Origin of the sequence: Achromobacter sp. ACM01 (genome assembly GCF_014851745.1) — a bacterium.
Taxonomy (GTDB): domain Bacteria; phylum Pseudomonadota; class Gammaproteobacteria; order Burkholderiales; family Burkholderiaceae_B; genus Achromobacter; species Achromobacter aegrifaciens.
This window is the reverse complement of record NZ_JACVAF010000001.1, coordinates 1-447,303: the sequence shown is the minus strand read 5'-3', so window position 1 is coordinate 447,303 and position 447,303 is coordinate 1. Positions and strand designations below refer to the sequence as shown.

The following is a 447,303-nucleotide window of genomic DNA, read 5'->3' as shown; positions in this document are numbered from 1 at the left end:
TCTTGACCGTCCCGGGGCGTATGCGCGAAATCAGCGGGGTGTGGCCGGGCAGAATGCCCAGTTCACCCGCTTCGCCAGGCAACACCACGAACTTCGCCTCACCGGAGAAGATCGCTTCCTCTGCGCTGACGACATCCACATGCAGGGTAGCCATATCGGTTCCTTATTGCAGTTTCTTGGCCTTCTCGAAGGCCTCGTCGATCGAGCCGACCATGTAGAAGGCCTGTTCCGGCAGCGCATCGCACTCGCCGTTCACGATCATCTTGAAACCACGGATGGTTTCGGCCAGCGGAACGTACTTGCCGGGCGAACCGGTGAACACTTCTGCAACGTGGAACGGCTGCGACAGGAAGCGCTGGATCTTACGGGCGCGGGCCACGGCCTGCTTGTCTTCCGGCGACAGTTCGTCCATGCCCAGAATCGCGATGATGTCGCGCAGTTCCTTGTAGCGCTGCAGCGTTTGCTGCACGCCACGGGCCACGGCGTAGTGCTCTTCGCCCACGACTTGCGGGTCGAGCTGGCGGCTGGACGAATCCAGCGGGTCCACGGCCGGGTAGATACCCAGGGCGGCGATGTCACGCGACAGCACGACGGTGGAGTCCAAGTGCTGGAAGGTCGTGGCAGGCGACGGGTCGGTCAAGTCGTCCGCAGGGACGTACACGGCCTGGATCGAGGTGATCGAGCCGGTCTTGGTCGACGTGATGCGCTCTTGCAGCTTGCCCATTTCTTCGGCCAGCGTGGGCTGGTAGCCCACTGCCGACGGCATACGGCCCAGCAGTGCCGACACTTCGGTACCGGCCAGGGTGTAGCGGTAGATGTTGTCCACGAAGAACAGGATGTCGCGGCCTTCGTCGCGGAACTTCTCGGCCATCGTCAGGCCGGTCAGCGCCACGCGCAGACGGTTGCCCGGGGGTTCGTTCATCTGACCGAACACCATCGCAACCTTGTCCAGAACGTTCGACTCTTCCATTTCGTGGTAGAAGTCGTTGCCTTCGCGGGTACGCTCGCCCACGCCGGCGAACACCGACAAGCCGCTGTGCTGCTTGGCGATGTTGTTGATCAGTTCCATCATGTTGACGGTCTTGCCCACGCCGGCGCCGCCGAACAGGCCGACCTTGCCGCCCTTGGCGAACGGGCAAACCAGGTCAATAACCTTGATGCCGGTTTCCAGCAGTTCCACCGACGGCGACAGCTCGTCGAAACGGGGAGCCGCTTGGTGAATGCCACGCTTTTCGTCGTGCTGGATCGGGCCGGCTTCGTCGATGGGACGACCCAGCACGTCCATGATGCGGCCCAGCGTGCCGGTGCCGACGGGCACCGAGATCGGGGCGCCCGTGCCGGTGACCTTCATGCCGCGGCGCAGGCCGTCGCTGGAGCCCAGCGCAATGGTACGCACCACGCCGTCGCCCAGCTGTTGCTGCACTTCCAGCGTCAGACCCTTTTCGGCGAACGAGGAACCCTCGTCGGCCAGGGTAAGCGCTTCGTAGATCTTGGGCATTTGATCGCGGGGGAACTGAATATCCACCACGGCGCCGATGCACTGAACGATGGTTCCGTTGCTCATGTCGATTCCTTGCTTGATAGCTTTTGACGGGATGCTGCCTGCCTCAAACGGCGGCAGCGCCCCCTACGATTTCCGAAATTTCTTTGGTGATCGCGGCCTGACGGGTCTTGTTGTAGACCAGTTGCAGATCGCCGATGACCTTCTTGGCGTTGTCCGACGCCGCCTTCATGGCGACCATCCGGGCCGACTGCTCCGAAGCCATGTTCTCGGCCACGGCTTGGTACAGCAGGCCTTCAACGTAACGCTGCAGCAGGTCGTCGATCACGCTACGGGCGTCGGGTTCGTAGATGTAATCCCAGCTGTAGTCCGACTTCACTTCCGAGGTCTTGGCCAGGCTATCAGCGCCCGTCTGGTACGGATCATCCAAACCGCTGGCCAGAGGCAGCAGGCGCAAGAACAACGGCTCCTGCTTCATCGTGTTGACGAAGCGGGTCGAGGCCACGTACAGCGCGTCGATGCGGCCTTCCAGGTAGGCGTCCAGCTGCACCTTGATCGCGCCCAGCAGGCGGTCGAGTTGCGGCTTGTCGCCCAGTTGCACTTCCTGGGAAACCAGTTTGGCGCCGATGCGGGTCAGCACGCCCACGCCCTTGTTGCCGAAAGCGGTCGCTTGCACGGCGATGCCGTTCTTCTCGAACTCTTTCAGCTTGCCCAACGTCACGCGGGTGATGTTGGTGTTCAAGCCGCCGCACAGGCCCTTGTCGGTCGTGACCATGATCACGCCGACCGCCTTGACTTCGCGTTCGACCAGGTACGGGTGGCTGTACTCGGGGTTGGCCTGCATCAGGTGCGCAGCAATCTCGCGCACCTTGGTGGCATACGGACGGCCAGCACGCATCCGCTCCTGCGCCTTGCGCATCTTGGATGCGGCGACCATTTCCATCGCCTTGGTGATCTTGCGCGTGTTTTGCACGCTCTTGATCTTGGTTCGGATTTCCTTAATTCCGGGCATTGCGCTTTCCTGTGAAGACTGGCCGATGGGTTCCGCTGGCGCCTCATCCATCCGGGAAGGATGGGTGAGGCGTCGCGGACGCCTAACCCATCACTTTCTTAAAAAGCACCGTGCTTCTTGAATTCCTGGATGGCGGCGGCCAATTCGGCTTCGTCATCCTTGGACAGTTCCTTGGTGTCTTCGATGCGCTGGATCAGGGCCGCATGCTTGGCCTTCAGTTGATCCTTCAGCGACTTCTCGAACGACAGCACTTGGGCCACGTCCACTTCATCCAGGTAGCCGTTGTTGACCGTGTACAGCGTGACGGCCAGTTCCCACACTTGCAGCGGCTGGTATTGCGGCTGCTTGAGCAGTTCCACCACGCGCTTGCCGCGTTCCAGCTGGCGACGGGTCGCGTCGTCCAGGTCGGAAGCGAACTGCGCGAAGGCGGCCAGTTCACGGTACTGCGCCAAGTCGGTACGGATACCGCCGGACAGCTTCTTGACGACCTTGGTCTGAGCAGCGCCACCCACACGCGACACCGAGATACCGGCGTTGATTGCGGGGCGGACACCGGCGTTGAACAGGTCGGTTTCCAGGAAGATCTGGCCGTCGGTGATCGAGATCACGTTGGTCGGAACGAAGGCCGACACGTCGCCTGCCTGGGTTTCGATGATCGGCAGCGCGGTCAGCGAGCCGGTCTTGCCCTTGACGGCGCCGTTGGTGAACTTCTCGACGTACTCTTCGTTCACGCGGGCAGCGCGTTCCAGCAGGCGCGAGTGCAGGTAGAACACGTCGCCCGGGTAGGCTTCACGGCCCGGCGGACGGCGCAGCAGCAGCGACACTTGGCGATAGGCCCAGGCTTGCTTGGTCAGGTCGTCATAAACGATCAGGGCGTCTTCGCCGCGGTCGCGGAAGTATTCGCCCATCGTGCAGCCGGCGTAGGCGGCCAGGTACTGCATGGCGGCCGAGTCGGAGGCCGAAGCGGCCACGACGATGGTGTATTCCATCGCGCCGTGCTCTTCCAGCTTGCGCACCACGTTGTTGATCGTCGAAGCCTTCTGGCCGATAGCGACGTACACGCAGGTGACGCCCTTGCCCTTCTGGCTGATGATCGTGTCGACAGCGACGGCGGTCTTGCCGGTCTGGCGGTCGCCAATGATCAGTTCGCGCTGGCCGCGACCGATCGGCACCATCGAGTCGATAGCCTTGATGCCGGTTTGCAGCGGCTGCGACACCGAGCGGCGGGCGATAACGCCAGGCGCCACTTTTTCGATGATGTCGGTGGCCTTGGCGTTGACCGGGCCCTTGCCGTCGATCGGCTCGCCCAGCGTGTTGACCACGCGGCCTTTCAGTTCGGGACCGACCGGAACTTCCAGAATGCGGCCGGTCGTCTTGACCTGGTCGCCTTCGGAAACGCCGGTGTAGTCGCCGAGAATAACGGCGCCGACGGAATCACGCTCGAGGTTGAGCGCCAGACCGAAAACGTTGTTGGGGAATTCGAGCATTTCGCCCTGCATCACGTCGGACAAGCCGTGGATGCGGGTAATACCGTCGGTCACGGACACGACGGTGCCCTGAGTACGGACATCAGCCGAAGCGCCCAGGCCCTCGATGCGGCTCTTGAGCAGTTCGCTGATCTCGGAGGGATTGAGTTGCATATTGACTCCTGGAATCCTGTTAGTTGCCTTAAGCGGCGAGCTGATCGCGCATGCGGGCCAATTGGGCTTGTACGGAAGTATCGAGCACCTGGTCACCGACGGCCACGCGCACGCCGCCGATCAGCGACGGATCAACGGTGACGCTGGGCTTGAGCTTGAGGCCGAATTTTTGTTCGAGCGCGCTGACCAGTTCTTTGACCTGGGCATCGCTCATTTCGAACGCGCTGGTAATTTCCGCCTGCGCCGTGCCGTCGTGACGATTCCGCAGCACCGCGAATTGCGCGGCGATGTCGGGCAGCAGCAGCAGCCGGTCGTTTTCGACCAGCAGCTCGATGAAATTGCGGGCGGCTTGAGGCAGTTCGGCCTTTACCAGGCCGGAGAACAGCTCGACGCGCTGCTTGTCGCCCAGACGCGGGTCGGCCATGGCCTCGCGCACGTCGGGGTTGGAGGCGACCTGAGCCAGTTCGCTGACCAGATCGGACCAGGCCGGCAAGCCGGCGCGGTCGTCGCGCGCCGCGCTGAAGAGCGCTTCAGCGTAGGGCCGGGCAACAGTGGAAAGTTCAGCCATGACGGTCCCGGATTAAAGCTGCGCGCGGAGCTGGTTGAGCAGCTCGGCGTGTGCGCGGGCGTCAACCTCGCGCTTGAGGATCTGTTCAGCACCCTTGACGGCCAGCGCAGCGACGTCGTCGCGCAGCAGGTCGCGGGCGCGCTGGACTTCCTGCGCGGCATCCTGGGCAGCCTGCGCCACGATGCGGGCGCGTTCGGCTTCCGCTTCACGGCGGGCCTGCTCGATCAGGGAGGCGGCTTGCTTCTCGGCCTCGATGATGCGGGCGTGGTTTTCGGACTTGGCAGAAGCCTCGATCAGACTGACGCGCGCCTGGGCTTGAGCCAAATCGGCTTTGCCCTTCTCGGCGGCGGCCAGGCCGTCGGCGATTTTCTGGCGGCGCTCGTCCATCGCCTTCGTCAGGGGAGGCCACACGAATTTCATCGTGAACCAGCCAAGAACGAAGAACACGAGCATCTGGAAAATGATCGTCGCGTTCAGATTCACGGTCGTTCCTTTAACACCTTGCGGCTCCGACCGCACCCGGAAAGGGGCGTCACGGAGCACTCGATACTTTGCTAGTCGGCGACGGAGCTTGCACCCACATCGCCGCCAGCGTCATGACCCGCCTTTTCGCCGGCGGGCGGTGCCTTAGCCGACGAACGGGTTGGCGAAGGCGAACAGCATGGCGATACCCACGCCGATCAGGAATGCCGCGTCGATCAGGCCAGCCAGCAGGAACATCTTCGTTTGCAGAGCGTTCATCAGTTCAGGCTGACGAGCCGAGGCTTCCAGATACTTGCCGCCCATCAGTGCGATGCCGATGCAAGCGCCGATAGCGCCCAGACCGATGATAAGACCGCAAGCGAGGGCAACGAAAGCGACGTTGGTCATGACAACTCCTTGGTTAGAAATCTGAAGTCAAAAATTGAAAAATAAGGGGTACTGCTCAATGCAAGATAATCTTGCTATCCCATGCTGGCCGGGTGGCCAGCATGGGAAATTCGGGGGATCAGTGGCCTTCGTGAGCCTGGCCGAGGTACACCAGCGTCAGCATCATGAAGATGAAGGCCTGCAGCAGAACGATCAGGATGTGGAAGATCGCCCAGATGGAGCCGGCCAGGATGTGGCCGATGCCCAGGCCGATGCTGGCGCCGTTGAAGCCGGTCCAGGCGCCGCCCAGCAGGGCGATCAGCATGAAAATCAGTTCGCCGGCGAACATGTTGCCGAACAACCGCATGCCCAGCGACACGGACTTGGCGGCGTATTCGATCAGGTTCAGCAGCAGGTTGAACGGGGCCAGCACGATGGCGCCGATGCCGTGCGCGTGGAACGGCGCGGTGAACAGTTCCTTGACGAAGCCGCCCGGGTGCTTGATCTTGATGCCGTAGTAGAACATCAGCAGCAGCACGCCCAGCGACATGCCCATCGGCACGTTCAGGTCGGCGGTCGGCAGAATGCGGTGGTAGTAGAGCGGATCGCCGTGCTCAGCGCCCAGGCCGGTCAGGCGCCAGATGGAGGGCAGCAGGTCGACGGGCAGCAGGTCCAGCGCGTTCATCAGGATGATCCAGAGGAACACGGTGAGCGCCAGCGGGGCAATGAAAAGACGGCTCTTGGCGTTGTGGACGATGCCCTTGGCCTGGTCGTCGACCATGTCGACGATCATTTCCACGAAGGCCTGGAAACGGCCCGGCACGCCACTGGTGGCGCGGCGCGCAGCGCGCCACAGGAAGAAAATGACGATCAGACCCATCAGGCCCGACCAGAACAACGAGTCGTAGTTGATGATGTCGAACTGAGCGATAGCGCTCTGTTTCTCACCCGTATTGTTCAGATGCACCAGGTGGTGCTGAATATACGCGGACTGAGGCGACACGTCGCTGGCAGCAGCCATTTGAATCCTACCCTATTTGCTGTGCCCGGCCCTTGCGAACCGGACGATTCCACGATTTCGTTTGCCGTAAACCTGCTCGGCGCTATGACAACTTGCGGAACATCAAGAGCAGGAGATAGCCCTTCAATGTGAGTATCAGACCGAGCAACGCGGCAGGCCATACGAGGCTATCCTGCGTCACACGCGAAAGCAGCCACAACAGCAGCGCCGTTGCGAACAACTTGATCAACTCACCAGAGAGAAAGGTAAAGGGACTGGCCTTACCGGCCCGTACGCTGACAGCCAGGCGCAATGCGAACAACGCATTGGGAATGAAATACGCTCCCGCCCCCGCCAGCGCCGACCAACCTGCCGCCGCCCCTCCGACAACCCCCGCAATTACTGCTGCTGCGAGCCCCATGGCACCTTGCGCTGCCAATGCCAACAGGAGCCCGCGGCTAGCTTGAGCATTCAGCGCCGCGCGATCCGCGTCACTGAGAACCAGAACTTTATCCGTCATGTCGTGGTCAAACATTGCTTGCTGCTGACCCTGACCGTCAACCGGACCCTGCCGCACTTCATGCTGCATGGAGTTCTGTTGCATCAAACTTCCTCGCTTTGCTTCTTTGCCCCTATCAGAACCGGCGCGTCTCGCTGCCCGTAGCTGCCCCCATAGCCGGCGCCAAGTCGTTGATTTCAAAAGGCTCATCAACACCGTGCCCGCTACTTGTCAGCCGCTACGTGTTCTTATCCCGCAAGCGTCAAACCCGCAGAGTATAGCGTGATTCTTTTTACCCTAGCAAATGAACTTTCGGCCGTTTGTAAGGCGCAAACAACGCTTGGATCGGCCGAAATTAGGGACGCGAATCACCCCTCGCAGCATGCTGCGCAAACCCTGCTCAATGAACCGCGGCCTCCGTCATGGAGGCCGCGCTTTATACCATCAAACCAGGATCAATCCTCCTTGACCGGCGGCGGCGCCCACAGTCCGTCCAACGCCGTATCCTGCGGCGAGTACAGGCGCATGCTGAGCAGGAACGGCGCATCGGCGGCCGGGGTGGCGATCCAGTTCGAGCGCTTGCGCTCGCCGGGATCGCGGCGCTGGATGTAGATGTCCAGCGAACCGTCGGCGTTGTACTTCAGGCCATCGGTGCTGCGCAGTACGTAGCGGTTGGCCGGATTGTCGGCGAAGCCGTGCTTGTCGTCATAGACGTGCAGCGACCAGAAAGCGTTGACCGGCGGCAACTGCCCCTTGTCGAAGTGCAATACATAGTCTTCATCGGAATTCAGCGCGCGGCCCTTGGAGTCGGACACCGTGACCGGGTACAGCACGTCTTCCGGCGTCGGCGCGCCCAGGCCGGCATAGGCGATGGCGGCGCGGCGCGTGTAGTCGGTGCCATAGGTACCGATGCCGGACAGCACGGTGCTCCAGCCGTTCATGAGAGTACCCAGGCGCGACACGCCATCAGCGATGCGCCGGCCGGCCAACGGCTGGGCCTGCGCCAGCGCCTGCTGCACGGCCGGACTCAGGCGGCCATACGAGAACGGCTGGCGGCTGTCCAGGCCGATGCGGCGCATGCGGTCCAGAATGGGCGTGTCGTTGGCGTGCGGCGGGTTGTTGCGCATCACGTCGAAGAACAGCGTGAAGAACGAGGCGGCGTCCATGCCGGCCGCCTGTTCGGCCGGCGTGCCGTCGGGCACCGTCACGGGCATAGGCGGCGGCAGGTCGCTGCCGATCGGCGCCGAACCCACGCCGGGCCCCGTTTGCGGATAGGCGCTGCGGGAACCGCGGTTGGCAGCGGGCCTGGCGAGCACGGGCGCGGCCATCGGGCTGGCGGTCATGCCGGCCTGGATCTGATTGACGGCCGCGTAGTCCTGCGGACCGCCCGCCTGGGTCCAGCCGATCAACCAGCCGGTGGCCGTAGGGCTGTGGATCACGTCCATGCCGGGGGGCACGCTGCCCTGCCAGCCTGGGCCGACGATGGCGAACGACTGAGCGCCGTTGCCGTTGGTGCGCGTGCCGCGCGAGGCGAATACGTCGCTCCACATGTCCAACGCCGACAACACCATATAGCGGTCGCCGGTCGCGGGCAGGTTCACGATCAGCGGGGCGCGCGACACGTCGAACCAGAGGCTGGAATAGAGCGCGTCGGCGCTGGGCCAGGGCACGTCGCCCGCGCGCGGATCGGGGAAGGCGGCCTTGTGGCCGAACTGGTTCACCGGCGCCTTGCCGTCCAGCGGCGTCTGCACGGCGGTGGCCTTGCGGCGGGCCAACTCCATCAGCACCATCGGATAAGCATAGACATAGGCGTCGATGGCGATGTCGCGCAGCTCTTGCTCGCTCATCTGCGCCGCGGGCGCGGAGGCGGCCGGGTACGGCGTCTCGGACACCAGGCGCAAAGTAGGCCGCGGCGATTGCGCCTGGGCGGCGGTGACGAAGCAGGCGCTCAGTGCGCCAGCAAGGACCGCGGCGGACCAGCGGCGGGTAGCGATGGATGTACGCATGCAAGGCTCCTTATTGATTTTGTCTGCAAGCGAGCCGCCGCGCCGGGCTTGCCAGTTCGGGCAAGCCTCTCTGGCGCGGCACCTCGCGGTGACGCTTTTTCAGGATAGGGCCGAACTCTGCAACAAGGTGCTGCCGAACCGTTTCAAGGCGCAACTCCGCTCATGGGCCTGGAAGCGCGCAAAAAAACGCGCCCTGGGAGGGCGCGCGGGGCGGATCCTGGTGCACCCGGACAGGCCGCCCGGGCGTAACAAGGATTAACGGTGTTTGAAGTCCGGTTTGCGCTTCTCGGTGAAGGCGGCCATGCCTTCCTTCTGGTCTTCGGTCGCAAACAGCGAATGGAACACGCGGCGCTCGAACAGCAGGCCTTCGTTGAGCGAGCCTTCGAAGGCGCGGTTGACGCATTCCTTGGCCATCATGACCGACGGCAGGGACATGGAGGCGATGACGGTGGCCGCGTCCATGGCTTCTTCCATGAGCTTGTCGGCCGGAACCACGCGCGACACCAGGCCAGCGCGTTCCGCTTCCTCGGCGCCCATCATGCGGGCGGTCAGCGCCAGGTCCATGGCCTTGGCCTTGCCCACCGCGCGCGGCAGGCGCTGGGTGCCGCCCGCGCCCGGAATCACGCCCAGCTTGATTTCGGGCTGGCCGAACTTGGCGGTGTCGGCGGCGATGATGATGTCGCACATCATGGCCAGTTCGCAGCCGCCGCCCAGGGCGTAGCCGGCCACGGCCGCGATCACGGGTTTACGGATGCGCTTGAGGGTTTCCCAGTTGCGCGTGATGTATTCGCTGCCATACACGTCCATGTAGGACCAGTCTTTCATGGCGCCGATGTCGGCGCCCGCGGCGAAGGCTTTTTCGCTGCCGGTGATGACCACGGCGCCGATATCGGCGTCCGCTTCGAACGCCAGCAGGGCCGCGCCGAGCTCATCCATCAGTTGATCGTTCAAGGCGTTCAGGGCCTTGGGACGGTTCAGCGTCAGCAGGCCGACGCGGCCCCGGGTTTCGACCAGCACAAACGACTCGCTCATTGATGTCTCCGAATAAGTATGAAAGTAAGATATGGCCATGGAAAAAGACTACGCTTTGCCGCTACTTTACCGCCTCGCGCCCCATGATCCGGCCGGACACCGCTACCGGATAACCCTAAGCATCGCCGCGCCCTCCCCCGACGGCCAGCGCCTGTCGCTGCCGGCCTGGATTCCGGGCAGCTACCTGATCCGCGATTTCTCGCGCCAGATCGAATCGCTGACGGCCTATTCGGGCACGCGGCGCGTGCCTGTCGAGAAGATCGACAACCACACTTGGCAGGCCGCGCCCTGCGAGGGTCCGCTGCGGGTGGAGTACGAGGTCTACGCCTGGGACCTGTCGGTGCGCGGCGCGCATCTGGACGAAACCCACGGCTTTTTCAACGGCACCAGCGTGTTCCTGCGCGTGCATGGCCAGGACCATCTGCCCTGCCTGGTGGACCTGGCGCCGCCGCGCTCGATCCAGGGCTGGAAGGTCTACACCAGCCTGCCTGAAGCGCGCGGCCACAAGGGCGCCGCGCGCCGCCACGGTTTCGGGCTGTACCTGGCGCCGGACTATGACGCGCTGATCGACCATCCGGTGGAGATGGGCACGCCACAGGTTTCGAGCTTCGTGGCGCATGGCGCCGAACACGAACTGGTGTTCACGGGCGTTGCACCCAATCTGGACCTGGCACGGATCACGGAAGACGTGCGCAAGATCTGCGAAACGCAGATTGCGTTCTTCGAGCCCCGCAGCAAGCGCGCGCCGTTCCTGGACAGCTCGGACCGCTATGTGTTCATGACCATGGTGACGGGCGACGGCTATGGCGGCCTGGAGCATCGCGCCAGCACCGCGCTGATGACGGCCCGCAAGGATCTGCCGGTGATGGGCCAGCAAGGCCAGGGCGAAGGCTATCGCGGCTTTCTGGGCCTGGTAAGCCATGAATACTTCCATACCTGGAACGTGAAGCGGATCAAGCCGGAAGCCTTCGTGCCCTACGATCTTTCGCAGCCCGATCTGACGCGTCTGCTGTGGGTATTCGAAGGCTTCACGTCCTATTACGACGATCTGCTGCTGTTGCGCTCGGGCGCGATCACGCAGCCTGACTATCTGCGGCTGCTGGCCAAGACCATCACCAGCGTGGCGCGTACACCGGGCCGGTTGAAGCAGTCGGTGGCGGAGAGCTCGTTCGATGCCTGGACGCGCTATTACAAGCAGGATGAAAATTCGCCGAACGCGCTGGTCAGCTATTACACCAAGGGCGCGTTGGTGGCACTGGGACTGGATCTGCTGATCCGCCGGGAAACGGGTGGCGCGCACTCGCTGGATGATGTGATGCGCTTGCTTTGGAGCCGCTACGGACGCGATTTCTATCAGGGCAAGCCGCAAGGGTTGCCGGAAGATGGACTGCCGGCGCTGATTCGTGAAGCCACTGGCGTGGATACGCGGCGCTTCATCGCGCGCCATGCCTATGGGACGGCGGATGTGCCGCTGGCGGAGTTGCTGGAGCCGCAGGGCATCAAGCTGCAATGGAAGACGGCGGCCAATATTCCTTCGCTGGATGTGCGTACGCGCAAGCAGGGGGAATCGCTGGTGCTGGCGACAGTGCTGGAGGGCGGCGCGGGGCATAAGGGCGGGTTGTCCGCCGGGGATGTGCTGGTGGCGGTGGACGGCTTGCGGGTGGATGCGCCGGCGGGGTTGGAACTGTTGCTGGCGCAGTACCGGGTGGGGGATCGGGTGACTGTGCATGTGTTCCGGCGGGATGAGTTGAGGGAGTTCCGGGTGCGGTTGGGTGCGCCGGAGGCTTTGGATTGTGTGTTGACGGGCTGAGTGCTTTCTTTGTTCGTCTTTGGGGGCCGTCTATTTGGGACGGCCCTTTTTGTTTCTTAAGGCCGCCTGGCGCGGCGGCCCGGCCGGTGGCGCGGGGCAACGATTGCGGTCCGGAGCGTTCGCTCCGGACTTCCCCTGCGTCATCCTCGTCCGCCTTCGGCTCCCTACGGATTCCCTTGGGCTTATCGACGCCCCGCGCCACCGGCCGGGCCGCCGCGCCAGGCTGTGCTGTCTGAATCTCGGCGGGCGCTGGGAAGAGTTGCTTGCTTGGGGTTCTCGCCTCGGTCTGGGTGGGTGGCGAGATCTTGCGGGGTTCGCCCCAGGGCGGCCGCGCGGGCGGCCTTCTGGGGCTTATGCGGTGTCTTGCGATTGGTGATGGCGCTGCGCGCAGCAGGGGGCTGGCTTGCTTTGACTGTCTCGCAGCGCATGCGATGGCCGCATGGTCGTCATCATTCGTCTTTCATCTGCGCCGCCGTCTGCAGAAACGTATCCAGCGCGCGTCTCCTGCCTTGCCGGCGCGTGACGGCGTAGACCATGGCGCGGGAGATGTCGGCGGGCAGCGTGCAAACGGCAATGCGGTCGGTTGCATGGCGGCATGTGGAACGCGGCACCAAGGCCACGCCCAGACCCGCGGCGACCAGAGCCAGCTGGGCCGGGACTTCGGCGACGGTTTGCGCGGCGGACAGGGGCAGGCCAGCGCGGGCGCAGGTTTCGGCCAGCGTGCGGGCGAAGGCGGAGGTGTCCTGGCGCAGCATGACGAAGGCCTCGCCGGCGAGGTCGCCGAGCGCCAGCCGCTTGCGGGCGGACAGAGGGTGGCCCTTGGGGAGCACGGCCACGACGGGATCGGGCCATAGGGGCATGGACTGTAGTTCCTCGTCATCGACGGCGGTGCGGGAGATGCTGACGTCGATGCGGTGGCCGCGCAGCGCGTCCAGTTGCGCGGCGGGGTTCATTTCGTTGAGCAGGACTGAGACCTGGGGGTGGGAGGCCTTGTAGCGGGCGATCAGCGCGGGAACCGGGCCCATGAAGTGCGAGCCGGACAGGCCGACCTCGATGCGGCCGGCCAGGCCCTGGTCCACGGCGCGGGCTCGGACGGTGGCGTCCTTCAGGCTGGCGAGGAGCGCGCGCACGTCGTTGAGAAAGGCTTCGCCGGCTTCGGTCAGGGTGACGCGGCGGTTGTTGCGGTCGAACAGCTTGACCTCGAGTTCGCGCTCCAGCTGCGCGATCTGGAGGCTGAGCGGCGGTTGCGAGATGTGCAGGCGCGCGGCGGCCCGGGTGAAGTTCAGCTCTTCGGCCAGCACGGCGAAATAACGGAGTTGGCGGATTTCCATGGCGGCCAGTTATTTGGGAAAGATATCAAACCAGATAAAAACTATATTGGAAAATATCGTTCCCGGCGACCAGAATAAGCCTTGCCGATAGAGCACACGACAAACATCCGGGGACCTGCCATGAGACCAGCGCTCACCGCCGCAGGCACTGCCACCGGCTGACATCCGTATTCCGCATTGCCGGGTTCCCGCGCGCCGCCGCGGGCCGGCCCTCTTACGCCTTTCGAGGAGCATCGCCATGACCGCATCCCCCCGCGCCCTGCGCATCGGCCAGATCGTCCCCAGTTCCAACACCACCATGGAAACGGAAATCCCGGCCATGCTGCGCCTGCGCGAGACCATCGCGCCGGAGCGTTTCACTTTCCATTCCAGCCGCATGCGCATGAAGCAGGTGACGGCGGCGGAACTGGCGTCGATGGACCGGGAGTCGGACCGTTGCGCACAGGAACTGTCCGATGCGCGCGTGGACGTGCTGGGCTATGCCTGCCTGGTGGCGATCATGAGCCAAGGGCTCGGCTATCACCGCGTCTCGCAGGAACGCCTGCACCAGGCCACGGTGGACAACGGCGCGCCGGCGCCGGTGATCTCCAGCGCGGGCGCGCTGGTGGAGGGCCTGCACGCCATCGGCGCGCGCAAGGTCGCTATCCTGACGCCCTACATGAAGCCGCTGACCAAGCTGGTGGTGGACTACATCGAGAACGAAGGCATCGAGGTGCAGGACAGCCTGTCGCTGGAGATTCCCGACAACCTGAAGGTTGGCGCGCAGGATCCGATGGCGCCCGCCAGCCACGTGGAACGCCTGAACACGCGCGGCGTGGATGCGGTGGTGCTGTCCGCCTGCGTGCAGATGCCGTCCCTGGCGTCGATTCAGCCGGTGCAGGACCGCCTGGGTCTGCCGGTGGTGACGGCGGCCGCGGCCACCGTCTATCGCATGCTGAAGGTGCTGGACCTGGAAGCGCGCGTGCCCAACGCGGGCGAGTTGCTGACGGGCAAGTACTGAAGCTGCGCGGCGCGCCCTACTTGCCCAGCGAAAGGATTTCGTTGGCGTTGACGATGGCGCCCGCGATTTCTTCAGTAGTGACGCGCTTGTTCATGGCCTGCTCGCGGATCAGGTCGTAGGCCTGGTCCTCGGTGACGTTGCGCGTGCGCATGAGGATGCTCTTGGCTTCCGCGATGCGGCGCACGCCCAGGAGTTTTCCCTCCAGCTTGCGCAGGCGCCGGGCATGCGACTTGATGTCGTCGTAGACCTGGCGCGCCACCACCAATGAAGACAACAGGCCGAACGAGCGCACGGGCGAAGGCAGCACTGCTTTCGCGCCGATGCGCAGCACGGCCTCGACGATGGTCGGATTCTCGTAGGTGACGATGGCGATGACCATGGGCGCGTCTTCGCTCTTGGCCCATTCGAAGCCCAGGTCGATCACATCTGGCCGCACGGCCAGGAACACCGCGTCCAGCCCTTCGGGCAACGTGGGCGCCGGAGGCCAGAAGGTCTGCACCTGACAGCCGATCCGTTGCAGCTGCTGCGTCAGTTGGCGGCCGTCGGCGTCGTCGGGATGATAGACGGCGATCCGCAGCGTACGCAGGTCCTTGAGCAGGGATGGCGTCGCGCGCTCCGCGCGCTGGCGGCTGGCGGTATCGCCCATCAGATGTCCAGCGAGCTCAGGGTGGCCGTCCAGTCGCCCAGCGAATGGGTGACCAGGTACGGATCGGGATGCACGGGCCGCGTGGCCTCGCGCACGATGGTGAACTGGCCCTTGCCGTTGACCCGGCCGACGCGCGGATACAGGCAGGTGTGGTGGTTGGTAGGGTCGATGCGCACGCGGCCCTGGGGCGCCTGGAATTCGCTTTGCAGCACGCGCGGCAGGATCTGCGCAATCTCGTCGGTGCCGGTGTCGCGGAAAGCGTTGGCGAAGATGTGCATCTGGAAATACGCCGCTTCCCAGCAGAGATTGGGCACGCAGTCATGCCCGAAGCGCCGCCGCAATCGTTCCAGGCAGCGCCGGTTGATGTCGGAATCGATGGATTGGAAATACGGCGCGGACGTGAAGTGGCCGGCGGCGACCTCGGGCTCCATCTGGGAGATCTCCGCTTCGGACGTCGTCAGGCTGGCGATGGGCATGGTCTTCGGATCGAAGCCCGCGTCCGCGTAGGCGCGGTACAGGCAGGCCGTGGAATTGCCCACCACCGTGGAGAAAATGAAGTCCGGCCGCTTGTTGCGGATGTCGTCCAGGATCTCCCGGTAGTCGCGTTCCGTCGCGGTCAAAGGCACGTAGCGTTCGCCCAGCTTGGCGCTGTCCTGCCGCTGCAGCACGAGTTCGCCCATGATGCGGTTGGACTCGTAGGGATAGATGTAGTCCGAACCGATCAGGTAGACCCGCGCGCCGAAGTTGGCGGTCATGAATTCGGCCAGTTGCACGCTGTTCTGGTTGGGCGCGGCGCCGGTGTAGATGATGTTGTTCGAAAACTCGAACCCTTCGTACAGCGTCGGGTAGAACAGCAGGCGGTTCCATTTCTCGACCACCGGCAGCACGGCCTTGCGGCTGCTGGACATGTAGCAGCCGAATATGACGTTGACGCGGTCTTGCGTGATGAGTCTTTCAGCCAGCACGCTGTAGGTGGCGGGGTCCGATCTCGGGTCGTAGCGCACCGGCACGATCTCGCGGCCGTCGACCCCGCCCGCCTCGTTGATCTCGTCGATGGCCAGCAAGGTGCCATGCAGCTGGGACCGGCCTATGGTCGATGTGGCACCTGTTTCGGAAAACAGCACGCCTACGCGGATAGGATCTTTGTTTGCCATGATCGGGAGGCCCGCTGGCGCGGACATCCATCCTTTGTCGAGTTCATCAGTTTCAGCACAGCCGCAGCCGCCGTCAACACGTGGATTCCTGGGGTGGTCATGGCGCGGTCCTGGCATAGGCGCGAACCAGCGCCTGCGGCAATGCCGCCGGGTTCGTCACGATCCGGTAACCGCGAAAGCCGAACATCGCGCGCAACTGCGGTTCGGCCTGCGCGTCCAACGCGACGCAATGCACGCTGACGCCTCGCCCGCGCAGTTCCAGCACCGCCTCGCGCGCATCGTCCACCAGATAGCGCGGGTCATGCACGTCGACATCGGAGGGTTCGCCGTCGGTGACGACGATGATGGCGCGCCGCTCTCCCGGCGCCTGCAGCGCCAGTGCGCCGGCATGCCGCAGCGCCGCGCCCAGGCGCGTTGAATAACGGGCCTGGGCGCCGCCTATGCGGCCCAACGCCGCCGCGACCGGGGCGCCGGATTCAAGCAGGCGGTAGTAGTACACCGCCGCCCGCGTGTCCGAACAAAAGCCGTGCACGGCGATCAGGTCGCCTTCGCCTGATGTGGCCTGCGCCAGCAGCATCGCCGCCCGCTTCTCCAATTCCAGCACTGTCGCCCCTGCGTCGGACGCCAGGTCGTTGGCCGAGGCCGACAGGTCCAGCAGCACCAGCGTGCTGCTGGCGCAGGGCTGGCTGCCCGGGCGCATGAAGAAGCGGGCGTCGGGCGCCAGGTCCAGGCGCCGGTCGATCAGGACCTCGATCGCGGCGTTCAGGTCGATGTCATCGCCCTCCCATTGGCGCCTCAGACGGCGCGCGCGGCTCAGGCGGCGCGACTGCGGCAGGGCCAGGCGCTGCGCGGGTCCGGCGGGCGCGGGCGGCGGCATGCCGGTCCAACCCGGCAGCTTCTCGATCACGGTGCACCAGTCCGGCCGGCTTCGGTCCAGCTTGTAGTCCCATTCGGGATAACGGTAGCGTCCCAGTTCCGTTGCGCTGGCCGCTCGCGCGGGCTGCTCCTGGCCTTGCGGCGCGGCGTCGCGCCGCTCGGGCGCCACACCCTGCGACCCCAGGGTCAGCTCAGGCGGCGGCTCTGCCGCGTCGCCGTAGTCCCACAGATAGGCGTTGTCGTCGCGGTAGGGCACGGGTACGGCGTACTGCTGTGGATTGAAGCGCACCCGCATCTGGCCCAGGTCATTCGCCAGCACCGACGCCAGGCGACGGAAGGCCGCCGTGTCACGCAGGTCGGCGGCCTGCGCCTCGAACAACGTGCGCGCCTTGTTCACCCAATGGTTGTCGTCGTGCAGCGACGGATCCATCAACAGCCGGCTCATGCGCTGGATCAGGGCCGCGAATCCCAAGTCCGCCGGATCGGGCGGCGGCGGCACGAAGGGCAGGAACCAGCGCCGCACGCCGGGATAGTCGGCCGCCAGCAACCGCTCCACCCGCGCATCCTCGATGGCGGATACCACCGCCACGCCCATGGGCTTGAGGCTCAGTACCGGCTGCGCCGCTGGCGAGTAACGCAGATGGGCGGCCGCATGCGCCACCGCCGCGCGGTACAGCGCCCAGCGGTCGGCGCCGTCCAGCACGGTGTAGCTGTCCGGCACCAGCAGGTGCGAGGGCGCGAGGATGGGGCGCGACGGCGGGCCGTCCAGCGCCGGACGCCGCAAGGCTTCGACCGCCATGCCCCTGCCCGACAGGCCGCACAAGAGCCACGCCAGCCTGGCCTGCGCGGCTTCCAGTTCCGGCGCGCCTGCTTCGCCGTTCAAGGCCTCGCGGGCGTAGGCGTCGCGCAGTTGGAAATATGCGCGCAGAGGACCGGGCTGGCGCTCGTAGCGCCGCAGGCCCGCCAGCATCCAGCGCCCCAGCCCGCCGGCCGTCAACTTCGCCATCAACTGGTCGAACCGCTCTGCCACCGCGGCGGCGCAATCGGGGTCTTCGCCGTGCAGCGCGTCGATCCAGCGCCGCGCTTGGACCGCCTGGTCCTCGCCGCTGCGCGCAGCCAGCCGGCGCAGTTTGTCATCCAGCGTCCCGGCCAGGCCTGCGCCGGCGCCGGCCCCTTCCCCCGCGGACAGGACGGCTCGCATGTTCATTCCAGGTTCGCGTCGACCAGCGCCCGCAGCGCCGCGGCCATGTCGGGGTCGTCGGTCAGCGCGCGCGTCATCGTCATGTCGCAGCTCTCGGCGGGGCTGACGCCGTCGCGGATGAGGATGCCGGCGTAGATCAGCATGCGGGTGGACACGCCCTCGTCCAACCCATGGCGCTTGAGTTCGCGCGAACTGTGCGCGATGCGCACCAGCCGCTGCGCCAAGCCGGTGTCTATGCCGGCCTCGTGCGCCACGATCTCCGCTTCGCGCCCGGGCTCCGGATAGTCGAAATCCAGCGCCACGAAGCGCTGCCGGGTAGAGGGCTTGAGATCCTTGGCGCTGCTCTGGTAGCCGGGGTTGTAGGACACCACCAGTTGGAAGTCGGGATGGGCCCGCACCACCTCGCCCTTCTTGTCCAGGGGCAGGATGCGCCTCGCGTCGGTCAGCGGATGGATGACCACCGTAGTGTCCTGGCGCGCTTCGACGATCTCGTCCAGGTAGCAGATGCCGCCATGGCGCACGGCCTGCGTCAGCGGGCCGTCGTGCCATGCGGTGCCGTCAGCGTCCAGCAGGTAGCGGCCCACCAGGTCGGAAGCGGTCATGTCCTCGTTGCACGCCAGCGTGACCAGCGGGCGTCCCAGCTTCCAGGCCATGTACTCAACGAAGCGCGTCTTGCCGCAACCGGTGGGGCCCTTCAGGATCATGGGCAGCCGGTGCGCGTACGCATGTTCGTACAGCGCGGTTTCCCGCCCGGAGGGACGGTAGAAGGGTTCTTGCGCAATCCGGTAGGTTTCGAGCGGAGACGGCACGGTTCATGTCCTCGGGAATCGTCCGTCCGGCGCGACGGGCCGGACGGACCGGATGGTCGGCAGGCACGCCTAGCGGTGCTTGGCGTCCTCGTTGGGGATGCCGTCCATGGGGCACTCCGGCGTACCCACGGTGGACCGGGTGAAGGATTCGACCATCTTGCGCGTGCCCTCCGGATCGTTGATCCAGTTGGCGTAGAAGTTGTACGGGCATGCCGCGACGCCGGTGGCCTCTTCGCCGGAATTGATCTTGCCGGTGTAGCCGCGGTGCACCAGCTTGAACAAGTGGTTCTGCGACTGCATGTTCTTGCGCGCGTCGCGGATCAGGCTGGTGGAGAGCTCGGCGTACTGCACGCCCATGTCTTCTTCACCGCATTCGCCCAGCGTGCGGCCGTCGAAGCCGATGATGGCCGAATGGCCGAAGTAGGAATACACGCCGTCGAAGCCCGCGGCATTGGCCACCGCCACGTAGACGTTGTTCATCCACGCCATGGCCTTGGACACCATGACCTGCTGGTCCTTGGCCGGGTACATGTATCCCTGGCAACGCACGATCAGCTCGGCGCCGCGCATGGCGCAATCGCGCCAGATCTCGGGGTAATTGCCGTCGTCGCAGATGATGAGGCTGATCTTCAGTCCCTTGGGGCCTTCCGACACATAGGTGCAATCGCCCGGATACCAGCCTTCGATCGGCACCCAGGGCATGATCTTGCGGTACTTCTGCACGATCTCGCCCTTGTTGTTCATCAGGATGAGCGTGTTGTACGGCGCCTTGTTCGGGTGCTCTTCGTGGCGCTCGCCCGTCAGCGAAAACACGCCCCATACGTTGGCCTTGCGGCAGGCGTCGGCGAACACAGCGGTCTCTTCGCCCGGAATGGCCGAAGCGGTTTCGTACATTTCCTTGGCGTCGTACATGATGCCGTGGGTGGAGTACTCGGGGAAGATGACCAGGTCCATGCCGGGCAGGCCGCGCTTCATGCCCACGACCATGTCGGCGATCTTGCGGGCGTTCTCCATCACCTCCGCGCGGGTATGCAGCCGCGGCATCTTGTAGTTCACGACGGCCACGCCCACGCAATCGTTGCTGCTGGAGATATCTCCGTGTCTCATGACAATGCTCCTCGGTGGTTGACGGTCATACCGTCAGGAAAGATCTGACTTTGTCCTGGTCCAGGCTCTCGCGGCAGGCCTCGTGCACGATGCGGCCCCGGTCTATCACCAGGAAGCGGTCGGCCAGGTCCAGCGCGAAGCTCAGCATCTGTTCCGACACGACGATGGCGAAGCCGCGCTCCTCGCGCAGCGCGTTCAGGATCCGTGCGATGTCCTTGATGATGGAGGGCTGGATGCCTTCGGTGGGCTCGTCCAGGATCAGCACGCGCGGATCGGAAATCAGCGCGCGGGCGATCGCCAGTTGCTGCTGCTGCCCGCCGGACAGGTTGCCGCCCTTGCGCCGGCGCATCTCGTGCAGCACCGGGAAAAAGCGGTACAGGTATTCCGGCACGGCCTTCAGGCCGCTGCGCTCCGCGCCGGTCAGGATGTTCTGCTCCACGGTCAGGAAGGGAAAGATCATCCTGCCTTGCGGCACGAAGGCCAGCCCGTTGCGCACGCGCTGGTAGCTCTCCATGCCGGCCAGCTCCACGCCGTCCAGCCGGATGCTGCCCGAGCCCGACCGCAGCATGCCGATCAGCGCCTTGAGCAAGGTAGTCTTGCCCATGCCATTGCGGCCCATGATGGCCACGGATTCCCGGGGCGCAACTTCGAAGCACACATCGTGGACGACGTGCGATTCGCCGTAACTCACGTTCAACCTGTCGATCCGGAACATGGCGCGTCCTCCTCTCAATGGCCCAGGTACACGTCCAGCACACGCGGGTCGGCCTGCACTTCGCCCACCGTGCCTTCGCTCAGCAAACGTCCCTGGTGCAACACCGTGACCTTGTGCGCGATGCGCTTGACGAAATCCATGTCGTGCTCGATGACCACCATCGACTTGCCGCGCGAGATGCGCGCCAGGAGCTCGGCCGTCTGTTCACGTTCGCGCGGACTCATGCCGGCCACGGGTTCATCCAGCAACAGCAGCTGCGGGTTCTGCATCAGCAGCATGCCGATCTCCAGCCATTGCTTCTGTCCATGGCTCAGGCGGCCAGCCTTCTCCGCCAGGCGGTCCTGCAGGAAAACCTGCGCGGCCATGTCCTGGATGCGCTCGCGGATTTCCGCCGTGCGCCGGAACCGCAGCGAGCGGACCACCCCGTGCGCGTTCGGCAGCGAGATCTCGAAGTTCTCCAGCACCGTCAGGTCTTCATAAACCGACGGCGTCTGGAACTTGCGCCCGACGCCGGCCCGCACGATATCGAATTCCGCCATGCGCACCAGATCGCGGCCCTGGAACATAACGCGGCCCGCCGATGGCCGGGTCTTGCCGCAGATGATGTCCAGCAGCGTGGTCTTGCCCGCGCCATTCGGGCCGATGATGACGCGCAGCTCATCCTGCGCCACGCGCAGGCTCAGGCCGTCCACTGCGCGAAAGCCATCGAACGAGACCGTCAGGTCCTCGACGCTCAGGATGGCGCCGGGCGCCGGGCGGTCGCTGCTCATTTCCATGCTGGCGGGCTCCTGCAGGTCCAGGGTGGCACTCATCGCGCGCTCCCCGCGGCGCGGCGCGCCTGAATCTGGCCGAACACGCCGGCCAGGCCGTTGGGCATGACCACGACGACCGCGATGAAGATGGCCCCCAGGAAATACAGCCAGACTTCCGGAAACGTCTCTGACAGGTAGGACTTGAGAAAGCCGATCAGCAAGGCCCCGACCACGGCCCCGGGAATCGACAGCCGGCCGCCGACGGCCGCATAGATCACCATCTCGATCGACGCCACCACGCCAATGGCGCCCGGAGAGATCAGGCCTACCTGCAGGGTGAAGAAGGCGCCGCCGATGGAGGACAGGACCGCCGCCACGCAAAAGATGCAGGCCTTTACGTGCGCGGTGTCGTAACCCGAGAACCGCACGCGATCTTCGCGTTCTCGGATGGCGATCAGGATCTTGCCCAGCCGGCTGCGCACGATGGCCAGCGCCGCCAGCATCGCCACGACCAGTGCGCCGGCTTCGATGAAGTACAGCGCCTGCTTGCCTTCGTCGCCGACGATGTCCCAGCCCAGCAGCGTGCGGAAGTCGGTAATGCCGTTGGCGCCGCCCGTGTCCCCCTGCTGGCCGATGATGAGCACGGTCAGCGTCATCGCCAGGGCCAGGGTCACGATGGCGAAATACACGCCGCTGACCCGCTTGCGGAAGATCGCCAACGAAAACAGATAGGCCGCCAGTCCCGGCAGGACCACGATCAGCAGCAGCGTCAACGTCAGCGAGTGGAACGGTTGCCACCAGACCGGCAGGCTCTCCACGCTGCTCCACACCATGAAGTCGGGCAGCTCCGGCGCGGACGCCTCCAGCTTCAGGAACATGGCCATCATGTACCCGCCCAGCCCAAAGAAAATGCCTTGCCCCAGGCTCAGCACGCCGCTATAGCCCCAGGTCAGCACGATGCCTATCGCCACGAAGGCGAACGCCATGTACTTGCCGACCAGGTTCAGCCGGAACGGATCCAGCGACAGGGGCAGGACGGCCAGGATCAGCGCCGCGACCAGCAGGATCGCGATCTCTTCGGTTTTCCGATGCAGGGTCTTCATCGCATCACCCCCGAGTCTTGTTGGCGAACAGCCCGTTCGGGCGGAAATAGAGGACCAGGATCACCAGGACGAGGATCGTGACCTTGGCCATCGAACCGCTCATCAGGTACTCCAGCGTGGTCTGCGACTGTGCGATCGCAAGGCCGGAGAACGCCGTCCCCAGCAAGCTCTGCACGCCGCCGAACACCACGACGATGAATGAATCCACGATGTAGAGCTGGCCAGTGCCGGGGTTGGTCGATCCGATCATGGTGAAGACGCAGCCCGCGATGCCCGCCAGGCCGGAGCCCAGCGCGAAGGTCAGCGCATCCACGCGCCGCGTGTTGATGCCGACGGCGCCCGCCATCGCGCGATTCTGGGTGACGGCGCGCACGCGCAGTCCCCAAGCGCTGCGGTAAAGCAGCAGATACACGCCCACCGCCACCAGCAGCGTCAGGCCCAGGATGAAGATGCGATTCAGCGGGAACTGCAGGTCGGGCGTGGGCTCCCACGCGCCGCTGAGCCAGGAGGCCAGCGGCACGCTGACCTCCTGCGCGCCGAACAGCGAGCGATAGGCCTGCTGCAGGATCAGGCTCAGGCCCCAGGTCGCCAGCAGCGTGTCCAGCGGACGGTTGTAGAACCAGCGGATGAAGCCGCGCTCCAGCCCATAGCCGAATGCGAAGGTGACCAGGAACGCCAAAGGAATGGCCGCGAACAGGTAGACGTCCATCCAGCCCGGCGCCCAATGCTGGAACGCCACCGAGACCAGATAGGTGGTGTAGGCGCCCATGGCCATCAGCTCGCCGTGCGCCATGTTGATGACGCCCATCAGGCCGAACACGACGGCCAGGCCGATCGCCATCAGCAGAAGGATGCTGAACAGGCTGATCCCGTTGAATAGCTGCATTGCCGCGATGTCGATATTCATGGTCACGTTCCTGGCTGCGCCGGCGGCAAGGCCGCCGGCCAAGGGCTTGCGCGCATTGGCAAGCGCGGGCTACAGCTTCGGGAAGGGATTGGGCTCGATCAGGTCGGCCGATTCCCAGACAATGTCGAACTGCCCGTCCGGCCTCGCCCGGCCCACCCGCACCTTCTTCCAGACGTGATGGTTGGTCTCGTGCACGCGCACGGTCCCCTCCGGCGCCTGCAACGTCAGCCCGGCGGACGCCGCGATCACCTTGTCGGGATCGAACGAACCGGCCTTCTCCACGCCGAGCTTCCACAGATACACGCTGTTGTAGGCAACCTCCATCGGGTCGCCGATGACCCGGTCCTGGCCGTACTTGGCCTTGAAGGCCTTGACGAATTTTTCGTTGGCCGGATTCTGCAGGCTCTGGAAGTAGCCCATGCAGGCGTAGTAGCCCGCCGCGTTGTCCTTGCCGATGCCTTCGATCTCGTTTTCGGACACCACGGTGGACAGCAGCACGACGCGCGTGCCGTCCAGGCCGGCCGCGCGCAGCTGCTTGTAGAACGCCACATTCGAGCCGCCCACCACGGTGCTGTAGATGCACTCGGGCTTGGCGGCCTTGATCTTGTTGATGATGGAAGAGAACTCGGTGTGGCCCAGCGGCGCGTACTCCTCGCCCACCACCTTGGCATTCATGCGGGCGATGGCCGGCTTGGCGATCTTGTTGCAGGTGCGCGGATAGATGTAGTCGGAGCCGACCAGGAAAAAGGTCTTGCCCTTCTCCCGCGCCATCCACTCCACCGCCGCGATCACGGACTGCGTGGCTTCCTGCGACGGATAGAACACCCGCGCGTCCTGTTCCTGGCCTTCGTAATAGGTGGGGTAGTAGAGCAAGCCTTTGCTGCGCGCGAGCACCGGCAACAGCGCCTTGCGCGAAGCCGAGGTATAGCAGCCCACGATGGCGGCCACCTTGTCGCGGTCGAGCAGCTTGCGCGCCTTCTCGGCAAACACGGCATTCTCGCTCGCGCCGTCTTCTACCACGGGCTCGATCTTGCGCCCCATCACGCCGCCCGAGGCGTTGATCTCTTCGATCGCCAGCTTCTCCGCGTCCACCAACGACGCCTCGGCGATGGCGATGGTGCCGGACAGCGAATGCAGCAGGCCCAGTTTGACTGTGTCTTGGGCATAGGCCTGGCGGGGCAAGGCTGCCATCCCCGACGCGGCGCTCAGTAGGACCATGGAGCCGCTGTGCTGCAGAAAGCGGCGGCGGTTGTATACGCTCATCGTTGCGCTCCTGTGCGTTTCTGAAGGCAAGCCTCCGGCTGGGGCTTGCACGCAAGCCCTGAACTGCCCGGGATTGGGCAGGCGCCTTTGCCCACCACATCACGACGACTGCCGTCCGCCCGCTGCCTGCCACGTTTCTTCAGGCAAAGCTGCGCCCACGGCGCAGCGAAACGCCATTCGAAGAAAAGCGATGGACAAACGGAAAACGAAAAGGCCCGAGCCGGAAATTCCGGCTCGGGCCTTTTTGCCCTACGCCTGACTGGCAACACTGGCAGTCGGCGAAAATTTGAAGACGAACTTGCGTCTGGAAGGCATTCTGAAGAAGCGTGTGGCGCTATGCCATGCGTATTTTCCCTTAGCGGCTGCGGCTCGCTGCCAAGGCGCGGCGCAAGGCTGGCGCGGCATTCTGCAGGTAGCGCCACAAGCGGTTCGAGACCGGGCCCTGCGCGCGGTCCGTGCGCCGCGCCGCGACCAGTTCTTCGACGCTGCCCGGCAGATGGCGGTTGGCAATCGAGATCAGGCGACCGTCGCGCAGTTCCTCATCGACGAGAAAGCGCGGCATGTGGCCCCAGCCCATGCCTTGCAGGATGATTTCCTTCTTCATCAGCTGGTCCGCCACCGTGCACTGGCGCGCGCCTTCCACGGTGAAGTAATCCTGCGGCGGCGTATGCCTGGCGGTGTCGCGCATGACGCATTGCGTGTAGTCGCGCATCAGCGCGGGCTTGATAGCACGCGGCACGGGCTCACGCAGAAAGCCGGGCGCCACCACGGGCACGAAAGGCACCTTGGCCAGGTCGACCCATTCAATGCGGGCATCGTTCTTGTCGACGCGATGCAGGATGAGGTCGGCCTCGCCGTCGTAAAGGCGTTCCAGCGGCCCGGACACGGCCTCGAAGTGCAGGTCCAGGCGCGTGGCCTGGCAGTCGGCGAAAAAGCGGCTCAAGAGACCCAGCACATAAGGGCGCGGACAGAAGTCGCCGATCACGATGCGCAGTTCGGTTTCCTCGCCCATGGCCAGTTGCTCGGCGTGCGCGCGCAAGGCGGTCAGCTCGCGCAGCAGCGATTGCGCGCGCGCATGGAACGACTGCCCCGCGGCCGTCAGGCTCACGCGGTAGCCGCTGCGGTCCAGCAAGGCCAGACCCAGCTGCCGTTCCAGCTTGGCCACGGCGGCGAACACCGCCGGGTGCGAGCGGTGCAGCGTTGCCGCGGCCGCCTGGAAGCCGCCGTCGCGCGCTACCGCGTCGAAGCACTGGAGATCGTGCAGCGTGAATTCGCTCATGTCTGTTTTTCCGACAATGATTGTGCAAACTTTGTAATTTTTTCTTTAACGACGCGCAACTACGATTTGCCTCACACCCATCACCCAGAGGCGAATCATCATGCAAGACATCTCCCACTACACCGCCGGCGACGGCGCCCGCATCGCCTACCGCTACGATGGCCGCGCGGACCTGCCCACGCTGGTGCTGGCGAACTCCATCGGCACCAACCTGCACATGTGGGACGCGCAGATTCCCGCGCTGACACGCCACTTCCGCGTGCTGCGCTACGACTACCGCGGCCATGGCGCGTCCAGCGTGCCGCAAGGCCCCTACTCTCTGGACCGCCTGGGCCGCGACGTGCTGGAGCTGATGGACGGCCTGGGCGTCGAGCATGCGCATTTCCTGGGCTTGTCGCTGGGCGGCATCGTCGGACTATGGCTGGGCCTGCACGCGCCGCAGCGCATCGACCGCCTGGTCCTCAGCAATACCTCGGCCTATCTGGGACCGGCGCCGCAATGGGACGAGCGCATCGCCGCCACGCTACAGGCAGAGAACATGTCGGAAACGGCCGAGACCTTCCTGAAGAACTGGTTTCCCGCGGCCTGGCTGCAGCAGAGCAATCCCGCCGTCGAACCGTTCCGCGCCATGCTGCTGGACACCGACAAGCATGGCCTGGCGGGCGCATTCGCCGCGGTGCGGGACTTCGACCTGCGCCGCACCATGGCGCTGATCCCCAATCCGACGCTGGTCATCGCCGGCCAGCACGACACGGTCACCGCGGCCAGCCACGGCGAGCAGATCGCCGCAACCATCCCCGGCGCCAGGCTGCTGACGCTGCCGGCCGTGCATTTGGCGAACATCGAACTGCCCCAGGCCTTCGAGGCCGCGGTGCTGGAGTTCCTGCTCGAAGGCTGAATAGCTAGTCCGCGCCGCGCTCCCAACGGCGCTGGATGGCCTTGGCCGCGACCACGCCGTCGGCCATGGAGGTCACCACGCAGGGATGCATGCGGTGCGCCACCTCGCCCACGGCGTAGATGTCGGGCACGCTGGTCTCGGCGGTGGCGAAGTCCGTACGGATGTAGCCGCGCTCGTCGCGGGCCAGGTGCAGGCTGTCGGCAAAGCCGGCCTGAGGCTCCCAGCCGTAGAAGACCAGGATCAGGTCGTACTGCTTGCCGTCCACGCTGCGGGTGGCGGGGTCCACCTTGTATGGGCCGATATGCACGCCTTCGCGGCCGGCGCGCGTCACCCATTGCTGTTGGGCGCGGACGCTGCGGGCATAGAGATGCACGCTGCGGGCGCCGCGGTTGCGCACGTAAACGTAGTTTTCGAAGGCGTTGTCGCCACCGCCCAGCACCGCCACCGACAGGCCCGAATAGTCCTGCGCCACGATGGGCGAGCCCGGGCCGATCAGCACGCCGGGCCAGGATGCGCCCGGCGGGTGGTCCGGCAGCCCCTTGGCGCGCACGCCCGAGGCGATCACCAGGGTGCGCCCGCGCACCAGGGATTCGGCGCCGTCTGCGTCTGCCAGCGTCGCCTCGATGCCGCCTTTGCAGGGACGCACCCCGGTTACGCGGGTTTCCAGGCGCAGCGGCACGCCGGCCGCGCGCACGCTGGCGTCGATGTTGGCAGCCACCTGCTGTCCGGTCACGCCCGGCAGCACCGCGATCCAGTCGTCGGCGAAGGGATTGTCATTGCCCAACCCGCCCAGCCGGGGGCCAGCCTCGACCAATAGCGGGGACAGGCCCAGGCGCGCCAACCACAGGGCGCAGGAAGCGCCGGCCGGGCCGCCGCCTACAATGACCGAATCGTGCATCTGTTGCATTTCACCCCTTATTGACTGCGCCGGCGCCTCACGGACGCCCGGACATGGCCGGATTGTAGCCAGCGCGCCGCCCCCGTTCCGCTGTCGCCTTACAATTCCGGGCTACCCCACCCAGGTTTTCATCATGCCTACACGCCGCATCATTCTTTCCGGGCTTGCGCTCGACGCCCGCATCGGCATCCTCGAGCACGAGCGCCGCGCCACCCAGCCCCTGCATGTCGACGCCGACTTCGACGTGGACATCCAGCGCTCGGTCGACGACCACGACATCCACAGCGTGCTGGACTACCGCCGGCTGCGCGAGGCCATCGTGGAAGAATGCACGCAGGCGCACGTGAACCTGATCGAAACCCTGTCGGAGCAGGTCGCGGCGCGCCTGCTGGCCGACTTCCAGGAAATCCGCGCGCTGCGCCTGCGCATCAGTAAGCCCATGGCCTTTTCCGACTGCGCGGCGGTAGGCGTGGAAATCCAGATCACGCGTTGACCATGAACGATATCGCTACCCCTGAGGTGCGCTTTCGCACCGAGGCCGAAGAAAAGGCCCGCCACGAAGGCAACAAGCTGACCAAGCGCCTGGCCCGCGAAACCACGCGCGCCCTGTCCGACTACAACATGATCGAAGCAGGCGACCGCGTCATGGTCTGCCTGTCGGGCGGCAAGGATTCCTACGCGCTCCTGGACATCCTGCTGCAGCTGCAGAAGCGCGCCCCCTTCAAGTTCGAGCTGATCGCGGTCAACCTGGACCAGAAGCAGCCAGGCTTTCCCGACCACATACTGCCGCAGTACCTGACGGAACTGGGCGTGCCCTTCCACATCGAGACGCAGGATACGTATTCCATCGTCACGCGCGTGCTGGAAGAGGGCAAGACCATGTGCTCGCTCTGTTCGCGCCTGCGCCGCGGCATCCTGTACCGCGTCGCCTCTGAACTGGGCGCGACCAAGATCGCGCTGGGCCATCACCGCGACGACATCCTGGGCACGTTCTTCCTGAACCTGTTCTACGGCGGCAAGGCCAAGGGCATGCCGCCCAAGCTGGTGTCCGATGACGGCCGCCACACGGTGATCCGCCCCCTGGCCTATGTGCCGGAAACCGACCTGATCGCCTACGCGGAGCTCAAGCAGTTCCCCATCATTCCCTGCAATCTCTGCGGTTCGCAAGAGAACCTGAAGCGCAAGGAAGTGGGCCGCATGATCAAGGAATGGGACAAGCAGCATCCGGGCCGCTCGTGGAACGTGTTCAACGCGCTGTCGCGCGTGGTGCCTTCGCACTTGATGGACCGCGACCTGTTCGACTTCGTGGGTTTGAAGCCTACTGGCCAGCCGGACGCCAATGGCGACACGGCGTTCGACGCCGAGGATCCGCAGGAAGATGCTGGCGAAGCCTGTGGCGATACGCCGCAAGCGCTGGAGCCCGGCGCCATTGTCGAAAAGAAGGTGACGTTCACGCGCAGCTGAAAACTGCGCGCAGAAATGAAAAAGGCTGCCCTGCGCAGCCTTTTTCATTTGCAGGCGCTACGCCTACGCGTTCAGCACGCGGATGGGCTTGCCGGCTTTCCACGCCTTCACCGCTTCCAGCGCATTCTGATAGAAGGCTTCGAAGTTCTCGCGGCTGACGTAGCCCAGGTGCGGCGTCAGGATCACGTTGTCCAGGTCCCGCACGGAATCCGTGGGCGACAGCGGCTCTTCGGGATAGACGTCCAGGCCCGCGCCGGCGATGCGGAACTTCACCAGCGCGTCCATCAAGGCTTCCTGGTCCACCAGGCCGGCGCGCGAAGTGTTGACCAGGTACGCGGTCGGTTTCATCGCGGCCAGCGCGGCCGCGTCGACCACATGGCGGCTGCGCTCGGACAGGATCAGATGCAGGCTGACCACGTCGGACGTGGCGAAGAGTTCGTGCTTGTCCACCCGCTTCACGCCCGCCGCCTCGGCGCGCTCGTCGGTCAGGTTGGGGCTCCAGGCCACCACGTCCATGCCGAAGGCCAGGCCTACCTTGGCGACCGCCGCGCCCAGCTTGCCCAGGCCCAGCACGCCCAGGCGCTTGCCTGCCAATGGTTCAGGCATGGCCGTCTGCCACATGCCGCGGCGCATGGCCGCGTCTTCGGCCGGCAGGTGCTTGAACAGGCCCAGGATGTGCGCCCAGGCCAGTTCGGCCGTGGCGGTGTTGGCGTCGGCGCTGCCGGGCGCGCCGCAGACGATGATGCCCTGCCCGGCGCAGGCCTGCATGTCGATAGCGTTGTTGCGCATGCCGGTGGTGACCAGCAGACGCAGGTTCGGCAGGGCGCGGATCCGCTCCGCGGGGAACGGCGTGCGCTCGCGCATGGCGACAATCACGTCGTAGGGTTCAAGCGTGGGCTCGACCTGTTCTTCGGGAATGAAGTTGTTGAAGATCTGCACCTCGGCGTCACCGCCCAGCGAGGTCCAATCCGCATAGCGCTTGGCTACGTCATGGTAATCGTCGAGTATTGCGATTTTCAAAAGCTGTCTCCGGGGGCTTGGCGCCTGTGGCGCCAGCCTCCCGGCCGGCGCCGCGCGCCGGTCAGTTCAAGCGGGCTTTGAATTGCTCCAGCGGCAAGGCGCCGCTGACGCGCGAGCCGTCTGCAAAGAACGTGGTCGGCGTGCCGCGCACCATCAGCTTCTGGCCCAAGGCCAACAGCTTGTCCTCGGGCACGTCGCAATTGGCGGTGGCGGGCTTCTTGCCGCGCAGCATCCAGTCATCCCAGGTGGCGCCCGGGTCCTTCGAGCACCACACATCGCGCACCTTGTCCTTGGAATCGGGCGACAGGATGGGATAGAGGAAGGTGTAGACGGTGATGTTGTCGACGTTTTCCAGCGTCTTGCGCAATTGCTTGCAGTAGCCGCAGTTGGGGTCTTCGAAGATAGCGACCTTGCGCGAACCGTCGCCCTTGACCTGCTTGATGGCGAGATCCAGCGGCAACTGGTCGAACGACACGGCGCTCAGGCGTTCCTGCGTTTCGCGGGTGACGTCGCGGCGCGTCATGGCGTCGATCAGCGGACCTTCCATGACCCACGTCACTTTTTCATCCGTGTAGATGAGGTCCATGCCCAGCTGCACTTCGAACAGGCCGTAGGGCGTGCGGCGCACGGCCGTGACGTCCATGCCGTCGAAACGCTGGCGGAAACGCTCCTTGACCGCGTCCGCCACGGGATCGGCCGGCGCCACCTGGGTGGTGGAGTAGCTCTTGTCGCCCTTGGCGGGCTGCCCCACGGACTGGGTGGAGACAGACTTGTCGCCCTGGGCCGCCACACCGGCGGACATGCCCAGGCCCGCGGCCAGGAAACAAGCCGCCAAGGTGGCGGATATGCGGAAATTCATCGGTACTCCTGTACTCATCTATCGTGTTCTTGTGCGGAAAGGGTAACCGATCCGCGCCTGGGCGAATCCGGTCTGCGGGCAGGCTCCCCCTAAGGATCAGACAATCCGCCCGCGGGCGAGGTTCCGCGGGACGGATCCGGCCCTAGTTGGCCGAGGCCCCGGTTATCAGGCGGCGCTTGATCAAAGGCGCCCGCTCTACCCAGTGCATGCCGGCATTGCGCAGCCAGACCAGCGGCGTCGCCCGCGACGCGAACAGCTTGTGCAAGCCGTCAGTGGCCAGGCGCATGGCCAGCACCGGCTCGGCGCGCGCGCGCTGGTAGCGGTGCAGCACGCGCAGGTCGCCCGCCGAGCGATAGACTTCGCGGCCCGCGACCACGCGGGCCAGCGCCTCGACGTCGCCCAGGCCCAGGTTCAGCCCCTGGCCCGCCAGCGGGTGCAGGCGGTGGGCCGCGTCGCCCGCCAGCGCGATACCCGGCGCAACCATCTGGGCGCGCTCCAGCGTCAAGGGAAAGCCATGCAGCTTGCTGCGGACCTTCAGCGCGCCCAGGCGGCCTTCGGCGGCGTCTTCCAGCAGGGTTTCGAGGCGAGCGGCCTGCTCCTCGGGCGGCAGGGCCAGCAGTGCCTGGGCCAGCTCGGTGCGCATGGACCAGACCATGGAAACCTGCGGACCGGCAGAGGTATCGGGCAGCGGCAGCAGGGCCAGCACGCCGTCGTCTCGGAACCACTGGAAAGCGGTGCCCTGGTGCGGACGCTCAGCGTCCAGGTGCACCACCAGACCCGTGTCGTCGTAGGACACGGATTCATGCTTCAGGCCGGCGGCCTCGCGCAGCGGCGACGCCGCGCCATCGGCGCCCACGAACAGCTCGGCCTCGATGCGCGCGCCGCTTTCGGTGTCGATGGCGCCGTCGCGGTAACCCGTGCAGCGGTCCTCCAGCCACGGGATGCCGAACATGCGGACCGCCTGGATCAGCACGCGCTCGATTTCGCCGGACTCGACGATCCAGGCCAGCTGCGGCAGCGCCGCCTGCCAGGCGCTCAGGTTCACCTGGCCGTCGGCGTCGCCGTGGATTTCCATGGCGTTGACCGGCGTCAGCCGGGACGCGGGCATGGCGTCCCACACGCCGAGCTCGGCCAGGAAACGCTGGCTGGCGGGCGAAATGGCATAGACGCGCGGGTGGTAGCGGTCGGGATCGGCCGGCGGCACGCTGGCGCGCGGCGCCAGCACGGCCACGCGCTGGCCGCGGCGGGCCAGCGCCAGGGCAGTGGACAGGCCGACGATGCCGGCCCCGCAAACGACGATCTGATGGCTCATCTTGCACTCGGCTCCCCAGCCTGTTTCGGCCACAGCACCCACATCTGGCCGCGTTGCTTCATGCGGCCGGCCTGCTGGCCGGCGTCGTCGCCGTAGCCCCAATAGAAGTCGGCGCGCGCGGCGCCGCGGATGGCCGTGCCCGTGTCCTGGGCCAGCACCAGGCGCTGCAGCGGCCGGTCGGACGCCGGATAGGTCGTGGCCAGGAACACCGGCGTGCCCAGCGGCACGAAACCCGCGTCGACCGCGATCGAACGCATGGGGGCCAGCGGCACCGCGTAGGCGCCCTTGGGACCTTGTTCCGGATCGACTACCGCCTCTTCGCGGAAGAACACCACCGCCGGGTTGGCGTTGAGCATTTCCGGCACGCGCTTGGGATTGCGCTGGGCCCAGGCGCGGATGTTCTGCATGGAAGCCTGGTCGGCCGACAACTCGCCGCGGTCGATCAGCCAGCGGCCGATGGAGGCGTAAGGCTGGCCGTTGTGGTCGGCATAGGCCACGCGGATGGTCTTGCCGGAATCGGGACCGTCGGTCAGCTGCACGCGGCCCGAGCCCTGCACCTGCAGGAAGAAGTTGTCGACGGGGTCATCCACCCACACCAGCACAGGCGGACGCCGGCCGGAGGACTCGATGGCGGCACGCGAGTCATAAGGCACCACCCGCTTGCCGTCCAGCTTGCCGCGCACGCGCTTGCCCGCCAGTTCCGGATAGATCGAGCCCAGGTCGATGGTCAGCAGGTCCGCGGGCACGGTGTACAGCGGCCACTGATGGCTGCCGCCCTGGCGGCGCGAGCCGCGCACCAGGGGCTCGTAATAGCCTGTCACGGTGTTGGTGGCCGGCGTGCCGTCGGCGGCGTTCAGACGCCAGGGCTGCAGATAGGTCTGCAGGAAGCGGCGCACGCCCTCGCCATCGCCCGCGGCAGGCGCGCGGGACGGATCCGCGGCGGCCGCGCAGACCGGCTGCCAGGCCCGCGGCGTGGCGCGCGCGGGCGCGGCCAGGTTGCCGCTGGTCGGCCGCATCAGGCCGCGGCAATTGCGCAGGAACAGAGGCCAGAAGCGCGACAGGTCATCGTTGGTCCAGCCGGGCATCTCGGCCCAGTTGGCCGCCTTGTACTTGCCAGCCAGCGCGCGCGGCGGAGTATCGGGCAAGGACGCCAGCGACGGCACCACCAGCGGGCCGTCGGCCGCGGGCGCGGACGGGCCGGGGATGCCGGCCGAACCGGAGTCGGGAGGAATGTCAGAGGGGGTGGAACATGCCGCCAGCAATACGGACAGCACGGACAGACTGAGAATGCGCTTCATGAGCAAATGAAAAAACGTGCGACGGATGGCCGGGCCATTCAATGCAGGGTACGCGGCATGGCCAGGACGAATTCGGAGATCGGCACTTCGAACGGTATGCCGTTCTCGCCGACGCAGTGGTAGGTGCCGCGCATCGTGCCCACCGGCGTGGGCAGGGGACAGCCGCTGGTGTACTCGAAGGTTTCGCCGGGCGCGAGCAAGGGCTGCTGGCCCACGATGCCCAGCCCGCGCACTTCCTGCACGCGCTGGTTGCCATCGGTGATGATCCAATGGCGGCTGATCACCTGGGCGGGATGCTCGCCGGTATTGGTGATGCGGACGGTATAGGCGAACACGAACTGCTGTTCGCCAGGATCGGACTGTTCAGGCACGAAGCGCGGAGAGACAGAGACGCTCAGGTCGTAAGGTTTCACAGTCCTTCCCTGTGTGGTGCTGGCGGGCGGCCGTGGTACGGCGCCGGACGCTGGAAAAGACGCGGTTCCCGGACCCGCCGGGCCGGGCCATTCCCGGTACCGCGCCTCAAACTGCAATAATGGCACATTATGCCCTCCCCGATCCCGAACATCATGTCTACCCAACAGGCTTCCACCCGCATCACCCCCAGCATCCTGTCGGCCGACTTCGCCCGCCTGGGCGAGGAAGTCCGCAACGTCGTCGCCGCCGGCGCCGACTGGATCCACGTGGACGTGATGGACAACCACTATGTCCCCAATCTGACCATCGGCCCGATGGTGTGCGCGGCCATCCGCCCCCACGTCCAGGTGCCGATCGACGTGCACCTGATGGTGGAACCGGTGGACGACCTGGTGCCGATGTTCGCCAAGGCCGGCGCCGACTACATCAGCTTCCACCCTGACGCCAGCCGCCACGTGGACCGCACGCTGTCGCTGATCCGCGAAAACGGCTGTAAGGCCGGCCTGGTGTTCAACCCCGCCACCCCGCTGTCCTACCTGGACTACGTGATGGACAAGATCGACCTGATCCTGATCATGTCGGTGAATCCGGGCTTCGGCGGCCAGAGCTTCATCCCCGGCGCGCTGACCAAGCTGCGCGAGGCGCGCGCGCGCATCGACGCCTGGACGCAGGCCGGCGGCCAGGAAATCGTGCTGCAGGTCGACGGCGGCGTGAAGATCGACAACATCGCTGAAATCCGCCGCGCCGGCGCCGATACCTTCGTGGCCGGCTCCGCCATCTTCGGCAAGCCGGACTATGCCGGCATCATCAAGTCCATGCGCGAACAGATCGCCATCGGCGAAACCACCGCCATCTAAGCTCCGGGAACCGACATGACCGCTTTTCGCGCCGCGCTGCTGGACCTGGACGGCACCCTGCTGGATTCGATTCCCGACCTGGCCTTCGCGGCCAACGCCATGCGCGTCGAGCTGGGCATGTCGCCGCTGCGCGAAGACGTGGTGGCCACCTTCGTGGGCAAGGGCGTGGACAACCTGGTGCGCCGCAGCCTGGCCGGCAGCCTGGACGCGGCCGATCCCACCGCCGCCGAGTTCGATGTCGCCCGCGCCGCCTTCTATCGCCATTACCACCTGTCCAATGGCGAAAAAGCGCAGATCTACCCTGGCGTCATCGACGGTCTGAAACTCATGCGCGAGCAAGGGCTGAAGCTGGCCGTCGTCACCAACAAGCCCACCGAATTCACCCTGCCGCTGCTGCAACGCACGGGCCTGGCGGGCTTTTTCGATGCCGTGGTCTGCGGCGACACCTGCGAGCGCCGCAAGCCCGATCCGGATCAGGTGGTGCATGCCTGCGACCTGCTCGGCGTCGCTCCGCACGAAGCCGTGACCATCGGCGATTCCGTCAATGACGCGCAGGCGGGCCGCAGCGCAGGCACCCAGGTCCTGGTCGTGCCTTACGGTTACAACGAAGGCCGGGACGTGCGCGAGCTGGATGTCGATGGTATAGTTGACACGCTAGTCGCCGCCGCCCAGTGGGTCGCGCTCTGGAATCAAAACCAGAACGCGGCAAAAACAGGCTCCTGAACAACGGCGGCTCACCGCGAATTCAATACTGAACAAAGCTCAATGAACGTTTCCATCCAGAACCAAATGCTCGGCGCCTCGTGGCGCTGGTGGCGTTTGTCTTCCGGGTGGCGATGATCCCTCCCGGCCCTGGACGCGTATGCCGCCTAGTGCCGTAGCTGTGTAAACACAGAGCCAAGCCCGGAACCAGTAACCTGGACCGGGCTTTTTTGTTGCGCGCCTGGTCCGATAGCAGATAAATCGCTCACGAGACCCGACATGACCGAAATCGAATTCAAGGCCCTCGCCGCACAAGGCTACAACCGCATCCCGCTGGTCGCCGAAACCTATGCCGACCTGGACACCCCGCTGGGCATCTACCTGAAGCTGGCGCACGCCGGCCCCCAGGGCGGACGCATGACCTGCCTGATGGAGTCGGTGGTGGGCGGCGAACGCTTCGGCCGTTATTCCTTCATCGGCCTGCCGGCCCGCACGGTGATCCGCGCCAGCGGCACCCGCACCGAGGTGCTGCACGACGGCAAGGTCGCCGAAACCCATGACGGCGATCCGCTGGCCTTCATCGAGCAATACCAGAGCCGCTTCAAGGTCGCCCTGCGTCCCGGCATGCCGCGCTTCTGCGGCGGCCTGGCGGGCTACTTCGGCTACGACACCGTGCGCCACATCGAGCCCTGCCTGGGCCCGGCGGTCAAGCCGTTCCCCGCCGGCATGGAAGGCGGCACGCCCGACCTGATGCTGATGCACGTGGACGAGCTGGTCATCGTCGACAACCTGGCCGGCCGCATCTACCTGATGGTCTACGCGGATCCGGGCCAGCCCGAGGCCTACAGCCGCGCCCAGCAGCGCCTGCACGACCTGCGCGCCCGACTGCGACGCCCGGTGGAAATTCCCTACAGCCACGCCAGCATGCAGACCGAAGAGCGGCGCGACTTCAAGAAGGAAGACTATCTGGCGGCCGTGCACCGCGCCAAGGAACACATCGCCGCCGGCGACCTGATGCAAGTGCAGATTGGCCAGGTCATCGCCAAGCCCTTCCGCGATTCCCCCCTCTCCCTCTACCGCGCCCTGCGGTCGCTCAATCCCTCCCCCTACATGTACTTCTGGAACTTCGGCGACTTCCAGGTGGTCGGCGCGTCGCCGGAAATCCTGGTGCGCCAGGAACGCGTGGTGGAAAACGGCGAACCCAAGTCGCAGATCACGATCCGTCCCCTGGCCGGCACCCGCAAGCGCGGCGGCACGCCCGAGGAGGACGCCGCCCTGGCCGCCGAACTGAAGGCCGATCCCAAGGAAGTGGCCGAACACGTGATGCTGATCGACCTGGCGCGCAACGACGTGGGCCGCGTGGCCCAGGTGGGCTCCGTCAAGGTCAGCGACACCATGGTGATCGAACGCTATTCGCACGTGATGCACCTGGTGTCCAACGTCACCGGCACGCTGAACCCGGGCATGAGCAGCATGGACGTGCTGCGCGCGTCCTTCCCCGCAGGCACCCTGACCGGCGCGCCCAAGGTCGAGGCCATGAAGATCATCGACGAACTGGAACCCGTGCGCCGCGGCATCTACGGCGGCGCGGCCGGCTACCTGAGCTACGGCGGCGAAATGGACGTGGCCATCGCCATCCGCACCGGCGTCATCAAGGACGGCACGCTGTACGTGCAGGCCGCCGCCGGCATCGTGGCCGATTCCAACCCCGAAGCCGAATGGGCCGAAACCGAAGCCAAGGCTCGCGCGGTGCTGCGCGCGGCGGAGCAGGTGCAGCACGGCCTGGACGAGCCCATCTGAGGCCCCGCCCCCACCGGACATATCCGGGCCGCCGGGCGGCCCCACAGGAGAATTAAATGCTGTTGATGATCGACAACTACGACTCTTTCACCTACAACCTGGTGCAATACTTCGGTGAACTGGGCGAAGACGTGCGCGTGGCGCGCAACGACCAGATCACGCTGGAAGAGATCGCCGCCATGAACCCGGACCGCATCTGCGTGTCGCCCGGCCCCTGCTCGCCGGCCGAGGCAGGCATCTCGGTGCCCGTGATCCAGGCCTTCGCGGGCAAGAAGCCCATCCTGGGCGTGTGCCTGGGCCATCAGGCCATCGGCGCGGCCTACGGCGGCGATATCGTGCGCGCGCAGCAGATCATGCACGGCAAGACCGTGCAGATCTCGCACACGGGCACGGACATCTTCACCGGTCTGCCCACCCCGTACACCGTGATTCGTTACAACTCGCTGACCATAGACCCCGCCACCCTGCCCGACTGCCTGGCCGTGACGGCGACCGCGCCGGACGGCGACATCATGGGCGTGCGCCACAAGACCCTGCCGCTATACGGAGTACAGTTCCATCCCGAGTCGGTGCTCAGCGAGCACGGCCATGCCCTGCTCCGCAATTTCCTGAACCTCGCCTAAGAAGGACGCATCGTGACTATTTCCCCCGCCGAAGCGCTGACGCGCTGCATTGAACACCGCGAAATCTTCCACGACGAAATGCTGCATCTCATGCGCATGCTGATGCGCGGCGAAATGTCGCCGCAGATCGCAAGCGCCTTGCTGATGGGCCTGCGCGTGAAGAAAGAGACCATAGGCGAAATCACCGCCGCCGCGCAGGTCATGCGCGAATTCGCCACGCCCGTGGTCACGCCCAACCCCGCCGACCTGCTGGACATGTGCGGCACCGGCGGCGACGGCAGCCATACCTTCAACATTTCCACCACCGCCATGTTCGTGGCGGCGGCGGCCGGCGTGCCGATCGCCAAGCACGGCAACCGCAGCGCCTCGTCGTCCAGCGGCAGCGCCGACGTGCTGGAAGCCCTGGGCGCCAACCTGGTGCTGACGCCCGAACAGGTGGCCGAGTGCATCCAGGCCACCGGCATCGGCTTCATGTTCGCGCCCGCCCACCATGGCGCCATGAAGAACGTGGCCGCCGTGCGCAAGGAACTGGCCGTGCGCACCATTTTCAACATCCTGGGCCCGCTGACCAATCCGGCCGGCGCCGCCAACCAGTTGATGGGCGTGTTCCACCCCGACCTGGTCGGCATCCAGGTGCGCGTGCTGGAACGCCTGGGTTCGCGCCACGTGCTGGTGGTGCACGGCAAGGACGGCATGGACGAGGCCTCGCTGGGCGGCGCCACCCTGGTCGGGGAACTCAAGGACGGAAAGGTCCTCGAATATGAGATCCATCCCGAGGACTACGGGCTATCCATGATGTCCAACCGCAGCATCAAGGTGTCCAATCGCGAACAATCGCGCGAGCTTGTCATCGAGGCGCTCGAAAATGTCGAGGGCACCGCCCGCGACATCGTCGCGCTCAATGCGGGACTCGCCATTTATGCTGGCAATAAGGCCGATTCCATTCCCGAGGCATTGGCTCTAGCATTTGAACTTATCTCCACCGGCGCGGCGCGAGCCAAGCTGGAAGAATTCTGCGCATATACCCGGAAATTCCTGAAATGAACGATATTCTCGCGAAGATCCTCGCCGTCAAGGCCGAGGAAGTCGCCGCCGCTCGCCAGATGCGCAGCGAAGCCGAAGTCCTGCGCGAAGCGCAGGCGCGGCAGGACGTGCGTGGCTTTGCCCAAGCCATCGAAGACAAGATCTCGCAAGGCAAGCCCGGCGTCATCGCCGAAATCAAGAAGGCCTCGCCGTCCAAGGGCGTGCTGCGCGACCCTTTCAATCCCCCGGAAATCGCCGCCACCTATGCGGTGCACGGCGCGGCCTGCCTGTCGGTGCTGACCGACGTGCAGTTCTTCCAGGGCTCCCACGACCATCTGCGCCAGGCGCGCGCGGCCTGCTCGCTGCCGGTGCTGCGCAAGGACTTCGTGATCGATCCCTACCAGATCATCGCCGCGCGCGCCATGGGCGCGGACTGCGTGCTGCTGATCGTGGCCGCGCTCAGCCCGGCGCAACTGCGCGACTATGAAACGCTGGCGATGGAACTGGGCATGGACGTGCTGGTGGAAGTGCATGACGCCAAGGAACTGGACGTCGCGCTGACCATGAAGACGCCGCTGCTCGGCATCAACAACCGCAACCTGCGCACCTTCGAAACCAGCCTGTCGAACACCCTGGACCTGCTGCCCCGGATTCCCGCGGGCAAGCGCGTCGTGACCGAAAGCGGCATCCTCAAGCCGGAAGACGTGCAGCTGATGCGCCAGCACAAGGTCGACGCCTTCCTGGTGGGCGAAGCCTTCATGCGCGCCAAGGATCCGGGCGCGGAACTTGCGCGCCTGATGGGCTGACCGGCCGGCCCGGGAGCCCATGGACACCACCTTCCTGCTCAATTTCATCCAGGTCATCGAGCAGGGTTCGATCGCCGAGGTTGCGCGCAAGAACGGCCTGACACCGGCGGCGGTCAATCAGCGCATCAAGAAGGTCGAGGACGAACTGGGTTTCAAGCTGGTGGTGCGTTCCGGCCGCACCGTCAAACCCACGGTCGAAGGCGCGCAGATCCTGGCGCAGGCCAAGCACGTCATGGAAGAGGTGCGCAACCTGAAGGCCGCGTCCCAGGGGCCGGTGGTGTTCGGCCACCTGACCCTGGGCGCGTTCGATTCGGCCATGACCACGCTGATGCCCACGCTGCTGGCGCGTCTCATCGACCGGCATCCCAATCTCGAAATCAGCCTGGTCAAGGGCTATTCCGTCAATCTCTACAGCAAGATCTGCGACGGAGAGATGGACGCGGCACTGATACTGCAGCCGCAGTTCCAGATGCCCAAGAACCTGGAATGGCGCCGGGTGCGTGACGAGCCGCTGGTGGTGCTGGCGCCGGCCTCGCTCGCCGAGACCGACCCGCACCAGCTGCTGCGCGCCAATCCGCTGATCTGCTATGACCGCAAGCTGTGGGGCGGGCAGCTCGCCGCCAACTACTTCCGCCAGCACAGCATACGGCCCAAGATACGCATCGAAACCGCTTCCATCGAGGTCATCGCGCTGCTGGTAGGCCAGGGACTGGGCGTGTCCCTGGTGCCGGACGGCGCAGGCGAACTGCGCCCGGACTCCGGGCTGCGCAAGATCCCCCTGCCGGACGACGAGCACTTCCGCAGCGTCGGCCTGCTATGGAACCGGCAATCGGTCCGCGCCGCCCTGATCGAGGAAATCTACGAGATCGCGCGGGCCGCCTGAGGCGGGGCCTCAGCAGGTTCCCTCGGCGCCCAGGATGACCGTGGACTGGCTGGACAGCGTGCCGCCGTTGCCGTGCGCCAGGGCCAGGCGCGCATCCCGGACCTGGCGCTCGCCCGCCTGGCCGCGCAACTGGCGCACCGCTTCGATCACCAGGAACACCCCGTACATGCCCGGATGGACGCAGGACAACCCGCCCCCGTTTGTGTTCACCGGCAGCCTGCCACCCGGCGCAATGCCGCCGCCGCGCACGAAGGCCCCGCCCTCGCCCTTGGCGCAGAATCCCAGGTCTTCGAGGAACAGGATGGTGTTGATGGTGAAGGCGTCGTATAGCTGCGCCACGTCGATGTCGGCTGGACGATAGCCGGCCATTTCGAACGCCAGCGCGCCCGACTGGCGCGCCGCGGTGGTGGTCAGGCTCTCCATCGCGGATATCTGGCGGTTCCATACGGCGGTCGCGCTGCCCAGGATGTAGGCGGGAGGCTGTGGCAGATCCCGGGCGCGGTCGGCCCGCGTCATCACGAAGGCGCCCGCGCCATCCGTCACCAGGCAGCAATCGCGGACAGTCAGCGGATCCGATACCCGGCGCGCGCTCAGCACCTCATCAATTGATAGTGGATCGCGCGAATATGCTTCGGGATTGAGTTGCGCCCAGCGGCGCGCCGCCACCGCAACTTCGGCCAAATCCTCGCGCCGGGTGCCAAACTCGTGCATGTGGCGCCTGGCGGCCAGCGCGTAGGCGCTGGGCGGATTCAAAGGTTCATACGGCATTTCGTAGGGCTGAGGGTCCAGCGCCTTGCGCGTGGCCGCAATCGCCGAGCGTCCGACGGCAGCTGTCTTCTGCGCGCTGCCGTAGCAGACCAGCACGGCATTGCACTGCCCCGAATCCAGCGCATGGGCCGCGGCCAGGATGTAGGACATGAAGCTGGAGCCGCCCAGGCAGGTTCCATCGATGTAGGTGGGGCGGATGCCCAGGGTCTCGATGACGGACATAGGCCACATGCTGGCCGCCACGCTGGAGGTCGCGATGCCGTCGATGTCGCGCATCTGCAAGCCCGCATCCCGCACCGCCGCATGGGCGGCCCGCACCAGCAGCTCCATGTCCGTGTAGCCCGGCGCCTGGCCGAGGCCGAAGTGGCCAACGCCGGCGATGACCGTCTTACCCCGCAATTGCCGGTAGTTCATTGCTGCGCCTCCTCGAACAACACGGCGGCGGCGCCGTCGCGTTCGCCGATTACGGCCCTTACGGCCATGCCGATGCGCACCTGGTCAGGCGGCATGCCCACGACGTTGGACATCATCCGCACGCCCTCCTCCAGATCGAGCAGCGAAACGTTGTAGTCGCCGCCGGCCTCGGGCTTGCGCGCGACAGTGGTGCAACTGTAGACAATGGCCCGCCCCGTCGGTGCGACCCAGGTCAGCGCCTCGCTGCCGCAATGTGGGCAGATTTCGCGCGGCTGGAACACGTGCCGCGCGCAATCGGCGCAGCGCTGGATCAGGAAGCGGCCCTGCGCCAGGTGGTCGAAGTACTGCTTCTGGGTGCCTGCATTGGCGGCTGCGCTGTTCATCGCGATTCTCCCTGGCTTGCGGGCTGCTGCAGCGCCGCGATTTCAGTGTCGCTGCATCCGAGCCTGGCGCTCAGGACGCTCTGCGTATCGGCTCCCAGCAAGGGAGCCGCGTTGCGGTAGGCGACCGGGCTTTCCGAGAAACGCATCGGACTGCGGACCTGCGGCACGCTTCCGCAGACTGGGTGCGGCAACGAGAATTTCAGGCTGCGGGCGCGCACCTGCGGATCCTCATGAACCTGGGCGATGTCGTTGATCACGCCTACCGGCACGCCTGCGGCATCCAGCAGGCCGACCCATTCGTCGCGGCCTCGCGTGAGAAACAGCCGCTCGAGTTCGGGAATGAGCACGCCCTTGGCGAGCACGCGCCCGGTATTGGTCAGGTAGCGCTCATCTTCAGCCAGATCGGGCCGGCCCGCCGCGGCGCAGAATTTCTGGAACTGACCGTCGTTGCCAACGCCCAGCACCACATGCCCATCCGCCGCCTCGAACACCTGATAAGGGGCCAGGTTGACATGCGCGTTGCCTTCACGGCGGGGCACCTCGCCCGACAGAAAGTAGTTGAAGTTCTGCACGCCCAACGCCGCCACCTGGCAATCCAGCATGGAGATATCGATGTGTTGGCCCAGGCCGCTGCGGCCGCGCTCATGCAGCGCCGCGAGGATGGCGCTGGTGGCGTACATGCCCGCCATCAGGTCGGCGGCGGCGTTGCCGGCCTTCTGCGGACCGCCGCCAGGCAACGCGTCCTTTTCCCCAGTGATGCTCATCAGACCGCCCAGCGCCTGGATCACGAAGTCATAACCGGGCTTTTCCGCGTAGGGACCGTCCTGGCCGAACCCCGTGATGGAGCAATAGATGAGCCTCGGGTTCAGCTCCCGCAGGCTGGCGTAGTCCAGGCCGTACTTGCGCAGGCCGCCCACCTTGAAATTCTCGACGAAGATGTCGCATCCGGCTGCCAGCCGGCGCACCGCGTCCGCGCCAGCCTGGGTTGCGATGTCCAGGGCCAACGACTTCTTGTTGCGGTTGGCGGCCAGGTAATACGCCGACTCCTGCGTGCGCCGGCCTTCGGCGTCCATCAGATTGGGCGGCCCCCAGCCGCGGGTGTCGTCGCCCGATAGCGGGCGTTCGATCTTCAGTACTTCGGCGCCCAGGTCGGCCAGGTTCTGCGTGCACCAGGGACCCGCCATGATGCGGGTCATGTCCAGCACGGTGATGCCGCTAAGCGGAGGTTCTCTGTTAGACATAGGATGTGTGTACGTGGATGACGGAAGGGAAAGCCTCAGCGAGGGTAAAAGCCGCCGCCGTCGCGCGCCTGGGCGAGCAGCAGCGGCGCGGGCGTCCAGTACTGCTCGCCTGCCAGGCTGGCGTAATGGCGGATGCGCTCGCAGAGGCGCGCCGCGCCGATCTGGTCCGCATGGAACATCGGGCCGCCGCGGAACCGCGGAAAGCCGTAGCCGTTGAGCCAGATGGTGTCGATGTCCTCCGGCCGGCTGGCGACGCCCTCCTCCAGGATCAGCGCCCCCTCGTTGATCATGGCGTAGAGGCAGCGCTCCAGGATCTCTCCGTCGGAAATCTCGCGCCGCCTGATGCCGCGCCGTTCCGCGTTGCGCACGATCAGTTCGGAAATGGCCGGATCCACCGACCGTTTGCGCTGCGCATCATAGGTATAGAACCCTGCGCCGGTCTTCTGCCCCAGCCGTCCCTCCGCGACGATCTCGTCCAGGATGTTGCAGGCCACCTCGCGTGGGCTCAAACGGTCCAGCCGGCTTTGGCGGTTGCGCCAGGCCACGTCCAGGCCCGCCAGGTCGTTCAGCTGGAACTGTCCCATCGGAAAGCCGAACTCGCACAGCACGCGGTCGACCTGCTCGGGCAACGCGCCTTCCTCCAGCATGAAGTAACACTCGCGGGTGCGTCGCGCCAGCATGCGGTTGCCGACGAAACCATCGGACACCCCCACCATCACCGCCACCTTACCCAGGCGCTTGCCCAAGGCCTGGATCGTGGCCAGCGCGCGCGGCGAACTACGCGCGCCGCGCACGTTTTCCAGCAGCTTCATGATGTGGGCAGGGCTGAAGAAATGCATGCCGACGACGTTCTCCGGGCGGCGCAGGTCCGCCGCCAACGCATCGATGTCCAGGAACGAGGTGTTGGTGGCGATCAGCGCATCCGGCCGCAGGTTCTCTTCGATGCTGGCCAGTACCTGCCGCTTGACGCCCATGTCCTCGAAGACGGCCTCCACCACAAGGTCGCAGTCGCACAGCGGCTCGTATTGCTGCGTCGGCGTCAGCGCGCCGCTCCGCGCACGCTGCGTGGCTTCGGTGATGCGGCCCTTCGCCACATCGTTGCTATAGGTCTTGCCTATGGTCTCGACGCTGGACGCCAGCACCTTTTCGTTCTGCTCGACCAGCACGACGGGGATGCCCGCATTCAGAAAGCACATGGCGATGCCCGTGCCCATGGTGCCGGCGCCGACCACGCCGGCCTTGCGCACCGGCGCCGCGTCCTCGGCGGGCAGGCCGGCGGGCTTGGTCGCGATGCGCTCGGCGAAGAACGCGTGGCGCAAGGCTTGCGCCTGCGGCGACGCCACCAGTTCCCGGAAGCGCTCGCGGCCATAGACCACGCTGTCCTCGAAACTCGAAGCGACGCTGCGCATGGCCACGTCGACGCAAGCCTGCGGCGCCAACTGGCCTCGATGGCTGACCTGGAACCTGGCGCGTGCGGCCTCGAACAACTGAGGTTCGCAGGCCGGAACCGGCAATTCCCGCGTACGCCGCGCGCCCTGGCCCTCCGCCAGCAAGCGCTGGGCGTACGCAATGGCGGCGGCCCGGACATCCTCCTGTGCTAACGCGTCCGCCAAACCGGCTTCCAGCGCCTCGGCCGCGTCTATTGGTTTGCCGCCCGCAGCCATGTCCAGCGCCTTCTCGACGCCCGCCAGGCGCAGCAGCCGAGGAATACCGCCCGCCCCGGGGATGATACCCAGGGTGGACTCGGGCAGGCCCAGGCGGGCTCGCGCATCCACCACCCGGTAGTGGCAGCCCAGGGCCAGTTCCAGCCCCCCGCCCAGCGCGGAACCGTGGATCGCCGCGACCACCGGCTTGGCGCTGGATTCGATGGCGTGTATCACCTGCGACAGGTGCGGGTCCAGCGGCGGCTTGCCGAACTCCTTGATATCGGCCCCGGCCACGAAGGTAGCGCCGGCGCAGGCAATGACGATGGCCCGGGTATCGTCATCGCCTGCCGCCTGCTCCATGGCCTGCAGCAGGCCGGCGCGCACCGCCTGGGACGTGGCATTGACCGGAGGGTTGTCGATGACGATGACGCGGATGTTTCCGCTAAGCGTGGAAGTTACGGCTTGCATGGTTGTCCTGGAGTGATGGCGGCCTCGCCGCCGGTGTTCAGCGCGATGCCTGCAGCGGCACCTTGGCCGTCTTGATGACCTGGGCCCACTTGTCCTTTTCCTGGCTGATGTAACGCCCGAAGCCCTCGGGCGTATCGGTCTGCGGCTCCATACCCTGTTGCCGCAGCCATTGCGTGAAGTCGGGCTTGTCCACCATCTCGCGCAGCGCCGCGTTGAGTTGCGCGACGATCGGCTGCGGCGTGCCGGCGGGCGCGAGCAGTCCATACCAGCCTGCCGCCTGGAATCCCGGATAGCCGGATTCGGCCACGGTTGGCACCTCGGGCAGCGACTGGATGCGCTGCGCGGTTTCGACCGCGAGAGGCACCAATTGCCCCGACTGGATCAGCGGCACCAGCGTGATCGCGTTGTCGCTGACCGCGGAGATCAGGCCCGACTGCACGTCGACCAGCGCCGCCGAACTGCCCTTGTAAGGCACGTGCAGCATGTCCACGCCCGCAGTCGACTTAAGCAGTTCCATTGACAGATGCTGCGTCGATCCGGTGCCGGCCGACCCGAAGGTCAGCTTGCCAGGATCCTTCTTAGCCAGGGCCAGGAATTCACCCAGGGACTTCGGTCCGAGCTTGGGACTGACGGCAATGACCAGGGGCGAGACCGCCACGATGGTGATGGGCGCGAAGTCCTTGACCGGGTCATAGGGCAGTTGCTGGTACAGCGAAGGATTGATGGACATCGCGCCCGAGAAGGTCATGCCCAGGGTGTAGCCGTCGGCGGGCGCCTTGGCGATGGCGGACATGCCCACGATGGCGGCCGCGCCGGGCTTGTTCTCGATGACCACGGGCTGGCCGAATTTCTCCGTCAATCCACGGCCTATCATGCGCGCCAGCGTATCGGCGGCGCCGCCGGCCGCGGCCGGCACGATCATGCGGATAGGCTTGTCGGGATACGGCGCGGCCCAGGCGGCCGTCGCGGCCATGGCCGCGCAAGAGAGGGCAAGGCTCTGCAGGATGCGTTTCAAGATTGTCTCCTTATGCTTGTTATGTGTTGCGGCCGGGTTCAGCCGCGGCGGCGGGTGATGGTTCCCACCTGGACCTTCTTTCCGTCAGCCAGGGTGCAGGCGTAGGCCAGCTCCAGCCATCCGGGTTCGCTGCGGGTCACTTCGAATGCAACGTCCACGGCCTCCCCCGGCCGCGTGAACGCCACGAACTTCGCCTCGATCTCACTGCCGTCGAGCCACGTATCGCCAAGCAGATCGGCGGCCATGTCGAGAACTGGCGCCATCACCAGCGCCCCCTGCACGATGACTCCGCCGAAAACGCTGTTGCGCGCATATTCGGGATCGGTGTGCGTCCTGCCGGTGGTACCGTGCAGCGCGCCGAAGCGGTTGATGTCTTCCTGTTCCGCGCCGCGCGCAACGCTACGGAACTTGTCGCCTACCTTGAATTCCATGCCGGCCTCCTCAGTTGGGCCAAACCAGGCTGCGCTCCGCCACCAGAGCGACGCGCGCGTTTTCCAGCTTGCGGACGGTGATCTCCAGCACCACGAAGCGCTTGTCGTTCTTCAGGTACTTGTCCTTCACCAGCACGCTGGCCTCCAGCTCCTCTCCTGGATACACGGGCGCCAGCAGACGGACTTTCTCGCGGGCGTGCAGCACGCCAGTCGGCCAGGCAAAGGCCGCGTGCTGCGGTTGAAAGCTGCCGACCAGCACCGGATGCACGCTGCGCACGGGCGCGCCGCCTTGCGCCAATACGGCGCGGCCGCTGCCGTCGAGGACCGGAGTGTGTTCGAAGGTGCCGATGAAAGCGTCGCTGTCTGCGGCGCCGATGCTGTAGCGGCTGGGAGGAAAGAGACGGCCTATTTCGAAGTCGTCGTAGAACAGCTCGTTGCTTGCCATGTCATCACCTGGGTTGAAGGGGATGCGGGCATCGTAAGCAGTTCTTCCCGTGTGCTGGGATAGTTAACCTATCTTCAAAAGATAGTTTTTGTGCACGCCTTGCGTACACGTGGAAAACATCGGCGCAGCCGCGCGCGCAAGGAACGGAAAATTTCGCTAGGCCGGACGCGGCAGGCGGCGATAAAGCGTGCTGCGGTGTACGCCCAGCGCGCGCGCTGCGCGGCTGACATTGCCGCCGTGGGCGGCCAGGGCGTCGCGGATCGCGGCGTCCGTCATGGCTTGCAGATTGGTCGGGTCATCGCCGCCCGCAGCGGGCGGCGGCGGTGCAGCGCCGCGGATATCGGCAGGCAGCATGTCGGCCTCGACGACACCGGCAGGTCCCGCCAGCACGTGTAGCGTGCGCAGCACGGCCACCAGTTGCCGGTAATTGCCGGGCCACGCGTACGCAACCAGGGTTGCTTCGATGTCGGGCGGCAGGACCGGCCCCGCGCCTTGCGCCGCCCACAGGCCGCGCAGCAGTTCCAGGCGGTCGGCGCGCGCGCGCAGCGGTTCCAGCGTGACGGTGTATTCGGCGATGCGGAAATACAGGTCCGGGCGCACCGGCGCATCGGGCCCTTCATGGGCCAGCGGCCGGTGCGTCGCGCATACCAGCGCAAAGTCCACGGCCACCGGCCTCGCCGCGCCCAACGGCGAGACTTCGCGCGTCTGCAGCACACGTAGCAGGCGCGATTGCAGCATCAGTGGCATGTCGCCGATCTCGTCCAGGAACAGCACGCCGCCGTGCGCCTGGCGCAGCAGCCCTTTGCTGCCCTGGCGCCGCGCGCCGGTGAAGGCGCCGTCTTCGTAGCCGAAAAGTTCGGATTCGATCAGGCTCTCAGGCAACGCTGCGCAGTTCACCGCCACGAACGGCCCGCAGGCGCGCTTGCTGCGCGCATGCAGCTGACGCGCGAACACTTCCTTGCCGACGCCGGTTTCGCCTTGCAGCAGAATCGACACACCCGCATCCGACAAGTGCACGGCGCGCGCCAGCGCGCCCAGGGTTGGGGCATCGAAACTCGGCGCAGCGGGGCGCGAGCCGGCCGCTGGCGGCAGTGACGGCAGTGACGGCGCTTGCGGGGCGCGCGAGCGCGGCCAGCGCAAGCGCGCGTGGTACACGACGCCCGAACGCGCCTGCACCCGGCCCGCCGCGTCGGGGCAGCGTTCCATGTCGCCGTCGAACACGTCGCCGTAGCGGTACACGCCCAGAGCCGTGGGCGCCAGGCCGAGCGCCTGCAAGGCGCGGCGGTTGGCGCCGATCAGCAGGTCGCCCTGGAAGGCCAGCAAGCCCTCGCCGGGCGCGCCCAGTCCGGAGCGATCCACATGCAGCCGCAGCACGGCGTGCTGCTCGTAGGCTTGTTCGAACAAGCGGTGCTCGATCAGGTCGACGGCGGCGCGCACCAGTTCCAGCACGTCGGGCCGCAGGTCGCGCGCCGGGCTGGACAGGTCCAGCACGCCCAGCGTGCGGCCCTCGCTGTCGGTAATGGGGACAGCAGCGCAGGTCAGGATGCGGTTGGGTTCGAAATAGTGTTCCGCCCCGTGCACGGCGATGGGCCGGCCTTCCACCAGGGCGGTGCCGATGGCATTGGTGCCTGCCGCCGCTTCGTCCCAAGGCGCGCCGGGCATCAATGCCACGCGCGAGGCGCGCTGGGCGAAACCGGTGTCGCCGTCGGAATCCAGCACCAGGCCCTGGGCATCGGACAGGATCACCAGGCCGCCGCTGCCGCCAGCCTGGCGGCGCAGCATGGACATGGCGGGTTCGGACAGCCGGCGCAGCGCCTCGTTACGCTGCTGGGCCTCGCGCAGCTCGCCCTGGGTCATGAGTTCGGCGCGGCGCACGCCGCGCATGTCGAAGCCCAGGTCGGCGCAGCGCCGCCACGACCGCAGGATGGGCTCGGCGACCACGCCGCCGGGCACCGCGCCTTGCTGGTTGAACAGCAGGCGCGCTTGCGTCAGCGCATGCTGACGGGATTGAGTGGCCATGCATGTCTCCTGGGACAGGCATTCTGCGACACCTGTTCCGCGACGATGTCGCAAAAAGCGACAGGGAGCGAGCCCTCACGCCGCGCCCGCTACGCGGACTGCCTGCCCCCTGGGGAGCTGACCCGACTAGGGGCGGCCCGGCGGCGGGCCGGCCCTCTGGGGCATTGCTGCACGTCGCCCCGTTTTGGAAACCTACTTTCGCATGCAACCCGCAGGCTGTCCAGCGGGGAAGCACCGACTGGCACGCTCCTTGCTTGATACGGGACAGGCAGCCGACTGCCGCACCCCCACAATACCGGAGACAAGCATGGACATCGCGACCCGCATCACCCCCGACTCCTACGGCACCCGCCTGGACCTGAAAACCCAGTACGACAATTTCATCGACGGCAAATGGCAGAAGCCCGCCGACGGCGAATACTTCGACAACGTCACGCCGGTCACGGGCCAGGTGCTGACGCGCAATGCCCGCTCCAAGGAGCGCGACATTGAACTGGCGCTGGACGCCGCGCACCGCGCCGCGCCCAAATGGGGAGCGACCCCGGCCGCGCAGCGCGCCCGCATGCTGATGCAGATCGCCGATGTAATGGAGGCGAACCTGGAACGCCTGGCCACGGCCGAAACCTGGGACAACGGCAAGCCCATCCGCGAAGCGCGCGCCGCCGACATTCCGCTGGCAATCGACCACTTCCGCTATTTCGCTTCCTGCATCCGCAGCCAGGAAGGCTCGCTGTCCGAGATCGACCACGACACGGTCGCCTATCACTTCAACGAACCGCTGGGCGTGGTCGGCCAGATCATTCCTTGGAACTTCCCCATCCTGATGGCGGCATGGAAGCTGGCGCCGGCCCTGGCCGCAGGCAACTGCGTGGTGCTCAAGCCCGCCGAGCAGACGCCGCTGGGCATTCTGCTGCTGATGGAACTGATCGGCGACATCCTGCCGCCCGGCGTGGTGAACGTGGTCACGGGCTTCGGCCTGGAAGCCGGCAAGCCGCTGGCGTCCAACAAGCGCATCGCCAAGATCGCCTTCACCGGCGAGACCACCACCGGCCGGCTCATCATGCAGTACGCCTCGCAGAACATCATCCCGGTCACGCTGGAACTGGGCGGCAAGTCGCCCAACATCTTCTTTGCCGACGTGGCCGCGCAGGACGATGACTTCCTCGACAAGGCGGTCGAGGGCTTCGTCATGTTCGCGCTGAACCAGGGCGAGGTCTGCACCTGCCCCAGCCGCGCGCTGATCCAGGAATCCCTGTACGACAAGTTCATGGAACGTGCGCTCAAGCGCGTGGCCGAGATCAAGCAAGGCAATCCGCTGGACGCGGACACCATGCTGGGCGCGCAGGCATCCACCGAGCAGCTGGAGAAGATCCTGTCGTACCTGGACATCGGCAAGCAGGAAGGCGCCGACGTGCTGGCCGGCGGCTCGCGCGCGCAGATGCAGGGCGCGCTGGAAGGCGGCTATTACGTGCAGCCCACGGTGTTCAAGGGCCACAACAAGATGCGCGTGTTCCAGGAGGAAATCTTCGGGCCGGTGGTGGCCGTGACGACCTTCAAGGATGCCGACGATGCGCTGGCCCTGGCCAACGACACGCTCTACGGCCTGGGCGCGGGCGTGTGGTCGCGCGACGCCAACACCTGCTATCGCATGGGCCGCGCGATCAAGGCCGGCCGCGTGTGGACCAACTGCTATCACGCCTATCCGGCGCATGCGGCGTTTGGCGGCTACAAGCAATCGGGCATCGGACGCGAGAACCACAAGATGATGCTCAACCACTATCAGCAGACCAAGAACCTGCTGGTGAGCTACTCGCCGAAGAAGCTGGGTTTCTTCTGACCCCGCCATGGCCTGGCGCCGGGCCGCGAGGCCCGGCGCGCCTCAAAGGAGCCTGACATGGCAGAGCAAACGCCGCGCGTGGTCGCCACCGACGAGGCGCGCAGCCTGATCGAGACCCTGCGGGCCAAGCATGGCCCGCTGATGTTCCACCAGTCCGGCGGCTGCTGCGACGGCAGTTCGCCCATGTGCTACGCCCAGGGCGAATTCATGGTGGGCGGTTCGGACGTGCTGCTCGGCGAACTGGAAGGCTGCCCGTTCTACATGGGCGAGGACCAGTTCGCGTACTGGGAGCACACCCAGCTCATCATCGACGCCGTGCCCGGCCGGGGCGGCGCGTTTTCGCTGGACAGCGCGGAAGGCAAGCGCTTCCTGCTGCGTTCGCGGCTGTACTCGGACGAGGAGTGGGCGCGGGTGGCGCCCGTCAGCAAGGGCTGACTGGCCCCTGCCGGCGTTTGGCGCGGGGCCCTAGCGGCCCCGCGAGCCGCCTTGCGGACTGCCCTTGTCCGGCATGCCGACTGCTGCGGCCTGTTTCCACTGGAACGACACGCGCCGGATGCGCGCGGCCCGGAATTGCGTGAACGAACGGCCGCCCGGCATGGGCGCGCCGCGATAGGCACTGCTGGCGTTTTTCATTGCTGAAGTTGGGTTGACGAAAAAACTTGTTTGGGCGGCGCTCAGGCGCGCGTGGCCGATGCATTCCAGGCGCTGGCGGGCGCCTCGCGGCGGGTCCATTCCAGCGCGTCTTCCAGGCGGTCGTTGCCCCAGAACATCTCTCCGTCCACAAAGAACGTGGGTGCCCCGAACAGCCCCAGGTTGCGGGCACGGTCGACCTGGCGGCGCAGCGCCTCCTTGGCGGCTTCGGACTTGCCGCGGGCGATCAGCGCCGCGGCGTCCAGCCCCAGGTCCGTCAGCAGCCCGTGCACCACGTCCTCGGACTGGATGTCCAGGTCGTGCTGGAAATTGGCGCGGAACACCGCCACGCAGAAATCGCGGCCCCAGGGCTCGTCCTGCCCCAGCAGCGCGATGCGGGCGGGCAGCACGCTCATGCGCGGAAACAGGCGGGGACGGTTGTAGACCAGGCCGTACTTTTCGGCCAGGCGGGCGATGTCGCGCATCATGTAGGCGCCCTTGCCCGGAAACAGCCGGAAAGGCGTGTCGTTCCAGCCCTGGGCCTGGAAGATAGGACCCAGCAGGAAGGGTCGCAGATCGACCCGCACCCCGGCCTCTTGTGCCAGGGCGTCGATGCGTTCGATGGCCAGATAGCTGTACGGGCTGGCGAAATCGAACCACATCTCGATGCGGGGCGTGTCGGGCAGGGACGCGGTCATGACTGGAGCTCCGGGGCAAGCTGCTACGAAATTAGCGCGACCTGCGCATCCGGCAGGCCGCTGAGAACGACATCGCGATCGCTGCCGACGGTGATGGAATCCCCGGCTTGAAGCACGCTGTCATCGAAGCGCCGGTACTCGGAAAGCCACAAGGTGCCGGCGTGACACACGATGCGGACGCCCGAGGCGTGCTTGAGCAGCATAGTCGAGCCGCCGGCCAAACGGAATGACATTCCCGCAGTGCAACATACCTGGATCATGGCGTACCCCTGGGCCGCGGCGGCGGCGATCGCGGCGGATTGCCGGGCTTTGCGCCCTTACACCCGTCGTCTGAGTCCTATTGAACGCCCTGGAGGTACTATTGCTCAAGCGACATTTCCGTCCGATACGCATGAGTTTTACGAATGCCATATCCGCTGGCCAAACTCCCGCCGCTTGATCTGGTCCGAGGCTTCGTGGCCGTCGGCCGCCGCATGAGCATCACGCTGGCCGCGCAGGATCTGCATGTGACCCAGTCGGCCGTGAGCCGCCAGATCCGCGCGCTGGAGGCCCACCTGGGCGTAGCCCTGCTGGTGCGCGGATTCCGCAGCGTGTCGTTCACCTCCGAGGGCGCGCAGCTGTTCCGAATGGCCGACGTGTGGCTGAGCCAGCTGGGCGACCTGACCGAGCAGCTACGCGCACCCGAGCGCCGCACGCCCGTTACCGTCACCACGACCATCGGGGTGGCCTCGCTGTGGCTGTTGCCTCGTCTGGGGGACTTCCAGGCGGCGCATCCGCACATCGACGTGCGCGTGGCGGCCGACAACCGGCTGATCGACATCGACCGCGAAAGCGTGGACATCGCCATTCGCTACAGCCTGCGCGATGGCGTGCCAGACAGCGCGGCCTGGCTGTTCGGCGAGGCGGTGGTGCCGGTGGCCCACCCCTCGCTCAAGGCCCGCCTGCTGGATGCCGAGGAACTGCAACGCCATGTGCTGCTGGAATTCGACGACCCGACGCGCCCCTGGCTGCAATGGTCGGAATGGCTGAATGCGCGCGGCCTTGCCCGGGTGCCCGCCCGGGGCATGCTGCGCTTCAACCAGTATGACCAGATCGTGCACGCGGCGCTGGCGGGCCACGGCATTGCGCTGGGCCGGCTGGCGCTGATCGCGCCGATGCTGGCGGACAAACGGCTGGAGGCCGTCGGCGGCCAGGCCGCCAGCGCCACCGAGCACGCCTATTGGCTGGTGCGCAATACACGCCGCGCCACGCCGGACGCCGAGGTCGTCACGCGCTGGCTGATCGAACAGGCCGAAGCCACCGCGCGCGACCTGACCGTGTAGGCGCCGCGCCGCGCTACAAAATCCATACAGATCTTCATAACTTGGGATGGCTGCTCCGGTAGATTGCGGCGCTGGTCCGTAACCCTGCTCCCAAGATGTTGATTAGGCTTTTCCGTCCGGCGTTCGGGTGGCAAGACTGGTTCGTCAATTTTCAACGATCCTTTCTGGTCCTGCTGGCCCCCTGGCTGATCAGCGTCCTGGCGCAAAGCGCCGGGCGCGGCTACCTGCTGCTGCGCTATGCCGCGCCGGGGACTTATGACGCGTTGCCGCAGGACGTGCGGCGCACCCTGGCGACAGGGCTGCTGTTCGACATCAAGGTCGCCAGCATCGCCTGTTCGGCGCTGCTGCTGCTGTCCATGGCAGCGGCGGCCAGACCCGGCCTGCAACGGCGCTGGCAGCGCCATCTGCCGGGGCTGGGCGCAGCCATGGCGACGCTGTTCGCGGCCATCACGATCATCAGCGTCTTCTACTTCGCCACATTTTCCCGTTCGATCGACATCTTCGTGTTCGGGCTGGTGGACGACGACACCCAGGCCATCCTGATGACCCTGTGGCATGGCTACCCGCTGGCACAGGCTGGCCTGCTGCTGGCGGCGGTACTGGCGGGAACCTGGTGGCTCGGCCGCCGTTGGCGTGGCTGGGTGCAAGGCATGCTGTTCAAGCGCCGCGCGTTCATCCCCAGCCTGTTGCGGTTTGCGCTGATCATAGGCGTCACCGTGCTGGCCTGCAGAGGATCACTGGGCAAGTTTCCGCTCAACAAGGACGACACCAGCATCTCGTCGCTGCGCCTGCTCAACGACATCGCGCCCAATGGCGTCTCGGCCTTTTCCTGGGCCCTGTCCGACCGCGGCAACGACAAGCGCTTCGAACCCGTCACCTTGCGAGAGGGGCGCCTGCTCTATGAGCGCTTCCTGGGCTGGCCGGATGTTGGCCTGCGGCCCTTCATGGCCGCAACCGGGCCCAATCCGGCGGCTGCGGCGCGGCCTCCGCACGTGGTGCTGCAGGTCATGGAGAGCATGGGGGCACACCTGAACTCGTATGACCGTCCGGGGCGCGACGTGCTCGGCGCGCTGCGTCCGCACTGGAGCGAGGACTGGGTGTTCGAGCGCTTCGTGGCCGAAGGCAACGGCACCATCGAATCATTGAGCCTCCTGCTGGTGCGTAGCCCCATTGCGGCCGTCGGCCAATCGTCGGCGGTGGACACGCCATTCGCCAGCAATGCCTTCACGCCCTTTTTGCAGCGCGGCTACCGGGTCGTCTTCGTTACGTCCGGCGCCGCCACATGGCGCAACCTCGGCGTCTTCGCCACCAAGCTGGGCGCACATGAATTCGTGGACCAGCAGACCCTCAAGGTGCGCTATCCGCAAGCACGGGCCGGAACCTGGGGCGTACCGGACGAGTACATGTTCCGCTATATCGAAGAACGGCTGGCGCAAGGCAATCAGGACAGCCAGCCGCTCTTCATCGTCGCCTTGTCCACCACTCACCATCCGCCGTTCATCGTGCCCGACGGCGGGCAGCGCGGCGGCCTGCCCCTGGACGATGTGGCCAGCCTGCCCTACTTCAAGACCTGGGATGCGCTGGCTGCCGCATTCGACACGCTGCGTTACGCCAACGATCAGCTGGGTCGCTTCCTGACGCGCCTGAAGGCATCGGACTATGCGTCCCGGACCATCGTCGCCGTGACCGGCGACCACAACATCCTGGGTATCGATTATCAGGACCCGAAGGACGCGGCGCTGGCGCGCGCGGTGCCGTTCTACCTGTACGTGCCGCCGGCCTACCGGGCACAGGCGCGCTACGACCCGGCGCGCGTGGGCAGCCACAAGGACATTCTGCCCACGCTGTATCACCTGAGCCTGCCGCAAACAGCCTACTTCCGCAGTGGCTGCGACCTGCTGGCCGCCCAGCCCGATCCGGCCTGGTGCTTCGGCTTCAACAGCAAGCACGTGCTGCTGACCGATGAAGGCGTATTCCGGCCGGACAAGCCCGGCCGCATCCTGCCCTGGGCAGGTCCATCGGGGCTGGCGCTGGAGGAAGAGCAGGACGCGACGGCGGAACAATGGGCGGAGCAGGTTCGCCTGAACGCCTACACGGAGCTGCTGCACTGGCAGATCAACTACCAGGTGCAGGAATTGGGCCGCGCCGGCCAGGCGCGCTAGCGCCCAGGCCAGCCAGGGGCCTTCAGTCGACGCGCACTTCCGGCTCGCCCGCCCGCATGTCGCCGATGATGGCCGCCTGCTCGAAGCCGTGCTGGCGGAACAGGTCCAGCACGGCCTGCGCGGCGTCCGGCGAGCAGGCCACCAGCAGTCCGCCGGCGGTCTGCGGATCGGTCAACAAGGCCCGCTCCGTGTCGCTCACGCCCTCGCCCAGGCGCACGGACGCGCCATAGGAAGCCCAATTGCGGCCGGACGCGCCGGTGATGACGCCGTCCGCGGCAAAGGCCTGCACGCCGGGCAGCCAGGGCAGCGCATCGCGCCGCACATGCGCCGTCAGCTGCGCGCCGCGCGCCATTTCCAGCGTATGTCCCAACAGGCCGAAGCCCGTCACGTCAGTGATGGCGTGCACGCCTTCCATGGCGGCCAGCGCAGGCCCCGGCCGGTTCAGACGCGTGGTCTCGGTGATCATGGCGCGGTAGCCGGCGTCGTCCAGCCGGTTCTTCTTCAGCGCGGCCGACAGGATGCCCACGCCCAATGCCTTGCCCAGGATCAGCACGTCGCCAGCGCGCGCGTCGGCATTGCGCTTGATGCGGCCGGGATGCACCAGGCCCATCGCCGCCAGGCCGTAAATGGGTTCGACGGAGTCGATGCTGTGGCCGCCGGCCACCGGAATGCCGGCGTCCTTGCAGACCGATTCGCCGCCGCGCAGGATGTCGGCAATGACGCTATGCGGCAGCACGTTGATCGGCATGCCCACGATGGCCAGCGCCATGATGGGCGTGCCGCCCATCGCGTAGACGTCCGACAGCGCATTGGTCGCGGCGATGCGGCCGAAGTCGTAGGGGTCGTCGACGATGGGCATGAAGAAATCGGTGGTGGCGATGAGCGCCTGCTCGTCGTTCAGCCGGTAGACCGCCGCGTCGTCGGCCGTCTCGGTGCCCACCAGCAGATCAGGGTAGCTGACCGCCGGGCCGAAGCGCTTGAGCAACTCGGACAGCACGCCGGGTGCGATCTTGCAGCCACAGCCGCCGCCGTGCGAAAGCGAAGTCAATCGCGGCACCGCCGCGCTGGCAACATCCTGGGTGGTCATCTGAATCTCCATAGGTCAGTGGAAAAGGATAGCACCGCCCCCGGGATTGGCCCTATGATGATCCGGCAGCACGCAGCAACGGACGGCCGCCCGGCCCCGGGCGCACCGACAGCCAATCTTCACCGTGAGTGAGGGCTATATGGATCGCCGACATTTCCTCCGTTTCTCGGGCGCCCTGTGCGCCGCCAGCGCGGCCCTGCCCAGGGCGGCGCACGCGGGACTCGCCCCTGTCAGCGCCGGATGGCGCGCCTTCGAACTGACCACCGACATCACCGTGCAGGATCCGGGAGCGCATGCGCGCATCTGGATCCCGGTACCCTACGCCACTAACACCACCTACCAGCGCGGCGCGCAGAGCGCCTGGCAGGTCAGCGGCGGCGGCGTGGCCCAACTGACCCAGGCGCCCGGCTACGGCGTGCAGATGCTGGCCGTGCAATGGCCAGACGCGCAGGGGCCGCGCCAGGTCACGGTCACCAGCCGCTTCCAGACCCGCAACCGGCGCGTGGACCTGAGCCAGCCGCCCGCGGCCGACGTCCCCCGTGAAAGCGCGGCCGCGCTACGCGAATTCCTCCAGCCTACCGCGCTGCTGCCCACCGACGGCATCGTCAAGAGCACCGCCGACCGCATCACCCGCGGCCACCGCGGCGATCTGGCGCAGGCCCGCGCCATCTACGAATGGGTGGTCGAGAACACCTGCAGAACCGCGTCCACCCGCGGCTGCGGCGTGGGCGACGTGCGCTACATGCTCACGGCCAATGATCTGAACGGCAAGTGCGCCGACATCAACTCCCTGTTTGTCGCACTGGCCCGCGCCGCCGGCATACCGGCCCGCGATGCCTATGGCCTGCGGGTGGCGGACTCCGAGTTCGGCTACAAAAGCCTGGGCAAGGCGGGCGACGTCACCAAGGCGCAGCATTGCCGCGCCGAGTTCTATGCCGCGGGCTACGGCTGGGTGCCGGTGGACCCTGCCGATGTGCGCAAGGTCATGCTGGAAGAGCCGCCCGGCGAACTGCCGCTGACCGATGCCAAGGTTCGCGCCGCGCGCGTCATGCTGTTCGGCGCCTGGGAGATGAACTGGGTGGCATACAACCACGGCCACGACGTGGTCCTGCCGGGCGCTGCCCACGGTCCCGTGCCTTTCCTGATGTATCCCAACGGCGAAACCTCGGACGGCCGGCTGGACAGCCTGGATCCCGCCAGCTTCAGCTACAAGCTCAGCGCCAGGCCGCTTTCCCTCTGAGTCCGCCTGCTGCCCACCCACGGGGACCGCCATGATCAGCCGCCGTCTACTCCTGCAGGCCGGCCTGTCGCTGGCGGCCCTGCCCTGGTATGCCCGGGCCGCCAGCGACGATGCGCTCAAGAAGGCCACCGGCCCGGACTGGGCGCCCTGGACCGCATCCACGCCGCCGCTGGCCCTGCCCGATCTGGCCGGCCGCGAAAAGAAGCTCGCCGCCTGGCGCGGCAACGTGATCATCGTCAGCTTCTGGGCCACCTCGTGCGACCCTTGCCGCGATGAAATCCCCATCATGTCCGCCATGGCCAAACGCCATCGCGAAGAAGGCCTGCGCCTGGTGGCCGTGAACGTCGGCGATTCGGCGGCCAGGATCAACGCCTTTCTGGCGAAATGGCCGGTCGCGGGTACCGTGCTGCACGACAGGAACAGCACGGCGTCAAAGCAATGGGATGCAGTCGGCCTGCCCGCAAACTATCTGGTGGACCGCGGCGGATCCGTCCGATATTGGCATCTGGGACAACTGGACTGGAAATCGGACCGGGTAGGCGGCGTGGTGACAGGGATGCTGCGGGCTTAGCGCGCCGCGCAAGGGATGGCGGAAGGCAGCAGGAGTCGAACCTACCTGGGAACGTCTGACGCCCCCAACTGGGTTTGAAGCCCAGCCGTGCCACCGGGCACGAATGCCTTCCACGGTGGCCGCCCATGATACCGGGTTACTGCGCCTGCCGCGGGCTTCCGTAGGCGCTTTCCTGGCGCAACACGTGCGTGTCGCGCAAACGCCGCGTGTACCCCACGCGGTCGAAGAACTCCAGGATCTGGATCGCGCGCTTTCTGCCCAGGCCCGTAGCGTCGCGGAACGACGCGGCGTTCAAGCCCGCGGGCTGCGCCGCCAGGCCTTGCGCAAGCACTGCCAACGCCGCCACCTGGTCGCGGTGATAGAACAGGTCCTTCACCACCTGGGCCACTTCGCCGCGCCGCAGCAGCTTGCGCAGCAGCTGCCGCATGCGGTCCTCGGGCTCGCCCAGCGTGCGGGCGAGATCCCGCACCCAGGGCGGGTCGAAGGCGCCGGCCGCCAGCAGGGGCAGCACGCGCCCGGCCAGCGCCGACTCCTCGGGCGCCAAGGTTGCGCTATGACCCGGCAGGTGCAGCCAGGGGCCATTGCGCACGATGCGGCCATCGCGCTGCAGATCGTCCAGCGCCGCCTGCCACAGCGCATCCGGGCCGATGGGCATGGCCATGCGGCGCAAGCGCGGGCCGTCAGGGCCTGGCTCGTCGGGCGCGCCTTGATGGAAGGCCGCCAGCGCCTGTTCCACGCGCGCGCGCAGCGCGTCCCAATGGGCAGTCAGGATCAGGGTGCGCGGCGCCTGCGGCGTGCGCGCCTCCAGCCATACCGCAACGGGCGGCGCAGCGATCTCATTTACAGGCTTGCCCGTCAGGCGCTGCAAGGCGTCTTCGTCCAGCCCCAGCGCAGCGTGCTCCAGCACGGGATGCAGGCCGGCGCCGTCCAGCATGGCCGCCAGCGCCTGCAGCCACTGCATGCGCGCGGCGGACCGGCGCTTGCGGTCAGGAGCGTTCGGGTCCAGCACCCGGCCACCGCCGACCGTGCGCGTGGCCTGCGCGTTGCGCACAATGTAGCGGTCGCCCGGCATGACGCAGACGGGTTCGTCGAACACCAGCTGCACCCAGCCGGACTGTCCCGGGGCAAGCGATTCCGCGCTCAGCGGCACCACGTGCGCCACGTGGCGCGCGGCGCCGATGTGCACATGCAGCGGCGCCCATGCGCGCACCGGCGCGTCGGCGGTTGCCAGCAGCGTCAGCGCCACGTCGACATGGCGCGACGGCAAAAAGCAGCGCGCATCCGCGATCCAGTCGCCGCGCGCGATGGCGTTCTTGTCCATGCCGGCGAGATTCAAGGCGCAACGTTGGCCGGCCGCGCCGGTTTCGCTGCGCTGGTTCTGGGCATGGATGCTGCGCACGCGTACGCGTGTGCCGGCAGGCATCAGCCGCAGGTCGGCAGCGTCGTCGTCCGCCCGCGCCAGTCCGGCATGGGCCGTGCCTGTCACCACCGTGCCGTGGCCGGCCAGGGTGAACACGCGATCGACGGCCAGCCGGAACAGGCCCGCGCTGTCGCGCTGGCGCAGGGCTTGAGCCTCGCCGTGCAGATAGTCTTTCAGTTCCGCCACGCCCGGGTCGCCGGCCTGCGACGCGCATACGGCGTATAGCGGCGCGTCCTGCAGGAAGGTACCCGCGGACAGTTCGGCGATTTCCGCGCGCACTGCCTGTAGCCGCCCGGCATCGGCGCGGTCGGTCTTGGTCAGCGCCACCGCGCCGCGTTCCACGCCCAGCAGGGTCAGGATCGCCAGGTGTTCGCGCGTCTGCGGCATGACGCCGTCGTCCGCCGCCACCACCAGCAGGCCGAAATCAATGCCGCTGGCGCCGGCCGCCATGGTGTGCACAAGCTTCTCGTGCCCCGGTACGTCGATGAAGCCCAGGACGTCGCCGTTAGGCAACGGGGTGTAGGCATAGCCCAGCTCGATGGAAATCCCGCGCGCCTTCTCTTCCTTAAGCCTGTCGGTATCGATGCCGGTCAGCGCCCGCACCAGCGTGGTCTTGCCGTGATCGATATGGCCTGCGGTGCCGATGATCACGCCAGGCGCTCCGCGAGTTGCGCGGCGAAGGCCGGTTCGTCGCGCGCTTCCAGGCAACGCAGATCCAGCCATAGGGCGTCGTCCGCAATGCGGCCGATCACGGGCACGGGCAGGCGGCGCAATTGCGTCTCCAGTTTGTCCAGGTGCCGGCCGGCGCGGCCGCTGCCGGTGTAGCGCGCGGCCAGGCCGTAGCTGGGCAGCTGGTCCACGGGCAAGGCGCCGCTGCCGATCTGGCTGAACATGGGCACGGCCTCTACCGCGTAGTGCTCGCCCGCCGCATGCGCCAGGACGCCGCGCAGGCGCTCGGCCTGCGGCTGGATGTCGCGTTGCGGGCGGGTCAACAAGCGCAGCGTGGTCAAGCGATCGGCCAGGAATTCGGGCGCGCGGTACAGGCCCAACACCGGCTCCAAGGCCGCCAGCGTCAGCTTGCTGACGCGCAGCGCGCGCTTGAGCGGATTCTTCTTGATCTTGCGGATCAGGTCCTTGCGGCCCACCAGCAGGCCGGCCTGCGGGCCGCCCAGCAGTTTGTCGCCGCTGAAGGTGACCAGGTCCGCGCCGGCCGCGATGGTTTCGCGCACGGTGTCTTCCTTGGGCAGGCCGAACTGGGTCAGGTCGACCAGCGTGCCGCTGCCCAGGTCCACGGTAGCGGGCAGGCCGCGCGCGTGCGCCAGCGCCGCCACCTCGGCCACGCTCACGCTCTTGGTGAAACCGGTGACCGCGTAGTTGCTGCAATGCACCTTCATCAGCATGGCGGTACGCGGGCCGATGGCGTTTTCGTAATCGGCGGCATGGGTGCGGTTGGTGGTGCCGACTTCGACCAGCTTGGCCCCGGCGCGCTTCATGATGTCCGGAATGCGGAACGCGCCGCCGATCTCGACCAGTTCGCCCCGGGACACCACGACTTCGCGCCGGTCTGCCAGGGCATTGAGCATCAGCAATACGGCGGCCGCATTGTTGTTGACGACGGTAGCGGCCTCGGCCCCCGTCAGTTCGCACAACAGTTCGTCGATCAGGTCGTCGCGGTCGCCGCGCCCGCCGGTGTCCAGGTCGAACTCCAGGTTGGCGGGGGTGGTGAGGGCGCGCAGCACCGACGCCACCGCCTCGTCGGGCAGCAGCGCCCGGCCCAGATTGGTGTGCAACACCGTACCGGTCAGGTTGTACACGGCCCGCAGCCTGGGCTCGGCGGCGCGGGCCAGGGCCGCGGCCACGCGCGCCGCCACGGCGTCGGCTTCCAATTCCTGGCGCGGCAACCCGCCGGCCAGCGCGCGTTCGCGCATCGCGTCCAGGTCGCGGCGCAGGGCCGCCACCACCTGCGTGCGGCCGTGCTTGTCCAGCGCGGCGCGCATGGCCGGCGCATTCAGCAACCGGTCCAGCGACGGGATCTCCGAGACCGCGGCCACGCCGCCTGCGGGCGCTGGCGCGGCCATTACTGCTCTGCTCCCGGCTCCGATCCGTGCCACAGCAACGGATTGCCGCTGGCCCGCGAATAGCCGGCCTCGCCGACCAGCACGTCCAGCATCAGGCTGGCCAGGTCGTCGGCCACGGGTTCCACCTGCAGGTCCTTGTCCTGGTAGAAGATCTTGCGATAGGTGTGGCAGTGGTCGCAGGTTTCGGCCTTGATGGCGGGCGTACGGCCCTCGATGGCCTGGTAGGCCACCGATTCCACGTCTTCGCAGTGCGAGCATTTCACCCGCACCATGTGCCACTGGGTCGCGCACAGGCTGCAGCACAGGTAGCGGTAGCCTTCGAACTGCCCGCCCACGCGGACCACGCTGGCCACCGGCAGGCTGGCGCAAACGGGACAGACGCCGAAGGGACTGGCCACTGGCAACTGCTTTTCGTCGAAACGGCTGGCCAGATCGGTCCAATAGACTTGCAGGGCCGCCATCACGAAGGGAGCGGCGGCGCCGTCCACGCCCTGGTCCTGCTCGGACAGCACGGCCTCGGCCAGATCCTCCAGCGACTCCGGGGACTCGGTCAGCGCGCGGCGCAGGCCGGCGCAGACTTCGATGGCCTCGGCCGGCACGTCCTTGGCGCTGGCGACGTGGTCCAGCAGCTGGCCCAGGATGTTGCGCCACAAGGGGTCGCGCGGCCAGCCCACGGCCTGCAGGGGCGGCATGCCATGCGCCTGCGCCAGCGAAATGCGCTCCTCGGAGGCCGCGGGCGCGGCGCAATCCTGCAGGGCGCGGTGCTGGGCGTCGACCAGATGCGCCATCAGCAGCAGGTAGTCGGCCACCGGGCTATCCGCCGCCAGCTGCCGCAAGCGGGCTGCACGCGTGGCAAAAACCGACGCGCGGTCCGGCAGGCTGACTTGGGGAATGCGGTTATGGTCTAGCGCTTCGATCTCGCCGCGCGGAAGAATTCGCTGCACTTGCGTCTCCAGATAAAAAAACACGGCTGCCAGCCTTCAAGGAGAAGGATAGCAGCCGTTGGGCGGGTGCGTGGGCGCCAGGAGAGGCCCATTTGCCGCAGAGCAAGCGGGACGCGCCTGCCAGCGCGCCCCGTCAGCTTTATTTTCTGATTTGTTCGCGGAACCAGGCGCGGTGATGCTTCCACGCCCAACCCGCCGTCACATACCCGCGCAGCATCGCGGTCAGCGAACCCTTGACCCAAATGGCAGCGTAGATGTGCACGATGATGGCGCAGATCAGCACCAGCGCGCTGACGGCATGCACCACCGAGGCGGCGCGGATGATCCAGATCGGGAAGTAGAACGCGAAGTACTCGCGCCAGATCACGATGCCGCTGACGAACAGGCCCAGCATGCAGAGGATCAACACGTAGAACAGCAGCTTCTGGCCGGCGTTGTACTTGCCGACTTCCGGGAGCTTTTCCTCGCGGTTCTCGACCACGTCGTTCAGTTGCCGCATCCACTGGCGATCGGCCTTCGTCATGAGGTTGTGCCGCCACATGTGGCCGGCGAACACGACGAAGCAGACGAACATCACGATCCCGATGAAGGGATGCAGGATGCGCGTCCAGGGACCGCCCCCGAACAGGTTGGTCAGCCAGTACATGGACGGGTGGAACAGCGCCAGCCCGGACAGCGCCAACAGGATGAACGTGAAGGCGATGATCCAGTGGTTGGTGCGCTCACCTGGCGTGTAGCGCTTGATCCGGCGGTGATGGCGGTCTTCACTCATGGCGCACCTCCTCTTCGGCACGGCGTTCGTCTTCCTCGGACACCTCGTTGCGGCCAACGCGGGCGTAGTGGAAGAAGCCCGCCAGCGCGGTCAGGGCCATGGCGGCCACGCCCAGCGGTTTGGCCAGGCCCTTCCACAGCGAGACCATGGGGCTGATCTGCGGGTCCTTGGGCAGCCCGTGGTACAGCCCGGGCTGGTCGGCGTGATGCAGCACGTACATGACGTGGGTGCCGCCCACGCCCTGCGGGTCATACAGGCCGGCCTTGTCGAAGCCGCGCGACTTGAGGTCGACGATCCGTTCCTCGGCGTGCTGCGTCATGTCTTCCTTGGTGCCGAAGACGATGGCGCCGGTGGGACAGGCCTTGACGCAGGCCGGCTCCTGGCCGACGGCCACGCGGTCGGAACACAGGGTGCACTTGTACGCCTTGTGGTCCTTCTTGGAGATGCGCGGCACGTTGAACGGACAGCCAGTGATGCAGTAGCCGCAACCGATGCAGTTCTCTTCGTGGAAATCCACGATGCCGTTGTTGTACTGGATGATGGCGCCCGGCGAGGGACAGGCCTTCAGGCAGCCCGGATCCTCGCAGTGCATGCAGCCGTCCTTGCGGATCAGCCATTCCAGGTCGCCTTGCGGATTCTCGTATTCGGAGAAGCGCATGACGGTCCAGGAATGCTCGGTCAGGTCGGCAGGGTTGTCGTAGACGCCCACGTTGGTGCCGATCTCGTCGCGCAGATCGTTCCATTCCATACAGGCGCTTTGGCAAGCCTTGCAGCCGATGCACTTGGAGACGTCGATCAGCTTGGCCACCGAGCCCGTGACGGGCTCGCGGATGCCCGGCGGCGGCGTGGTGGTGGCGGAGCGCCGCTTGATGTCTAGGGATTGCATGGACATGTCGGTCTCCTTAGGCCTTCTCGACCTGCACCAGGAACGACTTGAATTCCGGCGTCTGGGAATTCCCGTCGCCCACGAACGGCGTCAGGGTGTTGGTGAGGAAGCCGGGTTTGGCCAGGCCCACGAAGCCCCAGTGGATGGGGATGCCCACGTGGTGCACGGTCTTGCCCTCGATGGTCAGCGCGCGCAAGCGCTTGGTGACCAGCGCCACCGCCTTGATGTAGCCGCGGTTGGACGACACCTTCACGCGCGACCCGTTGGCAATGCCCAATTCCTTGGCCAGCGCCTCGCCGATCTCCACGAACTGCTCCGGCTGGAGGATCGAGTTGATGCGGACGTGCTTGGTCCAGTAGTGGAAGTGCTCGGTCAGGCGGTAGGTCGTGGCCACGTAGGGGAACTTGTCCACGGTGCCCATCGCGGCCAGGTCGTCCTTGAAGACCCGCGCGGCCGGATTGCTGGTGACGCCCTTGGCCTTCGGATACAGCGGGTTGTAGCCCAGCGGCGTCTCGAAGGGTTCGTAGTGTTCGGGGAACGGCCCTTCGGCCATGCCCGCCCGCGCGAAGAAGCGCGCCACGCCCTCGGGGTTCATGATGAACGGACCCATGCCGCCGTCGGGATTTTCATCGCCCTTGAAGTCGGGGATGTCCGCGCCGGTCCAGAACTTGCCGTTCCAGGAGATCAGGCTGCGGCGTGGATCGAAGGGCTTGCCCGCCACGTCACAGGAGGCGCGGTTGTACAGGATACGGCGATTGGCCGGCCACGCCCAGGCCCAGTTCAGGGTCTGGCCGATGCCGGTCGGGTCGCTGTTGTCGCGCCGCGCCATCAGGTTGCCGCCAGGCCCCCAGGCGCCCGCGAAGATCCAACAGCCGCTGATGGTGGAGCCGTCGTCGCGCAGTTCCGCGAAGCCGGCCAGTTGCTCGCCGGCCTTGCGGGTGACCTTGGACGGATCCTTGGGGTCGGTCAGTTCCACCAGTGCCTTGCCGGTGTATTCCTTGGCCAGCTCTTCGGCGGTGGGATTCTGCGGATTGGAGTACGGCCACGACAGGTTGACGATGGGATCGGGATACTTGCCGCCCTCGTCCTGGTACATCTTGCGCAGGCGCGTGAACAGCAGCGCCATGATCTCGATGTCGCTCTTGGCTTCGCCCGGAGGCTCCGCGCCCTTCCAGTGCCATTGCAGCCAGCGGCCGGAGTTCACCAGCGTGCCGTCTTCCTCGGCGAAACAGGTGGTCGGCAGACGGAAGACCTCGGTCTGGATCTTGGACGGATCCACATCGTTGGCCTCGCCCGCGTTGCGCCAGAACTCGGAGGTCTCGGTGACCAGCGGATCCATGATGACCAGGAATTTCAGCTTGGCGAAACCGGCGTTCAGCTTGGCCTTGTTGGGCGCGGCCGCCAGGGGGTTGAAGCCCTGGGCGATGTAGCCATTCATCTTGCCCTGGTTCATGAGCTCGTAGACTTGCAGCATGTCGTAGAGCTTGTCCAGCTTGGGCAGGTAGTCGAACGCCCAGTTGTTTTCGGCCGTGGCGGACTTGCCCCACCAGGCCTTCATCAGGCTCACGTGGAACTTGCTGTAGTTCTGCCAGTAGCTAAGCTGATTGGGCCGCAGGGGTTTCTGCGTGCGCGACTCGATGTACTTGCCGTAGTCCTGCTCGGGCTCGTTGGGCAGGGTCATGTAGCCGGGCAGCAGGTTCGACATCAGGCCCAGATCGGTCAGGCCCTGGATGTTCGAGTGCCCGCGCAGCGCGTTCATGCCGCCGCCGGCGATGCCGATGTTGCCCAGCAGCAGCTGCACCATCGCGCCCGTGCGGATGATCTGCGAACCGATGGAGTGCTGCGTCCACCCCAGCGCGTAGAGGATGGTCGCGGCGCGGTTGGTGGTGGCGGTGGAAGCCAGCATCTCGCACACCTTCAGGAACTTGTCCTTGGGCGTGCCGCAGACGCGCTCGACCATGTCTTCGGTGTAGCGCGAGTAGTGCTTCTTCAGCAGCTGGTAGACGGTGCGCGGATGCGCCAGCGTCGGGTCCGTCTTGACGTAGCCGTCGTCGCCGCGCTCGTAGTCCCAGCTGGCCTTGTTGTAGGTGCGCTTTTCGGCGTCGTAGCCGGAATACAGGCCTGCGTCGAACGCGAAGTCCTCGCGCACGATGAAGGAAAAGTCCGTGTAGTTGCGCACGTACTCGTGCTGGATCTTGTCGTTGTCCAGCAGATACTTGATGACGCCGCCCAAGAAGATGATGTCGGTGCCGGTGCGTATGGGCGCGTAGAAGTCCGCCACGGATGCCGAGCGCGTAAAGCGCGGATCCACGACGATCAGCTTTGCCTTGTTATGGGCCTTTGCTTCCGTGACCCATTTGAACCCGCAAGGGTGGGCCTCGGCGGCATTGCCGCCCATGATCAGTACTACGTCCGCGTTCTTGATGTCGACCCAATGGTTCGTCATCGCTCCACGGCCAAACGTCGGGGCAAGACCTGCCACCGTCGGGCCATGTCAGACACGGGCTTGGTTATCGAACGCCAGTATCCCCATGCTGCGCACAGTCTTGTGCGTGATGTAGCCGACCTCGTTGCTGCTTGCCGAGGCCGCCAGCATGCCGGTGGTCAGCCACCGGTTGACGGTCTTGCCGTCCGCGGTCTTCTCGACGAAGTTCGCGTCGCGGTCCGCCTTCATGAGCTTGGTGATGCGGGTCAGGGCGTCGTCCCACGACATCCGCACCCACTTGTCCGAACCTGGAGCCCGGTATTCCGGGTACTTCAGGCGGTTGGGGCTGTGGATGAAGTCGATCAGGGCAGCGCCCTTCGGACAGAGCGTGCCGCGGTTGACGGGGTGGTCGGGGTCGCCTTCGATGTGCATGATGCTGGCACGGGCGTTCTTGGAGCCGTCGCCCAAGCCGTACATCAGCAGTCCACAGGCGACCGAACAGTAGGGACAGGTGTTGCGCGTTTCAGTCATGCGCGCAAGCTTGTACTGGCGGACTTCGGCCATGGCCGTGCCGGGGGCTGCCCCCAGCAAAGCCAGGCTGGAGCCTGCCAGCGTCGCACCGGTCACCTTGAAGAACTGGCGGCGATTCATGTTGACCATGAAACACTCCTCTCCTGGTGAAATGGAGGAAGCCGTTGGCTGGCCGAAGCAAAAAGCCCTACGGTTTCCAAGGATATTTTTCCAAGTATAGGCTTTGCGGGACGGACGCGCCATGGCATCCGGCCCCAAAGAGAGCTTCCTTATGTCTGAAATTTGGCGGCGAAATAGGGTTTTTTCGCAGATTTTGGATGATCCTGCGGCTGCTACCATTCCCGGCTGCCTGGACTGGCCCCCACGCTCCCCATTCGGGGACGCCGCGCCTCCAGCCTTCCCTCCTGTTTTCCGCATGACCGTAGGAGCGCCGATGCGCCGCCTTGTTGCCCTGGCCCTGTCCATCACCGCCGCGCTCGCGCCCGCCACGCTGACCCGCGCGGCCCCGGCCGCGCTGACTCCCGCGGCGGCGGCCACCGAGGCCGCCCACCAGGCGGGCATGGAAGGCTATCTGTACTTCTATCCGCTGGTCACGATGGACCTGACCCGCCGCCAGTTCACCCATCCGTCCCGCGGCAACGACGGCGCGCCGGCCAACACCTTTCTGCACGCGCGTGCGCTGCCGCAGCCGGGCGCCGCCACGCCCTGGGCCAATCCCGACATGCTGCGCAGCGTCGGCTGGCTGGACCTGACGTCCGGGCCGGTGGTGCTGTCGGTGCCGGATACCCAAGGCCGGCTCTATACGCTGACGCTGCTGGACATGTGGACCGACGTGTTCGCCACGCTGGGCAAGCGCAGCACCGGCACGGCCAAGGGCAATACCGTGATCGTTCCGCCGGGCTGGAACGGCGTGCTGCCCTCGGGCATGGCGCGCATCGATGCGCCCACCGCCTATGTTTGGGCCAAGAATCTGATCCAGGCCGATGGGCCTGCCGATTACCCCGCGGTCCACGCCTTGCAGGACGGCTTCCTGGTGACGCCGCTGGCGCAATGGAACCTGCCCGCGCAGGCGCAGCGGTTGAAGGCCGATCCTTCCCTGAATCTGCGCATCCCCGTGCGCGAGCAGGTCGAATCCATGCCGACCGACGCCTACTTCGAATATGCGGCGGAGCTGCTGCGCAAGAACCCGCCGCATGCCACCGACCAGCCGGTGCTGGCCAGGCTGCGCGGCGCCGGGCTGGTCGCCGGCCGGCCATTCGACTTCGCCCAGCTCGACCATCCTGCCAAACAGGGCTTGCGCCGCGGCCTGCGGGCGGCGCGCGAGCGCATGACGGCGGCAGCCGGCGCCACGGTGCGCAGCGTCAACGGCTGGCACCAGGAAACCGCCAGCATCGGCGTCTACGGCAATTCCTATCTGCGGCGCGCCCTGGCGGCGCAGGCGCAGCCGGGCGCGGGCCTGCCCGAAGACCTGAGCGTGCTGCTGCTGGCGGCCGACAGCCAGGGCGCACCGCTGGATGGTGCGCATGGCTACACGCTGCATTTCGAAGGCGGCCAATTGCCGCCCGCCGCGGCGCTGTGGTCGCTGGCGGCCTATGACGCGCAAGGCATGCCGTCGGCCAATCCGCTGAACCGCTACGCGCTGGGCGACCGCGACCCGCTGCGCTACAACGCCGACGGTTCGCTGGACCTGCGCATCAGCCATGCGCCGCCCGCGCCCGAGGAACAGTCCAACTGGCTGCCGCTGCCTGCCGCCGGCGCGGTCAGCGTGCTGCTGCGCGTGTATGCGCCGGAATCCGCCCTGCTGGACGGATTGTGGACGCCCCCCGCCCTGCTGCGCGACGCCCCGCCCGAAGAAGCGACGCAAGAAACCCCGGAAGCCGCTGAAAAGACGCAGCCATGACAGGCGCCTGCCGCTACCATAGGCGTTTTATCCAAGATTGAACGCCCGCCATGGACGAAGCCTTTAGCCACCAATTGTCGATGACCATCCTGATGACGCCGGACATGGCGAATTTCTCAGGGAATGTGCACGGCGGAACCATCCTCAAGTACCTGGACCAGGTGGCCTACGCCTGTGCCAGCCGGTACGCCGGCCAATATGTGGTGACCCTGTCCGTGGACCAGGTCGTGTTCCGCGAACCGATCCACGTGGGCGAACTGGTGACCTTTCTGGCGGCGGTGAACTACACCGGCCGCACGTCCATGGAAATCGGCATCAAGGTCGTCACCGAGGACATCCGCAAGAAGCTCGTGCGCCACACCAACAGCTGCTATTTCACGATGGTTGCGGTGGATGATCAGGGCGCGCCGACCGCGGTGCCGCCGCTGGAACCGCGCAACCTGGAAGAGAAGCAACGCATGGAAGCCGCCCGGCTGCGCCGCGAACTGCGCCAGGAAATGGAACGCCGGCACGGCGAGATCAAGCGCGAAACCACGCACGACGCGCAACCCTGAAACGGAATTCCCTGCCCGCCCAAAACAAAACGAGCCCAGCGGGCTCGTTTTTTCATGCGCGGCCTTTGAGGCCAGGCCGCTTTCAGGCGCGTTCAACCGAGGCCGGAGGCGACGGCGGCGCGGCGGCGGGTTCGCGGTCGCGGCCCACCATGCGTTTCAAGCCCAGCCACTGCTGCGACCAGAAGCCGCGGCCGTAATCGCGCCCACCCAGTTCCGCCTGCTGGTCATGAATGCCCGTGGGGCCGTAGCCCACGCCGAAGCGGGCGGTGCGGAACAGTACGTCCCAGATGGGAAACAGCGCCGCAAAGTTGTAGCCGCCCACCGGACCCGGCGTGGAGGCGTCGTAGGCGATGGAATGGTGGTGGCGGTGAAAACGCGGACTGACCAGCAGGCGCTCGCCGATGGCGCCGAAATGCATGCGCAGATTGGCGTGCGAGAAACTCTGCGCCAGCTGAGTGATGGCCACCACCATGACGAACTGCGCCGGCGGCACGCCCACCAGTTGCGACACGAACACCACCAGCACGTCGCGCAGCATATCGTCCAGCAGGTGGTTGCGGTCGTCGCTCCAGATGGTCATCTGGCGCTGGCTGTGATGCACGGCGTGCAAAGCCCAGAGCCAGCCGAAACGGTGCTGGGCACGGTGGTAGATGTAGTCCACCGCGTCGAACAGCAACAGGTAGATGATCAGGCTGACCCAGGCCTTGTCCGTCACGCCGGGCCAGTACTGGTCCAGCTGGAAAGGCGCGAAACCCCAGACGTGCAGCTGACCAAACACGCTGTCCCACAACGGGTCGATGGTGAAGAACAGCAGCAGGCGGAAAGCGCCCAGTCGGTGGATCAGCGTGTACAGCACGTCGATGCCGATCTGGCGACGGTCGGTAACCGCCTCCACGGGGCGCAGGCGCTGCAGGGGACCGAACACCAGGACCAGCACGACAATCTGCAGCAGGCCGACCAGCAGCCACATGGTGGCGTCGTAGCCGTCCTCGATGAAGTTGCTCATGCCCAGGTGGAACAGCGCGGGCTGAATCGCCGTTTCGAAGAGCCATTGCTGGCACTCTCCGAACAATTGACTAAGCGTATCCATGATCAGTGATGATTAGCGATCCAATCGCGATAGGACGGGTGCGTGTCCAAGGTAGCAAAACAATAGCCCTTGCGCTGCAAACCTTCAATCAGCGGCTCCAGCACGGCTGGCGCCCACGGATCCTGGCGCGACCAGATGCCCAGGTGGGCCAGCAGGATATCGCCGGGCTTGATGGTGCGCAGCGCCTGGTCCAGCAGGCGGGCGTTGGGGTATTTATCACTGGGCAGTTCATCGCCCAGGAAGCCGGCGGGCGCCCAGCCCACGTGCTCGAAGCCGCAGGCCTTGGCCGCCTTCAGCAGCGCAGGGGAGGTCTTGCCGCCCGGCGCGCGGTAGATCGGCAGCATGTTCTTGCCCGTCATCTGATGGAAACGGGTGACGGACCGCTTGATCTCGGCGCAATACTGCTCGGGCGTCCATTCGGCGCGCTTGCCCGCGTCCGGGCCGGCGCTGGGCTTGACGCGGAACTTGCCGCCAGGAAGATCCGCCTGCCAATAGACGTGGTCATAGGTGTGCGAGCCGAAGACATGGCCTTCGGCCGCGCGCGCCTTCCACCAGGGTGCCCACACGTCATCCAGGCTGGAGCCGTCGGTCAGCGTGCGCTCGTTGGCCAGGAAAAAAGTGACCTTGACGTTGTGGCGGGCCAATACGTCCGCGATCAGCGGGGCCACGCCCATGTGGCCGGTATCGAACGTCAGGTAGACCGGTTTGTCGCAGGTGGCGGGCGCGGCCATTCCCATGCTGGGAAAGGCCAGCGCAAGCATCACCGCGGCGTGGACGCGCTTATCTCGTAGGAGCATGGTTCAGCGTCCAGACGCCGTGAGGCGACTTGCCCACCGGCACCTGATTGACCACCTTCTTCTGCTCCAGGTCCACCACGGTGAGCTTGCGGGCCCAGCGCGAGGTGACGAGCAGGGTCTTGCCATCGGCCAGCACGTCCATGCAGTCGGGACCGCCGGGCACCGGGAAGGTGTCGGTGACGGCCAGCGTCTGCAGGTCGATGCGGCTGATGGAGTTGGCGGTGCGGTTGCTGACGAACAGGTGGCGGTGGTCGCCCTGCGCGCGGAAGGCGTGGGCGCCCGCGGCGGTCTTGATGCGCGTCACCAGCTTGGCCGGGCCGTTGCTGACGTCGTAGGCCTCGACGTAGGAGTCGCCGGTCAGTGCCACCAGCAGGGTTTTCTGGTCGGGCGTCAGGAATACGTCCGCAGGCGTCTTGCCCACCGACACCGTCCATTTCGGCGTCTGCGTGGCCAGGTCGATGGCGATGAGCTGATCGCTGTCCTGCAGCGTCACGTAGGCCGTGGTGCTGGCCTTGTCGATCATGATGTGGCTGGGCGTCTTGCCGGCCTGGATGCGCTTGACCAGTTTGAGGTCGAAGCCTTTTTCCAGCGGATGCCAGGAATAGATGTCGATGTGGTCCAGGCGGTTGGCAGCGGTCACGAACCACTTCATGTCCGGCGAGAACTGCAGCTGGTAGGGATCGACGATGCCGGTCAGCGTGCGCTGCACTTCACCGGTCTTGGGATCCATCAGCGTGATCGAATCGCTGGTGGCGTTGGCCACCATGAGCGACTTTTCGTCGGGAGTCAGGTACAGGTGATGCGGCTCCTTGCCCGTGGGCACGCGCCGCAATTCCTTGTAGGTGGCCGGATCGACGATGCTGACGTTGGCGTCCAGGGAGTTCAGGACGAAAATCGGGGCCGAGGCCGCCGCGGCGCTAAGCGCCATCCCTACGCCGAAGAGGGCGTAGCGGACAAAATGCATGGGGTTCAATTTCTAGGTCCGGCAAAGGGGTATCGGGCAGGGTCCCGGTGCTCGCCATTTTAGGCACAGCGGGCTGACAAAAGGGCGTCGCGCTACCCGATGCGGACAAACGGACACGCCTGTTGCGACCCAGCAACAGGCGTGTCCCGATTACTCTTCGGAAGCCGGAAAAATCATTTGCTGCCAACGGGTTGCGCGTCGGCGTCGGTCCAGGTTCCGGCACTGATATCGCGTTCCCGCAAGGCCGCGGCGCGTGCCGCGGACGCGGGTCCCAGGTCGGCTTCCAACACGCGCCCGTCGGGACCGACGACGAAGGAGTCGATGCCCGTCTGCCCGTAGCGCGCCGGCCAGGCCACGATTCGGTACGAGCCTCCGTCCGCGCCCGGTATCACCTTGTACCGGTAGCCGTAGTAAGCGTCGTCCAGCGGCACCTCCGGCCCCATGCTGAGCGCGTCCAACCCGTAGGCCTGCTGCGGTGCGCCCGGCACCTCGGGCCAGTACAGCCCGTCGCGTTGTCCCGGACGGCTGACCAGGCGGCTCGCGTAGCGTCCCTGGCCCACGCTGTCCTTGTATCGCCCCTGCGCGGCCTGCAGCTCGCGCAGCGTTTCGATGGCGGTCAGTTCGTTGCGGCCGATGGCGCGGCGGCGGATTTCCGCCGTGCCCGCCGCCGGGTCGAAACGCCAGCCCTGCCCGGCGCGCACGATGGGTACGGGCAGCGTCCAGCCCGAATCCCCGACCGCCAGCCAGGAACGGCCGCCATCGGCCACGATCTCGTGCTTGCGCGACCAGGCCGCCAGGAAACGGTAGATGTCGTCCTGCGCCACGCCGCCCGGCACGATCTTGCGATGATTCGGCCCCAACACCTTGGCCAGTTTGTCGAGGTCACTGGTGGCCATGGCGTCGACGAAGGCGTCGGCGGCGGCCTGCGGACTCGGATAAAGGCTTTGCGCCGCGGCGGGGGCCGCAAGGCCCAGCGCCAGCAGCGACGCGGCGCCCAGCGCGCGCAAACGAGCAATGGTCATGAGAGTTCCCTTGTCCATGATGCTTATCTCCGGCCGCCGAAATGTCCGCCGCCGCCACCGCCGCGTCCGCCGCCCCCATGTCCGCCGCCGCGCGGGCCGCCACCGCCGCCGCGGCTCATCTCGCTGCGCGTGTGCTGCTGCCGCATCTGGTCGCCGTTGCCGGCGCCGCTCAGCGCGTTGGCGCTATTGGAAGCGCGGCCGCGGTCGCGTGCGGCCGCTTCGTCGGCGCGCTGGCGCTGGGCCGCGGCCTGGCGGTCCTGCGTGGACACGCTGGAGGCAGGCCGGCTGTGCTGCGCCTGCCCGCCGCCCTGCGCCCGGTCGCGGGCGCCTTGTCCGCCCTGCCCGCCTTGTCCGGCCCGCTGCCCTTGTCCCTGCCCGCGATTGGCCGCGGCGTCTCCCCTGCCCGCCCCCTGGCCGCGCCCCGCGCCCGGTTCGGAATGGCCGGGTATGGACTGCCCGGTACGGCCTTCGAACGACTGCGCCGCGCGCTGGCGCGCGGCATCGCGGGAGTTCGGCGCTGCCGCTGCGCCCGGCGCGCGGCCCCCCTGCGCCCGGTTCTGCACGCCGGCCTGACGCTGGCTGTCGAAGCGCTGGCGGCTGGCCTGGTCGGCATACGGCGTATTGCCGCGGTTGGCCGGGTTGTGCTGCCAGGTCGTTCTATTGTTGTTGATGTTGTTGCGGTCGATGCGCTGGTTGACGTTGATGTTGTTGTAGCGGTTGACGTCGATGTCGACGTCGTTATGCCCCCAGTCGAACCCGCCCCACATGGAGTTGACCGCAGCCACGCCCAGGCCGAAGCCGATGCCGGCCACCAGCGAGGTGGCGAACACCGAGCCCGGAGGCGGCGGATAGTAGTAAGGCGGATAGGAGGGATAGGCCCAGGTGCCGTACACCACCGTCGGGTTGTAGCTGGGCACGTACACCACCTGCGGATCGGCCGGCTCGATCACCACGACGGTCTTGTCGTTGGTGGTGCTGGAGGTGACCTTCTGCTGCGGCGTGCTCTTCAGGTTGCCGGCCTTCTGCGCCTGGACGCGCAGCCGCTGGACCGAATCCATGACGGCGTCGGGCTGCGCCAGGAAGGCGTCGCCCACGGATTTCACCCAGTCAGGCTGGCGGCCCATCATGTCCATGACCGAGGGGAAGGCCACCAGGGATTTGACGCTGGGATCCCAGGACTCGCCCTCGACCGCCTTGACGGCCTGGTCTCCGGATTCCGAGGTGTGGGCGGCCGACCATTTGGCGGCCGCCGCGACATCGTCGGGGTAGGTCGCACCCATGAGGATTTGCGAGAGCAGCGAATCCGGATACAGCGCCACGGGCGCCATCAACTGATCCAGTTGCGCGTTGTCCAGCTTGGTCTGCGCCGTGGCGGGAAGGCAGACCGCCAACCCCAGGCATAACCAGCCGATGAACCATTGTTGCAGTCGACGCATTTTCCGTTCTCCGTGTATCGCCAAGCGTAAAGCCACAAGCCAGGAGGAACTGCCGGATATCGCGCTGACAATATATGCCTAACCCCGGCGCAGGGGAAGCGCCGGCGTGGGTCTGCCTCGGTTCACAGTTTGGCGACGGAAACCTCGGTCGCCTTGACGAAAGCCAGCACCTCGGTGCCGACCTCCAGGCCCAACTCCTTGACCGACCGGGTGGTGATCACCGAGGTCACGATGCCGGCCGGCGTATCCACGTCCACCTCGGACACCACCGGACCCAGGATGATCTCCTTGATCTTGCCGCGGAACTGGTTGCGGGCGTTGATGGATTGAATGCTCATGGTCTTGCTCCTGGGGTAAAGGGCGGCGTCATGCCGCCCATGGGGGAATCGCCGGGCGCGGTCTCAGACCGCCAGCCTCAGGTGCCGGATCTGGATGACGGGCGCCAAGGGACGGCCAGCGTCCGGCGTGTCTTGTTGACGCAAGGCGGCGCGCAGCACGCGGGCCTCCAGGGCGGCGACAGCGGCCGAACCGCGCACGCGGGGACGCGCCAGGCCGACGCGCTCGTCCAGCGCCACGCCGCCTTCGTCCAGCACCAGGATGCGGTCCGCCACCGCCACGGCCTCGGCCGCGTCGTCGGTCGCCAGCACGGCGGTAAAGCCCTGCTGGCGCCAGAGATCCTCCAGCAGCCGCTGCGCCTCGATGCGGCTCAGCGAATCCAGCTCCTGGAAAGGCTCGTCCAGCAACAACAAGCCGGGACGGCGCGCCAGGGCCCGGGCCAGCGCCACGCGCTGGCGCTGCGGTTCGGATAGCTGCGCGGGCCACTCGCCGCCGCGGCCGTCCAGTCCGACCTGCCGCAACGCTTCGGCCGCCGGCGCCGTGCCGGGCAATCCCAGGGCGACGTTGTGCAGCACGGTCTTCCAGGGCAAAAGGCGTGAGTCCGACAGCAAGAGACGCACGCGGGCGTCGGGCTCCCAGATGGGAAAGTTGTCGAACAGCAGCGGCGGACGGCCCGGCTCGCCACCTTGCACGCCGCTGGGCGCAAGCTTGCCGGCCAGCAGATGCAGCAAGGTGCTCTTGCCGCTGCCGGCGCGCCCGACCACGGCCACGAACTCGCCGGCCGCGATCTCCAGGTCCAGCGGCTGCAAGGCAATGCGGTCGCCGTGGCGCTTGGCGAGCTTGCGCAAGGTCACGCGCAGCGCAGCCTGCGGCTCGGCCTCGGGCGCTTCGTCCGGCTCCGTCGGCTGGCGCACGTCCAGGTGCTGCAATAGCTCGAATTCGTTGGGATTGATGAACATCATCGCGGCCTCCAGCGCAGCAGCCAGCGCTCCAGCGCGCTTACCAACGCCCCCGAGCCCACGCTGAGAGCCGCGTAGAGCGCAATCGCCAGCAACAGCGTCGTCGCACCCGGCGGACCGCTGCCCAGCCATTGCGGAATTCCCAATCGCGTCGGCGTCGCGAACAGTTCCAATGCGATCAGGGTCAGCCATAGAAGTCCCAGCCCCTGCCTCAGGCCCGTCAGGATGAACGGCAATGCGCCCGGCAGCAGCACATGCCAATAGAGCGCCCAGCCGTTCAAGCCATGAGACCGACCGGTTTCGACCAGCGCCGGATCCGCCGCGCGTATGCCGCGCACCGTCTGGTACAGGAGCGGCGCAAGCAGGCTCAACGCCGGCAGCGCCGGCCTGGCCGTCTCGCTGCCGCCCAGCCAAAGTGCGGCGAGCAGCGCGCCTCCCAGCCAGCGCAGAGCCGGGGCGTCGGGAGCGTTGCGGGCGTGGGCGCGGCGCATCGGTCAGACGCTGAAGGCGCCCGCCAACGCGAGCCGGCCCAGATCGTAGGATGGGCTGGAAACGGCGACGCGCGGCAAGACCAGCTCGGACAGACGCTCCACCGAGTCATCCAGCCGCCGGCTGACCTCCCCGTCTATCTCGCGCGCGCCGAATTCGTCCAGGCGAACCTGCGTATCGGTGGCGTAGACGCCCGCCAGGATGTGGCGCGCGCCCAGCGCTGACAGCACGGGCTTCAAGCCATACTCCAGCGCCAACAGATGCGCCGGGCTGCCCCCCGTGGCGATGGGCAACACCACCTTGCCGGCCAACGCCTTGGGATCCAGCAGGTCCAACACCGCCTTCAACCCGCCGGAAAAGGAAGCCTGGTAGACCGGCGAGGAAATCACCACCGCGTCTGCCGCCGCCACGCGTGCGCGCAGCGCGTTGGCCGCGGGGCCGGCGTAGTTGCCTTCTATCAGGTCTTCGGCGGGGATATCGCGCAAGCCCAGTTCTCCCACGCTCAAGCCCCGCCGCTGCAGGATCCCGGCGGCGTGCCGCAGCAGCACCGAGGAACGGGAGCGCTGCGATGGACTGCCGGCGATGGCAAGGACGCGGGCGTGAGCCTGGTGACGTGGCGATGACATGAAGGGTCGTTTCCGGCGGTGGGTTCAAGAAGTCGAACCGATTCTGTCATCGCCGCGCGGCGCCGAAAAATACTTAGTCGATATGAGGTTATGTTGAAGCGCGGGTTCGGCCGCTTTGGGAAATATGCGAAGACTGCCGCCCGGGCGCCTCGTCCGTATGCAGGACTGGCTTGCACCTGGCGGCGAGCCTATACTGGATTGGCTAGTTGCTCCCGATTCCTTTTCCTAAAGGAGAGGCAACATGTATAAGCACCTGCTCGTCGCCGTGGACGGCTCCCTGCTGTCTGAATCGGCTTTCAAGCGCGCTCTTGTTTTCGCCAAGGAAATGGGAGCCACCGTCACGCTCATCCGCGCCATTCCGGAGGACCATCTGCTGGTCTACCAGGCCGAAATGCTGGGCACCACGCAGGCGCACCACACCGACCAGGCGCGCAAGAATGCGCAAACCTACCTGGACAACCTGGAAATGGAAGCGCGCCACGCGCTGGTGCCGTGCAATGCCGTGGTCACGGTCAACGACCATCCGCACGAAGCCATCGTCGAGGCCGCGCAGAACCAGGGCTGCGACCTGATCGTCATGGGTTCGCACGGCCGCCACGGCATGACGGGCTTCCTGCTGGGCAGCGAAACCCAGCGCGTGCTGGCGCGCACCAAGCTGCCGGTGCTGGTGTACCGCTAGGCGCCGGCGCGGCCGCTCAGGCCGCGGCCAGCGCGTGCTGGAAGGTGAAGCTGTCGGAGTACATGTGATCCAGGCTGGCGCCGCGCGCGGCCAGCAGGCTCTTGGCTTCGTGGATCATGTCTGGCGCGCCGCACAGGTAGAAGGCGTGCTCGGACAGATCCTGGTGGTCCTCCAGGACCGCCTGCTGCACATGGCCGCGGCGGCCCTGCCAATCGGCGCCCGCGCGCGACAGCACCGGCACGAAGTTGAATTCGTACAGCCGCCCCGCCCAGCTTTCGATCTCGTCGCGCAGATACAGGTCTGCTTCGGTGCGCATGCCCCAGTAGAGCGTGACGGGCGGGCAGTCCTCGTTGTCCAGCAGCGATTCCAGGATGGCCTTGATCGGCGCGATGCCGGTCCCCGTGGCCATCATGATGAGCGGCCGCCAGTCTTCCTCGTGGTAGCTGAATACGCCCAGCGGCGCTTCGATCTCCACGCCGGCGCCGGCTTGCGCCTGGCCCAGCCACTGATCGGTGTAACGGCCGCCGGGAATGCGACGCACATGGAAATCCACCAGGTTGCCGGCGGGTGCGGAAGCCATGGAAAAGCTGCGCGTCTCGCCGTCGGGCAGCACCACGTTCATGTACTGGCCCGGCACGTACTCCAGGCCCGCTTCTGGCAGCGCCAGCGTCAGGTGGATGACGTCATCGCAGAAGCGCTCGATGCGGTGGATGGTGGCGGGCAGGCGGCGCGGTTCGGGAAACGACTGCCGGCTGCTGGCCACGCTGATGCAAAGATCGCCCAGGGGCCGGGCCTGGCAGGCCAGCGCGTAGCCTTCGGCCGCTTCTTCGGGTGTCAGGGCCATGGGGAACTCTTCGTACTCCACGGCGCCGGATTCCAGCTTGATGCGGCAGGTGCCGCAGCCACCGAAGGTGCACTCGTGCGGCAGCTTCACCGCCGAGCGTTCGGCGGCCTGCAGCACGGATTCGCCTTCTTCGACCTGGAACGACTCGTCGGTTTGCAGGATATGCACGCGGTATGCCATGGCCGGCCTCGCTTATTTCTTGATGTCAGCCTCGACCAGCACTTTCATGCCGCGCGGCTCCAGCAGCGTCGCCAGTGCCGCAAGCGCGGCCAGACCAGCCTTGGTGTCCTGTTCGCCGTTGCCGCCGCTCAGGCCCACGCCGCCGATCACTTCGTTGTTGACCACAATGGGAAAGCCGCCGACAAACACGGCGAACTTGCCGTCAAAGCTCCACTGGATGCCGAACGCTTCGTTGCCGGGCAGCGCGGGACCGTTGGGCGGCGTGTTGAACAGATGCGTGGAACGCTTGTGCCCGGCCGCTGTGAATGCCTTGTTCCAGGCAATCTGCGGGCCGGTGATGCGGGCGCCGTCCATGCGTTCCAGCGCGATGGGATAGCCGCCGTCGTCGACGATGCAAATCGTCTCCAGCACGCCGATCTCTTCCGATTTGGCGATGGCCGCGCGCACCATCATGCGCGCTTCTTCAAGTTCCAGACGATAGACCTGCTTCATGGGGATGACCTCCTTTGCTTGCGTGTAGGGACCGCAGCCTCAGCCGGCGCGGTAGACAGTCTTGATCTGCGTGTAGAACTCCAGTCCCACGCGCCCCGATTCGCGGAACGTGGAGGTGCTGGAGTGCTTGAGTCCGCCGAACGGCGCGTTGATCAGGTTGCCGGTGGTGGTCCGATTGATCTTCACCGTGCCGGCCTGGATGTCGCGGGCGAAACGGTGGGCATAGCGCGCATCGGTGGTGGCGATGGCGGCCGACAGGCCGTATTCGGTGTCGTTGGCGCGGGCAATGGCGTCTTCGTAGCCGTCCACTTCAATCAGCGCGATCACCGGGCCGAAAATCTCTTCACGGGCGATGCGCATCTGCTGCGTGACGTCGGTGAACAGCGCGGGCGACACGTAATAGCCGCGTTCGAACCCGGCACCCGTCAGGCGGTCGCCGCCGTACAGGTGCGTGGCCTCCTGCTTGCCGACCGCCACGTAGCCCAGCACGTTGTCCAGCTGCTTGGCGGTGGCCAGCGGCCCCAGGTCGAAGTTGCCGTCCAGGCCGTTGCCTATGGTCAGCGTCTTGATGCGGGCCAGCAGCTTGTCGGTGTAGGCCTGGCGCACGCGCTTGTCCACCAGCACCCGGCTGGTGCCGGTGCAGGCCTGGCCGCTGAGCGAAAAGCCGCCCTTCACAGTCAGGTCCACGGCGCGGTCCAGGTCGGCGTCCGCCAGCACGATCAAGGGATTCTTGCCGCCCAGTTCCATCTGCGTGCGGGTGGTCAGGCCGGCGGTCCGGTGTATCTGCTCGCCCGCGGCGGTGGAGCCTGTAAAGGAAATCGCCCGTACCGCGCGCGCACCGGTGATGGCCTCGCCCACGGCGCCGGCCGGGCCGGTCAGGAAGTTCAGCACCCCGGCCGGCAGGCCTGCCTGCACGAAGGCTTCGGTCAGCCGGTAGCCCGACATGGGTGCGTCGGACGAGGGCTTGAACACCACGGTATTGCCCGTGATGAGCGCCGGGGCAATCTTGCGGGCGGGGATGGAAATGGGGAAGTTCCAGGGGGAAATCACCGTCACCACGCCCAGCGGTTCGCGCTGGCTGTAGACCACCATGTCCGGATCGTCGTTGGGATAGGTTTCGCCCGTGAATGACTGCCCTTCCACTGCGTAGAAGCGGATCGTCTGCGCCGAACGCAGCACCTCGTCCCGGGCCAGGTTCAGGCTCTTGCCCTCTTCGCGGGTCAATTCGCGCGCGATGTCGTTGGCGTGGTCTTCCAGATACTGGGCCGCGCGGAACAGGATGGCGGCGCGCTTGGAGATCGGCGTATCGCGCCAGCCGGCGAAGGCGGCCTCGGCGGATGCCACCGCCTGGCGGGCGTCTTCGGCGTCCGACACCTGGAAACGGCCCACGATGTCGCTGGTGTCGGCCGGGTTGATGTTGGGCGCCGTCTTGCCGGTGCCGCTGGGCACCCAGCTGCCGCCGATGTGGTTCAGGAATGTTTGCTGCGAGAGATCGTCCACGGAAGCTCTTCCTTAGTCTGCGCCCGTCTGGCCGCAAGTGCCTGGGCGGGTTGGCTTATGAACATTGTATACTTTAATCAATATGGATCGATACGTGTAAACCCCTGCTCCGGACAGGTCGCCACCTGGAAAAAAGGGTCCCCGCAGGGACCCCCAAAGCAGCGCCACAAACAGGTATCAGCTCCAGATCAGCACGGCGCAGATCGTGGAGACGAACAGCGCCAGCAGCACCGGCACCAGCAAGGCGCGCACCAGCGACAACACGTTCACCCGCGCAAAGCCCGCCACCGCGATCAGCGAGGACCAGGCGATCAGCGTGCCGCCGCCCGTCCAGACCGCGCCCATCTGGCCCACTGCCGCCAGCGTCGCCGGGTCCACGCCCACTACAGGGCCCAGGGCGCCGGACAGGGTGCCGGTCAGGGGCAGGCCGGCGAAGCCCGATCCGTCGATGCCGGTGATCATCCCGACCAGCAGCACGCCGAACGCCACGAGGAAATGGTTTTCAGGGATCAGGTGCTGGCCGGCGGAGATCACCTCGAACAGCAGGCCCGGCGCCTGCGCTTGCGGCACGCCCAGGATCTGCGCGGCGGTTTCATTGGCGCCCACGAAGAAGAAGCCCGCGATCGGCAGCACCGAGCCCATGGCCTTGAAGGCGAACACGAAGCCGTCGGTGACGTGTTCCGGACAGACGTCCAGCATCTTGCGCGGGCCTTCCGCGGCCAGGGTTACCAGCATCATCACGACAAAGGCCACGCCGCCCACCAGCGCCGCCGCATCGCCGCCGCGCAGCGCGGGCAGGGACGGGAACAGACGCGGCAGCACCATGACCGCGATCACCGCGAGAAAGGCCAACGGCGTCACCACGGCAAAGGTCTTGGACCAGCGCACGCGGCGGCGCTCTTCGTCGCTCAGGGCCGGGCCGCTGGGCAAGGCAGGGTCCGCGCCCATGGTGCCCCGGGCCAGCTCGGCCTTGTCGAAGGAGCCGGACTGTTCGATGCGCGCCAGGCTGCCGTCCTGCGCGCGGGCCTGCCAGGCGGACAGGAGCCCAGCATCGGCCGGCACGATGTGCTTGCGGATCAGCAGGTAGGCCGCCACCAGCGCGACCCCGCCGGTGATGAGCGATAGCACCAGCGCGCGGTCCGCGACCACGGCGGCGCTAACCGCCGCCCCGGCAGCCTTGGCGCTGATGCTGGGCGCCACGCCGATCACGTAGTCCGAGGACAGCGCCATGCCCTGGCCGGCGATGGCGATGGCCATGGCGCCCGCCAAGGGCGGCAGGCCCGCCGCGATGGCCGCGGGCAGCAGGATGGCGGACACCAGCGGCACCGCCGGCGTCGGCCAGAAGAACAGCGAGATCACATAAGTACAGAGAGCGATGATCAGGAAGGACGAATGCCCGCCCCGCATGACGCGGCGAAACGGCTGCACCATACGCACGTCCGCCTGCAGGGTTTTCAGCGCATTGAGCAGCGCCGTCATGAAGGTGATCACCAGGAAGATGTTGAACAGCTCCTTGGCCGCCACGAAGCTGGCCGAGAAGATGCCTATCAGGGCGCTGATCGGATTGCCCGTGATGGCCAGCACCACCAGAAAGGTGCCGATGACCGACGGCACCACCACGTTGGCCCGCAGAATCATCGTCAGGATGATGGCGGCCACGCTGATCAGGTACATCCAGTGAGCAGCGTTGAGCACTACGTCCGCTTGCATGTGCTATTCCCCTTGTATGCGTGGCAGTTATGTCGCCACGTTCGGTATACTATATTTCGTTTGTGGTCATACCAATCAAAATATGCAGCGCCTAGGGAAAGCGATAATTCTGAAAAATCCATGAATAGCGCCGAAAAATCAGGGGATTACCCTAGTTTTTGAAGCACTTCATGAAATTCGGAAAAATCCTGGATAGACTATCGTATACATATTAAAGACTACTCCAGGCATGCCCTCCTCCCTGCCGTATCCCGATCTTCTGCAGTACGCCACCATGGCCGCCGTGGTGTTCGGCGCCGCGATCGCGCAGGGCGTGGGCGGCGTGGGCTTCGCGATGTTCGCCGCGCCGGTGGCGGCCATGTTCTTTCCGCAGTTGGCGCCGGGGCCGCTCTTGACGCTGGGCGGCTTCATTTCGCTGCTGACCGCATTGCGCGAGCGGGCCGCCATCGACTGGCCTTCGGTGTCCTACGCGCTGGCGGGACGCGCCGTCGGTACGCTGATCGCGATCTACGCCATGACGCGCTTCGCGCCGCAGGCGCTGGGGGTGCTGTTCGCCGCCCTGATCCTGGTGGCCGTGGCGCTGAGCGCGGCCGGCCTGCACTTTTCCGCCACGCCCGGACGCGTGTCCGGCGCGGGCGTGGCCTCGGGCATCATGGGCACCATGACCTCGGTGGGCGCGCCGCCCATCGCCATCGTGATGCAGCACGCGGCGCCGCCGCGCCTGCGCGCCACGCTCGGCATGGTGCTGTTCCTGGGATCGATCTTCTCGCTGGCCATGCTGGCATGGGCCAAGCGGTATACGGGCTATCACGCCGGACTGGCGCTCAGCCTGGCGCCTTTCCTGCTGGCCGGTTTTGCGGTCTCCAACCGGCTGCGCCACCGTCTGCCGCCGCGCGCGGTGCGCGGCGTGCTGCTGGCGGTATGCGCCTTGGGCGCGCTGGGCGTACTGGCCAAGGCTTTTTGGGGACACTGATGCGGTGCGCCCCCCAAGCCATGCAGCTACACCCGGTAATACAATGGAGACTGTATCCATTAAGCCAAACCTGCTCGCCATGACAACCTCACCCGTCAGCCCGCAAGCCGCAGCAACGCAGCATTCCGCCTCGCTGAAGATCGGCGAGCAGCATCCGCAGTTGTTTGCCGTCATCCGCGACAAGCTGCGCGAGCGCATCCTCAGCGGCGAGTTCACGCCCGGCGACCGCCTGGTCGAGGGCCGCCTGTCCGAGGAAATGGGCGTCTCGCGCATCCCCGTGCGCGAAGCGCTGCGCGCATTGGCCGCCGAGGGCCTGGTGACCATCGAGCCGCGCCGCGGCGCGTCCGTGTCGGTGCTGTCCGACGCCGTCGCCTACGACATGGTGGAGGTGCGCGCCACGCTGGAAGGCCTGAACGCCAAGCTCGCGGCGCAGCGCCGCGATGAGAAAACCGTGGAACGCCTGCAGGCCTTCCTGCGCGAAGGCACGGAAGCGGCGCGCGGCGAACAGCTGGACAAGTTCCTGGCGCTGAATTCCCAGTTCCACGAAATGCTGGCCACCATCGGCGGCAACGTGGTGCTGACCGACCTGATGCGTTCGTTGCGCGACCGTACGGCGCTGCTGTTCGCGCCCAGCAATATGCTGCGCGCCAAGCAGAACTGGGATGAGCATTCGCAGATCCTCAACGCCGTCATCGCCGGCAACGGCGACCTGGCCGCGCTGCTGGCCAGCCAGCACGTGCATAACGCCGCCAAGGCCTATACGGAAGCCCAGCAGCAGCCGCACGCGTCGGTGGCCTGAACGGGCCTGCCGCGCCTGAAACTCATCACACCGAGCCGGCCGCGCGGCCAGGAGCCAGCGCCGGTCGGCCAGGGCCTTGCAGCCCTCAGGTCGCCGCTTCCACGGGATCGGACGCCGCGCCGACCACCACGCCCTTGCCGTTCTGGATCACCCACGACACCTTCACATCGCCATTGACGAAGGTCTGGCAGGCCATGCGGTAGCCGGCCTCGAAGTCTTCGGGACGCAGATGCTTGCGCTCCTTCGGCTTGATGGCGTCGGTGTTTTCCAGCCCTTCCTCGATACGGCACTTGCAGGTGCCGCACAGGCCGCCGCCGCACTTGAAGGGAATGCCGCCCTTTTCCTTGAGCGACACGCGCAGCAGATTGCTGTTCTCGGGCGCCGTGGCGACCTTGCCGCCATTGGAGATGAATGTGATCTGGACCATGTTGTTCAGTGCTCCGCGGCGACCGCGCCGGAGCGCAGCGTCAAGGTCGATTCCATGCTGCCAAAGCGCGTCAGGTGGGCCAGTTCCTTGCGGGCGGCTTCCACCGACGCGAACTTCTCCAGGAATTTGGAGGGCACGCGGTTCACCACGTAGGGCGGCGTTTCCTCGGTGACGATGAGCTTGGTGTCGCCATGCAGGCGGGCGATGCGGTAGACGGCCAGCGCGCGGCCGTAGAACGCGTAATCGTAGGTTTCAAGGATATCCACCGCGCCATCGTCCGCTTCCGTGCGGAATACGCCGGGCTTGGTGGTCAATATGACGTATACCGGGTCCATTGCCGCTACGCCTCCACGTCCTGGACCAGCTCGATGTCACTGGTAAGCCAGAGCTGGCACGCCAGCCGGTAACCCTGGTCGATGCGTTCGCCCAGCTGCTTTTTTTCCTTCCAGTTCACCGGCGGCAGATGCTCGGCCCCGGCCAGCACGCGGCAAGCGCACTTGGCGCACTTGCCCATGCCGCATTCGTAGCGCAGATGCGGATACGGAAACTGCTTGATGCCGGCCCGCACCACCAGGTTGGTGTTGTCCTTCACCACGTCGGTGTAGGTCTGGCCGCCCTTATGAAACACGATGGTAGGCATGGATACTCTGCTCTGGGGTCTGCGGGGCCGCGGCCGTCCGGCGCGAAAGCGCCAGACGGCCTTGCGGTGTGCTCAGGCGGCAAGGCCCAGTTCGGGCAGCGTGATTTCCTGCTGCACGTAGTCGGTGTAGAGCGCGGTCGTGTACAGCAGCCGCATCTGCGCGCCGATCTCGCAGATCTTCAGGCAGCGCTGCTGCAGGTCCACCGTGTTGGCGTGCTCCAGCACGATCTGGTAGCCGCGTTCGCCGTGGATTTCGTCGGACACGATGTGCAGGTCGAAGAACTCCACTTCCTCGTCGGTGAAGCCGTACTTCTCGCGCAGGGTCGGGGTCTGCTTGCGGTAGATGGACGGCACTTGCGATTCCAGGCCCACCACCAGCCCGGCCACCGCCACGATGGGGTCCTCGCGCATGGCCACGGCGTAGCACCAGCTTTGCAGGGCGCGCGTGGTGGGCGACATGTTGTCGGGGTTGGTGACGCGTTCGCGGGTGGTGCCGCAGGCTTCGGCAAAGCGGATCAGCAGGTCCGTGTGGCGGTCGCCCCCGATTTCCTCTTCATACATATTGGCCAGCAGGAAGTCCTTGGCCTCGGTGTAGGAGTCGGGCGTGCGGGCGTACAGATAGCCCAGGTAGTCGGCGAACGGGCCCACGTAGTGGTAGTGGTTCTCGGCCCAGCGCTGCAGATGCTGGCGGCTGAGCTTGCCTTCTGCCCAGGCGATGGAAAAGGGCGAAGCGTTGGCGCTCTTGCCCTTGATCGCGTTTTCCAACGCGGTACGGAATTCATCTCGGTTCATCAGTTCAGCCATGACTCGCTCCAGGTCCATTGGTGAGGATTCCAGGCTGGTCTAAGCCCGGGCATGTTGAACATTGTATACCGTCTACTATTTTGAACTGCTAGGGCAATCCCGGAGATTGGTCAAACGCTGCCCAATAAACAGGGACAGTCTTTATGGATCAATGACTTGGCGTGCGCACGCGGGGGCTGGCCGGAATGCGCTCGCACTGGTACAATGAATACACTTTCAATGCAATACGGAAATACCATGAATACCCGCCATCCCCTGGGAGACGCCCCGATCGGCCAACAATTGCTGACGCATTACGCCCGCCGCGACGCCGTGCGCCACGCCACCCCGCTGTTTCCTTCGTCCTGGGCCGAGCTCTTCGCGCCGTTCCGCAACGCCCGCCTACAGCCGCTGCGCGCAGCCAAGCCCGCCGCGCACGCGCACGACGACGCGCCGGTCTGCCAGGCAGGCTGATTCCCTGATGGAAGCCCGGCTGATTCGGCCGGGCAGAAAGACGAAAAGCGCCTAGGCGCCGCGCAACGCGGCGCCCCGCCGCCGGTTCCAGGCGGCCAGCGCCAGCACCAGGAAGAACCCCAGCGTATAGGCCAGCATGTCCCACCAGTCGGGCACGCTGCCCAGGATCACGCGCAATACCGGCTGCTCCAGCCGCCAGCCGAAATACCGGGCCAGGTACTGCCCCAGTTCCACCGCGTAGCCGGTGAACAGCGCGGCCAGCGCCAGCGGCAGCACGCCGGCGCGGATGAAGCTGCGATACACCAGATAGGCCCAGCCCACCGCCACCACGTCGCCCACGAAGCCCCGCAACAGGGGATAGGGCGCGCCCAGGGTGGCGATCAGCGCTTCCAGCGCGGTTACGGCCAGCAGCGCGGCAAAGGCGCGCTTGTTGAAGGTCAGGGTCATCGGTGCGAAAAACGCGGAAATTGAAACGGGCAGCGCGGACGTTAACGCATTTGTCAGGCCGCCGCGCGTAGGCTCGTCTGAACGCGCCGGGGCAGGGCGCTGACAAGAACGAGGAGACACCAAGATGAGCACATCCGACCCGAATGGGCGCCGGCGCTTCCTGCGCCAGGCCTGTACGCTGGGCGCCACCGGCACGCTGGCCGGCCATGCGCTGACCAGCCTGGCGGCGCCGGCCACCGTCACGCTGCCGTTCGCCAACGGCGAGCGCGACCTGATCGCCTATCCGCAAAAGCGGCCCCTGATCCGCCAGACCTCGCGCCCGCCGCAGCTGGAAACGCCGTTCGCGGTCTTCAATGAGAACATCATCACGCCCAACGACGCGTTCTTCGTGCGCTACCACCTGGGCAACATCCCCACCGCCATCGACCTGAACACCTACCGCATCAAGGTCAGCGGGCTGGTGGACAAACCCCTGGAGCTGTCGCTGGCGGACCTGAAGCAGCAGTTCGGCAAGCCCGTGGAACTGGTGGCTGTCACCCAGTGCTCGGGCAACAGCCGCGGCTTCTTCGCGCCGCGCGTGGGCGGGGGGCAACTGGGCAACGGCGCCATGGGCAATGCCCGCTGGCTGGGCATCCCGCTCAAGCGCGTGCTGGAAAAAGCCGGCATCCGCGCCGGCGCGCGCCAGGTGACGTTCGAGGGCATGGACCGCCCGGTGCTGCCCGGCACGCCGGAGTTCATCAAGGCGCTGGACGCCGCCCATGCGCTGGACGGCGAAGTCATGCTGGCCTACGCCATGAACGGCGCCGACCTGCCCATGCTCAACGGCTATCCCGTGCGCCTGGTGGTGCCGGGGTACTACGGCACCTACTGGGTCAAGCACCTGGCCGACATCAAGGTGCTGGACAAGGAGTTCGACGGCTTCTGGATGCAGAAGGCCTACCGCATTCCCGACAATGATTGCGCCTGCACGCCGCCGGGCAAGGCGCCGGAGAAGACGCGCCCCATCGGCCGCTACAACGTGCGCAGCTTCATCACCAGCCTTGCCGAAGGCGCCCGCGTCGGCCGCGGCAAGCCGGTACAGGTGCGCGGCATCGCCTTCGATGGCGGCAAGGGCATACGCGAGGTCCAGTTCTCGTCGGACGACGGCAAGACCTGGCAGGCCGCCAAGCTCGGCCGCGACCTGGGCCGCTATTCCTTCCGCGAATGGCACGCCGATTTCACGCCCAAGACCGCCGGCGACTACACGCTGAAGGTCCGCGCCACCAACACGGCCGGCGAAACCCAGCCGCTGGACCCGCTGTGGAACCCGGCCGGCTACATGCGCAACGTGGTCGAAGCCGTCCGCGTCACCGCCGCCTGAGGAGAGCGCCATGAACCGCCTTATCCGTCGCTGCCTGCCGGCGCTCGCGCTGGCCTGCGCCTGTCTCTCCCCGGCCGCCCAGGCCCTGGAAATCAAGCTGCCCCAGGAAACCGCCACACTGCATTCCGGCACCGGCGCGGGGGCCCAGCATGCGGCCCTGTGCCTGATGTGCCATTCGGTGGACTACGTATCGTCGCAGCCGCCCATGCCCCTGGGCTTCTGGGACGCCGAGGTCAAGAAGATGGTGGGCACCTACGGCGCCCCCATCCCCGCCGACCAGGTGCCGTTGATCGTGGAATACCTGAACCAGGCCTATCCGCCGGCCCCTGCGCCGGCCCCGGCCGCCAAGCAATAGGCGGCCTCCCTGCAGCAGCCCCGGGGCGGCGCGCGACCGCCCCGCAGCGCCGCGCGCGCTCCCTTCGATCGCTGGCTTAGGCGTACCATTACCCGACCCAGACCACGTCCGAAAGGAGCGCCCGCGCGGCGCCCCGGAAGAACCCCATGCTGCAACCCGTTTCGGCCAACACCGATCTGCCCGCGGACGCGCCAGCCGCCCCCGCCCCCGTGCTGCAGGTCAGCACGCTATCCCCCTTCGCGTTTCCGGCGTTCCGCATCATCTGGATTGCCAACCTGTTCGCCAACCTGGGCACCTGGGCGCAATCCGTCGCTGCCGCATGGATCATCACCACCGAGCAAAGCAGCCCGCTGATGGTCGCCATGATCCAGGTGGCCGCCGCCTTCCCGCTGGTGGCGCTGTCCATCCTGACCGGCGTGCTGGCGGACAACTACGACCGCCGCAAGGTCATGCTGACCGGCATGCTGCTGGAGCTGACGGGCGGCGTCTTCATCACCATCCTGGCCTTTGCCGGCCTGCTGCATCCCATCACGCTGATCGCGTCGGTGTTCTGCATCGCCATCGGCAGCGCCATCGTCACGCCAGCCTGGCAGGCCGCCGTAGGCGAACAGGTGCCGCGCGCGCACGTCGGCAGCGCGGTACTGCTGAACAGCGTCAACTTCAACGTGGCGCGCGCGGTCGGCCCGGCCATCGGCGGCCTGCTGCTGGGCGCCATGGGCGCGCCCTGGGTGTTCCTGCTGAACTGCTTTTGCTACGGCGGCCTGATCTGGGCGATCTGGCGCTGGAAACGCGACCTGCCCGTGCGCCGCCTGCCGCCCGAAGGCATCCTGGAAGGCGTGGTCGCCGCGCTGCGCTATACCCAGCATTCAACCGTCACGCGCGTGGTGATGCTGCGCTCGTTCGCCTTTGGCCTGTCGGCCAGCGCGCTATGGGCCTTGCTGCCGCTGCTGGCGCACGAACACGAAGGCGGCAGCGCCCTGCTGTACGGCTACATGCTGGGCGCACTGGGCCTGGGCGCGATCCTCGGCAGCGCCGTGGTGCGGCGGGTCCAGGCGACCTTGGGCGCGAGCGGCCTGATCAGCGTGGCGGCGGCCCTCCTGGCCGCGTGCCTGCTGGCGCTGGGCCTGGCCGGCACCCTGTGGGTGGCTTTTCCCGCGCTGCTGCTGTCCGGCAGCTGCTGGATCGGCGTGCTGGCCACCTACAACACCACCGTCCAGATGCTGGTGCCGGACTGGGTCAAGGCGCGCGCGCTGGCGCTGTACCAGACGGCCATCTTCGGCGGCCTGGCGGCTGGCTCCTTCATGTGGGGCCATTTCGCCGGCACCATGGGCGTTTCCGGCGCCCTGGCCACCGCCGGCATCATGCTGGGCATCACCGTCGCGCTGATGTACCGCTCGCGGCTGCCCGAACATCTGGACACCACGTCGCTGGCGCGCGCGGACGCCACCGAGCCGGCGATGGCCGCGGTCGGCTTCAACACGCAGCACGGCGCGGTGCTGGTCGCCGTGGAGTACCTGATCGAAAAGGAAAAGCTGTCCGCGCTGATCGGCGCGGCGCATCCGCTGCGCCTCATGCGGCTGCGCAACGGCGCGCAGCAATGGCAGCTGTTCCGCGACCTGGAGCGCGAGGGCGTCTGGCGCGAAGTCTTCCTGGTGGAAAGCTGGATGCAGTACCTGCGCATGATCGACCGCATGACGCTGGAGGACAAGATGGTGCTGGACAAGGTGCGCGCGCTGCACGCCGGCGACAAGCCGCCCGTGGTGTCGCGCAACGTCAGCTATCTGGCCATGAACGAGGCGCAGGGCTTCTCGCTGCGCCGCGATCCGGAGTCTCTGTAGGCGCCGCGCCGGCGGGCCTGCCGGGCTTCAGGCGGCCGTTTCGGGCGCCCAGCCCGCGGCCGTGCGGCGCATGCGCGGCGACTCGAACGCACAGGCCACCGGAATCGGCGCGCCATCCGCGTCCACCAGCCGCTCGCGCCAGCGCTCGCCCTGGCACATGGCCACGACGATGCCCGCCACTTCCGCGCCGCAGCGCACCAGCAGTTCCAACGCGGACAGCATCGTCTGCCCCGTGCTGACGGCGTCGTCCACCACCAGCACGCGGCGCCCCGCCAGGCTGCCCGCCAGATTCGGATCCACGTACAGCAGCTTTCCGGCATCCGGCGTGGTCAGCGACTGTACCGGCACGGCCAGGCGTTCGTCGTACCAATACTTGCGCGAATAACCGAAGGGCACGTAGCGCGTGAACCCCAGGCCGCGCGCCACCATGGGCGCGAAAGCGAGGCCCAGCGTCGGCAGGCCCACGACGACCTCGGCCTTGAAGGCGCGCGCGCGCTCGGCCATGAAGCCGGCCAGGGCATCGACCACCTCCAGGCTGGCATGGTTGGCGATCAGCGAGGCCACGCAGCGATCAGGGTCGCCGGGCACGCCGCGCAGCGGCAGCACCAGATAGCGGCCGTCAGGCAGCCGTGCTGGATAGCCGCGGGTATAGGGCGGACCCACCGGCAGCGCCAGCGCATCGGCGCTGACGATCTCCTGCCAGTAGTCGGTGGTGGCGTCGAAGGCCGGCGCGCCGGCGGCAATCGGATCGTGTGAGGCAGTCATGCGTCGCGGAAAAGTAGCGGCTGCCGGTCAGCGCGCGCCGGCGGCCAGATAGGCTTCCGCCAGCGTCACCCAGTAGCTGGCCGTGACCGGCAGGATGTCGTCGTTGAAATCGTAATCGGGGTTGTGCACCATGCAGCCGCCTTCGCCCTCGCCATTGCCGACGATGAAATAGCTGCCGGGCACCTGCTCCAGCATGAAGGCGAAATCATCGCTGGCCTGCAACGGCTCCAGGTCGGGGATCAGCAGGTGTTCGCCCAGCCAGCCGCGCGCGACCTCGGCCGCGAACTGCGTGGCGGCGCGGTCATTGACCACCGGCGGATAGCGCCAGCGGTAGTCCACGTCGACGCTGGCGCGGTGCACCGCGGCCTGCGCCGTAGCGATCGCCGTGATGCGCTCGCGCAGCAGCGCGCGCGTTTCAGGGCGGCGTGCGCGCACCGTCAGGCGCAGCTCCACCGACTTGGGAATCACGTTGGGCGCATCACCGCCGTGGATGGCGCCTATGGTCACCACCGCCATGTCGTTGGGATCGATCTCGCGCGAGACGATGGTCTGCAAGGCCAGCACGATGCTGGCCGCCGTCACGATGGGGTCCACCGCCACGTGCGGCATGGCCCCATGGCCGCCCACGCCGCTGACGGTCAGGATCACCGTGTCGGACGAGCTGTACATCACGCCGGAGCGGAAGCCGAAATGGCCGGCCGGATAGCCCGGCTCGTTGTGGAAGCTGTAGACGGCGTCGCAAGGAAAGCGTTCGAACAGGCCGTCGGCAATCATCTTCTGCGCGCCGCCATGGCCTTCCTCGGCGGGCTGGAAGATCAGGTGCACGGTGCCGTCGAAACGGCTGCGTTCGGCCAGCGCGCGGGCCGCGGCCAGCAACGTGGCCGTGTGGCCGTCGTGGCCGCAGGCGTGCATCTTGCCGGGATTCTGGCTGGCGTAGGGCAGGCCGGTGGTCTCATGGATGGGCAGGGCGTCCATGTCGGCGCGCAGGCCCAGCCGGCGCGCGCCGCTGCCCCGGCGCAAGGTGCCCACCACCCCGGTCACGCCCAGGCCGCGATGCACTTCGTAGCCCCAGGCCGCCAGCCTTTCGGCCACCAGTTCGGCCGTGGCGACCTCCTGATAGGCCAGTTCGGGATTGGCGTGGATGCGATGGCGCAGCGCCACCATCTCTTCCTGGATGGCCTGGATCTCGGGCAGCACGGGGGGTGTATTCATGGCATGGCTTCCTGCAAAGGGGCAGGCCTATTCCTGCTGGATGTTGGCGCTCTTCACGATGTGCGCGTACAAGGCTTTTTCCTTCTTCAGGAAAGCGGCGAAATCCTGCGGCGTGCCCTGTCCGGGCATGGCGCCGCCTTCGGCCAGGCGCTTTTGCACCTCGTCCATGCGCAGCACCGCATTCAGCTCCAGGTTCAGCCGCTCGACCACGGCGGGGTCGGTGCCAACCGGCACGAACACGCCGGTCCAGGTGTTGAGTTCAAAGCCCTTGAGCGCCGGCGTCTCGCCAAACGCCTGCACCTGCGGCAACGTGTCCACGCGCGCGGCGGACGTCACGCCCAGCGCGTGCAACTTCTTCTGCTGCACCAGCGGCGTGGCGCTCGTGGTCACCAGCAGGCCCAGGTCCACCTGGCCGCCCATGACGTCGTTGGTGATCTGCGCGCCGCCGCGGTAGGGCACATGCACCAGTTTGACCTTTGCCTGGTCCTGCATCACCTCCATCGCCAGATGCAGCACGGTGCCCACGCCCGACGAAGCGTAGGTCAGCGTGTCGGGTTTCTCGCGCGCCAGCGCGATCAGCTCGTCCATGTTCTGCACCGGCAGGCCCGGACGCGCCAACAACACCACGGGCGCGGTGGTCACCAGCGCCACCGGCGCGAGATCGGCTTCGGCGTCGTACTTCACGGCCGAGTTGATCAGCCGGGCCACGCTGATCGGGCCGTCAAAGCCCATCACCAGCGTGTAGCCGTCCGGCTTGGCATGCACGGCCTTGGCCACGCCCAGCACGCCGCCCGCGCCCGCCACGTTGTCGACGATGACGGACTGCTTGAGGCGGTCCGACAGCTTTTGCGCCACCAGGCGCGCCGTGGTGTCGACGTTGCCGCCGGGACTGAACGGCACGATCAAGGTCAGGGGCCGGGCGTCGGGCCAAGTGTCGGCGCCGGCCGCGGGGGCAAGGCACAGCGCGGCGGCCAGCGCGGACACGGACAGGAACAGGCGTTTGAACATGGAAGGAGCGGGGTCGGAGCGAGGAACGCGCGTGGAACCGGCAGCGCGGAGGAGGGCGACGGCGCCATCCTAACCAGATCCTGGTGATAACTGAAATGCTATATTTTTATAGATTCATCAGGCAAATCTATGACCAAGCGCCCTGCTTCCGATGGCCACGCTGCCCCCGCCCGCCAGCCCACGCTACGCCAGCTGCGCGGTTTCAAGGAAGTGGCCCGCCACGCCAGCTTCAGCCGCGCCGCCGAGGCCCTGGCGCTGAGCCAGCCGGCCCTGTCCGCCGCCATCCGCGAGCTGGAAACGCTGATGGGCGTGGCCCTGTTCGAGCGCAGCACCCACCATGTGCGCCTGACGCCCGCCGGACAAGCGGCGCGCGCGCAGATCGAATGGCTGCTTAACAGCTATACGCAGGGCGCCGAAGACCTGCAGCGCCTGCTGGACACGCAGGCCGCCACGGTGCGCATCGGCTGCATTCCGTCCACCATGCACCTGCTGGCGCCGGTGGTGGCGCAATGGCGCCTGCGCCATCCCGAAATCGTGCTGATCCTCAGCGACCACCTCAACGACGAACTCATGGCCGCGCTGGGCAATGGCGAACTGGATATTGGCCTGGGCCTGGACTTCGGCCTCACGCCCGGCGTGGCCGCGGCTTTCGTGGCCGAGGACGACCTGGTCGCGGTGCTGGCCGATACGCACCGGCTGGCGCGGCGCCAGGCGGTGACCTGGCAGGATTTGAAGGCGGAGCCATTGGCCGTGCTGTCGCGCGGCAGCACCTACGAAATGATCGTGGCCACGCTGCGCCAGCTGGGCTCGGACCTGGCCGCGACCGACACCCTGAATTACACCGACACGCTTTACAGCCTGGTGCGCGCGGGATTGCGCGTGGGCCTGATCTCGCGCCTGTACACGCAGGGGCAGCGGCAGGACGGCCTGGCCATCGTGCCATTGCAGCGTCCGCGGCTCACGCGGCGCATCTGCCTGATGATGCGCGCGCCCGAACAGCAGGCCCGCGCCGCGGTGCGGCTTTGCCACGCCGAACTGGCCCAATTGCTGCGCGAACGCGCGGCCATCCGGACACCCTAGAAAGCCGGACGCGGGCGCTCAGCCGCCCGTCCGCGCACGCCAGGCCACGGCGCGTTCGGCCCAGGCCTGATGGATCGCGTTCATGTTGCGCGCCAGCGTGGCGGCATCGCCGAAACTCACACGCGACCCCTGCAAGTGCAGCTGCATGCGGACTTCCTCCGATTCGAGCGCCCGCGCCACCTGCTGCTGCAGTTGCTCGACGCGGGCCGGCGCCACGCCGCGCGGCGCGAACAAGCCGGCCACACCGCCGCGCTCCAGTCCCGCGAAGCCCTGCTCGGCAAAGGTGGGAACATCGGCCAGATCGACATGGCGGCCTGGACCCGAAATCGCCAGCAGGCGCAGCCGCCCGGCGCTTGCCGGCTCCCGCAATTCGGCGAGGGATGTCAGGCCCAGCGCCAGATAGCCGGCCTGCAGGTCGGTCACCAATGGCGCGCCGCCGCGATAGCACACTGCCGTGGCCGCCACGCCGAAACGCTCGGCCAGCAGCTCCACGGCCAGCTCCGGCACGCTGCCGGGCGCCGGCACGCCCACCGGCAGCGGCCCCTCGTGTCCGCGCAGATCCTGCAGCTTCAACCAAGGCGAATCCGCCCTGACCGCCAGCGCAATGGCGCTCTGGTCGGTCGTCTGTGCCACCGCCGCGAAATCATCCGGCGACGCAAAGCCGGCCTGCGCCACGATATGCGGCAAGATGGCCAAGGTGTGCTCGTTGGTGAACAGCAGGGTATGCCCATCCGGGCGCGCAGCCAGCAGCTCCTGCGCCGCCAGCAAGCCCCCCGCGCCGGGCCGATTTTCGACCAGCACCACCTCGCCCAGGCCGGCCTCCAACTGCCGCGCCAACAAACGGGCGATCACATCCACCCCGCCCCCCGGAGGAAAGCCGACCAGGATGCGAGTCAGAGGCACGGCCCCAAGACGCCCTGCCGCCGCAGCGCCCAGAACGCCCAGCGCGAGCGCCGGCAAGAGCCGGCGACGGCGCTGGGATACGCCAAATTGCATGGTCGACCACTCCTTGGAAACGCGGCCGGGTGCCGCGCAGGCGGCAGGATAAGGAGAAACGCCCTGCAAGGAAAGCCTGCTCTCCACCCGGTCCGCGGGCCGGATCCCTTAACACGTTCTAGAATCAGTGATCGCAGCTTCCGGCCCTCTGTCCGGACGCGTTGCCCCCCGTGGTCCCGTACATGCTCTCGTTCTCCCGCAATACCGTCTATCCGGCCGGCGTCGGCCTGCCGGCAGCCGAACGCCCGGGCGCGCTCCTGGCCGTCATGCTGGCCCTGTGCATGGCCAGCCTGGACACCGCCATCGCCAACACGGCGCTACCCACCATTGCGCGCGACCTGCAGGCCAGCGATGCCGGGTCCATCTGGATCGTCAGCGGCTATCAGTTGGCCATGGTGGCGGGCCTGCTGCCGGCCGCGGCGCTGGGCGAAATCCTGGGCCACCGGCGGGTCTATATCGTGGGGCTGGCGATCTTCATCCTGTCTTCGCTGGCCAGCGGCCTGGCGCCGTCCTTGCCCACGCTGGTGATCGCGCGCGTGCTGCAAGGCCTGGGCGCGGCCGGCGTCATGAGCGTCAATGGCGCGCTGCTGCGCTTCATCTACCCCTCGCACCTGTTGGGCCGCGGCCTGGGCCTGAACGCCATGGTGGTGGGCATCTCCTTCGCGGCAGGGCCGACCGTGGCTTCGGCCATCCTGCTGCTGGGATCCTGGCACTGGCTGTTTCTGATCAACGTGCCCATCGGCCTGCTGGCTTTCGCGCTGGGCCTGCGCAAGCTGCCCGGGACCGCGCGTGCGCCGCATCGCTTCGACGGCCTGGCCGCAGTGCTGTGCGCCCTGACGCTGGGCCTGTTCGTGCTGGGGTCCAACGAATTGGCGCACGCCGCCCCCTTGCCGCGCGTGGCGCTGGAATGGGGCATCGCCGCAGCCAGCCTGTGGCTGCTGATGCGCCGGCAGGCCGGCCACCCCGCGCCCATCCTGGCGGTGGACCTGTTGCGCCGGCCCTTGTTCGCGCTGTCCGCAGCCACTGCCGTGTGCGCGTTCGCGGCGCAGGCGCTGGCCTTCGTGTCGCTGCCGTTCCTGCTGCAAGCCACGCTCGGCTACAGCCAGGTGCAGACCGGCTTTCTCATCACGCCCTGGCCGGTGGTGGTGGCGATCATGGCGCCGATAGCGGGACGGCTGTCGGACCGCTATGCGGCCGGCGCCCTGGGCGGCGTGGGTTTAGCCCTGCTGGCGCTGGGCCTGGCCTCAATGGCGCTGATGCCGGCCTCGCCATCAGTCTGGGACCTCTGCTGGCGCATGGCGCTGTGCGGCGCCGGCTTCGGCTTCTTCCAGTCGCCCAACCTGCGCGCCATCATGATGTCGGCGCCGGCCTCGCGCGCCGGCGGCGCCAGCGGCATGATAGGCACGGTGCGGCTGCTGGGCCAGGCCTCGGGCGCGGCCCTGGTAGCCGCCTGCTTCAACATTTCCAGCACGCACGGCGCCATTGCCGCGCTGTGGCTGGGTTGCGTGTGCGCCGCGCTGGCCTGCGTCGCCAGCTTTTCGCGGCTGCGCTTTGACGCGAGCGAGCCGGCGCAGGCCGGCTCGACGCGCTAGCGCCGCGCTATTCCCGCACGTAGCACGGGTACTGCGACTGCTGCGCGCGCGCACGCGCCGGATCCACCTCGATCACCACGATGGATTCGGTATCGCTGGTTTGCGCCAGGGGTTCGCCATCCGGCTGGAATGCGAATGCCGTCCCCCCGAATACCTGCCCCGCCGCCGTGCGCCCCGCTCGGTTCGAGCTGACCACATAACAGCCCGACACCAGCGCCGCCATGGCGCCCGCCGTCAGCCAGCGGCGCGTCGACGCGCTGCTGGCTCGCGGCGCCACGATCAGCTCGGCCCCCGCGCGTCCGTAGGCGCGCGAGCGCTCGTTGAACATCAGTTCGGTGCATAGCTGCACGCCCAGGCGTATGCCGCCCACCTCGAATACCTCGAAGCCGTCCATGGCGGCATGGAACCAGGTCGCTTCGAAATAGCCCGGTTCCTCCGGGAAGTACTGCTTGTGGTGCAGCCGTGTGTAGCGGCCGTCCTGCAAGGCGAACGCCTCGTTGGCCAGCCGTCCACCCGCATGCACCGGCCGCGACGACACGACGGCCGGCACTCCCAGCGCCGCCAGCGCATCCAGGCCCGCCTCGTGGACGCGCACCGACGCTGCCGCGCGATCCGCGTCGTATTGCGGGTCCGCGGCTACCCAGGGGCCAAACGGCATTTCACTGGTCACCAACAGATCCGGGGCCAGCTCGCCGATGCGTTCGGCGATGCCTTCCCAGGTCGCGCCCTTGGGCTCCAGATCGGCCGGCCCTTCCATCATGCATATCCGCATACCCACATCCAATCTGATCGCGCGCTCCGGGATGGGCGCGTCATCCACGGATGGTAGACCGCCTGCGGCGACTGCGGACGCGCGCGGGTCCAAGCCGTCCGTTGCGGGCGCGATCCTGTCCGGATCTGCCCGTTTCAGGCAAGCGTTGCGGCGTCGACCAGCGCGCCATGCCGGACCACCCGCTTGGGCAGATCGCCGCCTATCCAGTAGGCCAGTTCGGCGGGATGCCGCACCTCCCAGGCGACGAAGTCCGCATACTTGCCGGCTTCCAGCGTGCCATGCGTGGCCTGCAGGCCCAGCGCTTTGGCCGCATGCGCCGTCGCCCCCGCCAACGATTCTTCGGGCGTCAGGCGGAACAGCGTGCAGGCCATGCTCAACATCAGCCGCAGCGACAGAGCGGGCGAGGTGCCGGGATTCAGGTCGCTGGAGATGGCGATGGGTACGCCATGGCGGCGCAACAGGTCGATGGGAGGCAGCTTGGTCTCGCGCAGGGCGTAGAACGCCCCAGGCAGCAGCACCGCCACCGTGCCGGCCTGCGCCATTGCCAGCACATCGCTTTCGGTCAGGTATTCCAGATGGTCCGCCGACCAGGCGCCATAACGTGCGGCCAGCGTCGCGCCGTGCAACGAAGACAGTTGCTCCGCATGCAGCTTCACGGGCAGCCCCAGTTCACCCGCGGCCTGGAACACCCGTTCGACCTGCGCCGGCGTAAATGCCAGATGCTCGCAGAAGGCATCCACCGCGTCGATCAGGCCCTCGGCCGCCAGTACCGGCAACATGCGGCGCGCAACTTCATCGACGTAGTCGTCGGCCCGCCCGGCATACTCGGGCGGCAGCGCGTGCGCGGCCAGGCAGGTCGCGCTGACGGTCAGCGGCAAAGTCTGGCCCAGGCGCCGCGCCACCCTGAGCATCTTGCGCTCGTTGGCCAGGTCCAGCCCATAGCCCGATTTCACTTCCAGCGTGGTCACGCCGTCGCGCATCAGATGCAGGGCGCGCCTGCGCGCGCTGGCGTAGAGTTCGTCCTCGCTGGCGGCGCGGGTGGCGCGCACGGTGCTGGCGATGCCGCCGCCTTGCGCGGCAATGGTGGCGTAGTCCACGCCTTGCAGGCGCTGCTCGAACTCCAGGCTGCGATCGCCGCCAAACACCAGATGGGTGTGGCAATCGATCAATCCGGGCGTGACCCATGCGCCGCCCAGGTCATGCTCGCCCGCAACGTCCGCTGGCGGCAGCGTTGCCTCGGGACCGATCCATTCGATACGGTTCTCGCGCGTGACGATGGCGGCCCGTTCGATCACGGAGTATTTGCCTTGCGCCATCGTGGCTGCGTGGCAATTGCGCCAGACCTGTCTCATGCGTAGGCTCCTGTTGCGCGCCGGCGTTAAAGACTGGGCAACAGGCCCGCCGGCACCAGCGCCGTCAGACCCTGGCCCGCGATGAGCAGACTCGCCGCCTCGATGTCGGGTGCGAAGAAGCGGTCCCGCTCATAATGCGCCACTTTCTCGCGCAACAGGCCGCGCGCACGCTCCAGCTTGGGCGCGGTCTTCAGGCCCTGGCGGAAATCCAGGCCCTGGCAGGCGCCCAGCCATTCGATCGCGAGGATGTCGCGCACGTTCTCGGCCATGGGCCAGAGCCGCTTGCCCGCATTCGGCGCCATGGACACGTGGTCCTCCTGGTTGGCCGAAGTCGGCAGGCTGTCCACGCTGGCCGGGTGCGCCAGCGCCTTGTTGTCGCTGGCCAGCGCCGCCGCGGTCACCTGGGCAATCATGAAGCCGGAGTTCACGCCGCCGTTGCTCACCAGGAACGGCGGCAGCTGCGACATGTGCTTGTCCATCATCAGCGAAATACGGCGCTCGGACAGCGCGCCGATCTCTGCCAGCGCCAACGCCAGGTTGTCCGCCGCCATGGCCACGGGCTCGGCATGGAAGTTGCCGCCCGACACCACGTCGCCCTGCTCGGCAAACACCAGCGGATTGTCCGAGACCGCGTTGGACTCGATCTCCAGCACCTGGGCCGCATGGCGTATCTGCGTCAGGCAGGCGCCCATGACCTGCGGCTGGCAGCGCAGCGAATAGGGGTCTTGCACCTTGTCGCAGTTTGCGTGTGAATGCCCGACCTCGCTGTCCTCGGTCAGCAGATCGCGGTACACGGCCGCCACGTCGATCTGGCCAGGCTGACCACGCGCGGCGTGGATGCGGGGATCGAACGGTGCGCGCGATGCCAGCATGGCTTCCACGCTGAGGCTGCCGCAGACCAGCGCGGCAGCCAGCAGATCCTCGGCCTCGAACAGGCCGCGCAGCGCATAGGCCGTCGAAACCTGCGTACCGTTCAAGAGCGCCAGGCCTTCCTTGGCCGCCAGCGTCAGGGGTTCCAGCCCCGCCTGGGCCAGCGCTTCGCGCGCGGGCAGCCAGGCGCCGCGATGGCGCGCCTTGCTCTCGCCCAGCAGCAGCAGGGACATGTGCGCCAGCGGCGCAAGGTCGCCCGACGCGCCCACCGATCCCTTCAGCGGAATATGCGGATAGACCTCGGCGTTCACCAGCGCGATCAACGCGTCGATGACCTTGCGGCGGATGCCCGAATAACCCCGCGCCAGGCTGTTGATCTTCAGCACCATGATCAGCCGCACCATCGCGTCGTCCAGCGCCTCGCCCACTCCGGCCGCGTGCGACAGCACCAGCGAACTCTGCAGGGCTTCCAGGTCCTCGCGCGCGATCCGCGTCGTGGCGAGCAACCCGAATCCGGTGTTGATGCCGTAGGCCGTGCGGCCTTCATCGATGATGCGTTCGACGCAGGCCACGCTGGCCTCGATCGGCCCGGCGGCAGCCGGGTCCAGCGTCACGCGCGCCGGCTGCTGATAGACGCGCCGCAAGTCCGCCAAGGTCATGTGGCCGGGTGTCAGATGCAATTCCATTGTTGTTCTCCTAGGCGTGTGCCGGCGTCAAAGCGTATGGGTCGCGCGGGCGGCGCCGCGAGGTTGCGGTACGGCATCCCGGCGCGCGAACAGGTAATACAGGATGCTGGGCACGACCAGGCCGATGATCCACGAGATATCCACCCCGCCCAGGCGCTCGACCATCGGACCCGTGTAGAGCTTGGTCGAAATGAAGGGCATCTGCACCAGCACCCCGAACAGATATATCAGGATCCCTGGCCAGTTCCAACGGCCATAGCGCCCATTCGGATCCGACAGCGCTTCCACGTCGTATTGCTCGCGGCTCACGAAGTAGTAGTCGACCAGATTAACCGCGCTCCACGGCACGAAAAACGCCAGCAGGAACAGGATGAAGGACTTGAACGCGTTCAGGAAGGAATGCTGCCCGATCAGCGCCACCGCCGTGGCCGCTGCGACGATCACCAGCACCAGCAGCGCGCGCTGCCGGCGGGAAATCTCCACATGTCCGCGAAAGCCGCTGGCGATGGTCGCGATGCACATGAAGCTGCCGTAGGAGTTCAGCGTCGAAATCGTGACCTTGCCGAACGCGATGGTGAAGTACAGCAGCGCGGCCATGGCTCCCGTGCCGCCCAGCCCGACGATGTAGGCGACCTCGCGCCCGGCAAACTGGCCGGCCGCCATGGCCGCGGCCAGCACGCCCAGCACCATTGCAATCTGCGCGCCCAGCACCGAACCCAGCCCTACCGCCAGGAAGGTCTTGAACGACGAGGTCCGGCTCGGCAGATAGCGCGAGTAGTCCGCGACGTAAGGCCCATAGGCGATCTGCCACGATGCCGCCAGTGAAACCGACAGCAGGAAGGAACTCCACGTGAAGTGGCGGATCTGCAGCAACTGGCCCACGTCGCCCAGCGCGATCACGCGGCTGAACAGGTAGAAGAAGGCAATGATGCCCAGCACCGTCGCGATCCGCCCGATGATGTGGATCATGCGGTAGCCGAACAACGTCACCCCGGCGATCACAGCGGCGAATATCAGGATGCCGGCCGTATCGCTCACGCCGAACAACTGGCCCAGGGCCTGCCCCGACAGCACCGTGCCCGTGGCCGTGAATCCCAGGTACATCAGGCACACCAGCACGATGGGGATCGCCGCGCCATAGACGCCGAACTGCACCCGGCTGGAGATCATTTGGGGCAATCCCAGCTTGGGTCCCTGGGCAGCATGCAGCGCCATCACCGCGCCGCCAAAAACCTGGCCGACGAACAGCCCGATCAGCGACCAGAAAACGTCTCCGCCCAGCACCACCGCCAAGGCTCCGGTGATGATGGCCGTGATCTGCAGATTGGCGCCCATCCACAGCGTGAACTGGCTGTAGAGCTTGCCGTGGCGCTCCGTTTCGGGAATGAAATCGATCGAGCGCCGCTCGATGAGCGGCCCCCTTGCTGCCTGGCTGTCCTGAGTCATTGCGTAGTCTCGGTCATGGCGTATGGACGGGCGCGGTCGCGGCCCGCAGGTATGGGCGGCGCGGTATCAGCGCTTGCCCGCAAGCATGGGCAGATTCAGGCCCTGCTCCTGCGCGCATTCAATGGCGGCTGCGTAGCCCGCGTCGGCATGCCGCATGACGCCCGTGCCCGGATCGTTGGTCAGCACGCGGGCGATGCGCTCGGCCGCCTCGTCCGTGCCGTCGCAGACGATGACCATGCCGGCATGCTGCGAAAAACCCATGCCCACGCCGCCGCCATGGTGCAGCGACACCCAGGTCGCGCCGCTGGCCGTGTTCAGCAGTGCGTTCAGCAGCGGCCAGTCGGATACCGCATCCGAACCGTCGCGCATCGATTCCGTTTCACGGTTGGGGCTGGCGACAGAGCCGGAATCCAGATGGTCGCGGCCGATGACGATGGGCGCCGACAGCTCGCCCGTGCGGACCATTTCATTGAACGCCAGGCCCAGCTTGGCGCGCTGGCCCAGGCCCACCCAGCAGATGCGCGCCGGCAGGCCCTGGAAGCTGATGCGTTCGCGCGCCATGTCCAGCCAGCGGTGCAGGTGTGCGTCGTCCGGGATCAGTTCCTTGACCTTGGCGTCGGTCTTGTAGATGTCTTGCGGATCGCCCGACAGCGCGGCCCAGCGGAACGGGCCCACGCCGCGGCAGAACAATGGCCGGATGTAGGCGGGCACGAAACCCGGAAAATCGAACGCGTCCGCCACGCCTTCTTCCTTGGCCATCTGGCGGATGTTGTTGCCATAATCGAAGGTCGGAACGCCCTGGCGCTGGAAGGCCAGCATGGCCTGCACGTGCACCGCCATGGACTGCTTGGCCGCCTTGATGACCGCGGCCGGTTCGCGCTTGGCGCGCGCGCGATAGTCCTGCCAGGTCCAGCCGGCCGGCAGATAGCCGTTCAGCGGATCGTGCGCGCTGGTCTGGTCCGTCACCATGTCCGGGCGCACGCCGCGGCGCACCAGTTCCGGCAGGATCTCGGCGGCGTTGCCGCACAGGGCGATGGAAACGGCGCGGCCTTCCTGCGTGTACTTGGCGATGCGCGCCAACGCGTCGTCCAGGTCGCGCGCCTGTTCGTCCACATAGCGGGTGCGCAGGCGGAAATCGATGCTGGTCTGCTGGCATTCGATGTTCAGCGAGCAGGCGCCAGCCAGCGTGGCCGCCAGCGGTTGCGCGCCGCCCATGCCGCCCAGGCCGGCGGTCAGCACCCAGCGCCCTTTGAGGTTGCCGCCATAGTGCTGGCGGCCCGCCTCGACGAAGGTCTCGTACGTACCCTGCACGATGCCCTGGCTGCCGATGTAGATCCAGCTGCCCGCCGTCATCTGGCCGTACATGGCCAGGCCCTTGGCATCCAGTTCGTTGAAGTGTTCCCAGGTGGCCCAGTGCGGCACCAGGTTGGAGTTGGCGATCAGCACGCGCGGCGCGTTGGCATGGGTCTTGAAAACGCCTACCGGCTTGCCGGATTGCACCAGCAGGGTTTCGTCTTCGTTCAGGTTCTTGAGCGATTCGACGATCTTGTCATAGCAATCCCAGTCCCGGGCGGCGCGGCCGATGCCGCCGTAAACCACCAGTTCCTTGGGGTTCTCGGCCACGTCGGGATCCAGGTTGTTCATCAGCATGCGCAAGGGGGCTTCGGTCAGCCAGCTCTTGGCGTTCAGTTGCTTGCCGCGCGGTGCGCGGATGACCACGTCGCGGTATCGGTTCGAGTTGTCCAAGAGGCTCTCCTTGATCGGTTCGGTTGCGCGCCTGCGTGGCGCTGCGCTTGTCTGGATCATAGGATGCCTATGCTTGTATATACAAGTCAATATGAGTCGATTTTTCTCAGGGATTACCCTAATAAAAAGCCGAGGCGACAGCACCCCGGCTTTCATCGGCAACAACGGAATACGGCCGCTCCAGGCGGCCGCGCAATCAGACGCTACGCGGCAACAGTTCGATCACGCAGGCGTCCAGCGGCGCTTCGGCCTCCAGCCGGTATTCGGCCAGGCAGTCCATGGACTCGGCATGCAGGCAGTCGTAACGCGACGGCAGCACTTGCGGCTTGCCGTCGATGCGCACCGTAAGCGCGCCGCCCGCCGTCAGCACCAGCACATCGCGCGCGGCGCTGTGGAATGTCCATGGCCCTGCGCCCGCCACCCACTGCAGCCGGGCATGCCAGCGCGCCGGCGCGTAGATCAGGTTGAAGTCGCGTATCGGCCCATCCAGCAGACGGCACTGCACTTGGGCCTCGCCTGCGAAGGCATAGGCCTGGCGCGGCGTGAGCGGCGTCTGCAGGCTGCCGTCCACCGTCAGCTGGATGCCCGAGCCCTCCAGTACCGTGATGATGCGCTGATAGCCCGTGAACGCGGAAAAGCTGCCGTCCTGCGCCACATCGGCGATGGACAGGCGCCAGTCGAACCCGGCCGCGCTGTCGCCGGGATTGCAGACAACTTCCTGCGTGGTGCCGCCGCCGTTGCGCCAGGGCATGCGCGGATAGTCGGCGGCGCGATACAGATGGACTTCGGGTTGCTTCATGAGGTGAACTTGCCTTCCAGGCGGTGCCGGGAACCAGGGTGAATCAAACGGGCCAGGGTGACGGCGCGATCGCCCGACCAGGTGCGGCGGCTGATCAACAGACAGGGCTCGTCGCGCTCGATCTGCAACAGCTGGCATTCGCGCGGCTTGGCGAGGATGGCCTCGACCACGTGCTCGCCTTCGCTCAGCGGCGCGACGCGCGTCAGGTATTCGTACGGCGTGCTATGCGTGAAGTCCTGCTTCAGGTAGTCCGGCGCCAGGCCCACATTGACGTAGCGGTCCTCCAGCTGGATCGGCAGGTCGTCTTCGTAGTGCACGATGATCGAGTGGTACACCGGCTGCCCGGCGCGGATATCCAGCGCCAGCGCCTGTTCGGCGCCTGCGGGCTCTTCGGCCAGGCGCACCACGCGGCTGTGGTGGCGATGATTGCGCGCCGCGATCTCGTCGGCGATGTTATTGACGGCGAACAGCGCCGAGCGCGCCTTGGGCTGGGCCACGAAGGTGCCCACGCCCTGCATGCGCACCAGCAGTCCCTCGGCCGTCAACTCGCGCAAGGCGCGATTGATGGTCATGCGGCTGAACCCGAGCTCATCGACCAGTTCGCTTTCCGACGGCACCCGGTAGTGTTCCGGCCACGCGCCGCTGCGGATCTGCTGAGCGATCATTTGCTTGACCTGCGCATAGAGGGGCGCAGGCGGCGCATTGGCCTGGATGGGCAACTTGGGGGGATTGGAAGCCATGGGAGATCCTGTAATGCGGCGCCAGGCGACGGATGGCGGTCAGCGCCTAGTATAGACAGGTACAGACGGCTCGCGGATCCGCAGACCCCGCGCGGCCCCGGCTTGTCGCCCGCGCCGCGCCTAGGCATGGTCCCCGGCGCGGGAGTACCGTAGTGGACGTGGGCAGCCAGATTTTCTATACTCCCCCCCTGTATTCATCGGAGCCTGCCGTGCCGCACTCCCCGGAAGAGAAAAAACGCGTCGTCACCCGCTTGCGCCGCATCCAGGGCCAGGCGCTGGCGCTGGAGCGGGCCGTGAACGAAGGCACGGAATGCGGCGCGCTGCTGCAGCAGCTGGCCGCCTTGCGCGGCGCCGCCACCGGCCTGATGGCCGAGGTGCTGGAAAGCCATCTGCGCGAAACCTTCCTCCAAACCGCCCAGGGCGGCCGCCAGGACGCCACGATCGAACCCGAAGCCGAGATCGATCTCTTGATGCGCCTGGTCCGTTCCTATCTGAAATAACGCCATCTGACATACGTGGAGCCCTAACTATGAAATCACGCGCAGCAGTCGCATTCGGACCCGGCAAGCCGCTGGAAATCGTTGAAATCGACGTCGCCCCGCCGCAGCACGGCGAAGTGCTGGTGAAGATCACCCACACCGGCGTCTGCCACACCGACGCCTTCACCCTCAGCGGCGACGATCCGGAAGGCCTGTTCCCCGCCGTGCTGGGCCACGAAGGCGCGGGCGTGGTGGTCGAAGTCGGCGAAGGCGTGACTTCGCTGAAGCCCGGCGACCACGTCATCCCGCTCTACACGGCCGAATGCCGCGAATGCAAGTTCTGCCTGTCCGGCAAGACCAACCTGTGCCAGAAAGTGCGCGCCACGCAGGGCAAGGGCGTCATGCCCGACGGCACCTCGCGCTTCAGCTATGAAGGCAAGCCGCTCTACCACTACATGGGCTGCTCGACCTTCAGCGAATACACCGTGGTCAACGAGATCTCGCTGGCCAAGATCAATCCTGCCGCTCCGCATGAAAAGGTCTGCCTGCTGGGTTGCGGCGTCACCACCGGCCTGGGCGCCGTGCACAACACCGCCAAGGTCAAGGAAGGCGACACCGTCGCCGTGTTCGGCCTGGGCGGCATCGGCCTGGCCGTGATCCAGGGCGCGGTGCAGGCCAAGGCCGGCCGCATCATCGCCGTGGACACCAACCCCAACAAATTCGTGCTGGCCAGCGCCATGGGCGCCACCGACTGCGTCAACCCCAAGGACCACGACAAGCCTATCCAGGACGTGATCGTCGAAATGACCGACGGCGGCGTGGACTTCTCGTTCGAGTGCATCGGCAACGTGCACGTCATGCGCGCCGCGCTGGAATGCTGCCACAAGGGCTGGGGCGAGAGCATCATCATCGGCGTGGCTGGCGCCGGCCAGGAAATCAGCACGCGCCCGTTCCAGCTGGTCACGGGCCGCGTCTGGCGCGGTTCGGCCTTCGGCGGCGTCAAGGGCCGCACACAGCTGCCGGGCATGGTGGAAGACGCCATGAGCGGCAAGATCGACCTGGACCCGTTCGTGACCCACACGCTGCCGCTGGAACGCATCAACGAAGCCTTCGACCTGATGCATGAAGGCAAGTCGATCCGCACGGTGATCCACTACTAAACCCGCGTCTTGCGGCAACGACGGGCCTGGCGCAACATGCGCCGGGCCCGTTGCTTTTGCATGACAGGCTTGCGACATGTCGTCGCGCAACATGACAGCACTGTCATTCATTTCGGCGTCATCTTGACCCGCGACCATTCGCCCTCCGATGACAGAGGGGTACACGCGAATGAACACGTGGAAGAGGAACGCAGGCGCGGCCATGCTGAGCGCACTGGCGCTGCTGGCCGGCTGCGGCGGCGACGACGATGACGACAAGCCCGTCGAACAACCCGAGCAGCCGGCTCCCGGCCGGCCGATGGAACTGACGATCCTGCACATCAACGATCATCATTCCAACCTGGATAGCAAGAAGAAGGACCTCAAGCTCAAGAACGCTGCCGGCGGGCGCGTCGCCGTGAACGCCGATACGGGCGGCTTTCCGCGAGTGACGGGCGCGATCAACGCCCTGGCTGCGCAATCCGCCAACGTGCTCAAGCTGCACGCGGGCGACGCCACCACCGGCACGCTGTACTTCAACCGAGCGGGCGAACCGGGCGAGGCCGACGCGGCCATGATGAACACCGTCTGCTTCGACGCCATGACCCTGGGCAACCATGAGTTCGACAAGGGCGACAGCGGCCTGAAGCGCTTCATCGAACTGCTGCACGCGGGCGCCTGCCAGACGCCCGTGCTGAGCGCCAACGTCACGTTCGCCGCCGGCTCGGCGCTGAATCCCTCGCGCGCCCCCGGCATGGTCAAGCCCGCCGTGGTCCTCAAGCGCGACGGCCAGGATATCGGCCTGGTGGGCCTGACCATCGCCGCCAAGACCCAGCAGTCCTCCAGCCCGGACGCCGGCACCGTGTTCTCGGACGAGACCATCGCCGCGCAGCAGCAGATCGACGCGCTGCGCGCGCAGGGCGTCAATAAGATCGTGGTGATGAGCCACATCGGCTACGGCTATGACAAGCAGGTGATCGCGCAGCTGAGCGGCGTGGACGTGGTGGTGGGCGGCGACTCGCACACGTTGCTGGGTCCCGCCTCCATGGCGGACTATGGCGTGGGCTCGCCCGCGGGCGCCTATCCCACCGTGCTCCAGGACAAGGACGGCAAGCGCGTCTGCCTGGTGCAAGCGTGGGAATACTCGCAGGTGGTCGGCGAGCTGAAGGTGAGCTTCGACGCCAACGGCGACGTCACCGCCTGCGCCGGCACGCCGCATGTGCTGATGGACGGTCCGCTGAAGGTCGCCGGCGCCGCACCCTCGGCAGCCGACGAGGCGGCGATCCAGGCCGACATCCAGGCCAGTGGCTTCCTGCGCATGCAGACGCCGGACGCGCAGGCCGCGGCCGTGCTGCAGCCGTTCAAGGCCAAGGTCGACCAGTTCAGCCGCAGCCTCGTCGCTTCGGTGCCGCAGGAACTATGCTCGCGGCGCGTGCCGGGCGGCCCCGGTTCGCGCGACTACAGCCGCTCCAGCGCCGCCTGCAACACGCTGGGCAGCGTCAGCCTGCGCGGCGGCGACATCCAGCAGCTGGTGGCCCAAGCCTACCTGGACGTGGCCAACGCCAGTTATGGCGGCGCCGACATCTCGCTGCAAAGCGGCGGCGGCGTGCGCGTGCCGCTACTGGGCAACGTAACGGCGGCCAACGTGATCGAAGTGGTGCCTTTCGGCAATATGCTCTGGCGCCTGGATGTGACCGGCGCCGAGGTCAAGAGCATGCTGGAAGACGGCATGCAGGCAGTCTACGGCGCGGGCGGCTCCACCGGCCCCTATCCTTATGCCGGCGGCCTGCGCTGGGACGTGAATGCGGCCCATGCCCAGGGCAGCCGCGTGTCCAACATCGAAGTCCGGGATCAGGCCAGCGGCAACTGGCTGCCGCTGGACGCGGGCCGCAGCTACAAGCTGTTCGTGCTGAGCTTCAACGCCACCGGCGGCGACGGCTACAAGACCCTGGCCAACGTGCCGGCCTCGCGCCGGCAGGACATCGGCGTGCTGGATGCCGACGTGCTGCAGGCCTACATCGACAAGCAGGCCAAGGACCCGGTCAGCGGCCTGCCGGTGCTGAATCTGCTGCCCGTGAGCCTGTACAGCACCAAGACGTACAGCGAGTAGCGGCAGACCCGGGCGCGGCCATCAGGCCGGCTGCACCCGGCTTTCGCGGTAGACGCGCTCGGTATTGCCGACGAACGTCGTCAACGAGAACTCCCGCAGCGCGGTGCTGCGGGCCTCGGCGCCCATCACGCCCAGGACCTCGCGGTTTTCCAGGATCTTCGACAGCGCTTCGACGATGCTGTCCACCGAGGCCGGCGGCACCACCCAGCCATCGCGGCCATCGGTGACGTTCTCGGGCAGCCCGCCCACGGCGCTGACGATCACGGGCTTGCCTGCGGCCATCATCTCGCGGCAGGCAAAGGAAATCGTCTCCAGCTTGGACGACAGCACAAAGCCCACGTCCAGCGCCGACAGGAAGGGGCTGACGTCCTCCATCAAGCCCGTAAACACCACCTGCTCCGACATGCCCAGTTCGGCCACGCGGCGCATCTGCTCCGCATCGGGCAGCTTGCCCGCAATCAGCACCACCACCTGCCGCCGCTTGTTGTCGGGCAGCATGGACACGGCGGTCACCATGTCCAGCCAGTTCTTGTAGACCGCGGTGCCGGCATTGCTGCCTATGACCAGCCGACCCTGCATGTCGTCGGGCAACAGGCTGCCGCGCGCCTGCGCCGCCTCCCGGCGCGAGGCCGGACTGCACTTTTCCGTATCCACCCCGTTGTGCACCACCCGCAGGTCCTCGTTGCGGAAGACCGACTGCTTCATGCGGCGAAACGTATGGGTGCACACGCAGATGACGCGGTTGGTGCCCCATTTGGCGCGCACCCGCGCACCCAGGCTGTTGGCGCTGCGGTCGGTGTGCTGCGTGTAGACCATGAAGGGACGCCGCGCCCCCATGCCCACGGTCGCCAGCATGCACAGGCGGTGGTCGGCCGAGCCGTTGACGTGGACCACGTCGAACTGTTCGTCGCGCAGCAGGGCGCGCAGACGGCGCAGCGCGCGCAGCTGCTGCAGCGGACGGCCCTTGAATTCCAGGGCCAGCGTGCGCACGCCGGGCAGGGCCGCGGCCTCGGCCAGCAGGCGGCTGCTGGCGGGCGCGGCCACGGTCACCTGCGACTTCTCGCACAGGATGCGCGCCAGCGACATCACGTAGGTGGTGTGGCCGCCGCCATCGCCTTGGTGGAAATTGGTGTACAGAATCTTCATGGGGTCATACTCGAAAACGGCTGCTCGGGCAGCAGGCAGCTCCAGTCGCGCTTCTCGAACACGTCGTCCCCCAGCCGGCTGGCGGGCGACAGGTTGTAGACCTTGATGCCGCGTTCGCCGAGCAGCCGGCTGGCTTGCCGGAAGGCGGGTTCGATGTGTCCGGAGAATTGCCGGTCCAGCGCGGTGGACAGCTGCGTTGCCGCGCTTTCATAGAATCGGGGTCCCGCCGCAGCCGTCAGGTCCAGGCCGTGCAGGTATATGGTTTTCGCGCCCAGCCACGCCAGCAGCTGCAAGCCCGTATAGGCCACGGTGCCGCCACCGAACAGGCCGCGCGGCGGGTCCAGGCTGAAGCCGTGCGCATGCACCGGGTTGCGCGCGTCGAACAGCACCAGTCCGGGGTCGTCGGCCAAGCGCGCTTCCAGCTGCTCGGGGCGCGCGCGCGGCTGCAGCGCGCGCTGGTGCACTTCTTCGAACAGCGCGATGCGGCAGCGCACGTCCTTGCGGTCGAACAGGAAGCCTATCCAACGGTAGACCTCGGGCGTGACGAACAACATCAGATCCTGCGCCAGCACTTGCGCCACCAGATCGCGCCTGCGGTTGACGAAACCGGCATCGAGCATGGCGTAGTAGTCAAAGCGCAGGGTAGGGTGCTGACGCCGCAGCGCGATCGAGCCGTTGACGCCCATCGTCACATCCAGCCGGCAACGCGCGTAGTCGATCTGAGCCACCGAGGGGCCGCTCAATATCAGATGGGCGTCGGCTGCGATGTCGCGCGGCAGTTGATCCAGCGGGGTGGTGGCAGGGCCTTGCACGCCGCGCAGTTCACATCCTGTCAGCCGCTCCTGCCCACCGCGCTGAACCGTCACAAAGGGCCACAAGGTTTCGTTGTGCCGGTATGCGGCGGGCCGGGTGTGGCGATAGAAGTAACGCAGGCCCTTGGTCAGCGGACGCGAACACAGCAAACGTGGAATGAGCCCGGGACTAGGCATGAGCAATGTTGCGCGGAAGCCGCGAAATAACCTTGTAAGCGGCGAATTCTACGCAGGCAGACCTGTCGAAAAAGCGAGTGAACCCTTGAAGATGTAACGCTTTTATGGAAACTCCAAAACGTCCCTAAATTTGTTGCCGACGCTTTCCACAGAGCACGGCATCGCGGCGCCCCAAAACTTTCGATTACGTTTTGCCGCAAAGATTAGCCTGCTGGGCACAGCCATGCGCTAGCCGCGGGGCCGCGCCTGCGGCCTTCCGCTACGATGCGGGTATCGCAATGTCCCGATTCAAGCAATCAACCCTGGATAGGAAGAATTTCGATGTCTACGACCGCCACCCTGAACACGGCTGCCGCCCACGCACCCCGCCTGAGCGTGCCCGCGTTCCGCGCGCGCAAGCGCCAGGAGCCGCTGGTGATGCTGACGGCCTACACGGCGCGCATGGCCGAACTGCTGGACCCGCATTGCGACGCCCTGCTGGTGGGCGACAGCCTGGCCCAGACGATCTACGGACTGCCTTCCACCGTGCCCGTCACGCTGGACATGATGATTGCGCACGGCGCCGCCGTGGTGCGCGGCTCGCGCCGGGCGCTGATCGTCGTCGACATGCCTTTCGGCAGTTATGAGGAAAGCCCCGAGCAGGCCTTCCGCTCCGCCGCGCGCATCATGAAGGAAACCGGCGCGGGCGCGGTCAAGCTCGAAGGCGGCCAGAGCATGGCGCCGACCGTCGCCTATCTGTCCGCGCGCGGCATCCCGGTCATGGGCCATGTCGGCCTGACGCCGCAAGCCGTAAATATCCTGGGCGGCTACGGCGCGCGCGGCCGCGGCGAAGCCGAATACGCCCGCATCGCCGCCGACGCCGCCGCCGTCGCGGACGCCGGCGCCTTCTCGCTGGTGATCGAAGGCGTGGTCGAGCCGCTGGCGGCGTCGATCACCGAGGCCGTCGCCTGCCCGACCATCGGCATAGGCGCATCCGCGCGCTGCGACGGCCAGGTGCTGGTGGTGGACGACATGCTGGGCATGTTCGAGCGCACCGCGCGCTTCGTGAAGCGCTACGACGACCTGGCCGGCCGCATTCAGCAGGCGGCGCAGACCTATGCCACCGAAGTCCGCGCGCGGACCTTCCCCGAATCGGCCCATCTCTACGGCGTGGCGGGCAGCGCCTGATGGCTGCGCGCGTTTCTCGCTAGAATCTTCCCCATGCCTTTCTACGCACACACCTCATGAGCACGCCCCGCATGGACACGCCCCAATTGCAGGACGCCATCGCGGACGCCATCAGCACCGCCACGCGCGGCGCCGGGCGCGTGAACATCCTGGTCGCGGGCAAGACCGGCGTGGGCAAGAGCACGCTGATCAATGCCGTATTCCGCGGCGACCTGGCCAAGACCGGCGCGGGCAAGCCCGTCACCCAGTCGACCCAGGAATTCACCCGGGCCGGCCATCCGCTCACCATCATCGACACGCGCGGCCTGGAGGTCGGCGACTACGAGCGCTCGCGCCAGCAGCTGGCGGACCTGATCCAGGAACGCTCCGCCGCCGACGACCAGGACCGGCACCTGCACGTGGCCTGGCTCTGCATCCAGGACAGCAGCCACCGCGTCGAAGACGCGGAAATCGAACTGTGCAACATGCTGTCCGATGCCGGCATCCCCGTCGTGGCGGTGCTGACCAAGGCGCGCAAGAACAGCCCCTTCGTCGACGAAGCGCGCAAGCTGCTGCCGCGCGCCAAGCAGGTGGTGGCGGTGCGCGCGCTGCCGGAATGGATCGAGGAGCTGGACGCGGAACTGCCGCCCATGGGCCTGGACAACCTGATCGAGGCCACCGCCCTGCACATCCCCGAGGCGCAGCAGCGGGCCTATGCCAACGCGCTGTCCACCCGCAACAAGAAGGCCCTGGAAGTAAAAAAAAAGCGGGCTGAGATAGAGGTCAACGTGGCCGCGGGGCTGGCCGCGTCGGCCGCCGCCGCGCCCATCCCGTTCTCGGACGCCGTTGCGCTGGTGCCCATCCAGGTCGGCATGATCGCCAAGATCGGCATCACTTTCGGCATGGAACTGAATACCGCCGCCATCACCACGCTGGTCACCTCCACGCTGGGCGCGTCCGCGGCCACCCTGATCGGGCGCTCGGTGGTCTCCGGGCTGCTGAAATTCATCCCCGGCGCGGGCAGCGCAGTGGGCGGCACCATTGCCGCCACCACCGCCGGCGCCATCACCAAGCTGCTGGGCAATGCCTACGTGGCCGTGCTGTACGACTTCTGCCTGAAGCATCCGGGCAAGGACATCGACATCGCGATGATCGCCCAGGCCTTGAAGCAGCGCGTCAGCTTCTGAAGCCCGCTGTGGCCGCACCGGTATCCAAGCACTAGCGCCCGGTGGCATCTGCCGAATTGCGCCGCGACCGCGGCGTCGGATCTATACTTTTCTGACCGCCCCCGCCGCTGCGACGCGCCAGCGGCCCGGACGTCCCGCGCCGCGCGCCGGATGCTCTTGCGCAGGCCCAGGCAGCCTGCGCGCAGGGAGACGTTCATGACTCGCAAGTACATCGATTGCCGCGAATACCCCAGCGCAATGAACTGCACGGTGGCGCTGGCGGCGGATTCCGAAGGCGAATTGCTGGAAGCCGCCGTGCAGCATGCAACCACGGTGCACAAGCATGCCGACACCCCCGAGTTGCGTACGCAGCTGAAGTCGCTGTTCCACGACGGCACACCGCCGGTTGAAATACCCAGCCGCACATGAGGCGGCCGCCATTGGCGCCGGCGTGGTTCGCCACGCCGGCGCTTGCGCCCATCAAAGCGTCACGGAAGCGTCCCGGTTTGCGCGGACGGCTCCGCGCGCGCCGGCATCAGGCCCGGGCCGCAACAGGTTGAGCGGCCCGTACCGCTTCGAACAGATTCTTCGGATCGGGCAGTTGCGGCGCAACCTCGATGCGGGCGCCCACGCCATGGCGCACGGCGGCGTCGCGCAGCCAGCGCAAGGCCGAGAAGTCTTCCAGTGCAAAGCCCACCGAATCGAAGATGGTCACGTCGGCTGCGTTCTTGCGTCCGGCGGATTGGCCCGTCAGCACCCGCCACAATTCCGTCACCGCGAAGTCGGCAGGCATCTGCTGCAGGTCGCCCTCGATGCGTGTCTGCGGCTCGTATTCCACGAACACCGGGCCCGCGCGCAGCACGTCCGCATGCAGTTCCGTCTTGCCCGGGCAGTCGCCGCCGACAGCGTTGATGTGCATGCCAGGCTCGACCATGTCCGCGGTCAGGATGGTGGCGTAGGCCTTGTCCGCCGTCACCGTGGTGACGATGTCCGTGCCCTTGACCGCCTCTGCCGCACTATCGAAGCGCACCACGCGCAAGCCGGGCACTGAAGCCAGATTGCTTTCAAGCTTGCGTGTGGCGCCTGCGTCCACGTCATAGACGTGCAGCGTGTCGACGCCGAGGATGTAATGGAAGGCCAATGCCTGGAACTCGCTCTGCGCGCCGTTGCCGATCAGCGCCATCCTGCGCGAGTCCGGCCGGGCCAGCGCGCGCGCCGCCAAGGCGGAGGTCACGGCCGTTCGCAGCGCGGTGGTCAAGGTCAGCTCGCTGATCAGCAGCGGCTCGCCCGTGCTGACCTGCGCCAGCGCGCCGAATGCCATCACGGTGGACAGGCCGGCCTGCGGATTGCCCGGGTGGCCGTTCACGTATTTGAAGGTGTAGTACTCGCTGTCGGCGGTGGGCATCAGTTCGATCACGCCGGTTGCCGAATGGCTGGCCACCCGCGCGCTCTTGTCGAATTCCTGCCATCGAAGAAAGTCCGACAGCAGGTAGTCCAGCAGACCGGAAAAGACCTGTTGCGGGCCTTGCAGGGCCACGATTTTGGCCACGTCGGAAGTTGAAAGCAGCGTCGTCAATTTGTTCTCCCCGAGTTATGGAACAGAAATTCTGGGGGATGGGCAAACCAATTAATAGTGACAACAATCAACACAAAACGCTAAGATTCTGCCACTCTGATAGCAATAATTAGCACTTTTCACAATGGACACGCTAGATCAGAACCTGCTCGGCCTGCTGCGCGCCGATGCCCGCATGTCGGTCGCCACGCTGGCGAAGAAGCTGGACGTCTCGCGCGGCACCATCGACAACCGCATCCGCAAGCTGGAAGAGCGCGGCATCATCCGCGGCTACACCGTGCGCCTGCGGCCAGAGGTGGAAACCGAAGATATCGTCGCCTGGATGAGCATTGCCGTCGAAGGCCACGAAACCCGCAAGATCGTGAGCCTGCTGATGGGCGAACCCGCCGTGGCGGGCCTGCACGACACCAACGGCCGCTGGGATCTGCTGGCCGAGCTGCGCGTGCCCACCATCGACCAGCTGTCCGAAGTGCTGGACCGCCTGCGCACGCTCAAGGGCATCGCCGCCACCGAAACCAGCATCCACCTCAAGACCTTCAAGGCGCTTTGAGCGCCGGCATACGGGGAAACCCGATATAAAACTTTGCATGGGCCCCATGACGCCGCGTTATGCATAAGGTCGCGGCGGCTTGTGTCCGCCCGACCGAATTCCCCGCCAGATCATCGTCTTAGCGTAGCGTCCGGCGCAATTTCCCTGGCTCGCCGCCAGTCGCCACAGCGGTTCCGGATTTCCGCCCGTGCATGCATGCTTGCGCCTTCAGCCTGGAGATCCACATCGTGAGTAATGCATACCCCGCCCGCAAGATGGGCCTGGCGGTCGCCCAGATGGGCGCTGTGAACCTTGCCGATTCCCGCGCGGCCGTGGTCCGCCGCCTGGTCGAAATGATGCGCGAGGCCGCCGCCCGCCGCGCGGAGTTTGTCGTTTTTCCCGAGCTGGCGCTGACCACGTTCTTTCCGCGCTACTGGATGGAAGACGCCGAGGCCGTCGAGCGCTACTTTGAAAAAAGCATGCCCAACGTCGACGTGCAGCCGCTGTTCGACACCGCGCGCGAGCTGGGCATAGGCTTCTACCTGGGCTACGCCGAACTGACGCCCGAAGGCCGCCAGTTCAACACCGCCATCCTGGTGGACCGCAGCGCCAGAATCATCGGCAAGTACCGCAAGATCCACCTGCCGGGCCACTCCGACCACAAGATCGGCGCGCCGTTCCAGCACCTGGAGAAGAAATTCTTCGAAGTCGGCGACCTGGGCTTCGGCGTCTGGGAAACCAGCGACGTGAAGATCGGCATGTGCCTGTGCAACGACCGCCGCTGGCCCGAGACCTATCGCGTCATGTCGCTGCAAAGCGCCGAGCTGATCGTGCTGGGCTACAACACGCCGTCCCTCAACATCCACTGGAACGAGCCCGCGCACCTGCGCACCACCACGCATGAGATCGTGCTGCAGGCCAGCGCCTACCAGAACGCGGTGTGGGTCGGCGCGGCCGCCAAATGCGGCCATGAAGACGGCCACCACATGATAGGCAGCTCCATGATCGTTGCGCCTTCCGGCGAGATCGTGGCGCGTTCCAGCGGCGAAGAAGACGAGGTGATCACCGCCCGCATCGACCTGGCCATGGGCCAGGCCTTCCGCGACCATGTGTTCAACTTCGCCAAGCACCGCAATCCGCAGCATTACAAGCTGATCGTCGAGCGCACCGGCGCGGGCGATCCGCTGCCCACGGCGGCCATCGACTGAAGGCGACGCCTGCCCGCGGCGCGGGCGGGCGCCCTCCGCGCTGCTAGACTGCCTGCTGGCCCACAGACCGACCCGCAGCAGGCAACAACCATGCGCTTCATCGACACCGAACAAACCCGCAACGCCCTGTCCTTCGACGCCGTCATTCCCGCCTTGCGGGAGGCCTTCCGCGGCAGCGCCACCGTGCCGCCGCGGCATGTCCACGCCATCCAGTCGGGCAATGCGCACGGCACCTCGCTGATCATGCCCGCCTGGAGCGACCGCGGCTATTTCGGCGTGAAGATCATCAACATCTTCCCCGAGAACACCCACCAGGGCCTGCCCGGCCTGCACGCCACCTACAACCTGTACAGCGCCACCACCGGCGTGCCAATAGCCCAGGTCGACGGCGACATCGTCACTGTGTACCGCACGGCGGGCGCGGCCGCGTTGGGCGCGGATTACCTGGCGCGCGCCGACGCCAGCACGTTGCTCATCGTGGGCTCCGGCCGCATCGCCGGCCTGGTGGCGCAGGCCATGCGCACCGTGCGCCCGATCCAGCGCGTGTTGGTGTGGAACGTGCGTGCGGCCGGCGCCGAGAAGCTGGCGGGCGAGCTGCGCGCGCAGGGCTTCGATGCCGCGGCCGCCTCCGACCTGGAAAGCGCCGCACGCCAGGCCGACATCATCAGCTGCGCCACGCTGTCCACCGTACCGCTGATCCACGGCGCCTGGCTGCGTCCCGGCGTGCACCTGGACCTGATCGGCAGCTTCAAGCCCGAAATGCGCGAGACGGACGCGGCCTGCTTCGACGGCACCTCGGTCTACGTGGACACCGGCGAAGCGCCCACCAAGTCCGGCGACCTGCTGGCCGCCTTCGAGGCCGGCGCGCTCAAGCGCGAGGACATCCGCGGCGACCTGCACCAACTGGCTGCCGGTGAGCTGCCAGGCCGCCGCGACGACCAGGAAATCACCGTGTTCAAGGCCGTGGGCAGCGCGCTGGAAGACCTGACGCTGGCGACACTGGTGTACGAATCGGTCAGCGGCGAACGCGCCTGAACGCGCAGCGTCCGCGCCCCTATTCGAAGCCGCGCGGGCCCAGCGCCTGGACCATGTAGTCGATGAAGGATTTGATGCGCGAAGAGATCGCGGTGTTGCGGTAGTACACCGCGTTGATCGGCTGGCGCACGTCCTGCGTCTGCTTCACCAGCTGCTGCTGCAAGGCGCCGCTGGCGCGGTCTCCGCGCGTCATGAAATCCGACAGGCAGACGACGCCGCCGTCGTTCAAGGCCAGTTGCCGCAGGGTTTCGCCGCTGAACGCGCGCACGTGCGGCTTGATGTGCAGGGCCTGGCCGTCGGCCTCCAGCAGGGGCCATTCGTTCAGCGCTTCCAGCTGGCTGAAGCCCAGCAAAATGTGCGAAGCCAGATCGGCCACGCGCCGCGGCGTGCCATGCGCGTCCAGATAACCGGGACTGGCCAGCACGCGCACGCGGCTGTGGCCCAGCGGTACCGCATGCAGCGATGAATCCTTCAGGCGTCCGATGCGGATGGCCAGGTCGGTGCGGCGCTCCAGCAGGTCGATGTTGCCTTCGTTGCTGTTCAGTTCCAGCTCCACCTGCGGATAGCGCTTGCGATAGCCCGGAACCAGCGGCGCGATCACATGCAGCATGAATGGCGAGGCTGCGTCCACCCGCAAGCGCCCGGCCGGCTGGTTGCGGCGCAGGCTCATCAGTTCCTCGCTTTCTTCCACCGCGGCCACGATCTTGCGCGCCTGCTCCAGATAGGCGCGGCCTTCCTCGGTCAATTCCAGCCGCCGCGTGGTCCGGCGCATCAGCGTGGTCTGCAACTTCTCTTCCAGCCGGCTCATGGTCCGGCTGGCGGCGGAAACGGTCTGTCCCAGCACGTCTGCGGCAGCGGTGATGGAGCCGCTGTCCACGATGGCGATAAAGACCTGCATTTCATCGAGGGTCGTCTTCATTCTTGCATTTATATCAAAAGTCTTTCGTGCATACCGGACTTTTTCCGCAAGTATCCGACGGGCACACTGCAGGCATTCCCGGGTATCTGCGCCCGGATCCGCGAACCCATCAGGAGTTACCCATGAACATTCCCGCCTTTGGCGTCGGCACCTTCCGCTTGCAAGGTCAAGCCGTCATCGATTCCGTGCGCAACGCGCTGGATCTTGGCTACCGCGCCATCGACACCGCGCAAATCTACGAAAACGAAGCCGAGGTCGGCCAGGCCATCGCCGAATCCGGCGTGCCGCGCGAGGCACTATTCGTCACGACCAAGATCTGGGTGCCCAACTACGCCCGCGACAAGCTCATCCCCAGCCTGAAGGACAGCCTGGCCAAGCTGCGCAGCGACTACGCGGACCTGACCCTGATCCATTGGCCCGCGCCTGGCAACGGCGTGTCCATCGAGGAATTCATGAGCGCGCTGGCCGAGGCCAAGACGCAAGGGCTGACCCGCCAGATCGGCATCTCCAACTTCCCCATCGCCGAAACCCGCGCCGCCATCGCCGCCGTGGGCCGCGAGCAGATTGCCACCAACCAGATCGAACTCAGCCCCTACCTGCAAAACCGCAAGCTCGCCGCCTTCCTGCAGGAACAAGGCATCCCGGTCACGTCTTACATGACGCTGGCCTATGGCAAGGTGCTGAAGGATCCGGTCATCGGCCAGATCGCCCAGCGCCACGACGCGACGACCGCGCAGGTCGCGCTGGCCTGGGCGCTGCAACTGGGCTATGCCGTCATTCCTTCGTCGACCAAGCGCGAGAACCTGGCCAGCAACCTGCTCGCCCAGGACCTGCGGCTGACGGACGAGGACATGGCGCAGATCGCGGCGCTGGAGCGCAACGGGCGCGAAGTCAGTCCCGAGGGCCTGGCGGCGCAGTGGGATTAAGCCGCAACTAGTGCAAATGAACCATTGCAAATCCAGGGACTAATACTTTCAGATACTAGCGAACCGGCTTAGGCGCGCCTATATATCGCACCTACGGGCGCAATCTTCACTGTCGTCATGTCGTCTTGCCTCAAAACGCCGCCCTCGCGCTGAAAGCCTGTCTCCACTGGAGTACGCCATGGCTGCAAAGAAGCAAGCGGGGCGCGCCGCCCCGGCACGCAAGACGGCGGACAAAAAACGGCAGGCCGCCACAGTCAGCACGGCGGCGGCCAAGACGCCCCGGCCCGCACCGAAGCGCAAAAGCCGCAAGCCGCCGCCAGCGCTGCCGTTTCGCCGCACCGCCAAGCCCGACGCCTTCGACGTCCGCGACCTGCCGTTCCGCCCCAACATCTCGGTCACGCCCAAGACCGAGATGATTCCCGCAATGGGGTTGACGGTGAAGCACCAGGAAGACACCTCGGCCTGCACCGGCTTCGCCTTGTCCACCGTGGTCGAATACCTGCTGCGCAAGTCGGAGCGCGAACCGCGCCCGGCCATTTCGCCATTCATGCTGTACTCCATGGCCAGGCGCTATGACGAGTTCCCGGGTTCGGTCGACGACACGGGATCGAGCCTGCGCGGCGCACTCAAGGGCTGGTTCAAGCACGGCGCGTGTTCCCAGGAATTGTTTCCGGCCCTGGCCATGCCAGCGGCGGCCAACGAGACCGCCGACGACTGGTGGCTGGACGCCGTCAAGCGCCCGCTGGGCGCCTACTACCGCATTGACACGCGCAACATCGTCGAAATGCACGCGGCGCTCAACGAGGTCGGCATCCTGTACGCCAGCGCGGGCTGCCACGCCGGCTGGGACGATGGCCATGGCGTCACCCCGCAGAAGGCGCCGTCCACGCCGGGAACCCAGCCGTTCTGGATCATCCCGCCCGACAAGCAGGACGCCGCCACCGACGGCCATGCCTTCGTCATTGTTGGCTATACCCAGGACGGCTTCCTGATCCAGAACTCCTGGGGCGAGGAATGGGGAACCCATGGCATGGCGGTGCTGACCTACGACGACTGGATGCGCAACGCCATGGATTGCTGGGTGGTGCAACTGGGCGTGGTCACGCACGAGCACACCAAGATATCGAACAGCATCACGCTGCGCACCGACGGCAAGAAGGTCACGCTGGCGGCGGGAACCGTGTTGCGCAACCGCGAGATCTCGCCCTTCATCGTCAACGTGGGCAACAACGGCAAGCTCAGCAACAGCGGCACGTTCCGCACCACACCCGACGATCTACGCGCCATTGTCGACGTCCATATGAACGCCGCGCGCGAGAAGTGGGGCTTGAAGGACAGGCCCATGGACGTCTGCGTCTATGCGCATGGCGGCCTGGTGGGTGAAGAAGATGCGGCGGAAGCCGCCGCCGAATGGATACCGCTGCTTTACGAGAAGCAGATTTTTCCAGTCTTCCTGATGTGGGAAACGGACTTCATCACCACCGTGAAGAACATCATCCAGGACGCCGCCCACAGCGTGCCGCGCACCACGGGCGGCCTGGGCGAGCGGCTGGAGCGCTGGTGGAACCAGCGCCTGGAACGCTGGCTGGCCCGGCCTGGCACCGTGATCTGGGGCGAGATGAAGCAGAATGCCCAGGCCATGAGCGAACCGGCGCCCAAGGGCATGGCGCAGGAAGAAGCCGCGATGATCATGCTGTACAAGCACTTCAAATCGCATGTCAGCGAGGGCCGTGTGCGCCTGCACATCGTCGGCCATTCGGCTGGCGCCATCGTCGCCAGCCACTTCGTGCACCGCTTGACGGCGGACGGCGGCAAACTGGAGTCGCTCAACCTGATGGCCCCGGCGGTGACGCTGGACACCTTCCAGGAACTGGTCGTGCCGCACCTGAAGACGCGGGTAAAGCGCTACCAGCAGTTCCATCTTTCCGACCGTGCCGAGGAAGACGACCCCACCTGCGGCCCGTACCGCCGTTCGCTGCTCTATCTGGTGAGCGAATCCTTCGAAGGCGGCACCACCACGCCGCTGCTGGGCATGGAGCGCTATTTCCGCAATGCCGGCATTCCTTGCGACGCCGTGCATGTATCACCCGCGGGCAGCCCCGCGCCCGGCTCGGCCAATCCGCCCGTGGCGGCCAGCACGCACGGCGGCTTTGACAATGACAAGGGCACTCAGCAGCAGATCATTGCGTTCATCAAGCGTTGAGGGCAGGGACCAGCCGGTCGCTATCTCAACTCCAGCGTCGCACCTATGACCTTCATCGTCGGCATCAGCTGGCGCCACGCATCCTTGGACATGGACGATGGCCGTCTGAGTTCGGCCGCGGCGGGATCGTCCAGCAGGTCGCCCTTGCAGGCGAACACGATGCTGTTGGTCATGTCGTCATCCACCACCTCGAACATGGACGAACCGAACGAGGCCCGCACCCGGTCCATGTAGTCATGATGGTCCGGGTGATTGACGTGGAAATTGATCACCAGGATGCCGTCCTCGCGCAAAGCGCGGAAACAATCGGCGTAGAACTCCGCCGAGCACAGCGGGCCCGGAATCCCGCCGATGCCGAACCCGTCCAGCAGGATCACGTCGGCATGGTCCGACAGGCCGCGCATATGGTCGGCCGCGTCGGCCTGCAGCACGCGGAAGCGGTCGTCGTCGCGCGGCACCATGAAGGCTTCGCGCAGGGCAATGACTGCCGGATCGATTTCCACCACGTCGATAGCGCTGTCCGCCAGATAGCGATGGCAGAACTTGGGCAGCGAGCCGCCGCCCAGCCCCACCATCAGGATGCGGGCGGGAGCCGGATTGAAAAGCACGAAGCCCATCATCATCCGCGTGTACTCCAGTTCGAGCGCATCGGGGTTGAGGGTGGACATGCTGCTCTGGATTTCCTGCTGCGTGAAATGCAGGGTGCGGCGGGTGCCCGAGTTCTGGATAAAGGGCCGGGGAGCGGCCGCTTGCGGCTCTGCAGGCGGGAAATCTGAGGAGGTTTGGGCGTCGTCGGGCATGAAACGGAGTGGCGTGCAGGAAAATGGGAAAAGATACCACTGCGCCGCGCACCCACCCAGCGATGTAGTCTCTTTGGCTGATACCGACGTCCATGATTGCAGCGTAAGCTCGCCGTGCAGGAAGCTGAGCGCCCGGCTTCGGAACGCGGACCCATGGCAATGGCTGGCATACATACCCATTACGACACGCTCCAAGTTTCGGAAAATGCCAGCGATGAAGTCATCCGCGGCGCATACCGCTATCTCTCGCAGAAATGGCATCCGGACAAGAATCCTGACAATCCCGAGGAAGCCAAGCGCGTCATGGCGCGCCTGAACGAGGCCTACGCGGTGCTTTCCGATCCGAAACGCCGCCAAGAGCATGACGCGTGGATCGCCGAGCAACGCGCCGCCGGCGCGCCCGGCGGCAACGGTGGCGGGACGAACGGGAAAGCGCCGCCGGATTCCGGATCCACCGATACGCTGCGCGACTATTACGCCACCGAAATCGCCAAGGGACGCAATTTCTGGATATGGCCGCTGGCCTTCATCGGCTGCGCCATGGCGTTGGGCCTGGCCGCCAACCTCGTTCCATCGCTGGCCAGCCTGCTGATGAAATACCGCTACCTCACCCTGCTGCTGCTGCTGGCCGGGGCATCCGCGGTGACGACCTCGGCCAGGAAAAAACACCGCGATCAACTGCTGCAACAGCACGAGACCCGGATTCTGGAGCAACGGTACACGGAACACATGCGGCAAAAGACCGTACGGCAGGTGGTCATCGGCGTCTCGGCCGTATTGGCAATCGGCGGCCTGCTTGCCTATTACGGCATGGGCTGGAATGAACGGCAAGACCAGCTCCAGGCCGCCAAGCCGGACAGCAAGAAGCCTGCGCCGGCCAAGCCTGCGTCCCTCCAGATCGAGAACGCCTGCGGCCGGGACTTGAGATTCGCGGTGCACTATCTGCCCGACGGAGGCGAATGGCGCACCGAAGGCTGGTGGAACGTGGAAGCCAACAGTTCCACCGGCCTGCGCGGCGACCTGGGATTGATCGAATCCACCAACGCCATCTTCTACTACTACGCCGAATCGCTGGATCGGAAAATAGTCTGGCAAGGCCGCGACGACGACGAGACCGACGCGACCTATGCGTTCAAGGGGCGCAACTATCGCTTCGACCGGGTTCGCCTGGCCCGCGACGCCGATGGCAGCTATCAGCTCAAGCTCACCTGCTAGCGCATCAGCCGCGGACGTTCAGATCAGCAGCACCGGACAAGGCGCGTGGGCAATGACCCGCGAACACACCGACCCCAACAATGCGTCCAGGAACGGCGCCCGATGGTGCGACCCCATCACGATGGCCGTGGCCCCCACCTTGACCGCATGCGCCACGATCTTGTCCGGCGTGTGGCCCGTAAGCTCGTGGCACTCGAAGCCGACCTGGCCCGCGCGCAGGATCTCGACCACGGACTTCATTGCCTTGTCGCTCTCTTCGTGGTGCCAGGCGTCGATGTCGGCCTGGCCGATGAAGGCTTTGACGTCGCCCGTCACGTCGGGCTCGCAATGCAGTACATGCACCGTGAAATCCCGGTTCAGCAAAGGGCCGTCAACCAGATAGCGCGCCGCGGCATCGCTGTGGCTGGACCCATCGGTGGCAAGAATGATCGTGTTCATGACAGATCTCCGGTTCGTGGGACTCATCCCTTATGGCGCGCAGCCCTGGCCGCGGCCCGTCTGGGCAGGATCAGGCTGGCGCCCACGGATGCCAGCAGGATAAGGCCTACCGCCCCTAGCGACCACTGCACCGGCACATGGAACCATGGCGCGGCCAGCATCTTGCCGCCGATGATGATGAGCACCGCGGCAAGTCCGTGCTTGAGGTAGCGGAAACGTTCGCGCATGTCGGCCAGCAGGAAGTACAGCGCCCGCAGGCCCATGATGGCGAAGATGTTGGAAGTGAAGACCAGGAACGGGTCGGTGGTGACGGCAAAGATGGCGGGAATGCTGTCGACCGCGAACACCACGTCGCTCGCCTCTATCATCAGCAGCACGACGAACATGGGCGTGGCATGCCGCAGGCCGCCGATGCGCACAAAGAACGACTCGCCGTGATAATCCTTGGTGATGCGCATCGACGAGCGCAACAGGCGCACCAGCGGATTGCGGGCAATGTCAGGCTGATGGTCCGCCCGGGCCAGCATCTTCGCTCCCGTCGCCACCAGCAGCACGCCGAACACATAGAACAGCCAGTCGAATTTCGACAGCAGCCAGACGCCCGCCAGGATCATGCCGACCCGCATCACGATGGCGCCCAGCACGCCGTACAGCAGTACCCGGCGCTGCAATTCCAGCGGCACCACGAAATAGCCGAAGATCAGCGAGAACACGAACATGTTGTCCACGGACAGGGACAGTTCGATCAGGTAGCCGGTATAGAACTCCAGCGTTTTCCGGTGCGCAATGTCGCGCCCCAGGGTGGCATCCAGATACCACCACATCAGGGCGCCGAACAACGCGGCCAGCGCCATCCATACGCCCACCCAGAACAACGCTTCGCGGGGCCGCACGCGGTGCGCATGGCGGCCTCCCAGCACGTAGAGATCCAGCGCCAGCACGACCAGCACAAAGCCTACGAACCCCGCCCACATCGGCAGGGTGGCAAAGGTCTCGACCCGATTCATCAGGACCTCCCGCCGTCGCTGCAAAACCGCTATGCGACAGCCAGCGGTACACAATGCATGTACGAATTCAGTCTAGAACTTCGGGAAGCGCCGAACAATTCGCCTGGATCGAACTGACGCTCAGGTTTTTCGGAACCGCGCTCCTGGCTCCTGCTCCGGTTCGATGTGGCAAGCGCTTCCGATCCAGAAGATTGACGCCGTCCCTATTTGATCGGAAACTAAACGACATGCGACGCTCGTCGCTTTGCCCGTGCTGGTCACTTTTGAACTGTACTGAAACGCAAGGAACGAGGTCGCACCGCTATGTTGTGGACGGCAGTGGCTTCCCGCGTTCCTGTTCGTGGAGACCGTATGCGTACTGCCCGCCGCACATGTCCGCCCGTCCTGGCCCTGGCCGCCCTAAGCCTGCTGACCGCCTGCGCCGGACCGCCGGAGCGCCCCGGCGCTTACAAGATGAGTACGCCGACGCCACCGCAGATACTGACGCCGGCCAAGGTCGACACCCGTATCGGCCGCCTGGATTTCTTCGACGGCGTGCCTACTCCGGAAACCGCCCGCAAGGTCTATGACAACCTGGATTTCCTGCGCGGGGTCGAGGCGTTTCTGAACGGCATCCCCGGCGCGTCCATGGTCTCGATCCGCGCCGGCCTGCGCGAGGCAGGCGCCACCGGCAGCACCGTCGGCATCTTCGAAACGTTGATGGATTCGCATTCCCTGTTCCTCACGGCCAACACCGAGACCGTGTACTTCTGGAACTGGATGGACCTGAAGGACGGCCCAATGGTCGTCGAAACCCCGCCCGGCATCCTGGGCGTGGTCGACGACTTCTGGTTCCGCTATGTGACCGACATGGGCAACGCCGGACCCGACAAGGGCCGCGGCGGCAAGTACCTGTTCGTGCCGCCGGGCTACAAGGGTCAGCTGCCAACCCAAGGCTATTTCGTGCAGCATTCCCCCACCTACGGCAACCTGCTGTTCGGCCGCGCCTTCATGAAGAACGGCGATCCGGCGCCCGGCGTGCAGGGCGTCAAGGCCGGCCTGCGCGTCTATCCCTACAGCCAAGCGGGCGCGCCACCGCCGACGCGCTTCATCAACCTTTCCGGCAAGGTGATGAACACCATCCACGCCAACAACTATGCCTTCTTCGACGAGGTGAATCAGATCATCCAGGAAGAGCCGGCAGGGGCTTATGGCCCCGACATGACCGGCCTGTATGCAGCGATCGGCATGCGCAAGGGCCAGCCGTTCTCGCCGGACGCGCGGATGAAGGCCATCCTGACCGACGCGGTGGCCGTGGGCAACGCCACGGCGCGCGCCATCGACTTCGCCAACCGCGACCCCGCCACGCGCATCTATCCGGACCGGCACTGGAACACACCGTTCGTGGGTGGCAGCTATGAGTGGCTGAACGACGGCGCGCGCAATTTTGACGCCCGCACCATGTTCTTCTATGCCGCGACCATAGACACGCCGGCCATGGCCGTCGCCATGCCCGGCATCGGCTCGCAATACGCCGCGGCCAACTATGACGCGCAGGGCAAACCGCTGGACGGAAGCCGCCAGTACGTGCTGCGTGTCCCGCCGAATGTGCCCGCCAAGGATTTCTGGTCAGTGGTGGTCTACGACACGCAGACGCGCTCCATGCTGCAGACGGACCAGCCGTTCCCCAGCCTGTCCAGCGAAAAGCAGCTGCATGCCAACGCGGACGGTTCGGTCGATCTTTACTTTGGCCCCAAGCCCCCTGCGGGCAAGGAACAGAACTGGATCCAGACCATTCCCGGCAAGAGCTGGATGGTGATTTTCCGACTCTACGGTCCCATGCAGCCCTGGTTCGACAAGACCTGGAAGCTCAACGATATCGAGTCCGCGCGCTAAAGAATTTTCACCCCGAACCACGACCGTCCCTTTCGTCCCCAACCTGAAGTCCGGAGACCGGAGCACCATGATGAACCGTACCCTGACCGTCGCACTGGCATTGGTTTGCGCGGGAGCCGCGCATGCCAAGGATGCCGCGCCCTATCGTTTCGAACGCGGCTATCCCACGCCGCAGACCTCGCAGCAAGTGCGCGCCGACCAGACGCTGCAGCGCGCCTTGATTGCCTATCGCTATTGGTATCCCACGGTTTCGATGGAAGGGATACTGAACGGCAATCGCGCCGTCGGTATCGAAGACGGCAAGCAATGGGGCATCGCCGCAGCCGGCCCCCGACAGGTCGGCTTCACGCTCAACTCCGACACGCCCTACGGCTCGGCCGTCATCGACCTGAGCCAGGGCCCCGTGGTCATCGAGCTGCCGCCCGGCCCCTACATCGGCCTGGTCAACGACCACAACCAGGGCTGGGTGCAGGATCTGGGATTGCCGGGACCCGACGCAGGCAAGGGCGGCAAGCACATCGTGCTGCCGCCGGGCTACGAGGGCAAAGTCCCCGAAGGCTATCACGCAGGACGCTCACCTACGCTGAAAAACCTGCTCGCACTGCGCTCCATGCCGGTGGGCGGGGACATACCCAAGGCACTGGACGCCTTGCGCTCGGTCAAAATCTACTCCTGGTCCGAGCAAGGCGTCGCAGGCCAACCATTGGCCGCAGTCGACACCACGCGCATGGCCATGGACAGCTCTTCGCTGAAATGGGAAGACAACATCCGGTTCTGGGAAGTCCTGAACAAAATCGTGCAGGAAGAACCCATCAACGCTGCCGCACGGCCTATGTATGGCTTGCTGGCCGAACTCGGCATCGAAAAGGGCAAGCCCTTCAAGCCGGACGCGAAGCTCAAGGAAACGCTGGCCAAAGCTGCCCGCCAAGGCCGCGACCAGATGCTGGTGGCCGCCTTCGACAGCGACCGTCCCGATCGCATGGCCTGGCCGGACCGCCGCTGGGAATGGACTGACCTGGTACCGGGCAGTGCGCAGTTCGAGACCCCGGCTGGCATGGACCTGGACGCCCGCGATCGCTGGTTCGCACAGGCCATTGTGGCCTCGCCCGCCATGTTCCGCCGCGACCCCGGCGCGGGCTCGCTCTACTGGCTGGGCGCGCGCGACGCGCAAGGGGCTTACCTGGACGGCGGCAAGCAGTACACACTTAGCGTGCCGCAACCGGTGCCAGGCAAACTGTTCTGGTCAATCACGCTGTACGACAGCAAAACCCGCTCGCAAGTGCAAACCGATCAGGACAAGGCCGCGCTGCGCTCCCTGTTCGAACTCAAGGACGTGGACCAAAGCAAGCCGCTCACGCTCTACTTCGGCCCCAAGGCGCCGGCGGGCCAGGAGAATCGCTGGATCAAGACCAATCCGGGGCAGGGCTGGTTCGCCTACATCCGCATCTACGGCCCCGAAGCGGCCGCCTTCGACAAGAGCTGGAAGCCGGGCGACTTCCAGCGCAGCGGCAAGTAGCGCAACAGAACGCCGATCGCGCCAACAGGCATGGCGCGATCGGCGCCTCAGCCCAGATACTCCACGTTGCCGCAGACGGAAATGCTCTGGCCGCTGATGATGGCGCCTGCGTCTGAACACAGATACGCCACCTGATTGGCCACGTCCTGCGGGCTGGTCATGCGGCGCAACGACACCTTGTCCACAAGCTGCTCGCGCATGGCGTCGTTGCTCACGCCGCCGGCCGCGGCGCGGGCCGCGATGACCCGCTCAACCCGGTCGCCCGACACCACGCCCGGCAGCACGGAATTGACGCGGATGTTCGACGGCCCCAGCTCCATGGCCCAGGTCTGCGTCAGGCCAGCCAACCCGAACTTGCTGGCGCTATAGGGCGTGCGCAGCGAAAAGCCCAGCCTGCCCGCGACGGACGAGATGTTGACGATGGACCCGCCGCCTGCCGCCCGCAGCAGCGGCACGGCGCTGCGCGCGCACAGGAAGGTTCCGGTCAGGTTGACATCCAGCGTGCGCTGCCACGCGTCCAGCGCGGTTTCCTCCAGCCGGTTGGTCGGGCCGGCCACGCCAGCATTATTGACCAAGGCATCGAGCTTGCCCCATTTCCGGGCCAGTTCGCCGAACATGGCTTGGACCTGCGCTTCGCTGGATACGTCCGTCACGCTGACGCCCAGGCTTGGATGCGCTGCGGCAGCGGCCTTGCAAGCCGCTTCGTCCATGTCGCAGACGTGCACCTCGGCGCCCGCCTCCAGAAACTTGCGTGCGATCGCCAAGCCTATGCCTTGCGCGCCCGCGGTGATGAGGACGCGCTTTCCTTGCAGTGAATTGCTCATGGCTTTTCCTGGTCAGAGCGCGAACTCGGGCCGGATTCCGCTCTTGAGCGGCAGTCCCAGGATCTCGCGCGCTTCGGCTGGCGTGGCGGGTTCCATGTCCATTTCACGGATGATGCGCACGATGCGCTCGGTCAATTGGACGTTGGTGGCCAGTTCGCCGTGGCGGTAGTACAGGTTGTCTTCCAGGCCGACCCGCGCGTGGCCGCCCAGCAGCAGGGCGGCCATGTTGGCCTCCAGCTGCGCGGGGCCGATGCCGCTGACGCAGAAGATGCTGTTCCTGGGTAGCAGATCCACCATCATCTGCAAATGCCGCACCGAGAACGGCATGGCGTTCTGGAAGTTGCGGTGCACGTTCATGACCAGGTTGATGAAGTGCGGCCCTTCGTCCAGTCCCTCTTCGATCAGCGTTGTGGCGTCCTGCAGGATATGCGTGGGGCTGAAGACTTCCCATTCGGGCTTGATGCCGCGCGCCTGCATGCCGGCGGCCAGTTCGCGGGCCTTGGTGAGCGGCGTGTTCATCAGGTATTCGCGGTCGCCGAACGCAAGGTTCAAGGTCGTGGCGTCCAGCGTGCACATCTCGGCGCCGGCGTCCATGCCCTTGAGCCGCTCTTCCCACAGGATCTCCCACGTGCCGGGAGAGGTTTCCTTGACCATGTCGCCATGCACGCCGCCGCCGGTGGAGTTGTTCAGCACGATGTCGCAACGGTCGCGGATGAGCCGGTTCATCTGCCGGTACACCGAAGCGTCGCAGGTCGCCTGGTCGTCGGGACGGCGTGCATGCAGCGCCACCACGCTGGCGCCCGCGTTATAGCAGCGGTACACGTCCTCCGCGATTTCCAGCGGCTGCGTGGGCAGGTGCGGATTCTGGCTTTTGAATGCCATGCCCCCGGTCGGGGCAATGGTCACGATGACTTTACGTTTGCTCATGAGGGTTACTTCCAGAGCGCGCAGCGGCTCTCTTCCTTGGTGGTGAATGCCTGGTTGCCGTCGATGGTCTGCACGACGTTGAAGTAGTCCCAGGGCTCCTTGGACTGTTCCGGCGTCTTGACCTGCAGCAAGTACATGTCGTGCACGACGCGCCCGTCCGGCCGCACCACGCCGTTCTTGATGTAGACGTCGTTCAGCTTGTTTTCGCGCAGATAGGCCAGCACGCGGTCGGCGTCGTCCGTGCCCGTGGCCTTGACCGCGCGCAGGTATTGCAGCGCCGCGGAGTAGTCGGCCGCCTGCAGCGAGGAGGGCATGGCCTTGCGCTTTTCAAAGAAGGCGCGGGCCCAGGCGCGGGTCTCGTCCGACGCGTTCCAGTACCAGCTGTCGGTCAGGTACATGCCTTGCGAGGCGGGCAGCCCCATGGCGTGGATATCGTTGATGAACATGATCAGGCCGGCCAGGCGCATGGTCTTGGTGATGCCGAACTCGTTGGCGGCCTTGATCGAGTTGGTGGCATCCGCGCCGGCGTTCGCCAGGGCCAGGATCTCCGCCTTGCTGCTTTGCGCCTGCAGCAGGAACGAAGAAAAGTCGCTGGCCGACAGCGGATGCTTGACCGATCCCACCACCGTGCCGCCGCCGGCCTGGACCACCTTGGTCGTGTCCGCCTGCAATGCGTGGCCAAAGGCGTAATCGGCAGTCAGGAAGTACCAGCTCTTGCCGCCTGCCTTGACCACGGCCGCGCCCGTACCGCGCGCCTGCGCCACGGTGTCGTAGGCGTAGTTCAGCGTGTAGGGCGTGCATTGTTCATTGGTCAGCGCCGGCGCGCCCGCGCCCACCACGATGATGGGCCGCTTCTTGTCAGCGGCGACCTTGGACATGGCCAGCGCCGTACTGGAATTGGTGCCGCCGATCAGCATGTCCAGACCTGCCTGGTCAAACCATTCACGCGCCTTGGCCGAGGCGATGTCCGCCTTGTTCTGATGGTCGGCCGTCAGCAGCTCGATCTTCTTGCCGTTGATCTCGCCGCCCATCTCCTGGATCGCCATCTTGATGGCCTCGGCGCCGCCGGGGCCATCCGGCCCCGAGTACACGCCCGACATGTCGGTGATGAAGCCGATTCGAATAACATCGTCTGAAATCTGCGCCTGGACCGCAGGGGCGTGCAGCAGCGTCACGGCCAGGCCGCAGGCCAGGGCGCTGCGGGACATCATGCCTTGCATGGGCAACATGCTTGTCTCCTCTTGTGGGTTTTGGCGTCTGGCACCTCGGCTATTCTGGTGCCGGCCCCAGACCGCGGACAGTCATCATGGTGACAAAGCGCCCTAGGGTTTACCTGAGCGGCGCCACAACGGCTACGAAGGAGGCACACATGGGCGAACGGCTTGCCGACGCCGGCGACGAACCCTTGAGCGCACGGCGGCGGCGCGCGCAAGGCGCGGTGGACAAGATGCTTGACGTCGTCCCTTGGTACAAGGGCCTGCCGGAACTCGAACGCGACCTGATCCGCGCCGAATTGCGCGTGGTGACCCTGGCCGCGGGCGAGTTCCTGTTCCGCGCGGGCAGCCGTTCGCCAGGATGGTACGGCGTGGTGCAAGGCCTGGTGAAATGGTCCTCGCCCGGCGCGGACGGCAAGTCCCTGTCCCTGGCCGGCTTCAGCACCGGCAGCTGGTTCGGTGAAGCCACCATGATCCGTCGCGAGCGGTTCGAGTACGAGGTGGTTGCGCTGCGGCCCAGCCAGATCGTGATATTGCCGCGCGAGACCTGTGAACGGCTCTGGAACAACAACATCGAATTCACCAAGGCGCTGATGATGCATCTCGCGCAGCGCGTGGACTGGCTGATGAGCAGCTTCACGTCCAACGTGCTGCTCGACGTCGACACGACGGTGGCGCGCGCGGTCGCCGCGCAGTTCAACGCGGAAAGGCATTCCGGCACCAATGGGCGGCTGAAGGTCTCCCAGGAAGAAATCGCCGGCCTGTGCGGCATTTCGCGGCAACGCTGCAATGCAGCGCTTGCGCGACTCGCCCGCGCGGGCGTGCTGGAAACCTACTATGGCGGGCTGGCCATCCTTGATGTGGACGAGTTGCACCGGCTTGCCAATGTCAAGAAGAGCGCCTAGGAAGCTGGCGTCGACGGTACAAGAAAAGATGCCAGTCAGAACAGAAATTCTGTCTTTGCGCCTGTTGGGGACAACTCTATAGTTGCCGCGGAAAAAAACCAACCGCTTATCCGCACTTGAGGAGTTCCCATGAAAGCCCCGTCCGCGCCCTCTGTTTCGCTCCTGGAGCCCTATGCCGGCGCAGAGGACCTGCCCCTGTACACGACCACCGTCTCCGTAACCGGCGGCGCCTCCGGACACGGCAGATCGTCCGGCAGAGCGGTCTCCAACGACGGCGAACTGGAACTCGAACTCAGGCTGCCCAAGGAGTTGGGCGGCAATGGCGGCGGCACCAATCCCGAGCAATTATTCGCAGCCGGCTTTGCCGCATGCTTTCATGGCGCCATGAAGCTGGTCGCCACGAAGAACCGCGTCCCGCTGCCGGCGGATTTCGCCATCCACTGCACCACGACTTTCGCGCGCGAAGCCTTCGACGGCCTGTTCTGCATCAAGGCCAGGCTGGAGATTTCCTTGCCCGGGCTGCCCAAGGACGTCGCCCTGGCGTTGGTCCACGAGACGGAATCGATCTGCCCGTACTCGAAGATGGCGGACCAGGGGATCGCGTCGTCGGTGCATCTCAGCTGAAAGCCAGGCACCCTCGCTCGAACGGGACCGGATGCATCAATGGCAGCGGTCCTGTCACCGACCTTCGACTTGCCGCGTCTTCGTCACATACGCGATCGCTGCAAGCGCCGCACACCCGCCCAGCAACACATCCAGCCTTTGCCCTCGTCCGGCAAGGACCAGCCCAACTCCAAGCAGGTTGTAATAGACCAGGCTCAGGATCGCGCCAGCAGTCCCCGCGACATGCACATAGGCGCATAGTGCATGCGCCAAGACGTTGGGAATCGCGATCGCGTAGGCCGCCGCGATCAAGGCCATTCCGATGAGAAACGCGGAACTCCCGATAAGCGCGGCGACCAGCGCCGCACCTAGCGCCATCAGACCGATACCCAGCAGGACGAGGCGTTCGGACGCTACCCCCCGCCGCAGCAACGCCGTGTTGAGGGCTGCGCCGCACAGCGATGCCGCGGCCAGCGCCAGGCCGCTTTCACCGAAACCCAACCAGGCCTCCTGCGAGCGGGCGAAAAGAAAAGGACCCAGCTGGTAATAGCCGAAGATCGCCAGGTTGAAAATGGCGATCAGCGTCGCGCTGCGCCAGATCGCCCGGTCTTGCAGCATGGCGCGCAGCGTCGGCCAGAAGGGCGCCGCCGTGTGCGGCAGAGGCCGAGTTTCCGGCCAGCGCAACGCGCTGGCCCCCAGCAGCGCCACCGCGAGCAGGACAAGCGCGAGGAAAACGCCCTGGACCCCGCCGGCCGCCGCGATCTCTTGACCGGCATACATGCCGACGGCAGGGCTCGCGGCCAACGCCATTCCCAGAATCGAGAAGACGCGGGCCAACGTCGGACCCTGATAGCTATCCCGCAGCGCCGTCTGCGTTACGATTGAGCCCGCGGCCGCGCCGAAGGCGCAGATCAATCTGGCCGCGAGCAACTGCGTGAAATCACCCGCCGCCATGGCCCAGCCCGCACCCAGCGCGTATAGCGCCAGTCCTGCCAGCAGCGCCGGTCGGCGGCCCCGGAAATCGCACAGACGCCCCCAGACCACCACGCCAAAGGCAAAGGCCACGAACCACAGCGACAGCGTCTGCGCCGCGTCCTCGGGCGTGGCTTGATAGGTGGCGGCGATCAGCGGCAAGGCGGGGCTGTACATCGTCTCGACGATCTGCGGAAAACTCAGCAGCAGGATAACGAGCACAAGAGGCGGACGGCGGAACATGGCGGTATCGGTAAACGTAGAGCCCGTTTTTTAGCCGGGCGCTGCCGTCGCCGTTGTAGCCAGGAAGACAATAAACATCGGAACTCGGACAAATGGCCAGGCTTGCACCCACCGACGCATTCAACCCCGACGCCATGGCCCAGCCGGTGACGGGCATCGCGTCGCGCCTGATACGGCACGATTCCGGCCCGCATAGCCACGGCCGGGGCCAGCTGCTGTTTGCCCATGCGGGCTCCATACGCCTCGCAATGCCGGGGTTGATCGCGGTGCTGCCTCCGATCCGCGTGGCGTGGATACCGCCAGGAACCGAACACCGCGTCCTGATCCGCGGCGAAGTCGAGTACCGCTCGATCTATCTGGACCTGGCGCGTGTCGCGGCGCCGGCGGCCGCCGCCGCCATACTCTCGATGACGCCGCTATTGCGCGAGGTCTTCGAGCGCATCAGCCTGGAACCCTTCGACACCGACTGGTCCCAGGGCGCGCCGCGCAACCTGCTGGCCGTCTGCATGGACGAATTGCGCGCGGCAAGACGGGAACCCATGCTGCTGCCCGTGCCCACGGACCGCCGCCTGGCCGGTCTGGACCTGGAGGAACTGCCGCCCGAACTGGAAGCCCTGTCGCAACGCGTCGGCGCGAGCGCGCGCACCATTACACGCATCTTCCAGCGTGAGACCGGCATGAGCTATCAGGCCTGGCGGCAGCTCTGGCGCCTGCTGCGCGCCGTGGATCTGCTGGTTGCGGGCCAGAGCGTGACCGCAGTGGCGTTCGATCTGGGCTTTTCCAGCGACAGCGCGTTCATTGCGTACTTCCGCCAGATGACGGGGGAAACGCCGGGGCGGTATGTACTCAACGAGCGATGAATTGCAGTAGCCTCTACGCACGCGGCAAAGCTACGCGGCGAGCCTGTCCGCCGCCGCCTGCAAGCCGCCGAGTATGCCGTCTGCCACCGCCTGCGGAAATCCGGGCGGCAATCTGGCGCGGACCATGCGCACCGCCTCGGGCGTGCGCGCGATCAGATCGTCCACGACGAACTGGACTCCCTGGCCGTCCGGCGTCACGACGCCATGTCGCGCGCCCACCGTCAGCCAGTGGCGCCGCTGGATGTCGCGCATGCGCCAATGCGGGTTCTTCGAACGCACCGCCATCGCCATCTTCGCGCGGACGGGCGACAGTTTGCCTGGCCCTTCGCCCAGGATCGGATAAGCGGACAGCACGTCGTATAGCGGCGTAAGTTCGTAGGCCCCGCCAGGCCGCAGGAACAGGCTGAAGTTCTTCGCGTGGCCGTCCGTTGCGCACAGCATCCAGAACAGGACCTGGGCCTGGAAAAACGTCCGCCGGTCTTGCTCTGCGTGGCGCGAGGTTTCGAGCAGACTCATGATGCGGTCGATGCCGGGTCCGCCGTCCGCCTCGTACTTCAGGTGCGGCGGGGTGCCGGTGGCCTGGCACATGTCTTCCTGCGGCAGGCGGATGAGACTACGCTTTCCGTTTTCGGCGTCCTGCCAGCGGCGGTCGAAACGTTCGACGGCGAGCACCTTCACGTCTTCGAAGCTGAGTACTTCCGTGCGCGCCACGGGCATGCCGTAGGCAGCCAGGATCTCCGAGCACAGCCATTCGTTTTCCACCGATTCGCTCAGGTCGAACTTCATATTGCCGACCAGCCCCAACGGCAACTTGAGGATGTGAGTCGTCGGCGTGGCGCCTTGGGGCAAGCACCATTGCCCGTCCATCCGCAGCAAGGCGGTCTTCTCTTGCGCACCTGCGATGGAAATGCGGAAATCATCCTCAGCGATGGCCAGGCCGCCGAGAGGCGCCGGCGCCAGAACGCTGCGCAACAGCTGCGCAACCTGGGCATCGTTCAAGGGCGAGGCTTGCACCGACGTCACGTCGGCAGGCGCTGTTCCCGCAGGCAGGATCTGCAAGGCGCCCGCGCAATCGCGGCCGATCTCGGCAAGCAAGGCGAACGCGTCGGTCGAGCCTGCCCGAAACCGGCGCGCAACCCGTTCGCGGATTTCCTTGCTGTCGGGCAGCAGGTTTTCGAAGTATGCGCGGACGACGTCGCCCCGATGCGGGCCATTGCCCGGCGTGAAGGGCAGGGACAGCGACAAGGGCCTGCCCGGCGCGGAGGCGACCCAGTCCTTGTCGTACTGCAGGACCTCGCCGGCGTGGGGTCGATTGCTCCACTCTCCGACATAGGTGCCATTCATCCATAGGCCCAGGACCTGCGTGTGTGAGCGTCGCCCCATGGCTTTACCAGCTGGGTTCGGATGTTGTTTCGGGTCCCGGCTGCGCCCCTTGCTGGCGCAATACCATTTCGACCCCCAGGATGCTCAACAGCTGCAGCAGCCGGTCTGCGCTGACCTTGTCGGCATTGCGCTCCAGGGCGGACAAGGTCTGTTGTGTGACCCCAAGGCGCAAGGCCGTGGCCGCCTGGGTCAAGCCGGCCTCTTTGCGGAACCCCTGGAGCAGGGCCGGCAATTGTGTCGCGGTGCGTACGGTGAAATCCATAATACAAATCCCAAGCTGTATTTCAGATATACAAAGTCTAGGCTGTAAACCTGAAATACACAATGTGATTTGTGGTTCTTTTACAGCCTATGATTTGTATTTCTTAAAAACAAATCATAGGCTGTATTTCACCGATAACGCCAGGCTTCAACTCGCATGGTCCGGCTCCGCTTCTGCGAACCGTGCGACTACCGGCCTGCTGATCCCCCGCAACCCGTCCCGATCCTGGACACCGGCAACGGCGTATCGCCGCCCGTATTCCCCGCGTACTTGCGGATCTTCTCCGCCAGCTCCGTCGTAGGCTTTTCGTAGCCGTAGCAATAGGGCGGCGTCGGCGCAGCCTCGGGCCGGTAGTCCTGCAACACCGGCTTCGCATCGCCCAGGTACAGATTGTCCTTCAGGCGCAGGAAGGCCTTGTAGTCCCGCGTATAGCCGTGTTCGTCCTTCCGCGTTTCATAGGCGCCGCGGTCCGATTCGCCGTTTTCCAGCGCGCTGCGCTTGGCGGCGATGGGAATGTAGTGGCAGTAGTTCACGTTGATGCCTTCCACCGTCGGGAAGAACTCGGGCTCCACGCATTTGCGTTGCGTGGAGTTCTTGAAGATGTTGCCTTCGACCAGCGCCTTGGCCTCCAGGCTGAAACTCATGCCGTAGAAATCCCAGTCTTCCAACAGATTGTTGAAGAGATGGAAGGTGCCGAATTGCCCGCGCGGATTGCGCTGCACGGTGTTGAGGAAGTAGTTATGGTGCAGCGTCACGCGCGCGATCGAATCGCGGTCGTAGTTTGCGTAAAGGTTCTTCGAGGTGATGTTGTTGAGCAACATGACCTTGTTGGAATTGTGGAACTTGGTCCATGAGATCGTCACATCGGTCGAACCGTTCTTCACGTTCAGCAGCCGGTCCGACATCCGCGACAGATCCATGTGGTCCACCCATACGTCGCGGCTGTTGTTGGCCACGTTCACCGCTTGCGTCAGCCGCGACAAGCGTCCGTCTATGGTCAGGTGCGTGAGGATGACGTTCTTGCTGCCATATACGCCCAATCCGTCGTCGATCAGGGTCACGCGCTTGCCGCGCCCGTCGATGGTCGTGTTGGACGGCACGCGCAGCTGCTTATCCAGGACAATGGTCATGTCGGAGGCGAAGCGTATCCAGGTGGGTCCCTTCTTTGCCTGCGCGAGCGCGGCGCGCAGCGTTCCGGGACCCGAGTCCTGATCGGACGTAACGTCGATGAACTTTCCGCCCAGGCCGCCCGTGGCCTGGGCGCCGTAGCCCTCGCGCTGCTGCAGCAGCGCGGCGACGGACGGACAATGCTCGTCCGGACTTTTGCATGCGTCGGCGGCGGCCGCAGCCCCGCCGTACGACATGGCCAGGACAAGCAGCCAGCGCGCGGTCTTGATTGCAGCCTTCATCGGCATTCGCTCCTATTGCTGCGCGGACTTGTCCGCGGCCGTGACGTGGCGCCAGATGCCGCCGCTCAGGCGCAGGTTTTCCGGAGGACCGGCAAGATGCTCCCTGAGCCGTTCGAAATAGGCCTGCTGCCAACGCAGGGAATACGCCTCGGCGTCCTCGCCAGGCTTGGGCGCGGGCAACATCTCCAGCGTATAGGCGACGCGACCGTTCTCCCAGCGCGGTGCGTAGAACACCGAGGGCACGCCCATGCGATGCGCGAGGTGGGCCGCGAAGCCGGAGTACGTCACGTCCTGTCCTTCGAAGGTGGTCCGTGGCGCCGCCGGATTGGCCGCCCCGTCTATCGCCAGGCATAGCACATAGCCCGAAGTCAACGCGCGCATGCAGGCCTTGGCGACCTGCGCCTCGGTCTGGTCGGCAGTGGAGATCAGGGCTGCGGAGTAGCTGCTCTGCGCGATGCTGGGCGCGGTCGCCAGCCAACGCGACGGAATGCCCACCAGTTCCAGCGCCATCAACCCGGCGTACATGGGACCGACGTGCGCGGTGGCCACCACCACGCCCTTGCCCCCCGCCAGCAGCGGCGCAAAGAAGCGTTCGCCGGTATCCAGCTCTCCCAACACCTGCATGGCTTCTTCGACGCTCTCCTCGCGGCATTCGAGCCAGTCGAACAGCAGGTGGTCCACCAGGTGGCCCCAGCGCGCACGGCGCTCCCATTGCGCGCGGTCGATACTGGTGTCGCCGCGCATCGACCAGGCCCAGTCCAGGCGCGCCTGCGGGATCGGGGCGGTGTGCAGCCGTTCCTCCAGCTGCGCCATGGCCTCGTCGAAGGTCGCCGGCAGCCGCTGGCCGCGTTGCGCCACGTACTGTCCAAAGAGCGCCTCGGCCTCCTGCTTGCGCCCCGCCTGCGACAGCGCGCTGATGGCCGCGCGCTGCCAGAGCTGCTTTTCGGGCGACTTCTCCAGCAGATGCATCATCTGGTCGGCCGCCGCGTCGTACTGCAGCGTGTAGCGCAGCGCGCGTGCGTAGAAAGCCCGCGTCTGTTCCAGGTCTGGCGCCAGGTCGATGGCCTGCTTCAACGGCGTCAGGGCTTCCTTGTAACGTCCGGCGCGCAGCAGGGTCTCGCCATGCAACGTCAGCAGCCTGACATCCGTGGGCGCCGCGCTCAGGCCGGCCTCGAAGTGCGCCAGCGCATGCACCTTGCGGTCATTCTCGTTGCCGCGCCGCAGATGCGCCAGGCCCAGGGACGAGCGCAGGACCGCGCAGTCGTGGCCCGCGTCCAGGGCTGCGCCGCCAAAGCGGATCGCCGCCTCCACCCTGCCGTCATCCAGCAAGGCGCGCACCGCCATCGTCGCCACGCGCTCGTTGGGCAGTTCTCGCGGGTCCAAGGCGGCAGCCATGCCGGCCGCCTCGACCGTATCGCCGTTGCGCACGAAAGCCATCAGCCAAGGGTAGGCTTCGCCGGGTTCGTTTTCCGCCAGGTTCCGGGTCGCGCGTGCGACCTCGGCAGCCTCGGCCACACGGCCGGCCTGGACCCGCAACTGGATGCGCGCCGCATGCAGCGCCGCCGCGCCGGGTTCGATGCCGGCGGCGGCGTCCGCCTCGGCGATGGCGCGGTCCCATTGCTCGGTGCGTCCGAACAGGCTGGCGAGCAGGCGGCGCTCGTCGGCGCGCGCGGGATAGACCGCGACCATGATCTCCAGCGCGGCGATCGCGGCGCCTAGCTTGCCTTCCCGCACCAGGGGCGAAACCAGCAAGCGGCGGGCGTCGCGCCAACCGTCCGCGGCCTCGCGCAGCGCCGGCTCCAGCATGGGCATATCGTTCAGCGGCTCGGCCGCGGAATGAATCTGCTTGATCACGTCACGCAAGCGTGCCGTGGCATCAGTGCCGGCGGGACGATCCGCAATTGCCGTATCAACCATGACGCAATCCCCTCAACAACGCCAACGCCACCCGAGCGATGAACATCAGCACAAAGCCCAGCGCCAGCGCCTGCAGCAGCAGGATTCCGGTACGCGGACTGCTCGGGCGGTCCGTGGGTACTGGCTGCGCGATGATGGACAGGTAGCGTTGCAGCCGCAGCGTGTCCGTCATGGCCTGCTGGTAGGTCTGCTGCGCCAGGGTCAGGTTCGAATCCGCGAACGCCTGGGCGTTGCGCAGCGCTTCATAGGACTTGAGCTGCTTCGCTTCCGTATTGCCCGCGCCGCTCAGGCGCTGGCGCACGGCCGCGATCCGCTTCTTCAGGGAAGCCACCTGCATCTCGGCGGGCCGCAGCATGAAATGGTCCTTGTTGCCCAACGCGCGGATCTTGTCGAGATTGATCTGCGCGGTGTTGAGCTCCCCTTCGAGCTGGCTGGACAGGTTCAGCAGCATCGTCACCGTGGCCGTGGGATCGATATTGCCGTGCGTGGTCCGCCATGCTGTCAGCGTTTCCCGGGCGGCCAGCGCCTTCTGCTCCGCGAGCTTGACCGCCTCCTCGCTCACTTTCAGCTTGTCGGCGACGCCTTTCTCGTTCATCGAGCTGACGAAGCTCTCGGCCAGCTCGATCAACGCCCGGGACAGCAGCGCGGCATCCTCAGAGGAAAACGCGCTCACGCGCAGCACGTCGATCTGTTCCAGCGCGTTGAAGGAGACCTTTACCGAGGCCTGGTAGGCGCGATAGAGATCGTCCTCGCTTGAGTCCTCTGCAAGATGATTCACAGGGTCCATGCCCGCGCGGATCAGGTACTGGCGCAGGCCGACCTTCTTGTCGAGCTGCTGCATGGCATCGCGCGACTTGAGGAAATCGGCGACCGCCCAGCCATCCACGAAGCCGCCGAGCATGCCGCCCGCGTTGCCCGTGGTCAGCAGGCTGGCCGCAGCCCCCCCGCCGCCTTGCTGCCCGGAGGCCGACTGCACGAAAAAGCGCGATTCCGCCTCGTAGCGGGGCGTGGCGAAGAGCAGCAGATACGCCAGGGCGCACGCGACCGGCGCCAGCACGATGAGCGTGTTGATCCAGCGGTGACGGCGCCGCTCTCGCAGCGCCGATTGCCGCTCGCGGCGGCGGCGTTCGATTTCGGACCTGCCCTCAGAGGCCGATTCCGCCCTCATCGAAGCCGCCTCCGAGGACGTCGTCGCCTGTGCCGGATTCGCTCCTTGATCGTCGCGGGGGGAACCTGCGGATGCACTGGTCGAGGTCGTCTTCGATGCTGAGTGCGCTTCGTTCATAAATCAAACCCTTGAAGCAATAGTCCGCCAACTGATTCTGGCGGTAACTGGAAAGAATGAGTGTCCGGCCGACCAGGCGCTCTTCGAACAGAGCCAGCCACAGGCGGGTGAAACGGCAAGGCTCGAAAGGGATGGCCCCTTCGATCACGTAGACATCGAACGCCGGCGCCAGCGCCAGCGCGAAGGAAAACTCCTGCCGCGCGTAGAGCGGCCAATGCTCCATGGGCTTGGCCAGGGTCCTGGGATCGCTGACCAGGTCCGCGACCAGTTCATGCGTGGCATCCGCGTCGATCTCGTACATCTCGCTGACGAAGTCGATCATGCTCAGGCCGTTGGCCTTGCCGCGGATGAATCCCTGGCGGCCTATCGCCCAGGACACGTTGCCATCGTGCTTGACGAAGCCCTGGCGCGGCGGCCGCAGGCCGCACAGCACATCGACGATCTGGCGATGCAATTCCGGCGCGGGCGACAGCAGCGCATAGCGCCCGACCGGAATATCGAGATCGACATTGGAAAGCAGCGCTTGCCTGCTTCCGAATGCATAGGGCTCGTCAGTGACGCCATTGAAATGGATCATCCACTTCCCTCACATCGGCTGGACGTTGGAACGGGCCAGCCGCTCGGCCGCCAACGCAAGCACCATCAAGAAAACCAACGAGGTCAGGAAGTATCCCAAGCTCGCATCGTGCGAGGCGTAAGCCTCGAAATACGCGGAACGCAGCAGCTGCATGCCGTGCGCCAAAGGCAGCCACAGCATCCAGGGCCGCAGGTTCTCCGGCAACTGTTCCGAAACAAAGAACACGGCCGCGAAGATCTGCAGAAACCGTTCAATGATCGGCGCGAGCCTGAGAAAGAAATGCCAGTAGGTCGCGATCGATCCGAACAACACGCCCAGCGCAGCCCCGAAGCATCCCATCAATACGACGAAAAGCAGAAAACCGGACCAGCTTTTCGGCAGCGTCACGAGTTCCAGCGCATGGCCCGCGCTGATCAGCACCAGGAACACCACCAGATATACCGACACATAGATGAACGCCTGCACCAGCGCGCACATCAAGGGAGTAACGCCCTGGAAGTTCAGCAAACCGCGGGCAGATACGTAGGCCGTGCTGCTCCGGAAGGCGATCTGCCGGAACATGATCCAGGTCGTCGCGCCCAGCAGCGAGAACGTCTGCACGTCCATGCCCATGATGTAGTGCGTGCCCATCAGGATGTACAGCGACGAAATCAGCGTCAACAGCACGACCGGGCCCACCAGCGCCCATACCAGGGCGATCCGGCTCTCGCCATGCATCACGCGCAGCTGGTAGATGAACATCGCCAGCAGCGTGCGGCCGACCGGCCGGACCTTCACGGAATGGCTCGGATCATGTCCTTCATGCAGGTCCTGCAAGCGGGCCCGCAGTATCGCGAGATCGCCGGCCTCGTCCTGCGGCACTTCGACTTCCAGCGCAATGTCGTTGCGCGAGGCGTGGCGGCGCGCTTCGCGCGCCTCGTCCTGCTTGCGGCGATCCACGCGGCGCGCATGCGCCGCGGCCAGCCGCTCGTCTTCCGCCACCAGCTTGGCTGGCATGTAGCCGGGCGCGAACACTTCGACGCCGTCGCGGATATCCATTTCCAGCAGGCGCACGATGACGCGCAGGCGCCGGCGCGAAAAATCCGCCAGCGTCTCATCGACGTTGCTGCGCGCGATCTCCGCGTCCAGCTCCGCCTGCACCGCCTCGTACACCGCCCGCCGGGCAGCCACGGAGTCGTGCGGCTCGCCCTGCAGGCGCGCGACCAGGGGCTTGAGCAGGACGGCCGGCGTGGCCTTTGCTTCAAACAATGCCGCCGGATCCAGGCGCCATGCCGCGACGCCGGCTCCTACTGCGTAGCTACTGTCCTTACGGCGCGAACGCCAGCCCTTGATCCTGTCCTCGTTACTCATCGACACGCTATTGGCTTATGCCGGACGAGCCGCCCGAGTCGCTGTCAATGGCGCGCGTGGCGCTGAAGCCGGCGCTCATCGTGACGCGGAACGCGGACAACACCTTCTGCACCTGCGTGAACGGCGCATCCGAGATATAGATGGCCTGGCCTTCCTGCACGGTGAATTCGCGCGCCAGCGCCACTTGCTCCGGACGCGTTAGATCGAACTGATAGACCACCGGCAGCAGATCCGGCTTGCCCTCGGCGCCGGCCTTCGCAGGCGTGAACAGGAACACGGAACGCGGGTCCGCCAGCTTGTCGTCCAGGCCGCGGGAATCCGCCAGCGCATCCAGCACGCTGTAGTTGCGCTTGCTGATGGCCACGCGCCCCTGGGTGCCGGCCGCGCCCAGCACGGTCAGGTACTCCTTCGAGTCATAGGCGGTGATGACATCGCCCGCGCGCAGCAGGATGTCGTTGTTCTGGTTGCGGTAGATATCCGACAGCCGCACCGACGCCACCTGGTTGTCGCGGCGCAGGCTGATGACGAGCTGTTCGGGGTTCGTCTGCACCGGCGCGGCCTGGGCCAGCGCGCTGCTCAGGCGCTGCGAGGTCTGGGTGATGGGATACATGCCGGGCTTGGTCAGGTTGCCCTGCACCGTCACCATCTGGCCGCGCGCGTCTGCGGCGCGCGTCACGCTCACGTCGGCGCCGACAACCAGCCTGGCCAGACGAGCGACGACGGCATCATGCAGCTGCGCCAGAGTCATGTTGGCGGCGTGGAACTTGCCGAGGATGGGAAACGTCACGTTCCCTGCCGGGTCGATCTCCTGGTTGCCCAGGTCGCTCACGCCGGAGGGGTCCGCCGCGAACACGCCCAGCCCGCCGCGCTCCCAAACCTTCACATTGATGCCGTCGCCGGGAACCAGGCGGTCGAATCCGGCCTGCGTGAGATCGCGGTAGCGCACGGGAAAATCGGCCACATCGGGCACCCGGCTGGCCTGCACCAGTTCGCGAGAGACGGGCATCACGATGACGTCCTTGTCATCGTGCGCGCCCGTCATTTCGCTCAGCATCGGGCCGGAACGGGGCAGCTGGCACCCCGCGAGAGTCAACGTGGCAAGAACCACCATGGTCAGGGCTGCCTTGCGTCGCAGCCCTGAACCCGGGACGTACATATGCATAAGATCCTTTCGTTTCCGCAGCTTGATCGGTTGGACGCCAATCAGGCTTGCATCAGGCGCATGGGTTCGATATCCATGCGTTCGTCGTTCTCGGACACCACGGGCATGCACAGGCCCATGAACTTGGTCAGCATGGCGTCAAGCGAGAACAGCTTCTGCGCGCGGTGACGGCTGTGCTGCCTGAGCTGCTCGTTGCTGCGCACCTGGTCGACCATGGATGCGACTTTCTCGCAGGCCTCGTGCAGATCCGGGTGATCCACGCAACTGAGCAGATGGCCGGTTTCGTTCTCCACAAAGCACTCGCCAGCGCCGCCAGCCGGAGTCGAGATCACCGGCACTCCCACCAACTGGGCTTCGATCAGCACGTTGGGCAAGCCTTCGTAGCGCGACAGCAGGACGCTGGCATCCATTTGCGAATACCAATAGCCCACGTGGTTGGAAAGACCGACCAGCAAGAGCCTGTCTGTCACGCTCAGCTCTTCGGCCAGGGCCTCGATGTTCTCGCGCAGCCGTCCGTCTCCAACGATGACGAAGCGCGCCTGCGGCCTGTCCTTCAGGTACATCGCCGCCAGCTTGATCCACAGCTGCGGCCGCTTGTCCGGTTCCAGGCGGAACACGCCGCCTATCGTCTCGGTGGCGTCGTTCGTGCTTTCCTGAAAGGCCTTCCACTTTTCCTCATCCACGGCCGAAGCGTCCGTCGACAGATCGGGCACGCCGTTGTAAAGGATGTGAAAGCGCGTGATCGGGATGCCCAGCCATTCCGAGTAGGCTTCCGCGGCCTTGCAGCTGTTGCTGACGAAAACCACCCCCGGCACCTGGGCCAGGGCCTGGTACAGCTCGGGATATTCTTCGCGGAAGCGGTCCTTGCGGATGTTCGGCGGCAGTCCGCGGAAGACCAGGTGTATGGTCGGGGCGCCAGCCAAAAGCGCCGCCAGCGCGCCGAACAGGCAGGTTCCGTCCTGCCACAGGCTCACCACGTCGAACGGGTTCTCGCGCAGCACAGGCGTAAGCCGGGTCACGCCGTAGTGCACCGGAGGCGGCAACTGTTCCAGCAGACGGCTCAGGCTGCCCTCGGGCATGGATTGATGGGACACCGACACGGCCGGCAGCTTGTTGATCTCCGTGACCGGAATCTGCGCCTTCACCAGCACCGGCAGGAAGAAATCCAGTCCCTGCTTCTTGGTGGAGCCCGCGGGCTCGGTGTGCTGCTTGACCATGACTTCGACTTTCTTCGGCATCATGATCACGTCTGCCGGCCGGCGCTCGGGCGACTCCGCCAGGCGGGTCAGTTCGCCCGCAAGCCGCGTCAGCTGGCGCTCGGCGCCGCCGGGGCCAAGACTGCCCGTGACCAGCGCCACCGACACCGGCTTCTCCGCCGACTGCTCGACGATCTTGCGGTCGCGGAAGTGCAGGATCGCATGCTTCATGGACACGATCCTGACATCCTTGCCCACCAGCCCCTCTTCCGACTCGAAGCGTTGGTAGAAGGCGTAGTCGCTGGCCAGGTCGTTGGCCAGCTCCGCCGCCTTGCTGCCAGGCGTCAGGTGCTTCATGACGGGCGCGATCGCGTCGAACGCGTCGGCCAGCAGCCCGCGCTTGCGCAGGCGCTTGGCGAACTCGACGCGCATGTTGCGGTCGGTGTTCTCGGAAATCAGCCGGCGAAAGAGTTCGTCGGACTGCTCGTGCGCGCGGATGTCGCTAAGCAGCTTGGCCCGCGCGAACAGGCGGTTGGGATTCTGCGTCGAGGGCGGCAGATGATGGTCGACCAGGGCCAGGGCCTCATCAATCTTGCGTTCCTTCACCAAGCGCGTCGCGCAGTAGCGGACGATCAGGAAATCGTCCGGGCACTCCTGCAACAGCGTGGCCCACTGCTCGGCCATGCCTTCGTTCAGGCCCGCCGCTTCCTTCAGCCTGAGCAGCAGGAAGCGGACCTTGGAGTCTGCCATGTGCTCGCGCGCCAGTTCCTGGGCGCGGGGCAGGTTTTCCTGGGCGACTTGAACCCGCACCGACGCCGTGACGATCTCTTCCAACCGGGCTTGCACCGCTTGCAGATCGGATGCAGCCTCCGCTCGCTCGGTAGTCACTGGGGGATTCATGCTGCCTTCCTCCGGTTGATCTTCTCGATCCACACGAGGCAGCGTTCGATGTAGTGATCGAACTGCGCCGGATTCTCGGAACGTTCCTGCAGCTTGCGCCAGTACGGCAGGGCCTGTTCGAATCGATGCAGGCGCATGGCGCCCACGGCGGCCAGGCGCAGGCCGATGGGGTCTTCCCGAACCAGCTTCAGGATGCGCTCGCCCAGGGCCAGGCGTTCCGTGGTGCTGGCCGAATCCAGTGCACGCGCTTCGGCGTACAGCACGGCGATGATGCGCCGCTTTTCATGGTCGACTTCCGACATGCCGGGCCAGGACTGCGCAACACGCTCCAGCAGGTTCCAGGCCGCCTGATGATCGCCGGAGGAAAGGATCTCGCGCGCGCCTCGGATGGCGCGGGGTCCCAGCCTGCCTAGCTGGCGCTGCGCTTCGTCCTTGGCGCCCTGGTCCGCGCCGGCATGGTCGAGCACGGTCTTGTAGGCGTCGATGGCCTCGCCATACCAGCCGCCGTGGAAGGCTACCCGCGCAAAATGCAGCTGGGTGCTGAACGAGGCGGAATCGCCGGCGGCAGCTTGCTCGAGGTGCCGCATGGCGGTCTTCTTGTCGCCTAGCGCGTCGGCCGCGCGGCCGCGCATGGCATGCAGTTCCGGGAAATCGATCTGGCTGTCCAGCGCGATGTCGGTAAGGTCGATGACTTCCTTGTGATTGCCCGCCACCAGCGCGGCCCGCACGCCCAGGCGCATCGCACGCTCGAAGGCGCGCTGGGCGCGCACGCCGGCCAGCGCATCCGGAGTCAGCAGGCGGTGCGCGCAGATGCGCTCCGCGGCATCGCGCAGGCGTCCTTCCTCCAGCGCGCGGTTACCTTCCTCGGCCCAGGCCTGCGACTGCGAATTCAGCCAGGCGACGATATCCTCATGCTCGCTGCTTGCCAGCTTGCACGAGACCGCCAGCGTGGCCGCGGCCATGATGCTGCCGCGCCACGAGGCTTCCTTGACCAGCTCCAACGCGTCGACATCATTGAGCACGGGCGACTCGGACGCCAGGTTGCGCAGTCCGGCGCGATCGCCGGCCAGCAGCCGGTCGCGCCACAGCATGGCGAAGCCGCGGCCATACGCGGGCATGGCCGCGCGGACCTCGTGGACCCAGCGTATGGCGGATTCCATATCGCCGCTGGCCTGCAGCAGCGCCAGCACGGTGTCGGCGGCTTCCACCGCGACCGCGTCTTCCGGGGACGAGATGCGGAACAGCTGCTTCCAGTTGCCCAGGGTCTCGTCCACATAGCCCAACTGGCCCGCGGAAATCGCCGCGATTCGCACGATTTCGGGGGTTTCGATCTCATCGCCCAGCAAGCCCGCGGCCAGCGAGTACGCCACGTCATGGCGTCCCAGCTTGAACTGGTTGCGCATCAGGATCTGCTCAGCCTTGCTGCCGGACGCCACCGCGCCGTCGGCGCTGCCCAGAAGCGCCAGCGAACCTTCGTAGTCGCCCAGCTCTTCCTGGATGCGCGCAAACAGCAGCGTGTGGTCGGGCAGGCCGGGATGGCGGCGCAGCACCTCGCGCACGCGGCGCGAGGCTTCGCGCAGTTCGCCCGAATCCCACAGCTTCTCGATGCGGTCGGCGCTTTCATCGGCGGAGAGCTTGGGCGCGGCGGGCTGCGTCGTCGACGCATCCAGGCGCGGACGCATGAACGTCTTGAACCACTCTGCGCACAGGCGTTCGGCGAAAACCGGCGTGTAGTGGGTCAGGTCCAGTCCGCCATTTTCCATGGCCTCGGCCTGGCCGATCTTGTTCATCAGCGGCGTCGGGTCGTAGCAAGGCACGCCGATGCGCTGCGCGCTGGCGAGCACCGCGGCGATCAGTTGCTGGCGTTGCTCGATGGGCGCGTTGTCCGGCGTCATGGCATTGACGTGCGTGACGAACACCACTTTGTCGCGGCCCAGCAGGGCGACCAGCTGGTTCATTTCCTGCTCGATCTCCTCATCCGTCTGGTCACGCTTGACGATGCGGGCGAGCAGGTTGCGGTCGTCCGGCGTAAGCGCCTTGAAGACCGGATCCTGGTCCAGCAGCGCGCGGCGCTCGGCCAGGCGGTCGGCGTGGGCCATGGACCAGAACATCCGGGTGCGCGTGCGGTCGGCGAAGAACTCGCTGAAGTAGCGCACCAGGTAGTTGGACTGTATCGGGTAGCCGTCTATGGTCAGCAGCTTGCGCGAAGACAGTTCGACCACGTAGAGGTCAGCCGGCTTGTGGGCGCCTTTGCGCGCCTGCTCGCCATTCGAAGGCCGGAAGATCACGCGCTGGACGTCGGCAGGGATGTCGCCCTGGCCGAACATGAATCGCGCCTGCTGCAGCGCCTCGGCGCTGGTGTGCACGAAACCGTAGTTGCGCCCGAGTTGCAGCTTGATCGGGTAGCGGCCCACGGCATCGCGCAGCGGCGTATGGATGCGGCAGGTTCCAATCGGAGCGGTGGTAAAAGCAGCCATTCGGAGGCTCTCCTCTAGTGATCGATAGTGAGCCTGAACTTAAAGAGTCCAGTACAGGAGGTCGGACTGAAGCCGTTTGCTGTCGAGCACGGACTTCAGGTCGCACACCATGCCGTCGCTCTTGACCAGCGTCGGCAGGTCGTCCCAAAAGGTGTCCATGGTTTCGCGGTGCGGCACCGCCAGGATCAGCACATCCATGTCGCGGAACTGGTCGCGCTCGACGAGCTTGATGCCGTACTCGTGCTCCATCTGTTCCCGATCGGCCATCGGGTCGCACGCGACCGGGGTGATGCCGTAGGCGCCCAGGGCGTTGTAAAGATCGACCACCTTGGAGTTGCGGATGTCGGGCACGTTTTCCTTGAACGTCATGCCCAGGATGCCGACGCGGGTCGTGGCATTGAGGCGGCCGTTGCGGGCCAGGGTCTGGACCACTCGCGAAGCGACGTGGCTGGCCATGCCGTCATTGATGCGACGGCCCGACAGGATGACCTCGGGGTGATAGCCCAGCTCCTGCGCCTTGGACGTCAGGTAGTACGGATCGACGCCGATGCAGTGACCGCCCACGAGACCAGGCGAAAACTTCAGGAAGTTCCACTTGGTGCCGGCGGCTGCCAGCACTTCCGAGGTGCGGATGCCGACCAGATCGCAGATCTTCGACATTTCGTTCATCAGCGCGATGTTGATGTCGCGCTGCGTGTTCTCCAGCACCTTCGCCGCCTCGGCGACCTTGATGGAGGAGGCGCGGTGCACGCCGGCGTCGATGATTTTCTCGTACACGCCGGCAATGACTTCCAGCGATTCCTCGTCCTGGCCGGACACGATCTTGACGATCTTCTCCAGCGGATGCTCGCGGTCGCCCGGATTGATCCGCTCGGGGCTGTAGCCCAGCTTGAAATCGACGCCGCAACGCAGGCCGGACACCTTCTCCAGCTCCGGTCCGCAGATTTCCTCGGTGGCGCCGGGATGGACGGTGGATTCAAAAACCACGATGCAGCCGGGGCGCAGCACGGGGCCGATCGAGCGGCAGGCGCGCACCAGCAGCGAAAAATCCGGGTTGTTCTTTTCGTCGACGGGGGTCGGTACGGCCACGACGAAGAAATCGCAGCCTTCCAGTTCCGAGATCTGGTCGGTGAACTGCATCGGGGAGGCAAGCAACACGTCGCGTTCGATCTCGCCGGTCCAGTCATCACCCTCTTTCAGCCGTGCGATTCTCCGCTTGTCCACGTCAAAGCCGATGACATCAAAGCGCTTGGAAAATGCGACGGCTACGGGCAGGCCGACATATCCAAGGCCACACACTGCGATTCTCTTTACCACGGGGGACCTCACTGTTTTCGTCGTGTCGAAGACACTAGAAATTGACACCCGGGGGCACGAAATCGATGCAGAATCGAATATGTTTGCCCCGGTTCGGGCGGGCGTATTGCTTAAGAATATTTACAGCTCGATACTTGATTAGGCGTACCAAGCGGCGAGCCAACGAATCGTATAGGTGGCAAACAGCAAAATTCTTTCTAAATATTTTTATTGCTGTGCAAGTAAGTCGGATTCGTCGCAATAAACCCCGGGAAATCCCTCAAACAATTACATTCATTACATAAACCGCAACATGACCGGCCAACGAGATTGTTAGCAAATATATAAAAGGGTTTTTGTTGGTCCGGTTTAACCAAAATGAAAAAACATAATGGCGGCGCGGGGTTATTTATTAATAGCTCGGCGCAATGTCATATTCAAAAACAGCCTGGCTACAGTCATTATTCAGAAATAACAAAGCCTGACTCCCGCTCCCCGGACAAGTAAGTATTCGCACACGCGCCGCCCCAAAAAGCAAAAAGCCCACCGGGCGGGTGGGCTTTTTGCTCGATATGGCAGCGACGGTCCGGCCTTACTCCACCGTCACGCTCTTGGCCAGATTACGCGGCTTGTCCACGTCCGTGCCTCGCGCGCACGCCGTGTGGTACGACAGCAGCTGCAGCGGGATGGTGTGCAGGATGGGCGAAAGCTTGCCGTAGTGTTCGGGCATGCGGATCACGTGCATGCCTTCGGCGCTCTGGATCTTGCTGTCGGCATCGGCGAAGACATACAGCTCGCCGCCGCGGGCGCGCACTTCCTGCATGTTGGACTTCAGCTTTTCCAGCAGTTCGTCCTTAGGCGCGATGGTGACCACGGGCATGTGCTCGGTCACCAGGGCCAGCGGGCCGTGCTTGAGTTCGCCGGCCGGGTAGGCTTCGGCGTGGATGTAGCTGATTTCCTTGAGCTTGAGCGCGCCTTCCAGGGCGATCGGGTAGTGCATGCCGCGGCCCAGGAACAGGGCGTTTTCCTTGGAGGCGAAGCGGTCGGCCCAGGCCATGATCTGGGGCTCCAGGGCCAGCACCGAGCCGATGGCCACGGGCAGGTGGCGCAGCGCCTTCAGGTGTTCGGCTTCCTGCTCTTCGGTCAGATGGCCACGCACCTGGGCCAATGCCAGGGTCAGCAGGAACAGCGCGGTGAGCTGGGTGGTGAAGGCCTTGGTGGAAGCCACGCCGATCTCGACGCCGGCCCGCGTGATGTACGACAGCTTGCACTCGCGCACCATGGCGCTGGTGGACACGTTGCAGATGGTCAGCGTGTTTTCCATGCCCAGCGAGCGCGCATGCTTGAGCGCGGCCAGGGTGTCGGCGGTTTCGCCGGACTGCGAGATCGTGACCACCAACGAGCGCGGGTTGGGCACGCTGTCGCGATAGCGGTATTCGCTGGCGATTTCCACGGCCACGGGGATCTTGGCGATGGACTCGATCCAGTACTTGGCGGTCAAGCCGGCGTAGTAGCTGGTGCCGCAGGCCAGGATCAGCAGGGAATCGACGTCCTTGAAGATCTTGTAGGCCTGGTCGCCGAAGAGTTCGGGCGTGATGGCTTCGATGTCCTGCAGCGTGTCGCCGACAGCGCGCGGCTGCTCGAAGATTTCCTTCTGCATGTAGTGGCGGTAAGGGCCGAGTTCGGCCGCGCCGGTATGCACGTGCACGGTGTGGACTTCGCGGTCCACGTTCTTGCCGTTGGCGTCCACGATCCAGACGCGCGAGAGCTGCAGGTCGACGACGTCGCCGTCTTCCAGGTAGATGATCTGGTCGGTGGTGCCGGCCAGGGCCAGCGCGTCGGAAGCCAGGAAGTTCTCGTTCTGGCCCACGCCCACGACCAGCGGCGAGCCTTGGCGCGCGCCGACCACGCGGTGCGGCTCGTCGCGGCAGAACACGGCGATGGCGTAGGCGCCATGCAGGCGGCGCACGGCGTTCTGCACGGCTTCGAACAGGTCGCCGGCATACAGGTGGTTGACCAGGTGCGCGATCACTTCGGTATCGGTCTGGCTTTCGAAGACATAGCCCACGGCCTGCAGCTCGGCGCGCAGTTCGTCGTGGTTCTCGATGATGCCGTTGTGGACCAGCGCGATGCGCGGCTCGTCGTTGCCCAGGCGCGAGAAGTGCGGGTGGGCATTGTGCGTGGCCGGCACGCCGTGGGTAGCCCAGCGGGTGTGGGCGATGCCGGTGAAGCCGCTGACCTTGTCCTGCGCAACCTGTTCGGCCAATTCGGCCACGCGTTGCGTGCTGCGCGTGCGGCGCAGATGGCCGTCGGCGTAGACGGCGACGCCGCAGGAGTCGTAGCCGCGGTACTCAAGGCGCTTGAGGCCTTCAACGAGGATCGGGGTGATGTCGCGCTGGGCGACGGCGCCAACAATGCCGCACATAGGAGAGTGCTCCGGTAAGTTCGTGTACCGACGCATTGTGCTCGTCCCCGCAAGAAATTTGATTTCTTTATGCAGTTAAAAATGGAAGTTAATTCCCTTACATGATTGTGATTAAATAATATTTCTTCCAGGTCATTTTTTTGAAATTAATCATGCAAAACGCACAGATTTCCCTGCCAGAGCTGGATGATCTGGACCGGCGCATTCTTGAACAGTTACAAGAAGACAGCTCGCTGACCAACCAAGAGCTGGCGCAACGCGTGCATGCCTCGCCTCCGACCTGCCTGCGGCGGGTGCGGCGGCTGGTGGATGAAGGGGTGATAGACAGGCAGGTGGCCATCCTGGCGGCGGAAAAGCTGGGCAGCACGCTGACCGCCATCGTCGAGATCACGCTGGACGTGCAGGCGGCTGAGAGCCTGGACGCGTTCGAGCAAAGCATGCTGGTCGAGTCCGCGGTGCTGCAGTGCTACCGGGTATCGCCCGGGCCGGATTTCGTGGTGATCGCGCAGGTGAAGGACATGCCGGCCTATCACGCGCTGGTGCACCGCGCTTTCACCGCGCAGGCCAACGTGCGCAATGTGCGCACGTTCTTCTCGGTGCATCGCGCCAAGTTCGAGACCCGGATAGACCTGCGGACCTGAGGCAGGTCGGATCAGCGGCGGGCGATCAGGCGCTCGAACTGCGCCAGGTAGCGGTTGCCCATCTTCTGCACGTCGTGCTCGTCTCGCACGTAGGCATAGGCGCGCTCGGTGACTTCCTGGCGGAAGGCCGCGTCGTCCAGGCAGCGCGCCATGCCCTGCGCCATGGCCTGGAAATCACCCACGGCGCACAGCACGCCGCGTCCGTCGGCCAGGCTTTCCTTCAGGCCGCCAGCATCGGTGGACACCACCGGCACGCGTTGCAGGAAAGCATCCAGCACGCTGCTGCCCAGGGCCTCTTCCTCGGAGCTCATGACGAACACGTCGAGGATGCTGTAGAAATCTTCCACGCCCTTGCGAAAGCCGGCGAAGCGATAGACGTCCTCGATGCCGAGCTTGCGCGCCTCATCCTTGGCCTGCTGCTCGCGGTCGCCGCCGGCGCCGAAGTGCAGGAACACGAAGTCGCGGCGCGTCTTGGCCAATTCGGCCACGGCGCGCACCAGCGTGACCGGGTCCTTGTCGCGGATCAGCGCGGCCGACGTGGCCATGACCTTCTTGCCGGCCAGATCGAATTCCCGCACCAGCTGGGCGACATTCTCGGTGTCGATCTGGTGCGGCTCGACGGCGCTGCGGATGATGACGGGCTCGATCCCCAGGCGGCGCGGCTCGCCAGCGGCCATCTCGCTGATCGCCACGAACAGGTCGGCGTGGCGCCACTTGAAGCCGGTCTTCCATTCGTCGCCGGGTTTGACCACGAAGGACGTGCGGCGGGAAAACGCCACCGGCCGGCGGTGCAGCCATTTGGTGAGGACCGCCCAGGTGATGGTGTTGGCGGTCTGGGCATGAACTATGTCGTAGCGGCCGGCGCCGGCCAGGAAGGCCAGCTGCCCCGGCACGTTGCGGCAGGTATGGGCCACGAAGCCCTCCTGGCGCGCGCGCTCGGCCAAGGGCGCGCCTTCGCGGCACATCACTTCGACGTCGTGGCCAGCCTTGCGGAATGCGCGCATGCAGTACAGCGTCTGCCGTTCGCCGCCGCGCCAGCCCTTCTCGAAGTTCAGCTGCAGGATCTTCATGCGCGGCCGATGCCCGAGTACTCGAAGCCCAGGCCGCGCACGTCCGCGGGCGTGTAGAGATTGCGGCCGTCGATGATGAGCGGGGTCTTGAGCAGGGCTTTGACGCGATCGAAGTCGGGCGCGCGGAAGACCTTCCATTCGGTCGCGATCAGGAGCGCGTCGGCGCCGTCCAGCGCGTCGTACATGTCGGTGGCGAAGCTGATGCCGGGCTTGCCGGCCAGCGCGCGCGCGGCCTCGTGCATGGCGACGGGGTCATAGGCGCGCACCTCGGCGCCGCGGCGCGTCAGTTCGGCGATGACTGTCAGGCTGGGCGCTTCGCGCATGTCATCGGTGTTGGGCTTGAAGGACAGGCCCCACAGCGCGATCTTGCGGCCCTTGAGGTCTTCGCCGAAACGCGCCACCAGTTTTTCGGACAGGCGGAATTTCTGCGCGTGGTTGGCAGCCTCGGCGGCCTCGATGACGCGCATGGGCAAGGCGTTCTCGGCGGCTGTGTTGACCAGCGCCTGCACGTCCTTGGGGAAGCAGGAGCCGCCGTAGCCCGCGCCGGGATACAGGAAGTGATAGCCGATGCGCGGGTCGGCGCCGATGCCGCGGCGCACTTGTTCGATATCCGCGCCCAGGGCTTCAGCCAGGTTCGCCATTTCGTTCATGAAGGAAATGCGCGTGGCCAGCATGGCGTTGGCGGCGTACTTGGTCAGCTCGGCCGAACGCACGTCCATCACCATCAGGCGGTCGTGGGTGCGCTGGAAGGGCTCGTAGATGCGACGCATGACGCCGATGGTGTAGTCGTCGTCCGCGCCGACCACGACCCGGTCCGGGCTCATGAAGTCGTTGATGGCGGCGCCTTCCTTCAGGAACTCGGGGTTGGACGCCACGCTGAAGGGGATGTCCACGCCGCGTGCGGCCAATTCACGCGCCACGACATCGCGCACCTTGTCGGCCGTGCCCACCGGCACGGTGGACTTGTCCACGATGAGCTTGCGCGACGTCATGTGGCGAGCGATGTTCTGGGCGGCGGCCAGCACGTATTTCAGGTCGGCCGAACCGTCCTCGCCGGGCGGGGTGCCGACGGCGATGAACTGCACGTCGCCGAAAGCCACGCTCTGCGCGACGTCGTCGGTGAAATGCAGGCGGCCCGCCTGCACGTTGCGGCGCACCAGGTCTTCGAGGCCCGGCTCATAGATGGGAATGCCGCCCTGGCGCAAGAGGGCGATCTTCGCCGCGTCCACGTCCAGACACATGACGTCGTTGCCCATGTCGGCCAGGCACGCCCCCGACACCAACCCCACGTAACCGGTACCCACGACCGTGATCTTCATGCCTGAACGCCTTCAAAATAGGTAATCGTTGCGCCAGATGACTCAATCCGGCGCCGGCCGTCATTATAGAAGCGGCCGGGGGCCCAAGCCCGCCGGCGCCACAATGGCGGCCTCGCGGGACCGCCCTAGGGCCGCAACTTGCTGAAGCGAACCGTATTGACCACCACCGCCAGCCCGGCGCAGATGGTCCCCAGCACCAGCGCCAGGCCAGGGCCATGGGCCAGGCTGATGCTGAACGCGATCGCGACCAGCGCCGTGCCGAAGCTCTGGCCGAAGACCCGGGTGGTGGCCTGCAGGCCGCCCGCCGCGCCGCTGCGCGAACGGGGCGCGGCCGACAGCATGGCGCGGTTGTTGGGCGTCTGGAAGAAGCCGAAGCCCATCCCCGCCACGAACATGCCCGCGATGATGGGCCAGTTCGACACCGTGGCCGGCAGCGCCGCCAGCCACAGCATGCCGACCACCATCGCCGCCGCGCCCATGCCGCTGAGCGTGGCGGCCGAATAGCGGTCGGACAGCCGCCCCGCGAGCGGGGCGATGATGGCGGTGCCCACGGGCCAGGCGCCCATCAGCATGCCCACTTCCAGATACGGCCGCCCCAGCACCTGCTGGAAATAGAACGGCAGGGACACGTAGGACGCCATCTGCGCGGCGAAGGTGCAGGCCGAGGCGCCTACCGCAAAGGCCAGCGGACGGATGCGCAGCAGATCCACCGGCACCAGCGGCGCTGGCTGCTTGCCCACGCGCCGCACCAGAACCAGGCCGATGACCGTGGCGATCGCCACCAGGCCGATGCCGCGCAGCAGGTCCATGCCCATCATGTCCACGCCCGAAATGAAGACGCCCAGGGTCAGCATGCACAGCAGCGCGCTGATCCAGTCCAGCTTCACGTTGTTGCGCGGTACTTCCGGCAGATGCCGCAGGCCCAGCATCGTCAGCGCGCAGATCGGCAGGTTGACGGCGAAGATCCAGGGCCAGGGCGCCACCGACAGGATGGCCGAGCCGATGGTCGGTCCCAGCACCGACATGATGGCCACGGTGGTAGCGTTGATGCTTATCCCGCGCCCCAGCAGCTTCAACGGGTAGATGTTGCGCACCAGTCCGCCGAACATGCACATGAGCGACGCCGCGCCTATGCCCTGGAACACCCGCGCCGCGGTCAGCTGCCACAGCGTGCCGGCCAGGGCGCAGCCCAGCGAGGCCAGGGTGAACAGCATCAGGCCGAAGGTGAACATGCGGCGAAAGCCGATGCGCTCGGCCAGCGCCGACAAGGGCAGCAGCATCATCACCACCGCCAGGTTGTAGGCGTTCACGATCCAGACCGCCTGGGCCGGCGACGCGTTGAGGTCGACGGCGATCGTGGGCAGCGCCACGTTGGCGATGGTGGTGTCCAGGACCGACAGGCTGATGCCTGTCATCACGGTGGCCGCCGCCCAGTAACGGCGCGGCGTCGGCAGGCCGTCGGGCGGCGCGGGCTTGGCGCCGTTGGCCGGCGCCTCTCCGCTCTGCCCCGTCACGATTTCTTGACCGGGCGCTGCCATCCGTCGACGGTGACCTGCTTGGCGCGCGACACCGTCAGTTTCTCGGCCGGCGCGTCGCGGGTCAGGGTGGTGCCTGCGCCCAGCGTGGCGCCGCGGCCGACGCGCACCGGCGCCACCAGTTGCGTGTCCGAGCCGATGAAGGCGTCGTCCTCGATGACGGTGCGGTGCTTGTTCACGCCGTCATAGTTGCAGGTGATGGTGCCCGCGCCCACGTTCACGCGCGCGCCGATGTCGGCGTCGCCGATGTAGGCCAGGTGGTTGGCCTTGCTGTCCTCGCCCAGCACGCTCTTCTTGATCTCGACGAAGTTGCCGACGTGGCTGCGGTCGCCGAGTTCGGCGCCCGGACGCAGACGGGCGTAGGGGCCGACGCGCGCATCGCGGCCGACCTGCGCCTGCTGCAGATGGCTATAGGCCTCGATGTGCGTGCCCGGGCCAACGCTGACGTCGCGCAGCACGCAGTGCGGGCCCACGCGCACGCCGTCGGCCAGCGACACCTGGCCTTCGAACACGCAGCCCACGTCGATGAACACGTCGCGTCCGCAGGTGAGCGAGCCGCGCACGTCAAAGCGCGCGGGGTCGGCCAGCGTGACGCCGGCTTCCAGCTGGCGGCGAGCCTGCTCGGCCTGCCAGCGGCGCTCCAGTTCGGCCTGCTGCACGCGGCTGTTCACGCCCAGCGTTTCCCAGGACGCACCGGGCTGGGCCGCGCCCACCGGCACGCCGTCGACCACCGCCAGGCCGACCACGTCGGTCAGGTAGTACTCGCCCTGGGCGTTGTTGTTGTCGATGCGGGACAGCCAGTCCTTCAGCTTCGCGGTCGGCGCGCTGAGGATGCCGGTGTTCACTTCCTTGATCTCGCGCTCGGCGTCCGAGGCGTCCTTGTGTTCAACGATGCGGCACACGTTGCCGCTGGCGTCGCGCACGATGCGGCCGTAGCCGGTGGAATCCGCCAGCACCTCGGTCAGCACGGCGGCGCCAGCGCCGCGCGCGTCCAACAGGCGCTGCAGGGTCTCGGGCTGCACCAGCGGCACGTCGCCGTACAGCACCAGGGTCACGTCGTCCTTGCCATCGCCTTCAAGCAGCAGCGGCACGGCCTGCTGCACGGCGTGGCCGGTGCCTTGCTGCGGCTGCTGCAACACGAAGTGCAGGTCCGCCTGGCCTTCGTAGGCCTGTTTGACGCGGTCCGCACCGTGGCCGACCACAACGATGATGCGCGCCGGCTTCAGTTGGCGCGCGCTGTCCAGCACGTGGCCCAGCATCGGCTTGCCAGCCAGCGTGTGCAGAACTTTGGGGAGATCGGACTGCATGCGTTTACCCAGTCCGGCGGCAAGAATTACTACGTTAAGCATAGGTTCCAGTATGTTGAGTGGCGGTCGAGAGGCCTTGCGGCCGTCTCGCCCGACGATTTAAAGAGAGGACCGACGCTAGTTGGCGTCCGGTCCGGTTTTCTTGGCGGCCTTGCGGGGCGCGGCGGACTTGCGGGCCGCCGGTTTGGACGCCTTGGCTGCGGGCGCGGCCGCGGCCTTGGATTCGCCCGGCTTGGGCTTGGCCGCGGCATCGGCGCCGGCAGCGGCAGGCGCGGCCGGCATGGAAGCCGCAGTGGCAGCGGCGATCTGGTTGAACTGCTGCTGCAGCAGGTCCCACCAGGCCTTGGAAGCGGATTGCGCCGCGGCGCCCATTTGTTCGCTCATGCCCGGCGCGGCGGATTGCTGCTGCCCTGCGGGCTCTTCGCCCTTGGCCTTGCCGCTTTCGGCGGCAGGGCTGGAGGCCGTCGTCTTGGCCGCGGACTTGGGGCCGGGCTTCAAGCCCAGCACGACTTCCAGCGGCGAAGCCGCGCCGCTGTCCTGGAAGGCGCCCATGTCCAGATTGGCGGCGCTGTCCACGAAGGCGCGCAGCGTGCTGATGGTGGAGCGTTGGACTTCCATGCCCTGGATCGTGCTGGACAGCATGGACAGGTTCATGCGCAGCCAGTTTTCCACGGAGCGGAGTTCCGCGATGCGGCGGTCCAGGTCTTCCAGGTTCATCGGGGGAGCCATGGGCAGGCTGCTGGCCAGGCCTCCAGGTCCGGTCAGGCCCGCCCAGGCCTGACGCATCATTTCCATGCTGGCCAGGAGCGGGTTGCCCGACAGGTCGGAATGCTGGCCCATGCCGGGCAGAACGAACGGGTTCGTGTGTTGGTCGCTCATTCCTGGTCTCCCCTAAGACAGATGTCGCCGACAGGCGGGATCATCCGCGCAGCAGCTGATTGTTCTCCACGCGCACATGATCGCCCGACGCAAAAGCGAACGGCTGCGCGCTGCGGAATTGGCGCGTGCTGCCGTCATTCATGCGCACCGTGAGTTCATAGTGCGTCACCGTTTGTTGCTGTCTGATATTACGCTCAACTTCACGGCCTGCCAAAGCGCCGCCCACCGCGCCCAGCACGGTCAGGGCCGTCTTGCCGCTGCCGCCGCCGAACTGGTTGCCCACGACGCCGCCGACCACGCCGCCGCCGATGGTGCCGATGAGGTGGTCGCTATTGTCCTTGACGGGTACCTGCACTTGTCGGACCGATTCCACCACGCCGCAGGTGGCGCAGGCTTGCGGCGCTGGCGATTGGGGCGCGGGGCGCTGGGCGGGAGCCGGCGCCTGGGCCTGGGGACGCGGCGCAGCGGACGCCTGCGCCCCTTGCGCGGGCGCGGGCGGCACGGCGGCCTGCGGCGCGGGCGCCAGGTTGGCGTCTTCGGGACCGGCCTCGGCCACGGGTTCGTCGGCATGCGGGTTGGCCGAAGGCGAGGGCAGCCAGCCCATCACGGCGGCCACGCCCACCGTACACATGACGATGACGGCGATCGCCGCGGCAGCGACCAGGGGATGGATGGCGCGGCGCGCAGATTCAATTTTGGCGGATGTATTCATGACGATGCTCCATCGTTACTAACCGGCAGTGGTATAGCACCCAGGCACGGTTTCGGCGTGTTGCGATGGTGACGCTTCTTTGCAGGACGCGGGCCGGTGGACAGCCATTCCCATTCGTGGACAATAGGCGGATGGATCCCATTACCCTGCCCCAGCTCGAACAGGCCATCAACTACTGGCGCAATATTTCGCCGTCTGTGGGCGACGAATCCCGCCTGTGTCCCGAGGCTGCCGCGCTGGCCACCCCTTACGCGCTCATGATCATGGCGCACCGGCGCGAGATCCCTGCCGCAGAACTGAGCGAGCCGGCCCGCGCCGCGCTTGCCGGCTGGGCCGCCGCCGGCAAGTAAGCCGGCACTGCCGCCTGATCAGCCCTTGAGCAGGGCCTTGATATCCTGCGTCAGGGCTTCCACCCCGATGTTGTTGTTGGCCAGCACGCGCGATTCGCCCTTGCCGTCCAGCAGGTAGAACGCGGCCGTGTGGTCCATGGTGTAGCTGCCGTCCTTGGTCGGCGCCTTGGCGTAATAGGCCTTGAACGATGCGGCGGCCTTCTTTACCTGGTCCGGCGTGCCGGTCAGCCCCAGGAAGCGCGGATCGAAGGCGGTGACGTACTGCTTGAGGACCTCGGGCGTATCGCGCTCGGGATCCACCGAAATCAGCAGCACCTGGACGCGGTCGGCGTCCGGCCCCAGCTTCTTCATGACTTCGGTCAGCTCGGCCAGCGAGGTCGGGCACACGTCCGGACACTGCGTGAAGCCAAAGAACACGACCACCACCTTGCCGGCGAAATCGGACAGCTGGCGCGTCTTGCCGTTGTAATCGACCAGCTCCATGCCGCGACCCAATTGGGTGCCGCTGATGTCGCTGCCCTTGAATACGGGCGCGCTGTCGCCGCAGGCGGCCAGGGCGGCGGTGAAAGCAGCAGCTGCGCCCAGGCGCAGGACCAGCCGGCGGCTGGTGGAAAACACGGACATCGACAACCTCCAGGGGATCAGCGCAGCAGGCCGACCCAGTGGTCCACCAGCAGGGCGCCGAACAGCAGCGCCAGGTAGAGAATGGAAAAACGGAACATGCTGCGCGCCAGCTCGTCGCTGTAGGCGCGATAGAGCCGCCATGCATAGGAAACGAACATGCCGCCCAGCACCAGCGCGGACACCAAGTAGAGTTCGCCGCTCATGCGGATGGCATAGGGCAACAGCGTGGTGGCGACCAGCGCCACGCTGTACAAGAGGATGTGCAGGCGCGTGAACTGGTTGCCGTGCGTGACCGGCAGCATCGGCAGCCCGGCCTTGGCGTAATCGTGGTTGCGGTACAGCGCCAGCGCCCAGAAGTGCGGCGGCGTCCAGATGAAGATGATCAGCACCAGGATCCAGGCCTCGGCCGGCACCGAATCCGCCACGGTCGCCCAACCGAGCGCGGGCGGCATGGCGCCCGACAGGCCGCCGATGACGATGTTCTGCGGCGTACGCGGCTTCAGGATGACGGTATAGATGACGGCGTAACCCACGAAGGTGGCGAAGGTCAGCCACATGGTCAGCGGGTTGACCAGGTGATACAGCACGAACATGCCGGCGCCGCCCAGCAGGCCGGACATGCTCAGCACCTGGAAAGCCGAAATCGTGCCGCGCGCCGTGCCGCGGCGCGCGGTACGCAGCATGCGGGCGTCGATTTCCTGTTCGATCAGGCAATTGATGGCGAAAGCGGCCGCGGCCAGCAGCCAGATGCCCAGGGTGCCGAACAGCACGCGGCGCATGTCCGGAATGCCGGGCGCCGCCAGGAACATGCCGATCACGGCGCAAAACACCGCCAACTGCGTCACACGCGGCTTGGTGAGGACGAAATACTGGCGGAACAATCCGGGCTGGGGAGCGGCAATACTGGTCATAGTGGGCCCTATTTTAAACGCGCACCGAATTGGGGCCGTAGCCCCCGGCGGGCGCACGTCCAGCTGTGGACAAACGCACCATCAACACCACCGCGGCCAGGGTCAGGCCGGCGGCGCCTCCATTGTGCAGCACCGCGATCAACAGCGGCCACTGGAAAAAGATCGTCGTCAAGCCGGTCAGCAGCTGCGCGCCCAGCAGCGCCAGCATCAGCGTGGCCGGTCCGCGCAGGCCGGGCTCGGCGCGCAGGCGCCAGGCCAGTATGCCCAGGTACAGGAACACCACGAAGGCAAAATTGCGGTGGACCCAGTGGATCGCGGTCAGCGCCGGCTGGGAAATCATCTCGCCCGATGGCAATTCGCCCAAGGCCCGGATGATCGAATAGCCGCCATGGAAATCCATTTCCGGCACCCAGGCTCCGTGGCACATGGGGAAATCCATGCAGGCCAGCGCGGCATAATTGGTGCTGACCCAACCGCCCAGGGTCACCTGCACCAGCAGCAGCGCAAACCCCCCGGCCACCCAGGGTTTCCAGCGTGCGGCCGCAGCCGCCACGGCCAGGTGCGGACGCTCGCGCGCCGACAGCCAGGTCATCAGCGCCAGCACCGACAGGCCGAACACCAGGTGCGCGGTCACGACGACGGGCATCAGCTTGTGGGTCACGGTCCAGGCGCCGAACGCGCCCTGCACGCAAACCGCAATCAGCGTCACGACGGCCAACTTGGGCGAACGGCCCAGCTGGCCGCGGTAACGCCACGCCATGTAGACGATGCCGATGATCAGCATGCCCAGGATGGTGCCGACATAGCGGTGGATCATTTCGATCCAGGCCTTGGACAAGGTGACCGGGCCGAAAGGCATGGCCTGCGATGCCTCGTGGATGTCGCCCATCGCGCCCAGCGGCGTCACGCTGCCGTAGCAGCCGGGCCAATCGGGGCAACCCAGGCCGGAATCCGTCAACCGCACGAAAGCGCCGAACATGATGAGGTCCAGCGTCAGGAACCAGGTAAAGAAAACAAGCTTGCGATAACGCGCTTTGATGCGTTCGATTTCCATAAACATCCAATCTGCAACGCCGCGCGCGATGCGCGCGACGCATTGAAACCATGCCAGCCCGAGGCTCAGCCTATTCTCGAGCTGTAGACCAGCTTGCTGATGTCCTTGCGCACCTTCACGCCATCGGCCTCGGCAGGGTACTGCATCATCAGGTTGCCCAGCGGGTCGATCACCCAGATCGGCGCCTCCAGCCCGGGCTGGCCCGCCGCAGTATCGCGCGCCAGCAGGAACCGCGCCAATTGGTCTGGATTGGCGCGCACCATGACCGTGCCCTTGTAGGCTTCCAGCACCTTGTCCGGCACGGGCGCATCGTCGGTGATGAACCAGACGCGCGCCAGCCGGTCGACGTTCTTGCCCTGGCTGGCATGGCTGTTGCGCGCGATGAAGAGCTTGCGGGCGCAGCTTTCCGGGCAGGCGCCGCCATCGGCGGCCACCAGCAACCATTTGCCCTTCAGGCTCTGCAGGTCGAAGGGCTGGCCGTCCAGCGTGGTCAGGCGCAACTCCGCGGCCGCGGGCATGGGCCGCTGCGGATTCAGGAGCGCGCCGTAATTGCTGGACTCATCGGGCCACCATTGCGGATTCATGTAGACCACGACCGCCGCGACGATGGGTGCGAGCGAGCACAGGAACACCAGCAGCATCGGCATCAGGGAGCGCTTGCGTGCGGGCTTGGTAGAGGAAAGGTCGCGAGCCACTTTGTATCCTGTCGTCTTGCGGGTTAAGAGTCGGCGTCCCGGTCAGGCGCCGGGCGCGTTCTGCGCGCGCCGCATGCGCCGGATGGCGCCCCCCAGCACCACCAGCCATGCGACGGCGGCAATCGAGGCAAAAGCAAACCACTGTACGGCATAGGACGTGTTCTGCTGAAAGTCCACGGACGGCTGCGGCCAGTCGCGCACCAGGCCATCGTCCGCGTTGCCCGCGGCCTGCGACAGCACCGTGGGCAGCAGGGCCAGACCGGTGGATTTGGCGTATGCGTCCAGCGGCAGGTTCTGCACCTGCGGCAAGACGCCGCCCGCCACGGGCAGCGAGGCCGGCAAGGCGGACTGCTCCGACCCTCCCAGCGACCAGATCTCGAACAGACGCGGCACGCGAGGCGACAGCTCGCCCGTCACCGTTTGCGGCCCTTCGGGCGTGACGGGCAGCGGCGGCTGCGAGGGGCCCTGGCCCTGAACCCCCATGACGCGCGGAATCCAGCCGCGCAGCACCAGTACGGCGCGGCGCGCATCGGCGTCCAGCAGCAGCGGCGTGGCCAGCCAATAGCCGGGCTTGCCGTCATGGTTGCGGTTGTCCAGCAGTACACTGAATTGCGGCAGCCAGACCCCGGTAGCCTGGGCCGAACGCCAGGCAGTCATATCGGCGGGGTCGGTAGCCGGGCTCAAGGGCAGCGGCGCTTGCTTGCGGCCCGCTTCGATAGCGGCCAGAATGGCGCGTCGCTCATCGCCGCGGCGCAATTGCCATTGCCCCAGCGATGCCAGGATGACCACGGCGGCACCCAGCAACAGCAAGGCGGCTACCGTGTATCGGGTTGAATGCGGTCGGGCCATATTTCTACAATAACTACTCTGATTCGTCCGGAGACCACCATGCGCGTTTTCGTCGTCCTGGCCTTTATCGGGATTCTGGCCAGCCTGGCATCGGCCCTGGTCTACCTGATGCGGGACAAGGGAACCACCAGCCGAACGGTCAACGCGCTGACGGTGCGCATCGGATTATCGGTGGCCCTGTTCCTGTTCGTGCTGTTCGCCCATCACATGGGCTGGATCGAAAGCACAGGCCTTAGATAGGCATACGGGCCGCGGGTTCCCGCAAGTGCACGATCGCAGATGAGTAAAACGCGCCAGTTCTCGCACAAGAACTGGCGCGCTTCATTGGTTCCGCGTAACGATCAGAACCAGTACACGAACAGGTACAGGCCCAGCCACACCACGTCCACGAAGTGCCAGTACCAGGCGGCGCCTTCGAAACCGAAGTGATGGTCGGCCGTGAAATGCCCGCGGATCAGGCGGATCAGAATGACCGTCAGCATGGTGGCGCCCAGCAGCACGTGGAAGCCGTGGAAGCCCGTCAGCATGTAGAACAGCGACCCGTAGGCGCCCGAATTGAACTTCAGGTTCAGTTCGGTATAGGCGTGGTGGTATTCGTATGCCTGACAGGCCACGAAGACGAAGCCCAGGACCACGGTGGCCAGCAGCCAGAAGATGGTCTTGCCGCGATGGTTTTCGCGCAGCGCATGGTGGGCAATGGTCAGCGTGACGCCGGAGCTCAGCAGCAGCGCCGTGTTGATGGTGGGCAGCCAGAACGGACCGACGGTCTGGAAGTGCTCGACCACGCCCGCAGGACCGAAGTTCGGCCACACGGCCTGGAAGTCGGGCCACAGCATCAGGCGGTGGTCCATGTCGCCCAGCCACGGCGTGGTGATGGTGCGCGTGTACCAGAGGGCGCCGAAGAACGCCGCGAAGAACATGACTTCCGAGAAGATGAACCAGCTCATGCCCCAACGGTAGGAACCGTCGATGCGCTTGCTGTTCAGGCCGATCTCGGATTCGTGGATGGCGTCGCCAAACCAGTAGTACAACACCACGATCAAACCGATGAAGCCCGCCAGCAGGGTCCACTTGGCCCAGCTGACGCCGTTGATCCAGGCCGCGGCGCTCAGGCCCATGAACAGCAGCGCCACAGCCGTACGCACGGGATGACCCGAGTCGGCGGGCACGAAGTAATACGGTGCCTCTTTACCTTGAACCGAGTGGCTTGCACTCATGGCTTTCTCCCTGGTACAGATTTATAGAATTAAGTGATTCAAGTCAGGCTGGAAACGGCCCAACGCACAATTAATACCAGCACAGTAACGAAGATAGCCGCTGCCAGCAGCCCCGCCACGATCACATGGACCGGGTTGAGCTTGGCGACGTCTTCCCGATGGCCCGCCCCCTTGCGCACGCCGAAGAACCCCCACGCCACCGCCTTCATCGTCTGAAGGAAACTCAGCTTGCGCTGGGAGGTTTCGCGCAGGTCGTCGCTCATGGCCCGCGCCTAACTGACAGCGACGCCCGACAGCAGGGCCGAGCCGCGCAGCACGGTCCAGGCAAACACGGCAATGACGAATGCCAGCAGGACCAGACCTGCGATCTTGTTGCGGCGGCGCTGCTCGGGTGTCATTGCTGTGCTACCTGAAACATGAAAGGCTGCCTTACTTCACTTCGGGCGGAGTTTCGAACGTATGGAACGGCGCCGGCGACGGCACGGTCCATTCCAGGCCTTCGGCGCCTTCCCACGGCTTGGCCGCGGCGGGTTCGCCCTTGCCCATGTAGCAACGCACCATCGCCCACAGGAAGATCAGCTGCGACAGGCCGAACCAGAATGCGCCGATGGTGGCCATCTGGTGGAACGTCGTGAACTGGCCCGCGTAGTCGGCGTAGCGGCGCGGCATGCCTGCCAGGCCCAGGAAGTGCATCGGGAAGAAAGTGACGTTGAACGAGATCAGCGTCGACCAGAAGTGCAGCTTGCCCAGCTTTTCGCTGTACATGCGGCCCGTCCACTTGGGCACCCAGTAGTAGGCGCCGGCGAAGAGAGCAAACAACGAGCCCGCCACCAGCACGTAGTGGAAGTGCGCGACCACGTAGTAGGTGTCGTGGACCTGGATGTCGATCGGGGCCACCGACAGGATCAGGCCGGTGAAACCGCCCATGGTGAACACGAAGATGAAGCCGATCGAGAACAGCATGGGGGTCTCGAACGTCATGGAGCCGCGCCACATGGTGGCGACCCAGTTGAACACCTTCACCCCGGTCGGGATGGAGATGAGCATGGTGGCGTACATGAAGTAGAGCTGACCCGTGACCGGCATGCCGGTGGTGAACATGTGGTGCGCCCACACGATGAAGGACAGCACGGCGATGGAAGCCGTCGCGTAAACCATCGAGGCGTAGCCGAACAGCTTCTTACGGGCGAACGCGGGCACGATGGCCGACACGATACCGAACGCCGGCAAGATCATGATGTAGACCTCGGGGTGCCCGAAGAACCAGAACACGTGCTGGTACAGCACCGGGTCGCCGCCAGCGGCCGCGTTGAAGAAGCCCGTGCCGAAATGACGGTCGGTCAGCACCATGGTGATGGCAGCGGCCAGCACCGGCATCACGGCCAGCAGCAGGAAGGCGGTGATCAGCCAGGTCCAGCAGAACAGCGGCATCTTCATCAGCGTCAGGCCGGGCGCGCGCATGTTCAGGATGGTGACGATGATGTTGATCGCGCCCATGATGGACGAGGCGCCCATGATGTGCAGCGCGAAGATCGCCAGGTCCATGCCGGGGCCCATCTGCAGCGACAGCGGCGCGTATAGCGTCCAGCCGGCCGCGGTGGCGCCGCCGGGCACGAAGAACGAGGCGGTCAGCATGATCGCGGCCACCGGCAGCAGCCAGAAGCTGAAGTTGTTCATGCGGGCGAACGCCATGTCGGAGGCGCCGATCTGCATCGGGATCATCCAGTTGGCGAAGCCCACGAAGGCCGGCATGACCGCGCCGAACACCATGACGAGGCCGTGCATGGTGGTGAACTGGTTGAAGAGTTCGGGGCGGAAGAACTGCAGGCCCGGCTCGAAGAGCTCGGTGCGCAGCAGCAGTGCCAGCGTGCCGCCTTCCAGCAGCATGACAAACGAGAAGATGAGATACATCGTCCCGATGTCTTTGTGGTTCGTGGCGAAAAGCCAGCGGCGCCAGCCGGTGGGGATGGCGTGGTGGTGGTCATCGTGACCGTGGCCGTGGCCCGGCGACACGTGGTCTACAGTGACGCTGCTCATGATGGACTCCTTCCTGCTGAGTGCCGGGCCCGATCGACGGGGCCGGCAGGGTATCTCTAACTAAACGGAACCGGTTCTGCGAGGGTGTGCCGAGGCGCGCGCAATCAGCGCGCAGCCTGCACGTCCTTCGGTAGAACCGTCGGGTCCTGCCCCTTGCCTGCATTGCTCCAGGCATGGCGCGTATAGCTGATGACCGCTGCGATTTCGACATCGTTGAGCTGCCCGCCGAATGCCGCCATCGCGGTGCCGGGCTTGCCCTTCAGCACGGTGTTGATCTGTTCGGCCTTCGGGCCCAGAACAACCTTGTCTCCGTCGAGCGGGGGGAAACTGCCCGGGATGCCCTTGCCGTTGGCCTGGTGACAGGCAACGCAATTCGCCGCGAAAACCTTTTCGCCGCGGGCAACCAGTTCGGCTTCCGTCCACTCTTTATTGGGATCGTCGGCGTTTGCCGCCATCTTCTTCTTTTGGTCTTCAACCCACTTGTCGTAGTCGGCCTGCGCCATGACTTCCACGACGATGGGCATGAACGCGTGATCCTTGCCGCACAGTTCCGCGCACTGGCCGCGGTAGATACCGGGCTTGTCGGCGTTGAACCAGGTGTCGCGCAGGAAGCCGGGGATGGCGTCCTGCTTCACGCCGAAGTCCGGAATCATCCACGAGTGGATGACGTCGGCTGCGGTCAGCACGATGCGGACCTTCTTGTTCGCCGGGACGACCAGATGGTTGTCCACTTCCATCAGGTAGAACTCGCCCTTGGGTTCGCGGTTCTCGATCTGAGCGCGCGGGGTCGAGAGCGTGGAGAGGAACTTGATGCCGGTGGCCGAGCCGTCGAGGTACTCGTAGCCCCACTTCCATTGATAGCCGGTGACCTTCACGGTGAGGTCGGCGCTGGAAGTGTCTTTCATCGCAACCACCGTCTTGGTGGCCGGCAGCGCCATGGCGATGACGATGATGAACGGGATGACGGTCCAGGCGACTTCCACGCCCAGATGTTCATGGAAGGTCGCGGCCTTGTGGCCACGCGATTTGCGGTGCGCCCAGATGGAGTAGAACATCACTCCGAAGACGCCGATGAAGATCACGATACAGATCGTGAGCAGCATCCAATGCAACCACATGATGTCGCGCGAAATTGCCGTGACACCTTCATGCAGGTTGAGCTGATTGACCTTCGGGCCGCCGGGCATGTCTTGCACCTGAGCACCTGCCACGCTGCCAATCAGCATCGCACAAGCCCCCAGTATCCCTCTCCACTTCTTCATGCTTACCTCGAAACACGGCGCGAAGGTCCGTTCGCTAGTGGCGGAAGTCGCCGGAACCGGGCAACGCGCAATTATTAGATGGTAGGGCGTGACGGGGAGATAGAGCGGCCCCTGTCGTTCCCACTCGAAATCACAAAGAAACTGGCGGATTATAGCGGACGCGCAAACAGATGTAAGTTAGTGCCCTTGAATTCATCCGGCCCGCCCCCATCTGGCCGCGCCCCTTGACCACGCGCCGTAAACAGGGTGGCATAAAATCGTCGGCAACATCATCACCACGGTTTCACGATGCCCAAGCAGTTGTCCGACTTGTACGCCGACCTGCGCGCCCGCGCGCAAGAGCCCGCCCCGGAAGGCGCGCGCGCTTTATATATAGCGGGGCGTCGCTGCGGCTGGGCCACGCATGCGGCGTGCGATGCATTGCGCGATGCGCCCGGCATCGCAACGGACGGCGCGAGCCTGCGCATCGGCGCGGACCTGCAGCCCGGCGCAAACCTGAACGGCGTGCTTGAACAGGCCGCGCAACTGTTGCGCCAAGCCAACTGCCTACGCGGCTGGCGCGACGAATTGCTGGATGTTCTGGACGGCGACGAGCCGCTGGGCGTGATCGAACGCGCGGCGGTGCGGCCGCTGGGCCTGCTCACCAAGGCCGTGCACCTGAACGCATGGACGCCGGACGGCCGCCTGTGGGTCGCGCGCCGCGCGCTCAGCAAATCCACCGATCCCGGTATGTGGGACACCTTGGTCGGCGGCCTGGCCGGCAGCCGCGAGGACCTGGAACTGGCGCTGGTGCGCGAATGCGGCGAAGAGGCGGGGCTGGACGCGCCCGACCTGACGCAGCGTTCGCCCCTGCGCACCATTCTGCGTATCCATCGCCGCCTGCCCGAGGGCTATCAGGTCGAGGATGTCCTGACCAGCACCTGCGTGCTTGCGGCTGACGTGCGCCCCGCCAACCGGGACGGCGAGGTGATGGAGATCGCCACCATCGACGCGGCCACGGCCGTGCGCCAGGTGGCGGAAGGCGAATTCACGCTTGAGGCAGCGCTGGTGATCGTCGAAGACATCATGCAGCGCCGCGCGGCCGGCGAGATCCCGGCCTGAGCCTCGCGGTCCGGGGCTGCGCAGGCAGCCCCGACCCCTGAATCAACGTGGAACGATGCCCGGCTCGCCCAACGCCGGGTTGTCCGTGACGTTGCCGGCGAGATTCCCGGGGAGGTCGCTTGCAGGCGGCGCATCCGCCCCCGCGGCCTCGCGCGCCGCTTGGGTATCAGTGCCGGACGCCGCGCCCGCCGCTTCCGCGGCTTCGGCGGCCTGCGCCGGGCTGGGCGCCGACGCCGGCGCGGGGACCGGAGCGGGCGCGGCATTGGCCTGCGAAAACTGCTTCCACACTTCGATCGCGCGCAGGCGTTGCTTGGCCACGACCTGGATGCGTTCGCGCAGATGCTCGTCGCGCGCCAGCAGGGCGTGGAAATCGCGCGAGGACAGCATCAGCAGCTTGCTGTAGCCCAGCGACGTCACCTCGGGCATCAGCTGCTCTTCACCGAGCAGGCCAAGTTCGCCGAAGAATTCGCCGCTGCCCAGTTCGATCATGGTGTTGTCCGGCAGATGCACTGCCACGGCGCCCGAGGCCACGAAACACATCTCTTCGCCATGGCGGCCCTTGGTCAGCACGCGCTGGTCCGGCAACGCCAGTCGCGGCTTGAGCAGCTTGCTGATGGCCCGCAAGGAATCGGCGGACAGGCCTTCGAACAGCGGCACGCGTTTGATCAGGTCGGCCGCGCTCATTTCGATGTCCAGCGGCGGGTGCTTGTCGATGTGGGCCCAGCGGCTCTTCAACTGCGCCATCAGGTCGGCGTAGACCTCGCCGCTGATTAGGAACTGCTCAAGCATGTCGCGGTAACGGATGCGCTCCATTTCGCGGGCCACGCGGCCCAGGTAGCTTTCCTGCAGCCACTGGGCGTAGGACGGATATTGCAGGTTCAGGGCCTGCATGGCGTTTTCGATCAGGTCCAGGCGGCGCTGGTGCAGGGACACGATGCGCTGCGTGGCTTCCTCGCCCAGCAGGGGGGTGATCTGTTCGCGCGCGAAGGCAATCAGGCGCTGCGCGACCGACCGCTTGCTCATCAGGTTGGCGAAGCGCTGGCCCAGTTCGCGCGCCAGCCAGCCCTGGAAGCCGAACAGGTAATGCAGGCGCAAGGCCAGCCGGAAACCGGTGGAATAGCGCACGTCGGCGACGATGGCGCGCTCAAAGCCCGGAATGCCCCCCAGCCGGATCGCGTCCTCCAGCCGTTCGGCCCGCGCCAGCAGGGTTTCGGCCATGCGCCAGTCCACGATCTGCGCCTTCAGGATGTCGAAGAACATTTCCTCTTCGCGCTGCGCCACGATGGCCAGTCCCACCGCCACGCGCTGGTCGTCCGTCATCTGGCTGACCTGACCGTCGTGCACGCTGGTCAGGCTGGCGTCGAACACGGCGCGGATGCGGTCGCGGACCTCGGTGCCGATATGCTCGGTCTTGGCGACCTCTTCGGTCTTGCCCTGCAGGTCTTCCAGCGCCACGGCCAGGGCCTGGTTGCGGATGGTGCGCTCCACCGGGGACAACTGGTTCAGGCCCAGCATGCGGATCAGCGGCCGCAGGCTGATGCCGTTGATGAACAAGGTCAGCAGCACGTAGCTGGTGGTGGCCACCGCGATGAACTGGCGCGCCTCTTCGGCCACCCCGGTCTGCTCCGTCACGGCCAGCGCCAGCGCCAGCGAGACGGCGCCGCGCAGGCCGCCCCACAGCATGACGACCTTATAAGGATTGCTGACCTTGGTCCCCAGCCGGGTCAGCCCCAGCAAGGGCAGCAGGCCGAAGACCACAATTGCGCGCGCCACCAGCGTGGCAACGAACACCACCGCCACCAGCGCCAGTTCCTGCCAGTCGGCGGCCGCCATCAGCTTGGGAATCAGCATGGCCGCGAACAGGAAGATCAGCGAGTTGGCCCAGAAGCCGAACTGCTCCCAGGCGCTGGACAAGTATTCGAACGTGGTGGGCGACATGCGCGTGCGGCCGGTGGAGCCCACCACCAGGCCGGCGATCACGGTGGCGACCACGCCCGACACGTTCAGGTAGTGCTCGGAAATGAAGAAGGATAGATAGGCCAGCGTCAGTGTCAGCGTGATTTCCGCGGTGGGAAAGCCGCGCAGCCAGGCGAACAGGAAGCAAGCCAGCCGGCCCATGGCGAAACCCGCCACGCCGCCGCCGATGAAGTGCACGATGAAGTCGTTGAAGATGCCGCTGGCGGTAAGTTCGCCATGGCCGCCCAGCACGGCCAACAGCACGGAGTACAAGGCAATGGAGGCCGCGTCGTTGAAGAGGCTTTCGCCTTCGACCAGCGTGGTCAGGCGCTTGGGCGCGCCCACTTCGCGGAAGATGCCCACCACCGCCACGGGGTCGGTGGTGGCGACGATGGCGCCCAGCAGCAGGCAGACCACCAACCCGTAGGGCGAAATGGCATCCAGCGTGACCCCGACCACCACGGTGCAGACGACCACGGCCACGATCGCCATCATGAGGATGGGGCCGATGTCGTCCATGAGGCGCCGCACGTTCATGGACAACGCGGTCTCGAACAGGAGCACCGGCAGGAACACCATCAGGAAGGTTTCGGACGAAATCTCGAAGCGTTCCAGCGAATCCAGGAAGTCGCCGATCCAGCTGGGCGCCCAGCCGTGAACGTGCACGATGATGCCGAGCAGACAGCCGACAATGGCCAGCAGCACCGAATAGGGCAGCTTGAGGCGGCCGGCCAGGGGCGGCATGAAGCAGACCAGCGTCAGCAGACCTGCCAGGCCGAATACGAGAAAACCTACATCCATGTTCTGTGGGCGGAGCTTATGTGAAGTTCCACAAGAATAGCGGCTTTTTCCTCCGGGACCGGCGCAGGAACTGCCAGGAATCGAGGAGAATGCACGTTTCGTTACCCCAATGCTGACAAGCGATACGCGTCGCGCCATGTTTTTTGGGTAATGTGGAATCGCACAAACTTTGCAGGAGCGGCACTTGGCCCGGATCCATTCCCTGACCCGGCGCGACGATGCGCCCGCCATGCTGGTCCAGCTGACCGACAGCCATCTGTTTGGCGAACCTGAAACCTCGATGCTGGGCGTCAACACGGACGCCAGCCTGCGCGCGGTGCTGCGCCAGATCGAGGCGGACGGCAAGCACCCGGATCTGCTGCTGGCGACCGGCGACATGTCCCAGGACGGCGAGGCCGCGGCCTATCGCCGGCTGGCGCGCGTCCTGTCCGAGGCGCCCGCCCTGGCGCAGGCCAGCATCCGCTGCCTGCCAGGCAACCATGACCTGCCGGCCGTGATGCGCCAGGAGCTGCCGCAATGGTCGGTTCCGGTGACGGACGTGGGCGCCTGGCGCGTGGTCGCGCTGGACACCACCGTGCCCGGTTCCAACGCCGGCCATCTGCCCGCGAGCCAGCTCGATCTGCTGGAGGCCGCGCTGGCCGAAGCTCCGGGCCGCCACACGCTGATCGCCATGCATCACAACCCCATGCAGATCGACAGCCACTGGCACGATTCGATGATGATCGACAACCCCCAGGCCCTGTTCAAGCTGTTGACGCGCTGGCCGCAGGTCCGCGTGCTGCTGTGGGGCCATGTGCACCACGAGTTCGACCGCCGCCGCCACAATCTGCGCATGCTGGCCACGCCCTCGACCTGCTTCCAGTTCAGCATCCGCGACGGCAAGCATGTAGTGGACAACATGGCGCCCGGCTACCGCTGGATCAAGCTGTACCAGGACGGTTCGATGGCAACGGGGGTGCGGCGCGTGCAGGACGCGCTGTGGCATGGCGCCAGGACGGCCGCGGACAACGCCCAGGCGGCCTAGCCAGGCCGCGCCTCTTGCTTCGTCAGCGCACGGCGTTTGCCGCTTGAGTCGACTGCAAGCGCGAACCGGACGCGCATAAAAAACGGGGCACCAGATATGCATGGTGCCCCGCAAGCATCCGTCTCATAGGGGAGGGGAAAGAGGAGAAGCCGAGACGGATGACAAGACTGCTAACCGAAGTTCGCGGTCTACATGAAGTTAGGCGGTGCGATCCTCATTAAGTTTCTCGCGCCGCGCAAAATTTCAGCCCAAATTTGTATCAATTTATTCATGTGCGGCCGCGGCCCACCAGAAAAGCAAAAGGGCCGCTGATCGCGGCCCTTCGCATGGTTCGGCAACCGCCTCAAGAGGCAAGATTGCCGCGCATCTTCTTCAGGGCGGCCGCTTCGATCTGGCGGATGCGTTCGGCCGACACGCCGAACTCCTGGGCCAGTTCGTGCAGCGTGGCGCCGCCGTCGTCCTGCAGCCAGCGGGCTTCGACGATGCGGCGCGAACGCGGATCCAGCGCTTGCAGCGCGTCGGTCAGGCCAGCGCTTTGCAACTGGTCGCGGGCGGCGCGTTCCAGCACCCGGGTGGGTTCCTGGCGGCCCTCGTCGGACAGGTAGGCGATGGGCGCGTAGCTGTCGTCGTCATCGTCCTGGTTTTCAAGCGACATGTCGCGGCCGGACAGGCGCACTTCCATTTCGCTCACGTCTTCGCGGCGCACGTTCAGTTCGCGCGCGATGTGGTCGACCTGTTCCGGATCCAGCGTCTGGCCGTCGGGGCGCATGCTGCGCAGGTTGAAGAACAGCTTGCGCTGGGCCTTGGTGGTCGCGACCTTCACCAGGCGCCAATTGCGGATGATGTATTCGTGGATTTCAGCCTTGATCCAGTGCACGGCGAATGACACCAGGCGCACGCCGCGCTCGGGGTCGAAACGCTTGACGGCCTTCATCAAACCGACGTTGCCTTCCTGGATGAGGTCGGCATGCGGCAATCCATAGCCCAGGTACTGGCGCGCCACCGACACCACCAGGCGCAGGTGCGACAGAATCAGTTCGCGCGCGGCGCCCAGGTCTTCCTGGTCGCGCAGGCGGCGGCCAAGCTCGGTTTCACGTTCCGCGGACAGGACCGGCAGGCGGTTGACCGAGGAGATATAAGCGTCGATCGTGCCAAGTGCGCCCGGATTGGCAATGGCCAACGCCAGGGCGTTGCCGGAAGCGGCCAACGAGGTACTGGGTTGCTTCATAGCGGGGGTCTCCGGATGGCGAAGGGATAACGACATGGATTCGATGTTAGCACTCTAGTATTGGGAGTGCTAATTCGACTATTGCGGCGCGTCAAAGTTTCATTCGTCGCATTATGTCCCCGTTTATTTTTTTAGAGTGGGGCGCCGCCGTGGGCAACCGAGCGCTGGCGGCAGATGGCCAGCCCCTGAATCCGGGCGCGGCCGCGGCTTGTCCTACCAACCCAGGCGCTTCAAGCCTTCGGCCGTAGCCTCGCCGTCGGGCCGCACGAACAGCGCCCCGCGCGGATCCATCAGCACCTGGTAACGGGCGCCGTCGAACAGCGGCATGTACGCAGCGCTGCCAAATTGGACATCGACGAACGGGAACCAGTTCGGAAAATTTTTCTTCAACGATGCCAAGTCCGGCGCCGGCCAGTCATCCAGCGCGTGGACCGAGCGCGTGGCGGAGGCCTCGCGCGCGGCATCGCTATAACGGCCCGACAGGCGCTCCAGCCGGTATAGCGGCGGCACGCCGGCCATCAGCGCCGGCAGCCGCCAGCGCACGACCCGGGCATCGATCTGCCACTGGTCCCCATAGAGGACATACTGCCTGGTGCCCGTGCCAGGCGCGCTGGCGCTGACCTGGAACTGGCCGTCGGCCACCTGGCGCACTTCAACATGCGCCACCGGCTCGTCGGTCGTCAGGCGGAAGAATTGCACCAGCGAAAGGGCCAGCAGGCCCGACACGCATCCCAGCAGCACCAGCATCAGGCCGAACAGGCGGCGCACCGGCCGGAACTGGAACACCCTGCGGCCGCGCTCGTCGCGCGGGCCGCCGCGGCCCAGCAGCATAACGATGCCCGGCAGCAGGACGACGACGGCGCCCAGCAGTATCCAGACGAAGGGAGCGATTCCGTTGATCAAATCAGGCGTTCCTATTGAGCACAGACCGCAGGCGGCGCGCCGGGGCGCGCAAGCAGCCTGCCGCGGCAGGCCCGCCAGTATAGAAGCGCGCCCTCAGGGCGCCGGTTTTCCAAGCCGCTCGACGTGAAACCGGATGTGATCCTCGATGAACGTCGAGATGAAGTAGTAGCCGTGGTCATAGCCCGGGTGGCGCCGCAGGTCCAGCGGCTGGCCCGCAGCGGCGCAGGCGGCCTCGAATACCTCGGGATACAACTGTTCGGCCAGGAATTGGTCCGACTCGCCCTGGTCGATCAGGATGCCGGCGGGAAACGGGTTGGTGGCGCCGCGCATCAGCGCGGACGCGTCGTAAGCGGCCCAGTCCTCTGTCTTGTCGCCCAGATAGGCGCCGAACGCCTTCTTGCCCCAGGGGCATTGGCTGGGCGCGGCGATGGGCGCAAATGCCGACACCGAGCGGAACTTGCCGGGGTTGCGCAGCGCGAGCACCAGCGCGCCATGGCCGCCCATGGAATGGCCGAAGATGCCGGTGCGCGACGCGTCGCCGGGCAGGGCCTCGCCCGTGACGATGCCGTGCAGTTCCTGCGTCACGTAGCTGTACATGCGATAGTGGTCCCGCCAGGCGGGGGTGGTGGCGTCCAGGTAGAAGCCCGCGCCCGTGCCCAGGTCCCAGCTTTCGTCCTCGCCAGCCACGTTGGCGCCGCGCGGACTGGTATCCGGGGCGACCAGCATGACACCGAGTTCCGCAGCCAGCCGCTGGGCGCCCGCCTTGATCATGAAGGTCTCTTCCGTGCAGGTCAGGCCGGCCAGATAAAACAGCACCGGGACCGGACCGTCTTCGGCCTGCGGCGGAATGTAGACGGAGAAGCGCATGGGCAGGCCGATCTCCGCAGACTCGTGGCGGTAATAGCGCTGCCAGCCGCCGAAGCAGCGATGCTGCGAAATGAGTTCCAGGGCGACTGCCATTGCTTTCCTCCGATCGGAATGATGCGAAAAAAACGTCTCGCGGATTAGGGGATATCCACGGTACGACGTTCCGTCGCCGAATGTTAACCTGGGCTTTACAGGGTACGAACGACAGAAAAAAAGCGATTTCCTGCCCTGACCATGATCACGGGACTTGACCAGCGCCCACCGTGGCACTATTTATATACCGTGAGCGAAGACAACCCGTTCTTCCAAATACGCAAGTCCTGACACTATGGCCCGTCTGCCCCGTCTGTACGCCCCTGGGCTGCCCCAACTGGTGCAGGCCAACTTCATCCAGCCGCTGGCGGCGCCGTCGCAACCCGCGCCGGCCGACATACTGAATCAACTGGCCACGTGGCTGGGCGAATCCGCCCAACGCCACCGAGTCTCGGTTCACGGCTGGCTGCTTGCCAACGACCGCATCCTGCTGCTGGCCACGCCCGCCGACGAGGAAGGCCTGCCGCGCCTGATGCAGACGCTGGGCCGCAACCTGGCGGCGCGCTTGCGCGGCGGCCGGGTCTTCGCCGGCCGCTACCGATCCGCCTTGCTGGAACCGGGCGCCTGGGTGCTGCCGTCGCTGGTCTGGCTCGAAACCTATCCGGTGCGCAGCGGCGCCTCGCAGGATCCCGATTCCTGGCCGTGGTCCTCCGCTTCCAGCCATACCGGCAACACCACCGCCGCGCCAGCGCAGTGGCAGTCGGACCACGCGGACTACTGGGCCTGTGGCAATACCCCGTTCGACCGCCAGGCCAATTACCGCAAGCGCTTGCAGGACGGTCTTTCGCGCGAGGAAACCCAGCGCATCGACCAGGCGGTCTCCGGACAATGGGCGCTGGGCGGTCCCGCTTTCATTGCCAGCTTGGCCCATACCGCCAGCCGCCGGGTTGCTCCCGGCCAGCGCGGACGTCCGCGCAAGAAGCCAGCCGCGGCGTCGTCCGATGCCGAACCGAGTTCTGCGCCGCCCACCACGACGCCCACGTCGACCTCTTCCTGATTACGAACCCGCCTGAACGGCGGGTTCTTCACTTTTGCGGGCCACGCCGTTCGGGCCGGCCTGCGCATTTGCGTTTCCGCAACGTCGACTCAGGCTCAGGGTGTTCGAAATCGCCAAATAAATAGGGACATATAATAAGAAAAACCGCATTTTATCGGGCACGAACGCACCCTGCTGGTGCATACCCCCCTGGGGAGGCCCAATCAGCGCGGCTCTTGATGCGTCACCGAATTAAATGCCGATGACGGGTAATATCAAAAATAAGGGACACACCCTATTTATTCCTATTGCACCCTACTCATGTCGGGGGTATTGTCCGTCTCCTGCACTGCAACATTACGACGCAGGCCCACTGCGGAGCGCGCCATGCCCCAAATTACCCCGATCGACTCCTGTCCCCCGCCCAAGGCGACCCCCATCGATGCCAGCCGCATCGGACTGCCGTCTGCCCAGGGCCTGTACAACCCGAAGAACGAGCATGACGCCTGCGGCGTCGGTTTCGTCGCCCACATCAAGGGCAAGAAAAGCCACGCCATCATCCAGCAGGGTCTGAAGATCCTGGAAAACCTGGACCACCGCGGCGCGGTCGGCGCGGACAAGCTGATGGGCGACGGCGCCGGCATCCTGATCCAGATCCCCGACACGCTCTACCGCGACGAGCTCGGCCATCAAGGCATCACGCTGCCGCCTCCCGGCGAGTACGGCGTAGCCATGGTGTTCCTGCCGAAGGAAACGGCCTCGCGTCTGGCCTGCGAACAGGAACTGGAACGTTCCGTGCGCGCCGAAGGCCAGGTGGTCCTGGGCTGGCGCGACGTGCCGGTGGACGTCGACATGCCCATGTCGCCTGCCGTGCGCGCCTGCGAACCCGTGATCCGCCAGCTGTTCATCGGCCGCGGCGCCGACGTGATGGTGCCGGACGCGCTGGAGCGCAAGCTGTACGTGATCCGCAAGACCGCCAGCCACGCCATCCAGAACATGCATCTGGCGCACGGCAAGGAATACTTCGTGCCCTCGGCCTCGGTGCGCACCGTGGTCTACAAGGGCCTGCTGCTGGCCGACCAGGTCGGCCGCTACTACCGCGACCTGGCCGATCCGCGCACGGTGTCGGCCCTGGCGCTGGTGCACCAACGCTTCTCGACCAACACGTTCCCCGCCTGGCCGCTGGCCCACCCGTACCGCATGATTGCCCACAACGGCGAAATCAACACGGTCAAGGGCAACTTCAACTGGCTGCGCGCCCGCGAAGGCATGATGCAGTCGGCCGTGCTGGGCGAGGACCTGAAGAAGCTGTACCCCATCGTCTACGAAGGCCAGTCGGACACCGCCACGTTCGACAACTGCCTGGAACTGCTGGTGAACTCGGGCTACTCGCTGGCCCACGCCATGATGATGATGATCCCGGAGGCCTGGGAACAGCACACGCAGATGGACGAAAGCCGCCGCGCTTTCTACGAGTACCACGCGGCCATGATGGAACCGTGGGACGGCCCCGCCGCGGTCGCGTTCACCGATGGCCGCCAGATCGGCGCCACGCTGGACCGCAACGGCCTGCGCCCGGCCCGCTACCTGGTCACCGATGACGACATGGTCATCCTGGCTTCGGAAGCCGGCACGCTGTCCATCCCCGAAAACCGCATCGTCAAGAAGTGGCGCCTGCAACCGGGCAAGATGTTCCTGATCGACCTGGAACAGGGCCGCATCATCGACGACGCCGAGATCAAGCTGCAGCTGGCCAACAGCCGGCCGTACCGCCAGTGGATCGAACGCCTGCAGATCAAGCTGGAATCGCTGCCGGCGCCGCGCCAGGCCGCCGTCGCCACGCAGTCGTCCGTGTCGCTGCTGGATCGCCAGCAGGCTTTCGGCTGGACCCAGGAAGACTACAAGTTCATCCTGGAACCCATGGCCACGACCGGCGAAGAAGTCATCGGCTCGATGGGCAACGACGCCCCGCTGGCCGTGCTGTCCGACCGCGCCAAGCCGTTCTACAACTACTTCCGCCAATTGTTCGCGCAGGTCACGAACCCGCCGATCGACCCCATCCGCGAACAGCTGGTGATGTCGCTGGTGTCCTTCATCGGCCCCAAGCCGAACCTGCTGGACATCAACAACGTCAACCCGCCGCTGCGCCTGGAAGTCTCGCAGCCGGTGCTGGATTTCGCCGCCATGGCGCAGATCCGCGACATCGAGCAGGTCACGGGCAAGAAGTTCCGCAGCTTTGAGCTGGACATCACCTATCCCGCCGCCTGGGGTCCCGAAGGCATCGAAGCCCGCGTGGCCGCGCTGTGTGCGCGCGCCGTGGACGCGGTGCGCAGCGGCTACAACATCCTGATCGTGTCCGACCGCCTGGTCGACAGCGAGCGCGTGGCCATCCCCGCGCTGCTGGCGACCTCCGCGGTCCACCAGCACCTGATCCGCGCCGGCCTGCGCACCAACACCGGCCTGGTCGTGGAAACCGGCTCGGCGCGCGAAGTGCACCACTTCGCGCTGCTGGGCGGCTACGGCGCCGAAGCCATCCACCCCTACCTGGCGCTGGAATCGCTGGGCAAGATGAACGACCCCGAAAAGGCGGTCAAGAACTTCATCAAGGCGATCGGCAAGGGCCTGAACAAGGTCATGTCCAAGATGGGCATTTCCACGTACATGTCCTACACCGGCGCGCAGATCTTCGAAGCCGTGGGCCTGCAGACCGCGCTGGTGAACAAGTACTTCACCGGCACCGCCTCCAACATCGAAGGCATCGGCATCTTCCAGGTGGCCGAGGAAGCGCTGCGCCAGCACCGCGCCGCCTTCAGCACCGATCCGGTGCTGGCCAACGACCTGGACGCGGGCGGCGAATACGCCTATCGCGTGCGCGGCGAAGAGCACATGTGGACGCCGGATTCCATCGCCAAGCTGCAGCACGCTTCGCGCGCCAACAACTACCGCACGTACAAGGAGTACGCGCAGATCATCAACGACCAGAGCCGCCGCCACATGACGCTGCGCGGGCTGTTCGAGTTCCGCTTCGATCCGTCGCGCGCGATTCCGCTGGACGACGTCGAATCCGCCAAGGAAATCGTCAAGCGCTTCGCCACCGGCGCCATGTCGCTGGGCTCGATCTCCACCGAGGCGCACTCGGTGCTGGCCGTGGCCATGAACCGCATCGGCGGCAAGTCCAACACCGGCGAAGGCGGCGAGGACGAACTGCGCTACCGCGCCGAAATGCGCGAAGGCAAGAGCACCATCAAGGACGGCGATACGCTGGCCTCGGTGCTGGGCTCGGACCGCATCGAAGCGGACGTCGAACTGAAGAAGGGCGACTCGCTGCGCTCCAAGATCAAGCAGGTGGCCTCGGGCCGTTTCGGCGTGACCGCCGAATACCTGTCGTCGGCCGACCAGATCCAGATCAAGATGGCCCAAGGCGCCAAGCCCGGCGAAGGCGGCCAGCTGCCCGGCCACAAGGTGTCGGAATACATCGCCAAGCTGCGCTACTCGGTGCCGGGCGTGGGCCTGATCTCGCCCCCGCCGCACCACGACATCTACTCGATCGAAGACCTGGCCCAGCTGATCCACGACCTGAAGAACGTGAATTCCAAGGCTTCGGTGTCGGTCAAGCTGGTGTCCGAAGTCGGCGTGGGCACGGTGGCCGCGGGCGTCGCCAAGGCCAAGGCGGATCACGTCGTGATCGCCGGCCATGACGGCGGCACGGGCGCATCCCCGGTGTCGTCCATCAAGCACGTGGGCACGCCCTGGGAACTGGGCCTGGCCGAAACGCAGCAGACGCTGGTGCTCAACCGCCTGCGCAGCCGCATCCGCGTGCAGGCCGACGGCCAGATGAAGACCGGCCGCGACGTCGTCATCGGCGCGCTGCTGGGCGCCGACGAATTCGGCTTCGCGACCGCGCCGCTGGTCGTGGAAGGCTGCATCATGATGCGCAAGTGCCACCTGAACACCTGCCCGGTGGGCGTGGCCACGCAAGACCCGGTCCTGCGCAAGAAATTCCAGGGCAAGCCCGAACACGTCGTGAACTTCTTCTTCTTCATCGCCGAGGAAGTCCGCGAAATCATGGCCCAGCTGGGCATCCGCAAGTTCGACGACCTGATCGGCCGCGCCGACCTGCTGGACATGCGCTCGGGCGTGGAGCACTGGAAGGCCCAGGGCCTGGACTTCGCCCGCGTGTTCCACCAAACGCAATCCGACGCCGACGTGCGCCAGACCGAAGAGCAGGACCACGGCCTGGCCGGCGCGCTGGACCACCAGCTGATCGAGCGCAGCAAGCCCGCGCTGGAACGCGGCGAGAAAGTGTCCTTCATCGTCCCCGTGCGCAACCGCAACCGCACCATCGGCGCCATGCTGTCGGGCGCGGTGGCCGCGCGCTACGGCCATGAGGGCCTGCCGGACGACACCATCCACATCCAGTGCAACGGCACGGCCGGCCAAAGCTTCGGCGCGTTCCTGGCCCATGGCATCACGATGGACCTGGTGGGCGAAGGCAACGACTATGTCGGCAAGGGCCTGTCGGGCGGCCGCATCATCGTGCGCTCGCCCAACGACTTCCGCGGCTTCGGCCCGGACCACATCATCGCCGGCAACACCGTGCTGTACGGCGCGCTGGCGGGCGAGGCGTTCTTCAACGGCGTGGCCGGCGAACGCTTCGCGGTGCGCAACTCGGGCGCGGCCACCGTCGTGGAAGGCACCGGCGACCACGGCTGCGAATACATGACCGGCGGCACCGTCGTGGTGCTGGGCACGACCGGCCGCAACTTCGCGGCAGGCATGTCGGGCGGCGTGGCCTACGTGTGGGATCCGGAACGCACGCTCAAGCAGCGCGCCAACCTGTCCATGGTCGAACTGGAAAGCATCGTGCCGCACGCAGAACAGCTCGCCCAGAACAACATCGACGTCTGGCACAGCGCGCAGCGCGGCGGTGAACGCGAAACGGACGAAACCATCCTGCGCCGCCTGGTGGAAGATCACTTCCGCTACACCGGCAGCTTCCGCGCCCGCGAGATCCTGGGCGACTGGGAAGCCTCGCGCGGCAAATTCGTGAAAATCATGCCGACGGACTACCGCCGCGCATTGGGTGAAATGTGGCGTGCAGCCAACCCGCAACAACTGGCTGCGTGAGGGATACCATGGGAAAGATTACCGGCTTTATGGAATTTCAGCGTCTGCAGGAGGCCTCCGAGGCCCCGCAGAAGCGGCTGAAGAACTGGCGCGAATTCGTGCTGCACCTGAGCGACGATCAGGCCAAGCAGCAGGCGGCGCGCTGCATGGACTGCGGCATCCCGTTCTGCAACAACGGCTGCCCGGTCAACAACATCATCCCGGACTGGAATGACCTGGTGTACCGGCAGGACTGGAAGCGCGCGCTGGACGTCCTGCACTCCACCAACAACTTCCCCGAGTTCACCGGCCGCATCTGCCCGGCGCCGTGCGAAGCTGCCTGTACCTTGAACATCAACAGCGACGCTGTCGGCATCAAGTCCATCGAACACGCCATCATCGACAAGGGCTGGGCCGAAGGCTGGGTGTCGCCGCAGGTGCCGGCGCGCAAGACCGGCAAGAAGGTTGCCGTGGTGGGCTCCGGCCCCGCGGGCATGGCATGCGCGCAGCAACTGGCCCGCGCCGGCCACTCGGTGACGCTGTTCGAAAAGAGCGACCGCATCGGCGGCCTGCTGCGCTACGGCATCCCCGACTTCAAGCTGGAAAAGCACCAGATCGACCGCCGCATCTCGCAGATGGAAGCCGAGGGCGTGGAATTCGCGCCGTCGACCTACATCGGCAATCCCAGCGACCCCGTGGCCGACGGCCTGACGGTGCGCACGCCGGAATCGCTGCTGGCCGAGTTCGACGCAGTGGTGATGAGCGGCGGTTCGGAAACCCCGCGCGACCTGCCGGTGCCTGGCCGCGAGCTGTCGGGCGTGTACTTCGCCATGGACTTCCTGCGCCAGCAGAACAAGGCGGTGGCGGGCGACCGGCTCACCAACCAGACGCTGGCCAAGGGCAAGCACGTGGTGGTGATCGGCGGCGGCGACACGGGTTCCGACTGCGTCGGCACCAGCAACCGCCATGGCGCGGCCTCGGTCACGCAGTTCGAGCTGATGCCCCAGCCGCCGGAAAGCGAGAACAAGACCATGACGTGGCCGTACTGGCCGCTGAAGATGCGCACCTCGTCCTCGCACGAAGAAGGCTGCGAGCGCGACTGGTCCGTGACCACCAAGCTGCTCCAGGGCAGCAATGGCAAGGTCGAAAAGCTGATCGGCGCACGCGTCGAATGGTTCAAGGACGAAGCCACCGGCCAGATGAAGATGCGCGAAGTCGAAGGCTCTGAATTCGAGATCAAGGCCGACCTGGTGCTGCTGGCCATGGGCTTCGTGTCGCCCGTGCAGACGGTGCTGGACGCCTTCGGCGTGGACCGCGATGCCCGCGGCAACGTGCGCGCCAATACCGACGACTACCGCACCAACGTCGAGAAGGTCTTCACGGCCGGCGACATGCGCCGCGGCCAGTCCCTGGTGGTCTGGGCCATCCGCGAAGGCCGCCAGTGCGCGCGCTCTGTGGACGCCTACCTCATGGGCAGCAGCGAACTGCCGCGCTGATCGCCACGATCAGGCCGGCCCGGATCGCCGCCGAGCGCATTGCGCCGGCGGCGATTTTTTTTCCCGCGCCCCCGCCTGTTGCAACATAACCACTTTTCGATTGCGGTCTTTTCACGATTTGACACACATCAAGCGGGCCGGACGCTAGGTTTGAGAACCTGTCGTCTCACCCAATGGAAAGATCGGAGAAGAGAATGTTTTCGCTGAACGGCCGTATCCGCGCCACCGCCATCGCCGGCCTGATCGCCGCTGGCACGCTCGCCGCCCCCGCGCATGCCCACGAAGCGGGCGACGTGCTGTTCAAGGTCGGCGTGACGCAGGTCCGCCCCTCGTCCAACAACGGCACCGTGCTCAACGGCAGCGTCGGACTCGACGTCAACAACAACGTACGCCCGAGCTTCACGCTGACCTACATGGCCACGCGCAACATCGGTATCGAACTGCTGGGCGCCTGGCCCTTCCAGCATGACGTCAGCGGCAGCGGCCTGGGCAAGATCGGCTCGACCAAGCAATTGCCGCCGACGCTCAGCCTGCAATGGCACATCCTGCCCGACAGCATGATCCAGCCGTACATCGGCGTGGGCATCAACTACACCCACTTCTTCGACACCAAGGCGGAAGGCGCGCTGAAGGGTTCGGACCTGAAGCTGGGCGATTCCTGGGGCGTGGCCGCTCAACTGGGCGCTGACTTCAAGATCAACGAGCGCTGGTTCATGAACGCAGACATCCGCTACATCGACATCCGTTCCAAGGTGAAGCTGGACGGCCAGCACATCGGCACCGCGCGCATCGATCCGTGGGTCGCGACGATCGGCGTCGGCTACCGCTTCTAAAGGCAAAAGGGCCGCGCGCCAGGCGCGGCCTTCCTCAGCCTTGCGGCGCCTCCAGCTTGTGCCGCAGGGCCTGCAACGCCGGCGTGTCGTCGTCGGCGCGCCAGACCAGCTGGGTCAGGGCCCGGCCATGCGAGCCGGACAGGGCGCCGATGCGCACCGTGCGCTCCGCCCCCAGCACCGCCAGCACCGAACGCGGCACAATCGCCACGCCCGAGCCCGCCGCCACGCAGGCGACGATGGCGTGGTACGAGGCGAACTCCATCACCTTGCCGGGCGCGATGCCTTCCTGGTTGAGCCAGGATTCCAGGATGCGCCGGTATGAGCATCCCGACGCGAAGGCAATCACGCTGCGGTCGCCCAGGTCCTTGGGACTGTCGATCGGATCCCAGGCCAGCGGCGAGATCAGCGCCAGTTCTTCCTTGAAGGCATCCATGGCCGCCAGCCCTTCGGCCGGAAACGGCTGCGCCACGAACGCGGCCTCGATTTCGTAGTTGCGCACCTTGGCCGCCAGCGCGGCCGACGTGCCGGTCACCAGTTCGATCCGCACCTGCGGCCAGGCCGCGTGATAGGCCGCCAGGATCGGCGGCAGGCGCGCGGCCGCCGTGCTTTCCATGGTGCCGATGCGCAGCACACCCTGCGGCGAGCCGTCGCGTACCGCGGCCTGGGCTTCGTCCGCCAGGCGCAGCAGCCGGTCGGCGTAGGACAGCAGCACCCGCCCCTGGTCAGACAACACCAGCCGGCGATTCTGGCGGCGGAACAGCGGCGCCTCCAGCGAGGCCTCCAGCTGCTTCAGGCGCGTCGACACGTTGGACTGCACGCGGTTCAGATGGGCAGCGGCGCGCGCCACGCCGCCCTGGTCGGCAACCGCCTTGAAGATCTGCAGCGCATCCAGGTCCAAGTTTCTCATTTTGAGAACTCACTATCTTAATAATTCACTATTAATGATATTAGTACAGCCGTAGAGTAAGGGCCATGTCAACGCCCAATTACCCTTCCTCGTCACGCAGCGCTGCCGCCCTGGCATGGCCGGCCGCGCTGGCCCTGGCCGCCGCCATGGGGATAGGCCGGTTCGCCTTCACGCCGGTCTGGCCCCTGATGGCCCAGGAAGCCGGCCTGTCGCTATCCCAGGGCAGCTGGCTGGCTTCGGCCAACTACGCGGGGTATCTGCTGGGCGCGCTGGCTGCGGTCGCCTGGCCCATCCGCCGGCTGCGGGGCACGCTGGCGGCCAGCCTGCTGGCAGTGGCCCTGCTGACGCTGGCCATGCCTGTCTGGCATGGCATGGCGGTCTGGTGCGCGCTGCGACTGGCCGCCGGCTACGCCAGCGCCAGCGCCTTCATCTGCGTGGCGGCGTGGCGGGCGGTGCCCGCGGGCGATCCGCGCGAGGCGGGCGCGTCCGCAGTGACCTACGCCGGCGTGGGCGCGGGCATTGCGCTGACGGGGCTGGCCTGCCTGGCGCTGGCAGCCTGGGACGCGCGCGCCGACACGGTCTGGTTCGCGCTGGGGGGGCTGGCGCTGGCCCTGTCCGCGATCGCCTGGCCAGGGTTGCGCCGCCAGGCGGCGCCAATGCCAGCGCAATCGGCCAGCGCCGCCGCACCCGCCGCCCGGCTGCCACGCGACATCCCCGCGCTGGCGCTGCACTATGGCGCGTTCGGCGTGGGCTACATCATTCCGGCCACTTTCCTGCCAGCGATGGCGAAGGAAATCATTCCCGACCCGGCCATCTTCGGCTGGGCCTGGCCCCTGTTCGGCATGGCCGCAGCGGTGTCCTGCCTGCTGGTGCCCCGCCTGGCACGGGGCCGCGACAGCGTGCAAGTCTGGCGCGCCGCCCAGGCGCTCATGGCGCTGGGCATGCTGGCCGTGGCGCTATGGCACCACATCGCCGCCGTGATCGTGGCCGCGGTGCTGGTGGGCGGCACCTTCATGGTGATTACGCAGGCGGGAATGCTGGCCGCCAGGCGTTCGGCCGGCGCCGCCGCGCCGCGCGCGGCGGCCCTCATGACCGCGGCTTTCGCCGCCGGCCAGATCCTGGGACCGCTGTTGGCGTCCTGGGCGGCGCATTGGGGCGCCGGGCTGCCGCAAGTGCTGGCGGCCAGCGCGGCACTGTTGGCGTTGTCCGCATGGCGTTTGGGAAAGATCACGACAGATGACGTGGCCGCTGGGCATAATGCGATCGGCCCGCGGGCCCGTTCACATTAAAAAAACAAAACCAGGAGTCATCTGTATGAAAGCATTGCGTCCCCTTATTGCCGCCCTGGCAGCCACCGCCGCCTTCAGCGGCGCCGCCCAGGCCCAGACCACCGACTGGCCGTCCAAGCCCATCACCATGATCGTGCCCTACGCGCCGGGCGGCTTCGCCGACACCCGCGTACGCCTTTTGGCGCGCAAGCTGGGCGACACGCTGGGCCAGCCCATCGTGGTCGAGAACAAGGCAGGCGCCGGCGGCGTGGTCGGCACCAACCTGATCGCGCGCGCGGCGCCGGACGGCTACACCATCGGCACCGGCAATCTGGCGCCCATGGCGGTCAACCCGACGCTGATGAAGGACATGCCCTACGATCCGCAAAAGGATCTGGCCCCGATCATCCTGATCGAAAACAGCCCGCTGGTGCTGAGCGTGAACAACGAACTGCCGGTGAAGACGCTGGCGGACCTGATCGCGCTGGCCAAGAAGCAGCCCGGCAAGCTGTCCTTCGGCTCGTCCGGCGTAGGCGGCGCACACCACCTGTCCGGCGAAATGTTCCGCGAACAGGCCAAGATCGACATCGTTCACGTCCCGTACAAGGGCGGCAGCCTGGCCGCGACGGACCTCATGGGCGGCCATATCTCGATGATGTTCGAAATGGGCTATTCCGCGCTGCCCGCGATCCAGGGCGCCAAGATCCACCCCATCGCGGTCACGTCCGCCAAGCGCCTGGCCGTGCTGCCCGACGTGCCCACCATGGCCGAATCCGGCCTGCCGGGCTTCGAGTCCTACAACTGGCAGGGCATCGTCGCCCCCGCCGGCACGCCCGCGCCCATCATCGCCAAGCTCAACGCCGAGTTCAACCGCATCCTGAAGGAACCGGACGTGCAGAAGGCCATCGCCGACACCGGCAGCCAGGCGGGCGGCGGCACGCCCGAGGAATTCGGCGCCTTCATCAAGAGCGAAACCGAGAAGTGGGCCCACGTCATCAAGGCTGGGAACATCCAGCTTCAGTAACCTTCCAGGAGTAATTCCATGGCTACCCGTCTGATTGATCTGCTCAAGCTGCACCATCCCATCGTCCAGGCCCCCATGGCCGGCGGCGCCACGACGGTGGAGCTGGTTTCCGAAGCATCGAAGGCGGGAGTCCTGGGTTCGCTCGGGGCGGCCTATATGAGTCCCGAGCAGATCGAGGCGGCGGCGCGCGACATCCGTGCGCGCACGCCGCTGCCGTTCGCCATCAATCTGTTCGCATCGGTGCCGGAAGAACCCATGCGCGGCGACGCCAGTCGCATGCTGGCGCTGATGGCGCGCTACCACCAGCAGCTGGGCCTGCCGGCGCCCGCCGCGCCCGGCCCGCAAGCCGATCCGCTGCCGCAGCAGATCGAAGCCATCCTGCGGGTGCGTCCGGCCGTCTTCAGCTTCACGTTCGGCCGCATGCCGGCCGCGGCCATCGCGCGCTGCCGCGAACTGGGCATTCTGACCGTGGGCACCGCGACCACCGTGCGCGAAGCGGTGACCCTTGAAGCGGACGGCGTGGACGCCATCGTGGCGCAAGGCGCCGAGGCCGGCGGCCACCGCGGCACCTTCCTGGACGGTTTCGAGGAATCGCTGATCGGCACCATGGCGCTGGTGCCCCAGGTGGTCGACGCAGTCTCTGTCCCTGTTATTGCATCTGGCGGCATCATGGACGGCCGCGGTATCGCCGCCGCCTTGGCCCTGGGCGCCGATCTGGCACAAATGGGGACGGCCTTCTTGACGACCGAGGAATCCGGCATCAATGAAGCCTACAAGGCGCTGCTGCCCGCCTCCCGGGCGGAACAGTCGCGGGTGACCCGTGCGTTTTCGGGCCGGCCCGCCCGCGGCATCGAAAACGCCTTCATGCGCGAGGCCGACGCGATTGCGGCCGACATCCTGCCTTACCCCCTGCAGAACGCGTTGACGCGCCCCATGCGCACGGCGGGCGGCAAGGCCGGCAACACCGACATGCTGTCCCTGTGGGCCGGCCAGGGCGCGCCGCTCGCGCGGCGCGAGACCACCGCCGACCTGGTCGCGCGGCTGGCCCGGGAGACCGCGGCGGCGCAGGCGCGCCGCTGAGCATATTGTTCCCTGAACCGAAAACACTGTTCCACGCGCGGGCTCTCGCGTTGTTATTACAAAGCGTCGGGCTACAATGGCGCCTCGCCGCCGGGAGCCCAGGCCCGACCTCGCCCCCGGCATATGAGTAACAGGGCGCTTCCCGACGCCGCCTGTCTTCGCCGCGCCGGCCATGAATTTTGCCGGTCGCATCGACCGGACAGCAGGGCAAGCTCCGCCGCCGAAACACCCTTTCGTTGCCCATGCCCGCTCAAACCAGCAAGACCCCGGAATTCGCCCTGCGCCTGGAAGGTGTAGCGCTAGGCTATGGTGATTTCACCGTCTTGCGCGACATTTCCATGGACGTGCGCGCCGGCCAGGTGGTCGCCATCATGGGCGGCTCGGGTTCGGGCAAGACCACGCTGTTGCGCGCGGCCACCGGCCAGCTCACCGCGCAGCGGGGCCGGGTGCTGGCCTTCGGCCAGGACATGGCCCACGTCAGCCGCACCGAACTGCAATCGCTGCGCACGCGCATGGGCGTCCTATTTCAGCAGGGCGCGCTTTTCACTGACCTGAACGTTTTCGAGAACGTGGCCTTCCCGCTGCGCGAACACACCAAGCTGGCGGAGCCCGAAGTCACCGAGCGCGTGCTGGACAAGCTCGACGCCGTCGGCCTGCGCGCAGCCGCGCACCTGAAAGTGGCGGAAATCTCCGGCGGCATGGCCCGGCGCGTGGCGCTGGCCCGCGCCGTCGTGCTGGAACCCGAACTCATTCTGTATGACGAGCCGTTTGCGGGGCTGGACCCGATCTCGCTGGGCATTACCGCCCGCCTGATCCGCAACCTGGCCGACCGCCTCGGCTGCGCCTCGGTGCTGATCACGCACGACGTGCATGAATCGTTTGCCATCGCGGACCAGGTGTACCTGGTCGGCCAGGGCAAGCTTGCCGCGGCCGGCACCCCCGAAATGCTGTCGGCCTCGCAAGACCCCTACGTGCAACAGTTCCTCAAAGGGGAGCCCGACGGCCCCGTCGCGTTCCAATATCCCGAGACGCCCGCTTTCAAGAAGTGGCTTTCGCAACAGGAGGGCCGCCGCGCATGAGCGGATCCAACAACGCCATCGGCGCGCTGGGCGGCTGGGTGCGCAACCGCGTTTCCGGCATCGGCTACTTCACCCGGTTCTTCGGCGCCATGCTCGCTCGCAGCGGCATTGCGCTGTCGCGTCCGCGGCTGGTGTCGCAGCAGGTCCATTTCATCGGCAACTACTCGCTGCTCATCATTGCCGTTTCCGGCATGTTCGTGGGCTTTGTGCTGGGGCTGCAAGGCTATTACACGCTGAACCGCTACGGCTCTGAAGAAGCGCTGGGCTTGCTGGTGGCCCTGTCGCTGGTGCGGGAACTCGGGCCCGTGGTCACGGCGCTGCTGTTCGCGGGCCGTGCGGGCACCTCTCTCACGGCCGAAATCGGCCTGATGAAGGCCGGCGAGCAACTCGCAGCCATGGAAGTCATGGCCGTCGACCCCATCCGCCGCGTGCTGGTGCCGCGTCTGTGGGGCGGCATCATCGCCATGCCCATCCTGGCGGCGGTGTTCTCCATGGTGGGCATCCTGGGCGGCTGGGTCGTGGGCGTGCTGCTGATCGGCGTGGACGCCGGCGCGTTCTGGTCGCAGATGCAAAACGGCGTCGACGTCTGGAAAGACGTGGCCAATGGCGTCATCAAGAGCCTGGTCTTCGGCGTCACCGTGACGCTGGTCGCGCTCTATGAGGGCTGGCAAGCCAAGCCCACCCCCGAAGGCGTTGCCCGCGCGACCACGCGCACCGTGGTGGTGGGCTCCCTGGCGGTACTTGGGCTGGACTTCCTGCTCACCGCCTTGATGTTTGGAAATTGATACGGATCGATCATGTCTCGCGAAAAAACCGACTTCTGGGTAGGCCTGTTTGTATTGCTGGGCGCGGTCGCGCTGGCGTTCCTGGCGTTGCGCGCCGGCAACTTGAGCACCTTTTCTTTCGCCCCGACCTATACGCTGACGGCCAACTTCGATAACGTAGGCGGCCTCAAGGTGCGCGCGCCCGTCAAGAGCGCGGGGGTCGTCGTGGGCCGGGTTGCCGGCATCTCGTTCGATGACAAGACCTTCCAGGCGATCGTCTCGGTCAACCTGGAAACGGCCTATCAGTTCCCCAAGGACACTTCGGCGTCCATCCTGACGTCGGGCCTGCTGGGTGAACAATACCTGGGCCTGACCGCGGGCAGCGAAGAGGAAAACTTTGTCGACGGCGGCAAGATCCGCTACACGCAAAGCGCCGTGGTGCTTGAACAACTGATCAGCCAGTTCCTGTACGGGTCGGCCGAGAAGCAAGGCTCGAGCGCGCCGGAACCCGCCGCGAAAACGCCAAATTAAAGACAATGCGACAGACGCGGTAACAGCAGCGCGTCCAAGGTACGCAATATCATAAGAATCGTTGATAGGGATGCCCTGATCATGAATAAGAAAACCATTTGCAGGATTGCCACCGTTGCCGCCGCGGGCGCGCTGATGGCAGGCTGCGCCGCGCCGCAGAACCCGGATCCCCGCGATCCCTGGGAAGGCTTCAACCGGGGCGTCTACAAATTCAACGACACCGTCGACCGTGCCGTCTTCAAGCCGGTGGCGCAGGCCTACACCTTCGTCACGCCGCAGCCGGTGCGCAGCTGCGTGCACAACATCTTCAGCAACGTCGGTGACCTCTGGTCCGGCGCCAACAGCTTCCTGCAGGGCCGCGGCCACGACTTCGTCAACACGCTGGGCCGCTTCCTGTTCAACACCACCATGGGCGTGGGCGGCTGCTTCGACGTCGCCTCGGCCAACGGCGCGCGCCGCATCCCGAACGACTTCGGCACCACGCTGGGCGTGTGGGGCTTCAGCCAGGGTCCGTACCTGGTGCTGCCGTTCTTCGGCTCGTCGTCGGTACGCGACGGCGCTGGCCTGATCGGCGACTACGCGGGCACCACCTACGGCTACATGGGCGTCGATTCCATCGACAACGTGCGCCTGCGCAACTCGCTGTGGGGCCTGCGCGTGGTGGACACGCGCGCCAGCCTGCTGAGCGCCACCGACACCATCGACCGCGTCGCGCTCGATCCCTACAGCTTCGTGCGCGACGCCTATCTGCAGCGCCGCGCCGCCATGGTGCTGGGCCAGAAGGTGGACGACGAGTCCTCGCTGCCCAACTACGAAGACGACGAGGACGACGCCGCCCCCGCCGCGCAGCCGGCGGCTCAACCCGCGGCGCAACCTGCGGCCAAGTAAGCCGCGGGGTGCGCCCCAGTACAAGTAAGGAGTTTTGATGCGAGTTTCCTTTGTTTCCCTGCTGCAGCGTCTGGTTTTCACGGGCCTCGTGGCCCTGGGCCTGAGCGCCGGCGCGCAGGCCAAACCCGACCCCAACGGTTCTCCCGACCAGTTCGTGCTCGCCGCGGCCAACGAGGCCCTGGACGTGCTGAAGGCCGATGGCGCCGTCAAGGCGGGCAACACCGCCCGCATCAACCAGGTCGTCAACGAGCACATCCTGCCCTACGTCAACTTCCAGAAGACCACGCGCCTGGCCGCCGGCCGCTACTGGCGCCAGGCCAACGATGTGCAGAAAAAGGAACTGGCCGAGGCCTTCCGCGGCACGCTGGTGCGCACCTACAGCGGCGCGCTGACCCGCGTCACGTCCAGCACCACGGTGCGCGCACTGCCGTTCCGCGGCGACCCCAAAGCCGACGACGTGGTCGTGCGCACCCTGATCTCCCAGGGCAACGACCAGCCGGTGGGCGTCGACTACCGCCTGGAAAAGACGGGCCAAGGCTGGAAGATCTATGACATGAACGTCGAAGGCATCTGGCTCATCGAGAACTACCGCAACCAGTTCGCGCAGCAGATCAACCGCGACGGCATCGACGGCCTGATCAAGGCGTTGAACCAACGCAACCAATGATCGGCCTTGCGGCTGTCGCGGCCCGGCGCGCCCCAGTGGCCCGCCGGGCCGATTCTTTTAGGGACAGACCAGCCGGATACCCGGGGGAATGCCAGGGCTACCGGCCGGAACGGCAGCGACGCGCTTATATAATGATCAATTCGCTCTTTTCGGGCCATCTCCCGCCGTCATGTCCGCCGTCAGTCTAGAAAACGTCTCCAAGGTCTACTCCCCGCGCCAGCGCGGCTGGCAGAAGCTGCTCGGGCGCGCGCCCGCCGCCGGCTTCCAGGCGCTGGACAATGTCAGCCTGAATATCGAGCACGGCGAGTTCTTCGGCCTGCTCGGCCCCAATGGCGCCGGCAAGACCACGCTGATCTCGATCCTGGCCGGCTTGGCGCACGCCAGTTCGGGCCGCGCCACGGTCTGTGGATACGACGTCGTGGCCGACTACAAGTCGGCGCGGCGGGCTTTGGGCGTGGTGCCGCAAGAGCTGGTCTACGACCCGTTCTTCACGGTGCGCGAGACCCTGCGCATCCAGTCCGGCTATTTCGGCCTGCGCAAGAACGACGACTGGATCGACGAAATCCTGTTCAACCTGGGGCTGGCCGACAAGGCCAACTCCAATATGCGGGCGCTGTCCGGCGGCATGAAGCGCCGCGTGCTGGTGGCCCAGGCGCTGGTGCACCGCCCGCCCGTGATCGTGCTGGACGAACCCACCGCCGGCGTCGACGTGGACCTCCGGCGCACGCTGTGGGAATTCATTTCGCGCCTGAACAAGGCCGGCCACACCATCATGCTGACCACCCACTACCTGGAAGAAGCGGAAGCCCTGTGCGGCCGCATCGCCATGCTCAAGCGCGGCCGCATCGTGGCGCTGGACACCACCCAGGCCTTGATGGCCCGCGTCGGCGGCGTCGACCTGGAAGACGCCTTCGTGCGCATCATGCACGAAGGCGACGAGCAACCCGCGCCCGCCCTGCAACCCGAAGAGATCTCGTCATGACCCAGCCCGCCGCGACCGCCAGCCAGCCGCTGGTGCAGCCCCGCCTGGATGCGGGCTCCGGCTTCCCGACCTTGCTGCGCAAGGAATTGCTGCGCTTCTGGAAAGTCAGCTTCCAGACCATCGCCGCGCCCGTCATCACCGCGCTGCTGTACCTGCTGGTCTTCGCCCACGTGCTGGAAGGGCGCGTCATGGTGTATGGCAGCGTGCCCTACACGGCGTTCCTGATTCCCGGGCTCATGATGATGAGCATGCTGCAGAACGCCTTCGCCAATCCCTCGTCGTCGCTGATCCAGAGCCGCATCACGGGCAACCTGGTCTTCATGCTGCTGCCGCCGCTGTCGCACCGCGACATCTTCGCCGCCTATGTGCTGGCGGCGATCGTGCGCGGCCTCGCGGTCGGGCTGTGCGTGTGGGTGGTGGCGCTGTTCTTCGTGTCGCTGATTCCCACCCACCCGCTGTGGCTGGCCGTCTTCGCCGTGCTGGCCTGCGGCATCATGGGCGTGCTGGGCCTGATCGCGGGCCTCTGGTCCGAAAAATTCGACCAGCTCGCGGCCTTCCAGAACTTCCTCATCATGCCGGCCACCTTCCTGTCCGGCGTGTTCTATTCCATCCACACGCTCCCCGCCTTCTGGCAGGGCGTGTCCCATTGGAACCCCATCTTCTACACCATCGACGGCTTCCGCTACGGATTCTTCTCGGTGTCGGACGTCTCCCCCTGGCGCAGCCTGGCGGTGGTGACGGGGGTGTTCCTCGCGCTATCGCTCTATGCGCTGCGGCTACTGGCCAGCGGCTACAAACTCAGGAACTGACGTCCATGCTTCCCACTCCCGCGCAAGTCCGCCAATACATCGCGGACGGCCTGCCCTGTGAACACCTAGACGTGCAAGGCGACGGCTCGCATTTCGACGCGGTCATCGTCAGCACCGCCTTCGAAGGCAAGCGCCTGATCCAGCGCCACCAGCTGGTCTATGCCGCGCTCGGCGACCGCATGAAGGCCGAGATCCATGCGCTGTCCATGCGCACCCTGACTCCCGCCGAATACCAGCAAGCAGGCAAGTAATGGACAAGCTACGCATCACCGGAGGTTCGCGCCTGCAAGGCGAAATCTCCATCTCCGGCGCCAAGAACTCGGCCCTGCCCATCCTGTGCGCAGGCCTGCTGACCGCCGACGCGCTGACCCTCAGCAACGTGCCGCACCTGAACGACACGGCCACCATGCTGCGCCTGCTAGGCCGCATGGGCATGCGCGCCGAGCGTGACGCGGACGGCACGGTCACGCTGCAGGCCAACCAGGTCGACAAGCTGGAAGCTCCCTACGATCTAGTCAAGACCATGCGGGCCTCCATCCTGGTGCTGGGCCCTCTGCTGGCGCGCTTCGGCGAAGCCCGCGTCAGCCTGCCCGGCGGCTGCAGCATTGGCCAGCGCCCCGTGGACCAGCACATCAAGGGCCTGGCCGCGCTCGGCGCGGAAATCAGCATCGAACACGGCTTCGTGGTGGCGCGCGCCAAGCGCCTGAAGGGCGCCTCCGTGCGCACCGACATGGTCACCGTCACCGGCACCGAGAACCTGCTGATGGCCGCCGTGCTGGCCGAAGGCCGGACCGTGCTGGAAAACGCCGCCTGCGAACCGGAAGTGGTGGACCTGGCCGAACTGCTCATCAAGATGGGCGCTCGCATCCAGGGCCACGGCACCAGCCGCATCGTGATCGACGGCGTCGAGCGCCTGCATGGCGCCGAACACCGCGTCATCTCCGACCGCATCGAAGCCGGCACCTTCCTGTGCGCCGTCGGCGCGGCGGGCGGCGACATCGTCCTGCGCAATACCGACGCGGACATCCTCGGCGCCACGCTGGGCAAGCTGACCGAGGCCGGCCTCACCATCGAGACCGGCCCCGACTGGATCCGCTGCGCCATGTCCTCGCGCCCTCGCGCCGTGGGCTTTCGCACGCTGGAGTACCCCGGCTTCGCCACCGACATGCAGGCCCAGGTCATGGCGCTGAACGCCGTGGCCGAAGGCACCTCGGTCGTCGTCGAGACCATCTTCGAAAACCGCTACATGCACGTGCAGGAACTGCGCCGCATGGGCGCGGACATCGACATCGACGGCCACACCGCCATCGTGCGCGGCGTGCCGAAGCTGTCGGGCGCCACCGTCATGGCCACCGACCTGCGCGCCTCGGCCAGCCTGGTCATCGCCGGCCTCGCGGCCGAAGGCGAAACCCTCGTCGACCGCATCTACCACCTGGATCGCGGCTACGACCAGATGGAAGTCAAACTGCGCGCCCTGGGCGCGAACATCCAACGCGTCACCAAGGAACAGGCATGAACGATGCCACCGTCATCCCCCCCTTGACCCTGGCCCTGTCCAAAGGGCGCATCTTCGAAGAAACCATGCCGCTCTTGGCCGAGGCCGGCATCGAAGTCCCCGAGAATCCCGAAAGCTCGCGCAAGCTGATCCTGCCCACCAGCGACCCCGGCCTGCGCCTGATCATCGTGCGCGCCTCGGACGTGCCCACCTATGTGCAGTACGGCGCGGCCGACCTCGGCATCGCGGGCAAGGACGTGCTCATCGAGCACGCCAAGGAGCAGCCCGGCGGCCTGTATCAGCCGATCGACCTGAACATCGCCAAGTGCCGCCTGGCTGTGGCCGTGCGCAAGGGCTTCGACTATGAAGGCGCCGTCCACCAGGGCGCGCGTTTGCGCGTGGCCACCAAATACGTGCAGTCAGCCCGTGAACACTTCGCGGCCAAGGGTGTGTACGTGGACATCATCAAGCTGTATGGTTCGATGGAACTGGCGCCGCTGGTGGGACTGGCCGACTGCATCGTGGACCTGGTGTCCACCGGCGGCACCCTGCGCGCCAACGACCTGGTCGCGGTGGAAGACATCATGCCGATCTCCTCGCGCCTGATCGTCAACCAGGCCGCGCTGAAGACCCGCGGCGCCCGCCTGCAACCGCTGCTGGACGCCTTCGAAAGAGCCGCTGCCCGCAACGCCTGACCCTCGCCCGCCGCGACGCCGCGGCGGCCGTTACCTGCTTGCTCCATGACGCCATGGCCCTGATCAATCGTCTCGACTCCCGCGATCCCGGATTCAAATCCGCCCTGTCCACGCTGCTGGCCTTCGAAGCCACCGAGGACGAATCCATCGACCGCGCCGCGGCCGGCATCCTGGCCGACGTGCGCGCCCGCGGCGACGCCGCGCTGGTGGAATACACGCAGCGCTTTGACCGCATGCCCGGCGCATCGGCCCAGACGCTGGAGATCCCCAAGGCGGACTGGCAGGCGGCCCTGGCCGCGCTGCCCGCCGCTCAGCGCAACGCGCTGGAAGCCGCCGCCGACCGCGTGCGCAGCTACCACGAACGCCAGCGCGCCGAGACCTGGACCTACACGGATGCCGACGGCACCATGCTGGGCCAGCAGGTGACTCCGCTGGACCGCGTGGGCCTGTATGTGCCCGGCGGCAAGGCCGCCTATCCGTCCTCGGTGCTGATGAACGCCATTCCGGCCAAGGTCGCGGGCGTGCAGGAACTGGTCATGGTCACGCCCACGCCGGACGGCGTGCGCAATCCCATCGTGCTGGCCGCCGCGGCCATCGCCGGCGTGGACCGCGTCTTCGCCATCGGCGGCGCGCAGGCCGTGGGCGCGCTGGCCTACGGCACCGCCACCGTGCCGGCCGTGGACAAGATCGTCGGCCCGGGCAACGCCTACGTCGCCGCCGCCAAGCGCCGCGTGTTCGGCGTCGTCGGCATCGACATGATCGCCGGCCCCAGCGAAATCCTGGTCATCTGCGACGGCAAGACGCCGGCCGACTGGATCGCCATGGACCTGTTCTCCCAGGCCGAGCACGATGAACTGGCGCAATCCATCCTGCTGTGCCCGGACGCCGCCTTCATCGAAGAAGTGCAGGCCTCGATCGAACGCCTGTTGCCCACCATGCCGCGCGCCGACATCCTGCGCGTCAGCCTGGCCAACCGCGGCGCGCTGATCCTGGTCCAGGATCTCGAAGAAGCCTGCCGGATCGCCAACGACATCGCGCCCGAGCACCTCGAGATCTCCACCGAGAACCCCGAAAAATGGACCGCGCAGATCCGCCACGCAGGCGCCATCTTCATGGGCCGCTTCAGCTCCGAATCGCTGGGCGACTACTGCGCCGGTCCCAACCACGTGCTGCCGACCTCGCGCACTGCGCGCTTTTCCTCGCCGCTGGGCGTCTATGACTTCCAGAAGCGCTCCAGCCTGATCCAGGTTTCGCACCAGGGCGCCCAGAAGCTGGGCCGCATCGCCGCCGAACTGGCGCTGGGCGAGGGCCTGCAGGCGCATGCCGCCAGCGCCCAATACCGGATCGACCAGCCATGACCGTGCCGGGCCGCATCGCCGGCACCGTCCGGGCGGACATCCGCGAGCTGGCCGCCTATCCCGTGGCCCATGCCGAGGGCTGCATCAAGCTCGACGCCATGGAATGCCCCTACGAACTGCCCGAGGCGGTTCGCGACGACATCGCCCGCGCCGTGCGCGACACGCCGCTGAACCGTTACCCCGCGGCTGACCTGTCGGCGCTGCAAGCGGCCGTGAAAGCGGCCTTCGGCGTGCCGGATGGGGCAGACGTGCTGTTCGGCAACGGCTCGGACGAGCTCATCCACATCGTGGTGCAGGCCTGCTGCAATCCGGGTGACACGGTGCTGTCGCCCTGGCCGTCGTTCGTCTACTTCGACATGGCCGCGCGCTTCGACCACGCCCGCTTCGTCGGCGTGCCGCTGACGGCCGACCTGACCCTGGACTTGCCGGCCATGCTGGCCGCCGTCCAGGAACACCAGCCCAAGGTGGTGTTCCTGGCCGTGCCCAATAACCCCACCGGCGGCCTCTGGTCCGATGAGGATGTAGCGGCCATCATCGCCTCCGCCCCCGGCCTGGTGGTGCTGGACGAGGCCTACCAGCCCTTCGCCGGCCACACCTGGATGCCGCAGGTGCTGGACGCGCCGAACGTGGTCGTCATGCGCACGGTGTCCAAGATCGGCCTGGCCGGCCTGCGCTTCGGCTACCTGGCCGGCCACCCAGCCTGGATCGCGGAACTGAACAAGGTCCGCCCGCCCTACAACCTGGACGTGCTGACCCAGGCCACGCTGTCGGCCGTGCTGCGCCACAAGCCGGTGCTGGACGAACAGGCCGCCCGCCTGCGTGCAGACCGCGAACCGCTGGCCGCCGCCCTGGCCCAACTGCCCGGGGTGCGGGTATTCCCTTCCGCCGGCAACTTCGTTCTTGCCCGCTTTTCCGGCAAGCTGGACGGCAACGCCGTGCATCTTGCCCTGAAAACGCGCAAAATATTGATTCGCAACTTCTCCAACGCCCATCCGCTGCTGGCCAACTGCCTGCGCATCTCGGTGGGCGCCCCGGCCGAAAACGCCGCCTTGCTATCCGCCCTGCAAGAGATTTTGAGTGCTTAACATGCGTACCGCTGAGATCACCCGCAACACCAACGAAACCCGCATCCGCGTGGCCGTCAATATCGACGGCACCGGCAAGCAGACGATCGACACCGGCGTGCCGTTCCTGGACCACATGCTGGACCAGATCGCCCGCCACGGCCTGATCGACCTCGACATCAAGGCGGAAGGCGATCTGCACATCGACGCGCACCATACGGTGGAAGACGTGGGCATCACGCTGGGCATGGCCATCGCCAAGGCGGTCGGCACCAAGGCCGGCCTGCGCCGCTACGGTCACGCCTACGTGCCGCTGGACGAAGCGCTGTCGCGCGTGGTGGTGGACTTCTCCGGCCGCCCGGGCCTGGAATACCACATCCCCTTCACCCGCGCCCGCATCGGCGACTTCGACGTGGACCTGACGCGCGAATTCTTCCAGGGCCTGGTCAACCACGCCCTGATCACGCTGCACATCGACAACCTGCGCGGCGTCAACGCCCACCACCAGGCGGAAACGGTCTTCAAGGCCTGTGGCCGCGCCCTGCGCATGGCCATGGAAGTCGATCCCCGCATGGGCGACGTCGTGCCCTCCACCAAGGGCGTGCTGTAACACCTCCGCCATCCACCCGCAGCAGGCAGAAAGAAGTGACCACTATCGCCATCGTCGACTACGGAATGGGCAATTTCCATTCCGTCGCCCGCGCCCTGAAATACGCCGCCCCCGATGCCGACATCCGCATCTGCAGCCAGCCCCAGGAAATCGCCGCGGCCGACCGCGTCGTGTTTCCCGGCCAGGGCGCCATGGCGGACTGCATGCGCACCCTGAACGAATCCGGCCTGCGCGAGGCCGTGGTGCGCGCCGCGCGCGAGAAGCCTCTGCTGGGCGTCTGCGTGGGCGAACAGATGCTGTTCGATTCCAGCGAGGAAGGCGGCACCTCCTGCCTGGGGCTGTTCCCCGGCGTGGTGCGCCGCTTCTCGGGCCCCGGCTTTGCCGATCCCGTCAGCGATGACGCGGCCTGCCTGACCGACGCCGGCGGCGCCGGACTGGCCGACACCCGCCCCGAGCGCCTCAAGGTCCCGCACATGGGATGGAACAAAGTGCGCCAGACGCGCTCTCATCCTATCTGGGCCGGCATTCCGGACGAAACGCACTTCTATTTCGTCCATAGCTACTACGCCGACCCGGAAGATCCGGACCTGACTGTTGGTGAAACCGAGTATGGCCTTGCCTTTACCTGCGCGGTGGCGGCAGCTAACATTTTCGCGGTGCAGTTTCATCCCGAAAAGAGCGCCGAGCACGGTTTGCGCCTGTATCGCAATTTTGTAGACTGGCAGCCGTAGGCTCCGAGCCCACGCCCGCCAGCCCTTTCAACCCATATATTTTTTCGCTGCCCACCATGCTGCTGATCCCCGCCATCGATCTCAAAGACGGGCGCTGCGTGCGCCTGCGCCAGGGTGACCTGGACGATGCAACGGTGTTCTCTGAAGACCCCGCCGCCATGGCCACACGCTGGCTCGACCAAGGCGCTCGCCGCCTGCATCTGGTCGACCTGAACGGCGCCGTCGCCGGCAAACCCAAGAACGAAGCCCCCATCAAGGCGATCCTGGACGCTGTCGGCGACGACATCCCCGTGCAGATCGGCGGCGGCATCCGCGACCTCGACACCATCGAACGCTACCTCGACGCCGGCATCTCCTACGTGATCATCGGCACGGCCGCGGTCAAGAATCCCGGCTTCCTGCAGGACGCCTGCGGCGCCTTCCCGGGCCAGATCATCGTCGGCCTGGACGCCCGCGACGGCAAGATCGCCACCGACGGCTGGAGCAAGCTGACCCGCCACGACGTGCTCGACCTGGCCAAGAAGTTCGAGGACTACGGCTGCGAAGCCATCATCTACACGGACATCGGCCGCGACGGCATGCTGTCCGGCGTCAACGTCGAAGCCACGGTCCGCCTGGCCCAGCACGTGCGCATCCCGGTCTACGCATCGGGCGGCATCGCCGGCATCCAGGACATCGAAGCTCTCTGCGCCGTCGAGGAAGACGGCGTCGAAGGCGCCATCCTGGGCCGCAGCATCTACGAAGGCACGCTCGACTTCCAAGCGGCGCAGGCACGCGCCGACGAACTGGCAAAATGACCACCTCCAGCAGCACCCCCGCGGCCGGCGCGCCCGTGCAAAGCGCGCTGACCCGCCGCATCATTCCCTGCCTTGACGTCACCGCGGGCCGCGTCGTCAAGGGCGTGAACTTCGTCAACCTGCTCGACGCGGGCGACCCCGTCGAGATCGCCCGCCGCTACAACGAACAGGGCGCCGACGAACTCACCTTCCTCGACATCACCGCCACCAGCGACGGCCGCGACCTGATCCTGCCCATCATCGAGCAGGTGGCCTCGCAGGTTTTCATTCCGCTGACGGTGGGCGGCGGCGTGCGCCAGGTGTCCGACATCCAGCGCCTGCTGAATGCCGGCGCCGACAAGATCAGCATCAACAGCGCCGCCGTGGCCAATCCGGAACTGGTCCGGGCCGCTTCGGACTACCACGGCTCGCAATGCGTGGTGGTGGCGATCGACGCGCGCCGCGTCTCGGCCGCGGGCGAACCCGCCCGCTGGGAAGTCTTCACCCACGGCGGCCGCAAGGCCACCGGGCTGGACGCCGTGGCCTGGGCGCGCCGCATGGCCGCCTACGGCGCCGGCGAAATCCTGCTGACCAGCATGGACCGTGACGGCACCAAGTCCGGCTTCGACCTGGAACTCACCCGCGCCGTCTCGGACGCCGTGCCCGTGCCCGTCATCGCCTCCGGCGGCGTGGGCAACCTGCAGCATCTGGCCGACGGCGTCACCACCGGCCGCGCCAGCGCGGTGCTGGCCGCCAGCATCTTCCACTTCGGCCAGCACACTGTGGGCGAGTGCAAGCACTTCATGGCTGAGCAGGGCATCCCGGTCCGGATGTAGCCCCCCCGAAGCGCCTGCGGCGCTTCCCCCCCAGGGGGGTGCCGCAGCGGACCGGCAGAGCCCGGCTCCGCGCGGCCCCGCTTGTGTGGCGCCTCGAATTGCATAGGCCGGATTGCTTGGCACGCATTGAAAAACCCAGCTCGGCTGGCCTGGATTGGGGATAGTCTGGATCAGTTTGGGAGGCCCCTCTCAGGCGTGCAACAAGGTATTGCCGTAAGATTATGAGTCCCCACGCGCCAGTGGCGGCCTGCAAGGCGCCGCGCGAGGACAACGGATGAATGAGATGAGCAACGAACCCGCCTGGATGGCCGATGTCGTCTTCGACGAAAACGGCCTGATACCCGCCATCGCGCAGGACGCCGAAAACGGCCAGATCCTGATGGTGGCCTGGATGAACCGCGAATCGCTCGCCGAAACGGCCGCCACCGGGCGCGCCGTTTACTGGTCGCGTTCCCGCCAGCGCCTCTGGCGCAAGGGCGAAGAGTCCGGCCATGCCCAGGAAGTCCATGAACTGCGCCTGGACTGCGACGGCGACGTGATCCTGCTCAAGATCCACCAGCAAGGCGGCATCGCCTGCCATACCGGGCGCGCCAGCTGCTTCTACCGCCGCCTGGAAGGCCAGACCGACCAGGCATCCTGGATCACGGTGGACCCCGTGCTGAAAGACCCCGAACTGATCTACAAATGACCGCTCAAGCCGCAAGCGCCGCCGAAATCCTCGCGCGCATCGCCGATACCCTGGAAACCCGCCGTCCCGAAAACGGCGGCGATCCCCAAGCCTCCTATTCCGCCAAGCTGCTGGCCAAAGGCCCGGACGCCTTCCTCAAGAAGATCGGCGAAGAAGCCACCGAACTGGTCATGGCCGCCAAGGACGGCGTGCCCGACCGCATCGTCAGCGAAACCGCCGACCTGTGGTTCCATTGCCTGGTGGCCTTGACCCATTTCAAGCTTCGGCCCGAAGACGTACTGGCCGAACTGGCTCGCCGCGAGGGCCTGTCCGGCCTGGTGGAAAAGGCAAGCCGCCCGCAAGATTGAACACGGAACCCGGAAAAATGAGCGACAACTGTATTTTCTGCAAGATCGCCGCTGGCGACATCCCGTCCAAGAAAATCTACGAGGACGAGGACTTTGTTGCGTTCCACGACATTAATCCGGCCGCGCCGGTACATTTATTGCTGATCCCTCGACGTCATGTCACATCCATGCAGGATATTAAGGGGGAGGACGCAGAATGGTTGGGTAGAATGATGTCGTTAGCGCCGCGGTTAGCCGCTGAAAACGGTTGCAATCCGGGCCCTGATGGCGGATTTCGCATCATGATCAATTCTGGCGTCGAAGGCGGCCAGGAAGTCCCGCATCTGCATTTCCACATCATCGGCGGCTCGCGACCCTGGAAAGGGCGCGTGGCCCCCAACGCGTAATTCGGAGAAACATCATGGGTAGTTTCAGCATCTGGCATTGGTTGGTTGTCCTGGTCATCGTGGCGCTGATTTTCGGCACCAAGAAGCTGCGCAACATCGGCTCGGACCTCGGCGGCGCGGTCAAGGGCTTCAAGGAAGGCATGAAGGACGCCAACGGCGGCGACAAGCCGGCCGAACCGATCGCGCAACAACGCGTCTCCGGCGACACCATCGACGTGCAGGCCAAGGAAAAATCCAACTCCTGAGCGCCTGCTCGGCTCCCGGGCCGTCCTGAACAGGCCGGCCCTTATTGCATCCACTCCCGAGCGGCCGTCGAATGTTTGATGTCAGCTTCACTGAACTGATGGTGATCGGCGTCATCGCCCTGATCGTCATCGGCCCCGAACGCCTGCCCAAGGTTGCCCGCACCGTCGGCCACCTGCTCGGGCGCGCGCAGCGTTACGTCAATGACGTGAAATCCGATATCCAGCGCGAAATCGAGCTCGACGAACTGCGCAAGTTCAAGAGCGAAATGGAAGATGCCGCCCAGGGCGTGCAGAAGTCGCTGAACGAAACCCAGGCCTCGCTGCAGGAACCCGTCCAGCAGTTCCGCGCGGAACTCGACGAAGTCGCGCGCGAAGCCAACATCAAGGCCGAACCGGCCGTGGCCAGCGAAACGCCTGCCGAACCCGAGCGCAGCATCGCGCCGCCGCCCGGCCAGAACCACAGCCTGGACCTGGATCTGCCACCGGTGGCTGCGCCTGCGCCTGCCGCAACCCAACAACCCGCGCCCAGCGCGCCCAAGGCCGACGACGCCGCGCCCGCCGCCAAGCCCGTCGCGCCCTCCGGAACCCCGACGTGACCCAGGACGCCTCCCAAGAAGAAGGCCAGCAGGAGACCTTCATCTCCCACCTGGTCGAGCTGCGCACCCGCCTGCTGCGCGCCGCCGCCGCCGTGATCGGCATATTCATCGTGCTGTTCATCTACCCCGGCGCGTCGGCCATCTACGACGTGCTGGCCCAGCCGATGCTGGCTTCGCTGCCCGAAGGCACGCGCATGATCGCCACCGGCGTCATCACGCCGTTCATGGTGCCCGTCAAGGTCACGATGATGGCTGCGTTCATCCTGGCGCTGCCTGTGGTGCTGTACCAGGCCTGGGCCTTCGTGGCGCCCGGCCTGTACCGGCATGAAAAGCGCCTGGCGCTGCCGCTTATCGTTTCCAGCACTTTTCTGTTCATCGCGGGCATGGCGTTCTGCTATTTCGTGGTGTTCCGCACGGTGTTCCACTTCATCGCCACGTTCGCGCCGCAGTCCATTACGCCGGCGCCGGACATCGAGGCCTACCTGAGCTTCGTCATGACGATGTTCATGGCCTTCGGCATCACCTTCGAAGTGCCCGTGGCCGTGGTGCTGCTGGTGAAGATGGGCGTGGTCGAACTGTCCAAGCTGAAGGCAGCGCGCGGCTACGTGGTGGTGGGGGCCTTCATCATCGCCGCCGTGGTCACGCCGCCCGACGTGGTCAGCCAGTTCATGCTGGCAGTGCCTTTGTGCCTGCTGTATGAGGTCGGGCTGATCTGCGCCCGGCTGGTCACGCCCAAACCAGAAGCAGAGAGCGAGGCCGGTTCGGACTCGCTGACAGAACGCCACTGATCCCTTCGGACGGTCCTGCCCACAAAGCAGGACCGTTTCACCTTGTGGGCGGCCTGCGGCAACTCTACATTGCCCTTATGTCACTCGCCCAAAGACTGCATACCCTGATGCGCTGGCGCGGCATCAAAAGCCAGAACCAGCTGGCGCGCATTTCCGGCGTGCCGCAATCGTGCATCCATCGGATCCTCATGCGCGAAGACTGCTACTCGCCGTCTCGCGCCACCTTGCTGCGGCTGGCGCGGGCGCTGGACACCAGCGTGCCGTGGCTGACCGACGGCGTGGGGCCGGGTGGGGATACACCGCAAGACAGCGCATTCCCGCCGGACCATGCCCCGGACGGCTATTGCACGGAAATATGGGCGCTGCTGCGCACCCAATCCGAAAGCACCAAGAAAGCCATCCTGTCGGCGGTGCGCCTGATGGCCAAAGACCCCGCCGCGACCTGAGCCCCCGCCCGCGGACCCGGCCCCGTCCTAGCGCGGCTTGCCCGGGCGCGTACCCACCACCACGGCCAGCTCGGCCGGCTTGCCGCTGCGCAATATTCCCAGCTTGGCGCTCTGGCCCGGCGGCAGCTGCGCGATCTCCGACAGCAGGCTGGCGGTATCCATCATCCGCTTGCCGTTGACCGACTGCACGATGTCGCCCACCCGCAGGCCGCCGCGCGCCGCCGGCCCGTCGCGCATCACGCCAGCGATGATCACGCCGGTGGTGTCGCGGTCCAGCCCAAAGGCGCGTGCCAGCTCCGGGGTGACGTCCTGCGGCTCCACGCCCAGCCAGCCGCGCTTGACCGCGCCGGTCTTGACGATCTCGTCCATGACCTTGCGCGCGATCTCGATGGGGGTGGCGAAGCCTATGCCCATCGACCCGCCTGATTCGGAATAAATGGCGGTGTTGATGCCCACCAGATTGCCGGCGGCGTCGACCAGCGCGCCGCCGGAATTGCCGGGGTTGATCGCCGCGTCGGTCTGAATGAAGTTCTCGTAGGTGTTCAGGCCCAGTCCGTTGCGGCCCAGCGCCGACACGATGCCCAGCGTGGTGGTCTGCCCCACGCCGAACGGATTGCCGATGGCCAGCACCACGTCGCCCACGCGCAAGCCCCGGTCCGGCGCCAGCGTGGCAGCGGGCAGGGCGCGCAAGGTGGCCAGCTTCAGCACGGCCAGATCGGTGTCCGGATCCGCGCCCACCACTTTCGCGGTATCGCGGCGGCCGTCGGACAGCGCAACCTCGATCGCTTCCGCGGCCTGCACCACGTGGTAGTTGGTCAGCACGTAGCCGTCCTGGTTCACGATCACGCCGGACCCCAGGCTGGTCGAGGCCTGCCGCCGGGTCACGCCGGGCACCTGGCCAAAGAACTGGCGCAGCACCGGATCGTCGGGTAGCGGAATCAGCGGCACGTTAACGTGCTTGGTGGTGTATACGTTGACCACGGAAGGAGCCGCGCGGGCCACGCCCTCGGCATAGGACGCCGTGGCCTGGATGCGCGCAGCGGGCGGTCTTGCGGCGGCCGCTGCGGACTGCGGCCCCGCCGCGGGTCCGGCCAGCCGCAGCAGGTCGGGCCGCAAGGTCGTCACGACGAATAGAATACCCAGGCAGACCGTGACGGCCTGAGCAAAGATCAGCCAATATCGGCGCATGATTCTGATAGGACTAGCTATGAGTAAAGTGGACTCCCACGTCCTGGCCAACTGGCTGGACGACACCCTGCAAGCGGCGCGCTTCAAGGACTATTGCCCCAACGGGCTGCAGGTGGAAGGCCGATCCGAAATCGCACACATTATCGCCGGAGTCACGGCCAGCGAAGCCCTGCTGCGCGTGGCGGTCGAACGCGGCGCGGATGCGGTGCTGGTGCACCACGGCTGGCTCTGGCGCAACGAGGACCGCCGCGTCATCGGTACGCGCCGCGCGCGCATGGCCCTGGCCCTGAAAAACGACCTGAACCTGTACGCCTACCATCTGCCGCTGGACGCGCATCCTACGCTGGGCAACAACGCTCAGCTGGCGCGCGTGCTGGGCCTGACGCCCGCGCTGCGCGACGATGGCGCGCCGCAGACCTGTGGCCCCGACAACCTGGTCTGGCTGGGCGCCGCGCAAGGCGTGGCGACGCTGGGCCAGTTGGGCGAGCGCGTGGCCGAGCGCCTGGGCCGCCAGCCGCTGGTGGTGGGCGACCCGGACATGCCGCTGGCGCGCGTGGCCTGGTGCACGGGCGGCGCGCAAGGCATGCTGGGCGATGCGGCGGACGCAGGCGCCAGCGCCTACATCACGGGTGAGGTCTCCGAATCCACGGTGCACCTGGCGCGCGAAACCGGCGTGGGCTTCATCGCCGCAGGCCACCATGCCACCGAACGCTACGGCGCGCAGGCGCTGGGCCAGGCGGTCGCGGAACATTTCGGTATCAAGGTCGAATTCGTCGACATCGACAACCCGGCATAACCGGCAGCGCCCCCAAAGACACGCCCCCGCAAGGGGGCGTTTTCATTGCACGGCGCGCTATGGCCGTGCGCGCCGCTCGCGCCCGAATCGGCAGGACTCGGCTAGGGGAAAACCAGAGGGCGCGATCAAGGCGGCGCCTGTGCGTCGCATCTGGTCAATCGCGGTTCTCTCCCTGTCAATTCCGCACGCAGTCCACAGCCCTAGCATTCCATGCAGCCGCCCGCTGCCGGCCCCTTCCGGCCGGGCCTCCTACACACGGAGCCATTGAATGCTGACCCTCTACGACCACCCGCGCTCCGGCAACTGCTACAAGGTGCGCCTCTTTCTTGCGCTCATCGGCCGGGACTACCAAAGCCGGTTCGTCGACGTGCTGGCCCGCAAGAACCAGACCGCGGAATTCGAGCGCGTCAGCGCCTTCCAGCAGATCCCCGCGCTGACCGATGGCGACACCGCCATCTGGGACAGCCACGCCATCCTGCTGCATCTGGCGCATCACTACGCCCCCGAATGGCTGGCGCCGCTGCCGCGCATCGGCGCCATGCATGCCTGGATGTCGGTATCCGCCAACGAGATCGCCAACAGCCTCCAGCCGCTGCGCCTGACACACGTCGTCAGCAACGCCGAAGCCGCGCACCACCTGGGCGTAAGCGAGGCCCTGCTCGACGTGCCTGGCATGCAGGCCCGCACCGACCGCGTGCTGCAACGCCTGGACCAGCGTCTTGCGAGCCACGCCTGGCTGGCGGGCGGCGATGCGCCGACCGTGGCCGACATTGCCTGCTACGGCTACCTGGCGCTGGCCGAGGAAGCCGCCGTCGACATCGACGCCTATCCCGCCATCGCGGCGTGGCGCAAGCGCATACAGCAGTTGCCGGGGTATGTGCCACCGGGTCCCTGAGGCCCGCGCACAACGACAAAAACCACTATTACAAGACAAGAGGGAACGACATGGACGCCATCCAGGCCGCGCAGCCTATAGCCCAATCACACAAGAAACCGAATCTGTTCCGGGTCGCCGTTGCCACGGTCATCGGCACCGCCGTGGAAGCCTTCGACTTCCTCGCCTACGGTACCGCCGCGGCGCTGGTGTTCAACAAGATTTTCTTCCCGCAGTTCGATCCCGTGACCGGCACGCTGGCCGCCTTCGGAGCCTTCGCCAGCGGCATGCTGGCGCGGCCCATCGGCGGCATCCTCTTCGGCCATTTCGGCGACCGCATCGGCCGCAAGTCCATGCTGACTCTCAGCCTGCTGCTGATGGGCATATGCACGGTGCTCATCGGACTGCTGCCGACCTATGAACAGATCGGCATCTCGGCGGCGGTGCTGCTGGTGGCGCTGCGCATCGGCCAGGGGCTGTCGTTCGGTGGCGAAATGGGCGGCGCCATGCTGATGGCGGTCGAACACGCGCCGCCCAAATGGAAGGCATTCTTCGGCAGCCTGCCGCTGGTGGGCGCGCCTCTGGGCATCCTGCTGTCGGTCGGTTCCTTCGCGCTGGTGACGCGGCTGCCGGAAGAGGACTTCCTGCCCTGGGGCTGGCGCCTGCCGTTCCTGGCCAGCGCCGTGCTCATCGTCGTCGGCCTGTTCATCCGCCACGGCATCGACGAATCGCCTGAATTCGAAGAGGTCAAGCGCGAGAAGGCGCGCAACAGACAGTCCGTGCAAGACAAGATGCCCCTGGGTGAACTGCTGCGCGCGCACGGCAAATCGCTGCTGCTGTGCATAGGCTGCAAGATCGCCGAGGTCACGCTGATCTACACATTCCTGGTGTTCTCGGTTTCCTACGCGGTGTCCAAGCTCGGCTTCAGCCGCGCCGACGCGCTGCATGCCTTGCTCTACGGCGCCGGCGTGCTGATGTTCACCATTCCGCTGTTCGGCGTGCTGGCCGACCGCATCGGCGCGCGCCGCGTCTGTGGCTGGGGCGGCATGCTGCTGGGACTCATGGCCATTCCGATCTTTCTCGCGGTGGGCAGCGGTTCGTTGATGGCATACAGTCTCGCCGTCTTCGTCGCCATGGCCTTCAACTACGCGATCATGATCGCGCCGCAATCCAGCCTCTACAGCGCGCAGTTTCCCGCAGAGCTGCGCTATTCCGGATTGTCCATCGGGGTCCAGTTCTCGGCCGCCATCGGCGGCGGGCTGGCGCCGCTGATCTCGGCCACGCTGGTGCAGAAATTCGACAGCATTCTTCCCGTCGGCGTCTATCTGGCCTTCCTCGGCATCGTGGCCGGCACCTCGGCGTTTCTCATGAAGCCCACGCCGCAGGACCTGCGCCGCGCCTGACGCGCAGGCACGGCAAGAGCAGGCGGCGCGACGCTACGCGCCGCCGTTGCCGCTTCTGGCAGTCTTGCGGTACAAGGCCGGCGACATGCCGAAGCGTTCATGGAAGCGGCGGATGAAATGGCTCGCGTGCTGAAAGCCGCAAGAGGCCGCGATCTCCTTGACCTCGACATGCGCACGCCGCGGATCCTCCAGCGCTTCCCTGGCCAGCTGCAGACGGCGTTCACGCACGTAGCTGGTGTATTGCAGCGAGCGCATCTTGAACAAGCGGTGCACCCAGCGCGTGGTCACGCGCAGCACATCCGCCACCGCCTGCACCGACAGTTCCGGATCGGTGATGTGGGCATCGATGTAGCTGGCCAGCACCTGCCAGTTATCGGCGGGCCCGCGCGCATCGCCCGGTATCTTCTCCAGCGCCTGGCTGGTGTAGATCGAAGCCAGCAGCGCCAACAGCGCCTGTTCGGCAAACAGCGACGACGTCGGGTTCGATTCCGCCTTGTCGAAGAACACATGATGCAGGCAGCGATGGGCGGTCTGCACCATGGGCAGGACGGCCACGCCGCGCTGCGCGGTGAACTGCGACATCGCCAGGCTGTGCGCGCCCAACAGGCGCGACAGCGGCCCCTTGACCACCACAATGCGCGAATCGGTGTACATCCGGATTTCCGATGGCAGCGCGGTCGTGCGGAAGATGATGTCGCCGGGTTCCAGCGGCAGCGTCGCATCGTTCTGCACGATGACGCCGTGTCCGGCAATCACAAAGCTCGCCAGGAACTCCGCATGCTCCAGATCGGCCGCATGTTCCGCGCGGTGCTGCACGCTGATCGGCGTGGACTCCAGACTCACCACCAGCCCGCCCGCGCGCAGCCTGCAGGCCTGCAATAGCAGCCTGGGCGGTTCGGTCAGGGCCCTGAATTCGCCCGGCAGCACCAGCTTGTCCAGCTCGCGCTCGTAGCCAGCGATCTCCTGCGCATAGAAAGGGCGGAACTGGGGCGCAAAGTTCAGATCCGCCTCGGAACAGGCGGGCCGGGCGGAGGGATTCACTGTCTGGCGGGCGCGTGGCATGCTCGGAACACTCAGTCGGGTCGGCCAACACTGGCCGAAAGGCGCCGGCCTTCCTGTCGCATTGAGTCAACCCTCGTTCGTGATCGGTCAATCGCTGGCGGCGGAGGCGGGCGTGTAATGGAGCCATTATCCCAAGGAGACCCCATGCTGGAAAAACAAGCCCATGCCGACGCCTTCTTTGCGCGCTCCGCGAACAAGCTCGACTTCGGGAACTGGAGCGAAGAAGAGAAGGTGGCCCTGAGCTGTCGCATTCTCGCCAGCGAAGGCCATTCGGAAACGCTGGCGGGCCAGATCACCGTACGCAAGGAAGACGGCACGTTCCTGACGACGCCCTTGGCCCAGGCCTTCGACGAGATCGTCCCGGCCTCGGTCATCCGCATCAACGACAACATGGAAGTGCTCGACGGCCCCGGCACGCCGAACCCTGCCGTGCGCTTTCACTTCTGGGTCTATCGCCAGCGTCCCGACGTGCAATGCATCATCCACACGCACCCGCCCCATGTATCGACGCTGTCCATGACGGGCCAGCCGCTGGTCGTCGCGCACATGGACGCGACGCCGTTCCACAACGACTGTGCTCATCTGAAGGAATGGCCCGGCCTGCCCATCGCCGACCAGGAAGGCGAGATCATCTCGGCGGCGCTGGGCGCCAAGCGCAGCATTCTGCTGGCCAACCATGGCTTTCTGGCGGCCGGCTCATGCATCGAGGAAGCGCTGTACCTGTCGGTGCTGATCGAACGCGCCGCCCGCAATCAGCTGCAGGCGGCCGCCGCCTATGGCGAGGTGAAACCGGTGAACGATGCGCTGGCCGCCGAATCGCACGACTTCCTGCTCAAGCCCAGCATCGTGCGCGCAAGCTTCGCCATGTTCGCTCGGCGCGTCGAACGGCAAATGGCTGCGGAACGGGACTAGGGGAAGAAAACAGGCAGCGGATCGTTCAGCGGGGGCCGGCGTGCGCCGGCGGGAACGTCCGCCAGCCGCCGCCCGGATCCGCGTCTGCGTGGATTCCGGGCCTGCGGCAGCATCGGATCAGGGCTTTTTGAGCAGATCGCGGATTTCGCGCAGTAGCGCCACGTCTTCGGGCGTCGCAGCGGGCGCCGGCGCTTCCTCGGCCTTGGTGCGGGCCTTGTAGATGGCCTTGACCATCCAGAAGATCACGAACGCCAGCAACACGAAGTTGATGATGATCGTGACGAAATTACCCCACGCAAAAACGTTGGCGCCAGCCTTGGTCAGGTCGGCGTAGGTCATGGGGCCGTTGTAGCCGGCCGGCATCGACAGAACCAGGAACTTGTTCGAAAAATCGACCGAGCCTCCGAGGATGAAGTTGACCAACGGCATGACGATGTCCTTGACCAGCGAATCGACGATCTTGCCGAACGCCGCGCCGATGATGACACCGACCGCCAGGTCCACTGCGTTGCCTTTGACAGCGAAATCTCGGAATTCTTTGACGAAACCAGTCGCTTTGCTCATAAAAGCACTCCCTTCGTGATACGCCCGTGAGTGGGCTGGCGCTATAATACGCGGTTGCTATGTTGTTACAAATTCCCGCGAACCCGATGCCGCAGAAGTGATGCTACTCGTAGAGCGGGCGCATCAACAAGGATAGGAAGATGAGTCAGGATACGCTGGTGCACGATGATGACGGTGCGGTTGATCCCAACCTGCCACCTGATCCTTCGCGACGTTTCTGGGTTACCACCGCCTGTGCTGTGGGTGGCGTAGCAGGTGTCGCAACGGCAGTGCCGCTTGTGAGCACGTTTTCTCCCTCCGAAAAGGCCCGCGCTGCCGGGGCTCCCGTTGAAGTGGACGTCGGCGACATTCCCGTCGGCACCATGAAGACGGTTGAATGGCGCGGAAAACCGGTCTGGATCATCCACCGGTCGCCTGAACAACTCGCTGGTCTCAAGACCCAGGACGCCTTGCTGGCCGATCCTGATTCCAAGCGCCCCGGCTTCACGCCCAAATACGCCGAAAACGAAGGCCGCTCGCGCAAGCCCGAGCTCTTCGTCTGCGTCGGCATCTGTACCCACCTCGGCTGCTCGCCCACGTCCCACTTCGAGAAAGGCGGCAGTCTGGGCGCCGACTGGCAGGGCGGATTCCTCTGTCCTTGCCACGGCTCCACGTTCGATCTGGCCGGCCGTGTCTACAAGAACAAGCCCGCTCCCGACAACCTCGAAGTCCCGCCGTACCAATATCTCACCGACACCCGCATCATCGTGGGCGTCGATGAAGACAACAAGGCCTGACGCGCGCGTCGCGCTTTTTTCCCGAATTACGTAAGTAAAACAAATACGCCACGTATTAGAGAAGGAGCCGTTACATGGCTGGCGAGAAAACCGTCGAGACGACAGGCCTGTTGGGCTGGCTGGACCGGCGCTTCCCGGTGACCTCCACCTGGAAAGCCCATCTGTCCGAGTACTACGCACCGAAGAACTTCAACTTCTGGTACTTCTTTGGCTCACTGGCCCTGCTGGTGCTGGTGCTGCAGATCGTGACCGGCATCTTCCTGGTCATGCACTACAAGCCGGACGCCGAACGCGCGTTCCAGTCCGTCGAATACATCATGCGCGAAGTCCCGTGGGGCTGGCTGGTGCGCTACATGCACTCCACCGGCGCGTCGATGTTCTTCGTCGTCGTGTACCTGCACATGCTGCGCGGGCTGCTTTACGGTTCCTACCGCAAGCCGCGCGAACTCGTGTGGATCTTCGGCGTCGCGATCTTCCTCTGTCTGATGGCGGAAGCCTTCTTCGGCTATCTGCTGCCCTGGGGCCAGATGTCCTACTGGGGCGCGCAGGTGATCGTGAACCTGTTCGCGGCCATTCCCTTCATCGGCCCTGAGCTGTCCATCTGGATCCGCGGCGACTACGTCGTGTCGGATGCCACGCTGAACCGCTTCTTCGCCTTCCACGTCATCGCCATCCCGCTGGTGCTGGTGGGCCTGGTCGCGGCCCACCTGGTGGCGCTGCACGAAGTCGGCTCGAACAACCCGGACGGCATCGAGATCAAGCAAGGCCCGAAGGACAAGTACGGCCGCCCGAAGGACGGCATCCCGTTCCACCCGTTCTACTCGGTCCACGACCTGATGGGCGTGGCCGGCTTCCTGCTCGTGTTCGCGTTCATCGTGTTCTTCGCGCCGGAAATGGGCGGCTACTTCCTCGAGTTCAACAACTTCATCCCTGCTGACTCGCTGAAGACGCCTCCGCACATCGCGCCGGTCTGGTACTTCACGCCGTTCTACTCGATGCTGCGCGCCACCACCGACGAGTTCACCTGGGTGCTGGCGGGCGCTTCCGTGCTGGGCGCCATCGCGCTGCTCGTCAAGAGCAACCTGAAGGGCTTCATGCGCATCGCCGTCCCCGGCATCCTGATCGTCGTGGCCGTGCTGCTGCGCGTGATCGACGCCAAGTTCTGGGGCGTGGTCGCCATGGGCGGCACGGTCGTCATCCTGTTCTTCCTGCCGTGGCTGGACCATTCCCCGGTCAAGTCGATCCGCTACCGCCCGACCTGGCACAAGTGGATCTACGGCATCTTCATGGTCAACTTCCTGGTGCTCGGCTACATCGGTACGCAGCCGCCCAGTCCGCCGTTGAACATCACGTCGCAAATCGGCACGCTGCTGTACCTGGCATTCTTCTTCCTGATGCCGGTATGGAGCCGCCTGGGCACTTTCAAGAAGGTGCCCGACCGCGTCACGTTCCACGCCCACTGAGCCCACCAGATAACGGATTAACCATGATCAAGAAGCTGATTGGTGCCGTGGCCTTGATGCTCACGTGTACCGCCACCCTTGCCGCCGGAGGCGGCTACCCCCTGGACAAGGCCCCGTACCGCGTCAACGACATGTCGTCGCTGCAGAACGGAGCCAAGCTGTTCGTCAACTACTGCCTGAACTGCCATAGCGCGTCCTCGATGCGCTACAACAAGCTCAAGGACATCGGGCTGACCGACCAGCAGATCAAGGAAAGCCTGCTGTTCACCGGCGAAAAGGTCGGCGACATGATGAACGTCGCCATGACCCCGAAGGACGCCAAGCAGTGGTTCGGCACGACGCCCCCGGACTTGTCCGTGATCGCGCGCGCCAAATCCGTGAACGCCGGCCCCTCGGGCGCCGACTACATCTACACCTACCTGCGCACCTTCTACCGCGACACGGCGCGTCCCACGGGCTGGAACAATCTGGTCTTCCCGTCGGTGGGCATGCCCCACGCGCTCTGGGAAGTGCAGGGTCCGCGCGAACTCACGACCGTCGCCATGCACGAGGTCGAAGGCAAGGCGGGCGCCCCCAAAACCTGGGAACGCGTCACCACGGTGTACGATGCACAGGGTTTTTCCACGGTCAAGGCCGAACCGGTAGCCAACTACCACGGCCATGCCACCTTCGATGCCAAATTCAAGGCCGCTAACCCGGCCCAAGTCGCAACATACGACAACGACGTCGCCGACCTGACTGCGTTCATGTCCTGGATGGCCGAACCCGTCCAGACATTCCGCGTCCGTCTCGGCGTCGGTGTCATGTTGTTCCTGCTGCTGTTCTTCCTGGTTACCTGGCGCCTCAACGCCTCGTACTGGAAACACGTGCGCTAACCGCAACGCCCCGCCAGGTTTTTATCCGTCCCTGATTGCAAATAGGGACGGCATCGGCGGATAGGGCTGTACGCCTATCCCGCCTGGCAATTGGGGCCAGCGCCTGCTAGATTAAGGCGCTGGCCTTTCGTTTTTCAATAAAGGACTTACCGCCATGATGGTGCTCTATTCCGGAACCACGTGTCCGTTTTCGCAACGCTGCCGCTTCGTGTTGTTCGAAAAAGGCATGGATTTCGAGATCCGCGACATCGACCTGTACAACAAGCCCGAAGACATCTCGGTGATGAACCCGTACGGTCAAGTGCCCATTCTGGTCGAACGCGACCTGGTCCTGTACGAGTCGAACATCATCAACGAGTACATCGACGAGCGCTTCCCGCATCCCCAGCTGATGCCCGCCGACCCGGTCATGCGCGCCCGCACCCGCCTGTTCCTCTACAACTTCGAGAAGGAACTGTTCGTCCACGTCTCGACGCTGGAAGACCGCAGCGCCAAGCCCGACGAAAAGAAGCTGGCCAACGCCCGCCAGAACATCCGCGACCGCCTGGCCCAGCTGGCCCCCATGCTGCTGAAGAACAAGTACATGCTGGGCGAGGAATTCTCCATGCTCGACGTGGCCGTGGCTCCGCTGCTGTGGCGCCTGGACCACTACGGCATCGAACTGCCCAAGAACGCGGCTCCGCTGCAAAAGTACGCCGAACGCATCTTCTCGCGTCCGGCCTACATCGAAGCGCTGACGCCTTCGGAAAAAGTGATGCGTCGCTAAGGCTGTTGCGTGATGGGTGAAACTTCGACCAAACCGTACCTGATCCGCGCGCTGCACGAATGGTGCACCGATAACGGCTATACGCCCTACATCACCGTGCAGGTCGACGAGCACACCATGGTGCCCGTCGCCCATGTGCGCGACGGCCAGATCACGCTGAACGTGGGCACGCTGGCCACCAACCGCCTGGTGCTGGGCAACGAATTCATCGAATTCCAGGCCCGCTTCAGCGGCGTGACCGAAAACGTCTACGTCCCCGTGGGCGCCGTCAGCGCCATCTATGCGCGCGAAACCGGCGCCGGCATGGGCTTCGAAGTGCAGCCCTACGAACCGCCGGAAGCTGGCGCCCAGGGCGCGACGGCCACCGCCGCGCCCGAGGGCTCCGACGCCGACGCCGCCCCCGGCGACGACGGCGGAGACGACGACGAACCCAAGCGTCCGCGCCTGACCATCGTCAAATAAGGCATCCCCGCAAGGTCTGCATTTTTTTCATTACAATGCAGCCCTTCGCGTGCCCCAGGCACGCAGCGCCGGTGTAGCTCAGTTGGTAGAGCAGCTCACTTGTAATGAGAAGGTCGAGGGTTCGATTCCTTTCACCGGCACCAGATTCCAGATGCAGATCCGTCCTGAGACGATCTCAAAAACCCGCTCCGGCTATGACGGTGCGGGTTTTTTATTGCCTGCGTCATGAACGGAAAGCGTGAGGCCAAGCCAGCCCATTGCGCTTTGTCCTATTTACGCTGTCCCGAGCCCCGAAAACCGGCCTTTCCGCGAAATCGCTGCCTACAATCGCGCCAAGTTCTGGCCTCAGGAGGCGCGGTTCCCCATGCAGACAAATCATCTCCCCGGCGTGCGGCAAAAACGCCTCTGGCAAAAGAGGTGGCCTAGAGAAGTCCTGTTCAATGGCCCGCCACTCCTCGTCGCCGGTAGCGCCGCGGTGAAGAGCTGGCGCGAACCGCTGTTTGAACCCTGGATGTTCGGTCTGACGGCCGCCACGAGCGTCTGGCTGATTCTGGCAGCCCTGGTTCGCGTGGCTGCTGCACGCGCCGACGACGAGATGGATGGACCGGCCGCCGTCCACGAAGGTCTCGATGCAGCGGTCTCCACCATGCACACCATGCTTGCCGAATGGTGCGACAAGCGCAATCGTGGAACCGACCTGCGCACCACCTACCGGGTCGTGCCTCCCGTTCATGAACCGCAGGAAATCGAGCAGATCATCAACTACGCGGGCGCTGGCGACGAGGGTGCAGGACGAACCTTTCCCGTGCACACCGGCATCGCGGGCAGAGCTGTCCGCAGCAAGACACCGCTGGTGATGTCCAGCCAACACAGAACGGAAGATCAACTCCGCTCGGCACTAGTGCTTGAATGGGGGTATACCGCGGCCCAGGCCCGCCGTCTTGGACCCGGCCGCTATTTGGCTATGGCGGTGCCCGTCCTGGACCGTTCAGGCCAGCATCCCATAGGCGTGATCTACCTGGACTCGAGCGACCATGCGCTTTTCGAACGCAACGACGTTGCGGAAATCGTAGGCGCCGGCGCCAAAGCGATCAGCGACTTCGTCAGCAAAAGGTATTGATATGAACGCTGCCACCAACAAGAAACCTGACGCATTCTTCAAGGGATCCCGGCTAATTTCCAGGCCGGGCGCGGTAATCCAGGTTCGGGAACTGATGCTCACCGAATACGGGTTGCGTGCCATTACCAGTGCAAGCACGGGTATCCGGCAAGGGGCCATTGAAGAAGCTGGCCCACCGTCGCCGCTGAGAGGAATGGCTCCTGCCTGACCCCATTTGTACTGCGCCCGGTTTGGCTGCTTTTCGATACCGCAGATGGTCGCCGCATGCACTCGTGTCCTGGTGAGAAAGGCAAATATTCAGCGCGTCGACCCGTTACGCCTGCCCCGTTTTGCATTCTTCCGTTTTTTTGTGCATAATTCGCCCCCTCTACCTGTTCCCCGATAGCTCAGTCGGTAGAGCGACGGACTGTTAATCCGCAGGTCGCTGGTTCGAGCCCAGCTCGGGGAGCCAAAGAATGCAGTACTGAAGGGCCCGCAACTTGTTGCGGGCCTTTTGCATTGGGACGCGGTGCGCGCGCGCTGTTTGCCGGGCCGCGCGCGGCGTACGATGATGCGCATTCCCTCATCACCACATCGCCTGCCTCCATGCGTTCCGCGCGATCCCTGCCTGCCCTGGTTTCCCTGCGCGCCTTTGAAGCTGCCGCGCGGCGCATGAGTTTTTCCCTGGCTGCGCAGGAGCTCTTCGTAACGCAAAGCGCCATCAGCCACCATATCCAGCGACTGGAAGCCGAACTGGGCGTGGCCCTGTTCGAGCGGCTCACCCGCGCCGTGGCGCTGACCGCGGCGGGTCAGGCCTATTACGAGCGCGTACACGCGGCCTTCGAACTGCTGCGCCTGGGTACCGACGAGGTCCGTGCGCACGAGACTGTGCGGCAGACGCTGCGCGTCGGGCTGCTGGCCTCGTTCGCCACGCGCTGGCTGGCGCCGCGCCTGGCGGCGTTTGCCGCCGCCCATCCCGACATCGATCTCCAATTGCAGCCCGACATCGGCCTGGCGGACGTTGCGGGCGGCGAGGTCGACGTCGCCATCCGCTACGGGCGCGGCGTGTGGCCAGGCGTGCGGGCTCGGCTGATCATGGCGGAGCGGCTGTCGGTAGTCTGCTCGCCCGAGCTGATCGCGGGCAGGAAACGGCCGCGCACGCCGCAGGATCTGCTGCGATTCCCGCTGCTGGCCTCGCATGCCCGCCATCCCTTCGAATGGGACGCCTGGGCGCGACATCACGGCGTGGACCTGGGCGGCGTGCGGCCCGTACGCCTGCATGACTACAACATCGTCGTGGAAGCGGCGCTGGCGGGGCAAGGCATGGCGATGGGCCGTCACCGCCTTATCGCCGCCCAGCTCGCCAGCGGCGCGCTGGTGGAGGCCCTGCCAAACGCCGCGCTCGAAGCTCCTCGCATCGGCTGGTGGTTCGTGACGCCGCGCGGCGCGCTTGGCGAAGCGGCACAGCGCTTCCACGCATGGCTGGCGCAGGCGGCCGCGGAGCGGGGCGACACACATTAGTTTTACTCATGTGTACTGCGCGAAAATTGATTGGTCAGGGCCGGCAGCGGCCGATAGCATGAGGCTTGCCCATACTTTCCCTGTTCAGGAGTCCCTCATGACCCGCTCGATCTCCGGCCGCGTGGCCGAACTTGGCCTGACCCTCGAAGCCGCCGCCGCTCCCGCCGCCAACTACGTGCCCTTCGTACAGGAAGGCAACCTGCTGTATATCTCGGGCCAGATCTCCCGCAAGGACGGCAAGGCCGCCTATCTGGGCCGCCTGGGAGACCAGGTTTCTGACGCCGATGGCGTGGCAGCGGCGCGCCTGTCGGCGCTGGGCCTGCTATCGCAGATCGCCGCCGCCACCGGCGACAAGCTGGATCGCGTGGCGCGCATCGTGCGCCTGGGCGTGTTCGTGGCCAGCACGCCGGACTTCAACCGCCAGAGCGCCATTGCCAACGGCGCCTCCGACCTGATGGTCGAGGTGTTCGGCGACGCCGGCCGCCATGCTCGCAGCGCCGTCGGCGTGGCATCCCTGCCGCAGGGCGTGGCGGTCGAGATCGAAGCCATTATCGCGCTCACGCAAGCCTGATCCCTGCCGGAGCCGCCATGTCCGCCCCCTTGACTCCCAGCGCCGTGGAAGCGTTGCGCGCCCAGACCCCTGGCGCGCACACCACCGTCCATTTCAATCACGCCGGCGCGTCGCTGCCCTCGGCCGCCACGCTGCATGCCATCCACGCGCACCTGCAACGCGAAGCGACGCAAGGGCCCATGGAGGCGGGCGTGCGGTCGCGGGAGCTGATCGAGCAGGCTCGCACACTGGCGGCCCGGCTGTTCAACGCGGACCCGACCGAGATCGCGCTCACCGGCGGCAACTCGCCCGGCTGGGGCGCGGCTTTCGCGGCGATGGCGCCGTGGCGCGCCGGCGACCGCATCCTGGTGGGTCGCCACGAATGGGGCGGCAACCTGGCCGCCATGCGGCTCAAGGCGCAGCGTGCTGGCGCCACGCTGGAGACTATTCCCTCGGACGACAGCGGCTGCGTCGATCCGCAGGCACTGGAGGCCATGCTGGATGAGCGGGTGCGCCTGATCGCACTGACCTGGCTGCCCGCCAACGGCGGCCTGATCAATCCCGCCGCCGCCATCGGCAGCGTCGCGCGCCGCCACGGCATCCCGTATTTCGTGGATGCGGCACAGGCGGTCGGCCAGTTGCCCGTGGACGTCGCGCAGATCGGCTGCGATGTGTTGAGCGGGGCCGGACGCAAGGCGTTGCGCGGCCCGCGCGGCACAGGCCTGCTGTACGTGCGGCGCGACTTCCTGGACCAGCTCACGCCCGCCTTCGTCGACACCCATTCCGCCCCCCTGGGCGCCGACGGCGAGCCGGTGCTGCGCCAGGACGCCGCGCGCCTGGAATCGGCGGAAGCCTCGCTGGCGCTGCGCTGCGGCCTGGCCAACGCCTTGCAGGAAGCCCTGGACATCGGCCTGCCAGCCATCCGCGCGCGCATCGCCGCCACGGCCCAGGCCCTGCGGACCGAACTGGCGGCCATCCCCGGCATCACGGTGCTGGACCAGGGCCGCGAACGCTCGGGCCTGGTGTCCTTCAACTTCGCCGATCAGGACGCCGTATCCGTGCAACGCGCCATGGCGGCACAGGGCATCACCATCGGCAGCAACGGCGTGCCCTATACCCCGCTGGACATGCAGGCGCGTGGCCTGACCCAGATCGCGCGGGCCTCGGTCAGCTATCTGACCAGCGACGCGGAAATCGACCGCCTGCTGGAAGGGCTGCGTGCCCTGGCCCGCTAGGGCTTGCCCGGCCCTGGGCCAAGTTCAAGCCGCCGCGCGCCGCGCGAAGGGCGTCCACTTGGTGAAGACCAGCAGGTTGCCCAGCATTACCAGCGCCAGGCCCAGCAGGGCCGGCGCCGTCCACTGATAGCCTTCGGCGAAAGTAGACACGCTCAAGGCCACCACCGGAAACAGCACCGTGCAGTAGGCGGCCCGCGCCGGACCCATGCGGCCCACCAACGTCAGATAGGCGGTAAAACCGATCACGGAGCCCGGGATGGCCAGATAGAGCAGGGCGCCGACGTAGGAAGCCGAGGTATCGAATTCGAACGGCAGGCCCGCCGCCAGACAACCCGCCAGCAGGATGGCTGCGCCATAAAGCATGCTGTAGGCGTTGCCGGTCAAGGGCCGGATGCCGGCGCGCTGTTGCAGCGACGACAGCATGTTGCCCGTCGAAAAGCAGAACGTACCCAGCAGTGCAAAGCCCAGGCCCAGCAGGGTTTCATGGCTGGCCTCCTGCCCCGCCAGTTCGGGCCAGAACAGCAGCACCAGGCCGGAAAAGCCCAGCGCGCCGGCCACCATCACGCGCGGCGCGACGCGGGTGCCGAACCACAGGCGGGCATTCAGCGCATTCCATAGCGTCGCCGCCGAAAACACCACCGACACCAGGCCGCTGGGAATCCACTGGGTTGCCGTGTAGAAGCACAGGAAGTTCAGGCAGAACAAGCACAGCCCCTGGCCCACGCACAGCCAGTGGCCGCGCCGGTCTATTTTCTGCAGCTTGCGGGTCAGCGCCAGGACCGCGAACAGAACCAGGCCCGCCAGCGCGAAGCGGTAGAAGATCGAGACGGGAATCGCCACCACGCCCAATTGCAGCTTGATGGCGATCCAGGTTGTGCCCCAGATGACGACTGTGAGGAAATACAGGAAGAGGTTCACGATGCGATGCTGAAACAGGGACGCGGTAAGGCGGTCCGCAAGACCGCCGGGGAATCCAGTTTGCGCCTCCCTGGCCCGCAAGAATTGCCGGTTCTTGCGGTTTTCTTCCCCGCGCGCACGCGCCGCGCGCGAGATCGCAGTAGCATTCCACTCATATGGCTACCGTCGCCTCGGCCCCGGCCGATTTCTCCGTCTTCCGCACCCTGGCGGGCTCCACCGCGACGTTGGGACGCGCCGCCGCGCTGGGCGAGGGCATCGCCATCTCGCAATGGTCACGCAGCGCCCACGAAACCATGGGCTACGACAGTCCGGGCCATCACACCCTGTCACTCTATCTGCGCGGCGGCGACAAGTCGTTCCGCCTGGGCCAGGACAGGCTACATGGCGGCGCCGGCAAGTTCTGCGTGCTGCCCTCGGAGCACTACTCGCGCTGGAGCATGAACGACAGCGTGCAATTCCTGCATCTGTACATCGCTCCGGAACGCCTGGCCCGCGAAGCCGTCATGCGGTTGGACTGCGAGCCCCGCACGCTGGAACTGCGCGACCGCACCTACATCCACGACGACTCGCTGATCGACGTCTGCCGGCAGCTGCTGGACACCGACTGGAACCAGCCCGCCGACCGGCTGGCGGCCAGCAGCGCGGCCGAAACAGTCCTGCACCATCTGCTGAACCAGGGCGTGGCGCGCAAGCCCGCGGCAACGCTGCGCGGCGGTCTCGCGCCCGCCGTGCGTCGGCGCATCATGGACTATGTTGACGCGCACCTGGCCGAGCCGCTGACGCTGGACGAACTCGCAGGCGTGGCGGCGCTATCCACCTACCACTTCGCCCGCATGTTCCACACCTCTTTCGGCGAGCCGCCGCATGCCTGGGTACGGGCGCGGAGGCTGGCGCATGCGCGCAAGCTGCTCGCAGCCGGCAAGGGCGATCTGGCCGGCATCGCCCAGGCCAGCGGCTTCGGCAACGCCAGCCATCTGGCGCGGGTCTTCCGCGACGCCGTCGGCGTCACGCCCGGACAGTACCGCAGCGCCCGCGCCAGGCACTGACGCGTGGGGCTGTGGCCCCGTTTCCCGTCCCGCCCGGTCTACAATGGTCCACCGCCCCCAGGGCCTGACCGTACCGCCGCCCGACGCGATGCCGTCTACGACCTCTCGCGATTCCATCCCCCCGGCTGAACCCCTCGGCGCCGGCCCCGTGCGCGCGCACTGGCTGGCGGAGCTGATACGTCTGCGCGAAGCGCATTGGGGGCCGCTGGAAGACGCAGCCGCAGTGCGCCGCGTACGCCAGCAGGACGCCGATCTGCCCGCGCGCATCCTGGCTCGCGCCGCGTTGCTGGCGCAGCGCGAGAATCTCATCCCCCTGATCGACACATGGCGCCGCAGCGCGCTCGCCATGTTGGCCGCGTTGTTCCTGCTGGCCGCCATTTCCGGCGCAGGCGCCGCGCTGGGCGCGCTGGGTGACGGCTCGCGGCCAGTCAACGTGCTGTGGGCGCTGGGCGCCTTGCTGGGCCTGCATGCGCTCACCTTCCTGCTGTGGCTGGGCAGCTTCCTGCTGCGGGCGTCCTCCGTCACGGGACTGGGGCGTCTCTGGCTCTGGGCCACGCGCAAGCTGGCCCGCGGCCCCGACAGCGCCCTGGTACCGCAGGCTTTCCTCAACCTGCTGGCCCGCGCGGGCGCCTTGCGCTGGCTCTTCGGCAGTGTCAGCCACCTGCTGTGGCTGACGGCCCTGTGCGCAGCGCTGGCGGTGCTGCTGGCCGTGCTTTCCACCGCCAGCTACCGCTTCATCTGGGCCACCACCTTGCTGGCGCCCGACACATTCGTCGGGCTGACACAGGCTTTGGGCTGGCTGCCGTCCCTGCTGGGCTTTCCGCTGCCGGACGCATCCATGATCCGCGCCAGCGACGGCGCCCAGGCCCTGCCCGCCGAGGCGCAGGCGCAGTGGTCGCTGTGGCTGATCGGCGTGCTGGTGGTCTACGGCATCCTGCCCCGTCTGTTGGCCGGCGCCCTGTGCGTGGCGGGATCGCTGCGCGCCTTGCGCCGCCTGCGCATCGATCCCTCGCTGCCCGGATTCTCCGCCTTGCGCGATCGCCTGGAGCCGCCCGCCCAGTCCACTGGCATAGACCGCCCCGTCGATCCCCTGCACGAACCACGCGTCGGCGCGCCGCCGCTCGCGGGCCTGGGCGGCCAGCCGGTGCTGCTGGGGCTCGAACTGCCGCCGGACCTGGCCTGGCCGCCCGCCGACATGCCCGCGGGCGTCCAGCAGGCCGGCAATCTGGATACCCGCGAAGAGCGCAACCGCGTGCTGGACGCGCTCGCCGGCCAGGCCGCCACTCGCATGCTGATCGCCTGCGATGCGCGCCAGACGCCGGACCGCGGAACGCTGTCGCTGATCGCCGAACTGGCCGCGCACGCGGAACAGACGCGTGTATGGCTGGTCACGCCGCGCGCGGACGCCGAGGCTCCCGCCACCCGCGCCCCGCTATGGCGCGAACGCCTGCTGGCGCTGGGCCTGCCCGCCGATGCCGTGCTGCAAGCGCCGCTGGCCCCGCTCGCGTGGCTGGAGTCCGGCCATGGCTGAAGACCTCATCAAGATTGCGCTGGTCGGCCATACCAACACCGGCAAGACCTCGTTGCTGCGCACGCTGACGCGCGACACCACCTTCGGTGAAGTCGCCGACAGCCCGGGCACCACGCGCCACGTCGAAGGCGCGCGCCTGCGGCTGGAAGGGCGGGCCGTGCTGGAATGGTTCGACACACCGGGCATGGAAGACAGCATCTCGCTGCTGGAGTACCTGGAAAAACTCGACAGCCCGCAAGAACGCCTGGACGGGCCGGCGCGCATCCGCCGCTTCCTCGACACGCCCGAGGCGCATGGCCGCTACGAGCAGGAGGCCCGCGTGCTGGCCAAGATGCTGGATTGCGACGCGGCGCTGTACGTCATCGACGCGCGCGATCCGGTGCTGGGCAAGCACCGCGACGAACTCGCCATCCTGGCCGCCTGCGGCCGGCCTCTGCTGCCTGTGCTGAACTTCGTCAACGCGCCCGCGCATCGCGCCGACGAATGGCGCGCCGCCATGGCCCGGTTGGGCCTGCACGCGGTCGTCGAGTTCGACACCGTCGCGCCGCCGCTGGATGGCGAACAACAGCTCTATGCCAAGCTCGGCGTGCTGCTGGACCGCCACGCCGCCGCGCTGGCCCGGCTGTCCGCCAATCTTGCCGAGCAGCGCCGCGCGCGCCGTGGCGCCGCCTACGAACTGCTGGCCGACTTGCTGGTCGACGTGGCGGCCTTGCACGTCTCCAGCGCCAGCGACGACGCGGCGCTCGCGGCCGCCTCGGGCGCGCTGCGCGACCAGGTGCGCCAGCGCGAGCAGACCTGCGTCAACGCATTGCTGGCGCTCTACAACTTCCGCGCGACGGACTTCACCGATGATGCGCTGCCCCTGCAGGGCGAGCGCTGGGGCATGGACCTGTTCCATCCCCAGGCCCTGAAGGACATGGGTGTGCAGGTGGGCATGGGCGCCGCCGCGGGCGCCATGGCCGGCGCGGCGGTAGACCTGTTCAGCGCCGGTTTGAGCCTGGGCACCGGCATGCTGATCGGCGCGGCCGCCGGCGGCCTGTGGCAAGGCGTGGAAAAGCTGGGCAAGCGCGTGGCGGGCAAGCTGCGCGGCTGGCGCGAAATCAGCGTCGACGACGCGGTGCTGCGTCTTTTGGCCCTGCGCCAGCGCCAACTGATCGAAGCGCTGGAGCGCCGCGGCCATGCCGCGCGCGAGCCATTGAGACTAGACCATCCGGACGACGATGCCTGGCGCAAAGGGCCCCTGCCCGAAGCGTTGAAAGAGGCCCGCAGCCGGCCCGAATGGTCGGCCCTGGGCGAGCACTACGAAGACAGCGACCGCCGCAAGCGCGTGGTGCGCGAATTGGCGAAAACCCTTGCCGACGCGCCCCCGCCCGGCGCCTGAGCGCAGAGCCGCCAGCCTTGCCGCACGCACCATTCCACGCCGCCGGCAAGCAAGTACTAACCCCAATCCAAACCGATTGACGCTTAAACGAATGCGTCGATAAGATTCGTCCTACATCGATGCGGGTCCGTCCCCGTCATGATAATCACAAGGGGTTGGGTCTATCGTGAAGTCGAAGTCCTACGCAGTGATTCCCGGCAGCGCCATCACCGGCGCACGCGCAGCTCGCGCTGCGTCCCGCCAGACCCCAATCCGTCTTTCGTCGTAAGCAGCAACGCCATGCCCCGGATCCCCATGGGGCCGGGGCCCTGTCACTTCTGTCGCGCTATCCGCGCACCACACGGAGCATGAGGGCTATGCGTACTTTTCCCCACCTGAAGCAAGCTGCGCTCGCCGCTGCCATCGCCGCATCGCTGGCTTTCAGCGCCGGCGCGGCCGCCAAGACCTTTCACTGGTCCTATCAAGGCGATGCGACGTCCATGGATCCGATGGCCCTGAACGAAACGTTCACGCTGGGCTTCCAGGGCAACATCTACGAAACGCTTGCCGGCTACGACGGCAACCTGAAACTGACTCCGCTGCTGGCGGAAAGCTGGGAGAACCCCGAACCCACGAAATGGGTGTTCAAGCTGCGCAAGGGCGTGAAATTCCACGATGGTTCGCCGTTCACGGCGGACGACGTCATCTTCTCCTGGAAGCGCAGCCTGACCCCGGGCTCCGACATGAAGGGCTACGGCGCCAAGGCCTCCGACATCAAGAAGATTGACGACTACACCATCGAAGTCACCACGCCCACGCCCAACCCCATCCTGCCGCGCGAATGGGTGTTCCTGTACATCATGAGCAAGTCGTGGTCGGAAAAGAACAAGACCACCGAAGCCACCAACGTCAAGGGCGACAACCAGGGCAACTATGCCAACCTGAATGCCAACGGCACCGGCCCCTTCATGCTGGCCTCGCGCCAGCCCGACGTGAAGACCGTGCTCAAGCGCTACGACGGCTACTGGAACAAGAACATCAAGACCAACGTCGACGAAGTCATCTTCCAGCCCATCACGCAGGAAGCGACGCGCGTGGCCGCGCTGATCTCCGGCGAAATGGACCTGGTGCAGCCTGTACCGGTGCAGGACTGGAAGCGCCTCGAAGACGCCAAGGGCGTCAAGCCGCTGACCGCGCCGGAAGCGCGCGCCATCTTCATCGGCATGGACCAGGACCGCGACGAACTGCTGTTCTCGGACGTGAAGGGCAAGAATCCCTTCAAGGATCCCAAGGTGCGCGAAGCCGTGGTGCTGGCCGTGGACACCAAGGCCATCAACGAGAAGATCATGCGCGGCGCTGCCAAGCCGCTGGGCTCGCTCATCGCCACCGCCATCAATGGCTATGACGATTCCTTCGGCGCGCCGTACAAGCCGGATCCCGAGCGCGCCAAGAAGCTGCTGGCCGAAGCCGGCTATCCCAAGGGCTTCACGGTCACCATGGACTGCCCGAACGACCGCTACGTCAACGACGAAAAGGTCTGCCAGGCCGTGGCCGGCATGCTGGCGCGCGTGGGCATCAAGATCAACCTGCTGGCGCAGACCAAGTCGAAGTACTTCGGCAAGATCCTGCTGCAGGCCGGCAACCAGACCAGCATGTACATGCTGGGCTGGACGCCCAGCTCCACCGACGCGCACAACACGCTGCTGAACCTGGCCTCGTGCCGCAATGCCAAGACGGCGGCGGGCCAGTTCAACCTGGGCGGGTACTGCAACAAGAAGGTCGACGAGCTCACCGACAAGATCGGCGTCGAAACCGACCAGGCCAAGCGCAACGCCATGATCAAGGAAGCCTTCGAGATCGTGCGCAACGACTATGGCTACCTGCCGCTGCACCAGCAGCCCATGTCCTGGGGCGTGAAGGACAACATCCAGGTCATCCAGCGCGCCGACGACGTGCTCGACCTGCGCGACGTCGTCCTGCCGTAATCCGGCGACGCGAGCCCCGGGCGGCACCTGCCGCCCGGGCGCGCCCGGCCCAGCCCCGGTTCCCGCTACCCGAGGGAAACGCGGCCCGGCGTCATCTGAATCCGAGGGCTCCCGATAATGCTTTCCTTTGTTGCGCAACGGCTTATCCAGTCGGTGCTGGTGATGTTGACGGTGGCGCTGATCGCGTTCTCCATGTTCCGCTATGTGGGCGATCCGATAGCCAGCATGGTGGGCCAGGACACCACCCCTGAACAACGCGCGGAACTGCGCAAACAGCTGGGCCTGGACGATCCCTTCGTGGTGCAGTACGCGCACTTCGTGGCCAACGCCGTGCGCGGCGACTTCGGCATATCGTACCGGCACCGCCGACCCGTCAGCGAACTGCTCGAAGAGCGCATGCCGGCCACGCTGGAACTGTCCTTCGTGTCTGCCGTGATGGCGCTGGCCCTGGGCATACCCATGGGCATCTATACCGCGCTCAAGCGCCACGGCGTGCTGTCCAAGGCCTTCATGGCGATCTCGCTGGCCGGCATCTCGCTGCCCACCTTCCTCATCGGCATTCTGCTCATCCTGTTCTTCGGCGTGCAGCTGCGATGGCTGCCCAGCTTCGGGCGCGGCGACGTGGTCAGCCTGGGATGGTGGACCACGGGCTTTCTGACCAAATCAGGCTGGCTGGCGCTGATCATGCCGGCCATCACGCTGGCGCTGTTCCAGATGACGCTGATCATGCGGCTGGTGCGCGCCGAAATGCTGGAAGTGCTGCGCGCCGACTTCATCAAATTCGCGCGCGCCCGCGGCCTGCCGGAACGGCTGATCAATTTCCGCCATGCGTTGAAGAACACCATGGTGCCCGTCATCACGATCACCGGGCTGCAACTGGGTTCCATCATCGCCTTCGCCATCATCACGGAAACCGTGTTCCAGTGGCCCGGCATGGGCCTGCTGTTCATCCAGGCCATCAGCATGGTGGACATCCCCGTCATGGCGGCCTATCTGGTGCTGATCGCCTTCATGTTCGTGCTCATCAACCTGGTCGTGGACCTGCTGTACTTCGCCGTGGACCCGCGTCTGCGTGTGCAGAGCAAGTAAAGGACTCATCATGATTGCTCGCATCGCTCCCTTCTTCGCCCGTGCGGCCGACAGCGACCTCTGGCATAGCTTCAAGCGTTCGCCCGGCGCCATCATCGCCGCTATCGTTACGCTGGCCATCCTGCTGGGCGCGCTATTCGCACCCGTCGTCGCGCCGCACAACCCCTTTGACCTGGCATCCTTGAGCATCATGGACGCCAACACGCCGCCGGCCTGGGAAGAGGGCGGCAGCCCAGACTTCCTGCTGGGCACCGACGACCAGGGCCGCGACATCCTGTCGGCGGTTCTGTATGGCTCGCGCGTGTCGCTGCTGGTGGGTTTCGCGTCCGTGCTGTTCTCGATGGTGCTGGGCGTGAGCCTGGGCCTCATCAGCGGCTATGCAGGCGGACGCGTGGACAGCTTCATCATGCGCATCGCCGACGTGCAGCTGTCGTTTCCAGCCATTCTGGTGGCGCTGCTGATCGACGGCGTGGCGCGCGGCCTGCTGCCGCGCGACATGCACGACCAGCTCGCGCTGTATGTGCTGATCTTCGCCATCGGCATCTCCGGCTGGGTGCAGTACGCCCGCACCGTGCGCGGCTCCACACTGGTGGAACGCAACAAGGAATACGTGCAGGCGGCCCGCCTCATCGGCATCGGACCCATCACCATCCTGCGCCGGCACATCCTGCCCAACGTGATGGGACCGGTACTGGTCATCGCCACCATCCACCTGGCCATCGCCATCATCACCGAAGCCACGCTCTCGTTCCTGGGCGTGGGCGTACCGCCCACGGCGCCGTCGCTGGGCACGTTGATACGTATCGGCAACAGCTACCTGTTCTCGGGCATGTGGTGGATCTCCATCTTCCCCGGCATCGCGCTGGTGGCGCTGGTGCTGTCGGTCAACCTGCTGGGCGACTGGCTGCGCGACGCGCTCAACCCCAAGCTGCGCTGAGGACGCCATGGCCCTGTTGAACATCGAAGATATCCGCATCGAATTTCCCAGCCGCCGCGGCACGCTGGTGGCCGTGGACGGCGTCTCGCTGTCCCTGGAAAAAGGCGAAATCCTGGGCGTGGTGGGCGAATCAGGCGCCGGCAAGTCCACCATCGGCAATGCCGTGATCGGCCTGCTGGAGGCGCCTGGCCGCCTGGCGGGCGGCGCCGTGCTGCTGAACGGCGAACGCATCGACACGCTGACTCCGGCGCAGCAGCGCAAAGTGCGCGGCCGCCGCATCGGCATGATCTTCCAGGATCCGCTGACCTCGCTGGATCCGCTGCAGACGGTGGAAAGCCAGCTGGTCGAAACCATGCAGGTGCACCTGAACCTGTCCCAGGCCGAGGCCCAGAAACGCGCCGTGCAGCTACTGACGCAGGTCGGCATCGACAAGCCGGAACTCCGTGTCAAACAATACCCGCACCAGTTCTCGGGCGGCATGCGGCAACGCGTGGTGATCGCGCTGGCGCTGTGCTGCGAGCCCGAAGTCATCATCGCCGACGAACCCACCACCGCGCTCGACGTGTCGATCCAGGCGCAGATCCTGGAACTGCTCAAGAAGCTGTGCCGCGAAGAGCAGGTGGGCATGATCATCATCACGCACGACATGGGCGTGATCGCGGACGTGACGGATCGCGTGGCGGTTCTTTACCACGGCAAGCTGGTCGAACAAGGCCCCACCTCCAAGATTCTGGGCGACCCCGACCACCCCTACACGCGCAGCCTGATCTCGGCCGTGCCGCGTCCCGACATCAAGCTGCGGCGCTTCCCGCTGGTGACCTACATCGAGGACGTGAAAAAGCCGGCGCAGCCGCTGGACCTGGCCACCCACTGGCTGGGCCAGCGCCGCGACTTCGGCGCACGCACCGGCGGTCCGCTGGTGCAAGTCAACGACCTGAGCATGCGCTTCGTGTTGAAGAGCGCGCTGCTCAAGCGCAACCAGCGCACGCTGGACGCCGTCAAGCGCGTCAATTTCTCCATCGGCGAAGGCGAGGTCTTCGGCCTGGTGGGCGAATCCGGTTCCGGCAAGTCCACCGTGGCGCGGCTGATCTCCGGCCTCTACACGCCGAGCGAAGGCTCGGTCAATTTCGGCGGCACGGACCTGACCGCGCTCAAGGGCGAGAAGCAGTTGAACCCGTTCCGGCGGCAGATCCAGATGATCTTCCAGGATCCGTTCTCCTCGCTCAATCCGCGCATGCGGGTGCTGGACATCGTGGCCGAGCCGATCCGCTTCCACAAGCTGGCGGCCAGCGAAGCAGAGACGCGCCGCATCGTGGCCGACCTGCTGGACGTGGTGGGCCTGGGCGATCGCGCCGCCGAACGCTTTCCGCACGAATTCTCGGGCGGCCAACGCCAGCGCATCTGCATCGCGCGGGCGCTGGCCACGCGCCCCCGCTTCCTTATCTGCGACGAACCGACCTCGGCGCTGGACGTGTCCATCCAGGCGCAGATCCTGAACCTGCTGAAAGACCTGCAAGAGGAACTCGGGCTGACCATGCTGTTCATCAGCCACGACCTGCCGGTGATCCGCCAGATGTGCGACCGCGTGGGCGTGATGCGCTATGGCGAACTGCTGGAAGTGGCCAACACCGAAGACCTCTTCGAACGTCCGCAGCATCCCTACAGCCAACACTTGCTTGGCCTCATGCCCCGCCTGCAATCCATGTCCCGCGAGGGCCTGGAAGTGGCGGAGTAACGCCAGGCGCAACCCGGAGCGAGACATGACGGCGACACGACAGACCCTGTTTACAGGCGGCCAGGTTTTCGACGGCAAGGGCAAACTGCTGCCCAGCCACGGCGTGCTGGTCGAAGGCCGGCACGTGGTGCGCGTGGCGCCGGCCGGGGAGTTTTCCGGCTACGCCGGCGCGACCGTGCGCACGGACGGCATGACGCTGATGCCCAGCCTGGCCGACTGTCACGTCCATTTGGTCTACACCGGCGGCGCCGATCCCAACGCGCAACTGAGCAAGCAAGGCCCTGCGCAGATCACGTTGACGGCGCTGGAGAACGCGCAGGCCAGCCTGCGCGGCGGCGTCACCGCGCTGCGCGATTGCGGCGGCAAGGACTACCTGGAATTCGGCGTGCGCGACGCCATCGCGCGCGGCGTGTTCCCCGGCCCCACGATCAGGGCCTCGGGCCGCATCATCTGCATGACGGGCGGCCACGGCAACCGCATCGGCCGCGTGGCCGACGGCTGCGAGGACGTGATCAAGGCCGTGCGCGAACAGGTTCACGCCGGCTGCGACCTGGTGAAGATCATGGCCACGGGCGGCGTCATGACGCCCGGCGTCAGCCCCATGGACGCGCACTACAGCTTCGACGAAATGAAGGCCGGCGTGCACGAGGCCAAGCGCTTTCGTAAAAGCACCGCCAGTCATGCGCAAGGCACGCTGGGCATCCTGAACGCAGTGCGCGCCGGCATCGATTCCATCGAGCACGGCATCTTCATGGACGACGAATGCCTGCGCGAGATGCTGGACGCCCAGACCTATCTGGTGCCCACCATCGCCGCGGTGCGCAACATCATCGCCAACGCCGACAACGGCATCCCCGCCTACGCGGTCGAGAAGGCGCGCGCGGTGGAGCAACGCCACCGCGAATCGTTCCAGATGTATTACAAGGCGGGCGGGCGCATTGCGCTGGGCACCGACGCCGGCACCCCGTTCAACCTGCACGGCGAGAACGCCATGGAATTGGCCTACATGGTCGAGTTCGGCATGACGCCCGTGGACGCGCTCATCGCCGGCACCTCGCGCGGACACGACCTGATGGGCATGGACCAGCACGGCGCCATCGCCGAGGGCAACGTGGCCGATCTGCTGCTGGTGCAGGGCGATCCCACCGAAGACATCATGAAGGCGGCCGACAAGCGCTTCCACGTTGCGGTGCTGCGCAACGGCGAAGTGGCCGCCGGCGCCTTGCCCCTCTGAAACGCGACGGTTCCCAGCCCGCAATGAAAAAGGCCGCCGCGCCCCGGGCGCGGCGGCCTTTGTACAGCTCGAGTCGAGTGGTGCGCCGGCTTAGCGGGCGCCGCCCATCGCGCCGCTCATGACCATCATCAGGAACTGCTCGACCGGCATCTTCTTGCCGTTGAAATCGACCTGGCCATCGGCGTAGTTCAGGTACGTCACGATGTTGTTGTTTTCGACCTTGGCCATGCCCATGGCGGTAGCCATGGTGCCTACCATTTCAGCCTGGCCCTTGGCGGTCTGCTGAGCCTGCTCGGCCGGCACGCCGCGCACCTGGGGCTCGATGGCCATCAGGTCGCTCAGGTTGCCCTTGGACAGCACCAGCTTGGCATTGAGCTTGCGGATCGTCTGCTTCAGCGTATCGGCGAACTCGCCGTCTAGCGATGCCGGCTTGGCCATGTCCAGGTCCAGGTTGAAGGTCGACGTGCCGTTGGCGGTACGCACTTCCAGCGGCGACACTGCCAGCGTCGGGTTGCCAGCCAGCAGCAGCTCGACGTTGGTCTTGAGGACCTGCTTTTCTTCATCCGTGAACTGGGGCGACTGCTCTTCGCCCTTGCTCTGCATCATGCGGCGCGAAGCGGCTTCATAGACGTCGTTCAGCGCCTTGAACGCCTTCGAATCCAGCTTCTGCGCGTCCAGCACCAGCTTCAAGCCGGCCATGTCCTTTTCCTGCACGTTGATCATGCCGAAATCCATGGCCATCTTCACGCCCATGAGCGAGTTGGCTTCGGTCATGTCGACGGTAATCGCGGTGTCCTTGAGCTGGACCGGCGGCTTTTCCTTGGACGTGATGGTCCAGTTCTTGAGCGCGACCTTCTGGCTGCCCACGTACATGTCGTTCGAAGCCGGCGTCATGTCGCTGGTCAGGGTCAGGCCGGTCATGGCCATGCTGACGATGTCGCTTTCTTCGGACTCGCCCGCCAGCGTCAGGCTGTCGGCCTTCAGCGCGACCGTGCCGTGCTTGCTGCCGGTGGCGTAGGTCACGTCGCCCTTCATGCCCGAGAACTTCAGGCTGTTGGCGTCCTTGGCGAACTCGACGGGAGCCATGTCGAAGTTGCCGCTGATGTTCTTGGCGTAGCTGACGCTATAGGCGCCGGACAGGGGCACCGCGCCCTTGGCGGCGGCGAACCATTCCTTGACCAGGGGCGTCTCTTCCAGCTGGAAGCGGCTGGCCACCATGGCGGGCGCAAACGAGCCCGACTTCAGGTTGGACAGCGGGAAGGGGCCGTGGTCCAGGTGCTCGAGGAACACGAGTTCGTGGTCGACGGCCGGCTTGCCGTCGGCGGCCGGCTCGGTGAACTTGACGCGGTAGCGCTCGGTGGACGAAAACACGCCGCGGTCGAAGGAGACCAGCTCAACCACAGGGGTCACACCCCATTTTTCGCCGACCTTCTTCAGTTCAAGGTTGGCCTGCTCGATCGATTGCTTGACGAAAGCCTCGGCCTTCTGGCCCGTATACCAAGCCGTGCCGGTCCATACTGCGCCCAGCGCGACGACTACGCCCACAATTGCCGATTTTTTCATTGCGATCCTTTATTCTTCAAATGGATGAAAGCGGACGGATTATAGGGATTGCAGCCTAGGGAAAACACTTATTTCGTGCAAAGGCGCTGCAATGTGTTGCTTATTGATACAGAACCAGCCTTCCCGGGCGGTGCTGCAGCGCCACATCAGCTACAATCCTTCGGTGCGTTTTGCCAATCTGCGCACGTCCGCTAGGCCCTTCGCTGCCAAGCTTCGCCCGTCAGGGCGCTTCCCTTTTCTCCTTTATTCGTCCGCCTGGATTGGAGTCTCTCAACTTGAGCGACGGGCTGCCGCTGGAGTTGTTTTGACTACCTCTTCCCCTTTTGCCGACCTCGGGCTGGCTGATTCCCTGTTGCGCGCCATTGCCGAAACCGGCTACACCGCGCCCACTCCCATTCAGGCCCAGGCAATTCCCCAGGTCCTCAAGGGTGGCGACCTGCTCGCCGCCGCACAGACCGGCACCGGCAAGACCGCCGGCTTCACGCTGCCCATCCTGCACCTGCTGATGCAGAAAAAGCCCGAGCAGCGCAAGCCCGGCCGCCCGCGCTGCCTGATCCTGACCCCGACGCGTGAGTTGACCGCGCAGGTCGAGGAATCGGTGCAGACCTATGGCAAGTACACGCCGCTGTCCTCCATGGTGATGTTCGGCGGCGTCAACATCAACCCCCAGATCTCCGCGCTGAGAAAGCCGCTGGACATCCTGGTCGCCACCCCCGGCCGCCTGCTGGACCACTGCGGCCAGAAGACCGTGGACCTGTCCGGCGTCGAGATCCTGGTGCTGGACGAAGCCGACCGCATGCTGGACATGGGCTTCATCCGCGATATCCGCAAGGTCCTCGCGCTGCTGCCCAAGCAGCGCCAGAACCTGCTGTTCTCGGCCACCTTCTCCGACGAGATCCGCACCCTGGCGCGCGGCGTGCTGAACAACCCGGGCGAAGTCTCGGTCACCCCGCGCAACACCGCCACCGAACTGGTCACCCAGACGGTGCACATGGTGGAACAGCACCACAAGCGCGACCTCATCAGCCACATCATCCGCGAAAGCGGCTGGCACCAGGTGCTGGTGTTCACCCGCACCAAGCACGGCGCCAACCGCCTGGCCGAAAAGCTGGTCAAGGACGGCCTGACCGCCGCCGCCATCCACGGCAACAAGAGCCAGTCGGCCCGCACCCGCGCGCTGGCCGGCTTCAAGGACAGCACCGTGACGGTGCTGGTGGCGACCGACATCGCCGCCCGCGGCCTGGACATCGACCAACTGCCCCAGGTAGTGAACTTCGAACTGCCCAACGTGCCCGAAGACTACGTGCACCGCATTGGCCGCACCGGCCGCGCCGGCGCCACCGGCGCCGCGGTCTCGCTGGTCGACAACAGCGAAATCAAGCTGTTGAAGGACATCGAGCGCCTGATCAAGAAGACCATCGAGCGCAAGCCCGTGGAAGGCTGGACGCCGCCGGCCACGACCGCGGCAGCCTACGACCGCCAGGAGCGCGACGAAGACAACCGCAGCCCGCGCGGCGGCGGCGGCCGTAATGGCGGCCGCAGCGGCAATGGCAATGGCAATGGCGGCCGTTCGCGCCAGGGACAAGGCCAGGGCCAGCCCCGCGCCGCGACCGGCAACCGCGCCCCCGCGCCGGCCCGTGCCGGCGGCGAAGGCCGCGCCAACCATGGCCCGCGCGACGGCAAGCCCGCCGACCGTCCGGCCCACGCCGGCCGCAACGAAGGCCGTCCGCAGCAGAACCATCGCCGTCCGGAGGGCTCCGGCCGCCCGGCAGGCAATGGCGGTTCCGGACGCCCCTCGGGCGCGCCGCGCGCCGCGTTGCTGAGCAAGTAATATCACCGCAACCGCTACCCACGGACCCGCGCCATGCCCTTATCTACCTGGTTGACGTTCTTCCTGGCCTCCTGGGCCATTTCGTTCTCGCCTGGCGCGGGCGCGATCTCGGCGATGTCCTCCGGCCTGAAGTACGGCTTTGCGCGCGGCTACTGGAACACGGCAGGCCTGATCATGGGCATCCTGTTCCAGTTCGTGGTGGTGGCCGTGGGGCTGGGCGCGGTGCTGGCCACCTCCGAGGTGGCCTTCAACGTGGTCAAGTATCTGGGCGTGGCCTACCTGATCTACCTGGGCGTGCGCCAGATCCGCACGGATGCGGCGCCCGTCACGGTGGATTCCGGCGATCCCAAGCGCGCCACGATCCGGGAACTGGTGCTGCGCGGCTTCCTGATCAACACCATGAACCCCAAGGGCACGGTGTTCCTGCTGGCCGTGGTGCCGCAGTTCGTGGATACCGCGCTGCCGCTGACGCAGCAGTATGCGGCGATCGCCGCCACGCTGGCGTTCACCGACCTGGTGGCCATGGGCGTGTACACGCTGCTGGCGGCGCGCGTGCTGCGCCTGCTGCGCAGCGCCAAGCATATCCGCTGGATGAACCGGACCTTCGGTTCGCTCTTCATCCTGGCCGGCGTGTTCCTGGCTTCGTTCCGCCGCCATTCCTGAACCCCATGTGCGGGGCATGCGCTGGCGACGGCGCATGCCCCGCGCGTTTTTCATGCCCGATACCGGACCACGCCGGGCCCAAAAAAGCGGCGCCAAGTAAAATCCTTCCGATCATGAACATCCCTCACGAAGTAGCGCGGCGCCGTACGTTCGCCATCATTTCCCACCCCGACGCGGGCAAGACGACACTGACCGAAAAGCTGTTGCTGTTCGCAGGCGCGATCCAGATCGCCGGCAGCGTCAAGGCGCGCAAGGCTTCGCGCCATGCATCGTCCGACTGGATGGAAATCGAAAAGCAGCGCGGCATTTCCGTGGCGTCCTCGGTGATGCAGATGGAATACCGCGATTGCGTCATCAACCTGCTCGACACCCCGGGCCACGCGGACTTCTCCGAAGACACGTACCGGGTGCTGACGGCCGTGGACGCCGCACTCATGGTGATCGACGCCGCCAACGGCGTAGAGCCGCAAACCATCCGCCTCTTGCAGGTCTGCCGCGCGCGCAACACGCCCATCATTACGTTCATCAACAAGATGGACCGCGAAGTGCGCGAACCTTTGGAACTGCTGTCCGAAATCGAAGGCCACCTGGGCATGGACGCGGTGCCGTTCTCCTGGCCGGTCGGCATGGGCAAGGCCTTCGGCGGCGTATTCGACATCCGCCAGGACCGCATGCGCGTGTTCCGCCCCGGCCAGGAGCGCCGCTCGGACAAGGACGACTTCATCGAAGGCCTGAGCAATCCCGAAATCGCCCGGCGCTTCGGCTCGGCGTTCGAGCAGGCCAGCGGCGAGATCGAACTCATCAACGAAGCCGCGCCCGCCTTCGATCGCGAACAATTCCTGGCCGGCAAGCAGACGCCTGTGTTCTTCGGCTCCGCCATCAACAACTTCGGCGTGCAGGAAGTGCTGGACGCGCTGGTCGAACAGGCGCCGCCCCCGGGCCCGCGCGAGTCCATGCAGCGCCTGGTGCAGCCCGTGGAACCCAAGTTCACCGGCGTGGTGTTCAAGGTGCAGGCCAACATGGATCCGGCCCACCGCGACCGCGTCGCGTTCGTGCGCGTAAGCTCCGGCCGCTTCGAACGCGGCATGCGCCTGAAGGTCGCGCGCACCAACAAGGAAATGCGCCCCAACAACGTGGTGTCCTTCCTGTCGCAGCGCCGCGAACTGCTGGACGAGGCCTATGCCGGCGACGTGATCGGCATTCCCAACCACGGCGTGCTGCAGTTGGGCGACGTGCTGACCGAAGGAGAGACGCTGCAGTTCACGGGGCTGCCGTTCTTCGCCCCCGAGCTGTTCCAGGCCGTGGAAGTGAAGGATCCGCTGCGCACCAAGCAGTTGCGCACCGGTCTCACCCAATTGGGCGAGGAAGGGGCCATCCAGGTGTTCCGTCCCGAGGCTGCCGGTGGCTCGCTGCTGCTGGGCGCGGTCGGACAACTGCAGTTCGAAGTGGTCGCCCATCGCCTGAAGACCGAGTACGGCGTGGACGCGCGGATGCTGCCTTCCCGCTACACAATGGCACGTTGGATTACGTCTGAAAACCCCAAGGCGCTGCGCAAGTTCATGGATGCCAATGCCGCCCATATCGCCTATGATGTTGTGGATGCGGCGGCGTTTTTGATCGGTTCTCCCGCGCAATTGCGCGTGGCCGAGGAACTGTATCCCGATGTGAAATTCCATGCCATGCGCGAGCACGGCGGCAAGGTTTTCGGAGACAAAGCGTAGACCCGTTCGGGTTCCGCACGGCAGATGAGGGTAGCAATGTCTTGGCGTTTCTTATTCGCAACGCTCCTGATCGCGCTTGGCGCGTCGGCCTGGGGCGGTATTCAACTGGGTGATTGGCTGGTGGCGCATGCGCCGGTGGCCGCGCCCGCTCCTGGCCAGGATGCCGCGGCATCCCAGCAGCCCGTACTGGATGCCAACGGCCGTCCTTACGTGGCCCAGCCTCCGCAGCCGCGCATCGACGGTACCTTGGGCGTGCCCGACAAGCCCGCCGACCGCGAATGGCAGGTCAACACCGTTTCGCTGTTCGACAGCGTCAGCGACCCTGCGGTGAAGATCTCGCGCGAACGCATCAGCCCGGACCAGGCCCGCGAAATCGCGGCAGCTTCGCAAGTGCCGCTGCCTTCGGGCACTTCGGACGTCAGCACCCTGGATCTGCAGGCTCCCGGCACGTCCACCGCCATCAACGGCGGCCAGGTCCAGGCAGGCGGCTACGGCACTCCGCAGATGGTGCAGGCGCCCCCGCCGCCCCCGAACACCGCGCAGGCGCCCGGCGCCCTGGGCTGGCAGGACGCGCTCAAGCGCGAACTCGCGCATTGCGCCACGCAAGGCTTCTTCGAACGCCCCTCGTGTTCCTGGGCCGCGCGCAACAAGTACTGCGGACCCAACCGCGCCTGGGGCACCATGGCCGAGTGCCCGGCTCGCCCGAACTGAAATATCGGCGCGCGGCATGCGCCGCATGACACCGACAAAAAAATGGCGCCCCGCAGGGCGCCATTTTTATGACCGGAACATTACTCCGGCACGGACATCTGGCTTTGCAGATAATTCTGGATGCCGACCTTGTCGATCAGGTCGATCTGCGTTTCCAGGTAGTCGATGTGCTCTTCGGTGTCGTCCAGGATGTCCTGGAACAGATCGCGCGAGACATAGTCGCGCACCGATTCGCAATGCGCGATCGCTTCCTTCACGGTCGCCTGCGCGCCTTGCTCCAGCTTCAGGTCACAGGCCAGCAATTCCGGCACGTCTTCGCCGATCAGCAGCTTATGCAGGTCCTGCAGGTTGGGCAGGCCGTCCAGCATGAAGATGCGCGCGATCAGGCGATCCGCATGCTTCATTTCGCCGATGGACTCTTCGTACTCGTGCTTGCCCAGCTTGTCGAAGCCCCAATGGTTCAGCATGCGGGCATGCAGGAAATATTGGTTGATGGCCGTCAGTTCGTTGGTCAGTTGCTTGTTCAGAAACTGGATGACGGTTTTGTCGCCTTTCATGATGGACTCCTTGCAGTCAGGCGCGACGCAGATGCATCGCGACAAAGGAGCGCACGATGCCGCGCGTACGCAACCCCGGCAGACTACCACCTGGCGCGGGGCCGCGCCTAGCCTTGCGCTGCATTTGGTAAACCGCTTTAGGAGCGCTACAAGAAAGCGACACGCCAATGAGAATGAGTATGCGTGCGTGATGCCTTGCATGCCGGCATCAGCAACGATGCGGCCTGACGGCGCGCGATGCCGCCGAATCCGCCGCGCGATCCACGCGATCGCTGGCAACGATGCGTCCCGCGACCGCGTGAAACGCGCCGGCTCGTGGCCGGCGGCATTTCGTTGCGGATCGGCAACCTCGGCTGGAGCTGCGCGTCACTCGGCGCGCCGCGTGGCCAGCCAGATGCCCAACGCGATCGGGACGATGCCCAGCAGATCCAGCCACGATACGTGCTCGCCCAGCACCAGCCACCCGAACAGCAGGCCCAGCGGCGGCATCAGGAAGTGCAGCGCGCTTGCCGCAGTAGCGCTGGCGCGGCCGAGAATCATGAACCACAGGTAGTAGCCGCCCATCGACACCGCGACAATCATGTAGGCCATGCTCCAGAACAGGCTGGCCGTCATGCGCGCATCGCCGATGTTCTCGTGCATCAACGCGAAGGGCAGCAAGGCTACGGCGCCGGCCAGGGACTGTATGCCCGTGGACGTCCACAGGCCGGAGGACGGCTTCAAACGCTTGTAGAGCAGCGTGCCGGCCACCAGCGCCACCAGGCCGCCCGTCACCAACAGCGTGCCATGCAGGTCCTCCTGCATGCCCGACAAGCGTGAACGCAGCACCAGGGCCACGCCCGCCAATCCCAGGCACAGGCCCAGCAGTTTGCGCCATCCCAGCCGTTCGCCCAGCACCGGGCCGGCCAGCACGCCGATGAGCAGCGGGTTGGTGCTGATCAGCACCGCGGTAAACGCCGACGACACCGTCGTCATGCCCGACCAGCTCAGGCCGAGGTACAGCGCGTTGTTCAGCACCCCCAACAGGATCAGCGCGGCCAGATCGCGCGCGCTTGGCATCTTCCAGCGGCCGCTCGCCGCCGCCAGGCCCAGCATCAAGGCTCCCGCGATCACGAAACGGATGGTCAGCAAGGTCAGCGGCGGACAGTCCCGCACGGCGATCTTGGCCGCAGCGAACGCCGAGCTCCACAGAAAGCAAAAAGCTGCGATGGGCGCCCAGCTGATGCCCGGCGAGGCTTGAGCTGGAATGGCGGCGGCGGAAAGGGTCGAGGTGGCCTTCATGATGAGTCCGGAAGGTGGCGCTAAGCCGCAGTGGCGGCGGATGGACGAATTCTGCGCGGCCGCCCATCCATTGACAAACTCTTTATTCGGATCGAAAGTATTTAAAAAATGAATGCATGGAGCCGGCGATGCCTGACCTCGATCTTTTGCACAGCTTCGTGTCCGTCGTGGATGCCGGCGGCTTCACGGCGGCGGGCGAACGCGTACACCGCAGCCAATCCACGGTCAGCCAGCAGATCCGCAAGCTGGAGGAATCCCTGGAATGCGCGCTCTTCATCCGCGAAGGCCGCCAAGTCTTGCTGACCGAGGACGGCGAGCGTCTCCTGGGCTATGCCCGGCGGATGCTGGCCTTGTCGACCGAGGTCCGTGAAGCCGTCAGCGGGCGCAAGCGCGTGGACGTGATCCGTCTGGGCATCCCGGACGACTTCGCGGCTGACGCGCTGACCATTCTGGTATCGGAATTTGCGCGGACCCGCCCAGGCGTGCGGCTATCGGTCCGCTGCGACCTGACTTCCGCGCTCACGCGCGCACTGGAGCGGGGCGACCTGGACGTGGCGCTGCTCAAACGCGAGCCCGGCGCGGGTGCCGCGTTGGCCGCCTGGCCCGAACATTTGCATTGGATCGGCGCACCCGGAATGGAACTCGCGTCCGCCGAGCCGGTGCCGCTGGTCGCGTTTCCGCAAGGCTGCATCTACCGCAATCGCGCCATCCATGCCCTGGAAGCTTCGGGCCGGCACTGGCGCATCGCCTACGAAAGCCCGAATCTGATGGGCCTGCAAGCGGCATTGACGGGAGGCTTGGGCGTGGCGCTGCTGGAGCGGCGTTGCCTCTTGCCGGACCATCGGATCATCGACGCAGGGCTGCCGTCCGTGCCGTCGACCGAATTGGCGTTATGCCTGGCCGATACGCTGCGCGAACCTGCGCGCCAACTGGCGATGACTATCCGGGAATTTTGCGAGAAAGAAGCAACGCGGCCCGCTGCGTGACGGCAGCGAGCCGGTAAGAGACGACCATCCTCAGGCGATGGCGACCAGGGGAATCGGGAAGCTGCTGTTGGCAGCAGGCGCGCCCGACTCGACCAGAGCGGCCGGAGGATTGACCGGAACGGCTATGGAACGCACGTCGCATACGCTGGAACAGCGTCCGCCCGGCAGGTATTCGGTCGCGGTAGCCGCGCAGCAGCCGCAGCACGTGGCCACGCCCAGCTCGAATTGCAGGTCGGAAAGCGTCGTCGCACCCGCGTCCACGCTGGCGCGGACTTGGCGTTCGGTGATGGCATTACATACGCAAATGTACATGAGAATAATTATCGAAAATTATTCCGCTACTGACAAGCCCCGCATGCAAATAAATTTGCAACCAAAGTGTCACGCAAGTCTTTGAAATTAGGGACGAATTTTCACAACCCCGTCCCTCATTTCATGACCCCGCTCAGCGGGCTGCCGCCTGGGCCTTGCGCAACGCCGCCGGGGCTATCCGCAGCGCTTCACGGTACTTTGCCACCGTCCTTCGGGCGATGACTATCCCCTGATCGGCCAGCTTTTGCATGATCTGGCTGTCAGACAAAGGCTTGGCCCGGTTCTCTTCGGCCACCATCTGGCGGATGAAAGTCTGCACTGCCGTGGCCGAGGTGGCATCCCCGCCGTCCGTCGAAACCCCCGTGCCGAAGAAGCGCTTGAGTTCCAGCGTGCCAAACGGAGTGAGCATGTACTTCTGTGTTGTGGCCCGTGAAATGGTGGATTCATGCAAACCGAGCTCGCCAGCGATGTCCTTCAGGATGAGCGGCCGCATGGCGGCCGGCCCCTGGCTGAAGAAGGCCGTCTGGTGCTGCACGATGGCCTGGGCCACCCGCAGGATGGTGTCGAAGCGCTGTTCCACGTTGCGGATCATCCAACGGGCCTGCTGCAGCTGCGATTGCAGGCCCGCATGCGCGGATTCCTTCTGGTTGCCCAGCATCTGGGCGTACAGCCCGTTGATCTGCAGCTTGGGCACGGCGGCGCTGTTGAGGGTGACCTGCCAGCCGCCGCGCGTCTTGCGTACGATGACGTCCGGCACCGCGTAATCGGCCGCGGGCACGGTCCAGGCACGCCCCGGGCGGGGCTCCAGGCGCAGGATCAGGGCATGGGCGGAGCGGAACGTGGCTTCGTCGCAGCCCACGGCCGCGCACAGGCGCGCGGCGTTTCCCGTCGCCAGCAAGGCCAGGTGCTGCGCGCAGATCTGGCGCGCGCAAGCCAGGACCGCGGCATTCGCGGCTTCAGGCAGTCGATCCAGATCCGGGTTGCGTAGCTGCAACAGCAGGCATTCCGCCATGTCGCGCGCGCCTATGCCGGGCGGATCGAAAGACTGCAAAAGCGACAAGGCCGCCTTCAGCTCGTCGATGTCCGGTTCCAGTTCGGGCGGCAACCAGTCCAGGATTTCCTCCAGCGGTGATCCCAGGTAGCCGTTTTCGTCCAGCTCGTCGATCAGAAGACCGGCGAGCGCGGCGTCGCGCGGCGCGGCGCGCGTCAACATCAGTTGGCCCAGCAGGTGCTCGCGCAGCGTATCCGGCCGAGCGGCCTCGGGCCGGCTGGAGTCTTCGTCGGGGTAGACCCCGCCCGAACCCGGCATTTCATCCACCGGCGAGTCGCGTTCGGCGGCGGGCTCGTCATCCTGCACCGAGGACTCGCGGTCGGACTCGGCCGGCGCCTCGGCCGACGGCGCTTCGTCCTGCCGCTCCAAGAGCGGGTTCTCCGCCAGCACTTGCGAAATCTCGGCTTCGAGGTCGAGCGTGGACAGCTGCAACAATCGGATCGATTGCTGCAGTTGTGGCGTCAGCGTCAAATGCTGACCTGGTCGCAGTTCTAAAATTGGACGGGTCATAGGTACAATATTTTGCATGATGAATCTGACTTCGCCCGCAAGCGTCCGCCAGGACTGCCGCCTCATTGGCCAGACCCTGCTCAAACTGGCGCTTCCCCGACTCGTAATGCGTGCGATCGTCATCGCCGTCGCTGTGGTCATCTGGTATCTCGCCGCCAACTGGATACTGAATTTCGGCCGCACCGTGAACTACGAGTTCCTGCATTCCCTGGGGCAGCCGACCGTGGACATGGTGCAGAAGGTCAACCCCTACATCTGGTGGGTGGTGGCCGGCATCTGGACCCTGATCGTGTTCTTCACGCTGCGCGCCTGGCTGTCCGCCAGCCTGGCTTCCGGCAGCGCCACCCCGGTCGAAACCAGCGTGCTGGCCGACCTGGCGCCCAACCTGACCGAAGAAACGCTGGGCGTGCTGCGCTGGACCTGGGGCGATCGCCAGGAGCCCTTCACGGTGGGCGATCTGCGCCGCTCCCTGTCTGAAATCCGCCACAACCGCGCCGGCAAGATCGCCATGGTCGCGGAACAGGCCCGCATCCTGGAGCCGTCCGACCGCCAGCCGCGCGATCCGCGCGACGAGGTCCGCCGCGAAGCACGCAGCGAACGCTACGTGGAACCGCGCATCGGCCCGGCCCGGTAAGCCCGTCCGTCCTCCCTCCATTGCCATAGCAGGCCGCCGACAGGCGGCCTGTTTTTTTGCTTCAGCCGTACGCCTGGCCTGGCAACCCCATAGCGTGCCTCCCGCCCCCGTCCAACCTCGTTTTGCCGAATATTCTTCAGCAAAATGCGTTGCCACCGGCATATATTTCACCTCAACACAAAAGAGTGTTCAGTTGCGCATTCGGCAAAAATGTGTTTGACTAGCAACCTATGGCCGCTCACCGCACCCCCTTCGCGATTGCCACCGGACGCTACGACGCTCCGGTTGCCGGCCTGCGCGCTCGTTTCTCCTCCTACGCGCTATCGCTATACCTACCGATCGGTTGCCGGGCCTAGTGTCCCCGTGGTAGCTCGGCAACCACGCTTGCCACACGCGATTTCCCCCTTTTATCTCTGAATCCTGCCGGTCAATCACGGCAAATCCTGGCGCAAGACCGCAATCCGGTCGCGCAGCCGCCTAGGGAAGCATTCCCGGGATTCAAAAGAAACCGATCGAGGTGTAGTAATGATGCTTGCCAACCCCGCCACCAAATACGTCCCCTTCGCGCCCTTTACCCGCGACTTTTCCGAACGCACCTGGCCCAGCCGCCGCATCACCAAGGCGCCGATCTGGATGAGCACGGACCTGCGTGACGGCAACCAGGCCCTGATCGAGCCGATGAGCGTCGAGCGCAAGCTCCGCTTCTTCGAACAGCTGGTGAAGATCGGCTTCAAGGAAATCGAAGTGGGCTTCCCGTCCGCTTCGCAGACCGACTTCGATTTCGTGCGCAAGCTCATCAACGAAAAGCGCATTCCTGACGACGTCACCATCATCGTGCTGACCCAGTCGCGCGAAGACCTGATCAGCCGCACGGTGGAATCCGCCGCCGGCGCCAAGCAAGCCATCGTCCACCTGTACAACGCCTGCGCCCCGGCGTTCCGCAAGGTCGTGTTCAACATGAGCAAGGACGAAATCAAGAACATCGCCACCACCGGCACGCGCCTGGTGAAGCAGTACATGGCGCAGCACCCGGAAACGCAATGGCGCTACCAGTACTCGCCCGAAGTCTTCAGCACCACCGAACCCGAGTTCGCGCTGGAAGTCTCCAACGCCGTGGCCGACGTATGGCAGCCCACTCCCGAGTGCAAGATGGTGCTGAACCTGCCCGCCACCATCGAGGCCACCAGCCCCAATCTGTACGCCGACCAGATCGAATGGATGCACAAGAACCTGGCGCGCCGCGACAGCATCGTGCTCAGCGTGCACCCGCACAATGACCGCGGCACCGCCGTGGCCGCCGCCGAATTCGCCGTGATGGCCGGCGCCGACCGCATCGAAGGCTGCCTCTTCGGCAGCGGCGAGCGCACCGGCAACGTCGACCTCGTCACCCTGGCCTTGAACCTCTACACGCAGGGCGTGCATCCGGGGCTGGACTTCTCGGACATCGACGAAGTGCGCCGCTGCGCCGAGTACTGCAACCAGTTGCCCGTTCACCCGCGCCACCCGTACGCGGGCGACCTGGTCTTCACCGCGTTCTCGGGCTCACACCAGGATGCCATCAAGAAGGGCTTTGCCCAGCAACAGGCCGACGCCGTCTGGGAAGTGCCTTACTTGCCGATCGACCCGGCCGACCTCGGCCGCAGCTACGACGCCGTCATCCGCGTGAACAGCCAGTCGGGCAAGGGCGGCGTGTCGTACCTGCTGGAACAGGAACACGGCCTGGTGTTGCCGCGCCGCCTGCAGATCGAATTCAGCCGCGCCATCCAGCGCGTCACCGACGAAACCGGCCGCGAAGTCACGGCCGACGACGTGCACACCATCTTCAACCGCGAATACCTCGAGCAGAAGTCGCCGTGGAAGCTGGTGCGCCACCGCATCGACGGCAATCCGTCGGCAGGCGAAGGCCAGCACTTCAGCATCGAAGCTGAATTGGAATACAACGGCGAACGCCGCATCGTGACGGGCAAGGGCGACGGCGCCATCTCGGCCTTCGTAGCCGCGCTGGACGTGCCCGTGCGCATCATGGACTACCACGAGCACGCCATTGGCACCGGCACCGACACGCGCGCCGCGTCCTATGTCGAACTGCGCGTCGGCGAATCCAGCACGGGCTTTGGCGTGGGCATCGACCGCGACATCGTGACGGCTTCCTTCCAGGCCGTGCTGAGCGCCGTCAACCGCCACATCAATGCCGGCGCCGTGACCGCAACCGAGCAAGAAACCGCCGAAACCGCGTGATCCGCAATCCGGCGTAAAAAAAGCCAGCCTTATCGGGCTGGCTTTTTCTTTGGACGCGCGCCGCGCTTATCCGCGTGGCCAGATGTCGGCCGCGCCGATATCTGGCGCGGTGGCCGCAAGGAGCCGCTGATGGACCCAAGCGGCGATTGCCAGCGTGCGGTGGTCGCTATAGCGCGCGCCGACCAGCTGCAACCCGACGGGCAAGCCCTGCGGGCCGGTGGCGAAGGGCAGGCTGAGGGAAGGATGGCCGAATACCGTCCACGCGCGCGAGAACTGCGGATCGCCCGTACCCAGGTCCGCGAACGGCGCCTCGCCGCTGGCGCTGGGCGCAAGCAGCACGTCGTATTTGTCGAACCAGGTGTCCACGCGCGCGCGCGACTCGGCGACGCGCATCAGGTTCTTCTGGTGTTCTTCAGCGGTGATGCGCGAGCCCGCTTCCAGGATGGCCTGGATCTTGGGACTGAGCTGCGCCGCATGCTCCAGGCGCTCGTAGGCCAGCGCCTGCGAAGCTTCAAACGCCATGATGTCCGCATGCAGCTGCACCAGAACGCAATGCTCGGGCGGCAGCGGCAATTCTTCGACCACGGCGCCGGCGCGCGACAGGATGGCCGCGGCCTGCGCGTAGGCTTCCTTGGTTTCGGGCAGCGCATGCCGCCATTGCAGGCTGCGGTACATGCCGATACGCGGCTTGCCGTCATAGGCCAGATCAAGCATGCGCGGATCGCGCATCAGGACGGAAGCAAACAATGCCACGTCCGGCACCGAACGCGCGAAACCGCCGATGGTGTCCAGGGACTCCGCCAGGCTTTTGACGCCCGCGCGGGAAATGCTGCCAAAGGTGGGTTTGAAGCCCACGATGCCGCAATAGGAAGCAGGGCGGATGATGGAAGCCGCGGTCTGCGTACCCAATGCGAAGGGCACCATGTCGTCGGCCACCGCCGCGGCCGAACCGCTGGACGAACCGCCGGGCGAGTAGGCTTCGTTGCGAGGATTGCGCGTGGGGCCTGCCAAATAGGTGGCGAATTCAGTCGTCACGGTCTTGCCGACGACGATCGCGCCCGCGCCCCGGCACAGCGCCACCGAGGCCGCGTCCAGGCCCGGATGGTGGCGTTCATAGATGGGCGAGCCATAGCGCGTGGGCAGGTCGACGGTGTCGAACAGGTCCTTCACGCCCATGGGCAGGCCATGCAGCACCCCGCGCAGCGCGCCGCGGTCCAATTCCTGCGCGCGATCCAGCGCGGCCTGCTTTTGCAGCGCGGTCCAGGCGTGGATGGTGCTTTCGCGTTGCTCGATGCGCGCAAAGCATGCGCGCACCAATTGCTCTGCGGTCAATTCGCGCCGTTGCAGCTTGCGCGCGGCTTCCAGCGCGCCAAGTCTGTTCAAGGCAGTAGACATGGTCCTTTCCTCTTTACCGGTACCGCGCGTGTCGCACGGCAGCTAAATACGCACCCGGTCCCCTTTGACCGAGGATCCGCCTTTATGCGCGGCATATTGCCGCGCAGTTCGGATGGACCGACTCCAGCCATTGTGCGCGCTGCGTCAATTGGGATAAACACCGAAAAAGCCGCTTTTTCCCGGGGAAATCGCATGCCGCGCCATGGCAATTTATTGTTGCGTCGGCATCAGCATAGCGCAAACCCGTGCAATACAAAGGTCATATTTGTCGAGTAATATGAAATCGTTTTCACGAATCTCGGCAGCACTCCCGCCATGGCCTCGCGCTCGTCGCCCCGCTTTTCCATCATTGAAGTGGCCCGCAAGGCCGGGGTCTCCCCGGCAACGGTTTCGCGCGCGTTCAACCAGCCCGAGATCGTTCATCCCGACACGCTCGCACATATCCGCAACGTCGCCAAGCGCGCGGGCTTCCGGCCCAATCGCGTGGGCCGCAGCCTGCGTTCAGGCAGCACGCGCACCATCGGCCTGATACTGCCCACGCTATCCAATCCCGTGTTCGCCGAGTGCTTCGAAGGCGCGGAACGGCGCGCGCGGGAATCGGGCTACAGCGTCATGCTGACCGCCACAGGCTACGATCCTGCGGTGGAATCCGCCGCGGTCCAGGGCCTGATGGACCATCAGGTCGACGGCCTGATCCTGACGGTCGCCGACGCCGCCAAAAGCGCCACGCTGGATGACCTGGACCATGCCGGCATACCCTACGTGCTGGTCTACAACGAGTCCGGTGCCCATCCCTTCGCGTCGGTCGACAATCGCGCCGCCGCCAGCGACATGGTGGCCCACCTGGCAGCGCTGGGCCATCGCCGCATCGCGCTGGTCACGGGTCCGCTGACTGCATCGGACCGCGCCCGCCGCCGGCTGACGGGCGCGCGCGCCTGCGCCAAGCGCCTGGGCCTGGACGACATCCAGCACATCTCCATGAGTTCGCACACAGGCAGCGACCTGGATGCCCTGAAGGCTGCGCTGCGCGGCAAGCAGGCGCCCACCGCCTTGTTCTGTTCCAACGACCTGCTGGCCACGGCCGTCATCGCGGACCTGGTGGGCCTGGGGCTGTCCGTGCCCGCCGATATCTCGGTGTGCGGCTTCGACGGCATGCGCTTTGGCGCCTTGCTGACGCCGCCCCTGACCACCGTAGCCCAGCCCAGCGACGGCATTGGCGAGACGGCCTGCTCGAACCTGCTGGCGCAGATCCAGGGCCAACCGCCGCATTCGGACCGCCTGCCGCACTGCATCGTCGTAGGCGGCACCGCCGCGCCGGTGCGCCGCTGAGGTCTTTTCCTACAACACTATTCTTCGGTACATGCGTCATGCTCATCGCACAAATCACCGACCTGCACATGCGCACCCCGGGCGACAAGGCCTACGGCATCATCGATCCGGCGGCGTTCCTGGCGCCCGCGGTGCGCGCGCTCAATGCCCTGACCCCGCGCCCCGACTGCGTCCTTATCACGGGCGATCTGACTGACCTGGGCCGCCCGCACGAATACCAAGTTCTGCGCGACCACTTGCAGGCGCTGGAGATTCCGTATTTCCTGCTGCCCGGCAACCACGACGACCGCGCCCAGCTGCGCGCGGCCTTCCCCGACCACGGCTATCTGCAAGGCGAAAGCCCGTTCATCCAATACGCCATCGAGACCTATCCGTTGCGCATGCTGGCGCTGGACACGGTGGTGCCCATGAAGAGCCATGGCGAACTCTGCCAGGACCGCCTGGACTGGCTGGCCGCGCGCCTGGCCGAACAGCCCGACCGGCCCACGTTGGTTCTGATGCACCATCCGCCTTTCCTGACGGGCATCGAACATATGGACGCCATTGGCCTGCTGGCTGGCGCGCCCGAACTCGAACGCATCGTGGCGCGCTTTCCCAGCGTGGAGCGCGTGCTTTGCGGCCACCTGCACCGCACGATCTTCCAGCGCTTCGGCGGCACCATCGCGTCCACCTGTCCAGGCACCGCGCATCAGCTTGCGCTGGAACTGGGGCCGCGGCCGACGCTGCAATACATCATGGAACCGCCGGGTTATCAGTTGCATTGGTGGCAAGGCAAGAACCTGGTCACGCACCACGCGGTCATTGGGGAATACCCCGGCCCGTACCCCTTTGCCTGAGGCCCTAGACTACGAAAGTTTGTCCTGCCATACATCCGTCATGTTTGCGCTGCACAATGAAAAGGTTTTCATAACAGGCAACAATGCGGATCTAACTATTAGATCTTCGAGACAGCATGTCATCCATCGTTCTGGATAACCTCACCAAACAATATGGCAACGCCGCCGCGATCCATGGGGTGAGCTTCACGGTTCCCGCCGGCAGCTTCACGGTCCTGCTTGGCCCGTCCGGCTGCGGCAAATCCACCACCTTGCGCATGATTGCCGGGCTGGACACGCCGACCTCTGGCACCATCCACATCGGCGACCGCGACGTCACCCAGCTGCCGCCTGCCAAGCGCCGCATCTCGATGGTGTTCCAGTCGTACGCCCTGTTTCCGCACCTGTCGGTGCGCGAGAACATCCTGTTCGGTCTCAAGGTGCGCAAGGAGCCCGCGCGCGACTACGACCGCCGCCTGCAACGCGTGGCTGGCCTCTTGGGCCTGAACCATCTGCTGGACCGCAAGCCCTCGCAATTGTCGGGCGGCCAGCAGCAGCGCGTGGCGCTGGGCCGCGCCGTGATCTCCGAAGCGCCGGTGTGCCTGATGGACGAACCGCTGTCCAACCTGGACGCGCAGCTGCGCCATGAAATGCGCCGCGAGATCCGCGCCTTGCAGCAGGACCTGGGCATCACCATGGTCTACGTGACGCACGACCAGACCGAAGCCATGAGCATGGCCGATCAGGTAGTGCTGCTGCGCGGCGGCAAGATTGAACAGCACGACACGCCCGACGGCCTGTACGCGCGGCCCGCCACCGAATTCGCCGCGCGCTTCATCGGCACGCCGCCCATGAACCTGATCGGCCTGAGCTCCGCGCAGGGCGCCACCATCATCGCCGGCACGCAGAGCCGCGCCATCGCCGGCGCCCCCGCGGGCGCCGTGAAGCTGGGCGTGCGTCCCGAACACATCCGCATCGACGCCAACGGCGTTCCCGCCACCGTGGAAAGCGTGGAGTACTTCGGCGCGGACTCCATCGTGGTCTGCCGCGTGGGCGACACCAGCGGCGTGGCCGTGCGCGTGGGCGGTCACTTGCGCGCCGGCACGGGCGAAACACTGGGCCTGTCCTGGCAGGACGGCCAGCAGCACTTCTTTGCCGCCGATTCGGCGGTCATCAACTCCGCTGGCCGCTAGGGCCCGTACACAGGAAAGGAAACCAACATGCGTCGCATCGTACTGAAAACCCTGGCCGCCAGCCTGGCCGCCGCCTGCCTGTCGCTGCCTGCGCAGGCGCAGAACAAGCCCGTCGAGGTGGAGTTCTATTACCCCGTCGCGGTCGGCGGCCCGATCACCAAGATCGTCGACGACATGGTGGCGGATTTCCAGAAGGAAAATCCCGACATCAAGATCAAGCCGATCTACGCGGGCTCCTACCAGGACTCCATCGCCAAGGCGCTGACCGCGCTCAAGGGCGGCACGCCGCCGCAGCTGGCGGTGCTGCTGTCCACCGACATGTTCACGCTGATCGACGAGGACGCCATCGTCCCGATCGACAGCCTGGCCAAGAGCGACGCCGACAAGAAATGGCTGGGCGGCTTCTATGACGCCTTCATGCAGAACAGCCGCACTGGTGGCCACACCTGGGGCGTGCCGTTCCAGCGTTCGACCATCGTCATGTACTACAACAAGGACCTGTTCAAGGCCGCGGGGCTGGATCCCGAGCGCGCGCCGGCGACCTGGGCCGAACTGGTCGAATACGGCAAGAAGCTGACCAAGCAGGACGCCTCCGGCAATACCACGCAGTGGGGCATCGAGATCCCCTCGGGCGGCGCCTTCGCCTACTGGCTGTTCCAGGCGCTGACCACGCCCAACGGCGCGATCCTGATGAACGAGGCCGGCAACGAGGTCTACCTGGACAAGCCCGCGGTGGTGGAAGCCGCGCAGTTCTGGCGCGACCTGTCGGCCAAGCACAAGATCATGCCGACCGGCACCATCGACTGGGGCACCACGCCCAAGGACTTCCTGGAAAAGAAGGCCGCCATGGTCTGGACCACGACAGGCAACCTGACCAACATCCGCAAGAACGCGGACTTCCCGTTCGGCGTGGCCATGATGCCGCAGCAAAAGCGCGGCGGCAGCCCGACCGGCGGCGGCAACTTCTATATCTTCAAGAGCGGCACGCCGGCGCAGCAGCAGGCCGCGCTGAAGTTCGCGCAATGGGTCACCACGCCCGAGCGCGCCGCCGACTGGAGCATCGCCACGGGCTACGTGGCCGTAACCCCGGCCGCCTGGCAGACCGAAAAGATGAAGAAGTACGCGCAGGAAGTGCCGGCCGCCGCGGTCGCGCGCGACCAGCTGGAAGTCAGCGTGGCGGAGTTCTCCACGCATGAAAACCAGCGCGTCACCAAGACCCTGAACGACGCCCTGCAGGCGGCCCTGACCGGTTCCAAGACGCCGCAACAGGCCCTGACCGACGCGCAACGCGAGGCCGACCGCATACTGCGTCCCTACAAGTAAAGCCGACAAGCACGATGAGCCGCTCTTTAAACGCGCTTTATGGCTGGCTGCTGTTGCTGCCAGCCATCGTGCTGCTCGCCGCCTTCACGCACTACCCGGCGGTGGCGACGCTATGGCACAGCTTTTTCTCCACCCCCAAGGGCGCGCGCCCCGCGCGCTTCGTGGGGCTGGACAATTACGCCGTCATGCTCGACGACCCGGTGTTCTGGCAGTCGCTGTGGAACAACCTGTGGTTCGCGCTGGGCACCATCCCCACGTCCATCGGCATCGCGCTGATCATGGCGCTATGGGTCAACCGCAACCTGAGCGGTCGCGGTTTCCTGCGCATGGCCTACTTCACGCCCACGGTGCTGCCCATGGTCGCGGTGGCCAACATCTGGCTGTTCTTCTACACGCCGCAGTACGGGCTGATCGCCCAGGTGATGCAGCTGTTCGGCTCGCCAGGCCCCAACTGGCTGGGCAACCGCGAGACCGCGCTGCCCGCGCTGATGCTGGTGACGGTCTGGAAGGAGTCCGGCTTCTTCATGATCTTCTACCTGGCCGCCCTGCAGACAGTATCGCCGTCGCTGCGCGAGGCCGCGATGCTGGAAGGCGCGTCGCGCTGGCAGTACTTCCGCCGCATCCTGTGGCCGCTGCTGATGCCCACCACCCTCTTCGTGCTGATCAATGCCCTGATCAACGCGTTCCGGCTGGTGGACCACGTGGTGGTCATGACGCGCGGTGGACCGGATAACGCCAGCACGCTGCTGCTGTACTACATCTACCAGGTGGGTTTCAGTTTCTGGGACACGGCTTACGCCGCCACGCTGACCGTCGTGTTGCTGGTGGTGCTGGCGCTGACTGCGCTGGTCAAGTTCCGCTGGCTGGACCGCAGGACGCACTATCAATGAAAGACAAGCTCGATACCCTGGGCGCCTGGGCGCTCGGCCTGCTGTGGATCCTGCCCCTGGCCTATGCCATGTGGGCGGCGTTCCATCCGCCCGCCTACGCAACCCGCTTCGACCTGTTCGCCCCGCTGACGCTGGACAACTTCGTGCGCGCCTGGCACGCGGCGCCGTTCCCGCGTTACTTCCTCAACACCTTCCTGCTGGTCACCATGGTGCTGGCGGCGCAACTGGTGCTGTCGACGCTGGCCGGCTACGCCTTCGCGCGCTTCGAGTTCCGCGGCCGTGATTTCGTCTTCATGCTGGTGCTGCTGCAGCTGATGATCATGCCGGACGTGCTGCTGGTGGAAAACTACCGCTCCATGAGCCAGCTGGGCATCCGCGACACGGTGTTCGCCATCGGCCTGCCTTACTTTGCATCCGCCTTCGGCATCTTCCTGCTGCGCCAGACCTTCAAGACGGTGCCTCGGGAACTGGAAGAAGCCGCGCGCATGGAAGGCGCCAACGCGCTTCAGGTGCTTTGGAAGGTTTATGTGCCGCTGGCCAAGCCGATCTACGTGGCCTACGGGCTGGTATCGGTCAGCCACCACTGGAACAACTTCCTGTGGCCGCTGATCATCACCAACTCGGTCGAATCGCGGCCGCTAACGGTGGGTCTGCAGGTGTTCTCGTCCACCGACCAGGGCATCGACTGGTCGGTCATCACGGCCGCCACGCTGATGTCGGCGGCGCCGCTCCTGATCGCCTTCCTGCTGTTCCAACGGCAGTTCGTGCAATCTTTCATGCGGGCTGGCATCCGCTAGTCCCGCCTGCGGGACCGGCTCAAATGAAAACTGCCCCTACGGGGGCAGTTTTGCTTGAGGATGAGGCCGGGTCGCTCAGTAACCTACCGTCAGCCCCGGCAAATCCACCGTGATGCGCGGGCGTTCCAGCGCCAGCGCCAGGTGCTCCGCGAACTCGCGAGCCTCTTTTTCGTCGGTGGACAGGGTGTCGTAGCCCAGCGCGTCGGCCACGCCCAGCACCTTGTCCAGCAGCAGGACCTTGCCGCTGGGACGCAGCGGTTCGCAACCCAGCGTTTCCCAGGCGCTGTCGAACCAGTCGCGCGCATCGCTCTGGCGCTGCGGCGAGGGCTCGACGCTGGCCGAGAGGTCAAGCGAACGGCGGGAGTCGAAAACGATGGTGATGTCGCTGCGCATGTCAGGGTTCCTTGGGGTGGCGTCAGGCGAGTAGGGTAGGCAAAAAACGCCGGGCAGATTGTCCGCCCGGCGACATTGGGCTCGCCGGCTTACCAGCCGCGCGACACCTCCCAGGTGACTTCGGCGTTTGCCGCCAAGGACTGGCGCATCATGTCCAGCAGGGGAAAGGCGCGTTCCTTCAGGCCCACCATGCGGGCCATGGGCGAGGCCGGGGCCTTGTCCTCGTCTTCTTCCTCGGAGCCGTCATGGGCGCTCTGGTATTCGTCGATCGCGCGTTCGATGCCGCTGATGGCCGGCCCCAGCTGCTCGACGGTGAAAACGCCGCGCTCCGGGATCTTGTCCTTGAAGGACTTGCCGGCCGCCAGCAGCAGCGCGCCGGCATGGTCGGTCAGCATCAGAACCTCGGCCACGACCTTGGAATGAAAGGTGATCAGCATATTCCAGTCTCCCACATTGATTACTTACATACACTACCGCAACACCAGGGGGCTGCCAACTGGCCCGGGGCAGCAGGCCCGATGGACCGGCCCCATCCGTCCCCCCGGACCTGCCGCCGCCGCGTCCGCGCCCCTGGCGCAGGCCGGTCCGATGGCCAAATCAAGCTATGATTCAGGAGATTCCCGTGACAGCGGGACCTGACGCGGCCATGAATCCGGCGCGCGCGGTCCGCCCGGCTACGCCGCCCCTGTCCGCTCCGCCCGACAGGTCCGGCCTGTGCGGGCGCGTCCGTCACTAACTCAGAACTTCTCCAGACGCCCATGCTCCTCGAGCAACAAAAACAGCTTATCTCCCTGATCCAGGCCGCCGTCGCGCAAAGCCTGCCCGACGCCGTGGCAAATGTGCTGCTGGAGCGCCCCAAGGTCGCCGCCCACGGCGACGTCGCCACCAACGTGGCCATGCAGCTGGCCAAGCCGGCCCGCCGCAACCCGCGCGAACTGGCCCAGGCCATCGTCGACGCCCTGATGGCGCAACCCGGCGCCGCCAGCCTGATCGAGTCCGCTGAAATCGCCGGCCCCGGCTTCATCAACCTGCGCATCACCGCCGCCGCACGCCAGGCCGTCATCGCCGCCGTGGCCGAGCAGGGCGCCGCCTTCGGCCGCGCGCCGCGCAACGGCGAGAAGATCCTGGTCGAATTCGTGTCGGCCAACCCCACCGGCCCGCTGCACGTGGGCCATGCCCGCCAGGCCGCACTGGGCGATGCCATCTGCCGCCTGTATGACGCCATCGGCTGGGACGTCACCCGCGAGTTCTATTACAACGATGCCGGCAACCAGATCCAGAACCTGGCCATCAGCGTGCAGGCCCGCGCCCGCGGTCTGACGACCGATTCCCCCGAGTGGCCCGCCGACGGCTACAAGGGCGACTACATCGCCGACATCGCGCGCGACTTCCAGGCCGGCGCGACCGTCCACTCCGATGGCGTGGACGTCACCGCCACGGGCAACGTCGACAACCTGGACGACATCCGCGTCTTCGCCGTGGCCTATCTGCGCCGCGAACAGGACCTGGACCTGCAGGCCTTCGGCCTGGCATTCGACAATTACTACCTGGAAAGCTCGCTCTACACCTCCGGCCGCGTCGAAGCGACCGTCAAGGCGCTGATCGCCGGCGGCCACACCTACGAGGAAGGTGGCGCGCTTTGGCTGCGCACCACCGAACTGGGCACGGGTGACGACAAAGACCGCGTCATGCGCAAAAGCGAAGGCGGCTACACCTACTTCGTGCCGGACGTGGCCTACCACAAGGCCAAATGGGAGCGGGGCTTCCATCGCGCCGTAAACATCCAAGGCAGCGACCACCACGGCACCGTGGCGCGCGTGCGCGCCGGCCTGCAGGCGCTGGAAGAGGGCATTCCCAAGGAGTACCCGGCCTACGTGCTGCACAAGATGGTCAAGGTCATGCGCGGCGGCGAAGAGGTCAAGATCTCCAAGCGCGCCGGCAGCTACGTGACCATGCGCGACCTGATCGACTGGGTGGGCCGCGACGCGGTGCGCTACTTCCTGATCCAGCGCCGCGCCGACACGGAATTCGTGTTCGACGTGGACCTGGCGCTGTCCAAGAGCGACGAGAACCCCGTTTATTACATCCAGTACGCGCACGCCCGCATCTGCTCGGTCATCAACAACGCCGCCATGCCGGCCGCCGACGTGGCCCAGGCCGACGCGGCGCTGCTGACCGCGCCGACCGAATTCGCGCTGATGCAGCGCCTGGCCGAATTCCCCAACGTGGTGGCGCTGGCGGCGCAGGAACTGTCGCCGCACCACATCGCCTTCTGGCTGCGCGACTGCGCCTCGGATTTCCACGCCTGGTACAACGCCGAGCGCGTGCTGGTCGACGACACGGCCCTGAAGCTGGCCCGCCTGCGCCTGGCCTCGACCACGCGCCAGGTGCTGGCCAACGGGCTGGAGCTGATGGGCGTATCGGCGCCCGAGCGGATGTAACATCGGTTCATGGCAACCAAGCGCAAAACCACCCGCCGTTCCTCCGGCGAAAGCGGCAGCACCCTGTACGGCGCGCTGGCCGGCTTGCTCATCGGCCTGATCGTAGCCGCCGTCGTCGCCTTCTACGTCACCAAGGCGCCAGTGCCCTTCGTCGACCGGGCCAGCCGCCAGGGCGACAACGGCAAGCTGCCGGACCCGCGCCAGGCGCCGGACCCCAACGCCGGCCTGTACGGCCGCGACGGCGGCGCCGGCACCCCTTCCACCGGCCCGACGGCCACGGCGCCCGCGCCGCTGCCTGGGGCCGGCACGGGTCAGGCCAGCGGACCCGCCGCCTCCAAGGGCGATGACACCCCCGCCAAGCTGGACGACCTGGGCGCGCTGATCGCCACCCTGCCTACGTCCAAGGCGCCCGCCGCGGCTTCGGCCGCGCCGTCCGCCGCCCCCAGCCAGGCGCCCACGCCTATCTCCAAGGCCGCCCCCGCCGCTGCGCCCGCGCCGGCTCCCAAGCCGGCCGCCACCGCCTCCGCGGCCAACGGCACGTATTACCTGCAGGCTGGCGCCTTCCGGGGCGAGAACGACGCGGAGTCCCTCAAGGCCCGCATCATCCTGCTGGGCCTGCCGGTGGCGGTGCAAAAGGCCGAAGTGAACGGCAAGCCCATCAATCGGGTCAGGGTGGGGCCCTTTGCCCGCCTGGACGACATGAACCGGGCGCGCGGCCGCCTGGGCGAGAACAAGATCGAAACCGCGGTGGTGCGCCAGTAATGTGGGCCGCCGCGCACGCAAGCATTGAACTTATCCGGCCCCGGGCCTGTCTGTAACTTTTTACTCAGGAACCTCTCATCCATGCTGTCCCCCAAGATAATCCGCATCCTGGCCGCGGCCGCGCTGACCGCCACGGCATTCTTCAGCCCGGCAAGCCACGCGCAAGGTACGCAGCAGTCCATCGCCATCAATCCGCCGCTGCCGTCGGACACCCCGGGCAAGATCGAGGTCCTGGAATTCTTCGCCTACACCTGCCCGCACTGCGCCGCCATGGAGCCCATGGTTGAAGACTGGGCCAAGACCGCGCCGCCGGACGTGGTGCTCAAGCAGGTTCCGATCGCGTTCAACGCCGGCATGAAGCCGTTGCAGCAGCTCTATTACACGCTGCTCGCCCTGGACCGCCCGGATCTGCACCCCAAGGTCTTTGCCGCCATCCACGGCGAGCACAAGCGCCTGTTCGACAAGAAGGCGATGGGCGAATGGATCGCCACGCAGGGCGTGGACCGCGAGAAGTTCGACTCGGTCTTCGATTCGTTCAGCGTGCAGACGCAGGTGCAGCGCGCCACCCAGCTGGCCGACGCCTACCGCATCGACGGCACTCCGTCGTTCGCCGTCGGCGGCAAGTTCATGACCTCGCCGGTAATGGCGGGCAACAGCTACGAAGGCGCGCTGAAGGAAGTGACCCGCTTGATCCCGCTGGCGCGCAACTGATACTTTCCAGCCGGAATCCCGAACGCCCCGAGCCTGCCGGCCGGGGCGTTTTTCTTTGCGGTTCCCGCCCGAGCCCGCGCTACACTTTCCGCACAACAAATCGCCGCAACAGCGGCACACAATGGGTGGAAGACAAATGAAGCAGCGATTCCCGCGCAAACGCGCGATGCTGGGCCTGTGCCTGGCGCTGGCCGCCGGCCTGGCGCAAGCCAACGAAACCGACGGCGTGAAGATCGGCGTACTCACGGACATGGCGGGCGTCACCGCCGACGCCACCGGCCGCGGCTCGGTCGAAGCCGCCCGCCTGGCCATCGAGGAAATGGGCGGCACCCTGCTGGGCAAGCCGATTTCGCTGGTCTCGGGCGACCACCAGCACCGGCCCGACATCGGCAGCGGCATGGCGCGCAAGTGGTACGACACCGACGGCGTGGACGTGATCGTGGACGTGCCCAACTCGTCGGTCGCGCTGGCGGTGCAGGGCATCGCGCGCGACAAGAAGAAACTGGTGCTGTTCTCCAGTCCTGGCACCACCGCGCTGACCCAGGCGCAGTGCTCGCCCTACGGCGTGCAATGGACCTACACCACCTACGCGTTGTCGCGCGGCACCGCGACCGCCGTGGTCAACGAGGGCAACAAGCGCTGGTTCATCCTGGCGTCCGACTACGCCTTTGGCAAGCAGCTGGCGGCCGACACCGAGGCCGTGGTCAAGGCCAACGGCGGCGAGGTCGTCGGCACCGTCTACCACCCGCTGAACGCGTCGGACTTCGCATCCTTCCTGTTGCAGGCGCAGGCCTCCAAGGCGCAGATCATCGCCATCGCCAACGCGGGCGGCGACACCATCTCGGCCATCAAGCAGGCCGCGGAATTCGGCATCGGCGGCGCGCAGCAGCTGGCGGCCATGCTGCTGCTGATCACCGACGTGCACAGCCTGGGCCTGCAAGCCGCGCAGAAAACCTACCTGACCGTGCCGTCCTACTGGGACATGAACGACGGCACGCGCGCCTTCGCCAAGAAGTTCGAGGCCCGCGTGGGGCGTCCGCCCACCTTCCTGCAGGCAGGCGTCTACGGCTCGGTGCGCCATTACCTGCAAGCCGTGAAGGCGGCAGGCACGGTGGACGCCGATGCCGTCATGGCAAAGATGAAATCGCTGCCCATCGACGACCCGTTCAGCCTGAACGCGCGCATCCGCGAAGACGGCCTGGTGGTGCGCGACATGATGCTGGCACAGGTCAAGACGCCGGCGCAGTCCAAGGCGCCCTGGGACTACTACAACATCGTGCGCAACATTCCTGGCGCGGCGCTGGCCTGGCCCTTGTCGGAAAGCCAATGTCCTCTGGTCAAGCCATGACGCAAGCGCCGCCCGAGGCAGTGGCCCTGGCCGACTTCGGCAGCTTCTACGCGGGCGGGCGGCAGGTGCGTATCGACGGCCTGCCGCAGCGCGAGATCGCCTTCACGCAGAGCGCATCGCTGGCGTATGACCCCAACGGCCTGTATCACTTCGAGCAGGCCTACGTGCAGTACTTCATCCCGGCGCGCCTGGCGCATCCGCTGCCCATCGTGCTGCTGCATGGCGGTGGCATGACGGGCGCGATGTGGGAGCAGACGCCCGACGGCAGGCCCGGCTGGATGCAGCACTTTCTGCGGCAGGGACATGCGGTGTACGTCGTGGACAACGTCGAGCGTGGCCGCGCAGGCTGGGCCCCGTTCACACAGGTTTGGCCCGAGCCGCCCATCATCCGCAATGCCGAGGAAAGCTGGACGCTGTTCCGCTTTGGCCGCGCCGAAGACTACGCGGCGCGACGCGCGTTCGAAGGGCAGCGCTTTCCGGTCGCCGCGTTCGACGAATTCATCCGCCACGCGGTACCGCGCTGGCTGGGCAATAACGATGCGGCCCTACGGGGATTCTGCGCGGTGCTCGACCGCGTCGGACCGTGCCTGGTGATGGCGCACAGCCAGGGCGGCGAAGTCGCCTACCGCGCGTTGCATGCGCGGCCGGACCTGGTGCGCGGCGTCATCGGCATCGAACCCTCGGGCTACTCGTCCGAGGTGACGGCCCAAGCCGTGGCGGACAAGCCCTTTCTGTTCGTCTATGGCGACTACCTGGACGCGACGCCGCTATGGGAAAAGCTGTGCGCCACCGGCCAGGCCTATGCCGATGAGCTGGCGCGCCAAGGCGCCCGCGTACAAACCTGGCGCCTGGCCGACATGGGCATTGCCGGCAATTCGCACATGCCCATGATGGACGACAACAGCGACGACATCGCCGCGCGCATCGGCGCGTGGATACGTAGCGCGGCCGCCTGAGGCCGCCGCGCCTTGCGTCGTTCAGCCCTGGACGGCCGCGGCTTTTTCCAGCGCCTGGGTCAGGTCGGCAATGATGTCGTCCGGCGATTCCAGGCCGATATGCAGCCGCACCAGGGCGTTGTCGCCTTCGCCCCAGTAGCGGTGCTTGGCCAGGTCCTTGCCCGACACCAGCTGCACCAGGCTTTCGTAGCCTCCCCAGGAAAAACCGATGCCGAAAAGCGTCAGTGAATCCACGAACACGCGCGCCGCCGCCGGCGACAGGCGCAGCTCGACGGACAGCATGCCATTGGAGCCGGTGCAATCGCGCTGCCACAGGGCGTGGCCGGGATCCTGCGGCCAGGCCGGGTGGAACAGGCGCACGGTCTCGGGACGGCTCTTGAAGAACTCGCACACCTGCATGGCATGGCGCGCATGCTGGGCCATGCGGATGGGCATGGTGCGCACGCCGCGCAAGGCCAGCCAGGCGTCGTCAGCGCTGATCGAATAGCCCATGGCGTACTGCGTGCGGTTGAGCTTGCGGGCTATCTGTTCGTCATTGGTGACGACGGCGCCCAGCATCAGGTCCGAATGCCCGCCCACGTACTTGGTGCCGGCGATGACAGACACCTGCGCGCCCAGCGTCAGCGGACGGTAGATGTAGCCCGAACCCCAGGTGTTGTCGGTGGCCAGCACCAGCCCGTGGCTCTGCGCGAAAGCGGCCATGGCGCCCATGTCCAGCATCTCGAACAACAGCGATCCCGGCGACTCCACGTACAGCAGCTTGGTGTTGGGACGCACCAGCGCTTCGAGATCCTCGCCAGCCGCGAAGTAGGTGATCTCGATGTTCATGCGCTTGAGCACCGCGTCGTCGAGTTCGCGCATCGGACCATAGACGCAGTCCGAGATCAGTGCGTGGTCGCCGGCCGAGCACAGAGCCATCATGACCATGGTCATCGCCGACAGGCCCGAGGACGCCAGGTAGCAATGCGTACCGCCTTCGAGCTGGGTGAAGACTTCTTCCAGCGCCGCATGCGTGTCCATGCCCATGCGCCCGTAGGTGGAGGCGCGGCCGCCTGCCGCCTTGTCGCGCTGGGCCTTTTCAAGCGCGGCGAGGTTCTCGAAGCGCACCGTGCTGGCCCGCATCGGCGGCAGGGGCACCGGCGCCGTGCCGGTTTCAGGGTTGAACGGGGCGGTGCCTGCGTGCTGCAGAAGCGTATCGATGTGTTTGGTGGGCATCTTCAGTGGACTGCTTGCGTATGGACAGGGGCGGAATAAAAGCGATCAGGATGAACCATATCAGGCCAGGCGCAGCCTGTCCCTATTCGCCGATCCAGGTAACGGTTTCGGATTGCGGGGCGCGGCTGGTGCGATAGCTGTTGGCGGGGTGCGCCGTGTCGGCATAACCGAAGGAAATGCCGCAGACCACGCGGCGGTCCGCGGCGATGCCGAGTTCCTCGCGCAGCACTTCCGGGTACATGGCCAGGGATGCCTGGGCGACGGTCGCCACGCCATTGGCCTGGGCCGCCAGCAGGAAATTGGCCACATAGCCGCCGCAATCCATCGCGCCGTATTCGCCCAGCGCCTCGTCGGTGGTGATGATGGCCACGTGCGGCGCGTCGAACAGCTGGAAATTGCGCATTTCCTGGCGGCGGTATGCCTCGCGGTCGCCGCGCGCCACGCCGACCGCGCCATACAGCTGGAAGCCTGATTCGCGCCGACGGGCCAGGTACTCGCCCTGATACTCGCGCGGAAACGGAAAATCCGGCGTAAAGCCAGACTGTTCCGCGCGGCGTTGCAGCGCGTCGCGCAAGCGTTCCGTACCCGCGCCTTCCGTGATCGTCACCTGCCAGGGCTGGCAGTTGCACCAGGACGCGGCGCGCTGCGCCAGATCCAGGATGCGCTCGATGGTGCCGCGCCCGACCGGTTCGGGCAGGAAGGCGCGGCAGCTGTGGCGCGCATGCAGCCACGCCTCGAGCGCGGCATCGGGGCGTGCGTCGGCGGCCTGCAAGGGCTGCGGGGAATGCGGCATGGCGGATGGTGGCATGGCGGTTGTCTCTCCTGATCGGGTCGCACACGCCCCGCCAGGGACGCATGCGGCATGCATGATGGGCACGTCTTTCCCTTTATGATGCCACTTCCGGCCTTCCGAAGCCGGTCGAACCGTTCCAGGCGAACCCCATGCTGCCCATCGACACCCTGATCGCATTCTTCGGCATTGCCGTCCTGCTGGCCCTGACTCCAGGGCCGGACAACCTGTTCGTGCTGATGCAATCCGCCATCTGGGGACGCAAGGCCGGCATGTTCGTGGTGCTGGGGCTGTGCACGGGGCTGCTGGGGCATACGGCCGCCGTGGCCGTTGGGCTGGCGGCCGTGTTCGCGGCCTCGCCCATGGCCTTCACCGTGCTGAAGCTTGCGGGCGCCGCCTACCTGGCCTATCTGGCATGGCAGATCCTGCGCGCGCCGGTCGAACCCGAGGACGGCAAGCGCCCCGAACCCATGAAGCCCGGTGCGCTGTATCGCCGCGGCATCGTGATGAACCTGACCAATCCCAAGGTCCTGCTGTTCTTCTTCGCCTTCCTGCCGCAGTTCACCTCACCGGCGCTGGGCCGCGTGGGCTTGCAGACCATGCAGCTGGGCGCGGTGTTCATGGTGTCCACGCTGCTGGTGTTCGGCGCCATCGCGTTCTTCTCGGGCGCGTTCGGGGAACTGCTGCAGCGTTCGGTGACGGCCAAGCGCTGGTTGAACCGGATCGCCGCGCTGGTGTTTGTCGGGTTGGCCGTGCGGCTGGCGACCGCCTCGCGTTGAAGAGGCGGCGAAAACCCTTCCCGACCCACCTGCGCTGCGCGCGCCCTGTGTATTTCCCATATGTACATGCGGAATTTGCAGTTTGCGGACCGGCGCCCACAGTCCAAGATTGCCGCACCGCCCCAACACAGGCCTAGGCATGGACGCCGATAGCCACCTCTTGCGGCGCAAGGAGAGTGGTCATGCATCAAGACAAACATTTGTACTGGAAATACGCCAGCCAAGCGCTGGCGGCGGTTGCCAGACGGATCGGATTGCTTGCCGCCGCGCTGGCCATCCTGCCCTTGTCCGCGCGCGCTCAGACCGACTATCCGTCAAAGCCCTTGCATCTGGTCGTGCCTTACCAGGTCGGCGGGCAGGTCGACACCATCGCGCGCGCGCTTGCCGAAGGCTTGGGCAAGCGGCTCGGCCAACCTGTGCTCGTGGAGAACAAGCCTGGCGCGAGCGGCATCATCGCGACCAATTACGTCGCCAAATCAGCCCCGGACGGCTACACCTTGCTATTGACGCTAGCCTCGCCGATCACCGCCAACCTGGCGCTCTTCAAGAAGCTGCCGTACGATCCGCGTACCGAGTTGCGGCCCATCTCAGATATCGTCAAGAGTACGGGAGTGATCGTGATAAACAGTGCGCTCCCCATCAAGAACATCGATGAGCTGATAGGGTATGCAAGAAAGGAGCCTGGCGCGCTTCGAATGGGATCGTGGGGACCGGGCTCCACGCCGCACCTCATTCAGCACTACATGAACAAGACCTACGGCATCGACATCCTGAACGTGCCGTACAAGGGCGAACTGCCGATCATGACGGCCTTGCTTGGCGGTCAGATCGACATTGCCCTGGGTTCCGTGTTCACGCTCAAGCAGCCCCTCGCCGCCGGCAAGATACGAGCCCTCGCAGTACTTGGCAGAAAGCGCGTCAACAGTCTGCCGGACGTCCCAAGCATGGCCGAGTCAGGCTACGACGATGAGGCTTATCGAGCCATTACGCCGACGACGCTGCTGGCCCCCGCCCAAACGCCTGCGTACATCGTCGAACGCCTGGGTCGCGAGATCAGCACCACGGTGCAGAGCCCCGAGGTCCGCGAGCGGCTGCTCGCGATGGACCTGGAACCGATCGGCAACCTGCCCCACGAAGCCGAGGCCGAGTATCAGACTTATCTTCCGATCGTCCTCAAGCTGACCGCCGACACAGGTGTGACGCTGGACTGAGACGGCGCTCAGGCAGCCGAAAACCGCATGATGCCGTCCGCGCCCAGCGCGCGCTTGAGCTTCCCTTCGAAATACAGTGCATGCAGGTGCGCCAGCGCTTCGCCCATGGCGAAGGTCAGCTGGTGCAGGTCGAGCTTGCGCTTGAACAGCACCGGCACGATGTCGGTGGTCGATTGCGGCTGGACCGCACAGGCTTCCAGCACTTCCGCCAAGCGGTCGCGATGGTGTTCGTGCTGTTGCGCGATGCGCTCGTGCAGACCCTTGAAAGGCCGGCCGTGCGAAGGCAGCACCAGCGTGTCGTCGGGCAGATCGGCGTAGCCGTCCAGCGAACGCAGGTACAGAGGCAGGGGATTGGCGTCGGGCTCGTAGTCGAACACGCTGACGTTGGTGGATATGCGCGGCAGCACCATGTCGCCGGAGATCAGCACGCGCAGGTCGGCGGAATACAGCGACGCGTGTTCAGGCGCGTGGCCATAGCCCACGATGACGCGCCAGTCGCGCCCGCCGATGCGCACCGCGTCGCCATGCAGGATGCGGGTGTAGCGCGCGGGCACGGCCGGCACCAGGTTGGGGTAGTAATTGGCGCGCTGGCGGATCTGCTCCTGCGCGTCGAGGTCAGTCAGGCCATGGCGCGCGAAGTGGTCCACCGCCGATTGGCCGCCCGGGCCGCCGCCGGCTTCGCCGCGGCGCGACGACCACAGCGAGGCCACCATGAAGTCCGTCATCGTCATCCACAGGGGCGCATTCCAGCGTTCGCACAACCAGTGCGCCAGGCCGATGTGGTCGGGATGCATGTGGGTGACGATCACGCGCAGCACCGGCAGGCCTTCGAGTTCGGTCTCGAATACCCGTTCCCACAGCGTCTTCACTTCATCGCGGGTGATGCCGCAGTCGACGATGGTCCAGCCGTCGCGGCCGTCGATGTTGTCGCGCAGCAGCCAGAGGTTGATATGATCCAGCGCGAACGGCAGAGGCATCCTGATCCACTTGACCCCATCCGCCACCACGTGCGAACGGCCGGCTTCGGGCTGGAAATCGGCCCAGGGGTACTGCAGTTTCTGTTCGTTCGGATTCATTGCCTCTCCTCCACGCTTGACGATTGGGTCAAGTCATCATAATTTACGTTTACGTAAACTGCCACACGCCGCATGTCCCCGTCAACCTGGACCATCTCTGAACTCTCGCGCGAGTTCGACGTCACGCCCCGCACGATCCGCTTCTATGAAGACCAGGGGATCGTCAGCCCGGCGCGCGAAGGACGCAACCGCATCTTCGGGCCGCGCGACCGCACACGCCTGAAGCTGGCCCTGCGCGGCAAGCGCCTGGGCCTGCAATTGTCCGAGATCCTGACCTTGATCGACATGTACGACGGGCCGGGCGACACCGCGGTTCAGCTGCGCCAGTACCTGAGCGTGCTGGAACAGCACCGCTCCACGCTGGAACAACAGCGCCGCGACATCGAGGATACCCTGCGCGAGATCGCGCAGCAGGAACAGCAATGCCGCGAGCTGCTCGCGCAAAAGCCCTAGCGGGACGCGCATGGGCGCCCTGCAAACCCTCGCGCTGTTCATCCTGACGGCGCTGGCCGAGATCGTCGGCTGCTATCTGCCTTATCTTTGGCTGCGCAAAGGCCATTCCATCTGGCTGCTCGCGCCGGCGGCCGCCAGCCTGGCGCTGTTCGCCTGGCTGCTGACGCTGCACCCCACGGCTTCGGGCCGCGTCTACGCGGCATATGGCGGCGTCTATATCGGCATGGCGCTGCTGTGGCTGTGGGCCGTGGACGGCGTGCGGCCCAGCATGAGCGACTGGCTGGGCGTGGGGCTGTGCCTGGCCGGAATGATGGTGATCATGTTCGGGCCGCGCAGCGCGTAGGCTGCGGCAAGCCTCTCGAAGCGTCCGCGGTCTTGGGCCGGCTCAAAAAAAAGCGCGCCTAACCCCCAGGGGTCGCGCGCTTTTTTGCCAGGCAGAGCTTATTCGGCCTTGATGTTGCCTTCCTTGATGACTCGCGCGTTGTTCGCGAATTCCGCCTGCACCTGCTTGGCGAAGGCCTCGCCCGTGGCGGTGCCCGGTTGCAGGTAGGACTTGGCCAACAGGTCCTGGAATTCGGCGCTGGCCACCGCCTTGGCCAAGGCGGCCTGCAGCGGCTGCGCGACGGCCGGCGGCAGATTGGCCGGCGCGAACACGCCGAAGTTCGAGTAGTACTGCGCCTGCGGCATCTTCAGTTCCGCCATGGTGGGCACGTCCGGCCATGCGGCCAGGCGCTCGGGCGCCATCACGGCCAGCGGCTTGAGCGCACCGCTGGCGACGTGCGGCAGCACCACGTCGCTATTGACCACCAGCAGCTCGACCACGCCGCCCAGGCCGTCGGTCAGCGCCTGGCTGTTGCCGCGGTAAGGCACGTGCAGCATCTTGGTGCCGGTCTGCGCCGTGACGGCCGACATGCCGATGTGGGCCACGGTGCCCTGGCCCGGCGTGCCGTAGCGCACGCCGTCGGGATGCGACTTGGCGTAGTCGATCAAGCCGGCGAAGTCCTTCACCGGCAGCGCCTTGGTGGCGACGATGGCAACGGGCGCTACCGCCACGCTGGCCACGGGCGTCAGGTCCTTCATCGGGTCATAGTTGGTCTTGGCCAGATGCGGGAAGATCGTCAGCGGGCTGGTGGAAGCCAGCAGCAGCGTGGTGCCGTCCGGCTGTGCGCGCGCCACGAAGTCGGTGCCGACGGAAGCGCCCGCACCCGGCTTGTTCTCGACGATGACGGTTATGTTGCTTTCCTTGCGCAGGACGTCGCCCAGGCGGCGTCCGATCGCATCGGCGCTGCCGCCGGCGGTGTAGGGCACGACCAGCGTCACGGGCTTGGCCGGCCAGTTCTGCGCCATGGCGCCGCTGGCCATGATTGCCAAGGCCGCCCCCGCGGCCTTGATCAGCAATGTCTTCTTTTTCATATCGTCCTGGTAATGTTGCGTGGCACTGCGTCAGATAAAACGAAAGGCGTGAAGCACATCAGGCCAGATAGCGTTGCGCCAGGCGTACCCAGTACGACGCGCCAGCCGGAATCAGGGAGTCATTGAAGTCGTAGCTGGCGTTGTGCAGCATGCAGGGACCCAGGCCGTGGCCGGCCATGCGGTGCTCGCCGTCGCCGTTGCCCAGGAACACGTAGCAGCCGGGCTTTTCCTGCAGCAGGAAGGCGAAATCTTCCGAGGCCATGGCCGGCTCGATCACCATTGCCTTGTCCTCGCCCACGACCTCGCGGATGACTTCCATGCAGAACTCGGTTTCAGCCACGGTGTTCACCAGCGCCGGATAGCGGCGCTCGAAGAACACGTCGGCCTCGCAGCCGTGCGCGGCGGCGATGTTGCCGGCGATCTCGTTCATGCGGCGTTCAATCAGGTCGACCACCGCCGTGCTGTAAGCGCGTACCGAGCCACCCAGCCAGGCGCTGTTGGGGATGACGTTGATCACGCTGCCGCCGGCCTGCACCTGGGTGATCGACAGCACGGCGGCGTCCAGCGGACGCTTGCTGCGCGTGAGGATGGTCTGCAACGACTGGCCGATGGCGAACAGCGCCGGCACCGGATCGCTGCAGTCCTGCGGCGCGGCCGCATGGCCGCCCTTGCCGCGCACGGTGATCTTGAAACCGTTGGCGGCCGCCATCATCGGACCGGAACAGACGCCGATGGATCCGGCGGGCAGCCCCGGCCAGTTGTGCAGGCCGAACACGGCTTCGCAGGGGAAGCGCTCGAACAGGCCGTCCTGGATCATGGCCCGGCCGCCCGCGCCGCCTTCCTCGGCCGGCTGGAAGCACAGGTACACGGTGCCGTCGAAGCCGCCTTCGGCCTGCAGATGGCGCGCGGCGGCCAGCAGCATGGCGGTGTGGCCGTCGTGGCCGCAGCCGTGCATCTTGCCGTCGTGGCGCGAGCGGTGTTCGAACTGGTTCTCTTCCTGCATGGGCAGGGCGTCCATGTCGGCGCGCAGCATGATGGCGCGATCCGACGTGCCGCGCTTGATCACGCCGACCACCCCGGTCTTGGCGATGCCGGTGTGGGTCTCGATGCCCCAGCCGCGCAGCGTGTCCGCCACCACTTTGGCCGTGCGATGCTCTTCGTAGCAAAGCTCCGGATGCATGTGGATGTCGCGCCGCAGCGCCACAATTTCGTCCAGGTTGGATAGTTCGAGCACGGCAGACTCCATCGCAATGATTCAGGATTCAAGGATCGGCTGGCATCTTACTCAGCGCAACTCCCTGGGCAGGGCTGAATTACCTAGGGATAACCCGACTCCAATTTACGTTTACGTAAACGTAATATTTGCAGTGCATCATTGCGCGGCGATGGCCGATCGGCGCATCATGAGCCACGCGCGGCAAGCTGGCGCCGGACACGGGCGCCCACAAAATAGTAAGTACCTACTATCACGGAGACAGCGATGAACCTTCCCGGCCTGAACTTCGACCTGGGCGAAGATCTGGACATGCTGCGCGACGCGGTGCGTAATTTCGCACTGGCCGAGATCGCGCCGCGCGCCGCAGAAGTCGACCGCAGCGACCAGTTCCCCATGGACCTCTGGCGCAAATTCGGCGAACTCGGCGTGCTGGGCATGACGGCCGACGAGGAATATGGCGGCGCCAACATGGGCTATCTGGCCCATATGGTCGTGATGGAGGAAATCTCCCGCGCCAGCGCCTCCATCGGCCTGTCCTACGGCGCGCACTCCAATCTGTGCGTCAACCAGATCAACCGCAACGGCACAGCCGCCCAGAAAGCCAGGTACCTGCCCAAGCTGATTTCTGGCGAACACGTGGGCGCCCTGGCCATGAGCGAGCCGGGCGCCGGTTCCGACGTGGTCAGCATGAAGCTGCGCGCCGACAAGAAGGGCGACCGCTACGTGCTGAACGGCACCAAGATGTGGATCACCAACGGCCCGGACGCCGACACCCTGGTGGTCTACGCCAAGACCGATCCCGAAGCGCACCAGCGCGGCATCACCGCCTTTCTGGTGGAAAAGGGCTTCAAGGGCTTTTCCGTGGCGCAGAAGCTGGACAAGCTGGGCATGCGCGGCAGCCATACCGGCGAACTGGTGTTCCAGGACTGCGAAATCCCGGAAGAGAACGTGCTGGGCCAGGTCAACGGCGGCGTCAAGGTGCTGATGAGCGGCCTGGACTATGAACGCGCGGTGCTGTCCGGCGGCCCGGTGGGCATCATGCAGGCCGTGATGGACGTGGTCGTCCCCTATATCCATGACCGCAAGCAGTTCGGCCAGGCCATCGGCGAATTCCAGCTGATCCAGGGCAAGGTCGCGGACCTGTACACCACGCTGCAGGCCAGCCGCGCCTTCTGCTACCAGGTCGGCAAGAATCTGGACCGCCTGGGCGCCGAGCACGTGCGCCAGGTGCGCAAGGACTGCGCCGCGCTGATCCTGTACACCGCCGAGAAAGCCACCTGGATGGCGGGCGAGGGCGTGCAGATCCTGGGCGGCAACGGCTACATCAACGAATACCCGGTGGGCCGCCTGTGGCGCGACGCCAAGCTGTACGAAATCGGCGCCGGCACCAGCGAAATCCGCCGCATGCTGATCGGCCGCGAACTGTTCAACGAAACCGCCTGAGCGACGCCGCCATGATCCGCATGTCCGACGTCCAGCACATCGAGCAGGCGCCCGCTCCGGGCCCCTCGCCGCTGGACGTCGCACGGCTGATCCTGGCGGGCTTCGACCGCCATTACGCGCTGTTCCGCTACAGCGCCCAGCGCGCCAAGGCGCTGTTCGAATCCGGCGACTGGCACGGCATCCAGCGCCTGTCGCGCGAGCGCATCGAGTACTACGACATGCGGGTGCGCGAATGCGCCACCCAACTGGAAGGCGTGCTGCGCGGCCGCCCCGAAGGCGCGGTGGGCGCCAACGGTAGCGCAGCACCCAACCTGAGCGACGAGCAGACCGCGTTCTGGCAGCAGATCAAACAGGAATTCGTGGGCCTGCTGGGCGACCACCGCCAGCCCGAATGCGCCGAGACGTTTTTCAACTCGGTGTCCTGCCGCATCCTGCACCGCGATTATTTCCACAACGCCTTCCTGTTCGTCCGCCCGGCCATCGCCACCGACTACCTGGACAGCAGCATCCCCTCGTACCGGGTGTATTACCCCGCCACCGACGGGCTGGAAAAAAGCCTGATCCGCATGGTGGCGGACTTCGGGCTGGCGCTGCCCTTCGAAGACTTGCCCCGCGACACCCGGTTGCTGGCGCGCGCCGCGGTCAAGCAGTTGCGCGCGATACTGCCGCGCCACGTCGGCCGCCGCATCGCCAGCGACTGCCAGATCCACGCGCTGGGCTCGCTGTTCTTCCGCAACAAGGGCGCCTACATCGTCGGCCGCCTGATCAACCAGGGCACGGTGTATCCCTTTGCGGTGGCGCTGATGCGCAACCCGGCAGGCCAGGTCGTGCTGGACGCGCTGCTGCTGGGCGCCGACGACCTGAGCACGCTGTTCAGCTTCACTCGCGCCTATTTCCTGGTGGACATGGAAACGCCGGCCGCGGTGGTGAATTTCCTGTCCAGCCTGCTGCCACGCAAGCCCAAGGCCGAGCTCTACACCATGATCGGCCTGCAGAAGCAGGGCAAGACGCTGTTCTACCGCGACTTCCTGCACCACCTGGCCCATTCGCGCGACGCCTTCGACATCGCCCCCGGCATCAAGGGCATGGTGATGTGCGTGTTCACGCTGCCGTCCTATCCCTACGTGTTCAAGCTCATCAAGGACCGCATCGACAAGGACGGCATGGACCATGCCACCGTGCGCCGCAAGTACCAGATGGTGAAGCTGCACGATCGCGTCGGCCGCATGGCCGACACCTGGGAATACTCACAGGTGGCGCTGCCGCGCGCGCGCTTTGCACCCGCGCTGCTGGAAGAATTGCGCCGGCTGGTGCCCAGCCTGATAGAGGAAACCGGCGACACGGTGGTCATCCGCCATGTCTACATCGAACGGCGCATGACCCCGCTGAACATCTACCTGCGCCAGGCGTCGGATGCGCTGCTGGACCCGGCCGTGCGCGAATACGGGGACGCCATCCGCCAACTGGCGGCGGCCAATATTTTCCCCGGGGACATGCTCTACAAGAACTTCGGCGTCACGCGCCTGGGCCGGGTCGTTTTCTACGATTACGACGAAATCCAGCGCATGACAGAAATGAATTTCCGGCGCATTCCGCCCGCCCCCAACGAAGAGGCGGAGCTGGCGTCCGAACCCTGGTATGCCATCGGTCCGAATGATGTCTTTCCCGAAGAATTCGGACGCTTTCTGCTAGGCGACCCGCGCGTGCGCGGCGCCTTCATGCGTCACCATTCCGACCTGCTGGAACCGGAGTGGTGGCAGGCCTGCCGCGCCCATGTGGCGCAGGGCCGGATTGAAGAATTTTTCCCTTACGATACGGACAGACGCCTGCGTCCGGAACGCCCTACGGGCGAACCCGCGGCCTCGTAACCCCAGAGCTGTCCCGACCCTCACAGGAGCTAGCCATGTCAGATCCCATCGTCATCGTTTCCGTCGCCCGCACGCCCATGGGCGGCATGCTGGGCGCCTTGTCCGGCCTGGCCGCGCACGAGCTGGGCTCGATCGCCATCAAGGCCGCCGTCGAACGCGCCGGCATCAAGCCCGAGCAAGTCGAAGAAGTCATCATGGGCAACGTGCTGCAGGCCGGCCAGGGCCAGGCCCCGGCGCGCCAGGCAGCGCTGGGCGCCGGCCTGCCGCTGGGCGTGGCTTGCACCACCATCCACAAGGTCTGCGGTTCGGGCCTGAAGGCCGCCATGTTCGGCCATGACCTGCTGGCCGCGGGCAGCGCCAACATCGTGGTCGCCGGCGGCCAGGAAAGCATGAGCAACGCGCCCTACCTGCTGCTCAAGGGCCGCCAGGGCTACCGCTACGGCCACAACACCGTGTATGACCACATGGCGCTGGACGGCCTGGAAGACGCCTACGACAAGGGCAAGGCCATGGGCGTGTTCGCCGAGGACTGCGCCGCCAAGTATTCCTTCACCCGCGAACAGCAGGACGCGTTCTCGCTGGAATCTCTGCGCCGCGCCCGCGCCGCGTCGGAAGACGGCAGCTTCAAGTGGGAAATCGCCCCCGTGACCGTCGCCGGCCGCAAGGGCGACACCGTGATCGACACCGACGAAGCCCCCACCAAGGCCATGCCGGAAAAGATCCCCACCCTCAAGCCCGCCTTCAAGAAGGACGGCACCGTCACGGCCGCCAACTCCTCGTCGATCTCCGACGGCGCCGCCGCCATGGTGCTGATGCGCGCCTCCACCGCCGAAAAGCTGGGCGTGAAGCCCCTGGCCCGCATCGTCGCCCACAGCCAGCACTCGCAAGAGCCGAACTGGTTCACCACCGCTCCCGTGGGCGCGCTGAAGAACCTGTTCGCCAAGACCGGCTGGAAGGCCGAGGACGTGGACCTCTACGAAATCAACGAAGCCTTCGCGGTGGTCACCATGGCCGCCATGGCCGACTTCAAGCTGCCGCACGAGAAGGTCAACGTCCACGGCGGCGCCACCGCCCTGGGCCACCCGATCGGCGCGTCCGGCGCCCGCCTGATGGCCACCCTGGTCGGCGCGCTGCGCAAGACCGGCGGCAAGCGCGGCGTGGCCACGCTGTGCATCGGCGGCGGCGAAGCCGTCGCCATGGCGATCGAGATGATCTGACGCAACGCCGGGAGGCCTCGGCCTCCCGGCTTTACGACGGATTCCGCTGCGCCTTTCTTGCATGGCGTCGTAGCGCGACGGGTCGGTCGCGCGCCGTGCAGGAAAGGCGCAACGAAATCCCTCTTCGGTATCCCTAACCGACAAGAATGCCCGGCCCACCGGGCAGCGAGACAAACCGCTCCACGAGCGCCTTCAAATTTCCAACAAGCAGGACGGGTGGAACCCCATGCCCATCATCGAATCCCGCATCAATCCGCGGTCGCAGGACTACACCGACAATGCGCAGGCCATGCAGGCGCAGCTGGACGATCTGAATCAGCAACTGGCCCATACCGCGCTGGGCGGCAGCGAAGCCGCGCGCGCCAAGCACGTGGCGCGCGGCAAGCTGCTGCCGCGCGACCGCGTCGAGCACCTGATCGATCCGGGCACGCCGTTCCTGGAACTGTCGCCGATGGCGGCGCACGGCATGTACGGCGGTGAAGCCCCCGGCGCCGGCGTCATCACCGGCATCGGCCGCGTGGCCGGCACGGAATGCGTGATCGTCTGCAACGACGCCACGGTCAAGGGCGGCACCTACTACCCGATGACGGTCAAGAAGCATCTGCGCGCGCAGGAAATCGCCGCGCAGAACCATCTGCCCTGCGTCTACCTGGTGGATTCGGGCGGCGCCAACCTGCCGCAGCAGGACGAGGTCTTCCCCGACCGCGAACACTTCGGCCGCATCTTCTACAACCAGGCGCAGATGTCCGCGCAGGGCATTTCGCAGATCGCCGTGGTGATGGGCTCCTGCACCGCCGGCGGCGCCTACGTGCCCGCCATGAGCGACGAGTCCATCATCGTCAAAAACCAGGGCACCATCTTCCTGGGCGGCCCGCCGCTGGTGAAGGCCGCCACCGGCGAAGAAGTCAGCGCCGAGGACCTGGGCGGCGGCGACGTGCACACGCGCCTGTCCGGCGTGGTCGACCACCTGGCCGCCAACGACATGCATGCGTTGCAACTGGCGCGCAACGCCGTCGCGCGCCTGAACCGCAAGAAGCCGCAGCCGCTGGCGACCATCCCCGTGCGCGAGCCGCGTTACGACCCCAGCGAACTCAACGGCATCATTCCCGCCGACACGCGCAAGCCCTATGACGTGCGCGAGGTCATCGCGCGCATCGTGGACGGCTCCGAATTCGACGAGTTCAAGGCGCGCTTCGGCCCCACGCTGGTCACCGGCTTTGCGCACATCCACGGCATGCCTGTCGGCATCGTGGCCAACAACGGCATCCTGTTCTCGGAGTCCGCGCAGAAGGGCGCGCACTTCATCGAATTGTGCGCGCAGCGCAAGATCCCGCTGGTGTTCCTGCAGAACATCACCGGCTTCATGGTCGGCCGCAAGTACGAAAACGAAGGCATCGCCCGCCACGGCGCCAAGATGGTGACGGCGGTGGCCACCGCCAACGTGCCCAAGTTCACCGTGCTGATCGGCGGCTCGTTCGGCGCCGGCAACTACGGCATGTGCGGCCGCGCCTATTCGCCGCGCATGCTGTTCATGTGGCCCAACGCCCGCATCTCGGTCATGGGCGGCGAACAGGCCGCGAGCGTCCTGGCCACGGTCAAGCGCGACGGCATCGAGGCCCGCGGCGGTCAGTGGTCGGCAGATGAGGAAACCGCCTTCAAGGCGCCGATCCGCGAACAGTACGAACGCGAAGGCCATCCCTACTACGCCACCGCGCGGCTGTGGGACGACGGCATCATCGCCCCGGCCGACACGCGCCGCGTGCTGGGCCTGGCCTTGTCGGCGGCCTTGAACGCGCCCATCGAGGACACCAAGTTCGGCGTGTTCCGCATGTAGGACGGCATGGCCGCCCCCATTGCAGCCCAAGAATAATTTCAGCCTGGATGACATCCATGTTCGACACTTTGCTGATTGCCAACCGCGGTGAAATCGCCTGCCGCGTGGCCGCCACCGCCCGCCGCATGGGCATCCGCACCGTCGCGGTGTATTCCGACGCCGACGCCAACGCCCGCCACGTCGCCGCCTGCGACCAGGCCGTGTACATCGGCGGCTCCGAGCCGCGCGCCAGCTACCTGCGCGCCGACGCCATCCTGCAAGCCGCGCGCGATACCGGCGCGGGCGCCATCCACCCCGGCTACGGCTTCCTCTCCGAGAACGAAGCCTTTGCCGAAGCCGCCGAAAAAGCCGGCATCGCCTTTGTCGGCCCGCCGGCCTCCGCCATCGCCGCCATGGGCAGCAAGTCCGCCGCCAAGTCGTTGATGGAAAAGGCCGGCGTGCCGCTGGTGCCTGGCTACCACGGCGACAACCAGGACCCGCAATTCCTCAAGACCCAGGCCGACGCCATCGGCTACCCCGTGCTGATCAAGGCCAGCGCCGGCGGCGGCGGCAAGGGCATGCGCGTGGTCGAATCGTCGGGCGCGTTCCTCGACGCCCTGGCCTCCTGCCAGCGCGAGGCCGCCTCCAGCTTCGGCGACGACCGCGTGCTGATCGAACGCTATCTGCAGAAGCCGCGCCACATCGAAATCCAGGTGTTCGCCGACACGCATGGCAACTGCGTCTACCTGTTCGAGCGCGATTGCTCGGTTCAGCGCCGCCACCAGAAGGTGATCGAGGAAGCGCCCGCGCCCGGCATGACCGAAGAGCGCCGCCGCGCCATGGGCGAAGCCGCCGTGGCCGCCGCGCGCGCCGTGGGCTACGTGGGTGCGGGCACGGTGGAGTTCATCGCCGAACCCGACGGCCGGTTCTACTTCATGGAAATGAACACGCGCCTGCAGGTCGAGCACCCGGTCACCGAAATGATCACGGGCCACGACCTGGTCGAATGGCAACTGCGCGTGGCCGCCGGCCAGCCGCTGCCCGCGCGCCAGGAAGACCTGCGCATCCAGGGCCACGCCATCGAGGCCCGCATCTACGCCGAGAATCCGGAAAAGGGCTTCCTGCCATCCATCGGCACGCTGGCCTACCTGGGGCTGCCGGCGCACACCGCGTTCGCCAACGGCGACATCCGGGTCGACGGCGGCGTGCGCATGGGCGACACCATCACGCCGTTCTACGACCCCATGATCGCCAAGCTGATCGTGCACGGCGCCGACCGCGACCAGGCCCGCGCCCGCATGCTGCAGGCCCTGGCCCAGACGCAGGCCGTGGGCGTGCAGACCAACGTGGCCTTCCTGTCGCGCTTGATGCAGGACAGCGCCTTCGCCGCCGCGGACCTGGACACCGGCCTGATCGAACGCCAGCGCGCCACGCTGCTGCCCGAACCCCAAGCCGCCAGTCCCGCCACGCTGGCGCTGGCCTGCGCCGCCGTGCTGGTGCGCCAGGGCCTGGCGCAGCCGGGCGCCGCCGGCGGCAAGCAGCCTGCTGATCCCTGGGACTCGCGCGATGGCTGGCGCCTGGGCGGCCGCTACCAGCGCCACCTGCAATGGGTGGACAACGGCGAGACCCGCCACGTCACCGTCGCCCGCCAAGGCGGCGCCTGGACCCTGGACAGCGGCACGGGCCCGCAAGCCTTCCTGTGGCGCGCCCACGCCAGCGCCAACCCCAACCTGGCCTATGGCCTGCGCATCACGCTGGACGGCCATGAAAGCGCCGGCACCGTCGTGCTGCACGCCGAAAAAGCCCACGTCTTCGGCGAAGGCGGCGTGCACGTGCTGGACCTGTACGATCCCCTGGCGCATTCGCAGGACACCCAGGGCGAACACGGCGGCGGCCTTACGGCTCCCATGCCCGGCAAGATCATCTCGATCTCGGTCAAGGCTGGCGACACCGTGGAAAAAGGCCAGCCGCTGCTGGTGATGGAAGCCATGAAGATGGAGCACACCATTTCCGCGCCCGCCGACGGCAAGGTCTCGGAAGTGTTCTACGGCGTGGGCGATCAGGTGGCGGAAGGAGCCGAGCTGGTCGCCATCGGCGAGTAGCCAGGCGCGCAGTAACAAAATCGTCATCCTCCGCGCCGCCCGCGGGTGCATCATGGGCGCTCCTGCTTATCCACGGGAGTACCCATGATGAGTGCCAAGTCACCCGAATCGGCGGCGCCCCGCCTGTTTCCGACCCTGCGCTGCCGCGACGCAGATGCGATGATCCGCTGGCTGACCGGCGTGCTGGGGTTCACCGAGCACGCCGTCTACCGCGACGACGGCGCCGTGCAACATGCGGAATTGGCCTATGGCAGTTCCATGCTGATGCTGGGCCCGGACCGCGACGACGCCCACGGCAAGCTGGTGGGCGACCTGCAAGGACGCCGCACCGACGCGCTGTATCTGGCCGTGGACGATCCGGACGCCTTGCATACGCAGGTCCAGGCCTCGGGCGCCACCATCGAAACCCCACCGTACGACACGGCCTACGGCAGCCGCGAGTTCGCCTGCCGCGATCCGGAAGGCAATTTGTGGAGCTTTGGGACGTATTGGCCCAAGGCGTGACGGCGGGCCCGGCCGGGGACACATGAGCCGCTCTTAGTTTCCCGTCAGCGACTTGTCCCTAGAATGCGGGGTCCGGCGCCCGTCGCGCGCCCATCGCGCCATCCTCCATGCCTGCCCCCGACTCTCCCAGTCCGCTTCAACGCCCCGCCTTCCTGCATTACCTGTTCGCGCGCATCGGCGCGTCGCTGGCCTTTCAGATCGTTTCGGTCGCGGTGGGTTGGCAGATCTATGCGCTGAGCGGCAGCGCGCTGGACCTGGGGCTGATCGGCCTGGCGCAGTTCCTGCCCATGGCGGTCCTGACCCTGGTGGTGGGCCATGTGGCCGACCGCTATGACCGCCGCAAGATCGTGGCGGTGTGCATGGCGCTGGAAGCGCTGGCCACGCTGGTGCTGGCGATCGCGGCCCTGCATGGCGTGGGCGGCAAGACGCTGATCTACGCCACCATCATCATCATGAGTTCGGCCCGCGCCTTTGAAGCGCCGACCCTGGCCACGTTGATCCCAGCCGTGGTGCCGCGCGAGTGGTTGCCGCGCGCGACCGCGCTGGCGTCCTCCGGCGGCCAGATCGCGCAGATCGCGGGTCCTGCGCTGGGCGGCGTCGGCTACGGGCTGGGGGCAGGGTGGATCTATTGCGTGGCGGCGGCCCTGTACCTGTCGGCCTTCGCGTCCATCGCCACGCTCGTCATCGAACGCGCGCCGCCGCGCAAGGAACCGACCACCTGGCGCACGCTGTTCGCCGGCATCACCTTCATCTTCCAGCGGCGCCTGCTGCTGGGCACCTTGTCGCTGGACCTGTTCGCCGTGCTGCTGGGCGGGGCCACGGCCTTGCTACCCATCTTCGCCAAGGACATCCTCAACGCCGGTCCCTGGGCGCTGGGCGCGCTGCGCGCCGCCCCCGCCTGCGGCGCCGCACTGATGTCATTGACGCTGGCGCGCCTGAGCCTGGGCGAGCACGTGGGCCGGCTGCTGTTCGGCGCGTTGATCCTGTTCGGACTGGCTACCACGGTGTTCGGCCTGTCGACCTCGATCCCGTTGTCCATCGGCGCGCTGGTGGTGCTGGGCGCGGCGGACGCGGTCAGCGTGGTGGTGCGTTCGTCCCTGGTGCAGCTGAATACGCCCGACCATATGCTGGGCCGCGTGAGCGCGGTGAACACGCTATTCATCGGCGCCTCGAACCAGCTGGGCGAATTCGAATCCGGCGTCATGGCCGCGGCGTTCGGCGCTGTACCCGCGGTGGTGATCGGCGGGGTAGGCACCATGGCGGTGGCAGGATTGTGGATGCGGTGGTTCCCCGAACTGCGCAAGTTGAAAACCATCCATGCGTCCTGACGCGGCGCGTCCGCGCCGTGCATCGGCCAGCTCAGCGCTCCAGCCCTGCCTTCTTCGCCTGGCTGGCGATCGCGATCATCACGCCGATCCGCCGCAGCGGATCGGGCGGCAGCCAGTTCGGCCGCTCGAACGCTTCCAGGTCGTCGAGCATCGGGCTGCGCCTGCCCGCGATCTGCTCGGCCAGCAGTTTGCCGTAGATGGTGCCCTTGATCACGCCCGCGCCGTTGCAACCGACCGAGGCGTACAGGCCCGGCCGCACCTGGCCCACGAAGGACGCGCCATTGCCCGTCAGCGCCGTGGATCCGCTCCAGACGTACTCAAAGTCATGCGATGCCAGTTCGGGATAGCGGCGCTGGAACGAATCGCGCAGCAACTGCGCCATGCGATCCAGGGGCTGCTCGGCTTCATAGGAATAGGCGCTGCGCACCATGAAACGGCCGCCGCGGATGCGACGCAGCGTGGTGCCCAGGCGATTGGCCGGGATGACACCCCACTGGTCGCGCTGGCCCAGCAGCGCCTGCTGCGTCGGACTCAGCACGGGCGTGACGCCAGCGTAGGTAAAGATGGTGACGAGGCGGCTGCGCAGGAAACCCAGCTTGCGCGCGAAGGCATTGTTGGCCAGGACCACGTTGTCGGCAGTGAATTCGCCGCCGCGCGTGCGCACCGTGTAGGGGCCTGCGCCGCCGACCGCCAGCACAGGATTGTTCTCCATGAGCCAGACGTTTTCAGGGAGCGTGTCGGCCAGACCTCGTATCAGCGCGGCTGGCTGCACGAAGACGTTGTTCATCGAGTGGTATCCGAACTCGTAATAGCTGGTGCCCAGTTGTTCTCGCAAGGCATCCCGATCCAATTCGGTGTACGCAACGCCCCAATCGCGGTACTGCGCCAGCGACGCGTTCAGCGTGCTGCGCCCTAGTTGCGTGGCCGCAGCGTGGTACTTGCCCGCGACATCCCAGCCGCAGTCGAATCCGCCCCGTTCCGCCAATTCCGCCAGCCAGTCCAGTCCGGACTGGTACATCGCGATCTGCTTGCGCGCGACCTGCAGCGGACTGTGGTGGCCGCTCATGCGGGTGTTGTGCGGCAGGTTGATCAGAAAGCCGGAATTGCGCCCTGCGGAGCCTTCGCCGGCTGCGGTGGCGTCCAGCACCAGGATGCGCTCCTGGGGCTGCAATTCGGCCAGCCGGCGCGCAGCCGCCAGGCCGGTGTAGCCGGCGCCGATGATCACGTGCTTGAAGCGCGCATGCGGCGGCGCAGCGGCGCGTGGCGCGCGCTTGGGCAGCATGGCGTTCCAGCCCGAGCCGCTCTGGTATTGAGGATAAGTCTGCGGTTGCCCTGATGGGTGAGACATGATGGGTTCAGTGTTGCGGTTGGCGGATCATTGGTCTGCGCGCGCCTGCAGGCTGCGCATGACTTCGTTCTGCACGATGCCCCAGATCTGCGACTTGAGCTCGATGTAGCGCGGCGAAAGCTGCGCGTCGGCGTTGCGCGGATAGGGAAGATCGTTGGAGATGTCGCAGGCGACGCGGCCCGGCCGCGCGCTCATGATGACCATGCGGTTGGACAGCAGCAGAGCCTCGTCGATGGAGTGGGTGATGAAGATGATGGTCTTGCCGCTGCGTTCGTAAATGCGGGTCAACTCTTCCTGCAGCACCTGGCGGGTCATGGCGTCCAGCGCGGCAAAGGGTTCGTCCAGCAAGATGACGTCGGGATCGTTGGCCAGCACCCGGGCGATGGACACGCGCTGGCGCATGCCGCCGGACAGGGCCTTGGGATAGGCGTCCTCGAAGCCCTTCAGCCCCACCATCTCGATGAACTTCTGCGCCGTCGCGCGACGTTCCGAAGCGGGAACGCCCTTGAGCTTCAGGCCAAAGGCCACGTTCTCGGCCACGGTCAGCCATGGGAACAAGGCGTACTGCTGGAACACCATGCCGCAGTGCGGATCCACGTCGCGCACTTCGCGGCCATTGACCACGATGCGTCCGGCGCTGGGTTTTTCGAATCCGGTGATCAGGTTGAGCAGCGTGGACTTGCCGCAACCCGACGCGCCCAACACCACCAGGAACTCGCCGCGCTTGACCTGCAGGTCCACGCCCTGCAAGGCGTGAAAGGAACCGAACGACTTGGAAATGCCTTCGATCGATATCATCGTATTGTTTGCTTCGTGGTTTATCGCGACCATGCCAACACCCTGTTTTCAATGACTCGGAAGACCACGTCGGTCACCAGCACGGTGACGCTGATGAGCGCCATGCCCAGCACCACGGTGTCGGTCTGGAAGAACTCCTTGCCGTTCATGATGAGAAAGCCCAGGCCTTCCTTCGCGGCAACCAGTTCGGCGGAAATGACGCAGGTCCACGACAGGCCCAGGATCACCTTGAAGCCGCTGAAGATCTGCGGCAGGCTGGCCGGCAGGATCACCATGCGCATCACTTGCGGACCGCTGGCGCCCAGGTTGCGAGCGGCGCGGATCAGCAGTGGGTCGATGTTGCGCGTGGCTTCGATCACGTACAACAGCGCCGGCGCGAAGGTGCCCATGAACACGATGCTGTACTTCTGCGTTTCGGTAATACCGAACCACAGCAGCGACAGCGGAATCCAGCTCATCGAGGGCAGCGGCCGCAGGAAGGACAGGATGGGGTCGAAGGCGGCACGGGCGCGCAGCGAGGTGCCCAGGAAAATTCCCAGCGGAATCGCCAGCGCCGTGGCGGCGGCAAAGCCCACCATGACCCGGCGCGCGGACGCCAGGATGTGGCCCATTAGCGCGCCTTGCTCCCACATGCCGGCCAGGCGGGCGAAGACGGACGAGGGCGGCGGCAGGAATAGCGGATCCACCCATTGCAGGCGGCAGACGCCTTCCCAGAACAGCAGCAGCACGATCACGGACACGCTGCTGATCAGCAGCAGGTCCGGACGACGCTGACGGTTTGATGCATTCATCGTTCAATTCCTGACAGAAAGAAGGGCGGGCGGCACGCGCCCGCAGGCGTATCGGTGTGGACGCCTTCGCAGTTACAGGTAGGCGGGATCAACCCAATCGCGTACAGCTGGTGCCTTGTCGATCTGTCCGTAGCGCACCATCATTTCCGCCAGCTTCTGCAAGCCATCGATGTACTTGCTGCCCGGCGCCAGCAGTGGCCCTTGTTCCGACGCGGCATACCAATCGGCGCCCTTGACCATTTCCAGCTGGTCGGCAGCGGTAAGTTTGGTCAGTTCCGTCAAGGCGGCCACCGTGCTGTCCGGCTGCGCGCGCAACTGCTCGTTGGCGCGGAAATACGCCTTGAGGAAGCGCTTGACGGCTTCGGGGTACTTGTCCAGGAATGCGCGGCGCGCAACCAGCACGTCCGGCCCCGGCGTGACGCCGTAGTCCTTGTAGAGCGAGAACTGCGTATCGTCGGCAAGCATGCGCGCGCCCGGCATGGCGCGAATGGCGTTGAACTGCGGCGTCCATGCCGCTGCCGCGTCGATCTGGCCTGCCTTGAAGGCCGCCGGCATTTCCGGCGCGGGCACATTCAGCACGGTGACGTCCTTGTCCGCCTTCAGGCCCGCCTGGTCCAGCAGATTGAGCACCAGCAGGTGCGCGCTGGAGGCGAACGTGACGCCGACCTTCTTGCCCTTCAGGTCTTGCATGCTTTGCACGCCGTCGCGCACGATCAACCCTTCGACCCGGCCGAAGTTCTCAGGCACGCCGATGATGGCGAAATGGCGCGAACCCCGCGCCATCACCGCCAGCGCAGCGGGTGCGGCGGTGACCGCCATGTCGATATTGCCCGACAGCAGGGCGCTGACGCGTGCCGAGGTCGTGCCGAAAGACTCCCAGCCTACGTCCAGCCCTTCATTCTTGAAGTAGCCGGCCTGGATGGCCAGCCAGGCTGGGTAGTGGCCCAGCCACGCCGAGCCGCCATAGCGCACGGCCTGCGCTTGCGCGGCCCAGGCCCGTCCTGCCATCGGCAGCGCCAAGGCTGCGGCGCTCAGGGCGGCGCCTTGGATGAATCTGCGTCTAGTCTCCTGCATGTCCTTCTCCTTTTTTGTCGTCGGGCTATCCTGCGGCGAAAAACCGGCTGCGCGCGGCACCTCGCGAAAGCGTGGCGTCTTGCCCAGGCGTTTCCCGCCGGGTCAACAAAGCCGCATCTGCCGCCCGAGCCAGGGCAAATGCGCGCTTACCTGCGGGAAGATTTCCGTCTCCAGCGCCTTGCGGCTGATCTGCCAGAACATGTCGGCCATCTCCTCGAATTCGTCCTGCCGCGACACCTGGTGCAGCGTGCGCGCCAGGCCCGGTCCCGGCAGCGGCAACACCGCCACCTGATCCAGCCACGAACGTCCCTGCAACAAGCACAGCGGCGTCATCAGCGCCCAGCCCAGATTGGCCGCGATCATCGCCATGACCACGTCGCTGGTGTCGATCTCCAGGAACGGCGGCGCGGTCACGCTGCAGCGGCGCAGATGACGTTCGATCATGGCGCCGAAGTGCGAGCGGCCGCTGAAGCGTATGAAGGGCGCGGCCTGGGCCACTTGGCGCAGGTCCATGCGCGCAAACTCGTCGGCGCGCGCCGCCGGCACCACCAGCGCAAAGGGCTCGGTCAGGATGGCGCGCCGCGCCAACCCGTCCACGTCGTCCAAGGCGTCGGTGGTGACGATGATGTCGACCTGCCGGTTCAGCAGCGCCTGCGCGTGGCCGTAGGCCAGCCCGGACCACACCAGCACCTGGCTGGCGCTCTGCGTCAGCCGCTTGACGATGGCTGGACCGGTGGTCGCGGCGAAGGAATCAATCATGCCGATCCGGATGGCCGGCCGGTTCATCAGGTCCGCCTCGCGCACCTGCGAAATCAGCCGATCCACGTCATCCACGATCTGCCGCGACTGGCGGTGCAAGGTCACCCCCGCCGGCGTCAGCCGGTATGGCCTGCGCGACCGATCCAGCACGCGCATGCCCAGCGTGCTCTCGATCTGAGAGATCGTCTGCGACACGGCCGACTGCGTGATGTTCAAGGCTTGCGCCGCCGCCGACAAACTATCGGCCGCCGCCACCGCCGCGAAGATGCGCAGCATGCGGATGTCCAGGCTGGAATCGTTTTTTAGTGCGCCCATGGTGTCTCCTATCAGTGATGCTAAGAATGCCGGAATGAGGGGTCAAAAAATACGGGCAACTTAAGCAAATCTAATAGTCGACATTAGGAAGCGTGAAACAACGATGGTTGTGGAAACGCGGACGCCCATCGGGAAGATGGGTGCACGGCCGACGCAGATGGCGCGGCGACGCTGCACCCGGAGACAGGGCGCTTTCAATGCGAGGGAAGATCCCGGGGCCGCAGGCCGCCGGGTGCGGACGGACGTGTCCTTAAACCGCCACGCGCGGATTGCTACATCAGAGCGCCGGCAGATCCGCTTTCATGCAGGGCAAGACAAAGGACGCTCACACAGCCGCAAGCCGCTCCACGGTGTCTGGATACTTCTCGACCAGGCGAATCAATAGCGCGGCCTGCGCGTTCGGCTTGGCTCGGCCTTGCTCCCAGTTTTCGAGCGTTCGGGGATTGGTCCGCAAGTAACGAGCGAACACCTGGCGAGACAGATGCAGGCGCTCGCGCAGCGCCAGCAGCTCTTCGGCGGTCACATCCGGTGCAGGCTTGAACTCTACTTCGTGGGTGCGCAAGGTGTGCTTGCCCGCGCGCGCATTCGACATCGCATCGAAACCCTCGGCGATCTCTCCGTATAGATTGCGCTTCTTCATCGTCTCGCCTCCAGTTCCGCTTTCAGCATGGCCCTGAGTGCCAGCTTTTCCTTGGCGCTCAAATCAACTGCCTCGTTCTTGTCGTACAAAGTAAACAGCCAGAACTGCAGGCCTCCATCCCACCAGTAGTAGATCACCCGCAGGCCGCCGCGCTTGCCTTTTCCTCTGCGTGGATCGCCGTAGCGCAGCTTGCGCAGGCCGCCCGCGCCTTCGAGCACGTCTCCAGCGTCCGGGTTCTGCATCATGGTTTCCTGCAAGCCGCGAAATCCGTCGTCGTCCAGATAGTCGGACCGGTAGCGAAGAAATGCCGGCAACTCAATGAATAGGGCCTTCATGGCATGTGCACCAAATTATACGCAATTAACGTATAGAAGCAGCGCAGGTTACTGGACTATCCGGCCCGAAGTTCAACGTTCGCCGTGGGCCGCTCGCCTAAGGCAAATCGCTCTATTCTGGAGGTGTCCCCCCGCCCCGTCATGCTTGCAACTTTTCCTGAATTACCCGAGCTATCTCTTGCAGGATAGGTGTCCATGGCACCTCGGCACACCGTCCGATATTGTTGATACAATAAGAATCATTATCATTTAATTGAAGCCATGCCTAAGCGCCAGCTTCACAGAGCGCGCAGCGGACATAGCCTAGGGGCATCATGGGGGAGCGGTTCTTCGGCGTGATCGCCGAGGCGTACAAGGCGTGGAACGCGGAGCTGGTCGGTTTCCTGAACCGCCAGCTCAAGCGTTCGCCCGAGGCCGCCCAGGACCTGGCGCAGGAGACCTTCGCCAAATGGCTGGCGGCGCATGACGGCGCCACGCCGCCGGAGAAGCCGCGCGCCTATCTGTACGAGATCGCCCGCAACCTGCTGCGCGACCATTGGCGCCGCGAGAGCGTGCGCGATGAACATGTGGTGGCCAGCCTGGACGACCAGGGTTTCGAGCCCACGGCAGTCGGCCTGGCCGCCCCCGCCGGCCTGCAGCCCGAGGCGCGCGCCGACGCCAGCCAGCGCCTGCGCCTGCTGCAGGCCGCCATCGACGAGATGCCGCTGCGCCAGCGCGAGGCCTTCCTGCTTTATCGGTATGATGAGCTGCGTTGCGAGGACATCGCCGACCACATGGGCATCAGCGTGCGAGCGGTCGAGAAGCACCTGCAACTGGCGCTGGCGCACTGCAAGCGCCGTGTCCACGGCGAAACGCCATGACCCGATCCCTACCTTTGTCCGCTGTCGAAGAGGCCGCGAGCGCATGGTTCATGCGCCGTCGGGAGCGCGCGTCCGACGCCGACGCCGAACAAGCCTTCCAGTCCTGGCTGCAAGCTTCGGCCGAGCATCGGCGAGAGTATGAACGGCTCGAGCTGGTGTGGGAGGACATGGCGGCGCTGCCGCGCCCGGACTCCGCGCGGGTGCACTCGCAGCCGGCCAGCCACATGCAGAATCCGTCGCGCAGACGGCCGCAGTCCCCGCCCCGCGCGTGGTCAGCGCCGGCGCGGCGCCCCGCCTTCCAGCGCTGGGGCGGTGCGCTGGCCGCAATGCTGCTGATCGCGGCCGCCGCCTACCAGTACGTGCCCATCAGCTACGAATCCGTGGCCAACGCGTCCACCCAGACCCGCAACCTGGACCTGCCCGACGGCACCCGGCTGCATGCCAACGTCGGCACCCGCGTGACCGTGCGCTACACGATGGCCGAACGCCATATCCGCGTCGAGGGCGGCGAGGTCTACATCGATGCCGCCCCCGACCGCCGGCCGCTGATCGTGGCCGCGGGCGACGCGGAACTGCGCGACATCGGCACCGAGTTCAACGTGCTGCTGCTGCCCGACGTGCTGCAGGTCGGCGTGCGCAGCGGCGAAGTCAGACTGAACGCCAAAGGCGCCAACGCGCCCGCCGCGCAGACGCTTCAGGCCGGCGACACGGTGCTGCTGTCGCGCGCCGACGCGCGGCTGTTGCGCCGCCAGCAGGTGCCCGCCAGCGAGATCGGCGCCTGGCAGGGCGGCGTGGCGGTGATGCACGACGCCACCTTGCAGCAGCTGGCCGGCTATCTGGCCCTGTACCGCGACACGCCGCTGCGCTTCGCCGACGAGCGCGCCCGGGGCTTGCGCCTGTCCGGCACGCTGGATCTGCGCCAGCCGGACGCCGTCCTGGACATGCTGCCCGGCCTGTTGCCGGTGACGGTAAACCGGCGTTCGGACGGCGCCGCGGTGATCGGCAGCCGCTGAAGACAAGAATTAAGAATTATTTTTAATTAGACAGGTTCGGGTTTTGGCGGCTGGCGCGTCTTCCCCAGTTGAAGATCCACTTCCAGACTGGGGAAAGTCCATGGCGCAACGCCATTTTCATCGTCGGCTGAGCGCCGGCCGTTACGCGCTGCTGTGCGCGCTGTCCATGAGCGCCGCGCTGGCGGTCCAGGCGCTGGCGCCATCCGCGGCCCATGCGCAAAGCGCCGTCGCGCAAAGCTTCGACCTGCCCGCCGGCAGCCTGGCCGACGCGCTGGTGGCGTTGGGCCGGCAGGCGCAGCTGCAGGTGCTGTTCAGCCCCGACGTCGTGGCCGGCCTGAGCGCCCCCGCCGTATCCGGCTCCATGACGCCGCAGGTCGCGTTGAACCGCCTGCTGGCGCGCAGCGGCCTGGTGGCCGTGCAGAGCGGCTCGGGCTTCGTGGTGCGGCGGCCGGCCGACGCATCCACCGGCGATGCCACCACCCTGGCGCCCGTGACGGTCACCGGCCGCGACCTCACCGTCACCGAAGGCACGGGGTCCTACACCGCCCCCGCCGTCACCATCGGCAAGAACGCGCAAAGCCTGCGCGAGATCCCGCAATCGGTCTCGGTGGTGACGCGCCAGCTGCTGGACGACCAGAACCTGACCACGCTGGACGACGCCATGCGCACCGTCACCGGCATCACGGTGGAAGCGGGCAGCATCGGCGGCAACCATGGCAACTTCTACTCACGCGGCTATGCGCTGGACACGATCCAGGTCGACGGCGTGAACACGCCGGCCAGCACCGGCAACGACCTGTCCTCGGGCTTCGGACTGGCCATCTACGACCACATCGAAGTGCTGCGCGGACCTTCGGGCCTGTACCAGGGCGCGGGTGATCCCGGCGGTACCGTGAACCTGGTGCGCAAGCGCGCGCAGAAGGAATTCGCCTTCAGCGGCCAGGTCATGACGGGCTCCTGGGACCGCTATTACACCGAGGCCGACATTACCGGCCCTTTGGACAGCGATGGGCGCCTGCGCGGCCGCCTGGTGGCGTCCTATGACGACCGCAAATCCTTCGTCGACGGCGTGTACACCGAGAAGCCGCTGTTCTACGGCACCCTGAGCTTCGACCTGACGCCCGACACCGTCCTGACCGCCGGCGCCACCTACCAGCAATACAAGGGCCGCCCCTTCTTCGGCCTGCCCGGCTACACCGACGGCCGCTTGCTGGACGTGCGCCGTTCCACCAACCTGGACCCCAGCTGGAACCACATCACCGAGGAAGTCACCGAGTACTTCGCCGACGTGGACCACCGCCTGGCCAATGGCGGACGCATCAAGGTCAGCGGCATCTACCGCGAACAGGACGAGCCCAGCCGCGAGTTCGGCTGGTCCGACTGCGCAGTGGACCCGATCACCGGCGACACCTGCCTCGTCAGCTGGAAGTACCGCAGCAACTGGAAGACCTATGGCCTGGACGCCTTCGTCGCCACGCCCTTTGAAGCCTTCGGCCGCCAGCACGAGCTGACCGTGGGCGCCGACTACCGCAACGTCCACAAGAACTTCCGCTACGGCGGCGGCGACAACGCCGACACCAACCTCTACCACCCCAACAACAACATCCCCAAGCCGGACTACCAGTTCACCAACGGCAACGACAGCAAGACCGACCAGTACGGCCTGTATGCGCGCACCAATCTGCGCGTGACCGACGCGGCCACCATCATCGCTGGCGGCCGCTTCACCTGGTGGGAAAACCGCACGCAGAACCGCAACGCCTACTTCAACCAGTTCACCAACACCAGCGACAAGATCAACGGCAAGTTCACGCCCTATCTGGGCCTGGTGGTGGACCTGAACGAGCAGTTGTCGGCCTACGCCAGCTACACCAGCATCTTCACGCCGCAGACCGTCACCGACGTCAACGGCCAGCTGCTGGACCCGCGCACCGGCAAGCAGTTCGAGATCGGCCTGAAGGGCGAATTCCTGGACAAGCGCCTGAACGGCCACGCCGCGCTGTTCCGCATGGAAGACGAGAACCGCTCGATGACGGACCCGAACAATCCGCTGTTCTCCATGGCCGCAGGCAAGATGCGCAGCCAGGGCTTCGAGGCCGAAATCAGCGGCAGCCCCGCGCCAGGCTGGGACATCACCGCCGGCTACGCCTACACCACCACCAAGACCCTGAAGGGAACGGAAGAACAGAAGTCGCAGCAGTACGCCTTCATCACGCCGCGCCACACCTTCAACCTGTGGACCAAGTACACCTTCGCCACCGGCACGCTGGAAGGCCTGTCGCTGGGCGCGGGTGTGCGCAGCGTCAGCAGCATGTACCGCCTGAACGGCCCGGTGAAGTTCGAGCAGCGTCCGTACACCACCGTGTCCGCGCAAGCCGGCTACCGCTTCAACAAGCACCTGGAAGGCACGCTGACGGTGAACAACCTGTTCGACAAGGTCTATTACCAGCGCGTGTGGGCCGCCTACGGTTCGAACTACTACGGCGAGCCGCGCAGCGTGATGCTGAACCTGCGGGCGACGTACTGAGGGAAAACGCCGCGCGAAACCCATCCCCGTCCCGTAACGGGCGATGGGTTTCACGCCTTGCAGGACAGTTCTGTCCGCCACGTCTTTCTTGCGCCACACCCATCCTACGATCCCCGAGCAAAACGCCGATTCCGTGGCAGACTAGCCAGGGGCGCTCCATGCATTGCAGTCCGACACAATTGGCAAATTGTTGTCCGACGCGGATTGCAACGGGCGATTAGGATGGCGCCGCACAGACAGAGACAGGCGATCACAAGGCTTTCCCGCCTGAGGCCGACAAGAAGATGTCCGACACATGAAAACCATTCAGAAAACCCGCCCCCCTAGCCGTTTGCTCCGCACCGCCATGGCCGGCCTGCTAGCATCCGCCCTGGCCGCCATGTCCGGCCCCGCCGCAACCGCCGCTGAATCCGCCGGCGCCGCGGCGCTCCCGCCCACCGCCCAGGCCGCCGCCATTGCACCGCCCGATGTGCCCACGGTGATGTATTCCATCTACCAGATCGACGGCAAGGGCGCCGATTCCTACGAAGTCGCCAACGGCAGCATCGCCACCTTCTGGTTCGGCCATGCCTTCGAACTGGGCGGCACGCGCTACTACACCGGCTTCACCTGGGACACCCGCGAACGCTACGGCAAGCCGGGCGAAGACGAGGTCGGGCCCGGCACTCAGGTCAACTTGGCCGAAGCCACGTACACGTTGACCGGCGCCACGCCCGAACGTCCCTGGAAGTTCCGCGGCATGAAGCACTCGGTCGGCGAGTTCGGCGCCTACGAAAAGCCGGAAGACGTGGACACCCGCCGCAAGTCGGTGGAATACCGCACTCCCGCTGGCAAGCTGCTGCTGGCCGTGCCCACCGAAGGCTTCGACAACGGCATCAGCTTCAGCGGCTACGCGCTGCTGGTCTTCAATCCGGCGGGTCCGGACGAAGGCGCGGGCTGGACCTATGTAGGCAGCATCAATACCGGCGAAGACAATAGCGCGGCCTGCGCCGAAGGCGACGTCATGCCTTGCGTAGCCAGCTCGGGCGAACTGGTCTTCTCCGCGCATGGCGGCAGCGACATGCCGCGCGTGACCGTCAAGCGCAGCGGCACGGAAATCGCCGGCCCGGACAAGACCCGCCAGCTGGGCGCGGGCGATGCCGTCGTCTACGCCTACGACACAGCCAGCAAGAAGTACGCGGAGAAGTAAGGCCGGCATTGCTGCCAGCCGGGCGCGCAAGCCGGCTTCCCAACGGCTGCGCTGCCCGCGCGGCTTGTGCTGCTATGTGAGATTCAATCCGCCATCGGAAAGCAGGATCTCGCCGGTCAGATAATCCGACGCGGCAAGCATGGAGACCGCCTGCGCGATATCCTCCGGACTGGCCGCCCGGCGCATCGGCGCCTTGTCGCGCCACAAGGCTTGCGCCTGCGTCCAATCGGCCGTCATCGGCGTGTCCACCAGGCCCGGCGCAACCGCATTCACGCGGATATGCGGCGCCAGCGAAAGCGCGAGCAAGCGCGTCACATGGTTGAGCGCCGCCTTGGTCGCCGCATAGGGAATGGAAGCGCCTTTGGGCCGGATACCCGCGTGCGAACTCACGTTGATCACGCAAGCCGGCCGGCCATGCGCCGCCGCCGCTTGCAACGCGGCCTGCGCTTCGGCCACCAGGCGAAACGGCGCCACCACGTTGACCTCATGCAATGCATGCCAGATGTCCGGCGTGGCCGCGGCCAGGTCCGCATGGGGAATGACTTGGCTGATTCCAGCGTTGTTGACCAGCAAGTCCAACCGCCCCCATGCCCCGACGGCTTCCCGGACCAGCCGGACCCGGTCGGCATCGTTCGCCAGATCCGCCTGCACGTAGACAGCATCGCCCAGCTCGCGCGCCAAGGCATGGCCGGCTTCAGCCGAACGGCGTGAATGCACGACCACCGCATAACCGTCCCGCGACAGGCGGCGGGCAATGGCCTCGCCTATGCCGGAGGTAGAGCCCGTGACCAGCGCGACGGGACGCGTAGATTGCAAATGGGACATCGAGGAATCTCTTGCTCAGGAATGCGCCGCATGTGGCGATGGGTCTACAACTTAACACCGTGATGAAAATCGCAACCTGAGAGACAAGGCCTAGGCTGCCGCGCCGCCGTCCTCGCGCGACGCGTCCAGTTCTTCGGACACCCACTCGCAGAACGCGCGCGTCAGCGGATCGTCCTCGCTGTCCCGATGTACCAGCAACGCCCATTTCGGACCGCGCACGGTTTGCTCCGTCAACGCCGCCAGCGAGCCATCGCGGCGCGAGCGTTCGGCCAGCAAGCTGCTGACCAGCGCCATGCCCAGGCCTTCGCGCGCCGCATCCAGCAACAGGCCAGGGTCAGAAAAATTCATGCCCTGCCCGCGCTGACCCACGTCGGTTCCACCCTGCGTTTCCCAATGGCTCCAATCCATCTCGCGTTCGCCATGCAGCGTGGCGCGCGTCTCGGCCGCCAACAGGCGAGGGTGGCAGGCTGGATACATGCGGTCCTCGACCAGCACGCGGAACGCGCAATCGGCCTGTGGACCCAGGTCGTCGCGCAGCGCGATGTCTATGGTCTGTTTGGCCATGTCTGGCGCGGCATCGCTGGTGTACAGCCACAGGTCCGCCTCGGGATGCAGGGTGCGGAAGGCTTCCAGCCTGGGCAGCAGCCAGTGCCGCGAAAACGCCGGACTGGTGTTCACGATCAGCTGGTTCGGCTTGCGGTACTGGTCCAGCCTGCGGATGCCGGCTGCCAACTGCTGCAGCATGGCCTGCGTCGTGCCCAGCAGATCCCAGCCCGCATCGGTCAACGACACCGCGCGCCCCTGGCGGAAAAACAGCGGCTGGCCCAGATAGTCCTCCAGGCTGCGCACCTGCTGGCTGATCGCCGACTGCGTCAGGTGCAGCTCGTCGGCCGCCTTATGGAAACTGCCCAGGCGGGCGGCCGCCTCGAAGCCGCGCAGCACGTTCAGGGGAGGCCATTGCTTGAGCATATCAATAAGCCCTGCTAATCAGAATTCCACTAAATATATCGCTAGTCCGCGCGGCCAGGCGGGAAATACACTGCAATTCAAGAGGTGCGCACCTTTGACTCAAACATAACCATTTTTTATCGATCTTCCAGAATCCCAGGAGCCCGACGTGCCCACCCGCCGCCAACTCATCCAACACACCGCCACGCTCATGGGCGTCCAGGCCGCCGCCTCGCTGGGCCTGGGTCTGCTCGCCCCCGGCGCACGGGCGGCGCCAGCGCCCCGGTGGCACATGCCCGACGAAGGCGCGCCCCAGGCCCGCGCCTTCATCGCCTTCGGCGCCCAGGACGCTATCTGGGAAGACTTCACCGCCGACGTCCAGGCCGCGCTCGGCCGCATCGCCCGCGCCATCGCCGCCCACCAGCCCGTCACCGTGTTCTGCCGCGCCCGCGAACGCAGCCTGGCCGAACGCCATTGCGGCGCCGACAACGTCAGCTTCGTCGAAACCCGCCTGGACGACATCTGGATGCGCGACATCGGCGCCAACTTCGTGCTCGACGGGCGGGGCGCGGCCACCGGCGTGGACTTCAACTTCAACGGCTGGGGCAACAAGCAGCGCCACACCGCCGACGCCAAGATCGCCGCTGAAACCACCGAGGTCACGGACACCGAATACCTGCAAAGCGAACTGGTCGGCGAAGGCGGCGGCATCGAAGTCGACGGCCGCGGCACCGGCATCATGACCGAAAGCAGCTGGATCAATTCCAACCGCAACCCCGGCTGGAGCAAGGCCGAAGTCGAAGAGGAACTAAAGCGCTGCCTGGGCCTGCGCAAGATCATCTGGCTGCCCGGCATCAAGGGCAAGGACATCACCGACGCCCACGTCGACTTCTACGCCCGCTTCGCCCGGCCCGGCGTCGTCGTCGCCAACCTCGACATGGATCCCGACTCCTACGACTACGCGCTGACCCGCAAGCACCTGGAGATCCTCCGGCGCACGACGGATGCCGACGGCAAGCCGCTGGAAATCCACACCATGAGCCCGCCGCTCAAGCCCCGGCGCAGCAAGTTCCTGCGCGACAACCCGGACTTCGCGGCGGGCTACATCAACTACTTCGTCATCAACGGCGCCGTCATTGCACCGGAATTCGGCGATGCGGAAGCGGACGCGAAGGCGCTCGACCTGCTGACGCGTTTGTATCCGGGGCGCAAGGTGGTGCAGCTGGATATCGACGCCATCGCGTCAGGCGGCGGCGGAATTCATTGCGTGACGAATCAGTTGCCGGTGGTCTAGGCCAGACGGAAAGCCGCGCCTCACGCGGCCGTCAAACAGGCGCCAGACGCCCCATCAACCGGGCCTGCTGCTGCAAATTCGCGGCCAGCAACGCAATCCTGTCGGCGCGCATCCGCTCGTCTATTGCCGCAATGCTGATGGCCGCGATCGGCCGGTCCAACGAATCGAAAATCGGCACGCCCACGGCAGTGACGCCCAGCGTTACCCGATTGCGTATGAATGAATAGCCGTTGCGGCGCGTTTGCGCCACGGCCGCACGCAACGTGCGCTCGTCCAGGCCCGCCTCCGTCTGTACGCGCGGCAAGATGTGCGACATCACTTCCTCGTACTCCGCCGCCGGCAGGTGCGACAGGATGGCCAGCCCGCCGGCGCCCAGACCTAACGGTCTGCGGCTGCCGATGGACAGCGTGTTCACGCGGATCGGCGAGGGCCCTTCCTCGCGCGCCTGACATACGGATTCGATGCCGCTGCGCACACTGAGATAGACCGTGTCGCCCAGCTCCTCCGCCAATTGCCGCATGCCCGGCTGGCAATGCTCGCGCAAGTCGTAAGAGGGCGCCGCGGCCAGACCCAGCTCGAACGCCAGCGGGCCCAACGCATAACCCTTGCCTGTTTCACGCTGCACAACTAACCGCTCCTGCATCAACTGCCGCAGCAGACGGTGCACCGTGGAGTGCGCCATATCGGTGGACTTGGATAACTGGGTGAGTGCCAGGCCGCGCCGGCCCGCCGTCGCAAGCAGCTTGAGCAATTGCACGGAACGTTCAAGCACGCCTGGCTCGGCAGGTCTAGCAGGCATAAGTCGTGTCCACTCAACGGAAATTCGATCAGGGAATTTTCCTCCAAATCATATAGTCGCCACAAGAAAAGAGGCATGCCTTTCTGTACAACGGACAGAAGGCACAACGGAGACTTTCATGGATCAGTGCTTCACCGAGCAAGGCCAGCCGGCCTCGCTGACCGGAAAAACTGCATTGGTGACCGGCGGCAGCAGCGGCATAGGAGCAGCGACGGTACGTGTGCTGGCCAATGCAGGCGCGCGCGTGGCGATCGGCTACCTGAACGGCGAGGACCGCGCCCGGGAGCTTTGCGCATCGCTGCCTGGAGCCGGCCATCTCGTGTTGCGGGTGCCGCTGGACGACGCCAATGCCCAGACGCGCGCGGCCGAGGAACTGGGTACGGCGTTCGGAAGCTTGAACATACTGGTGCATTCGGCTGGCTACACACGCCGCATTCCGCACCGCGACCTGCACACCCTCACGCCGGAACTCTACAACGAGATCCTCACCGCGAATGCGGGCGGACCGTATGCGATCACGCGCAGCTTTCTACCCTGGCTGCAGCGCGCCGACGAGGCAGTCGTCGTGGCCGTTTCTTCCGTATCCGCATATACCGGCTCCGGCAGCAACATCGCCTACTGCGCCGCCAAAGCCGCCCTGGACACGACGATCCGTTCGTTGGCCCGCGCGCTCGGCCCCATCCGGTTCCTTAGCGTTTCGCCTGCCGCAGTGGATACAGGATTCGTCGAAGGCCGCAACCGTGCGGACCTGGAGAAACATGCCGCAGGCACGGCCCTGGGACGCGTCGTTTCGCCGCAGGACGTAGCCCAGGCAATTCTGGCGGCCGCAACACTGCTGAATACCAGCACCGGTGTGCGGATCGTCATCGATGGCGGCCATACGCTATGACGCAACGCGACCATACCCACGACCCGGCCCTGCACAGCTGGGTGGAAAGCGCGAATGCCGCCGGAACGGATTTTCCGATCCAAAATTTGCCTTTCGCCGCGTTCAGCTGCCACGGCGCCACCCCGCGCATCGGCGTGGGCATAGGCGATGCCATCATTGATGTCGCTGCCGCGGCGCCATTGCTGCAGGGTCTGGCGGCTCAAGCTGCGCAAGCCTGCGCCGAACCCGTGCTCAACCCCTTGATGGCGCTGGGCGGCGAGGCGCGCCGGGCGCTGAGGGCGGCGCTATCCCACTTGCTCGACGCGCGCAGGACAAGGCAGACGCTGCCGCTTTTTCCCCAACGCGATGTCCGCCTGCATACGCCGGTGCAGATCAGGGGATTCACGGACTTTTTCGCTTCGATCGATCACGCCAGCAACGCAGGCCGGCTGTTCCGGCCGGAGCAGCCCTTGCTGCCAAACTACCGCTACGTCCCGGTCGCCTACAACGGCCGCGCCAACAGCATCTTGTGCGGTGCCGACATCGAACGTCCGCGCGGACAGCTCCGCCCGCCGGGACAGGAAGCGCCCGCCTATGAAGCCTGCCAACGGCTGGACTACGAAGTGGAGCTGGGCGCATACATCGGCCAGCCATCGGCGCGCTGGCAACCGGTGCCGGTGGAGCAGGCCTGGGAATATATCTTCGGCTTCTCGCTGCTGAACGACTGGTCCGCGCGCGACATGCAATCCTGGGAATATCAGCCGCTCGGCCCCTTCCTGGCCAAGAGCTTCGCCACCAGTGTCGCGCCCTGGATCGTTACACCGGAAGCGTTGGCGCCTTTCCGCATTCCCGCCCGCGTTCGCAGCGCGGATGAGCCAGCGCCGCTGCCCCATCTGCACAGCGCGGCAGACCAGGCGCTAGGCGCGCTGGACATCACCATGGAACTGCAGCTGCGAAGCGAGGCAATGGCACGGCAAGACATCGCGCCGGTCACGCTTTCGCGCGGCAATACCGCAGACCTTTACTGGACCTATGCACAGATGGTGGCGCACCACACCAGCAATGGCAGCACCCTGGACGCGGGCGACCTGCTGGGTTCCGGCACCGTCTCGGGTTCGCTGGCCAGCAGCTGGGGCAGTCTGCTGGAACTGACCCACGGCGGCAAGGAGCCCATCAGACTGCCCAATGGCGAGACCAGGAGCTTTCTGGCGGACGGGGACGAGGTCATCCTGCGCGGCTACTGCGAACAACCAGGATGTGCCCGCATAGGCTTTGGCGAGTGCACGGCCCGCATTCTGCCGGCACGGGAGGTGCGAACATGATCGTTGAACAACGCACCTACACCACCCACCCTGGCAAATGGCGGGACTACCTGGCCTTGTACGAGGCCGAAGGGCTGGCCGTGCAGCGCCGCATACTCGGACGCATGGTCGGCTATTACTACAGCGAAGCAGGCGCCTTGAACCAGATCGTGCACCTGTGGGCCTATCAAGACCTGCAAGAGCGCGAAACAAGACGAGCCCGGCTTGCGGCCGATCCGCAATGGCAGGCCTACGTACAGCGCATGCTTCCGCTGCTGCAGCACCAGGAGTCCAAGCTGCTCAAGCCGGCGCCCTTTTTCACCCATTCCTGGCACGACGATGCGAGTCAATCATGAATGCAACGAAGATTGAAGCCTTGCAGTACCAGAGCGGCTTTGGCAACCGCTTCGAATCGGAAGCCGTCGCGGGCGCGCTGCCGGTTGGCCGAAACTCACCGCAGCGGGTCGCGCATGGACTGTATGCGGAGCTGTTGTCCGGCTCGGCCTTCACCATGCCGCGCGACCTCAATCTGCGTACCTGGATGTACCGCATACGCCCGGCGGCCATGCATGGCCGATTCGCGGAAACGCCCGTGCCGCGCTGGCAGACGGGTCCTTTCACCGACGCGCCCACGCCCGCCAACCGGCTGCGCTGGAATCCCTGGGCAGAACCGGATGCGCCCACGGACTTCATCGATGGCGTGGTAACGGCGGCCGGCAACGGCGACGCGCATGCACAGGTGGGCGTCGCCGCGCATGTGTACGTGGCCAATCAATCCATGCGCAGGCGCTACCTCATGAACTCCGACGGCGAAATGCTGTTGGTGCCCCAGTCCGGACGGCTGCGCTTGCATACCGAACTGGGCAGGCTCGATATCGCCCCCGGCGAGATCGCCCTGGTTCCGCGCGGCATGCGCTTTCGCGTAGAGCTACTGGACGTGTTGGCACGCGGCTATCTGTGCGAAAACTACGGCAGTCCCTTCCGCCTGCCCGAACTGGGGCCGATAGGCTCCAACGGCCTGGCGAACGCGCGTGATTTCCTGGCTCCGGTCGCGGCCTATGAGGAAGACGGCGGCCCCGTCCAATTGGTCAACAAGTTCCTCGGCCGCTTCTGGCAATGCCAGCAAGACCATACGCCGCTGGACGTGGTCGCGTGGCACGGCAATCTCGTGCCCTACAAGTACGATCTGGCGCACTTCATGGCCATCGGCTCGATCAGCTTCGATCATCCCGATCCGTCCATCTACACCGTCCTCACCTCCAACACCGACACGCCCGGCGTGGCCAACTGCGACTTCGTCATCTTCCCGCCGCGCTGGCTGGTGGCCGAGGATACGTTCCGTCCGCCCTGGTTTCACCGCAACGTCATGAGCGAACTTATGGGGCTGGTGCGAGGCGTCTACGACGCCAAGGCCGAAGGCTTCGTGCCGGGCGGCATCAGCCTGCACAACTGCATGCTGCCGCACGGCCCCGACGCGGCCACATTCGAAAAGGCCAGCCAGGCCGATCTCGCGCCGCATGCGCTGAAAGACACCCTGGCCTTCATGTTCGAGAGCCGTCACGCATTTCGCCCCACCGCGCAGGCGCTGGCGGCGCCCAACCTGCAGCCGGACTACGACGATGTTTGGAAAGGCTTCAGCCGCCATTTCGAGCGGCGCTAAACCACAGATGGAGACAACGCCATGACCAACACAAAACGCCGCCAGTTGATACAGATCGGCCTCTGCGCGCCCGCGCTGGCCTGGCTGCCCCAGGGATTTGCCGAAGACGCTTATCCGGCCCGGCCGGTCCGGCTGATCCACGGCTTTGGCGCGGGCGGTAACGCCGACGTCGTCGCCCGCCTGGTCGGCAAGCAATTGACACAGTCCCTGGGCCAGCCAGTCGTCGTGGAAATCAAGAGCGGCGCTGGCGGGCGCATCGCCAGCGATGCGGTCGCCAAGGCCAAGCCGGATGGCTACACCCTGATCATGCTGACCGGCGCGCATACGGTCTCCGCGGCGGTCTCCAGGGAGCTGTCCTACGATCCGGTCAAGGACTTCAGCTTCCTGTCCACCGTGTCCAAGTTTCCGTTCGTGATCGCGGTAAGGGCGGATCATCCCGCCAGGACGCTGGCCGATCTGCTCGCCATGGCCGCCAAGGCTCCCGCCAAGATCACGTTCACGTCCGTAGGCGTGGGATCCACCCAGCACATGACCGGCGAACTGCTGGCCACCGAGGGCAAGGTGGAGTTGCTGCACATACCGTATCGAGGCGGCGGCGCCCCCGTCGAGGCTGTGCTGTCCGGCGATGTCGACATCCTGGTGGATACCTTGACCGTGGCAACGCCGCAGCTGAAGGCGGGCAAGCTCAGAGCCCTGGCCGTCACCAGCGCCATACCCTGGCCGCAGGCTCCGGATATCGCTCCAGTCGCGCAAACCCTGCCGGGCTTCGAAGTGCTGTCATGGTTGGGCATTGCAGGCCCCCCGGGCCTGCCCGAAAACATCGCGGCAACCTTGAATTCCGCCATCGGCAAAGCCCTGGAAGAGGGCGAAGTGAAGCAAACGCTCGCCACCCTGGGAAGCCAGCCCGCGCCCAGCAGCCCGGCCGCCATGCGCGACATGGTCGCCAGCGAGATCGTGCGGTGGAAGCAAGTCGTCAAGGCGGCGGGGATTCCGCCTTTGTAGCGCGGTCCGCACCGGCCAGAATCCGTTCACGACGCGATGGAGGCAGGAGGACTTGGGGTCATGACTGCCGTGATACAGTCAGCCGTCATTCCTGTCGCACCCATCACGTCGCCACGCATCGGTCCTCGGCCGGCAGGCCAAGCCTCGCAAGGCGAACGTGGCAAACCCCTTGCGGAGCGGAGCATGAACACCCAGACCCCAGCCATCGTCCCGGCGCGTACCGCCTTGCTGGTCATGCACTACCAGACCGACATCATGGAACTGTTCCCGTCGGTCGCCCCCGCCTTGCTCGGCAACACGCGGCAACTCTGCGACGCCGCGCGGCGCGCCGGCGTCAGCGTCTATTTCGCCAAGATCCATTTCAGCCCCGGGTATCCGGAAGTCAGCCCCTTGAACAAGAACGGGCAGGGCATCAAACAGCTGGGCCGCTTCGTCCACGACCGCATCTCGCCGGAACTCGACCGCCGCGAAGACGAGCCCATCATCATCGCCCACCGCGCCAGCGTGTTCTTCGGCACCGACCTGCAAGTGCGGCTTTCCGCGCAGAGCATAGACACGCTGATCATGGCCGGCGTCGCGTCCACCGGCGTGATGCTGTCATCGATTGCGCATGCCAGCGACGCGGACTACCGCCTGCTGACGGTCAAGGACTGCTGCTACGACCCGGACCCGATCGTGCATGAGCATTTGTTTGCGACGGCGTTTGAATCGCGCACCACCGTGCTATCGCTGGACGATGCCTTGTCCTTGCTGGGCTAGCGGACTGCTGGAAGAATACCTGCCTCCATGACCCCGACGGGTTCACCCTCGCTGCCCATCATGTCTTTCCAAACGATTCCTGCAGAACCTTACGCACCGCGCCGCATGGCGTTCATCGAACAATGGCGCGAAGACGGCCTGGCCATCAAGGCCTACGCGATACAACGCAATCCCGATCCAGCCGTTGCGCTGCTGTCCGCTGAAGTGGCCGCAGCCGCGCGCAAGACCGCAATGGCCGCGTTGCGAGACGCCGCCAGCGATCCGCGCGCCACGGGCTTGGGCTTCTGCATCGTGCACGTGGGCGAAGAAGCGGTCTGGCTGCTGGCTGACTGGTGGATATCCGGCGGCATCCTGTGCCAACAGATGTACTCCGCGCCGCTGGATCGGCCCGAACAGTTTCAACCCGTGCAGGGACCGTTCATTGCCTGCGTGTGGGAGCTGGAAGTGACCGCGCATGAGCGCGGCGCGTGGATGCGGCATGCGCTGCGAGAGACGCCGGATATCAACGCGTATTTGGCGGACGTGCTGCCTGCGGGCAGCTATTGAGACTGCCTCAAGCAGCGCGGCGCTTACTTCCTGAGATAGGACTTCTTTCCGCTATCGGTATAGCAGAACGTTCCGCCCCGCGGCCCGGTGCAGTATTGGCCATCACGGCAGCTGCATGCGCCATTCGAGCCGGAAGCCGAGGGCTTGGAAACAAGTGGCTGTGCGCTGGAATCCGGACTTGAGCACACGCGCTTGGATGCGCTGATCGAACCGTCGCGGCACAAAAACTGTTCTCCGACGCAACGCTCCACGCCACCCTTCTTTCCTGAGCAGGGATAGTTCGCCGCATGGGCCATCGCGGCAAACAGCAAGGCCGCCAACAACAGACCAAGACGCATCGTCATTTCCATTGCAAGTAGGCAAGAACAGCGGCGGGAGCGGACTGCGATCAGCCCGTGCAACGGCCTTCGGCCGCCAGGTTCACTTCGGACTTGGAGATCACCCGCTGACCTTCCTCTTCCGTTACCTGCTCCACGCCGGCGCCACCCACAAATACGCCCATTTTGATGAATTGGCGCACGAAGTAATTCTTGCCCGCTTCCATCATCACCATCAGGTCGTTCGGCGAAAACTCCGATTCGGTGGAGACTTTGTGCTGCTCGTTGCCGGCCACCTGCGTGTAGAAGAACACGCGGTCGGCGGTTTCACCCAGGCACTTGCCGTTGACGTACACGTCCTTCTTCAGCGCCTTGCCCACGAAGCTATCCCGGTAGACATACAGGCCGGACTTTCCTTCGTCCGGCGCCGGGAACGATTTGGCCTGCTTATTTTGTTCCGCTGGCGCCATCGGCACATTGGCGCAACCCGCGATCGTCATTACGCAAGCGGCAGTGGCCGCCAACTTCAACATCTTTTTATTCATGTGATTCATCTTCTTCAGCTTAGTTATCTGCCGCTTCCTGCCCTCCGCAGGGGAACGGGTAAATGTATCCAAGAGATTCTAATAATGTCACATGAATACCAAATAAGCTATCTGACAGTAGGAAATACTGCTGTTCCGGGATTAGAAATGGCAGACTACGACTCCCCGGCGACATCGCAGCCAGACATCTCCTCGTCCATGAACAAAACCGAAGGCGCTACCTTCCTGATGGCGTATGACAAGGGCAACTCGCACTTCAGCGATCTGCACTTCCACGACTGCACCTTCGACAACGGCGCCCTTTCCATGGTCAAGACCCCACAGCGCATGTCGCGCGTGCAGAACGTGCGCGTTTCCAAATGCCGCGCCGTCAACTCGATGATCCACCCCTGCATGTTTGAAGACGTGCTGATCGAGGACTTGTCCACCAACCCCATCCTGCTGGTGTGGGCCTCGTTCTTTCGCCGGGTCAAACTGGCGGGCAAGATCGGCAAGCTAAATCTAAACCTGACGCCCACCGCGTTCTGCAAGGACGAGCGCATCCTCGATCAGTTCGCAACCGCGCGCGCCGCCTTCTACGCCGAGACGGATTGGGCCTTGGATATCAGCGAAGCCAAGCTGTTGGGCCTGCGCTGCGAAGGCGTGCCGCTGCACCTGATCCGGCGCGATCCGCAGACGCAGGTCATCGTGGACAAGCAGGGGCGGTATCCGGGGTATGAGGCGCTGGGAGCGGATTTCGTCCAAGCGTTTCCGGGCATCACCAGCACGCTGCATGGCTTTGATAGCTCGCCCACCCAGTCCATGCTGCTGACCGCCTCGCTGGCCGCGCCCAAGGCGCGACGGGACGAGGAAAGGGGCGCAATCGCGGAACTCAGGACCTTGGGGTTTGTGGAAGAAGGTTCGGCGTAGTTCGGCGCGCAAGCCCGCCGGTCAGGGCGCTAGCAAAAATACGGTGCAAGCCAGAACCACGCCGCAAGACTTATCCCCAGCCATAGCGCCACGATCATCACCGCGCCCGCCACACTACGCGGCTTCTTGCCCTGCGATTGCGTCCAGGCGTCCGCCTGAACCCTGCATTCCTGCAGCACGTCGGCCGGCAACAGCTTGATGGCCAGCCAGATCAGGCCGGGCAACAACAGCACGTCGTCGATGTAACCCAGCACGGGGATGAAGTCGGGGATCAGGTCGATGGGGCTGAGCGCGTATGCCACAACGAATACACCGAGCGCCTTGGCGTACCAGGGCGTGCGGGCGTGCTTGCCGGCAAACCATAGCGTCAGGCCATCGCGCTTGATGCGCTTGGCCCAGGCTTTCAGGCGGTCGCTGAGGGTCATGCGGAAAGCGGGTGCTCGCACCCAATAGCCGTGAATGGCCGTAGTCTGACACACCTTTTCCGCTCATACGGTGCGCTGCTTCAGGGCTTGCGGTCGATGACAATCCGATTGCCATCCCGGCTGCACGTCAACGTATCCCGATACGCCGTGCACAGCTTGTCCACCAGCGCGGACCAGCAGGCGCCGCTGACCGGTTGAGAGATCACCACGGTCTCGGCTCCTCCCTTCAACAGGATATCGGCGCTGGAGTTCCGGCGTAACCCTTCGGCGATGGAACCGAGTGTGCGAGGCGCCCCTGAGAATTCTTCCGCGTTGGCGGGGAACCTGTTGTTCAACTGCCAGTAAAGCCCTCCCACCAAGGCGATGGAGAGAAGTATCAAGAACACGCCGGCAGGCCCTTTCAAACCATATTTGTCGATGGTCGTTTCCACCTCATGCTTGGTGTTTGGCGTAGGGGAGGATCTGGGTCGAAGCAACAAGTAGATCCCCAGCACGAACAAGATCAGGGCCACCACGACGGCAACAAGCAGCACGGCCCAATCCAATCCGGGAAGTTCTCGCATGCAGGTGAGATCCATGGCCGATCACCTCTTCGCATCAGAGAAGAAAAGCACCAGCAATTGCGACGCTTGCTTGTAGTCCATCAGCACATAGCCTCGCCCGATCTCAAACTGAAAGCCTTCCGTCCACGTCACCGAAAGCGGCGGCCTTTTTCCTTGGAATACTTCCGCTATGACGTTGCTGTATTTCCTGGAGAAAACAACGATCTCGTTGTCGATCTGTTTGACGGGCAGCTCCGCGATGACGACGGCCTGTCGAAACAAGCTGCCTCGCGCCAGGACCGGCAGGGTGCTCTCTATGAAACTGCTCTCGCTCAAGGCAGACGTGTCTCCCGACTGCGCAAACGCCAGATAGCGGGGGAAGATCTGCGCCGCGGATTGCAACTGCGCTTGGTACGCGTCCTGTCCAAGGATGGAAGTAAGAACCGCCGGATTGGCCCCGATACCCGAGAAGCCGTATTCGCACTTGCGTCCGCCGGCATAGCGCTGGACGGTGCAGGTCCCGTTGACGCTATAGGCCTCGTATTGCCCGGATGAGAAGCGGCATTCGCAGTATTTCGCCGGCGCAAGCGGCGCGGTGGTTGGAACGTTCTGGCCGGTGCCTTGCGCTTGGGCTGTGGCGCCCAGCGCGATGAACGAAGCTCCAATGGCAGCCAGAGCATGCTGGATGAATCGAGAGTGTGGCATGGGTACACCTCGCTTTATTCAACCACCTGAACGGGATAGTGAAGCTTGCCGCACATTTAATAACGATCCCGCGCGGTCTGAACGAGGATTAATCCATCAGGAGAGATCCAAAATGGGCTCTGCCGGTGGAGCGGGTGACGATGAAGTCTCCATCCCCTTTGGCTTTCCCGAACCCATCATGCCATAATTGATAACGATTCCCATTTATTCACAGCACAAGCCGTGGACTCAACGCGTGACACCTGCTTTTCCACCATCTACAAGAGCGACCATCCCTGGCTGGAGCGCCGCCTCCAGAACGGCCTGCGCAATCGCGAGGATGCCGAGGATGTCGCAGGCGAAACCTTCACCCAGTTGCTCTGCCTTCCTGCGCTGGAGCAATTGAATGAACCCCGCGCGATGCTCATCACCATCGCGCGGCGCATCACATGGCGGCTGTGGCGCCGGCGTGAACTCGAGCAAGCGTGGCTGGAGATGCTGCGCCTGCAGCCGGAACCCCTGGAGCCCTCGGCCGAAGAGCGGGTACAGACCCTGCAGTCCTTGCAGGCGCTCGACACGGCGCTGGACGGTCTTTCTTCCAAGGCCAGGATGGCTTTTCTCTACAGCCAGCTCGACGGCATGACGCATGTGGAAATCGCCGCGCGGCTGAAGGTTTCTCCCACCATGGTCCGCAAATACATCGTCCAGGCCCTGCGCCGTTGCTGCGAGGTGTTTGGCGTATGACGCCCTTGGACATGCGCAGCCGCGAGGCGGCCATCGAATGGCAGGTCTGTCTGTCCAGCGGCCAGGCCAGCGATGCCGACCGCAAGGCTTTCGATCGGTGGTTGGCGGAAAGCCCGAGCCACGGCGCGGCCTGGCAGCGGCTGAACTCGGCATTGGACGGCACGCTGCATCGCCTGCGGCCCGGACTGCTTGCCGACGGCAACCCGCTGCGGCGTTCGCTGGTCGGGCCGCAACTCGCGCAGCGCCGCAGGCTGGGCAAGCTCGTCCTGGCGGGCGGGACCGTGCTGCTCGGCGCCGGTGTCGCGGACCGCTATGTGCCGCTGCGGCATCTGACGGCGGGCTATGTGACCCGCACCGGTGAACGCCGGCGCGTGGCCTTGCCTGACGGCAACATGATGGAGTTGGACGCGCGCAGCGCCGCAACGCTGGACGGGCAACACGGCATACACGTGTCTTCTGGTGCCGCCATCTTTGAGGTGGCGGCAGGCCAGGGGCTGCAAGTACGTCTGCCCCATGGCGAAGTCCGCCTCGCCCAAGGCCGCGCCATGGTGCGCTGCGCGTCCGAACGCAGCTTCTGTCTGGCCCTGAGCGGAGCCGCCGAGGTCTCCACACTTGCCGGTATCCGCCGGCACTTGGCGCCTGGCCAAAGCGTCTGGTTCGACGCGCAGCAGATCGATGCGGTGCAGGACAACCAGGAGTACGCCGCCGCCTGGAGCAACGGCGAGCTTGAAGTCCATGACGAACCCCTGCAGACCGTGATCGATGCCCTGGCCCGATATCGGCCAGGTTGGCTGCGAGCCTCACCCCAGGCGTCCCGCCTGCGCGTCACCGGCCTGTTCCCGCTGGACGACAGCGACCGCGCCCTGGCGGCGCTCACGCATACCCTGCCCATCCGGCTGCAACGGCTGGGCAGTTGGTACGTCATGATCGATCTCGCCTGAAAATTTTTTCTGCGCCAGGTGTTTTTTTGCCGGCGCCGATGCACATACATGGAACGCGTGCTCACGCATCCACGGAGTGTTCCATGCTTTCCCTCAGGTTTCCGGCTGCCTGCGTCATCGCAGCCGCCGCCAGCACCGCCCATGCCCAGGCGCTGCGCCAGTATGATTTGCCCGCGGGCCAGCTGGATGTCGCGCTGACACAGATCGCGCGCATCGCGGGCGCGGTCATCTCGTTTCGCGCCGAACTGGTGGCGGGAAAATCCGCGCCGGCCATCTCCGGCCGGTTGACCGTCGACGAAGCCACCGCGCGCGCGCTGACCGGAAGTGGGCTGGAGCTACGGCGCACACCGGACGGCAGCCTGACCGTGGCGCCATCAGGCACCACGACGCTCTCGCCGGTGACGGTCGAGGCGGCCACGCTGGGCGTGACCGAGGGCACGCATTCATACACCACGCCGGTGATGGCCACGGCCACCAAGTTCGCGCTTTCGCCACGCGAAACGCCGCAATCGGTCAGCGTGGTGACCCGTCAGCAGATCGAGGACCGCGGCTTCCAGTCCCTGGACGATGTAGCCCGCGACACCACCGGCCTGACCACGCGCCAGATTGGCGGCGGCGAGCGCACGCAGTTCTTCTCACGCGGATTCGAGATCAGTTCGTTCCTGGCCGACGGCGTGCCGCTGGCCTACGACTACGACACCCAGGGCGTGGCGACGCTGGCCATGTACGATCACATCGAAGTGCTACGCGGCGCGGCCGGCATGATGACCGGCGCAGGCAATCCCTCGGGCACCATCAATCTGGTGCGCAAGCGCGCGACGGCGGTGCCGCAGTTTTCGGTGACCGCCAGCGCCGGCAGCTGGGACAACTATCGCGGCGAAGTCGACGGGTCGGGCGCATTGAACGAAAGCGGCACCCTGCGCGCACGCGGCGTCGTGGCCTATCAGGACTCGGATACCTTCAAGAAAGCCTACGAGCATCAGCGCCAGCTCTATTACGGCACCATCGAAGCCGACCTCACGGCAAACACCACGCTCAGCATCGGCGGCTACTACAACCGCGAAGACAATCCCGGCGCGGATTGGAACGGCCTGCCGACCCGCCGCGATGGCAGCTTCTACGACTTCAAGCGGTCGACCCGCCTGTCGCCGGATTGGGCCTATTGGAACAAGGAAAACACCAGCTTCTTCGCCGAACTCGATCATCGCTTCGCCAACGGCTGGTCCGGCAAGCTGACCGCCCGCACGCTGCGCGCCAAAATGAACATGCTGGGCAGCTACCTCTATCCCCTGGAGAACTCGACGTTCTTCGGACAAGGCTTGGGCCAGTACAACTACGACAAGACCCAATACAGCGTCGACGGCTACCTGAGCGGCCCGTTCACGCTGCTGGGGCGCACGCATGAGCTGGTGCTGGGCGGCAGCTTCCTGAAGAACAAGGACGACGACGGTCCTGGCGGATGGCCGTTGGGCTATGACATGACGGTCGATCCCGAACACTGGGACTCCAGCGCCGTCGAAAAGCCCACGTTCGTCTACCCCTGGTCGCGCAAGGGATTCCAGCGCCAGATGAGCGGCTACGCCACCACCCGCCTGAGCCTCGCGGACCCGCTGACGCTGATGCTGGGCGCCAGGCTGGACTGGTATGAATACGACATGACGCTGAAGTCCGGCGACTACGTCAGCCCGCCCGCGGCCTACAAGGTCAACCACGAACTGACACCCTACGCGGGCCTGATCTACGACCTGGACCGCCATCATTCCGTCTACACCAGCTGGACCAGCGTATTCCAGCCGCAAAACTACCAATCAGCCAGCGGCGCACCGCTGGATCCGGTCATCGGCACCAATCTGGAAGCAGGGATCAAGGGCGAGTACTTCGACGGCCGCCTCAACGCCAGCGCGGCGGTATTCCAGATCCGCCAACGCAACCGTCCGGTCGCCCTGACCACGTCCGCGTGCGGCCCAGGGGTGATCGAATGCTATGCGCCATCCGGCAAGGTGGAAAGCCGAGGCGTCGAATTCGAAGTGGCAGGCGCAATCACGCCGGGCTGGCAGGTGTCCGCCGGCTATACCTACAACCAATCCAAGTATCTGGAGGATTCGGGCAACCTCCGGGCTGGCGCAGCGTATGACACGCAAACCCCGCGCCATCTGTTCAAGCTCTCGACCATGTACACCTTGCCTGGCTCCTTGAATGCCTGGCGCGTGGGCGGGGCGATGCGCGTGCAAAGCGCGATCAGCTTGCCCGCCTACAACGTGCGCCAACCCGGCTACAGCATATGGGATGCCGTGGTGGCTTATCGGGCCAGCCCGAATCTGGATCTGCGGCTGAACGTCTACAACCTGTTCGACAAGTACTACTACCAAGCGATTGGCAGCAACCAGGACAACAACCACTTCGGCGCGCCGCGGTCGTTTTTGTTGACGGCGAAGTACACGTTTTAAGCTTGGGGCGTGGCTGGGAGAATCGTTCGTAGAAAGAATTTCGGACTACACTTTCCGGGGCAATTTCACAGCCTGACACCTTGCCTCGGACTCTCTGCCTGCCCGGCCTTGACCCACGGCATCCGGCTTGAAGAACACGACAACTGCGAGACGACACATGCGTGCTTTAAAAGCGGCTTTCCTGCTGGCGATACTGTACCTCGGCGTCGCTGTCTCGGCGCAGGCCGAACAAGGTTGCCCGGACGGCTTTATGCCCAACGCCGCCGGCACGCCGGGCCAGCAGTGCGTGCCGATCCCAGGCCTGTCGCGGCCACAAGGCGGCACCGGCGCGCAAACCGCGCCTGACCAACCGCGCTGGACCACCCGCTGGGGCGCAATCGCATACGACCCGCCCTCGGGCTCCGTCGGCATCGCCGCCGACAAGACCAGCAAGGTCAAGGCCGAACAGGCCGCGCTGGAGCATTGCGCGTCCAAGGGCGGCAAGGGTTGCAAGACCAACATCACCTACTACAACCAATGCGTGGCGGTGGTGTACGGCCCTTCCCCCAAAGGCGAGGGCGTCTTGATGAATTCCGCCAGCGCCGAGACCAAGGAACAGGCAGAAGCATTGGGCATGGAAACCTGCAATAAAGCCACGCAGACCTCCTGCAAGACCTTCTATACGGGCTGCAGCTACCCGGTGCGGTTTCAATAACGCGCGGGCTTCAACTACCGACCCATGACGTGACACGGGATGACCACGGGCCTGCGCAGCTGACGGCACTCGCGATACTGAAACACGCCGCACAGAGTAGACTGGCCGCCTGTCCATTTGTATCGAGTCCTACTCCATGCTAGTCAAAGCCCTACGTGTCGGCCTGGGTCAAATCATCGTGCTGGGCGACGCGCTCACACGCCCACGCCCGCAACAGCGCTCCGTGCAAGGCCAGGCCACGGTCAACACCGAAGCGGCCAAGCTGTCGCTCTACCAATTCCACGCCTGCCCGTTCTGCGTGAAGACGCGGCGCGCCATCCACAAGCTCAACGCGCCCATCGCGCTGCGCGACGCCAAGGGCGATCCCGAAGCGCGCGCGCAACTGCAGGCAGGCGGCGGCAAAGTGAAGGTGCCGTGCCTGCGCATCGACGACGCCGCGGGCACGCGCTGGATGTACGAGTCCAGCGACATCATCGCCTACCTTGAACAACGCTTCGCCAACGTGGCCTGACAGGGGTTCATGGGCATGATGCGCCTGGCTCGCCTGTTCCTCATCGCCTTGGCCACCGCGAGCGCGCTGGCCGGCTGTGATGCCGCGCTGGAGCCCGCGCCGCCCGGGTCGAAACTCAACGCTGAAGCCATCGCCACGCGCGACACGCCTCCGGAGCATCAGTTCAAGGGCGTGCTGGCCGGGAAGCCCGTGCATCTGCTGATGCATAAATGCAAGGTGTACATGGTCGAGCCGGCCGAAGGTGAAAACCTGAAGTGGACGCTGGTGCTGGAAGGCGACCTGTATCCGCTGCCGACCAGCTGCATCCGTCAATCGCTGACCGAGAGCAAGGGCGTGGTGACCGCGTTCATCGGGCGGCAGGCGTTTGGGGCGGGCGGGTGTTGCACGGGGACGCCGGAGTATCGGTCCAGGGATGGGGTGAATTGGAAGCCGCGCTGAGCGCAGCGATATCAGGCCGCCAGCACCCTTTGCAGAAATCCCCGCATCAGCGCAGCCACCTCGTCCAGATGCGTCTCCAACAACCAATGACCGCCACCCTCCAATAGGTGCAGTTCAGCATCCGGCAAATCCCGCAGATAGGCGCGGGCTGAGGCTTCCGGCATGTAGTGATCCTGCGGCCCCCATACGATCAGCGTAGGCGGCTGGTGATCCCTCAGATACTGCCGGTGCTCCGCAAACCATGCACGGTTCGGCTTCAGCCCGGCAATCAAATCGATAGCGACCTCCTTGCGGCGCGGCGTCATCAGCGACCAATGCAGCTTCCATAGATCCGGGGAAATGCGGTCGACAACATCCGGCCCGACATGGTTCAGGAATTCCTCCTGGAAGCTTGCCTCAGTAATGCTGTCGCCTATGGCGTGGCGCATCTCCGCGGGCGACAACGCCCAGGTGGCTTCGATGTCCGCATATTTGGGCCCTAAGGCATCCTCGTAGGGAACGTCGCCATTCTGGATGATCAGCGCCGTCACCCGATGAGGTGCACGGATCGCCAGCCGCGCCCCGATGGGCGAGCCGAAGTCGTGCAGGTAGAGCGCATAGCGGTCCAGGCCCAGCGCCAGGACAAAGCGATCCAGAAAGGCCGCATAGCCGTCGAAGCTGTAATCGAAGTCCTCGGGCGTGGCGCTGTAGCCGGCGCCGGGATAGTCGGGCGCGATCAGGCGCCAGCTATCGGCCAGGCGAGGCATCAGGTTACGAAACTCGTAGGAAGAACAGGGGTAGCCGTGAGGCAGCAGGAGGGCAGGCGCATCGGAAGGGCCCGCGATGCGGTAGAAGGTGTCGATGTTGTCGACGGGGAGGCGGCGGTGCTCGACAGGGGCGGTCATGGGAGGCTCCTTGGGTTGCGGACGACGGGTGGGTGTAGATGGTCGTCAGTCGTCAGCAATCACAGTGCCTGGACATGGCTCGCCCCAGGGGGAATGTCCCGATGCAATCGCATGCGGCGCCGCGCGTGACGCCGTAAGCACCTCTGCCTGCTTTTGGCCTTCCGGAATTTGGAAAAATCGTCGGGAATAAAGACGTCAGGCTACGATTTCGCAACATGCGGTTGGCCAGCCAACCGCCCGCTACGCCGAACCCCCAAAGGAAAGCCGCAGATGGCAAATGACGACCGCAGCCTGATCATTCCCAGAAGAACGCCCGAATCAGCGGCCATGGCGGCCAACATCAAACGCGCGATGACGATCACCGCCGCCCTCAACCGCCTGACCTTCAACGACGCTGCGGAAGTCCGCGTTTTGTTCAGTGAATTGATAGGCAAGGCGGTCGATGACGGCTTCCTGTTGATCCCGCCGTTCTATACGACCGGAGGCCCCGACATCAGCGTCGGGCGCAACGTCTTCGTCAATCAGAACTGCACCTTTTATGACCTGGGCGGGTTGAGCATTGCCGATGATGTGATGATCGGGCCGAACGTCAGCCTCATCACGTCTGGCCATCCGATCGAACCTTCGCGGCGTCGTGATTTCGTCACTGCGAAGCCCATTGTGATCGAGAGGAATGTCTGGATCGCGGCCGGTGCGACCGTTATTGGTGGCGTGACTGTGGGCCAGAACGCGGTGGTCGCGGCGGGTTCGGTGGTCACCAAGGACGTGCCCGCGAACACGCTGGTCGGCGGGAATCCGGCCAGGGTGATTCGGTCGATTGCTGAATAGGGCGCGCGCTCGAGCGCCGCGCCTCTGGTTGCTTAGTTTGGCTACTGGATCGACGACGGTGCGCCGTGCGTGATGTCGCCGAGATCCGCTTCCACCTCGCAAAAGCGTGCCTGCGCCAGCATGGTATCGGTCAAGGTGCCCAGGTGATCGCACAAGCCTTCCACTCCGCCCATCAACGCCGCCACCGTCCAGGCGTCCAATGGTTGCCCGCCGGTTGCATCGGGTTCGGATGCGCTGTTGCCGACCATACGGGCGATGGCCTCGATGGCGTGGCGGGCTCGGTCTATGTGGTGGAGATGGGAGAGGGGGACTGGGCCGAGTTCGGGGTCGGATTCGACGGACCAGGGGTTTTGGGTGAGGGGGTGGGATTGCATGGACTTCCTCCGACGATATGGGAAATCCCGCTGCCCCACTTCCAAATGAGGCGGGCGGGCACAGGACAAGGTTGGAAGACCGGATCGTCGGAACCGGCGTGCGGCTAGCGCACCCCTGCCAAGGCCCGCCCATTGGGACGTGCGAAGGCGTGCGGACGTGAAATCCGCACCGACGAATTTACCGGCTTCCATTCCGGGCTACCGTTGGTGGCGGTAGAGGGAGGAGTATACGGGAGGAGGTCTGATGCTATCCGCAGGGTGAATGACAATTTCGCCACCGACTACTCACACGTCCGCTTTCGACCCTAAGCAGCCGTTCGGCAGCGGTGTGCCAAAACCGGCCATTCGCCCAGCGCGAAGCCGTCGGGCAGAAATGCAAAGGGCGGCGGGTCCGGCCTAAGACTACGCGAGAGCCGCGATCGGCGTCAGAGCCCCGCTGGGGATGCTCGGATCAGCAGCTATTCGAAACTCTGCTCGCCTTCCCGATCGCGCTTGCTCTCATGTTCGATCCAGCGTTCCAGTTCGGGCAGCATGTCGGTGACCCATTGCCGAACCTCGCCTCCGACATTGTCACCCAGCGTTGTGATAGCTGCGCGACGCCGAACCATGATATCGGCGAGCGAGCCACTCCAGCTGCGCGGATGCAGCCGCGACCAGATATCACCGAGAAACGCCCGCTTGTCTCGCGCGTGGCCCAATATTTCCAGGAAAAGCGTGGAGACACCATTCTCCTCTTCGCCCGGCCGCCGCTTGAACATGGAGATGCTTTTGCCAAGCAGCGGATAGCGCCGATCCGGATCGATATTCGCCCACTGAACAAGGGTCTCGGCGCCGACATCTTCCACCGGCGTGCCAGACCCGAAGTCCCCCTCAAACAGTCCCCGATTCCTCGGCCGGAGCTCAGGAAGCAGGAATTCGTCGAGAGCGATGAGGGGATGCGTTTCGAAGAGCGCCTTCAAGACATAACCAAGATCGTAGGACGAGAGATAGACGGTCTCCAGCCCGGCCCGGACCCGCGCGCAGATCTCGCGCAGCGTCGCCGCACCATCAGGTCCGGCGCAGCAGACCCGAATGACGGTATGCAGCCCGAAATCGCGAAGCGACTGCTTCTTCCCGAAGTCGGCGCGCAGCAGCAGCTCACGGCCGACGGCAATCAAGGATGGAGCGCGTTGTCGGCCCTCCTCCCGATCGCGGTAGAAGTGCATGTGAAGGATATCGAGCGCGATCTCCACGCCGTCGGCGAGACTGGCGATGTCGGTGAGCAGCGGACCAAGCGCGTCGGGTGGAGACTCGCCGACGCTGCCATTGGCGATGCTGTGAAAAGTCCGCGCCGACAGGACGCCACGTTCAATCGCACGCCGAAGCCGCGCAATGCCCTGGGTATCGATAGCAACACGCGCCTGAAGATAGGGCAAGCTCGCGGCGAGATCGGGATTCTCGATCACATCCTCCAGCGCGGTGTCGGCGAAGGCCGAATCTCTGGCGTGTGCGCCATGGATGAACCCGCCCAGCACCGTCGCATTCCGGCTGTCCACATCGGCGGCAGAAAAGAGGCCCAGCAGTTCCCGCCACATCGCATCAAGATCGGCGGCGCCATCCGACAGGCCGATGCCGCACTCGTAGGCGCGCTGCGGATGTTGTTCGACGAGCAGTTCGGCGATGAAGGCAGCGCGCGTCTCCGGGTCGTGCGCGAGCGCGGTTCCGATCTCCTTCGCGAGCTGGGAGGCGCGCTCATACGGCTTCATGACATCGCCGTCGTCGGCATCACCGTCAGCGACATCCCAACCGAAACTTCTGCGCCCCAGTACCACCGCACGGGCCTGATGGAGAAGGTCGGTGGGTTTCAGGCGGTCGATGAGCGCGGTGAGACGCGCGCGCACCTCATCAGGCATAGCGTCGCCCTCGAAACGCTGCGCTGTGCGGAAGCCGATCCACCCCTCGATCCAGGGCCGCTCGGAAGAGAAGTGGGTCGCTGCCCGTTCGAGCGCATCGTGACAGGCGCCGAAATGCCACAGCTCCCTTACGCTATGGGCAAGGTGGTCCCGGGCGTTTTCGATGATTGGCGAAAGCTCGACCGCCAAGTCGACCGCGCCGTTGTACCAGGCCCAGATGTCGCCATAGGTCGGCGGGTGCCAGCCATAGTCGCGTGACCGGGCGCCGAAGTCGAAGTCGCTGGATGAACTGAAATAGTGCGCCTTCAGCAGCGCATCGAGGGCGACGCCGGCGCAGCGCATCAAAGCCGGATCACCAGATTGCGCGAACCGGCGCACAAGCGATCGCCGCTGGTCCGGCAAAGCCTTGGTGCCGGACAGGTGCAGGTGAAACAGCTCGGCGAACATGTCCGATGCCGAGTTGTTGTTGTGATTGGGCGGTTCGGCGGAAAGGAACCGGGCAAGCAATGTCGCCGCGCGGTCGAATAGCGGTGGATCGTAAGCGAGGCGCTTGATCAACCGTATCCACTGCCATCGGTCGCTCGACTGCGGATCGAGTATCTCGGCGCCGCGCGGCCCGGCCACGTCTCGCTCGATCCTTGCGAGCACGGCATCGGGCGCGACCGGAGCGATATTCGTGATGATCTGGAGACCGTCTTCGCCCAACGCCGTGAGATCGCCAAGAAGACCGTCGGCACCGAGCCAGCGCTCGACCGCGGCCCGTGCCTCGGCGCTGTCGTGCAGATAGCCGAGGCGGCGCGAAAGGGACTTCTGCATCCGCGCCGTGAGCGACGCGCAGAAGCGATCGAAATCGGCCGGGGGCATGCGTTCGAGGGCGAACCCGGCGAGCGGGTTGGCGACCGCGTGCGGCAGGATCGCGCGCCACCGTCCGCGCAACTGCGCGATCCCGCGCTGACGAAGCGTGTTCAGCGCCGCATATATCGTCGCCACGGAAGCGCCGCGAATAGCAGCAACCCGCGCAAGTTCGCCGCTTTCCGACGTGTCTTCGCCATCGATCGAATAGAGCAGTGCAAGGTCTTCGGCGGCGGAAAGGAGATCCCGGTCGGGCTCGTTGCGCTGGTGAAAAATCCGCTCGAAGAGGTCACGGCTCTTGAGCTTTCCCAGGGTCTCGCCTTTCCCGAGGGTTTCGGCGAGGGCGCGCGCCGCGCGGAAATTGCCGTCGCTGAACTCCGATATCGTGCGCCGGTCCACCTGCGTCACATTGGGGAAGGTCTTTTCCAGCCACAGTTCCACCATTTCGGGCGATGCTGATTGCAGGCGAAAGACCTCGGTACGCTCGGGCTCATCGTCGCGAACATCATATTCGACCGTGAGGAGGCTGACCTGGCTCCCCGCTTCCGAACAGATGCGGGCAAGTTCGCTGTGCGTCGCCGGATTGCAGTTATCGACGATCAGGATCGCACGTTGCCGTGCGATCACTAGCTGGCGCGCCATGTCCCGGGCGGTCGGGTCAGTCTCGACCGAATAGTCGGTATAAACGGCAAGCCCCGGGTCCAGCGGCGCCTCGCCGACACCATCCTCGAACAGTGCCTGCACGAGACGAGTCTTTCCGAGACCGGACAAGCCGATCAACCGGATACATTGGCGAGCTTTGTTCAGAGAGACGCGAAGCCGGGCGATACCCTCGCCGATGGTGAGTTGCTCGCGGTCGCTCGTTCGCTCATCAGTTAGGCAAGCCTTGTCATTGAAGAGATAGGGCGTCTCCTCGCTCACGCCGACGCCGCACCAATCGCCGATGCTGCTCCAGCCCGACATACCGATGCCGAGCCGCATGCGGACCCAGGCGGCAATCCCGGGATAGTGATTGACCCATGTAGCCAGCCGGTCGCGATCGTAGAAGTCGCTATGCAACTGCCCGGCCTCAGGCAGATCGTCGAGCTGCGCCCGGATCGCATCGCGACGATCGCTCAGCGGCTTGTCTGCGACCGACCCTTGCGCGCTGACGATGATGTAGGCGCCCGAGCGAGCGGCGAGTTCGGCGATGACCGGCCGTAGTACGCCGCCAGGACGCATCTCATCGCGGATTGCGCTCGCCGGCATGTCGGGCTTCTTTACCTGAAATCCTGTGTGCTGGCTCGGCACGAAATCCGGCATCAGCAGTGCGGACGGGCACTCGACCCGGACATCAAGCCCGCCATCGGCCGCATCCTGATTGCCGCCAGCGGTCACCGACGAACTGGGGCAACCCTGCGCCCGCAATTCTGCCAAAGCGAGACGTGCGACGAGTGTCCGCAGATCGGCGTCATTGAGGTCGGCGACTTGTGCGCCAGTAATTTCGAACATCGTTCTCCCCCCCCTTTTCATCAAGTATAGGAGAGCATGCGGGAGAACAAAGAGCGGTCAAGCGATAGTTGGTCCGCCACGGCCACGACGAACTGCCAGTTGTGCCATCGCCACGCATGATGCCTGCGACTGGCTTGCTGAGCTGGCGCTCCAGCGCCGGTGGCCACGGCACGAGCGCGAACTCGCGCGATCCGGCGGAGAGGCTGTTGGGTCGCCATCTGCGCGATTTCTTCTAGGTGCGGAGCACCTGAATCGTCTCGAGATGCTTTAGCGCCGCGCTATCTAGTCCGTTCGTGAAGAAAAAGCGTTTGCCTTTCACGTCGCCGAAGAACTTCTTGAACCGATTGACGGTGACGTCGGCATCGGCGCCGCCGGTGGTGCTGCCTATGCTATTTCCTCGAGAATGATCGGCGGCCTCGAAAGGGCCAGCCTGAACGAATGTCCATTCAGCACGATTTGCGGCTCAGAAGCAGCTAGTGTGGTTCCAGCCCAGTTTTTGCCTTTTCCCGTAGGTCGCCTTGGTGATAGCCGAATGTCAGCTGTTGGCCGAAAGCTGTCATTAGCGATCGCTGACGTGTCTCGTAGGCTCCGGCCAAAAACTTACTGAATTCGTGGAGATCTCCTAGCGAGCGCCATTAAGGCAGACAGGCCGTTAATAGTGATCTCAGACTGCAATTTCGATTTTTCACATCGTGATCGAGAGGGATGTCTGAATCCCGGCGGGTTCGGTTGTCACCAAGGATGTGCCAGCGAACACGCTGGTGGGCGAAAATCCGGCCAGGGTGACTCGAAATAATGGTGTCAGACTACAATTTTCCGCCGGCTCGCTGAATGCTTGGCCCATCGGCGGAGCGATGCGCGCATAGCACTCGCTTTCCCGCATACAACGTGCTCCGCCCCGGCTACAGCCGTTGGGACGCCGTGGTGGCTATCGGACCAGCCTCACCTCGGATAATAACCACTTCGGAATGCCGCAATCATCTCTGTTGGCGGCAAAGTACTCGTTTTGGCGTTGATGCGTTAGTGACGAAATCGCGGCAATCAATTTCCTCGGACGGACGCATTGGAAATCAGCTCAAAATCAGACCAAATCAGCTCATTTCTTGAGCTGATTACTGCTAAATTGAGCTGATTCAACATCTTCGGCTCTTGCCATGACCGTCCGCGAAGACATTCTTCAGTTTCTGCGCGCCCAGCAGCGCGAGAACCTGCCCTGGGTGAGTTCCAGCGAACTGGCCTACCGAACCGGCGTCAGTTGGTCCACGGTGAAGCGCCAATTGGAAAATCTGCGCAAAGCCGGCGCGATACTGCGCGAGGGGCAGGGCCGGGCAACTCGCTATCGGATTGCGGACGAAACACCCGCATCGACACTCCCAACGACCATTGCCACGCGGCTGTCGGAGCCGACCTCCGAGGCCGTCGGGATGATCTGGTCTGAGCGTGGTCAAGCCCTGCTGGCCCGGCTTCGGCAGCCGTTGTCGGCGCGTGCACCTGTGGGATACGAACGCGCCTTCGTGGAAAGCTATGTGCCAAACCAGAGCTCCCTGTTGCCGCCTTCGCTGGCTCAAGACTTGGCCGACGGAGGCCGCATGCCAGGTCAATCGCCAGCCGGGACTTACGCGCGTCGCGTACTGGAGCCGTTGCTGCTCGACCTGTCCTGGTCATCCTCTCGACTGGAAGGCAACCGGTATTCCTTATTGGCCACGCAGGAACTCTTCAAGCACGGAATGGCCGGGGAAGATCTGGATGCAGTGATGCTGCTCAACCATAAGAGGGCCATCGAGTTCCTGGTCGATGCGGTGCCCGCACATGGCCTGACGTCCGCCGTGATCGGCAACCTTCACGCGATCCTGCTGGAGGAACTATTGGCCAATACCGACGGCCTGGGCCGCATCCGCCAGATCGTGGTCAATATCGGGGACACGACTTACGTGCCGCTCCAGGCGCCCTTGTTGCTGCAGGAAATGTTCGACCAGATTGTGGAGAAAGCTCGGCTTATCAAGAACCCGGTGGAAGCGGCATTCTTTCTGTGGGTGAACCTTGCATATCTTCAGCCTTTCGAAGATGGCAACAAGCGCACCAGCCGCCTGTCGGCCAACATTCCGCTGATGCTTTACAACTGCGCGCCGCTGTCCTTCCTGGACGTAGAGGTACAGGACTACGTCTACGCCATGTTGGGAGTCTATGAATACGGCGATGTGACGCTGGCGACAGAGCTGTTCGCCTGGGCCTATCGGCGCTCGATCCGCAAGTACGCCGTGCAACTGAACGCCGCGGGCGTGCCGGATCCGGTGCGATTCCGATTCCGGGAAAAACTGAACGAAGCGGTTGGCCGGGTACTACGCGAGCAGCAAACCGCCGACACCGCAACAGCGGCGCTGGGCCTATCCGAAGACGATGTTCAATTGTTCCGCCCGATACTGGCGCAAGAACTGCGCATACTGGACGTGTACAACTGCGCTCGCTATCGCTTGTCGATGGACCTAGTTCAACAATGGGTCGAGGCTGGGCGGCCGCACTGAAGTGAACCAGCGGAACAAGAGCCGCAAACATTGCGGCTCTCTAGTCCCGACACCGATAGATGTGAATCAGGGCTTACACCCCAACCACTCAGGTATTGTCTTTCACCACAGTGCTTGGCCCATTGGTCTTCACAGACGCGATCCCGGCATCTCGAGCCGCAGTGCTCGAATACATTTCACTGCGTCCAATAGACTGCCCATTCGCAGCGCTCAACGAGAAATAAGGTGAACCGTTGGTTGCCGTCTTGCGCTGATAGCGCTCATCGATCGGCGAATTCTGCCGAACGGACGCAATGCCATCCTGAGCGCTAGCTTTGGTGGTGTACCGCTCGCTCGTCAAAATAACTTCATGATTCCCGGCTTTCAGATTGAACATGTACTGATCGCCGCTGCGCTTCAACTCGTAGTAACCGCTCATGGAAACCTCCAATATCTGGCAAGTTCAACAATGGGTCGATACTGCGATGCACACACATGAATGCCGGTTGATGATAGTCCATGCCTTGCGCTTATGGACATACCAAAGAAAAGGGCCGCTAATCGCGGCCCTCATCGTTATTGCTTAACGTATCGCTTCGATTATGCCTTGCGCACCTGCGCAATCAACCCATCCAGCTGCGCCAGCATCGTATCGATCTCTTCCGCCGTCACATTCAACGCCGGCATAAACCGCAGCAGATTCCCACGCGGCGCATTCAGCAGCAGGCCATTGGGCGCCAGATTGCGCGCGGCTTCGACAATGGCGGGGCCGTCGTCGCGGTCCATGACCAGTGCGCGCAGCAGGCCCATCCCACGCTCACCCTTCATACCCCACTTGGCCGACAGGGCCAGCAGGCCTTCGGACAGCTGCTTGGCGCGAGCATTGACCGATTCCATGAACCCCGGCGCAGCCAGAGCATCAAACACAGCAACGCCAACAGCAGCCATCAACGGATTGCCGTTGTACGTGCCGCCCTGGTCGCCATGCGAGAACACGCAAACTTCCTGACGAGCCAGCAGCGCAGCCAGCGGCACGCCGCCGCCGATGCCCTTAGCCAGCGTCATGATGTCCGGCACGACATCCGATTGCTGGTACGCAAACATGGTGCCCGTACGCCCCATGCCGGTCTGCACTTCATCAACGATGAACAGCAGCTTGTGCTCGTCGGCCAGCTTGCGCAGGCCTTGCATGAATTCCTTGGTGGCGGGGATGACGCCGGCTTCGCCTTGCACGGGTTCGAGCATGATGGCGACGGTCTGGTCGTCGATCAGCTTGCGCACGGATTCCAGGTCGTTGATTTCGGCCTTGGGGAAGCCTTCGACCTGCGGGGCGAACATCTTGTCCCAGCCCGGCTTGCCGGACGCGGACATGGTGGCCAGCGTGCGGCCGTGGAAGCCGTGGTTCATGGTGATGATCTTGTAGGCGCCGTTCTTGTTCACCTGGCCCCATTTGCGCGCCAGCTTGATGGCGCCTTCGTTGGCTTCGCCGCCGCTATTGGCGAAGAAGACGCGGTCGAAGACCGAGGCGCCGGTCAGGCGCTCAGCCAGTTCGATGGAGGGCAGGTTGTAGAACGCCGGCGAGGGGTTCATCAGCAGCTTGGACTGGTCCAGCAGGGCCTTCTGCATTTCCGGGGCGCAGTGGCCCAGGGTGTTGACGGCCCAGCCCTGGACGAAGTCCAGGTATCGCTTGCCCGCGTGATCCTCCAGCCAGGATCCCTGGCCGCGCACGAACACGAGGTCCGGGCGGGAGGTGATCTCCATGAGGGCGTTGGTCTTGAACTGGCTGAATTCCATGGCGGTTCCTGCGGAATGAGAGAACAGGGATTAAAAGTGATTGGACGATGCCAATAGGCGAATTTAGCACCGACGGGGGGGATGCTATTGTGACGTACCCCCAGCCGATCCGCCCCGGGCCGCCTCAAAAGGGCAGACAACGCGGGCGCTCTATTTTATGCAACAGGCGCGACCCCGCGCGCAGCCCTTTGTCGCTTTTTACTGACCAATCATGAAACGTATTCTTTCCAGTCTTGCCGCCGGCCTGGCGCTGGCGACGGCCGCGGCGACCGCGCATGCCGATTATCCCGAGCGCCCCATCCGCCTGATCGTGCCGTTCCCGCCCGGGCAGGCGACCGATATCTTTGCGCGCGCGCTGGCCGAAAAGCTGGGCGCGGCCGTGAAGCAGCCCATCGTGGTGGAGAACCGCGCGGGCGCGGGCAGCAATATCGGGATGGAGCAGGCGGCGCGCGCGACGCCGGACGGCTATACGCTGGTGATCGCGGGCTCTGCCGCGGCGGTGAACCAGACGCTGTACAAGACCATCAATTACAGCCTGACCAAGGATTTCGCCCCGGTGTCGGGCGTGTTCTCGGTGCCGCTGATGTTCCTGGCGACGCCGGCTTCGGGCATTACCTCGCTCAAGCAGCTGGTGACGCAGGCGCGCGCCAATCCGGGCGAGCTGGCCTATGCCAGCGCGGGCATCGGCGGCACGCAGCATTTGTCGGCCGAGATGTTCAAGGCGGCGGCGAACATCGACATCCGCCACATTCCGTACAAGGGCAGCGGCCCGGCGCAGGCGGATTTCCTGGGGCATCAGGTGCCGTTGATGGTGGACTCGGTGACTGCCGGCCTGCCGCATGTGCAGAGCAAGAAGGCGGTGGCGCTGGCGGTGACGACGGCCAAGCGCCTGCCGCAGCTGCCGGACGTGCCGACGGTGGCGGAATCGGGTTATCCGGGTTTCGAGGCCATCGGCTGGGCGGCGGTGCTGGCGCCGCGCGATACGCCGGCCGAGGTGACGGGCTATCTGAGCAAGCAGATCGGCCAGGTGCTGAATTCGCCGGACATGCAGAAGTTCTTCCGCGACCGCGGTGCAGAGCCGATGCCACTGACGCCTGAGGCGACCGGCACTTTCATTGCCGGCGAAGTGAAGAAGTGGGGCGAGGCGGTGAAGCAGTCGGGCGCTCAGGTCGACTGACGGACGCGCAAGACGTCATGCCCCCAGCAAACCGCCCCGCATCGCCGGGGCGGTTTGCATGAGGGGCTGAGGTAAAGCTATGGCGGCTTAGGCCGGATCACCCGGCTGGCCCGGCCGTCCGGGCTCGCCAGGCTGCCTGGGCTTTTCTGCGGGCTGTCCGGGGTTGCCGGGCACTTCCGGCGGCATGCGGCCCGGATCAGTATCATCGGGGCCGGGCTGGCCCGGCACCTGGCCGGGAGCCTGCTTTTCGGGCGCATCGCCCGGCTCCTGTCCGGGACGCTGGGACGGATCGATGCCGGTCTGGTTGGCGGGATCGCCGGGCTTCTGGTTCGTGTTCATGGATGTCTCCTGAAGATTCACGTGTAGCGCTCACGCGCAGCGGCACGCGTATCGTGCAAGTCCACGATAGAAGCCAGGTTCGCGCTCGCCCAGATCACGCAGGACGACTTTATCTAGTACTTTCTTCTTATCTCTTGCTCAACCAGGAGCCGGAATGAAGAAGACTGCCACGGCGTTCACCACGGAGCGCCGCCATCTGCTGGAAATCATCGACGGCCTGATCGAAGGCATCATCCTGCTGGACCAGGACCGGCGCATCGTCTGGGCCAACGACACTGCGTTGGCCATGCATGGGGTGACGGATCTGGCCGCGCTGGGCGGCACCGCTGCCGGCTACCGCAAGGCGTTTTCGCTGCGCTACCGCAATCACCGCGCGCTGCGCGCGGCGCAGTATCCGCTGGACCGCGCGCTGGCGGGCGAGACCTACAAGGACGTGGTGGTGGAAGTGACCAGCCGCCGCGATCCGGACTTCAGCCGCATGCATCAGGTACGAAATCTGGAGCTGCGCGATGCGCAGGGCGCTGCCGAAGGCATGGTGCTGGTGCTGCTGGACGTGACCGAACGCTATAGCGCGGAAGAGCGTTTCGAACGCACCTTCAACGCCAACCCCGCGCCGGCCGTGATCTGCTCGCTGGCGGATCTGCGGCACATCAAGGTCAATGACGGTTTTCTGGCGATGACGGGCTACACGCGCGAACAGGTGCTGGGCAAGACGCTGCGCCAGCTGGACGTGCTGGGCGATACGCCGCAACGCGAGGATGCGCTGCACCGGCTGGCGGAAGGCACGACCATTCCGCAGACGGAAACCATCATCGCGGTGCAGGGCGGCGGCAGCAAGCTGGTGATCGTGGCGGGCCAGCCCATCGAGGTCGCGGAGCAGCCCTGCATGCTGTTCACCTTCAACGACCTGGAGCCGCGCCGCAAGGCCGAGACGGCGCTGCGCGATAGCGAACAGCGCTTTGCCACGGCGTTCCGTCTGGCGCCCGTGCCCATGACGCTGAGCACCACGGAAGGCAAGCTACTGGAGGTCAACGATGCCTTCGTCGCGACCACCGGCTATGACGCCAAGACCTTGGCGCGCGACGAGGATGCGCTGGCACAGCTATGGACGGACCCGCAAGCCTATGACCGCGCCATGGCCTCGCTGGAGCAGGGCGCCAGCGTGCGCAGCCAGGAAATGGCGCTGCGCACGCGCGACGGCGCATTGCTGGACTGCCTGGTGTCGGCCGCGCCGGTGTCGATCCAGGACCAGCCCTGCGTGCTGGCCGCGATCCAGGACATCACCGAGCGCAAGCGCAACGAGGTCGAGCTGATGGAGGCGATCGAGACGGTGATGCAGGACACCTCGTGGTTCAGCCGCACCGTCATCGAGAAACTGGCGCAGATCCGCACGCCCCAGGGCGCGCCGCAGGGGCAAGGCGAACTGGCCGACCTGACGCCGCGCGAACGCGAGATCCTGGGCCTGATGTGCCAGGGCCACACGGATCCGGAGATCGCGGCCAGCCTGCACTTGTCGCGCAACACGGTGCGCAATCATGTGGCGGCGCTGTACAGCAAGCTGGACGTGCACCGGCGCAGCGCCGCCATCATCTGGGCGCGGCAGCGCGGCATCGTGGGATATGAAAAGCCGGCGCGCAAGCAGGCGCAGAAGCCGCCTGGCAAGCAGGCTCAAAAACGGGTCCACAAGATTCGGTAGAAAAGTACCAGTCGATCTGATGCGCGCGCTTCTTACGCGCGTGCCATGCGCTTCCTATAGTGGGTTCGTCCGCAGCCGGAGTCAGGTTTCGCAGGCCTCTCCAGCGCGGTTTCACGCAACCTGGAATTAGGAGCGACAACATGGATAACGACCGCATCAAGGGCGCAGCCAAGGAAGTCAAAGGCTCGATCAAGGAAACGGCAGGCAAGCTGACCGGCAACCGCGAGACCGAAGCCGAAGGGAAAGCGGAGAAAACCGTGGGCAAGGTGCAGCGCAACGTGGGCGAAGCCAAGGATCAGGCACGGGACTTGCTGAACAAGAAATAGCGCGGCTGCCTGTCGGCATGACCCGCTACGCCCATGAACGCCGAAAGGAGAAAAAAATGACGCATCGAATCTGGCTTGCGCTGCTGCTGGCAATCACCGCCATCACGGCCGGTTGCAACACGATGGAAGGCGCCGGCAAGGACATCGAACGTGGCGGGGAGAAGATCCAGCAGAAAGCCCAGTAAGTCCTGAACCGGTAGCCTGCCTGGACGGCTGGCGCGCTGAAGGCGCGCCGGCCTTTTTGCGCTTACGCGTTGCGTCCTATGGCGCTTTTGCGTCCAGGCGGCCCAGCAGGGCGTCGAAACGGCCTAGCCGCGCGTAGCGCGTCTGACCGCCCGCCACGACCTCGCCGCCTGGCAGGCCGACCCACTGTTGTATCCCGCTATCCAGGTCCAGCGCACCATGGCGGATTCGAAGCAACTGGCCCGACGCCGGATGCCAGAGCTGGCCCAGGTCCATGCTTCGATGCGGCGCATGCCAGTGGCCCAGCAATAGCCAGCCGCCCTGCAGCGCTTGCAGCGTCATGCCGCCGGCAGGCAGATGCGCCACTTCGCGCTGATGAACAGCGCCGGCATCCAGGCCAGCATGGCAAAGCATGTCGTCCTCCAGCCACGCAATGGCACTGTCGCCCAAGGCCACGGGATGCGAGATGTCGCCCGACAATGGCACGGCATAAGACAGCGGCAAGGGATGCAGCCGCCCTTCGCGAAACTCCAGCAGTTGGCCGCGGCACAGCACGCAGGTACGGCCGTCGGGCGTAAGAATGACGGCGGACCTGTCACTGACGGGACGGCGTTGCGCGGGCGCCGTGTGCAGCAGCGTCGGCTCCGCGGCGCAGTCCCCTTCCTGGCGCCCGTAGGCGGGATAAAGAAAGACCATGCCACGGTCCACCAGCAGCAGATCGTCGCCCGCAAACCCCAGGCTGAATTCCGGCGTCCGGCGTTGCACTTGCGCGGCGCGCGGCGGCAGGGGCATGCCGGGCCGGTTTGAAGAAGGCAGCTCGACCTGGCCGGAATGCAGCAGACGCGCATAAGGCGTGCTGGACAGTCCGTCCGGCCCCTGTTCGATCCAGGCATGTACCCCGCTGAGGCTTACGCAGGAAGCGAGCAGCCCGCGCCGCGCCGGAAACTTGCCAGCGATCGCGCGCAATGCCGGCCATGCACGCAGGTCGGTGAGCATCGGGCCTTCCCAGTCCTCCATTGCGGCGCAGGCCCATCCCGGAGCCACCGCTACGGCGTAGGGAATGTCCAGATAGTCCTCGGGGCCGCACAACGGACCCGAAGCCGGCTTGGGCAGGGCCGCCTGGGCGCCAGCCGCGGCCCCTTCCTGGCGATGTGCAACGGCCTCCCAACCCCGCGCCTGTATGTGCGTCTTGAGATTGTCTGCCTCGGCCTGCGGCACGATCAGCAGACGAATCGCGTCATCCTCTTCGCGCTGCTCGATGAGCGCCAGCCCCAACGACTCCAGCTCCTGGCCCAGCGCCGGCAGGAAGTCGTCGGCCCGGTCGTCGCTCATGACGGACCGGAGCAGGTCCAGGCGCGCGGATGCAAGCGCCGGGTGGCGGGTCGAATAGATTTGCCTGAGCGTGTCCAGCACGTCGGACAGGGGAATCTTCCAATCGAAGGAGACCGGCTGCTGCATCACGATTCAGCGCGAGAAACCGCGCGCGGAGATTTCCCAGATGTCCTGCACCACGCCATCCTTGAATACCACCAGGCCGTCGTGCAGGTTGAAGGTGGGGTCCACATGCGCGGGCACCAGGCGCAGCACGCTGCCCAGCGCGGGCGCCGTGGCGCCGGGTTCGACGCGCACCACGCTGTGCTCGTCGTTGATGGCGGTGCAGGTCAGGCCGGATTCGCCATAGACGGCGGGCGGGCCGCATTCGGCGGAGGCCGATTTGAGGCCGGCGTCCAGCACCACGCGGTCGGGCGTGGGCGTGCTCATCACGGTGGACAGCAGGAACAGGCTGTTCTGGAAATTAAGCGGGCCACCCCATTCGTTGGCGCCGTAGTCGCCGTCCATGAAGGCATAGGAGCCGGCCTGCAATTCTGTATAGACGCCGCTGGCGGCGTCGAACTCCGCGCTGCCGGTGCCGCCGCCGGTGATGGTGTCGCAGGCGATGCCGCTTTCGCGCAGCAGCTGCGCGTAGGACGCGGCGATGCGCGCGGCCTGGCGGGAGACGGTGGCGCGTTCTTCGCGGGTGCGGTAGTGCTGCACCGACCCGTGATAGGCCTGCAGGCCCGCGAAATTCAGGCCTGGCAGCGCGCGCGCCTGCTGCGCCAGCGCCAGGACGGTGGCGTCGTCGGACACGCCGCAGCGGCCCTGGCCCACGTCCACTTCCACCAGCACGTCGATCTGGGCGCCGGCCTGCACCATGGCGGCGGACAGCTGCGCCAGGTTCTGGGCGTTGTCCACGCAGACGCTGATCTTGGCCGCGCGCGCCAGCTGGCCCAGCAACGCCATCTTGGCCGGGCCGACGACTTCGTTGCTGATGTGGACGTCGCGGATGCCGGCGGCCACGAAGGGCAGGGCTTCGCTGACCTTCTGGCAGCAGATGCCGCGCGCGCCCAATGCCACCTGCCGCAGCGCGATCTGCGGGCACTTGTGGGCCTTGGCGTGCGGCCGCAGGGCGACTTCGTGGCGGTCGGCCCAGGCCTGCATGGCGCGCAGGTTGGCTTCGAAGGCGGTCAGGTCCAGCGCCAGGCTGGGGGTATCGACGCGGGCGAGGGGATCGTCCGGCTGGGCGGCGGGGGGCAGCGCAATGCCGCGTATGACTTCCTGGGACATCTTGGAAACTCCGTTATCAGCACTGCTGGGATGTAAGCGCACACCATAACCAAAGCGGGACCGCCCATAACCTTGGGCGATGCGACCCCCTGGAAAACCATAGCCCTGTAATCATTGGCTACAGGGGACGGGCATGACAGAATTTCATCATAAAGAAAGCCCCCGAGGGGAGGCAGATTTTGCCGGGGGAATTCGCCCATCGGCAGAAATCACATTACTGATACCCGTCAGCAAGAATTCGGAGAAGCTCGCATGAAACTCAAGACCTGGATCACCGCCCTGACCATCGCGGCCGCCGCCGTCGGCGCCGCCGGCACCGCGCAAGCGCAACAATTCTTCCGCATCGGCACGGGCGGCACGGCCGGCACCTACTACCCCATCGGCGGCATCATCGCCAACGCGGTGTCCCAACCCGGCAAGCTGGTCGCCACGGCGGTCGCCTCCAACGGGTCGGTGGCCAACATCAACGGCATTCTGGGCGGTTCCTTCGAAGCGGGCTTCACGCAGTCCGACGTCGCTTTCTGGGCCTATAGCGGCACCGGCACCTTCGAAGGCAAGCCCAAGGCGCAAGACCTGCGCCTGATCGCCACGCTGTACCCGGAGAGCATCCACCTGGTGGCCCGCAAGGGCGCAGGCATCAAGAGCGTGGCCGACCTCAAGGGCAAGCGCGTGTCGATGGATGAGCCGGGTTCCGGCACCCTGGTGGACGTGCGTCTGATCCTGGGCGCCTACGGCATGACCGACAAGGACATCAAGGCCGAATACCTGAAGCCCAACCAAGCCGGCGACAAGCTCAAGGATGGCGGGCTGGATGCCTTCTTCTTCGTGGGCGGCGCCCCCGCAGGCGCCATCGCGGAACTGGCGTCCAGCGGCGCCGGCATCGAGATCGTGCCCTTGGTTGGCCCGGAGATCGACGCGCTGCGCGCCAAGCAGGAATTCTTCACGCCGGACACCATTGCCGCCAACACCTACCAGAACGTGGGTGAAGTGAAGACCATTTCGGTCAACGCCCAGATGGTCACCTCGGCCAAGCTGCCGGAGCAGGTGGTGTACGACGTCACCAAGGCGCTGTACAGCGACGCCACCCGCAAGACCCTGGACAACGGCCACGCCAAGGGCAAGCTCATCACCCGCGACAACGCGGTCAAGGGCGCCGGCATTCCGTTCCACCCGGGCGCTGAAAAGTTCTACAAGGAAATCGGGCTGCTGAAGTAGGCCCCCCCGAGCGCCTTCGGCGCTTCCCCCAGGGGCGCCGCAGTGGACCGGCGGAGCCGGATCCACGCGGCCCCGATCAGTGGCGACGAGGTCATGCGACTAGCGTGCCGCGCGGCCAGGGGGCGCAGGGATGGCAGTGCATGTCCGCGGCGCAACGCGCCGCGCTTGAGTAGGGCCGCCACGAGCGGCCCTGCTTGCTGAATCACCCAGAGAATTACTGCGATGGAAATTGATCACGAAAAAACCCAGCAGCTGGCGGAGAAGTACGATTCGGAAATCCGCTTCCGGCCGCTGGACAAGACGGCGACCTGGATCGTCTCCGGCCTGCTGGTAACGCTCTCCATCTTCCACTACTACACGGCCGGCTTCGGCCTGCTGCGCGAAGCCACGCACCGCGGGGTGCATCTGGCTTTCGTGCTCAGCCTGATCTTCCTGGTGTTCGGCTTTTCCAAGTCGCACTACACGCGCGAGCCCAAGTCCACCTGGTACGCGCCCGGCGGCATTCCGCTGTACGACTGGATCATCGCGATCGCACTGGCCCTGTCGGTGCTGTACATCCCCTATATCTTCGAGGACCTGGCCTTCCGCGTGGGCAATCCGCTGCCCATAGACGTGTTCATGGGCTCGATCCTGCTGATCGGCCTGTTGGAAGCCACCCGGCGCGCCATGGGCTGGCCGCTGCCCATCATCGCGCTGGTGTTCATGGCCTACGCCATGTTCGGTCCGTATTTCCCCGGACTGCTGCAACACGCGGGCAACACCTGGCCCCAGATCGTCAACCACATGTACCTGACCAGCCAGGGCGTGTACGGCGTGGCGGTGGGCGTGGTGGCGACCTACGTGTTCCACTTCGTGCTGTTCGGCGTGCTGGCCACCCGTATCGGCCTGGGCCAGCTGTTCCTGGACGTCGCTTCCACCATTGCCGGCCGCTATGCCGGCGGGCCGGCCAAGGTGTCGGTGTTCGGCTCTGCCATGTTCGGCATGCTGTCGGGTTCCTCGGTCGCCAATGCGGTGACGGTGGGTTCGCTGACCATCCCGGCCATGATCCGCATCGGCTACCCGCGGCACTTCGCGGCCGGTGTGGAAGCCGCCAGCAGCACGGGCGGACAGATCACGCCGCCCATCATGGGCGCGGCGGCCTTCCTGATGATCGAATTCCTGGGCATTCCGTACCAGCAGATCGCGATCGCGGGCATTTTCCCGGCCTTCCTGTATTTCTTCGGCATGTTCATGCAGGTGCACTTCGAGGCCAAGCGCGAAGGGCTGCGCGGGCTGACCGAAGCAGAAATGCCCAAGCTCAAGCAGTCGTTCAAGATGCGCTGGCCCACCCTGATCCCGCTGATCCTGCTGATCGGCGTGCTGGCCAGCGGCCGCACGCCTTACCTGGCGGCGTTCGCGGGCATTACCGGCTGCATCATTGTGGGCCTGCTTAATCCGTTCCAGCGGCTGCGCCTGCGCGACCTGTACGAAGCCTTCGAGACCGGCGCCAAGTACGCGCTTGCAGTGGGCGCCGCGGCGGGTACCGTGGGTATCGTGATCGGCGTGGTCACGCTGACAGGCGTGGGCTTCAAGATCTCGTACATCGTCATCTCGGCGGCCCAGGCGATCGCCGGCGGCGCGGCAACGGTCATCCCCGATGCCATCGCCAATACCCAGACGCTCACGCTGATCGCGGCGCTCATCATGACCGGCCTGGTTTGCATCCTGATGGGCTGCGGCATCCCCACCACGGCGAACTACCTGATCATGGTGGCGGTGGCCGCCCCCACGCTGGTGCAGCTGGGCGTGCAGCCCATCGCGGCGCACTTCTTCGTGTTCTATTTCGGCATCCTGGCGGACATTACACCGCCCGTGGCGCTGGCGGCCTATGCGGCGGCGGGCATGGCGGGCAGCGATCCATTCAAGACCGGCAACACCGCCTTCAGGCTGGGCATCACCAAGCTCATCGTGCCCTTCGTGTTCGTGTTCTCGCCGTCGCTGCTGATCTCGGTGCAGGGCTTCACCTGGTATGACTTCTTCGTGACGCTGTTCGGCTGCATGGTCGGCCTGGTACTGCTGTCGGCGGCGTTCTCGCGTTACATGCTGGTGGGCATGAAGAGCTGGGAGCGCTGGCTGTGCACCATCGGCGCCTTGCTGACCATCCTGCCGGGCCTGACCAGCGGCCTGATCGGGCTGGCAATCTGCATCCCGGTGTTCATGCGCCAGATCGCTCAGCTCAAGCTGGAAAACGCGCCCAAAGCGGCCTGATCAGCCACCCGAAAACAAAAAGGGGCGGACCTTATCGGTCTGCCCCTTTTTGCCTCGAATCATGAATATTGGCAGCATTTAGGGTAAAAATGTGCGCGTTTTGAGGCAAGGTGACTTCATACAACATTCCACCCTCCGGCCGGTTGCCCACCCCTATAAATCAGCGTAAAGTAAAATTCATGTTTGCTGGTCTGCCGATATGCGGGCCGACTGTGCAAACAGGCACAAAACTGCGCCATATGTTCGATATCCTGGTTTATCTGTACGAGAATTACTACACGCCGCAAGCCTGTCCTGCGGCGGACGTGCTCGCAAAGCGGCTTGCCGCCGCCGGTTTCGAGCACGAAGACATCGACGACGCCCTGGGCTGGCTGTACGGCCTGGCCGAAACCACCGAACGCTGCGTCGATCTCGCCCAGGCCCCCGCCACCGGCACCCGGATCTACACCGACAACGAATACCAGCAGCTCGGTACCGAATCCATCGGCTTCATCGCCTTCCTGGAATCGGCTGGCGTGCTGCCCGCGCCGCTGCGCGAAATCGTCATCGACCGGGGCCTGGCGTCGCCGGAAACGCCCGTGCCGCTGTCCAAGATCAAGATCATCGCCCTCATGGTTCTCTGGAGCCAGGAAGCCGAGATCGACAACCTGGTCCTGGAAGAGCTGCTGGACGAAGACGGCACGCGCTTGCTGCATTGAACGGCATCCGCGTCGCTTGATGCCGTTACTCCTTACCCGCGCGCATGGCCGCGCGGGCGTCCCATCGTGAATTACGTCGGCCGCTTCGCCCCCAGTCCCAGCGGCCCGCTGCATGCGGGCTCGCTGGTTGCCGCGCTGGCCAGCTGGCTGGACGCGCGTGCCCATGGCGGGCGCTGGCTGCTGCGCATCGAAGACGTGGACACGCCGCGCACGGTGCCCGGCGCTGCCGAGGTCATCATGGGCCAATTGAGCGCGCTGGGCCTGGATTGGGACGGCGACATCATGTGGCAGTCGCGCCGCGGCGACGCCTATCAAGCCGCCTTCGACTCGCTGGCCGCGCGCGGGCTGATCTACGGCTGCGGCTGCACGCGACGCGAAATCGCCGATTCGGCGCTGCGCGGCCAGACCGCGCCCGGGGCCGACGGCGAACGGCCGTATCCCGGCACCTGCCGCCACGGCTTGCCACCAGGCCGCGAGGCCCGCGCCTGGCGCGTGGTCATGCCGGAAGGCGTGGAACATTTCGTTGACCGTTGGCTGGGGCCGCAGGAACAGAACGTGGCGCAAGCCGTGGGCGACATCGCCCTGCGGCGGGCCGACGGCCTGTGGGCCTACCAATTGGCGGTGGTGGTGGACGACGCCGCGCAAGGCGTGACTGATGTGGTGCGTGGCGCGGACCTGCTCAGTTCCACCGCGCGCCAGCGCGTGCTGGGCCGGCTGCTTGGGCTGCCGCCCGTGCGCTACCTGCACGTACCGCTGATCCTGGACGCTTCCAGCGGCCTGAAACTGTCCAAGCAGAACGGCGCCCCGCCCATCGATACCGGCGCGCCCCTGGCGGCGCTGATGGCCGCCTGGCGCGCCTTGGGCTTCGACCCCGTCGATGCCGCGGACCGCGGCCATTTCCTGCGGGAAGCCACCGCGCAATGGGCGCGGCGTTTCCCGCTGCCCGCCGCTACAGCGGCTTGAGGTCCTGGTCCAGCATCCGGACGAGCAGGGCCTCGCCGTTTTCCGCCACGCGCAGCTCGCCGTACTTGGCGACCTGATAGCGCTCGGCCTGGCCTTCCGGGAAGAAATAGGCGTTGGTCACGATGCGCACGCTGTTGTCGCGGATGCGGTAGCGCAGCGGCACTTCGGCATCGGTATGCGGGTGCGTGTCGGGCTGGATGCGTAGCGGCTGCCCGACGCCGCGCGCGTCGGTCTGCAGCATTACATAGCCGTCCGGCTCGTAACCCATGACGGAGTCCTCGGCTTCGGGACGCTCGCCGCCCAGCCGCAGGCGCGTGACTTCCCGGCTGGCCGCGAAGTTCAGCGCCATGTAGTCGCCCTGCATGAGCGAACGGGGATCCACCGGCGCCAGTTCCAGGATGACCACCTTGCCCGACGCCAGCAGTTTTTCACGCTGCCAGATGCCGCCGTTGGTGACCGCCAGCACCAGCACCAGGCCGCCCAGGATGGCCAGCGTGCGCCAGCGCAAGGGCGCCGATACCGGCGGCAGTGCGCCGCGCTGGCTGGGCGCAATGGTGCGCATCAGGCGCGGTACCAGCCAGACCAGGGCGCGCAGCACGAACAGCAGCAGCGCGGCGCCGCCCAGCCACAAGGCTTTTTGCAGCAGCGGCACGTCCAATTGGTAGTAATAGACGCCCAGATACGCCAACAGGCTGATCACGCCGAACACCACCACGCGGGACTGGTTCAAGCCGAAGCCCAGCAGCAGCCAGGCCAGCGCGAAGCCCACGCCGGGGCTGGGCAGCCAGAACAGCGCCAGGATCAGCAGGCCGATGGGCACGCCCCAGGTGACGCCCGCCGTCAGCATGTGGCGGCGCGGCCAGAGCACCGCGAAGGCCGCCGCCACGGGCAGCAGCGCGCCGGCCGCGACCAGCACGGCCGTATGCGGATTCAACTGCCACATGGCGGGCAACTGCTTGATGGAGATGCCGCTGGCCAGCCACACCATGCCTTGCACCGACAGCAGGAAGGCCCAGCCCAGCGGCTGCAGGGCATGGGCGCGCTTGCCGCCCAGGCGGTGGCTGACGGTAAAGATGACGGCCGTGGCCCAGGCCCCGGTCACGGCAATGGGCAGCCACAGGAAAGTGGCGCGCAGGGCGTCGAACGCCATCCAGGCGTCCAGCAGGTCCTCTTGCCCCAGGTCGGGCGACAACACGCGCCAGATCAGGCCCGCGCCCGCCGCCGCGATCAGCAGGCCGCTGAGAAAACGCAGGATGACGTCGGGCCCCACCGCGTAGACCGTGGCCGCCATCAGCAGCACGAAGACGCAGGCGCTGGCGAACGAGGTCGAACTGGACAGCCCGAAGATGATCAGGATCTGCCCGGCGAAAGCCATGGCCGTGCCGCACTGGCGCCAGAACGGACCGGCGTCGCTGCGCAGCACCGCCACGCCGGCCGCGCACAGCACCAGCCCGGCCACCAGTGCGCCGCCTTCCGTGGTGATAAAGCCCGAGAAGGCAATGAACACCAGTAGCAGCAAGGTCGCCAACCAGGCGCTCAGGCCCAGCAGGCACTGCACGTACCAGGGCGGATCCGACTGAGGCGCCGGAGCCGCCGCCAGCTGCGCCACGGGCGCCCCGCTGTCCGCCGGGTCCACCGAGTTGCCGGCCGAGGCGGCGGCCGGCTCCGCGTCCGCGCTCGCCGCGACGGCCGCCTGCGGATCGCCCGCCAGGCGCCGCAGCCAGCGCGCGGCCCAGACGGCCTCGGCCATGAGCAGCGCCGCCAGCGGCAGCGCGGCCCAGACACCGGGCTCCAGGCGCAGCAGCCATTCGCCCGCCACCCGCAACGACACGCAAATGACACCGGCAGCCAACATGGCCAGGATGATCAGGTCGCGCCGGCCCTTCTGATAATAGAAGCCCAGGCCCAGGGTCACCGCGACCCAGGCGATGCCGTTATAGAGGCCCAGGCCGCGGCCCAGGAAGTCGCCAAGCATCTGGGTCAGCACCAGCACGCTGATCGCCAGGGCAGCCAGGACCCGCGGACCGACCAGGGTGCTGGCGCGCCAGCGGCGGGCAGCCAGCTCCCAGCCCAGCAGCAGCAGCAGGTTCAGGCCGGCCATCATCAGGCCGGGCACGCCCGGGCCGCCCAATATCAGCATCCAGGAAAACACGCGCTCGCCCAGCCACAAGGCCACGGCCACGTTCAGCACCAGCGCCCACAGCAGCCAGACGGCCTGGCTGCCGGCGGCCAGCGCCCAGGGCAGCAGCAGCAACGCCCACCAGGCGAACAGTTCCCAGGTATCGGCGCCAGTCTGGTAAGTTTGGCCTAGTAATGCGAGCAGCGCTCCCAAGAGGATGCCAGCCAGGGCGAGCAGGGCGCCCGGTATGGTGCGCCGCACCCCTGGACTGGCCCGCAGGCGCAATCCGGTCCAGGCAGCGGCCAGCGCGCAAACCGCCAGAAGGCCCTGAACGCCGGCGAAGCGCTGCACTTTTGTCATGTCCTGCCAATTGGCGGCGACCCAGCAAACCGCGGCGCTGCCCAGCAGCAAAACACCTAGCCAGAGGGTGCTGCGCGCCAGAAATTGACGCCAGGCGTGTAGTTCGGATCCCGCTTGTCTTTCAGTGCCGACTTGCATCTGGCGAATCTCCGATCTTATTATCCGCGCTACTACGGCGGGACTGCCGCCACTGGATACACATGAATAAAACGCTGATTATTGCCGAGAAGCCCTCGGTAGCCCTCGATATATCACGCGCCTTGGGAGGCTTTGCGCGCGAGGGCGACTATTTTGAAAGCGAACGTTACGTACTCGCGTCGAGCATCGGCCACTTGCTCAGCTTGGTCGCGCCCAACGATCCGGTCAAGGGAAAGTGGAGCTTTACGCACCTGCCCGTGATTCCGCCCGAATTCGAACTGGGCCCCACCGACAAGAAATCGGCCGAACGGCTCAAGCTGCTGGTCCGCCTGGCCAAGCGCAAGGACGTCGATGCCATCATCAACGCCTGTGACGCCGGGCGCGAAGGCGAACTGATCTTCCGCTACATCATTCAGTACGCGGGCGTGAAGAAGCCGATCCAGCGCCTCTGGCTGCAGTCGATGACCCAGGCCGCCATCCGCGAAGCCTTCGCCAACCTGCGCGACGACGTCCAGCTCAAGCCGCTGGAAGCGGCCGCGCGCTCGCGCGCCGAAGCCGACTGGCTGGTGGGCATCAACGGCACCCGCGCCATGACCGCCTTCAACAGCAAGGACGGCGGCTTCTTCAAGACCCCGGTCGGCCGGGTGCAGACGCCCACGCTGGCCATCGTGGCCGAACGCGAGGAGCGTATCCGCCGCTTCGTGCCGCGCGACTACTGGGAGGTGCGCGCCACCTTCGTGGCGGCCGCCGGCCTGTACGAAGGCCGCTGGATCGACCCGGAATTCAAGAAAGACGACCGCGACCCCGAAAAGCGCGAATCGCGCCTGTGGTCGCAGGCCGCCGCCCAGAGCGTGGTGGCCGCCTGCCGCGAACAGCCCGGCAGCGTCACGGAAGAGTCCAAGCCGTCGACCCAGATGTCGCCGGCCCTGTATGACCTGACTTCGCTGCAGCGCGAGGCCAACGGCCGTTTCGGCTTTTCGGCCAAGACCACGCTGGCGCTGGCGCAGACCCTGTACGAACGCCACAAGGCGCTGACCTACCCGCGTACCGACTCGCGCTACCTGCCCGAGGACTACATCAACACCGTCAAGGAGACGATGCGCGCATTGGCGCAGGGCGGCTCCAACGCGGTGGGCGGCCTGGCCCGCCACGCCGGCACGGTGGTCAGCGAGAACTGGGTCAAGCCCAACCGCCGCATCTTCGACAACAAGAAGGTGTCGGATCACTTTGCCATCATCCCCACGCTGCAGATCCCGCACGACCTGAGCGAGGCCGAGGCCAAGCTGTACGACCTGGTGCTCAAGCGCTTCCTGGCGGTGTTCTTCCCCGCCGCGGAATACCGCGTCACCACCCGCATGACCGAAGTGCAGGGGCATCGCTTCCGCACCGACGGCAAGGTGCTGGTCAGCCCGGGATGGCTGGCCGTCTACGGCAAGGAAGCGCAAGGCGAAGACGCCAACCTGGTGCCCGTGGCGGACGGCGAGACCGTGCGCACCGAGGACGTGGAAGCCGTCGGCCTGACCACCAAACCGCCGGCGCGCTTTAACGAAGGCACGCTGCTGTCGGCCATGGAAGGCGCGGGCAAGCTGGTGGACGACGAGGAACTGCGCGAAGCGATGTCCGAGCGCGGCCTGGGCACGCCGGCCACGCGCGCCGCCATCATCGAAGGCCTGCTCAACGAAAGCTACCTGCGCCGCGAAGGCCGCGACCTGGTGCCCACCGCCAAGGCGCGCCAGCTGATGACGCTCTTGTCCGGCCTGGACGTGACCGAACTGACCTCGCCGGAACTCACCGGCGAATGGGAGCACAAGCTCAAGCAGATCGAGCAGGGCGGACTGGGCCGCGAGGCCTTCATGCGCGAGATCGCGCAGATGACGCAGGTCATCGTCAAGCGCGCCAAGGAATACGAGCGCGACACGGTGCCGGGCGACTACGCCACGCTGCAGACGCCGTGCCCCAAGTGCGGCGCCGTAGTGAAGGAAAACTATCGCCGCTTTGCCTGCACCGCCTGCGACTTTTCCATCGGCAAGCATCCGGGCGGCCGCACCTTCGAACTGCCCGAAGTGGAAGAACTGCTGGCCAAGCGCGAAATCGGTCCGCTGCAAGGCTTCATCAGCAAGATGGGCCGTCCGTTCGCCGCCATCCTGCGCATCAGCGACGAGTACAAGCTGGAATTCGACTTCGGCCAGAACGACGAGGACGACTCCGAGGCCGTGGACTTCTCCGGCCACACACCGGTGGGCTCCTGCCCCAAGTGCCAGTCGCGCGTGTTCGAGCACGGCATGAGCTACGTCTGCGAGAAATCCGTCGGCCCCGAAAAGAGCTGCGATTTCCGTTCGGGCAAGGTCATCCTGCAGCAGGAGATCTCGCGCGAGCAGATGGAAAAGCTGCTGACCAATGGCCGCACCGACCTGCTCGACGGCTTCGTCTCCAGCCGCACCAACCGCAAGTTCAAGGCCTTCCTCGTCCGCCAGCCGGACGGCAAGATCGGCTTCGAGTTCGAGCCGCGTCCTGAAAAGCCCGGCCGCGCACCGGCCAAGACGGCCGCCAAGACCGCGACCAAGACCGCCGCAAAGAAAGCGCCGGCCAAGAAGGCCGCGGTAAAGAAGACCGCCACCAAGACGGCCACGAAAACGGCCGCCAAGAAAGCGGTGAAGAAGGCTGCGCCGAAAAAAACCGCCGCGTAAAACGGGCGCGGCGCCTGGCGCCGCCGCCTCCCGACCATCGCGCACGACGCCCGGGCAACCGGGCGTTTTCCATTGTTGGACGCCAGTTGCTGGGGTATTGTCTACGCCAAACCGCTGCAACCAGACCTATTCCGAGGACGACATGAGCAACAGCCCCGACTTCACCACCCGCCGCCGCGTGCTGGCCGCCGCAGGCGCGTTGGCCAGCATCAGCCTGGTCAATGGCCGCGTCGCGTTCGCCCAGCCCAAGCTGGGCCGCGTCGTCTACGGCCAGGGCAGCATCGACCCGTTCTTTGCCGCGGGTTATGTGGCGCTGAAAAAGGGCTACTTCGGCGAAGGCGGGCTGGAAGTCGAATACCTGAATTCGCAAAGCGGCCCGCGCACCAACCAGCTGCTGGCCGCGGGCCAGATCGCGTTCGGCGCCACCGCCGCCACGGCCGCCCCCGCGCTCACCTTGGCCGGCAAGCCCGCCACGCTGGTGTTCGGCTTTGACCGCAAGCTCACCTACGCCAACGTCATCGTGCGCCGCGAGGACTTTGAAAGCGGCAAGATCAAATCGCTGAAGGACCTGGCCGGCAAGCGCGTGGGCGCGACCCAGCCGCAGTCCAGCACCTGGCTGATGGCGCTGTACCTGATGCAGAAGGCCGGCGTGGCCGACAAGGTTGACATCCGCCCGCTGGGCGACCTGGCCACCATGCTGGGCGCGCTCAAGACCGGCTCCGTGTCCGCCAGCATGGCCACCATGTCGATGATGGAACAGGCGCAACAGGAAGGCTGGGGCGTGCCCATCTTCGACGCCACGACCGAGAGTTCGTGGAACGAATTCATGGGCGGCGACGTGCCCGGCATCGCGGCCCTGACCCTGCAGGACACCATCCAGAAGCGCCCGGAAGTGGTGCAGGCCTTCGTGACCGCCCTGGTCCGTGCGCAGGACTTCATCAGCGCCAACAGCGCCGCCGCCGTCACCGACGCGATCTACGACGATTACCTGAACGCCTTTCCGCGCGCCGCCATCGAGAAGACGCTGGGCGTCTACAAGGAAACGGTGTTCCTGAAGGACAACATCATCACCCAGGACGCCTATGACCGCATGACGGCCATCATGGGCGACGGCCGCCAGTTCTCCAATGACGAGATCAAGACCGTGCCCTACGACCGTTGCGTGAACATGAGCTTCGTGCGCCGCGCCCGGGGCCTCTGATGATCACGCTGGACAAGGTGGGCAAGGCCTACCAGACGCGCCAGGCCACCACGCATGCAGTGGGCGAGGTCAGCCTGACGATCCCGGAAGGCGAGTTCGTCTCCATCGTCGGGCCGTCCGGCTGCGGCAAGAGCACCTTGCTGAACATGATCGCGGGTTTCCTGCGCCCCACCACCGGCACGATCCACGTGGACGGGCGGATCGTGGACGGGCAGGTGCCGCCGGCCCTGGGCTACATCTTCCAGAAGGACACGCTGCTGCCCTGGTTCAGCGTGAGGAAGAACGTGGCGCTGGGCCTGAAGTTCCAGGGCGTGGCCGCCGACAAGATCGAGCGCCGCGTGGCGGAACTACTGGAAATGGGCCACCTGAGCCAGTTCGCCGACGCCTTTCCGCACCAGTTGTCTGGCGGCATGCGGCGGCGCGTGGCGCTCTTGATGAGCCTGGCGGTCGAACCGCGCATCCTGCTGCTGGACGAGCCCTTCGGCGCGCTGGACACGCACACCAAGACCCACCTGCATCGCGAATTGATCGAGATCTGGCGCAAGCTGGGCCAGACCATCGTCATGGTCACGCACGACCTCGACGAAGCTATCCTGCTGTCCGATCGCGTGGTGGTGCTGTCCGGCCCGCCCAGCCGCGTGCTGCTGGACGAGCGCATCGAGATCCCGCATCCGCGCGATGTCTTCACGCTGCGCGAAACACCACAGTTCGTGACCCATGTGCAAAGCCTCTGGAGTGTGCTGGGACAGCAGTTCCGCGCCGCCGCCTGAATCCCTACGCGTCATGACCACCACTTACTCCGCCGATTCCCTGCAGGACCAGCTGCGGCTGGACCGCCGCGCCAGCATCGCGCGCCGGCTGCGCATCACCCTGTGGCAGGTGCTGATACTTGCCGTCATCCTGGGCTCCTGGGAGATACTCACGCGCATCCCCTGGTTCGCCCAGAACACACTGTTCGATCCCTTCTTCATCAGCCAGCCCTCGCGCGTGGCCGTGCGCCTGTGGGAATGGCTGCAGCCCGGCCCGCGTTCGGTCTGGCCGCACCTGTGGCTGACCTTGCAGGCCACCATGGTGGGACTGCTGGTGGGCGTGGGCAGCGGCTTCGTGGTGGGCATGACGCTCAGCCGCAGCCGCTTCCTGGCCGACGTGTTCAATCCCTTCATCGTGGCCTTCAACTCGATGCCGCGCATCGCCTTCGTGCCGCTCATCACCATGTTCTTCGGCCTGGGCCTTGCCTCCAAGGTGGTGACGTCATGGTTCGTGGTGTTCTTCCTGGTGTTCTTCAACACCTACAAGGGCGGACGCGCAGTAGAACGCGAACTGGTGGATTTCTGCCGCACGCTGGGCGGCTCGCCGCGCCAGATCCTGTGGCGCGTGCGCATCCCGACCGCGGCCGCGTGGACCTTCGCGGCCTTGCCGAATGCCATCAGCTTTGCGCTGATCGGCGTGGTGCTGGCGGAGTTCGTCGGCTCCACCACGGGCATGGGCTATCTGATGATCACCGCGCTGGCGACGCTGAACGCCACCGACATGTTCGCGGCGGTGACGCTGCTGTCCATCGTCGGCATCGCGCTGGTTTATTGTGTGACCTGGCTGGAACGCCGGCTGCTGCACTGGGCGCCGGAATTCCGAGAATAGATAAATCCCCCCCCGCAGCGCTGCGCGCTTCCCCCCAGGGGGCGCCGCTGCGGACCGGCGGAGCCGGATCCGCGCGGCCCTGATTGAGATAGAGCACTTTGGACGACTGACATGAACACGCTGCCGTATCTGCGCAACTTCGACCTGACGGGACAAGTCGCCCTGGTGACCGGCTCCGCCCGCGGGCTGGGCTTCTGTATCGCACGCGCATTGGCCGGCTGCGGCGCGCGCGTGCTGATCAACGGCCGCAACGCAGAAGCCGTCGCTGCCGCGGCGGCTGAATTGACCGCCGCCGGCCTGGATGCGCATGCGCTGCCTTTTGACATCAGCGACGACGCCGCCATGGAACGCGCTTTCCAGGACATAGACCGCGACCACCGCCGCCTGGACATCCTGGTGAACAACGTCGGCGCGCGCAACCGCAAGACGCTGCGCGACACCAGTCCCGCCGAGATCCGCGAGCTTATCGACACCGACATGGTCGCTGGCATGCTGCTGGCCAAGTTTGCCGCCGAGCGCATGGTGCGCCAGGGCAGCGGCCGCCTGATCGCCATCACCTCGGTGGTGGGCGAGCTGGCGCGCTCGGGCGATGCGGTCTATCCCGCGGCCAAGCAGGGGTTGACGGGCATGGTGCGCGCGCTGGCGGCAGAGTTCGGCGGCCACGGCATCACCAGCAACGCCATCGCGCCCGGCACCTTCGCCACCGAGACCAATGCCGCCATGGTGGCGGACCCCGATGTGGGCCCGCGCATCGCCACGCGCAATCCCATGGGACGCTGGGGCGAACCGGAGGAAATCGCGGGCGCCGCCGTATTCCTGGCGTCGCCCGCGGCGTCATATGTCAACGGGCACGTGCTGGTGGTGGACGGCGGCTTGTCGATTCAGTTCTGAAGCAGGGCGCTGGGCTGCGCATGCAGCCCAGCGGCGATCAGGTCGTCTCGTCCTGATACCAGACGCCTTCGGCCAGCATCATCTTCTGATGCCCGTGCCCGGCAGGCATCATCGGGAAGCAGTTCTCCTGCGCCGCGACCGCCACGTCCAGGAAGTAGGGGCCGTCATGCGCCAGGCATTCGGCGAGCGCGGCATCCAGCTTTGCCGGATCGTCCACGCGGGCCGCGCCCCAGCCGAAGGCGCGGGCCAACGCCACGAAGTCGGGCAGCGAGGCGTTGTAGCTGTGGCTGTAGCGCCCCCCGTGGATCAGCTCCTGCCATTGCCGCACCATGCCCATGTAGCCGTTGTTGCACAACACGACCTTGACGGGCGTCTGGTGCTGCATGGCGGTGGACAGTTCCTGGATGTTCATCAGCACCGACGCGTCACCGCTGACGCAGACCACGGTCTTGTCCGGATGGGCGACCTGCGCGCCGATGGCGGCGGGCACGCCATAGCCCATGGTGCCGGCGCCGCCGGAGGTCAGCCAGCGGTTGGGCTTGTCGAAGCGCAGGTACTGCGCGGCCCACATCTGGTGCTGGCCCACGTCGGTGGAAACGATGGCATCGCGGTCGGACAGCGCGTCGTTCAGGCGCGCCATCAGATGCTGCGGCAGGATCGCGTCGGCCGCCGGGGTATAGCCCAGGCAGTCCTGGGCGCGCCAGGCGTCGATACGCTTGTACCAGGGCGCCAGCCGCGCCGCGTCCATGGGTTCCTCGCCGAGTTCGGCGCGCAGCGCGCGCACCAGCGGCAGGCAGTCGCCCACCAGCGCCACGTCCACGCGCACCACCTTGTTGATGGAAGCCGGGTCGATGTCGATGTGGATCTTGCGCGCATGCGGGCAGAACTCCGACAGCTTGCCTGTGATGCGGTCATCGAAGCGGGCGCCGATGCAGACCACCAGGTCGGCGTTATGCATGGCCAGGTTGGCCTCGACCGTGCCGTGCATGCCCAGCATGCCGACGAACTGCGCGTCGGATGCGGGGAATGCGCCCAGGCCCATCAGGGTCAGGGTGCAGGGCGCGCCGGTGTGGCGCACCAGGTCGGTAAAGGCCTCGCAGGCCTCGGGGCCGGCGTTCACCAGCCCACCGCCGCCGTAGAAGATGGGGCGCTTGGCCTGCGCGATCAAGGCGGCGGCGCGACGCACGGCCGACTGCGGCAGCTTGGGCGCCAGCTTGCCCGCCTGGCGGCGTGCGCGCAGCGCGGCCAGCTTCTGTTGCGAGGGCACGGCATCATCGTCCGCGTCGCGAGGCACGGCCAGCTGCACGTCCTTGGGGAAATCCAGCAGCACCGGGCCGGGGCGGCCCTGGCGGGTCAGCTCAAAAGCGCGGGCCGTCACCGCTGCCACGTCGTCCACCGAACGGACCTGCGTATTCCATTTGGTCACGGAGCGCGAGATGCCGATGGCGTCGCACTCCTGGAAGGCGTCCGTGCCGATGGCGGCCGTGGCAACCTGGCCGCTGATACAGAGCACCGGGATCGAATCGCACATGGCATCCAGCAGGCCGGACGTGGTGTTGGCCATGCCCGGACCGGAAGTGACGAAGACCACGCCGGTGCGGCCGGTGCTGCGGGCATAGCCTTCGGCAGCATGCACGGCGGCCTGTTCGTGGCGTACCAGCACGTGGCGCAGGCGCGGCTCGGCGTACAGGGCGTCGTACAGCGGCAGCACCGCGCCGCCGGGGTACCCGAAAATGGTATCCACGCCACACGCGATCAGCGTATCGAGCAGAATTTTCGCCCCGTTGTCAGCGGGGCGTTCAGTGGCGGCAAGCGCGGCGGCGGCGGTGGGGTGCAGGCGATCGTTCATGCTATCTATCTTATTCGTAGATCGGAAGAATATTTATCTTCTTTTCCACGGATAACCGCTGAACGGAGTAAATTTATCTTTGATTTTAAGGAATCAAAGAAAATGAACCTGGACAAATTTGATCTCGCCATACTCAAGGTGCTGCAGGACAACGCGCGCGCCAGCCTGAACGACATCGGCGCGGCGGTGGGCCTGTCGTCCACGCCGTGCTGGAACCGCATCAAGCGCATGGAAAGCGCAGGCGTCATCCGCGGCTATACGGTGGACATCGATCCGGCCAGTCTGGGCTTCATGGACACAGTGATCGTCCACGTCACCCTGGAGAGCCACAGCGAGGAAACGCTGTACGAGTTCGGCCGGGCGCTGGCGCAGATACCCGAGGTCCTCGAAGCCTTCCTGGTCTCGGGCGACTACGACTATTACATCCGCATCGCCGTGCGCGACACCCGCGACTACGAACGGCTGCTGCGCGAACAGCTCTACCGCATCCCGGGCATCCGGCACAGCAAATCCTGCTTCGTGCTGCGCCGGTTGAAGGAAACCAAGCTGCCTTTGACGGGATTGGCGGAATAGGCTCCGCCCTAGCGCAGCACGAAATCCACCGGCACGGCGGGCTCGGGCAGAGGCCGCACGCCCAGGCCTTCCAGGAGGTCGATCTCGATCACCCGGGCCAGCGCCGACAGCGGCAGGTCGTTCTCGTCGGAGCCGAAGGGGTCTTCCAGTTCATCACCCACCGCGTCCAGGCCGAAGAAGGTGTAGGCCACGATGGTGACGGCCGCCGGCATCATGTATTCCAGCGTGCCCACCAGGCCGAAGGGCAGCAACAGGCAGAACAGCCAGGCCGTGCGATGCAGCAGCAGCGAATAGGCGAAGGGCGAGGGCGTGAACTTGATGCGCTCGCAAGCCGCCTGGATGGCGGCGCAGGCGGCCACGCGCTGGGTCAGGGCCTGGTACAGGATGTCGCTCAGCTCCCCGCGCCGCAGACAGGCCGCCAGGTCGCGGTTGATGGCCATGAGCAGGGCGTCGGGCACGTTGCGGCAGCCGTTGAGGGTCTCGGCCTCGTCCTGCTGCACCCAGGGGCGCGCGGCAGAAGCCATGTCTTCCTGACGCAGCCGCGCCGCCAGCGCGTAGCCGAAGCCGATGCAACGGCGCACGATGCGTTCCTGCACCGGGTTGGCGGTGCTGGCCGCCAGCAGCACCGCGCTTTCGCGCGCCAGGCTGCGCGCCTGCACGATCAGTTCGCCCCATTGCTTGCGCGCTTCCCACCAGCGGTCGTAGCAGACGTTGTTGCGAAAGCCCATGAACACGGACAGGGCCAGGCCGAACAGCGAGAACGGCACCGCCGACAGATGGGCGGGCGAGAACCATGCCTGGTGGTACATCCACACCACGAAGCAGGACAGCGCCGTGATGACGAGGATGCGGCTGAGGATCCGCGGGATGATGGACCCGCGCAAGACAAAGAACAAAGCCAGCGCGGAAGGACGCGGACGGACAATCATGGTGCTAACCGGAGGAACAAGGCGGCGCACACTATACGCCCATCAAGCTGTCAAAAACGCGCCGATATAATTCTGTTTCGTCTCACCGCCACTTCCATCGAGCAATGACCAACGAAGACACCCCGATCAAGCCCTGGTATGCCGTCCGCCGCTCCAAGCTGCACGGCAACGGCGTCTTCGCCGCGCGCAAGATTCCCGCGGGCACGCGCATCATCGAGTACGGCGGCGAACGCATCAGCGCCAAGGAAGCCGACCGCCGTCATCCGACCAATCCGGACGATCCCTTCCACACTTTCTTCTTCGCGCTGAGCTCCGGCCGCGTGATCGACGGCGGCGACCAGGGCAATGATGCGCGCTGGATCAACCATTCCTGCCAGCCCAACTGCGAAGCCCAGGAAGGCAAGCACGGCAAGCGCGTCTACATCGTCGCGCTGCAGGACATTCCGCGCGGCACCGAGCTGTCGTATGACTACGGCCTGGTGCTGGACGGCCGCATCACCAAGAAACTGAAGGAAGGCTACCGCTGCCTCTGCGGCACGCCGCCGTGCCGCGGCACCATGCTGGCGCTGCCGGCCAAGAAGAAAAAGAAAGCCGACGAGCCCGAGGCCGTCGAAGCCGGCGCCTGAGCATCAGCGGGGTCCGACCCCGCCCCGCCGAAGACCCCAGGCGCAGCAAGCGTATTCCGGCCCCAGCCCCGGACAGGCGTACAATCCCCAAGGTCGTTAACACGACATGCAGTACGTCTTCAGGGCGGGGTGTAATTCCCCACCGGCGGTATGCCATGCAATATGGCGAGCCCGCGAGCGCCCGGCGTCCTTCACGGACACCGGGGTCAGCAGATCTGGTGAGATGCCAGGGCCGACGGTCATAGTCCGGATGAGAGAAGATGTGCCGGCACAACGGTAGCACCGGGCGCACCCGCGCCCGGACTGCCGTATTGCGTTCGGCTGTCGAGTAGCCCTGAAACGTTTTTCGCCCCTTTCAACTTGCGAGAGCGTTTCAAATGTCCAACGTTACCCTTACCCCGCAGTCCCCCATCCCCAGCCTGGCTTCGCAGCCTTTTGCCGCCCGCTTGCAGCGCGCCCTGCATCATCTGCGCCTGGGCCGTCCCGTCATTCTCATGGACGATTTCGACCGCGAGAACGAAGCCGACCTGATCGTGGCCGCCGACAAGCTGACCGTGCCTGTGATGGCGCAGCTGATTCGCGACGGCAGCGGCATCGTCTGCCTGTGCCTGCCCGGCGAAACCCTGGACCGGCTTGAATTGCCCCCCATGGTCCAGCGCAACCAGAGCCGCTTTGCCACCGCCTTCACCGTTTCCATCGAAGCGCGCGAAGGAGTCAGCACCGGCGTGTCGGCCGTGGACCGCGTCACCACCATCCGCGCCGCCATTTCGCCGTCGGCGCAAAGCGATGACATCGTCAGCCCGGGCCATGTGTTCCCGCTGCGCGCCCAGCCGGGCGGCGTGCTGACCCGCCGCGGCCACACCGAAGGCTCGGTGGACCTGGCCATGCTGGCCGGCCTGCGCCCGGCCGGCGTACTGTGCGAACTGATGAATGCCGACGGCACGATGATGCGCGGCGCCGCGCTTGAGCGCTATGCCGCGCAGCACGGACTGGTGGCGCTGACCATCGCGGAACTGGCCGACCATCTGCAACAGCTGAAGGACGGCCAGGCCGAGGCGATCGACGACGAAGTGCTGGAGATGGCCGCGACGGTCTGATCTTGAGCAGGCGGCGCCGGAACCGGCGGCCGCCTTTTTTACCTACGCGTCCTGAGCGCCATGGCGACGACCATCGCCGCCAGCGCGCACGCGCCGCCCATCGCATACACCGCGCCATAGCCTTGCTCGCCGGCCAGCCAGCCCGCCGCCGGGCTGCTCAGTCCCAAAGCCACGTCCAGGAAGGCCACATACGCCCCCATGGCAGCGCCCCGGCTGGCCGCCGGCACGCGGCGCACGGCTTCCACGCCAAAAGCGGGGAATGCCAGCGAATAGCCCGCGCCCGTCAGCAGCGCGCCGGCATAGGCCCATGCCGGCGTGGTTCCGGCCCAGATCAGCCACTGCCCCGCCGCTTCAATCAGCACGCACACCAGCGCCACGCGTGCGCCGCCCAGCTTGTCCGGCAGGCCGGCAAAGAACACCCGCGCCAGGATGAAGCCCACGCCGAACGCAGTGAACATCCACGCTGCGCCATCCCAACCACGCTGCGAAAACAGCAGGCTGACGAACGCAGTGATCACGCCAAAGCCGACGCTGGCCAGCGCCAGGCCCGCGCCGGGCAGCAGCACCAGACCCAGCACTTTGTAGAAAGGCGTACGCACGCCGCCTGCCGCACGCACCCCGCGCAAAGGCAGCACCAGCGCCAGGGCCGCCAGGGGAATCAGCGCCGTGGCCCAGGCGATGCCCGCAAAGCCCGTGACGCCGTAGAGCCGCATGCCGGCGGGCGCGCCCAGCGCATAGGCGGCGTAGATCGCCACGCCGACCCAGGCCATCACGCGGCCCGCGTTCTGCGGCCCCACGCGGCCCACGCCCCAACTCAGGGCGCCGGTGACGATCAGGCTTTCGGCGCAGCCCATCAGCGCGCGTCCGGCCAAGAGCGCGGCCAGCGCCGCCTGCGGCCGCGCCGACAGGTCATCGGCCAGCAGATAGAACAGGCCCGCGATGGAGCCCAGCACAAAACCGCCCACCACCGCGCGCTTGGCGCCGCGGCGGTCGGCAAGCGAGCCCGCATAGGCGCGCGACAACAGGGCGGCGGCGAACTGCAGGCCGGCCACCACCCCGACCACCAGCGCGCCCAGCGCCAGCGTGCCGTCCACATACAGAGGCAGCACCGGCATGGGCAGGCCAATCATGAAGAACCCGACGAATACCGCCAGCGCGAGCGGCAGCACTTGCGCGAAGACAGAGCGCACGGGCCCCTGGGCCGCGGGCATGGCCCCGGCCGTCGATGAATGCGACATTGAATTTCCTTAAGTGAGAGATGCGCAAACCGGAACCAGTTTGAAAACCGCCGATGGCATAATCCCCGTGTGCGGGCGATGAACCGGATTGCCTGCTGGAAATTTTATGAGCCATTGCTCATATTCGATACTCGCCTTTCACAGTACCCATGACCGCCATCCCACAGCCCCGGAAATCGCCGCGCCAGCTCAGATCCCAGCACACCGTAGAGACGATTTTGCAAGCCACGGCTCGCGTTCTGGCCACCCACGGCTATGCGGGCACCAATACCAATCTGATCGCGGAAACGGCCGGCGTCAGCGTCGGCTCGCTGTATCAGTACTTCCCCAACAAGAACGCCCTGATCGCGGCGCTGCACAACCGCCACGACAACCAGATGCTGGACGTCATCGACTCGGTCCTGGACAGCAATCCCGCGGCCACGCTGCGCGAGCGCGTCGCGGCCATCGTCGAGGCGATGCTGCACGCCCACCTGCTGGAACCCGCGCTGCACCGCGTGCTGGAAAGGGAGTTTCCGCTGTTCGACCAGCCGCACGAACACAGCCGCGCGGACCAGGATATCCACAGGCGCATGCGCCACCTTCTGGAACTGCATCGCGCCGAAATCGCGCAGCAGGACCGGGATCTGGCGACCTATGTGGTGTTGCGCATCATGGAGTCACTGGTGCATGCCGCGGCGCTGGAACCGCCCGCGGGATTCTCGACGCAGCAGTTGGAACAGGCCGTGGTCAACGCGGTGATGGGATACCTGGGCGAACCCGCCGCGCGCCGCGCGCCGCCGAAGGCAGCGAAGGCAGCAAAGGCAGCGAAAACGGCGCGCAGCTAGCCGCGCCATGGTTCGGGACGGTCAGCGTCCCGGTTCGCGGGCCATCTGCGCCAGGCAGTCGGCGGCGCTGCCCGTGACGATGCGGGCGCTGCACGCCAGCATCAGATTCAGGTTCAGGCCGAAGTCTTCCACGGTGTAGCCCTCGGCATCGACCATGCGCGATGCGCCGTCGTCTGCCGCAGCCCCCACCGCCACCTGATCGATCAACGAGCCTGCCTGGCCGGTGTAAGCCCATACCGGCTTGCCGCAGGCGATGGCGTAGCCGACTTCAAATGCCGTGCCCGAATCGGGTTCGGCGCCGCGAAACGGATTGAGGTTCGCCATCACCATGTCCGCGCGCCGGATGAGCGCGACGTTCTCGCGATAGATCCATTGGGCCAGCGCCTGGCCGGACAAGCCCTGCGGCGCTTCATTGTCCAGCGGAAACAGGCCGTCGAAACCGTAGGTGGCGCACAGCGCCTTCAAGCGTTTGCCGTGCGCCGCCGCATCAGGCAGGAACACGTCGAAACCCGCCAGATATACGCTGCGCATCATGGTTACTCCGGATCGGAAACGTTGAAGGCTTCGCCGGTGGCGAAGAAGGAGCCGCCCGCCACGTAATGGACCGAACGGCGCTCGTCGTCGGGGAAATGCCAGCGATTGCCGGAAAACACTTCAGGCGCGGCCCACGCGGCCACGACTTCGCCGATGAAGAGGTCGTAGGCCTGCTGGTTGTGCGGTTCGGGCACGACGCGGCATTCCAGCCAGCCCAGGCAACCGCTGATGAGCGGCGCGCCGATCTTGCTGGCGGGGAAGGTCGTCAGGCCGCTGGCCTGGAATTTGTCTTCGTCGCGCCCGGAATCGGTGCCCACCCGCAGCGTGGCGCGGGCCTGCGCGCGCGACGGGATGCACAGCGCGAATTCGCCCGACGCCTCGATCAGACCGCGCGTGTAGGTGTTCTTGTCCACCACCACCAGCATCTTGGGCGGACTGAAGTCCAGGGGCATGGCCCAGGCGGCCGCCATGACGTTGCGCGCATCGCCATGGGCGCTGGTCACCAGCACCGTGGGGCCGTGGTTCAGCAGCAGATAGGCGCGGGACAGGTCTACGGGTTCGATGCTGGACATGCGGCGCTTCCTAGAACATGCCGTTCTTGTTGGCGGGGTTCTCGGGGATTTCCTGGCTCACGTCCCAGTGTTCCACGATCTTGCCGTCTTCCACGCGGAAGATGTCCATTACGGCCTGACCCCGGTCTTCCGGCGAATCGCGCCACAGGTTGTGGATCAGCACCAGGTCGCCCTCGGCGATCACGCGCTTGATTTCAACGATGGACTGCGGATGCTGCTCGAAATAGGCGGGAAAGAAATCCACCAGCGGACCAACGCCATCCTGCATATAGGGGTTGTGCTGGACGTAGTTCGGGCTGACGTACAGGCGCACCGCCTCGTCGACGTCGCGGTCCTGGAACATCATGCGAAAGAACGCCACCACGAGGTCCTTGTTGGACTGGGGTGCGGCCGCGCTAGCCGGCGCGGCTGCCAGACAGGTGGCGGCAACCAGCAGACATAGGGCCAACGATTTCAACTTCATACGCATACGGGGCAAACTCAGGTGTCGGAACGCCGGCTGGCGGTGCGCCAGTTTACAAACAAAAACATGGATTCCGGGCCTAGGCCCCCAATGGAAAAGGGCCTCTTGCCGAGGCCCTTCGTGATCCGCCGAGGGCCGGGGTCAGTAGCCGACGGTATAGCGGCGACGCGAATGCTTGGGCGTCTCGAGTTCATCGACCAGCGCAATGGCATAGTCTTCCATCGAGATCCAGCTCTTGCCTTCGTCATCGGCCAGCAGGGTGTCATCGCCCAAACGGAACTGGCCGGTGCGCTCGCCCGGCTCGAACAGCGCCGAAGGCGACAGGAAGGTCCAGTTCAGCACTTTTTCATGGCGCAGCGTGTCCAGGAACACCACGCCGGCGCGCGCCTCGGGCTTGTAGGCATCGGGGAATTCGGGGGTGTCGATCAGCATCTTGCCGGGGGCAACCAGCAGGCTGCCCGCGCCGCCGACCACGAGCAGGCGCGGCACGCCCGCGTCCTTCACGGCGCTCAGGAGCGGCTTGGCGTCCGACGATACGAAGCGCGACGCGCTGATCACGGCGTCGTGCCCCTTCAGCAACGAGGTCAGCGCTTCGGGATCGGTGGCGTCGCCCTGCTTGATGGTCAGGCCGAGCTGCGGATTCACGTCGGACAGGTTGCGGGCGATGCCCGTGACCTGGTGGCCGCGCTTGAGCAATTCGTCCGCCACGCGCGAACCCACGCGGCCGGTGATTCCGATCAATGCAACTTTCATGGTCTTGCTCCTTGGGTAGGGGAGCCAGAGCCGCCGCAACTTGCGGCGCAACGCTCCGGCTCAGGCAAAGCCATACTATTCGTACAAATCCGATCAAAAAACCCGTAAAACCGGATGAGTTTTTTGCAATTTATGCACCAATACCTGGCAAACCCGCCCGGAACGAACCGAAGAGGCAGCCCTGCCGGCGTCTTCGCCGCCGTCAGGCCAGTGTGCTCCCGGCGGGCCCGCTTGAACAGGGGGCCGCCAGACAGGGCGGCGTTCAGGCCGCGGCGCGCTGCGCCTGATAGACCTGCAGATGCGCGTAAGCCGTGCGCAGGTAGGTCGCGTCCACGCCCAGGGTGCGGGCACGCCGCACCATGTCGCCGACGATGTGGTCGGCCTCCACCGGCAGTCCCTGGCTCAGGTCGCGGAACATCGACGCGGTGACGGGCTGGGTACGGTCGGTAATCAGCTTGCGCGCCGAGGCGTCAGCCTCCGGCCGCACGGCGTGGCCCGACGCGGCGGCAACGGCCTGCGATTCCTGCAGCAGCCCGCTCATGATGTCGATGCCGTCGTCGGTAGAGGCAATCTGCCCGACCGAGCCGCGCATCAGGCAGGTGGCTGCGGCCAGCGTGGTCAGGAACACGTATTTTTCCCAGATGTCCTGGTAGATGTCGGTGCTCAGGCGGCTGACGTATTCGCCGCCGGCCAGGGCCTGTTCCAGCGCGACGCAGCGTTCGCTGCGGGCGGGGCCGGCGCGCTCGCCGAAGACGATGTTGGCGTACTTGCCCAGATGCACCACTTCGCCCTCGGGGCCCAGGGTGGCGTTGATCTGGCACAGTCCGCCCAGCACACGATGCGGTTCGAATTCGCGGTCCAGCACGTCGTACTGCAGCACGCCGTTCATGATGGGCAGCACGGCGGTATCGGGCCCGACCGCGGGACGGATGGCCTCGATGGCGCTGGCCAGGTCATAGGCCTTGCAGCTCAGCACCACCACGTCGTAGCTGCCTTGCAGGGTCTGTTGCGTGACCAGCTGCGGCTGCAGCGTGGCATCGCCCAGCGGGCTCTTGATGCGCAGGCCCTGTTCGCGGATCCGCGCGGCGCGCGGCTCGCGCACCAGGAAGGTCACGTCCGCGCCCGCCTGGGCCGCCCGTCCGCCAAAGTAGCCGCCGGTGCCGCCGGCGCCCAAGAACAAAATCCGCATGCCTGTCTCTCCTTGTAGGCCGCCCGCCGTCTGCGCGGGCTCATGGCGGAATTATGCGCCTTGCGGGGGGAGCGGGTGTTCGTGCTCCTGCCAGGCTTGGTAACCGCCGCGCAAGGCCCAGGTCTTGGGGTAGCCCGCGGCGCGCAGCCGCGACGCCAGCAGCGCGGCCGACACCTCGTTGGGGCAGGCGCAGTACACGACGATGTCGGATTCCAGCGCCTGGGCATCCAACCGGGGCAAGGGCGCTTTCAGGTCCACGGCGATGGCGCCGGGGATGCGCTGCTCTTCGCGCACCGCCTCGGGGCGCACATCGAACACCAGCGCATTGCGGCCGTCCTGGCGCCACTGCATCAGCTCGTCCACCGAGAGGCGCGGAATCACGCGCAGGCTGCGCAGCAGGATCCGGCGCCGCAGGAAGCGCGCCAGGATGTACAGCGCCAGCACCGCCGCCAGCACGCCCAGCCCCATCGCACCGTAGGTGCCGAGGATTTCCAACACGTCGTTCACGACGTTGTGGAACAGGCCGCCCAGCAGCAGGGCCGAACCCGACCAGATCAGGGAGCCCACGATGTCGTAGCCCAGGAAACGGCGGTAGGGCGTACCCGTCAGGCCCGCCATCACGGTGGACAACGCCCCCGCGCCAGGCAGGAACTTGCACACCAGCAGCGCGCGCACGCCGATGCGCAGGTACAGGCGCTGCGTCTGCCGGATGCAGGAGTCCTGCGACAGCGACATCTTGCAGATCACGCCCAACAGGCGCGAGCCGTAGCGCTGGCCGGCCACGTACCAAAGGCTGTCGGCCAGCAGGCAGGCGACCGTAGCCGCCATCCAGGGCACGAGCCACCCACCCGCGCCGGCCAGAGCGCCGGCGGCAATCAGCATGGGATAGGCGGGCACCGGCAGGCCGGCCTGCTCGACCAGCACGTTGGCGAACACCAGCCACCCGCCGTACTGTTCCAGCAGCAGTTGTATATCTTGCATGGGGTCTTCCAGCTTGCCACGCCACGCGCGCGGCTCATGCCTGGGATTTTAGGCGCGCGGGCCCTGGATCGGGGTGTGGGCAGCCGCAACGGCCCGTTCCATGCATCGAATTTCGTTCAGTCTGGGCTGGACGGTTCAAATCGCCGCGCATTCAGCCCATCTCGCTGGCAAGGAGTCGTGATGGACGAGCCAGCGGTTGATGCCCGGATCGATCCAATCCAGGACCTCCTGGATATCGCCATGGATATCCTTCACCGAAGGCTCTACCCACAGCAGCGGTTCATGGTGCATGACCCGGTTGCGCAAATCCCGAATGCGGTTCAGGGACGAACTGATCGGGCCACGTCGGCGCTTGGCTTTCGGACAGGTGGGAAAGGCCAGGAGGAGGCGCCCCCATAACGTGCGCCCATGCTGGGCATTGAACAGCCGCGTCCACGATCCAAAAGTCAATTCGGCAACGGTCTTGTCAGTAGTGACGCGTTCCCGGCGTCGCTGGATCTTGATCCCCGCGTCTCCCACCGCCACGTGCAGCCACTCGAACTCAGGGGAGGGCAGACCATTCCACCAGTCGGCGCTTCCCATCGACCTGCTCAGGCTTCGATGGACGGCGTTGCGAAGAACGATCTCCATTGTCTACAAGGCGGGCATCAGCGCCTGCGCCAACCGGACATTGTGATCGTAGGCAACGGCCGCCCGCAACGCGTCTCCGCCATAGCTGTTCAGATAGCGCCCCATTCGCGGGGCGGAGAACACCGTTTCCCGCAGTTTCCATTCCATTAGTCCTATTCTCCCCTTCCAAGCAGGGCGCTCCTGCACACATCGCCGAAAGCTTGGTTGAAAGTCATGCTCAAAAACGGTACAGTCAACGCGCTGCCCTAGAAAAGCCACTCCCAGATGTGAATGCTGGTGATGCAACTAGGTCCGAACGATGGCCCCACTTCGGTGGGGCCTCCCTATTTGTGCGACCGATACGTCAAGTCGGCCCGCACCGCCGCCACTCTCTCAGACTGGCGTGTACCTGCCCGCTCTGTTTCCTTCGCCAGTGTGCAAACAGAGTTCAAGGCCCAATAATGAAGCGTCGCCAGGATTCTTGCCCCCTGCCCAGATGAAATTTCAGACTCCCTGAACTTTGACCTGGTTACGCACTCTGTCCACCCCTTGGCAGACACGCACCGCTCTGGTGCCACCAATCCCCGCCAGGGTGCCTATAATCCTGCCCGGCCATCAGGTTTCCCCGACTTGTCGCGGGAATGCCCCATGGCATACAACTTGCTTCGCCAGGGCTGGCTGCGAACCCGACCATTCGGATGGGGCGCGTCGCCTGGCGCTCCCCATCCGATGACCGATCCCACGCCCTCGTTTCCGTACGCTAGTCCCGGCACGCCTGCCGGCGGCGGCCATATGGAACGGGGCCGCGGCCGCGCGCGCGCCAGCCGCGCGCGGGCCAGCGCGCATCGCCTCCAATTCCCATCCCTTTCCCTCCCTTCGCAGGAGTCACCCGCATGAAAGCCTCTTCCACCCCGTCCGTCGCCGGCATCGCCCGCCGCGGCCTGCTCAAGCTGGCCGCGGCCGCCGCCGGCGCGCTGATGTTCTCGGGCGCCGCCCTGGCCCAGGCGCCCGCCAAGACCAAGGTCGCCGCCATCTACACGGTGCCGGTCGAACAGCAATGGGTGTCGCGCATCCACAAGGCGCTGGTCGCGGCCCGCGATCGCGGCGAGATCGAATACACGTTCTCGGAAAACGTCACCAACGCCGACTACGAGCGCGTGATGCGCCAGTACGCGGAACAAGGCAACAAGCTGGTGGTGGGCGAGGCCTTCGCCGTGGAAGCCGCCGCCCGCAAGGTGGCCAAGGACTATCCGCAGACCGCTTTCCTGATGGGCTCCTCGGGCAAGCCGCAGCAGCCCAACTTCTCGGTGTTCGACAACTACATCCAGGAACCCGCCTACCTGACCGGCATGATCGCCGGCGGCATGAGCAAGACGGGCAAGATCGGCCTGGTGGGCGGCTACCCCATTCCTGAAGTGAACCGCCTGATGCACGCCTTCATCGAAGGCGCCAAGGAAGTGAATCCGCAGGCCGAATTCACCGTGACCTTCATCGGTTCCTGGTTCGATCCCCCGAAGGCCAAGGAAGCCGCCTTCGCCATGATCGACAAGGGCGCGGACGTGCTCTACGCCGAGCGCTTCGGCGTCTCGGACGCGGCCAAGGAACGCGGCAAGCTGGCCATCGGCAACGTCATCGACACGCAGCAGCAGTATCCGGACACCGTGGTCGCCTCGGCGCTGTGGAGCATGGAACCCACCATCGAGGAAGCGCTCAAGCAGGTGCGCGCCGGCACGTTCAAGGCCGACGACTACGGCCAGTACTCGCTGATGAAGCACAAGGGTTCCTCGCTGGCGCCGCTGGGCACCTTCGAAAGCAAGATTCCCGCCGACCTGATGGCCAAGGTCCAGGCCAAGCAGAAGGCCATCCTGGACGGCAGCTTCAGCGTCAAGGTCAACGACAAAGAACCCAAGTCCTCGGCACGATGAACCACGCGCCTCTCGCCCTGCAACTGACGGGGATCACCAAACGCTTTGGCAGCCTCACGGCCAACGACGACATATCGCTCACGCTGCGCCAGGGCGAAGTGTTGGCCTTGCTGGGCGAGAACGGCGCCGGCAAATCGACTCTGGTGTCGATCCTGTTCGGCCATTACGTGGCCGACGCCGGCAACATCGAAGTCTTCGGCCAGGCCTTGCCGGCCGGCCGGCCCGACGCCGCGCTGGCGGCCGGGGTCGGCATGGTGCATCAGCACTTCACGCTGGCCGACAACCTGACCGTGCTGGACAACATCATGGTCGGCACGGAATCGCTGTGGAAGCTGGCGTCCGGCCGCGGCAAGGCGCGCCAGCGCCTGGTTGAACTCGGCCAACGCTTCGGCCTGGGCGTGGACCCGGACGCGCGCGTCGGCACGCTGTCGGTCGGCGAGAAGCAGCGAGTCGAGATCCTGAAGGCGCTGTACCGCGGCGCGCGCGTCCTGATCCTGGACGAGCCGACCGCGGTGCTCACGCCGCAGGAAGTGCAGGACCTCTTTGCCACCCTGCGCGGCTTCGTCGATGAAGGCCTGGCCGTGATCTTCATCTCGCACAAGCTCGACGAAGTCATGGCGGTGTCGGGCCGCGTGGCGGTGCTTCGCCAGGGCAAGCTGGTGGCCGAGCGGGAAACCGCCAGCACCAGCCCGGCCGAATTGGCCGAGCTGATGGTGGGCCGCAAGGTCGTCATGCCGCACGCCGAAGCCGTGGCCGCGGCCGAGCAGGCCGCGCCCGTAGTGACCTTGTCTCAAGTGACCGTGCGCGACGGTCGCGACGGGGCGACGCGCCTGGACAGCCTGGACCTGGTTGTCCACAAGCACGAAATCGTGGCGATCGCAGGCGTGGCCGGCAACGGCCAGCAGGCGCTGGTGTCGGTGCTGACCGGCCTGCGCCAGCCCACCGACGGCACCATCCGCCTGGGCCCCGAGCATGCGGCGGCGCCCACGACGCCGGCCGGCTGGACCGCGGCCCACGTCGGCCGCATCCCTGAAGACCGCCACGGCGAAGGCGTGATCGGCGACAGCCCCTTGTGGGAAAACGCCATTGTCGAAGACCTGAAGGACCCGCGCTTCGCGCGTTGGGGCCTGATCCGGGCGCGTGCCGGCAAAGCCTATGCCCAGGCCCTGGCCAAGCAGTTCGACGTGCGGGCCGCGTCGCTGGACGTACGCACCCGCAGCCTGTCCGGGGGCAACATGCAGAAGCTGATCCTGGGCCGCACGCTGGCGCGCGAACCGCGCTTCATCGTGGCCGACCAGCCCACCTGGGGCCTGGACATCGGCGCCGTCGCCTACGTGCGCGAGCAGCTCCTGGCGGCGCGCACCCGTGGCGCAGGCGTCCTGCTGGTATCCGAGGACCTGGAAGAGATCTTCGCGCTGGCCGACCGCATCGCCGTGCTGTGCGGCGGCAAGCTGATCGCCGTGAAGCCGGTGTCCGAATGGACGCCCGCCACGGTGGGCCTGGCCATGACGGGCACGCAGGGATGAAAACCCGCTGCGTCCCGCGCGTCTCCACTACCTATCGAGCATTACTCGCATGAAACTGATCCTGGAACGCCGCCCGGAGCCCAGCCGCCTGGCGCTGGCCCTGGCGCCCTTCGCGGCCATCGCCTTCACGCTGGCGGTCTGCACCCTGCTGGTGGCCTGGGCTGGCGCCCCCGTGGGCCGCACCTATGCCTTGCTGTTCGAAGGCGCGTTCGGCTCGCGCTTTGCGCTGTCCGAAACGCTGACCCGCGCCACTCCGCTGATGCTGACCGGCCTGGCCTGTGCAGTGGCATTCCGCGCGCGCTTCTACAACATCGGCGCCGAGGGCCAGCTATATCTGGGCGCACTGGCCGCGGTGGCGGTGGGCGGCCTGCATGACGGCACCGGCTTCGACCTGCCCGTGCCCGCGCTGTTTGCCGGCATGATGCTGGCGGCAGCCCTGGCCGGCGCCTTGCTGCTGCTGATCCCCGCCATTCTCAAGACCCGGCTGGGCGTGGATGAAGTGGTGACCACGCTGCTGGGCAACTTCATCGTGCTGCTGTTCGTGTCGATGATGCTGGACGGCCCCATGAAGGATCCCATGGCCATGGGCTGGCCGCAGTCCGTGGCGCTCAACGGCGACCTGGAGCTCGGCAAGCTGATCGAGCGCACCCGCGCCCATACCGGCCTCTTGTGGGCGGCCGGCCTGGCGCTGGGGCTGTGGCTGCTGAATCGCTACACCGTGTTCGGCTTCCAGATGCGCGCGGTCGGCGCCAACGCGCACGCCTCGCGCTTCCTGGGCTTGCCGGTGAACCGTGTGATGCTGGGCACCGCCATGCTGTCGGGCGCGCTGGCCGGCCTGGCCGGCGCGATCGAAGTGGCCGGCCGCACCGGCTACGTCACGCTCGACATGTCGCCGGGCTATGGCTACACCGGCGTGGTGGTCGCCATGCTGGCCGGCCTGCATCCTCTGGGCGTGATCCTGGCCAGCCTGTTCGTGGCCGGCATGCTGGTGGGCGCGGACAGCATGAGCCGCGCCATCGCGGTGCCGAACTACATCGCCGACGTCATCGTCGCCACTTCGTTGCTCGCCATGCTGGTCGCGACGCTATTTGCGCAGTACCGTCTGCGCCGCAACCGGGCCTGAGGAGCGCGCCATGGAATGGATGGATCTGATGAGCTCGTCGGCGTTCTGGGTGGCGGTACTGCGCCTGGCGACGCCGCTGATACTGGGCACGCTGGGCGTGCTGCTGTGCGAGCGCGCGGGCGTGCTGAACCTGGGCATCGAAGGCATCATGGCCGCCGGCGCCTTCACCGGCTGGCTGGTGGTGTACCTGGGCGCGCCGCTCTACGTGGGCGTGCTTGCAGCCGCGTTTGCGGGCGCCGTGTTCGGCCTGCTGCACGCCGTGCTGACCGTGCCGCTGGGCCTGTCGCAGCACGTGTCCGGCCTGGGCGTGACGCTGCTGGCCACCAGCCTGAGCTACTTCGCGTACCGCGTCACGTTTCCCAGCGTGAACACGCCGCCCACGATCACGCCGTTTGCGGAAATGAAGTTCCTGGACGGCATTCCGCTCATCGGGCCGGTGCTGGCGGGGCAGACGCCCATGACCTTGCTGGCCCTGGCCGCGGTGCCGATACTGGCCTGGGTGCTGAACCGCACGCCCGTCGGCCTGGCGATCCGCATGGTGGGCGAAAACCCGGCCGCGGCCGAAGGGCAGGGCCTGTCGGTGACGCGCCTGCGCATGGGCGCCATCGTGGCAGGCTCCGCACTGATGGGCGTGGCCGGCAGCTTCCTGACGCTGGCGGCGTTCAACGCCTTCTTCTTCAACATGGTCAACGGCCGCGGCTGGGTTTGCGTGGCGCTGGTGGTGTTCGCGTCGTGGCGGCCCGGCAAGGCGCTGCTGGGCGCGCTGATCTTCGCCTTCTTCGACGCGCTGCAATTGCGCATGCAGCAAGGCGGCGCAGCGCTGCCCGGCCTGCCGGAGTTGCCGTACCAGGTCTATTTGATGCTGCCCTACGTCCTGTCCATCCTCGCCCTGGTGGTGATGGCGCGCCGCGCCGCCTACCCGCAAGCCCTGATGAAGCCCTACCGTAAAGGTGAGCGCTGAAGGCTGCGCGCAGTACCATGAACAACAGAAACCTTCCGCAAGGAATTCCATGCTCGATCTGATTCTTAGACACTGCACGCTGCCCGATGGCCGCCAGAACATCGACATTGGCATCGCCAATGGCCGTATCGTGGCGCTGGAACCGGCGCTGAAGGCCGAGGCCGCGCAGACCGTGGACGCGGCGGGCCAGCTGGTGGCGCCGCCTTTCGTCGACGCGCACTTCCATATGGACTCCACGCTGTCCTTCGGACTGCCGCGCGTGAATCAGTCCGGCACGCTGCTGGAAGGCATCGCGCTGTGGGGCGAGCTCAAGCCGCTGTTGACGCAGGAAGCGCTGGTCGAGCGCGCGCTGGCCTATTGCGACTGGGCCGTGGCGCGCGGCCTGCTGGCCATCCGCTCGCATGTGGACGTGTGCGATCCGCGCCTCCTGGCCACGGAAGCGTTGCTGCACGTGCGCGAGAAGGTCAAACCCTACCTGGACCTGCAACTGGTCGCCTTCCCGCAGGACGGCGTCTTGCGCGCCCCCGGCGCCCTGGACAACCTCAAGCGCGCGCTGGACATGGGCGTGGATGTGGTGGGCGGCATTCCGCACTTCGAACGCACCATGCAGGACGGCGCGGAATCGGTGCGCATCCTGTGCGAACTGGCGGCCGAACGCGGCCTGCGCGTGGACATGCACTGCGATGAAAGCGACGACCCGCTCTCGCGCCACATCGAGACGCTGGCGTACCATACGCAGCGCCTGGGCCTGCAAGGCCGCGTGACAGGCTCGCACCTGACGTCCATGCACTCCATGGACAACTACTACGTCTCCAAGCTGATTCCGCTGATGCGCGAAGCCGGCGTGTCCGCCATCGCCAACCCGCTGATCAACATCACGCTGCAAGGCCGCCACGACACCTATCCGAAGCGCCGCGGCATGACGCGCGTGCCCGAGCTGCTGGCCGCTGGCGTGCCCGTGGCTTTCGGCCATGACTGCGTGATGGACCCCTGGTACAGCCTGGGTTCGGGCGACATGCTGGAAGTGGCGCACATGGGCCTGCACGTGGCCCAGATGACGGGCCAGGACGCCATGCGCGCCTGTTTCGAAGCCGTCACCACCACGCCGGCCAGGATCCTGGGCCTGGACGAGACCGGCCTGGCCGTCGGCAAGCGCGCCGATCTGGTGCTGCTGCAGGCGCGCGACGCCGTCGAGGCGCTGCGCCTGCGCGCCACCCGCCTGATGGTGCTGCGCGCGGGGCAGGTAGTGGCGACCACGCCGCCCGCCACCGCCACCCTGAACCTGCCAGGCCGTCCGAGCCAGGTCAGCTTCCAGACGCCGGCCCGCTGAGCGCGTCGGGCGCGGCGCTCACACCGCCGCGCCTTACTTCAGCGGCATGCAGATACGCGTCTGCAATTGCGCCGGCGGCGTGGTGCGCGGATCGTTCAGGTACTGCTCGAACATGGGAAAGTCCGCCGGCACCTCGCCGCTGGCCGGCAGCCATTGCGAGAACATCCAGTTGTAGGCCTTGTCCATCTCGTTATAGGGCCCGGTGTACGTCAGGATGGCGCAACGGCCTTCCGGAATCTCGAAGCGCTCCAGCTCGCCGCCCAGGTCGGCGTCCGGCGCCACCGACATGCCGGCCATGGACCGCAGCTGACTCGCAGGTACCTGCTCGGGGTCGTCGAAATACACGCCGTAGCCGATGGACTCCGGCTGCGCGATGCCGCGGCTGACGGCCAGCATGAAGGCGCGCGCGAACAGCGGGCCGATTTCCTGATAGCTGCCGCGATGCGACAGGACCGCCAGCGTCGCGCCCGGAAAGGTTTCGATCTTGATGGGATACATGCCTAGCTCCTGTGGGTCGAAGGGACGGGAGCGGACAGCCCGGTAGCGCCCCGGCGATATGCCGAAGGTCGCGCCGAATGCCCGGTTGAACGCTGCGTCCGACTCATAGCCGGCGCGCTGCGCCACCTCGCGCAAGGAAGCCTCGGAATTCCCCAACGCCACCGCCGCGCGGTGCATGCGGATGCGCTGCACGGTGGCGTTCACCGTCTCTCCCATCATGGCGCGGTAGACGCGATGGAAGTGGTACGGCGACAGGCAGGCCAGCTCGGCCAGCCGGTACAGGTCCGGATCGGCGTCGGGGTGGCTCGCCAGCCAGCGCAGGACGGGTTCCAGGCGCTGGCCATAGTGGTTCAGGGTTGCAGGCTTCATGCGGTCTCCTTGGAGAGCAATGTAGCGGGCCGGCCTTTGCAGATTTTGCGCTTTTTGCCCGCCCCCGGGGCAGGAGGCCGTCAGCGCCCGATCTCCCGGTTCCAGCGCGCGTTGAACGCGGGCCGGGTCTCGTTGATCTGATCCCAGTTCGGTATCTTGGCGTTCGACATATAACCCTGGAATCGCTGCAGCGCGTCCGCGTGGCCCGCTGGCGCCAGCACATTGCGATTGGACGGGAAATGCCCGCCCATCTCCAGCGCCTTCGCTTGCGCCTGCTCGGACAGCAGGTACAGCGCCAGCTTCTGCGACAGCTCCGGTTCGCTATTGCCGGCGACCACGCACTCGCCCACCATCAGGATCATCGAGCCCTCCCTGGGCTGCGCATATTCCACGTGCACGCCGCGCTTCTTCAGGCGGGTGATGGCCGTGGGTGTCCAGGGAAATAGCACCGCCTCGTCGGCCTGCACCATGTCGGCCAGGCGCGCTGAATCCGGCAGGTATGCACGCACGTTCGGGCCGACCACAGCCGGCCAGTGCGCGAAGCCCGGTCCATAGTTCTGATCGTCGCCGCCCAGGATGCGGTTGATCATCAGGAACGCGTGCAGACCGAAGGTGCTGCTCGAAGCCGACTGGACCACGACCTGGCCCCGGTACTTCGGATCGGCGAGGTCCATCCACGACGTCGGCGGCGCCCAGCCCCGCTCGGCGAACACCTTGGTGTTGTAGCCCAGGCCAGTCATGCCGATGTCGATGCCCGCGGCCATGCGGTCCTTCTTCAGGGCGGTGGGGTACAGCTCCTTCAGCACCGGATCTTCGTTGAGCTGCGTGCACAATCCCATGGAAATCGCGCGCGCCATGACGCCGTCGTCCAGGAACATGAGATGCAGCCGCGGCTTGCCCTTGTCGGCCTGGGCGCGCGCCAGCACCTCGGTCGACATGCCCGGCACCACCACGATCCTGACGTTGTGGGCGCGCTCGAAATCCGGAAATACGTACTGCGAGAACGCGCGCGCCATGTCGCCGCCGTTCATGCCCACGTACAGCGTGGTCTGCTGCGCCGCGGCCCCGGCCGACAACAGCACCGCCAGAGCCGCGCCCAGCAGCCGCCTGCCTGCGCCCAGGCGGCGCTGCCCATCTTGTTTGTTACGCGTCATAGAGTCTCCTGCATGGGCTCATGCGACCTCGCCAACCGGCGCGCCAACGAAAAAAGCCTGGCACGCTACCGTATCCAGGCTTTTTCTCATGGGCCGCCGAACCGTTCAGTTCGGGTAGGTTCCGGGCAGCAGGATGCTGCGGTCGCCGGGCTCGATCGAGCGACGGCCGCACAGCGCCATCGTCGTATCCATTTCCTTGTACAGGATCTCCAGCACGCGGGTCACGCCGGCCTGGCCATAGGCCCCCAGGCCGTAAAGGAAGGCGCGGCCGATCATGGCGCCGCGCGCGCCCAGCGCCACGGCCTTCAGGATGTCCTGGCCGGAACGCACGCCGCCGTCCATCCACACTTCGATCTTCGAACCCACGGCGTCGGCGATCGAAGGCAGGGCGGCGATGGACGACATGGCGCCGTCAAGCTGGCGCCCGCCGTGGTTGCTGACGATGAGCGCGTCGGCGCCGCTATTGGCGGCCAGCTGCGCGTCCTCGACATCCAGGATGCCCTTGATGATGAGCTTGCCGCCCCAACGCTGCTTGATCCATTCGACGTCGTCCCAGCTCAGGCGCGGGTCGAATTGTTCGGCCGTCCATGCCGACAGCGAGGACAGGTCGCTCACGCCCTTGGCGTGGCCGACGATGTTGCCGAAGGTGCGGCGCTTGGTGCCCAGCATGCCCATGCACCAGCGCGGCTTGGTGGCCAGGTTGATGAGATTGCGCAGGGTGGGCTTGGGCGGAGTGGACAGGCCGTTCTTGATGTCCTTGTGGCGCTGGCCCAGGATCTGCAGGTCCAGCGTCAGCACCAGCGCCGAGCAGCCGGCGGCCTTGGCGCGGTCGATCAGGTTGGCGACGAACTCGCGGTCGCGCATCACATAGAGCTGGAACCAGAAGGGTTTCTTGGTGGCCGCGGCCACGTCTTCCAGCGAACAGATGCTCATGGTGGACAGCGTAAAGGGCACGCCGAAGTCCGCCGCCGCCTTGGCCGCCAGGATTTCGCCGTCCGCATGCTGCATGCCGGTCAGGCCCGTGGGCGAGATCGCAAGCGGCATGGTCACGTCGTGGCCCACCATGGTGGTGCGCAGCGACCGGCCTTCCATGTTCACCGCCACGCGCTGGCGCAGCTTGATCTTCTGGAAATCGCTTTCGTTGGCACGGTAGGTGCCTTCGGTCCAGGCGCCGGAATCCGCGTAGTCGTAGAACATGCGCGGCACGCGCTTCTGCGCAATGGCGCGCAGATCTTCGATGCAGGTGATCGTAGAAAGGTTAGCGGTCATGGAGTGGTCTATGGAGTGTTGGGGCGCCAGCTGCGGCTAGTTATTCTTGGACGCCGGGCCGCCAGCTGCGGGCAGCTCCAGCGATTGCGCGGGCCTCCCAGGCCTCGCAACGCCGCCCAGTATACGCGCCGAGGCCGGCAAGCGTTGCTTGCCGGCCTCGTTCGCCCCCCTTATCGCAGGGACTCTTGCGGCCCCTGCGCCCCCGTTATCGCGGCCAGACTTTGGACACGGCCCGGATCGTGGCCCAGGCCACCCAGCGTGGGCTGGTCAGCCGCGCGCCGGGCAGACGGCGCATCACGTCCACGGCCAGCCCGCCGCGCTTGTGCCACTGCTTCTTGCGGGTCTGGCTGTCGGTCCAGCGGCCCTCCAGCCACGGGAATTCGCGGCGGCCCGGCTTGTAGACCGGCGGCGTGTTGTAGATCAGGATGTAAGCCAGCCGCGGCGCCTGCGAGGTATTCGGCCCGGTGAAGTGCAGCGTGCGGGCGTCGTGCACCGTGATGCCGCCCGGGTCCAGGGGCTCCGGCACCGCCTGGTCGCGCGGAAAATCGCCGCAGCATTCCAGCGGATGCAGGGTCTTGTCGCCGCCCGGCGAACGGTGCTCCAGCACATCCCATTTGTTGGAACCCGGAATGAACTGCATGCAGCCGTTTTCCGTGGTGGCCGGCTGCAGCGCCAGCCAGATGCTGAGTTCGTTGTAGATGAAGTCCGGCGAGCGGAAAGCCTCGTCCTGGTGCCACGGCGTTTCCGGTCCGTGCGGCCCAGGCTTGAGCAGGGCGTGCTCGCCATACAGGGCGGCCTCGGGGCCCAGCAGCTGGCGCGCCAGCTCCAGGGTGCGCTCGTGGTACTCGGTCTTCAAGAGGCCCGGGGCATAATGGCGTGGATCGTGCAGGCTGGGAAACTTGGCGGGTTTGGACGGGTCGTCACGGCTCACAAAGTCATACTGCGCACCCTCGTTGTAGCCGGTCTTGTTCGCGAACAGGTCGAGCAGCGTCCTGCGGATGTAACCCACCTCGTCCTGCGGGCACATGTCCTTCAGGGCCAGGTAACCCTGTTCCCTGTAGCGCGCTGTCTCAGCTTCCGACAACAAACTGGTCTCTTCCATAATGGCTTCTCCAAGCTCTGGTAACGGGTGTTCCCGCTGGCACGTTTTGACATGAGCTCTAACGTATCGCCAGGCGTCCCCCCGGCCTATAGATCATCCGCCGTAGTCACTAACGTCTACGTACATCGCCGAGCGCGGCGCCTCATCCAAGAGAGAATCGATGCAAGACCCTAAAGCCGATACCCATATCGAGACCGTGCACGTCACGATCACCGGCACCGTGCAGGGCGTGGGCTACCGCCACGCCACGGTCCGGCGCGCCCACATGCTGGGCGCCAAGGGCTGGGTGCAGAACCTGCCGAACGGCACGGTCGAAGCCATGGTGCAGGGCACCGCCGACCAGGTCGACCACATGCTGGAATGGCTGCGGCGCGGCCCCCCGGGCGCCAGCGTGCAGGAAATCACCACCCGCCGGGAGTACACCGATAAGCGTTACATCCGTTTCGAACAGCTGTGAGGCCGTCGCCTCTGCTCGCCGTTATGGGCTAGTCTGGTCGGCCGATACGGACGCGAAAGGGAAAAAAGCGCCTGCCGGAAGGCTCAGCGCGTGCGCAGCCAGCGCCCGCCCAGCTGGTTGAAGAGCAGGCCGGCCAGCACGCAGGCCACGCCTACCCATTGCAGCGTCTCCAGGCGTTCGCCGAAGGCCACGGAAGCGGCCCATAGCCCCACCACGGGCACCAGCAACGAGAACGGTGCGATCTTGGCGGCGGCGTGGCGCGTGAGCAACTGCGTCCACAACGTGTAGGCCACCAAAGTGGCCAGCACCGCCAGGTACAACACCGACAGGATCTCTCCCCAGCCTATGTTCACGATCATGCCGACCACCGGCTGCCAGCCGTCGATCAGCACCGCCAGCAGCAGGAAAGGCAGCACCGGCGCGGCGCTGCTCCAGGCGATGAAGGCAAACGGGTCGTAGCCGGGCGACTTGCGGCTGGCCAGGCGCACGATTATGTTCGACACGGCCCACATGAACGCGCCGCCCAGCGTGAGCACGAAGCCCGCCATGGTCATCTGGCCCGGCCCTTCGCCGCGGCCGCCGGCGATGACCGCCAGCCCCAGCGCCGCCACGCCCAGCCCGATCCAGTGGTGGCGCTGCGCGCGCTCATGCAGGATGGGCGCGGCCAGCAGCAGCGTGAAGAAGGCCTGCGTCTGGATCACCAGCGAAGCCATGCCGGCCGGCATGCCGAACTTCAAGGCGGTGAACAGCAGTCCGAACTGGCCCAGGCCCTGGACCAATCCATACGCCGCGACCCAGCGCCACGGCAGCCTGGGCGCACGCACGAAGAGAATCAGGGGAAAGGCCGCCAGCGCGAATCTCAGGGCGCCCAGCAGCATGGGGGAGAGGCCCCGCATGCCGACTTTCATGGCGACGAAGTTGGTGCCCCAGATGACCACGACCGCCAGTGCGCAGAAATAGTCTTTTCGGGAAAGATGGGTCGTGGTCATGCGGCATTATCGCATCGCGACACCGCTGCTGAACGGAGCAGATCAGCCTGCGTTCAGCACCGTTTCGAAGGCCTGCACAGCCGCGTCGATGTCGGCGTCGCCGATGTGGCGATGAGTCACGCAGCGCAGCCGCGTGCGGCCCCAGGGACGCACCAGCAAGCCCGCCGCCTGCAGGGCAGCCACCCACTCCGTGTTGCTCCTGCCCGTGTCGGCGGTTTCCACCTGCACGATGTTGGTCTGCGGTTCGGTGGCCGAAAGAGCCGGTCCCAGGCGGTTCACGCCCGCGCTCAGGCGGCGGGCGCGGACGTGGTCCTCCGCCAGCCGCCCGGTCATGGTCTGAACGCCTTCCAGGCCAGCCGCGGCCATGATGCCCGACTGGCGCTGCGTGCCGCCCAGCATGCGGCGCAGCACGCGCGCGCGGGCCATGACCGACTGGCTGCCGGCCAACACAGCGCCCACCGGCGCGCTCAGGCCCTTGGACAGGCACAGGGACACGGTATCGGCATGGCAGGCGATCTCGCCCGCCGCCACGCCCAGGGCCACGGCCGCGTTGTATAGCCGCGCGCCATCCAGGTGCACCGGCACGCCTGCGGCATGCGCCAGGCCATGGACCGCCTGCATGTGATCAAGCGGCAGCACCGCGCCGGCCGCATTGTTGTGCGAGGTCTCCATCGTCACCAGCGCCGTCTTCAACCGGTGGCCGCCAGCCAGCAAAGCGTCCTCCAGGCGGTTCAGGTCCATGGCGCCATCAGAACCGGGCAGACCCAGGTAGAACGAGCCGGTGAACGTGGCCGCGCCGCGTTCGGACGTGTACATGTGGGCGGCCGACTCCAGCACCACCTGCTCATTGCGCTGCGTCTGCGCCAGCACCGCCAGCAGGTTGGCCATGGTGCAGCTGGGCACGAACAGCCCGCCTTCTTTGCCCAACTGCGCGGCCACATACGCCTCGAGCTCGCGCACGGTAGGGTCGCCATCCAGGCCGTCATCGCCGATGGGTGCGGTGCGCATGCGTTCATACATGGCCGCGGTGGGATGGGTGACCGTGTCGCTGCGCAGGTCGACGGGTGCGCGGGCGGCGGCGGAGGAGGTCTGGGTCATGGCGGTCAGTGCTGCAGGATTTTGGAAAGAAACTGGCGCGTGCGCGGCGCACGCTCCTCTACATCGCCGAAGAACTGCTCCTTGTCGCAGTCTTCCACGATCTTGCCGCCGTCCATGAAGATCACACGGTCGGCGACGCGGCGGGCGAATCCCATTTCGTGGGTCACCACCATCATCGTCATGCCTTCGGCGGCCAGGTCGGTCATCACGTCCAGCACTTCGTTGACCATCTCCGGATCCAGCGCCGAAGTCGGCTCGTCGAACAGCATCACCACCGGGTCCATCGACAGCGCGCGCGCGATCGCCACGCGCTGCTGCTGGCCGCCCGACAGCTCGCCGGGGTGCTTGTCCTTGTGCGCCGACAGGCCCACGCGCTCCAGCAGGGCCAGCGCGCGCTGGCGGGCTTCGTCCTTGCCGCGCTTGAGCACCTTGAGCTGGCCCAGGCACAGGTTCTCCGTCACCGACAGGTGCGGGAACAGCTCGAAATGCTGGAACACCATGCCGGCCACCGCGCGCAGCTTGGGCAGGTTGGTACGCGGATCGCCCACCGAAATGCCGTTGACCTGGATCTCGCCCTTCTGGAAGGGCTCCAGCGCGTTCACGGTCTTGATCAGCGTGGACTTGCCCGAACCCGACGGCCCGCACACCACCACGACTTCGCCGCGGCCCACGGTGGTCGAGCAATCGTCCAGCACCTGGAAGTCGCCATACCACTTGCTGACCTGCTTGATCGCTATCATCGGGGGCTTGGAAGAGAGTTGCATTGTTGAAACCTGTGGATAACTGGAAGCGCTGCGCTAGCGCAGCACCCGCGTGCGCTTTTCCAGCAACTTGACCAGGCGGGACGCCGTGAAGCAGATCACGAAATACACCACCGCCACGAATAGATAGAGCTCCACCAGACGGCCGTCGCGCTGACCGATCTTGGCCGCCGCGCCGAGGAAGTCGGTGAGAGACAGCACATACACCAGCGAGGTGTCCTGGAACAGGATGATGATGCGGGTCAACAGCGCGGGCAGCATGTTGCGGAACGCCTGCGGCAAAACCACGTAGCGCATGCCCTGCCAGTGGTTCAGCCCCAGCGCCATGCTGGCCGACACCTGGCCGCGCGCGATGGACTGGATGCCCGCGCGCATGATTTCGCAGAAGTACGCGGCCTCGAACAAGGTGAAGGTGATCACCGCCGAATTGAACGCCCCCACGCGCAACGGTGTGGGCGACCCCACCACCCAGGCGGCGATGTAGGGCATCAGGAAGTAGAACCAGAAGATCACCAGCAGAAGCGGGATCGAGCGCATCACGTTCACGTAGATGCCCGCCGGCACCGACAGGATCTTGAAGCGCGACAGCCGCATCATGGCCAGCAGCGTGCCCAGCGCCAGGCCCATCACGCCCGCCAGCGCGGTCAGCGTCAGCGTGAAGGTCATGCCCGTCTTGAACAGATAGGGCAGCGCCGCCCAGATCACGTCGAAATCGAATTTGCCCATGGTGTCGTCCTAGGGCCTTTTCGCCGAACCGATCAGTCCGGGCACCGCAACATGGCGTTCGAGCAGGCGCATGCCCAGCACCACCACGCCGTTGATGATCAGGTAGATCACCGTGGCGGCGGAAAACGCCTCGAAGATGTGAAAGCTGAATTCCGCCATCGAGCGCGCCTGGCCGGTCAGCTCCAAGAGCCCTATCGTCAGCGCCACCGACGAATACTTGATGGTGCCCATGAACTCGGAGGTCAGGGGCGGCAGCACGATGCGGAAGGCTTCCGGCAGGATGATGTAGCGATACACCTGCGCCTCGGTCAGGCCCAGCGCCGTGCCCGCCTGGAACTGGCCGCGCGGCAGCGACTGTATGCCCGCGCGCAGCTGCTCGGCCACGCGCGCCGATCCATAGAACCCCAGGCACAGCACCGCGGGAACGAACTGGCCCCAGGGTTGCGGCATCTGCTTCATGGCCAGGCCCCAGGCATGCGGCAGCAATTCGGGCAACACGAAGTACCACAGGAACATCTGCACCAGCAGCGGGATGTTGCGAAACACCTCCACATAGGTCGCGCCCAGCGCATTCATCAGGCGGGAGCTGGCGGTGCGCATCACGCCCAGCACTGATCCCAGCAATAGCGAGAACACCCACGCCGTCAGGGCCAGCGCCAAGGTCCAGCCCACGCCGATGAAGATCGTCTCCAGAAAGGTATGCACGCCGTCCGGCGACATATCCAGGAAGACGCTCCAGCTCCAGTTGTAATTCATGCCCCGTCCCTTGATGGCGATGCCCGCCGCGCCTGGCGGCCGGCGTCCTTGCTAGCAAGCCGCGGGACGCCAGGCGTCCCGCGCACAGCCTGCTTACTCGTACGCCTTGGGATCGCCGGAATCGGTCGGATTGGCCAGCGCGCGCTTGAGCGCGTCGCTCATCGGGTATTTCAGGTTGATCTGCTTGGGCGGGATCGGCGCATTGAAGTACTTGTCGTAGATCGCGGCCACCTTGCCCGTCTTGATCAGGTCGCGCACGGCATCGTCCACCACCTTCTTGAAGGCCGGGTCGTCCTTGGGTTCCATGATGCCGTAGGGCGCCATTTCCAGGCCCTTGGTGCCGATCACGAAGGCGTCGGGATTCTTCGACGAAGCCACCGCGCCATAAGCGATGCCGTCGTCGTTGGCCGAGCCTGCGGCGCGGCCGGATTCCACCATCAGGATGGTTTCGGCGGTGTCCTTGGTCGGCGCCATGGTGATACCCAGGTTGCCCTTGGCGTTCAGCTGCGAGATCAGCCGGAAGGTCTGGCCGCCGGCCTGCGCAGCAATGGATTTGCCGCGGAAGGACTCAAGGTTGTTGGGATCCACGCCGCCGTCCTTGCGCGCCACCAGCACCACCTGCGCCACGAAGGTCGTAGGCGCGAACGACACCAGCTTGTGGCGTTCGAGGTTATTGGTGGTGTTGCCGCATTCCAGGTCGATGGTGCCGTTGGCCAGCAACGGAATGCGCGTGGCGGAAGTCGTTGGGTTGTAGCGCACTTCCAGCTTGGGCAGCTTCAGGGCGGCCTTCACGTACTGGGCGACTTCCTGGCAGATCTCCACTGTGTAACCGATCGGCTTTTGGTTGCCGTCCAGATAGGCGAATGGGACCGAGGTCTCCGGATGGCCCAGCGTGATCACGCCGGTTTCCTTGATCTTGTCCAGGCGGCTGGGGCCTTCGGCGTGGGCGGTTGCGGCGCTGCCCAGGAAGGCCGCGGCGACGGAGATCGCAGCAAGTGCTTTCATCTGATTCCCTTGGCGCCGTTCGAGCGGCGCATGTTTATGTTCACGATCGACGGCGCCAGCCAGGCTGACAGCCGCCTCGTCCCGCGATGAGCCCCGCGGCTGGCGAAAAGTATCAACTAGCGGTATGGTTTTATCCAGTTCCAATCGAGTATTCCTCTATACGGATTTGACATGGCCATTCCACGGATGGGCTTGAGACACATCGAGGCGTTCCGCGCCGTGATGATGACCGGCTCCATGACCGCCGCCGCACGGCGCGTGCACACCTCGCAGCCGCACGTTAGCCGCTTAATTGCGCAATTGGAAGCCATTACCCAGTTCGCCTTGTTCGACCGCAATGGCAGCCGCCTGACCCCGACGCAGGACGGGTCGCGCTTCTTCCAGGAAGTGGAAAAGACCTTCATCGGCCTGGCCGGCCTGGAATCGGCGGCGGCCAGCATCCGCTCGTTCAGCGCCAGCCGCCTGAGCGTAGCCGCCATGCCGCGGCTGGCAGGCGGGCTGCTGGCGCGCATCGTCGCGGCCTTCAAGACGGAGTACCCGGACGTGATGGTGTCCATCCATTCCGGCAACGCCAGCACGGTGCACAACTGGATCAGTTCGGGGTTCTGCGACACGGGCCTGGCCATGCTGTCGGGAGATTCCCCCGGCATCCAGGTCGAACCGGTATTGACCATGAGCTGCGTCGCGGTGGTACCCAAGGGCCATCGCCTGACCAAGCTGAAAAAGCTCAAGCCCGCGGACTTCGCCGGCGAGCCTTTCGTGGCCTTCACCAGCGGCACGCCGCTGCGCGAGAAAATCGACGCCGTGTTCAGGACAGCCAAGGTCGAACGCCAGACCGTGGCCGAGGCCGGCCTGGGTTCGTCGATCTGCGCCCTGGTCGGCGCAGGATTGGGCGTGGCGCTCATCAACCCGCTGGCCGCGCGCGAGGAATACGCCGCCCACAACGTCGAAATCCGCCCCTTCAGCCCCGCCGTGCCGGTGACGGTGGCGCTGCTGTACCCGCCGTACCATACGCGCACACGGCTGGTCAGCGTGTTTTCACGTTATGCGCACCAGCTCATGCAGGAAGAGATGGGGGATCTGAAGGCGCGGCCGGGGCGGTGACGCCGCGCGCTGGTGCCATCAGCGCTCTGCGGCCCCTTGCTCCAGATAGCGTTGGGCCTCGCCCGACTGCTTCAGCGCCTCCCACTGCGCCAGCGTCAACTGCGGCATCTGGAAAGCCGCCTGCGGCCGGCAATACCAGCCGGGGTTATGCAGCCGCGCCAGCAGGTCCATCGCGGGGCCATCCAGATAGAGATGCTCCCGGTCCGCCACCACGTCGTCGCGCACGTGCATGGCCGCGACTTGCGCCACGATCAGGCTGCGGCGGTCGATGCGTATCAGTTCATGCACGCGGCACTCGAACGCCACGGGCGACTGCGCCACCCAGGGCACTTCGATGCGCCGCGACGGCGACAGCTCCAGGCCAGCCTCCCGGGACTCGTCCACGTCCGCCGGAAAATCCACCGCCGTCACGTTCATCCGGCCAGCCTGCGGGGCGGATACCAGACTCACGGTGAACTCGCCGCGTTCGGCGATGTTGCGCGCGGTGTCCTTGGGCGTGTCGCCGCGCACGCCGATGCCGACGCAGATCAGCGGCGGATCGCCCGACATCAGGTTAAAAAACGAGAACGGCGCCACGTTCGTCGTCCCTGCGGCGTCGCGCGACACGATCCAGGCGATGGGCCGCGGCACGATCGCCGCGGTCAGCAGCTTGTAGCGCGCTGGGCCCGCCAGGTCATTCAGATCGATGAACATGGCTTATCCCCAGCCCCTCAGTCCCGGCCCTGCGACGGCGCAGCGCCTTGCGCGGCCTTCGCGTCGGCGAAAGCGCGGTCGCTGCGCTTGCAGCGGCAGCGGCCGATCTGATGCAGCTCGATCAGGTTGCCCACCGGGTCGCGCAGGAACAGCTGCATGAGCTCGGGCGCGGCCACGTTGTCCAGCTTCCAATAATCCACCGCCAGACGCTGCAATTCCGTCTCGGCCGCCGCGATATCGCGCACGGCCAGCGCCACGTGGTTTTCCACAGGATCACAGCCCGGACCTTGGGAATAGGGCGAGGGGCCGTCGCTGCCCAGCAGGTGGATCTGGCAGTCGTTGCCCATGTCCAGGAAGTACCCGGCGATGCCCGGAATCTCCCAGCGGCCACGGTCCGTGTCCAGTCCCAGCACGTCTCCGTAGAACGCGCCCATGGCCGCGACCTTGTCCAGCGACATGCGCACGGCGTGATGATGCAGTTCCAGAACTTCCAGCGCCATTTGTCTCTCCTCGTTTCTCATACGGCCTGCGCCCACGCGCGGCCACGGCTCGAATGTTGGTCCCGGACGGGATGCCGGGGAATGCCGTCTGGCGCAATCCAGAAGTGCAGCAGACGCAACCCTGAAACGCCCGCCCGGTTTGCCCGCCGCGCTATGCTTGGTCACATGAAACCGCTAGACCTGAATCTGCTATTGACCCTGGACGTACTGATCCAGGAAGGCAGCGTCGTCGGCGCGGCGCGCCGGCTGAACCTGAGCACTCCCGCCATGAGCCGCAGCCTGGCGCGCATCCGCGAAGCCGTCGGCGACCCCGTGCTGGTACGCTCCGGCCGCGGCCTCGCGCCCACGCCTCGGGCGCTGGCCCTGCACGCGCAGGTGCGCCATGTGATCGAACAGGCGCAGGCCGTCTTCACGGCCTTCGGCGAGGACGTCAATCTGGCGACCCTGACGCGCGTCTTTACCTTGCGCGCCAACGACGTGTTCGTGGGCGGCTACGGCGGCCGGCTGCGCGAGCACCTGCGCCGCTACGCGCCCCGCGCGGTGCTGCGCTTCGTCTCCGAAGGCAATCACGACGCCGACGCGCTCAGCGGCGATGCCGACCTCTATATCGGTTCTTCCCAGAAGTTCGGCGCCGACATCAAGGTGCAGACCCTGTTCACCACCGCCTTCTGCGGACTGGCGCGCAAGGAACACCCGATCTTCAAGGCGCCCATCACCCCGCAGCGCTTCTGCGCCTACGACCACGTCAGCGTCTCGCGCCGGGGACGTGCGCACGGACCAATAGACGACACCCTGGAAGAACTGGGACTGGCGCGCCACGTCACGCTGATCACGCCCACCTTCCACGCCGCGATCTTCGCGCTGGCCGATTCCGACCTGGTGCTGCCGTCCATGCCCCAGAACCTGATGCCCGGCGTCGAACGCCTGGGCCTGAAGCTGAGCGCCTTCGAGGTGCCGGTGCCCATGCGCCCGGTCACCGTGGTGCAGGCCTGGCCGCCGCGGCTGGACAGCGACCCCGCCCACCGCTGGCTAAGGCAGACGATCAAGCAGGTTTGCGGCACGCCGCCGGATGCGGCGGCCGCCGCTTAGCAGCCGCTCAGGCTCCGGGCGCTGGCGGGCTTCGATTCCCGCAAATCCAGCCACGCCACCAGCAACAACCCGCCGGCCAACCCCAGGTGTTCAAAGAACGAGTTGGCCGCCATGAAGCGTTCCTGCCCCACCGGCATCTCCCAGAATCTCAGCGCGATCCCGGTCGCCACCAGCGTGAAGGCGGCCAGTGCCAACGCACCCAGCCATCGCAACCGGCCCGTCAGGATCATGAGCGAAGCGACCAGTTCCAACGCAATCACCAGCACCGCGAACAAGGGCTCAGGCGACAGCCCGAAATGCGCCATTTCGCGCAGCGCCCCCGGAAAATCGAAGAGCTTCACCAGCCCGCCCTGCAGGTAGGCGGCGCATAGCCCCAGATAGGCCAGGAACCGCAGCGCCGAGGCGCCGAACAGCGGGCGGGCCAAGCCGGCCAGCCGACGTTCCCATTGGAAAGCAGCGTTCATGGCCAACCTCCTCAGACAGCCCAGCAGGAGCAGCCCAGCGCGCCGAAGAAGCCCTGCAGATCGGAGCTGGGCGCATTGGATGCCCATGCGCGGGCATGGTCGTGTCCATGCAGGCCGCAAGAGCTGGCGCACGCGCAGGCCGCCATGTTGCGGTAGCCCAGCGAATTACGGCCGGCGCCGTCAGGATCGCCCCAGGCGCCATAGCCGCCGAACAGCCGGGTAGGCGACCAGTCGGGCATGGCGGGCGGCAGCGGGTTGTCGTCCAGCGGCGCGAACTCTCCCGCGCCGTAGACCACGCGCCCGCCCACCACGGTCAGGTCCGAGGTCAGGAAGGAGATCTCGTCCTCGGTGCAGCTGAAGTAGTCCTTGTCCGGCACGATGAAGTCGGCCAGCTGGCCGGGTTCGATGCGGCCGCGCTTGCCTTCCTCGTTGGAGAACCAGGCCACGTTCTCGGTCCACATGCGCAGCGCGGTCTCGCGGTCCAGGCAGTTGCGCGCAGGGTAGAGGCGGGTGCCGCCCACGGTCTTGCCGGTGACCATCCAGGACAAGGACACCCAGGGGTTATAGGACGCGACGCGGGTCGCATCGGTGCCGGCCGACACCTTCACGCCACGCTGCAGGATCTTGGCGACAGGCGGCGTGGCTTCGGCGGCCTTTGCGCCGTAGCGTTCGATGAAGTACTCGCCCTGGTAGGCCATGCGGTGCTGCACGGCAATGCCGCCGCCCAGCGCCGCGATGCGGTCGATCGATTTGTCGGAGATGGTTTCGGCGTGGTCGAAGAACCAGTTCAGCCCGGTCAGCGGCGTATCGCGATGCACTTTCTCGAACACGTCCAGCGCGCGCGAGATGGTCTCGTCGTAGGTGGCGTGCAAGCGCCATGGCCACTTGTTCTGCACCAGCACGCGCACGACCTCTTCCAGTTCGCCTTCCATCTCGGGCGGCATGTCCGGACGCTCGACGCGAAAGTCCTCGAAGTCGGCTGCCGAGAACACCAGCATTTCGCCCGCGCCGTTGTGGCGGAAGTAGTCGCTGCCCTGCTTGTACTTCACGCTCGACGTCCAGTTAAGAAAGTCCTCCTTTTCCTGCTTGGGCTTTTGCGTGAAGAGGTTATAGGCCAAACGCACCGTCATCTGATTCTCGTCGGCCAGCTTCTGGATCACGGCGTAGTCGTCCGGATAGTTCTGGAAGCCGCCGCCCGCATCGATCACGCCGGTCACGCCCAACCGGTTCAGCTCGCGCATGAAGTGGCGCGTGGAGTTGACCTGGTAGTCGAAGGGCAGCTTGGGACCCTTGGCCAGCGTGGCGTACAGGATGGTCGCGTTGGGTTTGGCCAGCAGCAGCCCCGTGGGATTGCCCTGGCCATCGCGCATGATCTCGCCACCCGGCGGATTGGGCGTGGTCTTGGCATAGCCCACCGCGCGCAGCGCAGCGCCGTTGAGCAGCGCGCGGTCATACAGGTGCAGGATGAACACCGGAGTGTCGGGCGCGATGGCGTTGATCTCTTCGATCGTGGGCAGGCGCTTCTCGGCGAACTGATGCTCGGTGAAGCCGCCCACCACGCGCACCCATTGCGGCGCGGGCGTGATCGCGACCTGGCGCTTCAACATGGCCATGGCGTCGGCCAGCGAGCGCACGCCGTCCCAGCGCAGCTCCATGTTGTAGTTCAGGCCGCCACGCACCACGTGGGTGTGATTGTCGAACAGGCCAGGCAAGGCCGCGCGGCGCTTCAGGTCGACGACCCGCGTGCCGGCGCCTGCCAGCGCCATGACTTCGGCATCGGAACCAACAGCCAGGAAACGGCCGTTCTTGATCGCGACGGCGCTGGCCTGTGGCTTGCTGCGGTCCAGCGTGGTGATGCGGCCATTGTGGAAAATGACGTCCGGCGTGGCGTTGGACATGTTGGGGTCTCCTTTGGAACTGGCGATGGCGGGGCGTCCCAACATACCGTTGAGCGCCAGGGCGGAAGCTACACCGATAAGGTCGCGGCGGGTAGGCATGCAATATCTCCTGGATGCGGGAACCGGCTCAGCCGTGTTCCTTGTCTTGGGCCTGATGGCGGCCGGGCAATTGCCCGAGCACGTGGCTGACGGCTTTTTCCTTGTCGCAGGCGGCGACAAAGGCGGTACCGTTCAGCAGTTGCCTGCCCACCGGAATGACCTGTTCACCGACCAATATGCCCAGCAGGCCGATCAGCGCCACCAGCGGCGGGGCGGGCGAGCGGACCTGCAAAAGGCTGTAGACCACGCCGACCAGCAGTCCGGCGCCCAGGGAAAGCAGATAGATCTTCATGTGCGTCCTCGCGTTGTGTAGGGGTTATGAGCACGGCGCTCATGCGTGCGTATCGGCCAGGAGCACTTCGGCGTCGTCCAGGGCCATAAGGCGCACATCGGTTTCGTCCCGGATGGCGGCGCCGTCGCCTGAGCCGATCTCCACCCCGTTGACTTGCAATCTGCCCTTGGAGGCGACCAGATAGCCGCGGCGGCGGCCGCGCGCGAAGCGGTAGGTGGCGGCTTCGCCTGCTTTGAGCGCCACCGCAAGCACGCGCGCGTCGCTGCGGATGGGCAGCGCGTCTTCATCGCCGTCGATACCGCTGGCAAGCGTGATGAACTGGCCCTTGCAGGCTTCGCGGGTAAAGGACTTCCGGCCCCAGCTGGGCGGCGCGCCGCGGCGGTCGGGTTCGATCCAGATCTGGAACACATGCGCCGGACCGCCTTCCATATTGAATTCGGCATGCGTCACGCCACTGCCTGCGCTCACGACCTGCACCTCGCCAGCGCTGGTGCGGCCGCGATTGCCCAGATCGTCTTCATGGGTGAGCGCGCCTTCCCGCACGCAGGTGATGATTTCCACGTCAGCATGCAGCGAAGGCGGAAAGCCCGCGCCCGGTGCGATGGTTTCGTCGTTCCAAGCGCGCAGCGCGCCCCAGTTCATGCGTGCGGGGTCCTGGTAGGCCGCGAAGGAAAAGTGGTGCTTGGCATCGAGCCAGCCGCGGCGTTCGTGGCCCAGGCTCGCAAGCGGACGGCGCTCAATCATGGTGCGCCTCCGTCGCCGGGTTATCGCCGATCATGGCGGCATGCTTCATGTGGTTCATGGACGTGTTCCCGATGCTGCCCGTCAGCGCTTCAAGGCCAGGAAGTGATGCACTTCGGGCTTGTCCGGCCCCATGTGAAAGCGCAGCGCTTCCGCTTGCAGATCGGCATCGGCATGCGACACCCGGTGATGCTGGCGCAGATGTTCGGCCCAGGATTCGACGAAGAACCATTCGACCACCCGCTGCGGGTCATTGGTGTGCTCGACCACGCCCCAGGCATAGGCGCCGTCGCGCAGTCGCTCTTGCGACAGGCGTTGCATCGCATCCAGAAAGGCAGGGCGGTCTTCCTGGCGGATGCGGTACTCCACCTGCACCAGCACCGGACCGCGATCGTGGGCCACAGGTTCAGCAAGCAGCGGCTCCGGCCAGTGATTCGACGCCTGCAGATCCGCCTCGCCGACCGGCAGGCTGGCGCGGTGAAACAACAGCGCAACCGCGACCAGCCCGGCAGCGCTGACTGCCAGTGCATAGGGCACGCCGATCTCGCGCGCCACCAGGCCCCAGCCCAGGCTGCCAGCGGCCATCGCGCCGTTGAAGACCATCAGGTACACCGCCAGCCCGCGGCCGCGCACCCAATTGGGCAGCACGGCCTGGGCCACGCCATTGAACGTGGTGAGCGCGGTGATCCAGCCCATGCCCAGCACTACCAGCATCAGCACGGCCAGCCATTGCGGCGGCGCGAACACCAGCACGGCCATGACCGCCGCGCTGGCCACCGACGCCAGCAGCACCAGCCCGTCGGCATTCAGGCGGGCGCCCAGCCTGGGCAGCACCAGAGCGCCGATGATGGCTCCTGCGCCCACCGCGCCCAGCAACACGCCGTAAAAGCCCGAGGAGCCGCCCAGCATCTGCCGCGCCACCAGCGGCAGCAAGGCCCACACCGCGCTGGCGAACAGGAAGAAGACGGCGGCGCGCAGCAGCACGCGGTGCAGCTCCTTGCTGGCCCGCGTGTAGCGCAGGCCGGCGCGGAACGCGCCGAAGAAGTTCTCCGACAGCGCGCTATCGACGGCCGCGGGACGCTTCCACCACAGCAGTGCGGCAATGACGAACACGTAGCTCAGCACGTCCAGCCCGTAGGTGACCGCCGCGCCGAAGCTGGCGAGGATCAGGCCGCCCGCCGCCGGACCGATGGCGCGCGCGATATTGATGCCCAGCGAGTTCAGCGCCACCGCGCCCTTGAGCTCTTCGCGCGGCACGAGTTCCGGGACGATGGATTGCCAGGTCGGCCCCATCAAGGCCGCGCCGATGCCGCCGACGAAGGTCAGGGCAATCAGGTAATCGACCGTCAGCGCGCCGAAATGCGACAGGAGCAGCAGCGTGCCGCTGACAGAGGCCAGCAGCAGCTGCACGAAGATCAGGAAGCGGCGCCGGTCCAGGATGTCGGACAGCACGCCGGCGGGAATCGCCAGCAGGAAGATGGGCAGGGTCGCAGCGGTCTGGATCAGCGCCACCGCGGCCGGGCTGGCCGACAGATCGGTCACCAGCCAGGAACTGGCCACGTCCCGCATGAAGCTGCCCACGTTGCCCAGCACGGTCGCGGCCCACAGCACGGCGAATACGGACTGGCGCAAGGGCGCGAAAGTGCCGCGCGCGGCGGGATTCTTCTGGTCTGGCATGGGACTCTCCTGGATCGCGCCAGGCGGCATTCGGACCCGCAAGTCCCGCCGCCCGCCGTGTTCAAAACGCCGTGTTCAAAGACAAGGCGCCGGACCGGCCAGACGCTGTCTGGACGATCCGGCTTGCGGTTTACTTGGCGGGGTTGGGGCCGATGCGTTCGCCGTGCTGCACGCGCTCTGCCAGCTTGTGCACGTGGGTGACGGCGTAGTCGATGCCCATGCCGTAGGCGCCGGAGTGTTCCTTGACGATGCCAGTGACGGCGTCATAGGTTTCCTTGCGGGCCCAGTCGCGCTGCCATTCCAGCATCACCTGCAACCAGGTCATCGGCACGGCGCCGGCCTGCACCATGCGGTCCATGGCGTACTTGTGCGCGTCCACCGAGGTGCCGCCTGAAGCATCAGCCACCATATATATTTCGTACTCGCCTTCCAGCATGGCGCATAGCGCGAAGGTGGTGTTGCAGACCTCGGTCCACAGGCCGGCGACGATGACCTTCTTGCGGCCATTGGCGGCCAGCGCGTCGCGCACGTTCTGGTCGTCCCAGGAATTCATGGAGGTGCGCTCCAGGATCTTGTTCTCGGGGAACACAGCCAGCAGTTCGGGGTAGGTATTGCCGGAGAAGCTGTCGGTTTCGACGGTGGTGATGGTGGTGGGGATATTGAAGGCGCGTGCGGCCTTGGCCAGGCCCACCACGTTGTTCTTCAGGGTCTGGCGGTCGATGGATTGCACGCCGAAGGCCATCTGCGGCTGCTGGTCGATGAAGATGATCTGGCTGTTCTGCGGGGTCAGGACTTCGAGGTATTTGTTGGCGGACATGGCGGATCTCTCTTTAAGGAAAACTATCAAATAGGGCGGCAGCAAAGAATTCGGTGTAGCTGGCAAACCATTCCGGTCTGCCCCGTTGCGACGATGGCGGGGTGCCGCTGGAAGGTCCCGTGCATCTCGTCTGTCGGTGTATGCATAGTAGGGAGAGGCCGCTTTCCTGAGAACCCGCAGCATGGAATTCCATCCTTTCCATTTTTTGCATGATGACCATGGCGTGACAGTCTCTGCTGCACTGCGTTCAACACCATTCTTGTCCATGCCATAGGCAGGGGCTATCATCGGCGCGGGCATTTCCCGAGAACACAAGATGAGCAAGCTGCCGGATTTAGAGGGTTGGGCGATCTTCGCCAAGGTCGCCGATACAGGGTCGTTCGCCAAGGCGGCGGCCGAGTTCGGCTTGGCGCAGGCCACGGTTTCCAAGACCATCAGCCGTCTGGAAGCGCGCATGAAGACCACGCTGTTTCATCGCACCTCCCGCAGCATGACCTTGACCGAATCCGGCTACGCGGCGCTGGAACGCGCAGCGCGCATATTGGAGGAAGGCGAGGCCGTCGAATCCGAGGTGACGGAAAAGTCGAGCAGCCTGCGCGGCAAGATCAGGCTGTCCGCGCCCATGTCCTTTGGGGTCACGCATCTGGCGCCGATGCTGCCGCCATTCATGCAGGCCAATCCCGACGTGGCCCTGGAAATCGAATTCAGCGACAAGCAGGCCGACCTGGTCTCGGAACGCTTCGACCTGGCGCTGCGCATCTCCAACCTGGTGGACTCGACGCTGCTGGCGCGGCGGCTCTGCTCGGTGCGCATCCTGCTGGTGGGCGCGCCCAGCTACTTCAAGCGCGCGGGACGCCCCAAGCATCCAAAGGACCTGGCACAGCACACCGCGTTGCAATACATGTATGCGCGCAACGGCGCGAGCTGGCGCTTCCGCCATGAAAAGCACGGCGAGTTTTCGCAGTCACTGCCGGTGCACCTGAACGTGAACAACGCCGAAGCCCTGACGCCGGCGCTGCAGGCGGGCATGGGTCTGGCCCTGCAGCCCGAGTTTCTGGCGTGGAAGGATTTGCAATCGGGCGCGCTGGAGACCGTGATGGACGACTGGCAGGTGGATCCCATCGCCCTGCACATCGTCACCCCGCCTGGCCGCCGCCGGCCGGCCCGGGTGCAGGCGTTCATTGAATATCTGGCCGAGCGCTTGACGGCCGAGCCTTGGGCCAATGATGTGCAGGTGTAGAAGGATTGCGTTTTCCGGGCCGCGCCGGACTGGCGCATGAAAAAGGGGCTGCGCAAGGCAGCCCCTTTTCTATGGCGTCCAGGATCTCTGCCGAGATCCGACGCGATCAGGCGTCGATATTCCCCGCCGACAACGCATGCGTCTCGATGAAGTTGCGGCGCGGTTCGACGTCGTCGCCCATCAGCGTGGTGAAGACCTCGTCGGCCGCGATGGCGTCCTCGATCTGCACGCGCAACAAACGGCGCACCTTCGGGTCCATGGTGGTTTCCCACAGCTGTTCCGGGTTCATTTCGCCCAGACCCTTGTAGCGTTGCTTGGAGATGCTGCGGTCGGCTTCGCTGCGCAGCCACTGCATGGCCTCGCGGAAATCGGACACGGTCTGTTCCTTGCGCTTGTCGCCTTCGCCGCGGGCGGCCAGCGAACGCGCGCCGACCTTGCCGGAGAAGCTCTTGGCGGCCTTGGACAGGACCGCGTAGTCCGAACCGTTGACGAAGTCCGCATCGATGATGCTCACGCGCACGTTGCCGTGGTGCATGCGCTGCACCGACAGACGATGGCGCTCGGTGGATTCGTCGAACTCCGGCACGACTTCCACGCCGTTGCCGCTGACCGGGTCGCGCATGGCGTCGGCCAGGCGGCGGGCGGAATCGGCGGTGGACTCGGCCGATTCCAGGTTGATCTCCACGCCTTCGGCCATGGCCGACAGCGCGCCTACGTCGAATACGCGCGACAGGCGCGCGATCACGGCATCGGCCGCGACGTACTGGCGGGCCAGGTCGTTGAGTTCGTCGCCGCGGATGATGTTGCCGCCCGAGATGATCTCGGCATCCTTAAGCGCCAGTTGCAGCATGAACTGCGCTTCTTCCTGGTCGTCTTTCAGATAGCGTTCTTCGCGGCCGACCTTGACCTTGTACAGCGGCGGCTGGGCGATATACACGTAGCCGCGCTGTACCAGTTCAGGCATCTGACGGTACAGCAGCGTCAGCAGCAGGGTGCGGATGTGCGCGCCGTCCACGTCCGCGTCGGTCATGATGATGAGGCGGTGGTAGCGCAGCTTGTCGACGTTGAAGTCAGGACCAATGCTGGTGCCCAGCGCGGTGATCAGCGTGGCGATCTGCTCGCTGGCGATCAGGCGGTCGAAACGCGCCTTCTCGACGTTCAGCACCTTGCCGCGCAACGGCAGGATGGCCTGGAACTTGCGATCGCGGCCTTGCTTGGCCGAGCCGCCTGCGGAGTCACCCTCGACGATGTACAGCTCGCACAGCGCGGGGTCCTTTTCCTGGCAGTCGGCCAGCTTGCCGGGCAGGCCTGCGCCTTCCAGCACGCTCTTGCGGCGCGTCATTTCGCGCGCCTTGCGCGCGGCTTCGCGGGCGCGGGCGGCTTCGACGATCTTGGCGCACAGCGCCTTGGCGTCGTTCGGGTGTTCCAGCAGCCAGGTTTCCAGCGTGCGCGCCACGGCTTCCTCAACCGCCGGCCGCACTTCGCTGGAGACCAGCTTGTCCTTGGTCTGGCTGCTGAACTTGGGCTCGGGCACCTTCACCGACAGCACGCAGGCCAGGCCTTCGCGCATGTCGTCGCCGGACGTCTCGACCTTGGCCTTCTTGGCCAGTTCGTTGTCGGTGATGTACTTGTTGATGATGCGGGTCATCGCCGCGCGCAGGCCGGTCAGGTGCGAGCCGCCGTCGCGCTGCGGAATGTTGTTGGTGAAGCACAGCACGCTTTCGCTGTAGCTGTCGTTCCACTGCATCGCCACTTCGACGCCGACCGGCACGCCGCCCGCCGAGGACTCGGTGGTGACCGAGAACACGTTCGGGTGCAGCACGGTCTTGCTGCGATTGATGTATTCGACGAAGCCTTTCACGCCGCCGGAGAAGGCGAAGTTCTCTTCCTTGCCCTGGCGCTGGTCGATCAGGCGGATCTTCACGCCATTGTTCAGGAACGACAGTTCGCGCAGGCGCTTCGAGAGGATCTCGTAGTGGTACTCGATGTTGTTGAAGATGATCGGGTCGGCCAAAAAGCGCACTTCGGTGCCGCGCTTGTCGGTCGTGCCGGTCACGGCCAGGGGCGCGACGCGCTCGCCCTGGCGGAACTCCATCTGGTGCACTTCGCCGTTGCGGCGGATGGTCAGCCGCAGCCATTCGGACAGCGCGTTCACGCAAGACACGCCCACGCCGTGCAGGCCGCCGGACACCTTGTAGGAGTTCTGGTCGAACTTGCCGCCAGCGTGCAGTTCGGTCATGACGATTTCGGCCGCGCTGCGGTGGAATTCGTCATCCTTGTGGATGTCGGTGGGGATGCCGCGGCCGTTGTCGGTGACCGAGATCGAGTTGTCGGTGTGGATCGTGACGACGATGTCGTCGCAGTAGCCGGCCAGGGCTTCGTCGATGGCGTTGTCGACGACTTCGAACACCATGTGGTGCAAGCCGGTGCCGTCGGATGTGTCGCCGATGTACATGCCGGGGCGCTTGCGCACGGCCTCCAGCCCCTTGAGCATCTTGATCGAGTCAGCGCCGTAGCCGCTGTTCTCGGGAGTGGTGTTCTGCTGATCTGACATGTCTGTATCGATAACGCTTTAAAGAACGGCCTGGCGGCCGGACCGCCCACGGGCCCTCGGGCCCGCAAGCGGCACAAACCCACGATGGGTGCGGATCAAATCCGCATGGGCATGACGACGTACTTGAACTGGTCGTCTTCGGGCAGGGTGATGAGCGCCGACGCGTTGGCATCGGGCATGACCGACCACTGGATGTTGTCCACCTTGACGTTGGACAGCACGTCGAGCAGGTAGCCGACGTTGAAGCCCACATCGAGGGCTTCATGGCCGTAGTCGATGTCGATTTCTTCCTGCGCCTCTTCCTGCTCGGCGTTGGAGGACGAGATCTTCATCTGGTTCTGCGCCAGTTGCAGGCGCACGCCCTTGAACTTGTCGGTGGTCAGGATGGCGGCGCGCTGCAGGCTGCCCTGGAGGGCTTCGCGGCCGACCAGGAAATGGCGCGTGTAGTTCGTCGGGATCACGCGCGTGAAGTCCGGGAACTTGCCTTCCACCAGCTTGGAGACGAGCTCCACGTCGCCGAAGCGGAAGCGGATCTGGCCCGGCGCCACGTCGATCGAAACCGGCTCGTCGGAGTCTTCCAGCAGGCGCTGCATTTCCAGCACGGTCTTGCGCGGCACGATCACTTCGTGGCGTTCGCTGATGCCGTCGGCTTCCGTCGAGCAGTGCGCCAGGCGGTGGCCATCGGTGGCGACCGCACGCACGCGGCCCGGTTCAAACACCAGCAGCATCCCGTTCAGGTAGTAGCGGATGTCCTGTTGCGCCATGGCGAAGTGCACCATGTTGAACAGGTGGCGCAGCGTGCGCTGCGGCATGGTCAGCGACACGTCCCACTGCTCGGGCTGAGCCACGGTGGGGAATTCGCTGGCGGCCAGCGTCTGCAGGGCGAAGCGGCTCTTGGCCGACTGCACCGACAGCTTGTTGCTGGCCAGCGCCAGGCGCACGTCGCCGGTGTCCGGCAGGGCCTTCAGGATATCCAGCAGCTTGCGCGCCGCGACCGTGGTGGATTCGTTGTCTTGACCCACGCCGAAGTCGGCATGGGTGGTGATCTGTACTTCCAGGTCGGTCGCAATGAAGGCAACCTTGTTGCCTTCCTTGCGCATCAGGATGTTCGCCAGAATGGGCAGGGTATGGCGTCTTTCGACGATGCCCGCCACAGTCGACAGCGGTTTCAGCAATGCATCGCGTGTGGTTTGTACGAGTTGCATGTTCATCCTTTTAGAGTTTGTTCCAACACGTGCAGGGTATGGTTGAGCTCCGCTTGCTTGGCGCGGGCGTCGGAAATCTTGCGTACGGCATGCAGTACGGTGGTGTGATCACGGCCACCGAACAGATCGCCGATTTCCGGCAGGCTTTTCTGGGTCAGCTCCTTCGCCAGGTACATCGCGACCTGGCGCGGCAAAGCGATATTGGCGGGCCGGCGTTTCGAGTACATGTCGGCCACTTTGATCTTGTAGAAATCCGCCACCGTCTTCTGGATGTTCTCCACGGTGATCTGGCCGTTGGACACGGACAGCAGGTCCTTCAGGGCTTCCTTGCAGACATCCACCGTCAGCACGTCGCGGCCGTGGAAGCGCGCATAGGCCAGCACCTTGCGCAGCGCGCCTTCCAGTTCGCGCACGTTGCTGCGCAGATGCTTGGCGATGAAGAACGCCACTTCCTCAGGCATGGGCACGCCTTCGGATTCCGCCTTGCGCAACAGGATCGCCACGCGCATTTCCAGTTCCGGCGGCTCGATGGCCACCGTCAGGCCGGAGTCGAAGCGCGAGATCAGGCGGCTGTCGATGCCCGACAGTTCCTTCGGATAGGTATCGCTGGTGATGATGATCTGCTTGCGCTGAGCCACCATCGCTTCGAACGCGTAGAAGAATTCTTCCTGCGTGCGGTTCTTGCCGGAGAAGAACTGGATATCGTCGATCAGCAGCAGGTCGAGCGAATGGTAATAACGCTTGAAGTCGTCGAACGCCTTGCGCTGGTAGGCCTTCACCACGTCCGACACGTATTGGTCGGCATGCACATAGCGCACGCGCACACCGGTCCCCGCCGCCACCATCGCATTGCCGATGGCGTGGATCAGGTGGGTCTTGCCCAGGCCCACGCCGCCGTACAGGAACAGCGGGTTGTAGGACGTGCCAGGGTTCTCGGCGACCTGCAACGCAGCGGCGCGCGCGAGCTGGTTCGCCTTACCCGTCACAAAGTTCTCGAACGTCAGATCGGTGTTCAGGCGCGAACGCTCGTACACGATGCTTGCCGCGTCCGCGTTCACCGCTTGCGCGGCCTGCGCGGCCGCCGTGGTCGCCGGGGCTGCGGGTGCAGGCGTTACCGGGGCCATCGGTGGCGGCGCGCCGCCTGAAGGGGAAGCAGCGGACGGATACGCGGGCGCCGCGGGTGCGGCGCGTACGGGCGCGACCGGCATGCGCGGCGTGGCGCCTTGCGTCGGCAACTCGAACAGCACCTGCACCGGACGCTCGAACCACTCCGCGGCCAACGCTTCGATCTGGTGGGAAAAGTTCTTCCGTACCCAATCCAGTTTGAACCGGTTGGGAGCGGCAACGCGCAGCACCGCCTGCGTTTCGTCGTACGCAAGCGGGACCAGCGGTCGTATCCACGCGCTGATTTGTTGGGGGGGGAGTTCCTGCTCAAGACGACTGACGCAGGTCTGCCAGAATTCTTTCATGTCGCTCTTATTCAAACCTCGATTCTACCTTGCCTGGGCTGGGGTTATCCACAGGGTAGGGCATAAGCGTCCGTGCGGCGCAGTCTTAACTGTTTGACAAGACAGGGAAAACTTGCTGAAATGGTGGGCTTTTCCGAATTCTGTCTGTCAGAAGGTTCCACAGAGAGCTTAGCCGCGCTTTGTTGGCAGTGGTGTCTAACGATGCCTACCGCCCACGCAACTGCCTGGTTTTGCTTCTAATAGGTCGCCCGGGGTTTCCCGGTCAGAGCCCCGTCTACGAGCTGTTTTTTTGCACCTGTTGCAAAAATGCTCATTAGATACCCGCTTCCTGAATGCGCGACCAGGAACCCTTCCGGGCAGGTCCCTTCTGACTTTTGTTCTTTTTGTGGATCGTCCATGAAACGTACCTACCAACCTTCCGTTACCCGTCGCAAGCGCACCCATGGTTTCCGCGTGCGCATGAAAACCCGCGCTGGCCGCGCCATCCTGAATGCCCGCCGCGCCAAGGGCCGCAAGCGTCTGGCCGTCTAAGTCGTGTTTTTCCGGCTTGTCCGGAAAAACCTGACGCCTGATTTTGCAGTCCATGCCGCGCTCCACGCTTCCGCCGGAGGCGCGGCTGCATCGCCCCTCCGAGTTCGCCGCCGCCCTCAAAGGCCGGCGTCTTGCCCGAGGGGCGTTCTTCATTGTGAGCGCGGCTCCCAATGATCTGCCTCCCGGCCAGGACGCCTGTGCGCGTCTCGGCCTGGTGATCGCCAAGCGGTTCGCCGCCCACGCCAGTACGCGCAACGCCATCAAGCGGGTCATCCGCGAGGCGTTCCGCCATCGGCGCCTGGGACTGCCGGCCAAAGATTACGTCGTGCGCCTGCATAGCAAGGTTGCGCCCGCCACGCTTACCGCGCTGAAACGCGCGGCAAGAGCCGAAGTGGACGCTCACTTTGAGCGGATAGCGCGATGATCAAGGCTTTACTCGTTGCCCCGATCCGGTTCTACAGGTTTTTCCTGAGCCCCTGGATCGGCAGGCAGTGCCGCTTTACCCCGACCTGCTCGGCGTATGCGATCGAAGCGATCGAGCGCCACGGCGCCTGGCGCGGCTTCTGGCTGGCAGTCCGGCGCATCGGCCGCTGCCACCCTTGGTCGCCGGGCGGATTGGACCCGGTTCCGCCCTCCAAGGGAACCAATGGCCCCTCGTGCTGTTCCCACAGCCACCGCACCGAGCATGATTGACGCTAAACTGGCGGGCTTTGCTGGCCCGTATTCACCTCAGTAGGCACCATGGATATCCGACGAACCGTCCTCTGGATGATTTTTTCCTTCTCGCTGTTGCTCCTATGGAACAACTGGCAGATCCATAACGGCAAGCCGTCGCTGTTCGGCCCCACGCCTGCCGCCACCACGAGCGAGCCGCAGGCCGCCGCGAACAACGCAACGCCTTCGGTGCCCAGCACGCCCGCCCCCGCGGCTGCCGCTGCGTCCGCCGTGCCCGGCGCCGCCGCGCCTGCTGCCGCGCGCTCGGAAGAAGTCGTCATCACGACCGACGTGCTGCGCCTGACGTTCGACACCATGGGCGCCCAGTTGGTGCGCGCCGAACTGCTGAAGTACCCGGCCACCGGCCAGCCCGACAAGCCCACGGTGCTGCTGGACCGCGCCGCCGGCCTGAACTACGTGGTGCAGACCGGCGTGGTCGGCGCCCCCAACGGCCAAAGCTTCCCCACGCACCAGACGCCTTTCCGCGTCGTGTCCTCGGAACGCCAGCTGACCGGCGACAACCTGGTGGTCGCCTTCGAGGGCGAATCCGGCGGCGTGAAGGTCACCAAGACGTTCACCCTGCACCGCGGCCGCTATGACATCGACGTGCGCCACGACCTGGCCAACGTCAGCGCCGGCCCCGTGTCGCCCGCCCTGTACCTGCAGCTCGAACGCGACGGCAACGACCCCGCCGACACGTCCAGCTTCTATCACACCTTCACCGGTTTCGCCGTCTACTCGGAACAGGACAAGTTCCAGAAGATCACCTTCAGCGACATCGAAAAGAAGAAGGCCAGCTACATCAAGCAATCGGACAACGGCTGGATCGCCGTGGTCCAGCACTACTTCGCCACCGCCTGGGTGCCCCCGCAGGGCAAGCCGCGCACCAACGAACTGCTGGAAGTGCAGAAAAACCTGTACGCCGCCCGCAGCATCGAGGCAGTGGGCGAGATCGCCCCTGGCGCCGCCACGCGCGTCGATTCGCACCTGTGGGTCGGTCCGCAAGACCAGAAGGCCATGGCCGCCCTGGCCCCCGGCCTGGAACTGGTGGTCGACTATGGCTGGCTGACCATCATCGCCAAGCCGCTGTTCAAGCTGATGACCTGGCTGCATTCCATCCTGGGCAACTGGGGCTGGACGATCGTGGCGCTGACCGTGCTGATCAAGGCCGTGTTCTACCCCCTGGCCGCCGCCAGCTACCGCTCCATGGCCCGCATGAAGCAGGTGGCTCCGCGCCTGCAGGCCCTGAAGGAAAAGTACGGCGACGACAAGCAGAAACTCAACGCGGCCATGATGGAAATGTACCGCACCGAGAAGATCAACCCGCTGGGCGGCTGCCTGCCCATGCTGGTGCAGATCCCGGTGTTCATCTCGCTGTACTGGGTGCTGCTGGCCAGCGTGGAAATGCGCGGCGCGCCGTGGATCCTGTGGGTGCACGACCTGTCGATCCGCGACCCGTACTTCATTCTGCCCGCCATCATGATGGCCACCATGTTCCTGCAGATCAAACTGAACCCGACGCCCCCGGACCCCGTCCAGGCCAAGGTCATGATGATCATGCCGCTGGTGTTCGGCGGGATGATGTTCTTCTTCCCGGCTGGCCTGGTGCTCTACTGGTGCGTCAACAACACCCTGTCGATCGCCCAGCAGTGGTCCATCACCCGCGCCATGCAGCGCAAGACGGAAGCCGCAGCCAACCGCTGATATCTGCTCCCGCGCAAGAAGCCGGTCCCATGCGGACCGGTTTTTTTTCGCCTGACGGCCGCCACCGATGCCGATTCCTGATTTTCTTGATAGTTATTCTTTATCAAGTTTTATAGATCAATCAACTTCACACGGTAAGGCAAGACCCCTATGATGTGTCGGAGATAGCCCCAGGCCGGCAATGCCGGGCTATCCCAGACACGGCGCGGGCCCCTCTGCGGCCCCCGCATTCCAGGCATTTCATAGGGAGTGTGCTATGACCGACAAGAAGACGCATCTGACCACCGCCGCTGGCGCGCCGGTGGCCGACAACAACAACACGCTGACTGCCGGCCCGCGCGGCCCGGCGCTGTTGGAAGACTTCTGGCTGATTGAAAAGCTCGCCCACTTCGACCGCGAACGCATCCCCGAACGCGTGGTGCACGCCAAAGGTTCGGGCGCCTATGGCACCCTCACTGTCACCCACGACATCTCGCGCTACACCCGCGCCAACCTCTTTTCCCAGGTCGGCAAGCAGACCCCGCTGTTCCTGCGTTTCTCGACCGTGGCCGGCGAGCGCGGCGCGGCTGACGCCGAACGCGACGTGCGCGGTTTCGCCATCAAGTTCTACACCGAGGAAGGCAACTGGGACCTGGTCGGCAACAACACGCCGGTCTTCTTCATCCGTGATCCGCTGAAATTCCCGGACTTCATCCACACCCAGAAGCGCGACCCCAAGACCAACCTGCGCAGCGCCACCGCCGCCTGGGACTTCTGGTCGCTCAATCCCGAATCGCTACACCAGGTCACCACCCTGATGAGCGATCGCGGCATTCCCGCCAACCTGCGCCAGCAGCACGGCTTCGGTTCGCACACGTTCAGTTTCATCAACAAGGACGGCGAGCGCTTCTATGTGAAATTCCACTTCAAGTCGCAGCAAGGCATCGCCTGTCTGAGCGACGAGGAAGCGGCGCAAGTGGTCGCCCATGACCGCGAAAGCTCGCAGCGCGACCTGTTCGAGAACATCGAAAAGGGCAACTTCCCGAAGTGGACGCTGAAGGTGCAGATCATGCCCGAGGCCGAAGCCGCGACTTACCATATCAACCCCTTCGACCTGACCAAGGTCTGGCCGCATGGCGACTATCCGCTGATCGAAGTCGGCGTGCTGGAGCTGAACAAGAACCCCGAGAACTACTTTGCCGAGGTCGAGCAGGCCGCCTTCACCCCGGCCAACGTGGTCCCCGGTATCGGATTCTCGCCGGACAAGATGCTGCAAGGCCGGCTGTTCTCCTACGGCGACACGCACCGCTATCGCCTGGGCATCAACCACCACCAGATCCCGGTGAACGCGCCGCGCTGCCCGTTTCACAGCTTCCACCGCGACGGCGCCGGCCGTGTCGACGGCAACGTCGGGGCGACGCTGAACTACGAGCCCAACAGCGCGGGCGAGTGGAAGGAAACCCCGTCGGCAGGCGAGCCGCCGCTGGCGCTGGACGGCCAGGCGGCAGCGCGCTGGAATCACCGCGTGGACGATGACTACTACTCGCAGCCGGGCGCCTTGTTCCGCCTGATGACGCCTGCACAGCAGGAGCTGCTGTTCGGCAACATCGGCCGCCACATGGCCGGCGTCCCGGAAGAAATCCAGCGCCGCCAGCTGGAACACTTCCGCAAAGCCGATCCCGCCTACGCCGCAGGCGTGGCCAAGGCGCTGGGACTGAAGCTGTAATCCGCGACGCGCCCATGCGCAAGGCGGCCCCGAGGGGCCGCCTTTTTTTGGCTGCTGCGCGGCTCTGCGCCGAGACAATCAGCGCTGCATGCCCCAGCGCCTGACCGTGAAACGCTCCACGGTGTCGAACACCAGGTTTTCCACAAGCAGGCCGATGATCACCACCGCCGCCAACCCCGCGAACACGCGGTCTGTGTATAACTCGTTGCGGTTCTGAAAGATGTACCAGCCCAGGCCGCCCTTGCCGCTGGACGCGCCGAACACCAGTTCCGCGGCGATCAATGTGCGCCACGCAAAGGCCCAGCCTATCCTCAGCCCGGCCAGGATGGCGGGCAGGGCGGCAGGCACCAGAATCTGCAACACGTAGCGCAGACCGCTCAATCCATAGTTGCGGCCCGCCATGCGCAAGGTATCCGATACCCCCAGAAAACCCGCGTACATGTTCAGCGCCAGCGCCCACAACACCGAATGGATCAGAACGAACACCAGGCTGCCTTCGCCCAGGCCGAACCACAGCAGCGCCAGCGGTAGCAGCGCAATCGCCGGCAGGGGATTGAACATGGCCGTCAAGGTGGACAGCAGATCGCGACCGAAACGCGTCGACACCGCCAGCGTGGTCAGCACAAAGGCCAGCAGCACGCCCGCCGCATATCCCTGCGCCAGCACGCGCAACGATTGCCCGGCGCGTGCCAGCAGTTCGCCGCCTGCGATGCCCTGCACGAAGGCGACCGCCGTCTGCGATGCGCTGGGCAGCAGCAGATCATTGTCGGTGTAGCGCGCCGCCAGCTCCCAGATGCCGGCCAATAGCGCCAGGATCGCCAGCTTGCGCAGGCTGGCGTGCTGCCACAGGCGTTCATGCCAGGGCAGGGGCGCTTCGCCCGCTTGCGCGGGCAAGGGCGGCAGCTCGTACTCCACTTCGGGACGGATGGGCACGGCGCCTGCGTATGCGTTGTTCATGCGGAAGTCCTTCAGGCCGCGGCCCGTTCAGCGGCAAGTTCAGCGGACTTTTCCGCAGGCGCCACATCGAACAGCAGATCATGGACGCGCCTGGCCGCAGACTGGAACGCAGCCGAGCCCTGGCTATGCAGCCCGTAGGCATGGGCGTTCAGTTCCGCGCGCACGCGGCCCGGATGCGGCGACAGCAGCAGCACGCGGCTGCCCAGCACCAATGCCTCTTCGATGGAATGGGTGACGAACAACAGCGTGAAACGCACGTCTTCCCACAGCGCCAGCAATTCTTCCTGCATGCGCCGCCGCGTCAACGCGTCCAGTGCCGCGAAGGGCTCGTCCATCAAAAGCACACGCGGCTGCATCGCCAGGGCGCGCGCAATGGCCACGCGCTGCTTCATGCCGCCGGACAACGTATGCGGATAGGCATCGGCGAACGCGGACAACCCCACCTTGTCCAGGTAGTGCATGGCGCGCTCGTCGGCCTCGCGCCGGTTGAGCTTGCGTGAAGCCACCAGCGGAAACGCCACGTTCTGCCGCAACGTCTTCCATGGCGGCAGCTGGTCGAATTCCTGGAACACCACGATGCGGTCCGGCCCCGGGCCGCGCACGGCATTGCCATCGATGGCAATGCGGCCTTCGGTCGGTTCGATGAAGCCCGCAATTGCCTTAAGCAGCGTGGATTTGCCGCAACCGGACGCGCCCAGCAGGATGAAACGCTCTGCTTCGTGCACGTCGAAACTGACCTGATGCGTGGCGCGCACGCGCCTTTCGCGCGTCTTGTATTCGATCGACACCTTATCCACAGCCAGCAAAGGCGTGGCCTTTTCGGTGTTATCCACAGGGGAGGCAGCGCTCAATCCCATCTCAACTGCCTTGGGCTGTGACGGGGTCGTCAAAGAAATAATCTCGCCAACTGGCCGGCGCATTCTTGATCGCGCCCACCTTGTGCATGAACTCGGCCAGCGCATAGGTATTCTGCGGTTCCAGCTTGAACTGCACGTCGGGGTTCTTGATCACTTTGATCAGGAAATCGCGGTCCAGCTTTGCTCCGGTAACGCGCAGATAAGTATCCGCGGCCTTTTCCGGATTGGCGCTGGCGAACTGCGCCGCTTCCTTCAGCGCGGCCTGGAATGCCTTGTAGGTCTTGGGATTTTCCTTGCGGAATTTCTCGGTCGCAAACAACACCGTGGACGAACTGGGCCCGCCCAGCACGTCATAGGAATTGAGCACGATGCGCGCCTTGGGATTCTCGGCCAGCTCCTGCTCCTGGAAGGGCGGGTTGCCGAAATGCCCCGTGATTTCCGTGCCGCCCGCGATGATGGCGGCGGCCGCGTCCGGATGCGGCAGGGCGACGGAAATCTTGTCCAGCTTGTTGAACTGCGCGTCGCCCCACAGTTTGGCCGACGCCAGCTGCAACACGCGAGACTGCACCGACACGCCCACCGCCGGCACCGCGATGCGGTCCTTGTCGGTGAAGTCCGCAATCGTCTTCACGTTGGGATTGTTGCTGACCAGGTAATAGGGAAAATTGCCCAGCGAAGCCACGCCCTTCACGTTCTGCTTGCCGCGCGTGCGGTCCCAGATCGTCAACAGCGGCCCCACGCCTGCCCCCGCGATATCCACAGCCCCGGACAACAGCGCATCGTTCACGGCCGAACCGCCCGACAGCTTGGCCCACTCGACCGAGATATCCACACCATCGGCCTTGCCGTGCTTTTCGATCAGTTGCTGATCGCGCGCCACGTTCAACAGCAGATACACGATGCCGTACTGCTCGGCGATGCGGATGCGGCCCTCCGCCATGGCCGGCGTCGGCGAAGCCAACGCCAGCACGGCAAGTATCAACGCCAGGCCCGCGCCGGTGGCGGCCTGGACCAAACGATCACGTACAGCGGAGGAAAAACCCATGGCGGACCCTGTGGATAAATGGTTTTGCGCGAAATTAAGGGGCGCGAGACGTCAGAACGGCACGTCGCCTTCGATCGTCGTGCGGTACAGCTTGCGGCGCAGGTGATCCGGCGTACCGCCGGCCAGATGGATCAACGAGCGGTTGTCCCAGAACACCAGATCATGCGGCTGCCATTGGTGGCGGTAGATGTGTTCGGGCCGGATGCTGTGGGCAAACAGTTCGTCCAGGATCTGGCGGCTCTCGTCTTCGGGCAGACCCTCGATGCGGGTGGTGAAGCCTTCGCTCACGAACAGCGCGCGGCGGCCCGTCTCCGGATGCGTGCGCACGACCGGATGCACCACTTCCTGCACCTGCGCCACCTGTTGCGCGCTGAGATTGGGACGCCACGAGCCTTCCTTCTGCAGCTGGCCGTACTTGGCCAGGTAGGAATGCACGGCGCGCTTGCCTTCGATGGCGTCTCGCAATGCGGCGGGCAGAGTGTCGTACGCCACGTGCATGTCGGCGAATAGCGTGTCGCCGCCTTGCGTGGGCAGCTCCTGCGCGTGCAGCAGCGACCCCAGGCTGGGCAATTCCTTGTACGAGATATCCGAATGCCAATACTTGCCGGCATCACCCAGCCCTATCGGCTTGCCGTCTTCAACGATGTTGGAAACGATGAGGATCTCGGGATGCCCGGCCAGATGGAACTGATGCAGCACGTGGATCATCAGACGGCCAAAGCGGCGGCTGAAATCGATGTGCTGCTGCGGCGTGATGCGCTGATCGCGGAACACCAGCAGGTGATGGTCCAGATGGGCGCGATGCACCTGCGCGAAATCGGCCGGGGTCAGCTCGCGCGACAGGTCGATACCGATGATTTCCGCGCCGGTCACGGCTGCCAGCGGGCGGATCGAAAAGGCTTGCGCAGCGGGTTCGGCATACACCTCGGACCGGCGCAGCGCGTTGCTCTGGGACATGGATCGCTCCTTGCGCGAATGCCGGCCAGGCCGGCTCAGGAACGGTCCATTATGAAAACGCGCAACCCCTACGCAAACGAATTATTCGGCCTTTGTTCAAGCCTGCGCGTCATATGGCGCGCCATCGCGTTGTGGCTATAAGCTTATTCGCGCGAGAGGAACTTGCCGCGCACGGAGCCGATGTGCTGCTCCATCTTGCGCACCGCGGCCTTTTTATCGCCACGCTCGACCATCTTGTACAGGTCTTCCAGTTCGGCCACGTTGGGCTTTTCCGCCTTGCCCGCAGGCGGGCGGAACCACAGGCGCATGGAACGGTCCAGCAGGCTGCCGGCAAACTCCGCAAGGATGTCATTGCGGGCGGCTTCGTACAGCGTCTGGTGGAACCTGCGGTCGATCTCCATGCTGCCCAACCGGTCCTGGCGTTCATGGCATTCCCAGCCAGCCGCCACCAACGCTTGCAGGCGTTCCAGCAGCGCCGGGGTGGCATTGTCCACCGCCAGGCCTGTCAGATGCGGTTCGACCAGCAGGCGCGCGGCGATCAGCTCCAGGAAGCTGTCTATGGTTTCCGCTTTGACGAGGATGCCCTTGCGCGGCAGGATGTCCACCAGCCCCTCGCGGTCCAGCCGGTGTATGGCCAGATGGATGGGGCTGCGGCCCAGCGACAGCTGTTCGCTCAGTTGTGCGACATTGATCTGGTCCCCGGCGCGCAGCTCCTGCGTGAGGATCATGCGCTTGATCGCGAGATACGCCTGTTCGCCGAGCGAAGCCGCCGGCGCGGTGTCTTCCTGCTGTCGCTTGGGGGTAGGGGTTTTGGGCATGCGGTGATGGTTGCTGACCACGCGCCGCAACCGGCGCAGACCGCTGCGATTATAGCGACCGGTGCGGGCGGGCCAGCGTTTCCTCAGTCGATGCGCACGTTGCCGTCCTTGATGGCCTGTCCGTACTTGGCGGATTCGGCTTTCATGTATGCCGCGAACGCATCTGGCGTGGAGGCTGCAGCCACCATGCCCTGCTGCGCCAGGATCTGGCGCACGTCGGCATCCTGCAGCGCTTCGGAGTACATCTGGTTCAGACGCTGCACGCGATCGGCGGGCACGCCCGTGCGCGTGAGCAGCCCCATCCAGGTTTGCGATTCGAAGCCCGGCAGGCCGGCCTCGGCAAAGGTCGGCACATCGGGCAGCGCTGGCGTGCGCGCGCTTCCAGCCACTGCCAGGGCGCGCAGCTTGCCCGCCTGGATATGCGGCGCAACCACGCCCACGTCCCCGAGCGTCGCATCCACTTCGCCGCTCAGTACCGCCATGGTCGCTGGCGCCGCGCCCTTGTACGGCACGTGCATCATGCCCACGCCGGCCTGTTTTTTCAGCATCTCGAATCCCAGATGGCCTGATGAGCCATTGCCGAACGAAGAGAAGGTCGCCTTGTCGCCCTGGTCCTTGGCCCAGGCCAGGAACGCCTTGAGATCGCCGGCCGGCACCTTGGGTCCGACCACCAACACATGCGGGTTGGACGCCAGCTGCGTGACCGGCTGGAAGTCCTTCACGCTGTCATAGGGCAGCTGGTTCAACAGATAGGGATTGATGACGAAGCTTGCTGCGATCAGCAGGACCGTGTTGCCGTCAGCCGGCTTGCCCAGCAAGGTCTGTGCGCCGATCACGGTACTGCCGCCGGGACGGTTTTCGACGATGATGTTGGCTCCGGTGTTCTTCGCAATGGCCTTGGTCAGCGCCCGCGCCAGCGCGTCGGAGGAGCCGCCTGCGGTATACGGCACGATCAGCGTCATGGGCTGCGACGGGAACGTGTCGGCGGCGGCGCTCATGCTCGCCAGCGCCAGCGCGGCGGCCAATACGGTTTTCTTCATAATGTTTACCCCTTGATTTGTCATTGGTGCCGCACGGCAGGCGGCTTATTCCGCGTAGCGCAGGCCTGCGCGCACGACGTTGCGCAGTGAACCTATGCCGTCCACCCAACACTCCACGACGTCGCCATCACGCAGGAACAAGGGAGGCTGGCGGGCCGCTCCTATCCCTTCAGGCGTGCCGGTGAGGATGACGTCGCCGGGCAGCAAGGTCAGTCCCTGCGACAGCTCCGCGATCACGCGCGCCACGCTGAAGATCTGATTGCGGGTATGGCCAGCCTGCATGCGCACACCATTGACCTCGCAGCTCAGGGCGAGATTCTGCGGATCGTCGATCTCATCGGCGGTGACCAGGACCGGCCCCATCGGGCAGGTCGCGTCCAGGCTCTTGCCCTTGAACCATTGCGCGCCGTGCGCACGCTGCAGATCGCGTGCACTGAGGTCATTGGCCACCGTGTAGCCGAACACATGTTCCAGGGCATCCTCCTCAGCGATATCGCGTCCTTCCTTGCCGATCACCACGGCCAGCTCGACCTCCCAATCCAGCTTGGACGTATAGGCTTCATGCAACGGCACGCTGTCTTGCGGTCCGGCGACGGTAGTCGGCAGCTTGCTGAAGAAAGTGGGGCGTTCAGGCAGCTCGACCTCTTGGCCTTCGCGCTTGCCTTTGCTTTCGTCGTAGTGTTTCAGGTAATTCCAGCCGACGCAGAACACATTGCGTTGCGGGACGATGGGTGCGAGCAGGCGTACCGAATCCAGTGCCACAGCCGCGCCGCTGGCGTGCGCGACCTGGCTCAACAGCGTCTGTACGTCGGCCACGCCCTGAAAGGGCGTGATAGCTTGGCCGTCCAGCCGGCCCAATACCGGGCCGGATTCGCTGGCATAGCGAACGATTTTCATGGTGTCAGTCCGCAAGACGGGCCTGGCCCTGGATTTCCACCAGGATCTCAGGCTTGGCCAGGGCGGATACCTGCACCAGCGCGCAGGCGGGGAAATCGCCGCTGAAGAATTCGCGACGCGCCTTCCACACTTGCTGGTTGTCGGCCATGTTGGTCAGGAAGATCGTCAGCGTGACCATGTCGTCGATCTGGCCGCCCGCCGCTTCCAGGAGATGCTTCATCTTCGCAAAGATGACCTGGGCTTGTTCGTAGGCATTCGCGCCCTGGATGGTGCTCCCGTCGTTGGCGCGGGCGGTCAGTCCCGACAGGTAGACCGAGTCTTTCACGCGCAGGCAGTTGGACCACAGGCCGGGCTCGGCTTCGGCGACGTGGGGGCTGGTAATGCGGACTTTCTGGACCATGGGATTTCCTGTTCGAAGTTGGGTTGGAATTGCCGGTTAAAAATAACAGTGATATTTCACAGTTATATCAATGCTAGGCTGGCATGCCGGCGTCAGTCAAGGCCGTGCCGGCCTCGCAGGCATACGCATTTACCCTGGGAACGAGCGAATTTCACTGACCAATCGCGCTGCCAAGCCTGTGGATAAGTCTTGGGATAAGCCTGGTGGCAAGCCAGGGAAAAGCGGTGGATTGTCGGGGGATATCCCGGTGGATAGGCGGTGAATAGCAGGTGGACAGCCTGTGTACAACCTTGCCCGGCCATGAAAAAAGGCGCGGTCCGTAGGGAGTCCGCGCCTTTTAAATCAAAGACTTGCGTGGATCAGGACTTCGGCAGAAAAGCCTGAACCAGTTTTACCCAATATGTTGCGCCCACCGGCAGCAAGGCGTCGTTGAAGTCGTAATTCGGGTTGTGCAACTGGCACGGACCCATGCCGTGATAGGTCTCCATGCGATGGTCGCCGTCGCCGTTGCCGAGGAACAGGTAGGTCCCAGGCACCGCTTCCAGGAAGAAGGAAAAGTCCTCCGCCCCCATGAAGGGCGGCATCTCGCGCTGCACGTTTTCAGCGCCGAACGCGTCTTCGGCGACTTGGGCGGCAAAGGCGGTTTCCTTTTCCCAATTCACCAGCGGGGGATATGCGCGCACGAAATCCAGTTCGCCCGTGCCGCCGTAGACCTGCGGCAAGGTGGTCGCGATGCGGCGCATGTCCGCCTCGATCTTGTCCAGGGTCTCCACCGAATAGGTGCGCACGGTGCCGCGCAGCACGGCTTCGCCGGGAATCACGTTGTAGGCGTCGCCCGCGTGGATCTGCGTGATCGAAAGCACGGCCTGCTCCAGCGGATTCTTGCTGCGCGAGATCACCGTCTGCAGGGCATGCACCATGTCGGCCGCGACAATGATGGGGTCCACCGATGCATGCGGCTGCGCCGCGTGGCCGCCCACGCCCTTGATGACGATGTCCCAGCGGTTGCTGGAGGCCATGGTCGGGCCCGCCCGAAAACCGAACTGGTTGACCGGCATGCCGGGCATGTTGTGAATGCCGAACACCGCGTCGCAAGGGAATTTGTCGAACAGGCCGTCCTGCATCATGGCGCGCGCGCCGGCGTTGCCGCCTTCCTCGGCCGGCTGGAAGATGAACACCACCGTGCCATCGAAATCGCGGTGTGTGGACAAGTATTGCGCCGCCCCCAGCAGCATGGTCGTGTGTCCGTCGTGGCCGCAGCCGTGCATGCGTCCGCTGATGGTGGACTTGTGCGCAAAGCGGTTGTGCTCGGGCATGGGCAGCGCGTCCATGTCGGCGCGCAAACCTATGGTTTTCTTGCCGTTGCCGCCACGCAAAATACCCACCACGCCGGTTTTCCCCAGCCCCGTGTGGACTTCCAGGCCCCAGCCGCGCAAACGCTCCGCGACCAGCGCGGACGTGCGCGTTTCCTGGAAAGCAAGTTCCGGATGGGCGTGGATATCCCGTCGCAGCGCGGTGAGGTCGCCGTGGGCGCGTTCGATTTCGTCTATGGTTTTCATGGCTGTGGATAAGGCGTAAGAGTTGAATTCACGTATCGTTCAGATGGCAGGCGCTGAACTGACCCGGGGCGACTTCACGCAGCAACGGCCGTTCTGCCTTGCAGCGCGGCATCGCATGCGGGCAACGCGGGTGGAAGGCGCAGCCCGTCGGCGGGTCCAGCGGCGACGGCAGTTCGCCCTTGATGGGCTGGTAGGTGCGCCGCCCCGGCTGCAGCGTCGGCAGTTCCTTCAGCAAGGCCTGCGTGTACGGATGGTTGGCCCGCTGAAAGACCGTGTCGGTAGGCGCCAGCTCCACCACGCGGCCCAGATACATGATGGCCACGCGGTCCGAGATGTGGCTGACTACGCTGAGGTTGTGGCTGATGAAAAGATAGGTCAGGTCCAAGTCCGCACGCAACCGTTCGAACAGATTAAGCACCTGGGCCTGGATCGACACGTCCAGCGCGGCGACCGCCTCGTCGCAAACTATGACCGAAGGCTTGAGCGCGAGCGCCCGCGCAATTCCTACGCGCTGCCTCTGGCCGCCAGAGAATTGATGGGGATAACGCTGTGCAAAAGCCGGATCCAGCCCCACCTGGCGCATCAGCCCGGCGACGTACTCGGCTTTGTCGCGCGCGCGGACCAGGCCGTGCGCCACGGGCGCCTCGCCGATGATCTCGCGCACGCGCATACGCGGGTTCAGCGAGGCATAGGGATCCTGGAAGATCATCTGCACGCCCAGCTCATAGGCACGCCGTTGCGGGCCCGCCATGGCCTTCACGGCGCGGCCCTTGTAGCTGACTTCGCCCGCCGTCGGCGGCAGGATGCCTGACACGATACGGCCCAGCGTGGATTTTCCACAGCCGGATTCGCCCACGATGCCTATCACTTCGCCCGGCCGCACATCCAGGTCCACACCCGCCACTGCATGCACGACCTGCGTCTTCAAACCGGCGCCCAGCAGGTTGGCGATTCGGCCGGCCAGGTCCACGGGCTGCACGAAGCGCAGCTCGACCTCGCGCAACGACAGGATAGGGACCGCGGGATCTCGTTCTGCGGCGTTCATTTGGTATCTGGCCCTCCGGCATGCCAGCAACGCACCCATTGCGCCGGGCGCACCTCCACGGGCTGCGGTTCGACCAGACAGGCGTCAGTGGCGCGCGGGCAGCGCCCACGGAACGCACAGCCTTGCGGCAGGTTGAGCAGCGACGGCGTCATGCCGGGAATCGGAACCAGCGGCCTGCCGCGGGATTCGGGCGTGGGTATGGAAGCGATCAGGCCATGCGTGTAGGGATGCATGGGATGGCTGATGACCGCCTGCGTGGTGCCGGTTTCGACTACGCGCCCCGCATACATGACCGACACGCGGTCCGCCAGGCCCGCGACCACGGCAAGGTCGTGCGTGATCCAGATCAGCGCGGTGCCGGTTTCGCGGCACAGCTTCTGCACTTCGAACAGGATCTGTCCTTGTATGGTCACATCCAGCGCCGTGGTGGGCTCGTCGGCGATGATCAGGCGCGGCGAATTCAAGAGCGCAATCGCGATCGCCACGCGCTGCCGCATGCCGCCTGATAATTGGTGCGGATAGGTGCGCAGACGCTCCTCGGGCGAAGGGATGCCCACCATGGCGAGCGTCTGCAAGGCGCGCTGGCGGGCTTGCTCGCGCGATACCTTGCTGTGCGCCTGCACCGCCTCGATCATCTGCGTATCGACGCGCAGTACCGGGTTCAGGGTCATCATGGGATCCTGGAAGATCATGGCGATCTCCTGGCCCCTGAGCTCGCGCCAGCGCGCGGGTGTCGCGTTGCGCAAGTCCTCGCCGTTCAAGCGCAAGGTGCCGTCGACGATGCGGCCCGGCTCATCCAGCAGTCCCATCAGCGAAAAGCCGGTGATGCTCTTGCCCGACCCCGATTCGCCCACCAGTCCCAGGATCTCGCCTTCGGCCAGCGTCAGGTCCACACCATCCACCGCCTTCACCACGCCATTGCGCGTGTAGAAGTGCGTCTTCAGGCCATGCACCTCGAGTATGGGCGTCGCCGGGGACTTTTCCACAGGTGTCTGCATGGCGCCCGCCCTCAATTCGCGTGGCGCGGGTTGAGCACATCGCGCAGGTGGTCGCCCACCAGATTGATGGCGATGATGGCCAGCGCCAGCGCAATGCCGGGGAAGAACGAAATCCAGTACTGACCGGACAGCAGATATTCGAAGCCGTTGTAGATCAGCATGCCCAGCGACGGCTCCGTCACCGGCACGCCCACGCCCAGAAACGACAGCGTGGCCTCCAGCGCAATCGCATGCGCCAGGTCGATGGTGGCGATCACGATCAGCGGCGGCATACAGTTGGGCAGCACGTGACGAAACAGCACGCGCCCCCACGACAGCGACATGCAGCGCGCCGCTTCCACGTATTCCTTGCCGCGCTCGACCAGCGCCGCGCCGCGCGCGGCGCGCGCGAAATACGCCCACTGCACCACGATCAGCGCGATGATCACCTTATCCACACCCTTGCCCAGAATCGCCAGCAACATCAGCGCAACCAGGATGGCGGGGAACGACAACTGGATATCCACAACCCGCATCAGCAAGGCGTCGATGCGGCCGCCGAAATAGGCTGCGATCAGGCCCACCGTGGCGCCGATGCCGAAGGCCGCCAGTACCGAAACGCTGGCCACCAACAGGCTGGTGCGCATGCCGTAAAGGATGGCCGAGAACAGGTCGCGCGCCAGGCCGTCTGTGCCCAACCAATAACGCATGCTGCCGTCGCCGCTTTCGCTGCCCGGCTTGAGCTTGGAATCCATGATGTCCAGCGTCGCCAGATCATAGGGATTCTGCGGCGCGATCCAGGGCGCAAGCAGCGCGGCGCCCACGATCACGACCAGCATGATCAAACCCAGCGTGGCCAGCTTGCTGGCGAAGAAGTCCGACAGGAATCGGCGCCAGGGCGTCTGCTCCTTGGCCTGAACCGGGGGCGCGGCGGCGGTGGCGGGTGTGTTCATCGGCGGCTATCCAAGCGTACGCGGGGGTCCAGCACCGTGTAGATGATGTCCACCACCAGATTCAGCATGACCAGGAAGAACACGATCAAGAGCAGATACGCCACCACCACCGGACGGTCCAGGTTGATGATGGAATCGATCAGCAGCTTGCCCATGCCCGGCCAGGAAAACACGGTTTCCGTCACGACGGCGAAGGCCATCACCTGGCCGAACTCCAGGCCCGCCACCGTCACCACGGGAATCAGGATGTTCTTGAGCAGATGCACGCCCAGTACGCGCTTTTCAGACAGGCCCTTGGCGCGCGCGAACTTGATGTAGTCCATGGGCAGGGCTTCGCGCGTGGCGGCACGCGTCACGCGGATGATCATTGCGCATTTGGCGAAGGCGATCGTGGCCGCAGGCAGCGCCAGGCTCAGCCAGCCGTCGAAAGTCAGCACGCTCAACTGCAGCGATCCGATGCTGACGGTCTGGCCGCGCCCACCCGCCGGCACCCAGCCGAGTATCACGGCGAACACCATGATGAGCATCAGGCCAACCCAGAAGTTAGGCAGCGAGAAACCGAGCACCGAGCCCGTCATGATCGCGCGCGAGCCCACTGCCTTGGGCTTGAGGCCGGCCAGGATGCCCAACGGCACGCCGATCAGCACCGACAGCAGCATGGCCACACAAGCCAGTTCCACCGTGGCCGGCATGCGCTCCAGGATCAGCCTCATGGCCGGTTCGCCCGTCAGGAAGCTGTTGCCGAAATCACCGCGCACCGCCTGGCCCATGAAGATCAGGTACTGCCGCCACAGCGGCAGATCCAGGCCCAGCGATGCGCGCACCGCCGCGCGTTGCGCTTCGGTCGCTTCCGGGCTGGCCAGCATCGAGACCGGGTCGCCCACCATGTAGATGCCGGCAAAGACCAGCGCCGACATGACGAGCATGACGACGACGGTCTGCAGCAGCCTTCTTACGATCGTTGCAAGCACTAGCGCCTTACTTCTTCAGCGTTGCAAACTGTGCGAGCGTGACTTGGTCTGGGCGGCCTTGATAGCGGATGTCGCTCTTCATTGCCCATACCGACAACTCGAAATGCACAGGGAGCATGGCGTAGTCATCCATGGCGATGTTGCTGGCCTTGGACAAGAGGTCCGCACGCTTGGCATCGTCCATGGTCGACGAGGCTTCCTTCACCAGCGCATCCATCTTGAGGTTGGAGTAGCGGCTGCGGTTGGTGGTGCCCAAACCTGCTTCGGGATTGCGCGTCACCAGCAGCGAGGTCAGCGCGTTGGACATTTCGCCGCTGGTCACGGACCAGCCCGCCAGATAGGCCGAGAACGCATAGCTGTCGCGGTTCTTGAAGAACACCGGGGGCGCCATCGCATCCACGCTGGTCTTCACGCCGATGCGGGTCCACATCGACGCGATCGCCTGCGCCACCTTCGAATCGTTGACATAGCGGCCCGACGGCGAGCCCAGCGTGATGGAAAAGCCGTTGGGATAACCAGCTTCCTTCAACAAGGCCTTGGCCTTTTCCACGTCGGCCTTGGGAGCCTTCGAATGCTCCTTGCTGGAACCGAACATGGGGTAGGGCAACAGATTTCCCGCGGGCAACGCCACCCCGCCCATCACGCGCTCGACCAGCGCATCGCGGTTGATGGCGAGCGACAGCGCTTCGCGCACGCGCTTGTCCTTCATGGGGTTCTTTTCGGTGCCTTGCACGCCCGGCGAGGGTTCAGCGAACTGGTCCAGCGCCACGTAGACGACACGCACCGACGGCGTTTCCTCTACATAGAGTTTCTTGTCGCCCTTGAGCTTGGGCAGGTCATCGGTTGGGGGATCCTCGATCATGTCGACGTCGCCGGCAAGCAACGCGGCCACGCGCGCGGCCGCGTTGCTGATGGGACGGTAGACCACGCGATCCCATTCGGGCTTCTTGCCCCAATAGTTGTCGTTGCGCGCCAGCACGAATTCGGCTCCGCGCTTCCAGGACACGAACTTGTAGGGACCAGTGCCTATCAGGCCGTCGCCGCTATTGAGTTCCGTCGTCGTCTTGCCCTCGGCCGCGGGGCCCGACGCCGCTTTCTTGGACATGATGGGCAACTGCGCCAGGTTGACCAGCAGGTTCGGCGCCACGTCCTTGGTGGTGATGCGCACGGTGCTGGGATCGACCGCTTCGGTCTTCTCGACCGAACCCAGATACAGCGTGAACGGCGACGGACTGTTGGGCACCTTGGGGACGCGCGCATACGTAAAGACTACGTCTTCCGCGGTGAACGGCGTGCCGTCGGAGAACTTCACGTTGGGACGCAGCTTGAAAGTCCACACCTTGCCGTCCACGGTCCAGGACTCGGCCAGCGCGGGCTGCGGCTTGAGCTGCGCGTCGGTGGCAACCAGGGTATCGAATATGGTCTGGGAGATCTGCGTATTGGGCGTGAGCGCGTGATACTGCGGATCCATCGACGAAGGTTCGGTCTTCAAGGCGATCACCAGATCGCGGGCCATAGCCGAACTGAAGGTGCCGAAGGCCAATATCACCGCGGCTGAGCCGCAGGCCAAGACACGCGAAAACCGAGATGCCATTGTGATCTCCCTGGATTGTTTCGGGTTTTGAACCTCCGGGCCACATTAACCAGCAAACAAGGGACGGCGCAACAGTTATATTCCCTTATTGTTCTCGCCTTGCCTTGCCCGAAATATGTCCGCCTACGCCCCCATCGCCGCCATCGCAACCGCCCCCGGAAGAGGCGGTATCGGCGTCGTCCGCGTCTCCGGCACGGACCTGTCCGAACTCGTGCGGCGCCTGTTCCAGCGCGAACTCACGCCGCGACATGCGCACTACCTGCCGTTCAAATCCGGCACGGGCGAATTGCTGGACGAAGGCATCGCCATCTATTTCCGCGCGCCGCATTCCTATACCGGCGAAGACGTGCTGGAACTGCAAGGGCATGGCGGCCCCGCCGTGCTGCGCCGCGTGCTGGAAAGCTGTCTGGCCACCGGCCGCGATCTTGGCATCCGGCTGGCCGAGCCGGGCGAATTCACGCGCCGCGCCTTCCTCAACGACCGCATGGACCTGGCTCAGGCCGAAGCCGTAGCCGATTTGATCGAGGCCTCGTCGGTAGCGGCCGCGCGCGGCGCCATGGCGTCGCTCTCGGGCGATTTTTCCGCGCGCGTGAACGACCTGTCGGACCGCATCATCCATTTGCGCATGCTGGTCGAAGCGACGCTGGATTTCCCCGAAGAGGAAATCGACTTCCTCGAGAAGTATCAAGCCCGCCCGACCCTGGAAGCGCTGACCGCGGACCTCGCCAAACTGATCGCGCAAGCGCGCCAGGGCGTGATTCTGCGCGAAGGCCTGCACGTGGTGCTGGCCGGCCAGCCCAACGTCGGCAAGTCCAGCCTGCTCAATGCGCTGGCCGGCGACGACATCGCCATCGTCACCCCGATCGCGGGCACCACCCGCGACAAGGTAGTGCAGGAGATCCACATCGACGGCGTGCCGCTGCATATCGTCGACACCGCCGGCCTCAGGGAAACCGAGGACACGGTGGAAAGCATAGGCATTGCGCGCACCTGGCAGGAAATCGAGCGCGCCGACGTCATCCTGCATCTGCAGGATGCCACCCAGCCCGGCGACGAGCTGGACGCCCAGATCACCGCGCGCCTGCCGCCGCGCACGCCTGTGCTGAAGGTCTTCAACAAGGTGGATCTGTTGTCCACGCCTTTTGCCGCCGGTCCTCAGGAACTTGGAATCTCGGCCAAGCGCGGTGCGGGCCTGGACGAACTGCGTGCAGAGTTGCTGCGCATCGCAGGCTGGAATCCCGGCGGCGAATCCCCGTGGCTCGCGCGCGAGCGCCACCTGCATGCCTTGCAAGATGCGGCGGAACATCTGGAGTTGGCCGGCGCGCATGCGGAACAGGACGACCGCGTACTGGACTTGTTTGCGGAAGAACTGCGGCTGGCACATGACAGCCTGTCCAGCATCACGGGCAAGTTCACCAGCGACGATCTGCTGGGCGAGATCTTCTCGAGTTTCTGTATCGGGAAATAAGCCTGCGCGGCGGCATGGAGCAGCGCTGCAGCTCAGGGCTTGCGCGCCGCTTCCACCAGGCATTCCGACAAGCGGTCGAAATGCGACAACGCCGCGTGGCTGAGTTCGACCTGCTTGCGGCGCGCGTCCTCGGTATCGACGAGCAGCACCCAGCCTTTCTCGCGCATCGATTTCAAGCGCGCGTGCAAGGTCGCGGGTGACCCTATGCTATCCACCGCCATCACATCGCGCACCGACAAGCGGCGTTGTTCCTGCGACGCGCGCGCGATCAGCGTGAGTATGCGTTCTTCCAGGGGATCGAGCGACGGCAGCGCGGGCAGGCCGCGCAGCGCATCGGTCAGGCGCAAAAAACGCATGTAGATGTCGGCGGGTCTCTTTTTTTCTTTCATGGATAATGGACGCGGCGACTGACAAGCGGCGGAATTCGAGGTATGGGGAACATTCTAGATCAGGGTAAGTGGGCTCTGGTGACGATGGCGCTGTTCCTGGGCAGTCTGGCGGTCAATGAATGGGTGTTCACCAATCTTGAGTTTGTGCGGGGCATCAATTGGATCTATCTGCCGGCGGGCGTGCGCCTGATATGCACCTTGCTGTTTGGCCTGCCTGCGGCGCTCGGGCTGCTGGCCGGATCGTGGATCGCCTGCTTCTGCTACTACTTTCCTGACGACATGCTCCGCTCCGTGGCGGGGGGCATCATGGCCGCTGCCGCTCCCTACCTGGCCTATCGCTGGGCCCGTTCGGCACTGCGATTGCAGCCCGACCTGGCCAACCTTACGGCCTGGCGTCTGCTGATCTGCGCCGTAGTCTATGCGGTAGTGAATACGACCATTCACCATCTCTGGTTCTTTCTCCAGGGAGAGAGAGCCGCGCTCGCCGACGGCTTCATCGCGATGCTGACCGGAGACATTACGGGATCCTTGTTCGTGTTGTATACGCTCAAGGTAATCAGCGCCTTGGGACGCGCGGTCCTGCGCCGGCGCGCTGCCTGACTGCCTGAAGGAACCTGCCTCGGGCTTAGCCCGTCACTGCGGCCGGGTCATCTTCGGACTCGCTGTCTTCCTGTATCGGCGCAAGCGCCGAGGCTGCTTCGGCCTTGCCCAATGCCCGTTCGGCACGCTCAGCCAGCAGGCGCATTTCCCGCGCTCTTTTTCCATGCAGCACCCGGCCGAATGTATTGAGGTTGAGCGCCATGGTTCTCAACTCCGACAACTCACTCTCCGACAAGGCGATGCCGCTATCCCTGTGCTGCTCGACCCGGTCCAGCACGCCTGAACAAGCCTCGAAGAACTTTGCATAGTCGTTCCACAGGTTGTCGGACACGCTGTTCCCCGGGAAAGACGTATTAGGTGCCATCGACACTCCTTTGCGGAATCACTCTGCGACTTTCTGCGGTGATCGCACTTCATCTTCGGGGTATACAAGCGAACTATTAGTTATAAATTTTATAACTAATTATAAAAATAATCCTGCGACGGTCCGGACGTCCTATATTTCCGGGAAATCCGCCCACGCCGGGCAGCGCTTCATCCGGACCTCGCATGCACCCTGACATACGCCTCGCCAGCCTCGACGATCTGCCTGACATCGAACGAATCGTCGCGCAAGCCTATGGCCACTATGTTGCGCGCATCGGCGCGACGCCCGGACCGATGCTTGATGATTACCGTGCCCGCGTCACGCAGGGCGTGGTCCATGTGCTGCGGGTGCGCGATACCGTGCAAGCTGTGCTGGTCCTGATTCCGGAAGCCGATTGCCTGCTGCTGGACAACATCGCGGTGGATCCGCAAGCGCAAGGAAAAGGCTATGGCCGCGACCTGATGCAGTTCGCGGAAACCGCGGCGCGCCAGGCCGGCTATGCCAGCATCCGGTTGTACGCGCAGGAGAAAATGACCGAGAACATCGCGATCTACACGCGATACGGTTATGTGGAAACCCATCGCGCCGAGGAAATCGGTCTGAAGCGAGTTTTCATGAAAAAGCCCCTTATTTAAGGGGTTATTTTCCTTATTTCACTAATACGATTATTTACTCGTATTAGTGAAATACCGTCATTCATCACGTTCCTTGACAACGACGCGCTGCGCGCGCCGATTGCTGGCCAACGATTTCGCATAGACCGAATCCGGCCTTATCCGATGCGCAATCACATAGCCTGTGATGCAGGCCAGCATGAGCGGCAGCATGACTTCGTAGCTGAGTGTCATCTCGAAAATCATCAGGATGGACATCAATGGCGCATAGGTGGTGGCGGCCAGCAACGCCCCCATGCCCACCACCGCATAGCTCGATACCGCCGACAGATCCCCAGCGGGGAACAGAGCCTGCAGGCCGGTCCCGTACAAGGCGCCCAGCGCCGCCCCCACGAATAACGTCGGCGTGAAAACGCCGCCTACCGCGCCCGATCCCACGCTGGCGGCGGTGGCCAGCGTTTTCAACAGCAGAATGGCGGCCACCGCCTGCCAGGCCCACTGCGTATGCAACATGCTGTTGACCACGCTGTAGCCATTGCCCCAGACCTCGGGATTCACGACTGACAAGGCGCCGACAATCAGGCCGCCCAAGGCCATGCGTACCCACAACGGCGCGGGTACGCGGCCGAACGCGGCGCGTGCAGTGTCCAGGAAGCGCAGGAATTGCGGCGCCGCCAGGCCGGCGATCACCCCCAATCCCAGATAGTTGATGACTTCCCACCCGGACACGAAAGTGAAGGGCGGCATATGAAAAACCGCGTCGTAATGCAGGATCTGGCGCGTCACAATGTTCGCCACGACCGACGATACGACCAGCGGCACCAGCGTGGCTGAAGCTATCGCGCCATAAACGATCTCGGAAATGAACAGGGCTCCGGCGATGGGCGCGTTGTAGGCGGAAGTAATCCCCGCCGTGGCGCCACAGGCGACCAGCAGACGCAGATGCCTGGGAGGCAGCACCAGATAGCGGCCGGTCAGGGATGACAACATCGCTGCCAACTGCACCATGGGACCTTCCCGGCCAATCGAGGCGCCGGAGCCGATGGAAAAAATCGATGACAGGCTGCGCGCGACGGTCTGGCGAAAGCCGATGACCCCGCGGCCGATGGAAATCGCCTCCATGTAGTCCGCCGCGCCGCGCTTGGGCAACCACCTGGCCGCCATTTGCAGGACCGCGCCCGCGATGGCGCCGCCTATGGCCGGCATCAGGAAGCGTTGCCAGGGACTCAGCCCGCGCGCCAAAGACACCATGCCGTGGGGAGTGTCCTCGCCGCCCAGCACGATTTGTGTCCAGGCCAGCATTTCGCGAAAGACCACGGTGGCCAGCGCCCCCAAGAGGCCCATCAGCGCCGCCGCGCAAAGCGTGGCCGGCAAATTGTCCGCCAACAAACGGCTTCTCAGCCAGATTGCCCAACCTGATTTCTTGATTCTGATTTCTGTCGCCATGGCGGAATTCTACGGCGGAACCTGCTCACTTTTTGTTCAGTTCCCAGTCAAGAATGGCTGCGCGCCTCCCCTCGAATGCCCCTTTCCGCGAACGTCCTGGAGGGCCTCTAAAGGCCCCTGGAAGGGCAAAAAAGCAGGGTGGCAACCGGACGTTTTTCGGGGTAAAAGTGCCGTTTTTGGAACCCGTCCGGCAGAAATGCCCTGTGGATAACTCCTAAGTAGACGCCTTGTGCACATTTTGTGGAGGCAAGTTGAACAAGCAGGGGTTTCGGACAGGGTCCAAAATCTTGTCCAACTTCAGCTTTTTTCCCACACAGAGTTCTTGCACAGCCAAAAACGGTCGCAAGCTGATGAAAAAAAAGAGGTTTTCAAGGTTAAGGTAGTTATCCACAGGCCTTATTAATCATTAATCTTTATATAAAGAGAAATAAAGGAAAAGCCAAACATGCTCTCCCATTCCGCCCAGCCATCCCCCCCCGGACTCCGTCCATGCGCATCCTTCTGATAGAAGACGAAGCCGAACTTGCACGCTGGCTTTCAAGAAGCCTGGCCAGGCACGCTGGTTTCGTCGTTGAATGGGCTGATGACGGGCTGGTCGCCGAAAGAAGGCTGGCGATGGAAGAATTCGATGCCGTCATCCTCGATCTGGGACTGCCGGGCATGGATGGCCATGCTTTGCTCGCGAAGATTCGCGCGCGGGACGACCGTACGCCGGTGCTGGTCTTGACCGCGCGCGATTCGCTGGCCGAAAAAATCGGGACGCTCCACCAGGGAGCGGACGATTTCCTGCCGAAACCGTTTGTTGTGGAAGAGTTGGAAGCGCGGCTGATCGCGCTCATCCGTCGCAGCCGCGGGAGAGAGCACCCGCGGCTCACGCTGGGAAACCTGGCCTTCGAAACTTCCGCTCAAAAATTCTCGGTCAACGGGCAGCCCTTGCAGTTATCCCCACGTGAACACTCGGTCCTGCGGGTACTGATTCAAAAAAGCGGCGAACCCATCAACAAGCAGCAGATCCTGGATCGCATCCTGACGGACGATGCAGACATCAACCTGGAGGCCATCGAGGTCCTGGTGCACCGTTTGCGCAAAAAATTGGCGGATACCGGTGTGCAGATCGTGACCATGCGAGGCATGGGCTACTGCCTGGAGAACCTTGTTGACAACTAGAAGTGCGGAAAAAAAGGGATTTTTCGCGGCAAAAAAACGTAATCGCACCCTGAAAAGCCAGCTCCTCTGGTGGCTGATCCCCACCCTGGTCTTCGTGATGATGGGCGCCTTGTGGCTGTCGAACCACCAGCTGCGCAACCAGGTCGACATTGCCTACGACCGTTCGCTCTCTGGAGCGCTGCGCGCGATCGACCACAACATATCCACAGCCAGCGGTGGATTAGCCATGGAGCAGCCATACCTGATGCTGGAATTTTTCGAGCTGACGGCCAATGGCAGCGTGTTCTACCGGGTTGCCACGGAGGACGGACTGGCCGAAATCGGCAGTCCTGGCCTGCCGATGCCTGCCGAGCCGCTGGTTTCGGGGGAACCGCGGTTTTTCTATGCCGACTACCAGGGCACGCCCGTGCGCGTTGCGGCGCTGGCGCGCCCCATGGATCCTCCGCTATACGCCAACAAAGGGGGACGGGTTATCGTGCAGGTGGCCGAAGGCCTGGATACCCGGCAAGCCTTCCTGCACCAAGTGCTGGTACGCTCGGTGGAACGGGACCTGGCCGTGATCCTGATCAGCGTCCTGGTGATCGTCCTGGGCGTTTTCATGGCCCTGCGTCCCCTGGCCAGGCTGCGTCAGGAGGTGGAAGGACGTTCTGCGGACGATTTAAGCCCCGTGAGCGCGTCGGACATGCCAGGGGAGGTCCTACCCCTAGTCGCGGCCGTAAACCTCCACATGGCCCGTTTTGCGGCTCAGGCGAGGGTCCAGAGCCAGTTCCTGGACGACGCCTCGCACCAGTTGCGCACCCCTTTGTCGGTTTTGCGGACCCAGACGGCCTATGCCTTGCGTGAAACAGACCCCCAGGAGGTCCGTACAGCCCTTCTGGCGATGCAGGAGGGGTTGGACAGGGCGGTACGCACCACCAACCAAATGCTCGCGCTGGCGCGCGCTAAAGACGCCTCCCTGGCCGAGGGCGGTTTCAGCCCCGAGCCAGTGGATCTGGTGGAGCTGGCTGATGGGGTCATCCGCAGCCTGCTGCCGACCGCCCGAGCCCGCCAGCTCGACATAGGCCTGGAAGCCGAGATCCGCCCGGTGGTGGTCCAGGGGGCGGACTGGCTGCTGAGGGAGGCGGTCAGCAACCTGGTGGACAACGCCATCCGTTACACCTCGTCTGCGGGAGAAGTCACGGTAAGGGTCCAGATCGACACTGGCCAGGCCAGACTGGTGGTCGAGGACAGCGGCCCGGGTATGTCGGCGGAGGACATTGCCCGCGCCTGCATCCGCTTTCGCCGGGGCGCCGCCGGCAAGAACAAGCCCGGGGCCGGGTTGGGGCTTGCCATTGTCGGGACGATTGCCGAAATCCTGGGGGCGCGGCTGCTCCTGGAGAACCGGGTGCCCTTGCCGGGCCTGAGAGCGGCATTGGTGTTTACCCTGGAACGTCCGGAAGATGCTGCACCGCACCAGAAAAACGGCGGAATTTGAAAGCTTTTGGAAAGCTTCGTTTTTGTACGGTTGCGTCCACTGGGGCCGTTATTGCGGAAAGAACCGTCTGAGCAGAGCTTCCAGCCATACCTAGACCTATAAATCTCGGAGACGCAAAAAATGCAGACTAGTCTGAAACTGCGCCTGGCCGCCGTCGCGGCGCTGGGCACGATTACCTTGTCCCTGGGCGCCGCCCACGCGGCCGACGAGCCGCGCCGCCCGGAATGCATCGCGCCCGCCCAGCCTGGCGGCGGTTTCGACCTGACCTGCCGCCTGGCCACCGAAGGCTTGAAGCAAAGCGGCGCGCTCAAAAGCGCCATGCGCATCGTCTACATGCCTGGCGGCATCGGCGCAGTGGCCTACAACAACATCGTGGCCCAGCACCCGAACGAACCGGGCACCATCGTGGCGTTCTCGGGCGGTTCGCTCTTGAACCTGGCCCAGGGCAAGTTCGGCAAGTACAACGTCAACGACGTGCGCTGGCTGGCTGCCATCGGCACCGACTACGGCGTGGCCGTGGTCCGCAACGATTCCCCGTACACCGACCTGAAGAGCCTGATGGACGCCTTCAAGCAGGATCCGACCAAGATCGTGCTGGGGGCTGGCGGCACCGTGGGTAGCCAGGACTGGATGAAGGCCGCGCTGACCGCCAAGGCGGCTGGCGTGGATTTCAAGAAGATGCGCTTCGTGGCATTTGAAGGTGGCGGCGAAGCCGTCACGGCCCTGCGCGGCGGCCACATCCAGGCCTACATGGGCGATGCGGCAGAAGCCTTCACCATGCTCGAAGGCGGCGCACCCATCCGTGTGCTGGCCGTGTTCAACGATCAGCGCCTGCCGGGCAAGCTGGGCACCGTACCTACCGCCAAGGAGCAGGGCTATGACATCGTCTGGCCGATCATCCGCGGCTTCTACGTCGGCCCGAAGGTGTCGGACAGCGACTACCAGTTTTGGGTCGACGCCTTCAACAAGACCGCGGCCTCGCCCGAGTTCGACAAGCTGCGCCAGCAGCAGGGCCTGTTCCCCTTCAACAAGACGGGTCCCGAGCTGGACGCCTACGTGAAGAACCAGGTCAAGGTCTACGGCGAACTGGCCGATTCGTTCGGCCTGGTCAAGAAGTAAGCCGCAAGGCTCCCCCTTATCGCGTTTTTCAGGATTCCCCGCCGCCGGCATTGCCGCGGCGGCAGGGGAGCGCTGCGCCGCGCGATGCGACTACAACGGAAAAGTGATCATGAACGATCGAATATTGGGCGTGGCGGCGCTAGCGCTGGCCGCCTTCATGACCGCGGCGGGTTGGGGAATCGAAGCCCCGTTCGCCTATGAGCCTGTGGGCCCGCGCGCCTTTCCCTTGCTGCTGGCCTTGATCATTGGCCTGTGCGGCCTGTGGCTGGTCTACAAGGGCGGTCATCAGGTCGAGGCCAATCCGCCCGGCGCCAATGCGCGCATCGCGCTGATGATGGCGTTTGTGGTGGCCTATGCCTTCCTGTTCCAGTGGCTGGGTTTCGTGATTGCGACAACCCTGATGACGATATTCGTCGGCCGCCTGTTCGGGGGCGGTTGGGTCAAGTGCGCCATCGGCGGCGCCGTCATGAGCATTCTGTTTTTCTTGCTGTTCGACAAGGTGCTGGACGTGGTCCTGCCCACCGGTTTGTTGGAGACCCTGATATGAGCGGCATTCTTGATCACTTGGCGATAGGCTTTGGCGTCGCCTTTTCGCTGACCAACCTGCTGGTGGCCATGATCGGTTCGTTCATCGGCACCATGGTAGGCGTGCTGCCCGGCCTGGGACCGGTCAACGGCGTGGCGATGCTGATTCCGATCGCGTTCGCGATGAACCTGCCGCCCGAGACCGCGCTGATCCTGCTGGCTGCCGTGTACGTGGGCGCCGAATACGGCGGCCGCATCACCGCCATTCTGCTGAACGTGCCGGGCGAGGCCAGCGCCATCATGACGACGCTGGACGGTTATCCGCTGGCGCGCCAGGGCATGGCCAGCGTGGCGCTGTCGCTCTCCGCCTGGTCCGCGTTCTTCGGCGCCATCGTGTCGGTGGTGGGCATCATCCTGCTCGCGCCGTTGCTGGCCAAGTGGGCGTTGGCCTTCGGCCCTGCCGAGTACTTCGTGCTGATGATTTTCGCGTTCTGCTGCCTGACCAGCTTGCTGGGCAAGCAGCCCGTCAAAGGCGTGCTGGCAGCGATGATCGGCCTGTCGATTTCGGTGGTGGGCGTGGACGCGAACTCCGGCGTCTATCGCTACACCTTCGAATCGGTGCATCTGGCCGATGGCATCGAGTTCGTGGTGGTGGTGATTGCACTGTTCGCGGTCAGCGAGATGCTGGAAATGCTGGAAAAGGTGATGTCCGGTCATAGCGTCGAGGTCAAGCCCAGCGGCCGCAAACTTTTCAACTTGAAGGAAATGGCGCTCACCTGGTGGAGCGTGGTGCGCAGCTCGCTGGTGGGTTTTGGCGTGGGCGTGTTGCCTGGCGCCGGCGCCAGCGTGGCCGCGGCCGTGGCGTACTCGCAGGAAAAGCGCATCATCGAAGCCAAGGATCCGGACGCAAAGTTTGGCAAGGGCGACATGCGCGGCCTGGTCGCGCCGGAAGCCGCCGCCACGGCGTCGGCCATCGGCTCGTTCGTGCCCATGCTGACGCTGGGCGTGCCCGGTTCGGGTACCACTGCCGTGATGATGGGCGCGCTGACGCTCTACAACATCACACCGGGTCCGGTGCTATTCGACTCCAAGCCCGAACTGGTGTGGGGCTTGATCGCCTCACTGTTCGTGGCCAACGTGCTGCTGTTCGTCATGAACGTGCCGCTGGTGCGCTTCTTCGCCAAGGTGCTGTCGGTGCCGGGCTGGTTGATGGTGCCGGGCATCTTGTGCATCAGCTACATCGGCGTCTACGCCATCAACGCGGGAACTTTCGATCTGCTGCTGGTGGCGGGCATAGGCGCGCTGGGCTACTTCCTGCGCAAGTTCGGCGTGCCGATGGCGCCGCTGGTGCTGGGCGTGGTGTTGGGCAACATGATGGAGCAGAACCTGCGCCGCGCCTTGTCGATGACCGATGGTGACGTCGGCGTGCTGTTCGCCAGCCCGGTGTCGATCTCGATGTGGGTGGGGGCGGCTGCGGTCGTAATCGTGCCGCAGATCATGCGCCGCATGCGCAAAGCGAAAAAGCTTGCCGCTGGTCCGGCCTGATTCCTCGGCAGCGCGGCTGTTGTAAAGGGCAGCAGCCCCGCTGCAGACCCTGGGCCGGGAATTGCAAAGGGCGCCTTTTTTATGGGCGCCCTTTTTTTGTTTGTGAATTCGCTTTGGATGGTCTCTATTTTTATTGCGAGCTTTTATTCATATTTTTCAATAAAAGCGCTTGTATAGAGAGACAAAGGAAAAGTGAAGTCACTATGTGGCAGTCAGTAGAGGGCGTCAGACCTGCGCCAGGCGCTCCAAGGCCGCATCGAGTGTCGCGTCTTTTTTTGCGAAGCAGAAGCGCACGATGCGATGGTTGGATTCCGCTGCGTCGGGCTGTCGATAGAACGCCGATACCGGTATCACCGTGACGCCATGATTCACCGTCAGGTCACGTGCGAAGTCGGCCTCGTTCTGCTTGGAAATCTGGCTGTAGTCCGCCAGCAGGAAAAATGTGCCCGGGCTGGGCAGGGGGCGGAAGCGGGTCTTGGCCAGCCCCTGCGCGAGGCGGTCGCGCTTGGCCTGATAGAACGCCGGCAGATCGAGGTAAGGCTTGGGATCGCGCATGAATTCGGCCAACGCGAACTGCATGGGCGAGGGCACGGTGAACACCATGAACTGATGCACCTTGCGCAGTTCAGCGCTGAGCTGGCGCGGTGCGCAGCAGTAGCCGATCTTCCAGCCGGTGGTGTGATAAGTCTTGCCGAAGGACGAGATCACGAAGGCATGCTGTGCCAGCAACGGGCGACGCGCCACGCTGGCATGTGGCTTGCCATCGAACACGATATGTTCATACACCTCGTCGGACACCAGCAGCACGCCAGTGTCGCGCACGATCGCCTCCAGCGCGTCCAGGTCGCTGTCATCCAACACGGCGCCGGTGGGGTTGTGCGGAAAGTTCAGCATCAAGAGACGGGTCTTGGACGTGATGGCATCGCGCACACGCTGCCAGTCAATGCGGTAGTAGGGATCGGCTTCTGTGGGAGCGCGCAGCGGCACCGGCACGGCGGTACCGCCTGCCAGGCGGATCGCCGGCAGGTAGGAGTCGTAGCAAGGTTCGATGACGACGACTTCGTCGCCGCTGCCAACGGCGGCCAGCACGGTTGCCATCAGCGCTTCGGTTGCGCCGCTGGTGACGGTGATCTCGGTTTCTGGATCGTAGGCATGGCCATAGAGTTCGCGTGTCTTGGCGGCGATGGCTTCGCGCAGGGGGGCCACGCCCGGCATGTAGGGATACTGGTTGTGGCCGTCGGCCATGGCCTTGGATACGAGGGCGCACAAGGCGGGATCGGGATCGAAGTCGGGAAAGCCCTGGCCCAGGTTGATGGCTTTGTGTTCGATGGCCAGGCGGCTCATCACGGTAAAGATGGTGGTGCCAACGTCGGGAAGTTTGGATCGGATCATGGTGGACGCGAGAGTGAACGTTGCTAGCAGAGAGAGTTTTCGTAAGTATCCCACTAACTCATAATTCGGTTTTCACATGAGCTTAAGGCGCGGCGGTATCGTGGGTCAGAACATGTTGTGGAGGGTGTTGGGCGGTTTGGCGCTTGCATTGGCGGGCGCGTTGTTGGCGGTGTGGGCGCACATCCCGTTGCCGTGGATGCTGGGCGCGTTGCTGGTGACCGCGGCGACGCGCATTGCGGGCTTGGGCACCGCGTGCCCCAGGCCGGCGCGCAATGCTGGCCAGTGGGTGATCGGTACTTCGTTGGGGCTTTACTTCACGCCGCAGGTGATCGGTCACATTGGCAGCAATGCGGGACCCATCATCGTCGGCATGTTGTTCGCATTGGGCCTGGCCTTCATGGGCACGGCGATCCTGCGCCGCTACACCGATGTGGATTTCAAGACGGCCTGGTTTTCGTCCGCCATCGGCGGAGCCAGCGAAATGGCGAACCTGGCAGAGCGTCATGGGGCGCGCATAGACCGGGTGGCGACGGCGCATAGCGTGCGTGTGCTGATGGTGGTGGTCGCCGTGCCCTTCATCTTCCAGTGGTGGGGCGTGGCGGGACTGGATCCCACGGTTCCTGGACCCAAGGTGGTCCATGCTTGGGGGCTGGCGGCGCTGGTTGCGCTGACCTGCGTCGGCGGCGCCGCCTTCATGAAGCTGCGGCTGCCGAATCCCTGGGTGCTGGGCCCGATGTCGGTCGCCATGATCCTTACGGCCAACGGCATCGAGCTGTCGGCCCTGCCGGACTACGTTCCGAAGATAGGCCAATTGCTGATCGGCTGGTCGCTGGGCGACCGCTATCGGCCGGATTTCTTTCGAGCCGCGCCGCGTTTTATTGCCGCCGTGGCGAGCTTCACGGTGGCTGCATTGGCGCTGGCGTTCGGCCTGGGCGCCTTGCTGTCGCTATGGTCCGCCGCGCCCATACCCACCTTGATTCTTGGCACTACGCCGGGTGGCATTGCAGAGATGGCAATCACCGCCAAAGTGCTGCAGCTAGGGGTCCCCGTGGTCACCGCCTTCCATGTCACACGCATGGTTTTTGTGGTGATAGTGACTGGCCCGATCTACGCATTTATGGCGCGTCGGCAGGGCCTCAAGCCCTAGTGGAACGAGACCCAGTATTAAAAATACGACATTGGGGTAAACAACTATATGAGTCTGTAATGTGTGCTGAGTATGCTGATTACGCAGTTGATTCAAGCAGCGCGCGGACTCGTTCTGCAGCTAGGCGGCAAGCGGGAACGCAGCAGCAACGCAGGTACTTCTACCGGTCGTTCAGTTCTCACGGCGTCCTTGATTCATTGCATTTCGAGTTAATTACAGGACGCTAGAAAAAATGGCTCAGAAGGGCAAAGTTAAGTGGTTCAACGCTGACAAGGGTTACGGTTTCATCACGCCGGACGTTGGTGGTACCGATGTTTTCGCACACTTTTCCGCCATCCAGGGCCGCGGCTATCGCAGCCTGAACGAAGGCCAGGAAGTCGAATTCGAAGTCAAGGATGGTCCGAAAGGACCTCAAGCGGCCGAAATTCGCCCGCTCTAAATCGGGAAATCCCAATTTCCCGTCCGCCAGGCTCGGCCTGGCTACAACGCCCCAAGACCGGAAGGTCTGGGGCGTTGTTTCATTTGGGCGGCCGACGCCTGATCAGCTTGTTCTGCGTGAATAGTTAGTATTCACTAACATATTCTCCGGCCGTGGATAAGTTTGTGGATAATTATTTTTGGGCATGAGCATTTTGATGCTCAGCAATGAAGCAATTGCTTATCCGTAGCCAGGTTTTGCACAGTTATCCCGTCCTTCTTGGAACGGCATCGGGGGCCAGCTAGGCTGCTTGGGTTTATTCGGCTTTGCTGTGATGTTCGCGTTTCTATATGGCCTTTCCCTAGGGAATACAGGCATTTAACGCAATATTGAGCAGATCTCAGCCGGAATAAGGGCGACGCGGCCGTAATGTCCTGAGGCCGATCTGGCCCGTTTTTGCTTGCACGGCGGCCGGTTGTTCACAAAGATATCCCCATCCCGGTTATGCACAGAATTACACCCTTTGGCGCCCTGAGATGGCTCAAACGCCTGTGGATAGAAATGGGGATAGGGTCCGGAAGTAGGGGGCCTGAGTGAAAATATCCAAAGTGGTGCACGCGACTTTGGACCACGTGGACGGAACCGAATCGTGGACTCCGCGGTCAATCATAGGTAAGCCCGAATCGCGCTCGGCGAGTTTTCCACAGGGTTTCACATGAAAGGCCGGATCTCACCCATAAGGATGATGGCGCGAGTTGCGGCAGACGGGCAAGATAATTGTCTGGTCAATGAATCCGTGCGACCTGACCAACGGTGTCCGCGTAGTGGCGGACCGCAGGATTCAATGTGTGGATAGGTCTGTGAATAATCCGTCTCCACGTTTTTTGCGGTGTTAAGACCAGGATGCGACGGCAGAGTTCCTCGCTATATTCAGAGGCGAGGGTTGTCATGGTGGGTTTTCGAGAATTCATTGTGGCAGTGACGACGATCTTATCCACATAGTTTTCCACGGTTTTTTGCGTCGTTATCAAGTTGGTTTGAAAGCCGAGTTTCCTCAGTTTGGTAAGCATCCAAAATAGAAATAATCGATTGCTGCCATAGGGAAGACAGTTGGGCATTTGTGCTTTTTCACGCTTCTTGGCACTTTGCGAAGTCGGTCACACTGCGCCGTTTTATGGCACGCCAGGCATTGGCCTTCAATGACTTATCCCCAGAGTTGTTCCACGTGAAACCGCGAATGTCGGTAGCTATCGGATCTGCTAGTTGTTGATAACACTTGCAGGACTTAATAGCTCTGCTGCGAGAGTTCTTTGTCCGTCTGATTTTCCGCTTCTGAGTTATCCCAAATTTCTGCGGCATAGACTCGCCTTGAGCGGCAGGTATCGCCTCGGCGTGAGGTGCGGGCTTGGACCAGAGGAACTTTCCAAATTGGCGGGTTTGAACATTTCAGGTCCTAGCCAGTTTGGCGCAGGGCGGATAAGAAGAAATCTCATGTTGGTTGCGCTGCGTTAGGGCTGACGAGATAGTTCGAGTTCCGTACGTGGGGATTTGACTCTCCACGACTACAGCTGTTTCGCCGCACTTATCAACACTCAAGTTTCACGTGAAACGCAAAAAAATGCTCTGTTTCGGGTAAGGGGTAGGGTAGGGGTTGGAAAATCGCCTTTTTTTTGGATGAACCTTCATGGGATTGAAATCAGAAGGTTTCATGAGACGAGATGACTTGATACGGATCTTGAGCGACGACGCTCAAGCGGACGCCGGTATTCCTATCTCTGCCGGCCTTTGGAGTGCTGGGTTCGTGTTTCACGTGGAACATTCTTGGGTGTGAAACAGGCCTCTTTTTCCTTTGCTCGCCTTATGCATGATTAACGTTTCACGTGAAACGTTGATCACCTGCTGCGTATCGGCAACGATGTTTCACGTGAAACATCGATAGCGCGGATGGTCAGAATGGACATCCTGGCGTGCTCAAATGGCGCAAAGGCTCATGACGATATGACATGCGACGCTTGGTCGTGGTTGGACTGCGAGTTGGAGTATGCAGACGTGATTGGCATTGAGCGTGGCCACTTCACCAGCCGAAGGGGCTCTCCATGGCACGGGACGGGGGATGTTTCACGTGGAACATACCGGGATTCAGCGTATGGGGCGAAAGGACGAATCACTCTAGGCAGGGAATAGGGTGTTCATATGCGCGGGCGATGCCACGGAGATCCGACATGTTTCACGTGGAACATACCTCACTCACCCGTACTCGCATATGGCGAATTGAGGGCAACGGGCGGGTAAGCGCAAGGCAAAGGGGTACTTTGAGGAACGGTAATGCAGCAGTAAGGACGTGACTGGGCCAGATAAGTACGACGTTTCACGTGAAACATGGCGCGGCAAAGCAGTGGCACTTGCCGACATATTCATGCCTTAGAAGTCTGTGAAGCTGTTTTTTGCCGACGGCGCTTTCGGCTTTATCAGGTTCTTGCTGCACCGAAGCATGTTTCACGTGAAACATGCAATCCCTGCCTCTATAATGAGCACCGAACGCTCTCTCTTACCTCCCCCCATCATGGACTATCCCCGCGAATTCGATGTCATCGTCGTCGGTGGCGGCCACGCCGGCACCGAAGCTGCGCTGGCTGCTGCCCGCACCGGCGCCCAGACGCTGCTGCTGACGCACAACATCGAAACCCTAGGTCAAATGTCTTGCAATCCCTCCATTGGCGGGATCGGCAAGGGCCACCTTGTCAAAGAAGTCGACGCCCTGGGCGGCGCGATGGCCTTGGCAACGGATGAGTCGGGGATTCAATTCCGCATCCTTAATGGATCGAAGGGACCAGCAGTCCGCGCTACGCGCGCCCAGGCTGACCGCGTCCTCTATCGCAAGGCCATCCGTGGCCGCTTGGAAAACCAGCCAAACCTCTGGCTCTTCCAACAAGCGGTCGAGGATCTGATGGTGGAGGGCGACCGTGTGGTCGGCGCCGTTACCCAGATCGGTTTGAAGTTTCGCGCCAAGTCCGTGGTGTTGACCGCAGGCACGTTCCTGAACGGCCTGATTCACGTGGGCCTGCAGAACTATTCGGGCGGCCGTGCCGGCGACCCTCCTGCGATCTCCCTGGGGCAACGCCTGAAGGAACTGGCCTTGCCGCAAGGACGTTTGAAGACCGGCACGCCGCCGCGCATCGACGGCCGCTCGATCAACTACAGCATCCTGGAAGAGCAGCCTGGCGATCTGGATCCGATTCCCGTGTTTTCCTACATGGGCAATGTCGCCATGCACCCGCGCCAGCTGCCTTGCTGGATCACGCATACCAACGCCCGTACCCATGACATCATCCGCGGCGGCCTGGACCGCTCGCCGATGTACAGCGGCGTGATCGAGGGGGTGGGGCCGCGTTACTGCCCGTCCATCGAAGACAAGATCCATCGCTTTGCCGACAAAGAGTCGCATCAGGTCTTCCTGGAACCGGAAGGGTTGGATACCCACGAGGTTTATCCGAACGGCGTGTCGACGAGCTTGCCGTTCGACGTGCAGCTGGCGTTGATCCATTCCCTGCCCGGCCTGGAAAACGCGCACATCTTGCGCCCCGGCTACGCCATCGAGTACGACTACTTCGATCCACGTGGATTGAAGAGCACCCTGGAAACCAAGGCGATTACGGGCCTGTACTTTGCCGGACAGATCAACGGCACCACCGGCTACGAAGAAGCGGCCGCCCAAGGGCTACTGGCTGGCGTCAACGCCGCGCTGTTCTCGCTGGAGCGCGAGCAATGGACTCCGCGCCGCGACGAGGCTTATCTGGGCGTGTTGGTGGACGATCTGGTCACGCGTGGCGTGACTGAGCCGTACCGCATGTTTACGTCCCGGGCCGAATACCGGCTTAGCCTGCGCGAAGACAATGCCGACCTACGTCTGACCGAAATCGGTCGCCGCCTGGGAATTGTGGATGACGCCCGCTGGGATGCCTTCAATCGCAAGCGCGACGCGGTGTCCGCGGAAGTCGAACGTTTGAAATCCTCCTGGGTGAATCCGCGTATACTGCCCGCCGAAGTTGCGGAACCGCTGCTGGGCAAGGCAATTGAACGTGAGTACTCACTTTCAGATCTGCTGAAACGACCCAATGTTTCCTATGAAGCCTTGATGGCTGCCCGCAATGCCGACGGCTCGCTCCTGGCCGGCCCCGGGGTGATGGAAGACGAAGTGCTGGCCGAGCAGGTCGAGATCCAGGTGAAGTACGCCGGCTACATCGACCGCCAGCAGGTTGAAGTCCAGAAGCAGATCGCGCATGAACAGCAGGCCATACCTGCCGATGTCGACTACGACGCGGTGACCAGCCTGTCGTTTGAAGTGCGCCAGAAGCTCAAGGCGCATCGCCCGGAAACCATCGGCCAGGCCGCGCGCATTTCCGGCGTCACTCCCGCTGCAATCTCATTGCTGCTGATCCATCTGAAGCGCCTGCATTACGGCTCGCGCAAGCAAGCGGCATGAGCGCGCACGCCGATACGGCCGGCGCGGACATGGCCGGCCGCCTGTCTCGCGCCTGCGAGCAACTGGGCCTGGAAGCCGATGCCGCCACGATGGCCAAGCTGCTGAACTATCTGTCGCAGATGCAGCGCTGGAACCGGACCTATAACCTCACCGCCATCCGCGATCCGCAGCAGATGCTGATCCAGCACCTGTTCGACAGCCTGGCCGCCGTGGGGCCGTTCAGCGAGGCGCTGGGCGCTTCAGGCACGCCGGCCAAGGTCTACGACGTCGGATCGGGCGGCGGCCTGCCAGGCGTCGTTCTGGCGATCCTGCGGCCCCACTGGTCGGTGACCTGCGTGGACGCAGTTGAAAAGAAGACGGCCTTCGTGCGGCAGATGAGTGGCGTGCTGGCCTTGCCCAATCTGCAGGCCAGCCACGCGCGCATTGAAACGCTGACTTCGGCCGAGTGCAACATCGTGACGTCGCGCGCCTTCGCTTCCTTGGACGATTTTGCGCAACTCGCAGGTCGCCATGTACGCAACGATGGTACCCTCGTCGCCATGAAGGGCAAGGTCCCCGAGGACGAAATACAGGCGCTGCATGCGCGCGGAGAATGGCAAGTCGATCACATCCAGCCGTTGCGCGTGCCTGAATTGCAGGCCGAACGCTGCCTGATCTGGATGCGCCGTAGTCAAGGAACCCTATGAAGAACATACCCCCCAGCACCTCCGCCCGCGTTTTCTGCATTGCCAACCAGAAGGGCGGTGTGGGCAAGACGACGACCGCCATCAATCTGGCGGCGGGCCTTGCCACGCACAACCAACGTGTGCTGCTGGTGGACCTGGACCCGCAAGGCAATGCCACGATGGGCAGCGGCATCGACAAGAACTCGCTCGAGTCGAACCTGTACCAGGTGCTGATCGGTGAATCCAACATCGAGCAGGCCCGCGTGAAGTCCGAGTCTGGCGGCTACGACGTGCTGCCCGCCAACCGCGAACTGTCCGGCGCCGAGATCGACTTGGTGCAGATGGAACAACGCGAGCGCCAATTGAAGGCCGCGATCGACACGGTCGCCACGCAGTACGACTTCGTGCTGATCGATTGTCCGCCCACGCTGTCGCTGCTGACCTTGAACGGCCTGGCCGCCGCCCATGGCGTCATCATTCCGATGCAGTGCGAGTACTTCGCGCTGGAAGGCCTGTCCGACCTGGTCAATACCATCAAGCGCGTGCACCGGAACATCAACGACGATCTGCGCGTCATTGGATTGTTGCGCGTCATGTTCGATCCGCGCATGACCCTGCAACAGCAGGTCTCCGCGCAACTAGAGGCGCATTTCGGCGACAAGGTTTTCAAGACCGTGGTGCCGCGCAACGTGCGTCTGGCCGAAGCCCCCAGCTACGGCATGCCTGGCGTGGTGTACGACCGCGGCTCGCGCGGTGCGCAGGCCTACATCTCGTTTGGCGCTGAAATGATTGAGCGCGTGAAGAAGGATCTGAAGTAGGCCACAACCATGTCCGCCGTCCCGCTCTTTTCCCAGACCGAAATGCCAGTCCCCGGTACGTCGCGCATCGATGCGCGCGACAGCCTGCGCACGCGTCTGGAAGAGGCAGCGTTGAACGCGACCGCGGTCGGCGCGCAGGTGCTTTTCGATGGCTGGCTGGTGCGGTTCGCGCCCTCGTCGGCCAAGCGCGCGCGCAGTATCAATGTGCTGGGGTTATCCACACGTCCGTTGGACGAGCGGCTGGCGTATTGTTCATCGTTGTATGCGCGCCATGGCTTGCCCATGGTGCTGCGCATTACCTCCATCGGTCCCGATTTTTCCCTCGACGCCGAACTGGAGTCCCGCGGTTATACCTTTACCGACGAGACCCGAGTCATGTGCATGCCGCTCGCTCCCAGGCCCAGCGTCCGGGGCGATCTGCTTTTCAATATTGTCGATACCGGGCGCTTCGCGGCGGCGGTCGGGGCAATGCGCAACTCGGAATCCGCACACATCGCCGAACATCGGACGCGCTTGCAAGGACTGGCTGTGGATATCTCGCCGGTGCTGGCAACGGACACGGCGGGGCAGTGCGTTGCCGCGGGCCTGGCTGTCCGCGACGGGGACTTGCTGGGCCTGTTCGATATCGTCACGGACCCGGGGCAGCGGCGCAAAGGCTACGCAGCCGCCCTGATTGAACACTTGTTGGCAACAGGCGCCACCGGCGGCGCCACGACAGCCTATTTGCAGGTTGAGCCGGAGAATACCGCCGCGCGCGCCTTGTATGGCCGCTACGGTTTCAAAGACTGTTACGCGTATTGGTACCGCCTGCCCGCCGAGCAGACGGACGCCTGAGCCAGGCTCGGGATACAAAAACAGAAGGAAAGAGGATTTAATTATGGCCACCAAGAAACCCAAGGGATTGGGCCGCGGACTGGACGCCTTGCTCGGCGCCGACGCGCCAGCCATCGAGAACATCGGCAAGGCTGCTGCCGCCGCCAAGCCCGAGGGTCCGCCGTCCACCTTGCCCGTCTCGAAGATGCGCGCCGGCAAGTATCAGCCGCGCACGCGCATGGACGAGGGCGCTTTGGGCGAACTGGCCGAATCGATCCGCACACAAGGCATCATGCAACCCATTCTTGTGCGCGCACTGGGCGAAGCCGCGCCCGGCCACTATGAGATCATCGCCGGCGAACGGCGCTTCCGCGCTGCGCAGATTGCGGGCCTGAAGGAAGTGCCGGTGCTGGTGCGTGAAGTGGCCGACGAGAACGCGGCCGTCATGGCGTTGATTGAAAACATCCAGCGCGAAGACCTGAATCCGCTGGAAGAAGCGCAGGGCGTGCGCCGGCTGCTGGATGAATTCGGCCTGACGCATGAGCAGGCCGCGCAAGCAATCGGCCGTTCGCGTTCGGCCACCAGCAACCTGTTGCGCCTCTTGAACCTGGCGGCGGCCGTGCAGACCATGCTGCTGGCGGGCGACGTGGACATGGGCCATGCCCGCGCGCTGCTCGCCGTTGATGCGGCCACGCAGATCCAGCTGGCCAATCAAATCATCGCGCGTCGCCTGTCGGTGCGTGAAGCCGAAAAGCTGGTCGCCAAGACCGCCAAGGAAACCGAGTCGTCCGCCGCGCCCAAGAAGAAGGCCAACGGCGTGTCGCGCGACCTGACCCGCCTGGAAGAGGCGCTGTCCGACCATCTGGGTACGCGCGTCGCGCTGAAAGTGGGCGCCAAGGAAAAGGGCCAGATCGTCATCGACTTCCATGGCTGGGAACACCTGAATTCCCTGCTCGAGCGCCAGGGCCTGTCCGGGGTAGTGGATGCCTGAGCGCGCGCTGCCTGTCATCGCGGTACTGGCGACGGGCGGCACGATCGCCGGCGCCCAGGCTGACGCGACCTCCGCCGGCTATAAGGCAGGCTCGTTTTCCGTCGATGACTTGCTGGCCGCCGTGCCGCAACTGGCGAACATCGCCGAGATCCGCGCCGAGCAGGTCGCCAACGTTGGCAGCCAGAACATGACGCACGCCGTGTGGCGCGCGCTGGCGGAGCGCGTGGATGCGCTGAGCCGCGACGCCTCGGTGGCGGGCATCGTCATCACGCATGGCACGGATACGCTGGAAGAAACGGCGTACTTCCTGAGCCTGGTGATACGCCACGACAAGCCCGTAGTGATGGTGGGCGCCATGCGTCCGGCCACCGCGCTGGGCGCCGAAGGCCCGGCCAATCTGTACAACGCGGTGGCGCTGGCGCGCCATCCCGAGGCGCGTGGCCGCGGGCCGCTTGTCGTCATGAACGAAGATGTGCACTACGCCCGCGAGATCCAGAAGATCGCCAGCGCCGGCCTCTGCGCGTTCGCGTCGCCCAATCGCGGCCGCGCCGGAGTCATGCACGGCGGTGTTCCATGCTTCTATTCGCGCAACACCACGACGCATACCACTGAAAGCGAGTTTTCACTCGCATTGCTGGAAAAGGCCCGCTGGCCCCGCGTGGATGTTGTCTATGCCCATGCCAACCTGCAGGGCGATCTGATCGATTTCCTGGCCGATGCCGCCGATGGCATCGTGCTGGCCGGCGTCGGCGACGGCAACGCTACGGATCTGGCCATTGAAAGCCTGAGCCGCGCCGCGGCCAACGGCGTGGCGGTCGTGCGGTCCAGCCGCACGGGCAGCGGGTTCGTGGCGCGCGACGTCGAACTCGATGACGCCCGTCTGGGGTTTGTTGCCGCGCGCGACCTGAACCCCCAGAAAGCCCGCATCCTGCTGATGCTGGGCCTATCCGTCACGCGCGATCCGGCAGCCCTGCAGGATCTGTTCGACCGCTATTGATGCGCGGCGGCTGGGCCGCCGCATCGCCTTGCTGCGCCAGCCCCAGGCTGGTCTTGAGCATGTCGTAGACCTGTCGTGTCAGCGGATTTATCAGGTCAGGCCTTATCCACAGGAAGTACGTCACGTCGGGCAAGGGCGGCAATCCTTCCTTTTCACCCAACACGCGCATTTCCGGCCCCAGCAGCTCCACGCTGCGCGCAGTGACGCCCAAGCCGGCGCGCAGCGCGGCCTTTATCCCCACCAGCGTCGGCGCCACATAGTTGGTGTGCCAGCGCACGCGCGCCTGTTCCAGGGCCGTGAGCGCCAGCCGGCGGAAGATGCTGGGTTCGTCGGCAAGCACCAGCGGCACTGGCGCATGCATGTCGTGCACGTAGTCGGCCGAAGCCAGCCACACCGTGGGCGAAGTGCGCAGCGCCACGCCCTCGAAGTCCTGGTCGAAGCGCGTGGATATCGTCAGGTCGAGCTCCCCGGCGCGCAGAGCGTCCATCAGGAAGGGACTGCGGTCCGTGCGGATTTCCAGTTTCACGCGCGGCGCCGAGCGCGCGATGTGCGTCAGCAGCGTGGGCAGGATCGAGTCCGCCACGTCCAGCGGCGCGCCCAGCTTCAGGTCGCCTTCCAACGGCCCGTCCTGCAGGGCGCGTAGCGCCTCATCGTTGATGGCCAGCATGTGGCGGGCGTATTCCACCAGACGCCGCCCATGCGATGAAAGCACCTTGTTGCGGCCCTGCTTCTCGAACAAGGGCTGGCCGATAAGGGATTCCAGCCGCTGCATCTGTTGCGTCACGGCGGACTGTGTCTTGTGCAGGCGGTTGGCGGCTTCCGAAAAGGTGTCGTGCCGGGCGATGGCCGTCAGCGTGCGGAGCAGGTCCAGATCCAGGTTGCGCATGGGTGTGTAGAAAGTATTAGCGACGCTAATGGAATCTTAAGGCAATTTAAATTGTTCCACGCCAGCAGGGGGGATACATTCAATGGCATAACTCATGAAAATAGGGAAAACGTAAAGTGAGCAACGCACATCCTCACCAAGCCGGCATCGCTAACGCCATCGGAAATATTAAAAAAACTGTAGGAAATAAGGGGCTGAACCGAGACAGTCTCCAGACCGTACTGGACGAGTTGATCGGCTTGGCCGGCCACACCGACTGGTGGGCAGCCGACCGCTATCCCGCGCCGGAAGACGGCGAACGCCAGGCCCGCTACCTGATCGCCGAGGACGCCGACAAGAGCTACGCGCTTTATCTGAACGTCATGCGTCCCGGCAAGCAGATCGTTCCACACAACCACACGACCTGGGCCTGTATCGCGGCCGTGGAAGGCGTGGAATACAACTACGTCTATGACCGCAGCGACGACGGCTCCGTGCCCGGCGTGGGCCGGCTCGAAAAGACCGGCACCGTGGTGGTTGGCCCCGGCACCGGCATCGCGCTGATGCCGGACGATATCCACGCCGTGGAAATCCAGGGTGACAGCGTCATCCGCCATCTGCACATGTACGGTCGCGCACTGGAAACGCTGACCGAACGCCTGGCGTTCGATCTGCAAGCCGGCACCTGCAAAGTCATGCCGATCGGCGTGCAGACGCGCCGCTGATCATGGACAAGCCCTATCGGTCCGCCACGCGCCTCCTGCGCGCCGGCCGCCCTCATCGCGGCTGGGTCAATACGCCCGTCACGCGTGCCAGCACCTACGTCTTCGAAAGCGTGCAGGCCTGGCGCGACACGCGCAGCCGCCGCGACCAGGAACGCCTGCCGTCCTACGGCGCGCGCGGCACCGATAGCACGCACGCGCTCGAAGACGCGTTGGTCGAGCTGGAAGAAGGCTATCGCGCCAAGCTGTATCCCACCGGCCAGGCCGCCATCGTCACCGTGCTGCTGGCTTACTTGCGCGCCGGGGACCACGTACTGATCACGGATGCGGTGTACGAGCCCGTGCGCCGCTTCTGCGCGGAACATCTGGCGCGGCTGGGCATCGCGTATACGTACTACCAGCCTGACGGCACGGGCATCGAAGCGCTCATCCGTCCTCAAACCCGCATGATCTACGCGGAGTCGCCGGGCTCGCTGACTTATGAGATGCCAGATCTGCCGGCGTTGGCCGCTTTGGCCCGCGCGCATGATTGCTGGCTGGCTGTGGATAACACCTGGGCCTCCGGATTGCTGCATCAACCCCTGACATTGGGCGCCGACATTTCGATCCTGGCGGCCACCAAGTATCTGGGCGGACATGCCGATGTGATGATGGGCGCGGTGATCTCCAATGCACGGGCCTGGAATGCGCTGGAGCGCGCCACCGTGGATCTGGGGCAGACCGTTGGCGCCGATGACGCCTATCTGGTGTTGCGCGGCATGCGCACGCTGCCTTTGCGCATGGCGCAGCACGCCCGCAGCGCCTTGCGTGTGGCGGACTTTCTGTTGAGCCGTCCGGAAGTGGCGCGTGTCCTGTGTCCGGCCTTGCCCGGCGATCCTTCCCACGCGTTGTGGCAGCGCGATTGCACCGGCGCGAATGGCCTCCTGACGGTGGAGTTCGCCGGCGCGGTCGGCGTCGACGCCGTCGAGCGACTTATCAACAGCCTGCAGCTATTCGGCATCGGCGCATCGTGGGGCGGTTTCGAAAGCCTCGTGATACCGGTGAATCTTGCCGCGGCGCGGTCTTTGCCGGATCCCGAGCCGCGCGGCGCCATGCTGCGCCTGCATGTAGGCCTGGAGGACCCCGACGACCTCATCGCCGACCTGAAACAAGCGCTATCCCGACTTTCTCCGTCTTCGCTGAACACCATGATGCACCCCACTCAAGACCCGTCCGCCATCGACATCGATCCGCACACGCTCAAGCAATGGCTGCATGATGGCGCGGAAATCGCGCTGCTGGACGTGCGCGAGCATGGCCAGTATGGCGAGGGCCATCTGTTCTACGCCGCGCCCGTGCCCTACAGCCGGCTGGAAGTGGATATCGTGCGCCTGGCGCCGCGGCGCGATGTGCGCATCGCGCTCTACGACGACGGCGGCGCCGATGACACGGCGGCGCGCGCCGCGCAGGCCCTGACAGCGCTTGGGTACTGCAATGTCCATCGCCTGAGCGGCGGCATCGCGCAATGGCAGCGCGACGGCTATGCCGTCTTCGCGGGCGTGAACGTGCCCAGCAAAACCTTCGGCGAACTGGCCGAAGAAGTTTTCCACACCCCGCGTATCGGCGCGCGCGACCTGGCCGAACGCCAGCGCCGCGGCGACGACCTGATCGTGCTGGACGGCAGGCCTTATGCGGAATACCAGAAGATGAGCATCCCGGGCGGCATCTGCTGCCCCAACGGGGAACTGGCGCTGCGCGCCCACGCGCTGGCGAGCAATCCGCAGACCACCATTGTGGTGAACTGCGCCGGCCGCACACGCAGCATCATCGGGGCGCAGACGCTGATCAACCTGGGCGTGCCCAATCCTGTCTACGCGCTGGAGAACGGCACGCAAGGCTGGTACCTCGAGGATCTGCAGCTTGAACACGGCGCGCGCCGCCGCTACGACGATGGCGTTGCACCACAAGACCTGCCCGCGCTGGCACAGCGTTCCGCGCGACTGGCCGAAAGCCATGGCGTGCCTACGGTGAGTGCGCAAGCGGTGCAAGCATGGTTGCGCGACAAGAATCGCAGCACCTTCCTGTGCGATGTGCGCAGCGCCGAAGAGCACGCCCAAGGTTCGCTGCCCGGTGCGCAGCACACGCCTGGCGGCCAGTTGATCCAGGCCACCGACCAGTACCTGGCCGTGCGCGGCGCGCGCATCGTCGTGTTCGATGCCGAAGGCGTGCGCGCGCCGGTGGTCGCCAGCTGGCTGCGGCAGATGGGCTGGGACGCCAGCGTGCTGCGAGAAGGCGTGCAGGCGCATTTGGACAACCCTGTGGAAAAGGCGCTGGCGCCGCAATTGCCCTTGCTGGATGATGCGCAGCTTGCAGCCGCGCGCGCGCAGGGCGCGCAGCTGATCGATCTTCGTCCCAGCATGCGCTATCGCGCCAGCCATATTGCAGGCGCGCGCTGGTCCATTCGCCCGCGTCTCGCCAGCCTGCCCCTGGACGCCACGCGTCCGGTAGTGTTGCTGGCTGAGGATGCGGCCCTGGCCGCCTGGGCCGCGCAGGACTTGCGGGCGCTGGGAGTGAACGACATCCATGCCAACACCGGAGATCCCTCTGGCTGGGCCGCGCAGGGCATCGCACTGGCGTCCACGCCGGCCGAGCCCGCCGACGCCGACTGCATCGACTATCTGTTTTTTGTGCATGACCGCCACGACGGCAACAAGGCCGCCGCGCGCCAGTACCTGGCCTGGGAGACCAATCTGGTCAAGCAGATCGACGAACGCGAACTGGCGGGCTACCGCTTTCCGGCCCGCTGACACCGGAGCCGCCGCGCTCGCCTGATCCGGCCTCGCGGCACAGCAGACGCATCAATCCGAAAAGTACGCCCCGGCCTGCACGGCCGGGGTGCGGACGGTTCATGCCGAACCGGAATGCAAAGGACGGCCGAGTATCCGGCCGCCAATCACAAGGGGAACTCAGATGAAGCACCATGCATCGCACGTACGCAAGGCCGCTGCCGCGGCGCTGGCCGGTTTGCTGTGGGGGACCGTCGTCCACGCCGAGGCGCCCGCGCCTCTACCCGACTATCCCAGGCAGGCCATCACGGTCGTGTCGCCGTTTCCTCCGGGGGGCGGTAATGACGGCGTCGCACGCCTGATCGCGCAGGAACTGGGCGCCATCACGGGCCAGAGTGTGGTGGTGGAAAACCGCTCGGGCGCGGGCGGCAACGTCGGCACGGCGCAGGTGGCGCGTGCCAAGCCCGATGGCTATACCCTGGTGATGTCGCAGACCAGCGTCATGGCCGTCAATCCGCGCCTGTACAAGAACGTGGGCTTTGATCCCGTCAAGGACTTCACGCCCATCTCGCAGATCACTTCCGCGCCGCTGGTGCTGGTGGCGCGCAGCGAGGGCCCGTACCGCACGCTGAACGACTATCTGGACGCCGCGCGCAAGCAGCCCGGCGTGGTCACCTATGCGACGCCCGGCAACGGCACCATGAGCCATCTGATGGGCGCGCTGCTGTCGCAGAAGGCCGATGTGAAACTGGTGCATGTGCCGTATCGCGGTGCAGCGCCCGCCATCACCGATCTCATGGGAGGCACGGTGGACATGTTGATAACTTCACCGGCCTCGGCCGAACCCATGGTCGCCGCCGGCAAGCTGCGCATCCTGGCGCTCAGCCACGAGAACAGCATCGGCATCTTCAAGGGGGCGCCCACACTCAAGCAGGCAGGCATGGAGGGCATTACCGCCGATGACTGGTACGGACTGTTCGCGCCCGCCGGCACCCCGCCCGAGCGCGTCGCCTACCTGGCGCAAGCAGTGGGGCAGGCGATGAAATCGCCCGCCGTGATCGCCAAGATCAACAGCGGCGGCAGCTGGGCGGTGGGCAGCCAGCCCGCCGCATTCAAGACGCGGCTGCAGGAAGACACCGTGTACTGGGCCGACATGGTGAAAACTGCGGGCGTGTCGCTGGACTGACGCGTGGCCGAAGCTTGCACTACACCGCCAGGATTTTGCCGACGGCGGATTTCAAGGCGGCGTAGGCGGGCGACTTCTGCGCGCTGGTGTTGGTGACCAGATGGTCGATGCGGTCCGCGCTGCAGTACGACACGCGGCTGCACAAGCCGATCTTGCTGAAGTCGGCCAGCAGCACCAGCTGCTTGGCGCTTGCCGCCATGGCGCGCGCGACTTCGGCTTCGCGCAGGTCATAATTGGTGGCGCCGAATTCGGCGTCCACGCCTACCGGAGACAGCAGCGCCAAGTCCGCGCGATACCGGTGGATCTCGGCGATCGTGATGTCGCCGGCCGTGGCGCATACCGGGCCGCCCACGGAGCCGCCCAGCATGATGAGCTGGTTCGCGCCGTTGCCGGCCGCGCCCACCTTCAAGGCAACGTCGAACGAGTTGGTGATGACGGTCAGGCCCGACAGCTTGGCCAGTTCGTCGGCCAGCACGCTGGTGGTGCTGCCGGCGTCCAGGAACAGAGTCTGTCCGCTGGATACCAGCCCCGCGGCCGCGCGCGCGATGGCGCGCTTGTATTTGACGCGCGTATGCACGCGTTCCGCGATGGGCGGTTCGCTGTGTACCGGCACGGCGCCGCCGTGCACCCGGCGTAATTCGCCCATGGCCTCCAGTTCCAGCAGGTCACGCCTGACTGTTTCCCTCGACACCCCTAGTTCGCCGACGATACGGTCGGTCGATACCTGCTGCAATGAAGACAGCAGGGCGCGGATTCTCTGATACCGCTCTTCTTGCCACATGTCCGATGTTTCCTAATCTATGTCCGGCGCCGCGCGGCTGCGGCGATCAGCGCGCGCAATGCCAGCAGGGAGCCCCCCACGACCAGCATGATAAGGGTTGAATAGGCGGCAGCCTGCGAGACGAACCCCGCTTCGTCCAGGCGCAGGACGGAAACGGGCGCCACGCTCACGGATGGCGTGACCAGGAAGATCACCGCTGACAGCGTCACCATGGACCGCATGAACAGGAAGAAGAACACGCCCAGCACGGTCGGACCGATCAGCGGCAGCACCGCGTCGCGCAGTACCCGCAGCGTGCCGCCGCCCAGGCAGCTGACCGCCTCCTCCAGCGCCTGCGGCACGGCGCGCATGCCGGTCATCATCGTCAGGAAACCCTGCGTGTGGTAGTGGTAGAAGTTGCACAAGGCGATCAGCGCGGCACTGCCATACAGCGCATACAGCGGCGTGCCGGGGGCGTTGAAGGCGAAGATGTACGACAAGCCCAGCACCAAGCCAGGAACTCCCACCGGCAGCACCGAGACCAGGTACACCAGCTTGGCCCACGCGCGTGGAATGCGGCACACCCCGAAGCTCAGGAAGAACAGCAGCAGTACGCCGCCGCCTGCCGCCGCCAGGGAAAGGTACAAGGACGTCCAGAGCGGCGTATAGCCGCCGCTGACCGTGATGTCGTAATGCTTCAGCGTCCATTCCATGCGATAGGGCCATAGCCGCATGAAGCTGGCGAAGATCACCGTAGCCACGGTCAGGATGATGGTGCCGCTGGCCAGCAGCACGCCGGCGGTGAACGCCGCATCGCGTCCGCGAGCCGGCTGCGGCGTGACCCGCAATCCGCTGGGCGAGGCCGAGCCGAACTGGCGCTGCGAGGCGACGCGTTCGATCTGCACCGAAATCAGCGAGGGCAGCAACAGCAGGATGCCGACCACCGAGCCCATGCCGAAGTTCATCTGCCCGGACACCTGGCTGTAGATCTCCGTGGCCAGCACCCGGTAATTGCCGCCGATCACGGCCGCGTTGCCGAAGTCGGTAATCGTGATGACGAACACCACGAAAGCTGCGCTCAGGAGGCCGAACTTGCAGTTGGGCAGGGTGATGTCGAAGAACTGGCGCGAGCCGGACGCGCCCATGACTTCGGCCGCGTCGTAGTAGCGCGCGTCCATGTTGCGCAGGGCCGCCTGCAGGATCAGCACGGCCTGGGGCAGGGCGTAGAACACGTTGGAGATCAACAGGCCCCAGAAGCCGTAGATATCGATCTCCCAGCCCGTCCAGCGGTGTACCAGCCCGTTGCGGCCCAGCAGGAAAATGAGTCCCAGGCCCTGAACCAGCGAAGGCGCCAGCAGCGGCAGCACCAGCGCCAGCCGCACGGCGGCCTTGCCGCGCATGCAGCTGCGATCCAGGCCATAGGCGATGGCAAAGCCCAGCCCGACGCTCACCACCGTGGTGGCGGTGCTCATGACCAGGCTGTTGAGCGTGGCGGTGAGCACGCCGCGCGTGGCGAAGACCTCGGCATAGTTGCCCAGGCCGACCGAGCCGTCTTTCTCGACCAGGCTGCGCCACGCCACGGTCGCCAGCGGATAGAGGAAGAACAGCGCCAGGCCGGCAAGTGGGATGCCGACGCAGCTCCACAGCAACACGCGGTCGGCGGACCAGGGGGCGCGGCCGGTTGGCGCCGCGATGGCCGGGCTGGCGTGGGCGGCGCTCAAGCGGCGGCTCCGGTTTGCGTGGCGCGATCCGTCATACGCTGACCCAGGCGCACTGGCCCGGCTCCATGTCCAGCCGTACGGGGGCGCCGCGCGACAGGCCGGCGGCGCCATGTTGCTCCACCAGCAGTTCGCGTCCCTGCCAGGCGATGCGCAGGCGGGTGAGGTTGCCCATGAACGTCATGTCCTGCACACGGCCAGGCCCGCGATCGTCCGCGGCGATGCGCAGGTTCTCGGGCCGCAGGCAGGCCTCGTAGCGCTCGCTGGCGCCCTCGGGCCGCGTCGCCATCAGCTGGGGCATGGCCTCGCGTACCCAGTCGGTGGGCAGCAGATTGCTCAGGCCCACGAAGTTCGCCACGAAACGGGTGCGCGGGCGCAGGTACAGATCTGACGGCGAGCCCACTTGTTCGATGCGGCCGTCGTTCATGCACACGATCTTGTCGGCCAGCGTCAGCGCTTCCTCCTGATCGTGCGTCACCATTACCGTGGGGATCTTCAGGCGCCGCTGCACGTCGTGGATTTCGGCGCGCATGTCGGTGCGTACGCGCGCGTCCAGCGCGGACAGCGGTTCGTCCAGCAGGATCAGTGCGGGATCCACCGCCAGCGCGCGCGCCAGCGCAACGCGCTGCTGCTGGCCGCCGGACAGCTGGTGCGGATAGCGTTCGGCATGCTCGGGCAGCTTGATCAGCGCCAGCAGTTCCTTCACGCGCGCGCCGATGCGTTCGCGCGATTCGCCGCGGATGCGCAGGCCGTAACCCACGTTCTGCGCCACCGTCATGTTGGGGAACAGAGAATACGACTGGAACACGATGCCGAAGCCGCGCTTGCGCGCCGGCAGCGCGCTCAGGTCGCGCCCGCCCAGCGTGATGGTGCCGCGGTCAAAGGGCAGCAGGCCCGCCACGATGCGCAGCAAGGTGGTCTTGCCGCAGCCGCTGGGGCCAAGCAGGCAGACGAATTCATGTTCGCCCACGGACAGGTCGATGTCTTGCAGCGCTACCGACGCATCGAACGTCTTGCGGATTCCGCGCAATTCCAGATACATGGCGTCTCCAGGACAGGCGGCAGCCGGCTGTGCGCCGGCCGCGGCACCGTCAACGCTTGATGGTTTCCTGCCAGGTCTTGATGGTGGCGTCCCGTTCCGCGGCGGACTTGGGGAAGTCCACGGGGTACAGCACGGCGGTCAGGTCCTTGGGCAGGCCGGCGGCTTCCGCGGCCTTGTTGGGCGTGGCGCCGGGGATGGTCACCAGTTCCTTGTACTTGCTGTACAGGCCGCCCGCTTGCGCCGATAGCGTCCAATCGAGGAAACGTTTGGCGTCGGTGGGATTCTTGGCCGTTTTCATCAGGCCCGAAGCTTCCAGCTCGTAACCCACCCATTTGGACGGAATCACCATCTTGATGGGAAATCCTTCCTCGATGGATTGCATGGCGGGAAAGGCGAAGGACACGCCGATGGCGTACTCGCCGGCGCGCGCCATCTTGCAGGGGCGCGAGCCCGACGGCGTGTACTGCGCCACGTTCTTGTCCAGGTCCTTGAGCAGCGCCCAGCCTTTCTCCTTGCCCATGCCCTGCAGCAGCGCGACGATCTGCAGATAGCCGGTGCCCGAGGCCGCGGGGCTGGGGATAACTATTTCGCCCTTGTAGACGGGCTTGGTCAGGTCTTCCCAGGAGGTCGGCATGGGCAGGTTCTTGGACTTGAGCCTGTCCGTGTTTACACAGAATGCGGCCACGTAGCCAGTGGCTGCGAACCACTTCTGGTCGGCGCCCTTGTACTGCGCGGGCAGGGCGTCCATGCCTTTGGCCGCGTACGGCTCCAGCAGGTTCTGCAGGCGCGGATCCAGCATGTTGCTGACGGCGAACCCCCAGATCACGTCCTGCTGCGGGTTGGAAGCCTCGGCGATCAGGCGCGCGCCCAGATCGCCGGTGGACAGCCGCAGCACGTTGACCTTCACGTCCGGCATGGCGGCGTTGGCGGCTTTCAGGTAGGCCGCGATTTCGTCTTCTTCGAGGGCGGTGTAGACGGTGATGGCGCCGGCGTGAGCCTGCGTCCAACCTAGGGAAATTACTGCAACCACAAGGCTAAGCTTCTTCATACATTGCATGATGGGACTCCGGTTGGAATACACGGCAACGGTGGCGAGCTACGTAGTTGGACAGCCTTCTGCAACAAATCCGGCAAGTTGCAGTTTTATGTATGTTTGCAAATTTGTGGCAACGTGTCTAGACTGGAAAAACCAGTATTTAAGGGTTTTTTTGGCGTAGGCGCATCCTCCCGCGCCACGCCTGGAGCTCATCGATGCAAACTTCACCGCCGTTATCCGCGCAGCAGCTGGCCGCGTACTCCTCGTTCGCCCAAACGCTGGCGGACCGCGTGCGTCCCTTGTCGCGCAAGTGGTTCCGGCATCCGCTGGACGTGGACACCAAGGCGGACGAAAGCCCGGTCACGCAGGCTGACCGCGAAGTCGAGGCTGCCCTGCGCGAGGCCATCGCCCAGCACTATCCCGAGCACGGCATTTTTGGTGAGGAGTTCGGCGCTTCGCATGCCGAAGCCGAATTCGTGTGGTCGCTGGATCCCATCGACGGCACGCGCGCCTTCATTTCCGGCAACCCGCTGTGGGGCACGCTGCTGGCGCTGCTGCATCGGGGCAAGCCCGTGCTCGGGGTGATCGACATACCCATGCTGGATGAGCGCTGGGTCGGTGCGGCAGGCGCGGCCGCGCAGTTGAATGGCGCCGCCTGTCGCGCCAGCGCTTGCGCCGAACTGCGCCAGGCCATTCTGTACGCCACCTCGCCCGACATCTTTGCCGGCGCGGAACTGGCCGCCTTCGAGGCGCTGACGCAGGCCGCGCGCATGCGCCGCTACGGCGGCGATTGCTACAGCTACGGCCTCCTGGCCAGCGGACACGTCGACCTGGTGGTCGAGTCCGGCCTGCAGCCGTATGACTATCTGGCGCTGATGCCCGTGATCGAAGGGGCGGGCGGCGTCATTACCGATTGGTCGGGGCAGCCGCTCAGTCTCGAATCGCAGGGCCGCGTCGTCGCGGCCGCCACGCCGCAGCTGCATCGCCAGGCGATGCGGGTGCTGGGGGCGGCCATGACCTGAACGCCGCGCCGCCCGCCCGCAGTCCAACGCAACGCTTCAGTCACAAGGTGAAAGAGCATGCATGCACTAGGGGTAGCAACGGTGGAAGACGCGGAGCGGCTGGTGCAAGCCAGCCAGCTCTCGCACATCAAGGTAGGCTTGTCCGACGTCGATGGCGTCATGCTGGGCAAATACTTGCGGCGCGACAAGTTCCTGGGCGCGCTGCGCTCGGGGCTGGCGTTTTGCGACGTGGTGTTCGGCTGGGATCTGGACGACCAGCTGTACGACAACACCAAGTACACGGGTTGGCACACGGCCTATCCCGATGCCAAGCTCAGGATCATCCCCCAAAGCGGCCGCAGGCTGCCGCTGGAGCAGGGACCGGGCGGCGAAGACATGCTGCTGTTCCTGGCGGAATTCGAAGGCGACGCGGGCGCCATCTGTCCGCGGCGCCTGTTGCACCGGACGCTGGACCGGGCCGCCGGCATGGGCTATGACGTCTATGCGGCGCTGGAGTACGAGTTCTTCATGTTCCGCGAAACGCCGCATTCCGTGCGCGCCAAGAACTACCGCAACATGGAGAACTGGACGCCGGGAAATTTCGGCTACTCGGTGCTGCGCAGCACGGTCGAGGGCGACTTCTACCGCAAGCTGCTGGACATGTGCGAACGCATGGACATGCCCATCGAAGGCCTGCACACCGAAACGGGGCCCGGCGTGCTGGAAGCGGCACTGGCGGTGGACCTGGCCGCGGCCGCGGGCGACAAGGCCTTTCTCTTCAAGACCTTCACCAAGGCGCTGGCGCAGCAGAACGGGCTGATGGCGACCTTCATGGCGAAATGGTCGCATGATCATCCCGGCCAGAGCGGCCACATCCATCTGTCGCTGCGCGATCACAAGACCAACCGCTCCGCCTTCTACGACGAATCCCGGCCGCATGGCATGAGCGCGACGCAAGCCTCCTTCATGGCCGGCGTACAGCGCTATCTGCCGGAATTCATGGCCCTGTATGCGCAGACCATCAACAGCTATTCGCGCCTGGTGCCCGGGTACTGGGCGCCGCTGGATGCCACCTGGGGCATGGAAAACCGTACCACCGCGCTGCGGCTGATTCCAGGCAGCGACAAATCGCAGCGCGTCGAGGTGCGCATCGGATCAGCCGACGCCAATCCTTACCTGGCCTTGTCCGCCGCCCTGGCTTCGGGCCTGTATGGCATCGAACAGGGCCTGGAACCCGAGCCGATGGTGCAGGGCAATGCCTACACGCAGCAGTTTCCAGCGCATCTGCGCCTGCCCACCACGCTATGGGAATCCGCGCAGCGGCTGCGCGAATCCGAGGCCGCGCGGCATCTGTTCGGCGATGCCTTCGTCGAACACTACGCCGCCACGCGCGAATGGGAAGAACGGCAGTTCCGCCGCCACGTGACCGATTGGGAACTGGCGCGCTACTTCGAAATCATCTGAATCCAAACCACATCGCTTGCGCAGGGCAGACATGACCCAGGAACTCATCACCATCAGTCCCATCGACGGGCGCGAGGTCGTGCGCCGACCCTATGCCAGCGAGGCGCAGATCGCGCAGGCACTCGCTGACGCCCAAGCCGCGCAGGGCGCGTGGCAGGCGCTGGGCGTGCAGGAGCGGGGGCGCATCGTGTCCGCGGCCGTCGACCGCTTCGTTGCCGCCAAGGAAGAGATCGCGCGCGCCATCACCATCCAGATGGGACGGCCATTGCGCTACACGCCGGGCGAAGTGGCAGGCTTCGAGGCGCGCGCCCGTCACATGATCGCCATCGCGGGCGAGGCGCTGGCGCCCATCCAGGTACCGGAGCAAACCGGTTTCACACGCTTCATCAGCCGCGAGCCGATAGGTGTCGCGTTGACCATCGCGCCGTGGAACTACCCCTTATTGACGGCCGTGAACAGCATCGTGCCCGCTCTGATGGCGGGCAATACGGTCATCCTCAAGCATTCCGACCAGACGCCCTTGTGCGCGGAATTTATCGAACGCGCGTTCCGCGAGGTCGGGGCGCCCAAAGGCGTATTCCAGTATCTGCATGCCAACCACGACATCGTGCACCGGCTGATCCGCGCGCCGGAGGTCGGCTACGTGTTGTTCACCGGGTCCGTGCGCGGAGGGCATGCGGTCGAGGAAAGCGCGGCGGGGCGCTTTATCGGCATGGGCCTGGAGCTAGGCGGCAATGATCCGGCCTATGTGCGGGCCGACGCCAAGATCGAACACGCGGTCGAAACCCTGGTGGACGGCGCGTACTTCAATTCGGGCCAGTCCTGCTGCGGCATCCAGCGCATCTACGTGGCGCGCACCAGATACGATGAATTCGTCGATCGCGCCGTCGAGTTGACGCGCGGCTATGTCCTGGGGAATCCGCTGCACGCCGACACTACCTTGGGTCCGGTCGTGCGCGCCAAGGCCGCCGCCGAGATCCGGGCCATCATCGACGAAGCGGTTTCGGCGGGCGCCAGGAATATGATTGATAGCTCGCATTTCAAGGAAGCGAGCATAGGCTCGCCTTATGTCGCGCCGGCGTTGCTCACGCAGGTCGATCACCGCATGCGCATCATGAGCGATGAATGCTTCGGGCCGGCCGTCGGAATCATGGCGGTAGACAGCGACGAGGAAGCCATCGGTCTGATGAACGACAGTCCCTATGGCCTGACGGCGGCGGCCTTCACGCAGGACGAGGAAGCGGCCTTGCATATCGGTCGCCAGGTCCGCACGGGAACCTTTTTCATGAACCGCTGCGATTACCTGGATCCCGCGCTGGCCTGGACCGGCGTCAAGAATTCCGGCCGCGGCGTGTCCCTCTCGGTTGTTGGCTACGAGCAGCTCACGCAAGCCAAATCCTTTCATCTGCGCAGCGTCTGACACGGCGCCATCAGGAAACCAACCATGACCTTGCCCAGCGTTAATTGGAACTATCCCACGGCCATCAAGGCCGGCCCTGGCCGCATCAAGGAATTGCCGGCGCTGTGCCGCGGGCTGGGCATGGCGCGGCCATTGCTTGTGACGGATCCCGGGCTGGCCGCCTTGCCCATGGTCGTGGGCGCCGTGCAGGGCTGCCGTGACGCCGGCCTGGAGTGCGGCCTGTTCCACGAAATCAAAGGCAACCCCACGGGCCGCAACGTCGACGACGGCGTGCGTGCTTACAAGCAGGGCGGCCACGACGGCGTGATCGCATTCGGCGGAGGTTCTGCGCTGGACGCGGCCAAAGCCATTGCGTTGATGGCGGGCCAGACGCGGCCGCTATGGGATTTCGAGGACATCGGCGACAACTACTTGCGCGTCGACGTGGCCGGCATGGCGCCGGTGGTGGCGGTGCCGACCACTGCGGGCACCGGTTCCGAAGTCGGGCGCGCCTCCGTCATCACCGACGAGGCCGCTGAAGTAAAGCGCATCATCTTCCATGCGCGCATGCTGCCCTCGGTCGTGATCCTGGACCCCGAACTGACGGTAGGCCTGCCGCCAAAGATCACGGCGGCGACGGGCATGGACGCGCTGTCGCACAATCTGGAGGCCTACTGTTCGCCGTTCTTCCATCCCATGGCGGCGGGCATCGCGATCGAAGGCATGCGCCTGGTGAAGGAGTACCTGCCGCAGGCGGTCGCCCATGGCGATGACCTGCAGGCGCGCCTGCAGATGCTGGTGGCGTCCAGCATGGGCGCGACGGCATTCCAGCGCGGGCTGGGCGCCATGCATGCGCTGGCGCACCCGCTGGGCGCGCTGTACGACGCGCATCACGGCATGCTCAACGCCATCCTCATGCCGTATGTGCTGAAAGCCAACGAACACGCGGTGGCGCCGCGGTTGCAGGCCTTGGCGCGCTATCTGGATCTGCCGGATTCCGGCCCTGGCGCGGTGCTGGACTGGGTGTTGCGCCTGCGCGAGACCGTGGGCATTCCGCATACCCTGGCCGAAATCGGCATCGACGAGGCTCAGGCCGAACGAATAGGGCGCATGGCGGCCGAGGATCCTTCGGCCGGCACCAACCCCGTCAACTACACGCCCGAGCAGTATTCCGATCTTTTTCGTGCAGCAATTCGCGGAAACCTGTAAGCTTCGCCCCCTCTGCGCGGAAACGCTGCGGTGGTTGAAGAAGAATTTTGAATATTTCGTCCGAAGCGTTTGACAGCGGATTTGAAAGTGTTCATAATCTCGAATTCTCCTCTGGAGGAGTGCCCGAGTGGTTAAAGGGGGCAGACTGTAAATCTGTTGGCCTTGCGCCTACGTTGGTTCGAATCCAACCTCCTCCACCAGAGACCCATTCCTAAATCCAGGCGCGGTTTGCCTGGATTTACAATGTGAAGCTCAGAAAGCTGAGCAGCCTTCGCAAAGAAGGTTGTAAGGTTTTCCAGGGCTTCGGATTGAAAAGGTTTGGGAAAGAGAAGGTGAAAGGGTATGCCGCGGGTGTAGCTCAATGGTAGAGCAGAAGCCTTCCAAGCTTACGACGAGGGTTCGATTCCCTTCACCCGCTCCAAGATTTATTTGCCCATGTGGCTCAGTGGTAGAGCACTCCCTTGGTAAGGGAGAGGTCGCGCGTTCGATCCGCGCCATGGGCACCACTAATTCCTCTTTTCTTCAGTCAGAAGCGCAATCCAGGTCAGGAGTCAGCCATGGCAAAAGGCAAGTTTGAACGTACCAAGCCGCACGTGAACGTGGGTACGATTGGTCACGTTGACCACGGCAAAACGACGTTGACGGCGGCCATTACGACCGTTCTGTCGAACAAGTTCGGCGGCGAAGCCAAGGGCTACGACCAGATCGATGCGACTCCTGAAGAAAAGGCTCGCGGCATCACGATCAACACGGCTCACGTCGAGTACGAAACGGAAGCGCGTCACTACGCGCACGTTGACTGCCCGGGCCACGCTGACTATGTGAAGAACATGATCACGGGCGCCGCCCAGATGGACGGCGCGATCCTGGTCGTGTCGGCCGCTGACGGCCCGATGCCGCAAACCCGCGAACACATCCTGCTGTCGCGCCAGGTTGGCGTGCCGTATATCATCGTCTTCCTGAACAAGGCTGACATGGTTGACGACGCCGAGCTGCTCGAGCTGGTGGAAATGGAAGTCCGCGAACTGCTGTCGAAGTACGACTTCCCGGGCGACGACACCCCGATCGTGAAGG

Annotated in this window: 425 protein-coding genes, 6 tRNA genes, 1 pseudogene and 1 riboswitch (1 of these 433 only partly in view); of the genes and pseudogenes, 215 read left to right on the top strand and 217 right to left on the bottom strand. The window is 65.5% G+C overall.

Annotated elements, in window-relative coordinates; genetic code table 11:
- The 10 genes from IB268_RS02150 to IB268_RS02105 all read right to left on the bottom strand — a co-directional run.
- Positions 1-154, bottom strand: partial view of a F0F1 ATP synthase subunit epsilon gene (locus tag IB268_RS02150; RefSeq protein WP_013391134.1) — the beginning only. 272 nt of this gene lie to the left of the window's left edge; 154 of the gene's 426 nt are visible here — the first part of the coding sequence; its start codon is at positions 152-154; its stop codon lies off the left edge, out of view.
- Between the two features lie 9 nt (positions 155-163).
- Positions 164-1,564: a F0F1 ATP synthase subunit beta gene (gene atpD, locus IB268_RS02145; protein WP_054455184.1), complete on the bottom strand. Its 1,401-nt coding sequence runs from the start codon at positions 1,562-1,564 to the stop codon at positions 164-166.
- Positions 1,565-1,607: 43 nt separating this feature from the next.
- Positions 1,608-2,513, bottom strand: coding sequence for a F0F1 ATP synthase subunit gamma (gene atpG / locus IB268_RS02140; RefSeq protein ID WP_054455186.1), 906 nt, complete (start codon positions 2,511-2,513; stop codon positions 1,608-1,610).
- Positions 2,514-2,611: 98 nt separating this feature from the next.
- Positions 2,612-4,153: a F0F1 ATP synthase subunit alpha gene (atpA, locus tag IB268_RS02135; RefSeq protein WP_054455187.1), complete on the bottom strand. Its 1,542-nt coding sequence runs from the start codon at positions 4,151-4,153 to the stop codon at positions 2,612-2,614.
- Between the two features lie 28 nt (positions 4,154-4,181).
- Entirely contained in the window at positions 4,182-4,721 is a 540-nt protein-coding gene (locus IB268_RS02130) for a F0F1 ATP synthase subunit delta (RefSeq protein ID WP_054455189.1), read from the bottom strand.
- Positions 4,722-4,733: 12 nt separating this feature from the next.
- Complete coding sequence (locus IB268_RS02125) at positions 4,734-5,204, bottom strand: F0F1 ATP synthase subunit B (RefSeq protein WP_013391129.1); 471 nt, start codon at positions 5,202-5,204, stop codon at positions 4,734-4,736.
- A gap of 144 nt (positions 5,205-5,348) precedes the next feature.
- On the bottom strand, positions 5,349-5,591 hold the full coding sequence (gene atpE, locus IB268_RS02120; protein ID WP_003815363.1) for a F0F1 ATP synthase subunit C: 243 nt from the start codon (positions 5,589-5,591) through the stop codon (positions 5,349-5,351).
- 118 nt (positions 5,592-5,709) lie between these two features.
- Positions 5,710-6,591 (bottom strand): F0F1 ATP synthase subunit A, encoded by an 882-nt coding sequence (gene atpB / locus IB268_RS02115; RefSeq protein WP_054455191.1) that lies wholly within the window; start codon positions 6,589-6,591, stop codon positions 5,710-5,712.
- A gap of 82 nt (positions 6,592-6,673) precedes the next feature.
- Positions 6,674-7,090, bottom strand: coding sequence for an ATP synthase subunit I (locus IB268_RS02110; RefSeq protein ID WP_367648175.1), 417 nt, complete (start codon positions 7,088-7,090; stop codon positions 6,674-6,676).
- A 434-nt stretch (positions 7,091-7,524) separates the two neighbouring features.
- A complete protein-coding gene (locus IB268_RS02105; RefSeq protein ID WP_175212787.1) occupies positions 7,525-9,075 on the bottom strand; it encodes a DUF1254 domain-containing protein in 1,551 nt (516 codons plus the stop codon).
- Here IB268_RS02105 and IB268_RS02100 point away from each other — a divergent pair.
- Positions 9,074-9,334 carry a hypothetical protein gene (locus IB268_RS02100; protein ID WP_119452131.1) on the top strand — a complete coding sequence of 87 codons (261 nt, stop codon included), beginning with the start codon at positions 9,074-9,076 and terminating at the stop codon, positions 9,332-9,334. The two genes, IB268_RS02105 and IB268_RS02100, sit on opposite strands and share 2 nt — an antisense overlap.
- Here the strand turns inward: IB268_RS02100 and IB268_RS02095 are convergent.
- On the bottom strand, positions 9,331-10,107 hold the full coding sequence (locus IB268_RS02095) for an enoyl-CoA hydratase (protein ID WP_054455195.1): 777 nt from the start codon (positions 10,105-10,107) through the stop codon (positions 9,331-9,333). The two genes, IB268_RS02100 and IB268_RS02095, sit on opposite strands and share 4 nt — an antisense overlap.
- A 31-nt stretch (positions 10,108-10,138) precedes the next feature.
- On the opposite strand from IB268_RS02095, the gene IB268_RS02090 reads away from it, so the two are divergent.
- A complete protein-coding gene (locus IB268_RS02090; protein WP_370539839.1) occupies positions 10,139-11,917 on the top strand; it encodes a M61 family metallopeptidase in 1,779 nt (592 codons plus the stop codon).
- Positions 11,918-12,366: 449 nt separating this feature from the next.
- On the opposite strand, the gene IB268_RS02085 is transcribed toward IB268_RS02090, so the two are convergent.
- A complete protein-coding gene (locus IB268_RS02085; protein ID WP_054455200.1) occupies positions 12,367-13,248 on the bottom strand; it encodes a LysR substrate-binding domain-containing protein in 882 nt (293 codons plus the stop codon).
- A 238-nt stretch (positions 13,249-13,486) separates the two neighbouring features.
- Between IB268_RS02085 and IB268_RS02080 the strand changes: the two genes are divergently transcribed.
- Positions 13,487-14,248, top strand: a complete 762-nt coding sequence (locus tag IB268_RS02080; protein ID WP_054455202.1) for an aspartate/glutamate racemase family protein — start codon at positions 13,487-13,489, stop codon at positions 14,246-14,248.
- A 16-nt stretch (positions 14,249-14,264) separates the two neighbouring features.
- On the opposite strand, the gene IB268_RS02075 is transcribed toward IB268_RS02080, so the two are convergent.
- The 11 genes from IB268_RS02075 to IB268_RS02025 form a co-directional block, all read right to left on the bottom strand.
- On the bottom strand, positions 14,265-14,894 hold the full coding sequence (locus IB268_RS02075; RefSeq protein ID WP_054455204.1) for an ANTAR domain-containing response regulator: 630 nt from the start codon (positions 14,892-14,894) through the stop codon (positions 14,265-14,267).
- The gene (locus IB268_RS02070) at positions 14,894-16,048 is read right to left on the bottom strand and encodes a transporter substrate-binding domain-containing protein (RefSeq protein WP_054455892.1); all 1,155 of its coding nucleotides are present in this window, start codon (positions 16,046-16,048) and stop codon (positions 14,894-14,896) included. Before IB268_RS02070 ends, IB268_RS02075 begins: the two co-directional genes overlap by 1 nt.
- 97 nt (positions 16,049-16,145) lie before the next feature.
- Positions 16,146-18,125: a nitric oxide reductase activation protein NorD gene (locus IB268_RS02065; protein WP_225591285.1), complete on the bottom strand. Its 1,980-nt coding sequence runs from the start codon at positions 18,123-18,125 to the stop codon at positions 16,146-16,148.
- 2 nt (positions 18,126-18,127) lie between these two features.
- On the bottom strand, positions 18,128-18,934 hold the full coding sequence (locus IB268_RS02060; RefSeq protein WP_054455209.1) for a CbbQ/NirQ/NorQ/GpvN family protein: 807 nt from the start codon (positions 18,932-18,934) through the stop codon (positions 18,128-18,130).
- A 69-nt stretch (positions 18,935-19,003) separates the two neighbouring features.
- A complete protein-coding gene (locus IB268_RS02055; protein WP_054455211.1) occupies positions 19,004-20,041 on the bottom strand; it encodes an aliphatic amidase in 1,038 nt (345 codons plus the stop codon).
- Between the two features lie 25 nt (positions 20,042-20,066).
- Positions 20,067-20,756 (bottom strand): urea ABC transporter ATP-binding subunit UrtE, encoded by a 690-nt coding sequence (gene urtE, locus IB268_RS02050; RefSeq protein ID WP_054455212.1) that lies wholly within the window; start codon positions 20,754-20,756, stop codon positions 20,067-20,069.
- 14 nt (positions 20,757-20,770) lie between these two features.
- Entirely contained in the window at positions 20,771-21,532 is a 762-nt protein-coding gene (gene urtD / locus IB268_RS02045) for an urea ABC transporter ATP-binding protein UrtD (protein WP_082401110.1), read from the bottom strand.
- Positions 21,533-21,564: 32 nt separating this feature from the next.
- Positions 21,565-22,611: an urea ABC transporter permease subunit UrtC gene (urtC, locus tag IB268_RS02040; RefSeq protein ID WP_192353745.1), complete on the bottom strand. Its 1,047-nt coding sequence runs from the start codon at positions 22,609-22,611 to the stop codon at positions 21,565-21,567.
- 4 nt (positions 22,612-22,615) lie between these two features.
- Complete coding sequence (urtB, locus tag IB268_RS02035; protein WP_054455216.1) at positions 22,616-23,518, bottom strand: urea ABC transporter permease subunit UrtB; 903 nt, start codon at positions 23,516-23,518, stop codon at positions 22,616-22,618.
- A 69-nt stretch (positions 23,519-23,587) separates the two neighbouring features.
- Positions 23,588-24,781, bottom strand: a complete 1,194-nt coding sequence (gene urtA, locus IB268_RS02030) for an urea ABC transporter substrate-binding protein (protein ID WP_059377226.1) — start codon at positions 24,779-24,781, stop codon at positions 23,588-23,590.
- A gap of 355 nt (positions 24,782-25,136) precedes the next feature.
- Positions 25,137-26,060 (bottom strand): LysR family transcriptional regulator, encoded by a 924-nt coding sequence (locus IB268_RS02025; protein ID WP_125473357.1) that lies wholly within the window; start codon positions 26,058-26,060, stop codon positions 25,137-25,139.
- Between the two features lie 100 nt (positions 26,061-26,160).
- Between IB268_RS02025 and pcaD the strand changes: the two genes are divergently transcribed.
- Entirely contained in the window at positions 26,161-26,958 is a 798-nt protein-coding gene (pcaD, locus tag IB268_RS02020) for a 3-oxoadipate enol-lactonase (RefSeq protein WP_192353744.1), read from the top strand.
- Positions 26,959-26,962: 4 nt separating this feature from the next.
- Here the strand turns inward: pcaD and IB268_RS02015 are convergent, their stop codons facing one another.
- On the bottom strand, positions 26,963-27,865 hold the full coding sequence (locus IB268_RS02015) for an NAD(P)/FAD-dependent oxidoreductase (protein WP_054455224.1): 903 nt from the start codon (positions 27,863-27,865) through the stop codon (positions 26,963-26,965).
- Positions 27,866-27,989: 124 nt separating this feature from the next.
- On the opposite strand from IB268_RS02015, the gene folB reads away from it, so the two are divergent.
- On the top strand, positions 27,990-28,349 hold the full coding sequence (gene folB, locus IB268_RS02010; RefSeq protein WP_008164827.1) for a dihydroneopterin aldolase: 360 nt from the start codon (positions 27,990-27,992) through the stop codon (positions 28,347-28,349).
- Positions 28,350-28,351: 2 nt separating this feature from the next.
- On the top strand, positions 28,352-29,320 hold the full coding sequence (ttcA, locus tag IB268_RS02005; RefSeq protein WP_054455226.1) for a tRNA 2-thiocytidine(32) synthetase TtcA: 969 nt from the start codon (positions 28,352-28,354) through the stop codon (positions 29,318-29,320).
- A gap of 63 nt (positions 29,321-29,383) precedes the next feature.
- Here ttcA and IB268_RS02000 read toward each other — a convergent pair whose 3' ends face one another.
- From IB268_RS02000 to apaG, 5 genes are all read right to left on the bottom strand, one after another.
- Positions 29,384-30,340, bottom strand: coding sequence for a D-2-hydroxyacid dehydrogenase family protein (locus IB268_RS02000; RefSeq protein WP_125473354.1), 957 nt, complete (start codon positions 30,338-30,340; stop codon positions 29,384-29,386).
- Between the two features lie 61 nt (positions 30,341-30,401).
- A complete protein-coding gene (locus tag IB268_RS01995; RefSeq protein ID WP_054455230.1) occupies positions 30,402-31,199 on the bottom strand; it encodes a DsbC family protein in 798 nt (265 codons plus the stop codon).
- 142 nt (positions 31,200-31,341) lie between these two features.
- Positions 31,342-32,511 carry a UbiH/UbiF family hydroxylase gene (locus IB268_RS01990; protein ID WP_192353743.1) on the bottom strand — a complete coding sequence of 390 codons (1,170 nt, stop codon included), beginning with the start codon at positions 32,509-32,511 and terminating at the stop codon, positions 31,342-31,344.
- Positions 32,508-33,809, bottom strand: coding sequence for a murein transglycosylase A (locus IB268_RS01985; RefSeq protein ID WP_192353742.1), 1,302 nt, complete (start codon positions 33,807-33,809; stop codon positions 32,508-32,510). Before IB268_RS01985 ends, IB268_RS01990 begins: the two co-directional genes overlap by 4 nt.
- 38 nt (positions 33,810-33,847) lie before the next feature.
- Positions 33,848-34,222 carry a Co2+/Mg2+ efflux protein ApaG gene (apaG, locus tag IB268_RS01980; protein WP_039882644.1) on the bottom strand — a complete coding sequence of 125 codons (375 nt, stop codon included), beginning with the start codon at positions 34,220-34,222 and terminating at the stop codon, positions 33,848-33,850.
- A 129-nt stretch (positions 34,223-34,351) separates the two neighbouring features.
- On the opposite strand from apaG, the gene rpe reads away from it, so the two are divergent.
- From rpe to IB268_RS01945, 7 genes are all read left to right on the top strand, one after another.
- The gene (rpe, locus tag IB268_RS01975) at positions 34,352-35,080 is read left to right on the top strand and encodes a ribulose-phosphate 3-epimerase (protein ID WP_054455236.1); all 729 of its coding nucleotides are present in this window, start codon (positions 34,352-34,354) and stop codon (positions 35,078-35,080) included.
- Between the two features lie 15 nt (positions 35,081-35,095).
- Positions 35,096-35,803: a phosphoglycolate phosphatase gene (locus tag IB268_RS01970; protein WP_054455239.1), complete on the top strand. Its 708-nt coding sequence runs from the start codon at positions 35,096-35,098 to the stop codon at positions 35,801-35,803.
- A gap of 258 nt (positions 35,804-36,061) precedes the next feature.
- On the top strand, positions 36,062-37,582 hold the full coding sequence (trpE, locus tag IB268_RS01965; RefSeq protein ID WP_054455241.1) for an anthranilate synthase component I: 1,521 nt from the start codon (positions 36,062-36,064) through the stop codon (positions 37,580-37,582).
- A gap of 56 nt (positions 37,583-37,638) precedes the next feature.
- Positions 37,639-38,205, top strand: coding sequence for an aminodeoxychorismate/anthranilate synthase component II (locus tag IB268_RS01960; RefSeq protein WP_054455244.1), 567 nt, complete (start codon positions 37,639-37,641; stop codon positions 38,203-38,205).
- Between the two features lie 12 nt (positions 38,206-38,217).
- Complete coding sequence (gene trpD / locus IB268_RS01955) at positions 38,218-39,249, top strand: anthranilate phosphoribosyltransferase (protein WP_054455246.1); 1,032 nt, start codon at positions 38,218-38,220, stop codon at positions 39,247-39,249.
- Positions 39,246-40,034, top strand: a complete 789-nt coding sequence (gene trpC / locus IB268_RS01950) for an indole-3-glycerol phosphate synthase TrpC (protein ID WP_054455247.1) — start codon at positions 39,246-39,248, stop codon at positions 40,032-40,034. Before trpD ends, trpC begins: the two co-directional genes overlap by 4 nt.
- Before the next feature lie 19 nt (positions 40,035-40,053).
- On the top strand, positions 40,054-40,917 hold the full coding sequence (locus tag IB268_RS01945; RefSeq protein ID WP_054455250.1) for a LysR family transcriptional regulator: 864 nt from the start codon (positions 40,054-40,056) through the stop codon (positions 40,915-40,917).
- A gap of 9 nt (positions 40,918-40,926) precedes the next feature.
- On the opposite strand, the gene IB268_RS01940 is transcribed toward IB268_RS01945, so the two are convergent.
- The 8 genes from IB268_RS01940 to IB268_RS01905 all read right to left on the bottom strand — a co-directional run bounded on the left by IB268_RS01940 (position 40,927) and on the right by IB268_RS01905 (position 49,747).
- On the bottom strand, positions 40,927-42,099 hold the full coding sequence (locus tag IB268_RS01940) for a thiolase (protein ID WP_054455252.1): 1,173 nt from the start codon (positions 42,097-42,099) through the stop codon (positions 40,927-40,929).
- A complete protein-coding gene (locus IB268_RS01935) occupies positions 42,096-42,482 on the bottom strand; it encodes a Zn-ribbon domain-containing OB-fold protein (protein ID WP_054455254.1) in 387 nt (128 codons plus the stop codon). Before IB268_RS01935 ends, IB268_RS01940 begins: the two co-directional genes overlap by 4 nt.
- Positions 42,479-43,723, bottom strand: a complete 1,245-nt coding sequence (locus tag IB268_RS01930; protein ID WP_192353741.1) for a CaiB/BaiF CoA-transferase family protein — start codon at positions 43,721-43,723, stop codon at positions 42,479-42,481. Before IB268_RS01930 ends, IB268_RS01935 begins: the two co-directional genes overlap by 4 nt.
- Positions 43,724-43,758: 35 nt before the next feature.
- Positions 43,759-45,837: a 3-hydroxyacyl-CoA dehydrogenase NAD-binding domain-containing protein gene (locus IB268_RS01925; RefSeq protein WP_192353740.1), complete on the bottom strand. Its 2,079-nt coding sequence runs from the start codon at positions 45,835-45,837 to the stop codon at positions 43,759-43,761.
- A 37-nt stretch (positions 45,838-45,874) separates the two neighbouring features.
- The gene (locus IB268_RS01920) at positions 45,875-46,852 is read right to left on the bottom strand and encodes a tripartite tricarboxylate transporter substrate binding protein (RefSeq protein ID WP_054455259.1); all 978 of its coding nucleotides are present in this window, start codon (positions 46,850-46,852) and stop codon (positions 45,875-45,877) included.
- Positions 46,853-46,890: 38 nt separating this feature from the next.
- Positions 46,891-47,283 (bottom strand): MaoC family dehydratase, encoded by a 393-nt coding sequence (locus IB268_RS01915; RefSeq protein ID WP_119451209.1) that lies wholly within the window; start codon positions 47,281-47,283, stop codon positions 46,891-46,893.
- 10 nt (positions 47,284-47,293) lie between these two features.
- Positions 47,294-47,728, bottom strand: coding sequence for a MaoC family dehydratase (locus tag IB268_RS01910; RefSeq protein ID WP_054455264.1), 435 nt, complete (start codon positions 47,726-47,728; stop codon positions 47,294-47,296).
- Between the two features lie 156 nt (positions 47,729-47,884).
- Positions 47,885-49,747: a sigma-54-dependent Fis family transcriptional regulator gene (locus tag IB268_RS01905; RefSeq protein WP_192353739.1), complete on the bottom strand. Its 1,863-nt coding sequence runs from the start codon at positions 49,745-49,747 to the stop codon at positions 47,885-47,887.
- 307 nt (positions 49,748-50,054) lie between these two features.
- On the opposite strand from IB268_RS01905, the gene adh reads away from it, so the two are divergent.
- Together adh and IB268_RS01895 are read left to right on the top strand one after the other, a co-directional pair.
- Positions 50,055-51,584 carry an aldehyde dehydrogenase gene (gene adh, locus IB268_RS01900; RefSeq protein WP_054455268.1) on the top strand — a complete coding sequence of 510 codons (1,530 nt, stop codon included), beginning with the start codon at positions 50,055-50,057 and terminating at the stop codon, positions 51,582-51,584.
- Positions 51,585-51,641: 57 nt separating this feature from the next.
- A complete protein-coding gene (locus IB268_RS01895) occupies positions 51,642-52,019 on the top strand; it encodes a DUF779 domain-containing protein (protein ID WP_054455269.1) in 378 nt (125 codons plus the stop codon).
- A 30-nt stretch (positions 52,020-52,049) separates the two neighbouring features.
- On the opposite strand, the gene IB268_RS01890 is transcribed toward IB268_RS01895, so the two are convergent.
- Genes IB268_RS01890 through IB268_RS01880 form a run of 3 tightly spaced genes read right to left on the bottom strand, consistent with a single transcriptional unit; the run spans position 52,050 to position 53,145 of the window.
- A complete protein-coding gene (locus IB268_RS01890; protein WP_166738452.1) occupies positions 52,050-52,217 on the bottom strand; it encodes a hypothetical protein in 168 nt (55 codons plus the stop codon).
- A gap of 41 nt (positions 52,218-52,258) precedes the next feature.
- The gene (locus IB268_RS01885) at positions 52,259-52,912 is read right to left on the bottom strand and encodes a 2-hydroxychromene-2-carboxylate isomerase (RefSeq protein ID WP_054455273.1); all 654 of its coding nucleotides are present in this window, start codon (positions 52,910-52,912) and stop codon (positions 52,259-52,261) included.
- A gap of 23 nt (positions 52,913-52,935) precedes the next feature.
- Positions 52,936-53,145, bottom strand: a complete 210-nt coding sequence (locus IB268_RS01880) for a DUF2917 domain-containing protein (RefSeq protein ID WP_082401069.1) — start codon at positions 53,143-53,145, stop codon at positions 52,936-52,938.
- Between the two features lie 171 nt (positions 53,146-53,316).
- On the opposite strand from IB268_RS01880, the gene IB268_RS01875 reads away from it, so the two are divergent.
- Both IB268_RS01875 and IB268_RS01870 read left to right on the top strand, forming a co-directional pair.
- On the top strand, positions 53,317-54,234 hold the full coding sequence (locus IB268_RS01875; RefSeq protein ID WP_054455278.1) for a LysR substrate-binding domain-containing protein: 918 nt from the start codon (positions 53,317-53,319) through the stop codon (positions 54,232-54,234).
- Positions 54,235-54,329: 95 nt separating this feature from the next.
- Positions 54,330-56,396, top strand: coding sequence for an LTA synthase family protein (locus tag IB268_RS01870; protein ID WP_192353738.1), 2,067 nt, complete (start codon positions 54,330-54,332; stop codon positions 56,394-56,396).
- Positions 56,397-56,418: 22 nt separating this feature from the next.
- On the opposite strand, the gene selD is transcribed toward IB268_RS01870, so the two are convergent.
- The gene (gene selD / locus IB268_RS01865; RefSeq protein WP_175180392.1) at positions 56,419-57,483 is read right to left on the bottom strand and encodes a selenide, water dikinase SelD; all 1,065 of its coding nucleotides are present in this window, start codon (positions 57,481-57,483) and stop codon (positions 56,419-56,421) included.
- A gap of 139 nt (positions 57,484-57,622) precedes the next feature.
- Between selD and IB268_RS01860 the strand changes: the two genes are divergently transcribed.
- On the top strand, positions 57,623-58,723 hold the full coding sequence (locus IB268_RS01860; RefSeq protein ID WP_192353737.1) for a transglutaminase-like domain-containing protein: 1,101 nt from the start codon (positions 57,623-57,625) through the stop codon (positions 58,721-58,723).
- Between the two features lie 31 nt (positions 58,724-58,754).
- A complete protein-coding gene (locus tag IB268_RS01855; protein ID WP_192353736.1) occupies positions 58,755-59,294 on the top strand; it encodes a TlpA disulfide reductase family protein in 540 nt (179 codons plus the stop codon).
- Between the two features lie 16 nt (positions 59,295-59,310).
- Here IB268_RS01855 and IB268_RS01850 read toward each other — a convergent pair.
- The 7 genes from IB268_RS01850 to fdnG all read right to left on the bottom strand — a co-directional run bounded on the left by IB268_RS01850 (position 59,311) and on the right by fdnG (position 68,479).
- Positions 59,311-59,406: transfer RNA gene (locus IB268_RS01850), tRNA-Sec, on the bottom strand.
- A gap of 24 nt (positions 59,407-59,430) precedes the next feature.
- On the bottom strand, positions 59,431-61,365 hold the full coding sequence (selB, locus tag IB268_RS01845) for a selenocysteine-specific translation elongation factor (RefSeq protein ID WP_192353735.1): 1,935 nt from the start codon (positions 61,363-61,365) through the stop codon (positions 59,431-59,433).
- Entirely contained in the window at positions 61,362-62,792 is a 1,431-nt protein-coding gene (gene selA, locus IB268_RS01840; RefSeq protein ID WP_192353734.1) for an L-seryl-tRNA(Sec) selenium transferase, read from the bottom strand. The genes selB and selA overlap by 4 nt, the downstream gene beginning before the upstream one ends.
- Positions 62,792-63,736, bottom strand: a complete 945-nt coding sequence (gene fdhE / locus IB268_RS01835; RefSeq protein WP_054455896.1) for a formate dehydrogenase accessory protein FdhE — start codon at positions 63,734-63,736, stop codon at positions 62,792-62,794. The genes selA and fdhE overlap by 1 nt, the downstream gene beginning before the upstream one ends.
- A 139-nt stretch (positions 63,737-63,875) precedes the next feature.
- Positions 63,876-64,508, bottom strand: a complete 633-nt coding sequence (locus tag IB268_RS01830) for a formate dehydrogenase subunit gamma (protein ID WP_054455291.1) — start codon at positions 64,506-64,508, stop codon at positions 63,876-63,878.
- Positions 64,501-65,400 carry a formate dehydrogenase subunit beta gene (gene fdxH, locus IB268_RS01825; protein ID WP_054455293.1) on the bottom strand — a complete coding sequence of 300 codons (900 nt, stop codon included), beginning with the start codon at positions 65,398-65,400 and terminating at the stop codon, positions 64,501-64,503. Before fdxH ends, IB268_RS01830 begins: the two co-directional genes overlap by 8 nt.
- A 10-nt stretch (positions 65,401-65,410) precedes the next feature.
- A complete protein-coding gene (fdnG, locus tag IB268_RS01820) occupies positions 65,411-68,479 on the bottom strand; it encodes a formate dehydrogenase-N subunit alpha (protein ID WP_147400263.1) in 3,069 nt (1,022 codons plus the stop codon).
- Positions 68,480-68,783: 304 nt separating this feature from the next.
- Here fdnG and IB268_RS01815 point away from each other — a divergent pair, with 304 nt between their 5' ends.
- Together IB268_RS01815 and IB268_RS01810 are read left to right on the top strand one after the other, a co-directional pair.
- On the top strand, positions 68,784-70,250 hold the full coding sequence (locus tag IB268_RS01815; RefSeq protein ID WP_192353733.1) for a DUF1254 domain-containing protein: 1,467 nt from the start codon (positions 68,784-68,786) through the stop codon (positions 70,248-70,250).
- Positions 70,251-70,300: 50 nt separating this feature from the next.
- The gene (locus IB268_RS01810; RefSeq protein ID WP_119451221.1) at positions 70,301-70,804 is read left to right on the top strand and encodes an acyl-CoA thioesterase; all 504 of its coding nucleotides are present in this window, start codon (positions 70,301-70,303) and stop codon (positions 70,802-70,804) included.
- 82 nt (positions 70,805-70,886) lie between these two features.
- On the opposite strand, the gene IB268_RS01805 is transcribed toward IB268_RS01810, so the two are convergent.
- From IB268_RS01805 to ssuE, 9 genes are all read right to left on the bottom strand, one after another.
- Positions 70,887-71,894: a sterol desaturase family protein gene (locus IB268_RS01805; RefSeq protein WP_054455301.1), complete on the bottom strand. Its 1,008-nt coding sequence runs from the start codon at positions 71,892-71,894 to the stop codon at positions 70,887-70,889.
- Positions 71,895-71,896: 2 nt separating this feature from the next.
- Positions 71,897-72,691 (bottom strand): polysaccharide deacetylase family protein, encoded by a 795-nt coding sequence (locus IB268_RS01800; protein ID WP_166738279.1) that lies wholly within the window; start codon positions 72,689-72,691, stop codon positions 71,897-71,899.
- Positions 72,675-73,655, bottom strand: a complete 981-nt coding sequence (locus IB268_RS01795; RefSeq protein WP_054455303.1) for a beta-propeller fold lactonase family protein — start codon at positions 73,653-73,655, stop codon at positions 72,675-72,677. Before IB268_RS01795 ends, IB268_RS01800 begins: the two co-directional genes overlap by 17 nt.
- Before the next feature lie 173 nt (positions 73,656-73,828).
- Positions 73,829-74,695 carry a DUF2950 family protein gene (locus IB268_RS01790; protein ID WP_054455305.1) on the bottom strand — a complete coding sequence of 289 codons (867 nt, stop codon included), beginning with the start codon at positions 74,693-74,695 and terminating at the stop codon, positions 73,829-73,831.
- A 5-nt stretch (positions 74,696-74,700) separates the two neighbouring features.
- The gene (locus tag IB268_RS01785) at positions 74,701-76,113 is read right to left on the bottom strand and encodes a DUF3300 domain-containing protein (RefSeq protein ID WP_119449916.1); all 1,413 of its coding nucleotides are present in this window, start codon (positions 76,111-76,113) and stop codon (positions 74,701-74,703) included.
- Between the two features lie 122 nt (positions 76,114-76,235).
- Complete coding sequence (locus tag IB268_RS01780; protein WP_054455309.1) at positions 76,236-76,451, bottom strand: molybdopterin-binding protein; 216 nt, start codon at positions 76,449-76,451, stop codon at positions 76,236-76,238.
- Between the two features lie 63 nt (positions 76,452-76,514).
- On the bottom strand, positions 76,515-77,411 hold the full coding sequence (locus tag IB268_RS01775) for an ATP-binding cassette domain-containing protein (protein WP_192353732.1): 897 nt from the start codon (positions 77,409-77,411) through the stop codon (positions 76,515-76,517).
- A complete protein-coding gene (locus IB268_RS01770) occupies positions 77,408-77,899 on the bottom strand; it encodes an ABC transporter permease subunit (protein WP_119449914.1) in 492 nt (163 codons plus the stop codon). Before IB268_RS01770 ends, IB268_RS01775 begins: the two co-directional genes overlap by 4 nt.
- Before the next feature lie 3 nt (positions 77,900-77,902).
- Complete coding sequence (gene ssuE / locus IB268_RS01765; protein WP_054455313.1) at positions 77,903-78,523, bottom strand: NADPH-dependent FMN reductase; 621 nt, start codon at positions 78,521-78,523, stop codon at positions 77,903-77,905.
- A 241-nt stretch (positions 78,524-78,764) separates the two neighbouring features.
- Here ssuE and IB268_RS01760 point away from each other — a divergent pair, with 241 nt between their 5' ends.
- On the top strand, positions 78,765-79,202 hold the full coding sequence (locus IB268_RS01760) for a universal stress protein (protein ID WP_054455315.1): 438 nt from the start codon (positions 78,765-78,767) through the stop codon (positions 79,200-79,202).
- Positions 79,203-79,218: 16 nt separating this feature from the next.
- Here IB268_RS01760 and IB268_RS01755 read toward each other — a convergent pair whose 3' ends face one another.
- The 4 genes from IB268_RS01755 to IB268_RS01740 all read right to left on the bottom strand — a co-directional run bounded on the left by IB268_RS01755 (position 79,219) and on the right by IB268_RS01740 (position 83,928).
- Positions 79,219-80,226 carry a 2Fe-2S iron-sulfur cluster-binding protein gene (locus IB268_RS01755; protein ID WP_175162038.1) on the bottom strand — a complete coding sequence of 336 codons (1,008 nt, stop codon included), beginning with the start codon at positions 80,224-80,226 and terminating at the stop codon, positions 79,219-79,221.
- A 12-nt stretch (positions 80,227-80,238) separates the two neighbouring features.
- Complete coding sequence (locus tag IB268_RS01750; RefSeq protein WP_119449912.1) at positions 80,239-80,718, bottom strand: heme-binding protein; 480 nt, start codon at positions 80,716-80,718, stop codon at positions 80,239-80,241.
- Positions 80,719-80,757: 39 nt separating this feature from the next.
- Positions 80,758-82,218 carry an aldehyde dehydrogenase family protein gene (locus IB268_RS01745; protein WP_054455318.1) on the bottom strand — a complete coding sequence of 487 codons (1,461 nt, stop codon included), beginning with the start codon at positions 82,216-82,218 and terminating at the stop codon, positions 80,758-80,760.
- A gap of 177 nt (positions 82,219-82,395) precedes the next feature.
- A complete protein-coding gene (locus IB268_RS01740) occupies positions 82,396-83,928 on the bottom strand; it encodes a hypothetical protein (protein WP_175162036.1) in 1,533 nt (510 codons plus the stop codon).
- 229 nt (positions 83,929-84,157) lie between these two features.
- Between IB268_RS01740 and IB268_RS01735 the strand changes: the two genes are divergently transcribed.
- Positions 84,158-84,901: a sulfite exporter TauE/SafE family protein gene (locus IB268_RS01735; protein ID WP_054455320.1), complete on the top strand. Its 744-nt coding sequence runs from the start codon at positions 84,158-84,160 to the stop codon at positions 84,899-84,901.
- A 79-nt stretch (positions 84,902-84,980) separates the two neighbouring features.
- Positions 84,981-85,700, top strand: a complete 720-nt coding sequence (locus IB268_RS01730) for a GntR family transcriptional regulator (protein ID WP_054455322.1) — start codon at positions 84,981-84,983, stop codon at positions 85,698-85,700.
- Between the two features lie 85 nt (positions 85,701-85,785).
- Here IB268_RS01730 and IB268_RS01725 read toward each other — a convergent pair whose 3' ends face one another.
- The 4 genes from IB268_RS01725 to IB268_RS01710 all read right to left on the bottom strand — a co-directional run bounded on the left by IB268_RS01725 (position 85,786) and on the right by IB268_RS01710 (position 87,571).
- Positions 85,786-86,136 carry a 2Fe-2S iron-sulfur cluster-binding protein gene (locus IB268_RS01725; protein WP_054455325.1) on the bottom strand — a complete coding sequence of 117 codons (351 nt, stop codon included), beginning with the start codon at positions 86,134-86,136 and terminating at the stop codon, positions 85,786-85,788.
- On the bottom strand, positions 86,133-86,462 hold the full coding sequence (locus tag IB268_RS01720; RefSeq protein ID WP_054455326.1) for a hypothetical protein: 330 nt from the start codon (positions 86,460-86,462) through the stop codon (positions 86,133-86,135). Before IB268_RS01720 ends, IB268_RS01725 begins: the two co-directional genes overlap by 4 nt.
- A gap of 5 nt (positions 86,463-86,467) precedes the next feature.
- On the bottom strand, positions 86,468-86,767 hold the full coding sequence (locus tag IB268_RS01715; RefSeq protein WP_054455328.1) for a 2Fe-2S iron-sulfur cluster-binding protein: 300 nt from the start codon (positions 86,765-86,767) through the stop codon (positions 86,468-86,470).
- 72 nt (positions 86,768-86,839) lie between these two features.
- Entirely contained in the window at positions 86,840-87,571 is a 732-nt protein-coding gene (locus IB268_RS01710) for a TenA family transcriptional regulator (protein ID WP_054455904.1), read from the bottom strand.
- Between the two features lie 237 nt (positions 87,572-87,808).
- On the opposite strand from IB268_RS01710, the gene IB268_RS01705 reads away from it, so the two are divergent.
- Complete coding sequence (locus IB268_RS01705; protein WP_054455330.1) at positions 87,809-88,024, top strand: hypothetical protein; 216 nt, start codon at positions 87,809-87,811, stop codon at positions 88,022-88,024.
- Between the two features lie 51 nt (positions 88,025-88,075).
- On the opposite strand, the gene IB268_RS01700 is transcribed toward IB268_RS01705, so the two are convergent.
- Positions 88,076-88,471: a DUF2809 domain-containing protein gene (locus tag IB268_RS01700; RefSeq protein WP_192330553.1), complete on the bottom strand. Its 396-nt coding sequence runs from the start codon at positions 88,469-88,471 to the stop codon at positions 88,076-88,078.
- A 124-nt stretch (positions 88,472-88,595) separates the two neighbouring features.
- Between IB268_RS01700 and IB268_RS01695 the strand changes: the two genes are divergently transcribed.
- From IB268_RS01695 to IB268_RS01685, 3 genes are all read left to right on the top strand, one after another.
- Positions 88,596-89,831, top strand: a complete 1,236-nt coding sequence (locus IB268_RS01695; protein ID WP_192353731.1) for a molybdopterin-dependent oxidoreductase — start codon at positions 88,596-88,598, stop codon at positions 89,829-89,831.
- 10 nt (positions 89,832-89,841) lie between these two features.
- Positions 89,842-90,186 (top strand): hypothetical protein, encoded by a 345-nt coding sequence (locus IB268_RS01690; RefSeq protein ID WP_054455334.1) that lies wholly within the window; start codon positions 89,842-89,844, stop codon positions 90,184-90,186.
- A 146-nt stretch (positions 90,187-90,332) separates the two neighbouring features.
- Complete coding sequence (locus tag IB268_RS01685) at positions 90,333-92,024, top strand: MFS transporter (protein ID WP_119449907.1); 1,692 nt, start codon at positions 90,333-90,335, stop codon at positions 92,022-92,024.
- A gap of 27 nt (positions 92,025-92,051) precedes the next feature.
- On the opposite strand, the gene IB268_RS01680 is transcribed toward IB268_RS01685, so the two are convergent.
- From IB268_RS01680 to IB268_RS01670, 3 genes are read right to left on the bottom strand one after another with little or no spacing between them, the layout of a single operon-like run.
- Positions 92,052-92,789, bottom strand: a complete 738-nt coding sequence (locus IB268_RS01680; protein ID WP_192353730.1) for a phosphoribosyltransferase — start codon at positions 92,787-92,789, stop codon at positions 92,052-92,054.
- 27 nt (positions 92,790-92,816) lie between these two features.
- A complete protein-coding gene (locus tag IB268_RS01675) occupies positions 92,817-94,001 on the bottom strand; it encodes a M20 aminoacylase family protein (RefSeq protein ID WP_192353729.1) in 1,185 nt (394 codons plus the stop codon).
- A gap of 27 nt (positions 94,002-94,028) precedes the next feature.
- Entirely contained in the window at positions 94,029-95,009 is a 981-nt protein-coding gene (locus IB268_RS01670; RefSeq protein WP_119449904.1) for a tripartite tricarboxylate transporter substrate binding protein, read from the bottom strand.
- A gap of 129 nt (positions 95,010-95,138) precedes the next feature.
- Here IB268_RS01670 and IB268_RS01665 point away from each other — a divergent pair, with 129 nt between their 5' ends.
- Entirely contained in the window at positions 95,139-96,089 is a 951-nt protein-coding gene (locus IB268_RS01665; RefSeq protein WP_175180383.1) for a LysR family transcriptional regulator, read from the top strand.
- Between the two features lie 18 nt (positions 96,090-96,107).
- Here IB268_RS01665 and IB268_RS01660 read toward each other — a convergent pair whose 3' ends face one another.
- The gene (locus IB268_RS01660) at positions 96,108-97,085 is read right to left on the bottom strand and encodes a tripartite tricarboxylate transporter substrate-binding protein (protein ID WP_192353728.1); all 978 of its coding nucleotides are present in this window, start codon (positions 97,083-97,085) and stop codon (positions 96,108-96,110) included.
- Positions 97,086-97,267: 182 nt separating this feature from the next.
- Here IB268_RS01660 and IB268_RS01655 point away from each other — a divergent pair, with 182 nt between their 5' ends.
- Complete coding sequence (locus IB268_RS01655; protein WP_175162023.1) at positions 97,268-98,677, top strand: MFS transporter; 1,410 nt, start codon at positions 97,268-97,270, stop codon at positions 98,675-98,677.
- Positions 98,678-98,684: 7 nt separating this feature from the next.
- On the opposite strand, the gene IB268_RS01650 is transcribed toward IB268_RS01655, so the two are convergent.
- The 7 genes from IB268_RS01650 to hutC all read right to left on the bottom strand — a co-directional run bounded on the left by IB268_RS01650 (position 98,685) and on the right by hutC (position 107,088).
- Positions 98,685-99,437, bottom strand: a complete 753-nt coding sequence (locus IB268_RS01650) for a carbon-nitrogen hydrolase family protein (RefSeq protein WP_225591284.1) — start codon at positions 99,435-99,437, stop codon at positions 98,685-98,687.
- A 146-nt stretch (positions 99,438-99,583) separates the two neighbouring features.
- Positions 99,584-100,801, bottom strand: a complete 1,218-nt coding sequence (hutI, locus tag IB268_RS01645; protein WP_192353727.1) for an imidazolonepropionase — start codon at positions 100,799-100,801, stop codon at positions 99,584-99,586.
- Between the two features lie 26 nt (positions 100,802-100,827).
- Positions 100,828-102,357: a histidine ammonia-lyase gene (gene hutH, locus IB268_RS01640; protein ID WP_054455350.1), complete on the bottom strand. Its 1,530-nt coding sequence runs from the start codon at positions 102,355-102,357 to the stop codon at positions 100,828-100,830.
- Positions 102,358-102,384: 27 nt separating this feature from the next.
- Entirely contained in the window at positions 102,385-103,803 is a 1,419-nt protein-coding gene (locus IB268_RS01635; RefSeq protein ID WP_119449898.1) for a cytosine permease, read from the bottom strand.
- A gap of 66 nt (positions 103,804-103,869) precedes the next feature.
- A complete protein-coding gene (gene hutU, locus IB268_RS01630) occupies positions 103,870-105,549 on the bottom strand; it encodes a urocanate hydratase (protein WP_054455354.1) in 1,680 nt (559 codons plus the stop codon).
- A 196-nt stretch (positions 105,550-105,745) separates the two neighbouring features.
- Positions 105,746-106,348, bottom strand: a complete 603-nt coding sequence (locus IB268_RS01625; RefSeq protein WP_192353726.1) for a HutD family protein — start codon at positions 106,346-106,348, stop codon at positions 105,746-105,748.
- Positions 106,345-107,088 (bottom strand): histidine utilization repressor, encoded by a 744-nt coding sequence (gene hutC / locus IB268_RS01620; protein WP_054455358.1) that lies wholly within the window; start codon positions 107,086-107,088, stop codon positions 106,345-106,347. Before hutC ends, IB268_RS01625 begins: the two co-directional genes overlap by 4 nt.
- Before the next feature lie 209 nt (positions 107,089-107,297).
- Between hutC and IB268_RS01615 the strand changes: the two genes are divergently transcribed.
- The 3 genes from IB268_RS01615 to IB268_RS01605 all read left to right on the top strand — a co-directional run bounded on the left by IB268_RS01615 (position 107,298) and on the right by IB268_RS01605 (position 110,816).
- Positions 107,298-107,588, top strand: a complete 291-nt coding sequence (locus IB268_RS01615) for a metal-sensing transcriptional repressor (protein WP_054455908.1) — start codon at positions 107,298-107,300, stop codon at positions 107,586-107,588.
- 29 nt (positions 107,589-107,617) lie between these two features.
- A complete protein-coding gene (locus tag IB268_RS01610; protein ID WP_054455360.1) occupies positions 107,618-108,727 on the top strand; it encodes an S-(hydroxymethyl)glutathione dehydrogenase/class III alcohol dehydrogenase in 1,110 nt (369 codons plus the stop codon).
- Between the two features lie 169 nt (positions 108,728-108,896).
- Positions 108,897-110,816 carry a bifunctional UDP-sugar hydrolase/5'-nucleotidase gene (locus IB268_RS01605; RefSeq protein ID WP_192353725.1) on the top strand — a complete coding sequence of 640 codons (1,920 nt, stop codon included), beginning with the start codon at positions 108,897-108,899 and terminating at the stop codon, positions 110,814-110,816.
- Positions 110,817-110,837: 21 nt separating this feature from the next.
- Here the strand turns inward: IB268_RS01605 and IB268_RS01600 are convergent, their stop codons facing one another.
- Both IB268_RS01600 and IB268_RS01595 read right to left on the bottom strand, forming a co-directional pair.
- Positions 110,838-111,962, bottom strand: a complete 1,125-nt coding sequence (locus tag IB268_RS01600) for a glycosyltransferase family 4 protein (RefSeq protein ID WP_192353724.1) — start codon at positions 111,960-111,962, stop codon at positions 110,838-110,840.
- Positions 111,959-112,951, bottom strand: coding sequence for a hypothetical protein (locus IB268_RS01595; RefSeq protein WP_054455366.1), 993 nt, complete (start codon positions 112,949-112,951; stop codon positions 111,959-111,961). Before IB268_RS01595 ends, IB268_RS01600 begins: the two co-directional genes overlap by 4 nt.
- Before the next feature lie 321 nt (positions 112,952-113,272).
- Between IB268_RS01595 and panB the strand changes: the two genes are divergently transcribed.
- The 3 genes from panB to IB268_RS01580 all read left to right on the top strand — a co-directional run bounded on the left by panB (position 113,273) and on the right by IB268_RS01580 (position 115,692).
- The gene (gene panB / locus IB268_RS01590; RefSeq protein ID WP_192353723.1) at positions 113,273-114,118 is read left to right on the top strand and encodes a 3-methyl-2-oxobutanoate hydroxymethyltransferase; all 846 of its coding nucleotides are present in this window, start codon (positions 113,273-113,275) and stop codon (positions 114,116-114,118) included.
- A 56-nt stretch (positions 114,119-114,174) separates the two neighbouring features.
- Positions 114,175-115,284, top strand: coding sequence for a YcjF family protein (locus IB268_RS01585; RefSeq protein ID WP_119449893.1), 1,110 nt, complete (start codon positions 114,175-114,177; stop codon positions 115,282-115,284).
- Between the two features lie 195 nt (positions 115,285-115,479).
- The gene (locus IB268_RS01580) at positions 115,480-115,692 is read left to right on the top strand and encodes a DUF1059 domain-containing protein (protein WP_054455373.1); all 213 of its coding nucleotides are present in this window, start codon (positions 115,480-115,482) and stop codon (positions 115,690-115,692) included.
- A gap of 106 nt (positions 115,693-115,798) precedes the next feature.
- Here the strand turns inward: IB268_RS01580 and IB268_RS01575 are convergent, their stop codons facing one another.
- Positions 115,799-116,839 (bottom strand): ornithine cyclodeaminase, encoded by a 1,041-nt coding sequence (locus IB268_RS01575; RefSeq protein ID WP_125470603.1) that lies wholly within the window; start codon positions 116,837-116,839, stop codon positions 115,799-115,801.
- 124 nt (positions 116,840-116,963) lie between these two features.
- Here IB268_RS01575 and IB268_RS01570 point away from each other — a divergent pair, with 124 nt between their 5' ends.
- From IB268_RS01570 to IB268_RS01560, 3 genes are all read left to right on the top strand, one after another.
- On the top strand, positions 116,964-117,389 hold the full coding sequence (locus tag IB268_RS01570) for an Lrp/AsnC family transcriptional regulator (protein ID WP_119449891.1): 426 nt from the start codon (positions 116,964-116,966) through the stop codon (positions 117,387-117,389).
- A gap of 254 nt (positions 117,390-117,643) precedes the next feature.
- Positions 117,644-118,576 (top strand): N-carbamoyl-D-amino-acid hydrolase, encoded by a 933-nt coding sequence (locus IB268_RS01565; RefSeq protein WP_192354069.1) that lies wholly within the window; start codon positions 117,644-117,646, stop codon positions 118,574-118,576.
- A gap of 90 nt (positions 118,577-118,666) precedes the next feature.
- Positions 118,667-119,611, top strand: coding sequence for an ornithine cyclodeaminase family protein (locus IB268_RS01560; RefSeq protein ID WP_054455379.1), 945 nt, complete (start codon positions 118,667-118,669; stop codon positions 119,609-119,611).
- A gap of 19 nt (positions 119,612-119,630) precedes the next feature.
- Here the strand turns inward: IB268_RS01560 and IB268_RS01555 are convergent, their stop codons facing one another.
- Positions 119,631-120,530, bottom strand: a complete 900-nt coding sequence (locus tag IB268_RS01555; RefSeq protein WP_192353722.1) for a LysR substrate-binding domain-containing protein — start codon at positions 120,528-120,530, stop codon at positions 119,631-119,633.
- Between the two features lie 122 nt (positions 120,531-120,652).
- Between IB268_RS01555 and dkgB the strand changes: the two genes are divergently transcribed.
- On the top strand, positions 120,653-121,456 hold the full coding sequence (gene dkgB, locus IB268_RS01550; RefSeq protein ID WP_054455383.1) for a 2,5-didehydrogluconate reductase DkgB: 804 nt from the start codon (positions 120,653-120,655) through the stop codon (positions 121,454-121,456).
- Positions 121,457-121,634: 178 nt separating this feature from the next.
- Complete coding sequence (locus tag IB268_RS01545; protein ID WP_192353721.1) at positions 121,635-123,659, top strand: hypothetical protein; 2,025 nt, start codon at positions 121,635-121,637, stop codon at positions 123,657-123,659.
- Between the two features lie 20 nt (positions 123,660-123,679).
- Here the strand turns inward: IB268_RS01545 and IB268_RS01540 are convergent, their stop codons facing one another.
- The gene (locus tag IB268_RS01540; protein WP_119449885.1) at positions 123,680-124,459 is read right to left on the bottom strand and encodes a fused MFS/spermidine synthase; all 780 of its coding nucleotides are present in this window, start codon (positions 124,457-124,459) and stop codon (positions 123,680-123,682) included.
- Positions 124,460-124,618: 159 nt separating this feature from the next.
- Here IB268_RS01540 and IB268_RS01535 point away from each other — a divergent pair, with 159 nt between their 5' ends.
- Positions 124,619-125,674, top strand: coding sequence for a DnaJ domain-containing protein (locus tag IB268_RS01535; protein WP_192330585.1), 1,056 nt, complete (start codon positions 124,619-124,621; stop codon positions 125,672-125,674).
- An 18-nt stretch (positions 125,675-125,692) separates the two neighbouring features.
- Here IB268_RS01535 and IB268_RS01530 read toward each other — a convergent pair whose 3' ends face one another.
- A complete protein-coding gene (locus tag IB268_RS01530; RefSeq protein ID WP_054455392.1) occupies positions 125,693-126,112 on the bottom strand; it encodes a universal stress protein in 420 nt (139 codons plus the stop codon).
- Between the two features lie 23 nt (positions 126,113-126,135).
- Positions 126,136-127,119: a TerC family protein gene (locus IB268_RS01525; RefSeq protein WP_054455394.1), complete on the bottom strand. Its 984-nt coding sequence runs from the start codon at positions 127,117-127,119 to the stop codon at positions 126,136-126,138.
- A 351-nt stretch (positions 127,120-127,470) separates the two neighbouring features.
- On the opposite strand from IB268_RS01525, the gene IB268_RS01520 reads away from it, so the two are divergent.
- Complete coding sequence (locus IB268_RS01520) at positions 127,471-128,994, top strand: DUF1254 domain-containing protein (RefSeq protein WP_192353720.1); 1,524 nt, start codon at positions 127,471-127,473, stop codon at positions 128,992-128,994.
- Between the two features lie 67 nt (positions 128,995-129,061).
- Positions 129,062-130,510, top strand: a complete 1,449-nt coding sequence (locus IB268_RS01515) for a DUF1254 domain-containing protein (protein WP_175180371.1) — start codon at positions 129,062-129,064, stop codon at positions 130,508-130,510.
- Between the two features lie 47 nt (positions 130,511-130,557).
- On the opposite strand, the gene IB268_RS01510 is transcribed toward IB268_RS01515, so the two are convergent.
- Genes IB268_RS01510 through IB268_RS01500 form a run of 3 tightly spaced genes read right to left on the bottom strand, consistent with a single transcriptional unit; the run spans position 130,558 to position 133,490 of the window.
- Positions 130,558-131,334, bottom strand: coding sequence for an SDR family oxidoreductase (locus IB268_RS01510; RefSeq protein ID WP_192353719.1), 777 nt, complete (start codon positions 131,332-131,334; stop codon positions 130,558-130,560).
- A gap of 12 nt (positions 131,335-131,346) precedes the next feature.
- Positions 131,347-132,261, bottom strand: coding sequence for a 3-keto-5-aminohexanoate cleavage protein (locus tag IB268_RS01505; RefSeq protein WP_192330587.1), 915 nt, complete (start codon positions 132,259-132,261; stop codon positions 131,347-131,349).
- A gap of 5 nt (positions 132,262-132,266) precedes the next feature.
- Positions 132,267-133,490: an ABC transporter substrate-binding protein gene (locus IB268_RS01500; protein WP_370126395.1), complete on the bottom strand. Its 1,224-nt coding sequence runs from the start codon at positions 133,488-133,490 to the stop codon at positions 132,267-132,269.
- Positions 133,491-133,630: 140 nt separating this feature from the next.
- Here IB268_RS01500 and IB268_RS01495 point away from each other — a divergent pair, with 140 nt between their 5' ends.
- Both IB268_RS01495 and IB268_RS01490 read left to right on the top strand, forming a co-directional pair.
- A complete protein-coding gene (locus IB268_RS01495) occupies positions 133,631-134,380 on the top strand; it encodes a Crp/Fnr family transcriptional regulator (protein WP_225588860.1) in 750 nt (249 codons plus the stop codon).
- 129 nt (positions 134,381-134,509) lie between these two features.
- A complete protein-coding gene (locus IB268_RS01490) occupies positions 134,510-135,004 on the top strand; it encodes an Ohr family peroxiredoxin (protein WP_054455400.1) in 495 nt (164 codons plus the stop codon).
- 54 nt (positions 135,005-135,058) lie between these two features.
- On the opposite strand, the gene IB268_RS01485 is transcribed toward IB268_RS01490, so the two are convergent.
- On the bottom strand, positions 135,059-136,198 hold the full coding sequence (locus IB268_RS01485) for an MFS transporter (protein WP_054455402.1): 1,140 nt from the start codon (positions 136,196-136,198) through the stop codon (positions 135,059-135,061).
- A 92-nt stretch (positions 136,199-136,290) separates the two neighbouring features.
- Here IB268_RS01485 and IB268_RS01480 point away from each other — a divergent pair, with 92 nt between their 5' ends.
- Complete coding sequence (locus tag IB268_RS01480) at positions 136,291-137,058, top strand: helix-turn-helix transcriptional regulator (RefSeq protein ID WP_119449881.1); 768 nt, start codon at positions 136,291-136,293, stop codon at positions 137,056-137,058.
- A 30-nt stretch (positions 137,059-137,088) separates the two neighbouring features.
- Here IB268_RS01480 and IB268_RS01475 read toward each other — a convergent pair whose 3' ends face one another.
- The 12 genes from IB268_RS01475 to glmS all read right to left on the bottom strand — a co-directional run bounded on the left by IB268_RS01475 (position 137,089) and on the right by glmS (position 154,697).
- Positions 137,089-138,441: a type II toxin-antitoxin system HipA family toxin gene (locus IB268_RS01475; protein ID WP_175180368.1), complete on the bottom strand. Its 1,353-nt coding sequence runs from the start codon at positions 138,439-138,441 to the stop codon at positions 137,089-137,091.
- Positions 138,442-138,445: 4 nt separating this feature from the next.
- Positions 138,446-138,706, bottom strand: a complete 261-nt coding sequence (locus IB268_RS01470) for a helix-turn-helix domain-containing protein (RefSeq protein WP_054455917.1) — start codon at positions 138,704-138,706, stop codon at positions 138,446-138,448.
- Between the two features lie 185 nt (positions 138,707-138,891).
- Entirely contained in the window at positions 138,892-140,112 is a 1,221-nt protein-coding gene (locus IB268_RS01465) for a polysaccharide lyase family 1 protein (RefSeq protein WP_054455409.1), read from the bottom strand.
- 12 nt (positions 140,113-140,124) lie between these two features.
- Entirely contained in the window at positions 140,125-142,029 is a 1,905-nt protein-coding gene (locus tag IB268_RS01460) for a Vi polysaccharide transport protein VexE (RefSeq protein ID WP_192353718.1), read from the bottom strand.
- On the bottom strand, positions 142,022-143,197 hold the full coding sequence (locus IB268_RS01455; RefSeq protein ID WP_119449878.1) for a sugar ABC transporter: 1,176 nt from the start codon (positions 143,195-143,197) through the stop codon (positions 142,022-142,024). The genes IB268_RS01460 and IB268_RS01455 overlap by 8 nt, the downstream gene beginning before the upstream one ends.
- The gene (locus IB268_RS01450) at positions 143,175-143,891 is read right to left on the bottom strand and encodes an ATPase (protein WP_054455412.1); all 717 of its coding nucleotides are present in this window, start codon (positions 143,889-143,891) and stop codon (positions 143,175-143,177) included. The genes IB268_RS01455 and IB268_RS01450 overlap by 23 nt, the downstream gene beginning before the upstream one ends.
- 9 nt (positions 143,892-143,900) lie before the next feature.
- The gene (locus tag IB268_RS01445) at positions 143,901-145,241 is read right to left on the bottom strand and encodes a sugar ABC transporter permease (RefSeq protein ID WP_192353717.1); all 1,341 of its coding nucleotides are present in this window, start codon (positions 145,239-145,241) and stop codon (positions 143,901-143,903) included.
- Between the two features lie 7 nt (positions 145,242-145,248).
- A complete protein-coding gene (locus IB268_RS01440; RefSeq protein WP_054455416.1) occupies positions 145,249-146,403 on the bottom strand; it encodes a polysaccharide biosynthesis/export family protein in 1,155 nt (384 codons plus the stop codon).
- A gap of 41 nt (positions 146,404-146,444) precedes the next feature.
- The gene (locus tag IB268_RS01435) at positions 146,445-148,499 is read right to left on the bottom strand and encodes a glycosyltransferase (protein WP_192353716.1); all 2,055 of its coding nucleotides are present in this window, start codon (positions 148,497-148,499) and stop codon (positions 146,445-146,447) included.
- The gene (locus IB268_RS01430) at positions 148,496-150,976 is read right to left on the bottom strand and encodes a hypothetical protein (protein ID WP_192353715.1); all 2,481 of its coding nucleotides are present in this window, start codon (positions 150,974-150,976) and stop codon (positions 148,496-148,498) included. Before IB268_RS01430 ends, IB268_RS01435 begins: the two co-directional genes overlap by 4 nt.
- A 39-nt stretch (positions 150,977-151,015) precedes the next feature.
- Complete coding sequence (locus IB268_RS01425) at positions 151,016-152,275, bottom strand: nucleotide sugar dehydrogenase (RefSeq protein WP_192353714.1); 1,260 nt, start codon at positions 152,273-152,275, stop codon at positions 151,016-151,018.
- A gap of 589 nt (positions 152,276-152,864) precedes the next feature.
- Positions 152,865-154,697 carry a glutamine--fructose-6-phosphate transaminase (isomerizing) gene (gene glmS, locus IB268_RS01420; protein ID WP_054455423.1) on the bottom strand — a complete coding sequence of 611 codons (1,833 nt, stop codon included), beginning with the start codon at positions 154,695-154,697 and terminating at the stop codon, positions 152,865-152,867.
- Between the two features lie 152 nt (positions 154,698-154,849).
- On the opposite strand from glmS, the gene IB268_RS01415 reads away from it, so the two are divergent.
- On the top strand, positions 154,850-155,338 hold the full coding sequence (locus IB268_RS01415) for an Lrp/AsnC family transcriptional regulator (RefSeq protein WP_125472864.1): 489 nt from the start codon (positions 154,850-154,852) through the stop codon (positions 155,336-155,338).
- A gap of 11 nt (positions 155,339-155,349) precedes the next feature.
- Here IB268_RS01415 and IB268_RS01410 read toward each other — a convergent pair whose 3' ends face one another.
- The 6 genes from IB268_RS01410 to IB268_RS01385 all read right to left on the bottom strand — a co-directional run bounded on the left by IB268_RS01410 (position 155,350) and on the right by IB268_RS01385 (position 162,160).
- Positions 155,350-156,408, bottom strand: coding sequence for a glycosyltransferase family 4 protein (locus IB268_RS01410; protein WP_125472866.1), 1,059 nt, complete (start codon positions 156,406-156,408; stop codon positions 155,350-155,352).
- A complete protein-coding gene (locus IB268_RS01405) occupies positions 156,405-157,727 on the bottom strand; it encodes a UDP-glucose/GDP-mannose dehydrogenase family protein (protein WP_054455429.1) in 1,323 nt (440 codons plus the stop codon). The genes IB268_RS01410 and IB268_RS01405 overlap by 4 nt, the downstream gene beginning before the upstream one ends.
- Positions 157,728-157,852: 125 nt before the next feature.
- Positions 157,853-159,265, bottom strand: coding sequence for an MFS transporter (locus IB268_RS01400; protein ID WP_119449872.1), 1,413 nt, complete (start codon positions 159,263-159,265; stop codon positions 157,853-157,855).
- Positions 159,238-160,611, bottom strand: coding sequence for a bifunctional UDP-N-acetylglucosamine diphosphorylase/glucosamine-1-phosphate N-acetyltransferase GlmU (gene glmU, locus IB268_RS01395; RefSeq protein ID WP_119449871.1), 1,374 nt, complete (start codon positions 160,609-160,611; stop codon positions 159,238-159,240). Before glmU ends, IB268_RS01400 begins: the two co-directional genes overlap by 28 nt.
- Positions 160,612-160,686: 75 nt before the next feature.
- Positions 160,687-161,448, bottom strand: coding sequence for a PhaM family polyhydroxyalkanoate granule multifunctional regulatory protein (locus IB268_RS01390; RefSeq protein WP_192352931.1), 762 nt, complete (start codon positions 161,446-161,448; stop codon positions 160,687-160,689).
- Between the two features lie 40 nt (positions 161,449-161,488).
- Positions 161,489-162,160, bottom strand: a complete 672-nt coding sequence (locus IB268_RS01385) for a glycine zipper 2TM domain-containing protein (protein WP_192353713.1) — start codon at positions 162,158-162,160, stop codon at positions 161,489-161,491.
- Positions 162,161-162,291: 131 nt separating this feature from the next.
- Between IB268_RS01385 and IB268_RS01380 the strand changes: the two genes are divergently transcribed.
- On the top strand, positions 162,292-162,510 hold the full coding sequence (locus IB268_RS01380) for a DUF3717 domain-containing protein (RefSeq protein ID WP_054455439.1): 219 nt from the start codon (positions 162,292-162,294) through the stop codon (positions 162,508-162,510).
- Positions 162,511-162,528: 18 nt separating this feature from the next.
- Here IB268_RS01380 and IB268_RS01375 read toward each other — a convergent pair whose 3' ends face one another.
- The 5 genes from IB268_RS01375 to IB268_RS01355 all read right to left on the bottom strand — a co-directional run bounded on the left by IB268_RS01375 (position 162,529) and on the right by IB268_RS01355 (position 166,643).
- Positions 162,529-163,134 carry an SCO family protein gene (locus tag IB268_RS01375; RefSeq protein WP_119449869.1) on the bottom strand — a complete coding sequence of 202 codons (606 nt, stop codon included), beginning with the start codon at positions 163,132-163,134 and terminating at the stop codon, positions 162,529-162,531.
- Between the two features lie 17 nt (positions 163,135-163,151).
- Positions 163,152-164,045 carry a heme o synthase gene (gene cyoE / locus IB268_RS01370; RefSeq protein WP_054455442.1) on the bottom strand — a complete coding sequence of 298 codons (894 nt, stop codon included), beginning with the start codon at positions 164,043-164,045 and terminating at the stop codon, positions 163,152-163,154.
- Between the two features lie 13 nt (positions 164,046-164,058).
- Positions 164,059-165,093: a heme A synthase gene (locus tag IB268_RS01365; protein ID WP_054455925.1), complete on the bottom strand. Its 1,035-nt coding sequence runs from the start codon at positions 165,091-165,093 to the stop codon at positions 164,059-164,061.
- Positions 165,094-165,164: 71 nt separating this feature from the next.
- On the bottom strand, positions 165,165-165,746 hold the full coding sequence (locus IB268_RS01360; protein ID WP_054455444.1) for a hypothetical protein: 582 nt from the start codon (positions 165,744-165,746) through the stop codon (positions 165,165-165,167).
- 90 nt (positions 165,747-165,836) lie between these two features.
- On the bottom strand, positions 165,837-166,643 hold the full coding sequence (locus tag IB268_RS01355; protein ID WP_054455446.1) for an SURF1 family protein: 807 nt from the start codon (positions 166,641-166,643) through the stop codon (positions 165,837-165,839).
- Positions 166,644-166,682: 39 nt separating this feature from the next.
- On the opposite strand from IB268_RS01355, the gene IB268_RS01350 reads away from it, so the two are divergent.
- On the top strand, positions 166,683-166,883 hold the full coding sequence (locus IB268_RS01350) for a twin transmembrane helix small protein (RefSeq protein WP_006224570.1): 201 nt from the start codon (positions 166,683-166,685) through the stop codon (positions 166,881-166,883).
- 101 nt (positions 166,884-166,984) lie between these two features.
- Here the strand turns inward: IB268_RS01350 and IB268_RS01345 are convergent, their stop codons facing one another.
- From IB268_RS01345 to coxB, 5 genes are all read right to left on the bottom strand, one after another.
- Positions 166,985-167,860, bottom strand: a complete 876-nt coding sequence (locus IB268_RS01345; protein WP_042795688.1) for a cytochrome c oxidase subunit 3 — start codon at positions 167,858-167,860, stop codon at positions 166,985-166,987.
- A 38-nt stretch (positions 167,861-167,898) separates the two neighbouring features.
- Positions 167,899-168,123 carry a DUF2970 domain-containing protein gene (locus tag IB268_RS01340; RefSeq protein ID WP_013390978.1) on the bottom strand — a complete coding sequence of 75 codons (225 nt, stop codon included), beginning with the start codon at positions 168,121-168,123 and terminating at the stop codon, positions 167,899-167,901.
- Positions 168,124-168,132: 9 nt separating this feature from the next.
- Entirely contained in the window at positions 168,133-168,258 is a 126-nt protein-coding gene (locus tag IB268_RS31005; protein ID WP_013390977.1) for a cytochrome oxidase small assembly protein, read from the bottom strand.
- Between the two features lie 31 nt (positions 168,259-168,289).
- Positions 168,290-169,897: a cytochrome c oxidase subunit I gene (gene ctaD / locus IB268_RS01335; RefSeq protein WP_054455447.1), complete on the bottom strand. Its 1,608-nt coding sequence runs from the start codon at positions 169,895-169,897 to the stop codon at positions 168,290-168,292.
- A 104-nt stretch (positions 169,898-170,001) separates the two neighbouring features.
- On the bottom strand, positions 170,002-171,159 hold the full coding sequence (gene coxB / locus IB268_RS01330) for a cytochrome c oxidase subunit II (RefSeq protein ID WP_054455449.1): 1,158 nt from the start codon (positions 171,157-171,159) through the stop codon (positions 170,002-170,004).
- A gap of 288 nt (positions 171,160-171,447) precedes the next feature.
- On the opposite strand from coxB, the gene IB268_RS01325 reads away from it, so the two are divergent.
- Positions 171,448-172,260, top strand: a complete 813-nt coding sequence (locus IB268_RS01325; protein ID WP_054455451.1) for an NUDIX hydrolase family protein — start codon at positions 171,448-171,450, stop codon at positions 172,258-172,260.
- Between the two features lie 42 nt (positions 172,261-172,302).
- Here IB268_RS01325 and IB268_RS01320 read toward each other — a convergent pair whose 3' ends face one another.
- Positions 172,303-175,017, bottom strand: coding sequence for a cation:proton antiporter (locus IB268_RS01320; protein WP_054455453.1), 2,715 nt, complete (start codon positions 175,015-175,017; stop codon positions 172,303-172,305).
- A gap of 184 nt (positions 175,018-175,201) precedes the next feature.
- Between IB268_RS01320 and cpdA the strand changes: the two genes are divergently transcribed.
- Positions 175,202-176,041, top strand: coding sequence for a 3',5'-cyclic-AMP phosphodiesterase (gene cpdA, locus IB268_RS01315; protein ID WP_054455455.1), 840 nt, complete (start codon positions 175,202-175,204; stop codon positions 176,039-176,041).
- 343 nt (positions 176,042-176,384) lie between these two features.
- Here cpdA and rpoH read toward each other — a convergent pair whose 3' ends face one another.
- From rpoH to fghA, 3 genes are all read right to left on the bottom strand, one after another.
- On the bottom strand, positions 176,385-177,269 hold the full coding sequence (gene rpoH, locus IB268_RS01310) for an RNA polymerase sigma factor RpoH (protein ID WP_054455457.1): 885 nt from the start codon (positions 177,267-177,269) through the stop codon (positions 176,385-176,387).
- Positions 177,270-177,482: 213 nt separating this feature from the next.
- Positions 177,483-178,172: a hypothetical protein gene (locus IB268_RS01305; protein WP_054455459.1), complete on the bottom strand. Its 690-nt coding sequence runs from the start codon at positions 178,170-178,172 to the stop codon at positions 177,483-177,485.
- A gap of 93 nt (positions 178,173-178,265) precedes the next feature.
- A complete protein-coding gene (gene fghA / locus IB268_RS01300; RefSeq protein WP_054455461.1) occupies positions 178,266-179,132 on the bottom strand; it encodes an S-formylglutathione hydrolase in 867 nt (288 codons plus the stop codon).
- Between the two features lie 235 nt (positions 179,133-179,367).
- Between fghA and IB268_RS01295 the strand changes: the two genes are divergently transcribed.
- From IB268_RS01295 to IB268_RS01280, 4 genes are all read left to right on the top strand, one after another.
- Positions 179,368-180,129 carry a hypothetical protein gene (locus tag IB268_RS01295; protein WP_119449865.1) on the top strand — a complete coding sequence of 254 codons (762 nt, stop codon included), beginning with the start codon at positions 179,368-179,370 and terminating at the stop codon, positions 180,127-180,129.
- A 366-nt stretch (positions 180,130-180,495) separates the two neighbouring features.
- Positions 180,496-185,235, top strand: coding sequence for a glutamate synthase-related protein (locus tag IB268_RS01290; RefSeq protein WP_054455466.1), 4,740 nt, complete (start codon positions 180,496-180,498; stop codon positions 185,233-185,235).
- Positions 185,236-185,243: 8 nt separating this feature from the next.
- Positions 185,244-186,710 (top strand): glutamate synthase subunit beta, encoded by a 1,467-nt coding sequence (locus tag IB268_RS01285; RefSeq protein ID WP_054455468.1) that lies wholly within the window; start codon positions 185,244-185,246, stop codon positions 186,708-186,710.
- Between the two features lie 194 nt (positions 186,711-186,904).
- Positions 186,905-187,543, top strand: a complete 639-nt coding sequence (locus IB268_RS01280) for an OmpW family protein (protein ID WP_054455471.1) — start codon at positions 186,905-186,907, stop codon at positions 187,541-187,543.
- Between the two features lie 34 nt (positions 187,544-187,577).
- Here IB268_RS01280 and IB268_RS01275 read toward each other — a convergent pair whose 3' ends face one another.
- Entirely contained in the window at positions 187,578-188,450 is an 873-nt protein-coding gene (locus IB268_RS01275) for a LysR family transcriptional regulator (RefSeq protein ID WP_192353712.1), read from the bottom strand.
- 65 nt (positions 188,451-188,515) lie between these two features.
- Between IB268_RS01275 and IB268_RS01270 the strand changes: the two genes are divergently transcribed.
- The 26 genes from IB268_RS01270 (at position 188,516) to IB268_RS01145 (ending at position 208,603) form a co-directional block, all read left to right on the top strand.
- Positions 188,516-189,739, top strand: a complete 1,224-nt coding sequence (locus IB268_RS01270; protein WP_192353711.1) for a YbfB/YjiJ family MFS transporter — start codon at positions 188,516-188,518, stop codon at positions 189,737-189,739.
- A 25-nt stretch (positions 189,740-189,764) separates the two neighbouring features.
- A complete protein-coding gene (locus IB268_RS01265; protein WP_119449862.1) occupies positions 189,765-190,742 on the top strand; it encodes a tripartite tricarboxylate transporter substrate binding protein in 978 nt (325 codons plus the stop codon).
- Between the two features lie 18 nt (positions 190,743-190,760).
- On the top strand, positions 190,761-191,822 hold the full coding sequence (locus IB268_RS01260; protein ID WP_192353710.1) for a nitronate monooxygenase family protein: 1,062 nt from the start codon (positions 190,761-190,763) through the stop codon (positions 191,820-191,822).
- A 242-nt stretch (positions 191,823-192,064) separates the two neighbouring features.
- A complete protein-coding gene (locus IB268_RS01255) occupies positions 192,065-192,901 on the top strand; it encodes an ABC transporter ATP-binding protein (protein WP_054455481.1) in 837 nt (278 codons plus the stop codon).
- On the top strand, positions 192,898-193,686 hold the full coding sequence (mlaE, locus tag IB268_RS01250) for a lipid asymmetry maintenance ABC transporter permease subunit MlaE (protein ID WP_054455483.1): 789 nt from the start codon (positions 192,898-192,900) through the stop codon (positions 193,684-193,686). The genes IB268_RS01255 and mlaE overlap by 4 nt, the downstream gene beginning before the upstream one ends.
- A gap of 12 nt (positions 193,687-193,698) precedes the next feature.
- Positions 193,699-194,196, top strand: a complete 498-nt coding sequence (mlaD, locus tag IB268_RS01245; protein ID WP_054455485.1) for an outer membrane lipid asymmetry maintenance protein MlaD — start codon at positions 193,699-193,701, stop codon at positions 194,194-194,196.
- A gap of 81 nt (positions 194,197-194,277) precedes the next feature.
- Positions 194,278-195,084 carry a VacJ family lipoprotein gene (locus IB268_RS01240; RefSeq protein ID WP_054455487.1) on the top strand — a complete coding sequence of 269 codons (807 nt, stop codon included), beginning with the start codon at positions 194,278-194,280 and terminating at the stop codon, positions 195,082-195,084.
- A gap of 37 nt (positions 195,085-195,121) precedes the next feature.
- Positions 195,122-195,751 (top strand): phospholipid-binding protein MlaC, encoded by a 630-nt coding sequence (locus tag IB268_RS01235; RefSeq protein ID WP_175180349.1) that lies wholly within the window; start codon positions 195,122-195,124, stop codon positions 195,749-195,751.
- Positions 195,752-195,920: 169 nt separating this feature from the next.
- A complete protein-coding gene (locus IB268_RS01230; RefSeq protein ID WP_054455490.1) occupies positions 195,921-196,733 on the top strand; it encodes an ABC transporter ATP-binding protein in 813 nt (270 codons plus the stop codon).
- Positions 196,730-197,542, top strand: a complete 813-nt coding sequence (locus IB268_RS01225) for an ABC transporter permease (protein ID WP_054455492.1) — start codon at positions 196,730-196,732, stop codon at positions 197,540-197,542. Before IB268_RS01230 ends, IB268_RS01225 begins: the two co-directional genes overlap by 4 nt.
- A gap of 5 nt (positions 197,543-197,547) precedes the next feature.
- Positions 197,548-197,793, top strand: coding sequence for a BolA family protein (locus tag IB268_RS01220; RefSeq protein ID WP_013390953.1), 246 nt, complete (start codon positions 197,548-197,550; stop codon positions 197,791-197,793).
- Positions 197,793-199,058 carry a UDP-N-acetylglucosamine 1-carboxyvinyltransferase gene (murA, locus tag IB268_RS01215; protein ID WP_054455494.1) on the top strand — a complete coding sequence of 422 codons (1,266 nt, stop codon included), beginning with the start codon at positions 197,793-197,795 and terminating at the stop codon, positions 199,056-199,058. Before IB268_RS01220 ends, murA begins: the two co-directional genes overlap by 1 nt.
- Positions 199,055-199,732: an ATP phosphoribosyltransferase gene (hisG, locus tag IB268_RS01210; RefSeq protein WP_054455497.1), complete on the top strand. Its 678-nt coding sequence runs from the start codon at positions 199,055-199,057 to the stop codon at positions 199,730-199,732. The genes murA and hisG overlap by 4 nt, the downstream gene beginning before the upstream one ends.
- A 53-nt stretch (positions 199,733-199,785) precedes the next feature.
- Positions 199,786-201,090 (top strand): histidinol dehydrogenase, encoded by a 1,305-nt coding sequence (hisD, locus tag IB268_RS01205; protein ID WP_054455499.1) that lies wholly within the window; start codon positions 199,786-199,788, stop codon positions 201,088-201,090.
- On the top strand, positions 201,087-202,175 hold the full coding sequence (gene hisC, locus IB268_RS01200; protein WP_192353709.1) for a histidinol-phosphate transaminase: 1,089 nt from the start codon (positions 201,087-201,089) through the stop codon (positions 202,173-202,175). Before hisD ends, hisC begins: the two co-directional genes overlap by 4 nt.
- 1 nt (position 202,176) lies before the next feature.
- Positions 202,177-202,764, top strand: a complete 588-nt coding sequence (hisB, locus tag IB268_RS01195; protein ID WP_013390948.1) for an imidazoleglycerol-phosphate dehydratase HisB — start codon at positions 202,177-202,179, stop codon at positions 202,762-202,764.
- A gap of 35 nt (positions 202,765-202,799) precedes the next feature.
- Complete coding sequence (gene hisH / locus IB268_RS01190; RefSeq protein WP_054455503.1) at positions 202,800-203,495, top strand: imidazole glycerol phosphate synthase subunit HisH; 696 nt, start codon at positions 202,800-202,802, stop codon at positions 203,493-203,495.
- Between the two features lie 56 nt (positions 203,496-203,551).
- A complete protein-coding gene (hisA, locus tag IB268_RS01185) occupies positions 203,552-204,292 on the top strand; it encodes a 1-(5-phosphoribosyl)-5-[(5-phosphoribosylamino)methylideneamino]imidazole-4-carboxamide isomerase (RefSeq protein WP_054455505.1) in 741 nt (246 codons plus the stop codon).
- On the top strand, positions 204,289-205,107 hold the full coding sequence (hisF, locus tag IB268_RS01180; RefSeq protein WP_119449858.1) for an imidazole glycerol phosphate synthase subunit HisF: 819 nt from the start codon (positions 204,289-204,291) through the stop codon (positions 205,105-205,107). Before hisA ends, hisF begins: the two co-directional genes overlap by 4 nt.
- A 283-nt stretch (positions 205,108-205,390) precedes the next feature.
- Positions 205,391-205,795, top strand: coding sequence for a phosphoribosyl-AMP cyclohydrolase (gene hisI, locus IB268_RS01175; protein ID WP_054455509.1), 405 nt, complete (start codon positions 205,391-205,393; stop codon positions 205,793-205,795).
- Positions 205,792-206,142, top strand: a complete 351-nt coding sequence (locus IB268_RS01170; RefSeq protein WP_054455510.1) for a phosphoribosyl-ATP diphosphatase — start codon at positions 205,792-205,794, stop codon at positions 206,140-206,142. The genes hisI and IB268_RS01170 overlap by 4 nt, the downstream gene beginning before the upstream one ends.
- Positions 206,143-206,159: 17 nt before the next feature.
- Positions 206,160-206,528, top strand: coding sequence for a histidine triad nucleotide-binding protein (locus IB268_RS01165; protein WP_054455512.1), 369 nt, complete (start codon positions 206,160-206,162; stop codon positions 206,526-206,528).
- A gap of 14 nt (positions 206,529-206,542) precedes the next feature.
- A complete protein-coding gene (tatA, locus tag IB268_RS01160) occupies positions 206,543-206,773 on the top strand; it encodes a Sec-independent protein translocase subunit TatA (protein ID WP_054455514.1) in 231 nt (76 codons plus the stop codon).
- Positions 206,774-206,844: 71 nt separating this feature from the next.
- Positions 206,845-207,369, top strand: a complete 525-nt coding sequence (gene tatB / locus IB268_RS01155; protein ID WP_125471990.1) for a Sec-independent protein translocase protein TatB — start codon at positions 206,845-206,847, stop codon at positions 207,367-207,369.
- The gene (tatC, locus tag IB268_RS01150) at positions 207,366-208,157 is read left to right on the top strand and encodes a twin-arginine translocase subunit TatC (RefSeq protein WP_054455518.1); all 792 of its coding nucleotides are present in this window, start codon (positions 207,366-207,368) and stop codon (positions 208,155-208,157) included. Before tatB ends, tatC begins: the two co-directional genes overlap by 4 nt.
- Before the next feature lie 77 nt (positions 208,158-208,234).
- On the top strand, positions 208,235-208,603 hold the full coding sequence (locus IB268_RS01145) for a helix-turn-helix domain-containing protein (RefSeq protein ID WP_054455520.1): 369 nt from the start codon (positions 208,235-208,237) through the stop codon (positions 208,601-208,603).
- Between the two features lie 27 nt (positions 208,604-208,630).
- Here IB268_RS01145 and IB268_RS01140 read toward each other — a convergent pair whose 3' ends face one another.
- Positions 208,631-209,791 (bottom strand): trypsin-like peptidase domain-containing protein, encoded by a 1,161-nt coding sequence (locus IB268_RS01140; protein ID WP_192353708.1) that lies wholly within the window; start codon positions 209,789-209,791, stop codon positions 208,631-208,633.
- A 19-nt stretch (positions 209,792-209,810) separates the two neighbouring features.
- Between IB268_RS01140 and IB268_RS01135 the strand changes: the two genes are divergently transcribed.
- The 3 genes from IB268_RS01135 (at position 209,811) to IB268_RS01125 (ending at position 212,864) form a co-directional block, all read left to right on the top strand.
- Positions 209,811-210,587: a Nif3-like dinuclear metal center hexameric protein gene (locus IB268_RS01135; protein WP_054455525.1), complete on the top strand. Its 777-nt coding sequence runs from the start codon at positions 209,811-209,813 to the stop codon at positions 210,585-210,587.
- Between the two features lie 268 nt (positions 210,588-210,855).
- Positions 210,856-211,482, top strand: coding sequence for a glutathione S-transferase family protein (locus IB268_RS01130; protein WP_175212851.1), 627 nt, complete (start codon positions 210,856-210,858; stop codon positions 211,480-211,482).
- A 50-nt stretch (positions 211,483-211,532) separates the two neighbouring features.
- A complete protein-coding gene (locus tag IB268_RS01125; RefSeq protein ID WP_192353707.1) occupies positions 211,533-212,864 on the top strand; it encodes an MFS transporter in 1,332 nt (443 codons plus the stop codon).
- A gap of 33 nt (positions 212,865-212,897) precedes the next feature.
- Here the strand turns inward: IB268_RS01125 and IB268_RS01120 are convergent, their stop codons facing one another.
- A complete protein-coding gene (locus IB268_RS01120) occupies positions 212,898-213,926 on the bottom strand; it encodes an AraC family transcriptional regulator (protein ID WP_054455530.1) in 1,029 nt (342 codons plus the stop codon).
- A 144-nt stretch (positions 213,927-214,070) separates the two neighbouring features.
- On the opposite strand from IB268_RS01120, the gene IB268_RS01115 reads away from it, so the two are divergent.
- A complete protein-coding gene (locus tag IB268_RS01115; RefSeq protein WP_175163688.1) occupies positions 214,071-214,838 on the top strand; it encodes an aldolase in 768 nt (255 codons plus the stop codon).
- Positions 214,839-214,955: 117 nt separating this feature from the next.
- Here IB268_RS01115 and mscL read toward each other — a convergent pair whose 3' ends face one another.
- Positions 214,956-215,402, bottom strand: a complete 447-nt coding sequence (gene mscL, locus IB268_RS01110; protein ID WP_042795720.1) for a large conductance mechanosensitive channel protein MscL — start codon at positions 215,400-215,402, stop codon at positions 214,956-214,958.
- Positions 215,403-215,542: 140 nt separating this feature from the next.
- Here mscL and petA point away from each other — a divergent pair, with 140 nt between their 5' ends.
- The 12 genes from petA (at position 215,543) to IB268_RS01050 (ending at position 224,149) form a co-directional block, all read left to right on the top strand.
- On the top strand, positions 215,543-216,178 hold the full coding sequence (gene petA / locus IB268_RS01105) for a ubiquinol-cytochrome c reductase iron-sulfur subunit (RefSeq protein WP_054455534.1): 636 nt from the start codon (positions 215,543-215,545) through the stop codon (positions 216,176-216,178).
- A 74-nt stretch (positions 216,179-216,252) separates the two neighbouring features.
- Positions 216,253-217,641: a cytochrome bc complex cytochrome b subunit gene (locus tag IB268_RS01100; RefSeq protein ID WP_054455536.1), complete on the top strand. Its 1,389-nt coding sequence runs from the start codon at positions 216,253-216,255 to the stop codon at positions 217,639-217,641.
- A gap of 23 nt (positions 217,642-217,664) precedes the next feature.
- Positions 217,665-218,516, top strand: a complete 852-nt coding sequence (locus IB268_RS01095) for a cytochrome c1 (protein WP_054455538.1) — start codon at positions 217,665-217,667, stop codon at positions 218,514-218,516.
- A 154-nt stretch (positions 218,517-218,670) separates the two neighbouring features.
- Positions 218,671-219,282: a glutathione S-transferase N-terminal domain-containing protein gene (locus IB268_RS01090; RefSeq protein ID WP_006388039.1), complete on the top strand. Its 612-nt coding sequence runs from the start codon at positions 218,671-218,673 to the stop codon at positions 219,280-219,282.
- Between the two features lie 12 nt (positions 219,283-219,294).
- The gene (locus tag IB268_RS01085) at positions 219,295-219,744 is read left to right on the top strand and encodes a ClpXP protease specificity-enhancing factor (RefSeq protein WP_054455540.1); all 450 of its coding nucleotides are present in this window, start codon (positions 219,295-219,297) and stop codon (positions 219,742-219,744) included.
- 67 nt (positions 219,745-219,811) lie between these two features.
- A tRNA-Thr gene (locus IB268_RS01080) sits at positions 219,812-219,887 on the top strand.
- Positions 219,888-220,108: 221 nt separating this feature from the next.
- Positions 220,109-220,864, top strand: coding sequence for a GAF domain-containing protein (locus IB268_RS01075; RefSeq protein WP_192353706.1), 756 nt, complete (start codon positions 220,109-220,111; stop codon positions 220,862-220,864).
- Between the two features lies 1 nt (position 220,865).
- The gene (locus IB268_RS01070) at positions 220,866-221,072 is read left to right on the top strand and encodes a sulfatase (RefSeq protein WP_082401081.1); all 207 of its coding nucleotides are present in this window, start codon (positions 220,866-220,868) and stop codon (positions 221,070-221,072) included.
- 167 nt (positions 221,073-221,239) lie between these two features.
- Positions 221,240-221,315, top strand: a tRNA-Asn gene (locus IB268_RS01065).
- 134 nt (positions 221,316-221,449) lie between these two features.
- Complete coding sequence (gene gcvA / locus IB268_RS01060; RefSeq protein ID WP_192353705.1) at positions 221,450-222,364, top strand: transcriptional regulator GcvA; 915 nt, start codon at positions 221,450-221,452, stop codon at positions 222,362-222,364.
- Positions 222,365-222,461: 97 nt separating this feature from the next.
- Complete coding sequence (locus IB268_RS01055) at positions 222,462-222,935, top strand: RidA family protein (RefSeq protein ID WP_192353704.1); 474 nt, start codon at positions 222,462-222,464, stop codon at positions 222,933-222,935.
- A gap of 17 nt (positions 222,936-222,952) precedes the next feature.
- Positions 222,953-224,149 carry an aminotransferase class V-fold PLP-dependent enzyme gene (locus IB268_RS01050; protein WP_192353703.1) on the top strand — a complete coding sequence of 399 codons (1,197 nt, stop codon included), beginning with the start codon at positions 222,953-222,955 and terminating at the stop codon, positions 224,147-224,149.
- Positions 224,150-224,173: 24 nt separating this feature from the next.
- Here the strand turns inward: IB268_RS01050 and IB268_RS01045 are convergent, their stop codons facing one another.
- Positions 224,174-225,067, bottom strand: a complete 894-nt coding sequence (locus IB268_RS01045; RefSeq protein WP_192353702.1) for an EamA family transporter — start codon at positions 225,065-225,067, stop codon at positions 224,174-224,176.
- 155 nt (positions 225,068-225,222) lie between these two features.
- On the opposite strand from IB268_RS01045, the gene IB268_RS01040 reads away from it, so the two are divergent.
- From IB268_RS01040 to IB268_RS01005, 8 genes are all read left to right on the top strand, one after another.
- A complete protein-coding gene (locus IB268_RS01040) occupies positions 225,223-226,113 on the top strand; it encodes a helix-turn-helix domain-containing protein (RefSeq protein WP_125471001.1) in 891 nt (296 codons plus the stop codon).
- An 88-nt stretch (positions 226,114-226,201) separates the two neighbouring features.
- A complete protein-coding gene (locus IB268_RS01035; protein ID WP_225591310.1) occupies positions 226,202-227,644 on the top strand; it encodes a DUF2868 domain-containing protein in 1,443 nt (480 codons plus the stop codon).
- The gene (locus tag IB268_RS01030) at positions 227,637-229,025 is read left to right on the top strand and encodes a GTPase/DUF3482 domain-containing protein (protein WP_175180342.1); all 1,389 of its coding nucleotides are present in this window, start codon (positions 227,637-227,639) and stop codon (positions 229,023-229,025) included. Before IB268_RS01035 ends, IB268_RS01030 begins: the two co-directional genes overlap by 8 nt.
- A gap of 356 nt (positions 229,026-229,381) precedes the next feature.
- Entirely contained in the window at positions 229,382-230,989 is a 1,608-nt protein-coding gene (locus tag IB268_RS01025; protein WP_054455552.1) for an ABC transporter substrate-binding protein, read from the top strand.
- Positions 230,990-231,106: 117 nt separating this feature from the next.
- Positions 231,107-232,078, top strand: a complete 972-nt coding sequence (locus IB268_RS01020) for an ABC transporter permease (RefSeq protein WP_054455554.1) — start codon at positions 231,107-231,109, stop codon at positions 232,076-232,078.
- A 10-nt stretch (positions 232,079-232,088) separates the two neighbouring features.
- Complete coding sequence (locus IB268_RS01015; RefSeq protein ID WP_054455556.1) at positions 232,089-233,015, top strand: ABC transporter permease; 927 nt, start codon at positions 232,089-232,091, stop codon at positions 233,013-233,015.
- Positions 233,016-233,022: 7 nt separating this feature from the next.
- On the top strand, positions 233,023-234,750 hold the full coding sequence (locus tag IB268_RS01010) for an ABC transporter ATP-binding protein (protein ID WP_054455558.1): 1,728 nt from the start codon (positions 233,023-233,025) through the stop codon (positions 234,748-234,750).
- 25 nt (positions 234,751-234,775) lie between these two features.
- Positions 234,776-235,984 (top strand): amidohydrolase family protein, encoded by a 1,209-nt coding sequence (locus IB268_RS01005; protein WP_192352920.1) that lies wholly within the window; start codon positions 234,776-234,778, stop codon positions 235,982-235,984.
- Positions 235,985-236,074: 90 nt separating this feature from the next.
- Here the strand turns inward: IB268_RS01005 and IB268_RS01000 are convergent, their stop codons facing one another.
- Positions 236,075-237,547 (bottom strand): YdgA family protein, encoded by a 1,473-nt coding sequence (locus IB268_RS01000; RefSeq protein ID WP_125471003.1) that lies wholly within the window; start codon positions 237,545-237,547, stop codon positions 236,075-236,077.
- A gap of 304 nt (positions 237,548-237,851) precedes the next feature.
- Between IB268_RS01000 and IB268_RS00995 the strand changes: the two genes are divergently transcribed.
- The 4 genes from IB268_RS00995 to IB268_RS00980 all read left to right on the top strand — a co-directional run bounded on the left by IB268_RS00995 (position 237,852) and on the right by IB268_RS00980 (position 242,473).
- Complete coding sequence (locus IB268_RS00995; protein WP_054455564.1) at positions 237,852-239,378, top strand: DEAD/DEAH box helicase; 1,527 nt, start codon at positions 237,852-237,854, stop codon at positions 239,376-239,378.
- A gap of 33 nt (positions 239,379-239,411) precedes the next feature.
- Entirely contained in the window at positions 239,412-240,041 is a 630-nt protein-coding gene (locus IB268_RS00990; RefSeq protein WP_054455566.1) for a LysE family translocator, read from the top strand.
- Between the two features lie 113 nt (positions 240,042-240,154).
- Positions 240,155-241,762, top strand: a complete 1,608-nt coding sequence (locus IB268_RS00985; RefSeq protein ID WP_054455568.1) for a peptide chain release factor 3 — start codon at positions 240,155-240,157, stop codon at positions 241,760-241,762.
- Between the two features lie 24 nt (positions 241,763-241,786).
- Positions 241,787-242,473 (top strand): hypothetical protein, encoded by a 687-nt coding sequence (locus IB268_RS00980; protein ID WP_175164340.1) that lies wholly within the window; start codon positions 241,787-241,789, stop codon positions 242,471-242,473.
- Between the two features lie 80 nt (positions 242,474-242,553).
- On the opposite strand, the gene bfr is transcribed toward IB268_RS00980, so the two are convergent.
- Positions 242,554-243,030 (bottom strand): bacterioferritin, encoded by a 477-nt coding sequence (bfr, locus tag IB268_RS00975; RefSeq protein ID WP_013390908.1) that lies wholly within the window; start codon positions 243,028-243,030, stop codon positions 242,554-242,556.
- A gap of 366 nt (positions 243,031-243,396) precedes the next feature.
- Positions 243,397-244,311 carry a DMT family transporter gene (locus tag IB268_RS00970; protein ID WP_054455572.1) on the bottom strand — a complete coding sequence of 305 codons (915 nt, stop codon included), beginning with the start codon at positions 244,309-244,311 and terminating at the stop codon, positions 243,397-243,399.
- Between the two features lie 128 nt (positions 244,312-244,439).
- Here IB268_RS00970 and IB268_RS00965 point away from each other — a divergent pair, with 128 nt between their 5' ends.
- On the top strand, positions 244,440-245,297 hold the full coding sequence (locus IB268_RS00965; protein WP_054455574.1) for a LysR substrate-binding domain-containing protein: 858 nt from the start codon (positions 244,440-244,442) through the stop codon (positions 245,295-245,297).
- Between the two features lie 30 nt (positions 245,298-245,327).
- On the opposite strand, the gene IB268_RS00960 is transcribed toward IB268_RS00965, so the two are convergent.
- Both IB268_RS00960 and rpoN read right to left on the bottom strand, forming a co-directional pair.
- On the bottom strand, positions 245,328-245,609 hold the full coding sequence (locus tag IB268_RS00960) for a bacterioferritin-associated ferredoxin (protein ID WP_054455575.1): 282 nt from the start codon (positions 245,607-245,609) through the stop codon (positions 245,328-245,330).
- A gap of 133 nt (positions 245,610-245,742) precedes the next feature.
- On the bottom strand, positions 245,743-247,188 hold the full coding sequence (rpoN, locus tag IB268_RS00955) for an RNA polymerase factor sigma-54 (RefSeq protein ID WP_054455577.1): 1,446 nt from the start codon (positions 247,186-247,188) through the stop codon (positions 245,743-245,745).
- On the opposite strand from rpoN, the gene IB268_RS00950 reads away from it, so the two are divergent.
- Both IB268_RS00950 and leuA read left to right on the top strand, forming a co-directional pair.
- Positions 247,187-247,804, top strand: coding sequence for a hypothetical protein (locus tag IB268_RS00950; RefSeq protein WP_119449845.1), 618 nt, complete (start codon positions 247,187-247,189; stop codon positions 247,802-247,804). The genes rpoN and IB268_RS00950 overlap by 2 nt on opposite strands.
- Before the next feature lie 525 nt (positions 247,805-248,329).
- Positions 248,330-250,042 (top strand): 2-isopropylmalate synthase, encoded by a 1,713-nt coding sequence (gene leuA, locus IB268_RS00945; protein ID WP_175181660.1) that lies wholly within the window; start codon positions 248,330-248,332, stop codon positions 250,040-250,042.
- Between the two features lie 66 nt (positions 250,043-250,108).
- Here leuA and IB268_RS00940 read toward each other — a convergent pair whose 3' ends face one another.
- On the bottom strand, positions 250,109-251,437 hold the full coding sequence (locus IB268_RS00940; RefSeq protein WP_054455583.1) for an amidase: 1,329 nt from the start codon (positions 251,435-251,437) through the stop codon (positions 250,109-250,111).
- Between the two features lie 315 nt (positions 251,438-251,752).
- On the opposite strand from IB268_RS00940, the gene IB268_RS00935 reads away from it, so the two are divergent.
- From IB268_RS00935 to IB268_RS00910, 6 genes are all read left to right on the top strand, one after another.
- Positions 251,753-252,766, top strand: a complete 1,014-nt coding sequence (locus IB268_RS00935) for a LacI family DNA-binding transcriptional regulator (RefSeq protein ID WP_088143668.1) — start codon at positions 251,753-251,755, stop codon at positions 252,764-252,766.
- Positions 252,767-252,804: 38 nt separating this feature from the next.
- Positions 252,805-253,602, top strand: a complete 798-nt coding sequence (locus IB268_RS00930) for a phosphodiesterase (protein ID WP_192353701.1) — start codon at positions 252,805-252,807, stop codon at positions 253,600-253,602.
- A gap of 116 nt (positions 253,603-253,718) precedes the next feature.
- Positions 253,719-254,774 carry an ABC transporter ATP-binding protein gene (locus IB268_RS00925; protein ID WP_175181658.1) on the top strand — a complete coding sequence of 352 codons (1,056 nt, stop codon included), beginning with the start codon at positions 253,719-253,721 and terminating at the stop codon, positions 254,772-254,774.
- Positions 254,775-254,801: 27 nt separating this feature from the next.
- Positions 254,802-256,097 (top strand): ABC transporter substrate-binding protein, encoded by a 1,296-nt coding sequence (locus IB268_RS00920; RefSeq protein ID WP_054455591.1) that lies wholly within the window; start codon positions 254,802-254,804, stop codon positions 256,095-256,097.
- Positions 256,098-256,111: 14 nt separating this feature from the next.
- Positions 256,112-256,987, top strand: a complete 876-nt coding sequence (locus IB268_RS00915; RefSeq protein WP_054455593.1) for a carbohydrate ABC transporter permease — start codon at positions 256,112-256,114, stop codon at positions 256,985-256,987.
- Positions 256,984-257,784, top strand: coding sequence for a carbohydrate ABC transporter permease (locus tag IB268_RS00910; protein WP_042795754.1), 801 nt, complete (start codon positions 256,984-256,986; stop codon positions 257,782-257,784). The genes IB268_RS00915 and IB268_RS00910 overlap by 4 nt, the downstream gene beginning before the upstream one ends.
- 75 nt (positions 257,785-257,859) lie before the next feature.
- Here the strand turns inward: IB268_RS00910 and IB268_RS00905 are convergent, their stop codons facing one another.
- The gene (locus IB268_RS00905) at positions 257,860-258,177 is read right to left on the bottom strand and encodes a hypothetical protein (protein ID WP_054455595.1); all 318 of its coding nucleotides are present in this window, start codon (positions 258,175-258,177) and stop codon (positions 257,860-257,862) included.
- A gap of 89 nt (positions 258,178-258,266) precedes the next feature.
- Complete coding sequence (locus tag IB268_RS00900) at positions 258,267-258,614, bottom strand: DUF1840 domain-containing protein (RefSeq protein ID WP_054455597.1); 348 nt, start codon at positions 258,612-258,614, stop codon at positions 258,267-258,269.
- Between the two features lie 321 nt (positions 258,615-258,935).
- Between IB268_RS00900 and argS the strand changes: the two genes are divergently transcribed.
- From argS to IB268_RS00875, 5 genes are all read left to right on the top strand, one after another.
- Entirely contained in the window at positions 258,936-260,618 is a 1,683-nt protein-coding gene (gene argS, locus IB268_RS00895; protein ID WP_175181657.1) for an arginine--tRNA ligase, read from the top strand.
- A gap of 9 nt (positions 260,619-260,627) precedes the next feature.
- Positions 260,628-261,380, top strand: a complete 753-nt coding sequence (locus IB268_RS00890) for an SPOR domain-containing protein (RefSeq protein WP_054455601.1) — start codon at positions 260,628-260,630, stop codon at positions 261,378-261,380.
- An 81-nt stretch (positions 261,381-261,461) separates the two neighbouring features.
- Positions 261,462-262,091: a thiol:disulfide interchange protein DsbA/DsbL gene (locus IB268_RS00885; RefSeq protein WP_054455603.1), complete on the top strand. Its 630-nt coding sequence runs from the start codon at positions 261,462-261,464 to the stop codon at positions 262,089-262,091.
- Positions 262,092-262,227: 136 nt separating this feature from the next.
- Positions 262,228-263,439, top strand: coding sequence for an ABC transporter substrate-binding protein (locus tag IB268_RS00880; RefSeq protein ID WP_119449842.1), 1,212 nt, complete (start codon positions 262,228-262,230; stop codon positions 263,437-263,439).
- On the top strand, positions 263,418-264,395 hold the full coding sequence (locus IB268_RS00875) for an alpha/beta fold hydrolase (protein WP_192353700.1): 978 nt from the start codon (positions 263,418-263,420) through the stop codon (positions 264,393-264,395). The genes IB268_RS00880 and IB268_RS00875 overlap by 22 nt, the downstream gene beginning before the upstream one ends.
- A 21-nt stretch (positions 264,396-264,416) precedes the next feature.
- Here IB268_RS00875 and metC (IB268_RS00870) read toward each other — a convergent pair whose 3' ends face one another.
- On the bottom strand, positions 264,417-265,610 hold the full coding sequence (gene metC, locus IB268_RS00870) for a cystathionine beta-lyase (RefSeq protein WP_370540001.1): 1,194 nt from the start codon (positions 265,608-265,610) through the stop codon (positions 264,417-264,419).
- A gap of 82 nt (positions 265,611-265,692) precedes the next feature.
- The gene (locus tag IB268_RS00865) at positions 265,693-266,418 is read right to left on the bottom strand and encodes a nitroreductase (RefSeq protein ID WP_054455609.1); all 726 of its coding nucleotides are present in this window, start codon (positions 266,416-266,418) and stop codon (positions 265,693-265,695) included.
- A gap of 134 nt (positions 266,419-266,552) precedes the next feature.
- Between IB268_RS00865 and IB268_RS00860 the strand changes: the two genes are divergently transcribed.
- Both IB268_RS00860 and IB268_RS00855 read left to right on the top strand, forming a co-directional pair.
- Positions 266,553-267,179 carry a LysE family translocator gene (locus IB268_RS00860; protein WP_054455611.1) on the top strand — a complete coding sequence of 209 codons (627 nt, stop codon included), beginning with the start codon at positions 266,553-266,555 and terminating at the stop codon, positions 267,177-267,179.
- Between the two features lie 182 nt (positions 267,180-267,361).
- Positions 267,362-268,390: a tripartite tricarboxylate transporter substrate binding protein gene (locus tag IB268_RS00855; RefSeq protein ID WP_192353699.1), complete on the top strand. Its 1,029-nt coding sequence runs from the start codon at positions 267,362-267,364 to the stop codon at positions 268,388-268,390.
- Positions 268,391-268,398: 8 nt separating this feature from the next.
- Here the strand turns inward: IB268_RS00855 and IB268_RS00850 are convergent, their stop codons facing one another.
- Positions 268,399-269,466 carry an MBL fold metallo-hydrolase gene (locus IB268_RS00850; RefSeq protein ID WP_192353698.1) on the bottom strand — a complete coding sequence of 356 codons (1,068 nt, stop codon included), beginning with the start codon at positions 269,464-269,466 and terminating at the stop codon, positions 268,399-268,401.
- A gap of 72 nt (positions 269,467-269,538) precedes the next feature.
- Between IB268_RS00850 and IB268_RS00845 the strand changes: the two genes are divergently transcribed.
- Entirely contained in the window at positions 269,539-269,919 is a 381-nt protein-coding gene (locus IB268_RS00845) for a MerR family DNA-binding transcriptional regulator (protein WP_054455614.1), read from the top strand.
- Between the two features lie 10 nt (positions 269,920-269,929).
- Entirely contained in the window at positions 269,930-270,262 is a 333-nt protein-coding gene (locus IB268_RS00840) for a YnfA family protein (RefSeq protein WP_054455615.1), read from the top strand.
- Positions 270,263-270,360: 98 nt separating this feature from the next.
- On the opposite strand, the gene IB268_RS00835 is transcribed toward IB268_RS00840, so the two are convergent.
- Together IB268_RS00835 and IB268_RS00830 are read right to left on the bottom strand one after the other, a co-directional pair.
- Entirely contained in the window at positions 270,361-271,332 is a 972-nt protein-coding gene (locus IB268_RS00835; RefSeq protein ID WP_192352912.1) for a tripartite tricarboxylate transporter substrate binding protein, read from the bottom strand.
- A 58-nt stretch (positions 271,333-271,390) separates the two neighbouring features.
- Complete coding sequence (locus tag IB268_RS00830) at positions 271,391-272,566, bottom strand: M20 aminoacylase family protein (protein WP_192353697.1); 1,176 nt, start codon at positions 272,564-272,566, stop codon at positions 271,391-271,393.
- A 246-nt stretch (positions 272,567-272,812) separates the two neighbouring features.
- Between IB268_RS00830 and IB268_RS00825 the strand changes: the two genes are divergently transcribed.
- The 7 genes from IB268_RS00825 to IB268_RS00795 all read left to right on the top strand — a co-directional run bounded on the left by IB268_RS00825 (position 272,813) and on the right by IB268_RS00795 (position 282,823).
- On the top strand, positions 272,813-273,991 hold the full coding sequence (locus tag IB268_RS00825; RefSeq protein ID WP_125471016.1) for an isovaleryl-CoA dehydrogenase: 1,179 nt from the start codon (positions 272,813-272,815) through the stop codon (positions 273,989-273,991).
- Positions 273,992-274,002: 11 nt separating this feature from the next.
- Complete coding sequence (aceK, locus tag IB268_RS00820) at positions 274,003-275,859, top strand: bifunctional isocitrate dehydrogenase kinase/phosphatase (protein ID WP_054455624.1); 1,857 nt, start codon at positions 274,003-274,005, stop codon at positions 275,857-275,859.
- 35 nt (positions 275,860-275,894) lie between these two features.
- A complete protein-coding gene (locus IB268_RS00815; RefSeq protein ID WP_192353696.1) occupies positions 275,895-277,076 on the top strand; it encodes an acetyl-CoA C-acetyltransferase in 1,182 nt (393 codons plus the stop codon).
- A 226-nt stretch (positions 277,077-277,302) separates the two neighbouring features.
- Positions 277,303-278,910: a carboxyl transferase domain-containing protein gene (locus tag IB268_RS00810; protein WP_054455628.1), complete on the top strand. Its 1,608-nt coding sequence runs from the start codon at positions 277,303-277,305 to the stop codon at positions 278,908-278,910.
- Positions 278,911-278,966: 56 nt separating this feature from the next.
- The gene (locus tag IB268_RS00805; RefSeq protein ID WP_192353695.1) at positions 278,967-280,991 is read left to right on the top strand and encodes an acetyl/propionyl/methylcrotonyl-CoA carboxylase subunit alpha; all 2,025 of its coding nucleotides are present in this window, start codon (positions 278,967-278,969) and stop codon (positions 280,989-280,991) included.
- Between the two features lie 84 nt (positions 280,992-281,075).
- Positions 281,076-281,495, top strand: a complete 420-nt coding sequence (locus IB268_RS00800; RefSeq protein WP_225589257.1) for a VOC family protein — start codon at positions 281,076-281,078, stop codon at positions 281,493-281,495.
- Between the two features lie 107 nt (positions 281,496-281,602).
- A complete protein-coding gene (locus IB268_RS00795) occupies positions 281,603-282,823 on the top strand; it encodes an MFS transporter (protein WP_175212885.1) in 1,221 nt (406 codons plus the stop codon).
- A gap of 31 nt (positions 282,824-282,854) precedes the next feature.
- Here the strand turns inward: IB268_RS00795 and IB268_RS00790 are convergent, their stop codons facing one another.
- The 7 genes from IB268_RS00790 to IB268_RS00760 all read right to left on the bottom strand — a co-directional run bounded on the left by IB268_RS00790 (position 282,855) and on the right by IB268_RS00760 (position 288,883).
- Positions 282,855-284,171 (bottom strand): FAD-binding oxidoreductase, encoded by a 1,317-nt coding sequence (locus tag IB268_RS00790; protein ID WP_192353694.1) that lies wholly within the window; start codon positions 284,169-284,171, stop codon positions 282,855-282,857.
- Positions 284,172-284,198: 27 nt separating this feature from the next.
- Entirely contained in the window at positions 284,199-284,969 is a 771-nt protein-coding gene (locus tag IB268_RS00785) for an ABC transporter ATP-binding protein (RefSeq protein WP_370539999.1), read from the bottom strand.
- A gap of 20 nt (positions 284,970-284,989) precedes the next feature.
- The gene (locus tag IB268_RS00780) at positions 284,990-285,760 is read right to left on the bottom strand and encodes an ABC transporter permease (protein ID WP_059376592.1); all 771 of its coding nucleotides are present in this window, start codon (positions 285,758-285,760) and stop codon (positions 284,990-284,992) included.
- Between the two features lie 72 nt (positions 285,761-285,832).
- Entirely contained in the window at positions 285,833-286,834 is a 1,002-nt protein-coding gene (locus tag IB268_RS00775; protein ID WP_192353692.1) for an aliphatic sulfonate ABC transporter substrate-binding protein, read from the bottom strand.
- A gap of 102 nt (positions 286,835-286,936) precedes the next feature.
- Positions 286,937-287,908, bottom strand: a complete 972-nt coding sequence (locus IB268_RS00770) for a LysR family transcriptional regulator (protein WP_059376590.1) — start codon at positions 287,906-287,908, stop codon at positions 286,937-286,939.
- Between the two features lie 325 nt (positions 287,909-288,233).
- Positions 288,234-288,548, bottom strand: coding sequence for a DNA-binding transcriptional regulator (locus IB268_RS00765; protein ID WP_192352905.1), 315 nt, complete (start codon positions 288,546-288,548; stop codon positions 288,234-288,236).
- Positions 288,545-288,883, bottom strand: a complete 339-nt coding sequence (locus IB268_RS00760; RefSeq protein ID WP_192353691.1) for a toxin — start codon at positions 288,881-288,883, stop codon at positions 288,545-288,547. Before IB268_RS00760 ends, IB268_RS00765 begins: the two co-directional genes overlap by 4 nt.
- Before the next feature lie 314 nt (positions 288,884-289,197).
- Here IB268_RS00760 and IB268_RS00755 point away from each other — a divergent pair, with 314 nt between their 5' ends.
- The 4 genes from IB268_RS00755 (at position 289,198) to IB268_RS00740 (ending at position 294,472) form a co-directional block, all read left to right on the top strand.
- On the top strand, positions 289,198-289,743 hold the full coding sequence (locus IB268_RS00755) for an RNA polymerase sigma factor (RefSeq protein WP_192353690.1): 546 nt from the start codon (positions 289,198-289,200) through the stop codon (positions 289,741-289,743).
- Positions 289,740-290,756: a FecR domain-containing protein gene (locus tag IB268_RS00750; protein ID WP_192353689.1), complete on the top strand. Its 1,017-nt coding sequence runs from the start codon at positions 289,740-289,742 to the stop codon at positions 290,754-290,756. The genes IB268_RS00755 and IB268_RS00750 overlap by 4 nt, the downstream gene beginning before the upstream one ends.
- Positions 290,757-290,856: 100 nt before the next feature.
- Complete coding sequence (locus IB268_RS00745; protein ID WP_119449830.1) at positions 290,857-293,283, top strand: TonB-dependent siderophore receptor; 2,427 nt, start codon at positions 290,857-290,859, stop codon at positions 293,281-293,283.
- A 346-nt stretch (positions 293,284-293,629) separates the two neighbouring features.
- Positions 293,630-294,472, top strand: a complete 843-nt coding sequence (locus IB268_RS00740) for a hypothetical protein (RefSeq protein ID WP_225591281.1) — start codon at positions 293,630-293,632, stop codon at positions 294,470-294,472.
- A 72-nt stretch (positions 294,473-294,544) separates the two neighbouring features.
- Here IB268_RS00740 and IB268_RS00735 read toward each other — a convergent pair whose 3' ends face one another.
- Both IB268_RS00735 and IB268_RS00730 read right to left on the bottom strand, forming a co-directional pair.
- Positions 294,545-295,297, bottom strand: coding sequence for an SDR family NAD(P)-dependent oxidoreductase (locus IB268_RS00735; RefSeq protein WP_175181646.1), 753 nt, complete (start codon positions 295,295-295,297; stop codon positions 294,545-294,547).
- Between the two features lie 90 nt (positions 295,298-295,387).
- Positions 295,388-296,266, bottom strand: coding sequence for a LysR substrate-binding domain-containing protein (locus IB268_RS00730; RefSeq protein ID WP_054455641.1), 879 nt, complete (start codon positions 296,264-296,266; stop codon positions 295,388-295,390).
- Between the two features lie 148 nt (positions 296,267-296,414).
- Here IB268_RS00730 and IB268_RS00725 point away from each other — a divergent pair, with 148 nt between their 5' ends.
- Complete coding sequence (locus IB268_RS00725) at positions 296,415-297,539, top strand: agmatine deiminase family protein (protein WP_192353687.1); 1,125 nt, start codon at positions 296,415-296,417, stop codon at positions 297,537-297,539.
- Between the two features lie 31 nt (positions 297,540-297,570).
- Here IB268_RS00725 and IB268_RS00720 read toward each other — a convergent pair whose 3' ends face one another.
- The gene (locus tag IB268_RS00720) at positions 297,571-298,311 is read right to left on the bottom strand and encodes an IclR family transcriptional regulator (protein ID WP_175181643.1); all 741 of its coding nucleotides are present in this window, start codon (positions 298,309-298,311) and stop codon (positions 297,571-297,573) included.
- A 145-nt stretch (positions 298,312-298,456) separates the two neighbouring features.
- Between IB268_RS00720 and IB268_RS00715 the strand changes: the two genes are divergently transcribed.
- From IB268_RS00715 to IB268_RS00685, 7 genes are all read left to right on the top strand, one after another.
- Complete coding sequence (locus IB268_RS00715) at positions 298,457-299,227, top strand: SDR family NAD(P)-dependent oxidoreductase (RefSeq protein WP_175212896.1); 771 nt, start codon at positions 298,457-298,459, stop codon at positions 299,225-299,227.
- Positions 299,224-300,528, top strand: a complete 1,305-nt coding sequence (fahA, locus tag IB268_RS00710; protein WP_192353686.1) for a fumarylacetoacetase — start codon at positions 299,224-299,226, stop codon at positions 300,526-300,528. The genes IB268_RS00715 and fahA overlap by 4 nt, the downstream gene beginning before the upstream one ends.
- A complete protein-coding gene (locus tag IB268_RS00705) occupies positions 300,525-300,863 on the top strand; it encodes an NIPSNAP family protein (RefSeq protein WP_054455651.1) in 339 nt (112 codons plus the stop codon). Before fahA ends, IB268_RS00705 begins: the two co-directional genes overlap by 4 nt.
- Complete coding sequence (hmgA, locus tag IB268_RS00700) at positions 300,860-302,167, top strand: homogentisate 1,2-dioxygenase (RefSeq protein WP_175212898.1); 1,308 nt, start codon at positions 300,860-300,862, stop codon at positions 302,165-302,167. Before IB268_RS00705 ends, hmgA begins: the two co-directional genes overlap by 4 nt.
- A 21-nt stretch (positions 302,168-302,188) precedes the next feature.
- Entirely contained in the window at positions 302,189-303,169 is a 981-nt protein-coding gene (locus IB268_RS00695; protein ID WP_175181641.1) for a tripartite tricarboxylate transporter substrate binding protein, read from the top strand.
- 183 nt (positions 303,170-303,352) lie between these two features.
- Positions 303,353-303,928, top strand: coding sequence for an isochorismatase family cysteine hydrolase (locus IB268_RS00690; RefSeq protein ID WP_054455657.1), 576 nt, complete (start codon positions 303,353-303,355; stop codon positions 303,926-303,928).
- 60 nt (positions 303,929-303,988) lie between these two features.
- Positions 303,989-304,474: a hypothetical protein gene (locus IB268_RS00685; RefSeq protein WP_225591280.1), complete on the top strand. Its 486-nt coding sequence runs from the start codon at positions 303,989-303,991 to the stop codon at positions 304,472-304,474.
- Between the two features lie 23 nt (positions 304,475-304,497).
- On the opposite strand, the gene IB268_RS00680 is transcribed toward IB268_RS00685, so the two are convergent.
- On the bottom strand, positions 304,498-304,818 hold the full coding sequence (locus IB268_RS00680) for a hypothetical protein (protein WP_225591279.1): 321 nt from the start codon (positions 304,816-304,818) through the stop codon (positions 304,498-304,500).
- 44 nt (positions 304,819-304,862) lie between these two features.
- Positions 304,863-305,336, bottom strand: coding sequence for a DUF2846 domain-containing protein (locus IB268_RS00675; protein ID WP_054455662.1), 474 nt, complete (start codon positions 305,334-305,336; stop codon positions 304,863-304,865).
- 198 nt (positions 305,337-305,534) lie between these two features.
- Between IB268_RS00675 and IB268_RS00670 the strand changes: the two genes are divergently transcribed.
- Entirely contained in the window at positions 305,535-306,245 is a 711-nt protein-coding gene (locus IB268_RS00670) for a hypothetical protein (protein ID WP_192353684.1), read from the top strand.
- 29 nt (positions 306,246-306,274) lie between these two features.
- Here IB268_RS00670 and IB268_RS00665 read toward each other — a convergent pair whose 3' ends face one another.
- From IB268_RS00665 to IB268_RS00655, 3 genes are all read right to left on the bottom strand, one after another.
- On the bottom strand, positions 306,275-306,670 hold the full coding sequence (locus tag IB268_RS00665; RefSeq protein ID WP_192353683.1) for a YkvA family protein: 396 nt from the start codon (positions 306,668-306,670) through the stop codon (positions 306,275-306,277).
- Between the two features lie 80 nt (positions 306,671-306,750).
- Positions 306,751-307,248, bottom strand: coding sequence for a hypothetical protein (locus IB268_RS00660; protein WP_175163059.1), 498 nt, complete (start codon positions 307,246-307,248; stop codon positions 306,751-306,753).
- A 6-nt stretch (positions 307,249-307,254) separates the two neighbouring features.
- The gene (locus tag IB268_RS00655) at positions 307,255-307,917 is read right to left on the bottom strand and encodes a hypothetical protein (RefSeq protein WP_192353682.1); all 663 of its coding nucleotides are present in this window, start codon (positions 307,915-307,917) and stop codon (positions 307,255-307,257) included.
- A 222-nt stretch (positions 307,918-308,139) separates the two neighbouring features.
- Here IB268_RS00655 and IB268_RS00650 point away from each other — a divergent pair, with 222 nt between their 5' ends.
- The 6 genes from IB268_RS00650 to IB268_RS00625 all read left to right on the top strand — a co-directional run bounded on the left by IB268_RS00650 (position 308,140) and on the right by IB268_RS00625 (position 313,671).
- A complete protein-coding gene (locus tag IB268_RS00650) occupies positions 308,140-308,640 on the top strand; it encodes a sigma-70 family RNA polymerase sigma factor (RefSeq protein WP_054455669.1) in 501 nt (166 codons plus the stop codon).
- Complete coding sequence (locus tag IB268_RS00645; RefSeq protein ID WP_125471038.1) at positions 308,637-309,581, top strand: DUF4880 domain-containing protein; 945 nt, start codon at positions 308,637-308,639, stop codon at positions 309,579-309,581. Before IB268_RS00650 ends, IB268_RS00645 begins: the two co-directional genes overlap by 4 nt.
- An 83-nt stretch (positions 309,582-309,664) precedes the next feature.
- Complete coding sequence (locus tag IB268_RS00640) at positions 309,665-312,028, top strand: TonB-dependent receptor (protein WP_192353681.1); 2,364 nt, start codon at positions 309,665-309,667, stop codon at positions 312,026-312,028.
- A gap of 157 nt (positions 312,029-312,185) precedes the next feature.
- Entirely contained in the window at positions 312,186-312,722 is a 537-nt protein-coding gene (locus IB268_RS00635) for a DUF4189 domain-containing protein (protein ID WP_119449818.1), read from the top strand.
- Positions 312,723-312,858: 136 nt separating this feature from the next.
- A complete protein-coding gene (locus tag IB268_RS00630; RefSeq protein WP_192353680.1) occupies positions 312,859-313,233 on the top strand; it encodes a glutaredoxin in 375 nt (124 codons plus the stop codon).
- Positions 313,234-313,248: 15 nt separating this feature from the next.
- Positions 313,249-313,671 (top strand): hypothetical protein, encoded by a 423-nt coding sequence (locus IB268_RS00625; RefSeq protein ID WP_175163048.1) that lies wholly within the window; start codon positions 313,249-313,251, stop codon positions 313,669-313,671.
- Between the two features lie 11 nt (positions 313,672-313,682).
- Here the strand turns inward: IB268_RS00625 and IB268_RS00620 are convergent, their stop codons facing one another.
- A complete protein-coding gene (locus IB268_RS00620; RefSeq protein ID WP_192353679.1) occupies positions 313,683-314,555 on the bottom strand; it encodes an alpha/beta fold hydrolase in 873 nt (290 codons plus the stop codon).
- 270 nt (positions 314,556-314,825) lie between these two features.
- Between IB268_RS00620 and IB268_RS00615 the strand changes: the two genes are divergently transcribed.
- A complete protein-coding gene (locus tag IB268_RS00615) occupies positions 314,826-315,383 on the top strand; it encodes a sugar O-acetyltransferase (RefSeq protein WP_192353678.1) in 558 nt (185 codons plus the stop codon).
- 41 nt (positions 315,384-315,424) lie between these two features.
- On the opposite strand, the gene IB268_RS00610 is transcribed toward IB268_RS00615, so the two are convergent.
- Both IB268_RS00610 and IB268_RS00605 read right to left on the bottom strand, forming a co-directional pair.
- Positions 315,425-315,757: a hypothetical protein gene (locus IB268_RS00610; protein ID WP_192353677.1), complete on the bottom strand. Its 333-nt coding sequence runs from the start codon at positions 315,755-315,757 to the stop codon at positions 315,425-315,427.
- A 458-nt stretch (positions 315,758-316,215) separates the two neighbouring features.
- On the bottom strand, positions 316,216-319,992 hold the full coding sequence (locus tag IB268_RS00605; protein WP_192353676.1) for a hypothetical protein: 3,777 nt from the start codon (positions 319,990-319,992) through the stop codon (positions 316,216-316,218).
- Between the two features lie 1,154 nt (positions 319,993-321,146).
- On the opposite strand from IB268_RS00605, the gene IB268_RS00600 reads away from it, so the two are divergent.
- Positions 321,147-322,514, top strand: coding sequence for a Fic family protein (locus tag IB268_RS00600; RefSeq protein ID WP_192353675.1), 1,368 nt, complete (start codon positions 321,147-321,149; stop codon positions 322,512-322,514).
- A gap of 88 nt (positions 322,515-322,602) precedes the next feature.
- Here the strand turns inward: IB268_RS00600 and IB268_RS00595 are convergent, their stop codons facing one another.
- Both IB268_RS00595 and IB268_RS00590 read right to left on the bottom strand, forming a co-directional pair.
- A complete protein-coding gene (locus IB268_RS00595; RefSeq protein ID WP_054455686.1) occupies positions 322,603-322,932 on the bottom strand; it encodes a YegP family protein in 330 nt (109 codons plus the stop codon).
- Positions 322,933-323,093: 161 nt separating this feature from the next.
- Positions 323,094-324,287, bottom strand: a complete 1,194-nt coding sequence (locus IB268_RS00590; RefSeq protein ID WP_175163036.1) for an acetylornithine transaminase — start codon at positions 324,285-324,287, stop codon at positions 323,094-323,096.
- A gap of 211 nt (positions 324,288-324,498) precedes the next feature.
- Between IB268_RS00590 and IB268_RS00585 the strand changes: the two genes are divergently transcribed.
- Positions 324,499-325,464 carry a tripartite tricarboxylate transporter substrate binding protein gene (locus IB268_RS00585; RefSeq protein ID WP_192353674.1) on the top strand — a complete coding sequence of 322 codons (966 nt, stop codon included), beginning with the start codon at positions 324,499-324,501 and terminating at the stop codon, positions 325,462-325,464.
- Positions 325,465-325,551: 87 nt separating this feature from the next.
- Here IB268_RS00585 and IB268_RS00580 read toward each other — a convergent pair whose 3' ends face one another.
- A complete protein-coding gene (locus tag IB268_RS00580) occupies positions 325,552-325,803 on the bottom strand; it encodes a hypothetical protein (protein WP_054455691.1) in 252 nt (83 codons plus the stop codon).
- Positions 325,804-325,957: 154 nt separating this feature from the next.
- Between IB268_RS00580 and IB268_RS00575 the strand changes: the two genes are divergently transcribed.
- The 3 genes from IB268_RS00575 (at position 325,958) to IB268_RS00565 (ending at position 328,010) form a co-directional block, all read left to right on the top strand.
- Positions 325,958-327,499, top strand: a complete 1,542-nt coding sequence (locus IB268_RS00575) for a helix-turn-helix transcriptional regulator (protein ID WP_175212916.1) — start codon at positions 325,958-325,960, stop codon at positions 327,497-327,499.
- Between the two features lie 140 nt (positions 327,500-327,639).
- Positions 327,640-327,825 (top strand): CsbD family protein, encoded by a 186-nt coding sequence (locus IB268_RS00570; protein ID WP_013390838.1) that lies wholly within the window; start codon positions 327,640-327,642, stop codon positions 327,823-327,825.
- 56 nt (positions 327,826-327,881) lie between these two features.
- Complete coding sequence (locus IB268_RS00565; protein ID WP_013390837.1) at positions 327,882-328,010, top strand: entericidin A/B family lipoprotein; 129 nt, start codon at positions 327,882-327,884, stop codon at positions 328,008-328,010.
- 76 nt (positions 328,011-328,086) lie between these two features.
- Here the strand turns inward: IB268_RS00565 and IB268_RS00560 are convergent, their stop codons facing one another.
- Together IB268_RS00560 and IB268_RS00555 are read right to left on the bottom strand one after the other, a co-directional pair.
- Positions 328,087-329,466, bottom strand: a complete 1,380-nt coding sequence (locus tag IB268_RS00560; protein WP_225591278.1) for a hypothetical protein — start codon at positions 329,464-329,466, stop codon at positions 328,087-328,089.
- Positions 329,467-329,472: 6 nt separating this feature from the next.
- Positions 329,473-330,612 carry a DSD1 family PLP-dependent enzyme gene (locus IB268_RS00555; RefSeq protein WP_192330693.1) on the bottom strand — a complete coding sequence of 380 codons (1,140 nt, stop codon included), beginning with the start codon at positions 330,610-330,612 and terminating at the stop codon, positions 329,473-329,475.
- 252 nt (positions 330,613-330,864) lie between these two features.
- Between IB268_RS00555 and IB268_RS00550 the strand changes: the two genes are divergently transcribed.
- The 4 genes from IB268_RS00550 to gluQRS all read left to right on the top strand — a co-directional run bounded on the left by IB268_RS00550 (position 330,865) and on the right by gluQRS (position 335,735).
- Positions 330,865-331,827 (top strand): TAXI family TRAP transporter solute-binding subunit, encoded by a 963-nt coding sequence (locus IB268_RS00550; protein WP_054455699.1) that lies wholly within the window; start codon positions 330,865-330,867, stop codon positions 331,825-331,827.
- Positions 331,828-332,049: 222 nt separating this feature from the next.
- The gene (locus IB268_RS00545; protein WP_054455701.1) at positions 332,050-334,074 is read left to right on the top strand and encodes a TRAP transporter permease; all 2,025 of its coding nucleotides are present in this window, start codon (positions 332,050-332,052) and stop codon (positions 334,072-334,074) included.
- 239 nt (positions 334,075-334,313) lie between these two features.
- Positions 334,314-334,772: a DUF494 family protein gene (locus IB268_RS00540; RefSeq protein ID WP_042795808.1), complete on the top strand. Its 459-nt coding sequence runs from the start codon at positions 334,314-334,316 to the stop codon at positions 334,770-334,772.
- 66 nt (positions 334,773-334,838) lie between these two features.
- Positions 334,839-335,735, top strand: a complete 897-nt coding sequence (gluQRS, locus tag IB268_RS00535; RefSeq protein WP_119449799.1) for a tRNA glutamyl-Q(34) synthetase GluQRS — start codon at positions 334,839-334,841, stop codon at positions 335,733-335,735.
- Here the strand turns inward: gluQRS and IB268_RS00530 are convergent.
- The gene (locus IB268_RS00530; RefSeq protein WP_192353672.1) at positions 335,722-338,352 is read right to left on the bottom strand and encodes a GDYXXLXY domain-containing protein; all 2,631 of its coding nucleotides are present in this window, start codon (positions 338,350-338,352) and stop codon (positions 335,722-335,724) included. The genes gluQRS and IB268_RS00530 overlap by 14 nt on opposite strands.
- Positions 338,353-338,414: 62 nt before the next feature.
- Between IB268_RS00530 and IB268_RS00525 the strand changes: the two genes are divergently transcribed.
- The 5 genes from IB268_RS00525 (at position 338,415) to IB268_RS00505 (ending at position 344,769) form a co-directional block, all read left to right on the top strand.
- Entirely contained in the window at positions 338,415-341,039 is a 2,625-nt protein-coding gene (locus tag IB268_RS00525; protein ID WP_119449797.1) for a DNA topoisomerase III, read from the top strand.
- A 142-nt stretch (positions 341,040-341,181) separates the two neighbouring features.
- Positions 341,182-342,240: an ABC transporter substrate-binding protein gene (locus IB268_RS00520; protein ID WP_119449796.1), complete on the top strand. Its 1,059-nt coding sequence runs from the start codon at positions 341,182-341,184 to the stop codon at positions 342,238-342,240.
- On the top strand, positions 342,240-343,010 hold the full coding sequence (locus IB268_RS00515; protein ID WP_054455711.1) for an ABC transporter ATP-binding protein: 771 nt from the start codon (positions 342,240-342,242) through the stop codon (positions 343,008-343,010). Before IB268_RS00520 ends, IB268_RS00515 begins: the two co-directional genes overlap by 1 nt.
- A 13-nt stretch (positions 343,011-343,023) precedes the next feature.
- Complete coding sequence (locus IB268_RS00510) at positions 343,024-343,878, top strand: ABC transporter permease (protein ID WP_054455713.1); 855 nt, start codon at positions 343,024-343,026, stop codon at positions 343,876-343,878.
- A gap of 111 nt (positions 343,879-343,989) precedes the next feature.
- Entirely contained in the window at positions 343,990-344,769 is a 780-nt protein-coding gene (locus IB268_RS00505; protein ID WP_175181619.1) for an SDR family oxidoreductase, read from the top strand.
- A gap of 37 nt (positions 344,770-344,806) precedes the next feature.
- On the opposite strand, the gene ilvB is transcribed toward IB268_RS00505, so the two are convergent.
- On the bottom strand, positions 344,807-346,627 hold the full coding sequence (ilvB, locus tag IB268_RS00500; RefSeq protein WP_119449794.1) for a biosynthetic-type acetolactate synthase large subunit: 1,821 nt from the start codon (positions 346,625-346,627) through the stop codon (positions 344,807-344,809).
- A 93-nt stretch (positions 346,628-346,720) separates the two neighbouring features.
- On the opposite strand from ilvB, the gene IB268_RS00495 reads away from it, so the two are divergent.
- Positions 346,721-347,191 carry an Lrp/AsnC family transcriptional regulator gene (locus IB268_RS00495; RefSeq protein WP_013390823.1) on the top strand — a complete coding sequence of 157 codons (471 nt, stop codon included), beginning with the start codon at positions 346,721-346,723 and terminating at the stop codon, positions 347,189-347,191.
- 8 nt (positions 347,192-347,199) lie between these two features.
- On the opposite strand, the gene IB268_RS00490 is transcribed toward IB268_RS00495, so the two are convergent.
- A complete protein-coding gene (locus tag IB268_RS00490; protein ID WP_054455719.1) occupies positions 347,200-348,120 on the bottom strand; it encodes a bestrophin family protein in 921 nt (306 codons plus the stop codon).
- Between the two features lie 104 nt (positions 348,121-348,224).
- Here IB268_RS00490 and IB268_RS00485 point away from each other — a divergent pair, with 104 nt between their 5' ends.
- Together IB268_RS00485 and ribB are read left to right on the top strand one after the other, a co-directional pair.
- Entirely contained in the window at positions 348,225-348,746 is a 522-nt protein-coding gene (locus IB268_RS00485; RefSeq protein WP_054455721.1) for an SET domain-containing protein, read from the top strand.
- Between the two features lie 111 nt (positions 348,747-348,857).
- A riboswitch (FMN riboswitch) is annotated at positions 348,858-349,012 on the top strand.
- A 111-nt stretch (positions 349,013-349,123) separates the two neighbouring features.
- Positions 349,124-349,843 (top strand): 3,4-dihydroxy-2-butanone-4-phosphate synthase, encoded by a 720-nt coding sequence (gene ribB, locus IB268_RS00480; protein WP_192353671.1) that lies wholly within the window; start codon positions 349,124-349,126, stop codon positions 349,841-349,843.
- Positions 349,844-349,881: 38 nt separating this feature from the next.
- On the opposite strand, the gene IB268_RS00475 is transcribed toward ribB, so the two are convergent.
- Entirely contained in the window at positions 349,882-351,081 is a 1,200-nt protein-coding gene (locus tag IB268_RS00475; RefSeq protein WP_175212923.1) for an arabinose transporter, read from the bottom strand.
- Between the two features lie 149 nt (positions 351,082-351,230).
- Between IB268_RS00475 and IB268_RS00470 the strand changes: the two genes are divergently transcribed.
- The gene (locus IB268_RS00470; protein WP_125473684.1) at positions 351,231-351,908 is read left to right on the top strand and encodes a TetR/AcrR family transcriptional regulator; all 678 of its coding nucleotides are present in this window, start codon (positions 351,231-351,233) and stop codon (positions 351,906-351,908) included.
- A gap of 21 nt (positions 351,909-351,929) precedes the next feature.
- On the opposite strand, the gene IB268_RS00465 is transcribed toward IB268_RS00470, so the two are convergent.
- The 8 genes from IB268_RS00465 to IB268_RS30995 all read right to left on the bottom strand — a co-directional run bounded on the left by IB268_RS00465 (position 351,930) and on the right by IB268_RS30995 (position 357,177).
- Positions 351,930-352,439, bottom strand: coding sequence for a nucleoside 2-deoxyribosyltransferase (locus IB268_RS00465; RefSeq protein ID WP_054455939.1), 510 nt, complete (start codon positions 352,437-352,439; stop codon positions 351,930-351,932).
- A gap of 5 nt (positions 352,440-352,444) precedes the next feature.
- Positions 352,445-353,014, bottom strand: coding sequence for a flavin reductase family protein (locus IB268_RS00460; protein WP_054455727.1), 570 nt, complete (start codon positions 353,012-353,014; stop codon positions 352,445-352,447).
- Positions 353,015-353,024: 10 nt separating this feature from the next.
- Positions 353,025-353,483, bottom strand: a complete 459-nt coding sequence (locus IB268_RS00455; protein ID WP_082401097.1) for a nuclear transport factor 2 family protein — start codon at positions 353,481-353,483, stop codon at positions 353,025-353,027.
- Positions 353,484-353,618: 135 nt separating this feature from the next.
- Positions 353,619-354,230 (bottom strand): NAD(P)-dependent oxidoreductase, encoded by a 612-nt coding sequence (locus tag IB268_RS00450; protein ID WP_054455731.1) that lies wholly within the window; start codon positions 354,228-354,230, stop codon positions 353,619-353,621.
- Between the two features lie 262 nt (positions 354,231-354,492).
- A complete protein-coding gene (panE, locus tag IB268_RS00445) occupies positions 354,493-355,419 on the bottom strand; it encodes a 2-dehydropantoate 2-reductase (RefSeq protein WP_054455733.1) in 927 nt (308 codons plus the stop codon).
- 51 nt (positions 355,420-355,470) lie between these two features.
- Positions 355,471-356,400, bottom strand: coding sequence for a DedA family protein/thiosulfate sulfurtransferase GlpE (locus tag IB268_RS00440; RefSeq protein ID WP_054455735.1), 930 nt, complete (start codon positions 356,398-356,400; stop codon positions 355,471-355,473).
- Positions 356,401-356,535: 135 nt separating this feature from the next.
- Positions 356,536-357,030, bottom strand: a complete 495-nt coding sequence (locus IB268_RS00435; RefSeq protein ID WP_217482919.1) for a hypothetical protein — start codon at positions 357,028-357,030, stop codon at positions 356,536-356,538.
- Between the two features lie 3 nt (positions 357,031-357,033).
- Positions 357,034-357,177, bottom strand: coding sequence for a hypothetical protein (locus IB268_RS30995; protein WP_217482918.1), 144 nt, complete (start codon positions 357,175-357,177; stop codon positions 357,034-357,036).
- 725 nt (positions 357,178-357,902) lie between these two features.
- On the opposite strand from IB268_RS30995, the gene IB268_RS00430 reads away from it, so the two are divergent.
- Genes IB268_RS00430 through IB268_RS00410 form a run of 5 tightly spaced genes read left to right on the top strand, consistent with a single transcriptional unit; the run spans position 357,903 to position 363,874 of the window.
- Positions 357,903-358,934, top strand: a complete 1,032-nt coding sequence (locus IB268_RS00430) for a BMP family protein (protein ID WP_119449790.1) — start codon at positions 357,903-357,905, stop codon at positions 358,932-358,934.
- Positions 358,931-360,460, top strand: a complete 1,530-nt coding sequence (locus tag IB268_RS00425; RefSeq protein ID WP_054455736.1) for an ABC transporter ATP-binding protein — start codon at positions 358,931-358,933, stop codon at positions 360,458-360,460. The genes IB268_RS00430 and IB268_RS00425 overlap by 4 nt, the downstream gene beginning before the upstream one ends.
- A 49-nt stretch (positions 360,461-360,509) precedes the next feature.
- Complete coding sequence (locus IB268_RS00420) at positions 360,510-361,583, top strand: ABC transporter permease (RefSeq protein ID WP_054455738.1); 1,074 nt, start codon at positions 360,510-360,512, stop codon at positions 361,581-361,583.
- Positions 361,584-361,593: 10 nt separating this feature from the next.
- On the top strand, positions 361,594-362,544 hold the full coding sequence (locus IB268_RS00415; RefSeq protein ID WP_054455740.1) for an ABC transporter permease: 951 nt from the start codon (positions 361,594-361,596) through the stop codon (positions 362,542-362,544).
- A gap of 49 nt (positions 362,545-362,593) precedes the next feature.
- Complete coding sequence (locus IB268_RS00410) at positions 362,594-363,874, top strand: amidohydrolase family protein (protein ID WP_054455742.1); 1,281 nt, start codon at positions 362,594-362,596, stop codon at positions 363,872-363,874.
- Between the two features lie 33 nt (positions 363,875-363,907).
- Here IB268_RS00410 and IB268_RS00405 read toward each other — a convergent pair whose 3' ends face one another.
- The 4 genes from IB268_RS00405 to IB268_RS00390 all read right to left on the bottom strand — a co-directional run bounded on the left by IB268_RS00405 (position 363,908) and on the right by IB268_RS00390 (position 368,266).
- Positions 363,908-364,741, bottom strand: coding sequence for a GyrI-like domain-containing protein (locus IB268_RS00405; RefSeq protein ID WP_054455745.1), 834 nt, complete (start codon positions 364,739-364,741; stop codon positions 363,908-363,910).
- An 80-nt stretch (positions 364,742-364,821) separates the two neighbouring features.
- The gene (locus tag IB268_RS00400; RefSeq protein WP_119449787.1) at positions 364,822-365,895 is read right to left on the bottom strand and encodes an extracellular solute-binding protein; all 1,074 of its coding nucleotides are present in this window, start codon (positions 365,893-365,895) and stop codon (positions 364,822-364,824) included.
- A 105-nt stretch (positions 365,896-366,000) separates the two neighbouring features.
- Positions 366,001-367,164, bottom strand: a complete 1,164-nt coding sequence (locus tag IB268_RS00395) for an alpha-hydroxy acid oxidase (protein ID WP_054455749.1) — start codon at positions 367,162-367,164, stop codon at positions 366,001-366,003.
- Positions 367,165-367,369: 205 nt separating this feature from the next.
- The gene (locus IB268_RS00390) at positions 367,370-368,266 is read right to left on the bottom strand and encodes a phytanoyl-CoA dioxygenase family protein (RefSeq protein ID WP_054455751.1); all 897 of its coding nucleotides are present in this window, start codon (positions 368,264-368,266) and stop codon (positions 367,370-367,372) included.
- A 160-nt stretch (positions 368,267-368,426) separates the two neighbouring features.
- Here IB268_RS00390 and IB268_RS00385 point away from each other — a divergent pair, with 160 nt between their 5' ends.
- Entirely contained in the window at positions 368,427-368,723 is a 297-nt protein-coding gene (locus tag IB268_RS00385; protein WP_054455753.1) for an acylphosphatase, read from the top strand.
- 83 nt (positions 368,724-368,806) lie between these two features.
- Here the strand turns inward: IB268_RS00385 and IB268_RS00380 are convergent, their stop codons facing one another.
- The 6 genes from IB268_RS00380 to IB268_RS00355 all read right to left on the bottom strand — a co-directional run bounded on the left by IB268_RS00380 (position 368,807) and on the right by IB268_RS00355 (position 374,058).
- Positions 368,807-369,712, bottom strand: coding sequence for an EamA family transporter (locus IB268_RS00380; RefSeq protein WP_054455755.1), 906 nt, complete (start codon positions 369,710-369,712; stop codon positions 368,807-368,809).
- Between the two features lie 42 nt (positions 369,713-369,754).
- Entirely contained in the window at positions 369,755-370,810 is a 1,056-nt protein-coding gene (locus tag IB268_RS00375) for a low specificity L-threonine aldolase (protein WP_192353670.1), read from the bottom strand.
- Positions 370,811-370,815: 5 nt separating this feature from the next.
- A complete protein-coding gene (locus IB268_RS00370; protein ID WP_041652034.1) occupies positions 370,816-371,550 on the bottom strand; it encodes an amino acid ABC transporter ATP-binding protein in 735 nt (244 codons plus the stop codon).
- A gap of 57 nt (positions 371,551-371,607) precedes the next feature.
- A complete protein-coding gene (locus IB268_RS00365; RefSeq protein ID WP_054455759.1) occupies positions 371,608-372,297 on the bottom strand; it encodes an amino acid ABC transporter permease in 690 nt (229 codons plus the stop codon).
- Positions 372,298-372,306: 9 nt separating this feature from the next.
- The gene (locus IB268_RS00360; RefSeq protein WP_054455762.1) at positions 372,307-373,053 is read right to left on the bottom strand and encodes an amino acid ABC transporter permease; all 747 of its coding nucleotides are present in this window, start codon (positions 373,051-373,053) and stop codon (positions 372,307-372,309) included.
- Between the two features lie 93 nt (positions 373,054-373,146).
- Entirely contained in the window at positions 373,147-374,058 is a 912-nt protein-coding gene (locus IB268_RS00355; RefSeq protein WP_054455764.1) for an amino acid ABC transporter substrate-binding protein, read from the bottom strand.
- Between the two features lie 171 nt (positions 374,059-374,229).
- Here IB268_RS00355 and IB268_RS00350 point away from each other — a divergent pair, with 171 nt between their 5' ends.
- On the top strand, positions 374,230-375,162 hold the full coding sequence (locus tag IB268_RS00350) for a LysR substrate-binding domain-containing protein (RefSeq protein WP_082401101.1): 933 nt from the start codon (positions 374,230-374,232) through the stop codon (positions 375,160-375,162).
- Positions 375,163-375,180: 18 nt separating this feature from the next.
- Here IB268_RS00350 and IB268_RS00345 read toward each other — a convergent pair whose 3' ends face one another.
- Together IB268_RS00345 and IB268_RS00340 are read right to left on the bottom strand one after the other, a co-directional pair.
- The gene (locus tag IB268_RS00345) at positions 375,181-375,855 is read right to left on the bottom strand and encodes a flavin reductase family protein (protein WP_192353669.1); all 675 of its coding nucleotides are present in this window, start codon (positions 375,853-375,855) and stop codon (positions 375,181-375,183) included.
- 17 nt (positions 375,856-375,872) lie between these two features.
- The gene (locus tag IB268_RS00340) at positions 375,873-376,355 is read right to left on the bottom strand and encodes a VOC family protein (protein ID WP_054455770.1); all 483 of its coding nucleotides are present in this window, start codon (positions 376,353-376,355) and stop codon (positions 375,873-375,875) included.
- Positions 376,356-376,520: 165 nt separating this feature from the next.
- On the opposite strand from IB268_RS00340, the gene IB268_RS00335 reads away from it, so the two are divergent.
- Positions 376,521-377,444: a LysR family transcriptional regulator gene (locus IB268_RS00335; protein WP_054455772.1), complete on the top strand. Its 924-nt coding sequence runs from the start codon at positions 376,521-376,523 to the stop codon at positions 377,442-377,444.
- On the opposite strand, the gene IB268_RS00330 is transcribed toward IB268_RS00335, so the two are convergent.
- The 6 genes from IB268_RS00330 to IB268_RS00305 form a co-directional block, all read right to left on the bottom strand.
- A complete protein-coding gene (locus IB268_RS00330) occupies positions 377,441-377,908 on the bottom strand; it encodes a DoxX family protein (protein ID WP_054455774.1) in 468 nt (155 codons plus the stop codon). The genes IB268_RS00335 and IB268_RS00330 overlap by 4 nt on opposite strands.
- A gap of 11 nt (positions 377,909-377,919) precedes the next feature.
- Positions 377,920-379,806, bottom strand: coding sequence for an amidohydrolase (locus IB268_RS00325; RefSeq protein WP_225591309.1), 1,887 nt, complete (start codon positions 379,804-379,806; stop codon positions 377,920-377,922).
- A gap of 127 nt (positions 379,807-379,933) precedes the next feature.
- The gene (locus IB268_RS00320; RefSeq protein ID WP_054455778.1) at positions 379,934-380,197 is read right to left on the bottom strand and encodes a XapX domain-containing protein; all 264 of its coding nucleotides are present in this window, start codon (positions 380,195-380,197) and stop codon (positions 379,934-379,936) included.
- A gap of 39 nt (positions 380,198-380,236) precedes the next feature.
- Positions 380,237-380,941, bottom strand: a complete 705-nt coding sequence (locus tag IB268_RS00315; RefSeq protein WP_054455780.1) for a pirin family protein — start codon at positions 380,939-380,941, stop codon at positions 380,237-380,239.
- An 81-nt stretch (positions 380,942-381,022) separates the two neighbouring features.
- Positions 381,023-382,615 carry an MFS transporter gene (locus IB268_RS00310; protein ID WP_192353667.1) on the bottom strand — a complete coding sequence of 531 codons (1,593 nt, stop codon included), beginning with the start codon at positions 382,613-382,615 and terminating at the stop codon, positions 381,023-381,025.
- Between the two features lie 130 nt (positions 382,616-382,745).
- The gene (locus IB268_RS00305) at positions 382,746-383,432 is read right to left on the bottom strand and encodes a hydrolase (protein ID WP_054455784.1); all 687 of its coding nucleotides are present in this window, start codon (positions 383,430-383,432) and stop codon (positions 382,746-382,748) included.
- 316 nt (positions 383,433-383,748) lie between these two features.
- On the opposite strand from IB268_RS00305, the gene IB268_RS00300 reads away from it, so the two are divergent.
- Positions 383,749-384,672, top strand: a complete 924-nt coding sequence (locus IB268_RS00300; protein ID WP_119449782.1) for a LysR family transcriptional regulator — start codon at positions 383,749-383,751, stop codon at positions 384,670-384,672.
- A 106-nt stretch (positions 384,673-384,778) separates the two neighbouring features.
- Here IB268_RS00300 and gyrB read toward each other — a convergent pair whose 3' ends face one another.
- From gyrB to dnaA, 3 genes are all read right to left on the bottom strand, one after another.
- Positions 384,779-387,226 (bottom strand): DNA topoisomerase (ATP-hydrolyzing) subunit B, encoded by a 2,448-nt coding sequence (gene gyrB, locus IB268_RS00295; RefSeq protein ID WP_054455788.1) that lies wholly within the window; start codon positions 387,224-387,226, stop codon positions 384,779-384,781.
- Positions 387,227-387,321: 95 nt separating this feature from the next.
- Positions 387,322-388,431, bottom strand: a complete 1,110-nt coding sequence (dnaN, locus tag IB268_RS00290; RefSeq protein ID WP_054455945.1) for a DNA polymerase III subunit beta — start codon at positions 388,429-388,431, stop codon at positions 387,322-387,324.
- Positions 388,432-388,433: 2 nt separating this feature from the next.
- Entirely contained in the window at positions 388,434-389,900 is a 1,467-nt protein-coding gene (gene dnaA, locus IB268_RS00285) for a chromosomal replication initiator protein DnaA (protein ID WP_054455790.1), read from the bottom strand.
- A 396-nt stretch (positions 389,901-390,296) separates the two neighbouring features.
- On the opposite strand from dnaA, the gene rpmH reads away from it, so the two are divergent.
- The 5 genes from rpmH (at position 390,297) to IB268_RS00260 (ending at position 394,554) form a co-directional block, all read left to right on the top strand.
- The gene (gene rpmH / locus IB268_RS00280; RefSeq protein WP_003816025.1) at positions 390,297-390,431 is read left to right on the top strand and encodes a 50S ribosomal protein L34; all 135 of its coding nucleotides are present in this window, start codon (positions 390,297-390,299) and stop codon (positions 390,429-390,431) included.
- Positions 390,432-390,483: 52 nt separating this feature from the next.
- Entirely contained in the window at positions 390,484-390,855 is a 372-nt protein-coding gene (locus tag IB268_RS00275) for a ribonuclease P protein component (protein ID WP_013397083.1), read from the top strand.
- The gene (gene yidD / locus IB268_RS00270; protein WP_192353666.1) at positions 390,852-391,124 is read left to right on the top strand and encodes a membrane protein insertion efficiency factor YidD; all 273 of its coding nucleotides are present in this window, start codon (positions 390,852-390,854) and stop codon (positions 391,122-391,124) included. Before IB268_RS00275 ends, yidD begins: the two co-directional genes overlap by 4 nt.
- A gap of 48 nt (positions 391,125-391,172) precedes the next feature.
- The gene (gene yidC / locus IB268_RS00265) at positions 391,173-392,849 is read left to right on the top strand and encodes a membrane protein insertase YidC (RefSeq protein ID WP_054455791.1); all 1,677 of its coding nucleotides are present in this window, start codon (positions 391,173-391,175) and stop codon (positions 392,847-392,849) included.
- A gap of 256 nt (positions 392,850-393,105) precedes the next feature.
- On the top strand, positions 393,106-394,554 hold the full coding sequence (locus IB268_RS00260) for a catalase (protein ID WP_054455792.1): 1,449 nt from the start codon (positions 393,106-393,108) through the stop codon (positions 394,552-394,554).
- 78 nt (positions 394,555-394,632) lie between these two features.
- Here the strand turns inward: IB268_RS00260 and IB268_RS00255 are convergent, their stop codons facing one another.
- From IB268_RS00255 to IB268_RS00190, 14 genes are all read right to left on the bottom strand, one after another.
- Positions 394,633-395,511 carry an ABC transporter permease gene (locus IB268_RS00255; protein ID WP_054455794.1) on the bottom strand — a complete coding sequence of 293 codons (879 nt, stop codon included), beginning with the start codon at positions 395,509-395,511 and terminating at the stop codon, positions 394,633-394,635.
- An 11-nt stretch (positions 395,512-395,522) separates the two neighbouring features.
- Positions 395,523-396,368, bottom strand: a complete 846-nt coding sequence (locus tag IB268_RS00250) for an ABC transporter ATP-binding protein (RefSeq protein WP_054455795.1) — start codon at positions 396,366-396,368, stop codon at positions 395,523-395,525.
- A gap of 1 nt (position 396,369) precedes the next feature.
- The gene (locus tag IB268_RS00245; RefSeq protein ID WP_054455796.1) at positions 396,370-397,413 is read right to left on the bottom strand and encodes an ABC transporter substrate-binding protein; all 1,044 of its coding nucleotides are present in this window, start codon (positions 397,411-397,413) and stop codon (positions 396,370-396,372) included.
- Positions 397,414-397,464: 51 nt separating this feature from the next.
- Entirely contained in the window at positions 397,465-398,370 is a 906-nt protein-coding gene (locus IB268_RS00240) for a TauD/TfdA family dioxygenase (protein WP_175181609.1), read from the bottom strand.
- Between the two features lie 143 nt (positions 398,371-398,513).
- Positions 398,514-399,188: a GntR family transcriptional regulator gene (locus IB268_RS00235; RefSeq protein ID WP_054455801.1), complete on the bottom strand. Its 675-nt coding sequence runs from the start codon at positions 399,186-399,188 to the stop codon at positions 398,514-398,516.
- An 83-nt stretch (positions 399,189-399,271) separates the two neighbouring features.
- Positions 399,272-400,228, bottom strand: a complete 957-nt coding sequence (locus IB268_RS00230) for a tripartite tricarboxylate transporter substrate binding protein (protein ID WP_054455803.1) — start codon at positions 400,226-400,228, stop codon at positions 399,272-399,274.
- Between the two features lie 45 nt (positions 400,229-400,273).
- Positions 400,274-401,125 carry a fumarylacetoacetate hydrolase family protein gene (locus IB268_RS00225; RefSeq protein ID WP_054455805.1) on the bottom strand — a complete coding sequence of 284 codons (852 nt, stop codon included), beginning with the start codon at positions 401,123-401,125 and terminating at the stop codon, positions 400,274-400,276.
- Between the two features lie 4 nt (positions 401,126-401,129).
- Entirely contained in the window at positions 401,130-401,525 is a 396-nt protein-coding gene (locus IB268_RS00220) for a RidA family protein (RefSeq protein ID WP_054455807.1), read from the bottom strand.
- A gap of 359 nt (positions 401,526-401,884) precedes the next feature.
- Positions 401,885-403,084, bottom strand: a complete 1,200-nt coding sequence (locus IB268_RS00215; protein ID WP_054455809.1) for a M20 aminoacylase family protein — start codon at positions 403,082-403,084, stop codon at positions 401,885-401,887.
- 28 nt (positions 403,085-403,112) lie between these two features.
- Positions 403,113-404,129: an ABC transporter ATP-binding protein gene (locus tag IB268_RS00210; RefSeq protein WP_175160106.1), complete on the bottom strand. Its 1,017-nt coding sequence runs from the start codon at positions 404,127-404,129 to the stop codon at positions 403,113-403,115.
- A complete protein-coding gene (locus IB268_RS00205) occupies positions 404,126-405,127 on the bottom strand; it encodes an ABC transporter ATP-binding protein (RefSeq protein ID WP_119449775.1) in 1,002 nt (333 codons plus the stop codon). The genes IB268_RS00210 and IB268_RS00205 overlap by 4 nt, the downstream gene beginning before the upstream one ends.
- A gap of 11 nt (positions 405,128-405,138) precedes the next feature.
- Entirely contained in the window at positions 405,139-406,059 is a 921-nt protein-coding gene (locus tag IB268_RS00200) for an ABC transporter permease (protein ID WP_054455815.1), read from the bottom strand.
- A complete protein-coding gene (locus IB268_RS00195) occupies positions 406,056-407,030 on the bottom strand; it encodes an ABC transporter permease (RefSeq protein ID WP_088143535.1) in 975 nt (324 codons plus the stop codon). Before IB268_RS00195 ends, IB268_RS00200 begins: the two co-directional genes overlap by 4 nt.
- Positions 407,031-407,037: 7 nt before the next feature.
- Positions 407,038-408,624, bottom strand: coding sequence for an ABC transporter substrate-binding protein (locus IB268_RS00190; protein ID WP_175160097.1), 1,587 nt, complete (start codon positions 408,622-408,624; stop codon positions 407,038-407,040).
- Between the two features lie 115 nt (positions 408,625-408,739).
- Between IB268_RS00190 and mnmE the strand changes: the two genes are divergently transcribed.
- Positions 408,740-410,092 (top strand): tRNA uridine-5-carboxymethylaminomethyl(34) synthesis GTPase MnmE, encoded by a 1,353-nt coding sequence (mnmE, locus tag IB268_RS00185; RefSeq protein ID WP_192353665.1) that lies wholly within the window; start codon positions 408,740-408,742, stop codon positions 410,090-410,092.
- Between the two features lie 32 nt (positions 410,093-410,124).
- On the opposite strand, the gene IB268_RS00180 is transcribed toward mnmE, so the two are convergent.
- Positions 410,125-410,481 carry a winged helix-turn-helix domain-containing protein gene (locus tag IB268_RS00180; protein WP_192353664.1) on the bottom strand — a complete coding sequence of 119 codons (357 nt, stop codon included), beginning with the start codon at positions 410,479-410,481 and terminating at the stop codon, positions 410,125-410,127.
- Positions 410,482-410,523: 42 nt separating this feature from the next.
- On the opposite strand from IB268_RS00180, the gene IB268_RS00175 reads away from it, so the two are divergent.
- The gene (locus IB268_RS00175; RefSeq protein ID WP_054455823.1) at positions 410,524-411,081 is read left to right on the top strand and encodes a hypothetical protein; all 558 of its coding nucleotides are present in this window, start codon (positions 410,524-410,526) and stop codon (positions 411,079-411,081) included.
- Positions 411,082-411,106: 25 nt separating this feature from the next.
- Here IB268_RS00175 and IB268_RS00170 read toward each other — a convergent pair whose 3' ends face one another.
- Positions 411,107-411,412, bottom strand: a complete 306-nt coding sequence (locus IB268_RS00170; RefSeq protein ID WP_125470748.1) for a hypothetical protein — start codon at positions 411,410-411,412, stop codon at positions 411,107-411,109.
- 218 nt (positions 411,413-411,630) lie between these two features.
- Here IB268_RS00170 and IB268_RS00165 point away from each other — a divergent pair, with 218 nt between their 5' ends.
- A complete protein-coding gene (locus tag IB268_RS00165) occupies positions 411,631-412,083 on the top strand; it encodes a GNAT family N-acetyltransferase (protein ID WP_192353663.1) in 453 nt (150 codons plus the stop codon).
- 57 nt (positions 412,084-412,140) lie between these two features.
- Here the strand turns inward: IB268_RS00165 and IB268_RS00160 are convergent, their stop codons facing one another.
- Positions 412,141-413,508, bottom strand: coding sequence for a ClcB-like voltage-gated chloride channel protein (locus IB268_RS00160; RefSeq protein ID WP_119449771.1), 1,368 nt, complete (start codon positions 413,506-413,508; stop codon positions 412,141-412,143).
- A gap of 489 nt (positions 413,509-413,997) precedes the next feature.
- Between IB268_RS00160 and IB268_RS00155 the strand changes: the two genes are divergently transcribed.
- The 5 genes from IB268_RS00155 to IB268_RS00135 all read left to right on the top strand — a co-directional run bounded on the left by IB268_RS00155 (position 413,998) and on the right by IB268_RS00135 (position 419,338).
- Positions 413,998-414,675, top strand: a complete 678-nt coding sequence (locus IB268_RS00155; RefSeq protein WP_192353662.1) for a response regulator — start codon at positions 413,998-414,000, stop codon at positions 414,673-414,675.
- Positions 414,665-416,149 carry a sensor histidine kinase gene (locus tag IB268_RS00150; RefSeq protein WP_370540008.1) on the top strand — a complete coding sequence of 495 codons (1,485 nt, stop codon included), beginning with the start codon at positions 414,665-414,667 and terminating at the stop codon, positions 416,147-416,149. Before IB268_RS00155 ends, IB268_RS00150 begins: the two co-directional genes overlap by 11 nt.
- Before the next feature lie 120 nt (positions 416,150-416,269).
- Entirely contained in the window at positions 416,270-417,268 is a 999-nt protein-coding gene (locus tag IB268_RS00145) for a tripartite tricarboxylate transporter substrate binding protein (RefSeq protein ID WP_054455831.1), read from the top strand.
- A 109-nt stretch (positions 417,269-417,377) separates the two neighbouring features.
- The gene (locus tag IB268_RS00140) at positions 417,378-417,815 is read left to right on the top strand and encodes a tripartite tricarboxylate transporter TctB family protein (protein ID WP_175160088.1); all 438 of its coding nucleotides are present in this window, start codon (positions 417,378-417,380) and stop codon (positions 417,813-417,815) included.
- Positions 417,812-419,338 carry a tripartite tricarboxylate transporter permease gene (locus tag IB268_RS00135; RefSeq protein ID WP_125470751.1) on the top strand — a complete coding sequence of 509 codons (1,527 nt, stop codon included), beginning with the start codon at positions 417,812-417,814 and terminating at the stop codon, positions 419,336-419,338. Before IB268_RS00140 ends, IB268_RS00135 begins: the two co-directional genes overlap by 4 nt.
- Positions 419,339-419,563: 225 nt before the next feature.
- Here the strand turns inward: IB268_RS00135 and IB268_RS00130 are convergent, their stop codons facing one another.
- Positions 419,564-420,730, bottom strand: coding sequence for a pyridoxal phosphate-dependent aminotransferase (locus IB268_RS00130; RefSeq protein ID WP_119449767.1), 1,167 nt, complete (start codon positions 420,728-420,730; stop codon positions 419,564-419,566).
- A gap of 112 nt (positions 420,731-420,842) precedes the next feature.
- Here IB268_RS00130 and IB268_RS00125 point away from each other — a divergent pair, with 112 nt between their 5' ends.
- The 8 genes from IB268_RS00125 (at position 420,843) to IB268_RS00090 (ending at position 431,062) form a co-directional block, all read left to right on the top strand.
- Entirely contained in the window at positions 420,843-421,877 is a 1,035-nt protein-coding gene (locus tag IB268_RS00125; RefSeq protein WP_225591277.1) for an AbrB family transcriptional regulator, read from the top strand.
- Positions 421,878-422,109: 232 nt separating this feature from the next.
- Entirely contained in the window at positions 422,110-422,316 is a 207-nt protein-coding gene (locus tag IB268_RS00120; RefSeq protein WP_006216596.1) for a cold-shock protein, read from the top strand.
- Between the two features lie 2,542 nt (positions 422,317-424,858).
- Complete coding sequence (gene mnmG, locus IB268_RS00115) at positions 424,859-426,778, top strand: tRNA uridine-5-carboxymethylaminomethyl(34) synthesis enzyme MnmG (RefSeq protein WP_054455843.1); 1,920 nt, start codon at positions 424,859-424,861, stop codon at positions 426,776-426,778.
- Positions 426,775-427,464, top strand: a complete 690-nt coding sequence (gene rsmG, locus IB268_RS00110) for a 16S rRNA (guanine(527)-N(7))-methyltransferase RsmG (RefSeq protein WP_192353661.1) — start codon at positions 426,775-426,777, stop codon at positions 427,462-427,464. Before mnmG ends, rsmG begins: the two co-directional genes overlap by 4 nt.
- Positions 427,461-428,261, top strand: coding sequence for a ParA family protein (locus IB268_RS00105; protein ID WP_054455845.1), 801 nt, complete (start codon positions 427,461-427,463; stop codon positions 428,259-428,261). The genes rsmG and IB268_RS00105 overlap by 4 nt, the downstream gene beginning before the upstream one ends.
- Positions 428,262-428,270: 9 nt before the next feature.
- The gene (locus IB268_RS00100; protein ID WP_192353660.1) at positions 428,271-429,095 is read left to right on the top strand and encodes an N-acetyltransferase; all 825 of its coding nucleotides are present in this window, start codon (positions 428,271-428,273) and stop codon (positions 429,093-429,095) included.
- Positions 429,096-429,138: 43 nt separating this feature from the next.
- Positions 429,139-430,065, top strand: coding sequence for a ParB/RepB/Spo0J family partition protein (locus tag IB268_RS00095; protein WP_054455848.1), 927 nt, complete (start codon positions 429,139-429,141; stop codon positions 430,063-430,065).
- Entirely contained in the window at positions 430,058-431,062 is a 1,005-nt protein-coding gene (locus IB268_RS00090) for an asparaginase (protein ID WP_054455849.1), read from the top strand. The genes IB268_RS00095 and IB268_RS00090 overlap by 8 nt, the downstream gene beginning before the upstream one ends.
- Here the strand turns inward: IB268_RS00090 and IB268_RS00085 are convergent.
- Positions 431,016-431,948 carry a LysR substrate-binding domain-containing protein gene (locus IB268_RS00085; RefSeq protein ID WP_054455850.1) on the bottom strand — a complete coding sequence of 311 codons (933 nt, stop codon included), beginning with the start codon at positions 431,946-431,948 and terminating at the stop codon, positions 431,016-431,018. The genes IB268_RS00090 and IB268_RS00085 overlap by 47 nt on opposite strands.
- A gap of 116 nt (positions 431,949-432,064) precedes the next feature.
- Between IB268_RS00085 and IB268_RS00080 the strand changes: the two genes are divergently transcribed.
- The 4 genes and pseudogenes from IB268_RS00080 to IB268_RS00065 all read left to right on the top strand — a co-directional run bounded on the left by IB268_RS00080 (position 432,065) and on the right by IB268_RS00065 (position 436,600).
- Positions 432,065-432,652 (top strand): cysteine dioxygenase family protein, encoded by a 588-nt coding sequence (locus tag IB268_RS00080; RefSeq protein ID WP_054455852.1) that lies wholly within the window; start codon positions 432,065-432,067, stop codon positions 432,650-432,652.
- Between the two features lie 2 nt (positions 432,653-432,654).
- A pseudogene (gene metC, locus IB268_RS00075) lies at positions 432,655-433,800 on the top strand (cystathionine beta-lyase); the annotation flags it as partial.
- Between the two features lie 36 nt (positions 433,801-433,836).
- Entirely contained in the window at positions 433,837-435,435 is a 1,599-nt protein-coding gene (locus IB268_RS00070; RefSeq protein WP_175213166.1) for a rhodanese-like domain-containing protein, read from the top strand.
- A 163-nt stretch (positions 435,436-435,598) separates the two neighbouring features.
- The gene (locus IB268_RS00065) at positions 435,599-436,600 is read left to right on the top strand and encodes a tripartite tricarboxylate transporter substrate binding protein (protein ID WP_192353659.1); all 1,002 of its coding nucleotides are present in this window, start codon (positions 435,599-435,601) and stop codon (positions 436,598-436,600) included.
- Positions 436,601-436,619: 19 nt separating this feature from the next.
- Here the strand turns inward: IB268_RS00065 and IB268_RS00060 are convergent, their stop codons facing one another.
- Genes IB268_RS00060 through IB268_RS00045 form a run of 4 tightly spaced genes read right to left on the bottom strand, consistent with a single transcriptional unit; the run spans position 436,620 to position 441,177 of the window.
- Positions 436,620-437,381 (bottom strand): DeoR/GlpR family DNA-binding transcription regulator, encoded by a 762-nt coding sequence (locus IB268_RS00060; RefSeq protein ID WP_054455856.1) that lies wholly within the window; start codon positions 437,379-437,381, stop codon positions 436,620-436,622.
- Positions 437,382-437,398: 17 nt separating this feature from the next.
- Complete coding sequence (locus IB268_RS00055; RefSeq protein WP_119449759.1) at positions 437,399-439,081, bottom strand: ABC transporter permease subunit; 1,683 nt, start codon at positions 439,079-439,081, stop codon at positions 437,399-437,401.
- Positions 439,082-439,112: 31 nt separating this feature from the next.
- Positions 439,113-440,120: an ABC transporter ATP-binding protein gene (locus IB268_RS00050; RefSeq protein ID WP_119449758.1), complete on the bottom strand. Its 1,008-nt coding sequence runs from the start codon at positions 440,118-440,120 to the stop codon at positions 439,113-439,115.
- Positions 440,121-440,169: 49 nt separating this feature from the next.
- Entirely contained in the window at positions 440,170-441,177 is a 1,008-nt protein-coding gene (locus IB268_RS00045) for an ABC transporter substrate-binding protein (protein ID WP_119449757.1), read from the bottom strand.
- Between the two features lie 194 nt (positions 441,178-441,371).
- Here IB268_RS00045 and hisN point away from each other — a divergent pair, with 194 nt between their 5' ends.
- The 8 genes from hisN to IB268_RS00005 all read left to right on the top strand — a co-directional run.
- Entirely contained in the window at positions 441,372-442,178 is an 807-nt protein-coding gene (gene hisN / locus IB268_RS00040; protein WP_119449756.1) for a histidinol-phosphatase, read from the top strand.
- Between the two features lie 57 nt (positions 442,179-442,235).
- Entirely contained in the window at positions 442,236-443,621 is a 1,386-nt protein-coding gene (locus IB268_RS00035; RefSeq protein ID WP_054455860.1) for a glutamine synthetase family protein, read from the top strand.
- Positions 443,622-443,652: 31 nt separating this feature from the next.
- A complete protein-coding gene (locus tag IB268_RS00030; protein WP_192353658.1) occupies positions 443,653-445,041 on the top strand; it encodes an aldehyde dehydrogenase family protein in 1,389 nt (462 codons plus the stop codon).
- 24 nt (positions 445,042-445,065) lie between these two features.
- Entirely contained in the window at positions 445,066-446,229 is a 1,164-nt protein-coding gene (locus tag IB268_RS00025) for an iron-containing alcohol dehydrogenase (protein ID WP_192353657.1), read from the top strand.
- 113 nt (positions 446,230-446,342) lie between these two features.
- A tRNA-Tyr gene (locus IB268_RS00020) sits at positions 446,343-446,429 on the top strand.
- A 147-nt stretch (positions 446,430-446,576) separates the two neighbouring features.
- Positions 446,577-446,650: transfer RNA gene (locus IB268_RS00015), tRNA-Gly, on the top strand.
- 10 nt (positions 446,651-446,660) lie between these two features.
- Positions 446,661-446,735 (top strand) — tRNA-Thr (locus IB268_RS00010).
- A 51-nt stretch (positions 446,736-446,786) separates the two neighbouring features.
- The coding region (locus IB268_RS00005; RefSeq protein WP_192353656.1) for a GTP-binding protein at positions 446,787-447,303 on the top strand (517 nt) is incomplete at its 3' end.

What these genes read in the sequence shown, in the direction of transcription:
- atpD (WP_054455184.1), bottom strand. Translation starts at nt 1,564, where the DNA reads ATGAGCAACGGAACCATCGTTCAGTGCATCGGCGCCGTGGTGGATATT.
- atpG (WP_054455186.1), bottom strand. Translation starts at nt 2,513, where the DNA reads ATGCCCGGAATTAAGGAAATCCGAACCAAGATCAAGAGCGTGCAAAAC.
- atpA (WP_054455187.1), bottom strand. Translation starts at nt 4,153, where the DNA reads ATGCAACTCAATCCCTCCGAGATCAGCGAACTGCTCAAGAGCCGCATC.
- IB268_RS02130 (WP_054455189.1), bottom strand. Translation starts at nt 4,721, where the DNA reads ATGGCTGAACTTTCCACTGTTGCCCGGCCCTACGCTGAAGCGCTCTTC.
- atpE (WP_003815363.1), bottom strand. Translation starts at nt 5,591, where the DNA reads ATGACCAACGTCGCTTTCGTTGCCCTCGCTTGCGGTCTTATCATCGGT.
- atpB (WP_054455191.1), bottom strand. Translation starts at nt 6,591, where the DNA reads ATGGCTGCTGCCAGCGACGTGTCGCCTCAGTCCGCGTATATTCAGCAC.
- IB268_RS02110 (WP_367648175.1), bottom strand. Translation starts at nt 7,090, where the DNA reads ATGACGGATAAAGTTCTGGTTCTCAGTGACGCGGATCGCGCGGCGCTG.
- IB268_RS02100 (WP_119452131.1), top strand. Translation starts at nt 9,074, where the DNA reads ATGCAAGGCTCCTTATTGATTTTGTCTGCAAGCGAGCCGCCGCGCCGG.
- IB268_RS02105 (WP_175212787.1), bottom strand. Translation starts at nt 9,075, where the DNA reads ATGCGTACATCCATCGCTACCCGCCGCTGGTCCGCCGCGGTCCTTGCT.
- IB268_RS02095 (WP_054455195.1), bottom strand. Translation starts at nt 10,107, where the DNA reads ATGAGCGAGTCGTTTGTGCTGGTCGAAACCCGGGGCCGCGTCGGCCTG.
- IB268_RS02090 (WP_370539839.1), top strand. Translation starts at nt 10,139, where the DNA reads ATGGCCATGGAAAAAGACTACGCTTTGCCGCTACTTTACCGCCTCGCG.
- IB268_RS02085 (WP_054455200.1), bottom strand. Translation starts at nt 13,248, where the DNA reads ATGGAAATCCGCCAACTCCGTTATTTCGCCGTGCTGGCCGAAGAGCTG.
- IB268_RS02080 (WP_054455202.1), top strand. Translation starts at nt 13,487, where the DNA reads ATGACCGCATCCCCCCGCGCCCTGCGCATCGGCCAGATCGTCCCCAGT.
- IB268_RS02075 (WP_054455204.1), bottom strand. Translation starts at nt 14,894, where the DNA reads ATGGGCGATACCGCCAGCCGCCAGCGCGCGGAGCGCGCGACGCCATCC.
- IB268_RS02070 (WP_054455892.1), bottom strand. Translation starts at nt 16,048, where the DNA reads ATGGCAAACAAAGATCCTATCCGCGTAGGCGTGCTGTTTTCCGAAACA.
- IB268_RS02065 (WP_225591285.1), bottom strand. Translation starts at nt 18,125, where the DNA reads ATGCGAGCCGTCCTGTCCGCGGGGGAAGGGGCCGGCGCCGGCGCAGGC.
- IB268_RS02055 (WP_054455211.1), bottom strand. Translation starts at nt 20,041, where the DNA reads ATGAGACACGGAGATATCTCCAGCAGCAACGATTGCGTGGGCGTGGCC.
- urtE (WP_054455212.1), bottom strand. Translation starts at nt 20,756, where the DNA reads ATGTTCCGGATCGACAGGTTGAACGTGAGTTACGGCGAATCGCACGTC.
- urtD (WP_082401110.1), bottom strand. Translation starts at nt 21,532, where the DNA reads ATGGAAATGAGCAGCGACCGCCCGGCGCCCGGCGCCATCCTGAGCGTC.
- urtC (WP_192353745.1), bottom strand. Translation starts at nt 22,611, where the DNA reads ATGAAGACCCTGCATCGGAAAACCGAAGAGATCGCGATCCTGCTGGTC.
- urtB (WP_054455216.1), bottom strand. Translation starts at nt 23,518, where the DNA reads ATGAATATCGACATCGCGGCAATGCAGCTATTCAACGGGATCAGCCTG.
- urtA (WP_059377226.1), bottom strand. Translation starts at nt 24,781, where the DNA reads ATGAGCGTATACAACCGCCGCCGCTTTCTGCAGCACAGCGGCTCCATG.
- IB268_RS02025 (WP_125473357.1), bottom strand. Translation starts at nt 26,060, where the DNA reads ATGAGCGAATTCACGCTGCACGATCTCCAGTGCTTCGACGCGGTAGCG.
- pcaD (WP_192353744.1), top strand. Translation starts at nt 26,161, where the DNA reads ATGCAAGACATCTCCCACTACACCGCCGGCGACGGCGCCCGCATCGCC.
- IB268_RS02015 (WP_054455224.1), bottom strand. Translation starts at nt 27,865, where the DNA reads ATGCAACAGATGCACGATTCGGTCATTGTAGGCGGCGGCCCGGCCGGC.
- folB (WP_008164827.1), top strand. Translation starts at nt 27,990, where the DNA reads ATGCCTACACGCCGCATCATTCTTTCCGGGCTTGCGCTCGACGCCCGC.
- ttcA (WP_054455226.1), top strand. Translation starts at nt 28,352, where the DNA reads ATGAACGATATCGCTACCCCTGAGGTGCGCTTTCGCACCGAGGCCGAA.
- IB268_RS01995 (WP_054455230.1), bottom strand. Translation starts at nt 31,199, where the DNA reads ATGAATTTCCGCATATCCGCCACCTTGGCGGCTTGTTTCCTGGCCGCG.
- IB268_RS01990 (WP_192353743.1), bottom strand. Translation starts at nt 32,511, where the DNA reads ATGAGCCATCAGATCGTCGTTTGCGGGGCCGGCATCGTCGGCCTGTCC.
- IB268_RS01985 (WP_192353742.1), bottom strand. Translation starts at nt 33,809, where the DNA reads ATGAAGCGCATTCTCAGTCTGTCCGTGCTGTCCGTATTGCTGGCGGCA.
- rpe (WP_054455236.1), top strand. Translation starts at nt 34,352, where the DNA reads ATGCCCTCCCCGATCCCGAACATCATGTCTACCCAACAGGCTTCCACC.
- IB268_RS01970 (WP_054455239.1), top strand. Translation starts at nt 35,096, where the DNA reads ATGACCGCTTTTCGCGCCGCGCTGCTGGACCTGGACGGCACCCTGCTG.
- trpE (WP_054455241.1), top strand. Translation starts at nt 36,062, where the DNA reads ATGACCGAAATCGAATTCAAGGCCCTCGCCGCACAAGGCTACAACCGC.
- IB268_RS01960 (WP_054455244.1), top strand. Translation starts at nt 37,639, where the DNA reads ATGCTGTTGATGATCGACAACTACGACTCTTTCACCTACAACCTGGTG.
- trpC (WP_054455247.1), top strand. Translation starts at nt 39,246, where the DNA reads ATGAACGATATTCTCGCGAAGATCCTCGCCGTCAAGGCCGAGGAAGTC.
- IB268_RS01945 (WP_054455250.1), top strand. Translation starts at nt 40,054, where the DNA reads ATGGACACCACCTTCCTGCTCAATTTCATCCAGGTCATCGAGCAGGGT.
- IB268_RS01940 (WP_054455252.1), bottom strand. Translation starts at nt 42,099, where the DNA reads ATGAACTACCGGCAATTGCGGGGTAAGACGGTCATCGCCGGCGTTGGC.
- IB268_RS01935 (WP_054455254.1), bottom strand. Translation starts at nt 42,482, where the DNA reads ATGAACAGCGCAGCCGCCAATGCAGGCACCCAGAAGCAGTACTTCGAC.
- IB268_RS01930 (WP_192353741.1), bottom strand. Translation starts at nt 43,723, where the DNA reads ATGTCTAACAGAGAACCTCCGCTTAGCGGCATCACCGTGCTGGACATG.
- IB268_RS01925 (WP_192353740.1), bottom strand. Translation starts at nt 45,837, where the DNA reads ATGCAAGCCGTAACTTCCACGCTTAGCGGAAACATCCGCGTCATCGTC.
- IB268_RS01915 (WP_119451209.1), bottom strand. Translation starts at nt 47,283, where the DNA reads ATGGAATTCAAGGTAGGCGACAAGTTCCGTAGCGTTGCGCGCGGCGCG.
- IB268_RS01910 (WP_054455264.1), bottom strand. Translation starts at nt 47,728, where the DNA reads ATGGCAAGCAACGAGCTGTTCTACGACGACTTCGAAATAGGCCGTCTC.
- IB268_RS01905 (WP_192353739.1), bottom strand. Translation starts at nt 49,747, where the DNA reads ATGGCCACTCAATCCCGTCAGCATGCGCTGACGCAAGCGCGCCTGCTG.
- adh (WP_054455268.1), top strand. Translation starts at nt 50,055, where the DNA reads ATGGACATCGCGACCCGCATCACCCCCGACTCCTACGGCACCCGCCTG.
- IB268_RS01895 (WP_054455269.1), top strand. Translation starts at nt 51,642, where the DNA reads ATGGCAGAGCAAACGCCGCGCGTGGTCGCCACCGACGAGGCGCGCAGC.
- IB268_RS01890 (WP_166738452.1), bottom strand. Translation starts at nt 52,217, where the DNA reads ATGAAAAACGCCAGCAGTGCCTATCGCGGCGCGCCCATGCCGGGCGGC.
- IB268_RS01885 (WP_054455273.1), bottom strand. Translation starts at nt 52,912, where the DNA reads ATGACCGCGTCCCTGCCCGACACGCCCCGCATCGAGATGTGGTTCGAT.
- IB268_RS01880 (WP_082401069.1), bottom strand. Translation starts at nt 53,145, where the DNA reads ATGTCATTCCGTTTGGCCGGCGGCTCGACTATGCTGCTCAAGCACGCC.
- IB268_RS01875 (WP_054455278.1), top strand. Translation starts at nt 53,317, where the DNA reads ATGCCATATCCGCTGGCCAAACTCCCGCCGCTTGATCTGGTCCGAGGC.
- IB268_RS01870 (WP_192353738.1), top strand. Translation starts at nt 54,330, where the DNA reads ATGTTGATTAGGCTTTTCCGTCCGGCGTTCGGGTGGCAAGACTGGTTC.
- selD (WP_175180392.1), bottom strand. Translation starts at nt 57,483, where the DNA reads ATGACCACCCAGGATGTTGCCAGCGCGGCGGTGCCGCGATTGACTTCG.
- IB268_RS01860 (WP_192353737.1), top strand. Translation starts at nt 57,623, where the DNA reads ATGGATCGCCGACATTTCCTCCGTTTCTCGGGCGCCCTGTGCGCCGCC.
- IB268_RS01855 (WP_192353736.1), top strand. Translation starts at nt 58,755, where the DNA reads ATGATCAGCCGCCGTCTACTCCTGCAGGCCGGCCTGTCGCTGGCGGCC.
- selA (WP_192353734.1), bottom strand. Translation starts at nt 62,792, where the DNA reads ATGGCCGCGCCAGCGCCCGCAGGCGGCGTGGCCGCGGTCTCGGAGATC.
- IB268_RS01830 (WP_054455291.1), bottom strand. Translation starts at nt 64,508, where the DNA reads ATGAGTGAAGACCGCCATCACCGCCGGATCAAGCGCTACACGCCAGGT.
- fdxH (WP_054455293.1), bottom strand. Translation starts at nt 65,400, where the DNA reads ATGTCCATGCAATCCCTAGACATCAAGCGGCGCTCCGCCACCACCACG.
- IB268_RS01815 (WP_192353733.1), top strand. Translation starts at nt 68,784, where the DNA reads ATGCGCCGCCTTGTTGCCCTGGCCCTGTCCATCACCGCCGCGCTCGCG.
- IB268_RS01810 (WP_119451221.1), top strand. Translation starts at nt 70,301, where the DNA reads ATGGACGAAGCCTTTAGCCACCAATTGTCGATGACCATCCTGATGACG.
- IB268_RS01805 (WP_054455301.1), bottom strand. Translation starts at nt 71,894, where the DNA reads ATGGATACGCTTAGTCAATTGTTCGGAGAGTGCCAGCAATGGCTCTTC.
- IB268_RS01800 (WP_166738279.1), bottom strand. Translation starts at nt 72,691, where the DNA reads ATGCTCCTACGAGATAAGCGCGTCCACGCCGCGGTGATGCTTGCGCTG.
- IB268_RS01795 (WP_054455303.1), bottom strand. Translation starts at nt 73,655, where the DNA reads ATGCATTTTGTCCGCTACGCCCTCTTCGGCGTAGGGATGGCGCTTAGC.
- IB268_RS01790 (WP_054455305.1), bottom strand. Translation starts at nt 74,695, where the DNA reads ATGGACAAGGGAACTCTCATGACCATTGCTCGTTTGCGCGCGCTGGGC.
- IB268_RS01785 (WP_119449916.1), bottom strand. Translation starts at nt 76,113, where the DNA reads ATGCGTCGACTGCAACAATGGTTCATCGGCTGGTTATGCCTGGGGTTG.
- IB268_RS01780 (WP_054455309.1), bottom strand. Translation starts at nt 76,451, where the DNA reads ATGAGCATTCAATCCATCAACGCCCGCAACCAGTTCCGCGGCAAGATC.
- IB268_RS01775 (WP_192353732.1), bottom strand. Translation starts at nt 77,411, where the DNA reads ATGATGTTCATCAATCCCAACGAATTCGAGCTATTGCAGCACCTGGAC.
- IB268_RS01770 (WP_119449914.1), bottom strand. Translation starts at nt 77,899, where the DNA reads ATGCGCCGCGCCCACGCCCGCAACGCTCCCGACGCCCCGGCTCTGCGC.
- ssuE (WP_054455313.1), bottom strand. Translation starts at nt 78,523, where the DNA reads ATGTCATCGCCACGTCACCAGGCTCACGCCCGCGTCCTTGCCATCGCC.
- IB268_RS01760 (WP_054455315.1), top strand. Translation starts at nt 78,765, where the DNA reads ATGTATAAGCACCTGCTCGTCGCCGTGGACGGCTCCCTGCTGTCTGAA.
- IB268_RS01755 (WP_175162038.1), bottom strand. Translation starts at nt 80,226, where the DNA reads ATGGCATACCGCGTGCATATCCTGCAAACCGACGAGTCGTTCCAGGTC.
- IB268_RS01750 (WP_119449912.1), bottom strand. Translation starts at nt 80,718, where the DNA reads ATGAAGCAGGTCTATCGTCTGGAACTTGAAGAAGCGCGCATGATGGTG.
- IB268_RS01740 (WP_175162036.1), bottom strand. Translation starts at nt 83,928, where the DNA reads ATGCAAGCGGACGTAGTGCTCAACGCTGCTCACTGGATGTACCTGATC.
- IB268_RS01735 (WP_054455320.1), top strand. Translation starts at nt 84,158, where the DNA reads ATGCCCTCCTCCCTGCCGTATCCCGATCTTCTGCAGTACGCCACCATG.
- IB268_RS01730 (WP_054455322.1), top strand. Translation starts at nt 84,981, where the DNA reads ATGACAACCTCACCCGTCAGCCCGCAAGCCGCAGCAACGCAGCATTCC.
- IB268_RS01720 (WP_054455326.1), bottom strand. Translation starts at nt 86,462, where the DNA reads ATGGACCCGGTATACGTCATATTGACCACCAAGCCCGGCGTATTCCGC.
- IB268_RS01715 (WP_054455328.1), bottom strand. Translation starts at nt 86,767, where the DNA reads ATGCCTACCATCGTGTTTCATAAGGGCGGCCAGACCTACACCGACGTG.
- IB268_RS01710 (WP_054455904.1), bottom strand. Translation starts at nt 87,571, where the DNA reads ATGGCTGAACTGATGAACCGAGATGAATTCCGTACCGCGTTGGAAAAC.
- IB268_RS01705 (WP_054455330.1), top strand. Translation starts at nt 87,809, where the DNA reads ATGAATACCCGCCATCCCCTGGGAGACGCCCCGATCGGCCAACAATTG.
- IB268_RS01700 (WP_192330553.1), bottom strand. Translation starts at nt 88,471, where the DNA reads ATGACCCTGACCTTCAACAAGCGCGCCTTTGCCGCGCTGCTGGCCGTA.
- IB268_RS01695 (WP_192353731.1), top strand. Translation starts at nt 88,596, where the DNA reads ATGAGCACATCCGACCCGAATGGGCGCCGGCGCTTCCTGCGCCAGGCC.
- IB268_RS01690 (WP_054455334.1), top strand. Translation starts at nt 89,842, where the DNA reads ATGAACCGCCTTATCCGTCGCTGCCTGCCGGCGCTCGCGCTGGCCTGC.
- IB268_RS01685 (WP_119449907.1), top strand. Translation starts at nt 90,333, where the DNA reads ATGCTGCAACCCGTTTCGGCCAACACCGATCTGCCCGCGGACGCGCCA.
- IB268_RS01680 (WP_192353730.1), bottom strand. Translation starts at nt 92,789, where the DNA reads ATGACTGCCTCACACGATCCGATTGCCGCCGGCGCGCCGGCCTTCGAC.
- IB268_RS01675 (WP_192353729.1), bottom strand. Translation starts at nt 94,001, where the DNA reads ATGAATACACCCCCCGTGCTGCCCGAGATCCAGGCCATCCAGGAAGAG.
- IB268_RS01670 (WP_119449904.1), bottom strand. Translation starts at nt 95,009, where the DNA reads ATGTTCAAACGCCTGTTCCTGTCCGTGTCCGCGCTGGCCGCCGCGCTG.
- IB268_RS01665 (WP_175180383.1), top strand. Translation starts at nt 95,139, where the DNA reads ATGACCAAGCGCCCTGCTTCCGATGGCCACGCTGCCCCCGCCCGCCAG.
- IB268_RS01660 (WP_192353728.1), bottom strand. Translation starts at nt 97,085, where the DNA reads ATGCAATTTGGCGTATCCCAGCGCCGTCGCCGGCTCTTGCCGGCGCTC.
- IB268_RS01655 (WP_175162023.1), top strand. Translation starts at nt 97,268, where the DNA reads ATGCTCTCGTTCTCCCGCAATACCGTCTATCCGGCCGGCGTCGGCCTG.
- IB268_RS01650 (WP_225591284.1), bottom strand. Translation starts at nt 99,437, where the DNA reads ATGATGGAAGGGCCGGCCGATCTGGAGCCCAAGGGCGCGACCTGGGAA.
- hutI (WP_192353727.1), bottom strand. Translation starts at nt 100,801, where the DNA reads ATGAGACAGGTCTGGCGCAATTGCCACGCAGCCACGATGGCGCAAGGC.
- hutH (WP_054455350.1), bottom strand. Translation starts at nt 102,357, where the DNA reads ATGGAATTGCATCTGACACCCGGCCACATGACCTTGGCGGACTTGCGG.
- IB268_RS01635 (WP_119449898.1), bottom strand. Translation starts at nt 103,803, where the DNA reads ATGACTCAGGACAGCCAGGCAGCAAGGGGGCCGCTCATCGAGCGGCGC.
- IB268_RS01625 (WP_192353726.1), bottom strand. Translation starts at nt 106,348, where the DNA reads ATGAAGCAACCCGAAGTCCATCTGTATCGCGCCGCCGACTATCCGCGC.
- hutC (WP_054455358.1), bottom strand. Translation starts at nt 107,088, where the DNA reads ATGGCTTCCAATCCCCCCAAGTTGCCCATCCAGGCCAATGCGCCGCCT.
- IB268_RS01610 (WP_054455360.1), top strand. Translation starts at nt 107,618, where the DNA reads ATGAAATCACGCGCAGCAGTCGCATTCGGACCCGGCAAGCCGCTGGAA.
- IB268_RS01605 (WP_192353725.1), top strand. Translation starts at nt 108,897, where the DNA reads ATGAACACGTGGAAGAGGAACGCAGGCGCGGCCATGCTGAGCGCACTG.
- IB268_RS01600 (WP_192353724.1), bottom strand. Translation starts at nt 111,962, where the DNA reads ATGAAGATTCTGTACACCAATTTCCACCAAGGCGATGGCGGCGGCCAC.
- IB268_RS01595 (WP_054455366.1), bottom strand. Translation starts at nt 112,951, where the DNA reads ATGCCTAGTCCCGGGCTCATTCCACGTTTGCTGTGTTCGCGTCCGCTG.
- panB (WP_192353723.1), top strand. Translation starts at nt 113,273, where the DNA reads ATGTCTACGACCGCCACCCTGAACACGGCTGCCGCCCACGCACCCCGC.
- IB268_RS01585 (WP_119449893.1), top strand. Translation starts at nt 114,175, where the DNA reads ATGAGCACGCCCCGCATGGACACGCCCCAATTGCAGGACGCCATCGCG.
- IB268_RS01580 (WP_054455373.1), top strand. Translation starts at nt 115,480, where the DNA reads ATGACTCGCAAGTACATCGATTGCCGCGAATACCCCAGCGCAATGAAC.
- IB268_RS01570 (WP_119449891.1), top strand. Translation starts at nt 116,964, where the DNA reads ATGGACACGCTAGATCAGAACCTGCTCGGCCTGCTGCGCGCCGATGCC.
- IB268_RS01565 (WP_192354069.1), top strand. Translation starts at nt 117,644, where the DNA reads ATGGGCCTGGCGGTCGCCCAGATGGGCGCTGTGAACCTTGCCGATTCC.
- IB268_RS01560 (WP_054455379.1), top strand. Translation starts at nt 118,667, where the DNA reads ATGCGCTTCATCGACACCGAACAAACCCGCAACGCCCTGTCCTTCGAC.
- IB268_RS01555 (WP_192353722.1), bottom strand. Translation starts at nt 120,530, where the DNA reads ATGAAGACGACCCTCGATGAAATGCAGGTCTTTATCGCCATCGTGGAC.
- dkgB (WP_054455383.1), top strand. Translation starts at nt 120,653, where the DNA reads ATGAACATTCCCGCCTTTGGCGTCGGCACCTTCCGCTTGCAAGGTCAA.
- IB268_RS01545 (WP_192353721.1), top strand. Translation starts at nt 121,635, where the DNA reads ATGGCTGCAAAGAAGCAAGCGGGGCGCGCCGCCCCGGCACGCAAGACG.
- IB268_RS01540 (WP_119449885.1), bottom strand. Translation starts at nt 124,459, where the DNA reads ATGCCCGACGACGCCCAAACCTCCTCAGATTTCCCGCCTGCAGAGCCG.
- IB268_RS01535 (WP_192330585.1), top strand. Translation starts at nt 124,619, where the DNA reads ATGGCTGGCATACATACCCATTACGACACGCTCCAAGTTTCGGAAAAT.
- IB268_RS01530 (WP_054455392.1), bottom strand. Translation starts at nt 126,112, where the DNA reads ATGAACACGATCATTCTTGCCACCGATGGGTCCAGCCACAGCGATGCC.
- IB268_RS01525 (WP_054455394.1), bottom strand. Translation starts at nt 127,119, where the DNA reads ATGAATCGGGTCGAGACCTTTGCCACCCTGCCGATGTGGGCGGGGTTC.
- IB268_RS01520 (WP_192353720.1), top strand. Translation starts at nt 127,471, where the DNA reads ATGCGTACTGCCCGCCGCACATGTCCGCCCGTCCTGGCCCTGGCCGCC.
- IB268_RS01515 (WP_175180371.1), top strand. Translation starts at nt 129,062, where the DNA reads ATGATGAACCGTACCCTGACCGTCGCACTGGCATTGGTTTGCGCGGGA.
- IB268_RS01510 (WP_192353719.1), bottom strand. Translation starts at nt 131,334, where the DNA reads ATGAGCAATTCACTGCAAGGAAAGCGCGTCCTCATCACCGCGGGCGCG.
- IB268_RS01505 (WP_192330587.1), bottom strand. Translation starts at nt 132,261, where the DNA reads ATGAGCAAACGTAAAGTCATCGTGACCATTGCCCCGACCGGGGGCATG.
- IB268_RS01500 (WP_370126395.1), bottom strand. Translation starts at nt 133,490, where the DNA reads ATGTTGCCCATGCAAGGCATGATGTCCCGCAGCGCCCTGGCCTGCGGC.
- IB268_RS01495 (WP_225588860.1), top strand. Translation starts at nt 133,631, where the DNA reads ATGGGCGAACGGCTTGCCGACGCCGGCGACGAACCCTTGAGCGCACGG.
- IB268_RS01490 (WP_054455400.1), top strand. Translation starts at nt 134,510, where the DNA reads ATGAAAGCCCCGTCCGCGCCCTCTGTTTCGCTCCTGGAGCCCTATGCC.
- IB268_RS01485 (WP_054455402.1), bottom strand. Translation starts at nt 136,198, where the DNA reads ATGTTCCGCCGTCCGCCTCTTGTGCTCGTTATCCTGCTGCTGAGTTTT.
- IB268_RS01480 (WP_119449881.1), top strand. Translation starts at nt 136,291, where the DNA reads ATGGCCAGGCTTGCACCCACCGACGCATTCAACCCCGACGCCATGGCC.
- IB268_RS01475 (WP_175180368.1), bottom strand. Translation starts at nt 138,441, where the DNA reads ATGGGGCGACGCTCACACACGCAGGTCCTGGGCCTATGGATGAATGGC.
- IB268_RS01465 (WP_054455409.1), bottom strand. Translation starts at nt 140,112, where the DNA reads ATGAAGGCTGCAATCAAGACCGCGCGCTGGCTGCTTGTCCTGGCCATG.
- IB268_RS01460 (WP_192353718.1), bottom strand. Translation starts at nt 142,029, where the DNA reads ATGGTTGATACGGCAATTGCGGATCGTCCCGCCGGCACTGATGCCACG.
- IB268_RS01455 (WP_119449878.1), bottom strand. Translation starts at nt 143,197, where the DNA reads ATGAGGGCGGAATCGGCCTCTGAGGGCAGGTCCGAAATCGAACGCCGC.
- IB268_RS01450 (WP_054455412.1), bottom strand. Translation starts at nt 143,891, where the DNA reads ATGATCCATTTCAATGGCGTCACTGACGAGCCCTATGCATTCGGAAGC.
- IB268_RS01445 (WP_192353717.1), bottom strand. Translation starts at nt 145,241, where the DNA reads ATGAGTAACGAGGACAGGATCAAGGGCTGGCGTTCGCGCCGTAAGGAC.
- IB268_RS01440 (WP_054455416.1), bottom strand. Translation starts at nt 146,403, where the DNA reads ATGCATATGTACGTCCCGGGTTCAGGGCTGCGACGCAAGGCAGCCCTG.
- IB268_RS01435 (WP_192353716.1), bottom strand. Translation starts at nt 148,499, where the DNA reads ATGAATCCCCCAGTGACTACCGAGCGAGCGGAGGCTGCATCCGATCTG.
- IB268_RS01430 (WP_192353715.1), bottom strand. Translation starts at nt 150,976, where the DNA reads ATGGCTGCTTTTACCACCGCTCCGATTGGAACCTGCCGCATCCATACG.
- glmS (WP_054455423.1), bottom strand. Translation starts at nt 154,697, where the DNA reads ATGTGCGGCATTGTTGGCGCCGTCGCCCAGCGCGACATCACCCCGATC.
- IB268_RS01415 (WP_125472864.1), top strand. Translation starts at nt 154,850, where the DNA reads ATGCAAAACGCACAGATTTCCCTGCCAGAGCTGGATGATCTGGACCGG.
- IB268_RS01410 (WP_125472866.1), bottom strand. Translation starts at nt 156,408, where the DNA reads ATGAAGATCCTGCAGCTGAACTTCGAGAAGGGCTGGCGCGGCGGCGAA.
- IB268_RS01405 (WP_054455429.1), bottom strand. Translation starts at nt 157,727, where the DNA reads ATGAAGATCACGGTCGTGGGTACCGGTTACGTGGGGTTGGTGTCGGGG.
- IB268_RS01400 (WP_119449872.1), bottom strand. Translation starts at nt 159,265, where the DNA reads ATGGCAGCGCCCGGTCAAGAAATCGTGACGGGGCAGAGCGGAGAGGCG.
- glmU (WP_119449871.1), bottom strand. Translation starts at nt 160,611, where the DNA reads ATGCTTAACGTAGTAATTCTTGCCGCCGGACTGGGTAAACGCATGCAG.
- IB268_RS01390 (WP_192352931.1), bottom strand. Translation starts at nt 161,448, where the DNA reads ATGAGCGACCAACACACGAACCCGTTCGTTCTGCCCGGCATGGGCCAG.
- IB268_RS01385 (WP_192353713.1), bottom strand. Translation starts at nt 162,160, where the DNA reads ATGAATACATCCGCCAAAATTGAATCTGCGCGCCGCGCCATCCATCCC.
- IB268_RS01380 (WP_054455439.1), top strand. Translation starts at nt 162,292, where the DNA reads ATGGATCCCATTACCCTGCCCCAGCTCGAACAGGCCATCAACTACTGG.
- IB268_RS01375 (WP_119449869.1), bottom strand. Translation starts at nt 163,134, where the DNA reads ATGTCCGTGTTTTCCACCAGCCGCCGGCTGGTCCTGCGCCTGGGCGCA.
- cyoE (WP_054455442.1), bottom strand. Translation starts at nt 164,045, where the DNA reads ATGACCAGTATTGCCGCTCCCCAGCCCGGATTGTTCCGCCAGTATTTC.
- IB268_RS01360 (WP_054455444.1), bottom strand. Translation starts at nt 165,746, where the DNA reads ATGCCGATGCTGCTGGTGTTCCTGTGCTCGCTCGCACCCATCGTCGCG.
- IB268_RS01355 (WP_054455446.1), bottom strand. Translation starts at nt 166,643, where the DNA reads ATGGCCCGACCGCATTCAACCCGATACACGGTAGCCGCCTTGCTGTTG.
- IB268_RS01350 (WP_006224570.1), top strand. Translation starts at nt 166,683, where the DNA reads ATGCGCGTTTTCGTCGTCCTGGCCTTTATCGGGATTCTGGCCAGCCTG.
- IB268_RS01345 (WP_042795688.1), bottom strand. Translation starts at nt 167,860, where the DNA reads ATGAGTGCAAGCCACTCGGTTCAAGGTAAAGAGGCACCGTATTACTTC.
- IB268_RS01340 (WP_013390978.1), bottom strand. Translation starts at nt 168,123, where the DNA reads ATGAGCGACGACCTGCGCGAAACCTCCCAGCGCAAGCTGAGTTTCCTT.
- IB268_RS31005 (WP_013390977.1), bottom strand. Translation starts at nt 168,258, where the DNA reads ATGACACCCGAGCAGCGCCGCCGCAACAAGATCGCAGGTCTGGTCCTG.
- ctaD (WP_054455447.1), bottom strand. Translation starts at nt 169,897, where the DNA reads ATGAGCAGCGTCACTGTAGACCACGTGTCGCCGGGCCACGGCCACGGT.
- coxB (WP_054455449.1), bottom strand. Translation starts at nt 171,159, where the DNA reads ATGAAGAAGTGGAGAGGGATACTGGGGGCTTGTGCGATGCTGATTGGC.
- IB268_RS01325 (WP_054455451.1), top strand. Translation starts at nt 171,448, where the DNA reads ATGCCCAAGCAGTTGTCCGACTTGTACGCCGACCTGCGCGCCCGCGCG.
- IB268_RS01320 (WP_054455453.1), bottom strand. Translation starts at nt 175,017, where the DNA reads ATGGATGTAGGTTTTCTCGTATTCGGCCTGGCAGGTCTGCTGACGCTG.
- rpoH (WP_054455457.1), bottom strand. Translation starts at nt 177,269, where the DNA reads ATGAAGCAACCCAGTACCTCGTTGGCCGCTTCCGGCAACGCCCTGGCG.
- fghA (WP_054455461.1), bottom strand. Translation starts at nt 179,132, where the DNA reads ATGGCAGTCGCCCTGGAACTCATTTCGCAGCATCGCTGCTTCGGCGGC.
- IB268_RS01295 (WP_119449865.1), top strand. Translation starts at nt 179,368, where the DNA reads ATGGCCCGTCTGCCCCGTCTGTACGCCCCTGGGCTGCCCCAACTGGTG.
- IB268_RS01290 (WP_054455466.1), top strand. Translation starts at nt 180,496, where the DNA reads ATGCCCCAAATTACCCCGATCGACTCCTGTCCCCCGCCCAAGGCGACC.
- IB268_RS01285 (WP_054455468.1), top strand. Translation starts at nt 185,244, where the DNA reads ATGGGAAAGATTACCGGCTTTATGGAATTTCAGCGTCTGCAGGAGGCC.
- IB268_RS01280 (WP_054455471.1), top strand. Translation starts at nt 186,905, where the DNA reads ATGTTTTCGCTGAACGGCCGTATCCGCGCCACCGCCATCGCCGGCCTG.
- IB268_RS01275 (WP_192353712.1), bottom strand. Translation starts at nt 188,450, where the DNA reads ATGAGAAACTTGGACCTGGATGCGCTGCAGATCTTCAAGGCGGTTGCC.
- IB268_RS01270 (WP_192353711.1), top strand. Translation starts at nt 188,516, where the DNA reads ATGTCAACGCCCAATTACCCTTCCTCGTCACGCAGCGCTGCCGCCCTG.
- IB268_RS01265 (WP_119449862.1), top strand. Translation starts at nt 189,765, where the DNA reads ATGAAAGCATTGCGTCCCCTTATTGCCGCCCTGGCAGCCACCGCCGCC.
- IB268_RS01260 (WP_192353710.1), top strand. Translation starts at nt 190,761, where the DNA reads ATGGCTACCCGTCTGATTGATCTGCTCAAGCTGCACCATCCCATCGTC.
- IB268_RS01255 (WP_054455481.1), top strand. Translation starts at nt 192,065, where the DNA reads ATGCCCGCTCAAACCAGCAAGACCCCGGAATTCGCCCTGCGCCTGGAA.
- mlaE (WP_054455483.1), top strand. Translation starts at nt 192,898, where the DNA reads ATGAGCGGATCCAACAACGCCATCGGCGCGCTGGGCGGCTGGGTGCGC.
- mlaD (WP_054455485.1), top strand. Translation starts at nt 193,699, where the DNA reads ATGTCTCGCGAAAAAACCGACTTCTGGGTAGGCCTGTTTGTATTGCTG.
- IB268_RS01240 (WP_054455487.1), top strand. Translation starts at nt 194,278, where the DNA reads ATGAATAAGAAAACCATTTGCAGGATTGCCACCGTTGCCGCCGCGGGC.
- IB268_RS01235 (WP_175180349.1), top strand. Translation starts at nt 195,122, where the DNA reads ATGCGAGTTTCCTTTGTTTCCCTGCTGCAGCGTCTGGTTTTCACGGGC.
- IB268_RS01230 (WP_054455490.1), top strand. Translation starts at nt 195,921, where the DNA reads ATGTCCGCCGTCAGTCTAGAAAACGTCTCCAAGGTCTACTCCCCGCGC.
- IB268_RS01225 (WP_054455492.1), top strand. Translation starts at nt 196,730, where the DNA reads ATGACCCAGCCCGCCGCGACCGCCAGCCAGCCGCTGGTGCAGCCCCGC.
- IB268_RS01220 (WP_013390953.1), top strand. Translation starts at nt 197,548, where the DNA reads ATGCTTCCCACTCCCGCGCAAGTCCGCCAATACATCGCGGACGGCCTG.
- murA (WP_054455494.1), top strand. Translation starts at nt 197,793, where the DNA reads ATGGACAAGCTACGCATCACCGGAGGTTCGCGCCTGCAAGGCGAAATC.
- hisG (WP_054455497.1), top strand. Translation starts at nt 199,055, where the DNA reads ATGAACGATGCCACCGTCATCCCCCCCTTGACCCTGGCCCTGTCCAAA.
- hisD (WP_054455499.1), top strand. Translation starts at nt 199,786, where the DNA reads ATGGCCCTGATCAATCGTCTCGACTCCCGCGATCCCGGATTCAAATCC.
- hisC (WP_192353709.1), top strand. Translation starts at nt 201,087, where the DNA reads ATGACCGTGCCGGGCCGCATCGCCGGCACCGTCCGGGCGGACATCCGC.
- hisB (WP_013390948.1), top strand. Translation starts at nt 202,177, where the DNA reads ATGCGTACCGCTGAGATCACCCGCAACACCAACGAAACCCGCATCCGC.
- hisA (WP_054455505.1), top strand. Translation starts at nt 203,552, where the DNA reads ATGCTGCTGATCCCCGCCATCGATCTCAAAGACGGGCGCTGCGTGCGC.
- hisF (WP_119449858.1), top strand. Translation starts at nt 204,289, where the DNA reads ATGACCACCTCCAGCAGCACCCCCGCGGCCGGCGCGCCCGTGCAAAGC.
- hisI (WP_054455509.1), top strand. Translation starts at nt 205,391, where the DNA reads ATGAGCAACGAACCCGCCTGGATGGCCGATGTCGTCTTCGACGAAAAC.
- IB268_RS01170 (WP_054455510.1), top strand. Translation starts at nt 205,792, where the DNA reads ATGACCGCTCAAGCCGCAAGCGCCGCCGAAATCCTCGCGCGCATCGCC.
- IB268_RS01165 (WP_054455512.1), top strand. Translation starts at nt 206,160, where the DNA reads ATGAGCGACAACTGTATTTTCTGCAAGATCGCCGCTGGCGACATCCCG.
- tatA (WP_054455514.1), top strand. Translation starts at nt 206,543, where the DNA reads ATGGGTAGTTTCAGCATCTGGCATTGGTTGGTTGTCCTGGTCATCGTG.
- tatB (WP_125471990.1), top strand. Translation starts at nt 206,845, where the DNA reads ATGTTTGATGTCAGCTTCACTGAACTGATGGTGATCGGCGTCATCGCC.
- IB268_RS01145 (WP_054455520.1), top strand. Translation starts at nt 208,235, where the DNA reads ATGTCACTCGCCCAAAGACTGCATACCCTGATGCGCTGGCGCGGCATC.
- IB268_RS01140 (WP_192353708.1), bottom strand. Translation starts at nt 209,791, where the DNA reads ATGCGCCGATATTGGCTGATCTTTGCTCAGGCCGTCACGGTCTGCCTG.
- IB268_RS01135 (WP_054455525.1), top strand. Translation starts at nt 209,811, where the DNA reads ATGAGTAAAGTGGACTCCCACGTCCTGGCCAACTGGCTGGACGACACC.
- IB268_RS01130 (WP_175212851.1), top strand. Translation starts at nt 210,856, where the DNA reads ATGCTGACCCTCTACGACCACCCGCGCTCCGGCAACTGCTACAAGGTG.
- IB268_RS01125 (WP_192353707.1), top strand. Translation starts at nt 211,533, where the DNA reads ATGGACGCCATCCAGGCCGCGCAGCCTATAGCCCAATCACACAAGAAA.
- IB268_RS01120 (WP_054455530.1), bottom strand. Translation starts at nt 213,926, where the DNA reads ATGCCACGCGCCCGCCAGACAGTGAATCCCTCCGCCCGGCCCGCCTGT.
- IB268_RS01115 (WP_175163688.1), top strand. Translation starts at nt 214,071, where the DNA reads ATGCTGGAAAAACAAGCCCATGCCGACGCCTTCTTTGCGCGCTCCGCG.
- mscL (WP_042795720.1), bottom strand. Translation starts at nt 215,402, where the DNA reads ATGAGCAAAGCGACTGGTTTCGTCAAAGAATTCCGAGATTTCGCTGTC.
- petA (WP_054455534.1), top strand. Translation starts at nt 215,543, where the DNA reads ATGAGTCAGGATACGCTGGTGCACGATGATGACGGTGCGGTTGATCCC.
- IB268_RS01100 (WP_054455536.1), top strand. Translation starts at nt 216,253, where the DNA reads ATGGCTGGCGAGAAAACCGTCGAGACGACAGGCCTGTTGGGCTGGCTG.
- IB268_RS01095 (WP_054455538.1), top strand. Translation starts at nt 217,665, where the DNA reads ATGATCAAGAAGCTGATTGGTGCCGTGGCCTTGATGCTCACGTGTACC.
- IB268_RS01090 (WP_006388039.1), top strand. Translation starts at nt 218,671, where the DNA reads ATGATGGTGCTCTATTCCGGAACCACGTGTCCGTTTTCGCAACGCTGC.
- IB268_RS01085 (WP_054455540.1), top strand. Translation starts at nt 219,295, where the DNA reads ATGGGTGAAACTTCGACCAAACCGTACCTGATCCGCGCGCTGCACGAA.
- IB268_RS01075 (WP_192353706.1), top strand. Translation starts at nt 220,109, where the DNA reads ATGCAGACAAATCATCTCCCCGGCGTGCGGCAAAAACGCCTCTGGCAA.
- IB268_RS01070 (WP_082401081.1), top strand. Translation starts at nt 220,866, where the DNA reads ATGAACGCTGCCACCAACAAGAAACCTGACGCATTCTTCAAGGGATCC.
- gcvA (WP_192353705.1), top strand. Translation starts at nt 221,450, where the DNA reads ATGCGTTCCGCGCGATCCCTGCCTGCCCTGGTTTCCCTGCGCGCCTTT.
- IB268_RS01055 (WP_192353704.1), top strand. Translation starts at nt 222,462, where the DNA reads ATGACCCGCTCGATCTCCGGCCGCGTGGCCGAACTTGGCCTGACCCTC.
- IB268_RS01050 (WP_192353703.1), top strand. Translation starts at nt 222,953, where the DNA reads ATGTCCGCCCCCTTGACTCCCAGCGCCGTGGAAGCGTTGCGCGCCCAG.
- IB268_RS01040 (WP_125471001.1), top strand. Translation starts at nt 225,223, where the DNA reads ATGGCTACCGTCGCCTCGGCCCCGGCCGATTTCTCCGTCTTCCGCACC.
- IB268_RS01035 (WP_225591310.1), top strand. Translation starts at nt 226,202, where the DNA reads ATGCCGTCTACGACCTCTCGCGATTCCATCCCCCCGGCTGAACCCCTC.
- IB268_RS01030 (WP_175180342.1), top strand. Translation starts at nt 227,637, where the DNA reads ATGGCTGAAGACCTCATCAAGATTGCGCTGGTCGGCCATACCAACACC.
- IB268_RS01025 (WP_054455552.1), top strand. Translation starts at nt 229,382, where the DNA reads ATGCGTACTTTTCCCCACCTGAAGCAAGCTGCGCTCGCCGCTGCCATC.
- IB268_RS01020 (WP_054455554.1), top strand. Translation starts at nt 231,107, where the DNA reads ATGCTTTCCTTTGTTGCGCAACGGCTTATCCAGTCGGTGCTGGTGATG.
- IB268_RS01015 (WP_054455556.1), top strand. Translation starts at nt 232,089, where the DNA reads ATGATTGCTCGCATCGCTCCCTTCTTCGCCCGTGCGGCCGACAGCGAC.
- IB268_RS01010 (WP_054455558.1), top strand. Translation starts at nt 233,023, where the DNA reads ATGGCCCTGTTGAACATCGAAGATATCCGCATCGAATTTCCCAGCCGC.
- IB268_RS01005 (WP_192352920.1), top strand. Translation starts at nt 234,776, where the DNA reads ATGACGGCGACACGACAGACCCTGTTTACAGGCGGCCAGGTTTTCGAC.
- IB268_RS01000 (WP_125471003.1), bottom strand. Translation starts at nt 237,547, where the DNA reads ATGAAAAAATCGGCAATTGTGGGCGTAGTCGTCGCGCTGGGCGCAGTA.
- IB268_RS00990 (WP_054455566.1), top strand. Translation starts at nt 239,412, where the DNA reads ATGCCCTTATCTACCTGGTTGACGTTCTTCCTGGCCTCCTGGGCCATT.
- IB268_RS00985 (WP_054455568.1), top strand. Translation starts at nt 240,155, where the DNA reads ATGAACATCCCTCACGAAGTAGCGCGGCGCCGTACGTTCGCCATCATT.
- IB268_RS00980 (WP_175164340.1), top strand. Translation starts at nt 241,787, where the DNA reads ATGAGGGTAGCAATGTCTTGGCGTTTCTTATTCGCAACGCTCCTGATC.
- bfr (WP_013390908.1), bottom strand. Translation starts at nt 243,030, where the DNA reads ATGAAAGGCGACAAAACCGTCATCCAGTTTCTGAACAAGCAACTGACC.
- IB268_RS00970 (WP_054455572.1), bottom strand. Translation starts at nt 244,311, where the DNA reads ATGAAGGCCACCTCGACCCTTTCCGCCGCCGCCATTCCAGCTCAAGCC.
- IB268_RS00965 (WP_054455574.1), top strand. Translation starts at nt 244,440, where the DNA reads ATGCCTGACCTCGATCTTTTGCACAGCTTCGTGTCCGTCGTGGATGCC.
- IB268_RS00960 (WP_054455575.1), bottom strand. Translation starts at nt 245,609, where the DNA reads ATGTACATTTGCGTATGTAATGCCATCACCGAACGCCAAGTCCGCGCC.
- IB268_RS00950 (WP_119449845.1), top strand. Translation starts at nt 247,187, where the DNA reads ATGATGAATCTGACTTCGCCCGCAAGCGTCCGCCAGGACTGCCGCCTC.
- rpoN (WP_054455577.1), bottom strand. Translation starts at nt 247,188, where the DNA reads ATGCAAAATATTGTACCTATGACCCGTCCAATTTTAGAACTGCGACCA.
- leuA (WP_175181660.1), top strand. Translation starts at nt 248,330, where the DNA reads ATGATGCTTGCCAACCCCGCCACCAAATACGTCCCCTTCGCGCCCTTT.
- IB268_RS00940 (WP_054455583.1), bottom strand. Translation starts at nt 251,437, where the DNA reads ATGTCTACTGCCTTGAACAGACTTGGCGCGCTGGAAGCCGCGCGCAAG.
- IB268_RS00935 (WP_088143668.1), top strand. Translation starts at nt 251,753, where the DNA reads ATGGCCTCGCGCTCGTCGCCCCGCTTTTCCATCATTGAAGTGGCCCGC.
- IB268_RS00930 (WP_192353701.1), top strand. Translation starts at nt 252,805, where the DNA reads ATGCTCATCGCACAAATCACCGACCTGCACATGCGCACCCCGGGCGAC.
- IB268_RS00925 (WP_175181658.1), top strand. Translation starts at nt 253,719, where the DNA reads ATGTCATCCATCGTTCTGGATAACCTCACCAAACAATATGGCAACGCC.
- IB268_RS00920 (WP_054455591.1), top strand. Translation starts at nt 254,802, where the DNA reads ATGCGTCGCATCGTACTGAAAACCCTGGCCGCCAGCCTGGCCGCCGCC.
- IB268_RS00915 (WP_054455593.1), top strand. Translation starts at nt 256,112, where the DNA reads ATGAGCCGCTCTTTAAACGCGCTTTATGGCTGGCTGCTGTTGCTGCCA.
- IB268_RS00910 (WP_042795754.1), top strand. Translation starts at nt 256,984, where the DNA reads ATGAAAGACAAGCTCGATACCCTGGGCGCCTGGGCGCTCGGCCTGCTG.
- IB268_RS00905 (WP_054455595.1), bottom strand. Translation starts at nt 258,177, where the DNA reads ATGCGCAGCGACATCACCATCGTTTTCGACTCCCGCCGTTCGCTTGAC.
- IB268_RS00900 (WP_054455597.1), bottom strand. Translation starts at nt 258,614, where the DNA reads ATGCTGATCACCTTTCATTCCAAGGTCGTGGCCGAGGTTCTGATGCTG.
- argS (WP_175181657.1), top strand. Translation starts at nt 258,936, where the DNA reads ATGCTCCTCGAGCAACAAAAACAGCTTATCTCCCTGATCCAGGCCGCC.
- IB268_RS00890 (WP_054455601.1), top strand. Translation starts at nt 260,628, where the DNA reads ATGGCAACCAAGCGCAAAACCACCCGCCGTTCCTCCGGCGAAAGCGGC.
- IB268_RS00885 (WP_054455603.1), top strand. Translation starts at nt 261,462, where the DNA reads ATGCTGTCCCCCAAGATAATCCGCATCCTGGCCGCGGCCGCGCTGACC.
- IB268_RS00880 (WP_119449842.1), top strand. Translation starts at nt 262,228, where the DNA reads ATGAAGCAGCGATTCCCGCGCAAACGCGCGATGCTGGGCCTGTGCCTG.
- IB268_RS00875 (WP_192353700.1), top strand. Translation starts at nt 263,418, where the DNA reads ATGTCCTCTGGTCAAGCCATGACGCAAGCGCCGCCCGAGGCAGTGGCC.
- metC (WP_370540001.1), bottom strand. Translation starts at nt 265,610, where the DNA reads ATGCCCACCAAACACATCGATACGCTTCTGCAGCACGCAGGCACCGCC.
- IB268_RS00865 (WP_054455609.1), bottom strand. Translation starts at nt 266,418, where the DNA reads ATGCCACCATCCGCCATGCCGCATTCCCCGCAGCCCTTGCAGGCCGCC.
- IB268_RS00860 (WP_054455611.1), top strand. Translation starts at nt 266,553, where the DNA reads ATGCTGCCCATCGACACCCTGATCGCATTCTTCGGCATTGCCGTCCTG.
- IB268_RS00855 (WP_192353699.1), top strand. Translation starts at nt 267,362, where the DNA reads ATGCATCAAGACAAACATTTGTACTGGAAATACGCCAGCCAAGCGCTG.
- IB268_RS00850 (WP_192353698.1), bottom strand. Translation starts at nt 269,466, where the DNA reads ATGAATCCGAACGAACAGAAACTGCAGTACCCCTGGGCCGATTTCCAG.
- IB268_RS00845 (WP_054455614.1), top strand. Translation starts at nt 269,539, where the DNA reads ATGTCCCCGTCAACCTGGACCATCTCTGAACTCTCGCGCGAGTTCGAC.
- IB268_RS00840 (WP_054455615.1), top strand. Translation starts at nt 269,930, where the DNA reads ATGGGCGCCCTGCAAACCCTCGCGCTGTTCATCCTGACGGCGCTGGCC.
- IB268_RS00835 (WP_192352912.1), bottom strand. Translation starts at nt 271,332, where the DNA reads ATGAAAAAGAAGACATTGCTGATCAAGGCCGCGGGGGCGGCCTTGGCA.
- IB268_RS00825 (WP_125471016.1), top strand. Translation starts at nt 272,813, where the DNA reads ATGAACCTTCCCGGCCTGAACTTCGACCTGGGCGAAGATCTGGACATG.
- aceK (WP_054455624.1), top strand. Translation starts at nt 274,003, where the DNA reads ATGATCCGCATGTCCGACGTCCAGCACATCGAGCAGGCGCCCGCTCCG.
- IB268_RS00815 (WP_192353696.1), top strand. Translation starts at nt 275,895, where the DNA reads ATGTCAGATCCCATCGTCATCGTTTCCGTCGCCCGCACGCCCATGGGC.
- IB268_RS00810 (WP_054455628.1), top strand. Translation starts at nt 277,303, where the DNA reads ATGCCCATCATCGAATCCCGCATCAATCCGCGGTCGCAGGACTACACC.
- IB268_RS00805 (WP_192353695.1), top strand. Translation starts at nt 278,967, where the DNA reads ATGTTCGACACTTTGCTGATTGCCAACCGCGGTGAAATCGCCTGCCGC.
- IB268_RS00800 (WP_225589257.1), top strand. Translation starts at nt 281,076, where the DNA reads ATGATGAGTGCCAAGTCACCCGAATCGGCGGCGCCCCGCCTGTTTCCG.
- IB268_RS00795 (WP_175212885.1), top strand. Translation starts at nt 281,603, where the DNA reads ATGCCTGCCCCCGACTCTCCCAGTCCGCTTCAACGCCCCGCCTTCCTG.
- IB268_RS00790 (WP_192353694.1), bottom strand. Translation starts at nt 284,171, where the DNA reads ATGTCTCACCCATCAGGGCAACCGCAGACTTATCCTCAATACCAGAGC.
- IB268_RS00785 (WP_370539999.1), bottom strand. Translation starts at nt 284,969, where the DNA reads ATGATATCGATCGAAGGCATTTCCAAGTCGTTCGGTTCCTTTCACGCC.
- IB268_RS00780 (WP_059376592.1), bottom strand. Translation starts at nt 285,760, where the DNA reads ATGAATGCATCAAACCGTCAGCGTCGTCCGGACCTGCTGCTGATCAGC.
- IB268_RS00775 (WP_192353692.1), bottom strand. Translation starts at nt 286,834, where the DNA reads ATGCAGGAGACTAGACGCAGATTCATCCAAGGCGCCGCCCTGAGCGCC.
- IB268_RS00770 (WP_059376590.1), bottom strand. Translation starts at nt 287,908, where the DNA reads ATGGGCGCACTAAAAAACGATTCCAGCCTGGACATCCGCATGCTGCGC.
- IB268_RS00765 (WP_192352905.1), bottom strand. Translation starts at nt 288,548, where the DNA reads ATGAAGAAGCGCAATCTATACGGAGAGATCGCCGAGGGTTTCGATGCG.
- IB268_RS00760 (WP_192353691.1), bottom strand. Translation starts at nt 288,883, where the DNA reads ATGAAGGCCCTATTCATTGAGTTGCCGGCATTTCTTCGCTACCGGTCC.
- IB268_RS00755 (WP_192353690.1), top strand. Translation starts at nt 289,198, where the DNA reads ATGGGGGAGCGGTTCTTCGGCGTGATCGCCGAGGCGTACAAGGCGTGG.
- IB268_RS00750 (WP_192353689.1), top strand. Translation starts at nt 289,740, where the DNA reads ATGACCCGATCCCTACCTTTGTCCGCTGTCGAAGAGGCCGCGAGCGCA.
- IB268_RS00745 (WP_119449830.1), top strand. Translation starts at nt 290,857, where the DNA reads ATGGCGCAACGCCATTTTCATCGTCGGCTGAGCGCCGGCCGTTACGCG.
- IB268_RS00740 (WP_225591281.1), top strand. Translation starts at nt 293,630, where the DNA reads ATGGCCGGCCTGCTAGCATCCGCCCTGGCCGCCATGTCCGGCCCCGCC.
- IB268_RS00735 (WP_175181646.1), bottom strand. Translation starts at nt 295,297, where the DNA reads ATGTCCCATTTGCAATCTACGCGTCCCGTCGCGCTGGTCACGGGCTCT.
- IB268_RS00730 (WP_054455641.1), bottom strand. Translation starts at nt 296,266, where the DNA reads ATGCTCAAGCAATGGCCTCCCCTGAACGTGCTGCGCGGCTTCGAGGCG.
- IB268_RS00715 (WP_175212896.1), top strand. Translation starts at nt 298,457, where the DNA reads ATGGATCAGTGCTTCACCGAGCAAGGCCAGCCGGCCTCGCTGACCGGA.
- fahA (WP_192353686.1), top strand. Translation starts at nt 299,224, where the DNA reads ATGACGCAACGCGACCATACCCACGACCCGGCCCTGCACAGCTGGGTG.
- IB268_RS00705 (WP_054455651.1), top strand. Translation starts at nt 300,525, where the DNA reads ATGATCGTTGAACAACGCACCTACACCACCCACCCTGGCAAATGGCGG.
- hmgA (WP_175212898.1), top strand. Translation starts at nt 300,860, where the DNA reads ATGAATGCAACGAAGATTGAAGCCTTGCAGTACCAGAGCGGCTTTGGC.
- IB268_RS00695 (WP_175181641.1), top strand. Translation starts at nt 302,189, where the DNA reads ATGACCAACACAAAACGCCGCCAGTTGATACAGATCGGCCTCTGCGCG.
- IB268_RS00690 (WP_054455657.1), top strand. Translation starts at nt 303,353, where the DNA reads ATGAACACCCAGACCCCAGCCATCGTCCCGGCGCGTACCGCCTTGCTG.
- IB268_RS00685 (WP_225591280.1), top strand. Translation starts at nt 303,989, where the DNA reads ATGTCTTTCCAAACGATTCCTGCAGAACCTTACGCACCGCGCCGCATG.
- IB268_RS00680 (WP_225591279.1), bottom strand. Translation starts at nt 304,818, where the DNA reads ATGACGATGCGTCTTGGTCTGTTGTTGGCGGCCTTGCTGTTTGCCGCG.
- IB268_RS00675 (WP_054455662.1), bottom strand. Translation starts at nt 305,336, where the DNA reads ATGAATAAAAAGATGTTGAAGTTGGCGGCCACTGCCGCTTGCGTAATG.
- IB268_RS00670 (WP_192353684.1), top strand. Translation starts at nt 305,535, where the DNA reads ATGAACAAAACCGAAGGCGCTACCTTCCTGATGGCGTATGACAAGGGC.
- IB268_RS00665 (WP_192353683.1), bottom strand. Translation starts at nt 306,670, where the DNA reads ATGACCCTCAGCGACCGCCTGAAAGCCTGGGCCAAGCGCATCAAGCGC.
- IB268_RS00660 (WP_175163059.1), bottom strand. Translation starts at nt 307,248, where the DNA reads ATGGATCTCACCTGCATGCGAGAACTTCCCGGATTGGATTGGGCCGTG.
- IB268_RS00655 (WP_192353682.1), bottom strand. Translation starts at nt 307,917, where the DNA reads ATGCCACACTCTCGATTCATCCAGCATGCTCTGGCTGCCATTGGAGCT.
- IB268_RS00645 (WP_125471038.1), top strand. Translation starts at nt 308,637, where the DNA reads ATGACGCCCTTGGACATGCGCAGCCGCGAGGCGGCCATCGAATGGCAG.
- IB268_RS00640 (WP_192353681.1), top strand. Translation starts at nt 309,665, where the DNA reads ATGCTTTCCCTCAGGTTTCCGGCTGCCTGCGTCATCGCAGCCGCCGCC.
- IB268_RS00635 (WP_119449818.1), top strand. Translation starts at nt 312,186, where the DNA reads ATGCGTGCTTTAAAAGCGGCTTTCCTGCTGGCGATACTGTACCTCGGC.
- IB268_RS00630 (WP_192353680.1), top strand. Translation starts at nt 312,859, where the DNA reads ATGCTAGTCAAAGCCCTACGTGTCGGCCTGGGTCAAATCATCGTGCTG.
- IB268_RS00625 (WP_175163048.1), top strand. Translation starts at nt 313,249, where the DNA reads ATGATGCGCCTGGCTCGCCTGTTCCTCATCGCCTTGGCCACCGCGAGC.
- IB268_RS00620 (WP_192353679.1), bottom strand. Translation starts at nt 314,555, where the DNA reads ATGACCGCCCCTGTCGAGCACCGCCGCCTCCCCGTCGACAACATCGAC.
- IB268_RS00615 (WP_192353678.1), top strand. Translation starts at nt 314,826, where the DNA reads ATGGCAAATGACGACCGCAGCCTGATCATTCCCAGAAGAACGCCCGAA.
- IB268_RS00610 (WP_192353677.1), bottom strand. Translation starts at nt 315,757, where the DNA reads ATGCAATCCCACCCCCTCACCCAAAACCCCTGGTCCGTCGAATCCGAC.
- IB268_RS00605 (WP_192353676.1), bottom strand. Translation starts at nt 319,992, where the DNA reads ATGTTCGAAATTACTGGCGCACAAGTCGCCGACCTCAATGACGCCGAT.
- IB268_RS00600 (WP_192353675.1), top strand. Translation starts at nt 321,147, where the DNA reads ATGACCGTCCGCGAAGACATTCTTCAGTTTCTGCGCGCCCAGCAGCGC.
- IB268_RS00595 (WP_054455686.1), bottom strand. Translation starts at nt 322,932, where the DNA reads ATGAGCGGTTACTACGAGTTGAAGCGCAGCGGCGATCAGTACATGTTC.
- IB268_RS00590 (WP_175163036.1), bottom strand. Translation starts at nt 324,287, where the DNA reads ATGGAATTCAGCCAGTTCAAGACCAACGCCCTCATGGAGATCACCTCC.
- IB268_RS00585 (WP_192353674.1), top strand. Translation starts at nt 324,499, where the DNA reads ATGAAACGTATTCTTTCCAGTCTTGCCGCCGGCCTGGCGCTGGCGACG.
- IB268_RS00580 (WP_054455691.1), bottom strand. Translation starts at nt 325,803, where the DNA reads ATGAACACGAACCAGAAGCCCGGCGATCCCGCCAACCAGACCGGCATC.
- IB268_RS00575 (WP_175212916.1), top strand. Translation starts at nt 325,958, where the DNA reads ATGAAGAAGACTGCCACGGCGTTCACCACGGAGCGCCGCCATCTGCTG.
- IB268_RS00570 (WP_013390838.1), top strand. Translation starts at nt 327,640, where the DNA reads ATGGATAACGACCGCATCAAGGGCGCAGCCAAGGAAGTCAAAGGCTCG.
- IB268_RS00565 (WP_013390837.1), top strand. Translation starts at nt 327,882, where the DNA reads ATGACGCATCGAATCTGGCTTGCGCTGCTGCTGGCAATCACCGCCATC.
- IB268_RS00560 (WP_225591278.1), bottom strand. Translation starts at nt 329,466, where the DNA reads ATGCAGCAGCCGGTCTCCTTCGATTGGAAGATTCCCCTGTCCGACGTG.
- IB268_RS00555 (WP_192330693.1), bottom strand. Translation starts at nt 330,612, where the DNA reads ATGTCCCAGGAAGTCATACGCGGCATTGCGCTGCCCCCCGCCGCCCAG.
- IB268_RS00550 (WP_054455699.1), top strand. Translation starts at nt 330,865, where the DNA reads ATGAAACTCAAGACCTGGATCACCGCCCTGACCATCGCGGCCGCCGCC.
- IB268_RS00545 (WP_054455701.1), top strand. Translation starts at nt 332,050, where the DNA reads ATGGAAATTGATCACGAAAAAACCCAGCAGCTGGCGGAGAAGTACGAT.
- IB268_RS00540 (WP_042795808.1), top strand. Translation starts at nt 334,314, where the DNA reads ATGTTCGATATCCTGGTTTATCTGTACGAGAATTACTACACGCCGCAA.
- IB268_RS00530 (WP_192353672.1), bottom strand. Translation starts at nt 338,352, where the DNA reads ATGCAAGTCGGCACTGAAAGACAAGCGGGATCCGAACTACACGCCTGG.
- IB268_RS00525 (WP_119449797.1), top strand. Translation starts at nt 338,415, where the DNA reads ATGAATAAAACGCTGATTATTGCCGAGAAGCCCTCGGTAGCCCTCGAT.
- IB268_RS00520 (WP_119449796.1), top strand. Translation starts at nt 341,182, where the DNA reads ATGAGCAACAGCCCCGACTTCACCACCCGCCGCCGCGTGCTGGCCGCC.
- IB268_RS00515 (WP_054455711.1), top strand. Translation starts at nt 342,240, where the DNA reads ATGATCACGCTGGACAAGGTGGGCAAGGCCTACCAGACGCGCCAGGCC.
- IB268_RS00510 (WP_054455713.1), top strand. Translation starts at nt 343,024, where the DNA reads ATGACCACCACTTACTCCGCCGATTCCCTGCAGGACCAGCTGCGGCTG.
- IB268_RS00505 (WP_175181619.1), top strand. Translation starts at nt 343,990, where the DNA reads ATGAACACGCTGCCGTATCTGCGCAACTTCGACCTGACGGGACAAGTC.
- IB268_RS00495 (WP_013390823.1), top strand. Translation starts at nt 346,721, where the DNA reads ATGAACCTGGACAAATTTGATCTCGCCATACTCAAGGTGCTGCAGGAC.
- IB268_RS00490 (WP_054455719.1), bottom strand. Translation starts at nt 348,120, where the DNA reads ATGATTGTCCGTCCGCGTCCTTCCGCGCTGGCTTTGTTCTTTGTCTTG.
- IB268_RS00485 (WP_054455721.1), top strand. Translation starts at nt 348,225, where the DNA reads ATGACCAACGAAGACACCCCGATCAAGCCCTGGTATGCCGTCCGCCGC.
- ribB (WP_192353671.1), top strand. Translation starts at nt 349,124, where the DNA reads ATGTCCAACGTTACCCTTACCCCGCAGTCCCCCATCCCCAGCCTGGCT.
- IB268_RS00475 (WP_175212923.1), bottom strand. Translation starts at nt 351,081, where the DNA reads ATGTCGCATTCATCGACGGCCGGGGCCATGCCCGCGGCCCAGGGGCCC.
- IB268_RS00470 (WP_125473684.1), top strand. Translation starts at nt 351,231, where the DNA reads ATGACCGCCATCCCACAGCCCCGGAAATCGCCGCGCCAGCTCAGATCC.
- IB268_RS00465 (WP_054455939.1), bottom strand. Translation starts at nt 352,439, where the DNA reads ATGCGCAGCGTATATCTGGCGGGTTTCGACGTGTTCCTGCCTGATGCG.
- IB268_RS00460 (WP_054455727.1), bottom strand. Translation starts at nt 353,014, where the DNA reads ATGTCCAGCATCGAACCCGTAGACCTGTCCCGCGCCTATCTGCTGCTG.
- IB268_RS00455 (WP_082401097.1), bottom strand. Translation starts at nt 353,483, where the DNA reads ATGCGTATGAAGTTGAAATCGTTGGCCCTATGTCTGCTGGTTGCCGCC.
- IB268_RS00450 (WP_054455731.1), bottom strand. Translation starts at nt 354,230, where the DNA reads ATGAAAGTTGCATTGATCGGAATCACCGGCCGCGTGGGTTCGCGCGTG.
- panE (WP_054455733.1), bottom strand. Translation starts at nt 355,419, where the DNA reads ATGCGGATTTTGTTCTTGGGCGCCGGCGGCACCGGCGGCTACTTTGGC.
- IB268_RS00440 (WP_054455735.1), bottom strand. Translation starts at nt 356,400, where the DNA reads ATGCAAGATATACAACTGCTGCTGGAACAGTACGGCGGGTGGCTGGTG.
- IB268_RS00435 (WP_217482919.1), bottom strand. Translation starts at nt 357,030, where the DNA reads ATGGAGATCGTTCTTCGCAACGCCGTCCATCGAAGCCTGAGCAGGTCG.
- IB268_RS30995 (WP_217482918.1), bottom strand. Translation starts at nt 357,177, where the DNA reads ATGGAATGGAAACTGCGGGAAACGGTGTTCTCCGCCCCGCGAATGGGG.
- IB268_RS00430 (WP_119449790.1), top strand. Translation starts at nt 357,903, where the DNA reads ATGAAAGCCTCTTCCACCCCGTCCGTCGCCGGCATCGCCCGCCGCGGC.
- IB268_RS00425 (WP_054455736.1), top strand. Translation starts at nt 358,931, where the DNA reads ATGAACCACGCGCCTCTCGCCCTGCAACTGACGGGGATCACCAAACGC.
- IB268_RS00420 (WP_054455738.1), top strand. Translation starts at nt 360,510, where the DNA reads ATGAAACTGATCCTGGAACGCCGCCCGGAGCCCAGCCGCCTGGCGCTG.
- IB268_RS00415 (WP_054455740.1), top strand. Translation starts at nt 361,594, where the DNA reads ATGGAATGGATGGATCTGATGAGCTCGTCGGCGTTCTGGGTGGCGGTA.
- IB268_RS00410 (WP_054455742.1), top strand. Translation starts at nt 362,594, where the DNA reads ATGCTCGATCTGATTCTTAGACACTGCACGCTGCCCGATGGCCGCCAG.
- IB268_RS00405 (WP_054455745.1), bottom strand. Translation starts at nt 364,741, where the DNA reads ATGAAGCCTGCAACCCTGAACCACTATGGCCAGCGCCTGGAACCCGTC.
- IB268_RS00400 (WP_119449787.1), bottom strand. Translation starts at nt 365,895, where the DNA reads ATGACGCGTAACAAACAAGATGGGCAGCGCCGCCTGGGCGCAGGCAGG.
- IB268_RS00395 (WP_054455749.1), bottom strand. Translation starts at nt 367,164, where the DNA reads ATGACCGCTAACCTTTCTACGATCACCTGCATCGAAGATCTGCGCGCC.
- IB268_RS00390 (WP_054455751.1), bottom strand. Translation starts at nt 368,266, where the DNA reads ATGGAAGAGACCAGTTTGTTGTCGGAAGCTGAGACAGCGCGCTACAGG.
- IB268_RS00385 (WP_054455753.1), top strand. Translation starts at nt 368,427, where the DNA reads ATGCAAGACCCTAAAGCCGATACCCATATCGAGACCGTGCACGTCACG.
- IB268_RS00380 (WP_054455755.1), bottom strand. Translation starts at nt 369,712, where the DNA reads ATGACCACGACCCATCTTTCCCGAAAAGACTATTTCTGCGCACTGGCG.
- IB268_RS00375 (WP_192353670.1), bottom strand. Translation starts at nt 370,810, where the DNA reads ATGACCCAGACCTCCTCCGCCGCCGCCCGCGCACCCGTCGACCTGCGC.
- IB268_RS00370 (WP_041652034.1), bottom strand. Translation starts at nt 371,550, where the DNA reads ATGATAGCGATCAAGCAGGTCAGCAAGTGGTATGGCGACTTCCAGGTG.
- IB268_RS00365 (WP_054455759.1), bottom strand. Translation starts at nt 372,297, where the DNA reads ATGGGCAAATTCGATTTCGACGTGATCTGGGCGGCGCTGCCCTATCTG.
- IB268_RS00360 (WP_054455762.1), bottom strand. Translation starts at nt 373,053, where the DNA reads ATGAATTACAACTGGAGCTGGAGCGTCTTCCTGGATATGTCGCCGGAC.
- IB268_RS00355 (WP_054455764.1), bottom strand. Translation starts at nt 374,058, where the DNA reads ATGAAAGCACTTGCTGCGATCTCCGTCGCCGCGGCCTTCCTGGGCAGC.
- IB268_RS00350 (WP_082401101.1), top strand. Translation starts at nt 374,230, where the DNA reads ATGGCCATTCCACGGATGGGCTTGAGACACATCGAGGCGTTCCGCGCC.
- IB268_RS00345 (WP_192353669.1), bottom strand. Translation starts at nt 375,855, where the DNA reads ATGTTCATCGATCTGAATGACCTGGCGGGCCCAGCGCGCTACAAGCTG.
- IB268_RS00340 (WP_054455770.1), bottom strand. Translation starts at nt 376,355, where the DNA reads ATGGCGCTGGAAGTTCTGGAACTGCATCATCACGCCGTGCGCATGTCG.
- IB268_RS00335 (WP_054455772.1), top strand. Translation starts at nt 376,521, where the DNA reads ATGAAACCGCTAGACCTGAATCTGCTATTGACCCTGGACGTACTGATC.
- IB268_RS00330 (WP_054455774.1), bottom strand. Translation starts at nt 377,908, where the DNA reads ATGAACGCTGCTTTCCAATGGGAACGTCGGCTGGCCGGCTTGGCCCGC.
- IB268_RS00325 (WP_225591309.1), bottom strand. Translation starts at nt 379,806, where the DNA reads ATGTCCAACGCCACGCCGGACGTCATTTTCCACAATGGCCGCATCACC.
- IB268_RS00320 (WP_054455778.1), bottom strand. Translation starts at nt 380,197, where the DNA reads ATGAAGATCTATCTGCTTTCCCTGGGCGCCGGACTGCTGGTCGGCGTG.
- IB268_RS00315 (WP_054455780.1), bottom strand. Translation starts at nt 380,941, where the DNA reads ATGATTGAGCGCCGTCCGCTTGCGAGCCTGGGCCACGAACGCCGCGGC.
- IB268_RS00310 (WP_192353667.1), bottom strand. Translation starts at nt 382,615, where the DNA reads ATGCCAGACCAGAAGAATCCCGCCGCGCGCGGCACTTTCGCGCCCTTG.
- IB268_RS00305 (WP_054455784.1), bottom strand. Translation starts at nt 383,432, where the DNA reads ATGTCCGCCAACAAATACCTCGAAGTCCTGACCCCGCAGAACAGCCAG.
- IB268_RS00300 (WP_119449782.1), top strand. Translation starts at nt 383,749, where the DNA reads ATGAGCAAGCTGCCGGATTTAGAGGGTTGGGCGATCTTCGCCAAGGTC.
- gyrB (WP_054455788.1), bottom strand. Translation starts at nt 387,226, where the DNA reads ATGTCAGATCAGCAGAACACCACTCCCGAGAACAGCGGCTACGGCGCT.
- dnaN (WP_054455945.1), bottom strand. Translation starts at nt 388,431, where the DNA reads ATGCAACTCGTACAAACCACACGCGATGCATTGCTGAAACCGCTGTCG.
- dnaA (WP_054455790.1), bottom strand. Translation starts at nt 389,900, where the DNA reads ATGAAAGAATTCTGGCAGACCTGCGTCAGTCGTCTTGAGCAGGAACTC.
- rpmH (WP_003816025.1), top strand. Translation starts at nt 390,297, where the DNA reads ATGAAACGTACCTACCAACCTTCCGTTACCCGTCGCAAGCGCACCCAT.
- IB268_RS00275 (WP_013397083.1), top strand. Translation starts at nt 390,484, where the DNA reads ATGCCGCGCTCCACGCTTCCGCCGGAGGCGCGGCTGCATCGCCCCTCC.
- yidD (WP_192353666.1), top strand. Translation starts at nt 390,852, where the DNA reads ATGATCAAGGCTTTACTCGTTGCCCCGATCCGGTTCTACAGGTTTTTC.
- yidC (WP_054455791.1), top strand. Translation starts at nt 391,173, where the DNA reads ATGGATATCCGACGAACCGTCCTCTGGATGATTTTTTCCTTCTCGCTG.
- IB268_RS00260 (WP_054455792.1), top strand. Translation starts at nt 393,106, where the DNA reads ATGACCGACAAGAAGACGCATCTGACCACCGCCGCTGGCGCGCCGGTG.
- IB268_RS00255 (WP_054455794.1), bottom strand. Translation starts at nt 395,511, where the DNA reads ATGAACAACGCATACGCAGGCGCCGTGCCCATCCGTCCCGAAGTGGAG.
- IB268_RS00250 (WP_054455795.1), bottom strand. Translation starts at nt 396,368, where the DNA reads ATGGGATTGAGCGCTGCCTCCCCTGTGGATAACACCGAAAAGGCCACG.
- IB268_RS00245 (WP_054455796.1), bottom strand. Translation starts at nt 397,413, where the DNA reads ATGGGTTTTTCCTCCGCTGTACGTGATCGTTTGGTCCAGGCCGCCACC.
- IB268_RS00240 (WP_175181609.1), bottom strand. Translation starts at nt 398,370, where the DNA reads ATGTCCCAGAGCAACGCGCTGCGCCGGTCCGAGGTGTATGCCGAACCC.
- IB268_RS00235 (WP_054455801.1), bottom strand. Translation starts at nt 399,188, where the DNA reads ATGCCCAAAACCCCTACCCCCAAGCGACAGCAGGAAGACACCGCGCCG.
- IB268_RS00230 (WP_054455803.1), bottom strand. Translation starts at nt 400,228, where the DNA reads ATGAAGAAAACCGTATTGGCCGCCGCGCTGGCGCTGGCGAGCATGAGC.
- IB268_RS00225 (WP_054455805.1), bottom strand. Translation starts at nt 401,125, where the DNA reads ATGAAAATCGTTCGCTATGCCAGCGAATCCGGCCCGGTATTGGGCCGG.
- IB268_RS00220 (WP_054455807.1), bottom strand. Translation starts at nt 401,525, where the DNA reads ATGGTCCAGAAAGTCCGCATTACCAGCCCCCACGTCGCCGAAGCCGAG.
- IB268_RS00215 (WP_054455809.1), bottom strand. Translation starts at nt 403,084, where the DNA reads ATGAAAACCATAGACGAAATCGAACGCGCCCACGGCGACCTCACCGCG.
- IB268_RS00210 (WP_175160106.1), bottom strand. Translation starts at nt 404,129, where the DNA reads ATGAACGCCGCAGAACGAGATCCCGCGGTCCCTATCCTGTCGTTGCGC.
- IB268_RS00205 (WP_119449775.1), bottom strand. Translation starts at nt 405,127, where the DNA reads ATGCAGACACCTGTGGAAAAGTCCCCGGCGACGCCCATACTCGAGGTG.
- IB268_RS00200 (WP_054455815.1), bottom strand. Translation starts at nt 406,059, where the DNA reads ATGAACACACCCGCCACCGCCGCCGCGCCCCCGGTTCAGGCCAAGGAG.
- IB268_RS00190 (WP_175160097.1), bottom strand. Translation starts at nt 408,624, where the DNA reads ATGGCATCTCGGTTTTCGCGTGTCTTGGCCTGCGGCTCAGCCGCGGTG.
- mnmE (WP_192353665.1), top strand. Translation starts at nt 408,740, where the DNA reads ATGTCCGCCTACGCCCCCATCGCCGCCATCGCAACCGCCCCCGGAAGA.
- IB268_RS00180 (WP_192353664.1), bottom strand. Translation starts at nt 410,481, where the DNA reads ATGAAAGAAAAAAAGAGACCCGCCGACATCTACATGCGTTTTTTGCGC.
- IB268_RS00175 (WP_054455823.1), top strand. Translation starts at nt 410,524, where the DNA reads ATGGGGAACATTCTAGATCAGGGTAAGTGGGCTCTGGTGACGATGGCG.
- IB268_RS00165 (WP_192353663.1), top strand. Translation starts at nt 411,631, where the DNA reads ATGCACCCTGACATACGCCTCGCCAGCCTCGACGATCTGCCTGACATC.
- IB268_RS00160 (WP_119449771.1), bottom strand. Translation starts at nt 413,508, where the DNA reads ATGGCGACAGAAATCAGAATCAAGAAATCAGGTTGGGCAATCTGGCTG.
- IB268_RS00155 (WP_192353662.1), top strand. Translation starts at nt 413,998, where the DNA reads ATGCGCATCCTTCTGATAGAAGACGAAGCCGAACTTGCACGCTGGCTT.
- IB268_RS00145 (WP_054455831.1), top strand. Translation starts at nt 416,270, where the DNA reads ATGCAGACTAGTCTGAAACTGCGCCTGGCCGCCGTCGCGGCGCTGGGC.
- IB268_RS00140 (WP_175160088.1), top strand. Translation starts at nt 417,378, where the DNA reads ATGAACGATCGAATATTGGGCGTGGCGGCGCTAGCGCTGGCCGCCTTC.
- IB268_RS00135 (WP_125470751.1), top strand. Translation starts at nt 417,812, where the DNA reads ATGAGCGGCATTCTTGATCACTTGGCGATAGGCTTTGGCGTCGCCTTT.
- IB268_RS00130 (WP_119449767.1), bottom strand. Translation starts at nt 420,730, where the DNA reads ATGATCCGATCCAAACTTCCCGACGTTGGCACCACCATCTTTACCGTG.
- IB268_RS00125 (WP_225591277.1), top strand. Translation starts at nt 420,843, where the DNA reads ATGTTGTGGAGGGTGTTGGGCGGTTTGGCGCTTGCATTGGCGGGCGCG.
- IB268_RS00120 (WP_006216596.1), top strand. Translation starts at nt 422,110, where the DNA reads ATGGCTCAGAAGGGCAAAGTTAAGTGGTTCAACGCTGACAAGGGTTAC.
- mnmG (WP_054455843.1), top strand. Translation starts at nt 424,859, where the DNA reads ATGGACTATCCCCGCGAATTCGATGTCATCGTCGTCGGTGGCGGCCAC.
- rsmG (WP_192353661.1), top strand. Translation starts at nt 426,775, where the DNA reads ATGAGCGCGCACGCCGATACGGCCGGCGCGGACATGGCCGGCCGCCTG.
- IB268_RS00105 (WP_054455845.1), top strand. Translation starts at nt 427,461, where the DNA reads ATGAAGAACATACCCCCCAGCACCTCCGCCCGCGTTTTCTGCATTGCC.
- IB268_RS00100 (WP_192353660.1), top strand. Translation starts at nt 428,271, where the DNA reads ATGTCCGCCGTCCCGCTCTTTTCCCAGACCGAAATGCCAGTCCCCGGT.
- IB268_RS00095 (WP_054455848.1), top strand. Translation starts at nt 429,139, where the DNA reads ATGGCCACCAAGAAACCCAAGGGATTGGGCCGCGGACTGGACGCCTTG.
- IB268_RS00090 (WP_054455849.1), top strand. Translation starts at nt 430,058, where the DNA reads ATGCCTGAGCGCGCGCTGCCTGTCATCGCGGTACTGGCGACGGGCGGC.
- IB268_RS00085 (WP_054455850.1), bottom strand. Translation starts at nt 431,948, where the DNA reads ATGCGCAACCTGGATCTGGACCTGCTCCGCACGCTGACGGCCATCGCC.
- IB268_RS00070 (WP_175213166.1), top strand. Translation starts at nt 433,837, where the DNA reads ATGATGCACCCCACTCAAGACCCGTCCGCCATCGACATCGATCCGCAC.
- IB268_RS00065 (WP_192353659.1), top strand. Translation starts at nt 435,599, where the DNA reads ATGAAGCACCATGCATCGCACGTACGCAAGGCCGCTGCCGCGGCGCTG.
- IB268_RS00060 (WP_054455856.1), bottom strand. Translation starts at nt 437,381, where the DNA reads ATGTGGCAAGAAGAGCGGTATCAGAGAATCCGCGCCCTGCTGTCTTCA.
- IB268_RS00050 (WP_119449758.1), bottom strand. Translation starts at nt 440,120, where the DNA reads ATGTATCTGGAATTGCGCGGAATCCGCAAGACGTTCGATGCGTCGGTA.
- IB268_RS00045 (WP_119449757.1), bottom strand. Translation starts at nt 441,177, where the DNA reads ATGCAATGTATGAAGAAGCTTAGCCTTGTGGTTGCAGTAATTTCCCTA.
- hisN (WP_119449756.1), top strand. Translation starts at nt 441,372, where the DNA reads ATGCAAACTTCACCGCCGTTATCCGCGCAGCAGCTGGCCGCGTACTCC.
- IB268_RS00035 (WP_054455860.1), top strand. Translation starts at nt 442,236, where the DNA reads ATGCATGCACTAGGGGTAGCAACGGTGGAAGACGCGGAGCGGCTGGTG.
- IB268_RS00030 (WP_192353658.1), top strand. Translation starts at nt 443,653, where the DNA reads ATGACCCAGGAACTCATCACCATCAGTCCCATCGACGGGCGCGAGGTC.
- IB268_RS00025 (WP_192353657.1), top strand. Translation starts at nt 445,066, where the DNA reads ATGACCTTGCCCAGCGTTAATTGGAACTATCCCACGGCCATCAAGGCC.